This is a genomic window from Xanthomonas phaseoli pv. dieffenbachiae (assembly GCF_008639345.1).
Lineage (GTDB): Bacteria > Pseudomonadota > Gammaproteobacteria > Xanthomonadales > Xanthomonadaceae > Xanthomonas > Xanthomonas phaseoli.
The window spans coordinates 115,343-573,108 of sequence record NZ_CP041380.1; the positions used below are offsets into that span (position 1 = coordinate 115,343).

The following is a 457,766-nucleotide window of genomic DNA, read 5'->3' on the forward strand; positions in this document are numbered from 1 at the left end:
ATGCCGCTCACCTCGTCGTCTTCGCTGGCACTGACCAGCAGCCGCTCGGCGCGCTGCCATTGGCCATGATCGGCAGCGCGCAGACCTTCGATCAAACGCGCACGGCCCTTGTTGCGGCGGTACTTGCCCCACACGCGGAAGGGCAGGCTGATCAACGTCCATAGCAGCCACAGCACCAGCAATGCGATCAGCAGGATCAGCAGCGCCTGCGGCATGGCGGCGTGATAGTCGTTACCGCCCACGCTGACAACGACATTGCCCAGGTCGTAGCTGTTCTGGTGCGACAGCCACTGTGCGCCGAGCACGCCCAGCGCCACGGCAACCAGCAGGATCAAGACGGTACGCAACACTTTCATTGGGTAGATCTCCCTTCACGCATGGCCTGCAGTTGCAGCAGGGTGGTGCCCAGCTCCGGCAGGCGCGGACGCAGTGGCGCTTGTTGCAGGCTGCGCAAGCGTGCACGCAGCTGACGACGTTGCGGCGAATCCGGCCAGAGCCGGGTGGCCCAGGTGTCCACGCGGCGCAGCGATTGCGCAAAACCGGCAGCATCGCCACGTTCGGCGGCCGCGCGGGCTAGGCTGATTTCGATCTGCGCGGCATCGCGCGCAGCACGCCGGTCGGCGCCGGTCAGCAAGGCGTCGCCGCGGCTGGGACGGATGTCCACCAGCGGCGCCAGCGCCTTTTGCCACCACGGTTGCGCCGCGTCGCTGGCCTGTGCGGGCTGTTCCGGCAGGCGCTGCAACTCGGCGGCCAAGGTGTCCAGATTCTTGCCGGCCTCCGCCTGCGGGCCGGCCCCGAGACGCTCCAGCGCATCGCGTTCCTGCACCAATGCCTGACGCAGATTGAGGTAACCGGGGTCGTCGATGCCGTTGAGTGCGCTGTTGGCCAACGCATAGGCGCGCCGCGCGCCGTCGGCATCGCCGGCGATACTCAGGCGCTGCTGGCCAAGCCGCAGCAGCAGCTCCACTTCATCCAGGCGCAGCGCCTGTGCGCCATGACGGTTGGGGTCGGCCAGCTTTTGCACGGTGTCTTCGAGCAAGGCGCTGCGCTGACTCAGGCCCAGCATCTCGTCGCGCAGTACGCGGTTGGTGGCCGACGCATCCTGCAGGCGCTCATTGGCCAGGCGCTGATCGCGGCGCAGCGTCTCCAGCAGTTGCTGGGTGGCGTCCCAGCGTTGCTGCTGCGCCTGCGCGGCCTGCAGTTGCGTTGCCTGATAGTTCTGCCACGCCCGCCAGCCCAGCAACAGCGCCACGCCGACGGCCGCCACGGCCAATACAAGCAGCAGCCATGCCAAGGGAAAGCGTCGCGCAGGAGCGGGCATTTCGGTCATTCGGACATCCTCGGGCAGTCACGACCGGCGCAGGCGCCGCAGTCATCGCACACAGCATGGCGTGCAGCGCCGGACGGCGGCAAGCTGTGCTTGAGTTCGCAGTTCAGCAAGGTCGCGGTGGTGTCATGATCGCCGCTTCGGCAGCAGCTGCAAGCTGCAACGGCAGCGGGCCATGTGCGCGCATGCCATGCACGAAGCCGGCGGCGTGTGCGGCTTCGAGCATGCGATCGCTGGATGCCACCACCGGACGCTGTTGCCACGCAGCGACCAGTTCGGCAGGCAGCTGCTGCAGAACCAGTGCCAGCGCTTCTGCGCTACTGAGCGCCAGCACGCTGCGCGGCAGCGCAAGCGACAATGCCTGGATGGCCGAGGCGCGCAAGCGCAGCGGGATGCGTTGATAGACATCGGCACGCACGATGCGCGCACCGCGCTGCTGCAGCGTTGGCGCCAGCATGCCGCGTCCGCCGGGGGCGGTGATCAGCCCGACGGCCTGTAGCGGCGCCTGCAGCATGGGCAGCGCAAGCAGGCCTTCGCTGTCCATGCGCGCCGGCCGTATCACGGTGTCGATGCCGCAGGCGTGCAGTGCGCGCGCAGTGCCTTCGCCCACGCTGACCCAGTGCGCCTGCGCCGGGCGCTGCAGCGGCGCCAGACGATGCGCGGCCTGCACCGCTGCCGGGCTGGTGAAGATCGCAATCGGCGCTGCCAGCGCCTGCCGCAGCGCGTCCCGCGCCTGTGCGGTGTCGTTGGTCTGCAAGCGCCACGGCGACAGCGCAAGTACCCGTCCGCCATGCCGCGCAACTGCCCGCCGTAGCGGCGCATGTTCACCGCTGGGGCGTAGCGAGATCAGGGTCCAGGCAGCATCGGGATGGGCAAGGCCGGTCATGAGGTGATTATGCGAGAGCGCCGGTCACCTGCGGCGCACTGTCGCCGCATCCAGGGGTGCCAGTGCGAATCGTCGGCGAGTGCCGGCAACCGGAGTGATGATGTTGGCATCCTGACCGGAGCCCTTCGACTCATTCCAGAACCTCTTGCAAGCGCTGGGAATCCGGTCACGCTCCTGGCCGACAACCGTGCCGGAGCGGCGAAGTGATCAAGTCCTACCTCATCAATATGCAGCGCAGCGGCGACCGGCTGCAGGCCATGTCGGCGCGCTTGGATGCGCTGGGCCTGCCGTTCGAGCGCATTGCTGCCGTCGATGGCGCCACGCTGACGGACGAGCAGATCGCCGAGTTCGTACGCGAGCGCCCGCTGGAAGGGTCGGGCGATGCCTTCAGCACCGGCCCGCGCAAGTGGACAGCGTCCAACATCGGCTGTTTTCTCAGTCACCAGGCAGCGTGGCGCATTGCGGCCGATTCCGACGACGCCTACACGGCGATTTTCGAAGACGACATGCATCTGTCCGATGCACTGCCGGCGTTGCTGGGCAGCACCCACTGGCTGCCGGGCGGCCCCAGCATCGTGCGGCTGGAGCCGTCCTACAACCGCATCAAGCTCGATGCCAAGGTGGCGGATGTCGCCGGGCGCCAACTGCGCCTGGTGCGGCCATCGACGTATCAGCATTGCTGGCCGGTGTGTGCCGGCGCGCTGATCATCAGCAGGGATGCAGCGCGATTGCTGTTGGCCGCACAGGCGCGCTGGCACACCATGGCCGATATTTTTTTGTTCGGCTGGAACGAGTCGCCAGTGGCGCATCAGTTGTCCACCTATCAACTCTCGCCGGCTGCGTGTATCCAGGACAAACTCTTCCACGCAGCTGCGGAAAACATCGTGTTTACCAGCACGATCGATGCGCCGCTGACGCACGCACAGAAGCGGCGCAGTACGCATTGGAAAGCCAAGGCCATCGCGCTGTTGCGCGTGGCGCAGGGCTATCGCAAGGTGGTCTTTGCGCCGTAGCGCGGCAAACAAACCGTCGCGCGCAGGCGTTGGTTGTGCCTGGCGATTGCACGGTCGTTGGCGGGCGGTTTTAGGCATGGTGCGCTATCTGCAACGCCACCGGCAGGCACCGTGGCGGACACCGCTCGCTGACCGAGCGCGTGATCCGGGCTGGGCCAAGATGTCGAGACGTTTGTTGCACGCCACCAGGGCGATGCCGGCCCGCACATCGCAGGTGGCGATGACTGCATTCACCATGCGGTACCGCATGTCATGCAGGTGCACAAGACGCTTGCAGCACATTGCGGCATGATGCCGCCCTTCGCCGTCTTTAGTCTTTGCCGATGACTCCTTCGTGCACGCTCGCATCCGCCCTGCAGTCGCTGCAGCAGCAGTTCATCGCCATGCCGCCGGTGCTGTCGATGGGCATCGCCGTTGACGGGTTGCACGATGGTGCGTTGCGCCTGCGGGCGCCGCTGCAGGCCAACGTCAACGACAAGGCCAATGCCTTCGGCGGCAGCCTGGCCTCTCTGATGACGCTGGCCAGCTGGGGCTGGCTGACACTGCAGCTGCAACTGGCCGGGCATCACGCCGATGTCTACGTCGCCGACAGCCAGCTGCGCTATGTCGCGCCGGTGTACGAAGACCTGGTCGCCAATGCCGAGCCGTCCGAGTTGGGAAGCTGGGAGGCCTTTCTGGCGACGTTCCGGCAGCGCGGCAAGGCGCGCATCGGCATGCGCGCGCAGATCGCGCTGGGCTCCGGCGCTGCCGCGGCCACCTTGAGCGGGCGTTTCGTGGCGTTTCCAAAACGGTAGGATGCCGGCTGGATCCGGGGAATACGCATGCGTGCAGTCATTACAACGATCGTGCTGCTTGGGCTGGCACTGCTGAGCGGGGTGGCCAATGCCGGCAGCCGTGCCCAGGCGCGTGCGCTGGAAACCACCCAGGCCGCCTACACGGCCGCCGTGCGCTGGAACGATTTCGATGCCGCGCAGGGCTTCGTCGAGCCGGCCTATGCCCAGGCGCACCCGCTCAGCGACCTGGAACGCTCGCGCTACGAGCAGGTGCAGATTTCCGGCTATCGCGAAGTGCGCGTGGGTCAAGACCCCAATGGCGACCTGCGGCGCGAGGTCGAGTTGCGGGTGATCAACCGCAATACCCAGGCCGAACGGCTGGTGCGCAGCGTCGAGCTCTGGCGCTGGAATCCCGAGCAGAAGCGCTGGTGGCTGGCCAGCGGCCTGCCTGACCTGTGGAAGGGCCAGTAGCCTGGCCCCTGCGCGCCGGGCGTCGCGTGCGCCAGCTGTGCGACAATTCCCGCCCGCTCGACTGACCCTGACCCCGTGAATTTTGAAGAGCTGCAGGCCTTTGTCGGCCGCAACCCCATGTTGTCGCTGGCCCTGGTGGGCCTGACCATCGCCCTGATCGTCACCGAGGTCGCGCGCCTGTTCCGCGGCTATCGCGCGCTCAAGCCGGCCGAGCTGACCCGTCTGATCAACAGCGAAAACGCGCTGGTGATCGACCTGTCGCCCACCGCCGATTTCGAGAAGGGCCATATCGCCGGCAGCCGCAACGTGGCGCTGGCCAAGTTCGATCCGGCCGGCAAGCTGCTGGCCAACGCCAAGGCATCGCCCGTGGTGGTGGTCTGCCGTAGCGGCAACACCTCCGCGGGCGCGGCCAAGACGCTCAAGAAGGCCGGCTTCGAGAAGGTGTACTGGCTCGAAGGCGGCGTGGCTGCCTGGCAGATGGCCGAGCTGCCACTGATCAAGGGCCGCTGATCCGCCTTGTGCGGCAACCGGCACGCCCCCATTGCTGGCGTGAGAGACTTGCGCTTTCACGTTCGCATCACTCAACGCTGCATCCACCGAACCGTTTCTGGAGTTAGGAATGTCCGACGAAATCCTCAACGGCGCCGCTGCGCCGGCCGACGCCGCTGCTGGTCCCGCCTTCACCATCGAAAAGATTTACGTCAAGGACGTGTCCTTCGAATCTCCGAACGCACCGGCCGTCTTCAATGACGCCAACCAGCCCGAGCTGCAGTTGAACCTCAACCAGAAGGTGCAGCGCCTCAACGACAACGCGTTCGAAGTGGTGTTGGCCGTGACCCTGACCTGCACCGCCGGCGGCAAGACGGCCTATGTGGCCGAAGTGCAGCAGGCCGGCGTGTTCGGCCTGGTCGGCCTGGACCCGCAGGCGATCGACGTGCTGCTCGGCACCCAGTGCCCGAACATCCTGTTCCCATACGTGCGCACCCTGGTCAGCGACCTGATCCAGGCCGGTGGCTTCCCGCCGTTCTATCTGCAGCCGATCAATTTCGAAGCCCTGTACGCAGAAACCCTGCGTCAGCGTCAGAACGAAGGCACCTCGCTGGCCGATTCCGAGCCGGCCGGCAACGCCTAAGCGTTGATTGCGCCGATGAGCGATTGGACCCACAAGATCGCCGTTCTCGGCGCCGGTTCCTGGGGCACGGCCCTGGCCGCGCTGCTCGCCAGACACGGTCATCCCACCGTGCTCTGGGGGCGCGATGCGGCGATGGTGGACACCATCGACCGCACCCACGAGAACGCGCGCTATCTGCCGGGCATTGCATTGCCCGACAGCCTGCGTGCCACCACCGACCTGCGGGCGGCGGTCGCCGACGCCACCTGGATCCTGGTGGTGGTGCCCTCGCATGCCTTCACCGAGACCATCCGGCTGATCGCACCGCTGCGCCCGGTCGGTGCCGGCGTGGCCTGGGCGACCAAAGGTTTCGAGCCCGGTTCCGGGCGGTTCCTGCATGAGGTTGCGCGCGACATCCTCGGCCCCAGCGTTCCGCTGGCCGTGGTGACCGGGCCCTCCTTCGCCAAGGAAGTCACGCTTGGCCTGCCGACCGCCATCACCGTGCACGGCGACGATGCGGCGTTTCCGCAAGTGGTGGCCGACGCGATGCATGGCCCCACCTTCCGCGCCTACACCGGCGATGACATGGTGGGCGCCGAACTCGGCGGGGCGATGAAGAACGTGCTGGCGGTGGCCACCGGCGTGGCCGATGGCATGCAGCTTGGTCTCAATGCCCGGGCCGGGCTGATCACGCGGGGCTTGAACGAGATGTTGCGTCTGGCCGCGGTCATCGGTGCGCGCCCGGAAACCCTGATGGGCCTGGCCGGATTGGGCGATCTGGTGCTGACCTGCACCGGCGATCTGTCGCGCAACCGGCGCCTGGGTCTGGCCCTGGGGCGCGGGCAGAGCTTGGACGATGCGATCCGTGAGATCGGCCAGGTGGTCGAATCGGTGCAGACGGCCGATGAGGTCATGCGCCAGGCCGAACACCACGGCATCGAATTGCCGATCTCCAATGCCGTGCGCGCGGTATTGCACGGTGAAATCACCCCGGAAGCAGGCTTGAAGGAGCTGCTGGCACGCGAGCGCAAGCCAGAGTACCCGCAGACCTTGTTTACCTGAGAACGTCGACAAAACGGCCGCGCCTACTGCCCGGCCCTGCGTGGTTAGTGCGCGGAATCTTCGCGCACCATGCTTTCATTTTGGTCCGCGCCCCGGCCACGCCCCCGGACGATTGCTCGCTCGGTTTTGTTCGCCGCGCCAGGTCCGGTAATACCTCGGCACCACAACACAACGCCCGGCAGTACCGGGCGTTTTTGTTTGGCTGCGTGGTGCGTGGCGCAAGCACGGCCTTGGCGGATCAGGCGCCAGGTAGTTGGGGCCCGACGCGAGCGCGGCCAACCCTGGTGGCGCAGGTACATCGGTGGCGAGGTTCCCTGTGCCAAGCGACGCGTGTCGTGACCTGCGTGCCCACACCGGCTACCGGTCGCCCAAAAGAAAGAAGCCCGGTCGGGGGACCGGGCTTCCAGTGCAACGCGGGAGAGAGATCGCGTTGCAGTCAAACGTGCGGCTTACCAGCTGAAGCGCGGGCCGACCGACCATTCCTTGTTGCCGTCGCCATCCATACGGATGTCGCCGTTGATGCCCCAGTTCTGGTTCAACTTCACCTGGGCGCCAAGGCGGCCGTAGAAGTTGTCGCCGATGTCGATGCCACGCTTCTTGGAGAAATCTTCGTAGCCAGCCAGGGCATAGACTTCGAAGTGCTCGCCGAAGGCGTTACGCAGACCGGCTTCAACGCTGTAGCCGTCGAAGTTGATGTTCGGGGTGTCCAGGTCCAGCTTGCGGTAGGCAACGCGCGCAACGAAGTCGGTGCTCGTGGCGATTTCGTGGTTGAAGCCCACGCCGACGCCCCACTGCTGGAAGTCCGAGTCGGTGTTCTCGAACACGTTGTTGTTGTCGTCAGCGTTCTGCTTGCTGTAATCGCCGAACACGTGGAAGTTCGGAGCGATGGCGTACGAGGCCTTCACGCCCCAACCGTCCGCATCGCGACCTTCGGTCGGAGTGCGCACATAGTCGCCTTCGACGAAGTTGTAGGAGAGGTTTTCAGCAGCGGAGGCCGCAAACGGCAGGGCTGCGAGAAGGCCGAGGGCCAGCAAAGAAGTCTTCATGATCGGGATACCTGTACTTATTTGATTGGACCGGCGCTGAGGCGGATGCCGTTCGCTGCCGAGATGTAAATTCTCCGTTATTCGATGGAACGCGACATGAATTTTGGACTGACCAGTTGATGAATCATCGCGTCACATTCAGCTGCGCTTTCTTGTGTCGCATGCGAATGCGCGTACAGCACGTGCAAAACGTGATGCTCTAGCGCTTACATGGCGCCGATGTGAGGTGTGTGTGCCCAAACGCGATAGATCGCCTGGTTTCCAGCGTTTTGCGCGCCCTCGCTATATGAGCACATTGCACTGACGCCGCCGCTGGGAGCATTGCACGCCTGGTGAACATACTTGCGGAGCTGCATCGTGGCGAAGAAGAGAACGTTGGCGCGGTTTCTGGCCGAGACGCTGGAGAGCGCCGGGGTCGAGCGGATCTGGGGCGTGACCGGCGACAGCCTCAATGGCTTGACCGATGCCTTGCGCGAGATGCAGACCATCGAGTGGATGCATGTGCGGCACGAGGAAGTGGCTGCGTTCGCCGCAGGCGCCGAAGCGGCGGTGACCGGCCAGCTGGCGGTGTGTGCGGGTAGCTGCGGTCCGGGCAATCTGCACCTGATCAACGGGCTGTTCGATTGCCATCGCAGCCGCCAGCCGGTGCTGGCAATCGCCGCGCATATCCCCTCGTCCGAAATCGGGCTGAGCTATTTTCAGGAGACCCACCCGCAGGAGCTGTTTCGCGAGTGCAGTCACTTCGTGGAGTTGGTGACCAACCCGGCGCAGTTGCCGGAAGTGCTGCATCGGGCGATGCGCTCGGCGATCCTGCAGCAGGGCGTGGCGGTGGTGGTGATTCCGGGCGATATCGCGCTGCTGGAGGTGGACAAGCATTTGTCGAGTCAATGGCCGGCGCTGCGTGCGCCGCGCGTGCTGCCGGCGGCCGAGGATGTGCAGCAACTGGCCGGGCTCTTGCAGCAGAGCAAGGCGGTGACCTTGCTGTGCGGCAGTGGCTGCGCCGATGCGCACGATGCGGTGGTGGCGCTGGCCGATACGCTGGGCGCGCCGATCGTGCATGCGCTGCGCGGCAAGGAATACGTGGAGTGGGACAACCCGTTCGATGTCGGCATGACCGGCTTGATCGGTTTCAGTTCCGGTTATCACGCGATGCTCAATTGCGACACCTTGCTCATGCTCGGCACGGATTTTCCGTACCGGCAGTTCTACCCGAAGGACGCGACCATCGTGCAGGTGGATCGCGATCCGAGCGCGCTGGGGCGGCGCACGCCGCTTCAATTAGGCATTGCCGCCGATGTGGGCGAAACCATCGCGGCATTGCTGCCGCAGCTGCAGCGCCGCGAGGAGCGTGGCTTTCTGGAGAAATCGCTTGCGCATTACCGCACCGCGCGCGAGGGGCTGGACGATCTGGCGGTGCCGGCAGATCCTGGCGAGCCGCTGCACCCGCAGTTCGTGACCCGCCTGATCAGCCAGATTGCCGATCAGGATGCAGTGTTCACCTGCGATGTCGGCACACCCACGGTGTGGGCGGCGCGCTACTTGCGCATGAACGGCAAGCGCCGCCTGCTGGGATCGTTCAATCATGGCTCGATGGCCAATGCCATGCCGCAGGCGCTGGGCGCACAAGCGGCGTTTCCCGGGCGACAGGTGATTTCGCTATCGGGCGATGGCGGCTTTGCAATGTTGATGGGCGACTTCATCTCGCTGGCGCAATTGAATCTGCCGGTGAAGGTGGTGGTGTTCAACAACGCCTCGCTGGGATTCGTGGCGATGGAGATGAAGACGGCCGGTTACCTGGATACCGGTACCGAGTTGCGCAATCCGGATTTCGCGGCGATGAGCAACGCGATGGGTATTCTCGGCATTCGTGTCGATGAGTCGTCGCAACTGGAGCGGGCACTGCGCCAGGCCTTCGCGCATTCGGGTCCGGCGCTGGTGGATGTGCGCATCGCCACGCAGGAGCTGGCGGTGCCACCGGCGATCAAGCTCGAACAGGCCAAGGGCATGGGCCTGTATCTGCTCAAGGCGGTGATGAGCGGACGTGGCGATGAGGTCATCGCGTTGGTCAAGACCAACCTGCGTTAATTCAGTTGCACTCACGCACACTGGCTGTCCTCTTCAGGCCGCTTTGTCCATGCCCCGTTCGCTGCTCCGGCAACTGTTGCTGATCTGGATGGTGATCGTGGCCGCCTGTGTGGGCGTGGCCACGATGTTGTACGGCCTGTATCGGCAGACCGAGGGAGTGCGGCTGGAGGAGGCGCGCCAGCAATTGGACGGGCAATGCGCGCGCATCGTGCAGCGTTATGCCGGGGCAAGCGAGGCGGCGCGTCGCGGCGACGATGGCGTGGGCCTGGCAGCGGTGGTGGTGCAGTTGGTGCTGGCCGATGCGCCAGGTGTCGAAGGCGGTGTCTGGGACCTGCACAAGGGCTTTGTCGCCTATGCGTACCCGACCTACGACGGCAGCGATCACAAGACCGATATTCCCGCCGCCGAGTGGGCCAACATCGTCCACACGGCGCAGCAGAGCGTGACGACAAGGCAGGCGGCGCAATACCGTCGCGACGGTCGCCGCGAGGTGCTGCTGATCAGCGCCTGTCCGTTGGCATCTAGCAGCGCGGCATGGGCCATGACGCGGGTGCCGGCCAGCAAGGCCGACGCATGGCGGCCGTTGGTCGTTGGCATGTTGCTGATCTTCGCGATGGTGGCGATATCGGCCATTGCGCTGGGCGTGCTGGTGCGGCGCTGGAGCCAGCGCCTGCAGCGTATCCAGCAGGCGCTGGCGGCCGACACCGAGATGCCGCACATTCCGCCGACCGGTACGCCGGAACTGGACCGTCTGGGCGCGGCGGTCAACGACTATGCGCAGCGCAACGCGCAGGCGCTGGCGCAGACGCGCCGGCTGGCCGACGAGCTGTCGCGGCACGAACGGCTTGCCGCACTCGGGCGCATGACGGCCACCGTGGCGCATGAAATCCGCAACCCGATCGCCACGATGCGGTTGGCGCTGGAAAACGAGATCGCGCGCGGCGATGCGACGCCTCACGACACGGCGCATGGCGAGTTGATGCTGGGGCAGATGCGTCGCCTGGATGGTGTGGTCGAGAGCCTGCTCGGCATGGTGCAGCCGATTCGCCTGCACCTGGAGACGGTGGTGGTGCAGGACTGGTTGGCGAGGCTACTGGAACACAGTCCCTTACCGCCGGGGATGCCATCGCCCCGTCTGTTGCTGCCGGCGGCGCCGCTGCGCTGGATGCTGGATCCGCAGCAATTGGGGCGCGCGGTGCACAACCTGCTGCGCAATGCCGCGCAGCATGCCGAGCCAGGCAGCGAGGTTACGCTGCAAGCGGCAGCAGTGGAGGGCATGTTGCAAGTGGATGTCTGCAACCGCGGCGCGCCGGTCGTCGAACCGATCGCTGCGCAGTTGTTCGAACCGTTCGTCAGCGGCCGCGCCGACGGCAATGGCCTGGGGCTGGCGCTGGTGCGCGAGATCGCGCGTGCGCATGGCGGACACGCGCGCTACGCACATGCCGACGGGCTGACCCATTTCATCCTGGAGTTGCCATGGCGCGCATCCTGATCATCGACGACGATGCGGCGTTTCGTACCACCTTGCAGGTCACCTTGCGCTCGCTCGGGCATGCGGTGGTCGCCGCCGAGAACGGGCCGGACGGGCTGGCGCGTCTGAGCGAAGGCGGCATCGACATGGCGTTCGTGGATTTCCGCATGCCGGGCATGGATGGCATCGCGGTGCTGCGTGCGCGCCTGGACGATGCGCAGGCGCGCCAGGTGCCGCTGGTGATGCTGACCGCGCATGTCTCCAGCGGCAACACGATCGAGGCGATGACGCTGGGCGCCTTCGATCATCTGGTCAAGCCGGTCGGTCGTGCCGATATCGTGGAGGTAGTGGAGCGTGCGCTGCTCAGTCGCGCCGATGCGCAGGCTGCAGCGGCAGACAGCTCGCCTGCGCCGGTCGAGGACGACGATGCACTGGTCGGCCACAGCCCGGCGATGCGCACCGTGCACAAGCGCATCGGGCTGGCAGCGGCGTCCGATCTGCCGGTGCTGATCACCGGTGAAACCGGCACCGGCAAGGAATTGGCCGCACGCGCGCTGCATCGCGCCAGCCCGCGCGCCAGTGCGCCATTTGTTGCAGTCAACTGCGCGGCCATTCCGCTGGAATTGATGGAGAGCGAGTTGTTCGGCCATCGCAAGGGGGCGTTTTCCGGCGCCAGCAGCGACCGCCGCGGGCTGATTCGCGAAGCCGATGGCGGCACGTTGTTTCTGGACGAAATCGGCGACATGCCATTGCCGATGCAAGCCAAGCTGCTGCGTTTCCTGCAAGAAGGCGAGGTGACGCCATTGGGTGGCAGCGGCCCGCAGAAGGTGGATGTGCGGGTGCTGGCCGCCACCCATCGCGACCTGGCGGCCTGCGTGGCCGACGGGCGCTTTCGTAGCGATCTGCGTTACCGCCTCAATGTGGTGCCGATCGAACTGCCTCCGTTGCCCGAGCGTGGCCAGGACATCCTGCTGCTGGCGCAGCACTTCCTGAGCGCCGATGCAGCGCGTGCGCAGAGCCTGTCGCCGGCCGCGCAGGAGCGCCTGCTTGCGCACCGCTGGCCTGGCAACGTGCGTGAATTGCGCAACGTCATGCAGCGCAGCCAGGTGTTGGTGCGCGGCGCCAGCATCGATGCGGCGGATCTGGATGACGCGCTGGGCGAGGCGGGCGAGTTGCCGCCGCCGCAGCCATCGGCGGTCACCGGCACCCTGCCCGAAGCGGTGGCGCGGCTGGAAACGCAGATGATCCGGTCGGCGCTGGAACAAAGCCAGGGCAATCGCGCCGAGGCCGCGCGCCGGCTGGGCATCCACCGGCAGTTGCTCTATCGCAAGCTGGAGGAATACGGCTTGTGACACGCGTGCGCGCATCGATCGCAGACTGAGGGGCAGGTGTCCCCAAACCGGACAGGATGGATGAAATGCAGACGTCTCCACCCAGCGATCGACCAGATAAAGTCATTTTAAAACAGTTGCTTATAGGTTGACACGATTGCTGCTTCGTCTCTGGTACGCGGCCCTTTCCCGCCGCGCAGGAGACATCCCCATGATGCGTCACACTGTTCTTGCAATTGCCCTGGCCTGCACCATCGGCGCCGCCGCCGCACAGGTGGCCGCGCCGCCGCCGCCCCCGGCTCCCAATGGTCCGGTCGGCGCTCCGCCGGCCCCGCCGACCCCCGTCGCCGCCACGCCGGTCAGCGTGAGCGGTACCGTCGAGCGGTTCCTGCTCAACCCCAATGGCGAGGTCGACGGACTGTGGCTGCGCGACGGCACCCAGGTCGGGTTTCCGCCGCATCTTTCCAGCGAAGTGAAGGCGGCCGTGCGTGCCGGCGACAGTGTCGTCGTCAAGGGCTTCCGCCTGGGCAATCTGCCGGTGCTGCAGGTCAGTTCGATCCGCTCCGGCCGTAGCGGCCGCGAGGTGGTCGACCGTCCGCCCACCTTCGGCGCTGCCCCGCCGCCGCCGCCGACCCCCGGCCAGCTGACCCCGTTGCAGTCCGATGGCACCATCCAGCGCCTGGTCTATGGACCTGCCGGCGAGGTCAATGGTGCGCTGGTCAGCGATGGCACGGTGGTGCGGATGCCGCCGCATCTGGCGCTGCAGTTCACCGATCTGCTGCGCGTGGGCGCACCACTGAGTGCCAGCGGCTTCGGTGTGGCCACTCCGGACGGGCGTGCGATCGAGGCGACCCAGTTGGGGCGTGATCGCTCCTCGCTGCGTGCGCTGTTCAGCGCGCCGCGTCCGGACGGCCCGCTGCCGCCACCGCCGCCGGGCGCTCCGGTTCCGCCGGCCGGCCGTTGAACCGTAGCGCCCCTGTCTTGTTCGTCGGTTTCCTCCGCTGGTCACGCCTCCGCGCGGCCAGCGGCTTGACCGGTAATGCCGGTCCTTTTTCGGAGTAACACCATGCATTGGGTCGACCCTGATTTCCTCCCCGCCACCCGCGGCACCCTGGCGCGTTTTCTGCTCAACCCCAAGGCCGATATCGACGGTCTGCTGCTCACCGATGGCACCGAAGTGCACACCCCGCCGCATCTGTCCGAGGCGCTGCTGAAGGCGCTCAAGCCTGGTAGCACGCTCACTGTGCGTGGCCTCAAGCCGCGCGATGTGGACATGTTGGTGGCGCTGGCCATCGATCCGGAAGGCGGCAAGCGCATTCTCGATGAAGGCCCGCACGGGCCGCATCCCAAGCCCAAACCCAAGCCGCCCGGCAAACCGCCCAAGCCGGAAGTAGCCCAGCACAGCGGCACCATCACCCGGTTGCTGCACGGTCCGCATGGGCAGGTGCATGGCGTGCTGCTGGACGATGCGGTCACGGTGCGGTTTCCGCCGCACGCCGGTGGCGACTTCGCCAAACAGCTGGTGGTCGGCAAGCCGCTGGTGGCCGAAGGCGAGACCAAGGCCACGCCGCACGGTGTGCTGATCCATGCCCATGCCTTGGGCGGCAAGGCGGCGACGCTGAAGCCGATCGCGCATCCACCGCACGGCCCTGGGCACAAACCCAAACCCAAGCCCAAACACTAGGAGCCGGACATGCGGCCACCGCGCGCCACGGAGATGCTCGCCTACTGGTCTGGCACGTACGCCTTCGTGCGCGCTTGCAGCGGAGCAGTGCCATGCCAATGACCAAGGCCAGGCCACGGGGGACGCGCGCGCTGGAAGCATTGCACTTCAGCGTGGCCGACGTGCAGGACGGGCTGGGGCCGTTCCTCAGCGTGTTCCTGCAATCCAAAGGCTGGTCGGTGGCGGCGATCGGCACGGTGATGAGCGTGGGCGGCATTGCCGGCATGCTCGCCACCACGCCGGCCGGCGCGCTGGTCGATGCCACCCGGCGCAAACGCGCCGTGGTGGTCATCGGTTGCCTGGCGATCCTGCTTGCCACCGCCTTGATCTGGCTGCAGCCCACTTCTTCCGGCGTGGTCGCCGCACAGATCGCCTCGGCGTTGGCGGCCGCCGGCATCGGCCCGGCATTGACGGGCATTACGTTGGGGCTGGTGCACGCGCACGGTTTCGACCATCAACTGGCGCGCAATCAGGTGGCCAACCATGCCGGCAACGTGCTGGCCGCGGTGCTGGCCGGCTGGTTGGGATGGCGCTATGGGTTTGCCGCGGTGTTCCTGCTGACCGCATTCTTCGGCGCCCTGGCGCTGGTGGCCGTGCTGGCGATTCCGGCTGCGACCATCGACCACCGCGCAGCACGCGGTCTGGCAACTACCAACGGTGGCGATGCGCTGAGTGGGTGGCGTGTGCTGCTGACCTGCCGCCCGTTGGCGCTGCTGGCGGTGACGCTGGGGCTGTTCCATCTAGGCAATGCGGCGATGCTGCCGCTGTACGGCATGGCGATCGTGGCGGCGCACGCCGGCGATCCGAGTGCATTGACGGCCACCACCATCGTGGTGGCACAGGCCACGATGGTGGTGGTCGCGCTGCTGGCGATGCGCTGGATTCGCGTGCATGGGCACTGGTGGGTGCTGCTGGTGGCGTTCATGGCGTTGCCATTGCGCGCCCTGGTGGCGGCATCGGTGATCCACGGCTGGGGCGTGTTCCCGGTGCAGATCCTCGATGGGCTGGGTGCCGGCTTGCAAAGCGTGGTGGTGCCGGCGCTGGTCGCGCGGTTGTTGCAGGGCACCGGGCGTGTGAATGTCGGCCAGGGTGCGGTCATGACCGTGCAGGGCGTCGGTGCGGCACTGAGTCCTGCGTTCGGTGGCTGGTTGGCGCATGCCTTCGGTTACCGCGTTGCGTTTCTGACCTTGGGTGCGATCGCGCTGCTGGCGGTGGCGCTGTGGGCCGGCTGCCGCGGCATGTTGCAGGCAGCGGCTTCTATGCAGGCCGAGACAGGGCTGTGACCGGTGCGCAGTGCGCGCACGCAGGTGACGACCGATCGATGTTCGTTGCGGCTTGCGCTTTATCGACCGCACTGCGCGGGCAAGGGCGGGCAAGTGCATGCTGTCCAGCGGCAGGTCGCGTCGGCGAGGACGCCTGTAAGGCGCGCAGATGACGCGACGCGCAGCATCGCTTCGTGAGTCCGGATCGATGCACTGTCGTTGGCCGTCCACCGATCGCCGCCAACACAGATGACGTGTCTTGGCGAGAGAGCAGATGCGACAGCCAGGATCTGCCCGCGCGTCCGCGATGCGGTCTTGCCAGCGGGCACGCATTCACATGCCGTTGCGCACGGTTCCGGCGATTGCGTGGCTACTGGCCGCCGGCGAAATTCCATTGCCGCCAGGCTTCGAACACCATCACCGCAACGGTATTGGACAGATTGAGGCTGCGGTTGTCCGGGCGCATCGGCAGACGGAGCCGGTGCTGCGGCGGAATCGACTCCAGCACCTCGGCCGGCAGGCCGCGGGTTTCCGGACCAAATAAAAACGCATCGCCATCGGCGAACTGCGGCGTGTCGTAGCGCACCGTACTGCGGGTGCTCAGTGCGAAGATGCGCTTGGGCGCGATCGCGGCCAGTGCGCTAGGCAGGTCGGTGTGCACCTGCAATGGCGCGTATTCGTGGTAGTCCAGGCCGGCGCGCTTGAGCTGCTTGTCGCTGAGGTCGAAGCCGAGCGGCTCGATCAGGTGCAGGCGCGCGCCGGTATTGGCGCACAAGCGAATCACATTGCCCGTATTGGGCGGAATTTCGGGCTGAAACAGGATGACGTCGAGGACAGGTGCTGGCATGCGCGCAAGTGTAGCGGCGCGCGTGCTTAAAGGCTGATGGCGGCGTTGACCAGCGCTTCCAGTTCGGCCGGCGAGGGCTGCAGCTGCGGCGTCGGCAGGTTCACGATGACCTGGCCCATCAGTGCACCGATGGCGCCAGCTGCCTGGCCGGTGACGCTCTGCGCGCTGGCGGCAGCGCTGCGCACCACCAGATCGGCACGCTGTTCGGCCGAAGGGCGCACTTGCACCGCCGCCAGGGTGACGATGCGCGGGCCAGCCTGTTCGGCGGCCAGGGCGGCCACCTGCTCGGCCGAGGGACGCACTTGCACGGCAGTCAGGGTGCGAATGTCGCTATTGCGCTCCACTGTCTGCTGGGCGATCTGGTCGGCGGCCGGGCGTACCTGCACGGTCTCCAGGGTGGTCAGGCTGGTGGCCTGGGCAAGCCCGGCCAGGGTGGCGCCAGCGAGCAGGGCGGTGGAGAGGGCGATGCGCAGGGTCTGGGTCTTCATGGCGAGGTCTCTTGGTGTTGTTAGTCAGTGGTGTGGTAGTAATGTAGTACACCGTTTCGGTATGTACAAGAACTTTTGCGTGGTTTTTTATTTTGTTCAGCGAAAAGTCAGTTTCGTCTCCTGCCGGCGGTTGCGAGATACAGCAGAGCAAATAATGTGCCAACCAAAGACCATTGTTTTTAAAGGGTTTTTAGATGCTTGAAGGTGTCCGCGTCCGGACACCCGGACGCACTACAGGACGCCGGACATCGCGGCCAGACAGCTATGAGCGCTCAAGGCAGGGCGGTTCGGTGCGCTGAATGGGTGGATGGCGGGTACCACGGCGCGCCGGATCGCCAGCAGGCAACTGCGGCACAATCCGGCTTTCCCCACAGGTGTGATGACGTATGCGCGTGCTGATGCTGTCTGTTCTGGTTGCCACCACCACTGCGGCGTGCACCTGGGTGCCGATCGAACAAAGCGGCAAAAGCGTGCGGGTGCTGCCCGCAGGCCCTGTGCCAGCGGGGTGTCAGCAGCAGGGCGAAGTGGTGGTGACGGTCAAGAGCAAGGTCGGTTTCTACAATCGCAACCCACTGCGCGTGCAGGAAGAGCTGGAAACGCTGGCGCGCAACGAGGCCCCCGGCGCCAACGCCAATGCGGTGCAGGCGCAAGGCCAGCCGGCTGACGGCAGCCAGCGTTTCAACGCCTTCCGCTGCCCGCCGCGCTGAACCGTTGGGCTGGGGCGCAGGCGAATTGTAAAGATGCGGTAAAACCGGCCAGCGGCTAGACTAGCGCCCCCTCGCCTGACGCCATGGCGCTACTTCGATGCTCTTCCAGAATGTCTCCATCGCGGGACTGGCGCATGTTGATGCGCCGCACACGCTGACTTCCAAGGAAATCAACGAACGCCTGCAACCGACCTACGACCGTCTCGGGATCAAGACCGACGTGTTGGGCGACGTTGCCGGTATCCATGCACGGCGCTTGTGGGACCAGGATGTCCAGGCATCGGACGCCGCCACCCAGGCCGCGCGCAAGGCGCTGATCGATGCCGGTATCGGCATCGAGAAGATCGGCTTGCTGGTCAACACCTCGGTGAGCCGCGACTACCTGGAGCCGTCCACGGCGTCCATCGTGTCCGGCAACCTGGGCGTGGGCGACCACTGCGTCACCTTCGACGTGGCCAATGCCTGCCTTGCCTTCATCAATGGCATGGACATCGCCGCGCGCATGCTCGAGCGCGGCGAGATCGACTATGCCTTGGTCGTGGATGGCGAGACGGCCAACCTGGTCTACGAAAAGACCCTTGAGCGCATGACCTCGCCGGATGTCACCGAGGAGGAGTTCCGCAATGAACTTGCCGCGCTGACCCTGGGGTGCGGTGCAGCAGCCATGGTCATGGCGCGCACCGAACTGGTGCCCGACGCGCCGCGCTACAAGGGAGGCGTGACCCGCTCGGCCACCGAGTGGAACAAGCTGTGCCGGGGCAACCTGGATCGTATGGTCACCGATACCCGCCTGCTGCTGATCGAAGGCATCAAGCTGGCCCAGAAGACCTTCATGGCCGCCAGGCAGGTGCTGGGCTGGGCGGTGGACGAGCTGGACCAGTTCGTCATCCACCAGGTCAGCCGCCCGCATACCGCCGCCTTCGTCAAGTCGTTCGGCATCGACCCGGCCAAGGTCATGACCATCTTCGGCGAGCACGGCAACATCGGCCCGGCCTCGGTGCCGATCGTGCTGAGCAAGCTCAAGGAGCTTGGGCGCCTGAAGAAGGGCGACCGCATCGCGCTGCTGGGCATTGGCTCGGGCCTGAATTGCTCGATGGCGGAAGTGGTTTGGTGATGCGCATTTGCACGGCCTGCGTCGCTGCATGCCGTGCAACATCGCTGCTTAAGAAAAAAAGTGCTATCTAAGTTTCCTTGCAAGAACCATTGCTGACTGTAAGGAAAGAAGATGCCGCATCGCACGACCGGGCATTATGTGGCTGGCGCCCTAGCCGGTAGCCGCTATCAAGCGTTCGTGCCCGGCCCACTGCCGCCGGTGCCGGCATTGGACTTCGCACAGGTCGAGTTGGTTGCGCGCAAGGAACGCGCTGATCAGGCGTTGGGACGGCTTGACGGCATTACGTTGATGCTACCGGACCCGGAACTGTTCCTTTATCAGTATGTTCGCAAGGAAGCCTTGTTGTCGTCCCAAATCGAAGGGACGCAATCGTCGCTCTCGGATTTGCTGTTGTTTGAAATGGACGCGGCACCGGGCGTCCCCATGGACGACGTCGAAGAGGTCTCCAACTACGTTGCCGCCCTCAATCATGGGCTGCGTCGTCTGCGTGATGACGATTTCCCGCTGTCCTTGCGACTGATCCGCGAAATGCACGCGTTACTGCTTCAGGGTGGCCGCGGCGCCAGCAAGCAGCCCGGGGAATTCCGTCGCAGTCAGGTGTGGGTAGGAGGATCGTCGCCGGCGCTCGCCCATTTCGTGCCTCCGCCGCCCGACGCAGTGCCCGGCACCCTGGCGGCACTCGAACAGTTTCTGCATGCGCCACCAGGGCAGATACCGCCCTTGGTGAAAGCGGCGCTTGCGCACGTCCAGTTCGAAACCATCCATCCTTTCAGTGATGGCAATGGAAGATTGGGACGGCTCCTGATTACCTTGATCCTGTGTAGCGAGGGTGTGCTGCGGGAGCCGAGCCTGTATCTGAGTCTGTATTTCAAGCGGCGCCGCGCCGACTATTATGACCGTCTCAATGCAGTCCGGCTCAATGGCGACTGGGAAGGGTGGCTGGGCTTCTTTCTGGACGGCGTGGCCGAAACCGCCCAGCAAGCTGTCGATACCGCGCAGCGATTGCTCGCGCTATTGGCGCGGGACCGCGCACGCATTGCTGCCCTGGGCCAGCGTGCGGGCAATGTGGGCTTGGTGTTTGAGCAATTCGCGCGGCGTGTGGTGCTGGCGGTGCCGCAGGTTGCGCCGCATCTGTCGCTGAGTGTGCCGACAATCCGCGCAGCGGTACGCACGCTGCAAGAGCTGGAAATCGTCAATGAACTCACCGGCCAGCAGCGGCATCGCATCTTTGCCTATCAGGCATATCTCGACATCCTCAGCGAAGGAGCGCAACCGCTGTAAGTAATCACGTCGCTCATCACTGCTGCTGCCTATGCAACACAGGTCAACGTTGTAGCGATCGTGGGGCGCGATGGTGTTGACCAGGCGCCAGACACATTCCAGTCCCTGCTTTACATCGAGAGATCATGAACTACCCCGGCTATCCCTTCACCCCCAAGCGCCTTGAGGTGCGACCCGGCGTTGCGATGTCGTATCTGGACGAAGGCCCGCGCGATGGCGAGGTGGTTGTCATGCTGCATGGCAATCCGTCGTGGAGCTATTTGTGGCGGCATCTGGTGAGCGGCCTGTCCGATCGCTACCGCTGCATCGTGCCCGATCACATCGGCATGGGCTTGTCCGACAAGCCGGACGATGCACCCGACGCGCAGCCGCGTTATGACTACACGCTGCAATCGCGCGTGGACGATCTGGACACCTTGTTGCGGCATCTGGGCATTACCGGGCCAGTCACGCTGGCGGTGCACGATTGGGGCGGCATGATCGGTTTCGGGTGGGCGTTGTCGCATCACGCGCAGGTCAAGCGGCTGGTCATCACCAATACGGCCGCGTTCCCGCTGCCGGCGGAAAAACCGATGCCATGGCAGATTGCGATGGGCCGGCACTGGCGGCTGGGCGAGTGGTTCATCCGCACGTTCAATGCGTTCTCGTCCGGCGCTTCGTGGCTAGGCGTGTCGCGGCGGATGCCGGCAGCAGTGCGTCGTGCGTATGTGGCGCCATACAACAACTGGCGCAATCGCATCTCCACCATCCGCTTTATGCAGGATATTCCGCTGTCGCCGGCCGACAAGGGGTGGTCGCTGCTGGAGCGCTCGGCGCAGGCGCTGTCTGCGTTCGCCGATCGCCCGGTCTTCATTGCCTGGGGCCTGCGCGACATCTGTTTCGACAAGCACTTCCTGGCCGGCTTTCGCAAGGCATTGCCACAGGCCGAAGTGACCGCATTCGACGATGCCAATCACTATGTGCTGGAAGACAAGCATGAGGTGTTGGTGCCGGCGATTCGCGCGTTTCTGGAGCGCAATCGGCTGTAGCGCATCGCGCCGGCACAGCGTGCGGGAACACGTCAGCTCACCGCACGCAATGACTGGAATGACTGCATCGACATCCGATGCAGCGCACCGGACATCTGGGCCATCTGCCTGCCCACGCTGTTGCGAGCACGACACAGGTGCTGCGCTACGGTGTTACACCGGCGGCAGCGGATTGCGTTGCGCGTCGTCCACGCCGACCCAATCGGCATCGGTCAGCGCGTGCAGGCCGTGCGCCAGGCGCGATTTATCGCATTGCGCACTGCGCTGCCCGAATTCCAGTGAGGCCGGCACGGCCGCGCAGGACGATGGGCGGCGGTCGTGGATGCTGCAGCGGCTGTAGCGCCCGATGTCTGCGTCCAGCGCGATGCAGCGCGGCTGCGATTGCGAGGTGCCGCGCATCACCCGCTCATGCGTGCGTAGCGCCTCGGTCAGCTCGATCGGCACCCTGCCGCCCAATGCAGGATCGGCCTCGCTCCAATGGAAACTGACGCGGAAATAGGCGCAGCAGGCGCCGCAGGTAAGGCAGGGGTGTGCCATGGAATGCCGGGCCTGGCGCGGCGAAATCGCGTGGGAAGCGCGGCATTTTGACCGAACCGCGCCGCGATACAAGTAGCGTGCTGCGGTGACCGGTTAGCGATTCAGATGCGCCGCCATGCCTGGGGACGCGGGGCTCCACGCGTGCCGTCGCGCTCTGGCATGCGCTGCGAACCTATTGCCGCGATTGGGTCGGCCACTGTCGCGCGTCGATGCGTCATGGGCGCCGCGCGATGGTGAGCCGCGCCTGCCTCCCCCTGCGCCGCGCGTTGTCTCCAGGTAGCCTGCAGGCGGCCGGCGGCATTGGTGCATGAGTGATAATGCGCCCATGACGACCCTCTGCAATATCGCGGCCACCCTTCCGCAACTGGCGCGCGAGCGCCCCGACCAGATCGCCATCCGCTGCCCGGGCGGTCGCGGCGCCAACGGGTTTGCCGCCTACGATGTGACCTTGAGCTATGCCGAGCTGGATACGCGCAGCGATGCGATTGCCGCCGGACTGGCACGCCACGGCATCGGGCGCGGCGCGCGTGCGGTGGTGATGGTGCGGCCGTCGCCGGAATTCTTTTTGCTGATGTTCGCCTTGTTCAAGGCTGGCGCGGTGCCGGTGCTGGTGGACCCGGGCATCGACAAGCGCGCGCTCAAGCAGTGTCTGGACGAAGCGCAGCCGCAGGCGTTTATCGGCCTTGCGCTGGCGCAGCTGGCGCGTCGCCTGTTGCGCTGGGCGCGCTCGGCAAAGCAGATCGTCACCGTCGGCGGACTTTACGGCTGGGGCGGAGTCACGCTGGCGCGTGTAGAGCGCGATGGCGCCGGCGCAGGCAGCCAGTTGGCCGACACCGCGCCCGACGATGTGGCGGCGATCCTGTTCACCAGCGGCTCTACCGGCGTGCCCAAGGGCGTGGTCTACCGGCACCGGCATTTTGTCGGGCAGATCGAATTGCTGCGCAATGCCTTCGGTATGCAGCCCGGCGGCGTGGACTTGCCGACGTTCCCGCCATTTGCCTTGTTCGACCCCGCGCTGGGGCTGACCTCGGTGATTCCGGACATGGACCCGACGCGCCCGGGCAGCGCCGACCCGCGCAAGTTGCATGATGCGATCGCGCGCTTTGGCGTCACCCAGTTGTTCGGTTCGCCCGCCTTGATGCGCGTGCTGGCCGAGTATGGCCAGCCGCTTCCCAACGTGCGCCTGGCCACTTCGGCCGGTGCGCCGGTGCCGCCGGATGTGGTGGCCAAGATCCGCGCGCTGCTGCCGGCCGATGCGCAGTTTTGGACCCCGTACGGCGCCACCGAGTGCCTGCCGGTGGCCGCGATCGAAGGCCGCACCCTGGAAGCGACGCGCAGCGCCACGGAAGCCGGTGCCGGCACCTGCGTGGGCCATGTGGTGCCGCCCAACCAGGTGCGCATCATTGCGATTGACGATGCGGCCATTGCCGACTGGAGCGGCGTGCGCGAACTGGCGACGGGTGAGGTCGGCGAGATCACCGTGGCCGGCCCCACCGCCACCGACACCTATTTCAACCGCGATGCGGCCACGCGCATCGCCAAGATCCGCGAACGTTGCGGCGATGGCAGCGAGCGCATCGTGCACCGCATGGGCGATGTGGGGTATTTCGATGCCGAGGGACGCTTGTGGTTCTGCGGGCGCAAGACCCAGCGCGTGGAAACCGCGCAAGGCCCGATGTACACCGAGCAGGTGGAGCAGATCTTCAATGCGCTACCCGGGATGGGGCGCAGCGCGCTGGTGGGCGTGGGCGAGAGGGGCCGGCAGCGTCCGGTGCTGTGCTACGAACCGGACGCCTACGCCTGGATGTCCAGCCCGATGGAGCAGGAGGATTTCAGGCAGCAGCTGCGCAGTACCGCTGCAGCGCATCCGCTCACCGCCGGCATCGCCGATTTCCTGTGCCATCCGGGCTTTCCGGTGGATATCCGCCATAACGCCAAGATCGGCCGCGAAACGCTGGCGGTGTGGGCAGCGCAGCAGCTGCAGGAGAGCGGCTGACCACAGGGCGCGCGCAGTGGTCAGGCGGGCGTGGATGGCGCGCTCAGAAATCGCAGTGTGCGAGCGATCGATTCCGAGCACTGCACACTGCGCCGGACATCAGGCGCAGTGTGCGTTGGTCGCTTCGGGTCGCCTGCGTCAGATTGCGTGGCCGCGCGTCGAGGCAAGATCGCCAAGTCGGGTGTGGCCGGCTATGGTGTCGTCCCTCAAAGGCGAGGTGTGGTGCGATGAAGGTATTGGTGACCGGTGGTGGCGGCTTTCTCGGCCAGGCGTTGTGCCGCGGCCTGCGCGCACGTGGGCACGAGGTGGTGAGCTTCCAGCGCGGCGATTACCCGGTGCTGCAACACCTGGGCGTGGGCCAGATCCGCGGCGACCTGGCCGACCCGCAGGCGGTGCGGCATGCCTTTGCCGGGATCGATGCGGTGTTCCACAATGCCGCCAAGGCCGGCGCCTGGGGCAGTTACGACAGCTACCACCAGGCCAATGTGGTGGGCACGCAGAACGTGATCGAGGCCTGTCGCGCCAATGGCGTGCCGCGGCTGATCTATACCTCCACGCCCAGCGTCACCCATCGCGCCACCAACCCGGTGGAAGGACTCGGTGCCGATGAAGTGCCGTATGGCGACAATCTGCGCGCCGCCTACGCGGCGACCAAGGCCATTGCCGAACGTGCAGTACTGGCCGCCAACGGCGCCCAGTTGGCGACAGTGGCACTGCGACCGCGCCTGATCTGGGGTCCGGGCGACAATCATTTGCTGCCGCGCCTGGCAGCGCGTGCACGTTCCGGGCGGCTGCGCATGGTCGGCGATGGCAGCAATCTGGTCGACAGCACATACATCGACAACGCCGCGCAGGCGCATTTCGATGCGTTCGAGCACCTTGCCGTGGGCGCTGCCTGCGCAGGCAAGGCGTACTTCATTTCCAATGGCGAACCGCTGCCGATGCGCGAGTTGCTCAATCGTTTGCTGGCTGCAGTGGGTGCGCCGGCAGTCACGCGTTCGTTGTCGTTCAACACCGCCTACCGCATCGGTGCTGTGTGCGAAACGCTATGGCCACTGTTGCGTCTGCCAGGCGAGGTGCCGTTGACCCGTTTCCTGGTGGAACAGCTGTGTACGCCGCATTGGTACAGCATGGAGCCGGCACGTCGCGACTTCGGCTATGTACCGCGCGTCAGCATCGAAGAAGGCCTGCAACGGCTGCGATCCTCATCTTCCAACGACATCGCCATCACCGGATAAAGACCGGCATATCCACAAGATACGTCTGCGCCGATTCGGCACGACAACTTTTGGATACCTTGCCATGCTGCATTACGCCATCATCTTTTTCGTCATCGCCATCATCGCTGCTGTGCTGGGCTTTAGCGGTATCGCCGGTGCGGCGACCAACATCGCCTGGATCCTGTTCGTGGTGTTCCTGATCCTGGCAGTGATCTCGATGTTCCGTCGCGGCAAGGTATAACGCTTCGCTGCGATACGTCACGGCAGCGGCGCTGCCGGTTGGCGCTCACAGGGCCCGCTTCCGCAAGGACGCGGGCCCTGTGCGTTGTGGCGGCAAGTGCCCGGATTTTGGCTGATTACCGCTGTTTTCCCTTAGACCGCACGTGCTTGCCATTGGCCGGCACGGCATCGCCGATCGCAGCAAATTCCAGTGACCGATGCAGCGCGCTGAAGGCGGCTTTGGCAGGCCTCGGATCGACCTCGCACACCAGTCGCCGCTGTCCTGCTGCACGCGACTGACGGATGAGTTCGCCATGCGCCTGCGTGGCAAGACCTCGCCGACGTGCGGGTGCGGCGATCACGATGCGACCGACTTCCATGAAGCGTGCAACGCGCTCGGCCGTCCACCCGAAGTTCGCAGTGGCACGTCGCATCCTGATCCAGCGCGAGCAGCAAGCCGTCAGCCGGCGCGACGATACGGAGGCGCCAAGCCATTGCCAGCAACGCGGCGAGGCCATCGAAATCGAGCAAGGACCAGCGGTGGCATCGGTGTTGTTGAGCGCAAGCGCCGCGTCGTGGTTGTGCGGCGGTACGGCATGTCGCGGCGGCAGCGCCATCACTGCGTTTGGACCGCACTGCGCAGCAGTTGGTCCTCGGCATGCCGCTGTAGTGCGAGCTCGATCAACCGCGTGATCAGGCTGCGATAGTCCAGCCCGCTTGCTTGCCACAATTTCGGATACATGCTGATGCGGGTAAAGCCCGGCAGCGTGTTGACCTCGTTGATCACGATGCGTCCATCGGCGCACAGAAAGACGTCCACGCGCGCCATGCCTGCACAGTCCAGCGCCTGGTAGGCCTGCACCGCGACTTGTTGGATGCGCTGCTGGGTCTGCGCATCGATGGCAGCCGGGATCACGATCTCCGCACCGTGTTCGCTGATGTATTTGGTTTCGTACGAATAGAACGCATCGTGCACCACCACTTCGCCACAGACGCTCGCTTGGGGCGCATCGTTGCCCAGCACGGCACATTCGATTTCGCGCCCGGCAATGGCCGCTTCCACCAGCACCTTATGGTCGTAGGCCAAGGCCAGGGCGAGTGCAGCGGCGAACTGGTCGGCGCTGCGCACCTGGCTGACGCCGACCGACGAGCCCTGGTTGGCCGGTTTGACGAACAGCGGCAAGCCCAACTGCGCGATCAACGCATCCACATCGGCCATGGCGGCGGTGTGGCGGTTGAAGCAGGCGAACGGCGCCACCGCCAGCCCGGCATCGCGCAACACGCGCTTGGCCATGTCCTTGTCCATCGCGACCGCCGAACCGAGTACGCCGGAGCCGACGAACGGCAGGTTGGCCATGCGCAGCAGCCCCTGCAGCGAGCCGTCTTCGCCCAGGGTGCCGTGCACGATGGGAAACACCACATCGATCTGCGCCAGTGCCTGCTCCGGCTGGATCGGGCGCACCTGCTGCTGTTGCGCGCCCGGCAGCAGCGCCACGCCGCGGCCGCTGCGATGCAGCGCGATGCGCGCCGGGTCGTCGGCATGCAGCAGGAAGCTGTCGGGGTCGTTGAAGTGCCACTGACCTTGCTTGTCGATACCGATCAGCACCGGCTCGAAGCGCTGCGGGTCCAGCGCATCCAGGAGATTGCGCGCCGATTGCAACGAGACCTCGTGCTCGGCCGATTTGCCACCGAAGATGAGGCCGACCCGAATCATGCGCATTGCCTGCTCCTGCCATTCGAAGTGGACAGGATGCCTGTGGCGCATGCGCTGAAGGAAGTCTTGCTGCAGCCAGCCATGGCAAACAACGCCGGCGTGCCCAATGCGCCTGTCAATGCCCTACCTTGCCCGGCAACGCACCCTAGCAACGACCGCACAACCGCCACGCCGGCAGCCGGCACACGTGCCACACCGCCGTCAGGCAGCTGCGACATGCAGGGGCGGTAGAATGCGCCCATGCCCGGATCACTCTTCAATTCCCTCAAGCCGCTCGCCGGCCAGGCCCTGCAGGCAGCGCTCAACCGTGCGCTGGCGCTGGACCCGGATACGCGCGACGCCCTGCTGCCGCTGGAAGGCCAGCGCATCGCGCTGACCCTGGAGGCGCCCGCGCTGGCCCTGCAGATCCGCGTGCACGAGCGCCGGTTGCTGGTCGGCCCGGTCGATCCGGCACAGGAACCTGACCTGGCGGTGCGCAGCAGCCTGGCCGGCTTGCTCGGGCAACTGCCGCTGCTGGCCAATGCACGTCGGAGCGGCGCGCCGGCCGGTCGGCTCAAGGTGTCCGGCGATGCCGAGTTGGCGCGCCAGCTGCAGCAACTGGCCAGCCGCTTCGACCCGGATTGGCAGTTGCCGTTCGTTGCGGTGTTCGGCGAGATTCTGGGCGTGCAGATCGCCGGTGCGGTGCGCGCAGCGCTGCAGCAGGCACGTCGCAGTGCGGTGGATCTGGCGCATAGCGCGGCCGAATTCGTCACCGAAGAATCGCGCGACGTAGTGCCCCGCGCCGAGCTAGAGGCGTTCCATGACGACGTGGACGAGCTACGCGATGACGTCGAACGGCTGGCCGCGCGCGTGAGCCGCCTGCGTGCGAGCGGAGGCGCGGCATGAAGGCGATCCTGCGGGCAAGCCGCATCGGCCGGGTGATCTTGCGCTATCGCCTGGATGCCTTGCTGGAAGGCACCCCGGCCGAGCGCTGGTTGCGTTTGGCCAAACCCTTCGTGCCGCGTGCCAGCGCCGAAATCGCCGCGCAATCGCGCGGCGCGCGGCTGCGCCTGGCGCTGCAGGAACTGGGGCCTATCTTCGTCAAGTTCGGACAGATTCTGTCCACCCGGCGCGATCTGATTCCGGCCGACGTAGCCGAAGAACTCACCTTGCTGCAGGACCGGGTCAAGCCGTTCGATGGCGAGGCTGCACGCCTGATCGTCGAAGCCGCACTCGGCCTGCCGGTCAGCGTGGCGTTCGCCAGCTTCGATACCGTGCCGCTGGCCTCGGCATCGATCGCGCAGGTGCATGCGGCCACGTTGCCGCCCGATGCCAACGGCGTGCGCCGCGAAGTGGTGGTCAAGGTGCTGCGTCCGGACATCGAACGCCAGATCGATGCCGACATCGCGTTGCTGCACTCGCTGGCCACCTTGGTCGAGCGCACCCATCCGCGCGCCGACAAGATCCGTCCGCGCGAAGTGGTGGCCGAGATCGAAGGCACGCTGGCCGCCGAACTGGACCTGCAACGCGAAGGCGCCAACGCCAGCGTGCTGCGCCGGTTCTGGGAAGGCTCGGACGATCTGTACGTGCCGGAAGTGATCTGGTCGCACACCGCCGAGCGCGCGCTCACGCTGGAGCGCGTGTACGGCATTCCGTCCGACGACATCGCCAAGCTCGATGCGGCCGGCATCGATCGCAAGGCGCTCGCGGCCAAGGGTGTGCGCGTGTTCTACACCCAGGTGTTCCGCGACAACTTCTTCCATGCCGATGCGCACGCCGGCAACATCTGGGTCGATTCGGATCCGCAGCGTCGGCTCAATCCGCGCTTCATCGCGCTGGATTTCGGCATCATGGGCCAGCTCTCGCAGGAAGATCAGTACTACCTGGCCGAGAACTTCATGGCGATCTTCCACAAGGATTACCGCCGTATGGCCGAGTTGCACGTGGAGGCTGGCTGGATGCCGTCCAACGTGCGCATCGACGAACTGGAAGCGGCCGCGCGCTCGGTCTGCGAGCCGTATTTCACCCGGCCGCTGTCGGAAATTTCGCTGGCGCAGGTGCTGATCAAGTTGTTCCGGGTGGCGCAGCGCTATGAGTTGACGCTGCAGCCGCAACTGATCCTGCTGCAGAAGACGCTGCTCAATATCGAAGGCGTGGGCCGTCAGCTGGACCCCAAGCTGGACATCTGGGCGGTGGCGCGCCCGGTGCTCGAACGCATCCTGCGCGAGCGCTACAGCCCGCGCCGCGTGCTGCGCGAACTGGGCAAGCGGTTGCCGGAGATCATGACCCATGCGCCGGACATGCCGCGGCTGGTGCACAGCTGGCTGAAGCAGCAGGTGGAAGGCCGCCATCAGATCGACATCCGCTCGCCCGAACTGCTCGCCCTGGACCTGAGCCTGCGCAAGCTGCAGACCCGCGTGGTGACCGCCATCACCGGCAGCGGGTTACTGGTGGTCGCGGCCGTGCTCTATGGCCTGCATCCGGATGGCTGGTACCTGGGCACGGTGCCGGTGTGGAGCTGGATCAGCGGCGGCGCCGGTTCGGCCGCGCTGCTGGTTGCCTGGTTGCGGCGGTAGGGGACGACCATGCCCGACGCAACCGATGCCCTGGACGCGAGCACACCGGTGGCGGCGATGGCTGCGCTGGATGCGCCACCGCGTACGCAAGAATCCAGCTATCCGCCGGTGTTCGCCGCGCAGATGGGCGGCCGCCAGAAGCGCGCGCTGGGCGAGGTGTTCGGGCTGCGCAACTTCGGCGTCAACCTGATCACGCTGGCGCCGGGTGCACGTTCGGCGCTACGGCACGGGCATTCGCAGCAGGACGAGTTCGTCTACATCGTCAGCGGCGCGCCTAGCCTGATCACCAACGCCTGCGAGCAGTTGCTGCAGCCGGGCATGTGCGTCGGCTTCCGCGCCGGCGATGGCGATGCGCATTGCCTGATCAATCGCAGCCAGGCGGTGGTGACGTACCTGGAAGTGGGCGACCGCAGTGCCGGCGATTGCGTGACCTATCCGGACGATGACCTGATGCTGGTCCCCCTGGCAGACGGCCAGCGCGCGTACCGGCACAAGGACGGCACGCCCTACTGAGCGCGCCGGTGGGGGCCATCTGTTGGCGTTGCACGATGGTCCAACATACGGCGATACGCGTATCCGCCTGCTCTGACGCTGGCGTGGTTCGGGCAAGTGAGACGTCAGGCCGCCACGCACGCAGCAGGCAGGCATCAGCTGCGTGGGGAGTGCGCAGCAATCGCACTGTACGAGCTGTGCGGGCCGCAGCCGTTGCCGTGCGCTTGGCCTGGCGACAGAACAGTTGCAGTGTTCGCTGCCGGCAGCGTGGCGATGCAGTGGCATGCGGTGTCGGCGCCGCGGATAATCCGCCGGTGGGCATATCCCCCAAGCATCTGCAGATTCTCTACCAGGACGATGTCCTGGCCGTGGTCGACAAACCCGCCGGCCTGATGGTCCATGACAGCAAGTTGGCACGCGGGGAAGACGATTTCCTGGCCGACCGCCTGCGCGAGCAGCTGGGCAAGCCGATCTTCCTGGTGCACCGGCTCGACCGCGCCACCAGCGGCTGCTTGCTGCTGGCCTTCGATCGCGACAGCGCCAGTGCGCTGGGCAAGGCGTTGATGGCGGGCGAAGTGGAGAAACACTATCTCACCGTCTGTCGCGGCTGGCCGGCCGAGGAGCGCTTCATCGTCGACCATGACCTGGACGGCGGGCCGGGCAAGCCGGTCAAGAAGCCGGCGGTGACGCATTTCCAGCGTCTGGCCACCGGCGAGCTGGAGATTCCGTCCACCGGGTTCACCACCTCGCGCTACGCACTGCTGCGCTGTCAGCCGCAAACCGGCCGCTTCCGGCAGATTCGCCGGCACATGAAGCATCTGTCGCATCACATGATCGGCGACACCAGCCACGGCGACGGCCGCCACAACCGCAGTTTCCGCATGCTCGGCATCCACCGCATGTTGCTGCACGCCGAACGCCTGGAATTTCCGCATCCGGGCGATGGCCGGCGCATCAGCGTCACCGCGCCGCTGGATGCGGAATTTGCCAAGGCGTGTGCGTTGTTTGATTGGGACATGGCGCAATTGCAGGCGATGCCACTCGCACAGTGATGCGGGGGTGCGCAGCGGTCTGTCGACGCCGCAGTGGCGATCGGCAACGCGTCTGGTGAACCGTACCCTCACCCTCACCCCAATCCCCGCCCCGGCCCGCGCTAGCAGCGCGGGCGTTCCAAGGCACGCGCACAAGCGGCGCCTTCTCGCCCGCAGGGAGAGGGGCGTTGCATGCGTATCGTGTTGTTTCTCGCGGCAGCGGCTCACTCGTGTGAGCAAATACTTCCTTCCCCCACCGGGACATTGTCCCCCGTCATGGGGGAGAAGGCGCCCCGCAGGGACGGATGAGGGGACGGGCAAAGCCTCGTGCAGTTGGTACCGCGAGGGCTTCGCCCCGTACCCTCACCCCAACCCTCGCTCCATGCCCCGGCCCGCGCTAGCAGCGAGGGCGTTCCAAGGCACGCGCGCAAGTGACGCGTAAGCGGTGCCTTCTGGCCCCGCAGGAGAGGGCTTCACCAAAGCGCCCTATTGATCTAAATACCAGCAAGCCATGCTCTAACGATTCCCGATTCCCGATTCCCGATTCCCGATTCCCCGCCCCTCAGGGCTTCTTCGCCGGCGCCGGCTCGTTGACGATGGTCTCCAGATCCTTCTGCAGGTCGGCAAACAGCGGCAGCATCCTCTGCTGGATGGCGCCCATCAGGTTCTGGGTCAGGGCCGGGGTCTTGTCGAGCAGGCTCTGGCCTGCCGAGCTCTCGTAGAACTCGGCCATGGCCAGCACGTCCTCGCGCGAGAACGAGCGCTTGTAGATATCCACATACATCGGGCGCAGTTCCGACCACGACAGCGCCTTGCGCACGGTCTGGCGGGTGCGTTCCTGGATGCGTTGCAGCTGCGCCTGTTGGTCGGGATCGAGCTGGCGCTGTGCAGTGAGCTGGGCGAATTGCTGCTGCTGCAGTGCTTCGATCTGCGGCAGCATCGTGTCCAGCATGGTTTGCGCGCGCGAGGCGGCCAGCAGACGGTTGATGTCGGCATCGCTGGGCGCCTGCGCCAATGCCGCCGGGGCGGCCACGGCCAGCAGGGCCGACAGCAGCAGCCGGCGTGCGAGGCGGCGCGTGGCAGCGAGCGAAGAAGTAGGTGTCATCGGAGCATCCTGCAAACGGGGGACCGGCCGCAGCATACGGGAAGCCGGCGTTCGCGCGCGCGTCCACGCCGCTGCCGATACAATCGGCGCACATGGCCAGCGACCCGATCCAGATCACCCCCAGCCTGACGATTCCGCCCAGCGAACTCGTCGAGCGCTTCGTGCGTGCCAGCGGCGCGGGCGGGCAGAACGTCAACAAGGTGTCCACTGCGGTGGAACTGCGTTTCGACGTGGCTGGCTCGCCCTCGCTGCCCGAGCCATTGCGGGCGCGGTTGCTGTCGCGGCGCGACCGCCGCATGACGGCCGAGGGCGTGCTGGTGATCGACGCGCAGCGCTTCCGCACCCAGGACCGCAACCGCGACGATGCGCGCGAGCGGCTGGTCGAGATCATCAGTGCGTGCCTGTCGGTGCCCAAGCGCCGGGTCGCCACCAAACCGAGTCATGGTGCCAAGCTGCGGCGGCTGGATGCCAAGCGGGAACGCAGCCAAATCAAGCGTGGACGCTCTGCGTCCCACTGGGAGTAAGCGTGAGTCAACCCGACCCGTCGTTGCCACCGGTAACACAGGCCAACATCCTGCTGCAGCCACCTCCGCCCCGGATGCCGCGTGCCCATGGCCGCTTCATCCGCTGGCTGGGCCGTACCGCCTTGCGCGTGACTGGCTGGCGTCTGCTCGGGCGGCTGCCCGACGAGCCCAAGCTGGTCATGATCGTGGCCCCGCATTCGTCCAACTGGGACGGCTTCCTGGGCTTTGCGGCCAAGTTCGCGTTGGGTTTCGAAGTGCGCGTGCTGGGCAAGGCGCAGCTGTTCTGGTGGCCGCTGGGCCCGCTGCTGCGCAAGCTCGGTGGCATCCCGCTGGACCGCAGCTCGCCGCAGGGCACCATCGGCCAGGCGGTGCGGCTGATCCGCAACTCCGAGCAGATGTGGTACGTGATCACCCCGGAAGGCACGCGCAAACGCGTTGAGCAGTGGAAGGCCGGCTTCTGGAAGATCGCCTCCGATTCCAACGTGCCCATCCTGCCGGTGTATTTCGACTACCCCAGCAAGACCGTGGGCATCGGCGAGCCGTTCTGGACCGGTGACGACATGGCCGCCGACATCGCCGCCATTCGTACCTGGTACCGGCCGTGGCGGGGCAAGCATCGCGATACGTTGTAGGAGGCGGACGGGTCGCCGCACGTGTGTGTGAGTCCACCGTGCGCCGCGGCCGTTCTAAAGCATGGTGCGGTGCGCGGCAGTCGGATCAGGCCTACGGGCACAGGATAGAGAGTGTTCGAATGAGCATGTCCCAGGAACAGCTGTTCGCATTCGCGCTCTACGAGATTCGGCTCCTGCTGGCCGGGCACCTCGGAAGCCAGAGTGAATCGCCTCTATCGGTGCGTGCCGCCGCGCACTTGGCGTATGCACTGCACAGCGATGCGGAGGCGGTCCTGCAAGGCCGGTCGTTCGATCCTGAGAGTGTGGCCACCAGGCTCGGCGCGGTGGATCGCATGCTGGGGACGACTTTTCAACAACGACTGTCCGCCGCAATGCGTGATCTTCCCTGAAAAGCGCGCAGGCTAGATGTTTTTCATCGGTTGGCTGCTTCAGTTCCTGCGTGCCCCGTGCAGCACCTCACTCCGGCGCTGCGGTTACTTGCAATCGAACGCCTCGCTAAATGCCGAACATGTCTTTCTCGCTTGCGAGAGAGAGAGCCGGCCCGTGCCCGCCCCACCGGTTATCTTGATCACTTGAAGGAGGAAACATCATGATCAACTTATCCGCCCGCGCGCTCTGCCTGTCCTTGTTGCTATCTACCGGCCCGGCGCTCGCAGCCACGCCGATGCTGGTGATCCACGGCGGTGCGGGCGTGGAGAAATCCAGCCTCTCGGCCGACGAACAAGCCCAGGCGCGCGAGGCGATGCAACGCGCACTGCGCGCCGGGCACGCGGTGTTGAACCGCGGTGGCAGTGCAGTGGATGCAGTGGCCGCCACCATCACCGTGCTGGAGGATGCGCCGCAGTTCAATGCGGGGCGTGGTGCGGTGTTTACCCACGACGGCAAGAACGAACTGGATGCGGCCATCATGGATGGCGCCAGCGGCAAGGCCGGTGCGATTGCCGGCGTGCACACGGTCAAGAACCCGATCCAGCTGGCGCGCAGCGTGATGGACCACTCCAAGCACGTGATGCTGGTCGGCGATGGCGCCGAACAATTCGCACGCGAGCAGGGCATTACCCTGGTCGATCCGAGTTATTTCCGCACCGACAAGCGCTGGCAGCAATTGCAAAAAGCGCTCAAGGCCGAGGCCGGCGATCGCCAGGCGCAGGCCGCGCTGGATCTGGAAACCGCCAAGCACTTCGGCACCGTCGGCGCGCTGGCGCTGGACCGCGACGGCCATCTGGCTGCCGGTACCTCCACTGGCGGCATGACCAACAAACGCTATGGCCGGGTCGGCGATGCACCCATCATCGGCGCCGGCACCTATGCCAACAGCCAATGCGCGGTCTCGGGCACCGGCTGGGGCGAGTTCTACATTCGCGCCGTGGCGGCCTACGACATCTGCGCACGCATGAAATACGCCGGCCAGTCGTTACGGCAGGCGGCCGAGACGGTGATTGACCAGGAGATCCCCACTGCCGGCGGCGACGGCGGGGCCATTGCGCTGGATGCGCAAGGCAACGTGGCGCTTCCGTTCAATACCGAAGGCATGTACCGCGGCTGGATCGGTGCGGACGGCGCCCCGCATGTGGCGATCTTCAAGGATGAGACGCTTTGAGGGAGCGCAGCGCGTTGGCACTGTGCCGTCGCTGGCCGGCAGCGTTACCAAGGCCGGAACGGTGCTGACGGCCGGCTTTGGCCGCTGTCGCCGCATACCGAAGCCGCTTGCATGGCTCACCGCCTCGTCCTTCTCCCGCACGCGGGAGAAGGTGCCCGAAGGGCGGATGAGGGCGCCGCACCGCCAGCCGCCTTTGCTCCGCACAGCGCCATTCATCGATGCCCAGCCAACGGCACATGCCGGCGGCCGCGAAACCCGCTAGCGTGGCCGGCTGCACTACCCACTCAGGAATCACACGCCATGTCGCGTACCGTCGTTCTGGCCGCTGCCATCACCCTGGCACTGGCTGCTTGTTCTGGAAAAGAGTCGTCCGGCCAGGAGTCCTCCACCGTGCCCGAAAAAACTGCCCCGGCCCCGGCCGCGGATGCTGCATCCAACCCCTTGCTGACCGCCAGCACGCTGCCGTTCCAGGCGCCGCCGTTCGACAAGATCAAGGACGCCGATTACCTGCCGGCGTTCGAAGAAGGCATGCGCCAGCATCTGGCCGACATCCGCAAGATCGCCGATAACCCGGAAGCGGCGACCTTCGACAACACCATCGAAGCGATGGAGCGCGGTGGCGAAACGCTCACGCGCGTGTCGCGCATCTTCTTCGGGCTGGTGCAGGCCGATACCAGCGACGCACGCCAGAAGATCCAGGAAGAGATCGCGCCCAAGCTGGCCGCGCACCAGGACGAGATCAATCTGGACCCCAAACTCTTCGCGCGCGTCAAAACCATCTACGACCAGCGCGACACGCTGAATCTGGACCCGGAGCAGAAGCGTCTGGTCGAGCGCGACTACGAAGAGCTGGTACGCGCCGGCGCGCAGTTGTCCGATGCCGACAAGGACAGCCTGCGCAAGCTCAACGTGGAAGAAACCACCCTCTCCACGCAGTTCCATACCCGCCTGGTCGCCGCTTCCGCCGCCGGTGCGGTGGCGGTGGACGACAAGGCCAAGCTCGATGGCCTGAGCGAAGGCGATATCGCCGCTGCGGCCGATGCCGCCAAGGCGCGCAAGCTCGACGGCAAGTATCTGCTCACCCTGCAGAACACCACGCAGCAGCCGGTACTGGCCTCGTTGAAGGACCGCCAGCTGCGCGCCGACGTGCTCAAGGCCTCTGAAACGCGTGCGGAAAAGGGCGATGCCAACGACACCCGCCAGACCATCCAGCGCTTGGCCCAGCTGCGCGCACAGAAAGCCAAGTTGCTGGGCTTCGACAACTACGCCGCCTACAGCCTGGGCGACCAGATGGCCAAGACGCCGGACGCTGCGCTCAAGCTGCTGACCGACACCGTGCCGGCGGCCACCGCCAAGGCGCGCCGCGAAGTGGCCGAAATGCAGAAGGTGATCGACGCGCAGAGTGCTGATGCAAAGACCGGAGATTTCAAACTCGCCGCGTCCGATTGGGACTTCTACGCCGAGCAGGTGCGCAAGGCCAAGTACGACCTGGACGAATCGCAGATCAAGCCGTACTTCGAACTGGACAACGTGCTGCAGAACGGCGTGTTTTATGCGGCCACGCAGTTGTATGGCATCACCTTCAAGCAGCGCACCGACATCCCGACCTACCACGCGGATATGAAGGTGTACGAGGTGTTCGATGCCGACGGCACCTCGATGGCGCTGTTCTACACCGACTACTTCAAGCGCGACAGCAAGTCCGGCGGCGCGTGGATGGACGTGTTCGTCGAACAGGACGGCCTCACCGGCGCCAAGCCGGTGGTCTACAACGTGTGCAACTTCACCAAGCCGGCCGCCGGCCAGCCGGCGTTGCTGAGCTTCGACGACGTCACCACGCTGTTCCATGAGTTTGGTCATGCGTTGCATGGCATGTTCTCCAAGGTGAAGTACCCCTCGATTGCCGGTACCAGCACCTCGCGCGACTTCGTGGAATTCCCCTCGCAGTTCAACGAGCACTGGGCGTCCGATCCGAAGGTCTTCGCCAACTACGCCAAGCACTACCAGACCGGCGCTGCAATGCCGGCCGAGCTGGTGGAAAAGATCAAGAAGGCCAAGACCTTCAACAGCGGCTACGCCACCACCGAATACCTGTCGGCCGCGCTGCTGGATCTGGCCTGGCACACCCAGCCGGCCGATGCGCCGTTGCAGGATGTGAGCAAGTTCGAAGCCGACGCCTTGAAGCGCTTCAAGGTGGATCTGGCTGAAGTGCCGCCGCGCTACCGCAGCAGCTATTTCGACCACATCTGGGGCGGCGGTTATTCGGCCGGGTACTACGCGTACTTCTGGTCGGAAGTGCTCGACGACGATGCCTTCGAATGGTTCAAGGAAAATGGCGGCCTGACCCGCAAGAACGGCGACACCTTCCGCGCCAAGATCCTCTCGCGCGGCAACACCGTCGATCTGGCCACGCTGTACCGCGATTTCCGTGGCAAGGATCCCAGCGTCAAGGCGTTGCTGGAAAACCGCGGGCTGACCGAGTGAGCGATGCGCGTGCGTAGGCGATGTTTGCATGCGCAGGCATGCATGCCTGGCCAGTACGACTAGCAAACAAAGACGGGATGGCCATGGCCATCCCGTCTTTGTTTGTGCGGATGTAACGCACTAGATGATGGTGTTGCCACTTTCAGGATCAGCATTCAGTTCTTCAACGCACCGTGCGCAGGGAGATGCCATATCGTGCCGGTCGTCTCCGACTGCCCGCCGTTGCAGTGCCAGACGCGAAGATCGAGACACGCAGATCCAGACGCGTGGCAATGGCACTCGCGATGTCAAACAGACTGACATCGCCGATGTTTGCCTCACGCGGTGCACGCAGTCACCAGGATGCCGACAAGCATCACAAGCACCATGGCGTAGTCACACCCGCAACCCACGCCAGCCCGCCGCCCGCCGCTTACGGCGTTGCCACCAATCCATCCGATGCGGTGGCCGCAGCGTCCTGCCGCCACCAACGCACCCGGTTGCCAGGGGCATTCAAGTCCACGCGCTCGCCCATGCACGGGGTGATCAGTGCGACACCAGCGGAGTCGGCCAGCGCCACGATCCGGTCCAGCGGCTCCTGCCACGCGTGCAAGGCCAGATCGAAGGTGCCGTTGTGGATCGGCAGCAGGCTACGGCCGCCGACGTCGATGAATGCCTGCAGGCTCTGTTCCGGCTGCATGTGCACGTGCGGCCACATCTGGTCGTAGGCGCCGTTTTCGATCAATGCCACATCGAACGGCCCGAGCTGCTCACCGATGGTCTTGAAGTGCGGGCCATAACCGCCGTCGCCGCTGAAAAACAGGCGCAGGTCGCCTGCCTGGATCACCCAGGAACACCACAGCGCGCGCCCGTTGTCGAACAGCCCGCGGCCGGAAAAATGTTGCGACGGGGTAGAGGTCAGCTGCAGGCCGGCAACGCTGATCGACTCCCACCAATCCAGCTGCCGCACCTTGGCCGGGTCCACGCCCCAGCGTACCAGCAGGTCGCCCACGCCCAACGGGACCACAAACACGCCGACGCGGTCGGCCAGCGCGCGGATGGTGGCGCGGTCGAGATGGTCGTAGTGGTCATGCGACAGGATCACCCCAGCCAGCGGCGGCAGTGCGTCCAGCGCGATCGGCGGGGCGTGGAAGCGCTTGGGTCCGGCGAACGGCACCGGCGAGGCGCGTTTGGAAAACACCGGGTCGGTCAGCCACAGCCCGCCCGCCAGCTTCATCAGCAGTGTGGAATGGCCCAGCCGGTACAGGCTGCGATCCGGCGCGGCCAGCAGTTGCGCGCCCGTCAGCGGCTGCACCGGCAAGGGCGCGGCGGGCACCGTGGTGCGGGGCTTGCCGAACACCATGGCCCACATCAGGCCGAGCTGTTCGCGCAGGGTCATGACGGTGGTTGGCAACGGCATCGCATTACGGAAGCGGCCAGCGCGAAACTGTGGCGAATCGGCATACGGGGAGGGACGTGGGGAGGCCATGGGAAGTCCGAGCAAGACGTGGGAAAGCAAAAGGACGAGCGATCAGGCAACGGCGATGCAGCAAGCACTGGATGCAACTGGCGTCAGGATCGGCATGGACGGGCGTACAGGCAGGTTCCTACAGACCAACTGCGGCGAGATGACAACGGCGGGCCAGCAGTACCAGATCGATTACACTACACAGTGTAGTTTTATCTGCGTGAAAGTAAACTACCGGGTGTAAAATTGCCGGATGTCGACCACCTCTTCCTCACCGACCACGCCCCAGCGCCTGACCGACCGCAAGCGCAACGCCATCGTCGAGGCCGCCATTGCCGAGTTCCGGCAGCATGGCTTCGAAGCGACCAGCATGGACCGCGTGGCCGCCACCGCCGGCGTTTCCAAACGCACGGTCTATAACCACTTCCCAAGCAAGGACGCCTTGTTCGGCGAGATTTTGCGCGGGCTGTGGCAACGCAGCGCCGAGGCGGTGAATCTGGCGTATCGGTCCGATCAACCGCTGCACCTGCAGTTGATCGCGCTGCTGCAACAGAAACTGCGGCTGTTGGACGACCCGGCGTTTATCGATCTGTCGCGCGTGGCCATCGCCGAAGGCATTCACTCGCCGGCGCGCGCGCGCGAATTGTTGTCGCAGCTGGGCAGCAAGGAAGAGGGCACCACCACCTGGCTGCGTGCCGCACTGGCCGACGGCCGGCTGGCAGGGGTGGAGCCGGAATTCGCCGCGCAGCAGTTGCAGGCGCTGGTGAAGGGCTTTGCGTTCTGGCCGCAGATCACCATGGGCCAGCCGCCGCTGTCGCCGCAGCAACAGACGCAGGTGGCCGAATCGGCGGTGGCGATGTTTTTGGGGCTGTACGCGCGCAAGTGAGCGCGGGCAGCACGCTCACTTGTGCTCTTTGATTGGCTAACAAGCATTGCGAACAGTCTTCAGGTGGGCGCCGACAGCGCGCCCGGAACAGCAGTGCACAAGTGGTACCGGCCGATTCCGCGCACCGACTGCGCCCGCCAGGCGGTGCGCGTAGGCGTTTCGGTCGCTGCGCTTAGTCTTTGGACCACACCGCCAAGGCATAGCCATGCGGGTCGGCAAAGTGAAAACGGCGCCCGCCCGGAAACGCGAACACCGCTTGGGTGATGCGTCCACCTGCCGCCTCGATACGCGCCTGGCTGCGGGCCAGATCATCGGCGGCGAGCACCACCAGCGCGCCACCCGGTTGCGGCGTGCCATGGAAGAAACCGCCGCTCAGGCGGCCGTCGCGGAATTCGCAGTAGTCCGGGCCGTAGTCCTGAAATGTCCAGCCGAAGGCCTGGCCATAAAAAGCTTTGGCGACGGCGATCGAGTCGACGGCAAATTCCAGGTAATCGATGCGGTGTTGCGTGGTGTCGGTCATGGCGTGCTCCTGAGCGAGTGCACAGCATGCAGATGGCGCAGGCCGCTGGCTTGGCGAAAACGGCCAAGTCAGCGGGCGTGCTGCTGCACCAGTGCGCGCGGGCTCAGACCGGTCAGTTGGCGCGCATCGCGCACCAGATGCGGCGCATCGCCGTAACCGGCGTGCAGCGCGGCCTCGGTCAAGTTGCGGTGTTTTCGCACAATCCGCAGAAAGCGCTGCAGGCGCAGGACGCGCTCCAGCGTCTTGCTGCCGTAGCCGAATGCGTTCTGGCAGCGGCGGCGCAGCGAGCGCTCGCTGATACCCAACGCCTCGGTCAACGCGCTTAGCCGTGGCGGCGTGCCGACGGTGAGTTGTTCGAACAGCCACGCCATCTGCCGATCGCGCGCTGCGGCGTGCTGTTGGCACAGTGTCTGCAATATTCGTAGCGGGTCGGCGCCGTCTTCCAGGCGATGCTGCCACGTGCGGCCCTGCACGCCCCACAGCGTTTCCAGCGCGACGCGTTGGTCGGCAATGGCGTGTAAGGGCAGCTGCAGCAGACCGGCCGCCACGCCCGCCGCCAGACGGACGCCGGTCAACGTCGTGCCTGCTGCCACCAGTGCGGGATTGGCAGTGCGATCTGGCCCGGCAACGAATACTTCGCTGCCATTCCAGATCAGATCGACGCTGCCATCGGGCAACACCAGCACCGGTTGTGGCGTGTGATTGCCCTGGCGAAATTGCCAAGTGCACTGCAGCTGCGCGCGTAATGCAGGCGGTGTCGCGCTTTCGGCATAACACGGCTCAGCTGGGTTGGACATGATGGCGCCCTGCGTGGAAGCGGATGCGGGTGTGCGCAGTGCCGCAACGTGGAGCGTGCGGCGATTCAACACCGTGCGCTCGGCTCCAGCTCAGTTGCATGCACGATATCCGGCCTATCGCGGCACTGCAGCAGCATCGCGCCCTCATCATCGAGGCGAGTTGCTTGCGGCCAGCGCATCGGCGGCTGCGTGGCGTTTGCGCTGGAACCACGCCACCATCGGCGAGGCCATCACCGTGGTCACCAGCGTCATGCCGAACAACAGCGTAAACAGGTCCGGCCCGATCACACCGCTATCCAGGCCGATCTTGATCACCACCAACTCCATCAACCCACGTGCGTTCATCAGCGAGCCGACGGTGAGACTGTCGCGCCATTGATGGCCACTCAGGCGCGCGCCCAGCGTGCAGCCGAGCAACTTGCCGCTTACCGCCATGCCGATCACCAGCACAAGTCCGCTCAGGCCGGCGCCGGCGAACGCGCCAGGGCTGGTGGCTTGACCGGCAACCGCAAACAGCACCGGCATCAGCAAGGTGATGGCCAGCGGTTCGATACGCCCGGCCAGATGCTCCAGCAGGCGGTCATCGCGCGGAAGGCAAATACCGAACAGGAAGGCGCCAAAGATCGCATGCAGCCCGATCCACTCGGCCAGCGCAGCGCACGCCAGCAGACCGATCAAGACCCATACCAACGCGCTCGGTGCATACCGGCCGTCATGCGCGCGGGAGCGCAGCAGGCGCGCATAGGCAGGCTTGAGCACACCCAACACGGCGGCGATCAGGACCAACGCACCGATGGCCGTAAACGCGACGCCGCCATGCGCGTTGTTGCCGGTCAGGGTCAGTACGATCGCCAGGAAGATCCAGACCGTGGCATCGTCGATCACGGCCGCGCCCAGCGCCAGGCGGCCGGCCGGGGTGCGGGTCATGTTGCGGTCCTTGAGGATGCGCGCTAACACCGGAAATGCCGTCACCGACATCGCCGCGGCGATGAACAGCGCGAACGGCCAGAAGCCGATGCCGTGCGGTGCGAAGCGCGGAAACAGCCACGGCGCGGCAGCCAGCCCGAGCAGCAGCGGCAACACGATGCCGGACACGCCCACCAGGATCGAGGCGCGCACTTGCGCCTTGGTGCCTTCCGGCGCACGCAATTCCGCGCCGACCACGAACATGAAAAGCACCACGCCCATCGTGGCCAGGCCGGACAGCGGCGGCAGGCTGTTGGCGGCGAACAACGCCGTGTGCAGCTCGGGCAGCCAGGCACCGAAGGCAAGCGGGCCGAGCAACAACCCGGCCGCCATTTCGCCGATGACCGGTGGCTGCCCAATGCGTTGCAACACCGCACCGCACAGGCGCGCAGCGCCCAGGATCACTACCAACTGCACCAGCAACAACGTGGTCGGATTCATCGCGTCAGCATTCCAGTGGTTGAGTCGGCCCAGCCTTCGCGTTCTGCAGGTCATCGGCCAGTCATTCTCCCCAACCGACGACGCAACGATGCGCGGCATGCTCCGGCGCTTAAGTTTATGCGTGGCGACGCGCTGCGATCACGTGGGCGATCAACGCACGCACGCAATGCGTGCTGACGTGCGGAATAGATGGTCCGATGCAGGTAACAGCATCTTGTCGCGTTCGCTCGCATTGCTGCATGGCACACACATTCTGCGCGCTTGACCGAGCGTCTTCCGGCGGGTGCGCGTGATCGATGGCGCGATGCGTGCCTGCATTGCCGCGATGCCAGACGATAACGCCGGGCCATAGCGAACGACTCAACGCTCCGAAGCGCCACTCTCGTCATAGCCGCGCGGGGTGAACAGATCCGGCTGAATCAGCTCGATAAACGCACGTGCTTGCGGCGACAGATACTTGCCCTTGCGCACCACCACGCCGTAGCTGCGGGTCGGGAAAAAATCCTTCAGCGAGCGCGTGGCCAGCTTGTCGCGGTCGGCGTCGGTGAGGCAGATCGCGGTGACGATGGAAATGCCCATGCCCATCGCCACGTATTGCTTGATCACCTCCCAGCCGCCCACTTCCAGTGCCACGGTGTAGGGCACGCGCGCCTGCTGAAAGACCAGGTCGACCAGGCGGTAGGTCACCTGCCGGCGCGGCGGCAGGATCAATGGATATGGCGACAGATCCTGCAACGCGACCTCGGCCTTGCCGGCCAATGGATGATCGGGCTGGGTGATCAGCAATTGCTCGAAACGGTAGACCGGCGCGTAGTTGAGGTCGGCCGGCACGTCCAGCATCGAGCCGACCGCCAGATCCACCGCATCCTCGCGCAGCAGGTCGGTGCCATCGGCGCTGATGGCGTTGTGCAGGGTCAGCCGCACGTCCGGATGGCGCGCGCGGAAGTTGGCCACGATGCGCGGCAGCAGGTACAGGATGGTGGAGCTGTTGGCGGCGATATTGAGCTCGCCGGCATCCAGCCCGCGTACCTTTTCGCGAAAGCTCGCTTCCAGCCCATCCAGGCTTTCCACCAGCGGCTGCGCCATGTCGTACAGCAACTGGCCCTCGCGGCTGGGTGCCATGCGTCGCCCGGAGCGTTCGAACAGCGGCACGCCCAGATCGCGCTCCAGTGCCTGCAACTGCAAGGTCACCGCCGGTTGGCTGACATACAGCGCCTCAGCCGCACGTGAGACAGAGCCCAGACGCACTGTCTGGCAGAACGCGCGCAGCGGCTTGAGTCGATCGGATTTGTAGGAAAATCGAGGGGTTGGCGCCATGTGGTCGCGCTGCGCTGGTCTAATATAAGTCAGGCTTATTTACAGCATTGATAAAACTGCTTTGTCAAATAGTTGCATTGGGCGCACGGTGCAGGTCCGGATGCACAAGGACCCCCACATGGCTGCCACCGCGTTTGCTCCCCGTCCCACCGACCACGCCACGCCCGGCATTTCGTTGACCACTCAGATCGCCAGCCAGGCAGAGCTGCTGCCGGCCGCCGCGCTGGCCCTGCTGGTCTCGCTGCACCGGGCGATCGAGCCCGGCCGCCAACAGCGCCTGGCCCAGCGGCGCCAGCGCCAGGCCGCCTTCGATGCCGGTCAGCTGCCAGACTTCCGGACCGATACCCAGGCTATCCGTGCCGGCGATTGGCGCGTGGCCCCCCTGCCGGCGGCGCTGCAGGACCGCCGCGTCGAAATCACTGGCCCGACCGACCCGAAGATGGTCATCAACGCGCTGAACTCCGGCGCCAAGGTGTTCATGGCCGACTTCGAAGACTCCACCGCGCCAACCTGGCGCAACCTGCTGGCCGGCCAGCGCACCCTGGCTGCGGCGGTGCGCGGTGACCTCAGCTTCGATGCGCCCAACGGCAAGCACTACGCCCTGCGCCCGGAGGCCGAACGTGCCGTGCTGATCGTGCGCCCGCGCGGCTGGCACCTGGACGAAAAGCACGTGCTGATCGACGGCCAGCCGCTGGCCGGCGGCCTGTTCGATGCGGCGCTGTTTGCCTTCCACAACGGCCGCGCGTTGCTGGCCAAGGACCGTGGCCCGTACCTGTATCTGCCCAAGCTGCAGAGCATGGAAGAAGCCGCACTGTGGGACACCGCGCTGGCGCATATCGAAGCGATGCTGGGCCTGCCGCATGCGCAGATCAAGGTCACCGTGCTGATCGAAACGCTGCCGGCGGTGTTCGAGATGGACGAAATCCTCTACGCGCTGCGCGAGCGCATCGTGGGCCTGAACTGCGGGCGTTGGGACTATATTTTTTCCTACCTGAAAACCTTTCGTGCGCACCGCGACCGCGTGCTGCCCGAACGTGGCCAGGTCACCATGACCCAGCCATTTCTGAAGGCCTATTCGGAGCTGTTGATCAAGACCTGCCACCGCCGCGGCGCGCATGCAATGGGCGGCATGGCCGCGCAGATTCCGATCAACCACGATGAAGCGGCCAACGAACAGGCCATGGCCCGCGTGCGTGCCGACAAGTTGCGCGAAGTGACCGCCGGCCACGATGGCACCTGGGTGGCACATCCGGCGCTGATTCCGGTGGCGATGAAACTGTTCGACGAACACATGCCCACCGCGCACCAGCAGCATGTGTTGCGCAACGACGTGCAGGTGACGGCCGACATGCTGATCGCGCCCTCGCCGGGCAATGTCACCCGTGCCGGGTTCGAAGGCAATGTCGAAGTGTGCGTGCGCTATCTGGCGGCGTGGTTGGACGGCAATGGCTGCGTACCGATCCACCACCTGATGGAAGACGCCGCCACGGCCGAGATCAGCCGCGCGCAGCTGTGGCAATGGTTGCATCACGGCCAGCACCTGGATGATGGCACCGCCATCGATCACCACCTGCTGCAGGCGACCTTGCGCGCGCTGCCCGCACGGTTGGGAACCGCCACCGCGCTGCCCGGCGCTGCACGGATCGATGAAGCGATCGCCTTGCTGGAGGAGTTGAGCGGCGCCGACGAACTGGCGGACTTCCTCACTGTCCCGGCGTACCGCCTGATCGATTGATCTCACCCTGCGGCGACGCCTCGCCACCGGCGTTCCGCAGTTTCCCCTTCAACGCACAACACCGCCCGTTGCGCACGCATGCGCAACGACGGCCTTGCCATGCCGCACGCCTGCCATTTTTCCTCGTTCCATCCGCCGTACCTCCAGGAGAACGCAAGATGAGCACTACACTGCAAAGCGCCGAACAACTGCAGCAGGACTGGTCCAACAACCCGCGCTGGAGCGGCATCACCCGCAATTACAGCGCTGCCGATGTGGTGCGCCTGCGCGGCACCGTGCATGTCGAGCATTCGCTGGCGCGGTTGGGTGCAGAAAAATTGTGGACCTCATTGCATGCCACGCCGTTCGTCAATGCGCTGGGCGCGCTGACCGGCAACCAGGCCATGCAGCAGGTCAAGGCCGGGTTGAAGGCGATCTACCTCAGCGGCTGGCAGGTTGCCGCCGATGCCAATCTGGCCGGGCAGATGTATCCGGACCAATCGCTCTACCCGGCCGATTCGGTGCCGGCGGTGGTCAAGCGCATCAACAACACCTTGCTGCGCGCCGACCAGCTCCATCATGCCGAAGGCAACGATGCCATCGACTTCCTGCAGCCGATCGTGGCCGACGCCGAGGCCGGTTTCGGTGGCGTGCTCAACGCCTTCGAACTGATGAAGGCGATGATCGAAGCCGGCGCGGCTGGCGTGCACTTCGAAGACCAACTGGCCTCGGTCAAGAAATGCGGCCATATGGGCGGCAAGGTGCTGGTGCCCACGCGTGAGGCGATCGAAAAATTGAATGCCGCGCGCCTGGCCGCCGATGTGCTGGGCGTTCCGACGGTGCTGATTGCCCGCACCGACGCCGAAGCCGCCGACCTGATCACCAGCGATGTGGATGCCAACGACCAACCGTTCACCACCGGGCAGCGCACGGTCGAAGGCTTCTTCAAGACCCGCAATGGCCTGGACCAGGCGATCAGCCGCGGCTTGGCGTATGCCCCGTACGCCGATCTGATCTGGTGCGAAACCGGCAAGCCGGACCTGGAATTTGCGCGTGCGTTTGCGCAGGCCATCCATGCCCGGTTCCCCGGCAAACTGCTGGCCTACAACTGCTCGCCGAGTTTCAATTGGAAGAAGAATCTGGACGATGCCACCATCGCCAAGTTCCAGACCGAACTGGCGAGCTATGGCTACAAGTTCCAGTTCATCACCCTGGCCGGCTTCCACGCCTTGAATTACGGCATGTTCCACCTAGCGCACGGCTACGCGCGCCGGCAGATGAGTGCATTCGTCGAATTGCAGCAGGCCGAGTTCGAGGCGGCGGAGAGGGGATTTAGCGCAGTCAAGCATCAGCGCGAAGTAGGCACCGGCTATTTCGATGCAGTGACGCAGGCGATCCAGCAGGGGCAATCGTCTACCACCGCATTGCGTGGCTCCACCGAAGAAGAGCAATTCCATAGCGACAAGGCGGCCTGATGGCTGGCAGTACCGCAATGCCGGTCGTACATGACGCTTTGCATTGTGGCAGCCCGCGGGCGCCGGGTTGATGCAGCTGCCTCTGCCGCACCGGACGTCGAGGACAGATTCAGCAGGCGCCACCTTGCGCCACCCTGGGAGGGGGAGGGCTCGGAAAACCGAGCCCCTTTTTTTTTGCCCGATACCCGTCAATTCGTCTCTTTTTTCATGAGAAATAGTGTGATCTGGTACTGAACAAAGGGGTCCTGTAGGATTTGTCGATAGGCTAATGTTGCAGGCTGGCCTAAGGGAAAACCGATGACTTGCCACAACACCGCAGGCGCACTCGAGCCAACGGGGAACGTTGCCAAAACGGTCCCCGACGGGCTGCATGCGCTGATGACTGCCGAGGAACTGGGGTTTTTCGCCCGTTTCGGCCGTTCGCGCGAGGTGTCCGCGGGCCAGTCGCTGTTCGAGCGCGGTGCGGTGGGCACGCAGATGTACATCGTCGTCAGCGGCCAGATCGACCTGGATTTCGGCGAGGACCTGATGCTCAAGCATCTGGGTCCGGGCGAGTTCTTCGGCGAGCTCGGCCTGCTGATCGGCGATCACGCGCGCAGCGCCGGTGCCAGCGCCTCCACCGACAGCCGTCTGATCGAGCTGGCACACGAGGATTTCCAGCGCCTGGTCGATCAGGACCCCTCGATGGTGGCGCACTTCCTGCGCCGCTCCATCGTGCGGGTGGTCAACAACGAACAGTTGCTGATCCGCCAGCTGCGCCGGCGCAACCACGATCTGGAAGCGGCGCTGGATAACCTCTACGTCACCTCGCACCAGCTCAACCACACCGAAGAACTGAGCCGGACCGACGAGCTCACCGGCCTGCACAACCGGCGCGGGCTGGCGTTGCACCTGCAGGAATGCCGGCGTGCCGGCCATGTACCGGGCGTGGGCTTGATCCTGATCGATTGCGACCGTTTCAAGCGCATCAACGACGAGTTCGGTCATCTGGCAGGCGACCGCGTGCTGCAGAACGTGGCGCATGCCCTGCGTTCGGTGATCGCAGAAGGCGACCTGGCCTGCCGTCTCGGCGGCGATGAATTCTGCGTGCTCGTCGCACAAGGCACCAGCGAGCTGGTGCACCACATAGGCGAATGCATCGTGCGCGCGGTGGAAGCGCGGCTGTGCAACGGCCAGGGCGAGCAAGGCTGCTCGGTCAGCGTAGGCTCGTGCATGATCGATGCGGACGCGGCCTGGAACGACTGGTACACGCTCGCCGACAGCGCCTTGTACGAGGCCAAGCGGCAGGGCGGCAATGTGCTGTGCATGCAGGAGACGCTGGCCCTGGATCAGCCGCCTGCAACCGGTCACCGCTGAGCAATGAGCAGCCGCACCCACGCACGCAAGGATGCGTCGTCGGAAGCGATCCAGGCGCCGCGGCTGCGCACCTTGCTGTTGACCGATCTCTGCGATTCGACCGCGCTGGTCGAACGTATCGGCGACAACGCGGCGGCGGCCTTGTTCCGCGAGCACGACCGCCTGGTGGTCAAGCTGCAGCAGCACTGGCGCGGCCGCCTGATCGATCGTTCCGACGGGCTGCTGCTGCTGTTCGATCGCCCCATCGATGGCCTGGGTTTCGCGCTGGATTACGCGCGCGGGCTCAAGACGATGGGCGATGCGCATGCGCTCGCGCTGCGCGCACGCCAGGGCCTGCATGTCGGCGAAGTGCTGACCTGGCGCAACAGCGACGAAGCGATCAGCATCGGCGCCAAGCCGCTGGAAGTCGAAGGCCTCGCCAAGCCTACCGCCGCTCGCCTGATGTCGATGGCCCGGCCCGGGCAGATTTTGCTCTCGGCGGTAGCCGAGTCGTTGACCCATCGCGCCGCGCGCGAACTCGGCAACCGCGCCGATCGGTTGTTGTGGAAATCGCACGGGCGCTGGCGCTTCAAGGGCATGCCCACCGCGATGGAGATCTACGAGGTCGGCGAAGTCGGCCTGACTCCCCTGCGCATGCCGAAGAATTCGGCAAAGGCCTGGCGCGATGTGCCGCTGTGGCGCAGGCCGGCCGCGTTGGTGGCTGAGGTGGGGGTGGTGCTGGGGATCGGTTTCGCAATCTGGCTCTTTGCACGGCCGCAACCAGCGCTCGCGTTTGCAGAACGCGACTGGGTGGTTGTCGGGACGGTCCGCAACCTAACCAGTGACGTGATGCTGGACGGAGCACTCGATCAGGCACTTCGGATCAGCCTGGAGCAGTCGCGATACGTCAACGTTCTCAGTGAAGACAGAACACTGAAACTGTTAGCACTGATGCGCAAAGATCCCGCCAAAGATCCGCTGGACCGCAAGAACGCGTCGGATGTCGCATTACGCACCGGTGCCAGAGCGGTGTTACTTCCTTCTGTGGGTTACGTTGGGGGGCGCACACGTTTCGTCGTGGAAGTGGTCGACCCGAAAACTCAGCAGACTGTTGCTGTAAGTACCGCATTCGGCTCAAATCCGTCGATTCTTTCTGCTGTTGATACAGTGACGGGCGAACTGAGGACGCAGCTCGGCGAAAACCGTGACAGTATTCGACAAAACAGTCCTGCCTTGCCGGATGTCACCACATCTAGTCTCGATGCGTTGCGCGCTTATGCACTAGGACAACAACGATACTCGGAAGGGAAATACGGTGCTGCTTTGGATTTCTTCCAGAAAGCAGTCGATATCGATCCGCACTTTGCGCTGGCCTGGCTTGGTCAAGTGCGCGCCCATTTTGCCAATGTCGATTACAAGAAGGCGACCGAAACGCTCAGAGTTGCTGAGCAATTCAAGTCCAGGCTCCCCCCGCGCGAGGCGCTTTACGTAAAAAGCTGGGGCGTGCAGATTCTCGATCCAGCGCAGGCGGCCGATTCCTGGATACAGATGGCGGAGTTGTATCCCGACTATGCACCTGCCCAGGCGAACGCAGCGATGGATTTGTTCGTCGCTAATCGGTTCGCTGACGCTCTGCCGTACGCGCGTGCTTCGGCGCAGGGGAAGTACGATCTTTCCAGCGTATCGCTCGATATGTATGGGCGTATCTTGCTGGCTCTTGGTCAATACGACCAAGCCGATCAGGCAGTGAGAAAGGCGGTCGGATCAGGATGGAATGGCGCGCTGCTGCGTCAGGCTGCTGTCGCGGCTGCGAAGCGCGACTACTCGGGCGCACGCGACGCGCTTGCTCGAGTCGACAAGACGAATTTCCATGCCGACATCACGCGAACCACTATCGCTCTTGATGAAGGGGATCTGCACGCGGCGGTCGCGCATGCCCAAGTCGGACTGAGCGCAGGATTGAACAGGAGAGGAACTGATCGGATCAACTATTACGTCCCGCTAGCGACTGCGTTGCTTGCCTCCGGGCAGCGACCAAAGGCCGCGGAGGTCGCCGAAGAGGGCGCAAGGTTGGCATTGCGGGATTTAGGGGCAGATGTCCCAATCGATAGGATCGACAACCTGTCCACCGCATTGGCTGCCGCGCTCATCATGGCCCGCGCCGGCGATACCCAAGGTGCCGCTAAGGTCCGGCAGCAGGTCAAGGTGGCGCCACTGACCTACGCCAACCGCTTGGTGGTGGAACTGGGTGCGGTTGTCGATGCGGAAATTCTATTAGCCGAGCAGCGGCCAGACGATGCATTCCGCATGCTCAGTCCCTATCTGGATTCGATGTCGCGATTTCAGACAAGGGCAACCGCAATGCGCGCTGCCCGACTTGGACAGCGTAACGCAGATGCGCGGATTCAACACGACTGGATCCGCCAGCATCGAGGTTTGGCTTACGCGGAGATCGAATGCGGATACTGTCTGCAGCCGCTCAATCTGGTGGATCTGAGAACAGCAGAAGATTCGTGGATAGCAGAGGCGCAGGGGTAAACCTGCAGCGCGCCAAAAAGCTTTTCTTTATTTGAGCGTCCTATCGCCGTTGTAACCGGCATCCAGCTGAGGGACGATATGTGAGGTCCCAGACGTCAGCATGGTGTTGATCTGCTCACGCGCACCTGCGATTACATCCTTATCTGCCAACTGGATATTGCATGCGCAATCGCGAACGAATGCCTCGATGTCGTCGCCAGGTGCGGCGATGTGCCCAACCTGTCGTAGTGCCTCTAACGTGTCTGAGACGAATAATGCACGAAAGGCATCGTCGGTAGACAGTAGATCGATCAGGTTGCTTGCAACAGCAGGTTCAAGCTTCAGCATTGGCATCGCTGGCACTTCAGTGGGATGAAGTAACACATAGCGGCTCTAAGGGGGCTGGCTTGAGCGGTATCACGCATTGGCTCAAGTTAGGCAGCGGCGGGGCGTTATCCCTGGAGCAGAAATATCTGCACACGGTTACCTCAGATCGCTGGAGAAGATGATGCTGGTCAAGCGTTGCGCAATTGTCGTGCTGGAGCCACGTGAGACCGTGTCTTACACATTGGACAGTCTTCTACGAGGCGGCAATGGGCTGGACCATTCGATGCAGTGGTTTGCGCTCGCGCCGCATCTCGATGCCCCGGTCGCCGTGTCAGAAACTCAGCGGGCGTTGCTGGGTGAGCTTAGTCCCTCGCACTGGAGCACTCGCTTGTCATACGAGAGTGAAGCGCTTGACGGCTTGATCGCGCACGGCCTGGTGCTGGAGGAGCAAACGCAAGGCAGCAGGTTTGCTCAAGCCGATTCGCGTCTGAGGGCCTCGCACTGGCATCCGCTTGCCGCGGTGCTGCACGCATTTACGCGATGGGATGGGGTAGATGCGGTCAAGAACACCCGGGATTCTGGCACCGATACAGTGGTGGCAATGCGGCGTGTCTTGGGGCCTGCGCCCCCTGAAGTGTTGCCGGCAAATGACCATCGAACGCTCATCGGCCTGCCGCCCATGGTCGCAAACGATTTCGATGACCTGCTGGGACGGCGTGTCACTTGTCGTAATTTCGATCAGAGCAGACCCGTTCCTCTACCGACGTTCGCCCACATGTTGCAGCGGGTGTTCGCTGCTCATGCCAAGGTAAAGGTGGGCGATGACCTGGTTTTTCTTAAAAAGAATGTGCCTTCCGGTGGTGGCTTGCATCCTATCGAGGCCTACATTTTGGTGAGGAACGTCCAAGATCTGGAATCTGGCGTCTACCACTATCGTGCAGATAGTCACGCCTTAGAGCGTATGTCAGGTCTTGAGTGCTCCGATGACTTCGTCATGCAGGCTGTAGGACAGCAACACTGGTTCGCAGACGCGCATGTACTGGTTGCCTTGGTGCCGCGCTTTGACCGAACCTTCTGGAAATACAGACAGCATGCCAAAGGGTATCGCGTGGTTGCGTTGGAAGCCGGGCACTTGTCGCAGACGCTGTATCTGGCGGCAACCGACCTCGGTTTGGGGGCGTTTATCACCGGTGCGGTGAACGAAAAACATCTTGAGCGCGCGCTTGGGTTGGACCCGATTTCGCAAGGCGTTCTCGCCGTATGCGGCTTTGGCTGGCGCGCAACGACCATGGTGACGGCAGAGCTGGATCCTATGGGTGCGATTTGGTCCGCAGCGACTTGAGACGTATCGGACAATCGCGTGAGGTCAGTCTGCTCGCTTTCTCGCTATGTCCGAGCGTGTGCCGTTGACGTATTGGTAGCCGCCCTTGATACGCCCGCTTTACCCGCCGGTATCTGGCGCCGCTTGCTGACAATCCGAGCAGCGCTCCAGTGTTGCGTAGCACCTGCGAAGGCTGACGGCAGAGTGCCGTCGGCCTTCGTGTCCCGGGCTAAAGCAAGTCCCGCGCAGGCTTACTTCCGAATCGCCTGCGTATGCGTCTTCAAGGCCTCGCTCAGGCCGTTGATCTTGTCCGCGCCTTCCGGGACGGTGATGCTGGAGCCTTCCAGATCCGCACCGATCGGTTGCACGCGGCCGCCCAGGCATTGGCTCAGGAAGCTTTCGGTCACTGCGTTGAAGGCCTTGCTGTTTTCCGGGCGGCGGAAGCCGTGGCCTTCGTCGGGGAACAGCACATAGGTGACCGGAATGTTCTTGGCCTTCATCGCGTTGACGATCTGGTCGCTTTCGGCCTGTTTGACGCGCGGGTCGTTGGCGCCCTGGCCGATCAACAGCGGCTTGCTGATCTTGTCGACATGGGTCAGCGGAGAACGGTCGGTCAGCCACTGCTTGCCGGCTTCGGTGGCGGGGTCGCCCATGCGCCGGGTCAGCTGCTTGTAGAAGCTGGCCCAGTACGGCGGCACGGTGCCGAGCAAGGTGTTGAGATTGGCCGGGCCCACGATATCCACGCCGCATTTGAAGGCGTCCGGGGTAAAGGTCATGCCGACCAGCGTGGCATAGCCGCCGTAGCTGCCGCCCATGATGGCGACATCCTCGGGTTTGGTGACCCCTTGCTTGACCGCCCATTGCACCGCATCGAGCAGGTCGTCGTGCATCTTGCCGGCCCACTCGCCATTGCCGGCATTGGTGAACGCCTTGCCGAAGCCGGTGGAGCCACGGAAGTTCACCGACAACACCGCATAGCCGCGGTTGGCCAACCATTGCTCGTACGGCCCGTAGCCGTAGCTGTCGCGCGCCCACGGGCCGCCGTGCACGAACAGCACCAACGGCACCGGCTTATCGGCCTTGCCGTCGTGGTTGGCATCGGCTTCGGCCGGCAGGGTGAGGTAGCTGATCAGCTTGAGGCCGTCGCGTGCAGTCAGCTCCTGTGGCCACATCGGCACCAGCGGCTTGCCCTCCAGTGCCGGCCGCGCGGAGAACAGCTTGGTCAGCTTGCCGCCATCGGCGCGATCGTAGCGGTAATAGGTGAGCGGGGTTTCCGCCGCGGAATAGCCCACGATCCAGATGCGATCATCGAGCGTGCGCGCGGCCACGCTGGCATCGCCGTCGCCCAGGGATTTGAGTTTCTGCAGATCCGCGGCAATGCCGTTGTCCAGCGGCTTCCATTCTTCACGCAGGTAGTCGGTGGACACCGCCTGCACTGCCCCGGTCTTGGGATCGTTCAAGGTGGCGCCGACGTCGGCGCGCGGGCTTTCGAACAGTAGCGTACGGGAGTTGCTGGCCGTGTCGATGGCATACAGCGCTGCGGTATCGCGGTTGCGCGAATCCTGCATGTACAGCGTCTTGCCATCCTCGGTCAGGCCTTCCGGCGCCGTGTTGCTGACATCCTCGAACGGAATGCGGTCCACGCTCTTCCAGCGGTTGCCATCGGGCACCAGCAACTCCCTGCCGGCATCGTCGGTGGCGCGCGTGGCGTAGCGCAGCTGGTAATCGCCATCGAGCAGGTACGCATCCAGGCTGTCGGTGTTCTTCTGTACCAGCGTGCGCTTGCCGGAGGCCAGGTCCACGCGATACAGGTCGTGCCACTTGGCGTCGCGGTCGTTCATGCCGACCATGATCGATTCGGGATGCCGCGCGCTGACCCGATACACCTCGGCATTGGTCTTCTGGAACGGGGTGAGATCCTTGCTGCTGCCATCGGCCAGATTGACCGAGAACAGGTGGAAATCTTCATCGCCGCCGTTGTCGCGCAGGTACAGCAAGGTATTGGGTTGATAGGTCCAAAAGTAGTTACGAATGCCGCGTGCGGTGTCCTTGGTGATTGCGCGCGCCTGGTCGGGCGCATCCACCGGCGCAACCCAGACATTGAGCACGCCCTCCAGCGGCGCCACCCAGCTGAGGTACTTGCCGTCCGGGCTGATGCTGACAGTGGCCCGCTCGGGATTGCCGAACAGCGCATCGCGGGTAATCAGCGCAGGCGGCGCCGCGGGCGCTGTGGCAGCCGGTGCAGGTGCTGCCGCTTTCTCGGCAGCGGGCGCAGGTTTGTCGCTGCACGCAGACAGCGCGAGCAGCATGCTGGAAACAAGAAGCAGGCGTTGCATGGGCACTCCGGTGGCAAGTCGGCCAAGCCGGCCGATGTGCCACGCTAGCGGCAGCGTGCGCGCAGGCGAACGTGCCGTTGGTCACCCTGCCATGCGCCGCTACGCAGACGCGGACACAAATTCCACCAGCGCCGCACCGTCGTCCACCAGATCGCCTTCGGCCACCAGATACGCCTGCACGGTGCCATCGCTGGGCGCGTGCAGGGTGTGCTCCATCTTCATCGCTTCCAGCACCACCAGCGCCTGCCCTCGGGCGACCGGCTGGCCCACTGCTGCGGGCAGGGACACGATGCGCCCGGGCATCGGTGCGGTGAGGCCGCCGGCGTCCTGGGTAGGCTGGTCGGCTTCTGCCAGTGCATCGTGGTGACGGAAGACGGCCCGCTGCGTGGCCCCGATCAGGGTCAGCGTGGCACCGTCGCGCAGCACCTGTGCACGCCATTGCCGGCCGTCCATCTCCACCCGCACGCCCGTCTCATGCCGGTGGTAGCGCAAGGTATGTGTCTGGTCTGCATTGCCGACCTGCCAGCCATCGGCATCCGGACGCACCGCGAGTTGGCGGCGCTCGCCGTTCGCTTCCAGCACGATGCGCTGCGCCGCATGCGCACCGATGCGCCAACCATCGGTGTGCTGCCACGGCGAATGCGGATCGGCCGGATCAACGGCCACTGCCGGCACTGCGTCGGCCATCAACACCGCTGCCAGGCACCACCAGGCGGTGTCGGGGCTACGCGCCTCCGGAAACAGCACGGCGTGTTCGCGCTCGATCAACGCGGTATCCAGATTGGCCGACGCGAACGAATCGGTCGCGATCAGGCGCGACAGGAATGCACTGTTGGTGGTGACACCTACCGCGTGGAATTGCGACAACGCCGCGCGCATGCGTGCCAATGCAGCCGGGCGGTCGGTATCCCAGACGATCAGCTTGGCGATCATCGGGTCGTAATAAGGGCTGATGGTGTCGCCTTGCTCCACGCCCGCATCGATGCGCACATGCGCGCTGGCAGCAGGCATCCGCAACTGACGCAGCGTGCCGGTGGACGGTAGAAAACCGCGCTCGGCATCCTCGGCGTACAGGCGTGCCTCCAGCGCATGCCCGTGAATGCGCAACTCATGCTGCCTGCGCGGCAAGCGCGCGCCAGCGGCAACCCGCAACTGCCATTCGACCAGGTCGGTGCCGGTGATCAACTCGGTCACCGGGTGCTCCACCTGCAGCCGGGTGTTCATTTCCATGAAATAGAAATCGCCGTCCGGCCCGGCGATGAATTCCACCGTGCCGGCACCGACATAGTCCACTGCCTGCGCCGCATCCACTGCTGCCTTGCCCATCGCTGCGCGCCTGGCTTCGCTCATGCCGGGTGCAGGCGCTTCTTCCAGCACCTTCTGGTGGCGGCGCTGCACCGAGCAGTCGCGTTCGAACAGGTACACCACCTCGCCATGCGTATCGCCGAACACCTGGATTTCGATATGCCGCGGCCGCTGGACATATTTTTCCACCAGCACGTGTGCATTGCCGAATGCCGACTGCGCTTCGCGCTGGCAGCTGGCCAACGCGTCTTCGAAGGCGGCGCTGGCATCCACGCGGCGCATGCCCTTGCCGCCACCGCCCGCACTGGCCTTGATCAACACCGGGTAGCCGATGGCATCGGCCTGCGCACGCAGAAATGCCGGTGCTTGTTCGTCGCCGTGGTAACCCGGCGTCAGCGGCACGCCGGCCCGCTGCATCAGTGCCTTGGCCGCACTCTTGTCGCCCATCGCGCGAATCGCCGCTGCCGGCGGGCCGATGAAGACGATGCCAGCGTGCGCACAGGCCTCGGCAAATGCCGCGTTTTCCGACAGGAAGCCATATCCAGGATGGATCGCCTGCGCACCGGTGGCGCGTGCCGCTTGCAGGATCGCTTCGCCACGCAGATAACTCTGCTGCGCGGGGGCGGCGCCGATATGCACCGCCTCGTCCGCCATGCGCACATGCCGTGCATTGCGGTCTGCATCCGAGTACACCGCCACCGTTGCAATGCCCAGCGTGCGGCAGGTGGCGATGACCCGGCAGGCGATCTCGCCGCGATTGGCGATCAGGATCTTGTCGAAGGGCGCTTGCGTTGCTGCGGCGATAGGGTCGCGCTGGGTCATCGGATCAGTCTCTGCACGTCGCCGTAGCGGCGGGTCGTCTTACGAAGATAAACGGCTTGTCTGTTTGCATCTGGACATCGAGCGCGAGCAGGTTGCCTGTTACACGGCACGGTGTCGCTGCAAGCCAACTGCGCGAACCTCCACGATTGCCGGCCCGCATATCACAACCTCACGCCACAGCCTGCACACCGGCAGCGGGCCCCGCAGCACGCACAAGTGCGGCGGCGGTGCCCCCTGTACTCACATGCGAAACACACCAAAGCGCGTGGGTTCGATCGGCGCGTTCAGGGCTGCCGACAATCCCAGGCCCAGCACGCGGCGCGTATCGGCCGGGTCGATGATGCCATCGTCCCAGAGCCGTGCACTGGCGTAATACGGATGTCCCTGCTGCTCGAACTGCGCGCGGATCGGCGCCTTGAACACCTCCTCGTCTTCGCCCGCCCACGCGCCACCCTTGGCTTCGATGCCGTCGCGACGCACGGTGGCCAACACGCTGGCCGCCTGTTCGCCGCCCATCACGCCGATGCGGGCGTTTGGCCACATCCACAAGAAGTTCGGCGAATAGGCGCGCCCGCACATGCCGTAGTTGCCCGCACCGAACGAGCCGCCGATCACCACGGTGAACTTGGGTACCTTGGCGCAGGCCACCGCCATCACCAGCTTGGCGCCGTCCTTGGCGATGCCGCCATGCTCATATTTGCGTCCGACCATGAAGCCGGTGATGTTCTGCAGGAATACCAGCGGAATGCCGCGCTGCGTGCACAGCTCGATGAAGTGCGCGCCCTTGAGCGCGGACTCGGAAAACAGGATGCCGTTGTTGGCAATGATGCCGACCGGGTAGCCATGCAGATGCGCAAACCCCGTCACCAGCGTACTGCCATAGCGCGGCTTGAATTCGTCCAGGCGCGAATCGTCGACGATGCGCGCGATCACTTCGCGCACATCGAACGGCTTGCGCGTGTCGGCAGGAATCACGCCATACAGTTCGTCGGCGGCATAGCGTGGTGGCAACGGTGCCTGCAGCGCCAGCGCTGCGGCAGGTTTGCGCCAGTTGAGCTGGGCGATGATGGTGCGCACGCGCGCCAGCGCCTGCAGATCATTGTCGGCAAAGTGATCGGCCACGCCGGAAATGCGCGTATGCACATCGGCGCCGCCCAGGTCTTCAGCACTGACTACTTCGCCGGTGGCGGCCTTCACCAGCGGCGGGCCACCCAGGAAGATGGTGCCTTGCTCGCGCACGATCACCGTTTCATCGCTCATTGCCGGCACATAGGCGCCGCCGGCGGTGCACGAGCCCATCACGCACGCAATCTGCGGGATGCCGTTGGCCGACAGGTTGGCCTGGTTGTAAAAGATGCGTCCGAAGTGGTCGCGGTCGGGAAATACTTCGTCCTGCAACGGCAGGAATGCACCGCCCGAATCGACCAGATAGATGCACGGCAGCCGGTTTTGCTGCGCGATCTCCTGCGCACGCAGATGTTTCTTCACCGTCATCGGGTAATAGGTGCCGCCCTTGACGGTGGCGTCGTTGGCCACGATCACGCATTCCACGCCGGACACGCGGCCGATACCGGCCACCACGCCCGCACACGGAACCTGGTCGTCGTACATGCCATGCGCGGCCAGGGGAGCGATTTCCAGCAATGGGCTGCCCGGATCCAGCAAGGCATCGATGCGCTCGCGCACCAGCAGCTTGCCGCGTGCGGTGTGTTTGGCGCGTGCGGTGTCGCTGCCGCCACGGGCGGTCTGGGCGAGGGTGCGGCGCAGGTCGTCGATCACCGCGCGCATCGCCGCAGCGTTGTGTTGAAAACTCTCGCCGCTGACCTGCAGCTGGCTATCGATCACGCTCATGGTGGCTCCGTCAGGCGGTGCGTTCGAACAACTCGCGGCCGATCAGCATGCGCCGGATTTCCGAGGTGCCCGCGCCAATCTCGTACAACTTGGCATCGCGCCACAGGCGTCCGGTGGGGTATTCGTTGATGTAGCCGTTGCCGCCCAGCACCTGGATGGCCTGGCCGGTCAGCCAGGTTGCCTTCTCGGCGGCGTAAAGGATGGCGCCGGCTGCATCCTGGCGGGTGGTGCGCCCGGCATCGCAGGCGCGTGCCACCGCATAGACATACGCGCGGCAGGCGTTGAGCCCCACGTACATGTCGGCCAGCTTGGCCTGCATCAACTGGAAGGTGCCGATCGGCTCGCCGAACTGCTTGCGCTCGTGCACGTACGGCAACACCACGTCCATGGCTGCGGCCATCAGCCCCAGTGGCCCGCCGGCCAGCACCACGCGTTCGAAATCCAGCCCGGACATCAGCACGCGCACGCCGCCGTTGAGCGTGCCGAGCACGTTTTCCGCCGGCACTTCGCAATCGGTGAACACCAGCTCGCAGGTGTTGGAGCCGCGCATGCCCAGCTTGTCCAGCTTCTGTGCGGTGGAAAAGCCCGGCATGCCCTTCTCGACGATGAAGGCGGTGATGCCGCGCGCGCCGGCGTCCGGGTCGGTCTTGGCGTACACCACCAGCACGTCGGCATCCGGGCCGTTGGTGATCCACATCTTGCTGCCGTTGAGCACAAAGCGGTCGCCGCGCGCATCGGCGCGCAACTTCATCGACACCACGTCCGAACCGGAGCCGGCTTCGCTCATCGCCAGCGCGCCCACATGCTCGCCACTGCACAGCTTGGGCAGGTAGCGTTGCTTCTGCTCGTGGCTGGCGTTCTTGCGTAGCTGGTTCAGGCACAGATTGGAGTGTGCGCCATACGACAGCCCGATCGCGCCGCCAGCACGCGAAATCTCTTCCATCGCCACCACGTGCGCCAGATAGCCCATGCCGCTTCCGCCGTACTCTTCTTCGACGGTCAGGCCGAGCAGGCCTTGTTCGCCGAGCAGGCGCCAGAGCTGGGCGGGGAACACGTTATCGTGGTCGGCTGCCGCGGCCAGCGGAGCGATATGGTGGCTGGCGAAGGCGGCCACGCTTTCGCGCAGCAGGTCGATCTCTTCGCCAAGCTCGAAGTTCAAGGACGGCACATGCATGCAACAACTCCACAGGGATCGGGATGTGCCGGGTGGGAGCGGGCGGGCCGCGCGGCGGATGCGGCCAGACTAGCGGTCCGCGACAAAAAAGTGAACTAAAATTCAACTATTGAACGCAGAATCACACCATGGCTTACCGACGCTCCGCCCTGATGGAAGAACGCCTGGCCGGCAACCGCGAGCGCATCCTGCACGCGGCCCGCGTCCTGATCGCCGAAGGCGGCTACCGCAATGCACCGGTCACCGCGGTGGCAGCGGCCGCGGGCGTCTCGACCGGGCAGATTTATCGACATTTCCCATCGAAAGCCGAACTTTTCGTAGAAGTTCTAAGCGAGGCGGTACAGCGCGAGATGGCCATCCTGCGCGCCATTGCGGCCACCCAGGCCAGCGCAGCCGAACGTTTGCGTAGCGCAATCGCTACCTTCGTGCGGCGGGCGCTGGCCGGCCCGGCGCTGGCATACGCCTTCATCGCCGAGCCGGTGGAGAGCGAGGTCGACGCCGAGCGCATCCGCGGCCGCCGCCAGTTTGGTGAGGTGTTTCGCCAGCTGCTTGCCGAAGGCGTGGCGGCCGGGGAGTTTCCGCAGCAGTCGCTGGACGCCGCAGCTGCCTGCATCGTCGGCGCGTTTACCGAGGCCTTGGTGGGGCCGATCGCCCCCAGCCGTGGCGATCCGCACCAGGGCGAGCAATTGGTCGAAGCGATCTGCGGCTTCTGTCTGCGCGCGGTGGGGGCAGGGCAGGCGGGCAGCTGACAGTGCACTGACCACGCACGGGGATGTGCCTCCCAGATGCAGCTGACTGTGCATATACTGTGCACCTACCCTGCCGGAGCCTTGCGATGGTCGCCGTTCTCAATCCCCTGGCCTTGACCGAACGCCTGCGCGTGCCGGACCGGACCATCCTGTCGCCGTCGGCCATGGCCGGCCTGCTGGATCTTTCGCAACAGGAACTGGCCGAGCTGGCCGGCGTGCATCGCAACAGCCTGCGCGTGCACCCGGAAAGCCCGCGCGTGCAGGACTTGCTGCGCAATTTGTCGCGGCTGCTGGTGGCGATGGCGCAGGTGCAACCGGACGAGCGCCAGGTGGTGTTCCACCTCAAGAACACGCCGATTCCGGCGTTCGAGTTCGCCACCTTGCTGGAAGTGGTCAAGCAGGGGCGCACCGACGATGCGCTGACCTATCTGCGCACGGTCGCCGCAGGGGCGGCCGGTTGAAGCTGAGCGCCCCGGCGCACTGCACGCTCTATCGCGCCTTTACCCCGCGCTGGGCCGCCGAACCGCTGAGCGGTGCCGGTGCGGCGCGCTCGGGTGGGCGTTTCAATCGCTTCGGCCAGCCGGCGCTCTATCTGTCGCTGCAACTGGAAACCGCCGCGGCCGAATATGCCCATGCCGCCCCGTTCCTGCCACCGTTGACGCTGGTCAGTTACGCCGCCGATCTTCCGGCATTGGCCGATCTGCGTTTGCTCGATGCCAGCTGGGATGCGGTGTGGGCCGACTGGGCCGACGACTGGCGCAAGGCGCTGGTCAACAAGATCGAACCGGTGAGCTGGGTGCTCGGCGACCTGCTGCGCGAAGCAGAGATTCCTGGCGTGATCTTCCCCAGCATGGCGCGGCCGGCAGGCGTCAACGTGGTGCTGTTTCTGGACATGCTGCAGCCCGAGCGCGTGCTGCAAGTGCTCGACGATGGCCGCCTGCCGCGCGATGGCCGCAGTTGGGGTGATCCGCCGACCGTTGAGCTCGGCGATCCGGTCGACCGGTGACGCGTGTTCCTTATGCTGGTCGTGGCCGCCGGGTCGGCATGCAAACGCACGCAGCAGACATCTGACAGCTGCGGCTCACCTTCAACCAATCAGCACCTGCACCACACCCGCCAGCACCGGTGCGGCCACTGCGGCCGGCACGATCGCGCCGCGCCGATACGGCAGCAGCCACAGCGACAACACCGCCGCACTGGCGGTCAACGTGCCCAGCCATAGCACTGCGCCGATGCCCCAACCCTGCGCATGCACCGCCAACGCGAAGGTGAGACACAGCAGCAACCACCCCACCACACGCAGTTGGCGCGACCGTGTGGTGCCCAGCAGGCGGCCGCGCAACTGCTGCTGATGCTTGTCCATCGCCAGGCACAGCGCAGCAAACCCGGAAAAATTCAACGCCAGCAACAGCAGCACGCTCATGCGCCTTCCTGGAGCGGCGCGGTCGGCGGTGCAGGCGTTGCGGCAACAGCGCGCGCGCGTCGTGCCGAAGCCGGCTGCGGCGCTTTCCAACGTTGCAAGCGAAAGCCGGCAATGCCCAGGCACAGGCCCAGGAACAGGCACACCAGATCCACACCGGCCAGTGCCCATTGCCCGGCCGGCAGCGTCACGCCCAGGTGCACATCGGTGGTGAGTGCGTTGAGCACCGGCACCAGCGCGAATAACGCCGCGCCCAGATACAACTGCCAGCTCCACATCGCACGCCGTGGCCACGCGAATGCCGCCAGCAATGCCGTGGCCCACGCAGCAAAAAACACATTGGCCTCCATCGCTGCGCGCGCATCCAGGTTCACCGGCAACACGCGGTTGGCCCAGAAGAAACTGGCGAAGGCGATCGGCAAACCGGCCACGGTGCCGATATTGAGTGCGTCCACCAGGCGCAGGCCGAAGCCGATGCGCCCGGCTTTCAAATGCTTGGGGCGTTCTTTCACCGCCCACATCACCACCCCGCTGGCCACCATCAGGCAGCCCAGCAGGCCGGAGCCGAAAAACAGCGCGCGCAGCCATGGCCCGGCGAAATGGGCCAGATGCAGACCCACCATCACCCCACGCGTCTGGCTGGCACCGCCCGGCGGCCCGCTGCGTTGCAGGCGCTCGCCACCCACTGCATCGAACAGGATGGAGGGCACGTCGGTGGACAGGTTGTCGGCAAATTGGCTCACCCCGACGGCAGCATGCGCATCGTTGGGCAGCGACACCGCAACGTTGCCCGCCTCGCCACCACGCCAGTCGCTGCGCGCACGTGCCACGAACTGCTCCAGCGGCAGCATGCGCGCCGGTATGCCCGCTGCCTTGCGCGTATCGGCCACACGATTGGCCGCCTCGTCGTAGAAGCGCATCTCATCGCCTGCATAGCGCGCCTTGATGCCCCACGGCAGGTACATGAACATCAAGGTCACGATGCCGGTATAGGTAATCATCGCGTGGTACGGCAACGCGGTCACCGCGCTGACGTTGTGGAAATCCAGCCACGACCGCAGCCCCTTGCCCGGGCGGAAGGTAAAGAAGTCCTTGAAGATTTTCTTGTGCGTGATCACCCCGCTGATGATCGCCACCAGCATGAACATCGCGCAGAACCCCACGATGTAGCGCGCCCACATCACCGGCACGTAGTGCAGGTCGAAATGCAGCCGGTAGAAGAATTCGCCGCCCAGCGTGTCGCGTGCAGCGATGTCCTTGCCGGTGGCCGGGTCGATGATGGCGGTGCCGTACAGTTGCCGGCGCTCTGCCGGTTTGCCGTCGGCGGGTGCGGGATTCTGCCAGTACATGCTCACCACCGGAGTGCGCGGATCCGGCAAGGTGATGTTCCAGCTCACCGCATCGGCTGCGTGTGTTTGCAGATACTGCTCGGCGCTGCGCAGTGCGGTGGCGGTGCTCACGGTAGTGGTGGGCAGTTCCGGGCGCATCCAGCGGCTGATTTCGTCGCGGTAATAACTGGCCGTGCCACCCATGAAGATCAGCAGCAAGACCCAGCCGACCAGTAGCCCGGTCCAGGTGTGCAGCCACGCCATCGATTGGCGAAAACCCTGCTTCATGCCGCGCTCCGTTGCAGCCACGCGGCCAGCGCAAACAGCAGCGCCGCCGGCACCGCGATGCCGGCCCAGGCACGCCACACGCTGGCGGTGGCGAAGGCCCACAACGGCGCACACGCGCACACCACGATCCCGATCAGCATGCTGGTCAATACCGCTTCGCTGCGCGGCATCGGCAACACCAGCGCCAGCGACAGATTGGTGGCGCTGGCCAGCGCGTAGCCGCCGAAGATGGCTGCCAGCGTGCGCGCAAGCACGCCCAGCCAGGGGCGCTTGAACCAGCCAAGCGGCAGGGGCGATGCGCTGGACATCACGCCACCGCGCGCAATGGACGTGGAGCAAGCGCCACAGCGCAGCGCCACGTTGCCAGGCCGGGTGGGCCGGCAACCGCAAGTGGTTCCCGCCTATGCCGTAGGACGCGCAAGCCAGGCGTCGCCGCGGCGCAGCAGCGACGCCTGTTCCATGCGTGCACGGGAGCTATGCCGACCATGCTTACTCGGCCAGGAAAGTCAGCGTGCTGATGTGATGCACCATCGATACCTGCTTGCCGGCGATCTCGCGCTTCACCGGTTCCTTGTTGGTGGCCACCAGGATGTGGCGGCCCGCCCGCAGCGTGGGCAGCGTCACCTGGCCCTTGGCATCGGAGGTCAGCGTCTTCTGCCATTTCTGCGGGTCGATCACCGTCACGTCCACCTTGGGCAGTGGCTTATTGCGATACAGCACGGTCAGCGTATTGCTGTTGGCAGCGGTGGGGACCAGTTCGAAATCGAGCTTTGCAGCCGCTGTGGTACGGCCGGCGCGTGCGTAATAGCTCACCGTCTCGAAACCGCCGGCTTCGCCCTTCCATGGCTCGAACACGCTGTCGTCGCTCAACCACGCATCGCCGCTGCCGGCCAGCGGCGCGGTCAGGAACTCGGTCCCGCGCTGCAGTGGACCGGCCTTGCCGGCAGTGCCGAATACGTTTGGTTTGACGACGCGCTTGATCTCGTCTTCGCCGTGGTCCAGCGCGTCCTGCGCCGGCTCGCCGAAGAAGATGCGCACCGGGCCGCTGCCGTCGCGCTCGATCCAGATTTCGTGGGCCTGGGCAGACAGGCTGATGCTGGCCAAGGCCAGGCAGGACAGCAGGAAGGATTTCATCGCGGCGACTCCTCAAGGACGGGACCGGCGAGGCGAGAACCGCGCCACCGTGGTTGTTGGGAATGATACGCAATTCCCACAACGCAGACCAATGCGCGTATGCGGCGCTGCGGCAATTGACCCGCCGAGGCGAGCGTGCCCACGCACAGAAGCATCCACCCACCGGGCACGCAGCGCCCATCGCTGCGAAAACTGTCATGCAGGCTGGTCAGACTGGCGCAAAGTGTGCTCTATACTCCGGCGCTAGCAGAGGTCTTCGACCAACAGCCAGGGGTGAGCGCGTGCGGAATTACGACCTCGAGTTCCTGAAAAAATTCTCGATGGTGATCGGTTTACTCGTGGTGATCACCCTGGGCCTGATCGCCCTGGCAGCGTATTTGCAACGCGCTATCCCCGACGAAGTCTCGCCCACTGCCGCAAAACGCGTGCTGCAACGCATTGCGCCTGCCGGCGCGGTCTATGCCGGTGCCACTGGCGCGTCCGCGCAGGCCGCAGCCCAGGCCGCAGCGCTGGCCAAGGCCGCCTCGCAGTCCGCTTACGGCGGTACGACCGACGGCAAGACCATCTTCAACAACCTGTGCACCGCCTGCCACACCACCGGTGTCGGCAAGGCGCCCACGCTGGACCATTCGCATTGGGATGCACGCATCGCACAGGGCAAGGACACCTTGTACAAGCACGCGATCGAGGGCTACACCGGTCCGGATGGCGGCATCATGCCTCCCAAGGGCGGCAACCCGGCGCTGACCGAAGAGCAGGTACGCGCCACCGTCGACTGGATGCTGGGCAACCTCAAGTAGGGCTTGGCAAGTTGGCGGGGGAGGATGGGGCTGCGATTTCCCGCCTGGTACCGCGCATTGGCTGCGTGGCGTATCCGATCCAACGCGTCGCCTGCAGAGGTGACCTAGGCGCTGCAGCACCGCATCAGTGCACGCGTTAGCCGCATCGCGGTTGCGCAGCGCACGTGCCTGGCGGTCATTCCCCCTGGTTTGCTAGCCTGTTTCCGCGCTTTTTCGTTATCACGCGCCGCCTTCCGGGCGGCGTTTGCGTTTGATCCACTCATTGGAGTCGTTCGATGTCGCCTCGCCCGCTGGTTGTGCTCGGTTTGATTGGTCTGTTGGCCCCGTTGCTGTGCAGCGCTGCCGATGGTGCCGCGCAGCGGCTCTCGATTGCCGACGTGCAGGGCGAAGACAGCCGCAGCCCATACGACGGACGCGTGGTGGAGGTGGAAGGCATCGTCACCGCCGATACGCGCGTGGGGCTGGCCGGCCTGTTCGTGCAGCAGCCCGGGTTCGAACCGCGGCGCTCGCATGGCCTGTTCGTCACCGTGGCCGGCAATGCCGAGCTGGCAGTGGGCGACCGCGTGCGCATCGTCGGTACCGTGCGCGAGGTCTCGGCAGGTGGCGAGGCGAGCCTGACCAGCGTGGACGCCAGCAGCATCGAGCGGCTTGCCAGCGGCCAGCCGGTGCCGGTGCGCATGCTCAGCGGCCCACCGGCCAACTGGGAAGCGCTGGAAGGCGAACACGTGCGTATCGCCTCGCTCACGCTCAATGGCAGCGACCGCCTGGACACCTATGGCGAGCTGGTCGCCGCGTTCGGCGGACGTCTGTGGCAGCCGAGCGAGGTCGCGGCTGCCGGCACGCCGGCGTTCGCGCAGGTGCAGGCCGATAACGCACGCCGTCGCGTGTTGTTGGACGATGCGCGCAACGGCCGCAGCCCGAAGACGGTGTCGTATCTGCCGGCCGATCCGGTGTTGCGCAGCGGCAGCTTGCTCAAATCGGTCGATGGCATCGTCGATCAACGCTACGACGGCAACTACCGCATCCAGGTGCTGAGCCCGCTGACCTTGCCGGCGATGCCCACAGCCGTTGCACCGCAGGTGGGCGGCGATCTGCGTATTGCCTCGTTCAACCTCGAGAATTTCTTCAACGGCAATGGCCGTGGCGGTGGCTTCCCGACCAAGCGTGGCGCACGCACGCACGAACAGTTCCAGGCGCAGCTGGCCAAGCTGGTCGCCACCATCGTGCCCTTGGGCGCCGACGTGGCTGCGCTGATGGAAGTGGAAAACGACGGCAACGGCGCCGATGCGGCGGTATCGCAACTGGTGGCCGCGCTCAACGCCGCCGGCAAGGACAAGGATTGGCAGTTCGTCGATACCGGCAGCGGCCCGGGCGAGGATGCGATCCGGGTCGGCATCCTCTATCGCAGCTCGCAGGTCACCCCGGTCGGCAAGCCGGCCACGCTGACCGGCGGGCCGTTCGAGAACCACAGTCGCGTGCCGCTGGCACAGGCGTTCCGCAGTGCGCGCGGCGCCACCTTCGTGGTGGTCGCCAATCACTTCAAGTCCAAGGGCTGCGGCAACGCCAGCGGTGCCGACGCCGATCAGCAGGACGGCCAGGCCTGCTGGAATGCCACCCGTACCGAATCGGCCAAGCGGTTGCACCAGTGGCTGCAGACCGACCCCACTGGGGCGCAGACCAAGCTTGCCGTGCTGCTGGGCGACTTCAATGCCTATGCGATGGAAATGCCGATGCGCAGCCTGCGCGCCAGCGGCTGGCAGGACGCGTTTGCCGTGGCCGGCGTGAAGCAGCCCTACAGCTACGTGTACGACTGCCTGAGCGGGCGGCTGGACCATGCCTTGCTCAGCCCGGCGATGGCCAAGCAGCTGCGTGGCGCGGCCGAATGGCATATCAATGCCGATGTCATGGACGCGGCCGGCTACCCCAAGCGCAACCTGCCCGGGCCGTGGCGCAGCTCCGATCACGACCCGGTGTTGCTGGGTTTTTCGCTGTAGCGCTGCCAATCATGGCTGTGCAGGCTGCGTGCGTGCCTGGGCAAATCGGGGACGGGCGTGCTGCTGCAAACCGGGCGCTCATCGATGATTGCGTAGGCCGCCGTCAAGCCAAGCGGACGCGGCGGACGAGGACGCGAAGGTGATCACGGCGGCAGCATGCTGCACGCCGACGCCGACGTGGTGCACGGCATGCATTGAGGTGTTCGAGCGCCAGCAGGGCGCGCATCGACCGGCGGATGCGTGTGCAACTTCACTTCCGCCTGGCGCCGCTCCAGCAATGGCGCCGTACGCCGAACGGCCGCTAGTTCGCGCACGCCCCATGTCGGCGACGCAGCCGCAGATTGAGCAGATGCGTGCTGGCCAGCAGCAGGCTGCCGGCGACCGTGACCGCTGTCTCCAGCGCATCGCCGACCAGACCGCTCGCTCCAATCACCAGCCCGGCTAGTCCGCACAGCGCCAGCACCCAGCCGGCGCCGGCAGCGCGTGCCGGCGATGCGTACTCCATAGCGCGTAGCCGCTCATCGGCACCGCCGCCGTGGCGAACACCACATGGACCCACTCGGCCCGGCTCCAGGCGCCCAGCAACGGCAGCGTGGCCGCCAGCAGCGGTAGGGCCAGGCAATGCAACAGGCACAACCCGGACAAGGCGATGGCCGAGCTGTCCAGCAGGGAGGCGGTGGCGCGCATTAGAAGCATCCAGTCGATTAGTGTTATAGAGTAACACTTCTCTCCCGCCAGGCTCTCAGGATGTCTCTGTCCCCCAAGCGCGATGCGCGCCTTCCCGTCACCGTATTGTCCGGCTTCCTGGGTGCGGGCAAGACCACCTTGCTCAATCGCATCCTGCACAACCGCGACGGCTTGCGGGTGGCGGTGATCGTCAACGACATGAGCGAGGTCAACATCGACGCGCAGCTGGTTCGCGAGGGCGGCGCGGCGTTGCGGCGCACCGAAGAGACGCTGGTGGAATTCAGTAACGGCTGCATCTGCTGCACGCTGCGCGACGATTTGCTGCAGGAAGTGCGGCGGCTGGCCGAGCAGGGCCGCTACGACTATCTGCTGATTGAATCGACCGGTATTGCCGAGCCGATGCCGGTGGCAGCCACCTTCGCGGTGCGCGATGCCGATGGTTTCAGCCTGTCGGACATCGCCCGGCTCGACACCATGGTGACGGTGGTGGACGGCAGCCGTTTCCTGGAGGACTTCGGCTCGGCTGCCACATTGGCCGACCTGGGCCAGCAGGCCGGCCCGGACGACACGCGCGGGCTGGTGCAGTTGCTGGGCGAACAGGTGGAGTTCGCCGATGTGCTGGTGATCAGCAAGTGCGACCGCATCGACGCGCCGCAGCGGCAACGCCTTCGCGCCGTGCTGCGTGCGCTCAACCGCGACGCGGCAATCGTGGATGCCGCACACGGGGACGTGCCGCTGCAGCAGCTGCTGGACACCGGGCGTTTCGATTTCACCCGTGCGCAGCTGGCGCCGGGCTGGATGCAGGAGCTGCGCGGCCAGCACACGCCCGAGACCGAGGAATACGGCATCAGCAGCTTCGTGTACCGCGCACGCCGGCCATTCCATCCACAGCGCTTCGCGCGCATGGTGCACAGCGGCTTGCCGCAGGTGATCCGCAGCAAGGGCTTCTTCTGGCTGGCCAGTCGCATGGATTGGGTGGGCGAGTTGTCCAGCGTGGGCGGCGCCACCCAGACCAGCGCGGCCGGGTTCTGGTTCGCTGCGCGCCACCGTGTGGAGGCGCAGGCGGTCGGCCAGCCGCTGCAGACCAGCATTACGCCGCTGCCCTACACCGATATCGGCTGGCAGCGGCAACAGACGCAGTGCTGGACCGCGCCACTGCCGCAACCGCACGAGGTGGGCGATGCCAACGAATACGCCGCGATGCAGCGGCTGTGGCATCCGCTGTGGGGCGACCGCCGGCAGGAGCTGGCGGTGATCGGCGTGGACATGGATGCACCGCGTACACGCGCCGCGCTGGACGCGTGCCTGCTCAGCGACCAGGAACTACGGCAGGGGCCGGCGCAATGGCAACTGCTGGACGACCCGTTCCCGCACTGGGCGCGTTGACGCCAGCACTGCTGCTGCTTGCCAGGCGAGTTGCTGCCATCGGCAGCCTCATCGCGCTGGCGACATCCAAGTTTGAGGTCAACGGCGCGCCGTGTCGTGGCTGGCGCCGAGGCCTACGCGGGCACTAGCGCCCGCGCATGCTTGCGCGCAACGAGGAAGTGCTCAATAGAAATAGCCGTTTTCGAACTGCTCCTGTTGGGCATCACGTTCGCTCTGCTCCATTCGCGCACGCTCCTGCGCGGTCGTGGGAATGCTGTCCATCAAGCGTGGCGCACCCATCCGGTGCAACTGGTCGTCGGTGCGCTTGACGATCTCTTCCAGTGCCAGCACGTTGGTGTAGCCCTGCATCATGCGTTCCAGGCGTTCGACCTTGTCGGGCTCAGCACCGCTCTCCTTCAAGGATTCCAGGCGCCGCTGTGCGCGCGTGTAATACCTGGCCATCTTGGTCATGTCGATATTCTCGCGACGGACCGCAAGCAACGCACGGCGATTGGACTGCATCACATCCTGCTGGACCATGGCCAGCCGACTAGTGGTGGTTCTCGGTGCAGCGATCTTCTCCAATGGCGCCAGCGCCGCCAACATTCCATCGAGCTGCCGATCGCGCACGGCGTCGCGCTCGGCGATCAGGGCTGCACGCATCTCGAACACCGCTCGCTCTTCCGTGCCGGGGGCGCGGCGCTCTTTGTAGAGACGCTGCCTGATGCGGTGGCACTGCTCGTTCAGCGCGGCCAATTCCAGATTCATGTTGCGCACCGGGCGTGGCCGCCTGGACGGCGAGGGCCGCGCCGGTATCGCCGCGCTCGGGGATGCAGCCGGCGCCGGCCGCAGCGGAGGCGTTGGCTGCTGCGACTGCCGTAGCTGATCGCGCCGGGCTGCACTTGGAAGATGTTGTTGCCACGGTTGCCCGGGGCCGTCTTGAGGTCGCTGGGGGCGCTCTGCAGTGCGTGTTGTCGGCAGCGGCTGCTGTCTGAGCGTTGCGGTCTGCCTCGGTGCCCCACTGCGCGGCGCTGGCTTTGCGGTAGGCGCCTTCCATCGTGCCTCGACGCCCGCCTGCGGTCGCGTTGAGGGTGGGCTTATTTCGCGCCTGGCACCGTGATTTGCGGGGGCGGGTGCCGGTGCCGGTGCGATCTGCGTAGGCTGGCTCTGCGCCGTTTTTGTGGCTGGCGCTGTCATGCACATCAACGGCAGCTGTTTGCGTAGCGTTGCCAGCGACTTGCGTGCCGATGCCAGCATGCCTTGCCGCAATTTGGCCGCGCCCTGCGCGGTGCCGGCCTTGGGCGCGTAAGACAGTGGGTGCAACGACGGCGTGGCCGCAGCGGACGTTGTCGGATCGGTGGCTGCCGGATTGAGCGGCTCCGGGGCAACCGGATGAGTGCTGCGAAAGAACGAAGTCAGGCGCATCACAAACTCCCGCGGGAATGCACGCTCATGCTAGCGACCGCCAAGCGGCGCGGAAGGCCGATGGCGAACCGACGTCGCGCAGGCCGAAAGCCAGCGTCAACCCAGACCGATTCCCCAGGCGATCGCCGCGATGGCCGGTGCGGCCAGTGCCAGCCCCAACCAGCCGCGCGGGCCCAGGCGTTCGGCAAATCCTAATTTGCCCACCAATGCCCCCAACACGACCACACCCAGATTCATGCTGGCAAAGACGGTCGCCGGGCTGTGCGGCAGCAGCTGGTGCGCACGTACGTAACAGAGAATGTTGCCGAAATTGAGCGCACCCAACAGCACGCCGGCTAGCATGCTGCGCGTGCTCAGGCGTGCGCCACGTGTCCAACGCACGCTCTGCACGCCAAGCATCAGCAAGAAGGCCAGCGCAAAACACAACGTCAACGAGGTCAGCGATGGTGTCCCGGCCTGCGCGATGTGCTTGAGCAGCAGGTCGATGAGCGCAAAGCCCATCCAGACGCCAATCAGCCAGGGCAGGCCGGTTGTGCTCGGCAGTGGATCGGTCGCGACGTGCTGACGGGGGCGTCGCACGATGCACACGATGGCCACCATGCCTAGCGCAAGACCTGCCAGCTTCCAGCCATTGACCGGTTCGCCGAAAACGGTGAAGGCGGCGGCCAACGAGAGCACCAACGACAAGCGTTGCGCAACATCGGTGCGCACGATGCCGGCCACCGCGACCGACCGCGCCAGCACCAGGAAGATGGAGGGCAACGCCACGGCCAACAACAGCAATGCCAACCAGGGCGCGGTCGTGGAGCGCAGCGTGTCCAGCGCAGGATGCAGGACCAGCCAGGCCAGGAGTGCAGCAGTGGCGTAGTTCCAGGTAATGGCCTGAAACACGTCGATCCGGTGGCGTGGCGCAAGCTTCAACAGCACCGACACCAGGACACTGCAGACAACGGCAAACAGCAGAAAATGCATGGGCAACGCAACGAAGTGTGCAGGCAGGGCGATGAACGCGGCCGGCGGGGCGGCTATTATGCAGGCATGTCCAATCCTTCATTCCCCACCGAATCGGCTGCGTTGACCTTGGAGGGGCCGGTCGGCCCGCTGGATGTCGCGGTCGATCTGCCCGAGCCGGATGTTGCCGCACACGCGGTCACCGCCATCTTCTGCCATCCGCTCTCCACCGAGGGCGGCAGCATGCACAACAAGGTCGTCACCATGGCCGCGCGCGCGCTGCGCGAGCTGGGCATCACCGTGGTGCGCTTCAATTTCCGCAGCGCCGGCAATTCTGCCGGTGCGTTCGACCATGGCGATGGCGAGCAGGACGATCTGCGCGCGGTTGCCGATTGGGTGCGTGCGCAGCGGCCAGGCCACACGTTGTGGTTGGGCGGTTTCAGCTTCGGCGCATATGTTTCGCTGCGCGCCGCCGGCTCGCTCGAACCGCAGGTGCTGATCTCGATCGCGCCACCGGCCGGGCGTTGGGATTTCAGCGACATCCAGCCGCCGGCGCAATGGTTGGTGATCCAGGGCGATGCCGACGAGATCGTCGACCCGCAAGCGGTCTACGACTGGCTGGACACGCTGGAACAGCAACCCGAGCTGGTTCGGATGCCCGATACCAGCCATTTCTTCCACCGCAAATTGATCGACCTGCGCGGTGCGATCCAGCATGGTGTCCGGCGCTGGTTGCCGGCCGCCGTCTGACCGCGGCACGGCCCACGCGTATCGCCAGGCGATGCGCGGTTGAGCGGTCCGGGCAACAGCCGGCGGCCCGCGGAGAATGCAATGAGTGAGATGACCCCGTCGCAGCGCTACGCCGCCGGCGTACAACGCGGCGATTGGCGCGCCGACCCTGCGCAGCAGGCGGCCCTGGCGGAGCTGGACCGCATCCACGAGGCGCTGGTGGACAGCGCGCAGGATGGTTGGCTGGACCGGCTGTCGGCATTCTGGAAGAAGCCCGAGCCGGTGCGCGGCTTGTACTTCTGGGGCGGTGTCGGACGCGGCAAGACCTTTCTGGTCGATCTGTTCTACGACGGCCTGCCGATCAAGCAGAAATACCGCACCCACTTCCACCGTTTCATGCGCGGCGTGCACGAGCAGTTGCGCGAGCACGCCGGTCAAAGCGATCCGCTGGCACGCATCGCCCAGCAGTGGCGCGAGAACCTGCGCGTGCTGGTGCTGGACGAATTCTTCGTCACCGATATCGGCGATGCGATGTTGCTGGCACGGCTGCTGGAGCGCCTGTTCGCCGAAGGCGTGACGCTGGTGACCACGTCCAACACCGCGCCGGAAAACCTCTATGCCAACGGCTTGCAGCGCGACAGTTTCATGCCGGCGATCGGGTTGTTGCAGAAGTTTTGCGTGGAGCTTTACGCCGAAGGCACCGAGGATTACCGCATGCGCGCGCTGACGCGCTCGCCGGTGTATCGCGCGCCGTTGGATGCACAGGCCGACGACTGGCTTGCGCAGCGTTGGGCCGAGTTGAGCGGCAACGCCGAGGCGCGTGCCGGTAATATCGAAATCGAAGCGCGCAAGATTCCGGTGCGCGCACGCGGCAAGAGCATTGCGTGGTTCGATTTTGCTGCGCTGTGCGAAGGTCCGCGCGGACCCAGCGACTACATCGAGATTGCGCGCGAATTCACCACCGTCTTGCTGGGCGGCATTCCGCACTTCGACCGCATGAACGAAGACGCCGCGCGTCGCTTCGTCAACCTGATCGACGAGCTGTACGACCGCCATGTCAATCTGGTCTGCACTGCGCAGGACGCACCGCCGTCCTTGTACAGCGGCCAGCGCCTGGCCGGTGCGTTCGAGCGCACCGCTTCGCGCCTGATCGAAATGCAGAGCGCCGATTAACTGGCAACGGCGCATCGCGCGTGAGCGGATGATCGGGTAGGCGAGGGCCTGCGCGATTGCCATTGCCGTGCATGTGCGGCAATGGCTGTGCACTGCCGGTGAAGTGATCGCTCAACATCGGCTGACGACGATGGTCGGGGTTGTTGCTGGTGCGTCTTTCAATTCCTTCGTGGATCTAATGAGGCGCCGCGGGGGCTGCCGTGCGTATCCGGCCATCATGATGCGTGCAGCCGCATGTCAACGGTGGCTGGCATCTTGCTTCCAGCGCTGACCCTGCAGCGCGACTGCGACGGTCGCAGCTACCAGCCAGCGTCCGAAATTCTGGCCGCGATGGCCGATGGTCCCTCACGGAGCCAAGCCGCAAAGGACATCCCGATAAATCGCTTGCAATTAGATCGTGCGCTATATAAATTGCAGCCATGGACACCGCCACGGCCACCACCGCCCGCACCGATGCGCTGCTGCAGCTCGACAACCAGCTGTGCTTTGCGTTGTATTCGGCCAACCTGGCGATGCACAAGCTCTACCGCGGCTTGCTGAAGGCGTTGGACCTGACCTATCCGCAATACCTGGTCATGCTGGTGCTGTGGGAGACCGACGAACGCAGCGTGTCGGAGATCGGCGAGCGCCTGTACCTGGATTCGGCCACGCTGACGCCGCTGCTCAAGCGCCTGCAGGCGGCCGGGTTGGTGACCCGCACGCGGGCGGCCAGCGACGAGCGCCAGGTCATCATCACGCTGACCGAGACCGGCCGCGCGTTGCGCAGCAAGGCCGGCGCGGTACCGGAACAGGTGTTTTGTGCATCGGCCTGCTCGTTGGACGAACTGCGTCAACTCAAGCAGGAACTGGAGAAGCTACGCTCCAGCCTTGGCGCCGGATGAGCTCCTGGCGTGCCCCTTTGCAACACGTCGTAGACGATTCAATCGTCAACTATTAAACCCTCATGCGCCACTAGCGCTCACCCTGGAGAACCACCATGGCCTTACCCGAAAAAGTCCTCTACACCGCCCACGCCACTGCCACCGGCGGCCGCGAAGGCCGTGCCGTGTCCTCGGACAAGGCACTCGACGCCAAGCTGTCCACCCCGCGCGAGCTCGGCGGCGCCGGCGGCGACGGCACCAACCCGGAGCAGCTGTTCGCGGCCGGTTACGCTGCCTGCTTCATCGGCGCAATGAAGGCCGTGGCCGCACAGGACAAGCTCAAGCTGCCGGGCGAAGTGAGCATCGACAGCAGCGTCGGCATCGGCCAGATCCCGGGCGGCTTCGGCATCGTCGTGGAACTGCGTATCGCCGTGCCGGGCATGGACAAGGCCGAACTGCAGACGCTGGTCGACAAGGCCCATCAGGTCTGCCCGTACTCCAATGCGACCCGCGGCAATATCGACGTCACCCTGACCCTGGCGTAATGCAGGCCAGGCCGTGATGCGCAGCGCGTGTCACGGTTTCAACAACGGCCCGGCGCATGCGTCGGGCCGTTGTGCGTTGTGGTCGAGAAGATTGCTGGCTCGCGCGCGCGTCTCCAGGCAGGACGCGCCAGCGGGCACTTCGGCGTCGCCCGTGATGGCATGTGCCGCCCGCAGCGTACGCACCGTGTTGCATGGCGAGCGCAACGAGCAGACGCGCGCCAGGCAATACAGGCCGCTTAGCGCGTCGCCGTTGCCACCACGCTAGTGGAGGCCGGCGCATCCGGTGGCTGCGGATGCGCGTTGAGCTCCAGCATCTGCAGGCGCTCGCCATTGAAGCGGTACTCCAGCGCTTGCTGCACCGCGTAGAGCGCTTGCGCCTGCACACACAGGCTGCGGGCCTGGGCCTGGAGCGCGTCGCTGCGGCCCTGCATCTGCTGCTGCATCTGTGCATCCAATTGGTCGCCGCGGCGCTCCATCTGCGCAGTGCGTCCGGTCATCACCGTCCACATCACGCTGCGGGTGAGGCTGCCGGCCAGCGCTTCGGCGGCATGTTCGACCTTGGCTTCGAAGCGCTCGTCGAACAGCGCCTGCTCCCATCGCCCGCGTCCGAGGGTGCCCGCCACCTGTGCCCGTGCTGCCGTGCGCAATTGCTCGACCTTGCGTTGCTGGCGCGCGCTGCCGGACAGCACGTGCACCACGCCATCGAGCGCATCGAAGGTGATGTCGACCACCGACTGGGCGACCGCCGCCACCGCCGGCATCAACGCGCGTGTGCCTTGCTCCAGCTCGCGCAGGCGTTGCGCGTCGGCGGCGCTGACCGGCTGCGGCTGGCGATCCACGTTGAGCTCGCCACCGTGGAAAAAGATCTCGCGCGGCAGGCCCTGTTTGCGGCGCAGCCAGATGCCGCCGGTGTCTGCCAGCACATCGTAGGAGGTGCTGACATCGCATTGCTGCGAAGACAGCCGCGGGGCTGTGGCCTGGGCCTGCGCGGTGCAGGCCAGCAGCAGCCACAACGGTGCGAGAAACACGGTGCTGCGCATGGGAGTGGCCTTGGAATCGGGGTCTGCAGCATTGCGCGCGGTGCAGGTCGCCGCCATGGGAAGGAAGTCAGGGTGCCGTTGGTTCCCCCGACAGGCAGTGGCGGCGAAGCGTGAACCCGGTCGAGCATCGGCGCACTGACAGCATTCAAACGACTAGCTCACTTGATTCTCACGGCTGATGGTGTGAATTATGTTGCACAGCAGCATCGGAGCCACGCAATGCTCGACCCACGCATCGAAAAGGTAGACCTGGCGCTTACCGAGATCGCCCAGGACCCATCGGAAAAGGTGGCGCTGTGGCAATGGGCATGCCGCGAGATGCTGCACGAGACGCTGATCGGCATGCACCAGCTCTCCCACCTGGCCGGCATCGCCCGACAGGTGGCCAACGACTGGCGCGAGCCGGTGGATGTCATCGCACCTGCGAAGCCCTACCTGGCCGCCTCGGCGCTCGCCGACCGCCGTCTGCCACAGGTGCTCGACGGCTTGGGCAGCACACACGACGACAACGACCGCGCCACCCTGTGGCGGTTGCGTTATGCGAGCCTGATCGCCTCGACCCTGCAAGGCATGCAGGCGCTTGCCGAAAAGCACCGCATCGACCGCCAGGCGATGGTGATCGGACCGTTGAACTAGCGGCAATCGGTCCGCGCCCTCGGAATCCTGCGTGTCTTGCACTTAGCAGCCGACGTTTACGCGTCCGGCGGGACCGGCGCGCGCGATCGAACAGCATCACCGGATCATCTTCAACCCCAGGTTTCTACACGGATGGTGCATGACGGTCTGGTCTTGCGCGCAGGTCGCCGTGCGGCGCAGCCGCATTCCACCGTCTGCCAACAACGTCTTGCGCATGCGGGCCGCCGCCGGCCTATCAGGGCGATGACGGCGCAGCGACGAAAACGATCAGGCAGCTGTTCGTCTGAATCGAAGTGCGTTCATCTCGCTCCCACAACAGGCGGGCGCCAACCGCGCCGATACCAGAAAGTCTGCCTTGCATTGGTTCGGGCGTTGGTGACAAAACGCTTCAGCCTTGCGTGAGGAGTTGGCGCCCAACTCAGGGGCGGGCGACCCAATGCATCCAGGCGTGCTGCGTCTTTCAGGATTGCTGACGTCGTGCGCGGGGAGACCGGCTGTGCGTCATCCAGCCCATAGGCTTGCCGTGCAGCATCGGCGGCCAGAGCCTTACGCGTCCGCGGCGCGAGCTCCTGCAGCCGCTGACGCGTACGTTCGGCCAGATCGGGGCCGATGACCGAAATGGTGCCACAGCGATGGCGAGGTTCGGGCGGAGCGAGAATGCCACTCTCCACGCCGCGCAGGTGGGCATGGAACTCGGTCTGCGGATCCTCGATTTCGGCCTGCAATGCGTTGGTCCTGGCCAGCGCATCGATTGCCTGAGGCTTTTGGAAGCGTTCAATCACATCGGTGGATGTTCCGTATGTTCCGACCCAGCGCGAATCCCTGAGCAGAACCGCCGGACCATCTGACCACGAGTCGAGAACGACGGCGGATTCCGTTGCCTCGGCCGAGCCCGGGGGCTGGTACAGCGCGTACATATGGGCCCGCTTGTGATCACAGATGTTCATCATCTGCCCGCCAACCTCCATGCAGACCGCATGCCGGCGCGTGTTGATCGCCGCGTTTTGGTCACAATTGCCTGCGCCGACAGCCAGCGCGCAACCTGCCATCAAATTGATGTCGTGTTTACCGGGCCAGTAACACAGGAAACTGTAGGACAGGTAGCTATAGGTGGAGCTAAGCCCGTTGCTGATCCGAAAATCGCTCTCGGAATTACCTCGGCCATGATGCAAGGCCAGCCGCACCTCGTGCACCGTCTCCGTCGCATCGGCCAGGCGTTGACGGTCGCGAACGTCTTCGATGGGTCTGCCGCTGAGGCGCATGCCGAGTTGGTAGGCGGCTTGCTGAACTTCGTGCGGCTGCAGGGTCGGTTCCCGGGAGCGCCGCCGCCTTGCACGGGGAACGCCGAGTCTCGCCAAGCCCTGCAGGCTAGGCGGCACCGATGGATCGGGTAAAGGCGTGGGGGCGGTGATCTGTTCTGAGGCAGGGCTTTCGGGATGCTCCGGTGACGCTGCCACGCTCGACCCCGACATTGCCGACTTTGAAATGCATAGTCCCATGTCGCTCTCCGATCATGAACCCCGCACCCAGTGTGGCAACGTGCGCGGCGAACGTTGCTGGTTCGCCGAAGTCGTGTGTGGGATCACGAATGAGTGGCGCCGGCGCCCCACGCATCGCATTGCCACTGGAATGGAGATCGCAAGAGCGAGCGGGTGGAAAGAGCGCGGTCAATCGCGTTAGGCGAGGGCGACCACGGCCTTGCCGAAGTTCTTGCCGCGCAATACGTCGATCAGGCCCTGCGGGGCGCTGTCCAGGCCGTGCAGCACGTGCTCGCGGTACTGGATCTTGTCTTCGCGCAGCCATTGGCCCATTTCACGCAGAAAGGCAGGCATCAGGCGGATGAAATCGTGCTGGATGAAGCCGCGCACCGTCAGGCGTTTGCGCAGCACCTGGCCCATGAAGTCGGGCAGGCGATCCGGGCCGGGGTGGGCTTGTCCGCGGCTGTTGTAGGTGGCGATCACGCCGCAGACCGGGATGCGTGCGAAGTCGTTGAGCTGCGGCAGCACCGCATCGAACACCTTGCCGCCAACGTTTTCGAAATAGATGTCGATGCCGTCCGGCGTCGCGGCGCGCAACTGCTGTGCAAAGTCGTCGGCGCGGTGGTCCAGCGCCACGTCCACCTGCAGCGTGTCACGCAGGTAGTGTACCTTCTCTTCGCCACCGGCAATGGCGACCACACGCAGGCCCTGCAGGCGTGCCAGCTGCGCCACCGTGGCGCCGACCGGGCCGCTGGCGGATGCGACCACCAGCGTTTCGCCCGGCTGCGGCTTGCCGATTTCATGCAGGCCCGCGTACGCGGTAAAGCCGGGCATGCCATACACGCCGAGCGCGGTGCTCAGTGGCAGGCTATCGTCCTTGGGCAGCTTGCGCAGGGGTGTGGTCGGGGTCAGCAGGGTATGCGTCTGCCAGCCACCGGACAGCACCAGCAGATCGCCAGGATGATAGTCGGCGTGATTGGACGCGATGACTTCGCCAACGGTGCCGCCTTCCATCACCGCATCGATGGCCACCGGCGCGGCGTAGGACGGGCCCTCGTCCATGCGGCCACGCATATACGGGTCCAGCGACAGGAAGCGATTGCGGACCAGAATCTGATCGTGGCCGGTCGGTGCGACGGCGACCTCTTCGATGCGGAAGTTGTCGGCGCTGGGTTCTCCGTGCGGGCGCGATGCCAGCACGATGCGGCGGTTGATGATGGAGGTCATGGGGAATGGCTCGCGAGCAGTCCGCGCGTGCGCGGTCGGGTGAGCGCAGCCGCCGGTGCGGCTACGCGAGGGAATGCGGTCAGGGACGCAGCAGAGCGCATGTTCGGCAAACAACGCGACCTGCCCACCGATGCACTAACGGGATGCCGATGATTCCGGCGCGCTGGCGCTGTCCAGTTGCGCAATCTGATCGGCACTGAGCGCCACGCGTGCGGCTGCCAGCACATCGTGCAACTGGGTCACGCTGGTGGCGCTGACGATCGGCGCGGTCAGGCCGGGGCGTGCGATCAGCCAGGCCAGCGCAATCTGTGCGGGCGTGGCGTTGTGCGTCACGGCCAGATCGTCCAGCGCCTGCAGGATGCGCAGGCCACGCGGGTTGACGTACTGCTTGACCACCGATGCGCCGCGCGCGCTGCTCTTGCCGGCATCGTCAGCGCTGCGATATTTGCCGGTGAGAAAGCCGCTGGCCAGCGAGTAGTAGCTGATCACGCCTAGTTCGCGCTCGCGCACCAGCGGCTCCAGTTCGGCTTCGTAACCGGCGCGATCGTAGAGGTTGTACTCCGGCTGCAGGCTTTCATAGCGCGGCAGCTTGTACTGCTCGGAAATATCCAACGCATCGCGCAGGCGCGCAGCGCTGTAGTTGGACGCGCCGATCGCACGCACCTTGCCTTGTTCGATCAACCGGCCGAACGCGGCCAGCGTGGCTTCCAGCGGAATTGATTCGTCGTCTTCGTGCGCTTGGTACAAATCGATCACATCGGTCTGCAGACGCGTCAGCGAATCTTCCACTGCCGCTGCGATGTTGTCCGGCGACAGGCCGGGATGCTCGCTCCACTTGGCCACCTTAGTGGCGATCAGCACCTTGTCGCGCTTGCCGCTGCGCGCAAGCCAGCGCCCGATGATGGTTTCCGATTCGCCGCCGCGATTGCCGGGCACCCAACCGGAGTATGCATCGGCCGTATCGATGAGATTGAAGCCGGCATCCACGAATGCATCGAGCAAGGCGAACGATGTCGCCTCGTCGGCACTCCAGCCGAACACATTGCCGCCGAAGACGATCGGTTGAACCTGCAGGCCGGAGCGGCCCAGTGCGCGGGGTTGGGTCATCGTGGATGCTCCTGATTCGAACTGGCAACAGGATAGTCACGCATACCGATGTTGCGTGTGACATCTGCGTGGATTCAGCGTTCCGCCGATCGTCCTCAGCAGCTCACAGGATCTGAACATGTCGGCGACGGGAAGGCCGCATCAGGCCTTGCGCGAATGCACGGCGGGCACATGGCAGGTCCCGGAGCGCATGCTAGGCTCGCGCTACTTTTTCCCCGGATGAGGGTGCTGCGATGATCCGCAACAAGCTGGCCTGTGCATGTGTGATGGGAGTGGTGGTGGCGATGAGCGCGCCGCTGGCGATGGCAATAAAGCCCGCCGACAGCGCGACCTTGCCGGCGCCCGACGCCGCATTGCAGGCGGCCATCGATGGCAACTGGCGCGACCGCGTGTACGTGCAGCGCGATCAATATCGCCACCCCGGTCAGACGCTGGCGTTCTTCGGCATCAAGCCGACTCAGACCGTCATTGAAATTACGCCGGGCGGCGGCTGGTACTCGGAAATCCTGGCGCCGTACCTGCGTGAAAAGGGCAAGTACGTGGCCGCGGTGGTCGACCCGGCATCTGCACCGGAAGGCCGCAGCCGCGAGTACGCGCAGCGTGCGCGCGATGAGCTGGAGAAGAAGTTCCATGCCAAGCCTGAGGTGTATGGCAAGCCGTCGCTCGTGTCGTATGTGCCCAAGTCGCCGTCCTTCGGCGTGGACAACTCCGCCGACCTGGTGCTGACCTTCCGCAACGTGCACAACTGGCGCATGGCCGGCAATGCCGAGGCGATGTTCGCCGGCTTCTACAAGGTGCTCAAGCCCGGCGGTGTGCTCGGCGTGGTCGAACATCGCGCCAAGGCCGATGTGCCGGCCGACGACAAGAGCGGCTACGTCGGCCAGGCACAGGTGATTGCAATGGCCGAAGCCGCCGGTTTCACCCTGGTGGGCAAGAGCGAGGTCAACGCCAACCCGCGCGACACCAAGGATTACCCGGGCGGTGTGTGGACGCTGCCGCCCAGCAATAGTCATGACAAGGCCGACGATGCCAAGTACCAGGCCATCGGCGAGAGCGACCGCATGACCTTGAAGTTCGTCAAGCGCTGACCCCCGACCTGCATGCCGACGCGTTGCGCGTCGGCATGCAGATGTTGGACGTCATCGGGTCGGTGCAGCGCCTTGCGCAACAGGATTGGCAATGTTGGTGTTGTTGAACAAACCCTACGGTGTGCTCTCGCAATTCAGCGACCGCTCGCAACCGCCCAAGCGCACGCTGGCCGAATTCGGCTTGCCGCCCGATGTGTACGCCGCAGGCCGTCTGGACCATGACAGCGAAGGCCTGCTGTTGCTGACCGACGACGGTGCATTGGCGCATCGGCTGACCGACCCGCGCCACAAGCAGCCCAAGACGTACTGGGTACAGGTGGAAGGTACGCCACACGCCGAACAACTGCAGGCGTTGCGCGACGGGGTGGTGCTCAACGATGGCCTCACTCGGCCGGCACGGGTGCGCATGCTCGACCCGGCACCGCAGCTGTGGCCGCGCGAGCCTCCGGTGCGGGTGCGCAAGACCGTGCCCGATGCCTGGCTGGAGCTGCAGATCACCGAAGGCCGCAACCGTCAGGTACGGCGCATGACCGCAGCGGTGGGCCTGCCGACCTTGCGCCTGGTACGCGTGGCCATCGGCCACTGGCGGCTGGACGCGCTTGCACCTGGGCAGTGGCGCGCTGAAGAGACGGCCAGCGCGCGCCCGGGCCGTGGCCGGCGCTGAGGTGCTGCGTCTCTGGGGTGCGCGGCACGCGTGGCATGGCGCCACGGCGTGTAGCCGCCGACAAGACGAGCGCATCGCCGTCGGGCGCGCTGAGCGGAGCGTGTGACCGGGGAGATCGCTGTTCTTGTCTCCCGCTTCATCCAAGCCACGCATGGCCGACCGTTGTTCGTGGCGCTGATGGCTGCACCTTTACCTGATCTAGACGACACGGCGTGGCTCCATCGATCGCTGACATCGGCGCACTGTGCTGCGCGCCGCCATGCACGCCACCAACAAAAAACGCCACGGCACAAGGCCGTGGCGTTCGAGGTCAGCTTCGCGCGATGGCTTATTCGATGCCGTCGCTCGGGGTCACCGCACCGCGACGCTGATAGGCCGCGCGGCGTGCGTTGGCATTGCTGGCATGTTCGCGATCCAGGCGATGCACGTTGCCGCCCAGCACCTGCTGGTCCCGCTGGCGCTTGCGATACACCGCATAGCCGATCAGGCCCAGGCCTGCGACCGCGGCGGCAACCGTCACGGCCGGGTTGCGCTTGACCAGCTTGCTGGCGGCCTTGCCACCGGTGCGCACTGCGCCGAGTGCGGCGCCGGTCTTCAGCCATTCGCTTGCGCTTGGTCCGAAATGACGCAGACTGCTGCCAGCGTTGCGTGCCTGATCGCCCGCATTGGACGCGGCATGACGCAGCTGGTCGCCCGCAGTGCCAGCCAGTTCCAGGGCACGCTCCAGGGCGCGTTCGGTGATCACAGTCAGCTTGCTCATCGGAGGCGTTTCCTTTCTGAGTACGTGATCTGCAGTCTGTGCGCTGATGCGTATAGGCGGCGTTAGCGGGGCTGGGTGCCGTTTGGCTTACGGTTAGGTAGCGTGCCGCAGGAGATTCGAGCATCGGTTTCCTTCACCGCCGCCGCCGGTCCGTGCGTCTCAGGTGTCGCATGGTTTGGCTCGGTGGTTGCTGCAGCGGTCCACGCCGGAGTGGATTTGGAGCGCCTGTCTGTTTCACCGCCACTGCGGGTCGATGCGTTTCAGGTGCCACGTGGTTTTGCCCGGCGGGTTGCTGCAGTGGTCCGCGCCGCAGTGAATTCGAGCGCCTGTCTGTTTCACCGCCACTGCGGGTCGATGCGTTTCAGGTGCCACGTGGTTTTGCCCGGCGGGTTGCTGCAGTGGTCCGCGCCGCAGTGAATTCGAGCGCCTGTCTGTTTCGCCGCCGCTGCGGGTCCGTGCGCTTCAGGTGCCGCGTGGCTTTGCTCGGCGGGTTGCTGCAGTGGCTTGCGCCGCAGTAAATCGCGAACGCCTGTCTGTGTCACCGCCGCCGCGGGTCGGTGCATTTCAGGTGCCACGTGGTTTTGCTCTGTGGGTCGCTGCAGCCGTCCAAGGATCGTCCGGCCACGGATGCCTGGGATACCGCCCCTTCATCTCTTTTTTGACGTCCGGATACGTATTGGCCCAGAAACTCTTCAGGTCCTGGGTCACCTGCAACGGCCGCCTGCCCGGGGACAGCAGGTGCAAGGTCAACGGGATGCGGCCGTCGGCGATGCGTGGGGTTTCGGCCAGGCCGAACAGTTCCTGCAGCTTGACCGCCAGCACTGGCGGTAGCGGTTGGCCGGCGTGGTCGAGGGCGTAGCTGATCGGTCGCTCCATGCCCGAGGGCACGTTGATGCGGGTGGGCGCATGGCGGTCGATCGACTGGCGGCGCTCCCAGGGCAGCGCGCTCTTCAGTGCTTCACCCAGGCTGGCTTCATCCAGCGCGTCCAGACGGGTCTTGCCGGCGAAGGCCGGGCGTAGCCAGGTGTCCAGCGTTTCCAGCAGCGCCGCATCGGAGAGATCGGGCAGCGCCAGCTCCGGCATCCATGTCCGCAGCGACTGCACGCGGGCGGCCGGGCGGCTGTCGAGCACGATCCGGTCGAAGCTGGATTGGCGGCGGGCGACCAGGGCGCGCTTGTCCGCGTCCCACTGCACCACGTCCTGCTGCACGAAGCGCTCGGGCAGGCTGCGACGCAGGTAGGCTTCGTCCACCGGCGCGGCGCGCAGCAACAGCGCATCCTTGGCTTCGTAGCGCAGCTCACTGGCCACCAGCCACGGTTCGCCGCGCAGATCGCTGTGCTCGAACAGGCGCGCGCTGCGGCCGTTGGCGAGCAGGTAGCGCAGCGGGTCGGCGGGGTGGCGGGCGGCGATGCGATCGGGGAAGGCATGCGACAGCAGGTCGCCGAGTGCATGCGCCTCCACGCTGGAGGGCGGGGCGCTGTCGCAGCGCAGCCGACGTCGCCATTGTTTGGCGGCGCTGTCGATGGCCGCCAGGCCACCGCGATTGGCGTCGGCCGCGTTGCGGCCCTGACGAAACGCCGCCAACGCCCGCCAACGCGCGGCCAGCCCATCGCCGCCCTGGCGCAGCGGATCGCGGGCTTCCAGCAGCGCGGCCAGGTCGCAGGCCAGCGCCACACGCGAGGCATCGCCGGCCTGCGCCAGCATCGCCGCCAGGCGTGGATGCGTGCCCAGCGCGAGCATGCGCCTGCCGAGTGCGCTGACGCCGCCGCTTGCGGTGAGCGCGCCCAGCCGCTGCAGCAGCTCGTGCGCGGCCGCCAGCGCGCCACTGGGCGGCGCATCGACAAAGCGCAGCGCGCTGCTGCCCCAGGCGGCCAGTTCCAGTGCCAGGCCGGCCAGTTCCACCTGGGTGATTTCGGCGCGGCGCTGCGGTTCCAGCCGCTGCGACTGCGGCCACAGCCGGTAGGCCCAGCCGCTGGCCACGCGCCCGGCGCGCCCGGCGCGCTGGTCGGCCGAGGCCTGCGCAATGGTGGCCACGTCCAGCCGCGAAAAGCCGCTGTTGGGGTCGTAATGCGGCTCGCGCGCCAGCCCGCTGTCGATCACCACGCGCACGCCGGGCAAGGTGACCGAAGATTCGGCCACGTTGGTGGCCAGCACCACGCGGCGGCGGCCTTGCGGGTCGGGCTGCAGTACCTGGCTTTGCGCCTCCACCGACAGCTCGCCGTGCAGCGGCAGCACGTGCACCGCCGGATCCAGCGCATCTTGCAGGGCGCTATGCACGCGCGCGATCTCGCGCTGGCCGGGCAAGAACACCAGCACGTCGCCGGGATGCGTGGACAATGCGTGCTCCACCGCGCGCCGCGTCTGCGGCTCCAGCGCTTCGTCGCGGCGCGCCGGAAAGTGCGTAATCTCCACCGGGAAACTGCGCCCGGCACTGCTCAGCCGCGGCGCTTCCAGAAAGCTGGCCAGGCGTTCGCCATCCAGCGTGGCCGACATCGCCACGATGCGCAGGTCCTCGCGTACCTGGGCCTGTACATCCAGCGCCAGCGCCAGGCCCAGGTCGCCGGCCAGGTGCCGTTCGTGGAATTCGTCGAACAGCAGCGCGCCCACGCTTTCCAGCATCGGGTCGTCCTGGATCAGCCGGGTCAGGATGCCCTCGGTGACCACTTCGATCCGGGTACGCGCGGAGGTCTTGTTCTCGAAGCGGATGCGGTAGCCCACCGTCTCGCCGACCGGCTCGCCGAGCTGGCGGGCCATGAACAGCGCCGCGCTGCGGGCGGCCACGCGGCGCGGCTCCAGCATCACGATCTTGCGGCCGGCCAGCCATGGCGCGTGCAGCAGTGCCAACGGCACCTGGGTGGTCTTGCCGGCGCCGGGCGGCGCTTCCAGCACCAGCCGCGGATGTGCGGCGAGACTGTCGCCAATCTGCGGCAACAGCGGGGAGATCGGAAAAGCGGGGTCGGTCATGCGCGGGAAGGATACGTTTCTGCTGCATAGAGTGCGACAGAGACCTGTGCGCCACTGCCGGCAGCCCGCTGCGTTCTGGCTCACCCTCATACAGCGCACGAAACGCTCCACGCTGCAGCGAAACATCGGGTGCGAGATACGTAATCGCAGCGCTAAATCGGAAATCCCCGTATCCACTTCGGTCAAGGTCTTTCCACAATCAGCAGGCCACTCCGCCAATCCAGAGACGCTATGAACGACTACGGTTCTTATCGCTACCTGCCTGCCGATGGTTGGTACGCTACCTATCCCCAAGCGACCGATACCGACCAAGTGCGCGTCTTCCAACGTGTGGCGCTATGGCGGGTTGCCCCGCACGGTACCATCGTGGGTCTGATCTCCTCGCCCGACGGCGACCAGGAGGACATCGAGTCGCAGCTTCTCAGTGCCCCGCGCGGACAAGGCGTCCACTACATCCACATGGATGATATGACCGAACAAGAACGCGAGCAGATCCGCAACAGACGTTTCAGCTGATCGCACCTGCTGCGTTTTGGGCGCCGTCACGCGTAATCTGACGCCTACGGTACGGATGGCGCACGGTCATTCGTACCGTGGTGGTGATTTAGGTCGTGCGTGCGGTTCTCAACAATGCTCTTGCGCCGGACAAAGGCCATCCGCTGGACAATCGCCAGCGGCCAAGCGCGTGCGCTGAAGATCATCCCGCTTCGCGCATCCGGGCGGTCAGGCCCTTGAGGAAGGCGCGCAGCAGCTGGTCGCCGCAGGGGCGGAAATTCTTGTGGCCGGGTTGGCGAAACAGTGCGGAAAGTTCCGGCTTGGACAGCGGGAAACCGGCGCTGGCGAAGATGGCGTGCATGTCGACGTCCTTCAGTTCGAAGGCCACGCGCAGCTTCTTCAACACCAGGTTGTTGCCGACGCGGGTTTCCAGCGGGCGTGGCGGCTGGCTCTCGTCGCGGCCGCGGAAGCGCAGCACCAGGCCATCCAGAAAACGCGCCAGCATCGCATCGGTGCAGGGCTCAAAGCCCGGCTCGTCTTCCTTCTTCAGCCAGGCCTGTACCTGCGGCTTGTCGAGCGCGAACTCGGGGTCGGCCAGGTGGGTGATGTCCACCACCTTGTCGTCGCTGAGGTCGAGCATATAGCGGATGCTGCGCAGTACATCGTTGTGGATCATGACCGTTCCGGTGCCCCGGCCTGTCGCCGGAAAGGGGCCATTCTACGGGGCTTGAGTGAAACCGGTCTGACACGGTGCGCAGCGGGTCACCCGCGCTGGCAGTGCGATGGAAGCGCAGACCATCGTGCAGAAGGGTCCAAACGGCCTGCATTGCGGCACGACGCAGCGCTCAGCTGCCGCGGTAGGTGGAGTACCCGTACGGGGAGAGCAACAGCGGCACATGGTAGTGGCCGTCGTCGGCGATGCCGAAGGCAATCGGGATGCGGTCCAGGAACGGCGGGTCGGCCAGCGCCATGCCGGTGGCCTGCCAGTAGCGTGCCAGGTCGAATTCCAGCCGGTAGCGGCCGGGCTGCAGCGCGAGCGCGGCCAGGTCCGGGCAGCGGCCGTCGAGATTGGTGACGCCCTCGAAGCGCAGCGTATCGCCAGCGAACAGCCGCAGCGGCACGCCGGCGGCGGGGCGGCCGCTGGCGGTGTCCAGCACGTGCGTGGACAGCGTGCTCATGCCACCGCCTGGGTGCGCTGCGGCCATTGGCCAATGAATTCGGGTTGGTCGTAGGCCAAGTACTGGTCGACGATGGCCTGGCGGTCGTCCAGGAACAACTGGTCGGCCACTGCGCGGGCCAGCCGCGGCAGTGCCACCTTCAGCCCGGACAGTGCCGCGGCCGACGGGCCGTGATTGATCAGCGCCGAATAGTTGAAGGCGAACAGCCCATGCAGCAGCGCGGCATCGTCGGGCGTGCGTGGCAGCAGTTCGAACCCGGGTCCCAGATAGGGATGTGCGTCCAGCACCGGATTGGCCTGGCCAGGCGGTGGCCGATAGCGGTCGCCCCAGCAGGCGATGCGCCCGGACAGCGCGGCCAGTTCCGGACGTAGCCGTGGATCGGTGACCAGGCCGGTGGCGATGGCAAGGAAATCGAAGCGGTTTTCGCGCTGCGGCGTGCGCACGACGATCTCGCCGTCGCGCTCGGCCACGTCCAGCCACGGCGCGCCAAGGTGCAGCGCGAAGCCGGCATGCGCACAGGCGCGCTGGAAGGTGTCGTTGGTGGGTGGTTGGTTGTGCGCGAAGAAGCTGGCCATCATCCGATACTTGTCTGCATCCGGCAGTGCCAGAAAACGCGGAATGATGCCGGCCTGTTCCATGTGCCGGAACGGATTGATGCGCGGCAACTCGCTGCGGCGCACGAACACCTCGGCACTGGCGACGCCTTGTTCGAGCGCAAAGCAGGCGTTGTCGAAGGCCGAGGCGCCGCCGCCCAGAATGCCCACACGCTTGCCGGCCAGTGCAGCGAAATCGATGTGGCCGGAGGTATGCGCGTAGCGATGCGCGGGCAGGGCGCGGCTGATCCACTCGGGCACCACCCACTGGCCGCCGCCCTGGATACCGGTGGCCAGGATCAGCTTGCGTGTGAGCAGAGGGGCGCCCATCGCCAGATGCAGGCGATGGATGCCCGGTGCGAGGTCCGGCTCTACGCGGACCAGGCGGGTGGCGTTGCGCACCGGCAAGCGCAGCGTTGTGCGATACCAGCGCAGATAATCCATCCAGCGCGCGCGCGGGATCTTGTCCAGCGCGTCCCATGCGGCGCTGCCGTATTGCGCTTCCCACCACGCGCGGAAGGTGAGCGATGGCACGCCCAGATCGATCGAGGTGATGTGCTTGGGCGTGCGCAAGGTCTGCATGCGTGCGTAGGTCACCCACGGGCCTTCCTGGCCGGCCGGGTTTTCGTCGATCACCAGCACGTTGTGCACACGCTCGCGTTGCAGCGCGAACGCCGCTCCCAGGCCGCTCTGCCCGGCGCCGACGATGATCACGTCATACACATGCCCGCCCGGATGCACACGCGGTTGCACCCAGGCATCGCCGCCGTGGGCCAGGCATTGCAGGTCGTGGGCGAGGGTACGTTCGAGGTGGGCCAGGCTCATGGCAGTGCCTCCAGGCGCAGGTGCACGATCTTGCCGATTTCGGCAATGGCGGTGGCGATCTCTGCGTTGCGCGATGCGTCCAGGCGCTGCTCCAGCGTGGCCAGGATGCCGGCCGTGTCGTGCAGCCGCACACAGATCACGAATGGAAATCCGAAACGGTGGCGATAGGCCTGATTGAGCGCGTGGAAGCGCTTGAACTGGTCTTCGTCGAGCCGGTCCAGCCCGGCCGAAGCCTGCTCTGCGGCCGACGCGGCAGTGAGCGTGCGGTCGAGCGTGGCCTTGCCGGCCAGCTCGGGGTGGGCGCGGATCAGTGCGACCTGATCTTGCGGCGATGCGTCGTAAACAACCTGCATCAGGCCGCGGTGCACATCGGCGAACGGCCGTCGCCGCAGCGCACGTTCGATCACCCACGGCGAGTGCTCGAACAGGTCGCGATAGCGCGTCATGAAGGCGGCATCGTCCAGCCCGGGGTCGTCGACCACGCTCATGCGTGCGTGCCTTGCAGCGAGACATGCGCGGCCACCACTTTCCAGCCGTCGGCAAAGCGCACCCAGCTCTGGCTCTGCCGCCCGCGTGCAGTACTGCCGTCTCGAATGAATTCGGCGTGGGTGGTGGCGAAATCGTGGCCGAAACCATGCACCTGCACATGCGTCAGCCGGCGCTGCGGCGAGCCACCGCGGCCGCTGCGAAATGCGCGGATCGCATCGATGCCGTACAACACTTCGCCCACGCCATAACGCACGGTGCTGGGCGCTGCATGGAACAGCGCATCCATCGCAGCGATGTCGTCGCCCATCAGCGCTGCTTCATAGGCATGGAAGGCGGCCGTCACTTGCGCGATCACCTCGGGCAGATCGATGTCGGCGCTTGCGATGCTCATGCCGGATGCACCTGCAGCCAATGGCGCGCAATATCGATGCGGCGCGCAATCCAGGCATCGCCGCTGGCCAGCACATGATCGACAAAGCGCGCGAGCGCTGCCGCACGCGCCGGCTTGCCGACGATGCGCCCGTGCAGGCCGATCGAGAGCATGCGCCCGCCTTCGCTGCGCAACTGCTCGAAGCTGTCGCGCAGATAGCGGAAGAACGGCTCGCCATCGGCAAAACCGTTGTAGGCGACGAATTTCATGTCATTGGCATCCAGCGTGTACGGCACGATCAACTGCGCGCGGCCGTGGCGGCTGTCGTAGTACGGCACGTCGTCGGCGTAGCTGTCGGCGTCGTAGACAAAACCGCCTTCTTCGGCGATCAGGCGGGCGGTGTTGGGGCTGGTGCGCCCCTGATACCAACCCAGCGGGCGGCTGCCGGTGACGCGCGTATGCACGGCGATGGCCTGCGCGATATGCGCGCGCTCGGTGGCCTCGTCCACGTGTTGATAATCGATCCAGCGCAGACCGTGGCTGGCGATTTCCCATTCGGCTGCCTGCATCGCGGCCACCGCGTCCGGATTGGATGCCAATGCCTGCGCCACACCGAACACGGTCACCGGCACGTTGCGTGCGGTGAACAGCCGATGCAGCCGCCAGAAGCCGGCACGGCTGCCGTATTCGTACAGGCTTTCCATCGCCATGGCGCGGGCGCCGGGCTGCGCTTGCGCGCCGACCATGTCCGACAGAAACGCCTCAGAGCCCGCATCTCCGTTGAGCACGCAGTTCTCCGCGCCCTCTTCGTAGTTGATCACGAACTGCACGGCGATGCGCGCGCCGCCGGGCCAGTGCGCCGCAGGCGGGCTGGCCCCATAGCCGAGCAGGTCGCGCGCGGCGTTCATGCCTGCGCTTCCGCATGCCAGGCGGCCAGTGCCGCTTCCACCGCCAGGCCGTGCGTGCAGGCATAGCCTTCGGCGCGCAGTACCGCTTCCAGTGCGGCCAGGGTGATCAGCACCTTGTGCTTCATCGCGTTGTAGCCCATCGCGCCGATGCGCCAGATCTTGCCTTGCAGCGGGCCGAACGCGGTGCCGATCTCGATCTCGAAATCCTCGCGCATGCGCCGGCGTACCGCCTCGCCGTCGATGCCGGGCGGAATCACCACGCCGGTGACATTGGTCATGCGATGCGCATCGTCGCCAAAGACCTCCAGCCCCAACGCGCGGATGCCGGCGCTGACCGCGCGCCCGGCCGCCGCATGGCGCGCGAAGCGCGCATCCAGGCCTTCCTGCAAGGCCACGCGTGCGCATTCGCGGGCGCCGTACAGCATGGTGGTGGCTTCGGTGTGGTGGTTGAGGCGCTTGTCCGACCAGTAATCCATGATCATCGCCAGGTCGAAATAATTCGAGGCGATGCGCGGGCCGCTGCCGTTGGCGATGTCGTCGCGCACGATGCCGCGTTCGACATGGCGACGCGCGAAGATGGCCGCGGCCGCGCGCTCGGACACGGTGATGGGTGCCGAGCCGGATGGCCCACCCAGGCATTTCTGCAAACCGCCGGTGACCACATCCACGTCCCAGCGATCGCTGGCGATGGGCATGCCGCCGATGGTGGCGGTGGCGTCCACATAACTCAGCGCGCCGGCTGCGCGGCACAGCGCACCGACGCCATCGAGCGGCTGCGCCATGGTGGTGGAGGTATCGCCGTGTACGGTGGCCACCAGCTTGGGTGCCACGCGCTCGATGGCCTCGGCAATCGCGCCCAGCGGCAGCACCTGGCCCCACGGCGCATCCACGCTGTGCACCTCGGCGCCGAGGCGGCCCAGGATTTCGGTGAGCAACAAGCCGAAGCGGCCGAAGTTGAGCACCAGCACGCGCTCGCCCGGGCTGACCAACGAGACCAGCGCCGCTTCGATACCGGCGCGCGCGGTGCCATCGACCAGGAACGTCCAGCGATTCTCGGTGCCGAACAACGGCCGATAGAGCGCCATCACCTCGTTCATGTAGGTGGTCATTTCCGGATCGAACTGCCCCAGCAGATCGGCCGCCATCGCACGCAGCACGCGCGGATGCGCATTGACCGGGCCCGGGCCCATCAACAGGCGCTGCGGAGGATCGAGTTCGCCGAAGGTGTGCAGCTGACGCAGATCAGGTGACAAGGGGATCTCCCAGGTGGTCGATAAAGTGGCGCATGACCGCCAAAGCGATCTCGGCATCGGCCGGATCGACATGTTCGTCCGGATGATGGCTGATCCCGCCGGCGCAGCGCACGAACAGCATCGCCGTGGGACACAGCGCTGCCATCACCATGGCATCGTGGCCCGCACCGGAGACCAGGTGGCGCGGTGCGATGCCTTGCGCGGCAACCGCGTGTTCCAGGCGCGTGATCAGTGCCGGGGCGCAGGGGCTGGCGGCCAGCGTCTGCAGTGGCTCGATGGCGATGGCGACGCCGCGGTGGATGGCGATCTGCGCCAGTGCCTGTTGGATCTGCTGCACGGCGGCGTCGCGGCTTGCATCGCTGCCCGCACGTACGTCCATCGAGCAGTCCACACGCCCCGGCACCACGTTGGCGGCGCCGGGCGCCACCTGCAGCTTGCCGACGGTGGCGACCAGGTCGCTGCTGCCAGCGCGGGCGATCCGTTCGATGGCCAGCAGCGCTTCGGCCGCGGCGCTCAAGGCGTCGCGGCGCAGCGCCATGCTGGTGGTGCCGGCATGTCCGGCGCGACCTTCGAAGCGCAGGGCGAAGCGTCGTTGCGCGGCGATGGCGCTGACGATGCCCAGCGGCACTCCTTCCGCTTCCAAGACCGGGCCTTGTTCGATATGCGTTTCCAGATACGCCAGCACGCTGCCCGGGGCGCGGGCGGCGTGGTGCACGTGGGCGATGTCCAGGTTCCACGCGGCCAGCGCGCTGGCCACCGTGATGCCGGCGGCATCGGTGACCGCCAGCGCGGTGGGGTCGAGGGTGCCGGCCACCGCGCGGCTGCAGAACATGGACGCGGGAAAGCGCGAGCCTTCTTCGTCGCCGAAGGCGATGACCTCGATGGCAAACGGCAGCCGGCGTCCCTGCGCATGCAGCGCGGCGACGCATTCGATGCCGAGCAGGATGCCGAGCGGGCCGTCGTAGCGCCCGGCATCGCGCACGCTGTCCAGGTGGCTGCCGATCAGCAGCGCCGGTGCGTCTGGCTGCGTGCCGGCGTATCGGCCCACCAATGTGCCCAGGGGATCGATGCGCACCTGCATGCCGGCCGCCTGCATCCAGGTGCCTACCTGTTCCACCGCGGCACGGTGGGCAGGACCAAGCCAGCCGCGGAATAGCCCGGTATCGCTGTCGCTGTAGGGCCCAACGCCCAGCGCGTCGCAGCGTGCCACCGCACGCGCACCGCCAGGAGCAGCGAGGTCGGGAGCGACTTGGCGGGACGGCAGGGCAGCGGGCATCGACGGACCAACGGGGGCTCGCGGAGGGCGCAAGTGCAGTCCGGGAGCAGGTGGGAGAGGTGGCGCCTCGACTATAGGGAGGCAGTCCTGTCGCCATCAAAGAGTTTTTTCGCGGGCTTGGGCTGCAAAAAATGCAACGCGGGCTTGGCCCGCTGGCATGGGGCTGCCGGCGCAGGCATGCCCCTGCGAGGACTGCATCCTGCGAACGCGTGCGCGTGCCAGCGGCCCGTAGGTCACGTCTTGCCCGCACCCGTCGTCAGCAACGCAGCGGACGCACCGCACCGCCGCGGGTGCCTGCATCACGCGCAGGCCATGCGAACACCCCGTGCGAAGGAAAACGTCGGGAAAAAGCGCGCACGTGGGCGGAGACGGCTGGTCGTAGAGTTCGGGAGGATCGCACTGCAACTGCATCTGCTGATCGACTGCATGGCGCTGCTGCGGTCAGGCGCGCGTTCGCGCGCGTGCGGCAGCCAACGGCATGACCGGGCTGCCTGGCGCCGCTCAACCGCCGTCCGCACATCCAAGGTCGTGCCGTAATGCAGCCACGCACTCGTCCACGAACGTGCGCACCTTCGACGAGCCGCGGCGGCCTTCGACATAGACCACGTGCACCGGTTCGGGCGCGATCTCGAAGGCATCCAGCACGCTGACCAGCGTTCCGTCCTGCAGGTGTTGGCGAACCTGGTAGGACGGCACTTGTGTGAGGCCCCACCCATCCACCGCGGCAACGATGGCGGCGTTGAATGCGCTGACGCTCAGGCGCGAGGCAACCTCCACCTCATGCGCACGTCCATCCAGACGGAACGCCCACCTGGGCGCGCGTTCTGCCGCAGCGGTGGAAATCGTTGCGTGCTGCGGCAGCATGTCCGGGTGCTGCGGTATGCCGTGTTCTGCAAGATAGCCGGGCGAGGCACACACCATGCGACGGACGCTGCCGACCGGGATGGCAGTCAGCGACGAATCGGGCAACGTGCCGATCCGGATCGCCACATCGATGCCTTCTTCCAGCAGCGGCACGACACGGTCCACCAGCAGGGCACGGGCGCGCATGGCCGGATAGCGGCCGAGGAAGTGCGCCACGACAGGTGTCACATGCAGAGCGCCGAACATCTGCGGCGCAGTCACGGTGAGCAAGCCGCTGGGAAGCGCATGCAGGCCGGCGGCGCGGCTTTCGACATCCTCCAGCTCGGCCAACAGGCGCCGGCAGTCGCTTGCATACTGCTGCCCTGCCGCGGTGAACCGCATGGTGCGTGTGCTGCGCACCACCAGCAGCACGCCCAGCCGCGATTCCAGCTGAGCGATGGTGCGCGTGACCGTGGCGGTGGAAATGCCCAGATGGCGCGCCACACCCGCAAAGCTGGTGTGCTCGGCCAGCGCGGCAAACAGCGTCATTTCCTGGATGCGGTCCACCTGCGCCTCGTCTTCGACAATCACCTTCGACCGGGCACGCAGCCTAGCAGCCCGATGTGATCAACCCCTGGATGCCATATGCGCCATGCAGCGCATGCGAACGCAACAGTGGTTGCGGCATTGCGCGCGATGCAATGCTCCATTGAACGCCAGGGTGGTTCTCGTGCCAGGCCGGCGCACCTAGCATGGCCGACATTGCACACGCGTTGCCGCACCCGCATCTGCGCCGCCCCCGCATCTGCGCCGCCCCATCCATCAACACCCGCCGGCAACATGCGCCGTCGGTGGACGCGCGTCGCTCCATCCTGCGCCTGTGCTGGGTTGGCACCGCACTGTTGCTGGGGGCCGGCAGATTGCGTGCAGCCGACAGGTGCGGCGCCCACACCCCATTACTGACGGAGGCAGCATGTCCCACGACGCCACCCAGCGCATCAGCTATCGCACCGAGCAGGTTGGCGATGTCGAGGTGTTCTATCGCGAAGCAGGGCGCAAGGACGCGCCGGTCCTGTTGCTGTTGCACGGGTTTCCCAGTGCCAGCCACATGTTCCGCGACCTGATGCCGTTGCTGGCAAGCCAATACCGTCTGATCGCCCCGGATCTCCCCGGCTTCGGCATGACCAAGGCACCGCCGCGTGGGCAGTTCGATTACACCTTCGATGCGCTCTACAAGGTGATCGAAGGCTTTACCGAAGCGTTGGGACTGACGCGTTACAGCCTGTACCTGTTCGACTACGGTGCACCGGTTGGCTTCCGCCTTGCGGCCGCGCATCCGGATCGGGTGAGCGCCATCGTCAGCCAGAACGGCAATGCCTACCTGGAGGGCTTCAGCGACCAATGGGACGCCTGGCAGGCCTACTGGCGGGAGCCGAGCGCCGCCAATCGCGAGGCCTGCCGCGCATCGTTGTCGGCGCAGACCATTCGTGAGTGGCAATACGGCACCGGTGTCGCGCCCGGCACACTGTCGCCGGACGGCTACACCCTGGATATCGCCTACATGGCGCGCCCGGGCGCCGAAGAGATCCAGCTCGACCTGATTCTGGATTACCGCAGCAATGTGGCGGCGTACCCCGCATTTCAAGCGTATTTTCGTGCCCATCAGCCGCCGTTGCTGGCCGTGTGGGGCAAGTACGATCCCGCCTTTATCCCGGCCGGCGCGCAGGCCTACCGCACGGATCTGCCAAGGGCCGAAGTGCATCTATTGGAGACAGGGCACTTCGCCTTGGAGACGCATGCGCTGGAGATTGCGCACTACATCGGTGATTTCTTGTCGCGGACCCTCGCGCCGTCGGCATGACGCGGGCCGTGGCCAATGCCGTCGTGGACGCTGCATCGCCATCGTGCGCCGAGGTCCGACGGCGGCGGCCTGACACAATGTCCGCTACCTGCTGCCGTCCTGGCGCGGCGTTGCACTGCCTTGAGCAAGTGTTTGGTCGCCCAGTGTGAGATGGCGGGCACTCACACTGGAGCAGACGGCAGCGGGCTCAGTCTGCCGACAGCGAGCCAAGGGTGAATCCGGAAACCGCATTGACCTTGCCGCGCCACAACACGCCACGGTTGCTGGGCAGCGGCTGGCCGCCCGGTGAGAAGCAACGCGCATCGATCAGGTGGATGAACTGCGGCGGCGTGCTGCTCTGCTGCGTGTCGTCTTCGGCATCGTAGATGCTGGCGTGGCTGGCAAACGCGCGACGGATATCCTCTTTTTCATCGGCATCGCCCGGATAGGCAGCAGAGAACTCCTGCGCGAACGCTTCGAAATAGCGCTTGCCGCTGACCAGCTGGCCGGAAATGACGATGCCTTCGACAAACAGGGTGACGCCGAACTGCACGTCCGAGGTGTTGGCAATGCCGACCAGCTTCTGCAGATACCAATCCACGCTCTGGCCATCGAACGCCAGCTTGACGTCTTCCAGCGACGGTTGATGTTGATCTTGGTCTGTCATGTTGCTCTCCTTGAGTGGATTGGACGACGCGTTAGCCGTAACGCAGATGTGGATGGCGCGCCCTTGGCGTGCTTAAGCATGGCACACGGATCGCCAAAGTTGCCGTGGTTGGGTTCGCTATCAAGGCTCCGGCACCGCGGTCCTGCGACGCGTGGACGCTTTCATCCAGTGCGCGCGCATGTCGCGCGTTGGGCGAGCGGCCGCAGCGGAACGACCACTGTGGTCACCACGCCGCCACTGCTCCATCCGAGCGCGGATCGCTGGCGCCACTCAGGACGCCATCTTGCTCGCGCACCAAGGCACCGGCATGTCCCATCACCGCGCTGTATGCCGGCAGCAGTTCCACCGCATGCCCGGCATTGCGCAGGGCCTGCACCACGGCCGGGTCGAAGCGGTCTTCCAGCTTCAACGCCGTGCTGTCTTCGCCCCAGGTGCGGCCCAGCAGCCAGCGCGGTGCGCTGACCGCCTGCTGCAGCGGCATGCCGAAGCGGGCGTAGCGGGAGAACACGGCGGCCTGGGTTTGCGGTTGGCCTTCGCCGCCCATGGTGCCGTAGGCCATCACGCGGCCGTCGTCGAAGGTGGCCAGCGCCGGGTTGAGCGTGTGGAAGGGCTTGCGTCCCGGGGCAAGCGCATTCCAGCCATCGGGGGCGAGGCGGAAGCTGCAGCCGCGGTTCTGCCAGGTGATGCCGGTGCGCGGCAGCACCAGGCCGGAGCCGAATTCGAAATAGGTGGACTGGATGCAGCTGACCGCGCGGCCGTGCGCGTCGATGGCGCCGAACCAGACGGTGTCGCCTGCCTGCGAGGGCTGTGGCCACGGCAGTGCGGCGCGCATGTCGATGCGTGCGGCGAGCGCATTGAGCGCGGCGCTGTCGTCGAGCAGGGCTTGTGCGTCGAGCGTCATCCAGGCGGGGTCGCCGAGGTGTGCGTCGCGGATCAGGAAGGCCTGCTTGCTGGCTTCGATCAGCCCGTGCAGGTGTGCGTAGCTGTCTGCGTCTTCTGCCTCCAGGCGATCGAACAGTGCCAGGATCAACAGCGAGGCAAGCCCCTGCGTGGGCGGCGCGTGGTTGTAGAGGCGCGCGCCCTGGATGACAACCGATAACGGCACGCTGGCGTCGGCGCGATGGGTCGCCAGGTCGTGTGCGCCGAGCGGGCTGTCGAATGCCTGCAGGTCTGCGGCGATGTCGTGGGCAATCGCGCCGCGATAGAAACTCTCCAGACCTTCATCGGCGAGCCGCTGCAAGGTACGCGCGAGCTGCGTCTGGCGCAGCAGCGCGCCTTCGCGCAGCGGCGCGCCGTGCGGCTCGAAGATCTGGGCATAGGCGCCGGGTTGTGGGCGCAGTTCTGCGCGCTTGCTGGCGGCCACCTGCGCGCCGCCCAGCGTGACCGGTACGCCGGCACTGGCGTGATGGATCGCATCGCTCAACAGGCGTTGCAGCGACACGCTGCCGTTTGCCTGCTGCAGGGCCAGCGCCCAGCCGGAGACGGTACCGGCCACGGTATTGGCCGCGCCAGGCCCGCGCCACGGAATGTGGGCGTGGCCGCGATAGAAATCCAGTGTGGCCGCCTGCGCCGCGCGGCCGCAGGCATCGATGGCATGCACGCGGCCATCGGGTTCGTGGATGAGCCAGAAGCCATCGCCGCCGATGCCGGTCATGTGCGGGTAGACCACCGCCAGGCAGGCAGCGGTGGCGACGGCCGCTTCGATGGCATTGCCACCGTCGCGCAAGACATCGCGTCCGGCCTGTGCGGCAAGATGGTGCGGTGCGACCACCATGCCGCGGCGCGCGCGCAGGGTATGCAACATCAGCGTGGCTCCGGCGGTGGGCTGAAGGCGAGCAGGCCGTCGCGCTCGAGTTGCGCGGCCAGCGCAAACAGGCGGTCTTCACGGCCGGGCGCGGCGATCAGTTGCACGCCCAGTGGCAGGCGCCCGGGACGCGGCAACGGTGCGGCCAGCACCGGGCAGGCGGCCAGGCCGAGTGGCTGGGTGAAGATGCCCAGATTCGCGCGTGCAGAGACCGGCAAACCGTCGATCTGGATGGTGTCCTGGTCGATGCGTGGCGCCACGCAGGGCGTGGCCGGCGCCATGAGCACCTCCACCTGGTCCCACAGCGCGTGCATGGCATCGGCAAACCACTGCGCGAAACGGTGCGCGTCGGCCACTGCGCTGGCGGGCAGCTGCAAGCCGGCAAGCAGGCGGTCGCGGGTGGCCGGGTCGAACTGCGCGCCGTGCGCGGTGAGTGCGCTGCGGTGACGATGCCCGCCTTCGGCGGCGGTCAGGACGAACGCAGCGGCGCGCGCGCGTTCGGCCTCGGGCAGGTCGATCGACGAAACGCTGTTGCAGGCGGTGAGCAGGGCCTGCAGCCCGGCCTCCAGATCCGGATCCAGATTGCGTTCAAACCAGCCGCCCAACCGCGCGACGCGCAGGTTGCCTGCATGGCACGCAGGCAGCGGCTGCCCGCGCAGTACGTCATAGACGCGGCGCAGGTCGGCCACCGAGGTGGCGAATGGGCCGACCACATCCAGCGCATCGACAAACGGGAACACCCCATCCACGGGGACGGCGCCGTGCGTGGGGCGCAGGCCGTAGATGCCGCACAACGCGGCCGGCACGCGGATGGAGCCGTTGGTGTCCGAGCCAAGCGCGAACGGCACCAGCCCGGCGGCCACCGCTGCCGCCGAGCCGCCCGATGAGCCGCCCGCCAGGTGCTGGAGATCGTGCGGATTGGCGGTGGTGCCGTAATGCGCGTTGACGGTGGCGAAGCCGTACGCGAATTCGTCCATGTTGGCGGTCCCCACCAACACTGCCCCGGCGTCGCCGAGCCGTCGCACCACCGCCGCATCGCGGCTGGCCGGCGGGCAGTGCGCGCGCACCGCGGCGCCGGCGGTGGTGACCTGCCCGGCGACATCGAACAGGTCCTTGACCACGAATGGCACGCCGGCCAACGCGCCCCCGTCGCCGCCCCCGGCAAGCGCTGCCTGCACGCGCGCCGCATCGGCCGCGGCACGCGCCGGCAGCAGGCGGGTGATGGCGCACAGGCGGTCGTTGGCCTGGTGGATGCGTGCCAGCGTCTGGGTGGCCAGTCGCGCGGCCAGCGCGGGCTGGCTGCGCGTGGTGCCGACGATGGAGGCGATCTGACCGCGTGGGCCGCCGCCATCATGTGCCGTTGCAGGCGGCGCATGGAAGCTGGCCAGCAACTGCGTGTGCCCGCGCAGCACTTCGGTATTGCGATCGACGCCGGCCTGCCACTGCGCTGGAAGTTGCATGGATCACCTGTTGGAAAGCGGGGATTAGGGATTGGAGAGGTGAGATTCGCTTGTTTGCTTGGCGTACGGGGTGTGCAACGTGCTTGCCGATGCGTTGGGAGCTGAAACGGAGCCGTCGGGTTTACGCGTCACCGTGAAAGCAGTCGCTGTTACCGCAAGGATTGCGGACGTGCAGCTTCGGACCTTCAATCTCATCATGCAGCAGCGGTATGACGCGTCCAGCTTTGCAAATGCGGGCCGGGGCGCTGGCGCAGTTGAGGCGAGGGTGCCACGGTGTTTCGAGATGTCTCAGGCTTTTGCTCCCATATTGCTCACCAGCGACTCAACCGATGCGGCACTGTCATCCACACACCGCACCTTCATCGGCCCTGCGGGCCCCTTCTCCCGATGGCAGCAGGGGGAGCGGTAATCCCACCGCCGGTGGCTGCGGCGCGGTGAGGCGGTCGACCAGCAACTGCTCGAATGCCGGCACGTCCACCGCATGCACCACCGTCTGCGCCTGCTCGCCCAGCCCGGGCTGATACCCCGGTGCCCACGACACGATGTCGCCGTACCCGGCATCGAAGGCGGTGTTGGTGTCGACGTACAGCGTTTCGGTGCGCGTGGCCAAGTCGGGGCGCAGCCACACGGCGGTGGCCAGTTCGTCCCACATCGGAAAGCCCGGCTCGCGGCGGCGCAGTGCGTGGCCAATCGTGGTGTCGGCCGCACTCATGCGCGCCAGCAAGTCGGCGCTGAGTTCGGTCGCGGTGGAGGGGTCGACCGGCACCATGGTGATCTGCCGCCACGGCGCACGCATGACGATGCTGGCCGCTTCCGGGTCCCAGCGGATATTGAATTCGCGTCGCGGCGAATTGACGAACTCGCGCGCGAATTGCTGCGCGCTCACGCTGTTGCGTTGCTGCCGTGGATTGAGGCTGCCGCCCATGTAGACCAGCTCGCGCGCCAACCTGGCAAAGGATGGGTCCAGCGATTGCGCCAGTGCCAGGTTGGTCAACGGGCCGGTGGCAATGATGCTCACCTCGCCCGGGTACCGACGCACCATGCGCAGCATGAACAACGCGGCCGGCTCGTCTGCGGGACGCACCACGCTGGGATTACCCAACGCCAGATCGGGCACCACATCGTGGGCGTGATAGCGCGGCGCGCTTTGCACGGTGTCGCCGTCCACCCAATGCTTGGTCCATGCGCCCTTCCAGACGAGTTTGCCGTACAGCGCTTCCCAGCGTTCGGTGGCCAGCTCGCTGTTGAGCAGCGGATGCACCGGGCCGGGGTGCACTGGAATCTGCGGATGGCCAGCCAGTTCCAGCAGGCGGCAGGTATGCGCCAGCACCTCATCGCGCCAGATATTGCCGCTGACGGCACTGATGCCCAGCACCTGCACCTCGGGCGATTGCAACAGCAGCAGCTGCGCGGGCGTGAAGCCGTCGATGTCGTCTTCGAGAATGACGCGGCGCTTGGATGAGGGGAGGTGCGGGTCGGTCATTGCGTTTTTGTCGTGGAAGGTTGAAGGCATTGCACCGGCGATGGAGAGCGGCATTTGTAGGAGCGTGCCTACGCGCGACGGGGCGTTACCGGTAAAGCCCGTTCGCGCTCGGGCGCGCTCCTACCTTGCATATGTCATGTCGTTGTCGGCGCTATGTGTGTCGCAGCAACAGCGTGCGCTCGTACTGGGCCAGGTCGGTCTCCAGCTGCCATTGCAGCCGAGCCTTCTCGCTGCCGTGGCGGAAGGCTCGACAGGCAGCATCATCTGTTTCGCGCTGCAACGCACTGGCGCAGGCCTGCGCACCTTTACCGTCGGCATCCCACAGGCTGGTGCCCGGCAGGAAGCTGTAGGTGAGGCCATTGCGGGCCAGTCGTTTGAGCGTGGGGTAGTCGATGCCTTGCTCCTGCATCGCGCGTTGGTACTCGTGGGTCATGTCCGCACGCGAGACGCCGGCATCGTCGGTGGACAACACCACCGGCACGCCGGCACCCAGATACAGCGCCAACGGATGCGCTGGGCCCTTGACGCCCAGGATCACATCGTTGCTGGTGAGGTTGATCTCCACCGCGATGTGCTCTTCCCGCATGCGTTGCAGCAGTGCTTGGGCATCGTCTTCGTACGGCAGGTCCACGCCGTGACCGATGCGGCGCGCCCCCGCATCCACCGCCTGCCGAATATGCGAGCGCAGCTGTGCCGGTGGCACCAGCCCCAGCGCCAGCTCGCCGGCATGCAGCGACAGCGGCACGCCGCGATAGCGCGTTGCAAAGAAGCGGAACATCGCCATGTGCCGCGCGTAATCGGCCAATGCCACGGGATTGTCTTCCGGCGCGACGATGTTCAGCGCCACCGCACGGCTGCCGCCGGCCGCGATCAGCGCATGCGCCAGCGCCATCTGCCCGAACACCATCGGCTGCGGCAGCACGCGCAACACGTAGGGAACATAGCGGTAGTCGACCGTGCAGCCGGGGCGCGCATCGGCCTGGTCGCAACGCAGGACACGCCGGACCTGCGCGTCGATGTCGGCAAGATCGCGTTGCGCGGCCTGCACCAGTGGCGCAAGGTCGGGCTGCAACGCACGCAGATTGGCTGCGTCGTCTTCGCCCTTCCACGGCAGCGATTGCATGCGCGTGGCAGCCTGGTCCATCTGCGGCGGGTTGGCGATGATCTCCACATACGGCACGCGGTCGCGTGCGGCCTGCTCCAGCACTGCGGCGACGGTGTCGGCGACACGGCTGCGCACCACCGCGTCGAACTTGCCGAAGGTGCTGAAGAACTGATCGTGGCCGCTGGGGTGCGTTGGGCCGGGCAGGAAGTTGCGCATCGACAGCGAATTCACCATCCGCCCGTACAGCGCGGCGTTGCGTGTCGCCAGGCCGCGCGCCGACTCCTGGCCGGCCCCGCACGGCGGCGCGCGCAGGCTCAGGTCGTCCAGTTGCACGCAGGCGCCATCGTCGCTGGCCCATTGCAGATAGTCTTCGGCATACACCGAACCGGACAGATGGTTATGCAGGTCGCCACCTTTCGGCATGGCCTGTAGCCAGGTGCGTAGCTGCGCCGGCTGCGCGGCCGCCTCGCGGAACAACTGCGCCACCTGCTGTTCGCGTTGTTGCGCAGGCGTAGGCGCTGGTGCAGGCCGTGCGTGCACGGCAGCGGGCAAGCACGCCCACACGCTCAGGATCAGACAGCGGCGAAGAAAGGGCATGCAGGAGACTCGTTTGGAGAGACGGTGGCGTACGACAGCCGGCGACCACATAGCTTGCCTGCCAGCGCGATCCGAGGCCACCACATACGCGCCGGTCAGCAAGCCTGGAACACTGGAGGCACGCATCATTCCAGCGCATAGCGCAGCACGAACAAGCCCGCGATCGCCCAGGTGGCCGGGTGCACGTCACGCCAGCGGCCGCTGCCGAGTCTGAGCGCGGCATAGGTGATGAAGCCGAACGCGAGCCCCGTCGCGATCGAGTAGGTCAGCGGCATGGCGAGCATGCAGATGGCGGCCGGCAACGCGTCGCCCACATCGTCCCACTGGATCTGCGTGCATTCGCGCAGCATCACCGAGGCCAGGTAGATCAGGGCCGGGGCGGTGGCGTAGGCCGGCACCATCGCGGCCAGCGGCGAGAACAGCAGGGCAAGCAGGAACAAGGCGGCAACCACCAGCGCGGTGAGGCCCGTGCGCCCGCCCACCTGCACGCCGGCGGCGCTTTCCACATAGGCGGTGGTGCTGGAAGTGCCGAGCAGCGAGCCGGCCAGGATGGCGGAACTGTCGGCAAGTAGCGCGCGGTCGAACTGACGGCGCTGGGCGGGCGTGTGCAGCAGGCCGGCGCGTTGCGCCACCCCCATCAGCGTGCCGGTGGCGTCGAACATTTCCACCAGCACGAACACCAGCACCACATGCAGCACCGCAGCGAGCGCACCACCGCCGCCATGGCCGTGCAGGGCGCCGACGATATCCAGCTGCAGCAAGGTGGGCGCCAGGCTGGGCGGCAGCGCCACGACGCCTTCGTAGCGCACCAGTCCCGACACCAGCGCCGCTGCGGTCACCGCCAGGATGCCGAGCAACATGGCGCCCCGCACGCGGCGCACTTCCAGCACGCCGATCAGCAGCAATCCGGCCAGTGCAAGCAGCGGCTCGGGCCGGTGCAGATCGCCCAAGGTCAGCAAGGTCTGCGGATGGGCCATCACCAATCCGGCCTTCTGTAGCCCGATCAGTGCCAGGAACAAGCCAATGCCCACCGCAATGGCGCTGCGCAAGGTGGACGGAATGCCGTCCACCAACCAGCGCCGCGCGCCAGTGACGGTGAGCAGCAGGAACACGCAGCCTGAGATAAACACCAGCCCCAAGGTCTGCTGCCAGCTGTAGCCCAAGGTACCCACCACGCTGAAGGCGAAGAACGCATTCAAGCTCATGCCTGGCGCCATGCCGATGGGGTAGTTGGCCAGCATGCCCATCAGCAGCGAACCCAGTGCTGCAGCCAGGCAGGTGGCCACGAACACCGCGCCGTGATCCATGCCGGTGGTGGCCAGGATGTCGGGGTTGACGAAGACGATGTAGGCCATCGTCAGGAAGGTGGTGGCACCGGCCAGCATTTCGGTGCGCACGGTGCTGCCGTTGGCGGCGAGCGCAAAACCGGGCCAGCGCATCAGCAGGCGCTCGGGGCGTGCAGCCGGTTGACGGCAGGACAAATGAACATCGGCAGACATCTCATCGATACGGGGCGAATGGCGTGGCAGGGCCCGCATGCGGGCGGCCCATCTTGCCCTGTCGCGTTGCGCTTGCCACGGACATCGGGCACGGATTGCGCCGCAGGAGCGCACGCACACCGTAGCGCGGCAGCGCCCATCGTTGCGGCGCATGTCGCGGCGCTGATGCACGCATGACGGCACACAAGCGGTGAGCGATGGCGCGCTCGGTTGCGCGTCATCGTGAAAGGCACGCGAGACATCAGGCTGCGCGAGGTGACTGAACGACTGCAGTGGCACCGCGAACACTGCGTTCAAAGATCCAGCACCAACCGCGGCGTGCGGCTGCGCGAGCAGCACACGGTGATCTGCCGATTGGTGGCGCGTTCGGCGTCGCCGAGCACGCTGTCGCGGTGATCTGGCGTGCCAGCCAGCACGCCGGTCAGGCAAGCACCACACATGCCTTGTTCGCACGACAGCGGCACCTCGATGCCGGCATCGAGCAGGGCGCTGGCGATGCTGCCATCGGCCGGTACCTGCACCACGCGGCCGCTGGCGGCCAGTTCCACCTCGAACGCACTGTCGGCATCGTGGGCGAGGCTGGGCGCGGGGGTGGCGAAGTGTTCGCGATGCAGTTGCGCCGCCGTCCAGCCATGCGCCTTCGCCAGCACGGTGAAGTGGTCCATGAACGCGGCCGGTCCGCACAGGTACAGCTGATCGCGCGCACGCGCCTGGCCCAGTTCCTCGGGCACATGCACGCGTGGGCTCTGCCCGCCATCGCTCAGATGCAGGTGCACCTGCCCATGCGTAAAGCCCTGTTGCAGCCGCTGCGAAAACGCCACATCCGCATGCCGGCGCGCGTAGTAATGCAGCACGAAGGGCTCGCCGCGCGCCTCCAGTGCTTCGGCCATCGACAATAGCGGGGTGATGCCGATGCCGGCGGCCAGCAGCACGTGGCGCTCGCCCGGGTGCAGCGGAAACAGGTTGCGCGGTGTGGAGATGCGCAGGCGGTCGCCAGGCGCGAGCTGTTCGCACAGATGCCGCGACCCGCCGCGCGAGGCGTCGGCCAGCTTGACGCACAGCAGATAGTGGTCGCGCACATGCGGCGCACTGGCGATCGAATATTGCCGAATCAGGCCATCCGGCAGATGCAGGTCGACGTGCGCGCCGGCCTCGAATGCCGGCAATTGCGCGCCCACCGGTTCCAGCCGAATGGCGCGCTGGCGGTGACCTTGGTCGACGACATCGGCAACGCGCACCTCATGCAGGCTCATGCGGGTGTCCTCGGCCGTCAGCGCAGGAAGAAGTCGCTATAGCCCTGGCTGCGCAGCCCGCGGCGATAGGCGATGGAACTGCGATCGGCGGGAATGTGCACTTCCAGCAGCGGGTCCAGCGGCAGATACTCCGGCCGTTGCGCTTCCACCATGGCGCGGTCTTCCTCGAACACGCGCAAGTTGAATGCATGCACGTCTTCCACCGGCAGATGGGTGTCGAAATTGCGCGCGATCGGCACCAGCAGCCGGGTCTTATGCTTGGACACCGGGCTGGCGGCATTCATGATCACCAGCCGCTTGCCCGGCACCGGGAAGTGGATGGTGAGCGTGGCGGTGAACGGCAGATGCACCTCGAAATGACGCAGCCACCGGAAGCTGGGGTCCACCTCCGGCAGCGGCATGTCCACCGAATAGTTGGCCACCGTGCTCAGGTAATCGGCATTGAAACCGGTCGGCGTCTCGGTGGTGGTGTAGGCCGGCACTTCGCGCTTGTCCGGCTGGGCGAAGGTGGCGGTGTGCACGAAGGCGAAATGCGCCACGTCGATGAAGCCCTCCAGCTGGCGCGCGGCGCTTCCGGCGATGTCGAAGGCCGGGCACACGATCTGCTGAAAGCCGTCCTCGTCCCAACCCGGCATCGGCGGAATCTGCACCTCGGCCTCGTTCACCCCGGCCGGCTTGGCCAGGCACACCCAGACCAGGCCGTAGCGCTCGGCCACCGCATAGGTGTGCAGCCGCATCTTGGCCGGGATGTTCTGGCTGGGGCTGGCGGGGATATGGTTGCAACGCCCGCCCGCGCCAAAGCGCAGCCCATGGTAGGCGCACACCACGCCGCCGCCATCGGCCTTGCCCATGCTGAGCGGCACGCCGCGGTGCGGGCAGACGTCGCGTGCGGCCACCAACTCGCTGCCCAGCCGGTACAACACCAGCGGCTCGTCCAGCAGGGTGGCCTTGAACGGCGCCTCGCTCACCTCGCTGCTCAGCGCCACCGCATGCCAGTGCTGGGCCAGGCGCTGCCAATCGGCGGCCTCGAAGGTGCAGTGCAGCGGCAGGGCGGGAACGGCGACATCCATGGGGCGGTCTCGGGCACGAGGCGGGAGCGGTGCCGGATTGACTCTAGGAAGCCAGGGGTGTGTGATCAAACATCGATTTTCAGCCTAGCCATTGCAAAAGATGCAACGCCAACCGAGCCCCGCCGCATGCTGACCTTTTCGCGCTTTACCCGGTATTTCATCGAAGTGGCCCGCTGCGGCAGCATCCGCAAGGCCTCCGAAGTGCTGCACGTGTCGGCGTCGGCGATCGACCGGCAGATCCTCAAGGCCGAGGAAGAACTGGGCGCGCAGCTGTTCGAACGCCTGCCCGGCCGGCTGCGGCTGACCGCTGCCGGCGAGCTGTTGCTGGTGGACGTGCGCGGCTGGGAGAAGGCCTACGCACGCACGCTGGAGCGCTTCGACGAGCTCAAGGGCCTGCGCCGCGGGCATGTGGAGATCGCCATGATCGACGCGCTCAGCGAAGGCGTGGTGCCGGCGGCGGTGGCGGCGCTGGTGCAGGAGTACCCGGGCATCACCTTCAACCTGTCCACCGCGCGCAACCAGCGGGTGATGGAAATGGTGACCTCGGCCGATGTGGATATCGGCTTGCTGTTGGACCCGGTCAGCAGCGTGGATCTGGAAGTGCGCGCGTTCGCGGATATTCCGCTAGGCATTGCGATGCCGGTGGGGCATCCGTTGAGCAGCCGCACCGAGCTGCAGCTGAGCGAGACGCTGGAGCATCGGCTGCTGCTGCCGGCCGCCCCGTTGATCGTCGGCGAGCACGCCAAGGTGCTGTACCAGCGCCAGCACATCGACGTGAAGCGGCTCACCCACTGCAACGACGTGCGCACGCTGCGCGGCCTGGTGCGTGCCGGCGCCGGCGTGGGACTGATGTCGTGGCTGGATGCCGCCCCGGACGTGGCCGACGGGCGGCTGGCCTTCGTGCCGTTTCGCCAGCACCTGACCAAGCCGATGACACTGGCGCTATGCGTGGCGCCGCAGCGGCAACTGTCGCGTTCGGCGCAACTGGCGATCCAGGCGCTGGCAGCGAAGATCGATGCGATGGCGGTGCCGGCGGTGGAGTAGCCCTCTCCGGCCCTCATCCGGCGCTGCGCGCCACCTTCTCCCGCCAGCGGGAGAAGGGAGATCGTCAATGCCGCCTTCCCCCGCCTGCGGGGGAAGGTGCCCGAAGGGCGGATGGGGGCGGTCGGTCTGCACAATCAACGAGCTGCCGACCTGGGCCTGGCCATGCTGCGCCCGGGCGTTCAAGCCCCACCGGCACGCTTCCCTGAGCGGGCGCTGCACGCCACCTCTCCCACCAAAGGGAGAAGCGAGGGGCAGCGGAGCTAACCTCTCGCTCGTTACACTTACGCGGCTCACCCCACACGACACCCGCAGCATGCAATTGATCGATATCGGCGCCAACCTCACCCACGACTCGTTCGATCGCGATCGCGATGCGGTGCTGCAACGCGCACGCGATGCCGGCGTGGCGCAGCTGGTGATTACCGGCGCCAGCCGCGAGCATTCGCCGCTGGCCCTGCAACTGGCGCAGCAACACCCCGGATTCCTCTACGCCACCGCCGGCGTCCATCCGCACCACGCAGTGGAATTCACCGCCGAATGCGAAGCGGAAATGCGCGCCCTGCAGGCGCATCCGCAGGTGGTCGCAGTGGGCGAGTGTGGGCTGGATTACTTTCGCGACTTTGCGCCGCGCCCTGCGCAGCACAAGGCCTTCGAACGCCAGTTGCAGCTGGCCGCCGACAACGGCAAACCGCTGTTTTTGCACCAGCGCGACGCGCATGAGGATTTCATCGCCATCATGCGCAGCTTCGAAGGCCGCCTGGGTGCGGCGGTGGTGCACTGCTTCACTGGCACGCGCGACGAGCTGTTTGCGTATCTGGACCGCGACTACTACATCGGCATCACCGGCTGGCTCTGCGATGAGCGTCGCGGTGCGCATCTGCGCGAGCTGGTGCGCACTATTCCGGCCAACCGGTTGATGATCGAAACCGATGCGCCGTACCTGCTGCCGCGCTCGCTCAAGCCGATGCCCAAGGATCGTCGCAACGAGCCGATGTTCCTGTCGCATATTGTCCAAGAGCTGGCGCGCGATCGTGGCGAGGATGTCGCGGTGACCGCCGCCAACAGCACGGCCGCGGCACGTGCGTTCTTCCGCTTGCCAGAGCCTGCCAGCACCACGAGCGGCTAACACCATGTCGCACTCGTGGCCGCAACGGCGCGCCGGTACCGCAGCGCGCGCGCCGCATGCCGTGCCGGGCCGGCCGTACCTATCGGCGGCGAGCGTAGTGCGGTTGCGCATGGATCTACCTGGATCGGGCCGCGCGGCAGTTACGCCGCCAGCAATTCCCACCCTTGCGCATCGCGCAGGCGCAGGCCGGGTTCTGGCGCGTCCACACTGATGCGCAGGCCGTCGGCCCAGGGCAGTTGCCGTTGTTGCGGAAACCATCGCCGGCGCTGGTCGACCACGATCAACAGGCCGTGGTCATCGCCCAAGGCTGCAAAGCCCTCCAGTGGCGGGGCGAAGGGTTGCAGGCCGAAGTGATGCGCCAGGCTGCGCGTCACCACCTCGACATTGTTGCTAGGCAAGCCGATTTCGCTCAGGCACAGCAGTTCTTCGCCGCCGAACTGGCCTTCACCGGCTGGTGCATCCTGCAAGGCATTGCGCGCGATCAACTCCAGCACTGCGCCATCGGGTCCGGCGAAGTACACCGAGTGCGACTGCCACGCGCCGTCCAGGGCGAAGTGCTTGCGGCCGTGTGGATCGCTCAGCAAGGTGGCGCGTGCGCCAATCCACTGCGCAGCGGCTTGGAAGCGCGACGGGGCCACATTGAAGGCCAGATGCACGCTGCCCACCGGGTGCTGCGCCTGCACGCACTCCAGTGTGCTCCAGCCGATGCGCACCGCATTGCCATGTACGGGCAACTGCAGCACATCGCGGTAGAAGCGCAGGGTCAGGTCGGGGTCCAGGCAGGGCAGTACCAGATGACGCAGATGCATGGCGGCAATGTCGTTGGGAAACCGGCATTGAACGACCTCAAGCGCAGTTGAGGTCAAGCGCTTCATTCTGCGCCTGGTAACCTGCGGTGAGTGAGTGCCAGCCTGCAGGCTGACCTTGCGGACTTTTGTCTGAATTGCTGGTATCTCCCAATTCCAAGATTCACAGCCATTCGCTGCCCGACAGGTCGCTTCATGGCAGGCCAGGCCTTCGCATCCGCAAGCGGGATTTCCGTCGGCGTGGATGCGGCATGCGCATCATTGCCTATGCTTTAAAAAAGCATGGGAGACGTAAAATGGGAAACTGTCTACGCATACCCTCTGCACACATGGCGCCAGAGGTGCGCGAGCATGACACCGCCGACGCGTCCACCAGCAACCCCATGTCGCATGCAGGAAGCCTGACTGCCGGGCCGCAGGAGCACGGCGCCGTCGAGAGTTGCGCCGGAAGCCGGATTGCCGATATGTGGCTGTCATCCCTGGAGCGACCGGCCCGCAGATCTTCCGGGAGTAGAAGCCAATCCACTGCCCAGTCGCGCCTCCAGTCGAAGGCGGAGGAGTTGGCCGGGAAACGCCGATCGATGCTGCAACGCGCGATCATGCTGGATGACCAGTGGCGGCGCCTTCAGGAACGCTGCGCGGGAAGCAGCGCCGGCAGCCGGCAAGCATCCAATCTAAATATTCTCAAGGGAATCATTTCCCGGGACAAACAGGCGTTGGAGAGTATCGGCGATGAAGGTGGCGATATCAGTGATCGTAGCCTTGACCGAATTGATCGCAACCTGCGGAAGTTTGAGAAAAAAATCAGCAATCAAAAAAAATTGGAATCACATCTTGCAAGAGCCAACGATTTCCTGGACCGGCTGAAACGCCTGAAAAACGAACTCTCAACTCGAGGCGATGACCAGGAACTTTTAAAAAAAATCGATTTGAACATACACGATCTGGAAGCCATCTTGAATGAACTGACGGGTATCGATGCCAATGGTACCGGCATCGAATACAGCGGCTACCGCGGGAATACGATGGCGTACTTCGATAGTGTAACTGCAGCGCTCGAAACGATGCTTCGAAGTCAAGATCCCGGCTATCAGGACTACATGCGACCCGCGCTGGCGGCTGTCCTCAAGGATGGTTGCCCACCAAGCAGGCGGAGGGCAGTAAGCGCGTCTTGAGCACATGCTGGCGACAACGGTGGCATTTCTTGAAGAGCGAGCCTGCAGCGTTTCGATGGTCTGCATGGGACGGCGGTGGGTATTCCGAAGCGGAGCGAGGTACATGCCGGCTTGGTTTTACTACACGAACAACAACCCGAGACCGCCCCAGACTTCGAGGGTCTGGAAAATGACCGGCTTCTACTCAGACGATGTCTGCAGTGAGCGCCGGCCCTCCGCGGTCGGTGCATGCAGTCGGCAATGAGCTAGTGCTTAGGGGCAACATCATTCCAACGGCATCAGGTAAAAACGTCGCTGTAGCGTGAGTCGTGCTGCCAGCGCTAGAGCAACCTTGCCAGCGCCCACAAATGCCGCACCAACGGTGTGGTTTCCAATCCGCCCGGCGCGGCCGCCAGGGCCAGCCGCGCCAGCGGCATATGACCTTCGATATCCAGATAGCGCACGCCGGGCCGCTGCAGCTGCGCGGTGGAGGCAGGCACCACCGAGACGCCCAGCTCGGCGGCCACCAGATTGATGATGGACGACATCTGCGGCGCCTCCTGGGTGATGCGCAAGGTCACGCCGGAGTCGCGGCAGGCGGCGAGGATTTCGTCGTACAGGCTCGAGCCGAAACTGCGCGGAAACAGGATGAAGGGTTCGCCAGCCAGCGCCGCCAACGGCGCACTGTTGCGCGTGGCCAGGGGATGCGCGGCGGGCACGGCGATCTTCATTGGTTCATCGGCAAAGCGCAGCAACTGCAGATCCGCTGGCGTGCTCAGCCCATAGCGCACGAACGCCGCATCCAGGCGGCCATCGGCCAGCCCGACCAGCAGGCTGGCGGTATTGGTCTCTTCCAACAGCAACTCCACCTGCGGCCACTTGCGGCGGAAGTCGCGAATCAAGCGCGGCACCACCGGGCTGAAGGCGGCCGAAGCAGTAAAGCCCAGGCGCAGCCGTCCGGACTCGCCACGCGCCACCCGGCGGGCGGTTTCGGCGGCGCGTTCCACATCGGCAAGCACGCGGCGCACCTCGCCCACGAACGCCTCGCCGGCCGGTGTGAGCTCGGCGCCGCTGTGGGTGCGCCGAAACAAGGGCGTGCCCAGCTCGCGTTCCAGGGTCTGGATCTGCTGGCTGAGCGGCGGTTGCCCAATGCCCACGCGCGCGGCAGCGCGGGTGAAGTTGCCCTCTTCGGCAACGGCGAGGAAATAGCGCAGCTGGCGCAGCTCCATCCATCTGTTCCAGATATGGCAACTGCCACCATCATATATTGGACAGGGGGTGCGGACGGGCGAATACTCGCCTTCCCACGTTGCACGCGCATGACTGTGTCCTCCTCCGATCCTCGCTCGGGCTTGTTGCCTGATCCATCTACGCCCGGCAGTGGCGCCGACGCACCGGCAGCGGTGCGTATTCGCCTGGCGCTGTTTCTGGCCGGCTTTGCGACTTTTTCGCTGCTGTACAGCGTGCAGCCGCTGCTGCCGGAATTTGCGCATGCCTTCAAGGTGGACGCAGCGACCGCCTCGCTGCCGTTGTCGTTGGCGACCGGCGCGCTGGCGCTGGCGATCTTTTGTGCTGGCGCCGTGTCGGAGAACCTGGGCCGGCGCGGATTGATGTTCGTGTCGATCGCGTTGGCGGCAGTCCTCAATCTGATTGCGGCGTTCCTGCCGCACTGGGGCGCGCTGGTGGTGGTGCGTACCTTGTCCGGTATCGCGCTGGGCGGGGTGCCGGCGGTGGCGATGGTGTACCTGGGCGAGGAATTGCCGGCCAGCAAGATGGGGGCCGCCACCGGCCTGTACGTGGCCGGCAATGCCTTTGGCGGCATGAGCGGGCGCATCGTGATGAGCGTGCTGACCGACCACACCGATTGGCGCACCGCCTTGGCGGTGTTGAGCGTGTTCGATCTGCTGTGCGCGCTGGCGTTCTTCTGGTTGCTGCCACCGTCGCGCAACTTCGTGCGCCGGCACGGCATCAACCTGCGCTTCCATCTGCGCGCCTGGGCCGGGCATCTGCGCGATCGCAACCTGCCGTTTTTGTTCGCGCTGCCGTTCCTGTTGATGGGTGTGTTTGTGTGCCTGTACAACTACGCCGGCTTTCGCCTGGGCGGGCCGGAATTCGGCCTGAGCCAGAGCCAGATCGGCATGATCTTCAGCGCCTATGTGTTCGGCATCGTCAGTTCCTCGGTGGCCGGCGCGGCGTCGGACCGGTTCGGGCGCGGGCCCGTGGTCACCACCGGCATCGTGCTGTGCGTGCTCGGCATGGCGCTGACCCTGGCGCACGTGCTGGCGTTGGTGGTGGCCGGCATCGTGGTGGTGACGATCGGGTTTTTCATCGCGCATTCGGCCGCCAGCGCCTGGGTGAGCCGGCTCGGCGGGGCGCATCGCAGCCATGCGGCCTCGCTGTATCTGCTGGCGTATTACGCCGGCTCCAGCGTGATCGGCGCGCTGGGTGGCTGGTTCTGGCAACACGGCGGCTGGGCCGCGTTGGTCGGCCTGTGCCTGACGCTGTTGATGCTGGCCCTTGCGTCGGCGCATGTCCTGCGACAACGCGCAGACGACGCGCGACCCTATGGGCGCTTTGCACCCCATCCTGCGCGAGGTGAGTGATGCAGATCGAGCGACTCGATCATCTGGTGTTGACCGTGGCCGATGTGGACGTCACCTGCGCGTTCTATGCACGCGTGCTCGGCATGCAGGTGATCAGCTTCGGCGAGGGACGGCGTGCGCTGGGGTTCGGGCAACAGAAAATCAATCTGCATGCGGCCGGGCGCGAGTTCGAACCGAAGGCGCAACGACCGACACCCGGCTCTGCCGATCTGTGCCTGATCACCACGACCCCATTGGCGCAGGCAGAAGCAGAGTTGGTTGCCGCCGGCGTGAGCATCGAACAGGGCCCGATCCAGCGCACAGGCGCCACCGGGCCTTTGCTATCGGTGTATTTCCGCGACCCGGACGGCAATCTGATCGAGGTCAGCAATCTGCTGTAACGGCGGGCTGCTGCGTCATCTGCGCAGCGCGGTGGGGATGTGCCGCTCGTACCTGCGCCAGCGCCCGTCATCGCGACGGCGCACTGCGCTTGCCGTGCATGCGTTGCGGCGTGATCAGCGCTGACGGATCTTGCGCGAGGGTGGCCAGCAATCGCGCGCGGCGGCGTTCCAGGTCGGCCAGCTGGCGCTCGATCAACTGTAGCCGTTGGCGATACGCCGGCAGGGCTTCCGGGCACAACGGCGCGCCTTCCACCAGCCGCATGCAATCGGGAAACCGGCGGATGTCTTCCAGGCTGAAGCCGGTACCGATCAGGCGCTGAATCTGCCGTACCTGCGTCACGCAGCTGGCCGCAAACAGCCGATAGCCATTGGCGCTGCGCGAGGAGGTCAGCAAGCCCTGGGCATCGTAGTGGCGGAGCGAGCGCACGCTGACGCCAGTCAGCTGCGCCAGCGCGCCGATGCGCATGTCAGCGTTGGAAGAGGTGGCCATCTGCCAAGCATACGTGGCACGCAGCGCTTGACCCTCACATTGGTGTGAGGCCCGACGATGCCGTCTTCCCTGTCCTGCAAGGCATCTCCATGTCCGTTCGACCCGCTTCACTTGCCAGTGCCCGCTGGTGGCAGCGCGCGCTGGCGAGCCTGCTGCTGTGTGTCTGCGCCATCGCGTCAGCAAGCCCATCTACCACCGCCAACCCGCGCAGCTACCAGGTCGCTGCTCCAGATGGCGTGGCCCTGGCCGTGCAGGAGCACGGCGCCACCGACGGCCCGGCCATCGTCTTCGTGCACGGCCTGCTCGGTAGTCGCATCAATTGGGATGCACAGCTGGCCGACCCGCAGCTGCAGGGCTACCGGTTGATCACCTACGACCTGCGCGGCCACGGGCTGTCCGGCAAGCCGGCCGCCGCGTCGGCGTATCAAGAGGGTATGCGTTGGGCCGACGACCTGGCTGCCGTGTTGAAGGCGGCCGATGCGCGCGAGGCGGTCCTGGTGGGCTGGTCCCTGGGCGGCGCGGTGATCAGCAACTACCTGAGCCGATATGGCGATACCGGGCTTGCCGGCGTGGTGTACGTCGACGGTGTGATCGAACTGCGCGCCGAGCAGCTGGGCACGCATCCGGCGGTCTATCGCGACCTGGTTTCGCCCGACCTGCGCACGCACCTGCAGGCGGTGCAGGATTTCCTGCGGCTGTGCTTTGCCACCCAACCGCCGGTGCCGGTGTTCGAGACCTTGCTGGCCAATGCATCGCTGGCCTCGTGGGACATGCAGCGTGCCGTGCAGGGCATGTCGATCGATGTCGCCGGCCTGCAGCGCACGCACCTGCCGGTCCTGCTGATGTACGGCGTGCGCGATGCCCTGGTCGCCACCGAGCCGACCTTGGCGCGTGCGCGCCAGCTGCAGCCGCGCGCGCAGACCGTGCTGTATCCGGATGCCGGGCACGCGCCGTTCCTGGAGGACAGCGCGCGCTTCAATCAGGATCTGCTGCGCTTTGTCGAACACAGGCGCGCCGCGCCTTGAGCTCGGCTGCCACGGCGTGGCCGACCGCGCGGACGGATCGCACCAACTGCGCAGCCACAACGGGATGCCGTACCGTCTGCGTGCTGCATCCAGGGCGGCGCGTTGCGCGTATTCGGTCTGTCTCTTCACTCGTCGACGACGGTGTGATGTGCACAGCTATGTGCGACCAAGCGCGCCGGTCTGGCGGCCGACACGGCGCCGCAGCGGGCCTGGCACGTGGCGCTGGCGCAACGTGCTCCCATGGCTTTCCGGAACGACGACATGACCGCTGTCCCTGCCCACGACGACCACGCGCTACAGGACTTTATCGAGCGCCATCAGCGCCTGTTCGTGCTGACCGGTGCCGGCTGCAGCACCGATTCGGGCATTCCCGATTACCGGGATCTGCAAGGCGGCTGGAAGCGTCCACAGCCGGTGACATTCCAGGCGTTCATGGGCGAGCTGTCCACGCGGCAGCGCTATTGGGCGCGCAGCCTGGTCGGCTGGCCGCGCTTCGGTCTGGCGCAACCCAATGCCACCCATCACGCGCTGGCTGCGCTGGAAGCGCGCGGCCAGTTGGAAGTGCTGCTCACCCAGAACGTGGACCGCCTGCACCAGGCCGCCGGCAGCCAGGCGGTGATCGATCTGCACGGCCGGCTCGATGTGGTGCGCTGCATGGGCTGCGAGCGCCGCATGCCACGCACCGAATTTCAACTGTTGCTCGAGCAGGCCAATCCCGGCTGGGCAGCGCTTGAGGCCGCGCAAGCACCCGACGGCGATGCCGATCTGGACGATGTGGCCTTCGAGCATTTCGTGGTGCCGCCGTGCCCGGCGTGCGGTGGCGTGCTCAAGCCGGATGTGGTGTTCTTCGGCGAGAACGTGCCGCGCGAGCGGGTGGAGCGCGCCTTTGCGCATCTGCACGCTGCCGACGCCGTGCTGGTGGTGGGCTCGTCGTTGATGGTGTATTCGGGGTTTCGTTTCGTGCAGACCGCCGCGCGCAATGGCTTGCCGATCGCCGCGCTCAACTTCGGGCGCACGCGCGCCGACGCGCTGCTCACGCTGAAGGTGGAGCAGTCGTGCGCGCAGGCGCTGGCCTTCCTGCACGCGCCGCCGGACCTGCCGCGTGGGCGCAGCGTCAATGACGCCAGTGCGCGCTCTGCATGACGCAGTGATCCATCGCAGCGGTTGTGCCGGCGCGCGCGGCGCAGTGCAATAAGCACCCCATGTCAGCTGTGGATGCCGCCTTGAGCCAGTTGTTCTCTCCCATCTCCTTCGGTCCGCTCGCGCTCGCCAACCGCATTGTCATCGCGCCGATGTGCCAGTACTCGGCACAGGACGGCTGCGCCAGCGACTGGCACCGCATCCACCTGGGCACCTTGTCGCAATCCGGCGCTGGCTTGCTGATTCTCGAAGCGGCGGCGGTGGTGCCGGAGGGGCGCATCAGTTACGCCGATCTTGGGTTGTACGACGACGCGACCGAGCAGGCCCTGGCCGAGGTACTGCAATCGGTACGACGCTGGTCGCCGATGCCGATCGGCATCCAGCTGGCGCACGCCGGCCGCAAGGCGTCGACCGATCTGCCGTGGAAAGGCGGCGAGGCCATTGCACCCGATCACGCACATGGCTGGCAGACCGTGTCTGCATCGGCGCTGCCGTTCCGCGCGGGGCAGCCAGCGCCGCAGGCACTGGACGAGGCGGGGATCGATGCGGTGGTGGAGGCCTTTGTCGCATCGGCAAAACGTGCCGAACGGCTGGGCCTGGAGCTGATCGAATTGCACGCCGCACACGGTTATCTGATGCATCAATTCCTGTCGCCGTTGAGCAATCAGCGCAGCGATGCGTATGGCGGGTCGCTGGAAAACCGCATGCGGCTGACGCTGCGCATCTTCGATGCGGTGCGTGCGGCAGTGTCGGAAAAAATCGCCGTTGGCGTGCGTATCTCGGCCACCGATTGGGTCGAAGGCGGTTGGGATGTGCAGCAGAGCATCGCCTTGTCGCAGGCGCTGGATGCACGCGGCGCGCATTACATCCACGTCTCCAGCGGCGGGCTGGATCCACGCCAGCAGATTCCGCTACAGGCGGGCTATCAGATTCCGTTCGCGCAGGAGATTCGCGCGCAGGTGAACACGCCGGTGATTGGCGTAGGCTTGATCACCGAGCCGGCGCAGGCCGAGGCGATTTTGCAGGAAGGCCAGGCCGACGCGATCGCGCTGGCGCGTGGCATCCTGTACGACCCACGCTGGCCGTGGCATGCCGCCGCGGCACTGGGCGCCTCGGTCACGCCGGCACCGCAATACCTGCGTTGCGAACCGCGCGATGCGCGGGGCGTGTTCGCCACCTGATTTGCACCTGACGTCATACCGAACAAGGACACCGCATGCCGATAGGATTTCTGGGCTTGGGCACGATGGGCCTGCCGATGGCGCACAACCTGCTGCGTGGCGGGTTCGCGTTGAGCGTCTGGAACCGTTCGCCCGAACGCGCCCAGCCGCTGCGCGAGGCTGGCGCCACGGTGGTGGAGCAGCCGCGCGATGCCGCGCACGGCCCGCTGCTGTTTTCGATGCTGGCCGACGACAACGCAGTGCGCCAGACCTTGCTGGAGTGCGGCGTACTGGATGCTTTGCCGGCAGGCAGCGTGCACGTCAACATGGCCACCATCTCGGTGGCGCTGGCACATGAATTGACCGCGCTGCATGCCGAACGCGGTGTGGCCTACGTGGCCGCGCCGGTGCTCGGGCGTGTGGACGTGGCCGAAGCCGGCAAGCTCAATATCCTCGCCGCCGGCGATGAAGCGGCCGTGGCTCGCGTGCAGCCGATGTTCGACGCACTGGGGCAGAAGACCTGGTACATCGGTTGCGCACCGGAGCAAGCCAATGCAGTGAAGCTGGCGGCCAACTTCTGCCTGGCCAGCGCCATCGGCGCCATGGCCGAAGCCAGTGCGCTGGCACGCGGTCATGGCGTGGATGCCACGCAATTTCTGGGCATGCTCACCAGCACCTTGTTCGCCGCGCCCGCCTACCAGGGCTATGGCCGGCTGATCATGCAGCGCCAATACCTGCCGGCGGGTTTCACCGCCACGCTGGGGCGCAAGGATGTGGACCTGGCCATCCAGGCCGGCGCCGACAAGCAGGTGCCGATGCCGTTGGGCGAACTGCTGCGCGCAGGGCTGGACGAGGCCATTGCGCATGGCGACGGCAATGCAGACTGGGCGGTCCTGGCGGAAGTCTCGGCGCGGCGGGTAGGGCAGGTGGCCTGATCCGCGTTGCGCAACGCGGATTGAGCCCTGCGCAGGGCACTTCGCGTCGCGCCACGGCGGCCCACCGCTTGCTCACCTCAACATGCAGCAGACCTTCTAAAATGCCGGCTCGTTACAGCCGCCGCTCCAGGGAGGATGCGATGCGACACCTGCATATCACGCTCGGTTCGACCGAGCGCGCGCCGCGCGCATTGGCGTGCGCCGGTGGCACACGATGACCGACGCACCGGTCATCAACCAGGGCCCGGTGGGCCCTGACCATCCCGAGCACCCGGACCATTACCTGTTCGCACAGATCCGCGAAGCGGTCAGCGTGCTGGACGCCGAGTTGGGCAAGCCGGTGGACCAGGCGAGCGAGCGCATGGCCGCGCGCCTGCTGCCGCTGGCCAAGCAGCATGGCTTCGATCAGGTGGACTACGTGGTGCTCAGCCGCCATCTGGGCGAGGTCGGCGAGAACGTGTTCCTGGTACGTGGCGAGCTGTCCGATCCCGCGCATCTGCGTGCACATATCACCACGCAGGAAGCCATGGAAACATCGGTCGACGCATCGCTTGCGCAGCTGGACGAAATCAACCGGCGGCTGATGCTGCGTTTGCCGCCGCGCTGAGAGCCGTTACCAGACCTGCGTGGCGGTGCCGCGTCACCGGCCATCGGCGCGTGATGCGCTTTGCTGCCGCGCTGCACGTCGTTTTGGCCGCACGTCATCGTGCAGCACGAGCGCAACGCGACCACGGTCAGCGTTGAACATCGGCTGGACGGCACACCGTTTCTTGCACCTGTTCGCACTGCAAAAGTTACCGACGCAAGCACTGCGTCGGTGATGTCGTGCATTGGCTATCATGCGCCGATGCGCTCCGACTACATCCTCACCCTGTCCTGTCCCGACCGCACCGGTATCGTCTATCGCGTGACCGGGCTGCTGTTCGACCTGGCCTACAACATCCTCGACGCGCAGCAATTCGGCGACGACGAAAGCGGGCGATTCTTTCTGCGCGTGCATTTCCACAAACCGGCAAAGACCGACATTGCCGCGCTGGAGCAGCGCTTTGCCGTGCTGGCCGACGAATTCCAGATGACATGGCAACTGCACGACGCACGCCGCCGCGCGCGCCTGCTGGTGCTGGTGAGCAAGCAGGGCCATTGCCTCAACGACCTGCTGTTCCGCATGCACAGCCGGCAATTGCCGGTGGACATCGCTGCGGTGGTCTCCAACCACACCGACTTCGCGCCGTTGGCAGCCTCCTACGGCATCGCCTTCCACCATCTGCCGGTAAGCGCCGACACGCGCGCCGCGCAGGAAGCGCAGCTGCTCGCCCTGGTCGATGATCTGCAGATCGATCTGGTGGTGCTGGCGCGCTACATGCAGATCCTGTCGCCGCAGCTGTGCCGGGCACTGGCCGGGCGCGCAATCAATATCCATCACAGTTTCCTGCCCAGCTTCAAGGGCGCGCAGCCGTATCACCAGGCGCACGCACGCGGGGTCAAGATCATCGGCGCCACCGCGCACTACGTCACCGAAGATCTGGACGAAGGCCCGATCATCGAACAGGACGTCGCGCGCGTGGACCACGCCATGACCCCACGCGACCTGATCCGCCTGGGCAGCGACACCGAGTCACTGGTGCTGGCGCGCGCAGTACGCCGCCACGTCGAACACCGCATCGTGCTCAATGGACATCGCACGGTGGTGTTTCGTTGATACCGGGAATGGGGAATGGGGAATCGTGAATCGCAAAATCAAAGGCCAGGCGCTTGCCCGGACGGTTCCGTTTCGCAAGCCGATGTGAACCAAAAGCTTCAAACGCGAAGTAGAAAAGATAAACAACGCCCCGCTCCTGCTCTCCCGATTCCCCATTCCCGATTCCCCATTCACGGCTCAAAGCGATACCCCGCCCCATAGACCGAGCGGACCCAGTCCTCGCCGCCGGCGTCGGCGAGCTTGCGGCGCAGATTCTTGACGTGGCTGTCGACCGTGCGGTCGGTGACGATGCGGTGGTCGGCGTAGAGCCGGCCCATCAGTTGCTCGCGCGAGTACACCCGCCCGGGGGCGGCGGCGAGGGTGCGCAGCAGGCGGAATTCGACCTGGGTCAGGTCCAGGGCGCGGCCATGCACGCTGGCGCGACAGGCGTCTTCGTCGATCTGCAGGCCCGGTGCCGGTGCGCCGTGCGGGTCGTGACGATGACGGCGCAACACGGCCTGGACGCGCGCCACCACTTCGCGCGGGCTGAAGGGCTTGCAGATGTAGTCGTCCGCGCCGATCTCCAGGCCCAGAAGGCGGTCGATTTCCTCCACGCGCGCAGTGACCATGATCACCGGCACCGCGCTTTCCTTGCGCAGGTCGCGGCAGATGTCCAGGCCGCCGCGGTTGGGCAGCATCAGGTCCAGCAACACCAGGTCCGGCTGCTGCGCGCGGAATGCGCCCAGCGCTTGCGCGCCATCGGCAATCCAGTCGTGCGAATAGCCGGCCGCATGCAGGTACTCGCCCAACACCGCGGCCAGGCGCGGTTCGTCCTCGACGATCAGCACATGCCCGAGCGGGGACGCGCTGCTCATGCGGCCAGCGCCGGCAAGCGCAGCACCATGCGCAGCCCGCCCAGTGCGGACGCCTCGGCGTGGATCGAGCCGCCGTGGGCCTCGGCAATGTTGCGGCAGATCGCCAGCCCCAGGCCGCTGCCGCCGCTGGCACGATTGCGCGAGGCCTCGGTGCGGTAGAAGCGTTCGAACAAGCGCGCGCGCTTGTCTGCATCCACGCCCGGCGCGCTGTCTTCGACCGCCAGCTCCAGCACCGCGCCGCGCCGCACGCAGCGCACCTGCACCGTGCCGCCGGCGTCGGTGTAGCGCAGCGTGTTTTCCAGCAGGTTGCCCAGCAGTTGCTGCAGGCGGCGCTCGTCGCCGTCCACCTGCAGCGGGCCGGCATCGATCTGCGCCTGCAGCTGCAGCTGCGCGGCGGCAAAGCGCGCGCGCAAGCCGTCCAGCACGGTTGCCAGGATGACTGCCAGATCGAGAGGAGCGCGCCGATACGCCAGCGCACCGACATCGGTCAGCGACACGTCGTACAGGTCTTCGATCAGCTTGCCCAGCTGGCCGACCTGCTGGTGCAGCGACCCCAGCGAGTTGGGTGTCATCGGCCGGATGCCGTCCTGCAGCGCTTCCAGTTCCGCGCGCAGGACCGCCAGCGGTGTGCGCAGCTCGTGGGAGATGTCGGCCATGAAGTCGCGCCGCGCGCGTTCGTTGTGCTCCAGCGCTTGCGCCAGCAGGTTGAAATCGCGCGCCAGCTGACCCAGTTCGTCGCGCGCGGCGGCGTCGATGCGGGTCGCGTAGTCGCCCGCAGCCAGCAGGTGGGTGGCCTGGGTCAGGCCACGCAGGCGCCGCAGCAAGGTGCGCGACAACAGCCAGCCGAGCAGTGCGGCGACCAGCAGGCAGGCGCCGCCGATCGCCCACCACGCGCGTTGCTGCGCGGCGTAGAAGCGCGCGTCCGCCGCCGCCAGCGCCTTCTGGAACGGCAGCATCGCCATCCAGCCGACAGTGCGGCCACCAACCACCACCGGGCGCAGGATGTCGTGGCGGCCGACCTCCGGATTGCCGATCACCGGCCTGTAGTCCTGGTCGAGCAGTGCGAAGCGAAACACCGCACCGGTCTGGTCGGAAATCGGCGGTGCCTCGCGCGGCGGGCCGGGGCCACGCTCCGGGCGCATCAGCACGAACCAGGCATCGGGGTTGTCGCGCACGAACTCCCAATTGCCGTGGCGCGCGTATTCGGCCCTGACCCGCGGCAAGGTCTCCTGCATGCGCTCCACGCCCTGTTCGTTGAGGTAGTCCAGGAATTGGCGTTTGACGAAGGCCTGCACCGCGATGCCGTTGATCAGCAGCACGGCCACGCACGCGGCGAGGATGGCCAGAAACAGCTTGGCGGTGATACCCAGTTTCATCGAAGAGGTGATGCGAAGCGCGGTAACCGCAGCTGCTGCGTATTAGCCGGGTCGGGCCAGGGGAAAGCAAGCGAATCGACGCCGCTGCCGGCAATCTCCAAATTTGCTGCACATTCGCGCCGTAGCGTGGCCACCTTCGGATAAACCGTGAGTTCGCCGCATGCTGCCCGTCGCCGCCCATAGTTTTCGCACTGCGTCCCTGCGCTGGCTGCTGCTCGCGGCCGTGGCCACGCTCATGGCCGCGTGTTCCTCCAGGCAGCCGCCGCAGATGCCGCAGACGCAGGTCGGCGTGCAGACGCTGAAGGTGCAGCGGCTGGCCGTGGACCAGACCTTGTCCGGCCGCACCGTGGCCTACGTCACCGCGGACGTGCGCCCGCAGGTCGGCGGCATTCTGCGCAAGCGGCTGTTCACCGAAGGCCAGGACGTCCAGGCCGGGCAGGTGCTGTACGAGATCGATCCGGCCAGCTACCAGGCCGCATACGACACCGCCAAGGGCGATCTGGCGCAGGCCGAGGCGGCGGTGTTGTCGGCCAGGCCCAAGGCGCAGCGCTACCAGACCCTGGTCGGGCTGGATGCGGTCAGCAAGCAGGATGGCGACGATGCGTTGGCCACGCTGCGCTCGAACGAGGCGGCGGTGGTCGCGGCCAAGGCGTCGCTGCAGACCGCGCGCATCAATCTCGACTACACCCGCATCACCGCGCCGGTGTCCGGTCGCATCGGCACCTCCAGCTACACGCCGGGCGCGCTGGTCAGCGCCGGCCAGAGCGAGGTGCTGGCCACCATCAACCAGCTCGACCCGATCTATGTAGACCTCACCCAGTCCAGCGCCCAGCTGCTGCAGTTGCGCCGCCAGCTCGATGCCGGCCAGCTCAAGGCGGTGGATGGCAAGGCCGAGGTGACGCTGCAACTGGAGGACGGCAGCACCTATGCGCACACCGGCACGTTGGAGGTGGTGGACGCCGCGGTGGATACCGCCACCGGCACGGTGAAGCTGCGCGCGGTGGTGCCCAATCCCGAGCGCGTGCTGCTGCCGGGCATGTATGTCACCGCGAAGCTGTCGATGGCCGTGGACGAACAGGCCATCCTGGTGCCGCAGCAGGCGATCAGCCGCAACAGCAAGGGCGAGGCGGTGGCCATGGTGGTCGGCAGCGACCACAAGGTCGCGCAGCGGGTGCTGACCACCGGCGATGCGATCGGCGACAAGTGGGTGGTGCGCCAGGGATTGAAGGCTGGCGACAAGGTCATCGTGCAGGGCCTGCAGAAGGTGTCGGTCGGCGCCGAGGTCAAGGCCGTGGAGGCGAGCCAGGCCGCTGCGGCCGGCACGACCGCCAACGCCTCGCCATCCCCGCAAGGCGACGCCGCGACGGCGCCCAAGGCCGACTGAGGAACCGCCATGGCCCGTTTCTTCATCGACCGTCCCATCTTCGCCTGGGTCATCGCCATCGTGATCACCCTGGCCGGCGCGCTCTCGATCCTGTCGCTGCCGCTGGAGCAATATCCCAACATCGCCCCGCCGACGATCAACGTCAGCGCCACCTACACCGGCGCCTCGGCGCAGACCGTGCAGAACTCGGTCACGCAGATCCTCGAGCAGCAGATGACCGGGTTGGACCATCTGCTGTACATGTCCTCCAGCAGCAGTTCCGCCGGCACCGCCTCCATCACCCTGACCTTCGACTCCGGCACCGACCCGGACACCGCCCAGGTGCAGGTGCAGAACAAGGTGTCGCAGGGCGAGGCGATGCTGCCGGAGGCGGTGCAGAGCAATGGCGTGACCGTCACCAAGTCCATGGGCAGCAGCATGTTCATGGTGCTGGCCTTCACCTCCGAAGACGGCAGCATGGACAGCACCGACATCGGCGACTACATGGTGTCCACGCTGCAGGATCCGATCAGCCGCATCAACGGTGTCGGCGGAGTCAACGTGTTCGGCTCCGAGTATTCGATGCGGGTGTGGCTGGATCCGGAGAAGTTGCGCACCTACGCGCTGATGCCCGCGGACCTGAGCACCGCGATTTCGGCGCAGAACGCCGACGTCTCCTCCGGCGCGCTGGGCGCGTTGCCGGCGGTGCAGGGCCAGCAGCTCAACGCCACGGTCACCTCGCGCAGCAAGCTCAAGACCCCGGCGCAATTCGAGGCGATCGTGCTGAAGTCGCAGCCCGGCGGCGCCACCGTGTATCTGCGCGACGTGGCGCGGGTGGAGCTGGGGTCCAAGTCGTATGCCTCCAGTTCCAAGTACAACGGCAAGTCGGCCTCGGGCATGGGCCTTGAACTGGCGACCGGCGCCAACGCACTGGATGCGGCCAAGGCGGTGGAAGCCAAGCTGGAACAACTCAAGCCCTACTTCCCCACCGGGCTCAAATACGAGATCGCCTACGACACCACGCCGTTCGTGCGCATTTCCATCGAGGAAGTGGTCAAGACCCTGCTCGAGGCAATCGTGCTGGTGGTGTTGGTGATGTACCTGTTCCTGCAGAACTGGCGCGCCACGCTGGTCCCGGTGATCGCGGTGCCGGTGGTGCTGCTGGGCACCTTCGGCGTGCTGGCGTTGCTCGGCTATTCCATCAACACGCTGACCATGTTCGCGATGGTGTTGGCGATCGGTTTGCTGGTCGATGACGCCATCGTGGTGGTGGAGAACGTCGAGCGCCTGATGAGCGAGGACGGCATGTCGCCGCGGCAGGCCACCCACACCTCGATGGGGCAGATCTCCGGCGCACTGGTCGGCATCGCCCTGGTGCTGACCGCGGTGTTCCTGCCGATGGCGTTCTTCGGCGGCGCCACTGGCGAAATCTACCGTCAGTTCTCGGTGACCATCGCCGCAGCGATGCTGTTGTCGCTGCTGGTGGCGTTGACCCTGAGCCCGGCGTTGTGCGCCAGCCTGCTCAGGCCGGTCGCGCACGGTGGACAGGTGTCGCGCAAGGGCGTGCTCGGGCGCTTCTTCGCTTGGTTCAATGCCCGCTTCGACCGCAGCGCCGATGGTTATGGCCGCGGCGTGGGCAAGTTGATCGGCCATCGCAAACTCGGCGGGCTGGTCTATCTGGTGCTGCTGGTGGTGATGGCGCTGTTGTTCTGGCGCCTGCCCAGCTCGTTCCTGCCCGACGAAGACCAGGGCATGCTGATGGTGATGTTCACCACGCCGGCCGGCGCCACCCAGCAGCGCACGCAGCAGTCGATCGATCAGGCCACCAGCTTCATCCTCAAGCAGCCGGAAGTGGCGGGGATGATGACCATCTCCGGCTTCAGCTTCGCCGGCAGCAGCCAGAACTCGGGCATGGGTTTCATCAAGCTCAAGGATTGGGCGCAGCGCGACGCGCCTGCGCAGGAGATCGCCAACCGCATTACCGGCGCGATGATGGGCACGCTGCCGGATGCGCAGGTATTCGCGCTATCGCCGCCGGCGATCAACGGCCTGGGGACCAGTTCCGGTTTCACCTTGCAGTTGCAGGACGTGGCCGGCAAGGGCCACGACGCGCTGGTCACCGCGCGCCAGCACCTGCTGCAGCTGGCCAACGCCGACAAGGACCTTACCGCCGTGCGCTTCAACGGGCTGGAAGATGCGCCCACTTACCGCGTGCAGATCGACGACGCCAAGGCCGGCGCGCTGGGTCTGACTGCTTCGGACATCAACGCTACGCTGGCCACGGTGATGGGCGGCAGCTACGTCAACGATTTCCTCAACAACAACCGGGTCAAGCGCGTCTACGTGCAGGGCGAGGCGAGCGCGCGCATGCTGCCTGCCGACATCGGCCGCTGGTACGTGCGCAACAGCAGTTCGGAGATGGTGCCGTTTTCGGCGTTCTCCAGCAGCGCGTGGGCGTATGCGCCGCAGGTGCTGAGCCGCTTCAATGGCGTGGAGTCGATGGAGATCACCGGCAGCGCCGCCAGTGGCATCAGTTCCGGCGAAGCGATGAACGGCATCGCCGCGCTGGTGGGCAAGATCGGCAAGGACGTGGGTTACGCCTGGTCGGGCATGTCCTACCAGGAGCAGGCCGCCGGCGCGCAGACCTGGATGCTGTACGCAGTGTCGCTGGTGTTCGTGTTCCTGTGCCTGGCCGCTCTCTACGAAAGCTGGTCGATCCCGATCTCGGTGATGCTGGCGGTGCCGGTGGGCATCGTCGGCGCACTGCTGGCAACGTGGCTGCGCGGGCTCTCCAACGACATCTATTTCCAGGTCGGCCTGCTGGCGACGATGGGCCTGGCGGCCAAGAACGGCATCCTGATCGTGGAGTTCGCCAAGGAACTGGAAGAGAAGGGCCAGCCGCTGATCGAAGCGACTCTGCATGCCGCGCGCATGCGCTTGCGCCCGATCGTGATGACCTCGCTGGCGTTTCTGCTCGGCGTGCTGCCCATGGTGGTCAGCAGCGGCGCCGGTTCCGGCGGACGCCATTCGCTGGGCACCGGCGTGTTCGGCGGCACGCTGGTCTCGACGCTGCTGGGCATCTTCTTCGTGCCGTTGTTCTACGTGGTGGTGCGCAGCGTGTTTCCTGGTAGGGCGTCTGATCGCGCGACAGCCGCCGAGACGTTAGAGGTGGCCCCGTGATGCGTTACCGCGTTGCAAGTGTGGCAGTGGCCTGCGCCATCGCCTTGAGTGGTTGCGTCAGCATGGCGCCGCAGTACGCGCGCCCGGATGCGGCGGTGCCCAGCGTGATCGGCGACACCGGCAGCACCGGCAACGCAGGCACCGGCATGCCGAATGTGGCCGCCCTGGATTGGCGACAGGTGGTGACTGATGCGCGTCTGCAGCAGGTGGTCGCGCTGGCGTTGGACAACAACCGCGACCTGCGCGTGGCGGTGCTCAATATCGAGCAGGCACGCGCGCAGTACCGCATCCAACGTGCAGACCTGTTTCCTTCCGTCGATGCCACCGTCTCGCACACCGCGCAGCGCGCCGCGGCAGCGACCAGTTTCACCGGCGCGCCGCAGATCATCCGCAGCGCCAGTGGCCAGGTCGGCATCAGCAGCTGGGAGCTGGATCTGTTCGGCCGCATCCGCAGCCTCAAGAACCAGGCCCTGGAAAACTATCTTGCCAGTGAGCAAACCCAGCGCAGCACGCGTCTGAGTCTGGTCGCTGAAGTGGCCAACGACTGGTTGACCGTCGCCGCCGACCAACAGCGTCTGGCGCTCGCGCAACAGACCCTGGACAGCCAGCGCCAGACGCTGCGTCTGACCGAGCTGCAGCACGACAATGGCATCGTTTCCGGCCTGGATCTGGCGCAGATCCAGACCAGCGTGGAAAGCGCGCGCGCTGATGTGGCCAACTACACCACCCAGCTGGCGCAGTCGCGCAATGCCTTGAATCTGGTGGTGGGCACCTCGGTGCCGGCTGCATTGCTACCTGCCAGCGATGCGATCGAGACGGGCGTGGCACTGGCGCCGCTGCCGGCCCAGCTGGAATCGCGGGTGTTGTTGCAGCGCCCGGACGTGCTGTCGGCCGAGCACACGCTCAAGGCCGCCAATGCAGATATCGGCGCGGCACGTGCGGCCTTCTTCCCCACCATTTCGTTGACCGCCAATGCCGGGCGCGGTAGCGATGCGTTGTCCAGCCTGTTCGATGGCGACCATACGTGGTCGTTCTCGCCCAGCGTGAGCTTGCCGATCTTCCGCGCCGGTGCGTTGAAGGCCGAACTGGATGTGGCCACCTTGCAAAAGGACATCACCATTGCGCAGTACGAATTGGCGATCCAGACCGCCTTCAGTGAAGTGGCCGATGCGCTCGCCGAACGCACCCAGCTCGAAGAACGCAGGCATGCGCAACAGGCGATGGTGGCCGCCGCACAACGCAGCTTCCACCTGTCGGATGCGCGCTATCGCAGTGGCGTGGACAGTTACCTGGTGGCGCTGGATGCGCAACGCACGCTCTACAGCGCACAACAGACACTGATCAGCCTGCGGCTGACCGAGGCGAGCAATCGGGTGACCGTGTACAAGGTGCTCGGCGGTGGCGCCGATGCGCAATCGGTCGTGGTATCAACCCAAGCCCCGGCCCCGCAACGCTAGCGCCGGATGCAGCGCGATGGCCGGCGCACGCACCGGCCATCGCACCGCAGATCAACCGGTCTTACCGGGCCGCATTCGCATTCATCACTGCATTGCGGTTGGCATCCAGATACTGCGCCGGGTCGCGCATGCCGGTGGTGTGGCATTGGCCGGTGGTGTGGCCGCGATTCACACCGCCCGGCAGCTGCGCATTGACCTGCTCCACCGTGCCGTCTTCCGGATCGTTCAAGACCAGATCCGAGGCGGCGTTGCAGTAGTCGTTGGTGTACCAGTTAGTCTTGGCGAACGAGGTGGTGTAGTAGTTGACCTTGGCGCGCGCGTCGGCGGGAATGCCGGCCAGCCACGCCTTGGCGCCGTCGTAGGTCATGTCGCTATTGGTGCCGCAGCCCACGCCGAACCACGAACCCACCGCGGCCAGCACGCCGGACAGATTGGTGCCTTGATACGGCGTGCCCACCGATTGCATCACTCGCCCACCGCTGGCATTATCCAGCCCGCTCCAGTAGTAGGTATACAGGTGCAACGCGGCCATGCCGCCCTGGCTGTGCGCGACCGTGGAGAACGACGACCATTGGCTGGCGAACTGCGCGATGCGCTGCGCGAACTGGTCGTTGCTGCGGTTCTGCTTGGCATCCAGGAAGGTCGATGCATTGGTGAATTGCGCCTGCGGCCACACACCGTTGGAGCAATAGCCGTGCACCAGCACCAGTTGCGACGTGGCGGCCTGGGGCTGTGCCGTCGCCATCGCGGAAGCAAGTGCAGTGGGGCGCGGGCCCATGCGCATGCTCTCGTCGATCGCCGTGCTGGCGCGGGCGATACTGGCGCGGCGCAACGCCGGCACGTGTAGCGGCAGCGTGCCGGCCTGCACCAGCGGAATGTAATGGTCCGGGTCTTCGATGCGCAGGCTGCGCAGCGTAAACGGTGCCCGCGCACCGGCACGCGCAATCCAGCGTTCGTCCAGACTCAGTGGCAACTGGCCCTGCTGCGGCGTCAGCATGCCGCCGATCCACGCCACTGGCACATCCTTGCCCTTGGCATCGGTGCCCCATACCTGGCCGAACACGCGGTAATGCGACGGCGCGTTGCCACGCGCCGCGACCGGTAGCGCAATCGTCAGTCGCGTGCCCTCTGCAGCGCGCGCGCCCAGTGCATTGCCGAGCAGACGCAACGACGTATCCACCACCGGCACCACATGCTCGCTGGTCCGCACGAACGGCTGGCCAGCTTGGTCATGCCCATGCACGACGACCTGCGCAATCCAGGTGCCCTCGCTGGTCGGTTGGAACGTGCCGCCGTACACGCCATCGCCAGCGGCGCCATCGTCGTGCTTGCCGTCGTCGGCCATCGGCATGCTGCGCACACCGCCTTGCGGATCGATCACACGCAGGCTTGCCTGGTCGATCGTTCCGGCTTGTGCCGTCAGCAGCGTGGCGCCGCGTACATCGTTGCCGCTCAGCAGCGCGTTGAGCGTCAGCGACTGGCCAACCTGCTGCTGACGCGTGCGCAGGTACGAAGCAAGCTGCGTGCGCGCATCGCCTTCCATCAGCACGTAGCCCCGCTGCGCCACCGGCGAGGACGACTGCAGCGTCAATGACCATGCGCCGTTGCGCGCGGACTCCACGGCGTAGCGCATACCGCTGGTGCCATGCTCGGCGGTGCCCAGCAGCGTGCGCTGCGCTTGCAGCGGCGTCGCCACCGCGGCGGTGCGCGCGCCGGCAAGCTCAGGTGCAGCCACCGCCACATTCCAGGCCTGATCGCCTGACAGCACCATGAAGCGCAGGCGTCCGTTTTCCACCGGCAAGTTGCCTTGCCAGCGTGCGGATCGACCGGCCGGTGCCAGTTCCACCGGCAGCAATGCACTCTTGGACAAGATCGCCGACTCGGCCGGATCTGGCGCACGCATCTGCGCGAACTCTTCCGGTGGGCCAGCCAGTTGTTTGGGCTGCAACTCGGCCGCCGCAAGCGGCGCACAGAGCAGTGAGAGGGAGCACAACAGCGACAATAGCGACGGCTTCGGCATGGCAAGATCTCTCCGTGAGCATTGCAGAAGCGATGCCATCGCGCATGGCAACGACATCGGATGCAGCGCCCCCTCGCCGCGATTCGTCGATGGTTATACCGCGCTCTTGTGACAGGTCTGCTGTGCGCTGCAACACTCGCGGCGCTGCGCGCAGGTGGCCGAAATCAACGAGCAAGCAGGGCGATCGGAATGGCGGGCGCGGCCTTGGTGCAGGCAGAAGCACGCAGCGCATGCAGACACAATTCTGCTTCAATCTCGCGCACTGCCGCCGTAGAGGCCAGATTGCATTGGCCAAAAGGAATGCAGCGCATTCGGTTACTCTCATCCTGGCCAATCTCGCCGCGGACTCATGGCCCGACCAGCAACGGTGTGACCGCCTCGAGTCCGCGTACACGAACATACAGACAGATCTGGTTTACGCCTGATCCGCAGGCCCGGAGCTAACCCGATGCTGCGGCGCATTGCGAGAGCGATACTGCGCAACCCATTCCACCGACTGGGCGATGCCGCCGAACGGAAACAGGTGCAGGCGGACATCTCCATGCGCTTGCGTCAGGCGGCTGACGAGGCGACCGACAAAGCGATCCGGCCCCGCGTTGCCGAACAATTTGCCAATGGAGATGCCATGGTTCGAGAGCACCGACGCGCAGGCGCCGACGCCGCAGCGTGCCGCATAGCGTGCGAGGACGGCGACGCTGGCCGGACCAGGCACGCCCACCCGCACCGGATGGCTCATGCCACGCGCGCGCAGCGCCTCCAGCCATGTCACCACGAGGTCGGCATCGAACCCGAACTGCGTCACGATCAGGGGCGCCATGCCGCGCTCCTGGATGCTGCGGCACTTGCGTTCCAGTACGTCCCATTGTTCTGTCGTGCGCATGATCGAATGTCCCTCCGGATGACCCGCTACGCCGACGCTGCGGATGCCTGCGCGTTCAAACACACCGGTCTCGATCAGCGACACGCTGTCGGGAAACGGGCCCTTCGCAGTAGCGGGATCGCCCGCGATCACCAGGCAGCGGGTGACGCCGGCCTCATCGACCAGGCGCGCGACGGATGCCTGCAGTTCCTCGAGCGCGCCGATGCGACGCGCGGATAGATGCGGTACCGGTTCAAAACCCAGGCCGCGCACCGTCCGTGCTGCGGCCAGCCGCGCAGCCTCGTTCTGGCCTGGCAAGTAGGGAATGAACATGGCGCAGCCAGGCAGGATACGCGGCGCCGCGTCGGTCAGTGCGCCGATGTCCTTGATGCTGACCTCCAGCGAATAGGCGTCGGTAACGATGCTCGCCAGGTGTGGCGTGTCGGTAGAAATCACGGGTCTTGCGGTCTTGTCATGATGATTGGGTGGCATCGCCGCGACGCGCTGATCGGGCCGGACGCAGCGCGGAATCCACGTGTGGTTTCCGCGGCACTGGCGAAAGGCTCAGTCTTCCGGCGTGTCATCGCCGTAGAACTTCACGCCGAGTTGAATACGCTTGCGACCACTGTCCACACGATGCCGATTGGTGTCGCGCAGGGAATAGACGCAACCGCAGTATTCCTGTTGATAGAAGTGTTCGCGCTTGCTGATCTGAATCATGCGCGAGGCGCCACCGCCCTTGCGCCAGTTGTACTCCCAATACATCAGGCCGGGATACCTGGCCGCAGCGCGAATGCCGCAGTCGTTGATCTGCTGCATGTTTTTCCAGCGCGAGATGCCCAGCGAACTGGTGATCACCGGAAAGCCGTGCTCGTGGGCATACAGCGCCGTGCGTTCAAAGCGCATGTCGAAGCACATGGTGCAACGCACGCCGCGCTCAGGCGCGTTTTCCATCCCGCGTGCCCGCTCGAACCAGTTGTCCCGATCGTAGTCGGCATCGATGAAGGGCACGCCGAACTGCTCGGCAAAGCGCACGTTCTCGTCCTTGCGCAACTCGTATTCCTTGCGCGGATGAATGTTGGGGTTGTAGAAAAAGATGGTGTAGTCGATGCCGGAGGCCAGCATCGCCTCCATGACCTCGCCAGAGCACGGCGCGCAGCACGAATGCAGCAAGACCTTGGCGTGGCCATCAGGCAGTGGCAGTGGCATGCGTTGGGCAGTGGAATCCATCAGTGGGGTCCTTGCGTGGAGGCAGTGGCATTGGCCGGCGCACGCGCCAGTTCGATAAACGCGCGCAGGTAATCGATGCCGATGTCCGCCTCGCGTGCGCCCAGGTAGATCTGCTTGGGGATGCCGCGCGCACCCAGCCGCACCGGCACCACGTCCATCCTGGCCGCATATTCCTCCACCAGCCAGCGCGGCATGGCGGCCACGCCGCGGCCGCTGGCCACCATCTGCATCATGATGTCGGTGGTTTCGATGGCCTTGTGGCGCCGCGGGGTAACGCCGGCCGGCAACAGGAACTGGCTGTAGATATCCAGGCGCTCAAGATCCACCGGGTAGCTGATCAGCACTTCGCGCGTGAGCTGCTGTGGCTTGACGTAGGCCGCCGATGCCAGCGCATGGCGCTTGGCCACGACCAGCACCTGCTCATAGTCGAACACCGGCTCGAACCTGAGCCCTGGCTTGAACAACGGGTCGGGTGTGACCAGCAGGTCGATCTCGTAGCCGAACAAGGCACCGATGCCGCCGAACTGGAACTTCTGCTTCACATCCACATCCACATCCGGCCACGTGGCCAGATACGGCGCCACCAACTTGAGCAGCCACTGGTAGCAAGGATGGCATTCCATGCCGATGCGCAGCGCACCGCGCTCGCCCTGCGCAAACTGCCCCAGCCGCTCTTCGGCCAGATCCAGCTGCGGTAGCACCCGGTTGGCCACCGCCAGCAGGTACTGGCCGGCCTGGGTCAGGCGCAGGCTGCGGCCCTCGCGCAACCAGATGTCGGTGCCCAACTGCTGTTCCAGCTTCTTCATGCTGTGGCTCAGCGCCGACTGGGTCAGATTCAGCACGCCGGCAGCGGCTGTCAGCGAGCCTTGCTGCTCGACCTGCTGGACGATGGTGAGATGGATGCGCTCAAGCATTCAATGATCCGAATTCATGGATTGTTGAAATAACACCATTTTACTTCATCGAATGCGAGCCCTAGCATCGGGTTCGTTGTTCAGTCGCTGCCGCTCGACGGTTCGGACCAGGGCCCGGCCCATGGGCCGGACCGCCATCTTCCGGCGCGCTGCACGACATCCCACCGTCAAGGTTTCCCAGCATGACTGTCAAACACCCACTCCGCGTCGTTGCGGTCTCCGGCGGGATGCAACGCCCCTCCAAGGCTGTCGCCCTGGCAGAACACCTGCTGGAGTTGATCGCCGATCAGGTGCCGTGCGAGCGCCATCTGGTCGAAATTGGAGCGTTGGCACCGCATTTTGCTGGCGCGCTCTGGCGGACCCAGGTGCCTGGCGCGGTGGAGCAGGCGCTGTGCCTGGTGGAGCAGGCCGACATCCTGGTGGTGGCAACCCCGGTCTACCGCGGCTCCTTCACCGGGCTGTTCAAGCATTTCTTTGATTTCATCGATCAAGACGCGTTGATTGACACGCCCGTGCTGCTCGCCGCAACCGGGGGCAGCGACCGCCATGCGTTGGTGATCGACCATCAGCTCCGCCCGCTCTTCAGCTTCTTCCAGGCACGCACCCTGCCGCTGGGCGTCTACGCCACCGACCGCGACTTTCTCGACTACCGCGTGCACAACGAGGCGCTGGCTGAGCGGGCCAGGCTGGCGGTACAGCGGGCATTGCCGTTGATCGAGCTGACCCGGCATGCGCGGTCCATCGCCGCGCAGGGCGTGGCTGCAGCCTGAGGGCCCAGCTCGCGATCGCCAGGAAACCGGAGCAGCAGGCAAGCGCGCACTGCTCCAATTCCCGGCCTGCATGCCGCCGGCATTCGCCGTTACGCAGCGCATGCGCGTTCCCATCTCAGAAACAAGGCAGCAGTTCGCAATGACTCACGCATTGAATTTCGCCATCAAGAGCCTGCGCTTCGATGAGGACTACCGTCCCTCGGCCACGACGCGCAATACCACCAATTTCGCCAACCTGGCCAGGGGTCAGCGACGTCAGGAAAACTTGCGTAACACGCTGGCGATGATCAACAACCGCTGCAACGACCTGGCGCACTGGGATAACCCCGACCGCGACCGCTATGCGCTGGAACTGGACATCATTTCGGTCGAAATGCAGATCGGCGAACGCGCGCTGGACGATGCGTTCCCGTTGATCGAGATATTGAAGCCCACCATTGTCGATCGTCACACCGGTGCGCGCATCGACGGCATTGTAGGCAATAATTTCTCTTCCTACGTGCGCGACTACGATTTCAGCGTGCTGCTGCCCGCGCACAACCAAGACGCGTCCGGCTTCAACATTCCGGACGATTTTGGCGACCTGCACGGCAAGCTGTTCAAGCACTTCGTCCACTCGCCCGCGTACTGCGCGCATTTCCGGAAGTCGCCGGTCATCTGCATCAGCGTCTCCACCAGCAGAACCTATCACCGCACCGGCAACCAGCATCCCATCCTGGGGATCGAATACCGGCAGGACGCGTTTTCGTTGACCGATCAGTATTTCGAAAAGATGGGCCTTAAGGTGCGCTATTTCATGCCGCCCAACAGCGTTGCGCCCTTGGCGTTCTACTTCTTCGGCGACCTGCTCGGCGACTACACCAACCTGGAGCTGATTGGCACCATCGCCACGATGGAAACGTTCCAGAAGATCTACCGGCCAGAAATCTACAACGCCAACGCTGCAGCGGGGCCGACCTATCGGCCGAGCCTGAAGCATCAGGATTATTCGTCCACCCAGATCGTCTACGACCGCCAAGAGCGCAGCCAGCTCGCCGTGACGCAGGGCAGATTCACCGAAGAGCATTTCATCCGGCCCTACGGCAGCCTTCTTGCGCAGTGGGCGTCCAGCCACGCTTCCTAATCAACCAGAACCCACGATATCCCACATCATGACCAAGCTGCTCCCCACCTCAACCGCCGGTAGCCTGCCCAAGCCGTCCTGGCTTGCCCAGCCCGAGACCCTGTGGTCGCCCTGGAAATTGCAGGACGCCGAACTGATCGAAGGCAAGCAGGATGCATTGCGGTTGGCGCTGCAGGAACAGCAGCACGCCGGCATCGATATCGTCAGCGACGGCGAACAGACCCGTCAGCATTTCGTCACCACCTTTATCGAACATCTCAGCGGTGTCGATTTTGAAAAGCGCGAGACGGTGAGGATTCGCGACCGCTACGACGCCAGCGTGCCGACCGTGGTCGGCGCGGTCAGCCGCCCAACGTCGGTGTTCGTGGACGATGCCAAATTCCTGCGTCAGCAGACCCGCCAGCCGATCAAGTGGGCGCTGCCGGGCCCGATGACGATGATCGACACCCTCTTCGATGCGCACTACAAAAGCCGCGAAAAACTGGCATGGGAGTTTGCCAAGATCCTCAATCAGGAGGCCAGGGAACTGGAAGCCGCCGGCGTGGACATCATCCAGTTCGACGAGCCGGCCTTCAATGTCTTCTTCGACGAGGTCAACGACTGGGGTGTTGCCACCCTGGAACGCGCGGTGGAAGGGCTGAAGTGCGAGACCGCCGTCCACATCTGCTATGGCTACGGCATCAAGGCCAATACCGACTGGAAGCAGACGCTGGGCTCGGAGTGGCGCCAGTACGAAGAGTCGTTTCCCAAGCTGCAGACATCCTCGCTGGACATCATTTCGCTGGAATGCCACAACTCGCACGTGCCGATCGATCTGATCGAACTGGTCCGCGGCAAGAAGGTGATGGTCGGTGCCATCGACGTGGCAAGCAGCACGATCGAGACACCGCAGGAAGTGGCCGAGACGCTGCGCAAGGCGCTGCGCTTCGTCGATGCCGACAAGCTCTATCCCTCCACCAACTGCGGCATGGCACCGCTCGCCCGGCACGTGGCGCGCGGCAAACTCAGTGCACTCAGTGCAGGCGCGCAGATCGTGCGTGGAGAGCTGTCGGCTTAGTCCCGCTGCCACGGCAGTGCGCCACGTGCCGTCGGGCGGGCCTGGCATGCGCGCGAACGCAGCAGATGGCGGTCGTGTATGGCGTCCACTTCATCGCCAGCGGTTGCGCACGGGCGTCGCCGGAGCCTGATCGCTCCGGCGCCATGCAGGGCGCAACGCTCATGGCCCACGCATCTCATCGCAGGCTGCAGGATGCCCTTCCGGCCTTCAGCCGCTGCGTGCAACGCGACGGCGTGCATGCCAGGCCGTCAGTAGCGGCACCAGCAACGAGGTGACGATGACCGCGCTGGCCACCAGCGCTGTCGCAGCCGGCGCCGCGGGTGCGAACTGCGGCGCCATGCCGGCGATCAGCGCCGGAGTGGCCACGGCGGCACCCGCCGTGCTGGAGGCGGCCACCCCGGCCGTGCCGTTGCCGCCGCCGATCCAGCGGTCGGCCAGCAGCAAGGGCAGCCCGGTGATCGCGATGACTGCCACGCCCAGCAGCACCCCGCTTGCGCCGGTACGCGCGATTGTCGACAGATCCAGCGTGTTGCCGAGCGCGAAGCCGAAGAAGGGCACCAGCGTCTTGGTCGCCTGCGCGAAGAACTGCCGCAATTCCGCATCGAGGTTGCCCAGCGCAAAGCCCAGCAACAGCGGCAGCACCGCACCGACGAACAGCCGTGGGTCGAAGCTGGCCAGGCCGCTGGCACCCAGGATCAGCATGGAGATCAGCGGGCCCGATTCCAGCGACATCAGCACCACCGCACCTGCGTCTTCGCTGCTGCCGTATTGCTGCATCAATGCGGCGTACAGCCCGCCGTTGGTCATGTCCATCGCAGCCACCAGCGCCAGGACCGACAGCCCGGCCAGCGGCCCGCTCGGCACACCGCCGATGGGAAGCAATGGGGCGCACAGCATTGCGACGAGCCAGGCCACCGCGATCTTGGTCAGCACCAGGCTGCCCGAACGGCGCAGCACCCGTCCGGAGGCGCGCAGCTGGATGCTCGCTCCCATGCAGAAGAACCACACCGCCAGGATCGGAACGGTGCCGCTGATCAGGCCGTTGCTGAAAGACCCCAAGGTACTGCCGGCCTGCGGCCAGAGCGTGTGGCAAAGCGCCCCGAGCAACAAGGGGGCCAGCATCATCCCGCCAGGAAGCCGCTCCACCGTGGCCTTGATGCGCATCTGCGTTCCAGTGAGCGCGTCACCACGCGCGAGGCTGGCAGCATCGCGCAGGCGCGTGCGTACATGCAGATCCCGGCGCGAACGCACGCAGCCGCACACGAATACGCCGGTCATGACCGCCGCAGCAGCCATGACCGGCGCTGCCCACCTTGCTCAGTAATTGACCTGCAACTGCAGACGCAGCAAGTCGCCTTCCACTACCGGATACGGCGCGGTGCTGACGTCGGTGCGCTTCATCTTCGAATAGGCGAACACCAGTTCCAGCGCATCCATCGGCTGCCATTCGACACCGGCTTCCACTTCGTCCAGGCGCATGCGCGGGGCATTGGTGTCGAACTTGGAGCCGCCGCGGTAGGTCTGCCATTTCAGGTAGGGCAGCAGCGTGCCGTAGTTGAAGTCGTGCTTGAACATGGCCTGCACATAGCCACCGCTCAACGAGCGGGTGCGGATGCGGCGCTGGGCCACATCCAGTTCCGGGCCACGGCCCACCGTCCACTCCGCCTGCAGGCCGAACGGCTGCGGGTAGTAGATGATGTGCGCAGCCACGCGCTGGTCGGTATAGCCACTGGGCTCGGTAATCGCCGGGGTAAAGCTGCGGCCACCGATGTTCACTGCCGCCGCAGTCGGTACGAAGCGCCCGCTGTACGCATCGGCGCCCACTTCCAGGTACTGGCCGTTGGCGAACTTGAACGGGTAGGTGGCGTGCACCACCGCGTGCATGCTGTCGTTACGCTCGGCACGGTTGGCGCCCTGGCCGTTGTACACACCGGCACCGATCACGCCGTAATCGCCCGAGCCCTTCAATCCCGACTTGACCAGGTCCTGGAAGCGGCCCTTGGCCACGGTAGGGCTGTAATAGAACACCGCACCGATATCGCGTTCGTCGCGCAGGCCCGAGTTGAGTGCATCGGCACGGTCCAGCGTGAGGCGGTTCTGGCTGGACTGCAGGTTTTCCCAGCCGTACGGCATTTTCGACTGGCCCACGCGCACGCGGTACTCGCGCTTCTTGTCGAAGAAGATATCGGCGTAGGCATCGCGCAGCTGGGCGAAGTTGGAGGTGGTCGAGCCGGTGGGCGTGCTGGCAAAGTCGGGCTGGAAATACAGCGACACATGCTCGTTGAGATCGCCGCTCAGTACCAGGCGCGCACGCCGGATGCCCAGGCTCTGGTCGTTGCCGATGAAGCGATCGCCCGGCGCGCGCAGGTCTTGCGCATCGCCACCGATGCCCTGGTTGTAGCGGATCTGGGTGTAGCCGCGCAGGCTGAGTTTGTCGTACCACTTCTTGCCGGCGTCGCCGGACTTGGCCGGCGCTGGCGTTGCAACCGGCGCAGGCGCAGGTGCGGCCTGGGCAACGGCTGTGTCGGCGGGCGTGGTGGCGCCCGGCGCGGGCGGGAGCGGTTGCGCAGGCGTTGCCGGCATCGCCGACGCCGGCAGCTTGCCGTTTTCGTCCACCTGCACGAAGGTGCCCAGCTTGTCGCGACCTGGCGCCGGCTCGGCGAAGATCTGCTTGGTCTTGCGGTCGACGTACAGCTCCAGCTCGGCGGCCAGCGTGCTGCCGCTGGCGGTCGCGCTGAGGGCGCACAGAACAGTGGCGAGATTGCGTCTTTTCATTGGTCCGGCTCGTGCAAGGGAAACGGGTCGGCGGCTGCGTCGATCCGGTGCTGCCAAGAGGGCGGCTGCACGGCGTGGAAGCGCCTGCCAGGCGCCGGTCGTCCTGACGTAGCGGCAATGGCAGCAGTTATATTTAGATTTGATGTCAGTTTGGTGACGCTGCCTGGCTTCGCTGCCGCGGGCCTTGTGTCACGGTCGTGTCGCGGCGATGGCAGTTATGCGACCAATGTGAGGCGCCCAGCTGCGCGCAATGTGGTGAAGGCGCTCGTACAGAACTGCCTGCGGGAACGGGCGGCCGCAGCACGACGAGATTGCGCGCGCGCCATCCATGTTCCGACGTTGTGCATCGCCGATGGCTGCGCGGCAGTACCTGCTGGATTCGCCGGCGTGGGGCGCGGCTGCGCCACCCTTGCGTCTGGGCGAGCACCTGAGCGGCACAAGCAGGTGAGCGGCAGCGGCTCGGTCACCTTGCCGAGTCTTGCGGTGGCGGTGCATCGCGCCGTGTCCAGGCTGTGCAGGTCTTCAGCGTGAGCAGCTACGCGGGGTCACGTCGGCTCGATCACTGCACCACGCATCGACCAACGGCGATGCGCGCGGTTGCTGAGCGGCTGTTGGCAGCGCCACTGCCGATCGCCTCAACCGATGCCGCTGGACCAACGCACTGGCGAACTTCCCGACACACCCGGCCACGCCGATCAGCCGGCCATCGCCGACGGTCGCATGGGGTGAAGCCGCACGGAGGTCGCCGTGATCCCAGGCGGTCACGGCGCACCTGCGCAACGCTGCGCCAGCGATCGCGTGCCGAACGCCCCGCCAGCGCCGTGGTCCCAGCGGTGGCTCAGCGCACTGCGAGTGCCGACGCCACCGCGTCGCGCAACGGCGTGGTGGGGCGGCCGATCAACCGACTCAACGTATGGCTATCGTCGAACAGGTCACCGCCGCGCGAGGCCGCCGAGCACTGCGCCAGCACCTGCGCAAAGCCGGCCGGCAGGCCGATCTGCACCAGCGCTGCCGCGTAATCGGCTTCCGGCAGGTCGTGATAGGCCACCGGCTTGCCCGACTGCTGCGCCACCTCGGCGGCGTAATCGGCCATCGTGAAAGCGGTATCGCCTGCCAACTCGTATACCTGCCCGGCCTGTGGGGCATCCGAAGCCAGCACTGCTGCAGCGGCCGCAGCATAGTCGGCGCGCGTGGCGGCGCTGATCCTGCCTTCGCCCGCGCTGCCGATCACTGCGCCATGGGCGACTTCCGCGGCGATCGAGCCAGTGTAGTTTTCGGTGTACCAGCCATTGCGCAGCAATGCGTACGGCACGCCGCTCTCGCGCAGCAGCGCCTCGGTGGCCACATGCTCGGCGGCCAGCGACAGCGTGCTGGTATCGGCATGCAGGATGCTCGTATACGCCAGCAATTCCACCCCGGCGCGCTTGGCCGCCTCGATCACGTTGCGGTGTTGCGGCACGCGCTGGCCCACTGCATTGGACGAGACCAGCAACACGCGGCCTACGCCGGCGAAGGCCGCGTCCAGGCTGTGCGGGTTCGCATAGTCGGCCTGACGTACCGCGATGTCGCGTTTTGCGAACTCGGCAAGTGACGCGGTATCCCGGGCCGTTGCTACGATGCGGTTGGCAGGCAGATGGCCAAGCAGCGCTTCGACAACCAGCGCACCCAACTGCCCGCTGGCGCCGGTGACAAGAATCAGGGGGGATGCAGATGTCATGACGGGCTCCGGTAGGTTTGCATAAGAGATTTGGTCTACTATCTAGACCTAACTGGTCGCCCGCATAGTGTCAGCCCCGCGCGGGCTCCCGCAAGTAGGCAGTTTTGCTCCCCCTGGTTACCGTGAGATACCCCACGTGAATGCGATTGCCCTGTTCCCGCTGCCGCCTTCCCTGGAAGGACCCTTCGACGCTACCAAGTGCCCGGTACGCGATGTGCTCGACCAGATCGGCGACAAGTGGACCCTGCTGATCCTGCTGACGCTGATCCCCGGCCCATCCCGCTTCAGTGCCATCCAACGCGCCGTGCCGGACATTTCCAAGCGCATGTTGACCCAGACCCTGCGCAATCTCGAGCGCAACGGCATGATCACCCGCAAGGTCTACGCCACCAAGCCGCCGAGCGTGGAATACGCGCTCTCCAAGCTGGGCATCGCGCTACTCGGCCCAGTCTCGCAACTGCTCACTTGGGCGGGCGAGAACCACGGCAGCATCCGAGCAGCCCGCGAGCGATTCGATCGCGCGCAGCAGGCAGCAGTGGCGTTGGATCCCGACGAAGCGATGGCATAGGCGCACGCTGCGTCAGCGCGTTCAAGCGAATGCGCTGACGTGGTGCAGCGGCGCTCCAGTCGTGCGCTTCGGCTGGCCCTGACTGCAAAATGCGCTCGCAAACGTCCGTGCTTGCACCTCTCTCATGTGCGTTTGACGCTTGAGTCAAGCCGCGTTGTGAAGTGGCTTCAGCGCGAATGGTTATGCCGCATCGCCGAATTCGCGAAGATGCGGCACATACGCTGAGAGGACAGACACACAGAGGCACTCGGAGACGATGAGCCACTCCTGCATCGCGCCTAACGATGCGGTGACGTGCAGGAAGTGACCTGCAGTGCGATCCCGCCAGCCGCCGGAAACGACTTTGTAGAGGACGTGGCCTGTAGTGAGTGGGCTTTCCCAATACTCAAGCATGTCCCCCTCGTCCATCACCTGGAACGCCCGAACGAAAGGAAAGTGGAGCTCAAGGTAGCGATCGACCCCTTCCGGCGCCGCCACAACAATGCGCAGGCCAGAGCGAGTGCTGGTGATCTCGATGACGTCTGAGCCCTCATGCCACTGGATCTCGGAGCCGAAAGGTTCTAGAGATGTCTGCATGCGGCCCAATGCCTCAATGACTTGCTAGCCGGCAACACTAGCTGCAAGCAGCACGAGTTGCCAGATGAGCAGCAGCACAGTGGGATAGAAGGTCAGTGCGAACCCCAGCGCCCTGGCGCCAGCACCGCCACTGTAGGTTGCGAAGAAGATCAGCCTCCCAAGCAAGAAGGCACAAGCGCATGCTGGAACTGCGGCTTGGATAGCGGGGCGCGTGCTCAGCAGGGCGGCGACGTAGACCGGGAGCGCAAACGCTAGCTGCTCCGTCGTGTTTTGAAGTAAGGATTGCAATGTCCTGGCACGAGCAGTGCCATCACTCAGCGCGCTCCCGTCGATGTCTGCGGGCGTAACGAAGCGGTGCTTGGCCATGCGCGCGATGGCGAGGAACATTGCCGCAGCGGGCAACAATAAGCCGGTGCCTGCGCGCTCTGGTGCGTCCCAGCTCAAGAACGCCCGTGATGCCAGAAACACAACGAGTAGAGAAGCAAGAAGTCCCGATGCCATGCCGATGACCACTCCTCGTTGCTTTCTGTCTAGATGCACCATGGCTCTCTCTGCCGGCGAACGTTCGAGGTCACCTTGGCGCAGGCTTCAGGCATTGATGCGCCTCAGACGGTAGGTCATTTCTTCTGCGATTTCCGGGTCACTGCATTTCGCAAACTCTTCAATGACCGCAATCGACTGGGGTGTATCAATATCAGCGAGCGCATGGCTAAACCATTTCGCGATGACGCCTGGCTCGGAACACGTGTACTGAAACATCTGAAACCCATTGGCAAGTACCTGTCGAATGTACGTAACGCTGGATGGGCTACGAAGTAGCTGGATCTCTCGCGTGACCTCTTGATGGAGTTCATGCCCAGACAGCACGAGCAGGCGATTGAACAGGTCAACCTTCTGCTCCAGATCCGGAATGCTTTGAGCGAGAGAAAAGAGATCGTAGGTGGCTTGCCAATCGTTGTTGGCGATGGCTGTGGCCATCTCGCGCAGGACCCTTTCTTTGATCGCGGCCGACGGTTGGCTCATGTCGGATTACCTGCGCCTAAGGTAAGCGGGCTGCGCGACCTGGATCTTGACCGAGCGGGCAGCTTACCCCAAGCAGGCTTGCATGCGCGCATAGCTAGGATCTACGAGGCTGCACCGATGGAGCCAGTCTCCTTGTAGCAGCCCAAGAGCGTGTGCTCGAACTGAACAATGGACACGGTCTTGTAATCAATCGTCTGGATGCGTGAGGCGGCCAGCGTTATCAGTGATGGCTCTGCATCGACAAGCCGCTGTTTGACTCCGAGGCTGAGCGGAAGTAGAGGGAAGACCCGCTGCGCGTCTCCGATCGCGATGAAGTCGTGAAGAGGTGCACCGCTAGTGCATTCGTACACGCTGAACCAGCGAGGACGAAAGTCGCCAACCTCTCTGAGCTCCGAGCCACACTCGCTGCAGAATTTTGGCATGAGACTAACCCTGAGTTGAGCCAGATTGCGTAGCCACGTTGGCTTGTATGAATTGCTAGGCACTTCCGCCGTGCCGCTCGGACCACCCCTTCCAGTAGTTGGAGCTTGCCTGAGCGAGCGATGCAGCGGGTAGTGTCTGGCCGGTATCGAGCGCGAGCTCCAGCGACCGATAGGCAAGCGTGAGTGTACCTAGGGTGGTGTAGATGGCCAGCGGTGCCTCACTGACAATCGAGAGCAGCTCGGGTGAGCGCTCGGCGATTTGGTGTGGGTCTTCCAGCACGGCGCCATCATGATCTTCGAGCTTGAAAAGGCTGCAGCCCCTTAGCATGAGCACGAACCCATCGCCCTCCGGCTGGAAATACCTGCGCAGGTAAGGGAGTGAGACGGAGAGAACCAGATCACCGGGCACGGTTCCCTCGGCCCGATCCAGGGAGCCGTCGTGGAGATAACCCCAAGCCGCCGTATTACGCATGAGCCACTTGATACCTGAGTTAAAGCCGACCCGCCAGGCAGGTCGGGCTTGGTGAATGCTAGGCGCCGCCGAACGAGTGGAAGCCCTCTCTGACTCTGCCCCGACTATCTCCGCCAGCCAGATGGTGTGCCCACCCGAGCCGGCACACTCGACGGCGAAAGCAGCCTCACGGACTGGCTGAACCGCGCCCACCAGGATGACTCTTCCAAGGTCCGCCGGTCTGGGGAAGGCCGCTGGCTGAAGTCTTCCTCTATCCGGGCCTTGGGAATGTCTGCGATGACGCGAACTCTGTCGAATTCAGAGATTCGCATTGCAGGACCTGCCACCTCAGTTAAGCCGTGCCGCGAAGTAGCGTTGGCTTGAATGAGCCACTAGGCGGCCGACTCATCAATGGACGCCGCTGGGTGGACCGATGAGTGAGTCAATGCCCTCATCCCGAATGGCACGCAACGTCTCGTCGAGAGCGGCCTGGTCCGTTGCGAATAGGTCACCCCAAAGGTGGCGTTGTAGAACTCATCAACAGCCTCAAGCGTGCAGCCGGTGTCGGGCTCGCGATAGATCTCTAAGCGAACAGGCGGCCCGCAGTCGTCATGGACCGGCACAAGGGCGACATGAAAAGCCGATAATTTTCCATAAAAAATTCCTGTTGAGATTGCGTCTGCTCATCTACTCAACAACTCGCTGAATTCAAGTTGCGCACCAAACTCGGCATGGATGAATTGCCTGAAAAACCTACGATCACGGCATTTTGACTTCGACAAGTTCTTTCAAGTACGAAAATACGTCTGGCCCTGCATCTTCGCCAGACGGCTTATTTGGCGGGGAAGGGCGAGGGTCTTCCTGGCGTACAAGCAAAGAGCTGCTTCCGTCACTCTCGGTCAGCACATAGGTCATGAAGAAATAGTGCTCTGGAATGTCTTGTAGATCGGGCCGCGGGAAAAACAGTGAGTACTTGAGGCGCGACTCCGGCAAGAACTCAAGAACCGTACCTTTCTGTTCAAAGACTTGCCCGTTCCATTCGTTTCGAAAAACAATTGGGGTGCCCACTTCCCACGTGGTTAGTAGATCGGAGCCGTACTGCCATTGTTTGACCAGCTCAGGCACGGTCAAAGCCTTCCAGACTCTACTGGCAGGCGCAAGAATCTTTACGAGTGAATCGGACGTTTTCATCTGCATATCCCGAGGATGTTGCGTGTTGGCCCAACGCCTGAATTCAGCTGAGTTGCGAAGCAACCTTGGCTCGAATGAGTTGTTAGGCAGTGAGTGGCCGCCAAGGTTGGATGTTGCAACCATGATCCCCAGCACTGCCGCCGGGACTGAGTGTGCCACAGCTTACCGGATGGGGCTTGCCCAGCGACGCAGCGGCGCGGGACGCCAAAGAAGCTAAGCCCAATGAGCGAAGCATGGTAACAGCGAACGAGTACGAGGCCCCACACTTGCCGCAACCCACACCGGTGATGACTACCGCTCTGAGCCGAAAGCTTGCATGCCAGCGAACCGACCGAAGTCGGACGCGCCAATTGACTTGCTCCACCACGGCCTAATGTTTGACATGGGAAGCCCGACCCGGCTTACCGGGGCGGGTCCTCTCGATGGAAGTGTTAGGCATGACGCGCCTGCACCGTAATCTTTTCCAGCTTTGATTCAACGAATTCGTAGTGAACTGAGTATTTCTCGTGCTCAAATCGAACCCAATCTCGAATGATTCCGAGGAAGTCGGCGCGACCCTCTGAAAGTTCAATTGCGTTTCGCTTTGCATGTGTGATTGCATCGCCCTTCGAGCCAAACCTGGGAAGGCCTACGTGGTCACCCTCGAACGGATTGAATCCCTTGATCTCGGCGTCTTCTATGAAGAGGGTTGATAGCCTCTGCTGTGAATCGAACAAGAACTCCAGGCCAAGCTGCGGAACTTCAGCGACGTACTGATCTGGTCGGTTCTCGTGGATGCGGTCGTATCGATATACGACATCGATCTCGTAGGTTTCAAACAGATCATTGAGAACATCGCTTTTCAACTCCGTTCCGATCAGGTCAAGATGCTTCATTGGCGTGCCTAATGCTTGAGCTAAATCGAGTTGCGAAGCGAGGTCGGCTTGAATGAGTTGTTAGGCCTCATCATCTGTCAGGCCTGTGCTGTGGGGAAGACCTGCAACAAAGTGCGCGAAACGCTGGTCGCGCGATGCTGCCGCCTCCTGCTCGCATACCCGAACAAAAGCTGTCCTCTCCTCCAACGATGCGCCTTGTAGTTCTGCTGCTATCCCTTCTGCAGCTGAAATCGCCGAGTCAGGATCAACGACATCATCCCCGGAAAACTCCAAAAAGACGAACGCAGCAATAAGAGCTCTGCAGAGGCTTTCCATGACGCCTAACACCTGAATTAAGCCGAGTCGCGAAGCGGATTCGGTTTGAATGAATTGTTAGGCCCCGAGACCGAGCACCTCGTGTCGATAAGCCGTTCGCTCCCCCTCACCGAGCACCACAGCGTTCTCAGGCCGCGCGCATCCGGATAACAGCAGCTTTTCATAGTAGGTGGGGTCATACATGACATTCCACGGCAGAAGGCCATGACAGGCCGATAAGAATTCTGAGAGGAGACCCGCATCGTAGTGTTTTGCGCCCAGGTAACCAGCTCCGGCAAGAGCCTGTGTCGGGTGCTTGAGCAGGTCAAGTGTTGGCTCAGATATGCCTAAGGGAATCCACTCACCTCTATTGAGGTTCTTGCGCCAAGTGGCGGTGAGTGAGATCACTCGCGAGGCATCGAGCCTGGGGATCTCGGTAGGAAGTGCTAAGAAAAGATCCAAGAAAAGTGCCAGATAGATTACGTTTGGAAACATCGGATTGCCCGCCTGTGCGAGCCCAAAAGATCCATCTACAAGCGGAACCGCGTACACCATCCCGGGTTTGTAGCTTGGCCGCCTTGGCTGCATTGACTCTGTCATTTCGGTGGGGGGCTAACGTTTGAATTAAGCCGAGTTGCGAAGCAACTTCGGCTTGAATGAGTTGTTAGGCAGTGAGTGGCCGCAAAGGTTCGACGGTGCAACCCATGTTCCCCAGCGCTGCCACCTGGACCGAGTGTGCCACAGCCTGCGAGGTGGAGCTTGCCCAGCGATGCAGCGACGCGCGATGCCACCGAAGCCAAATGCAACGAGCGCAGCACAGCAAGGACGTGAAAGGCCGAAGCACCGAGCTTGCCGCAACCCATCACGGTAATGACTGCTGCCCGGAGCCGACCGCATGCAGGCAAGAAAAATCACCGAAGCGGTAACCACCAACACATTTGCTCCACTACTGCCTAACACCGGAATTAAGCCGACCCGCGAAGCGGGTTTGGCTTGAATGAATTATTAGGCAGCAGTCTAGTCCTCATGACTATAGAAGGTATAGCCAGATGGCTTGCGGCCTAATATGCCGGCCAGAAAACAGACTGGGAAAGACTCCTCAACTGTCAGAGTCGGGGCGGAACCACAGTTGGTAGCTGCATAGGTGCCGCCAGACTGCCACTCCAACAGAACAAGGCCCTTAGCCTGCTGCTCTGCAGCTGACAGGTCTGCGGCGCGAACAAGTCTGGTAGTGAAGAACCCAACAACCGGCGTGCCGTCGAATGGTAAGTCGATTCCCCGGCCGGAAAGCATGACTTTGAAATGCTGCATTGCTTGGTCTGCTGCCTAACGGTTGAATTAAGCCGACTGGCGAAGCCAGTTCGGCTTGAATGAATTGTTAGGCTTGTCGTTTGCGCGCGGCCTTCAATCTTGCAGCGCAACCATTCAGCTTTTGGTGCGAGTAAGCGCAAGAAAGGCCAACGAAGCCACGCCCGCTATCACCAGAGACAACGGTACCCACAAGAGCATTCCCAGTCCCATGAGCCACCAAATAGCTTCGCCTGCACTTTGAGAACCAATCCCCATCGTACCTGCAGGCGCCTCGCCGCGCATGACTAGACGTGAGGCTTCCCAGTAGTGCCAGGGAAGGTAAGCCAGCGCAGCAAATAGGATGGTTGCGAAAAGCCCTCTAAGAAATCTTTCCATTTTCAGCTCGCCAACTCTTCGATTGGGCCTAACACCTGAGTTAAGCCGCGCCGCGAAGCAGTGTCGGCGTGTACGAATTGTTAGGCCACATTAGCCCGCACAGTACTGCTCTGAACTAGGAAGCTCGCCGGCTAGCCAGCACTTGCGAATCTTGTAACTTGCTCGGTTGAAAGCGCGGAGATCTTCATCGCCGGCCATAGGCCGCACTAGCTCAGTATTCCCAGTTTGCTTGTCTATTCGGGAGACACCCGTAACGTATCCCAGCTGCTCAAGACGCTTAGTGCCTATCCGCCGGTACTCCGTGCAGATGAACTCATAGTCGCACAGCTCTTCGGTCTCAGACTGCTTCCGGATGCCGATGTAATGCCGGTCGAGATAGTCCGCTGCCTGCATGGATGTACCCGAATGTGGCCTAACATCTGAGTTAAGCCGCACCGTGAAGCGGCATCGGCTTGGACGAATTTTTAGCCGCCTACTCCTGAGCGGCGAGCCCGATAGGTCTTAGGGTAGCGCGCCTTGAAGTTTGGCAATGCCGTGTAATCAATCAGACCAATTGCTTTCTCCCTCACCGTGGGTGATTGCGTTGAAAGGTGACGGGCAAAAGCCTGGTCGCCCCAATGCTCGAGCAGCGCGCTCACAGAGCAGGCATGCGCCTCTGCGCCCGCGCCAATGATACTGGATCGCTGCAAGTAGCCAAGGAAACGCGTCAGACCCTTCTCTGAACCAAACGCTGCGGATAGGCCTTGACGATAGTTGTAGTGATCGAACGCAGCAGCCTGAGGGCACAAGTCGGAGCACGCTTCCGCGTCACCTCCCGCGATCTGCAGCGCCCACTTTGAGCAGGTGCTTTGCGGCTCTGCGGCTGATGCTGCACCGGCGAGTAGAACAAGAACTACGAGTACAAAGTTGCTCTTCATGACGGCTAACACTTGAAGTAAGCCGTGCCGCGAAGCGGCATCGGCTTGAATGAATTGTTAGGGCGATGGTACGACAAGTTCCACCTCGGCGCCGATTGATTGCAGGGCATGTCGTATCGGTTGGACGAGAGCTGGGTTCTGAAGCGGTAAGTCTGTCTCTGCACCAGCAAGCACAGCTTTGACAAGTCGCTTTGCTTGCACGTGACCTAGAGAAGACGACCGACGAAGCATTGCAACCAGAATGTTGCGGGTGTGCGCGAGATCATCCGTCCAAGCTTGCGACCGGTCCCATGCTGTCACTCGCAGGATTGTCGTATTCATGGTCAGCGGCCTAACGCCTGAGTTAAGCCGCGCCGCGAAGCGGCGTCGGCTTGAATGAATGGTTAGGCCGATGTCGTAGGTGGCCGGAGTAGCGATTGAATGTACAGCGAACTAGAACCATCCCAGCCGCAGATGACGCATTGCCCCAAGATGAACTCATGTGAGCACTTGGGAGTGCCATAAAGAACATGGGCGCACTCTGGGCAAAGTGATGACATGCTCGAAGCAGTGGCGACATATCGAATCTGGCATTCATCGCATTCCTTCGAATCTCTGTCCATTGTTGCCTAACGCCTGAATTAAGCCGACCGCGAAGCGGGTTCGGCTTGAATGAATTGTTAGGCCTCAGCAGGAGATGCCCAGCTGCTGCCTGCCAGCAAATGCTGTGGAATTGTAGCGATGACCGCATCTGGACCCTCTACATCCCAGGAGATGACACAGCAACCGCAGCCATCTGGCTCTGGCACAAAGGCGAGTGATGGAGTACGCGCAGCAAGCCACGCCTCGGCGGCCTCTAGGTAACCCTCACGGTCAAGCAGAGCGCAAATTGTCGCCCGGATTGTTTTCATAAGGCCTAACACCTGAATTAAGCCGACCCGCGAAGCGGGTTCGGCTTGTATGAATTGTTAGGCCCGCTGGATCTCACCGCCAGAAACAGAGGTAATGAAATCTGCCGTCTGCCGACAAAGTGATTGATCCGAAGAGCGGACCACGAGAACCAAAGGGTCACTGGAAAGTGGATCAATGTCTACCCTTTGCTCCGGACTGCTGCGCAAGCACAAGGTTAGCTCCGTCCAATGACGATCCTCTGGGGTAGCGCTGTCACCGTCTGAGTCGATATCGCAACCTACGCCCCACAGGTGCTCCGCAACTTGAAAGTAAGGTGGCCGAGGGCCCGGTGCGATGATTTGCAGTGAGTAGTCCATTGCTGTTTGGCAGATCTCTGGGGAGTTTTTTGCGGGCCTAACACCTGAGTTGAGCCGCGACGCGAAGCGGCGTCGGCTTGAATGAACTGTTAGGCCTACGGCCCGTGAGAAACAAACTGCAAAGGCTCTCTCTGCAAAGACCATTCTGGCATATAGACGCGGCCGAACGGCTCGGCCAGCAGCATGACACCAGACTCCTCAACGCCGATTGACTGCATCTCCGACTGCGTAACAACGATCAGCTCGATGGTACCGGGTGTCTGGCCGCTCTCCAACAACACGGAGTCTCCGATCTTCATGGCTGTTCCGTCTGAGTAGGTAAACACCTGCCTTCCCTCCGCGGCCTAAGACCTGAGTTAAGCCGCGCTGCGTAGTGGAGGCAAAAGACTGGCAGGCTTTCTCTGCCAGACTTTTGCCGCAACGAAGCAGCGTCGGCTTGGACGAATTGTTAGGCGCCAACTAGTAGAACGCCCCGGCGAGCCAGAGCTAGCACCACGGTGATTACCGCTGCCAAAGAGGGTAACCCGACTGCAAACAAGAACCCCAGCGGATCTACTCGGCGGTGTGGGCCAGGCAACGCGGTTCTGGAGATCGGGTAGCCAGTGCCTAGTTGCACTGCGACTACCACCACGCAGAGAGCCACAAACAACAAATCTCCGAAGTCCTGGGCCAGGCCAAGGGCGGCTAGGCCAACCACAGCCAAGATACTTGCGGCGGCCACACCAATAAACAGCTTTGTTGGGGGAGCCGGCTGACTATCCATTGGTGCCTAACAACTATCGGACCACCGAAATGCGGTGTTGCGGGGAGTATCTTCGATTGCTGGCGCTTTGTGAACGGGGAAATCCTAGCCGGGGTTACGGGATTGCACGATGGCAAACGGCCGCGACCATACGGATACTTTCAGTGTTATCCAGCAAGGACGCAGGCGTATGAGATACACCCCCAAAAACAACGGCGTAACAGCACCTCCACCACTTCGGCTACTCGATCAGGTGCGAGACCGCCTGCGGATTCGGCACTACAGCCTACGCACCGAGCAGGCGTATGTCAGTTGGATACGGCGCTTCATCCTGGCCGGCGGCAAGCGCCATCCGGCGCAGATGGGGCAGGCGGAAGTCGAGGTGTTCCTGACGCGGCTGGCCACTGATGGCCGGGTGTCTGCGGGCACCCAGAACTAGGCGTTGGCTGCGCTGTTGTTTCTTTACCGCGAAGTGCTGCGCATCGAGTTGCCGTGGATGGAAAACCTGGTGCGCGCCAAGCTGCCCAGGCGGATTCCGGTAGTGCTTTCGCGCGAGGAGGTTGCACGTTTACTGGCGGTGCTGGAAGGGCCGTGCTGGCTGATGGCCAGCCTGCTGTTGATGGAATGCCTGCGCCTGCGCATCAAGGACGTGGATGCCGCGCGTGGCGAGATCGTGGTGCGCGATGGCAAGGGCGGCAAAGACCGCCGGGTGCCGTTGCCGCACAGCCTGCGAGAGGCGCTACAGCGGCAACGCGAACGCGCACTGTTGGTGCATGCGGCGGATCTGGCGGCCGGTGCCGGTCGGGTCTTCTTGCCGCACGCGTTGGCGCGCAAGTATCCCAATGCCGACATTGAGCCGGGGTGGCAATATCTGTTCCCGTCTGTGCGCCGGTCGCAGGATCCGCGCAGCGGCCGGCCTGGCCGGCACCATGTCTCTGAAGAAATTCTGCAGCGTGCGGTGCAGTCGGCACGGCAGCAGGCTGGCATCGTCAAGCCGGCGACCTGCCACACCTTGCGGCATTCGTTCGCCACCCATCTGCTGGAGGCCGGCCACGATATCCGCACCGTACAGGAACTGCTGGGGCACAAGGACGTGAGCACCACGCAGATCTACACGCATGTGCTGGGACGCGGTGCGTCGGCGGTTTGCAGCCCCTTGGATGGGCTCGGCCTCATGGGCAGCGATGGGTGAGGCGGCTTTGCCGGCGGTGGTGCGTCCGCTCTTGGGTCGCAGGTGCTGCTCCGCTGCCGATGTGCTGCATGCAGACGGAACTATCAGCCGACGCTAGTGCAGTCGGCCGAATGTCTCAACCATCCAGCAACGCCTTATCCCGTACCGCACCCTTATCCGCACTGGTGGCCAGCAACGCATACGCCTTCAGTGCAGTAGTGACCTTGCGTGGGCGCACTTCCACCGGCTTCCAGCCTTTGGCATCTTGCGCTGCGCGCCGCAGCGCAAGTTCCTCGTCGGAGATCATGAGGTTGATTGAACGCTGGGGAATGTCGATCAGGATCCTGTCGCCGTCGCGCACCAAGCCAATCGCGCCGCCTGCGGCAGCTTCCGGTGAGGCGTGGCCGATCGACAGGCCCGAGGTGCCGCCGGAGAAGCGGCCGTCGGTGAGCAGGGCGCATTGCTTGCCCAGGCCCTTGGATTTGAGATAGCTGGTGGGGTAGAGCATTTCCTGCATGCCGGGGCCGCCTTTAGGGCCCTCGTAGCGGATCACCACCACATCCCCGGCAACCACCTCGTCGGCAAGAATGCCCTTGACTGCTGCGTCCTGGCTCTCGTACACGCGGGCATTGCCTTCGAAGACGTGGATGGATTCGTCCACGCCGGCAGTTTTCACCACGCAGCCGTCGCGCGCGATATTGCCGTACAGCACGGCCAGGCCGCCTTCCTGCGAGAACGCGTGCGCGACATCGCGGATGCAGCCGTCGCTACGGTCGGTATCCAGGCTGTCCCAGCGCGTGGCCTGGCTGAAGGCGATCTGGGTGGGAATGCCGGCCGGGCCAGCCTTGTAGAACGTGTGTACTACTTCATCGTCGGTCTGGGTGATATCCCATTGCGCGATGGCTTCGGCCAGCGTGCGTGCGTGCACGGTGGCCGCATGTGTATGCAGCAGGCCGCCGCGCGCGAGCTCACCGAGAATGGCCATGATGCCGCCGGCACGATGCACGTCTTCGATGTGGTACTTGGGCGTGTTCGGCGCGACCTTGCACAGCTGCGGCACGCGTTTGGACAGGCGGTCGATATCCTGCATGCCGAAGGCAACCTCGGCTTCCTGCGCGGCAGCGAGCAGGTGCAGGATGGTATTGGTCGAGCCACCCATGGCGATGTCCAGCGTCATCGCATTTTCGAAGGCTTCAAAGGTGGCGATGCCGCGTGGCAGGGCGGTGGGGTCTTCGCCGCCATACCAACGGTGGCACAGTTCCACCGCCACGCGTCCGGCACGCAGGAACAGCTGCTCGCGGTCGGCGTGCGTGGCGACAACCGTGCCGTTGCCGGGCAGCGACAGGCCCAGCGCTTCGGTCAGGCAGTTCATCGAGTTGGCGGTGAACATGCCCGAGCACGAGCCGCAGGTGGGGCAGGCGCTGCGCTCGAATTCGGCCACCTTTTCGTCGGAGGCGCTGTCGTCGGCGGCGATCACCATCGCATCGATCAAGTCGAGCTTGTGCTCGGCCAGCTTGGTCTTGCCGGCTTCCATCGGGCCGCCGGAGACGAACACGGTGGGGATATTGAGCCGCAGCGCGGCCATCAACATGCCGGGGGTAATCTTGTCGCAATTGGAAATGCACACCAGCGCGTCGGCGCAATGCGCATTGACCATGTATTCGACCGAGTCGGCAATGATCTCGCGGCTGGGCAACGAATACAGCATGCCGTCATGGCCCATCGCGATGCCATCGTCCACGGCGATGGTGTCGAACTCCTTGGCCACGCCGCCGACGCGTTCGATCTCGCGCGCGACCAGCTGCCCGAGATCCTTCAGGTGCACATGCCCGGGCACGAACTGCGTGAACGAGTTGGCGATAGCGATGATGGGCTTGTGGAAGTCGCCATCCTTCATGCCGGTGGCACGCCACAGGGCGCGGGCGCCGGCCATGTTACGGCCGTGGGTAGAGGTTTTGGAACGGTACTCGGGCATGGCGAATTCGACGGCTGATTGGCGAGCGGTGGCTGGCAATTAGAGCGCGTCGTGACTGTTGCTGCTGCAACCGTCACCGCACGCGCAGGTCCGCACGGTAGCACGCACGCCGGTGTGCACTCGAAGTGCAGCGGCGGGCGCTGCCGGCATGCCGTGCAGTTGCCGCTCATCGGTCATCGCCTTGCAGCCCGCACATGCGCGGCGCCGTTGGCCTGTCATGTAATGCGATGTAAACGTATGCGTCCGGGCATGCAGTGGCGGGAGTGCGAACCGGCGCGCAGATCCGGGCGCCGGGGCGCAGCCACCATCGACAGGGACCGCTGCGGCCGAGGGGAGCTGTGCCGGCGAGGATCTTTTCAACGGCACCGCAGGAGGCGCCCCGATGTCCGACCATCCATCTCCACGCCGCGCACTCACGGCATCATCCCATTCCACTGCGCCACCGGTCGCTGGCGGCATCAGCCGCCGGCGTGTGCTGCAAGGCGCGGCCGGCGCCGCCGTCGTGGCCGCCACCGGCTGGGCAGGCCGTGCAGCCGCGCAAAGCGCCAGCCTGCCGTTCGCTGGCCTCAACCTGTCCGGCCTGGCCTCCAATAGCTATGTGGAGAACGCCGAGATCGGCACGCATTACCGCGCCATCACTGCCCAGCATGTGGCTGCGGCAGGGCGCTGCCCGCTCTTCCGCCTGCCGACCACCGCCGCGCGCTTCACGCGTGGGCAGGGCGCGCCGTTGAACGAGAGCTACTGCACGCAGGTGCAGGACGCGCTGGACAACATCGCTGCGCGCGGCAAGCGCGCCATCGTGGAGTTGCACGATTACATGCGGCTGCCGCAGCGGGTGGCGGCCAAGAGCGGGTATCGACGCGATGCCAGCGGTGCAGTGGTCGACGCGCGCGGCAACCGCGTCGGCGATCTGGCGGCGGCCGGGCTGTGGGCCGACACCTACCCGCTGCGCAACTTCAATTACGTGGGCTATCTGGACAGTCGCGATCAGCTGCTCAAGCTCTACGAATACCGGGTGATCGGCACGCCGGGGTGCACGCTCTACAACGACGCCGGCTTGCCGGATCTGTGGGCGCGCATCGTCAACCGGTTCAAGCAGCACCCGGCGGTGTTCGGCTGGGGCGTCATGAACGAGCCGTACCAGGGCGCCGAGCGCAATGCCGATGGCAGCGTGCTGTCGATGGCCGCACATTGGCAGAAGACCGCCACCGCCTGCTCCAAGGCCATCATCGACCGCGATCGAAACCATTTCGTGTTCGTGTGCGGCAACGGCTATGCCAGCGCCCGGCGCTGGCAGGACGATTCGATGGACCTGTTCGACATCCCGGACCCGTACGATCGCATCGTGTACGAGGCGCACAACTATCTCGACAGCAACGGCAGCGGGGGCGGCAACTGGATCGGGTCCGGTGGACGCAACGAGGTGATCCAGCCGGACACCGGCATCGACATGGTCAACCCTTTTATCGAAGCGCTGCAGCAGGCAGGCAAGCGCGGTTACCTGGGCGAGCACGGCTATCCGGCCGGCAACCGCAGCGCGGAGGTCGCCACCACGCGCATGCTGGCGCATCTGCAGGCCTTCAACATTCCCAGCACGCAATGGTGCTTCGGCCCCGGGTGGCCGGATGACGACGTGCTGGGCATGAGCCGCGACGTGGGTGCGGACATCCAGGCCAAGTCCAACCTGGCTGCCGTGCAGGCGTTCTTCGACGTGCGCCTGTCCAGCTACATTCCGCCCCGCTAGCGGGTATCGCCGCCGCTGCCGGGAGGTGGCGGCGGTTTACACTGCGGCATGCACATGGACATTCCCTGCCGCGCCGGCTGCGCGGCCTGCTGTATCGCCCCCTCCATCAGTTCGGCCATTCCCGGCATGCCGCATGGCAAGCCGGCGGGGGTGCCGTGCGTGCAACTGGACGGGCAGGGGCGCTGCCGCCTGTTCGGCCTGCCGACGCGGCCAGCGGTCTGCACCAGCCTGCGTCCGTCCCAGGACATGTGCGGTGCATCGCGCGCCCAGGCGCTGGCCATGCTGACGGCACTGGAGCACGCCACGCAGCCGTAGCCGCGCACACGCCCGGTACCGTCACGCACGCGCCAGACGCACTGCCTGTGCTGCGGCTCAGCCGGCGGGTGAGGCGCCCAGGTATTGATCCTTGAGCCGCACGTAATGCTGCGCGGAGTAATGCAGGCTTTCGATTTCCTTGTCGCTGAGCGTGCGCGCCAGGCGTGCAGGATTGCCCAGCCACAGCTCGGCCTCGCCAACCACCTTGCCCGGGCCCACCACCGCACCGGCCCCGACAAAGCCATAACGTTTGACCGTTGCACCATCGAGCACGCAGGCGCCCATGCCGATCAGGCACAGGTCCTCGATGGTGCAGGCGTGCAGGATGGTGCCGTGACCGACGGTGACGTCCTCGCCGATCACGGTGGGGTAGCCGGCCTTGTTGAACGGGCTGTGGTGACTGACGTGGATGATGGTGCCGTCCTGCACGTTGGTGCGCGCGCCGATCTGCACATGATTGACGTCGCCGCGAATCACGGTGCCCGGCCAGACCGAGACGTCATCGCCCAGGCTCACCTTGCCGATGATGGTGCAGGCAGGATCGACGTAAACGCGGGCACCCAGCTGCGGGGTGTGGTCCAGGAAGGAACGAATCGGGGTCACGGCATCTCCGTCAAGTCAGCGTGCCGCCCACTGCGGACACGCCGCGGATGATACCTGCGCTGCGGTTGCTGCTGCGGCAGCGCGCCGCGCTGCAGTAACCAACGCACGAATGCACTGCGTGCAAGGTCGTTGGCAGACGTGGCCGGGTCGGTCGATGTGCAATGGGTCGTGTCGCGTCGCCAGAGATTCCAACGCCGCGAACGGCAAGCCACGCGATGCATGCGAAGACATCGCAGCGCGGGCCAAGCGCATCTACGCATTTCCGATACGCGCACAGCGCTGCGGTCATCGGCCTTGAACCGGCTGTGCAATCGGCTAGCGTGCGCAGGCGGTCGCAACACATCGCGCATCGGTGATTGCATGCATCGTGGCGCCGCCGCGCCGCCGCGCCGCCGGTCTCGCACACTGCGTCGTTCAACGGCGCCTGCAGCGCCTTCGAACCAACCCTCTCTCATCACAGGACATGCCAATGCCTCAGCACACTGCATCGTTCGGGCATTTCGCGCTGGAGCGCATGACGCCGTTTCAGTGGAGGGCCGTCGCGGTATGCGTGTTGCTGACGATGCTCGACGGCTTCGACGTGATGGCGATGGCGTTCACCGCACCGCATGTGTCGGCGGACTGGCAGCTGTCGGGCAAGCAGCTGGGCATGCTGTTCAGCGCGGGCCTGATCGGCATGGCGCTTGGCGCGCTTGGGTTGGCGCCGCTGGCCGACCGCATCGGCCGTCGCGCGCTGACGCTGGCGTGTCTGGCCATCCTGACCGTCGGCATGGGCTTGTCCGCGCTGGCCAGCACTGCATGGCAGCTCGGAGCGCTGCGGCTTCTGACCGGTCTGGGCATCGGCGGCATGTTGGCCTGCGTTGCGGTCACGGCAGGGGAGTTTTCCAGCCCCCGTTGGCGCAACACCGCCATCGTGCTGCAGGTGACCGGCTACCCGGTCGGTGCCACGCTGGGGGGCACGATTGCCGAACTGTTGATGCAGCAGTGGTCGTGGCCGGCGGTGTTCGTGCTCGGGGCGGTGGCATCGTTGCTGTGCGTGCCGTTGGTGCTTGCATTCCTGCCCGAGTCGCTGGAGTTCCTGATCATGCGCCGGCCACCCGATGCCGTCGCGCGCTTCAACGCCGTGCTGGCGCGGATGGGAATGCCGCCGCACGACGCATTGCCGCCGCTACCGCCGCAGTCAGCCACGCAGGTACAAGGTTATCGGGCCCTGTTTGATGCTGCCATGCGGCGGCACACGCTGCTGATCGCGCTTGGTTTTTTCTCGCTGATGTTCGCGTTTTACTTCGTGATCAGCTGGACGCCGAAACTGCTGGTGACCGCTGGCGCGTCGGCCACGCAGGGCGTCACGGGCGGGGTGCTGTTGAATCTTGGTGGCATCGGCGGCGGCTTGCTGTTCAGTGGCTTGGCATCGTGCGTGCGGCTGTCGCGCCTGACCATCGGGTCCCTGTTGCTGATGGGCCTGGCGATGCTGGCCTCCGGCCTGTGCAGTACGCAGTTGAGCTGGGCGCTCGCCTTCGCCCTGCTTACCGGGGCCGCGATGTTCGCGGCGGTGGGCGGCATGTACGCCATCGTGCCGATCGTCTTCGACGCTGCGGTGCGCTCGACTGCGCTGGGCTGGGCGATCGGGGTGGGGCGCTTCGGGGCGATCCTGTCGCCGTTCTGTGCCGGGGTACTGTTGGACGCCGGATGGTCGCCGGCCATGTTGTATCTGGCCTGTAGCCTGCCGTTGCTGTTCGCCGCCGTCGCCGTGCTGGCGATGCGGTTGCCGAACCGCTGAGCAACCCGGGAACAGCCGTGTCCGGCATCACATCCTGACCCTGCGTAGACCCGCCGCGGGCCAAAGAAATCGTGCCAGGTGCCGATAACACCGCAGACCGCCAAGTCGTGGCGGGCTTCCCTGGACATTGTGCAAACCAGCGCCGGCATGCTCAGAACCATCGACTCAGATCAACTCCGTCCCGGCATGTACGTGTGCAAGCTGCTGGGCGCGTGGGTGCACCATCCGTTCTGGAAGACATCGTTTCTGGTCGATTCCGACGATGTGGAGAAGATCCACGACAGCCGCATCGAGCAGCTGGTGATCGACACCGAGCGCGGGCTGGATGTGGAGGCGCCCACGAGCTCCGGCGCGTCCGCCGCACCGGCCGTGCCGCCGAGCCCGGCGCCTGCCCCGGCACCTGCGGCGCCCGAACCGCCGGAGCCTGCCGCCGCGCCGCGTGGCGTGCGCACCAACAGCGTGACCGCCCAGGTCGGCATCGAAGCGGAGGTGGTACGCGCACGCCGCATCTTCGAAGACGGCCGCGACATGGTCGAGGCGATGTTCCGCGATGTGCGGCTGGGGCGCACCGTCGACACGGAAGCGGCCATGCCGCTGGTGGAAGCCATCAACGACTCGGTGCTGCGGCATCCGCAAGCCCTGATCAGCGTGGCGCGGCTCAAGACTGCCGACGATTACACCTATCTGCATTCGATGGCCGTGGCGGGGCTGATGAGCGGTTTGGCGCGCCAGCTCGGCCTGCCCGAATCGCAGGTGGTGGAAGCGGCGATGGGCGGCCTGCTGCACGACATGGGCAAGGCGGTGACACCGTTGGAAATTCTCAACAAGCCCGGCCGGCTCACCAACGAAGAGATGGAGATCATGCGCCAGCATCCGCTGGACGGCCATCGGCTGCTGGTGGCCGGCGGCGTGCAGAACGCGGTGGTGCTGGAAATCGCGCTGCATCACCACGAAAAGATGGATGGCAGCGGCTACCCGAATCAATTGGTGGGCGAGAAGATTTCGTTGATGTCGCGGATGGGGGCGGTCTGTGATGTCTACGACGCCATCAGCTCGGACCGCCCCTACAAACGCGGTTGGGATCCGGCCGAATCGCTCAAGCAAATGGCTTCCTGGAAGGGCCATTTCGACCCGGTGGTGTTCCAGGCCTTCGTGCGCCGGCTGGGCATTTATCCGGTCGGCTCGCTGGTGCGGCTGGAGTCGCAAAAACTTGCGGTGGTGATCGAACAGACGCCCGATGCGCTGCTCAAGCCCAAGGTGCGCGTGTTCTATTCGGCCAAGCTGCGCAGCCACGTGTTGGTGCAGGACATCGACCTGTCGCGTCCGGACTGCCATGACCGCATCGCGCAGATGGAAAGTCCTGCCGACTGGGGCTTCCGCGATCTGGAAAAGCTCTGGCTGCCCTGAGCGGGCTGCACAGGCATTGAGCCGGCGGTAGCCGTCGCGATCATGCGCACGGTGCATTGTGCGTGCCGATCACCGTGACACCCCCCTGGACAGAAGCGCCACGCGTCCATGCGATGCGCTTGCGTCCTGGCTGTGCCCGTGACCGCCAGGCCCGCGAGCGATGTCGCTAGCGAGCGCGACCATGCTGCGCTGCAGCTTGGCAATGTAGTTATGATCAATAACTATTCCGGAACGCAATCACTTGCCGACCGGAACCATGTCTCAGCCTTGCCCGGATCACCGCCGCCCCCCATCCGCCGCAGCGCTGGCCCGCCGTTGCACGCTGCGTGCGTGGCAGGGTGGCGTGGCTGACACGCCGGCGGCGCGTGCACCGGCAGCGCGTCCGACCACATCGGCAGGCCCGGTGGCGTCTACAATGCCGTGCACGCCGTCGATCGGCGTTGCGGATGCGGCGCATTGCGCGTACCGGTCCGCCCGCTGCCTCAGTCGCGAGAACCGCCATGCCCGTCACCGCCCTTGCTGCGCCCTTGCCCGATGCCGTCACCACGGTGGATCAGGCGCGGCTGCTGCGGTTGCTGGGGTATCGCATCACCCGCACCGAGTTGATGGTGCGGCGGATGTTTCAGGAGTGCGTGGCCGCGTTCGATCTCAAGCCGGTCGACTTCTCGCTGCTGATGCTGGTGGATGGCAACCCGGGCATCAACCAGCGCCAGATCGGCGATGTGCTGCACGTGTCGCCGCCGAATCTGGCGATCGTGGTGGCCAGGCTGGTCAAGCGTCGCCTGCTGCGGCAGGTGCGTGGGCGGCAGGACCGGCGCATGCAGCACCTTTCGCTGACCGCGGCCGGTGCCGCGCTGCTGACCGCCGCCGAGGCCGAAGTGCTGCGCATGGAACAGCAACTGAGCGCCGTGCTCGGTTCCAGCGAAGCACCGTTGTTGCGCGCCCTGGACCGTCTGGATCGTCTGGACACGCCGTAACCCGCCTCCGTCGGCGGCCTGTCGCCCGGCAGCGATTCTCAACGAACGTTTCCACTGCGCGTGCTGTGCGTCGCGCGGCGCGCGCGCTTGCCTGACGTTGGTGATGTGGCACGCACCGCGGTTCCTTTCCAATGCGGGAGATCTCTGCAGTGATTGAATCATCGGTGACGCTTGGTGTGGGTGTGGCGGCAGGTTGGCGGCTGCGCGCGTTGCTCGGCCTGGCGGCAGGCCTGGCGACGGGCGCGGCGCCTGCGCAAAGTGCGCCACAGAGCGCGGCGCTGACCAATGGCATCAATACCGGGGGCACCAGTTTCCTGGATGGCTTCACCAGCACCACGCCAGGCCTGGCGGTCGTCACCTACCTGCGGCACAACGCACTGGATGCCATCAAGGACGCCCGTGGCAACGATATCCCGGTGTTCGACAACCCGCGGATCGATTCCACCGTGCTGCTGACCCAGTTCGCTTACGTCACGCCGTATCGATTATTCGGCGGGTCGCTGGGCATCACTGCGCTGGTGCCGCTGGTCAATCTGGATGCGTCTTTCGGCCGCAACAGCATTGCCACGCTGCGCGACAATGGAGCCGGCGTGGGGGATGTGACGTTCGGGCCGTACCTGCAAATGCCACCGGTGATACGCAACGGGCGAGCGGTGTTCTCGCAGCGGTTCGAATTCGACGCCGTGGCACCGATCGGCAAGTACGACGGCCATCGCGATCTCAACCAGAGCTCCGGTTACTGGTCGCTTATTCCAAGCTACGCATTCACGGTGCTTCCCACGCCCCGTTGGGAAGTCAGTGCACGCATCAACTACATCTACAACTTTCGCAGCGAGCGCCGTCCGACCTTGCCGCCAGGCTTCGACTTCCGCAATGGTCAGGCAGGCGACGCGGGATGGATCAATTTCGCCACGTCCTGGGAAGTGGCACCGAAGCTGCGGCTGGGCATCAATGCGTACTACCTGACCCAGTTCCGCGACAACCGCACCAACGACCAGCGTGTGCCGGATAGCCGTCAACGCGCGTTCTATGCAGGGCCGGGTGGCGTGTGGGCTTTTGATGCAAAAAACATCGTGTTCGCCAACGTCTATCTACCGGTGGAAGTCAGGAATGCCGCGTCCGGCAACAACGTCAATTTCGAGTATGTCCATGTGTTCTAGCGCCGGCACGGCTGGCTCCTTCGGAGGATGGCAATGAATTTGCAGAACAAGACGATCGTGGTGACCGGCGTGGCGTCGGGCATTGGCGCGGAGGTTGCACGGCTGGCGCGGTTTCACGGCGCCAAGGTGATCGGCGTCGATCGCATGCCCGTGCAGATGACACTGCACGGCTTTCATCAGGCCGATCTCGGCGACCCGGTATCCATCGATGCCTTGGTGAAGGCCTTGCCGGATCACATCGATGCCCTGGCAAACATTGCCGGCGTGCCGGGAACCGCGCCGCTGGATGTGGTGGCGCGGGTGAACTATCTGGGCTTGCGCCACCTGACCCAGGGGCTGCTGCCACGCATCGTTTCTGGCGGTTCCATCATCAATGTCGCCTCGATCCTGGGCGCCGAATGGCCGCAGCGTCTGGAGCTGCACAAGCAGCTGGCGGCAACTGACAGCTTCGACAGCGGCAGCGCGTGGCTGGCGGCGCATCCGGTAGCGCACGACACCTGCTACCAATACTTCAAGGAGGCGTTGATCGTGTGGACTTTGCTGCAATCGCGGCCCTGGTTCGCCGACCACGGCGTGCGCGTGAACAACGTGTCTCCAGGTCCGGTGTTTACCCCGATCCTGGGCGATTTTGCCGCCATGCTCGGCGAGGAACGGGTCAAGGCAGACGCCAAGCGCATGACCCGCCCGGCGTATGCCGATGAAGTGGCCGAGGGCATCGTGTTTCTCGCATCCGACGCTGCCCGCTGGATCAACGGCATCACCCTGCCGATCGATGGCGGGCTGGCTTCCACCACGCTGTAATCCCTACACGCTTTAGCAGGAGGCTAGACCATGAATGCTCTTTCCAGCGCAACCGCCGCTGCGACCGACACGCCCGCGTGGCATGGCTGCATCTTCAATGGCGACTGGGTGCCCGGTCGCGGTGGCAGCTTGCCCATCCACGAGCCGGCAACCGGCGCCTTGCTGCATGAAGTCGGCAAGGCCGACCTGGCCGATGTCGCCGCTGCCATCGCACAGGCCAAGCAAGCGCAGCGTGCCTGGGCCGCAACACCGCCGCGCGAACGCGCGGCCGTGTTTCATCGTGCTGCGCAGGCAATGCAGGCACGCAGCGCCGAAGCCACCTTGCTGATTGCGCGCGAAACCGGCGGCATCCTGCCCAAGGCCCAACGCGAGGTGGACGAATCGGTGGTGTTCTACCAGCAGGCCGCTGCCATGCCGCTACAGGCCAGCGGCCAGATGTTGCCGACGGCATCCGGCCAACTCAGCCTTGCACGCCGCCTGCCGTTGGGCGTGATCGGGGTGATTTCGCCGTTCAATTTCCCGTTGATTCTGTCGCTGCGCTCGGTGGCGCCGGCGCTGGCGATGGGCAATGCGGTGATTCTCAAACCCGACCCGCGCACGCCCTACACCGGCGGTGTGATCATCGCGCAGGTGCTCGAAGACGCCGGCCTGCCGAAGGGCTTGCTGCACGTGTTGCATGGCGATGCGCCGATTGGCCAGGCGCTGGTGGAATCGCCGGATGTTCCCATGATTGCGTTCACCGGTTCCACGGCCGCCGGCCGCCGCATCGGCGAAATTGCCGGACGCCACCTGAAGAAAGTCTCGCTGGAACTGGGGGGCAACAACGCAGTGATCGTGCTCGACGACGCGGATCTGGACAAGGCTGCCTCGGCGGTCGCATTCGGTGCGTATATGCACCAGGGCCAGATCTGCATGGCGACCGGGCGTGTGCTGGTGCACCGCAGTGTGGCGCAGGCACTGACCCAACGGTTGGCCGACAAAGCGCGCCATTTGCCGGTGGGCGACCCGGTCAGCGGCACCGTGGCGTTGGGCCCGATCATCGACCAACGCCAGCTGCAGCGCGTCGTCGACATCGTCGGCGATAGCGTGGCAGCCGGCGCGGTCGTGGAAGCGGGCGCCACCCACGAAGGCCTGTTCTACGCGCCCACGGTGTTGTCCAACGTGCGCCCGGGCATGCGCGCGTTCGACGAAGAAGTGTTCGGGCCAGTGATCAACATCACCGTGTTCGACATCGACGACGAAGCGGCCGAGCTGGCCAACCAGGGCGAGTACGGGCTTGCGGCAGGCATCTTGTCGGCATCGGTCGCGCGCGCGCTGGCCCTGGGTGAGAAGTTGCACACCGGCCTGCTGCATATCAACGACCAGACGGTGGCTGACGAGGTCGTCAATCCATTCGGCGGCACCGGTGCATCAGGCAACGGCACCAGTGTGGGCGGCCCGGCCGATTGGGAGCAATACACGCACTGGCAGTGGCTGACCATCAAGAGCGACGTGCCGCAGTATCCGTTCTGATCGCAATGGCTTGGTGATGGAGTGGCTGGTTCTGCCTCTCCATCGCTGCAGGACGACGGTCTGTGCTGAACCTATTCGCCTTGGTCACTTGTGTAGGCCTGGCATGGCTTTTCTCAGACGCAGCCGGAAGCTTGGTGAGTCGAGCGTGCGGTGCCTCACCGCTCGCGGAGCACGCCGTGCATCCATCCATTGAGCCTCGATGGCGGCATCCATGCCGCCAACGGTCCCGCCATCGGCAAGGCCACCGCACCAGGACGTTTGTCGGCAGTTTGATGCGGGATGCTCCTGATACGCAGGCGCCGCTGCACTGCGAGCGGGCGTCGCCTGTCGATTGCACTGACAGACCGGACCACTCGACTGGTCCGTAGCCGCTCACCGTCGCAGAACCATTGCTGGCATGGACGCCGCCACGGCGCTTGCATGGACGTACTTGCAGCGTGTCCTGCGACGATTGGCAGGCAAGGGCCTGCAGCAAGTCTGCAAATGCTTCTCTCTACAACGCGCACAGCGATTGAGTGACGTCGTTCGGTTGGTCGCTTCTGCTAACCGGCGCGAAGGCGCGTCGGCGAGCAACCGGCGTGCCGTGCGAAGTAGCGGCTGAAATAGGCAGCGTCGAAAAATCCAAGGCTGGCGGCAATCTGTTGCACGCTCAGGCTGGTGTAACGCAAGCTGCGGCGTGCTTCCAGCATGATCCTGCGCTGGAGCAACTGCAGTGCAGAGGCGCCAGCCAGGCGCTGGCACAGCGCGTTGAGGTGACCGGGCGTCAACCCAAGTTGATCGGCATATCGCGAAATCGGCCAGTGGGCGCGGTAGTGCTGGTCGATCAAGCCTTGATAGGCGCGCAGATGGCGCAGCGCCGGGTCGGCCTGCGGGCTGATTGCTGCGGCATGCCGGGCGCGTTCCAGTGCCGTACGCGCCATCCAGATGACCAGCTGCGCCGCGGCGGCCTGCGCTGCGATGTCATAGCCGATCGAACGGCGTGCGTGGTCCTGCGCAATGCTGCCAAACAATACATCCAGCCATTGGCGTGCAGGCTGCGCGTGCACAACGGCTGGCGCGGCCATGACCTGTTGCAGGAATGGCGCAGCGTTCAGCGCAGCCCTGACCAGCGGCATGCACATAGTGATGACGTGCCCACGCACTGCCGAGTCGAAGCCAAAACCATGCACGCAAAGCGGCGGAAGCCACACCACGCTGGCACCGCGCAGGCGTTGGGTGCGCCCGTCCAGCTGCAGCGTGGCCGGCCCGCGTTGCAGCTGGACCAGTTGCGCCAAATCCTCGTGTCGGTGCGGCACGATCTGCCAGTCGTGCAGCCGGCTGCGTGCGGCAATCGATTCCCAATGCAGCAATTCCGCGGCATCGGCGTGTTGCTCGCCGTACAAGCCGAAAGCGGGGACGGCGGCGGGGTCGGGCACGGATGTGGCCATCGTCGAAAAGTCCAAGCACTGCACGCAATCATCCCTTCAATGCAGCGCTTTGGCTACCGACACTGCACGCATCGTCATCCAGGCCAGGAGCAATGCATGCGAACGCAGGTTGCGATCATCGGCGCCGGCCCATCCGGCCTGTTGCTGGGCGAACTGTTGCGGCTGGCTGGCATCGACTGCGTCATCATCGAGCGGCAAACGCCCCAGCATGTGCTGGCGCGCATCCGCGCCGGGGTATTGGAGCAAGGCAGTGTGGAACTGCTGCAGCGCGCCGGCGTCGGCGAGCGCTTGCAGCGCGAGGGCCTGCTGCATCACGGCTTCGAATTGTCCCTGGACGGTCAGCGCGAGCGCATCGATCTGCTGCGCGGCTGCGGACGTGGCGTGACGGTCTACGGGCAGACCGAGGTCACCGCCGATCTGATGCATGCGCGCCAGCGCAGCGGGGCACCGACGTACTACAACGCGCAGGACGTGACCCTGTGCGGTGTGGAAGGCGCCACGCCTGCCGTGGAGCTCACGCTGGACGGCCAGCGCAAGCGTCTCGAGTGCGACTACATCGTCGGCTGCGATGGTTATCACGGCGTCAGCCGAGCCAGCATCCCCACCGAGCGGCTGCGTCTGTTCGAGCGCGTGTACCCGTTCGGCTGGCTTGGGGTGCTGGCCGATACCCCACCCGTGCACGACGAACTGATCTACGCACGCCATCGGCGTGGGTTTGCACTATGTTCGATGCGCTCGCCCACCCGTACGCGCTATTACATCCAGGTACCGGCCAGCGCGCAGGTGGAGGCCTGGAGCGATCAGGCGTTCTGGGACGAATTGCGTGCACGGCTGCCGTCCGCGTTGGCGGCGCAATTGGTCACCGGCGCATCGATCGAGAAGAGCATCGCACCGCTGCGCAGCTTCGTTGCCGAACCCATGCAGTACGGTCGCCTGTTCCTGGCCGGCGATGCTGCGCATATCGTGCCGCCTACCGGCGCCAAGGGGCTGAACCTGGCGCTTGGCGATGTGGGCGTGTTGGCGCAGCTGTTCGAGCGGTGGAAGACAAGCGGCGATGCCAGTGTGCTGGAACAGTATTCGACATTGGCCTTGCAGCGGGTGTGGAAGGCCGAACGTTTCTCGTGGTGGATGACCACGCTGCTGCATCGCTTCGATGACGAAGACCCATTCACGGCGCGGCTGCACGCAGCGGAGCTGGACTATCTGCTCGGTAGCGAGGCGGGACGCGCAACGCTGGCGGAAAATTATGCAGGTCTCCCGTTGACCGCGCTGGCCGATTGATCGGGCGTCGGTGATTGCTTAACGCCAGATACCGCCTGACGAATCTCCATCATCGCGCACGGTGGCAGTACGGATTCAACGCCGCCTTGGCTCCAGAAATGCGATGCGTGCGCACAACAGGCTTCCACAAACCGGCTTGCATGACACCCGTCAGCGCACATGCTCCGTGTCAGCCGACGCCCGCTCAATCGCAACATCCGGTCCATCCAGCACGCGGGGGCACAGCACGCGGGTGGCCACCATGCCGGTGATGTTTTTCTCACCAACTGCTGCGCAAGTGCCCAGGTGCATTTCCAGGCGTCTAGCGGGCCAATCAACGGCACCGGTAGGGTGGCGATGACGCGTTCATGCAGCTGTGCACACGCACGCGTCTTCCCCCCGCTCAACGGACACGTTGCTGGCATCTCCGATGAGCGCAATGCCACTCTCCACCCAGGAGTACTCCATGAAGAAGTTGCTCTCCCGTACCTTGTTGCTGGTCATGTTGGTCGCGCCAATGGCCGCGTTCGCGCAGACTGCGGTGACGGCCAATCCGAATCATCAGAAGATGCTGCTCGGCAGCACCTGGTATGAAACTGCCAACAAGCGGCTAGTCTACGATTTCTGGCGCACCGTGTTCGAAGCTGGCCAGGTGTAGTACGCGCCGATGTACATGGACAAGAACTACATCCAGCACAATCCGAACGTGGCCAATGGACGCGATGCGTTTATCGCCTTCCTGACCGCGTTCGTGAAGCCGACGCCGGTGCAGCCGCGGGTGCAATTGCCCTTGGTCGCCATCACCGCCGATGGCGATCTGGTCACCCTGGTGTCGGTGCGCACCTTGCCCAACCCCAACAAGCCCGGCACCACGTACACCACCACGTGGTTCGACATGTTCCGGATCGAGAACGGTCTGATCAAGGAACATTGGGACTCGGATACCATCGCTGGCCGTGCCAGCACCGGCGGCCAGTAACCACTGCTGCACACCAGGCTGCGTTGCCTAGCCCTGCGTGTGTCCTCGACGCAGAGGATTCGCTCGTCACAGCGCCCACCTCATGGTGGGCGCTGTCGTGTTGGCGACACCCGTGTCAGCTGATGCGGAACCCCATCGTCGCTTCCACTGCCTGCTGCCAGCCGGCGTACAAGGCCTCGCGCTTGTCGTCGGCCATGGCCGATTCGAAGCGGCGATCCACCGCCCATTGCTTGGCGATTTCCTCGCGGCTGCCCCAGAACCCGGTTGCAAGACCTGCCAGATAGGCCGCACCGAGCGCCGTGGTTTCCGCGACTTCCGGGCGGAGTACAGGCACATTGAGGATGTCGCTCTGGAACTGCGCCATGAAGTCGTTGGCGATGGCGCCGCCATCGGCACGCAGTTCTTTCAGTTCGATGCCGGAATCGCTCTGCATCGCGGTGAGCACGTCGCGGGTCTGGTAGGCCATCGATTCGACGGCTGCGCGCACGAAGTGTTCCTTGGTGGTGCCACGCGTCAGCCCGAACACCGCGCCGCGGATGTCGCTGCGCCAGTACGGCGCGCCCAGGCCGACGAAGGCCGGCACGATGTACACGCCGTCGTTGTCGCCGGCACGCTCGGCGTAGGCTTGCGAATCGCTGGCCTTGCCCAGCATGCGCAGGCCATCGCGCAGCCACTGCACCACCGAGCCGGCGACGAAGATGGCCCCTTCCAAGGCGTATTCGACCTTGCCGTCGATGCCCCAGGCAATCGTGGTCAACAAACCGGCCTTGGAAGCCACCGCCTTGTCGCCGGTGTTCATCAGCATGAAACAGCCGGTGCCGTAGGTGTTTTTCGCCATGCCAGGTTCGAAACAGGCCTGGCCGAACAACGCGGCCTGCTGGTCCCCGGCAATGCCGGCGATGGGCACCTGCTCGCCATAGAAATACTGGGTCTGGGTCATGCCATAGACCTCGCTGGAGGAGCGTACTTCCGGCAGCATCTGCGCCGGCACGTCCAGCATGGCCAGCAGTTCGGCATCCCATTCCAGGGTGTGGATGTTGAACATCATGGTGCGCGAAGCATTGGTGTAGTCGGTGACGTGCACCTTGCCGCCGGTGAGATTCCAGATCAGCCAGCTGTCGATGGTGCCGAATGCCAGCTCGCCGTTTTGCGCGCGTTCGCGCGCGCCTTCGACGTGGTCGAGGATCCACTTGACCTTGGTCCCGGAAAAATACGCGTCGATCAGCAAACCGGTCTTGTCGCGCACCATCTGCTCATGCCCGGCTTCCTTGAGCTGGGCGCAGATGTCCTTGGTCTGTCGCGACTGCCACACGATGGCGTTGTAGATCGGCTGGCCGGTGGCCTTGTCCCACACCACCGCGGTCTCGCGCTGGTTGGTGATGCCGATCCCGGCGATCGCGCGCGCATCGATCTGCGCGTTGTTGAGCAGCTCGGTGATGGTGGTATAGACGCTGGTCATGATCTCGCGCGGGTTGTGTTCCACCCAACCCGGCTGCGGAAAGATCTGGCCGAATTCGCGCTGCGCCACGCCGGCCACCTTGCCCTGGCGGTCGAACAACATCGCGCGTGAGCTGGTGGTGCCTTGATCGATCGCAAGGACGTACTGCTTTTCCATCGAAGATTCCTCGAACAATGCCGGCATTGGCGCACGGCGAGAAAGGTCGGTGCAGGCGATGACGACGCGTGGCCGTCATGGTTTGGCCACAGATAACGTCACGCGTGGCCAGGGTGATCGTTGACTTCGCTCAGCACCATCACAGCGGATCGTGTGGTTTGCCGCCACCCTGCAGATGGCGCACCCGCGCCGGCAGGAATGGCAGGATCAACCACTGATAGGCCAGCGCGCCGATCGGCCCACCGATCAACGGGCCAACGATCGGGATCCACCAATAGTTGTCCTTGGCCGGCAACGCGGCCTCGCCCCAGCCGGCGAAATACGCAAACAGGCGCGGGCCGAAGTCGCGCGCCGGATTCATCGCCCAGGCTTCCAGATAGCCCATCGACGCGCCTAGCGTGGCGACCAGCAAGCCGATCATCAACGCGCCGGAGTTGGCAGTCGGTGCGGCCTCGTTGAACTGCTCGGTGATGGCGAAGATGCCGAAGATCAGGAACGCGGTGATGATGATCTGGTCGACCAACGCGTGCATCGGCGTGACCGCCAAACCCGGTGCGGTGAAGAACACCCCGGCCGCGCCGCCGGCTTCGCGGGTGAGCTGCTGCACTTGGTTGAAGTGATCGATCACCGGCCCGTACAACTGATAGACGATGGCCGCGCCCAGGAATGCGCCGACGACCTGAGCGACCCAGTAGGGCACCACCTTCTTCCAGGAAAAGCCGCGGAACAGCGCCAGTGCCAGCGTGACCGCCGGATTGGCGTGCGTGCCGGACACCGAGCCGGTCACGTAGATCGCCAGCGTCACCGCCAGGCCCCAGGCGATACACACGCCCCAATAGGCGTTTTGATAGGGGCTGGGGTCGTACAGGATGTACATCGCCGCCACCGAATCGCCGAGCGCGATGATGATGAACATGGCGACCGCTTCGGAGATCAACTCACCCACGAGTTGCCGGCTCATGCGCGCATGCCCGCAAGGTCGATGATGCAGATAACAGCGTGCAGCACGCTTGCTTGCGCGCAGCGGTGGTCGGTGATGCTCATCTGGGGTGCCCTCCACGTGACTTGGGTGATGCTGGCTGAAGCGCCGTAATACGTTGCCGGACGACCCGTCCTCGCCGACAACGCGGTGTGTTCAAGCAGAAGCGACGTCGCGTTGCCGGATCGGTTGCGTCTGCAGATAGTCTTCCAGGCGCTGCCGCGCGGCCGCATCGATCCGCAGGCCGAGCTTGCTGCGCCGCCACAGAATATCGTCGGCAGCCACCGCCCATTCGTGTTCACGCAGGTAATCCACCTCGGCCTGATACAGGTCCGCGCCGAAGTGCGTGCCCAGATCGGCCAGGCTTTGCGCATCGCCGAGCAGTTGTTCGGCGCAGGTGCCGTAGTTGCGCACCAGCCGCTGCGCGGTCGCTGCCGGTAGCCACGGGCGCGCGCGGCCGACGCGTTCCAGCAAGCTGGCGATATCGCGCTGCTCGCCGCCCGGTAATGCTTCGCCACGCGCGGTCCACGCCGGCTTGCGTGCGCCCAGCGCGTGGGTCAGCCGGTCCACCGCCTCTTCGGCCAGCTTGCGATAAGTGGTGAGCTTGCCGCCGAACACGTTGAGCAACGGCGCACCCTCGGTGACCACTTCCAGCTGGTAATCGCGGGTCACTTCGGCTGCGTTGTCTTCGGCGTCGTCCAGCAACGGGCGCACGCCGCTGTAGTTCCACACCACATCGGCGGGGGAGATCTGCTGCTGGAAATACAGGTTCACCGCATCGCACAGATACTGCACTTCGGCCGCATCGATCTTCGGCGCGGCGGGGTCGGCCTCGTAGTCCACGTCGGTGGTGCCGATCAAGGTGAAGTCGTGCTCGTAGGGGATGGCGAACACGATGCGCCGGTCCGGTTGCTGGAAGATGTATGCATGGTCGTGATCGAACAGCTTGGGCACCACGATATGGCTACCCTTGACCAGCCGCAGTGCGTGTTCGTGCGGCACCGCGGCCACGGTGTCCAGGAACGACACTGCCCAGGGGCCGGCCGCATTGGCGAGCGCGCGCGCCTGCACCGTGCGGCGGCGGCCCTGGCGGTCTTCGAGCTCGGCATACCAGAAGCCCGCATCGCGCCAGGCACCGACGCAACGCGTGCGGGTGTGGATCTTGGCACCGCGCCTGGCGGCGTCCATCGCGTTGAGCACCACCAGCCGCGCGTCCTGTACCCAGGCGTCCGAATACACGAAGCCGGTGCGCAGCGACTCCTGCAGCGGCGCACCGACCGGGTGCGTCCGCAGCGATAGCCGGCGCGAGCGCGGCAGGCTGCGCTTGCTGCCGCCCAGATGGTCGTACAGGAACAGTCCGGCGCGAATCATCCAGGCCGGACGCAGGTGCGGTTGATGGGGCAGCAGGAAGCGCAACGGCCAGATGATGTGCGGGGCCAGCCGCAGCAACACTTCGCGCTCGGCCAGTGCCTTGCCGACCAGCGCGAATTCGTACTGCTCAAGATAGCGCAGGCCGCCGTGAATGAGCTTGGTACTGGCGCTGCTGGTGTGCGCGGCCAGGTCGTCCTGCTCGCACAGGCACACCGACAAACCGCGCCCGGCCGCGTCACGGGCAATGCCGACCCCGTTGATGCCGCCGCCGATTACCAGAAGATCGTACATCTCGCCCATCGGTGCCTCCGTCCGGGTGCGCTGACGAGCGAACCCAAGTTGTCATGTTCGAACATATTCGAACATCGAACCTTGCGGCGGCGTGAAGACGGTTGGCGCCAACGCGACCAGGGACAGGCACGCAAATCGGCTGTGGAAACGGAGATTAAATGCGGCTTATTGGCGAACTCGGTGGTTCTTGGCGGCCATCGCATAAAAACGATCAAAAACGAACATCCGCCTCAGTCGGTTGCGTTCGCGTCCGCCAGGTGCACCCGGGTGCCGGCCTCGGCCAGCACACTCGCCAGCTCCTGCGGCGGCGGCCGGTCGGTGAACCAGTCGTGCACCTGTGCAAGTGCGCCCAGCCGCACCATGGCGTTGCGGCCGAATTTGCTGTGGTCGGCGGCCAGCAGCACGTGCCGCGAGTGCTCGATGATGGCCTGCGCCACCCGCACTTCCTGGTAATCGAAATCCAGCAGGGTGCCGTCCAGATCGATGCCGGAAATGCCGATCACCCCGAAATCCACTTTGAACTGGCGGATCAGCTCCACCGTCGCCTCGCCGGTCACGCCTTGGTCGCGCCCGCGCACCACACCGCCGGCCACGATCACCTCGAAGCTGGGGTTGGCGCTGAGCATCACCGCTACGTTGAGATTGTTGGTGATCACCCGGAGTCCGCGGTGCTGCAGCAACGCGCGTGCGACTTCTTCGTTGGTGGTCCCCAGGTTGATGAACAGCGAGGCATCGTCGGGAATGAAGCGCGCAACACGTGCGGCGATGTGCTGTTTTTCGCGGGCCTGCAGCGCCTTGCGTGCGGTGTAGGCCAGATTCTCCACGCTGGAGGGCATGCTGACGCCGCCGTGATAGCGGCGCAGCACGCCGGCATCGCAGAGCAGGGTCAGATCGCGCCGGATGGTCTGCGGCGTTACCTCGAAGCGCGTGGCCAAACCTTCGACCTCGGCAAAGCCCTGCTGCCGCACCAGCGCCACCAATTGCTCCTGGCGCGGGTTCAATGCCGGCGCCGGGACAGTCCTGTAGTGAGTCGACTCCATGCGCAGATGATCGCGCATACGCGTGAGGATGCAAACACGGCCGCGTGCACGCAGCGCGCGATATGGGCTTGCGGGCGAACATCGGCCTGAAGCGGTGCACGCTTGACGATTGCCGGATGCGCTGCGCCCAGGCTTCGCGTTCCTGGACGCATCCGATTGCCCAGCAGGCTCGGCCAGGGCTCGGTAAGAATCATCGCCCTCGATGTGTGCTGCTGAAGCGCCAACGAGAAGTTGCCAGCATGCGTGGACACGGCAGTGGGTTGGCCGATGCAACGCGGGCGCCGCAAACGCGTTCCTTGCTGAAGCCCAGTATCAACCGCAGCCGCCAGACGATACGCGCAGCGATGTGCGCCTGCCGCTGCACCCCGGCGAGATGTGAACACGCAGGAGTGGCTGGCCGCCAAACGGCTGGACGGCCGGATTCAGCCCAGCGCGCTGCGATAGCCGGTGTCGATGCTGATGCTGCCGCCTACCGCACGCGACACGCAGGCACACAGCTTGCGATTCTCCCGGCGCTGCTCGTCGCTGAAGAACACGTCGCGGTGATCGATATCGGCGGAACTGTCCAGCACGTCCACTGCACACAAACCGCATTCGCCACGGCGGCACTCGGCGATCAGCTCCACCCCGGCATCGGCCAATGCGTCCAGCATCGATTCGTTTTCAGCCACCGGCACTTCCAGGCCCAGCTCCGGCAACTTCACCACGAACGCCTGCGCCGGCACCCGCCCGCTATTGCCGAAGGTTTCGAAGTGCAGGCGCGCACGTGGCCGTCCGGCGGCGTGCCAGTGCTGGCGCACCGCTTCGAGCATGCCCAGCGGGCCGCACACATACACCTCGGCATTGGGCGACAGGCGCGCCAGTTCGGCAGCCAGATCCGGCGGGCCGGCGCTGTCGTCGCATTGCAACTGCAAACGTTCGCCCAGCAGTGCTTCCAGCGTGCCGACATACGCCATTGCGCTGCGCGAGCGGCCGGCGTACAGCAGACGAAACGCGCGATGCCGGCGCGCCAGCCGCTGCGCCATGCCGATGATCGGGGTGATGCCGATACCGCCGGCGATCAGCAGGATTTCCTCGCCGCTTTCGTCCAGCGCGAAATTGTTGCTGGGCGGGGACATCTCCACCACGTCGCCCGGCGCAAGCGTCCACATCTGCAGCGAGCCGCCGCGGCTGTCGGGCATTTGTCGTACTGCAATCTGGTAGTACCCATCGGCACGCGGTTCGCCCACCAACGAATACGAGCGCACATCGTCGCGGCCATGCAACTGCAAACGGAAATCCACGTGGCTGCCCACCTCGAAGCTGCGCGCGGCGGTACCGGGATCGAGCACGATTTCGCGCACGCCCGGGCAGGCGTCGGCAATACTGACCACGCGGGCGCGATGCCACTGGGTGTCTTTACGCATGAAGGGCTCCAGGCAATGAGGTCTGTGGGCCGGCGCCGGCTGCGACGGGGCTGCAATGCGTCGCTGTGATCGATGACAGGGCGGTCCGCATGCGACGTGCTCAGCCCACCATGCGCAACGACAGATCCTGCGCGCGTTGTTCCTGCGCGATCAGGCGGTCGATCACGCGTCGCGCCCACATGCCGCCGGCATCGACGTTGAGGTTGTAGAAGGTGTGATCCGGGTGCGCATCGATGGCGCGTTGCTGCGCTTCCAGCACTGCTTCGTCTTCGCCGAAGACGCCTGTCACGCCCTCGCGGGTGAGCGTGGTCAGCGACTGGTCGTGCAGCGCGTAGTTGCGCATGAACGCCCAGAAGTAATGGCAGGTGGTGTCGGTTTCGGGAGTGATGGTGTTGAGCACGTAGCCGTTGACGCCCTGGCTGCGATCGCCCTCGGGCGCACCGGTGCCGGCGATGGCCACCCCCACATCGATGGCGATGGTGGAGGGCGCCTCGAAACGGATGATCTGCCAGCGATCGACCTTGCCGCGGTAGTCCAGGTGGCGGGCGATCTGGCTGGCCCAGAACGGCGGCGGGTCGATATTGCGCATCCAGCGCGACACGATGACGCTGCGATCGCCATGCACCACATCGAATGGCGCTTCGGCCACTTCGTCCTGGCCGATGCTGGAGCCGTGCACGAAGGTCTCGTGGGTCAGGTCCATCAGGTTGTCCAGCACTAGCCGATAGTCGCATTTGGCGTGGATGGTACGGCCATCGCCGGCCCACGCCGGATCGTGCGACCAGTGCAGGTCGGGGATCAGGCGCGTATCGGCCTTGGCCGGGTCGCCCGGCCAGATCCAGACGTAGCGGTGTTTTTCGGCCACCGGGAAGCTGCGCACGCAGGCCGAGGGATTGATGGTGTCCTGCGAGGGCATGTGCACGCAGCGCCCCTGCGTGTTGTAGACCAGCCCGTGATAGCCGCACACCACATCGTCGCCGCGCAGCTTGCCCATCGACAACGGCACCAGCCGATGCCAGCACGCGTCTTCGAGCGCAACGACTGTGCCGGCGGTGGTGCGGTAGACCACTACGTCCAGGTTGCAGAGCTTGCGCGGGCTGAGCACGTGCTTGATCTCATGGTCCCAGGCAACGGCATACCACGCGTTGAGGGGAAACAGCGGCTTGGACTGCGACATGACCGTGACTCCTGGGTATGTAGGCAACCTGGATGCGACGCGGCTTGCGCCGGCCTGCAGCTAGTTAGCGCGCATCGCAACGCTGGCGTCCGCTTGCGAGCGAAGTTATGTATACACCGGAGACAATGTGGGCGCGCCACTGGTCTGGCGAAATTGTGCGAATATCGATTCGAGTCACCGATTATCGGATTGACCGTCCCGTCGGCTGCGCCTACCGTGACCCCACGCTCGCTGTGCTGAAGGGAACGCAATGGCCGAAATCGTCGCTCTCGCCGACGCGGTGTCGCAGCTGATCGCCGATGGCGACTGCGTGGCGATGGAAGGCTTCACCCATCTGATTCCGCAAGCGGCCGGGCACGAAGTCATTCGCCAGCGCAAGCGCGCGCTGCGTCTGGTGCGCATGACGCCGGACCTGATCTACGACCAGTTGATCGGCGCCGGCTGCGCGACAGCGCTGCGGTTTTCCTGGGGCGGCAATCCCGGCGTCGGCTCGTTGCACCGGTTGCGCGATGCAGTGGAACACGCCTGGCCGCAGCCGCTGCAGATTCGCGAACACAGTCACGCCGATATGGCCAATGCCTATGTGGCCGGTGCGTCGGGGCTGCCGTTTGCAGTGTTGCGCGGGTATGTCGGTTCGGATCTGCCGCGCGTCAACGACAGCATCAGGTTCCTGCAGTGCCCGTATACCGGCCAGACACTGGCCACCTCGCCGGCCGTCAATCCCGATGTCACGGTGATCCACGCCCAGCAGGCCGATCGCCGCGGCAACGTGCTGCTGTGGGGCATTCTGGGTGTGCAGAAAGAGGCCGCGCTGGCAGCGCGCAAGGTGATCGTGACGGTGGAAGAGATCGTCGACAGCCTCGATGCGCCACCCAATGCCTGCATCCTGCCGCGTTGGGTGGTCGATGCGGTCTGCGTGGTGCCCGGTGGCGCCGCGCCCTCGTATGCGCATGGCTATTACGCGCGCGACAACCGGTTCTATCTGGCCTGGGATGCGATCGCGCGCGACCGTGCGACGTTCCAGGCCTGGATCCAGGCGCATATTCTCGACACCGACGACTTCGCCGGTTTTCAGCGCGTGTATGCACGGTCGCAGCAGCAGGTGGCCGCATGAGCGCCTACAGCACCAACGAAATGATGACGGTGGCCGCTGCGCGTCGCCTGCCCGATGGCGCGGTGTGTTTTGTCGGCATCGGCTTGCCGTCCACTGCCGCCAATCTGGCGCGGCTTACGCATGCGCCCGACGTCACCTTGATCTACGAATCCGGCCCGATCGGTGCGCGCCCGCAGGTTTTGCCGCTCTCGATCGGCGATGGCGAGCTGGCCGAAACCGCCGACACCGTGGTCTCCACGCCAGAGATCTTCCGCTACTGGTTGCAGGGCGGGCGCGTGGACGTGGGCTTTCTGGGCGCGGCGCAGATCGATCGCTACGCCAACCTCAACACCACCGTGATTGGCTCCTATGACGCACCGAAGACGCGGCTTCCCGGCGCCGGTGGCGCGCCGGAAATCGCGGCCAGCGCCAAGCAGGTGTTCATCATCATGCGCCAATCCACACGCAGCTTCGTTTCACGCTTGGACTTCATCACCACGGTCGGGCATCTGGACGGGGGCGATGCGCGCGCGCGTGCCGGCCTGCCCGGCGCCGGCCCGACCGTGGTCGTCACCGACCTGTGCGTGATGGAGCCCGACCCTGTGACCCGCGAACTCACCGTGACCTCGTTGCATCCCGGCACCACGCGCCAGCAGGTCAGCGCGGCGACCGGGTGGCCGATCCGGTTCGCCGCCGACCTTGCACACACCACGCCGCCCAGCGGTGCCGAGCTGGACGCCCTGCGCGCGCTGCAGGCACGCACCGATGCGGCACATGGCGCGCAGGCAGCGGGAGCCCAGGCATGAGCGAGGTGTATCTGATCGATGGCATCCGCACGCCGATCGGCCGTTACGGTGGCGCCTTGTCCAGCGTGCGTGCCGACGACCTGGGCGCAGTGCCGATCGCCGCATTGCTGGCGCGGCAGCCGCAGCTGGAGCCGGCCGCAATCGACGATGTGTACCTGGGCTGCGCCAACCAGGCCGGCGAAGACAATCGCAATGTCGCGCGGATGAGTCTGTTGCTGGCCGGCGTGCCGTCTTCGGTGCCGGGCAGCACGCTCAATCGCCTGTGCGGCTCGGGCTTGGACGCGATCGGCACGGTGGCGCGCGGCATGCGTGCCGGCGAACTGGATCTTGCCATTGCCGGCGGTGTCGAATCGATGTCGCGCGCGCCCTGGGTGATGGGCAAGGCCGACAGCGCCTTCGCCCGCACCCAGCAGCTGGAAGACACCACCATGGGCTGGCGCTTCATCAATCCGCGCCTGCAAGCCGTCTATGGCATCGAATTGATGGGTGAAACGGCAGAGAACGTGGCACAGCGGTATGCCATCGCGCGCCAAGACCAGGATGCGTTTGCCCTGCGCAGCCAGCAGCGCGCAGCGGCGGCGCAGGCGGCCGGTTTTTTCGATGGCGAAATCACCCCGGTGGCCGTGGCCGCGCGCAAGGGCGGCGATGCCTCCACCGTCGAACACGATGAAGCGCCGCGTCCCAACACCACCGCCGAGATGTTGGCCAAGCTCAAACCGGTGTTCCGCCAGCCCGGTACCGTGACGGCCGGCAATGCCTCCGGTCTCAACGATGGCGCCGCTGCCTTGCTGCTGGCCTCGGCGCAGGCCGTGCAGACGCATCGGCTGACGCCGCGTGCGCGTGTGCTGGGGTTCGCCTCGGCGGGCGTGGAGCCGGCGTACATGGGCATCGGCCCGGTGCCGGCCACCGAGCGTCTGCTGGCGCGCTTGAACCTGCGCATCGCGCAGTTCGATGCGATCGAACTCAATGAAGCCTTCGCCGCGCAGGCGCTGGCCTGCACGCGTGCATTGGGCCTGGCCGACGATGCCGCACACGTCAATGCCAACGGTGGCGCCATTGCGCTTGGGCATCCGCTCGGCATGAGCGGCGCGCGGCTGGCGCTGACCTTGCTGCGGCAGCTGGAGGCGGGCAACGGGCGGTTCGGGCTGGCCAGCATGTGCATCGGCGTGGGGCAGGGCGTGGCGTTGGCGATCGAGCGCCTGTGAACCGGCCGTTGCAACCTCCCTCGTCCTTCCCTCGCACCCATGTCGTTCGAGTCGTCTTGCTGCCGACGGAGATTCAAGATGCGCGATCCCACCGCTGAGCAACCTGCCATCGCCGCCGAACCGCTGCTCGGTTATCGCCGCAGCCGGCCCGGTACGCAGCCGGCCTACCTGCATCCGGCATACGCTTCCACCACCCTGCGCGGGCCCACGCGTGCGCCGATCGACCTGCCGGTCACGCTGTCGGAAGTCACTGGCCCGCGCCTGGACCGGCTTACGCTGGGCGCGCACGCGGCCGATCTCACTGCCGGTTTCAGTGGCGCGCCGCTGGGCGAGCGCATCATCGTCTCCGGCCGCGTGCTCGACGAAAACGGCAGGCCGGTCCGCAACAGCATCGTTGAAGTGTGGCAATGCAATGCGGCAGGCCGCTACCAGCACGCTGGCGACCAGCACGACGCACCGCTGGACCCCAACTTCCGCGGCACCGGCCAGGTGCTGACCGATGCGCACGGCCGCTACAGTTTCAAGACCATCAAGCCGGGCGCGTATCCGTGGCGCAATCACTACAACGCCTGGCGGCCGGCGCACATCCATTTTTCGTTGCACGGCGATGGCATCGGGCAGCGGCTGGTCACTCAGATGTATTTCCCCGGCGACCCGCTACTGGCGCACGACCCCATCTACAACTGCGTCGACGATGCGTTGGCGCGTGAACGCATGGTGTCCAGTTTCGACTGGGAAAATGCGGTCAGCGAATACGCATTGGCCTACCGCTTCGACATCGTCTTGCGCGGTCGCAAGCAAACGGTCTGGGAGTGACACGATGAGCCTGCATGCAACGCCGTCGCAGACCGTCGGCCCATATTACCGGCTTGGCTTGGAGCCGCTGTATCGCCAACAGATCGCACCTGCGCAGGCAGCGGGCGCGCATGTGCAGATCAGCGGTTGCATCTTCGATGGTGCCGGCGCGCCCGTGGCCGATGCGGTGCTGGAAGTGTGGCAAGCCGATGCTGCCGGCATCTATGCGCATGCGGCCGACCCTCGCTGCCAGGCGCACGACCCCAGCTTCGACGGCTGGGGCCGCGTGCCGACCGACGCGCACGGGCGTTTTTCCTTCAGCACCATCAAGCCGGGCAGGGTGGCGGGCCCGGACGGCAAGCAGCAGGCAGCGCATCTGACGGTGCTGGTGTTCATGCGCGGCCTGCTGCGCGCGGCGTCGACGCGGCTGTATTTCGCCGACGACCCGCAGCTGGGCAGCGACCCGATCCTGGCGCTGGTGCCGGCTGAGCGGCGCGCCACCTTGCTGGCCCAGCCGCTTCCAGGTGGTGCCTACACCTGGGACATCCACATGCAGGGTGAAGCGGAAACGGTGTTCTTCCGCTATTGATCCGCATGCCGATCTTGAAACGCCGTCTGTGTGCGGGGACCGCGCTGCATCCTGCCGGCACGCTGCCGCGCCAACAGCGCCAACAGCGCCAACAGCGCCAACAGCGCCAACAGCGCCAACAGCGCCAACAGCGCTACGCGCGCGAGTGCACAAGCGCCCGCCGCCACAAAACCGCCCAGGTCTCTCCGGCGGCACGCAATGCGCCATGACGGCGCACGCACACGCCTCAGGGGCGGCGGTCCGCGTGGCAAACGCGCGTGCACGCACCGCAAGTACGCATGGCCTCATCCACATCACCCCGGCAGTGGCAGGCGCGCCGCATGCATTGCCCTTTGGTCTAGTTGGCACCCTGGGACATCGGTGCGATGCTGCCGGCACGCCTAGAGATGCAATGCATGAGCGCGACATCTTCGTTGTTGGGATCCTTGTTCGGCGCGCCTGCGTGCGAGGCCTTGTTCGACGATGCCGCGCGCGTGCAGGCGATGCTGCAGTTCGAGTCCGCACTGGCGTGCGCCCAGGCGCAGTGCGGGGTGATTCCCGCCGAGGCCGCGCAGGCCATTGCCGCTGCCTGCGATGTGCAGCACTACGACCTGGCCGCGTTGGCGCAGGCCACGGCGCTGGCCGGCAACCCCGCCATTCCGCTGGTCAAGGCGCTGACCGCGCAGGTGGCCGCGCACGACAACTCCGCTGCGCGCTGGGTGCACTGGGGCGCGACCAGCCAGGACGTCATCGATACCGGCACGGTGCTGCAGCTGCGCGCTGCGCTCGATCTGTTGCTGCCGCGTCTGCACGCCCTGTGCGCCGATCTGGCGGTGCTGGCCGAAAGCGAGCGCAACACCGGCCTGCCCGGACGCACCCTGCTGCAACAGGCCGTGCCGGTCACCTTCGGGCTCAAGGTCGCCGGTTGGCTGGACGCCCTGCAGCGTGCGCAGCAGCGCCTGCACGGCTTGCGGCGCGATGCCCTGGTGCTGCAGTTCGGCGGCGCGGCCGGCACCCTGGCCTCGTTGCAGGGCCGTGGCCTGGAAGTGGCGCAGGCCTTGGCGAGCACGCTGGCGTTGCCGCTGCCTGCGCTGCCCTGGCATACCGCGCGCGACCGCATCGTCGAGGTCGGCTGCGCCTTCGGCCTGCTGGCTGGCACGTTGGGCAAGATCGGCGGCGACGTGGTGTTGCTGATGCAATCGGAGGTGGGCGAAGCGTTCGAGCCGGCCGCCACCGGCAAGGGCGGCTCGTCGGCGATGCCGCACAAGCGCAATCCGGTCTCCAGCGTGGCAGCGGTGGCTGCGGCCACCCGCGTACCGGGCCTGGTCGCCACCTTGTTCAGCGCCATGGCACAGCCGCACGAGCGCGCGGCCGGCCAATGGCATGCCGAATGGGACACCTTGCCGCAGATCGTCTGCCTCACCGCCGGCAGCCTGGCGCAGATGCAGCTGTGCCTGTCCGGCCTGGAACTGGATCGCACGCGCATGCAGGCGCATTTGGACAGCCACGGCGGGCTGCTCTACGCCGAGGCGGCGGTGTTCGCGCTCGCGCCACACCTAGGCAAGCCGCAGGCGCACGCCCTGGTGGAACAGGCAGCGCTGCGCGCGCAGGCACAGCAACGGCATCTGCGCGAGGTGCTTGGCGAGCACGCGCAGGTGAGCGCGGTGCTCACGCACGCGCAACTGCAGGCAGTGTTCGATAGCGCAAGTTGGCGCGGCATGTCCTCGGTGTGGATCGACCGCGTGCTGGCTGGATCTTCTTCCTGTTGACGGTGCCTCGATGGCTTATCTCCAGTTGCCCACGCATCGCCTGCATTACCGCCTGGACGGCACCGAAGGACGCCCCTGGCTGACCTTCTGCAATTCGCTGGGCACCGATCTGCACATGTGGGACGTGCAGATCGAAGCCTTCGCCCCGCACTACCGCATCCTGCGCTACGACCGCCGTGGCCACGGGTATTCGGAGACGCCGCCCGGCCCGTATGGCGTGGCCGACCTGGGTCGGGACGTGCTGGCACTGTGGGACGCGCTGGAGATCGCACAAAGCGATTTCTGCGGCCTGTCGATCGGCGGGCTCACCGGCCAGTGGCTGGGCCTGCATGCACCGCAGCGCTTGCGCCGGCTGGTGGTATGCGCCACCGCCCAGAAGATCGGCAATGCCGCCACCTGGGAAACCCGCATCGAACAGGTGCGCAGCGAGGGCCTTCCGACGCTGATCGATGCCACGCTGCAACGCTGGTTTACCCCGGAATTTGCCGTCAGCCACGCGCAGCGCCTGGACATGATCGCCGCTGCCTTCGTCTCCACTTCGCCGGCCGGGTACATCGCCTGCTGCCAGGCGGTGGCCGATGCCGATTTCCGTGGCGCGCTGGATGGGTTGAACCTGCCGCTGCTGGCGCTGGCCGGCGACGACGACCCGGTGTGCCCACCGCCTGACCTGCGCGAGATCGCCTATGCCGCGCCGGACGGTCATTACGCCCAGGTGCCCGGCCGCCACATCTGCAACCTGGAATCGCCGGCCGCGTTCAATCAGGCGGTGCTCGGCTTTCTTCAGGGCCAGTGAGCTTTCCCACCTTGCAAGGACCTTCCATGCACGAAGACGAACGTTATCAAGCCGGCATGCGCCAGCGCCGGCGCGTCCTTGGCGATGCACATGTCGACCGCGCGCTGGCCGCGCGTAGCGACTTCACCGAAGAGTTTCAGGACCTGATCACCCGCTACGCCTGGGGCAGCATCTGGACCCGCGACGGCCTGCCGGCCCACACCCGTTCGCTGATCACCCTGTCGATGATGATCGCGCTAGGCCACGATGAAGAATTCAAGCTGCACGTGCGTGCGGCGCGCAACAACGGCGTGACGCCTGCGCAGATCAAGGAAGTGCTGCTGCAGGCGGCGATCTACTGCGGCGTGCCGGCCGCCAACCACGCGTTCGCGCTGGCCAGGCCGATCCTGGAAGAGCAAGCCGCCGAGACCGGCGTAGCATCGACGGCGCAACCTCGGTAAGGTCGTTTCAGTGCGGTGGACAAAACGATGGCGCTCAGCGTCCGGCGCGCGTGCTCGGTACTCGGTGCGGCGTGGACCACCCGTCCACCGTGGTGCCTGGCGCGCCATCCACAGTCGCTTGCCGACTGCGCGCACGCATGTGTTGGCCACGCTCAATCCACTGTAACCGGAGACATCGCATGCTGCGTCGCCTGGTCTGCCTGCTGTTGTCGTCCTTGGTCACGGTGGCGCTGCACGCACAACCGCAACCCGGGCCCGGCACCGTGGTGTCGCAGGTGCGGACCGACGATGGCCAGACGCTGGCCGTGTGGTCGCGCGTGCCCGCGCAGCCGCGTGGTGCGATCGTGCTGGTGCACGGCCGCACCTGGAGTGCATTGCCCAACTTCGATTTGCAGGTGCCTGGCGAACCGCGTGACGCGCGCTCTGTCCTTGCGGCGCTCGCGCAAGCCGGGTTTGCTGCGTACGCGGTGGATCTGCGCGGCTACGGCGGCAGCCCACGCGACCGCACGGGCTGGAATACGCCCGCCCGTGCAGTGGCCGATGTCCGCAGCGTGCTGGCCTGGGTCGCGCAGACCCATCCCGATGTGCCGCCGCCCGCACTGCTGGGCTATTCCAACGGCGCGCGAGTGGCGTTGCTGCTTGCCCAGCAACAACCGCAGGCGATGTCTGCACTGGTGTTGTTCGGCTTCCCGGACGATGTGGATGCACCGCCCGCGCCGGAAGTTCCGGCAGCTCGGCCCGTGCGCGCACCCACCACGGCCGCTGCGGCCGGTGAGGACTTCATCACCGCCCATGCGGCACCACCGGCCGTGCGTGCGGCTTACGTCGCCCAGGCGTTGGCAGCGGACCCGGTGCGCACCGACTGGCGCGCGATGGAGCAGTTCGCCTTCCATCCCGAGCAGGTCGCAACGCTCCCGGTCTTGCTGTTGCGCGGCGTCGACGACCCGATCGCCACCCAGGCAGACAATGCTCATCTCTACGCACGTCTGCGCAGCGAAGATCGCAGCTGGGTGACCTTGCCGCACGCCGACCACGTGGCCCAGGTCGAAGACAGCCACGCAGCCTGGGTGGACGCGGTGGTGCGCTTTTTGCGCCGGCCGCGCTAAGCGCAGCGGACGGATGACTGCGCAGCCGCGAGGCGGGCGCGGCGCATGTTCGACCTGGCGCCTGCCAGTCGCAACTCCGGCGCCTGCACACATCCCGCGCCAGTGACGGATTGCGACGCTTCATCGCCGCTCCGAGCCGGTAGGCCCGCAGCACCGGGTGGCAGTCAATTCGCACCTGGCGTGCACGCGCGTTGCAACCCGTCGCCTGCCTAAGCGTCGTCCCACGCCAGATGCGCGCTTGCAAGTGCTTGACCTGTGCGATCGATCGCTGCACCGCCAGCGCAACGCAACGCAAGCGCCAGGTTGCATGCTGCGCCGGCACCGCCTTGTCAGGCTCTAGCTCAACAAGGTTCCCAGCCGTTGCGCTGCCCGCTTCAGCGGTTCCAGCAACTGCGTTTGCATCGTCTGCAGGCTCACCCGCCCGGCCTGGGCGCCGATGTTGAGCGCGGCGATCACTTCGCCGCGCAGGTTGCGCACCGGCACGGCGATCGAGCGCAGGCCGATTTCCAGTTCCTGATCGGTCAGGCACATGCCTTCGCGGCGCGTGCGCGCCAGCACCTCCAGCAGCGCCGAGGCCTGGGTCACCGTGCGGTCGGTCCGCGGACGCAAGGTGGTACGTTCCAGATACGCCTGCAAGGTGTCGCCGGGCAGCGCGGCCAGCAATACCCGCCCCATCGAGGTGCAATAAGCCGGCAGGCGGGTGCCCGGCCGGAGCCCGATCGACATGATGCGCACCGTTTCCGACCGCGCCACGTACAGCAGGTCGTCGCCATCCAGCACGCCCAGCGAACACGATTCGTGCAACTGGTCGCGCAGCCCGTCCAGGACCGGCTGCGCGGCCGCGGTCATCGATGACGCCGCCGCGTACGCGCCGCCGATCCCCAGCACGCGCGGCAGCAACACGTAGCCACGCCCTTGCTCGCCCACATAGCCCAGCTTGGCCAGCGTATGCAGCACGCGCCGGACCGCCGCGCGCGAGATGCCGGTTTCCAGGCTGATCTGCGACATCGTCACTTCGCGCGCGTGCTGCGCGAACACGCTCAGCACCACCAGCCCGCGGCCTAGCGAGGTCATGAAGTCCGGATCGCCCTGGGCGGCGGCGATCTGCTGCATCAATTCATGCGGCAGGCCACGCTCGCTGCCGGCCGCAACCACGGCGGCGGGACGTTTGCGGCGGCTGGAGGCGGGCTCGGGCATTAGGAGTGCGGTAGCGGACAGGTCCGTGCATGGTAAGCGCTCGCGCCATGGCATGCCCCGGCTCACACTCTGCGCGTGGGCATGTAAGCGCTTCACCCTGCTTGCCGCATAATCGTCGCTGGTTTGTGACGGATCGGTGCGCTTAGTCCATGAAAACCCCCAACGGCCTGCAGCCGCTGATCGACGACGGCGTCATCGACGAAGTGTTGCGACCACTCAAGAGCGGCAAGGAAGCCTCTGTCTACGTGGTGAGCGCAGGCGCCGAGATCCTGTGCGCCAAGGTCTACAAGGACATGGCGCAACGCAGTTTCCAGGCGCGCGTGCAGTACCAGGAAGGCCGTAAAGTGCGTGGCAGCCGGCAGGCGCGTGCGATGGGCAAGGCCACCAAGTTCGGCCGCAAGGAAGCTGAAACCGCCTGGAAGAACACCGAAGCCGACGCGCTCTACCAATTGGTGGATGCCGGCGTGCATGTGCCCAAACCGCGCGGCTATTTCCACGGGGTATTGCTGATGGACCTGGTCACCGATGACGCCGGTCACAGCGCACCGCGGCTGGGCGAGGTGGACCTGGAACCCGAGCAGGCGCGCGCCTTCCACACCAGCCTGATCGGCGATGTGGTCAAGATGCTGTCGCTGGGACTGGTGCACGGCGATCTGTCCGAATACAACGTGCTGGTTTCGCCCGATGGCCCGGTGGTGATCGACTTTCCGCAGGTGGTCAGCGCCGCCGGCAACAATGCCGCGCGCGACATGCTGCTGCGCGACGTGCACAACCTGCGCGACTGCCTGGGCCGTTTCGCGCCCGAGCTGCTGGACACCCATTACGGCGAAGAGATGTGGGCGCTGTTCGAAAAGGGCGAACTGCGTCCGGACAGCGTGCTTACCGGGCGCTTCAAGTTCGATACCCGTCGCGCCGATGTACGCGCCGTCCGTGCCTCGATCGAAGATGCGCGCCAGGAAAACCTCATTCGCCAGCAAGGCCGCGAAGCGGCTGCCGAAGACAACGACTAGGCAGCGCCACTGGCCGCTGCGCCGGCCGCTAGGTCCGCAACAGCAGCGCATCGGTCGCGATGCAATGCAGCAAATTCAACGCGCGCGCTGCGGTACCGGCACTGTCGTCGAGCGGCCGATCTACGCGTGGGTGGTCACTTTTCCCAGCAATTCCGGACTTTTTGCACTTGTGCCCGGCCCACCGGCCTTTCCGTCAGCACTAGTTAACGATTCGAATAGTGATGGTTCATAACAATCTGGCAAGCTCGACCATCGCCTATCGGAGAGTTCGTCATGTCGTTTGATCCTGATGTCGTGCGCCTGTTCGCCCAGCTTCAAGAGGCGGCGCAGCCGCCCATGGAAACCCTGCCGATCGAAGGCGCGCGCGCGATGATGCGCGCGGTGGGCGCGCAGTTCGGCTTCCCCCGCATCGAAATGGCCGAGGTACGCGATCTGCAGGCCGATGCCGCTACCGGTGCGGTGCCGTTGCGCTTGTATCGCCCCACCGGGCTCGCGGCCGGCCCGGCCCCGACCTGCCTGTTCGTGCACGGCGGCGGCGGTCTGGTCGGCGATCTCGAGTCGCATGACGATGTGTGCCGGCACCTGGCGGCGCGTGCCGGCTGTCAGGTGCTGGCGATCCATTACCGCCTCGCCCCCGAGCACCCGGCGCCGGCCGGCGTGGAAGATGTCATCGCCACATTGCATTGGCTGGTTGCGCACCCGGACACGGTCGGCGCCGATGTGCAGCGCCTTGCGATCTGCGGCGACAGCATCGGCGGCGCCATGGCCGCGGTTGCCGCACTGGCCGCGCGCGATGCCGGCATCGCCTTGCGTTGCCAACTGCTGGTCTATCCGCTGACCGACGCGCGCCAGGACAGCGGCTTGTATCCATCGCGCTCGCTCAACGCCGGCTTGCCACCGTTGACTGCGGCAGCGGTGGAATTCTTCAACCGCCATCTGCTGCCCGATATGGCGGTGGCCAACGACTGGCGTGTCTCGCCGATGCTGGCGCCGGATGTCGCAGGCGTCGCGCCTGCGCTGGTCGTGGTCTGCGACCGCGACATGCTTTACGACGAAGGCCGCGCCTATGCCGAGCGCCTGCGTGCGGCGCGAGTGGAAGTCACCCTGCACAGTTTCCCGGGCATGATCCACGGCTTCATCAACATGGGCAGCGTCTTGCGTGCTGCCGGTGAAACGCTGGACCTGGCGGCGTTGACGCTGCGCCAGCGCCTGCTGCCCGCGATCGAACGCAGGGCAGCCTGACAACCTGTGGCAGCCGTGCCGTGCCGAGGCGCACGCGCTGCCGCAACTCCGGCGGTGTCACTGCAGCGGCGGTGCGGGTGTCACGGCGTGCTCGCCCGCCTCGCAAAAAGAACACCTGGATGCAGGCATGCGCCGGCCTGCATGCCGGCGCCGATGGGCGCTGCGCACCACGCGGAGTGTCGCAGTCGGCATCGGTTGCTCGTCGGCAGTTCGCAGTTAACATCGAATCGGCTAGCGCATCGCAGCCCGGTGTCGATTGAACGCACCGCTTTCAACCTCGCCCTGCAACCGGCCCGCGCACGCGGCGCTCAGAAATTGAAGCGGAACGTGGTCATCAAGACGTGGTTTTCCCGATCCACCGCACGCGTGTTGACGAACTGATGCAGGTAACCGACGTCGGCGTTGGCAATGGCATTGAATTTCCAGTTGATGCCGACAAACACCCGATTCTGATCGAGTCCGCGCTGCGCGCCCCATCGCGTCTGATCCAGATTGACGAACACTTCGTCGAACGCCACCCACGACAATTGCGGACTGAAGCCGCTGGGGCGCACCGCGCGGATCATTTGCCGCACGCGATACCCTTCATCGCTGAAGCCTTCGCGGTGACGCTGTTCCAGGCGCGTGCGGCTGGTAATGGTGATCTCGGCAATCGGATCGAATTGATATTGAAATTGCCCCCACCAGCGATTTTCGCGGTTGGATGGCTGCCCGGCCGGATGGCTGATGATGGTGTCGTACCCCATCCAGACGCTGGCCTTGGGGTTGAGCCGGTAGAACACCGCCGGGCGCAGGATCAATTGATCGAACTGCTCGCCTTCTTCGCGCCAGCGCGGATGCACATCCATGCTCCAGTACAGGTTTTCGACCGGCAGCTTGCCTTGCGCATAGACGCTCAGCCAGTAACGCCCGTCTTCTTCGGTCTTGGCATGCGCCGGCCAACTGCATGCCGCTGTCAACAGCAGCAGGGCGCAGACGCTGCGGAAGAGTGCCGGCAACAACGTGCGAGATGCGTTCATGTGTCGAAATGTGTAGTCGTTGGCAAATCATAGCAATAACGCTTGAGCCCGCTTCAACCGTTCGGTCGGCTCAGGGCGCCTTTGCTCGTCCGCATGTTCGCGCATCGGGACACGCCATCGCTTCGCGATGACTGGCGCGGTCACCGCTGCCTTTACGGAATGGATGCCCCGACGATCGCTGACGACGGGCAGCGATCGTCGCGTCGATCACGCCACCTGGCTGCGGCGCGCGCGCTCCAGATGCACCAGCAGCAGCGAGATCGCCGCCGGCGTCATGCCAGGAATACGCTGGGCCTGGCCGATGTGTTGCGGGCGCACGCGTTCGAGCTTTTGCTGCACTTCGATCGACAGCCCGCGGACGCTGGCGTAATCGAAACCGTCCGGGATCGGCGTGGTTTCGTGACGTTGCTGACGCGCGATATCGTCGCGCTGGCGATCCAGGTAGCCGGCGTACTTGACGCTGATTTCCACCTGCTCGGCCACCTGCGTATCGGCCACGCCGGGCCCCAGGGTCGGCACCCGCATCAAGGTGGCGTAGGTGAGTTCCGGGCGCTTGATCAGATCCAGCACGTTGGTTTCGCGGCTGACCGTCACGCCCAGGGCGTCGGCCACCTCGCGGCCCAGCGCATTGCCCGGTGTGGCCCACAGTGCAGACAACCGCGTCGTTTCGCGTTGCACCGCCTCCTGCTTGGCCGCAAAGCGCGCCCAACGCGCGTCGTCCACCAGGCCCATCGCACGCCCGACGCCGGTCAGGCGCGCATCGGCATTGTCCTCGCGCAGCTGCAACCGGTATTCGGCGCGACTGGTGAACATGCGGTACGGCTCGGTGGTGCCGTGGGTAATGAGATCGTCGACCAGCACGCCCAGGTAGGCCTCGTCGCGGCGCGGCGACCACGCCGGCAGCCCCTGCACCTGGCGCGCTGCGTTGAGCCCGGCCAGCAGACCCTGGGCGGCGGCCTCTTCGTAACCGGTGGTGCCGTTGATCTGCCCGGCGAAGAACAGCCCGCCCACTGCCTTGGTTTCCAGCGAGGCCTTGAGCCCGCGCGGGTCGAAGAAGTCGTACTCGATGGCGTAGCCGGGGCGGGTGATGTGCGCGTTCGCAAAGCCGTGGATCGAGCGCACCAGCGCCAGCTGCACATCGAACGGCAGCGAGGTGGAAATGCCGTTGGGATAGATCTCGGCCACCTCCAGGCCTTCGGGTTCGACGAAGATCTGGTGGCTGGTCTTCTCGGCAAAACGCACCACCTTGTCTTCGATCGACGGGCAGTAGCGCGGGCCGATGCCTTCGATCTGCCCCGAATACAGCGGCGAGCGATGCAGCGCGTTGCGAATGATCTCGTGGGTTTGCTCGGTGGTCTGGGTGATCCAGCAGCTGACCTGGCGCGGATGGTCGCTGACCTGGCCCATGAACGACATCACCGGCAATGGGTCGTCGCCGGGCTGCTCGGCCATCACGCCGTAATCGAGCGTGCGCCCGTCGATCCGCGGCGGGGTGCCGGTCTTGAGCCGGTCGATCGCGAACGGGCGCTCGCGCAGGCGCGCGGCCAGCGTGGTGGCCGGCGGATCGCCCATGCGCCCGGCCGCGTACTGGGTTTCGCCCACATGGATCTTGCCGGCCAGGAAGGTGCCGGCGGTCAGCACCACCGACGGCGCTTGGAAACGCAGCCCGGTCTGGGTGATGACCCCACGCACGCTGTCGGCTTCGCTGGCGCCGTGATGAATGATCAGATCGTCCACGGCCGCCTGGAAGACGGTCAGGTTGGGCTGGGCCTCGACGATGCAGCGGATCGCAGTGCGATACAGGTTGCGGTCGGCCTGGCAGCGCGTGGCACGCACTGCCGGCCCCTTGGAGGCGTTGAGCGTGCGCCACTGGATGCCGGCCAGATCCGCTGCGCGTGCCATCGCCCCGCCGAGTGCGTCGATCTCCTTGACCAGGTGGCCCTTGCCGATCCCGCCGATGGCCGGGTTACAGCTCATCGCCCCCACCGTCTCGATGTTGTGGGTGAGCAGCAAGGTGCGCGCCCCTGCGCGTGCAGACGCCAGGGCGGCCTCGGTGCCGGCATGACCGCCTCCGATCACGATGACGTCGTAGCGATAGAAGGAGTCGGACATGGGCGTGGACCAGGAGCGGAAAAGGAAAAACGGCTGCGGAAGTATCGGCTGAAGGGCGGGTCAGGTCACTTGTCCGCTAAAAATGTGACGTAAATCACATTATGCGCAAGTGACCCTCAAGTTGGCATGTTTCGTGCGGATATCCCTACTGCACCCGTCGCGGCATTGCGACATGGGCGCAAAGGCTGGAATTGGAACAGGGGCCAGCCGCGCGTGCGATGGGGTAGCGTAAGGGTCGGTAGTCGGGGGACTGCCGACCCTTATTTTTTCCGATTCCTGCCAGTCGGCGAGCCCTCCGCTGCAGCGCCCGCCAGGCAACATCGAAACAAAAAACAGAAAGCCCCGGCATGCCGGGGCTTTCTGCTTTTGTAGGCGCCGATATCCGACAGGGCCGGAACAGGGGGGATCCAGATTTCCCTGTCGGACATCGACATAAGTCGTTCAGTGGGGCTGGCGCGGTCAAAAAATGACGTGGCGGGTCACACAGAGCACCTAGCTTGCGGCCAATCGTCAGCTGAACGCAAGCCCCCAATATCGCCAAATGTGGGCCAGGTCGCAGTCAGCGTCTTACGGAATCTGTTCGCGTGTGTTTCGCGGAGCGGTTTGCCGTTGGATCTCGCGAATGACACGCGGCGGAGCGCCGATCCGCGGTGGCGGCCGCGACGGCGGAGCGCCGGTCGCCGGCGGGCGATTGGGTTGCTGCGGCCGCGAGCCGCCGGGGCGCTGCCCGTTGTTGAACGAGCCGTTCGGGCGCGGCGGACGGTACTGCGGACGGCGATCGTACTGCCGGTAGTAGTAGCCGCCACCACCACGATAGACCGGGTACACCGGGTAGTCGTACAGGCCGATCGACCCGGCGCCATAGCCATATGGCAAACCATACGGGTTGCCGTAGAAGTACGGGGAGTAGCCGGGCGGATAGCGATACTGCACGGCAGGCGCACCACGGTAATAGCCGCCCGACCCACCGCCGGTGTAGTCGTAGGTTGCGCAGCCGCTCAGGGTCAACAGCCCGGCGGCGAAGATCAGACGGAATTTCATGAATGGTGCCCTCCTGCAACCATGGTGCCACTGTCGAACCGATGCATTGAATCGGTCCTTAATTGTGTGGCATTGCGATGCTTCGTCATCGATCCAGCATGCGCGGCGGCACTGCGTGCGACCCGTGAAGAGGAGGCGATACGTTAATCTTGCGGGCATGATCGAGACGGTCCCCCTTGCCCATTCCGACGTCCTGCAGGCTGCCGCGCGGATTGCGCCGCACTGCGCGCCGACACCGTTGCTGACATCGCACGGCCTGGATGCGCTCAGCGGTGCGCAGTTGTTCTTCAAGGCCGAGCATTTGCAGCGCAGTGGCGCATTCAAATTCCGCGGTGCCTGCAATGCCGTGTGGTCGCTGCCGGATGAGCTGGCTTCGCATGGCGTGGTCACGCATTCATCCGGTAACCACGGCGCGGCGCTGGCGCTTGCCGCACGTACGCGCGGCATCGGCTGCCATGTGGTGGTGCCCGAGGGCGCGGTAGCGGCCAAGCTGGCCAATATCTCCCGGAACGGCGCCACGTTGTGGCGTTGCGCGCCGACCATCGCGGCGCGGGAACAGATGTGCGCCGAGGTGCAGGCCGGCAGCGGCGCCACGCTGGTGCACCCATATACAGATCGCGCAGTGATCGCCGGGCAGGGCACCGCCACGCTGGAACTGCTGCATCAAAGCGGCGGGTTGGACGTGCTGGTGGCGCCGGTCGGCGGTGGCGGGCTGGCGGCCGGGGCCGCGCTGGCGCTGCGCTGCACGCCGGGCTGCGCGCTGGTGCTGGCCGAGCCGGCCGGTGCGGCCGATACCGCGCGCTCCCTGGCGGCCGGTCAGCGGCTGGTCGATTTCGTGCCGGACACTGTGTGCGACGGTCTGCGCGGTAGCTTGGGCGCGCCCAATTTCACGCTGCTGCAGCACGCCGGTGCACAGGTGATCACGGTCGACGATGCCGCGGTGGTGCAGGCGATGCGGCTGGTCTGGCAGGTGCTCAAGCAGGTGATTGAACCATCGTCGGCGATCACCCTGGCGGCGGTGCTGGCCGAGCCGGCGCGGTTCGCCGGGCGGCGGGTGGGGCTGATCCTGTCCGGCGGCAATGTCGATCTGGACGCCTTGCCTTGGGCCGCGGCGTGAGCAGGCGCTCGCGCGGGCTCGGCCTGTGGGGCTGGGGCTGGCGGTTGTGCATGCTGGCGCTGATCTGGCTGGTGGCGGTGGCCGGCTGGATCGTATGGGTCGGCGACCGCGATCAGGCCGCGCCGGCCGATGTCATCATCGTGCTGGGCGCGGCGGCCTACGATGCGCGCCCTTCGCCCGTGTTCGAAGAACGCATCCGGCATGCGCTGGATCTGTACGGGCAGGGTTACGCGCCGCGGCTGCTGTTCACCGGCGGTTTCGGCAACGGTGCGCGCTTTGCCGAATCGCAGGTGGCCCGGCGCTATGCGCTGCGCCACGGCATTCCGCCGGAAGCGATCGTGATCGAAACCGCATCGCGCACGACCCGGCAGAACCTGGAACAGGCGCGCACGTTGATGGAGCGGCACGGCATGCATCGGGCGATCATCGTCAGCGACCCGCTGCACATGGCGCGCGCACTGCGATTGAGCCAGGAGCTGGGCGTGGACGCGCTGGCCTCGTCCACGCCCAGCACGCGCTTTCGCAGCTTCCACACCAGCTGGCGCTTCCTGTTGCAGGAGGTGTATTACTTCCACCGCGATCTGGTGGTGCAAGGGCCGTGACCGCAGGCCTATGATGCGGCTTTCCCAGCGGGCAGGTTCGAGCATGAGCGAGACCCATCGGCAACACGCCATTGGCCTGGTCCAGGCCTACTACGCGGCATTCAACCGTGGCGACTGGGACGGCATGTTGGCGTTTCTGGCCGAGGACGTCGCCCACGACCTCAATCAAGGTCCGCGCGAAATCGGCCGCAACGAATTTGCCGCGTTCCTGCAGCGCATGAACGACAGTTACCGCGAGCAATTGCGCGACGTGGTCGTCATCGCCAGCGACGACGGCACCCGGGTCGGTGCCGAGTACGTGGTGCATGGCGTGTATCACACCACCGACGAAGGCCTGCCGGAGGCCACCGGGCAGCCCTATGTGCTGGTGGGCGGTGCGTTCTTCGAGGTGCGCGGCGACAAGATCACCCGCGTGACCAACTACTACAACCTGCAGGAATGGATTGCGCAGGTATCGCGCTGAGCGTATCGACCAGCGCTGCGTAGAAGCGCACCTGGGCGCAATGAGGCGTTACCGGCAATGCCTGGTCGCGCCCGGGTGCGCTCCTGCGTGATTAGTGCGGTATCGCGGCCGGAGCTACGCCGATGTAGGAGCGCGCTTGCGCCCAATGAGGCGTTACCGGCGATGCCGGTCGCGCCCAGGTGCACTCCCACGTGGTGGGCGGGGATTACAGCAACACGATCCCGATCACCACCAGGATGAAGATGCCCCACTTGAGTACCTGGTACAGCGGGTTGTTGCGTTCCTTCAGCGCCTTGGCCTTGAGGCGTGCGGCGTAGAAATAGCGGAACACGCGGTTGATGCCGCCGGTCTTGTCGCCTTCCTGGTTGGGCGAGGCGCCGGCCGAGAGCAGGCTGCGGCCGACGAAGCGGTTCACCGCCGCTGCCCAGCGCCAGCGCATCGGGCGTTCGATATCGCAGAACAGGATGATGCGGTCCTGGTCGGTGTCGTTGCGCGCGTAGTGGATATAGGTCTCGTCGAACATGGTCCACTCGCCATCGCGCCAGCTGTGGCGCTGGCCGTCGACGTCGATGAAGCAACGGTCGTCGTTCGGTGTGGCCAGGCCCAGGTGCAGGCGCATGGAGCCGGCGAACGGGTCGCGGTGCGGGCGCAGTTCGCTGCCGGGCGGCAGCTCGGCGAACATCGCGGCCTTCACGGTGGGAATGGACTTCAGCAAGGCGGTGGTCTGCGGGCACAACTCGGATGCCGACGGGTGCGCGGTGCCGTACCACTTCAGATAGAAGCGCTTCCAGCCACGCCGGAAGAACGAATTGAAGCCGATGTCGGTATAGCCTTCGGCAGCGCGGATCTTCTGCATCTGCTGCAACGCCACCGCTTCGTCGCGGATCAGTGGCCAGCTCGCGCGCAGCGGCGCCAGCTCGGGAAATTCCTTGCCCGGATCGATGAACGGCGTGGTCGGCACGCGCGAACACAGGTACATCAATGTGTTGATCGGGGCCATGAAGGTGGAATGGTCCAGCAACTGCCGGCTGAGCCGGTGCCGCACGCGACCGCGGTAATGGATGTAGAGCGCCGATGCGATGAACAGCGCGATGAGGAGCCACTTCAACATGGGGGAGGCCGATTGGGGGCGGGGAGCCGCAAACGTAAGAGCGGCTTCCAACACGTGCACGCGCATTGCTGCGCGGTGTCGGTAGCCACCATCGAACAGATGAGCCGCAACCAAGGAAGTGCGGCCGGTCACTTCAGAATTCTAGCAAGTGTCACCGCCGAGCCTGACGGCCGAGCATTGGCATGGGCGCAAGACTCTGTGTCTCACTGGCAGTGGATGCGCGATGGCCGGCGTTCTGTACCGCCGCTCAGTCGATGCGGCGGCGGATCGGGATGGCGCTGACCGGGACGCTGGCGACGTCATGCCCATGTTCGCGGATGGGCGCGCCCGGTGCCGGCGCCCAGGCATGGGCGTAGATCACTTCCCAGGAGCTGGGCAGGGTGCCGTCCGGCCGCCGCAGCGGTTCGTAGGCAGCGCTGGCGGCCGCGAAGCGACCGCGTCCGGTCAAGGTGGCGCGGCGGTTGCTGAGTGCATTGGTTGCCCCCATCGCACGCAGTTCGCGCATCAGCGCGGGCAGGTCGTTGTAGGTCAGGGTGAACAAGTCGCGGTCCAGCACCGGGTCGCGGAATCCGGACATCAGCAAGGCGTCGCCGAATTGGGCGATCGGCGGAAAACGGCTGACGTGCGGGGCCGGGTCGGTCTGCGCAAAGGCCTCGCGCAATTCGATCAACGTTTCCGGGCCGAAGGTGGAGCACAGCAGCAGCCCACCCGGGCGCAGCGCGCGGCGGAAACCGGCGAACACGGCCGGCAGGTCTTCCACCCACTGCAGGCACAGATTGCTGAAGATCACATCCACGCTGCCGTCGGCGACCGGCAGCGCGCGCGCATCGGCGCACACCTGCGTGAACGGCTTCCACCAGCCCGCGCCCTTGCGCGCCTGGCGCAGCATCGGCATGGCCTGATCCAGCGCGATCACCTGTGCCTTTGGCCAGCGCTTCTTGATTGCAGCGCTGGCATGGCCGGGGCCGGCGCCGACATCCAGCACCACCTTGGGCACCTGCTCGCCCAGGTAGTCGAGCGATTCGAACAGGCGGGTTTCCGCTTCGCGTTGAAGTGCGGCGGCGGCGGTATAAGTGCTGGCGGCACGCGCAAACGCGCGCCGGACGTGGCGGGGGTCGAAAGTACTGGTCATGGCAAGGCTATTGTCGCCCCTGGCAGGGGCGGAGGGAATCGATCGGGCCTGCAAGGCGCCGCGCTAGAACGTGCCGGGATAACTGCCGCCATCGATCAACAGATTCTGTCCGGTGATGTAGCCGGCCTGCGCACTGCACAGAAAGGCGCAGGCCGCGCCGAACTCGTCCGGCTCGCCAAAACGCGCCGCCGGAATGCCCGCACGCTTGCGTTCGGCGACCTCGTCGACGGTGCTGCCCTGTTGCTGCGCGAGGGCGGCGAAGTTGCCGCGCAGGCGGTCGGTGGCGAACTGCCCGGGCAACAGGTTGTTGATGGTGACGTTGTCGGCCACGGTACTGCGCGCGAGCCCGGCGACGAAGCCGGTCAGGCCGGCGCGCGCGCCATTGGACAGGCCTAGGATGTCGATCGGCGCCTTCACCGCGCTGGAGGTGATGTTGACGATGCGGCCGAAGCGGCGTGCGCGCATGCCATCGACGGTGGCGCGGATCAGTTCGATCGGGGCGAGCATGTTGGCGTCCAGCGCGCGTAGCCAATCTTCGCGTTCCCACTGGCGGAAATCGCCAGGCGGCGGGCCGCCGGCGTTGTTGATCAGGATGTCGACCTGCGGACAGGCCGCAAGTGCCGCGCTGCGTCCTTCCGGCGTGGCGATGTCGGCCACCACGCTGCGCACCTGGCCGGCGCCGGGCAGTGCGCGCAAGGCATCGGCGGCGTGCTCCAGTGCCTCACGGCCGCGCGCGGCGATCACCACATTGACGCTTTCGCCGGCCAATGCACGTGCGCAGCCCAAACCCAGCCCCTTGCTTGCGGCGCAGACCAGCGCCCAGCGGCCAGCGATTCCCAGATCCATGCGAGATGTCCTCGATCAGCGATGTCGCATGATCGACGATCGGCTCATGGCACGGACGCAACGAAGCGTTGCAGCGCCTCGCTGACCTGATCTGCATGACCCAGAAACGGCGCGTGACCACCGCCGGCAATGGTGAGCGCCTGCGCGTGCGGGCTGAGCGCGGCGGCGGCATGCATGCCGGCGGCAGGCACCAGGCGATCGCGTTGCCCGGCGATCCACAGGCTGGGGCGTGCGAGTTGCGGCAGGGCGCGGCGCAGATCGGTGCGTTCGAGCAGGGTGAGGCCTTGCTGCAACGCCTCCGGTGCCGGTTCACCGCGCGCGGTGAGCGTCTCGCGCAGGCTGCGCAGTTCGCTACGTGCGTGCGCCGAGCCGAGCGTGTCCAGCGCCAGGAAACGCTCCAGCGTGCCGCGATAGTCGCGCGACAATTCGACACCGAATTGCACGAACACCTCGCGCTGGACGGCACTTGGCCAATCGTTGCTACGCACGAAACGCGGGGTGGCGGCAATCATCGCCAGCCCGCGCACCTGCGGCAGGGTGGCGGCCGCATGCAACGCAAACAGCCCGCCCAGCGACCAGCCGAGCCAGACCGCCGGCGGCGTGGCGGCCGCAATTTCTGCAACCACATAAGGCAATGCCAACGGCGTGCTGTCGTCGCGACTGAAGCCGTGCCCGGGCAGGTCGACCAGATGCAGTTGATACTGCGGTGACAGGCGCTCTACCAGCGGTGCGAACACGCCGCCGTGCAGTGCCCAACCGTGCAGGAGAACCAGCGCAGGCCCGTGGCCGATGACATCGATATGCATGCGCGCATTGTCGCCGATTGTGGCGTGCCGGCATGCATCGTGGAACTGCGCGCTGGTGATGGGGGGCATGCAGATCCGATGTTGGGTGCAGCGCCCAGACGTCAATGCGTGGCGGCTGCACGCAGTGCGGCGATCTTTGGAGCCAGCAACGCCCATTGCGCACGCGCATGACCGCAGCGGTGCCAGCGCGCCGGCCAATGCCAGCGCCGTGCGCGCCGCGCCTGGATCGCCGCAGCCAGCCAATCGGGATCGAAACCATCCCAGACGCCAGCCATGCTGCGCAGATTGCCGATCAGTACCGGATGCACCTCATGCAACAACATCGTGCGCAACTGTTCCAGGGTGAAGGGCGAGGCAGCCAGGACGCGCGCAACGCCGTCTTGGTCGCAACTGTCGTTGTCCAGATACAGCCGCGACAAGGCTTCCCACACGCGCCGTTGCGCCACCGTGTCTGGGCCAGTCATCGCGAGTGACATGTCAGTACCCGGTTGCGACTGGATGCCGGCGCGCACCGGTTGCGCGGCTGGCCCACTGCAGGAAATCCATCCCGCAATGCACGCTCAGCGCGCCGTTGTCGCCTGCCATGCAGCTGTCTCGTGCAATCGCTGCAGTGGTTGAGTGGCCCACGCGTGTCTGCGTACAGGCCAGCCACGCACTGCCACGTGCCTCAGGCAGAGGCACGCAGCGGCTGCCGACTGACCACATCGCGCGCCTGCACGATGGCCTCGATCAATGTCTGCACCTGCTGTGGCGTATGCAACGCAGACAAGGTGATGCGCAAGCGCGCCTTGCCTTCGGGCACGGTGGGCGGACGAATGGCGCCCACCATGAAACCTGCCTGTTCCAGTGCAGCCGACATCGCCATCACGGTTGCTTCCTCGCCGCATAGCAGCGGCTGGATCGGCGTGTCGGAGGCCATCAGTTCGAAGCCGTGCTTGCGCGCGCCATCGCGGAACGCACCGATCAATTCGACCAGGCGCGTACGCCGCCAATCGTCGCGACGCGCCAGGCGCACCGCCGCCAGGGTGGCCGCGACCTGCGCCGGCGGCAACGCAGTGGTGTAGATGTAGGGACGCGCGGTTTCGGCCAGATGGCGCACCAGCGCTTCTTCGCCCACCACCACCGCGCCGTAGCCACCGAGCGCCTTGCCCAGCGTGACCAACTGCAACGGCACTTCGGCCACGCCCAAGCCGGCATCGGCCACGCAACCACGCCCTTGCGGGCCGAGCACGCCCACACCGTGCGCGTCGTCCACATAGAACAGCGCTTGCTGCATGCGTGCCACCAGGCTCAAGGCGCGCAGCGGCGCGACATCGCCATCCATGCTGAAAACGCCGTCGGTGGCCAGCATCGCTGCGCCCTCGGGCGCGCCCTTGAGCTGGCGCATCGCGCCTTCCACGTCCAGGTGCGGATAGCGCCGCAGCCGGCAGCCGGCCAGCCGCGTGGCATCGAGCAGGCTGGCGTGATTGAGCCGGTCCTGCACGCAGACGTCGTCTTCTTCGCTGAGCAATGCCTGTTGCACGGCCAGATTGGCGATGAAGCCGCTGCCGAACAGCAACGCCGACGGATAGCCCAGCCAGTCGGCGATTTCGCGTTCGAGCGTTTCGTGCGCGGTGTGGTGGCCGCAGATCAGATGCGAGGCGGTGGCGCCGGCACCATCGCGGGCAGCGGCATCCTGCAGCGCGGCGACCACTTCGAACTGTTGCGACAGGCCCAGGTAGTCGTTGGAACAGAAACCGGTCAGCCAACGGCCATCGATCTCCAGCCGCACGCCATCGCGCCTGCCCACCTGTCGCCGCACCCGCACCCGTTCCTGGGCCACACGCAATTTACGCAGCGACGAAATCCGTTCGTGCAGATCGGGGCGAGCCATGGGGGCGTTCAACGGCAGGGAAGGCCGGCTAGCGTAGCGTGCCGGGCTCGGGGCGCCCAGCCGCCACCGACGACCGGTGCCCGGCACCGGGTCAGGCGGCGTGCTCGCAGGCCGCGCTGCGGGTGATCTCCGCATGGACGGTGCCGGGGTGATCGTGCTCGGCCGCATCGACGGTGATCTGCATCGGACGCAGGCCCAGGCGCTGGAACAGGGCCTGGTCGCGCTCGGTGTCCGGGTTGCCGGTGGTGAGCAGTTTTTCGCCGTAGAAAATCGAATTGGCACCGGCCAGGAAGCACAGCGCCTGCAGTTCGTCGCTCATCGCCTCGCGGCCGGCAGACAGGCGCACCATCGATTTCGGCATGGCGATACGGGCCACGGCGATCATGCGCACGAACTCGAACGGATCCAGTTGCTGGGTGCCATGCAGTGGCGTACCGGGGACCTGCACCAGCTGGTTGATCGGCACCGAATCCGGATGCGCCGGCAGCGTGGCCAGCGCCAGCAGCAGGCCGATGCGGTGTTCGCGGGTTTCGCCCATGCCGACGATGCCGCCGCAGCAGGTCTTCAGGCCGACATCGCGCACATGCTCCAGCGTGTTCAGACGGTCCTGGTACTGGCGGGTATGGATGATCGAGTCGTAGTAATCCGGCGCGGTGTCCAGATTGTGGTTGTAGTAGTCAAGTCCGGCATCCTTGAGCGCACGCGCCTGGCCGGCGTCGAGCATGCCGAGCGTGGCGCAGGTTTCCAGGCCCATGGCCTTCACCTCGCGGATCATGGCGGCCACCTTGGGGATGTCGCGCTCCTTGGGCGAGCGCCAGGCGGCGCCCATGCAGAAGCGCGAGGCGCCGGCGGCCTTGGCCTGGCGCGCCTTGGCGACGACCTCTTCGGTCTCCATGAGCTTCTGCGCGCTCACGCCGGTGTCGTAGCGCTGCGCCTGCGGGCAATACGCGCAGTCTTCCGGGCAACCGCCGGTCTTGACCGAGAGCAAGGTGGACACCTGCACTTGCGCCGGGTCGAAGTGCGCGCGATGCAAGCTGGCCGCGCGATGCAGCAGCTCCGGAAACGGCAGATCGAACAACGCCTGCAGCTCTTTGCGATCCCAGTCATGGCGGAGGACAACAGACATCGGAGTTTCCTGACAGTCAGCGGCTTGGAAGCCAGGCAGTCTGGTGAGCATGGAAGAGGCTGTCAACTTCAATCAGGTCCGATCGGTTTACAGATGGCCGCAGCGGGTGCTGCGGCTGTTGCTGCCGAGCCTGTGTCTGGTCTGCGCCGAGGCCGGCACGCCCGACGGCGATCTCTGCCCCGCATGCCGCGCCGCCTTGCCCGACCACGGCCACGCCTGCCTGTGCTGCGCCACCCAACTGTTCGCTTCCGACGCGGTGGCGCTGTGCGGGCAGTGCCTGCAGCACCCACCACCGCTGCAGCGGGTGCATGCCTGTTTTACCTATCGCTGGCCGGTGGATGGGCTGCTGCGGCGGTTCAAGTTCCATCAGGACCTGGCGGCAGGCCGCCTGCTCAGCGAACTGATGGCTCGGCGCTGCGTGGGGCTGCCGCGCCCGCAGGCGTTGGTGCCGGTAAGCCTGCACCGGCAGCGCCTGCGCCAGCGCGGTTACGACCAGGCGCTGGAGCTGGCCCGACCGCTGGGCCGCGCGCTGCAGCTGCCGTGCCTGCCATTGCTGCGACGCGTTCGCGCGACCGCACCGCAATCCGAACTGGATGCGGTCGAGCGGCAGCGCAATCTGCGCGATGCGTTCGAGGCCCGCGGCGCCTTGCCGGCGCATGTGGCCTTGGTGGACGACGTGATGACGACCGGCGCGACACTCCACGCCGCGGCGAAGGCCTTGCGCAAGGCGGGTGTTCAACGGGTGGATGCCTGGGTCTGCGCGCGGGTGCCTTGACCTGGCCTGCCGGCACCGGGTGCGCGCGGCTTCGCCCGTACCCTCACCCCAACCCCTCTCCCGCAGGAGAGGGGCTCGCTGGCTGACAGGACAGCGCGGTGGAAGGCGATGCGGCTTCGGTGGGTGGACGGCGCAGGGCTAGACGAGGAGTCGAGCGGTCAAAGATGCCCGCACGCTTCGAACCCTCACCCGTAATCCCAACATCTGGTCTGTAATCGACGGATCCCCGATCCCCGATCCCCGATCCCCGATCCCCGATCCCCGATCCCCGATCCGCGATCCGCGATCCCCAATCCCCAATCCCCAATCCCCAATCCCCAATCCCCAATCCCCAATCCCCAATCCCCAATCCCCAATCCCCAAGCTACCGCCCCGCCACCGCCACTGCGATGCCGACGAAGATCGCCAGGCCAACCCAGTTGTTGTGCAGGAAGGCGTGGAAGCAGGGGCCGCGCTCGCGGTGGCGGGCGATACGGAATTCGTAGGCGACCAGCAGCGCCGCAACGGCCAGACCGGCCCAGTACGCCACACCGAGATCGGCGCGCAGGCCGACCAATCCCAGCGTCGCGGCCATCAGCGCATACAAGATGCCTTGCGCGATCAGATCGAATCTACCGAACAGGATGGCGGTGGATTTGCTGCCCATGCGGATGTCGTCGTCGCGGTCGACCATGGCGTACCAGGTGTCGTAGGCGGTGGCCCACAGGATGTTGGCGGCATATAGCAGCCAGCCCAGCAACGGCACGCTGCCTTGCACGGCGGCGAAGGCCATCGGGATGCCCCAGCCGAACGCCATGCCCAGATAGACCTGCGGCAGGTGGGTATGGCGCTTGAGATAGGGGTAGCTGGCGGCCAGGAAGACGCCGGGCACGCTCAGCGCCACGGTGAGCCAGTTGAGCGTGAGCACCAGTGCGAAGGCCACCAGCATCAGCACCACGAACACCCAGAGCGCCTCGCGCCCGGAGACCGCGCCGGTGGCCAGCGGGCGCGATTTGGTGCGCTCCACGTGCGGATCCAGCCAGCGGTCGGCGTAATCGTTGATCACGCAGCCGGCCGAACGGGTCAGCCACACCCCGGCGGTGAACACGAACAGCGTCCACAACGGCGGCAGGCCATCGGCCGCCAGCCACAACGCCCACCAGGTGGGCCAGAGCAACAACAGGCTCCCGATCGGACGGTCGCCACGGACCAGCTTCCAGTACTGGCCCAATCGCTGCGGCCACGTCAGCGCGCGCGCTGTGGGCAATTGTTCGACACCATGCTTGCTCATGCGGCAAAGGGTAGCAGCGCGGCTCGGCCGTGGTCATGTGGACGCGGGGTGGGCGCTGTGCGGGCGGCAATCCTGGCAATGCCCTGCCTGCGCGATGGCCGGCTGTTCATGGGGTGCGGCTGGCCGCAGCAAGCAATGCTGCGAGCGGCCGGGGGCCGGGCGTTGATGCGGGCGGGCTGCGGCAGGCGGTGTGGTTGCCACGCAAGCTTGGCAGTGAGCGCGCTCAGGCGCGTGCTCAAGCTGACTGTCAGGTGGGGACGCTGAGCAGGCTTGCGTCTGGCAACGGCCGCTTGAGATGGCCACACGGCTGTACGCGTGGCCCTGCGCGCTTGAACCTGGGCACCCGGTGTCGCACAGCGACCGCCCGGGCCGAGACGCCGGCGTCATCACGTCTGGAGCGACGCCGCGGCTCGCCAAGACCCGCGGCGCCCGGCCCCATCACGCGCACGCCGGCTGTTCTGGCATAATGCGCGGCCAGGCGCTCGTAGCTCAGCCGGATAGAGTAGTGGCTTCCGAAGCCATTGGTCGGGGGTTCGAATCCCTCCGGGCGCACCAGTTCAGTTCCAGAGCTTGTGCTGGGATTTAAAAAAAAACCCTCGAGAGATCGGGGGTTTTTTGTTGCCTGTACAGCGAACGGTCCACTCGGATCCATTGGCATCCAGGCTGATCGGGCATAGATGGGCGCATCCGCCCTCAACGCAGCCACGCAGAAGAGGGATGTCCCATGCAGTCAAGCGGCTTCATGGAACGCTTCAACGACAGCGACCAACGCGGCGTCCTAGAGATGCACGGGTTCCGCAGTTTGAGCGAAGCGAACAAACAGACCGCCGCCGTGTGGCTGGTTGCCGGCAGCCAATAACCACTGCATGGACGCGGCGGGCAAACACCCGCCGCGTTCTGCGATCAACATCATCAGCATGCCTATCCATTCTCAACTGCGGGAGTGGCCTCGCCGGACGCCAGGGCCTAACGGATGCCCCATTCCCCGAGCAGTACACGCGCCCGCCGCTCGATGAAGCGGTTCGCGTTGGCCTGCGCCTGCTCGGACTCCTGCTTGGCCTCCGCTTCCCCGATGACACCCTCATGCGCTTCGTCAAGCTGAGCCATCGCCCACGTGATCGCCGCATCCTGCGCCGCTTTTCCCTCCACATCGTGCATGGAGATGTAGGCCTTCAGTGGCGGCCACATTTCCACACGCCCGTTGAGTTCATTCCTGCTGCGCAGCAGCCTCTCCCTGGACAGCCCCAGGTCGGGATTTTGCAGCGCTTCCTGCAGCAGGCCCAGCGCCGTCTCGGGGTCCTGCATGTGCATGAGCTTATGCTTGAGCATCTCCGCAAACGCGGTCTTGACGTCTCCTCGCACGGCCGGCCCGGAACCACCCACCTGCGTCATGCCGTCCAGGTTCAGTCTCTTGGGGGTGTGGTCGCTCAAGAATTGGCCGAAGCTGCTGCGGAATTCGGGTGATCGAATGGCCTCGGCCACCACCTGGTCCAGCAGGGGCATGTCGGCCGATGTAATGGCTGCGCCGAAGATCCTGGCATTTTGCGCCAGGCCCTGCGCCCACTTGTCAAAACGCTCGCCCAGGTCGGCATCGACACTGCGCAACACGCGCGTGAACTCGGGGACGCGGTTCCATGACGACCCGGCCTGCTGCGCCGCCGGCACGGGCGCGCGTTGTCTCCGCTCGGCCAGCCGCTGTGCCGCGCGCTGTGCCTGGCGCTGCGCGCGCTCCGGGTCGCGGATCTGCAGCAATTGGTCTGCCAGATGATCCGGCACCTTGATATCGCATTGAGCGGGCAGTCGGGCCAGCGACTGTGGAAGGGTCTGCAGGCCCGTGTCGCGCAGGTCCAGCAGTTGCAATTGGGCCAGATCCGCCACGCTGTCGGGCAGCTGCCGGAGCGCGGCGCAACCTTTCAGCGACAGTTCCGTCAAGCCGCGCAGTTGACCGATGTCCTCAGGCAAGTGCGCCAGGCGGCGGTTGGACGACAGATTGAGTTTTTCCAGCCTATGCAGCTGGGTGAGGCTGCCAGGAAGCCGCTCAAGCTTGGAATTCGATGCCACCTCCAGTGACCTGAGCCCCCGCATGAGGCCGATGTTCTCAGGCAACTCGTGAAAATGCGAAGAGTGCGGCATACGCAACTCGGTCAAGTGGCTCAGTTCAACGATGCTGGCTGGCAGGCGCGCATAGTGCCCGCCTGCCAGCGTGAGGCTGCGCAGACCTTGCATGCGCCCCAGGTCTGCGGGCAACTCGTCCAACGGAGCCAACGCCAATTGAAGGGTTTCTAGATTGGACAGGCGCGTCAACGAGGGTGGCAACTTTTTCAGACCGTGCGCGCCAACGACCTGCAGATGGCGGAGCTGGCGCAGCTGTCCCAGGTTGTCTGGCAGCGACTGAAGCCCGGTATGCACCAGCGTCAATTTCTGTAGGGCGTCGAGCCGGCCGATCGCATCGGGGAGCGTCGTGGCAGGGAGGCCGTAGTCGAGAACTAGTTCGGTGCTGCGGCGGGTCGCTGCACGGCGGATTTCGTCTGCCACGCTTTGCAGCACCTCCCGCGACGTATCCCTCTGCCCGTCGTGCAGGTTGTAGCCCGTCCGGACCCGCTCTGCCATCGGTAGGCTTTGCGCCAGCCATTCGTCGATGTCGCGCTCGATACTGCCCGGTGGTGCAGAAGAGGCGCCCGCGAGTGCCGCCGGCTGACTCGACGGATGCAACGGCGATCGGAAAAGGCGCCCTTGCGCGGCATTTCTTGGCGTCGACGTGTCTGCCGCTGACGTGCTTTCGCGCCGTCGCGGCCGCGCGAGCAGAGGGCTTAGCAAGCCCTCCGGTTGCGAAGATTGCCGTGAAGGCCTGTCTTCAGCAGGCGCTTGATCGGCGGTATCCGTTCGCGGGCGAGAGCGTAGTAGGCGATTGACATTGAACATGGAGGTATCTCCTGCGTAGTCGGCTGAGTGCAGCGTTCCCGAAGCCAGGCTACGGCGATGCAATTGCAATCGCTGCACCAAAGCGAAGCGATTGCATCGCCTGACGAATCGGGCGCTTTCTTGCAAGCGCGTCCCTGTGCTGCATACCTGCTCACCGACAGCGGGGCATGGTCCGGCGTTCGATCGCATCGGTCTTCGACGTGATACACGCGGTGGCGACAGGCGATCGAGGAGGTGGTGCGGCGCATCTCTTGCGATGCAGTATTCACGCGCGTCGATCGTCTTCCTTGCAAGGACGTAGATGATCCGGGGAGAGCGCCCGGCATCCCCTCGCCTGTTCGCCGGAAGGCACGTCACCGCCACAGCGGCGGCTTAACGTGCATGCAGGCGCTTAGAGGCACGCGCTGCGAAGCCGCTAGGCGATAGGCAAACGCATCATCGCAGCGCGCCCTGCAGCACGTCGTGGCGGATCGATCGGCCTTGCCTCAAGACCTGCCCTCTCGAGCGCCAACGCCGGCTGCAAGACGTTGAATGGATTATCGCCCTGTACAGGTTATCGACGACGTATTCTGATGTTCCTCAGATTCTGGCGCATGTCTCCCTCGAAGTTGTTGGCAATGTTCGTGGGAATAATTTGCTTGCCCACCGGAACGCCGCCCGACTTCTCCAGATTTTGGTGGATTTGTCCGTTTTGCTGCTGGTCCAACTTGTATTCTTCGTAATGCAGGCCCGCCAATACGGGCGTCTTGAGAATTTCCACCGGTTTACTGATGCTGGTGCCGGCGGCATAGCCTTTTAAGAACTCCCCGGCAGTCGGACGCTGTGTCGCCGTTTTACCGGTGCCCTTGGCGACGCCGCTGGCCGTTCCCTTTGCAGTTGCCTTGGCCGCGCTCTTGCCTGCTTCCTTGGTCGCGGCCTCGGCGACCCCCTTGGCAATCGCCTTGGCCCCGATTCTGGCCGTGGGTCCGCCGACTGCTCCGACGACTGCCCCGGCCATATTGATGCCGGCCAGCTTCAACGCCAGCGACATGTCGCCACCTTGAATCGCGGTGTCGACCACCTGCGCCGCCTGCGCCTCGCTCTCCAATGCAATCGACGCCGCATCGGCAATTTCGCCGATGATGGGGATCCCGTTCAATGCGCTGAGCCCCACGGACATCCAGTCCAGGATCTTGCTGTCCCACTTGAGGAACTCATGCAGGCCGTGTTGGAACGTGCCAACGTCCTTTTTGGGCTTCTTGATCGCCGGCGGATCGTCCTTGCCCACCAGCATGTCTGCGACGGCCTTTTGCTGATCGGGCGAGCTGGCCTCGTGCGTGGCCGGCGTATCCACGGTCTTGTTGGCTGCACTCATGTGGTCATAGAACTGCCGGAAATCGTTCTGGCTGATCTTGCCCGAATCGACGACATGGCCGCCGCCGAAGAAGTGATGGGGCTTCTTGTAGCCGGTGATCGAGTTGTTCAACAAGCCGAACAGCAACGGATCGTTCAACAACTGCGTGGCGGCCTGCTTCACTGCGGGGTCGGCTTTGTCGTCCTTGGAGATCGCGTCGAGTTTGTCGCGCGTGACCTCCTTACCGTCGCCGTAGAACGCGTCTTGATGACTGTTGATGGTATCCAGCGTCTTCTGCTCGTCCGCCGTCAGGTGAATCTCGGAGCTGGATTTCTGCAGGAAGTCCGGCGTACTCATCGAGCCGGAATCTCCTGCAAACTCCTTCCACTCGTCGGGGTGATCGCGAAAATATTGGGCAGCCGCGATCACCTGGGGCGGGCACTTGCCGGTCTTGCTGTCGCCATCGACGATCTTGGCGAATTCGTCCTCGCTCAGGTTGTCGGGCAGATAGTCGGAATAGCGATACAGCTCGCGCAAGGCATCGCTTTTGGTCATGACCGACGCCTTGGTTTTGTCGGGGCTATCGGATGCGATGTAGTTCTGCGTGTAATCCTTGGCCTTCTTGTCGTTGTATTCGGCAATTTGCGGGTGATGGGAGGAAAAGTCCGTCAGGTCCTTCGCCTTGATCTTGCCGCCGCACTTGCCGTCCTTCTGCGAGCCGATGGCAAAGAACAGCCGCGGATCCTTCTGCAATCCTTTAAGCGCTTCCTTCAAGTCAGATTGCGTCGACGGGTCGTTGATCTTTGCGTCCAGCTGATCGAAGGACAACGAGTCGACCTGGTCCTTGTGCCGATCCAGGACCGAAACAATTTCCAATTCGGATTGATTGAGCTGGCCGTCGTTCCAGGTGACCGTCGAGCCCTCCGCAGCTGGTGGCGGGTTGGAACCCTTGATGTTCTTGGGGTTGAACTCATCGTTCTTGCCGCCGAGCTCCTTGACCTGCGGATGCGAATCGGAGAAATCCCAAAGATCCTGCGCCTTGATCTTGCCGCCGCACTTGCCGTCTCCCTGCGAACCGATCGCAAAGAACAGGCGCGGGTCCTGCTTCAGTCCCTGCAATGCGGCCTTCAGGTCGGCGGGCGTGGAAGGGTCGTTGATCTTGTCGTCGAGATTCTTGTACTCGAGCGGCATCTGATCCTTGTGGGCATTCAAGGTCGAAACGATCTGTAGCTCCGATGGAGTGAGCGTGCCACCGTTCCAGGTGACCGTCGAGCCTTCCAGCGCCGGCGGCGCATCCTTGCCCTTGATGTCCTTGGGATCGAAGTCGTAGCCCAACGATGGCCACGAGGTGCGTTTCTCGATCGGCTGGTTGGCTTGATCGTCCGATGCCGAGGAGGAGGTGCTGGTAGCGTCGCTTGGCGTATTTGCCGGCGTATCGCCCGGCGCAGTCGTGGAGGCACTCGTTGGCGTGTTGGCCTGGAGGGCTGCCAGCAGCTGGTAGACCATCAGGAAGATGTCATCCATCGTCGATGGCAGATCGGAGTCGTCCGTGGACGCATCCGACCCGAATAGCTCCGACGGATCCGACTCGTTGAGAGGAGTGCCCAGCAGTTGGCTGGGGTTACTCCCGGTAGAAAACGTATTGAGCGACATATAGGCAGCCTCGCAATAGCGGAATTGGCAGAGTACCTGCGTATAAGCATTGTCTTATACGGCCGCACGGGCGCGCCCATGCGGTGTAGTCGTATGGTGCCAATGTGCACACTGTGCATCTTGATCGACGAACTATTTTGGCGAAAAAAGCGCAAAGACCGATGTGTCGATGTCCTATTCAGGAACTGCTCGGTCGCGCGCAGCGGACCGGTAGACGCGTGCCCCCGTTGTGGCCTGCGAAAAACATGACGATCGAGTTAATACGGCGTTGCGTGTGCGATGCCGATAGCGTCGCGTGCTTCGATCGACACCCGCGCGCGTGTGCGCCCGCACGTCCCGCCGGTGGCGATCTGCTCAAATCATCCGCGTTCGGCGTCACGTTGCCGATGCCGTACACCGCATGCTCGGACCGTGAGCGCCGTGGCTATTGGCTGTGTGCGGGACAAGCTTTGGCGCCGAGACCTGGATCCAGCGGCAAACACCAGGCGCTGCCAGACACTGCTCACACAGCGTGTCGTGACGTCGCACACCAATGCGTGGCAAGAATTGGTGTCATACGCCTTGTTCGGAATATCCGGCTGCTCCGGGTGGAAATACACGCATGATCGTAATGGAGATCGCTGGAATCGAATTCGATGATGTGCGCAGCGAATTAATACCGATGTCATGCGCCGTGCGCATATAAGTCGCCAGGTTGCGAGGCCTTTCTGCATCGCCTGTAGGTAAAGCTGGCGCGCCGGATGACTCGCCGGATCGAAGTCGCCTCCGCTTCGCTTGTGTCCGCTCCGAAAGTGTGGCGCAGGTTTTGGTTAGCCGATTAGCCGTGCCCCAGCTTCGTGTGCAGCGCAGGTGGTTCGCCGTGCTTCGCTCGGGTGCGAAGCACGGCGCAAGACAATCTTGCCGCACACAATTGGTGCATTGGCACGACATGTTGGTGCATGAGTCCTACATCGAATATGTCCTCACGGAGTACCTCTGATGACGTTGGAATCGCACAATCGAAAATCAGCGAATACCGCTTTCTTTATCGGCCTGAGCGCATGTCTCGGCTTGCCGGGAGAGCTTGCGCAGCGGCTCGGCGAAGGCGAAACCATTCTGGGGCCAGCCGGCATGCTGTGCCGTGTGCATACGCAGGGAGAGCAAGACGAATTGATGGCCTTTCCGTAAGTGATCTTGCCCCTGGCGGCACGTGAATTCGGTGGCGACGAGGTGGTGACCCTGCTCTCGCTGCAGGAGCAGCTGCTGACCGAGTACGGATGGCGGCTCACGCTCTCGGACCTCGGCCTGCTATGCGTGTGCCCGCTGTTGCGCGTGCGCAGCCCTGAAGAGGTGGCCGCTGCACTGGAACTTGGGCAGGTGGTCGCACGTGTCGTGCTCGACGCGCTGGCGATCCAGGTCGATACGAAGGCCGAGGTGGCATCATGAGGCTCCCCAGCCATATCGGGACCGCCTCCAGTAGCCGTGCAACGTCGGGTCTTGTTCCGGCACCACCAACGCAGGCCGAAGAGCGCGCTGCCGGTCCAGAAGAGCGCGCACTCTCTGGGCCGCTTGCCGGCTTGTCCTCTTCCGGCGCGGCGTTGCGCGGTCGCCGCGCGTCCTCACGTCAGACGACCACCCATGCAGACGAAGAGGCGGACGCACTCGGTCGGTCGCATCGGTCCGAGTCGTCGCAGTCTTCGGATACAACGTTCTACAGCGCGCAGACCGCAGCCCCGCACGCGGAGTTGGAACCACAGCATGGGGCGGTCGCTGCGGCCACCTATGAGGCGCGCAGTGCTGCAGCCGTCGCCGAGGCGAAAGCGCAGCTACGCGCCGCGCTGGAAGATCTGCCATTTGCTGCGCCCTCACAGGAGCAACGTGCATTGCAGGCAAGTTACCTGGAATGGGCGGACGCACGCGTGCAGGAACGCGTTACGGCCTTCGGGCCGGATGCCGGGTACCAGATCATTGGCGATATGAAGTCGGCAGGCGCAACGGCAACGCTGCCGATCGCCTACGAATGTCTCAGGGCCTTCATCACTGGCGCGATGCGCAACCCGGTCGGTCTGGCCACGGGCGCGGCCTACGCCGGCGCACGCCCGCCTGACGCCGAGCAACTGAGTACGGCGGTTCTTGCTGGTGCGGCGGCGGGAATGGCGTCCTATACCAGCGATACGCTGCTGCTTCCCGCAATGGACCGGCGCGCGCGCGCCGGCAACTTGCCGCGCTTCAAGGCCATCGACCCGAAGGTCCTGGTGCCCGATCCGCCGCCGGTCGTTCTGGAAGTGACCGCGGAAGGCAAGCGATTCGCGCGTCCGGGCGAGAACACGGCGCACACGGTGGCCGAGCTCAAGGCCCAGGCCCACGACCGCCGCCAGGCGATCGCCAATCGCCAATCGACCCTGGATGACAAGTCGGTTGATACCTTGTTGCTCAAGCCAGTAATCAATGCAGGGTTCAATGCCGCGCGTCGGACCGGCAGTGCCCGGGCTTGCTGACGCCGGTCGGCCAGTTGGGCTTGAGCGCGCTCGCCATCGGCGGAGCTGGCATCGTGCAAAAAGCAATGCTGGAGACGAGCAAGGCCTTGGCGCACACCGGCCAGATGAACGTGCCGGATCTGCTTGGCGGAAAGCAACGCTTGAACCTGTTTTCGCTGGCTCTGCCCGACAAAACACGTCGGCCCGCACAATGGTCCGACGCTGTCCATTTCCCGCTGCGTTATCTGCTGGAAAGCGGAATGGAAGCCTTTGCGTTGGCAAAGCAAGGTTTCAACAGCGCCAATGCGGTCGTCGATACGGTACGTGACGTCTTTGCCCGCCACATGCTCAGCAATATCATGGCCAGCTTCGGCTCGCTTGGGGCCTCGCGCATGATCGTCGCACCGTTGCGTGGAGGGAGCCATATCCGTGTTGCTGGCGAACCAGTCAATTCCGTGCCTGTTGTCTTGCAGCAGACCGTCCAAACCCTATTCAACGATACGTTCTGGAATGCGCTCAAGGCCAGGAACGGTACCAACAGCTCCCCGGCAGCGCGACTGGATAACGCGCGTGCCACCCGGGCAGCCGAGCGTGAACGCACCATCGCACAGACGCTTGAGGCCCTGGCAGAGCCCATCGACCAGACGATCGCCGCGCTTTCCGGGCCCACATCTGCCCAAACGCGTGCCATGGAGGAGGGGGTGGGCGCTGCACCTGGGCCTGGGACGCTTGGCCAGGCATTGCGGACGGCCCTGGAGACATTGCGCACGGAGATCGGCGCGCAGTCTCCCTCGATTGCGACCATCGATGCCGTACGCACCGCGCTGCGTGATGTTTGGAGGGACACGTTTAGCGCAACGCCACGCTACAACGTGACGCAGGCGCTGGATGATCAACTGAAAACGCTCAAGCGTGCGTTGCATGAACGCGAGCAACCGCGTCGGTGGGACACCGGGCGAGCATGAGCGCTCAGCCATCGCGTTGATCCTGGTGCGTCTTGCACACCGCCGCCACAGACGTAGTTGCCGTCGCGTCTGTGGCGTGGTGGTGGCGGCCGGAAGATGAGCACCCACCAGCAGAGATAGAGCGATGCCACTGCGCAACCTGGTCGTAGTGGCAGTGCCTGCCGCCGTGCAATGATCTTGCTGTGACGCTGGTTGGCGGACTGGGCAACGCGGCCCGCATCGATGCCATTGCGCAACTCGCACTGGAAGGGAACTCGTCAGAAAGTCGTCGTGTGTCTCTGCAGCGTCAAACGCATGGGGGTACCCGCCGCCGTAGCAGAAGTGCGCGGCAGGGCATATCGATCACGCAGCTGCGATCTTGCGGGGCAGGTGTGCGACGGTTGCCTGCAGGGTATCTGCAGGGAAAGATCCAGGCGCGTCACACCCGACATGCTCAATCGAGCTGCATTCAGTGCGAGCCATTGGTGACATCGTCCAGACAACACGCAAGGCTGGTGGAATTGGCTGGAAAGCCTGGTCGTGGTGCCATGGCTGACCAGCGTCGCTGTTGCCATGATTGGCCCAGGCGGCAAGATGCTTGCCAGCCTTGGTCAGGCGCGTAACCACAGATAGTTCCCCGTCGCGATTCCTTCGAACATTTCGTCGTGCGCAACGAAGATATTATTGTTCCAGTAACGACCATGCTCGGCGTAGTGGGCAAGCAGGTCGCATATCCATGATCCATCCACATCATCGTCCAGCGGCACGCGCACGATCAGGACGATGACGCCGGCATCATTCAGTCCAAGCTGTGCCTGGTCTTGCGCGTACACGGACAGATTGGCTTCCAATAACAGCCGGTAAACCGTCAATGTCCGTCCGGCAGGGGGCAGCCCGTAGGAGATGCGCAGATACAGCGCCTGCTCTTGCACTTCATCGTCGGGCTGTGGCGTCGGCTCGTGGAGGTAGACTTCAAACCCTTCTACCCAGAGCACACGCCTGCTGAGCACAGACTGCACATCCGGTAGGTCCAGTGCCTCGCACATCTGTCGAACGATGGTTTCGAATCGTGCGCTGCTCATCGGCGGTGGTACATGCGCAGGACCCCCTACAAGTCCTGCGCATGCCAATGTCGATTACTGGCCAACGAGCTGCTTGGCGTTGTCGCCGGCCTTGCCGATGAACTTATTCAACGCCACGTTGAAGTCCAGATCGTTCTTGAGCATGGTGATCTTGTTGTTCAGCGATTTCTGTGCCTCGTCAGAAGCGGTCAGGTCGCTGATCAACGAACTCATCTGACCGTTCGAGCCAGACAGTGCACTAGCACCAGAGATTCCACCGGACACACCCCCGGTGTAGCCATCCATGCCCTGGACAAAACGCGATCTGATTGAACTTATTTGCGGAAATAGTTCCATACCAAGCCTCCTTCATATTGCATGTAGTGATGCGCCTGCTGGCGCGTTGTGCTTGGTCGAAGTGACCAAGAAATCGATTTACTTACGACAGGCCGGCGATGTGCGCGACGATGTTCCGCGCCGCGGTCATACCGTCATGCAAGACATTGAAGTCGTTGCGTGAGGTCTGGTCGCTCGCCGCGGACCAGTGCATGCGAATCTGTTGCGCGGTGGCATCGAGCGCTGCCTCGAGGTTGCGCAGCCGCTCGCCAGACGGATCCGCCGCCTTGGTCTGCAAAATCTTGCTCATATCCTGGGTGACCGTCTCGGTCATGGCATCGAACATAGTGGCCTCTCATTGCGCCGCCTGCTGCGGCAGGGATGTCATGTGCTTGGTACCGTCCGGCGTTTCGACATAATGCAGGCCGTCGGCGAGCAATGCCGCGTCGTAATTGTCCGGCGGTTTGATGGACGGGTCTTGCTGGCTGATCTCCACGTGCAGCGCACGGACCTCAGGGCCCAGGTCGCTGCGGACATCGGCAATGCGGCGGCTTGCGCGTTCTGCGTAGTCGCTGCTGCCGGACACCGAGAAAACGCCATTGCCCTGGTAACGTACGCTGAGAGCGGGGTCAGCCAGGGTATCGCGCAGCGTCGCCACGACCTCGTCCACCGCGGCCACGTTGACGGCAACGCCTGGATGATAGCGATGCACCTGCGCACGCAAGCGCGCAGCATCGGCGCTGCTGGGGACAAGGCCTTCGATCAGCACGCGCGTGCCGACGCGTTGGGCGTGCGCCTCGCGAAAACCGAGTTGTTTCAACAAGGCGTTGGCCTGGTTGACGGCATTTTCTGGGCGCTGCGGGGTGGCGGCATCGGAAAGAAATGCCGATTGCAACGAGGGGATCAACGCTGCGGCAGAAAGCGCTAGCATGGCACCCACCGCTGCGCGCAGGACTTTGCGCCTGGACGCGGGCGGCGCTGGCGTGGGGGCTGGGGAAAGCAGCCGCTCCAGCAGCGCCACATCGTCGGGCCAATCGGCAGCAGCCTCGCCAACACACAGCACCAGGGGGCCGAAGCGAACCGGCTGAAACGCAACAAAAGACGTTTCTGGCAGCGTGTCGCTGCTGTAACGGATTTGACCGTCATGGTCTACCTCGAGAATGAGTGAGCAACCAGGCCAATCGTCTATTCGGATATCGGTTTGGGGATCGCTCCCCAGGCTGTAACGACCTTGTGCCAAATCTAATCGTGCGCCTGCGTGGGTTCCTGTCAGTACGCGAAGCTGCATGGTCATGGGCGAACCTCCTGAGCCACCTGGTGTGGTTGCTCAATCAGCAGTGTGTTCAGACGTGTGATGGCATGTGTACGATCGGTCTGCCTGCGCGGCTTTTCCGCATTCAGCAGTATCAACGGGAGCAAAAGGTGAAAATTGCGGAGTGCTGGCACCGGTTCCAGCTCCGACGGCATCAGCTCCATCAAGCGCTTCCGCAACGCCTGTAGATTTTCGGCCGTGGTGGCCCTGCCGGTCGAGCGAAAATGCTCCCGCATCAACCTCCAGACCGTCGTGGTCAACGAGGCGAGGGCAGGGTATGAAACGCCGATGGCGCGTAACTCGACAAGCGCAGCGGCAAGCGCGTGTCGCCTGACCATCGGATCGGCGTCGCGCGTCATCACATAGCGATCGAGAATTCCGTCGATGCGTGCACGCACGCCGTCGCTCAAATCTGCCGGTGCGGCAGCCTGCCACGGTCCTGTCTGCGGATCGTCGGCATGCGCGTTGCGGCCACCGCCATGCTGATCGCCCTGGCCCTGCTCACGCCCCTGGGCCGCAACGACGGCCACGCTCACCCGTCCGCGCAGTACGCACTCGCGTTTGGCTTCGATCTCTTCCTGCTCGGTGGCTTCGAATTCATCCTCCTGGCCGTCCAGCGACCGGATCCCGCGTCGTCGCCTGCGCGGTGGAGCTGGGCGCAGGCGCGGTGCTCGTGCCGCAATGTCGGTAGGCGACCCCGCGCTGGTGCCTGCCGCATCGGCATGATGATCGCCATGGTGATGCGAGCCGCCATGCTCGATGGAAACCGAGGGCCCCAAGGTGCCGGGCGAAATGCGACGGATCATGGGAATGCCGCCTGCATCAAGGCCTGGCCGAACTGCATGATGGCCGAGGCACCCCACGGTGCTGTGACGGCAATGGCAGCCACCACCACCACCAGCTTGAGCGCGAACGAGATCGATGCGTCCTGCAGCGACATCACCGCCTGGACGAAGGCGATCAGCAGCCCGGCCAGCGCAGCGACACCGACCACCGGCAAGGACACCTTGAGGCAGAGCAGCAAGGCTTCGGAGGTAAATCGCACTAGATCGTCGTGGTCCATGGCGTCACCGATAGCTCAGAACCAGGCCATGAATCAGCATCGACCAGCCGTCCATGGCGACGAACAGCAGCAGCTTGAACGGGATCGCCACGTTGGTCGGGGTGACCTGCGAAAGGCCCATCGCCATCAGCGCGTTGGCCACCACCAGGTCGATGACGATGAACACCAGATACAACAGAAACCCGATGCGGAAGGCTTCGGTCAATTCGCTGAGCGTGAAAGCCGGTGCCAGGACGAGCAGGTCGTCCGACTTGAGCGTGGCAGCCTTGTCCTTGGGCCAGATCTGCTGTGCGGAACGCATGAAAAAGGCCTTTTCGCGCTCGCGTGTGTGCTTGAGCAGGAATTGCCGGAACGGCTCCCGGCAGGCGTCGAGCAGCACCACCACGCGGCTGTTGTCCGATCCGGCGCCGTAGTTCTGTGCGGCCTTGAACGCTTCCATGCCCACCGGCGCCATCACAAAGCACGACACCAGCAATGCAACGCCATTGAGGACCATGTTCGGCGGCACCTGCTGTACACCGATCGCATTGCGCAGCAGGCCGAGCACGACCACGATCTTGGTGTAGGAGGTGACCACCATCGCTGCGAAAGGCAGTAAGCCCAGCATGATGACCACCAGCAGCAGCGAGCCAACGTCAGGCATCTGCATGCGTGCTCTCCGACATGCTGAGGATCTGCACACCCAGATGTTCGCCCACTGCCAGTAGCCTGCCGGTGCCGATGGTCTGGCCGTAAACCACCAGGCGGATGTCGGCTTGATCGACGGGCACCGACAACTCCAGGATCTGCCCTGGCTGCAAACCCGACAAGGTCGATAGAGACAGCGCAAGTTGATCCACTTCCAGTTGCACCGGCAGTTCCAGTTCCGCCACATTGCTGGTGGACGGTGCGACGTCGGGCTCAAACGTATCGTGCTGCATGGTGGGGGTGGCCTCCAGAATCATCTGTTGCAGGTTCAAGCGCACCGGAGCGCGCAATACCGCGCCTCCGGCGATACCCCAGAGCAGCTCGCCGCTGGTGACCGCCGCCGAGGCGGTGCAATGCAGCAAGACATCGCCAGGCCGCAGCGACTGCAGCAATGCCGCCGATGCGGTGCGCCCGCCGATGCGCAGGCGCGTGTTGACGCGCAGTGCAGCCAGCCAGGCTGGCAGCTGCGTAGGCCCGGCAAGTCCGTCGACTGCAGCCTGCAGCGTGGCCAGCAGCGACGCGCTTGCCGTCAGCGCAATCGCGTCCAGATCGCCCAGTGTGATGCCGATGCCGTGGCAGTGGTCCGGCGCTGCATCGCGCTCGAAGCCGATCACCTCGGCAGCGCCCAGGCCGAGCGGCGCAAGCGCGCCCAGGCGATCGGCCAGCAACATTCCTGCGAGCGAAACGCGGAGGGCGTCGTCGTCCTCGTTCAATAGCGGCGCCAGGCCGTCGCGCGCGGCAATCCGCATATCCATCTGGCCGGTGTCCAACTGCAGTCGCAGGCGGGCCGCATCATTGGGTGAGATGCGACGGCAATGCGTGACGAAGCCGCAGTGGCGTGCCGCGCGTGGGTCGCCGAACACCCTGCCCAGCTGTGTGCGCTCGGCCGCAACGCGCGTCAACGCCTGGGAGAGTGCACGTGCCGGTGGAGCCTGGCTCTGCTCGGTTAGCAAGATGGAGTTCCTCCAAATGGCTTTCTGTCGCCAGTGCCGCGTTAGACAACCTCGATGCTGATCTGGAGCGTGCTGCTCAGCGTGGACGTCAGCGCAGCCTCCAGACGCTGCCTTCCGCACCAAAGTACCTCGCGCGCGTCAGGCGAACGGGTATTGAAGCGAAGCGATAGCTGGTCCGGCGAAAGCCGCAAAAACAACGTGGTCTGTGCGACGACCTCTTGATCGATATCCAGCCAGGCTTCCCAGCTGCCTGCGCTGCGCACTGGCGTGGCGTTGCAGAACTCGGCCACGCGCAGCGCGATGTGGTCGATTGCCATCTGGGCGCGTTGGGTGCGTATCCACTCGGTCGCGATCTGTCGCCCTACCGTGCCATCGTCGTTGCCTTGGGGCGGCGCCAGGTGTTTCGGCCCTTCGATACTTGATGGCGTGTCCGTTTGTATGGGCGCGCCGTCATGCGCCTCGGTGAAGCTCTCCTCGGCGTCAGGTTCCGGTCGATCTTCGTCGCACTGCGGTGGCAACACCATGCAGGGAAGCGCGAGCTGGGCGCTGCGCAGGCGCTGACGCAGTTGCAGGAAGCTGGAGCGCTGCGCCGACCGAGCCGGCGTGGCTGCAGCCGCCGGCCGCTGCAGTGCGCCGCTGACCGGCAGGATGCGCACAGGGCGGAGCGGCGGCTTGCGCATCACACCACCACTCTGCCGATCGGTTGCAGTTGCACCTCCGAGCCCAACTCCTGGAACGAGTAGACCTGCAGCCACGTCAACCGTGCTTCGATCATGCGGCGCACATAGCGGCGTACGTCCATCGACGCTACCACCGCCAGCGGATGCTGCGCCTGATCGCCGACGATGCGTTCGACCTGTTCGACAAGCTGGTTCGCCTGCTCGGGCGGAAGTGCCAGGAAATTTCCGGCCGCGGTCGCGCGAATCGATTGCCTGATCAGTTGTTCCACCGCATGGTCGAGCATCACTGCAGGTAGCTGCCCAGTGCCTGCGGTTGCGGTGTGCGCAAGATAACGGCCCAGATCGCAGCGCACATACTCGGTCAACATCAGAAGATCCTTTTCCTTCGGACCCCATACCACCAGACTTTCCAGGATGCTCTTGATATTGCGCACCGGAATCCGTTCTTCCAGTAGGCGTCGCAACACATCGGCTATGCGCTGGGCGGGCACTGCTTTGTTCACCTCCGCAACCAGCCCGGGGTAGTCCACGGCCACCTGTTCCAGCATCCACTGGGTTTCCTGGATACCGACGAACAAGTGCGCGCGTGCATGCAGGGGTGCGATGGCCTGCTGCGCCAATGCTGCCTGCATGTCATCGGTGTTCTCCAATTCGGCGCGTGTCTCGGGGACATCGTGAATCAACACCTCGTATTGCATGTCGTGCAGGGACTCGCTCTGCCAGATCGCGATCCCGGGAAACGGCAAACCCAGCAACTCGACCAATTGGCGGCGCTCGCTTTCGATCGCCTGGTCCAGCCGCGCAGGGTCGAGCTGAGCGGCCAGCTGCGGCGACAGCCGCATCGACAAAGGCGAGGCGAAATCGGGGGCGTTCTTGCGAATATGCGGCGCCTCGCCTTTGGCACCTTTCCGGCTCGTCGACGGCAACTTGCGCTGATCGGTACCGCTGATGTCGCGTTGCTTGCGCCAGATCGTATAACCGCCGGCGCCGACGGCCGCTGCCAGCAACAGGAACAGCGCGGCCGGAAAGCCAGGGACGAACGCGAAGCAGGCCAGCAGCACGCTCGCTGCCATCAGGGCACGCGCGTTGCTGGTGAGCTGGCGGCCGATATCGAGCCCGAGCGAGCTGAGCCTGGTCTCGTTCTCGTTGGCCACGCGGGTGATCATGACACCGGCAGCCACCGATATCAGCAGTGAGGCGATCTGCGACACCATGGCATCGCCCACCGACAGAATCGCAAAGCGGTTAGCGGCGTCGCCGGCCGTCATGCCGTGGTACGTCACGCCGACCACGATGCCGGCCAGGATGTTGACCATGGTAATGACCAGGCCGGCGATCGCATCACCCTTGACGAATTTCATGGCGCCGTCCATGCCGCCGTGCAGTTGGCTTTCCATGGCCAGCCGCGCGCGTTTGCGGCGTGCCTCATCTGCGGTCAAGTTGCCGCCACGCAGGTCGGCATCGATACTCATCTGCTTGCCGGGCATTGCGTCCAAGGTGAAGCGCGCACCGACTTCGGCAACGCGTTCGGAGCCCTTTGCGATCACGATGAACTGCACCGTGGTGATGATCAAGAAAACCACCAGGCCCACCACCAGATTGCCGCCGACCACCAACTCGCCGAAGCTCTCGATGATATGGCCCGCCTCGGCATGCAGCAGGATCGACTTCGTCGAGGCGATATTCAGCGACAACCGCAGGAGCGTGGTGAACAGCAGCAGGGAAGGAAACGACGAGAGCGAGATCGAGTCGGGCACATACATCGTGACCATCAGCAGCACCACGCTCAGGGTGATGTTGATGCCCAGCAGCGTATCGATCATGGGCGTTGGCAGCGGCAGGATCATCAGCCCGATGACCGCCACCACCAGGGCGGCGATGGCCACTTCGCCGCTATAAGCGAAATATCTCGTCGCGCGAACGCGGTCTCCTAGCATGGCAGGGCTCCATCGCCGTCGTCGTGGTCGCGACCGAGCTCATCGACCCAGCGCAACACCACCGCAACCGTTTCGAACAAGGGCTCGGGGATTGCATCGCCCAATTCGACCTGGTACAGCGCACGGGCAAGTGGCGGATTGGCGACGATCGGGATGCCCTGGTTATGCGCAAGGGCACGCAGTTCCAGCGCACCATCGTCCACGCCCTTGGCAACGACCTGCGGTAGGCCGAAGTCATCGGGCTCGTAGGCCAATGCCACTGCGTAATGGGTCGGGTTGACCACCATCACCTTGGCCTTGGCCACGCGTTCGCGTGGGTCGCCGAAGACCAGTTCCTTGGCAAATTCCTTACGCTTGCCCTTGATTTCGGGGTCGCCTTCGCTTTCCTTGAATTCGCGCTTCTGCTCGTCCTTGCTCATTCGCTTGTCGCGGATGAACAGCCAGTGCTGCACGCTCCAGTCTGCTGCGCCCACCAGTACGAACAGCAGCACGCCCAGTGCGAAGAGCATGCCCAGGGTGTGCCAGGCAATCTGGGCAATGTCGAGCGGTGTTTCGTAGGCAAGCCCGATGATCATCGGCATGAGGGCGCGGATACCGACCCACAGCACCACGCCAATCAAGATGGCCTTGATAATCAACTTCAGTAAGTTGATGAGACTTCGCAACGAAAAGAGTTTCTTGACCCCGGCAGCGGGATTGAGGGAATCGAACTTGGGCGCCACCGGCTTGAGCGAGGCATTCAGGCCGGTCTGGAACGCACCGCCTGCCACGCCAGCTATCAGGCATGCAGCCAAGAATGGCAGCATCAACAGCAATCCCTGGATGCCGAGATGGCCGAGTGCGCGGTTTATTGCGGCTGCATCGCGTGTATTCTCCGGGAAATCGAAGCCGATCGTCATCAATGCGCGCACGTGATCAGCGAAGTAATCGCCGGCCGATTTCATCACCAATAACGCGCCGAAGAGCACTGCGGCTGCAGTGACGTCCGGGCTGACCGGCACTTCCCCGTCCTTGCGCGCATCCCGCAGTTTCTTCTCGGTCGGCTTCTCGGTTTTTTCTTCCGACATTGCCCGCTCCTTCCGCGATCGCTGCGCCCCCGATTGTGGGCAGCTGTGGTCGAGCGATCCGCGTGCCAGGCGAATGTGTGGATAGCCTGGCGAAGCCGGAATGATTTGTTCGCCAGCGAATTCCGATATTCGCTTCCGAAAGCATCTGGCCGCCGTGGCGCGCGTAGCTTTCCCCACGTGTACGGTCCGCATTCCATTAAAACGAGGTGCAGTGTGGAGAAGATTCAATGTCCCGGGTCGGTCGTGAGTGGGCTCATCGAACTGATCACGGTTGGACTCACCAATGACAAGATTCAGGACGCTGCCGCGGTCCTGTCCGCAGTCCGGGTACTGCGGCCAGACCTGAAAGCGCTCGACACGTTCGATGCATGGATTTCGATCAAGCGCGGCAATTACGTGGAAGGCGCGCGCCTGCTGCGCGAGCTGGAGGGCGACGCCGGCTCCAAGCCGCTGTGCAAGGCTTTGTACGCCTGCTGCCTGTTCGCGATGGGCGACCAGTCGTGGCATGGCATTGCAGACGGGCTGATCGAAGAAGACGCCGATGCCGACGCCGTGGCCCTGGTCAAGGCGCTGTCCGGACGAAAAACCCCAACGGCCGCGCCGGCGGAAGCGCCGGCTGAATCTTCAGCACCGATGGAAGTTCCAAATTCGCAATACCTGCGTGCCTGAGTGACGCCAGTCCCGACCCCATAGGAGTATGCGATGACGCTCATTCCTCCTGTCCAAGCGATTGCCGGCGCCAGTGCTGCCGCCACCCAGGCGCTGTCGCCGGTGGCAGCCCCCAACCAGGCGCTGGTGAATCGCTTTCAAGCGCTGATGCAGTCCTCCAGCCCGTTGCCGCCCGCCATGCAGCGGGTGGGCAACCCGAGCATGATGAGCCGGGTGGTCGATGTGCAGAACGATGGCGTGCGCACCATCGCCGAGCATATCGATGCCTTCAGCATGCAGGCACCGACCATGGGGCTGCAGGAAATGGCAGCGCAGCAGATCAAGTTGATGCACGAGCTGACCATGGTCGGCTTCAACCTCAATGTCAGCGTCGGCGTGGCGCAGTCGGGAAAGAACGCCGTGCAGACACTGGTCAAGAACCAATAGCATGCGCGCGCTGAGATGCCTGGTGGTGCTGCTGGTGGCGCTGCTGCTGTCTGCGTGCAGTCAGCAGCTGTATTCCGGGCTCACCGAAAATGATGCGAACGACATGCTGGAGGTGCTGCTGCATGCCGGCGTAGACGCGTCCAAGGTCACTCCGGACGATGGCAAGACCTGGGCGGTGAACGCACCGCACGATCAGGTGTCCTATTCGCTGGAGGTGCTGCGCGCGCACGGCTTGCCGCATGAGCGGCATGCCAATCTCGGGGAGATGTTCAAGAAGGACGGGCTGATCTCCACACCCACCGAAGAACGCGTGCGTTTCATCTACGGCGTGTCGCAGCAGCTATCGCAGACCTTGTCGAATATCGATGGGGTGATCTCGGCCGATGTGGAAATCGTGCTGCCCAACAACGACCCGCTTTCGACCTCGGTCAAACCGTCCAGCGCTGCGGTGTTCATCAAGTTCCGTGTCGGTAGCGACTTGACCAGCCTGGTGCCCAACATCAAGACAATGGTCATGCACAGCGTGGAAGGACTCACCTACGAAAACGTCAGTGTGACGCTGGTGCCGGGTGGAGCGGAGAGCGATGCGCAGTTCACCGTATCGGCACCGCCGAAATCTTCACCGTGGCCGTGGTTGGCCGGATGTGCGTTGGCGTTGGGTCTGGCGGTTGCGGCGGCGCTGTATCGCTGGCCAAACCCGCAGGCGGGCCGTTGGGGCGGCTGGCAACGCCTGCGCGAGTTGACGAAAGGCAAAGCCGGGTAAGCACGGGATGGACAACACGCGGATCGACACTGCAGCACGATGTGTTCAGCGTTGGACGGACGCGTTGGCGCATCTGGCCGAATCGCTGGACCCCGCACGGGTGGCGCATTGGCTTGGCCCGGTGGCAGCGTCGGGCTGGGCAGTGGCGCCCGTGTACTGCCGTAAGCGGGTAATCCAGGCGTGGTCGGGGTGGTCGGGAGTATCGCTGTCTGCACTCGGCCTGCAGGCGAACCAACTCGCCCTACTGACGCCCGCGCAGTTGGCCCAGGTCCTGATCGCGCGGGCACTGTTTTCGCGCGGATTGGCCGTGCGTCGTTGTATCGAGCGCGAACGTCTGGACTGGCTCGAACAGTGTGTGGGGCCGGCCGTGCTTGAGCATGTGCGCCAGAACGCGTCCGCCGGCCTACCCGTGCCCTTGTTGCCACGCGATGCCGACCAGGCAGCGTGGGTCGGCGACGGTTGGCGTCGGATGCAGGCCGATGGCGTCTGGTCCAATCCGGTTGTTGCCAAGCTGCTGGCGTTGTCCTTGCCGCTGGACGCCGCGCAGGTGGCCACCGTCGCAGCAGACGGGGCGAGCGATGCCTTCCTGAGCGCGCTTCCCACCCTGATGCCGGAGGCGTCATGCGTCTGTGGTTGAGGTCAACGCCCGATGCGATCGGCTTGGAGTGCGATGTCATTCTGCGCGAGGCGCTGGCCTCGGTGTTGACGCTGGATGCTGCCACTGCCGAGGTGCACGCACGCTGCGAGCAGGCCCTGAGCCAGGCGCAGACACGGGCACAGACGCTGATCGACGAGGCCAAGCAGCAGGCCGAAACGATCCTTGAGGATGCGCGCCAGAAGGCCGAGCGCAGCGCACGCCTGGGGTATGCAGCCGGTCTGCGACGCCAGCTTGATGAGTGGAACGAATCTGGCCTGCGCCATGCCTTTGCCGCCGAAACGGCCGCGCAGCGGGCACGTGAGCGCCTGGCAGAGATTGTGGCGCGCACCTGCGAGCACATCATCCTCGGACACGATCCTGCGGCGCTGTATGCGCGGGCGGCGCAGGCCCTGGAAGGTGCCCTGGACGAGGCCAAGGCCCTGCGCGTCAGCGTGCACCCCGACGCGGTGGACGCTGCGCGGCGCGCCTTCGACGCGGCCGCCACCGAGGCGGGCTGGACCCTGCAAATAGAGCTGTGCGGCGATGCCGACCTGGCCGTGGGCGCCTGCGTGTGCGAATGGGACACGGGCGTGTTCGAGACCGATCTGCGCGATCAGCTGCGCAGTCTGCGGCGCGTCATTCGTCGTGTATTGGCTGCACCGGAGGAGCTTGCGGATGCTGGCTGAGACGCCCCTGCTGGAGACAACGCTCGAGCGCGAGTTGGCCACGCTCGCGTTCGGTCGTCGCTATGGCAAGGTGGTCGAAGTCGTCGGCACCATGCTCAAGGTGGCCGGCGTGCAGGTCAGCCTGGGCGAGGTGTGCGAGTTGCGCCAGCGCGATGGCAGCGTGTTGCAGCGGGCCGAGGTGGTGGGCTTCAGTCGCGATCTGGCGTTGCTGGCGCCGTTCGGCGAGCTGATCGGGCTATCGCGCGAGACGCGCGTGATCGGATTGGGCCGCCCGTTGGCGGTGCCGGTCGGACCGGCCTTGCTGGGGCGCGTGCTCGACGGCCTGGGCGAGCCGTCGGACGGGCAAGGAGCCATCGCCTGCGACACCTGGGTACCGATCCAGGCGCAGGCACCGGACCCGATGCGTCGGCGGCTGATTGAACACCCCATGCCGACCGGCGTGCGGATCGTGGATGGCCTGATGACGCTGGGCGAGGGCCAGCGCATGGGCATCTTCGCCGCAGCCGGCGTCGGCAAGAGCACCTTGATGGGAATGTTCGCGCGCGGCACGCAGTGCGATGTCAACGTGATCGTGCTGATCGGCGAGCGTGGGCGCGAGGTGCGCGAGTTCATCGAGCTGATTCTTGGCGAAGATGGACTGGCACGCAGCGTGGTGGTCTGTGCAACCTCGGATCGTTCGTCGATCGAGCGCGCCAAGGCCGCCTATGTCGGCACCGCCATCGCCGAGTATTTCCGGGATCGTGGCCTGCGCGTCCTGCTGATGATGGACTCGCTGACGCGCTTTGCCCGTGCGCAACGCGAGATCGGTCTGGCCGCCGGCGAGCCGCCCACACGCCGGGGCTTTCCGCCATCGGTGTTCGCCGAGTTGCCGCGCCTGCTCGAACGTGCGGGCATGGGCGAGAGCGGCTCGATCACCGCGTTCTACACCGTGCTGGCCGAGGACGAGACCGGCAGCGATCCGATCGCCGAGGAAGTGCGCGGCATCCTCGATGGGCACCTGATCCTCTCTCGCGAGATCGCGGCCAAGAACCAGTATCCGGCGATCGACGTGTTGGCCAGCCTGAGCCGGGTGATGAGCCAGATCGTCCCATCAGACCACTCCCAGGCCGCCGGCCGGTTGCGGCGCCTGCTCGCCAAGTACAACGAAGTGGAAACGCTGGTGCAGGTGGGCGAATACCGCGAGGGGAGCGACGCCGTTGCCGACGAGGCGATCGATAGGATCGATGCGATCCGCGACTTTCTCAGCCAACCGACCGACCAGCTCAGTGCGTACGAAAGTACGCTGGAACAGCTGGCCAGCGTGACCGACGATGCGTGAGCCTGCCCACACCTGGTCGGTGCTGCATCAGCTCAAGGTGCGCCGCAGCGAGCGCATGCAGGAACGCCTGAGCGAGTGCAGGCGTGCGTTGGAACACTGCGACCGCGAACTTGCCAGGTGCAGACAGGAAGCAGAGGCTTGCACCACACGCTTGGCCGATTGCGATGCCGCACTGATGGACAAGGCAGGTGTGGGGGCGTCGATCGACGTTGATACGATCCTCCAGCATGAACGCTTTCGCACCGTGCTGGTCGAGGCCTGTCGCGCTGCGGAGCAGGCGCAGGCAGCGGCGGATCAGTCGTTGCAGAGCGCGCGCGACGAACTGGCGTCCGTGCAGCAGGCACTGAGCAAGCTGCAGGCACAGGCGCAGGTATACGCAGACAAAGCCGCCAGTGCGCGCCGCGCCCGACAGGCGCAACGCGACGCAGCAGAAGAGGAAGACGCAGTCGAGGCACTGGTCGCGCTGCGTTCGCACCGCGCCACGCAGAGGGGCGCGCGATGAACGACGCCACCGATGCCTTGCTGGCCATTTCCTCGCAGGGCGTGTCGCTATTGGCCCTGCTGGCACTGTGCGGGGTGCGTGTGTTCGTGATGTTCATCGTGCTACCGGCAACGGCGCAGGACAGTCTTCCCGGGATTGCACGCAACGGCGTGATCTACGTCCTGAGCTCGTTCATCGCCTATGGGCAACCGGCCGATGCGCTGGCGAAGATCCAGACGGTCGGCCTGGTCGGGGTGGTGTTCAAGGAGGCCTTCATCGGTCTGCTGATCGGGTTCGCAGCATCGACGGTGTTCTGGATCGCCGAGAGCGTTGGCCTGCTGATCGACGACCTTGCCGGCTACAACAATGTGCAGATGACCAATCCGCTCAGCGGCCAGCAAAGCACGCCGGTGTCTACGGTGCTGCTGCAACTGGCCATCGTGTCGTTCTACGCATTGGGCGGCATGTTGCTATTGCTGGGAGCGTTATTCGAATCGTTTCGCTGGTGGCCGCTGACCCAGCTTGGGCCGAACATGGGGTCGGTTGCCGAATCGTTCGTGATCCAGCAATCGGACAGCATGATGACCGCCGTCGTCAAGCTGTCCGCACCGGTGATGCTGGTGCTTGTGCTGGTGGATCTTGCGATCGGCCTGGTGGCGCGAGCGGCCGACAAACTCGAACCGTCGAACCTGAGTCAGCCAATCCGCGGGGTGCTAGCGTTATTGCTGCTCGCCTTGCTGACCAGCGTCTTCGTCGCGCAATTTGGCGAAGCACTTGGGTTCCTGCATTTCCAGCAGCAATTGCACGATGCCGCCAACGTCGGTGGTAAGGGAGGCGCGAGGCACTGATCTTTATTGAGACATTCCCGGCTTTGCACTTCCTACACTGGTCGTTACCGACTTTTTCACTTGCCTAGCAGAGGGAACGCCATGGCTCCTGCCTGTACCACCGCCCACCGCCGACGTGCTCCAATGGCCGCCGTCCTGATGCTCAGCCTGCTGCCGCTGCTGTCGCCACATGCCGACGCCGCCCAGGTCCCGTGGCATTCGCGCACGTTCAAATACGTCGCCGACAACAAGGATCTCAAGGAGGTGCTGCGCGATTTATCCGCCAGCCAGTCCATCGCCACCTGGATCTCGCCGGAGGTGACCGGCACGCTGAGCGGGAAATTTGAAACATCTCCACAGAAATTCCTCGACGACCTGGCGGCCACCTACGGCTTTGTCTGGTACTACGACGGCGCCGTGCTCAGGATCTGGGGTGCGAACGAATCCAAGAGCGCGACCTTGAGCCTGGGGACTGCATCGACGAAGTCGCTGCGCGACGCACTTGCGCGCATGCGCCTGGACGATCCGCGCTTTCCGGTGCGTTACGACGAGGCCGCGCATGTGGCGGTGGTCTCCGGACCGCCAGGGTATGTGGATACCGTTTCGGCCATTGCCAAGCAGGTCGAGCAGGGCGCGCGTCAGCGCGATGCCACCGAAGTGCAGGTGTTTCAGCTGCATTACGCGCAAGCGGCCGACCACACGACGCGCATCGGCGGTCAGGATGTGCAGATTCCAGGCATGGCCAGCCTGTTGCGCAGCATGTACGGCGCACGCGGCGCGCCGGTCGCGGCGATAGCGGGGCCTAGCGCCAACTTTGGCCGGGTACAGCCGATCGGCGGTGGGTCCTCCAACACATTCGGCAATGCGGCACAGGGTCAAGGCGGCGGAGCCAGCGGCATCCTCGGGCTGCCTTCGTCCTGGTTCGGCGGCGCCTCGTCGTCCGATCGCGTGCCGGTCAGCCCGCCGCTACCCGGTAGCGGAGCTGCTGCGGCTGCGGGGTCGCCCGCCAGCGTCTGGCCGGAACTCAGTAAGGGACGGCGCGATGAATCCACTCCCATCGACGTCGGTGGTGGAGCAGAGCTGGCCTCCGATGCGCCGGTGATCGAAGCCGACCCGCGTACCAATGCCATCCTGATCCGCGATCGACCCGAGCGGATGCAGAGCTATGGCACCCTGATCCAACAGTTGGACAATCGGCCCAAGTTGCTGCAGATCGATGCCACCATCATCGAGATCCGCGATGGCGCCATGCAGGATCTCGGTGTCGACTGGCGCTTCCACAGCCAGCACACGGACATACAGACCGGCAACGGCAGTGGCAGCCAGTTGGGCTTCAACGGCGCATTGAGCGGCGCTGCCACCGATGGCGCGACCACCCCGGCTGGGGGCACTTTGACGGCCGTGCTGGGAGACGCCGGACGCTACCTGATGACGCGCGTGTCGGCGTTGGAGACGACCAACAAGGCCAAGATCGTGTCTTCGCCCCAGGTGGCGACGCTGGACAACGTCGAGGCGGTCATGGACCACAAGCAACAGGCATTCGTCCGGGTCAGCGGATACGCATCGGCAGATCTCTACAACCTCTCCGCCGGGGTGTCGTTGCGGGTATTGCCCAGCGTGGTGCCAGGCTCGCCGAACGGTCAGATGCGTCTGGATGTGCGTATCGAGGATGGCCAGCTTGGATCCAACACCGTGGACGGCATTCCGGTCATTACCTCCAGCGAGATCACGACCCAGGCTTTCGTCAATGAAGGCCAAAGCCTGCTGATTGCAGGCTACGCCTACGATGCCGACGAGACCGATCTGAATGCGGTGCCGGGTCTGTCGAAGATTCCGTTGCTCGGTAACCTGTTCAAACACCGGCAAAAAAGCGGGTCCCGCATGCAACGGCTGTTTCTGCTGACCCCGCACGTGGTGTCGCCCTGATGGTTCGCGAACAACCATCGGTGGGCGATCAGAGGTTCGCTGTGATGGCCTGACATTGGGCGCATGCCATCGGCCGAATCCTGCAGGAATTGTTTGAGGGATCATCAGGCGGGCCAAGTGATTGGTGCGGATGGGTATCGACCCAGGGCGCCTGAGACCGCCACCTGGATGGGCATCGGTGTTGCCTGGAATCAGCATGTGTCACTCGCACATGTTGGTTCTGATGCGATGCCCAAGCCTGCCTGGGCGATCACCTGGCAGGCTTCTCGCCTGCGCAAGACAAGATCCTGCCAGTCAGCTCGGCATCTGCGCTAGACGGCACGAGGGCAGAGCGGCGTCTACGCTCTTGACTGGCAGCGATTGCGCCCGATTGCAGCGACATGCCTGGGCCGGCAGCAGTGTGCATGGCCGGTGCGAAGGTATGGAGGCTCTAGTCGAGCGACGATGGCGTGCGATTGAACGTTCAACCAACGTCACGCCAGCAGCGAAAGCCCACTGGAGAAGGCGTGTCTGGAACAAGAATCTGGTGATCGCGTGCCGCGTTGAAGCCGGAACGGCCCTGCTCGCATGCCGATGGCCGTATGTCAGGCACTTGCGGCGCAAAAGAGACAAGCGCGTGCCGATGTGGGTGGCGAAGGCTCGCGGTTACAGCAAGAGTGGTGCCTGCAGGCTGACGCATGAGGCGGCAGCCTGCAGGTCGTGGCCGGTAGGGGCGACCAACAGTTCGTTACTGCATCGATCCGGTGTCGCTCGCAAGGCTGACGCCGAGGCCGCCACCAAAGTCACCGCCGGCCCCGCCGCCGAAGCCACCACCATTCTGTGCCTGCAGAATGTCTCCGACGATATTCATCAGCATCTGCGTGTACTGCGACGGGGAGCCATTGGACTGCCCAGCTTGCTGGGCATTATTGCTCTGCTGCAGCAGGGCAATAATGAGCTGTGTCAGCAACTGGTCGAGCTGCTTTTCCGAGATGCCCTGGTTGCACTGATTGGTTTGGTTGCCCCGGCTCCAATAAGATTGCGGGCCCTGGTTCGAGCCAACCTGGAAGAAGGACGAGTTGAAGCCGGTCTGCGCCGCTGTGTTCAAAGAATTAACCATGACGATTCCTCTCTGATTAACTGGGGTTTGGTTTCGCTCAACGGCCATGCTTGCGCAACGGCCGTTGCCGGGCGTGTTTTACGCCCCGACGGAACAGTAGAAGCGGCAATCGATCGTCGCCAGAGAGTTTGCGAAATTGCGCTTGTGCGTGCGAAGGAAATAAACGACAAAATGATTTCGCAGCGAGCGCAAATCCAGAAGTCGTCGTCAGTTGGCGTTTTTTCGCTTGCATGTTAAGTGTTTCGTCGGTTTCGAGTAAATCATGTACAGGTGGCGTTATGTTGCCGCCGTCGAGCGCCGTGGGTCGTTGTATGCCGGCGCTCTACTCACCTGGAGACCTGTATTCAACCGAAATCGAGGTAACGACAAATGATCGGTTCAACGATCGTCTACCGGCATGTCGATAAAGTATCCAATTTCCAGTTTGAGTCCGCGTCCGGGCCTTTACCAAAGCGACACATGCGCGCGAGAAGGTCCGGATGTGGTCGTCGAGCAGGCGCCGGGCCACAGCGCGTTCTATTTGCAGCGGTATTGGCGTGCGCATCGCCGTTCGCACGCGCGGATTGCTTTGAAGAGGCTGCCGGATATCAGCACGTGAACCCTTGGGTGCTGCGTGCCATTGCCTGGCAGGAATCGCGCGGTCGTGCCGACGCGATCCATCGCAACAACAACGGCACGGTGGATTATGGAAAGATGCAGATCAACTCCATCCACCTGCGGCGATTATCCAGCTATGGAATCTCCAGGGATGCGTTGATGCATCCGTGCATCAGTGTGTATGTCGCGGCATGGCGCTTGCGCGAAATGACCAACAAGTACGGAAACACCTGGGCCGCGGTAGGGGCCTACCATTCCGAAACCCCAGGTGAGCGCGATAAGTATGCGCATGCCATCCATTCGATTCTGCTAAGTCGCGGCGTGATTGATGAATAGCGCGTGCGCCACTGCAGGAGGGCGTAGGTGTAGCCGGATTTGCGCAGGAATTCCCTGGTGGGATGGCGTAGGACTGTACAAAGCGGCGGAGCGCCGCGACGGAATTATCTGCGGACAATAGCGCGTATGTTTTAGTTACTGCGCATACGGTGACTGAAATGATCATCGCCATAGCAGCATCCGTCATCATGTGTCGACAATGTGCGTAGCGCGGCTGGATACCCGCTGTGCAAAGACCAGCTAGCCGAGACCTGAGCTGAGAATTGGCATGCGCAGCCTAGCTCTCGATCGATTCCCGCTGTACGCCGCTGCCGGTCGGTTTTTAGCACTTGCTGGAGGCTGCGCATGGAGCCGCCAACAGCTGTCGCACACGCACTGCGGGTAAGCCGTCAGTGCGTGTGCGACCACCATGTGCTTGCACTCGCCGATGGCTGCGCGATAGCCGGCGCGACGCACGGTCGCGCTCACTCAGTTCGCATGCGAGCGGCCTCGGCTTCGCGAACTGCCGCTGCAGCCTGCCAGGTGCCGGCAATGACCTTGTACTGCATGCCGGCGGCCATGCCCGCCAACGTATTGGAGAGCAATGCGCTGCGTGCCGGCGACAAACCGAGCCAGTGGCCAATCATGTTGACTGCTGTACCAAATGCGATGTTGGAATTGATGGCGGCCGTGCGCGCCACAGAATGATCCATGACCCGCTCATAGTCTTCGCGCTTGGCCTTCCAGCTTGGTTCCCAGATCTGCTGCGTCCCGGCTTCGTCTGCTTCGTGTTGGGTGACATTGAGCCAGTCGGCTGTCTCCAGACCGACATTCAAGGCCGCGTTCACCGCCGCTTGCTGAAAGACGACCCTGGTCGCCTCTCCCATGTTGAAGGGCGACATCAGTCCTGCCCAGCGCTGCCTGGCCGATGCAAAGTCTGGTGCCTCCAGCTCATTGGATGCCAGGTTGGTCAGGACGTTGGCCATGCCGTAAAACCTGCCTGCACTGGTGACGTGGGGATCGCTGACGCCACCGTTGGTTGGTGCCCGCATTCCCACCATGCGGAATGTCGCCTGGATGGCGTCACGGGCCGCCGCATAAGGGGCGACCTTGAGCTCACTGGCCAGCAGTCTGGCCGCCATCTCAGGTCGGCCAGAAGCCTTGCCCGCAGCGCCGATGGCGATATTGCTCAAGATGCCGGCCAGCGCGAGCCGGGTCACCAGATCCGAATAGTGCTGCTGTTCTACTCTCTTGTGATGGCGCTCGTCCTCGGACAGCGCTTCCCATTGTTCAAGATTCAGGTTGTGGAAGCCTCGGGCAGCGGCGTCGGGATTGCGGTTCTCGCGGTTGCGCCGCAGCGTATGCAGCGCCAGATGCAGCGTGCCCGACACTGCCTGCATGGCGACGACCGCTTCGGGTGGGAGCTGGCGAAACGCGGCAAACAGCGCTTTGCCGATCAACTCGCGCACGAACGTGGTCGGGCCCACGGAGGTGGTCTGGTGCACGAGATGTCCCAGCGCAGCGCCCAGGTATTGTTTGTCGAAGCTGATCGGCAGGACACCGCGCGCCGCAGCGGCGACCGCTGTCGCGGTGGGTCCAAGGAGGGTCGTGACTCCATGTGTTGCACCTGCCCCGACTGACGCAGCCAGCGTGCCCAAGCGCGCAGCGGCCGTCGCCGAGGTGGATGCCTGCGCTTGGGAACCGTGTTGTGCAGCGTATTCGGTGCCAAGCGACGGCGGGGCTGATGGTTCGAAAGAGTCTTCAGCGTCATAGAATCGCTCGCTACCGCTCTGTTCCCTACGCAGCGAAGCATGCAGCTGCGGACTGCCTTGGGACGGTAGGTCTGCGTCGCTGGCGGTTTCATACCCGCTGTCGCTTCCCGTGCTATTGCGTCGTGCCGAAGGTCTGGACGGCAGGCCGGAGAGAGGAGACCCGATCTCGTGCGTCGATGTATCGCTGCCTCGTTGTGCCGGCATCTCGATCACGACGTCGCCACTTGTCGCTTGCGATTGCTGGGAGGTACTGGCTGAAGGGATCTTCATCACGGCATGTCCTCGCATTGATGGGGTATCGGCACGCTTCGTCCAGGCGTGCAGGGTGATTGATCGATGGCGCCGGACGATGGGTCCCGCAGCAAGACGGGCGTGGTGGCGAGCGTCGTGATTGCAGCGTCGGGATCGCCCTTGGCAGTCGGACGCGTCGACCGGAGAATCAAGCGTGATGTGTGGCACGCCGACCCGGCATGGTGCATATGCTGCGCTCAGCTGCCCGTGCAACTGGAGCGTGACTTCTTCGCTCGCACTCGCAGCGCCAAGGCGTTCCTGCTATCCACGGCAACCCTGCGCGGTATGTGTCATCGTTTCCGGCGAACTTAAAATTCGCATAAATCCACGGAATCTCGACGCGTGCTTGGCGAAGCGATCATTCCAGATCCGAACAATCAATTCGTACGTGCGGGTCAATTATGTTTTCTGCTGCGGCGGTCTTTGCGCGGGCAAAGACGGGTGCGCGCGTACCGGCAGCGCTGTGACATGGGTTGTAGTAGACATTGGTGCACGTACGGAGCGATGCCGCAACGGTGGGGGTAGATTGCGTGAGCGATCGCCCAGGGCGCGTGGTGTGGCCGTAGAGCAGGCGACAGCATCTCCGAGCACCAAGTCCGCGAAGCCAACAAGGTGCAACCGCACCAAGGTGCCAGGCAGCTGCCTTGGCCGCGTTTTCCTACCACCGCTGCGATCTATCTGCTTGCTGCCCATATCCTTACTCGCAAGCAAGGTACCTCCTGCCTAATCCTGCGGACCGGGTCGAGCCTGATTGAGTGCGGTGAATCGAGTAAATGCGTCAGTCCGTGGCTAGGCTGCTGTCGAGCGATGCCTTGCTGAGATCACGGAATAAAGGGGCAGCAGTTGGCTATTTTTGGAAGGTTGCAAATGCGGTTGACGCACCTTGAGTTGACCGGCATCCGAAGGTCTGACGTTTCGCAAGCATCAGTAGATTCAAAGCAGTCGGCCCGCCGCAGGGTGAGTGCGACGGGCCGAATGGCGTTCAAGGGTTACAGCGTTTTGAGGAGCGCTTCGCGCATCGCTAGGTGGCGTGCCGCGATGCCAATGCTGCAACGGTTGGCAGCAGCTCAGGTAATAAGCCAACCTCCAGATCAGAGCATGTCCGGCGGCGCGGCGGTGGCCTTGGAGTGCTGCTTGCCGCGTGCATGTTCGATGGCAGTGCGCAGCTTGCGCGCAGCTCCGGTCACGGCAGAGGCCGTCGTTTCGGCGCTGTTGGTGGCCGCGATCGGCGGCAGGCCGGCGACGTGCGCCTCGATGCTGCAGGTTCGATCCGCCGCGCCGCCGCGCTGGCCGTTCTCATCACGCAAATGCACTTCCACACGGGTGATGTCGTTGGCGAAATGCGCCAGCTGGGCGGTGCAGGTCTTTTCGACATGCGCCACAACGGACGGATCGTGCGGCACGTGCTTGTCGGTCTGGATCTGAATCTGCATAGAGGATCTCCTTCGCGGTCATCCGCTGCGTCTGCCGCAGCTGTGACTCGATTCTGCGTCAGCGGCGTGTTGTCGCAAAGTGACAGTGCGGGATGCCCATTCATGCCCTAGCAGGGTCCCTCTCCGTCATCGCAGCGGTGCAGCGAGATCGTCCAGTCGGGCGGCAGACGCAGACCTGCCGCGGCTGAATCAATGGCGCCGGCGATCGGCTCGATCAAGGGCGGTGCCTTAAGATGCCGGCACCCGCGGGTGCCCGCGCCTGTTCGATGCCTGCCTGTGTCCGAATTCCGATTTACCTATGGTGCCCGCCAGGGCCTATTGCGGCGTCTGTTGTTGCTTGCCGCGCTGTGGATGGTCTGTAGTGGCACGGCTGTGGCCCAGGACGAGGACACGGTGCTGGAGACCGCGCAGACTCAACTGGACAGCATGCAAAAGGTGCTGACCCAGGCCGAAGCGGGGATGGAAAAATCCGACACCGACCAGTTGCGCAAGCTGGCCGACGATGTCACCGGCGCGCAGCGCCAGGCCCAGGACCTGGCGCGCGCGCTGGAGCCTCCGTTGAAGGAGCTGTCTGTCCGGCTGGCCGGGCTTGGCGAAGAGCAGAAGACCGACCCACCAGATCTACGCGACCAACGCCGCGCGCTCACGCGCGAGCGCAACGGCCTGGATGCCGAGCTCAAGCGGGCGAACTTGCTGGCACTGGATGCCAAGGATCTCGCCGACCGGCTCGAAGGCGAGCGCGCCCAGCGCTTCAGCGAGAAGCTCTCCGCGCGCGCTGCCTCGCCCCTGTCGCCTGCGCTGTGGAATGAGATCGCGCAGGAATGGCCCGACGATCGCACGCGCCTGCAAGCGCTGTCCGACAAGGCCGTACAGGCGGTGCGCACCGGCATGGCGACCAACGGTATTGCCGGTCTGGTGATCGGGACGCTGGCGGCATTGATGCTGGCATTTCCGTTGCGCATCTTCCTGCGTCATCTGGGGCGGCGGTATGCAGCCTCGCGTGCGCCCGGTGGCCGCTTGCGGCGCTCCGGCCTTGCACTGTGGTTTTTGTTGGTGGGCACCCTGACGCTGGGCATGGCGGCATGGGCGCTGGCCGAGAGCATCCGCGCACTGAGTGAGCTGCCGACCGATCTGGAGCAACTGCTGAGTGCATTTGTGGTGATCAGTTGCGTGGCGGCCTTCGTCGGTTCGCTCAGCGCCAGCCTGTTGATGAAGCACCAGCCCACCTGGCGTCTGTTCCCGTTGGACGATGCCACTGTCGATCGTTTGCGCGTGCATTGTCTTGCCACGGCCGCGGTGAGCTGGTTCAGCGGTATGGCGATCAGAATCAACGACGTGGCGCGCAGCAGCGGCGCATTGACCATCGCTACCGATGCGGTTGCGGCGCTGTTGTATGCGGGGTTGATCCTATCGGCACTGGCTGGCCTGACCCTTTCGTTGCGCGCGCATGCCGCAAACGTGGGTGTGGCCGATGCGGACAGCAGCGCACCGCCACCGGTGGTGTCGCGTGGCGGCGGTTACATCGTGCTGATCCGTCTGCTGGGCCATCTGGCGGTGATCTTCGCGTTGGTGGCTGCCTTGTTCGGCTACATCAATCTGGCACTGTTCGTCGAGCAGCAGATCATCTGGATCACCCTGGTATGCAGCGTGCTCGCGCTACTGGTGATGTTTGCCGACGACCTGACGACCTGGGTGTTCAAGCCGGAGAGCCGTTTCAGCCGTGCGCTGTCGCATGCACTGAATGTTGGCAGCGGGCGGTTGGTGCAGGTGGGCTTACTGATCTCTGCGGCAGTACGCGTGCTGCTGGTGTTGCTGGGCATTGCCGCATTGGTGACGCCCTACGGCGCCAACCTCGCCGCAGTGACCGGCTGGTTGGAAAACGTTTCGCACGGCATTGCAATTGGTAAGGAACTTGTCATCACGCCCGGCGACGTGGCCAGGGCGCTGTGCGTGTTCCTGCTGGGCATGGGCTTGGTCCATGTCGTGCAGAAGTGGCTGCTCAACACCTATCTGCCCAAGACCGAACTGGATGCGGGAGCGCGAAATTCGATCAGCACGGTGGCGCGTTATCTGGGCTGGTTGATCGTGGTGGTGTGGGGGCTCACGGCGCTGGGTCTGGATTTGAAGCGATTGGCGCTGGTGTTGAGCGCACTGTCGGTGGGTATCGGTTTTGGTCTGCAGGCGATTACGCAGAACTTCGTGTCGGGGCTGATCTTGCTGGCCGAGCGGCCGGTGAAGATCGGCGACTGGGTGCGTATCGGCGATCAGGAAGGCGACGTGCGAAAGATCAGCGTGCGAGCCACCGAAATCCAGGTGGGCGACCGCTCCACGTTGATCGTGCCCAACTCGGAGCTGATCACCAAGAGCGTGCGCAACATGACGCTGTCCAATCCGATGGGCCGAGTGCAGTTGCAGTTCTCGGTGCCGCTGGAAACCGACGTGGCCAAGGTGCGCGACATGTTGCTGGCCTTGTTCGCCGAACACGAGAAGGTGTTGGCCGAACCGGCGCCGTCGGTGTTCATCGATTCGCTGGCCGGCGGTCACGTCAACTTCAATTCGTTCGCCTACGTGAGCAGCCCGCGCGATTCGTATGGCGTGCGCAGCCAGTTGTTCTTCGCGCTGCTGCAGCGCATGGCGACGGTGGGCATTGCGTTGCAGTCGCCACAGGAGATCCGCTTCAGTCGTGCGGGTGCCGCCGTGGCGCGCGATGCGGGAGACGGCGCGCCTGCATCGGATGACTGAGCCGGCGAGGTCGGCGAGGGCCGCGCAGCGGCGAGGCGATCGGTGTGCCCATTGCGCAACCAGGCCCGACTCTCGATGGACGTAGGCGGGCACATCAGGAGCGGTCTGCCACCGGGATGTCCTTGACCAGGGCCAGGTCGTCCACGCTGACGTCTTCGGTGTAATCCAGCCAGGCACGGATCTCCAGGTCGTCCACCGCATGTTCCAGGCCCACCGGCATGCGGATGCGCCCGGCGGCGTCGGGCACGACCCATTGCTGGGCCAGCACGACCTTGCGTTCGGAGGACACCGCTTCCACCCAGAACGCGCGCGTGGGCCGGCGCTTGGCGTAGAGCTCGAGCATGTAGCGGCCGGCAGCGGTCTTGCGCGCTGCCTGGGTGAGCATGATGGGCTGACGTACGCGCGGACGCGGGCCCTGCTGGGTGGCTTCCAGCGGCGCGTCGACGGCGATGCCGCGGGTGAGATCCGGGTCGCGATACAGCTTCATGCTCTGGTGGCGGTCCACCACCAGTGCGCACCAGTCGCCATCGGCCGAGCCGTCCTCGAACGCAGTGCAGCGGTCCACATAGGCCAGCGTGCCCTTGGAATGCGTGCGGTCGAACTGACGCGAGGTGTTTTCCAGGTACACGGTTTTCAGGTTGGTGTCCTTGTCGTATTCCAGCAGCACCGGTGGGCGTACCTGTTGCACGCCAGCCACCACATCGCCATTGCCATTGATGCGCAGCATGCGCGTACTGCGTCCGGTCCACAGCGTGCGCGCGTAGGCCAGATAGCGTGGATAGTCCTTGCCGCTGTCGCGGCTGGCGGCCACGCTGGCACTGGGCGGAGCATCGCTGGCCAGCAACGAGCGGCCGAAGCCCAGCGTGCGCATGCCCGGTTCCAGCAACTGCAGCAGCGTTGCGCCCGAATCGAGCGTGCTGCCGGCGAGCGTGACGATCTGTTGCGGCGCGATACCGCCGCCCAGGAACAGCAGCAGGTTCTCGCGCTTCTGCTTGGCCAGCACCTCGCTCAGGTCGTTGGGCATGGCCAGATGATCGGAGGCGATGACGATGAGGGTGTTGTTGCCATACCGGCTGTTGCGGATGCGCGCGACCAGTTCGCCGATCAAGCGGTCGCTGCATTTGATCGCATGCAGCAAGCCGATATCGCCCAGTGCGCTGTCGTATTGCTGGCCCTTGCACGCCAGTGGCAGGTGGCCGGCCGGATGGTGGGTGTCCATGGTCAGCGTGGTCAGCATGAAGGGTTGGCCGGCACGCGACAGCGTCTGGAAAGTTTCCCAGGCATCGTCCAGCAGGACATCGTCATGTACGCCCCATGCGGAAAAATGCTTGGGCGCGCCCCCCCGGTCGTGGAAATAGTGCACGTCATGCAACACGTCGAAGCCATGGCTGGACAGGAAACGGCCCTTGCCGGCGAAGCTGGCATCGGCGCCGCCCACGTAATGATTACGGTAGCCCTGATCCTTGAGGTAATCGCCCAGGCAGCGCGCTTCGGGCAGGAACATACCCATGCGGTCCATGCTGTTTTCATCGCCCGGCGCGGTGGTGAGCGGCACGCCGCACATCGAGGCGACCATGCCGGCGATGGTCCAACCGCTGCCTTCGGTGGAGGCGAGATTGCGCACGTCCACCGCTTCGGTCGCAAGCGCACGCAGATTGGGCATCAGGCCCGGAAACACCTGTTCGTCGAAGTAGGTGCGCTCCAGGCTTTCGCCATAGATCCAGACGATGTTCTTGCGCTTGTGTAGCGGTTGCTGCGGCACCTGGTATTCCGGCACCACGGTGGCGTAATCGACCGGGCGCAGCTGGTAATACAGGCGCTTGCCATCGCGATACAGCGGGCTTGCGGCGATGCCGACCAACAACATGCCCACGAAGCCCGCGAACACGGCGCCGCCACCACGCGGACGCTGGAAGCGTCGTACCCGCACCAACAACAGCGGGCTCAGCGAGAGCAACAGCATGCCAACGAACACCGCGATATAGCCGGAAAAGTCGCTGACGCCAGCGCCGTCCATGTCGGCGCGCAGGTGATACAGCGTGGCTGCATTGATACCGTCGCCACTGAGCCGGTCGACCAATCCCCAGGCGCTGAGCAGCAGCAGAAAGAGCGACAGCAGGCCAGCCTTGAGCCACGCCAGACGCGGCGAGGCGACCAACAGCCACAGCAAGAGCAACAACGAAACCAACAACATCCAATGCATGCGCAGCGTCCGTGGGGGAATGACGCGAGCGCGTACCTCACGCTTTGCTCGCCATGTCCTGTGCGCCACCTGCAATGTGACACCCGGATGACCGACTATGCCGCGCGCAAGCTGACTGAAATGTTTGTTGAAGCCGAGATGGGCCAGCCGCTTCCTTGGCTGATGCGCTCACGTAGGACGTGCATTCGCTGTGTGCATCGCATTATTGCTGGGCATTCCGAACGCACGCACGCTGCGTGAAAGGGCGATGGTGCAGGCGCTGGCGTGGTCTGCATCACCGTAAGAGCCCGCCTGCACCTGGCTGCTGGTCGTATGGCCGGCGATGGTGCGAGGACGCTTGGTGCTTCGGCGCAACGTGAGTGCATGGCACTGCCCTGGACCCTCACCCCAACCCGTCTCCCGCGGGAGAGGGCTTGTTGCAGGTGGCTGCCGAGACGTGTGGTTCACCCGGGTATCACCCGTTTCAGGCAGGTCAGGCCGGCAATGCGCTCCATCCTTGCAGGTTATGCAGCACGAGTAACGGCAGCCGTGCAGCACGACTCAGGACTGGCATGCAGCAGGATGCTTGCGAGATGATCGAGCGCAGCGCTAGCGGTGCCCGCGCTCTTCGCGCGCACGTACGCGGCGGTCGAACAGCAGCGCACTGACCACGATGCCCAGCCCCAGCACGACCCCGAGCAGGAACAGCACCATGGCAATGGCCGGGTAGCCCCACAGCTTCAAACCGGTTTCGATGCGCATCATCTGCGCCGACGCCATGATCAGCGCGGCGGTGACGATGCCCGCCGCCACGCGGTTGGCGATCTTCTGCAGGCTTTCTATCAGATGCGATTCTTCCAGCCCGGTGACGCGCATCTGCAGGCGGTTTTCCGCAGCCAGCGACAGGATCTCGGACATGCGGCGCGGTCCTTCGCGCACCAGATGCTGCAGTTCCATCGCCTCGCTGGCGAGGTTGGCGGCGGACAGGGACTTCTTCAGACGCGCGCGCATCACGTGCTGCAGATGGCGCTCGACGATGCGGCGCGTGTCCAGCGTGGGCGACAACGCGCGGCACACGCCTTCCAGATTCAGCAAGGTCTTGCCGAGCAGGCTCAACTCCGGCGGCGTCCGCAGGCCGGTCGAGGTGGCGATGCGCACCAGATCCAGCACCACCCGGCCTTCGGAGGTGGCATCGTGCGCTGCATAGCGCGCGATCATCTGCCCGGTTTCGCGCTGGTAGCGCTCTTCGTCGTAATCCTCCAGCCGCGTGCTCAGCGCAATAGTCTCTTCGGCCACTTCCTCGCCGCGCCCATCGACCGCGGCAAACAGCAGCTTGAGCAGGCGCTCGCGCAGCCGCGGCGGCACATGCGCCACCATGCCCAGGTCGAAGATGGCCAGGCGCCCGTCTTGCAGCACGCGCAGATTGCCCGGATGCGGGTCGGCATGGATTTCGCCATGCACGAACATCTGGTCCAGATACCCTTTGACCAGTTCCGCGGCCAGCTCGTCCATCGGCTGTTCGGTGCGACGCAGGCCGGAGATCTTGTCCACGCGCACGCCTTCGGCCAGCTGCATGGTCAACACCTTGCGGCTGCTCAGGTCCCACACCGGTTGCGGCACCCACAGCAAGGGGAACGGCTTGAGGTGCTTGCCGAAGCGCGCCAAGGTTTCGGCTTCGTCCTCGTAGTTGAGCTCGGCGCGCAGGGTCTTGCCGAATTCGCCCAGCCAGTCGGCAAAGCGCACCCGCCGCCCGATACCAGTGAGGCGGTCGGCGGCGGTGGCGAAGCTCTTGAGCACGTCCAGGTCCGAACGGACCTGCGCGGCCACTTCGGGCTTCTGCACCTTGATCGCTACCGGCGTGCCGTCGCGCAGCGCAGCGCGGTGGACCTGCGCCAGCGAGGCGCAGCCCAACGGGACCGGGTCGAAGTGCGAGAAGGCCTTGTTGACCGACACGCCGAGTTCTTCCTCGATGATCTGGCGGATGCGCTCCACCGGCACCGAGCTGGTGTTCTCCTGCATGCGCTCCAGCGCGGTGGCGAACTCCGGCGGCACGATGTCCGGGCGCGTGGACAGCATCTGGCCCAGCTTGACGAAGGTGGGGCCTAGCGATTCCAAGTCGGAGACGAACTGGTCCGGGGTGCCTTCTGCGGGCACTTCGTATTCGTTGATGGCCGCCGGATCCAGGTTCATGCCAGCGAACACGCCCGAGCCGCGATAGCGCAACAGCAAGCGCAGGATCTGCGTGCGCCGGCTCATGCCGCCAATCACGGCATGATCGGCCGGGCTTGCAGCCGGGGCGCGGTGCGGGTCGTTGTGACTCAAGGCCATCTCCGGGGCGTCATGCAGGCGGCGAGTGTGGCCAGCGACGGGTCGTCGCGTGGTGAATCCGCGCCCGCCCGCACACCGCAGGCAAGCCTGCCCGGGGCAGGCACGAACGGCCGCAAGCGCAGGCATAGCGGTGCTTGCATCGCCCCGCCAACAGCATGCAACGACCGCGCAATGGCGGCTCATCACCCCACGCGGGTGCGGGATCGGCGAGAATTCGCGACCACCCTAGAAGGACCTTGCGCATGGCCGGTGCCAGCCTGTTCACCCTGCTCGACGACATCGCCACGCTGCTGGACGACGTTTCCATCCTGACCAAGGTTGCGGCCAAGAAGACCGCAGGCGTGCTGGGCGACGATCTGGCGCTCAACGCGCAGCAGGTCACCGGCGTCACTGCCGACCGCGAACTGCCGGTGGTGTGGGCGGTGGCCAAGGGCTCGCTGGTCAACAAGATGATCCTGGTGCCGGCGGCCTTGGCGATCAGCGCGCTGGAAGCCTGGCTGCGCGGGCGCGGCTACAACGTCCCGTTGGTGATGCCGCTGATGATGATCGGTGGCGCCTACCTGTGCTTTGAGGGCGTGGAAAAGCTGGCGCACAAGTTCCTGCACAACGACGAAGAAGAAGCGCAGCGGCATGCCGAACGCACCCGCGCGCTGGCCGACCAGAACGTGGACGTGGTGGCGTTGGAAAAGGACAAGGTGAAGGGCGCGATCCGCACCGATTTCATCCTCTCGGCCGAGATCATCGTGCTCTCGCTGGGCGTGGTCTCGGAGGTGTCCTTCGGGCAGCAGGTGGCGGTGCTGGTGGCCATTGCGCTGGCGATGACCATCGGCGTCTACGGCGTGGTCGCCGCGATCGTGAAGCTGGACGACCTGGGCCTGTACCTGACCAAGAAGGGCGCCGCGCTGGCGGCCCTGGGTCGCGGCATCCTGGTGGCGGCACCGTGGTTGATGAAGTTCCTGTCGGTGGCCGGCACGCTGGCGATGTTCCTGGTCGGCGGCGGCATCCTGGTGCACAACATCCCGGCGCTGCATCATCTGGTAGTGGATCTGGCCAAGTCGGCCGGCGGCATGGGCTGGCTGGTCGAAGCGCTGGGCAACATGCTGGTTGGCGTGGTCGCCGGTGCCGTCGTGCTGGGCGCGGTGATGCTGTTTCAGAAGCTGCGCGGGACCAAGCCCGCGCATTGATGCATGCGCGCCGCCAGACAAGCCTGCACGGGAATCACTGCGCGGCGACCGCTCGGGCACGCCGGGCGTTCGCGGCCGGTCGCCGCTAATCCGCGTTGATCACCCGGTTCTTGCCGGCCGCCTTGGCGTCGTACATGGCGCGGTCGGCGCGGCGGATGACCTCGTCCTGGGTCTCGTCGGTTCCGCGTAGCGCCACGCCGGCGCTGAAGCTGATAAACACGCGCACGTCGTCATGCAGCAGCGAGCGCTGCGACAGGGCGCGTTGCAGGCGGATCACTGCCGCGCTGGCTTCGAAAATGGTCGAGTCCGGCAGCAGCAGGACGAATTCCTCGCCGCCGAAGCGGGCGATGGCGTCGGTGGTGCGCAACACCGCCTTGGCCACCTCCACGGTGTGGCGCAGCGCCGCGTCGCCGCCGGCATGGCCGTGGGTCTCGTTGAGGCGGCGGAAGTCGTCCAGGTCCAGCATCGCCACGCACAAGGGCTGGCCACTGCGCTGGGTGCGCACGGCCTCGCGCTGGAACAGTTCTTCGAAGCCGCGCCGGTTGAGCGCGCCGGTCAGCTGGTCTTCGCGCACCAGGCCGGCGACGTCCTTGAGCTCCTGTTCGAGGGATGCGATGCGCTGTTCGGAATCTTCCACCTGCCGGCGCGCCGCGAGCAGTTCGTCGCGCGCCGCCAGGGCCTGCGCCTGCACGCCGGCGGTGTCCTGCAGCAGATCCTGCAGCAGCCGGTTGAGGTCGGGAATGCCGCGCGCCTCGCCGATCGCCTGCGAATACCCGGCCACGCGGTCGTGGTATTCGCCCGTGCTGGTGGCCATGCCGTCCAGCCGGTCGACGAAGGACACCATCATTTCGCGCATGGCGGTCTTGGATTCGGCGATGCCCTGCTTGAGCAGGCCCTGCTTGTAGGTCACCTCGCGCAGGGTGCCACGTGCCTGTTCGATGGAACCGACGTCCAGCGGGCCGGAAATCAGTTGCCGCACCACCGAGATCTGGCCCTGCAACCAGCTGCGATCGTCGAGGAGTTCGCCGACGTTCTCCAGCAATAGGTCGAACAAGCCCAACAAGAGGTTCTGTTGTTCGCTGGCATCTTCGGCGCGCAGGCCGATCTGGTGGCTGAGTTCGCGCAGGCGTTGTTCCAGCGTGATCAGCTCGTGTCCGGGGCGCCAGTGGCGCAGCGCCGAGGCCAGCGTTTGCGCCTCTTCGGCCAGCTCCGGGCTGCGTTGCAACAGCGTGGCCAGCGCATTGCCCAGCGCGTGGCGCAGCAGGTCGCGCAGCTGCTCGGCCTCCGTGCGGCCTTCGGCCAGCGAATCGCCGATGTCGATGGTGCGGATGTATTTGTCGATGAGCTGGCGCAAGGCACGGCCATAGCCGGGCCAGTCGCCGGCCGCATAGGCCGCGCTCAGGCGCACGCCCATGTCGCCGAGCTCGCCATGCAGGCTGGCGATGCCTTCGGCGAACGCGAGCAGCAGCGCCTCCGGATGCGCGGCATGCGAAAACAGCCGTATCAGCAATGCAGTGGCAGCGGCCGGATCGTGTGCGCCGGACTTGGCCTTGGCGGGCACCAGCTGGTGCGCGGCCATGCCAGGACCGCTGCGCTCTCCCTTGATCACCGTCGGCAGGGCAGCGGCAGGGCGTGCGGTGTCCGTGCCGCCCCAGGGCAACAGGCGGCGCAGCCCGCCACGGGGGCGGCTTGGGTGTTCGGGCTGGTCTGCCATGCGCCAGGGTCTCGGAATGTCTTGTGCTAACGCTCGATATCGGCGCGCAGCGGGGGCGCTTGAGCAAGCCGGGCCGTAGCGCGCACCGACGGCCTGCAGGCCAAACGCGAAGCGCGGTCGCGATCAACGAAGTGAGGCGTCGATGAACCGGTTACCCAGATGAGGGCGAGCGCGGCCGAACGTTCCCGTATTCGGTGCATGTCACGGCACACGCACCGATACGGGGATGTCATTGCACTGCAATGTGGCGCTTATGCCTTGCGGCATGCGCAACTGTGCGTAAAGGAATGTGGGCTGTCGCAGAAAAGTCAGCACGTGTTCACGCATATTTTATTTGGTCGGGGTGTAGATTCCTCTGCAAGGGCGACGTGGAGTCCGCGCGTTGCCCACGCTCCTCACTCGTAGCAAGTCGTCTGGCTGAATCGGCAGACGGCGGTTTTCGCTTCGCCGTTTTTCCGTCTCCACCCACATTACGACGGACGTTTAGATGGTTGCCATGATGCCGCTTCACGCCACTACCGCACGCGTAGAGCGCAGTACGCTGCTCCCGACTCTGAAGAAGAGTGGGCGCCCGCGCGATGCGCGTGGCCGCTTCATTCGTCACCACGAGCGCTTGCCGGTTTCGTTGGCAGATACGCGCGGCGCCTTGTTCGTGGTGTCGGAAATGGCCGACTTCATCAAGGCCGGCGGGTTGGGCGACGTGGCGGCCGCGCTGCCGCGCGCGCTGCGCCATCGCTACGACGTCCGCGTGCTGATCCCCGGCTACCGTGCCGTGCTCGAGCGCGCAGGCAAGGTGGAGATCGTGGGCCGCGTGTTGGCGCATGCCGCGCTGCCGGCCTGCGACATCGGCCGCATCGTGCAATCGGACGGGCTGCCGATCTACATCCTGCTGTCCAAGGAACTGTTCGAACGCGACGGCTCGCCCTATGTGAGCACCAGCGGTTCGGAGTTCGAAGACAACGCGATCCGCTTTGCCACCTTGTCGCATGCCGCCGCGCAGATCGCCGCCGGCCACGCCGGCTTGGGTTGGAAGCCGCGCCTGCTGCATCTGAACGACTGGCCATGCGCGCTGGCGGCCGGCTATGTGCGTTGGTCCGGCGGCACTACCCCGTGTTTGCTGACCATCCATAACCTGGCCTACCAGGGTCTGGTGCCTTATTCGATGGCCGCCGCGCTGGGCATCCCCGCCGAGCGGGTGGCCGAGCTGGAGTTCTACGGGCAGATGTCGTTCCTGCGCGGCGGCATCGTCAATGCCGACCACGTCAACACGGTCAGCGTCAGCTACGCCAAGCAGATCACCGGCCCGGCCCAGGGCTGCGGCCTGGACCGGCTATTGGCCGGTCGCGCCACCAAGGGCGCGCTCACCGGCATCGTCAACGGCATCGACGCCAGCTGGGACCCGCGCACCGACGAATACCTGGATTCGCACTTCAGCGTGAACCAATGGCAGGGCCGGCAGGACAACGCGGCGCAGGTGCGCAAGGCGTTCGGGCTGCGCGAAAGTACCGGCCCGCTGTTTGCGGTGGTGTCGCGGTTGGTGCACCAGAAAGGCCTTGATCTGATTTGCGAGGTGGCCCCGCAGATCGTGGCCGCTGGCGGCCAGATCGCGGTGATCGGCGGCGGCGAGCCGGAGATCGAACGCCAGGTGGCCGAGCTGACCCGGCGCTACCCCGGCCAGGTAGGCGCCTTCATCGGCTTCGAGGAAGGCCTGGCCCGGCGCATGTTCGCCGGTGCCGACTTCCTGCTGATGCCCTCGCGCTTCGAGCCCTGCGGCCTGAGCCAGATGTATGCGCAGCGTTTCGGCTGCCTGCCGATCGCGCACGCGACTGGCGGGCTGATCGACACCGTGGACGATGGCGTGACCGGTTTCCTGTTCCAGCATGCCAGCGTCGAAGCCCTGCGCCGCTGCCTGGAGCGCGCCTTCCGCACCTTCCGCCTGCCCAGCCTGCTGTCTGCGATGCGGCGCGCAGCCATGCTGCGTCCCAGTGGTTGGGACGTGGCAGGCAAGAAATACCTGTCGCTCTACGAACACACCGCGGCAAACGCGCCCGCGCTCGCGACGGTGTCATGAGCGAACGGCAGGGCGGGCAGGAGCAGCGCACGGAAGCAGACGGCGTGACCACGGAAGGGATCTCGGAAATGTCGCAGACCCTGCAAGCCCTGGCCGACGGCCTGCCGGCCGATGCCTTTGCAGTGCTTGGACCGAAGCCGCTCGCCGATGGACGCCGTCAGGTGCGCGTGCTGGCCCCGGGCGCCGAGGCGATGGGCTTGATCGACCCGCGCGGCAAGCTGCTTGCGCGCATGCAGGCCAGCGCCATCGATGGCGTCTTCGAAGGCATCCTGGCGGTCGATGGGCCCTACCGGCTGCGCATCGTGTGGCCAGACAGGGTGCAGGAAGTCGAAGACCCGTACGCGTTTGCGGCCACGCTGGATGAATCGCTGTTGCTGCAGATCGCTGCCGGCGATGGCCAGGCCTTGCGCCGTGCGCTGGGCGCGCAGCATGTTCACTGTGGCGAGGTGCCGGGCGTGCGCTTTGCGGTGTGGGCACCGCATGCCCAACGCGTGGCGGTGGTCGGCGACTTCAACGGCTGGGACACGCGACGGCATCCGATGCGGCATCGCATCGGTGGCTTTTGGGAACTCTTCCTGCCGCGCGTGGACGCCGGCGCCCGCTACAAATATGCCGTCACCGCAGCCGATGGGCGGGTGCTGCTCAAGGCCGACCCGGTGGCGCGGCAGACCGAATTGCCACCGGCAACCGCCTCGGTGGTGCCCAGCGCCACCACATTCGCCTGGACCGATGCGGCCTGGATGGCCAGCCGAGACCCCGGCGCGGTGCCCGCGCCGCTGTCGATCTACGAGGTGCATGCCGCCTCCTGGCGCCGCGACGGGCACAACCAGCCGCTGGACTGGCCGACCCTGGCCGAGCAGCTGATTCCTTACGTGCAGCAGCTCGGCTTCACCCATATCGAATTGCTGCCGATCACCGAACACCCGTTCGGCGGGTCCTGGGGCTATCAGCCGCTGGGCCTGTATGCGCCCACCGCGCGCCATGGCAGCCCGGACGGCTTTGCGCAGTTCGTCGATGCCTGCCACCGCGCCGGGATCGGCGTGATCCTGGATTGGGTCAGCGCGCACTTCCCCGATGACGCACACGGGCTGGCGCAGTTTGACGGCGCCGCACTGTACGAGCATGCCGACCCGCGCGAAGGCATGCATCGCGACTGGAATACGCTGATCTACAACTACGGCCGGCCGGAAGTGACCGCTTACCTGCTCGGCAGCGCGCTGGAGTGGATCGACCACTACCACCTCGACGGCCTGCGCGTGGATGCGGTGGCCTCGATGCTGTATCGCGACTACGGCCGTGCCGAAGGCGAGTGGGTGCCCAACGCGCAGGGCGGCCGCGAGAACCTGGAGGCGGTGGCGTTCCTGCGCCAGCTCAACCGCGAAATCGCCACGCAGTTCCCCGGCGTGCTCACCATTGCCGAAGAATCCACCGCCTGGCCGGGCGTGACTGCTGCGATCAGCGATGGCGGCCTGGGCTTCACGCACAAATGGAACATGGGCTGGATGCACGACACGCTGGGCTACATGCAGCGCGATCCGGCCGAACGTGCGCAGCACCATAGCCAGCTCACCTTCGGGCTGGTGTACGCCTTCGACGAACGCTTCGTGTTGCCGCTCTCGCACGATGAAGTGGTGCACGGCACCGGTGGCCTGCTCGGGCAGATGCCGGGCGATGACTGGCGCCGCTTCGCCAACCTGCGCGCCTACCTGGCGCTGATGTGGGCGCACCCGGGCGACAAGCTGCTGTTCATGGGCGCCGAGTTCGGCCAGTGGGCCGACTGGAATCACGACCAGTCCCTGGATTGGCACCTGCTGGACGGCGCGCGCCATCGTGGCATGCAGCACCTGGTAGGCGATCTCAACGCCGCGTTGCGCCGCACGCCGGCGCTGTATCGCAGCAGCCATCGCGCCGACGGCTTCGACTGGAGCGTGGCCGACGATGCGCGCAACAGCGTGCTGGCGTTCGTCCGCCACGATCCTGCCGGCGGCGCACCGTTGCTGGCAGTGAGCAACCTCACCCCGCAACCGCATCACGACTATCACGTGGGGGTGCCGCGTGCCGGCCTCTGGCGCGAAATCCTCAACACCGACAGTGCCCATTACGGTGGCAGCAACCTCGGCAACAGCGGTCGCCTGGCGACCGAGCCGGTGGGCATGCATGGGCATGCGCAACGTCTGCGCCTGACCCTACCGCCGCTGGCCACGATCTATCTGCAAGCGGAGAAATAACGATGAACCAGCGCAATGCAATCACACCGGCCTGGGGCGCCTGGCCGGCGGGTGAGGGACAGGTGCGCTTTGCGCTCTGGGCTCCGACAGCCAAGAACGTGGACGTGGTCTTCGACAACGGCGTGCGCAGCGCGCTGCAGGCCGGACAGGACGGCTTTTTCAGCGCCCTCATCGGCTGCGCTGCCGATGCGCGTTACCGCTACAGCGTCGATGGCGGCGAGCCGGTCCCGGACCCGGCCTCGCGCTGGCAGCCCGAAGGCGTGCACGGCCCCAGCGCGGTACAGCCAACCGACGGCTATACCTGGCAACACACCCAGTGGCAGGGGCGGCCGTGGGACGAGGCAGTGATCTACGAATTGCATGTCGGCACCTGCGGCGGCTATGCCGGTGTGCAGGCGCAACTGCCGCAGCTTGCGGCAATGGGCATCACCGCCATCGAACTGATGCCGTTGAGCGCGTTTCCCGGCGCGCACAACTGGGGCTACGACGGCGTGTTGCCGTATGCACCGGTGGAAGCCTATGGCACCCCCGACGAACTGAAGGCGCTGATCGATGCCGCGCACGGGCATGGCCTGATGGTGTTGCTGGATGTGGTCTACAACCACTTCGGCCCGGACGGCAATTACCTGCACAGCTATGCCGCGCCGTTCTTCAACGAGGACAAGCCCACCCCGTGGGGCGCGGCGATCGATTTCCGCAAGCCACCGGTGCAGCGCTATTTCCTCGATAACGCGCTGATGTGGCTGCACGAATACGGGTTCGACGGCCTGCGCCTGGATGCGGTGCATGCGATATCGCCCAATGCGTTCCTGGATACCTTGCGCGAGACAATCGAGGCCAGCCTGCCGGCCGGGCGGCATGTGCACCTGGTGCTGGAAAACGAGGCCAACCAGGCCTCGCAACTGCAGCGCGGCTATACCGCGCAGTGGGACGACGACTTCCATAACGCACTGCATGTGCTGCTCACCGGCGAAGAGGAAGGCTATTACGCGGCGTTCGCCGACAAGCCGACCGAGCACCTGGCGCGCGTGCTGGGCGAAGGGTTCGCCTACCAGGGCGAGCCGGATCCGCGCGGACATGTGCGCGGCGAGCCCAGCGGTGCGCTGCCGCCGCATAAATTTGTGGTGTTTGCGCAGAATCACGACCAGATCGGCAACCGCGCGCGTGGCGAGCGGCTGAGCGTGCTGGTGTCGCCGCAGCGCCTGCGCGCGGCGTTGGCGCTGACCGCATTGACGCCGATGATTCCGCTGTTTTTCATGGGCGAACCGTGGGGCGCCAGGCAACCGTTCCTATTCTTCACCGACTTCGGCCCGCCGTTGGACGAGGCGGTGCGCGAAGGCCGCCGCAAGGAGTTCGCCCACTTCGCCGCGTTTGCCGATGAAGCCCAGCGCGCCACCATTCCCGATCCGAACAGCCATGCCACGTTCGCGGCATCGCGTGCGCCGATCGCCGATGCCGCGCATGGCGAAGGCGCGCAGTGGGCAAGCTGGTTTACAGCGCTGCTGGACGTGCGGCGTCAGTGGCTGGTGCCGGGCCTGGCGCAGGCGCACGCCGTGCGTGCCAGCGTGCTTGCCGATGGCGCGGTGACCGCCACCTGGGAGCTGCCGGGCGGGCTGTGGCATATCGCCTTCAATGTCGGCACCCAGCCGGTGCCGTTGCCGCCGCTGCGCGGACGCGTGGCGCATGTCGAAAACGTCGCTGCCGATGCGCAGCAATTACCGGTCGACGGCTTCATCGCCTGGCACGAGGCGCAGGCATGAGTGCGCGCGATGCGGGCGGGGACGACCTGGGCACCCTGGCCGCCGCGGCTGGGGTGATGGTGGATTGGGTGGATGCCAGCGACCAGCCGCGGCAGGTCTCCGAGCAATCGGTGCATGCGGTGCTCACCGCATTGGAATTGCCGGCCGCCACCGCGGCGCAACGCGCCGACAGCCTGCGCCGCTGCCAGGCGCAGGCCAGTGAACCGGCGCCGCTGTTGACGGTGCAGGTGGGCCAGCCGCTGCCGTTGCGCGTGGCGGCACACGCCAGTGGCCGCTGGAGCGACGACAGCGGCGCCAGCGAAGACGCACGCGCCGATGCGCAAGGGCGCCTGTGCGCACCGCAGCAGTTCGGTTACTGGACGCTGCAGATCGGCGCGCTCACCCAGCAGGTGGCCGTGGCGCCGCCACGTTGCTTCAGCGTGGCCGATGCCTGCGGCCAACCATCGCCGCGTGCGTGGGGCATGGCACTGCAGGTGTATTCGGCACGCAGCCTGGATGACGGCGGTATCGGCGATGCCGCCGGCACGGTGGAATGGTTGCGGCACGCGGCCCTGGCCGGCGCCGACGCCCTGGCATTGAGTCCGGTGCACGCCGCGCGCCCGGTGAGCGGCGGTTACAGCCCGTATTCGCCCAGCGACCGGCGCTTTCTCGATCCCTTGCACGCCGCGCCGGTGCGCATCCTGGGCGAACTGGCGCTGGATGCAATCAGCGCGGTGCCCGGCCTGCGCGAATGTTTCGATGGCTTGCACAACGCTGCACTGATCGATTGGCAGGCCTCGGCGCACGCCAAGTGGGAATTGCTGCGCCAGTTGTATACGCGCGTGTCCCCCGATCATGCCGATCTGGTCGCCTTCCGCAACGCCGGCGGCGCAGCGCTGGAGGGCTTTGCACGCTTTGCCGCGCAGGATTTCGGCGACAACGATCCGCAGCTGCATGTGTTCACGCAATGGCTGGCAGCGCGCAGCTGGTCCGATGCGCAACGCGAGGCGCACGAGCGCGGGATGAAGATCGGCTTGATTGCCGACCTGGCGGTGGGCTTCGACCCCAACGGCGCCGAAGCCGCCGCCGCCGCCGACACCGTATTGCGCGGCCTGGTACTGGGCGCGCCGCCGGATGCCTTCAATGCCGATGGTCAGCATTGGGGCATCGGTGCGTATTCGCCCACCGCGCTGCGGCGCAGCGGCTACGCGCCGTACATCGCGCTGCTGCGCGCAGTGCTGCGCGACCGCGGCGGCATCCGCATCGATCACATCCTGGGCCTGATGCGGCTATGGGTGGTCCCCGATGGCGCCAGCTCCAATGAAGGTGCGTATCTGACCTACCCGTTGCACGATCTGCTCAACCTGCTGGCGCTGGAATCGTGGCGGCACCGGGCGATCGTCATCGGCGAGGATCTGGGCGTGGTTCCGCCAGGTATCCGCGAAGAACTTTCGCGGCGTGGAGTGATGGGCATCGATGTGTTGATGTTCACCCGCAACGACGATGGCGCATTCGTTTCGCCGGCGCTGTGGCGGCCGGACGCGATCGCCACCACCACCACGCACGACCTGCCCACGCTCACCGGCTGGCGCGCCGGCCGCGATATCGAATGGCGGCGCAAACTGGAATTGATCCAGCCCGCGCAGGCCAGCGATGATGCCGCCGCGCGCAACAAGGATGTGGCACGGCTGGATGCCGCTGTCGAACTTGCCGGCCTGAGCAGTGCGCGCGACCCGCTACTGGGCGCATTGCGCTTCACCGCCACCAGTGTCTCGCCGCTGGCCTTGTTGCCGGTGGAAGACGCGCTGGCCCTGGACGAACAACCCAACCTGCCGGGCACCGTCGAAGTGCATCCCAACTGGCGTCGACGCCTGCCCGATCCCTTGCCGCATGCGCGCCTGAATTCGGCGCTGCACGGCTTTGCCGAGGCGCGTCGCGTCGCGGCCGTTTCGGAACCGCATCCATGATCGATCTTCGCGCCACCGCCCGCCTGCAGCTGCATGCCGGCTTCACCCTGCACGATGCGATCGCGCAGGTGCCGTACTACGCAGGCCTGGGCATCAGTCACCTGTACCTGTCGCCGATCGGCACGGCCGTGCCGGGCTCCACGCACGGCTACGACAATATCGACCCGACCGTGGTCAATCCCGAACTCGGCGGCGAAGAGGCCTTGGTGGCGCTCTCGCAGGCCGCGCGCGAACACGGCATGGGTCTGATCGCCGACATCGTGCCCAACCACATGGCCACGCATGCGCAGAACGCGTGGTGGTGGGATGTGCTGCGCAACGGCCGCAGCGCCAAGCACGCCGACTGGTTCGACATCGATTGGCGCGCGCCCGGGCGCGACGGCAAGCTGTGGCTGGCGGTGCTGGATCGCCCGTATGCGACAGCGCTGGCCGAAGGCCTGATCACGCTGGTGATCGAAGACGACGGCAGCGCCGCCTTGGCGCATTACGACCAGCGTTATCCGATTCGTCCGCAGACGCTGGACATCCCCGAAAAGGGCGCACGTGCGCAGTGGCTGCGCGACTACAACGACGGCGCCAAGCGTGGCGATGGCCGCCTGCACAAGTTGATCGAACGCCAACCGTATCGCCTGAACTGGTGGCGCGTGGGCAACGACATGCTCAACTACCGCCGCTTCTTCGATATCACCTCGCTGGTGGCCTTGCGGGTGGAATTGCCGGCGGTGTTCGACGCGGTGCACGCGTTGCCGCTGCGGCTGGTGGCCGAAGGCCATCTGGACGGCTTGCGCATCGACCACGTGGACGGGCTGACCGACCCCACCGGCTATGTGCGCAAGCTGCGCAGCCGGCTGGATGCGGCCGGCCGCACGCGTGGGCTCAAGCCCGGCACGCTGGGCCTGTACCTGGAAAAGATCCTCGCACCGGGCGAGTACCTGCCCGCCGATTGGCCGTGCGATGGTACCACCGGTTACGACTTCATGGACCAGGTGGGCGGGCTGCTGCACGACGCGGCCGGCTTCAAGCCATTGGCGCGTGCCTGGCAGAAGCTGAGCGGACGCAGTGGCGATTTTGCGCAGGAAGAACGCACCGCCCGCGACGAGATCCTGCGTGGCCCGCTGCAGAGCGAATTCAATCGCGCCGTGGGTGCCTTGTCGGCGTTGGCGCGGCTGGATCCGCCCACGCGCGAGTTCAGCCCGCAGATGCTGGCGCGCGGCTTGTGCGTGCTGCTGCGCTGGTTCCCGGTGTATCGCACCTATGCCGGCGCCAAGGGCATCACCGGCAGCGAAGCGGAGCGTTTGCGCGCCACCGCGGCAAAGGCGCGCGAGGGGATGCCGGAATCGATCGTGGCGGCCGTGGATGCGATCGAGCGCTGGTTGCTCGACGATGCCGGCGCAGTCCGGGCGCAGATCGCCTTGCGGCGCATCCTGCGTCGTCGCGTGGAGCAGCTGTCCGCACCGCTCAATGCCAAGTCGGTGGAAGACACCGCGTTCTACCGGCATGGCGTGCTGCTGTCGCGCAACGAGGTCGGCAGCCATCCCACCCATTTCGCCAACGACGCGGCCGAGTTCCACGCGCAGAATCTCGAGCGTGCCAAGCACTACCCACGCGCGTTGCTGGCCACCGCCACCCACGACCACAAGCGTGGCGAAGACCTGCGCATGCGGTTGGCGGTGTTGTCCGAGCAACCGCGCTGGTGGATCGAGCAGAGCGCCCAGTTCGATGCGCTGGCCGACGCGCTCCAATCGCCGGCCCTGGCTGGCGGCGACCAGCAGATGCTATGGCAAACCCTGGTGGCGGCGTGGCCGATCGGCCTGGGCGCCGACCAGACCGAGCCACTTGCCGGCTACGCCGAGCGCATCGCGCAGTGGCTGCTCAAGGCGGTGCGCGAAGCCAAGCTGCACACCAGCTGGACCGACGGCTCGCCGGCCTATGAGCAAGCCGTGCAGGCCACCGTGGAGCAGGTGCTGTGCAGCCGCGCCGGGCTGCCGTTGCGGCGCGCGCTGCTGCGCGCCAGCAACCACATCGCTGCCGCGGGCGCGCGCAACAGCCTGGTGCAAACCACCTTGCGCCTGACCGTGCCCGGCGTGCCCGACCTGTACCAGGGTACCGAAGGCTGGGATCTGTCGCTGGTGGATCCGGACAACCGCCGTCCGGTGGATTACGCCCAGCGCCAGCAGTGGCTGCAGCAGGCGCGCGACTTCACCGGGTTGCTGCGCAGCTGGCGCGATGGCGCGGTCAAGGCACGCCTGACGGCGCTGTTGCTGCAGTTGCGCGGCGAATTTCCAGCGCTGTTTGCGAAGGGCGACTATCAGCCGCTGAATGTGGCGGTCAGCGGCGATGCGCAGGTGCTGGCATTCCGTCGCCAATACCGCGGTCAGTCGCTGGTGGTGGCCGTTACGCGGCTGGGCGCCGGGGTTGAGGGCGAGGGCGATCTGCCGTTGCTGGTGGCGCCTGCCGCCTGGGGTCAGGCGTCGTTGGCATTGGGCGAGGGCACATACCGTAATGTGCTCGACGGCAGCACGCTGCAGCCGCAGCGCGGCCGTGTGGCGCTATCCACGCTGTTTGCACGTGCGCCGGTGGCAGTGTTGCTGTCCCAAGACAATTGACCCCCGAGAGAAACGTACGCAATGAATGACATGGAACGGCAGGCGCGGCTTGCCCAGTTGGCACGGGAAATTTGGGAGGCGGAGGGCCGCCCGGACGGGCACGCGGACCGCCATTGGGCCATGGCCGAGCGGCTGGTGGAGGCCGAAGAGCGCGCCGCCGAACAGGCCGCCGAATACGCGGCCACACCGATCGCTGCACGCCAGTAACGGCGTGTCTGGCAGCGTGCATGGGTCGGCCTGCTGCGGGCCGGCCCATGTGCGACGGATCGCTCCGCCAGTGCAAAATCGCGCACCGTTTGCGTTCACCGTTCTAAGGAGTCACCGATGGCCACTCGCAAGTTCACCCAGCGCTCGCGCATTCGCGAAGGCCGTCCCAACCCGCTCGGCGCCACCTGGGATGGGTTGGGCGTCAACTTCGCGCTGTATTCGCGCAACGCCACCCGGGTGGAGCTGTGCCTGTTCGACGATCGTGGCCGCGAACAGGAGCGCATTGCGCTCCCGGAATACACCGACGAGGTCTGGCACGGTTATCTGCCCGACGCACGGCCCGGCCAGTTGTACGGCTACCGCGTGCATGGGCCATATGCGCCCGATGCCGGGCACCGCTTCAACCACAACAAGTTGCTGCTGGACCCGTATGCCAAGCAGATCGTTGGCGAACTCAAATGGGCGCCGCACCTGTTCGGCTACACCATCGGTCATCGCGACAAGGACCTGAGCTTCGACCGCCGCGACAGCGCCGCGTTCATGCCCAAGTCCGCCGTGATCGACCCGGCCTTCACCTGGGGCCAGGACCGCCCGCCGCAGACGCCGTGGAACCGTACGGTGATCTATGAAGCGCACGTGCGCGGGCTGAGCATGCTGCACCCGGCGGTGCCGCCGGAAGAGCGCGGCACCTTTTCGGCGCTGAAGACCGACGAATTGATCGACCACATCAGCTCGCTCGGCGTCACCGCCGTGGAATTGCTCCCCGTGCATGCGTTCGTCGACGATCAATACCTGCTGGAAAAAGGCCTGCGCAATTACTGGGGCTACAACACGCTGGGCTTTTTTGCGCCGCAGGCGCGCTACATGTCCACGCGCACCGTGGCCGAGTTCAAGCAGATGGTGGCGCGCCTGCATCACGCCGGCCTGGAAGTGCTGCTGGACGTGGTCTACAACCACACCGCCGAAGGCAACGAGCTCGGGCCCACGCTCTCGTTCAAGGGCATCGACAACGCCAGTTATTATCGCCTGGCCGACGATCGTCGCTTCTACATCAACGACACCGGCACCGGTAACACCTTCGACCTCACCAACGTCGGCGCGCTGCGCATGGTGATGGATTCGCTGCGTTACTGGGTGCAGGAAATGCACGTGGACGGCTTCCGTTTCGATCTGGCCAGCATCCTGGGCCGCGAACGCTATGGCTTCGATCCATCCGGCAGTTTCCTGGATGCGGTGCGCCAGGACCCGGTGCTCAGCCAGACCAAGCTGATCGCCGAGCCGTGGGATATCGGACCCGGTGGCTATCAGGTGGGTAACTTCCCGCCCGGTTGGGTGGAATGGAACGACAAGTTCCGCGACAACGTGCGCGCGTTCTGGCGCGGCGACGGCGGCCAGCTGGCCGAGTTGGCCACGCGCCTCACCGGCTCTGCGGACCTGTTCAATCACAGCGGCCGCCGCCCCACCGCTTCGGTCAATTTCGTCACGGCGCACGACGGCTTTACCCTGCGCGATCTGGTCAGCTACGAAGGCAAGCACAACCTCGCCAACGGCGAAGACGGCCGGGACGGCAGCGACCACAACATCTCCTCCAACTATGGCGTGGAAGGCGAGACCAACGATCCGGCCATCAAGCAGCTGCGTCGCCAGCAGATGCGCAACCTGCTCGCCACCTTGCTGTTGTCGCAGGGCACGCCGATGTTGCTGGCCGGAGATGAGTTCGGCCATAGCCAGAACGGCAACAACAATGCGTATTGCCAGGACAACGAGTTGACCTGGATCGACTGGACTGCCGCCACCAAGGCCGCAGCCGCCGACCAGGCCGCATTCGTGCGCCGATTGATCCGCATCCGGCAGCGCTACCCGTTGCTGCATCGCGCGCGTTTCTTCGACGGCAAGTTCGACGAAGCGCTGGGCCTGAAGGATCTGACCTGGCTGGCGCCCAATGGCACCGAGATGGATGAAGCCGGCTGGCACGACCCGGAAGCGCGCGCGCTGATGCTGCGCCTGGATGGCCGCTCGCCGACCACAGGCCTGCGCGAGATTGCCGCCAACGTGACCTTGCTGATGCTGATCAATGCCGCCTCCACCGCTGTGTCGTTCACGCTGCCGGCCATGCACGACGAACATTGGCGCGTGCTGGTGGACACCGCACGCCACGGTGGGCGCGTGGTGGCCGGTGGCAGCGAATGGAAGGCCCCGGCGCATTCGCTGACGCTGCTGGCGGTGGAGCGCGATCGCATCGTCAGCAGTGCGCGGATCGTCTCCGAAGGCGCGCGCTGATGGCGAGGGTGGCCTGATGGATGTCTTGTTGGCAGGGGCGACCGGCCTGGTCGGCAAGCACGTGCTGCAGCAATTGCTGGGCGATACGCGTTGCACCGGCGTGGTCGCGATCACGCGGCGGCCGCTGGCGCAGATCCATCCCAAGCTGCGCAACCAGGTGATCGACTTCGAACGGCTCGAGCACTGGACGGCACCGCGCATGGAAGCGGCCATCTGTGCGTTGGGAAGCACGATGAAACAGGCCGGCTCGCGCGAGGCGCGGCGCGGTTGCAGCGCACCGCGGCCATCAGGTCGACATCCAGGCCGGCCTGCCAGCTTGCATCGTCGTTGCCATGTCCGAAGCCGGAGGCGTTGTTGATCACCACGTCCAGGCCACCCAATGCCTGCGCGGCGGCCTGTACATAGGCATCGATCTGGGCGGCGTCTGCCAGGTCGCAGGCCAGCGTGTGCACCGGGGTGCCATGCGCTGCCAGTGCGTCTGCAGCCTGAGCAAGACCGGCGGCGTTGCGCGCGCAAATCGAAACATGTGCGCCACCACGCACGAAGCCTTCTGCGATCGCCAGGCCAATGCCACGGCTGCCGCCGGCGATCAGGACACGTTGCGGGCGTATTGCGGGGGTCGGCATGGCGGGCGCTCCATTGGAAACCAGCATTATCAGACAGCCAGGTAATGCACCGCCGCTGCGTATATCGCTGACGTCGGCACCTTCCATAAAATAGTTGTGTACGCCCCGCACCTGTAGGTCTGGCTCGACCAGAGCAACGTCACCGGGCTGGCGTTCCAGAACAGCTGTCCGTCGGCATCCAGCCGCAATGCGACCGGTGCAGGCGGCTCGAGTGGTACGCGCGGTTGGTTGGTGGCTTGCGGCAGATCCACCTCGATTGGTCACGCACCGCATTGCGCAGCGCTGCAGAAAACAGGCATGCGCAAACGCGCGCATCATCACCGCGAACGGTGGCGACCGCTGTCATGTCGCTGCCATGTGCGATCGGCGTTGCATGCCCCGCGTGCCTCATCACTGCCGGCGATCAGCTCATGCGTTTTTGCTTGCTCGGCGCTAACCAAACGTTTACACATCGGCGGCGCGCTGCGGGCAAAACGTGCGAGTCATTCAGCGGGATTTGCACATGGAAACCCATATCACCGTGATCGGCGCCGGCTTCTGCGGCACCGCGCTGGTCCGTGCGCTGGCGCAGACGGCCGATGCGCAGGTGCGTATCACCCTGGTCGGCGTGGCCGACACCTTCGGCAGCGGGATCGCCTACGGCGCAGCGCGGCCAGAGCATCTGCTCAACGTGCGTGCCAAGGACCTGGGTATCGACGCACAGGCGCCCGGCGCTTTTGCCGATACCTTGCACCTGGGCGAGAGCGGCCGGCTGGAATTCCTGCCGCGGCTGGCGTACGGCGACTATCTGCGCAGCGAACTGGATGCAGCAGTGAGCAGTGCGCAGGCGTCGGTCATGCGGTTATCGCAGGAAGCGGTGGCGGTGGAGCGCGTGCGCAAGGGGTTTCGTGTGTTTCTGGCCAATGGCGATGCCTTCCAGAGCGATCGCGTGGTGCTGGCGGTGGGCGCACTGCAACCGCAGGCGCTGGCGGGTATCGGCCCGCGCTTGAGCGTGCATCCACGTTACATCGGGTGGCCGTGGCAGGGCGATGCGTTGGCGCGGTTGTCGCCAGACGACGATGTGTTGATCGTCGGTACCGGGTTGACCATGGTGGACGTGGCGCTGACCTTGCACACGCGCGGTCATCGCGGCCGCCTGCTGGCGATTTCGCGGCGCGGGCTGGCACCGCAGGCGCATCTGCGCCAGCCCGGCGCTGCATTGGAATTGCCGCCGCATCTGCAGCGTGCGCTCAAGGACGCCGACCTGCGCGGCCTGCTGCGCGGGGTGCGTCAGCTCAGTGCGGTGGTCGACGATTGGCGTCGCGTGGTGGATGCGCTGCGCCCGCATTTGCAGCCGCTGTGGCAGCGCCTGGAACTTCCCCAGCGTGCACGCTTTTTGCGCCATCTGCGCCCGTACTGGGAAGTGGCGCGCCATCGCGTGGCGCCCGGTGCGGCCGAACAGCTGGCGCAACTGCAGGCATCGGGCCAGTTGCAGATCGTCTCTGCGCGCTTGCTGCGGGCGCGCTGGGTGCCAGATGGCGTGGAGGCGGTGATCCGCCCGCGTGGTGCTGCCGACGCGCAGACCGGTCATTACGATGCAGTGATTCGCGCCACCGGACTGGATACCGACATCGATCGCACCAGCGATCCCTTGATCGCCGGCATGCGCGAAGCCGGTCTGTTGCGTGCCGATCCCTTGGGCCTGGGCGTGGACACCGATGCGCAACTGCGTGTGCGCGATAGCGCCGGTCAGATCGTGCCGGGACTGTATTGCGTCGGGCCACTTTTGCGGGGGCGTTACTGGGAAATCACCGCCGTGCCCGAGCTGCGCGTGGCCACGCGCGCATTGGCCGACCGCTTGTTGCTGGGCGCAACGCCAGCATTACAGCCCACGCCCGAGCACGTGCCGCGCGAGGTCAATGCGCGTTTGTAGGTGTGGCAATTGACGAGATCCTTGACGATCTCGACCGCGTATCGCGCCGCCTGCGCGTGCGCCGTGATGGCCGACATCTGGATCTGTGCGCGGCGTCCGCCGGCAAGCGCACTCATGCCGCGCGATGCGTAGTGTCGCGCGCGCACGTAGGCCGAACTGGGGCATGTTGGCGGTCCTGGGCGCATGCACGCCCGAGCCATCGCATCCCTCTCTGCCTGGAGTCCACCATGCCACGTCTTGTTCCTGCCGCGCTGTTCGCCACGCTGTGCGCGTGTGCATTGCCTGCGCTGGCCACCGAATCGCTGAATAACCGTGCCGAAGTTGTCGCTGCCCTGGACGCCGGCTACGACGTCAGTGTGAGCACCGACCTTGCACGGTGCACGCCCGAAGAAGGCACGCCGGCCACCCAGACCCGCGGCGGCCGCCACATCGATGCCTATCGCATCACCGCAGACGGCACCCTGGCCTTTTCCGATGCGCATTTCACCGTGGCCAACGACGGCAAGCCGATCCAGCAATTCATGCGCTACCAATTGCGCCCGGATGACACGCTGCGCTTCACCACCTACATGTACGACTTGCCGGGACTGCAGCAACGCGGGCCGGTGTTGGCATATCAGTGCAAGATCAATGCAGGTGTGCGCTTCCATGCCGATTGAGCACGGCTGGCAAGCCATCCGCTGAGGCGGTTGGCCAGCGCTTGCGGTTGCGTGCACCCCGCAACATCGGCAGCAGTGGGTGCGACCTGCGCAGACGCCATCAACGTCGGCGTGGCGCGTCATTCACTCGGGTGCTGTCGTGTCGTCGTGGCGCCGGTTGCTGTCCACGGCGACAGCAATTGGACCTTCACCCTCACCCGCACGGCCGACCTGCCAACCGCCGCCCAGCGCCTTGAAGGTCGCAACCGCACTGCGCGCAGCCTCGGTGCGCGCCTGCGCCTGCGCGTCGGAGGCGCGTAGCAGGCTGTCATCGGCATTGAGCACTTCGATCAGGCTGACGGTCCCTTTTTCGTAGGCCAGCGCAGAGGCGCTGCGCGCCTTGCCGAGTGCATCCACGCCCTGCGTCAGCACCGCTGCTTGCTGCTCGCGTTTGATCAGTGCGGTGAACGCATTTTCGACGTCTTCGGTTGCGCGCAGCACCGCCAGGCGGTAGGCCGCCAGTTGTTCGGCTTGCTGGCCCTTGGCCTGCGCGATCTGCGCATTGATGCGGCCGAAGTCGAACAGCCGCCAGCGCAGGCCGAGCACGCCGGTCGATTGCGCGGCGTCGCTGGTAAACAGGTTCGCACCGGAGATGGCCGTGGCGCTGCCAAGCAGGCCGCTGAGCGAAAATTTGGGGTAGTACTCGGCCATCGCCACGCCGATGCGCGCGTTGGAGGCGGCCAGCCGGCGCTCGGCCACGATCAGGTCGGGCCGGCGCCGTAACAAGTCGCCGGGGGTACCGCTGTCGGCGATCTGCGGGGCCGGCGGAATGGGTCTGGTCGCCGACAGCTCGGTGCGGTGCGTGCCGGGCGGCACGCCAAGCATCACGTCCAGCGCGTTCATTGCCGCAGCCAGGCCTGCTTCCAGAGGCGGCACGCCGGCTTGCGCCTGCGCGAGCGCGCCCTGGGCCTGCTGCAGTTGCAGTTCGGCGGCCAGGCCCTTGCCGTGCAGCAGCGTCACCATCGAGAGCAGGCCCTGCTGGGTGGTCACCTGGCGCCGGGCCACGTCCAGTCGCGCCTGCAAGCCGCGGACGCTGATGTAGATATCGGCGGTCTGCGCGGCAACTGCCAGACGGGTGGCGGCAGCACCTGCTTCGGTGGCCTGGTAGTCGGCCAAGGCCGCCTGGCGGCCGCGGCGCAGCCCCCCGAACAGGTCCAGCTCCCAGCTGGCACCCAGGTTGGCTTCGTAGATGCTGGCGTAGCGATCGAAGCTGGGGGTGCTGTCGAGCACCTGGCCCAGCGGTGTTTCCAGCGACTGGTAGGCGCGCGTGGCGCTGCCGCTGATGTTGCCGGCCGGCAGCAGCGCGGCGGTGGCGGCACTCAGCCCGGCGCGCGCCTGGGCAACGCGCGCCCCGGCTTGGGCCAGGTCCAGGTTTTGCGCCAGCGCCGCGTTGACGTAGCGGCTCAGGTCCGGATCGTTGAAGCCGTCCCACCAGGTCGGCAGGTTGGTGGGCACTGCGGCCTGGCGCTGTGTGATGTCTGCCTGGCCGATATAGCGGTCCGGCAGTGGCGCTTCCGGCCGGGCGTAGTCGGGACCAACCGCGCAGCCTGTGACGAGGCTGGCGGCAACGAGCGCTGCGAGGGTGCGGAGTGACGACATGGCGGGGCCGAGTGACGGATGGTGAGTGACTATAGTACGAAATAGTCACTTTTGTAAGTCGCACACGACGGCGCTAAGCTGTCGCGATGAGCAAAGCATCCAACTATCCCGTGTCGGGCCGCGGCCCGGCCGACCATGATGTCCGCGACCAGATCGTCGTGGCCGCCACCGAGCATTTCAGCCGCTATGGCTACGAAAAGACGGCCGTGTCCGACCTGGCAAGGGAGATCGGTTTTTCCAAGGCCTACATCTACAAGTTCTTCGAGTCCAAGCAGGCCATCGGCGAGATGATCTGCTCGCACTGCCTGGGGGAGATCGAGGCCGAAGTACTGGCCGCGGTGTCTGCTGCGGCGTCGCCGCCAGAGAAATTGCGTAGCCTTTTCAAGACCATTATCGAGGCGAGCCTGCGGCTGTACTCGCGCGAGCGCAAGTTGTACGAGATCGCCACCTCGGCCGCGACCGAGCGCTGGCCGCCAGTCATCGCGTACGAGGGCCACATCCAGGCACTGCTGCAGGAGATCCTGGTGCAAGGGCGCCAGAACGGTGATTTCGAGCGCAAGACGCCGCTGGACGAACTGACCCAGGCCACCTATCTGGTGATGCGTCCTTACATCAACCCGGTGCTGCTGCAGCACAGCCTGGATCATGCCGGCGACGTGCCGCTGCTGTTGTCCAGCCTGGTATTGCGGAGCCTGTCGCCATAAAAACCGTTTTTGACTATTGACTGATTTAGTCACAAGTCTCAGGATGCGAGCCTTCATCCGATCGCTCCGGGATTGCCATGCGTCGCCGCCGCCTTGTCGCCTCTACCCTCCTTTGTGTCCTGCCGCTGGCGCTGAGCGCCTGCGGTGGCAAGGCGCAGACCGATCCACGCACCGCCGCACCGCTGGTACGGGCGGCCACGGTGGGCGACGCCAGCAGTGCGGCGCGCAGCTTCTCCGGCACGGTCGCGGCGCGGGTCCAGAGCGATCTGGGCTTCCGTGTGGCCGGCAAGGTGTCCGAGCGGCTGGTCGATGCCGGGCAGCGCGTCAAGCGCGGGCAAGCGCTGATGCGCATCGACCCGGTGGATCTGCAGCTGGCTGCCCGTGCGCAGCAGGACGCGGTGGCCGCCGCGCGCGCCCGCGCGCAGCAGACCGCCGAAGATGAGGCCCGCTACCGCGACCTGCGCGGCACCGGCGCCATCTCGGCCTCGGCCTACGACCAGATCAAGGCCGCCGCCGATGCGGCCAAGGCGCAGCTGAGCGCCGCCCAGGCCCAGGCCGACGTGGCGCGCAACGCCAACCGCTACACCGACCTGCTGGCCGATGCCGACGGGGTGGTGATGGACACGCTGGTCGAGCCGGGCCAGGTGGTCGCGGCCGGGCAGACGGTGGTGCGGCTGGCGCACGCCGGCCCGCGCGAGGCGGTGATCCAGCTGCCGGAAACCCTGCGCCCGCAGGTCGGCTCGGTGGCCCAGGCCACGCTGTTCGGCAACGCCGCCGTCAGCGTGCCGGCCACCTTGCGCCAGCTGTCCGAGAGTGCCGACCGGCTCACGCGCACCTTCGAGGCACGCTACGTGCTGGACAGCGCGCTGGCGCAGGCGCCGCTCGGCACCACGGTCAGCGTGCGCGTACCCGGCGGCACCGCCTCGGCGAACCAGGCCGGCCTGCAGGTACCGCTGGCCGCGCTGTTCGACGCCGGCAAGGGGCCGGGCGTGTGGGTGATTGCCGGCAACCCGACCAAGGTGAGCTGGCGGCCGGTCACGGTGCTGGGCCTGGACGATGACCACGCCAACGTTACCGGCAAGCTGGCACGCGGCGAGCGCATCGTGGCGTTGGGGGCGCATCTGTTGCGCGAAGGCGAGCAGGTCCGCATTGCCGGCGAAAGCGCGGCCGGTCGCAGCACGGCCAGTGCTGGCAGCACCGTCAAGGCGACAGGAGCGCAACCGTGAGCGAGGGCCGATTCAATCTGTCGGCGCTTGCCGTGCGCGAGCGCTCCATCACGCTGTTTCTGATCTTCCTGATTTCGCTGGCCGGCCTGGTCGCGTTTCTCAAGCTCGGTCGCGCCGAAGATCCGGCATTCACCATCAAGGTGATGACGATCGTGACCGCCTGGCCGGGCGCCACGCCGCAGGAAATTCAGGACCAGGTGGCCGAGAAACTCGAAAAGCGCATGCAGGAGCTGCGCTGGTACGACCGTACCGAAACCTACACGCGCCCGGGTCTTGCGTTCACGACGCTGACCTTGATGGACAGCACCCCGCCTGGTGAGGTGCAGGAGCAGTTCTACCAAGCGCGCAAGAAGGCTGGCGATGAAGTGGCCAACCTGCCGGCAGGCGTGATCGGGCCGCTGATCAACGACGAATATGCCGACGTCACCTTCGCGCTGTTCGCGCTCAAGGCCAAGGGCGAGCCGCAGCGCTTGCTGGCACGCGATGCCGAGACCCTGCGCCAGCGCATCCTGCACGTGCCAGGCGTCAAGAAGGTCAACATCATCGGCGAGCAGCCCGAGCGCATCTTTGTCGAGTTCTCGCACGAGCGTCTGGCCACGCTGGGCGTCAGCCCGCAGGACGTGTTTGCCGCCCTCAACGCGCAAAACGCGTTGAATGCGGCCGGCTCGGTGGAAACGCGCGGGCCACAGGTGTTCATTCGCCTGGATGGCGCGCTCGACAGCCTGCAGAAGATCCGCGACACCCCGTTGGTGGTGCAGGGCCGCACGCTGAAATTGTCCGATATCGCCACCGTCGAACGCGGCTACGAAGATCCGTCCACCTTCATGATCCGCAGCGGCGGCGAACCGGCGTTGTTGCTGGGCATCATCATGCGCGATGGCTGGAACGGCCTGGATCTGGGCAAATCGCTCGACGCCGAAGTCGGCGCAATCAATGCCGAACTGCCGCTGGGCATGCGCCTGAGCAAGGTCACCGACCAGGCGGTCAACATCGACGCGTCGGTCGGCGAGTTCATGACCAAGTTCTTCGTCGCGCTGTTGGTGGTGATGCTGGTGTGCTTCGTCAGCATGGGCTGGCGGGTGGGCATCGTGGTGGCGGCAGCCGTGCCGCTGACGCTGGCGGCGGTGTTCGTGGTGATGCTGGCCACCGGCAAGAATTTCGACCGCATCACGCTGGGCTCGCTGATCCTGGCGCTGGGCTTGCTGGTGGACGACGCCATCATCGCCATCGAGATGATGGTGGTGAAAATGGAAGAAGGCTATAGCCGCGTTGCCGCCTCGGCGTACGCGTGGAGCCACACCGCTGCGCCGATGTTGTCCGGCACCCTGGTCACCGCGGTGGGCTTCATGCCCAACGGATTTGCCGCCTCCACGGCCGGCGAATACACCAGCAACATGTTCTGGATCGTGGGTATCGCGTTGATCGTGTCGTGGGTGGTGGCGGTGGTGTTCACGCCCTATCTGGGTGTCAAGATGCTGCCTGACTTGAAAAAGGTCGAAGGCGGCCACGCGGCGATGTACGACACGCCGCGCTACAACCGCTTCCGCGATGCGCTGGGTCGCGTGATTGCCAGCAAGTGGCTGGTGGCCGGTTCGGTGGTGGGACTATTCGTGCTGGCTGTCGTGGGCATGGGCATCGTCAAGAAGCAGTTCTTCCCGATCTCCGACCGCCCCGAAGTGCTGGTCGAAGTGCAGCTGCCGTACGGCACCTCGATCAACCAGACCAGCGCGGCGGCCGCCAAGGTGGAAGCCTGGCTGTCCAAGCAGAAGGAAGCGAAGATCGTGACCGCCTACATCGGTCAGGGTGCGCCGCGCTTCTTCCTGGCGATGGGCCCGGAACTGCCGGACCCCTCGTTCGCCAAGATCGTGGTGCGTACCGACGACCAGCACGAGCGCGATGCACTGAAGCTGCGCTTGCGTGAAGCGATCGCGCAAGGCCTGGCATCTGAAGCGCGCGTGCGCGTGACGCAATTGACCTTCGGCCCGTATTCGAAGTTTCCGGTGGCCTACCGGGTGAGCGGTCCCGACCCGACGGTGCTGCGCGGCATCGCTGCGCAGGTCATGCAGGTGATGCAGGACAGCCCGATGCTGCGCACCGTCAATACCGACTGGGGCGTGCGCACACCGACCCTGCATTTCAGCCTGGACCAGGACCGCTTGCAGGCAGTGGGGCTGACCTCGACCGCGGTTGCCCAGCAGTTGCAGTTCCTGCTGACCGGCGTGCCGATCACGCTGGTGCGCGAGGATATCCGCAGCGTGCAGGTGGTGGCGCGTTCGGCCGGCGATACCCGCCTGGATCCGGCCCGCATCGCCGACTTCACGCTGGCCGGCGGCAACGGCCAACGCGTCCCGCTGTCGCAGGTGGGCAAGGTGGATGTGCGCATGGAAGAACCGGTCATGCGGCGCCGCGATCGGGTGCCGACGATCACCGTGGGCGGCGATGTCGACGACCAGCTGCAGCCGCCGGATGTCTCGGCGGCGATCACCCGGCAACTGCAGCCGATCATCGACAAACTGCCCGGTGGATATCAGATCAGGGAGGCGGGCTCCATCGAGGAATCCGGCAAGGCGACCACCGCGATGCTGCCGTTGTTCCCGATCATGCTGGCGGCCACGTTGCTCATCATCATCCTGCAGGTGCGTTCGATCTCGGCGATGGTGATGGTGTTTCTCACCAGCCCGCTCGGCCTGATCGGCGTGGTGCCGACCTTGATCCTGTTCCAGCAGCCGTTCGGCATCAATGCGCTGGTGGGGTTGATCGCGCTGTCGGGCATCCTGATGCGCAACACGCTGATCCTGATCGGTCAGATCCATCACAACGAAGCCGAAGGATTGGATCCGTTCCATGCATTGGTGGAAGCCACCGTGCAGCGTACGCGTCCGGTGATTTTGACGGCACTGGCAGCGATCCTGGCGTTCATCCCGCTTACCCATTCGGTGTTCTGGGGCACCCTGGCCTACACCCTGATCGGCGGCACGTTGGCCGGCACCGTGTTGACCCTGGTGTTCCTGCCGGCGATGTATTCGATCTGGTTCAAGATCCGGCCCGATCCCGGTAGCGGGAATAACGCACCGGAAATTGCCCGGCGTGCATGACGCCCCTCTGCGACGGTGGCCACGCTGCCGTCGCAGCGCGATGTCGCCCTCCATCGCCACCGCCTTCCAGGCGCACGCGCTGCAGGCAGCACGCGTATCGCCGATGTCTTTCTCTTGATCGAAGGAACCGCAATGCAACAGCAGACCGTTGTGCTGATCACTGGCGTGTCGTCCGGCATTGGCCGTGCCGCCGCAGAACACTTCGCCCGAACCGGCTGCATCGTTTACGGCAGTGTGCGTCACCTGGCCGGTGCCACGCCGTTGACGGCCGTGGAGCTGGTGGAAATGGATATCCGCGATGCCGCGTCGGTGCAGCGTGCGGTCGATGGCATCATCGCCCGCGCGGGCCGCATCGATGTGCTGGTCAACAACGCAGGCACCAATCTTGTCGGTGCCATTGAAGAAACCAGCGTCGATGAAGCGGCCGCATTGTTCGACATCAACGTACTCGGCATCCTGCGCACCGTGCAGGCCGTGCTGCCGCACATGCGCGCACGCGGCCAGGGCCGCATCGTCAATGTCAGCTCGGTGCTGGGGTTCCTGCCGGCGCCGTACATGGGTGTGTATGCCGCTTCCAAGCATGCGGTGGAAGGGCTGTCGGAAACGCTGGATCACGAGCTGCGCCAATTCGGCATTAGCGTGACGCTGGTGGAGCCTGCGTATACGAAAACCAGCCTGGGCAGCAATTCGCCGGTGGTGCAGGCCACCATCGCCGACTACGACCGCGAGCGCGGCGTGGTGGCGCGGGCAGTCACGCACAGCATCGACACCGCGCCGGGACCGCATTGCGTGGCCGCCACGGTGGTGGAGGCGGCGCTGGGCAGGTGGCGCATGCGCCGCACACCCGCCGGGCAGGCATCGCTGCTGAGCAAGCTGCGCCGGTTCCTGCCCGCCAGCGCGGTGGACCGCAGCCTGCGCAAGCAGCTCGGGCTGCGATGAGATGCGTCAGGGCGTCGGTGCGGCCGAAAACGCGAGGATTGGGCCGTACCGCGTGATTGCATCGTCCAGGCGCGCATGTCGCCATATGGCGATTCTGCGGCGCCAGGTGATGCTGGATTCACCGAGGATGCCGGCTTGGCCTCACAATAGGCGGCCAGTTCCCCACCACCGATGTCGCCATGCGCAAGACCTACCAGCTCAACCTCGAAGGCAAGAACCGCGATCGTCTGCTGGAATCCAGCAAGCACGATATCCGCAAGTACATCCGCCGCGAGCGCCGCAAGGAGCTGCCGGCCGGCGCGGACTACTGGGACTTCGACATGCGCTTCGGTGTGGATGAAGCCAGTGCCGTGGCGCTGCCGCCGGCCGAGCTGATCCGCTCGATCAACGCACTCGTTGCCGACGGTGGCGAGCAGTTCTTCGTCGAAATCCTGCGCAAGCCGGGCAAGCGCACGCCACGCGCGCAGAGCGATCATGCGCTCGGCGATGGCGAGCTGGATTTCGAGCAGGATTGAGGTTTCGCCCTCGTCCCGTCGGCGGTGCACCGCTGCGGGACGAAGGTTCCTGGCGCAATTTCTGACCGCATCGCATTGGACGGGTGAGGCGCCGGGCATCGCCGATGGCAACTGGCGGGCTACAGGAGGCCTGCGGTGCCCTGCGGTTGGCGAGCGTTCCTGAGCGGTGCGCCGATGACGCGACCCCCGGCCAAACCTGCTGGTGCGCGATAGCGGGCACTTACCGCTCGGACGCAGCGGTTCGCGCGGGCCGTGGCTAACTGACTGCCGTTGCGCCTGCGCGTTGCGTTTCGTTGGGCGGTTGCGCCTCACGCATGTTGTGCGCATTCGGCTGCCAGGCCCGGCGGTTGCTGGTCAGTCCGCGCCGCAGTGCGACGGTGTGGGCACCGTCATCACGCGCCGGTGCCACGACTGCCCGCGACGGTGCGTCCGCTACTTCAGCCCGGCTTGTCAGCCTGCGCCTGCGCCGCGGCGCGTAATTTGTCCTTCTTGCTCGGCCGCTTGCCCTTGATGCCGCCGTTGTCATCCGCTGCACGCACCGCTGCGCCGAGCGCATGGTCGGAGGCAGGCGCCTGGACCGGGGTCGGCTCGAAACCTTCGACCACACTGGTCGGCACGCGCAGGCCCTGGCGTTTTTCGATCAACCGCCACTGTTGGGCGCTATCTGCGGTGACCAAGCTGATCGCCACGCCGCTGGCACCGGCGCGTGCGGTGCGGCCGATGCGGTGGGTGTAGTCGACAGTGGAGCGGGGCAGATCGTAATTGAGCACCGCCGGCAGGGCGTCGACGTCGATGCCGCGCCCGGCCAGGTCGGTTGCCACCAGCACCTGTACCTCGGCCTGTTTGAAGGCGCGCAGCGTGCGTTCGCGACGGCCCTGGCTCAATTCGCCGTGCAGCGGCAAGGCGGCGATGCCGGTCTTGCTCAGTTTCTCTGCCACCTTGTCGGCGCTGTGGCGGCTGGCGACGAACACCAGCAGTTGCGGCCACGCGTGTTCCAACAGCAGGTGACGCAGCAGCTGGGTACGCTGGCCGGCATCCACTGCGATGGCGCGTTGCGCGATCGCCGGTGCGTGTTCGGGCATGGCATCGATGGTGATGCGCAACGGATCGCGCAGCCGACGCTTGGCCAGCGACGCGATGGCGGCTGGAAAGGTGGCCGAGACCAGCACGCTTTGCCGCTGCGCCGGCAGCAAGGCCAGGATGCGATCGAGCTCGGCGCCAAAGCCCAGCTCGAGCAGGCGATCGGCTTCGTCCAGCACCAGCGTGCTTACCTGCGAGAGGCGCAGCGCGTTGTGCTCGACCAGATCCAGCAAGCGGCCGGGCGTGGCCACCACAATGTCGGCGCCGCCACGCAAGGCCAGCAACTGCGGATTGATCGAACTGCCGCCAGTGGCCACCACCGTCTTCAGGCGACGCGGAAGATGCGCGGCCAGCTGGCGCAGCGTGTCGTCCACCTGCGCGGCGAGTTCACGCGTAGGCACCAATACCAGCGCACCCAGCACGCGTGGGGCACTCTCGGGTGCCAGGCAGCGTTGATGCAGCAATGGCAGCGCATAGGCCAGGGTCTTGCCCGAGCCGGTCTGCGCCATCGCAATCAGGTCGCGCCCGGCCAGCATCGGCGGAATCGCCTGCTGCTGGATCGGCGTGGGCGTGCGCACGCCGGCCTTGGCCAGCGCGGTAGCAAAGAACGGCTGTAGCTGCGGCGACAGCGAGAGATCGGAAAAGGGCATGCGCCCATTATCCAGGCATTCGTGCCGCAATGGCCGGTGGTGCCGCACGCCAGGCTGCTGTCGGGTAATGCCTCGATGGTCCGTGATGAGACGATGGCGACAGCAGCCATGTCTGGTAGCCCAGCGCCGTCGATCGAAGACGACTCGCATGCGCTGGGCAAGCGCATTGCATGGGACGCCCGCCCACTGCGCAGCGCTCACAACCCTGCGCACCGACACCTCCACTGGCCCTTGCACGCCAATCGGCAATGGATCTTTTGCAGCATAGATGCCGCAGAAGAGCAGAGCCGGCTGCGCTCACCTGGCGGTGAGCGAGGGGGTGTGCGAGCTGCTCAGTTGGCCAACGCCAGATCGTCCAGCAAGGCGCGCAGGAAGCGCGCCGCTTCACCGCCGGTGGCGGCGCGGTGATCGAAGGTTAGCGACAGTGGCATCACCTTGTGCGTTTCCACGCCGCCCATCACCGGGGTGAGCTGGTAGCGCGCACGGCCGGCGGCCACGATCGCCACGCAGGGCGGCACGACCACCGGCGTGGCGTAGCGACCGGCGAACATGCCGAAGTTGGACAGCGAGATGGTGTAGCCGCTCAGTTCGGACGCGGCGATGCTGCGGCTTTCCACCTGCTGGCGCAGCCGGTTGACGCCTTCGCGAATGCCGTGCGCATCCAGCATGTCGGCGTTGCGCAGCGCCGGCACGAACAGGCCTTCTTCGGTATCCACGGCAATGCCGATATCGACCTGGTGGTGCAGGGTACGGCTGAGGGCGTCGCCGTCGAACCAGGCGTTGAGTGCGGGCACTGCCTGGCAGGCGCGCACGATGCCGCGCACCAGACGCACGGTGACATCGTTGCCGGGCTGCCAGGCATGCAGGTCGGCGTCGTCGTTGAGCGTGGTCGGCACCACCTTGGTGTGTGCATCGGCCATCACGCGTGCCATGCTGCGGCGCACGCCCCTGAGTTGCTCGGGCTGGCCCTTGACGCTGGTGCCGGGCGATTGGGTGCGCATCGGCTTGCCGCTGGCAGAGAGTGTGGAACGCGCCGAGCTGCCCTCATCCGCCCTGCGGGCACCTTCTCCCGCAGGCGGGAGAAGGGTCGCCGTTGCCGGTCGATTCCTGCCGTCGGCAGCCATGTCAGCGGCTCTGCCACCTTCACCGAGCGGACCACCTCTCCCACTGTCGCCGAGCAGGCCACCTCTCCCGCTTGCGGGAGAGGTCGGCGCGCCTTGCGCGCCGGGTGAGGGCCGCGCGGCCGAGAGTTGCGCGGTCCCGGCCGCTGCGGCCTGCTGCACATCGGCCATCGTTACCGTGCCGTCCGGCCCGGTGGCTTGCACCTGTGCCAGGTCCACGCGCAGCTTGCGTGCGAGCGCCCGCACCACCGGCATGGCGCGCACGCCGCCGACAACGATGGCCTGTTCAGTCTGTACCGCATTGGAGCTTTGCATCGCACCGACCACGGTGCCGGCATCGTCGCGATCGCCGCTGCCCGTCTCACCGGCATCGGCAATCTCGCCGCCGTTGTCGGAGGCCACCACGCGCGCCGTGGGGCCGGCCGCGCTGTCGCCGGTGCTCGGTGTGGGTGAGTGCGTCGGCGCCGGCCCGTGCGAATGGCCGGTGTCTTGCCCGTCGGCGCGTTGCGGCTGCGAGGCATCGAGCGCGAACTGCGCCAGCACCGAGCCGGTCACGATCACATCGCCGGCGGCGCCGGCGAGCTTGACCACGGTGCCGGAAAACGGCGAGGGCACTTCGACCACCGCCTTGGCGGTTTCCATCGACACCAGCGGGTCGTCCAGGCGCACGCTGTCGCCCTCCTTGACGAACCATTCAACGATGGTGGCGTCGGGCAGGCCTTCGCCCAGGTCGGGCAGGTGGAAATTCTTGTTGTCGCTCATGGCAGGTTCTCTTGCGCGGCAGGCAGCTGCGGCGTGGTGTCGTCGAGGAGTTCAAGGTCGGCGGCCGGCAGCCAGCCCTGCGTGCCGTCGGCACGCTCGGACCACCACCAGCCACCGTGTTCGTGATGCAGCAACACGTCCTCGCCGGTCTGGGCATCGAGTTCGCGTGCGTCGTAATCGCGCAGGGCTTCGGCCCGGCCGTCCCCCAACGGGCGCAACCAGGCCAGCGGCGCCCAACCGGCGCGGCCGCTATCGGTGGTGACCCAGGCAAACGCCGGCCATTCTTCGTCGCGTACTCCCACGCCGACCTGCTGGCCTGCCTGGAAGCGGACCGGGTTGGCGTAGGCAGCGCGATGGTCGCAAAGCAGACGGGCGCGCATGTCAGCCGGCAGCCACCGCGCGACGTGCCGCGGTGACGATGCGCTCCACGCTCGGCAGGAACTTCATTTCCAGCCGGAATAGCGGGATATGCGTGTCGTAACCGGTCACGCGCTCGACCGGCGCCACCAGGTCGTACATCGACTGTTCGGCCAGGCGCGCGGCAATTTCCGCACCGAAACCGGCGGTGCGCGGGGCTTCCTGCACGATCACGCAGCGGCCGGTCTTGGCCACCGATTCGGCGATGGTCTCGAAGTCCAGCGGGCGCAACGTGGCCACGTCGATGACTTCGCCGCTGATGCCTTCGCCAGCGAGTTTGTCGGCCGCTTCCAGCGCCTCTTTCACTTGCGCGCCCCAGGTGACCAGGGTCACATCGGTACCGTCGCGCAACACGAAGCACACATCCAGCGGCAGCGCTTGCCCATCGTTGGCCACCACTTCCTTGTACTGGCGGTAGATGCGCTTGGGCTCCATGTAGATCACCGGATCCGGGTCGCGGATCGCGGCCAGCAGCAGGCCGTAGGCGCGCTGCGGCGAGGACGGCAACACCACGCGCAGGCCCGGCACGTTGGTGAAGATGGCTTCGTTGGCTTCGCTGTGATGTTCCGGCGCGCGGATGCCGCCGCCCCACGGCACGCGCAGCACCATCGGGCAATGCAGGCGGCCACGGGTGCGGTTGCGCAGGCGTGCGGCGTGGCAGATCAGATGGTCGACCATGGGATACACGAAGCCGTCGAACTGCGCTTCGGCCACCGGCTTCATGCCTTGCGCAGCCAGCCCGACGCTCAGGCCGGCAATGGTGGTTTCGTCCAGCGGCGTATCCAGCACGCGGTCGCTGCCGAAGCGTTGCTGCAGGCCGGCGGTGGCGCGGAACACACCGCCGTTGACGCCGACGTCCTCGCCCAGCACCAGTACCGCGGGGTCGTGCTCCAGCTCCCAGGCCAAGGCCTGGGTGATGGCTTCGATCAGGGTAATGGGCGAACTCATGGCGATCTCTCCGCGCGTTGCCGCAGCGTTGTAAGGGGCACTGGCGTGCTGGGAGGTGTCGGCAGGCACATGGGTGAGCTCATCCATGGCGCGACTCCAGCGCCATCACCTCGGCGCGCTGTGCCAGCAACTCGGCCGGCGGGTCGCCGTAGAGGTAATCGAACATCGCTTCGACCGGCTGCACCGGCGTGTTGAGATAGGCGTTGACCTCTTCGTCCACGCGCGCGCTGCATTCGGCCTTCCAGGCGTCTTCCTGGGCGTCGTCCCACAGACCCTGCGCGGTGAGATAGCGGCGCAGACGCAGCAGCGGTTCGCGCGCCCAGCCCTGCTTGACCTCTTCTTCGCCGCGATAACGCCGCGCGTCGTCGGCGGTGGTGTGGTCGGACAGGCGATAGGTCAAAAACTCGATCACCGTGCCGCCATCGCCGGCCAGTGCGCGCACGCGTGCCTGACGCATGGCTTCGAGCACGGCCACCAGGTCGTTGCCGTCCACCTGCAGGCAATGCAGGCCGCCGGCCAGGCCCTTCTGCGCAAGCGTCTGCGCGCCGGTCTGCGCCGAGCGCGGCACCGAGATCGCCCAGCCGTTGTTGATCACGCACAGGATCAGCGGCAGCTTGTAGGCGCCGGCCGAATTGAGCGCGGCATAGAAGTCGGTCTTGGAGCTGCCGCCGTCGCCGCAGCAGGCCACGGCTACTTGCGCTTTGCCCTGCAGTTTGAACGACAGCGCCGAGCCGGCGGCGTGCAGGCACTGGGTGGAAATGGGCACGCAGATCGGGAAGTCGATCGCCGCATCGGCATCGCGCGGATAGTCGCTGCCGCGCTCGTCGCCGCCCCAGTACAGCAGCACATCGCGCGGGCGCACACCGCGTTCGAACATGGTGCCGTATTCGCGATAGCTGGGTGCGAACACATCGCCGCTGCGCATCGAAGCGCCGATGCCCACATGCGTGGCCTCGTGGCCGATGCAGGCCGCATAGGTGCCCAGCTTGCCGGTGCGCTGCAAGGCCACCGACTTGGTGTCGAAGGTGCGCACGAACAACATGCGCTTGAACAGGGCGAGTAGCTGTTGCGGGTTGGCGGCGTCGGCCGGAAGGTCGTCGCGGACCCATTGGCCGTCCGCGTCCATGTATTGCAGATAGTCGATCTGGAACTGCGCGGCTACGCTCATTGCGGCGACACCTTCATCAAGAAGTTTCAAATGATATGAGTTGCCATGTTAAGGACGGCGAAGCAAAACGCTGTCCTGCACCGCAGCAGACCATCATGCTGGCTTGCACAAAAAAAAGGGCGCGGACCAGGCCGCGCCCTTTGTCGCAGTAGAAAACTGCGACGTGTTGCACTGCGATCAGCGGCGCCCATCACCTCCGCCGATCGGGGTGACGATCAGCGCAGTGTTGTCGGCTGGATTGGCATCGGGCGAGCTGGACGTAGCCGTGGCTTGCACCCGCACCGCGCCTTCGGCCGGGACGGGTTTGGCCGCGACCGTCAATTGGAAGGCTGCCTGGACGCCGGGCAATACCACCGCCGCCGTGCCGCACACAAAGCGGGCGCTGCGCAGCGACTGCACCTGCTTGTCGCAACGCCATCCCTGCGGCGGTACCAACTGCGACAACGCCGACACCGTATTGCCTTCGATCACCAGGCTGGGGCCTTGCGCCGGTGCGGCACCGACGTTGCTCACCAGCACACGATAGGTGGCGTTGAAGGCGGTGGTCGGCAGGCTGGCAGGGCCGTCGAAACGTACCGCCAGGTCGCTGCGGGGTTGCGGTCGTGCCTGCACCGCGACGGCCGCAGTGTCGGTGTTGTTGTCCGATTGCGGATCGGGCGATTGCGAGGCGACCGACCCGGCCAGCATCAAGGTGCGGCCTGCCAGTTCCGAGCCAGTATCGAGTTGCACCGCAAAGCTCTGCATGACGCCAGGGTTCAATGCGGGCAGATTGCAGGTGAACGTGGTCTGCGTGGCATTGGTCTGGTTCTGGCAAATCCAACCCGTCGGAGCCGTGATACGTGCCCGCACCGGCAGGTCGAACACCAGCGCCAGGGCCGTGAACGGTGCCCGATCCGGCCCGCGGTTTTCCACATCCACCGTGTAGTCGATGCGCTCGCCTTCAGTGACCTGCGCGCGTGCCGCCGTGACCGCCACGCCCAGGTCCGCGTTGACCTGTTTGGTCATGCGCAACAACACCACGGTGGGATCGTGATCGGACAGTCGCGTCGGTGTATTGGCATCGTTGCGCGCGGTGCCGGGGAAGTCGGCATTGATGCGCGCATGGCCTACCACCAGCGAGGCGATCTGCGGCGAACGCATCAGCGCCTCGTTGGCCAGGATGTGATCCAGCGACTGCACGTTGCCGTCGAAGGCGTACGAATAGCTCTGGTCGGGCGTGTTGAACCAGGTCAGGTCGGTGTAGTCCGGGTTGACCAGATCGGCACCATCGCCGCCCACCACGGTCTGCGCATCCGGCGCCGGTTTGCCGGTGACCGTGCCCATCGCATCCACATAGCCGTCGTTGAATTCGAAGGCGTTGAAGTCGCCCATCACCAGTACTTTTTCGTCAGGGTTCACTTGCTGACGCGTCTGCAGCAGGCGCGCCAGATACTCGGCCTGCGCCTGGCGCTTGGCGCGGATGCGCATGCCGGCCGCATCGTCGGTCTCGGCGCCGTTGAGCGAACGCTGGTGCACCACGATGGCGGTCAGCGGCAGCGTGCGGCCATCGGCCTGATGCACGTTGGCGGTGAGCACCAGCGGTGGGCGGTCGTTGAGCAGGCTCACGCCGCCGCCCGGCTCGGTCCAGGTGGCGGTCTTGCCTTCCTGGGCGATGGAGAGCACTTCCACCCGCGGCACGCCGCCGGCGACCCAGGCGGTCTTTACCAGAAAACCGACGTCGATGCCGCCCACGTCGTTGCCTTCCTGCAGGTAGGCCACGTATTGCGGATTGGACTGCCCGCCGGCCACTGCGTCGGCATTGATGCGCGCCGCCAACGCCTGCAATACGCTCAGGCTTTCCACTTCCACCGTGCCCAGGATATCGGGCAGATGCAGATAACGGCGGATCGCCAGCGAGGCCTTGTTTAGGCGGGCCTGAAAGGCGGCCGGCGTGAGCACCGGTTCGCCGATCGCCGGGTCGTTCTGGTCGTCGAAGAAGCGCTCCATGTTGTAGGTGGCCACGGCCACGTCGTCAGCCTGCGGCATCGGTGCCGGACGCGGTTTATCCGCATCGTTACAGACCACCTGCGGGGTACGTTCCGGGTATAGCGTGTAGCGGCGGAAGCTGTAATCCAGCGGGCCGACCACGTTGAACACCATGCAGCCGGAGGCCAGATCCAGGCGCTCGGCGCCGACGCCGGCACTGCCGACCGCGATCACTTCCGGGTTGGTATTCCAGCGCGGCACCCCGGCTGGCGAACCGGCCGGCAGCGGGTCGGGCAACTGCACGCCCGGCTCGCGGAAGGCGCGCGGCACGCCGGTGACCACGGCATGGAACACGCCATTGCTGGTCGCCGTGGCATTGGTCTCGTTGACGCTGCCGCCGGTGGGGGTATTGACGGTGAGGCTGGCGGCGGCCACGCGCATGCCTTCCAGTGCTTCGAGCTGGTCATAAGCGCCGTTGCGGTTGGGAAGGTCGGGGCGCAGGATTATCGGCGACGGCAACGGGTTGCCGGTGGAATCGGCCAGTACGGTGACGCTGCCGCCGATCTCGGTCAGCGGTGGCTGGGTGGGGTCGGCGGTGGGTACGTATTCGATCACCGTGCCTTGCACGCGCACGCGGTTGCCGATGGCGGCCGCTTCCGGCGGTGCGCTGCCGGTGTAGACGTACACGCCTTCGGAGGTGGACGGGTCGGCGTCGGCCTCAATATCCGGCGCCTGCAAAAAGAACCCGGCGCTGCGGCGTGCCGTCACGATGCCCGAGGTGGCCACCACCTGGCCCTCCAGCGGCGAGCGCGCACCCTTGCCCTGGATGGCGTGGATCGGCAGCAGGCTGAAGTCGTCGTTGAGGATGATGCCGGTGGCACTCAGCGTTGCCGGCAGCGCACCGGTGAGGCCGCTGATCTGCAAGCGGAAGCTTTCATCCGGCTCTGGCGCGGTGTCGCCCAGCACATCGACGGCAATGGTGGTGCTGCGTTCGCCGGCGGCGATGCGCAGGCTGGTGGCGGGCAGGGCGACATAGTCGCTGCCGGCGGTGGCGGTGCCATCGACGGTGGCGGCGGTGAAGCTCACCCCAGCCGCACCGGCCGGCTGGCTCAGGCTTAGCGTGAACACCAAGCTGCGGGTGCCGGTATTGCCTTCGGCCTGGCTGACATCGGCCATGGTGGCAATCGGCTGGCCGCCGCCGCTGCACAGGCGCGCGGGGCTGGCGGCATTGCGCGGGGCCGGCGCGCCGGTAGCGAAATCGGCTGCGTTGTTGTCGGTGTCGGCGCAGCCGTCGTTGCCGCGCAGGACCGCCAGCGTATTGCTGGGGGCCGGCGTGGGTGCGTTGCCTTCGGCGCAGCTGGCCGTGCTGCCATAGCCGACCAGGTCGGCATTGCCGGTAGGGCAGGTACCGCTCAGCGCGCCCGCCGTGGTACTCAGCGCCACCTTGCCGGCGGTGCCGCTCATGGCCAGCGTGCCGGTGGCGTCGGGTGCGGGCAGCGCCACGCTGCCGCCGCTGCCGTCGGCCTGCTTGATCAGGTAATAGCCGCCGGCCGCGACAGTGCCCGCCAGCGGGGTGACCCGCCAGCTGCTGCCGGCGGCGGAGGCGTACTGCACCGACCAGCCATCCAGGCTGACCGGGGCACTGCCGATGTTGTGCAGCTCGATGAAATCGCTGCGGAGGGTGGCGCCGCTATTGCCGCCACCGCCGTAGACCTGGCTGATGACGACCTGGGCATTGGCGTGACCGGCCACGGCCAGCGCACACAAGAATACGGCTGCACGACGCTGCAACACATGCATGAGATGAGAGTCCCCTGATCCTTGAGACGTGAAACGCTCCCCTGGTCCGGCCACGTCCCTGGCCGGCAGCGCCGTTCGATTCTGCATGAATTTGCAGACCTAGGTTGACGATACGGTGACAGCGGCGCAGTGGCTGAGACCCCACCGCGCGCCTGCTGAGTGGTTCAGAGGTGAACGAAGCGGGCTCGACGCTGAGGCCTGCGCGTGCCAATCGTGCATACGGATTTTCTACGAGGCACCTGCGCAGGTATCTCGCTGGCCCAGATCCCCTCAAGCAATCCCGCCGGGGCTGCAAGCAGCCAGCCAGGGCCGGCGATGGCCGTGGCCCAATACGCTTCGTCATCTGCAATCTGCAATCCGCCATCCGCCATCCGCCATCCGCCATCCGCCAATCCCGAATCCCGAATCCCGAATCCCGAATCCCGAATCCCGAATCCCGAATCCCGAATCCCGAATCCCCGCCGCCGCTGCGCTACCCTGCGTGGCCCGATCTTCAGCGCGATGCCATGCCCGTCGACAAGAACCTGCGTGACCTGGAACCTGGCATCCACACCGACCTGGAGGGGCGGCTGACCTACGGCGGCTATCTGCGGCTGGACCAATTGCTGTCTGCGCAGCAGCCGCTGTCCGAGCCGGCGCATCACGATGAAATGCTCTTCATCATCCAGCACCAGACCTCCGAGCTGTGGCTGAAGCTGCTGGCGCACGAGTTGCGCGCGGCCATCGTGCATCTGCAGCGCGACGAAGTCTGGCAGTGCCGCAAGGTGCTGGCGCGCAGCAAGCAGGTACTGCGGCAATTGACCGAGCAGTGGTCGGTGCTTGAAACGCTCACCCCGAGCGAATACATGGGGTTTCGCGATGTGCTGGGGCCCTCCTCGGGCTTCCAGTCGCTGCAATACCGCTACATCGAGTTTCTGCTTGGCAACAAGAATCCGCAGATGCTGCAGGTGTTCGCCTACGACCCGCACGGTCAGGCGCGGCTGCGCGAGGCGCTGGAAGCACCCAGCCTGTACGAGGAGTTCCTGCGCTATCTGGCGCGCTTCGGTCACGCGATTCCGCAGCACTACCAGGCCCGCGACTGGACCGCCGCACATGTGGCCGACGACAGCCTGCGGCCGGTCTTCGAGCGCATTTACGAAAACACCGACCGCTACTGGCGCGAGTACTCGCTGTGCGAGGACCTGGTGGATGTGGAAACCCAGTTCCAGCTGTGGCGCTTCCGCCACATGCGCACGGTGATGCGGGTGATCGGCTTCAAGCGCGGCACCGGCGGCTCCAGCGGCGTGGGATTCTTGCAGCAGGCGCTGGCACTGACGTTTTTCCCGGAACTGTTCGACGTGCGCACCTCGGTGGGCGTGGATAGCCGCCCACCGCAAGGCAGTGCGGACGCTCGGAACGATTGAGCAGGGCGCCCAGCCGAGCGGGAGCGAACACGTCTGATGAGGGGTCGAACCGAGCAGCGCGAGCAGCTGAGCAGGGCAAGCGGCTCGGCGAGGCGAACGCTGCGCAGCGGTAAGGTGGAGTGCGCTGGAGCCCCTCTCCCGGCGGAGCGATAAGGCATTGCTGGCGCGCACGGGCGCGCGTGGATTGGCGCGCCCGCGCCGCCAGCGCGTGCCGGGGCGCGGAGCAGGGGGTGGGGTGAGGGTACGGGCTTCATCCTCTTGGATCAGCCTTGGATCAGCCAGTGCCGAGGCTGGTCCCGCAATCGGCACCAGCCAGTGACACCGCACCCTCAGCCGCCCTTCGGGCACCTTCTCCCGGTGGGAGAAGGGATGGCGAGCATGGCCGCCATGTTCTCAAAGCCCCTCTCCTTTCGGGAGAGGGGTTGGGGTGAGGGTACGGGCTTCATCCTCTTGGATCAGCCAGCGCCGGGGCTGGTCCCGCAATCTGCGCTACCCAGTGAAACCGCACCCTCATCCGCCCTACGGGCACCTTCTCCCGGTGGGAGAAGGGAAGGCGGGCATATTCTCAAAGCCCCTCTCCTTTCGGGAGAGGGGTTGGGGTGAGGGTGCGCTTCAGCCTTATGGCTCAGCCAGCACCGAGGCTGGTCCCGCAATCGGCACCAGCCAGTGATACCGCACCCTCATCCGCCCTTCGGGCACCTTCTCCCGGCGGGAAAAGGGAATGCGGGCACGGCCGCCATGCTCTCAAAGCCCCTCTCCTTTCGGGAGAGGGGTTGGGGTGAGGGTACGGGCTTCATCCTCTTTGGACCAGCCAGCGCCGAGGCTGGTCCCGCAATCGGCACCAGCCAGGGATACCGCACCCTCATCCGCCCTTCGGGCACCTTCTCCCAGTGGGAGAAGGGATGGCGGGCATGGCCGCCACCTTCTACCGGCGGGACAAGGGGGACGGTGCGGCGACGCAGGAGGTAAGGGCGGTGGGCACTGCCGACGCAGACGCCCCGTACCATCCTGGGGCCTGGAAAAGGTCTCCGCCCCGCTGACGGCAGACCCATCGCACCCGCCAAATCCCGCTTACGCCACCCACGGTCATCAGGCCGCTGACTCCGGCGAATTTGACGCGTACATGACGTCTAAGTGATCCTCGCGCGTCGCCCGGGCTCGCCTCGGTGCACCCAGCCATCACTGAATACGCAAGGGACCTCTATGAGCGTTGACGCGACCGCGCCGACATCCGCCTCCAAACCGCCGCAGCCGCCGGCGCCTCCCGAGTTCCCCACGTTGCTCGGCCACCCCCGGCCGTTGTGGCTACTGTTCATGACCGAATTCTGGGAGCGCTTCGCGTTCTACGGCATTCGCTGGGCGCTGGTGTTGTACATCGTGGCGCAGTTCTTCAATGGCGATGCCACCGGCCAGGCGCCGGCGGGGCGGACCTATGGCGCCTACCTGGCGCTGGTGTATGCGGCGGCGATCTTCGGCGGCTACGTGGCCGACCGCGTGCTCGGTTACCAGCGCTCGATCCTGGTCGGGGCGGCCGTCATGGCGACCGGCCTGTTCCTGATCGCCATTCCCGACCACACCATGTTCGAGATCGGCCTGGCCACCGTGGTGGTCGGCAACGGCTTGTTCAAACCGAACATTTCCACCATGGTCGGCAAGCTGTATTCGGTGGCCGATCCGCGCCGCGACAGCGGCTTCACCATCTTCTACATGGGCATCAACCTGGGCGCGATGATCTCGCCGGTGTTGACCCAGTTGCTGGCCGAAAAGGTGTTCGGCACCCAAGCCATGCCGTCCTACAAGATGGTGTTCATGGCCTCTGGCGTGGGCATGCTGATCAGCCTGGTGTGGTTCTGGTTCGGCCGCGTCCAGCTCAAGGGCATCGGCGCGCCGGCGCCGAACGCGCAGGGCATGGGCCGCTTGCTGATGGTGCTGGTGGGCTGCCTGCTGGCGATTCCGGGCGTGTACTTCCTGCTCGCGGTCGGCGCGGATGTGTTGCAGATCGTGCTGACCGTGCTGTTCATCGGCCTGTCGGTGATGCTGCTGGTGGAGGGCATCCGCGAAGGCAAGGTACAGCGCGATAAGGTGATCGCGATGCTGATCATCTTCGCCTTCAACGTGCTGTTCTGGATGTTCTTCGAACAGGCCGGCAGCTCGTTCACGTTCCTGGCCGACAACATCGTCAACCGCAACTTCGGCAGCTGGACCTTCCCCACCGCGTGGTTCCAGTCGGTGAACTCCATCGCCATCATTGCGCTGGCACCGGTCATTGCGTGGATCTGGGTCAAGTCCGGCCGCTTCAATCCGTCGATTCCACGCAAGTTCGGCCTGGGCCTGCTGTTCAACGGCCTGGCCTTCCTGCTGCTGATGTTTGCGCTGTCCAGCCTGGTCAACGACGCCGGCAAGATCCCGTTCTGGACCTTGTTCATGGTCTACGTCATCCAGTCGGTCGGCGAGCTGTGCCTGTCGCCGATCGGTCTGTCGATGGTGACCAAGCTGGCCCCGGTACGCCTGGTCGGTTTCGGCATGGGTGGCTGGTTCTTGTCCACCGGCATCGGCAACAACCTGTCGGGCATTTTCGCCGGCCATGTCAGCGGAAACGAAGGCATGAGCGTGTCCTCGGCGCTGGGTGGGTATACGTTCGGGTTCTGGGCGCTGGTGGGCGCCGGCGCGTTGCTGTTCCTGATCGCGCCGCTGATCAATAAATTGATGCATGGTGTGAAGTGAGGAGAACAGCGATGCCGATCAAACCCCTTGTCTGTGGCCTGCTGCTGAGCGGTCTGTTGAGCGCCTGCGGGCAGACCAGCAGCCCGCAGGAGGCGCCAAAGCCGTTGGATACGTCGATGCAGAAGCCGCCCAGCGCCGATCCCAGCCAGCCGGTGTCCTCGGGCAACACGCCGACCGCGGCCGACATCGCCGCGGCCGCTGCGCTCAATGCGCAATACGACCCCTCGCGCGATCCGGCGGCCGATCTGGAGACGGCCAAGGTCGAGGCCAAGCGCGGCGGCAAGCGCATCGTGCTCAATGTCGGCAATGCCGCCTGCGAGCCCTGCAAGGCGCTGGACGAGTTGATGGGCGGCGATGCGGAGCTGCGCAGCTTCCGCGACGCGCACTTTGTGGTGGTCAAGGTCAATCGCGATGCAGCCAACGAGAACGCCGCCTTCCTGTCGGCGTTCGCCCAGCTCAACGATGCCCCGTCGCTGCTGGTGCTGGACAGCGACGGCAAGCTACTGACCACACAGTCCGGCCCGGAGTTGCGCAAGGGCGAGGGCTTCGACCGCAAGAAGCTGTTCGACTTCCTCAAGCAGTGGGCGCCACCGCAGGCCTGATTCTGCGCGGACGCGTCAAACAAGAACCCCCGCACTGCTGCGGGGGTTTTTGTTTTGCATCGTGTCGATGGCGATCGCCCTTGCGCGAACGCGGCCGGTTGCTTCGACGCGCGCAGACTGGCGCACCGTGATGATGTCTTGCTGTCGAAGTGGCGCACGCCGGCATGTGAGGCTCCGCGGCGATGCGCGCTGTGCGAGCCACCCCAGCGCCGCTGCCCATCGCGCGCTTACTACCGATCGAAATCCCGCCGACAGCGCCGCGGCACGGCCATCGATGCCAGTGCTGCGCCGGCGCTGTGCACCAGCATCCATGGCAACTGGAGCAGATCCTGCGCAGCGCCAAGGCACCGCGCATTCGCTCCCAGCGTGGCGCTGCTCAGTCCTTGCTGGCCATGCGCGGAAGACCGTCCTTGGCCAGCCGGTCGATCAGCTTTTCCAGCACTTGCTGTTCTTCGGCGCTGAACACCGACATCAGCCGTTGTTCCATCTCGTTGACCAGCGGCGCAACGGTCTCGTAGACCTGTCGCCCGGCCGGCGACAACGCCAGCATCGAGCGGCGGCGATCATCGCCGTGGGTCTCGCGGCGGATGAAGCCCCGCTCCAGCAGGCGCGCCACGGCGCGGCTCACTGCGACCTTGTCCATCGCCGTGCGATCGGAGACCTCGCTGGCCGACGAACCCGGATACAGCGCCAGGATCGTGATCACCCGCCACTCGGGAATCGCCATGCCGTAACGATCGCCGTATACCTTGGCAATGTTGCTGCTGATACGGTTGGACAGCACGCTCAGGCGATACGGCAGGAACTGCTCGAGGTTGAGCAGCACGGGATAGTGCGGCGGGTGGGGGCTGTCGAGATCGCTCATGTTGCACTGTGTCTTGATTTTGGTTTCATTTGCAACTACAAACCGAGGGTGGCCTGCGCATTCTCGCGGGTCTTCTGCTACTCCGCATAGCCCTGCGGCCCCCCAAGCGTGGAGAAAACGAAGATGAGCGCACAACCGAACACCACCGCAACCCGCCCCGATCCGGGCATGCAGGTCACCACCTTCGACAATCCGATGGGCATCGACGGCTTCGAATTCGTCGAGTTCGCCGCACCGGCCGGCCAGGGGGAGCAGCTGCACGATTATTTCCGCAAGATGGGCTTCAGCGCGGTGCTGCGTCACCGCAGCCGCCCCATTACCGTCTATCGCCAGGGCGGGGTCAACTTCCTGCTCAACGAAGATCCCGATTCGTTCGCCGCCGATTTCGCCGCCGCGCATGGCCCCTGCGCCTGCGGCTTTGCCATCCGTTTCCGTACCCCGGCCGAGACCGTGCTGCAGACCGTGCTGGGCAACGGCGGTGAAGCGGTACAGAACAAGCCCGACACCCGCGCGGTGCCGGCGCCGGTGGTCAAGGGGATCGGCGATTGCATGCTGTACCTGGTGGACCGTTATGGCGAGGCCGGCAGCATCTATGACGCCGAGTTCGAACCGATCGAAGGCGCCGACCAGCACCCGGCCGGCTTCGGACTGACCTTCATCGACCACCTGACCCACAACCTATATTTCGGCAACATGCAGCGCTGGTCGGACTATTACGAGCGCCTGTTCAACTTCCGCGAGATCCGCTACTTCGACATCAAGGGCGCCAAGACCGGGCTGGTGTCCAAGGCGATGACCGCGCCGGACGGCATCGTGCGCATCCCGCTCAACGAATCGTCCGACCCCAAGAGCCAGATCAACGAGTATCTGGACGCGTATCAGGGCGAAGGCATCCAGCACATCGCCTGCTTTACCGACGACATCTACACCAGCGTGGAAAAGATGCGCGCCGCCGGCGTGAGTTTCCTGGATACGCCGGATACGTATTTCGATGTGGTGGACCTGCGCATCCCCGCGCATGGCGAAGACGTCGAACGCCTGCGCCGCAACAAGATCCTGATCGATGCCGACCCCGACACCAAGCAGCGCAAGCTGCTGCAGATCTTCACCACCAACTGCATCGGCCCGATCTTTTTCGAGATCATCCAGCGCAAGGGCAATGAAGGCTTCGGCGAAGGCAATTTCCAGGCGCTGTTCGAGAGCATCGAGCGCGACCAGATGAAGCGTGGGGTGCTTTGAGGGCGGGGATTGGGGATTCGCTATTCGGGATTGGTGTCAGGCGCTGCGGCTTGGTTGTTAACGCCAGGTTGCATCGTTGATGCCAAAGCGTGATGTGGTTTGAGGGCCAGGGTTGGTGAGTCGCGATTGACCTCGGGGGCTGCAGTCTGGCCGCCAGTCGCGTTAGCCGAGGTGATGCGAATCGTAGGTGCATGAGGGCCGGTTAGATGGTACGAAGCGTGAAGTGCATCGAGGGCCAGTCATGTTCCGGCGTGGTGATGCAAGACGTGACCTTTCCGGCCATATCCCAGGGCAATCTGACTGATCAACGCAGTAAAGCCGCATGTGATCGAAGCCCCTCTCCCCGACGTGAGAGGGGTTGGGGTGAGGGTACGGTGGAGCGATGAAAATCAAACCGCCGTTACCCACGATTGCACTCGCCCACGCACGCGCATTGCGTCGCGATATGACCGACGCAGAGCGTGCACTATGGCGCGGTCTGCGTGGGATTCAGCTCCAAGGCTTCAAGTTCCGAAGGCAGCATCCGATTCCGCCGTACATCGCAGATTTTTGTTGCATTGAAGCCAAGTTGATTGTCGAGCTGGACGGATCGCAGCATCATGCAGTCGGCGATCAGACAAGAACGCGGTGGCTGCAATCGAAGGGCTGGGCGGTGCTGCGCTTCTGGAACAACGATGTGTTGCTTTCGCTGGATGCTGTGGTTGAGGCGATCTCCACGATAGTCGCGCCGCCGTACCCCCACCCCAGCCCCTCTCGCGGAGGGAGAGGGGCTTGAGCATTGCGCTTCTCTAATATCGCACCTCCCTGCAACGGTGGTGCCACAACCGAAGAGCCTACGCCCATGCATGACCAGACTTCCTACATGACCGGCTTCGGCAACGAGTTCGCAACCGAAGCGGTGGCCGGCAGCCTGCCGGTCGGGCAGAACTCACCGCAGCGCGTGGCGCATGGCTTGTACGCCGAGCAGTTGTCCGGCACCGCCTTCACCGCGCCACGCGGCGAGAACCGGCGCAGCTGGCTGTATCGCATTCGTCCAGCGGCCGTGCATGGCCGTTTCTCGCCGATCGAACAGTCCCAGCTCCACAACGACTTCGGCAGCGGCCCGGTGCCGCCGGACCAGATGCGCTGGAGTCCACTGCCGTTGCCGGCCACGCCCACCGATTTCGTCGATGGCCTGTACACCATGGCCGGCAACGGCAGCCCGGAGGCGATGACCGGCGTGGCCGTGCATCTGTACGCGGCAAACGCGTCCATGCACGGGCGGTTCTTCTACAACGCCGACGGCGAGCTGCTGCTGGTGCCTCAGCTCGGCCGGTTGCGGGTCTGCACCGAACTGGGCGTGCTCGAACTGGAGCCGCAACAGATCGGCGTGATACCGCGCGGTGTGCGTTTCCGGGTGGAACTGCTCGATAGCCAAGCGCGTGGCTATGTCTGCGAAAACTTCGGCGGCCTGCTGCGGCTACCGGATCTGGGGCCGATTGGAGCCAATGGCCTTGCCAATCCGCGCGATTTCGAGACCCCGTGTGCGGCGTTCGAGCAGTGCGACGGCGCGTTCGAGCTGGTGGCCAAGTTCCAAGGCTATCTGTGGCGGGCGGATATCGATCACTCGCCGCTGGATGTGGTGGCCTGGCACGGCAATTACGCGCCGTATCGCTACGATCTGCGCCGCTTCAACACCATCGGCTCGATCAGCTTCGACCATCCCGATCCCAGCATCTTCACCGTGCTGACCTCGCCCAGCGACACGCACGGTACCGCCAATATGGATTTTGCGATCTTCCCGCCGCGCTGGCTGGTGGCGCAGCACACCTTCCGCCCGCCCTGGTTCCATCGCAACGTGGCCAGCGAATTCATGGGCCTGGTGCACGGCGTCTACGATGCCAAGGCCGAGGGTTTCGCGCCCGGCGGTGCGTCGCTGCACAACTGCATGAGCGGGCACGGCCCGGATGCGGCCACTTTCGACAAGGCCTCGCAGGCGGATCTGTCGCGCCCCGACGTGATTGCCGACACCATGGCCTTCATGTTCGAGACGCGTGCGGTGTTGCGCCCAACGCAGCAGGCGCTTGACGCCGCGCATCGGCAAGCCGATTACCAGCAGTGCTGGTCCGGACTGCGCGCCGCGTTTCAACCGCCGACGCAGGAAGACGCAACCTAGCGCGCTCAATACCCCGCAAGCAGTGGCAGGTGGTGCGGACGTTGCGCAGGCGCGAAGTGCCTGGAGTGGACGGCGGCTAGCGGCCTGACCGAGTACCAGCCGCCTCCGCCTGGCCGAGCAGCAGGCTTATCAGCTGCGCTCATGCCAGGCCGCAGCTACGGTGCTGCAGCTGCGCTGTCTGCGCGTCGGCGCTGTGATTGCCATTGGCGTTGCCGGTGCGCAGGCTGCTGTCGTTGCGGTAATGCGGTAATGCGGTAATGCGGTAATGCGGTGATGCGGCGATCAGCGCTAGCCCTCGCTGCGTGTTGCGATTCGGCAAGCGCCAGTTGGCGCGCGCTGGACAGGACTGCCAGGTCACGCGGCTTGCAATGTCTCCGGCAGCAGCTCGCCGATCCGTGCGCGGACGCGTTCGGCATAACTTGCCGACGTGATCTGCGGCAGCGCGTGCAACGCCTCGGCGATGGTCGTGCGGATCTGATCGTCGTCGCGCGCGGCGTGCAGTTGCCGATGCAGCGCAACGGCGAGGTCATTGCGTTGCAACTGCAGGATATCGAGCAGGTACAGGCGAGCATTGGTCGCTGCACGGCGACGCAGGCGCTGCAGTTCTTCTTCGCTGGGCCCAGCGTCGGATAGGGCCGCAGGTGCGTGGTCCGCGTCGGGCAGCGCGGCAGTGGCTGCCGTGCGCGTTTGACCCGCAACACCGCCTGCAGCGCTACCAAGATCCAGATACCCCATCGCGCACAGGCTTTGCAGCAAGCCGGTACCGTCGCTGCCCAGCAGCATGGCGAGCGTCGCCAGGTCGCGCTGGCCGTCGGCCAGGATCAACGCGCGCCTTTGCAGCAGCGTCAACGGGCTGCGGTGCGATTGCAGCGTGGTTAGGGCGAGCTCGGTCTTGCGTGGGATCATGGCGACGGTCCTGCGGAGCCAATAGCGTGACGCCCGCCAATGAAGCGCCGATGACATGGCGGCGACGGTGTGTCGCCACGCTCTCCACATGCTCGCGATGGCGGCTGTGTACGCTGGAGCGCACCTCCAGGGAACGCACGCATGACATCCAGATCATTGGCACTGATGAGCGCATTGCTCGTACTGGCCGGCTGCAACCGCGCCGATCAATCGCCCGCACCGGCCGCGTCCGCCAGCGCCGACCACGCACCGGTTGCGGCCGCTGACGACCAACCGGCGGTCACTGTGCCACCGGCCACAGCGCCAACAGGCACATTTCCATCGCACACCCAGCCGGACCCCGCTGCGCTTGCGCGCATGGACGGTTACGGCGACTTGCGCTTCGGGATGGATGCCAGCCAGGCGCGGGCTGCCTGGGGTGGCGATTTGCAGGGCGAAGCGGCAACCGATGATGGCTGTTACCTGCTGCGCCCACGGTGGGCCAGCGATGCGCGTCGCTTCGGTTTCATGTTCGAAGGCGGGCAATTGGTGCGCGTGCAGACCGGTGAACCGAAGGAGACGGCGCCGGGCGGCGGCAAGGTGGGCATGACGTTGGCGCAGCTGCGCGCGTTGTACCCCAACGGCCTGACCGAGCAGCCGCATAAGTACATTTCAGGCGCGCTGACGCTGCGTCTGCCCGACGCTGACACGCAGACCGCGCTGGTGTTCGAGACCGATGCAGACGGCAACGTCACCAGCTGGCGCGTGGGCAAGCCGCCGCAGGTGGATTACGTCGAAGGCTGCGGCTGAAACGCAACGTGCGATGGTGGTGGCGTCTTGCGCAGGCATTTGCATCCTGCGCTAGGGGAGGGCGTGCAATTGCTGCTGCGATACGACAGCTCGCCGCCATCTAGATCAGCTGCGCAATGGCGCGTGCGTCACGCTGCGGCAACGTCGACCAACATGGGCATCACCCTGATCGGCCCAAGCGTCGCGACCGGTGAGCGATGGCGTGCGGTCGCAGCAGTGCTCTGTGCAACGGCGGTACAGCGCTGCCCGTGATTGTTGAGCTGCGCAACACTGCAGGTGCATGCCCATGTGCGGTTGGCGAACGCACGCAGCGAGCGCGCGTGAATCGATGCCCCATGTGCTGATTGCCGCGCCAGTCGGTCGTGCCGTTGAGAAGGTCTTGATCAGCAACCGGACCTTCCCGGGAAACGATCCACGCCGAGCAACAACGCCTCAGTCACCCTCAGACGCAGGCCCCGGATGCTGCTTCTCGCTTTCTTCGTTCTCGCCAACGTCGCCTTTGACCTGCGGCAACCCCTCCTGCTGCGCATCGCCGTGGTTGGGCACTTCCGGGCGGTTTTCCATCATCAACGACAGCGCTGCCTTGGCCATCAAGTGCGCGCTGATCGGTGCGGTGATGAACAGAAACACGGTGATCAGCAATTCGCGCGGTTGCGGATCCACACCCAGAAACAGGTGGTAGCCCACCGAGGCCAGCAGCACGCAGCCCACGCCCAGTGTGCTGGCCTTGGTCGGTGCATGCAGGCGCTTGAAAAAATCCGACAGCTTCACCAGGCCGAAGGCGCCGATCAGGATGAAGAACGTGCCCGCCAACAACAAGGCGCTGAGCAGGTATTCGGTCAGCGCGATCATTCGACGATGCTCCGCCGCAACACGTACTTGCTCAGCACCACGGTGCTGCCGAAGCCGAGCATTGCAATGACCAAGGCCGCCTCGAAATAGATCGGCGAATCCAGGTACATGCCCAGCAGCATCAGTTCGGCGATGGCGGTGACCGAGAGCGTATCCAGCGCCAGGATGCGGTCTGGCACGGTCGGCCCGCGCAGCAGCCGCCACAAGGCCATCAGGATGGCCAGGCCCACCGCATGCATGCAGATCACGATGGTCGATTCGATGAACATGTGGCCGGTCATGGAAAGATCTCCATCAGGGGCTTTTCGTAGCGGGTCTTGATCTCGGCGATCAAGGCCTCCGGATCGTCCAGATGCAGCACATGCACCAGCAGATATTTGCGGTCGTCCGATAGCGCGGCCGAGACGGTCCCCGGCGTCAGCGTAATCATGCTGGTCAACGCGGCGATGCCGTGAATGTTGGCGATATCCAGCGGCACCCAGATGAAACCGGGATGGATGCGCGCTTCCGGCCCGAGCACCTGCGCTGCGACCTTGATGTTGGAGCGCACGATGTCACCCGCGGCGACCAGCAGCATGCGCGGCACCGAGCGCAGCGAGCCGATCTGTGCGAACTCGCGGTCCAGCCGCGCTGCAAAGATCGGTACCACCACGCCTAGCAGCATGCCCAAAACCCATTGCTGCGGGCCGAAGCTATCGCTGAGCAGCAGCCAGAACACGAAGACCGTCACGCTCAAGGGCGGCGAGGGGAACAGGCGGCGACGCAGTGGCAGAGGTGTATTCATGGCTGCCTCCGTTGCGGCGTGGTGGCGCGTACCTGGTCCACATACGCGCCGGGATCGCGCAACTGCGCGGCGGCCGCGTCGGTGTAATGCATCAGGGGACCTGCGGCGCCGGTCATCGCAACCAACCCGCCGAGTAACAGCACCGTGGCGGCGGTCTCCACCGGACGCATGCGGCCACGTCGCGGCGGCTGCAGTTCCGGCGCAGTTTCCGCCGCGGCCGGCACCCGCCAGAACAACCGCACGCCGGCGCGGGTGAGGCCGATCACGATCAGCAGGCTACTGCCCAGCACCGCAGTCCACACCGGTCCCACCAGCCCCTCAGGCACGTGTTGCAGCAATGCGGCCTTGGCCAGAAATCCGGACAGCGGCGGCAACCCGGCCACCGCGACCGCGGCAATCATGAACATCGTGCCCGGAATGGCTCGCCCGGGCAGCGGCGCCACCACTTCCTTGCGGTCGCTGGCACTGCCGCGGCGGCGGCGGATCAGGTCGGAAATCATGAACAACGCAGCGGCCACAAAGCTGCTGTGCGGCAGGTAATACAGCCCCGCGCCCAGCGCGCCGGCATCGTCCAGCGAAAACGCGATGAACAAGGTCGCTGCCGAAAACACCACCAGGTACGACACCATCACCCGCAGCCGTGATGCGGCCATCACCCCGAACGCGGCCATCAGCAGCGTCGCGATGCCCAGCCACAACAGCGCATGGCGACCGAAGCCTTGCAGTGCGCCGGCGCCGAACCACAACGACGATACCCGCAGCACTGCGTACAGCCCCACCTTGGTCATGATGGCGAACAATGCGGCCACCGCCGCCGGCGCTCGCGAATAGGTTTCCGGCAGCCACAGATACAGCGGCAACAGCGCGGCCTTGCTGCAGAACACCAGCAGCAACAGGCCGAGCGTGGCCTTGGCCAGCGGCACATCCTGCGCCGGCAGATCGGCAATGCGCTGCGACAGCTCGGCCATGTTGAGCGTGCCGAACACACCGAACAGCAGGCCCAGCGCAATCAGGAACAACGTCGATGCGCACACGTTGAACACCACGTAATGCAGGCCCACCCGCATCTGCAATCCGCGCCCGCCGCTGAGCAGCAGGCCGTAGGAGGCGATGAGCATCACCTCGAAGAACACGAACAGGTTGAAGATGTCGCCGGTCAGGAACGCACCGTTCAAGCCCATCAACTGGAACTGGAACAATGCATGGAAATGCGGTGCGCGCCGGTCCCAGCCTGCGCAGGCATGCAGCAGGCACGCCGAGCCCAGGATCAAGGTCGTCAGCAGCATCCACGCCGACAAGCGATCGCCCATCAGCACGATGCCGATGCGCGCCGGCCAGTCGCCGAGCAGATAGACCAGGATCTGGCCGTTGGCAGCGCGTGCGAACAGGGCGATGACCGCCGCGGCCAACAGGGCGATGCTGACCCACGCCACGCTGCGCTGCACGCGCGGCCCATAGCGGCGGTGTTCGACGAATAACGATGCCGACGCGCCCAGCATCGGGATCAGGATGGGCAGGATCAGCAGATGGTTCATCGCCGGGCCTGCCGCGTATCCGTGCCGGTGGCGGCATCTTCGTGCGCATCCACATGGTCGCTGCCATTGTCGCTACGGCTGCGGATCGCCAGCACCAGGCTCACCGCGGTCATCGCAAACGCAATCACGATGGCGGTCAGCACCAAGGCCTGCGGGAGTGGGTCGGTGTGGTGCATCAGCTCGGCCGGCACGCCGTCGCGCAACACCGGCGCCTGGCCGCTGCGCAAGCGCCCACCGGCAAAGATCAGCAGATTGGTCGCATACGACAGGAAGGTCATGCCCAGGATCACATCGAAGCTGCGCGCACGCAGCAGCAGATAGATCGCCAATGCGGTGAGGACGCCGATTGCGCTTGCCACTGCCAATTCCATCAATGCTGCTCCGCGGTGCGTGTCGAACGTTGGGTGGGGTCGATCTCGCCGCGCTGCGAACTGCGCGTACGCGAGGGTTTGATCGTGCCCATCATCGACAGCATCAACATCGCCGCACCGAACACCACCAGGTACACGCCGGTATCGAAGCCCAGCGCACTGGCCAGTTCCAGTTCGCCCAATAGCGGCAGCGGAATTTCCAGGTGCCCGCTGCTCAGGAACGGCAGCCCGAACACCAGCGAGCCGGCACCGCTGACCAGCGCGCACAACAAGCCGATGCCGATCAGGCGGATGTAGTCGAAACCAAAGCGCGACTCGACCGAGGCCGTCCCCTGAATCACGTACTGCATCAGCAATGGCACCGCCAGCACCAGCCCGGCAATGAAGCCACCGCCCGGCGCGTTGTGCCCGCGCAGGAACAAAAACAGCGACACCGTCAGTGTCAGCGGGAACATGATCTGCGCCAGATCGGCCGGCACCGGCAACTTGATCGGCGGCCCCGGCATGGTGCGCTCCGGTGCCATGCGCGTGCGGCGCAGCAGGGCGTGCACCACCAGCCCGGCGATGGCGAAGACGGTGATCTCGCCAAAGGTATCGAAGCCGCGGAAATCCACCAGGATCACATTGACCACATTGCGCCCATACGCTTCGGGCAAGGCGCGCTGCAGCAGTTCGCCGGCGACCGAATGGCTGGGTTGGGTCATCAGGGTATACGCCAACGCCGCCAGACCCGCACCGCCGGCAATGGCAAGTGCGGCATCGCGCAGCTTGCGCAGCCGCGCACGTTCGGGCAACGAGCGCTCGGGCAGATAGTTCATCGCCAGCAGCATCAGCACCAGCGTGACCATTTCCACCAGCAACTGCGTCAGTGCCAGATCCGGCGCCGACAGGAACACGAACGTCAGGCTGACCGCCAGCCCGGTGCCGCCAAGCACCAGTACCGCCAGCAGGCGCTGCTGGTACAGGAAAAGGCTGCCCAGGGCGCACGCGATCATCAACAGCCACACCATCCATCCCAGCGCCGGCATTGGCATGGGGGCGGGCCATTGCGGCAATGCACCGCCTTGCAGGAACGGCACCAGCGCCACCACGACGGCGCTCAGTACCAGCAGCATCAACATGCGCTGCAGGTTGCCGTTGGTGACTGCGTCGGTCATGCGTGCGGTGGCAGCGAACAAGGCGCGCAGGTTCCATTGGAACAGCGCCTTGCCCGGCGAACGGTTCTGGATCGCGTAAAGATCCAGCGTGCGGCGCAACGCGATGTACAACAATGCACCGCCGACGATGCCGGCAACGCTCATCGCCAGCGGCAAATTGACGCCATGCCACAGCGCCAGGCTGTAGTCGGGCAGCCGGTCGCCCAAGATCGCGGTGGCACCGGCGCGCAGTACGGGCGCCACTGTCCACGCCGGCACGATGCCCACCGCCACGCAGGTCAGTACCAGCACGTCGACCGGAATCCGCATCCAGCGCGGCGGCTCGTGCGGCGTGGTGTCCAGCGCGCGCGGGCCTTCGCCGAAGAACGTGTCGTGCACGAAGCGCAGGCTGTACGCCACGCCCAGCAAGCCGGCCAGCAGCGCAGCGGTGCTGGCCAGGATGCGCATCAGTTGCGGCGCTTCGGTATCCAGCGCAACGGCGAAGAACATTTCCTTCGACAAGAAGCCGTTGAGCAGCGGAATGCCGGCCATGGCCAGCGAGGCGGTGATGGCCAGCGCGCTGGTCACCGGCATCAACCGGCGCAGATTGCCCAGCTTGCGCATGTCGCGCGTGCCGGTCTCATGGTCGATGATGCCGGCGGCCATGAACAACGACGCTTTGAAGACCGCATGGTTGATGAGGTGAAACACGCCGGCCACCACAGCCATCGGCGTGGACAGGCCGAACAGCATCGTGATCAGGCCCAGATGCGAAATGGTCGAGTACGCCAGTACGCCTTTGAGATCGTGCTGAAAGATGGCATGCCAGGCGCCCAACAACACCGTGATCGCGCCGATGCCGGTCACCGTGTAGAAAAACAGATCGGTACCGGCCAGCGCCGGATGCAAGCGCGCCAGCAAAAACACGCCGGCCTTCACCATCGTGGCCGAATGCAGATACGCCGACACCGGCGTAGGCGCCGCCATTGCGTGCGGCAACCAGAAGTGGAACGGGAACTGCGCGCTCTTGGTGAAGATGCCCAGCAACACCAGGCCCAGCGCGTACGGATACAGCGGGCTGGCGCGGATCACATCGCCGGCGGCCAGGACGGCATCGAGCTGAAAACTGCCGACGATGCGGCCGATCATCAACACGCCGCCCAACAACGCCAGGCCGCCGCCGGCAGTCAGTACGAAGGCCATGCGTGCGCCTTCGCGCGCGTCCTTGCGGTGCGACCAGAAGCCGATCAACAAGAACGAGCTGATACTGGTGAGTTCCCAGAACACCATCAACAACAGCAAATTGCCCGACAGCACCATGCCGAGCATCGCGCCCATGAACAGCAAGAGATAGGCAAAAAAACGCGACGCGCTATCGCGTGCGCTCAAGTAGTAATGCGCGTAAAGCACCACCAGCGCGCCGATGCCCAGCACCAGCAGGGCGAACATCCAGGCCAGGCCATCGAGCCGCAGCGAGAACATCAGGCCAATCTGCGGCAGCCACGCGTGTTGGCTGGCAATCACTTTGCCGCGCAGCACCGCTGGCGTCGCCAACGCCAGCACCAGCAGCCCGGCCAACGGCGCGGCCGCAGCCAACCACGCAGTGATCGAACGGGATGCGCGCCAGAGCAGCGCAGCGGCGGCGGCCATGACAAATGGCAGCGCCAGCAGAATTTCCAGCGAGAAAGGCATGCAGGGAACACAAGATTCGCGAGCAGGCCCGAGAGCTTAACAAACCGTTGACTGACGTCCGCGTCAACGCCGCCAGCGCGCATCGCCCGTGATCGGCTTCACCCCGCCATCGGCCTCACTGGGCTGCCCATCGCCATGCCGCACTCGCTGAGGTGAGTACGAAGCGTCCTGTGCCGCGTCGAGACACGGCGTGTGCGAACTCCCAGGCCGGCTGCCTGGGTAAGTCGCGCAACGCGGTATCCGCACGCCATAGGGCGCTTCCCGGAGGATTGGCCGTCAGTGGCACGGAGCGCGCGCCGCGCGGCTTGCCGTGGCGCCAGCCAAGCCGGCGGCATGCAACACCCGCACCGCACCGCTGGCGGCCAACGTACATCATCTGAAGATGCGTAATACGCTCTAGTAGCGCCAGCCCAGCTGGCGATACGCCTTGGCCAGCACCCAGATCGGCCCGATCAGCAGATAGGTGAGATCGGTCAGGAAGCTCGGTTTGCGGCCTTCGATCTTGTGGCCGACGAATTGGGCAATCCAGGCCAGCACGAACACCGTCAGCCCGGTGGTCAACAGACCGGCAAGCCCGATGCGGCCTTCGATCAACCGGCACAGACAGCCGAAGAAGAAAAAGATCCCCAGCATGCCCAACCCCAGCGGGCTCGACAGCCGGTTGTAGTACGACCACGCCGCAAACATCGACAGCGCGGCCCACACGCCGCTGCTGAACCAGCTGCCGCCGACCGGGATGCACCACAACAGCGCCACCACCGACCACAGGATCGCAGGCACCGCCAGCACGTGGATCTGCTGATTGGTCGCGTTTTGATGGTCGTCTGAATAGCTGGCGAAATAGCGCTCGATCGGTCGCGCGGTCGTGGTGCTTTGGCTCATGTTCCCTCCCAGGAATGACCCAAGCATACGCGCGCGGATGGCGCCATGGCAGATGTATCCCCCGTCACGCCTTGGCGGCGCGACGAGGGTGCACCGTCAGTTCACCGAAACTGCGCTCCACGCCGCCGCTACCGCGCGGTATTGCGTGGACGTGCTGCCGTACAGATCGGTGGCCGCGCTCAGCGTGGCCCGACGGGCCGCCGCGTAGTTGGTGGACGAGGTCATGTAGACCGTCAGTGCGCGATACCAGATGCGGCTGGCCGCGGCACGGCCGATCGCGGTGAGCGCCGTGGAGCCGCTGCAGACCAGACTGGTCGGGGTCAGGTTGTAGCTGGTGCCGGAACCGAATCCGCTCGGCACCACCGCCCCTTCGGCCAGCAGATAGTAGAAATGATTGGCCACGCCCGAGCTGTAGTGCACATTGAGCGAGCCCAGGCTGCTGCTGTAGCAATCGGGCGATTTGCCATCCAGGCTAGGCTTGAACATATAACGCAACGCCAGTGTGCCGGTGCTGTTGTTGGGGATGATCTTCTCGCCAATCAGATAATTGCCCGGCTCGGCACTGTTGGCAGCGGAGTACTCCACCATGGTGCCCATGATGTCGGACGTGGCTTCATTCAGCCCGCCCGATTCGCCCGAGTAGGTCAGCGCGGCGGTCCGGCTGGTCACGCCATGGGTCATCTCATGGCCGGCCACATCCACCGACACCAGCGGCGTGAACGTGCTGCCGTCGCCATCGCCGAAGGTCATGCAGAAACAACTGTCCTGCCAGAAGGCGTTGTTGTAGCGGCTACCGTAATGCACCCGGCTCCGTGCACCGGCGCCGTCGTTTGCGATGCCTGTGCGCGAATGCATAGTGCGGTAATAGTCCCAGGTCAACGCCACGCCGTAATGCGCATCGACCGCTGCGGTGACCGTATCGCCGGTGGTGCCGCTACCCCAGGCATTGTCGGCATCGGTGACCAGCGTGCCATTGCCGGAGGTGCTGTTGCGCATGTTGTAGGTCGCACCGCTGCCGCGACTGAGATCGGTCATCTCGTAGCTGGTGCTGCTGCAGCGCGTCGTGTTCACCGTCACGCTGCCTGCATACAACGAACGTCCTGTACCAGCGGTGCTGGTGCCGCCGCTACACGCGGTATGCACCGTATCCCAGGATTCGAGGATGCGCTGGTTCACCGCATCGACGATGTAATGCATCTCGGTCGGTGTCTGGTCGGGTTTGACACCGCTGTAGATCACCTCGTACACCAGGCGCGGCGCGCCTTGGCGTGCATACAGCGCCAGACTTGCACGTGGCGCAGCATCCTGCGCCACATCGAATTGCGATCCGGCCACACGCAATGCGGTTGCCGCATCGATACCCGGCACCAGGCTCGGACGCACCGTGGTGTCCATTGTCTGGCTCAATTCACGCATCACCCCACGGCGCGAGTGCACGACCACGTCGCCACCGATCACGGGCAGTCCCTGATAGGTACGATCGAAGCGCACATGCTCGGTGCCGTCGGCATCGACGATGCTGTCGCGTGCGATGAAGGCGTCGGCCGGCGCGCGATTGGCCAATGCCGACGCGTTGTTCCCCAATAACGATTGCGCGCGCGAAACGGCGGCATTGGCCGACAGATCCGCAGCGGTTGCGGCAGCAGAAAACGTGAGCGCGCAGCAGATTGCCGCGCCCAGGACATGGAATTGCATGACGACTCTCTCCAGAAAACGTGCAATGCAAAGACCGGCAGCCCCCCGACGGCCGGTCGCCGATGGCACCTTGGGTGCCGGCAGCTACGCTTGCACAGTCACGAACTGGACAGTAGTAAAAATTACGGATGTATTGCGTTCTGTGCGCCCGGCCACTTTCCGCTGTGGCGTACATCGCAGAGGTGCAGCGGATGCATGGTGTCATTGGCCGCTGCGGCCATGCATGCGCGCAACGCAGTGATTTCAGGCCGGGTTGCGCCGCATCGTTGCGCCGACGCAGGGGCGCTGCGGTATCCCATCGCCACGCGCTGGCCGTCGAACGATGGTCAGTTTGCGCGATGTCATCACTTCCGCGGCGCATGCGCAAACAAAAACGCCGGCCAATATCCTGGCCGGCGTTTTCTTGATCTATCGCTGAAAGATCAGCGAACTCCCATCGCAACCTTTTGCTGTTCTTGCTGGGCCTGTTGCTGCTGCGACTGACCAGCCAGCAACTGCGCGCTGGTTTGCTCAAGTGGCTGGGCAGGTTGGTTCAGGTCCACCGCCGCCCGGAAGCCCGGCGTGGTGCCCACGACGAACGCCTTGCCGTCCTGCACCGTCACGTTCTGCAGCTTGTCGGCGCTGTCGATCCCATTCTGCTTGGCCTGCAGCGTGACATGTGCCGCGGTCTCGTTGGAGATCATGCTGGGCAGCTTGCTGCGGATTGCGTTATGCAGCGCGTGGTCGGGATGCGATGCATCGTTGAGCGAAGGCCCCTTCGGCGCAGCAACCTGCGCCTCGCGGGTCTGCACCGGTTGCGCAGACAACGCTGCCCGCGTGTCGCGGCCAACAACACCGTCCTGCTGCAGCCCATGCTGCTTCTGAAACGCCATCACCGCCTCGCGCGTGTTGTCGCCGAAACGCCCATCCTCGGCCAGCCGGTTGCCCTGCGCATCGCGCACGCCCAGGCGGTTGAGGTCCTGCTGCAGCTTTCCCACATCCTGACTGTTGTCGCCATGCCGCAAGGCACCTGTGCCGCTTGCCGGTGCTGCATGGGTGTTGTGCGCACCTGCATCGTGTTGGCGACCCTGATTCCAGAAGGTCTCGGGGCTGGTCAGTTTTCCGTTGGCATCGCGCAATTGGTAATGCACATGCTGGGCATATTGGCTTGCGCCATTGGGTCCACGTCCCCCCATCGTGCCGATGGCATCGCCTGCCGACAGCGTCTGACCTTCTTTGACCTTGACGCCATCCAGATGCAGGATCTCGTGCGAGTTGCCTTGTGCATCGCGAATCTTGACGGTGCCGTGGCTTCCGCCTGCAAAGGTCACCGTCCCGGCGATCGGCGAATGCACGGTTGGATGCTGCAGATTGCGTCCTGCCTGACCGCCCTGATAATTGAAGTCGGTGCCGCCGTGGTCGCGCGCGCTGCGGTGCTCGCCGTAATGCCCGGTGACATGCGGCGCGGTGCCGCTCTGCGGCGGAAGCATGCGCTCCATGGTGGCCTGGAACGACTGCGCGTTCGAACCGGCATGCGGTGTTTGCGCCGGTGTCGCATGCTGCGCAGGCGCAACAGTCTGTCCGAGCTGACCGTGTTCGAGCTTGTGCATCACATCGGGCGTGAGGTCGCGCTGCCAGCGCGCGAAGCGGCTTTCGCGATCAGCCAGTCCATTCGGCGGGTCGACACCTGATCGCAACGCCTGCTGCATGCGCATCTTGCCTGGCCGCTTGCGGCACATTGTGCTGCCAGTACCAGGTTGCGATCCTCGACGCATTTTCCGGTTGCGCGGCCAGTTCGGGGTGCGCGACCAGGTCGAGTTTCAACGCTTCGCCGGCCTCGCGATACTGATCCTTGCCGGTGAGCTGGATGTAGCCGCGACCACGGTAAAGATAACCATCGCCGGGCTCGTTGTTGCCCATGCGCCCGCCATACATCAACTCGGCAAGTTTCTCCGGCTGGCCGCGCAATGCCTCCAGGCGCGCTTCTTCCAGCGCCTCCGGTCCTTCGCGCAGTGCAGAACGCACTTTCGAACTCACTTGCGAGGGGCCGCGGGTGTAGCGGAACCCTTCTTCCAGGCGGTTGAGTCCGCCCGATTCGTGGCCTACCTGGGCCATGAAATTGGCCAATTCGGTTGGCCGGGTGATTCCCGCTGCATAGGCTGCCTGCAGCAGCCCTGTCTCGCGATCGGTTGCCATGGTGTAACTCCTCATTTCTCAGCAACATCAAAAACGGACCCATCCTTGTCCGTGTAAGCCATTACTTCCTTTTAATTTTGCTTATGGGCTCCAGCCTCATCCAGCGCGGCGACTTTCTTGAGCGTGGCGGGGTCGAAGTCCTGGAACGTCACCGTTCCAAAATCCTTGTCGGTTAATTCCAGGGTGTTGTGTTGTTCGGTCTCGGTATCGGAAAGATCGCGCACAACCTTGTCCAGCAACCAGGTTTGCTTGTCTGCCGAATACTTGAACGTGAAGTCGTCGGCCCAGCGTTCGCGCGACCCGCCTGAAATGGAGATGGTGAATTGCCCGGGCTGGACGCGCGAAAACGCATACGGGTCGCCTGCCAGACCGCCGCAGCGGGCACAGGGCACGATGCGATCATTTTCAGCGGCCTTTTGCAGGCGGCCATCGGCGTTCTGGGTCAGCAGCAGGACGCGACGTGGCTGCCCTTCGCCGAGCTTTTCATTACCGGTTGCCGGCGGAGAAATCACCACAAGTGCGTCCGAATGTCCGGCGCCAGTCAGATCGCCGCGTTGGGTATCCAGCGCCTTCGATCCTGCTGGAACGAAGGAGTCTATCGTTGCCATGGGTACAGTCCCTTGTGTCGATGTGGCAGGGGGTGACGCGGCCGCGGCGGGTGATTGAGTCGCGGCCGTCGGTGCACTGGCCGGCGTGCCAGGCGCATCGGCGGCCTGCGGACCGTTACACGCGGCAAGCGCTACTGCCAGCACGGGGATGAGCAGTCTGAAGCGGGGCACGGCCGTCTCCTGATGTGGGGGGGGTGCATGGCGCGGTGTTGCCTGCGCCGTTACAGCGACTGGTCGTCGACCTTGACCAGGGTCCAGCATGGGCGCTGGGCGAAGTGGTAGACCTGTTGATCGCCGCTGTCAGGTGTGCGGACCAGTACCTGACGACCGCCTGCATCCTCGGACACCACCACCTCGCGTCCCGCGGAGCGGGCCACGTCCAGATTCGGGATCACCGGCCATTGGACGTCGGCCAGCGCAACCTGGCGAGTGATTGGCGCCGGTTCCGGCTGCGCATCCGGATCGATCCGGATCATGGTCAGCGGGTCGGCCGTGGCTTTCTCCTGGGCCGCGATGTCTGCACTGAAGCTTTTTAGAAATGCAGAAAAGTCGGTCGTGGGGCAGGCTGTCGGCTGAGCGGGCGTGGCCGCCGCTGTAGCAGGCGTTGAGGCGGCAGGCGCGGCACTCGCTGCCTCTGCTGTCGCCGCGGGCATTGCCGCGCCTGCTGGCTCTGCTTGCGGTTTGCAGGCAACCAGCGCCAGGCTTAGTGCGATGGCATGCAGGGACGTTCGTAAAAGGGCCAACGGATCCTCCTGATCGTATCGGGCGATGTGCGAGCGGGCGGAATGGTATCCGCGCATTGCGTGCAAATGCGTGAAGGCTTGCGGGGCGAGCGTGCAGCGGGCCGGCCGGCACGCGGCAGGCCCGCACCCCGGGAGAATGACCGGCGTGACAGTGGCCGGTGCTCAAACGAATCCAAGACCGATGATGGTCATCAACACAGGCCAGGTACCGCATCTCGATCCATCGCAAAGTCGTCAGTGATGGATGGATTACCTTGAAATCACCCGTTGGCGCGAACAACTAAATTCCGCTCGAAAATACATCCAGTGCATCCGCACTCACCCAGCCTTGCGCGCAATTGCCAACGGATTGTCCTGGTGCAGCCGCGTGTCAGCCCTCACCACTTTCAGGCTTGATCTGCTTGATCGGCCTGTCGCCATAGGTTTTGCACAATGCGTTGTTCTTGCACTTTGCAATGGTGTCCGCTCGAATTGCGGTGACGTAGTAATAACGCGGGTTCTGTCCGGCGCGGCCGATCGCCTGGACGCAGACGAGCTGACCTTGGGTCAGGTTTGCCGTAGCCGTTGCGCTGCTGCCGGTGGTGGGCACCACGTTCAATAGATCTACTCCGTTCACCTGGGCGACTCCGGCGAAAAATCCCTCATTGCCGCAATCGGGCGAAAACTCCACGTCATAAAAATCACCACGATCGACATTGCCTGCTGTGCATCCCTTTGCAGCCTTCGCATCCGTGCAGCTGACGCCAGCGGCCTGTATCAATGCGCCAAGTCTGTCGGTGACCTGCGAGACCGCAGCTGTGTTGTTTTTCACAGATGCTACCGGCGCTGCTGCTGGAGCGGACGAGCTTGCAGATTGGCCGGCCGTGCAGGCGCTTAGCGCGAGCAACAAACTGGACAGTGCCGCATTGCGGAAGGCAGGCAACGTGCGAAAGAAGTGACTTGACCGAGCCATTGCGACCTCGTTGGGCAAGAGCGCACACCATCGTGGCGAGTATGGTGGAATGAATTAGATGCGATTGTGTGCAGTGCCCGTCATGAAGTTTCACGCACCCGCCAGCTTGGCCTTGGTGGGCAGGCGATGGGCTCGGAACACGCCGATTATTTCAGCGCTTCAGTCATGACGGCGTCTGCGTACTGCGCCGACTCGCCCCCTTCAATCGGGGGCAGGCCATCAATCCACCGAAATGTCCGCCAGCCGCTGCAGCGCTTCGGCATATTTCGCACGCGTGCGATCGATGACGTCGGCCGGCAGGCGCGGGCCGGGCGCGGTCTTGCCCCAGTCCAGGGTTTCCAGATAATCGCGCACGAACTGCTTGTCGTAGCTCGGCGGGCTGGTGCCCGGCTCGTATTGGTCGGCCGGCCAATAACGGGAGGAATCCGGGGTCAGCATCTCGTCCATGATGTACAGACGGCCATCGGCATCGGTGCCGAATTCGAACTTGGTATCGGCCAGCAGGATGCCGCGTTCGGCAGCAAAATCGGCGGCAAAACGGTAGATGCGCAAGGTGGCGTCGCGCACCCGTTCGGCCAGCTCGGCACCGACCGTCTTGACCATTGCATCGAAGTCGATGTTTTCGTCGTGGTCGCCAACCGCTGCCTTGGTCGAAGGCGTGAAAATCGGCTCGGGCAGTTTCTCGGCCTGACGCAGGCCGTCGGGCAATTCGATACCGCTGATCTTGCCGGTACGCTGGTAATCCTTCCAGCCGCTGCCGATCACATAGCCGCGGGCGATGGCTTCCACCGGCACCGGCTTGAGCTTGCGCGTGACCACGGCGCGCTTGGCGTACAAGGCCCGGTCGACACCCTCGGGCAATACCTGCTCCATGCGGATGTCCACCAGGTGGTTGGGCATCAGGTGCTCGGTCTTGTGGAACCAGAAGTTGGATACCTGGCATAGCATCTCGCCCTTGCCGGGAATCGGGTCGGGCAGCACCACGTCGAACGCAGACAGGCGATCGGTGGCCACCATCAACAGATAGTCGCCGGGGGGCGCATCGGCGGGCAGGCGGTCGCGGGGAATATCGAAGACATCGCGGACCTTGCCACGGTGACGCAACGGCAGGCCGGGCAGATCGGATTGCAACAGCGTGGTCGACACAGGCACTCCTAAGGACGTCGCTATGACGCTGTCCCCGGGACCCGGCGGGCCCGCGGGTAGGCAGCGGGCCGCGTAGTGTACGGCGCTTCGCCGCCGCCCGCAGAATTTATTGGAGCCCGCGCGGTAGGGCCTGTGCAGGCGCCGTCAGCCAGGCCGGGCGGGCGTTCGGGTAAGATCGCCAGCCCGCCTCCCGCCCCCGATCGCCCCATGTCCTGGTACGGAAAACTGCTCGGCGCATTGGCCGGCGCCTTGCTGTTTCGCGGGGCGCCGGTAGTGGGGCTGATGATCGGGCTGGCGATCGGCCACGCGGTCGACGCCGGCTGGTTCAAACGGCGCGCGGAAAATCCGTACGAAGCGCTGGGCCTGGAGCCGGATGCCACCACCGCCGAGATCGACCTGGCCTATCGCCGGCTGATGTCGCGCTACCACCCGGACAAGGTCGCCAACGCCGACCCGGAAGCCCTCCGCCAGGCCGAGAAGAAGGCCAGCCAGATCAACGCCGCCTACGACCGGATTCAGCGGCTGCGCAGGCGCTGAGCGAAGGGGCGCACCGACATCTGCTGCGTCCAGCAGTGCCGGGCGTCAGCGCAGCGTGTTGTTCCCCCGGAAAGGCCTCACCCAATAAAACGCCTGATCGTCACGATCAGGCGCCGCGGGCACGCACGCACCCGGCTCTCAGAACCTGTAGGTCACGGTCAGGCGTAGCGCATTGGTCGAAAGATCGGTATCGGTACGGCGCAGATCGGTACCGGCCGGATTGACGCGCAGGAAGGGGTTGGTGGGTGGTGCGGAGCCGGGCCCGACGCGCACGCGGGTGTCGTCGTCCTGCAGGCGGGTGAACAGGTATTCCACGCCGACCGAGACCTTGTCGCTCAAGCGCCGCTGCAGGCCGATGCCGGCCTGGTAGCCATCGGCACTGTCGCCGCCACTGCCGGTGAAGCTGTTGGCGGTATTGCTGCTGGCAAAGCGGTGGTCGAATTCGCCACGCGCCACACCGGCGGTGATGTAGGCCAGGTAATCGCCCTGGGTGCCGAAGGCGTAGCCGATGCGGCCGCGCAACGCCGCGGTGCGGTTGAGCTGGCGGGTGAAGGTGTAAAACGCGGGCGTCGTGCTGAAGGCGCTGACGCTGTCGCGGACATCGTTGCGGGTGTATTCGGCGAGCACGCCATAGACCCAGTTGCCGGCCTGCCAGTCGTAGCCCAGCCGTGCGCCGTATTCGGCACCGCCCTTGTCCTTGCTGCAGCCGCTGGCCGGGGTGCGCCCCGCCGCTGCGCCACCGCAGAAACCGGGCGAAAACGCATCGGCACCGGTCGCGGTGCTGACCTGGTCGCCGTCGCGGCCATCCAGATTGGTATCGAAGCCGAAGCGGCCACCGGAGACGCCGGCCGGATCGGCACCACCGACGTTGGCACCGATGGAAAAACCGGACCAGTCAGCGGGGCCGGATTGCGCCCAGGCCGAGGGCGCCAGGACGAGAAGGGCCAGAGTGGCGGAAGCGAGCGGGGTGGGTTTCATGCGATCTCCTTGCATCTGGCGCGGCGCGCCGGTCAGGTACGTACGCGCTCGCGTTCGCTCCGGATGCACGTGGGCTGACGTTGGGGGCGGCATTGCACAGCGGTAGAGCCGCCGGCGCCGCGGCAGGTGCGCGATCGCGCAATGACTGCGAGCTGCCGGCCCTAGCCTGCGGTGGTAGCGGCGGCCTGCCCGCGGCGTGCGCCCCAAGCGCCCAGCGGCGTTCGGCTTTCCTCGCCGGGCCACGGTTGCGACAATGGCGCTCCTGCATTTTTTTCCGAGCTGCCCATGCAACCGACGGCGATCGCCCCGTCCATCCTGTCCGCCGATTTCGCCCGTCTGGGCGAGGAAGTGAATAACGTGCTCAAGGCTGGTGCCGATTGGGTGCACTTCGACGTGATGGACAACCACTATGTGCCCAACCTCACCATCGGCCCGATGGTGTGCCAGGCGCTGCGCAAGCACGGCATCACTGCGCCGATCGACGTACATCTGATGGTCGAGCCGGTGGACCGCATCGTGCCGGATTTCGCCGACGCCGGTGCCACCACCATCAGCTTCCACCCCGAAGCCAGCCGCCACGTGCACCGCACGATCCAGCTGATCAAGTCGCATGGCTGCCAGGCCGGGCTGGTGCTCAACCCGGCCACGCCGGTGGACATCCTGGATTGGGTGCTGCCCGAGCTGGACTTGGTCTTGGTGATGTCGGTCAACCCGGGCTTCGGCGGGCAGGCTTTCATCCCGTCTGCGCTGGACAAGCTGCGCGCGATCCGCCGCAAGATCGACGCGACGGGCAAGCCGATCCGGCTGGAGATCGATGGCGGGGTCAAGGCCGACAACATCGGTGCGATTGCCGCCGCCGGCGCCGACACCTTCGTCGCCGGCTCGGCCATTTTCAATGCGCCCGACTATGCGAAGGTGATTGCGCAGATGCGCGCGGCGGTGGATGCGGTGCGATGAGCCGGCCTGCGCCGCAGATCCGCAGCGCCACGCCTGCGGATGTGCCGCTGCTGCATGAACTCATCACCGCGCTGGCGGTGTACGAGCGCGAGCCGGACGCGGTCAAGGCCAGCCAGCAGGAGTTGCGCGCCAGTCTGTTCGGCGAAGGGGCCACCGCGCATGCGTTGATCTGCGAGCGCGACGGCCAAGCGCTTGGATTTGCGGTGTATTTCTTCAACTACTCCACTTGGCTGGGCCGTAACGGCTTGTATCTGGAAGACCTGTTCGTGCGGCCGGAAGCGCGCGGCAACGGCGCGGGGCTTGCGCTGTTGCGGCACTTGGCGCAGCTGGCCGTGCAGCGTGGCTGCGGGCGGTTCGAATGGTCGGTGCTGGACTGGAACCAGCCGGCCATCGACTTCTACAAGGCAGTCGGTGCGCACCCGATGGAGGGCTGGACCGTGTACCGGCTCGACGGCGAGCGGCTGAGCCGGCTGCGTCGGGAGGTCAGCATCCCGTAAAAGGAAGGCCGCTCCCGAGGAAGCGGCCTTCAAGAAAACTGGAGGCTGATCCTGCCTCCGCCCGTCGTCCCTGCTATGGCCTTCTACTCTCCTGGTTATCGATGACACCGCAATGACAGTGTGCCGGCGGCGCCCATTCACGATCTGCCCATTGGCCCGCTGCTAGCCTGCGGACATTCCCCTCACGGCATCGGCAGCGCGCATGGCCCCGTCCCACTGGCGTCTGATCCTCAACGGCAAGTCCACCGATAATCTGGACCTGCGTGAGGCAGTGGGAACGCTGCGCGAGCGCGGCATCCAGCTCGATGTGCGGGTCACCTGGGAAGACGGCGATGCCGAGCGCTACGTGGGCGAGGCGGTGGCCGATGGCGTGCACACGGTGGTGGCCGCTGGTGGCGACGGCACCCTGAGCGAAGTGGCCGCCGCGCTGGCGCACCACGAAGGCGATGCGGCCACGCTGCCGTCGCTGGGCTTGGTGCCGCTGGGCACTGCCAACGATTTTGCCACCGCCGCCAACGTCCCGATCGTCCCGCTGGAAGCGTTGAACCTGATCGCCGAGCGCGTCGCGCAGCCGGTCGACCTGCTGCGGATCGACGCCGACCATGGCCCGCACTGGTGCGCCAATGTGGCCAGCGGCGGCTTCGGTACCCAGGTCACGGTGGAAACCGACGAAGGCCTGAAGAAAATGCTCGGTGGTCTGGCCTATCTCATCACCGGCATGTCGCGGCTGGGCCGCATCGACCCGATCAGCGCCCGCTTCAGCGGCCCGGAGTTCAGCTGGGAAGGCGAATTCATCGCACTCGGGCTGGGGAACGGGCGCCAGGCCGGTGGCGGCCAGGCGCTGTGCCCGGAGGCGCTGATCGACGACGGCCTGCTCGATGTCACCATCGTCCCGGACCTCGACGGCGAGGTGGCTGCCACCCTGGGCACCCTGGTCACCGGCGGCAAACAGGCCGCGCTCGAACGCGTGGCCGTGCGCGCCCGCGTGCCGTGGCTGGAAATCGTGTCCCAGCAACCGCTGACCTTGAACCTGGACGGCGAACCGGAAACCTCGCGGCACTTCCGCATCGAATGCGTCCCGGCGCGGCTGCGGATGCATTTGCCTGCCGACTGTCCGTTGGTCGGTGGGTGAGTGCGGGGAATCGGGAGTCGGGAGTCGGGAGTCGGGAATGGGCAATCGGGAATCGGGAATCGGGAATCGGGAATCGGAAGAGCGTGATCGGCCCGCGCTGATGTGCGGTCGTCCGGTTGATGCATGCGCGCGAGCCCATGCAGTGCCATGCCTCCACCATGAACGAGTCCGGTAGACCCGGACAATCGCATGCCAACCCAAGCGGCGCCGGCTCAACGACGGCTAAAGGGGGCGCTGCGGCTCAGCGGAGCAACGATCGGCGCAACGCTCCGGCTAAAGCGGAGCAGCGCTGCGGCTGAAACGGAGCGACGATTGGCGCAACGGGTTGGCTGCAGCTCAGACGAAGTAGGGCGGCAGAAACGGAGCAATGACAAGCACGCGGCCCTAAGCCCCTCTCCCGCCGGGAGAGGGGTTGGGGTGAGGGTCCCTGCGCCGACACTGGTGCCGCTGCCACGACCCAGGCCGCACGGGAAATCAACCCGTGCAGCGCGCAACACCCGACGCCTGTCGCCAACCGCAGGTTATTCGTGCCAGATATCAGCCGGTGCGCAAGGCTACGTCCGCCAACCCCCTTCCGTGCTTCGCATTCCGAAGCGCGTTGGCCGCGGCCTGCTGCCCTCGGCCGACACTTGCGCTACAGTACTCGCGTGTCCCGCCTGACGACTCCACGCTCCTTCTCTTCCGCTCGCCGCTGGTGGCGATGGTGGCCCGTTGCCGTCGTCCGCCCCGCCACAGAGTCCCGGAAGGAAAGTCGTCTTGATCACTGCAGAGCAGTTCCAGCGCCAGGCCGCTGAAGGTCACACCCGTATCCCCGTTGTCCGCGAAGTGCTGTCCGACCTGGACACGCCGCTGTCGGTCTATCTGAAGCTCGCCGACGGCGCCTACACCTATCTGTTCGAATCGGTCGAAGGCGGGGAGCGCTTCGGGCGCTACTCCATCATCGGCCTGCCGGCGCGGCGCGTGTACAGCTTTCGGGGCCACACGCTGGAGGTCAGCGAACACGGTGAAGTCGTCGACACCCGGCAGGTCGCCGATCCGCTGGCCGAAGTCGATGCGCTGCGCGCCGAACATTCGGTGCCACAGCTGGATGGGCTGCCCGGTTTCACCGGCGGGCTGGTCGGCTGGTTCGGTTTCGAATGCATCCAGTACATCGAGCCGCGCCTGGGCAGCGGCGACAAGCCCGACGAACTCGGCACGCCCGACATCCTGCTGATGCTCTCCGAAGAGCTGGCGGTGTTCGACAATCTCAAGGGCCGTCTGTACCTGATCGTGCATGCCGACCCGCGCCAGCCGCAGGCCTATGTGCGCGCCAACCGGCGCCTGGACGAGCTGGCGCATCGCCTGCGCCAGGGCGGCGCCGGGTATCCGCAGGCGCAGATTTCCGACGCCATCGACGAAGCGGACTTCCATTCCTCGTTCACCCGCGAGCAGTACCACGCCGTGGTGCGCAAGGCGCAGGAATACGTGCGCGCCGGCGATATCTTCCAGGTGGTGCCGTCGCAGCGCCTGCGCGTGCCGTTCCGCGCGCGCCCGGTGGATGTGTATCGCGCGCTGCGTGCGTTGAACCCGTCGCCGTACATGTATTTTCTCGATGTCGGCGGTACCCAGGTGGTGGGTTCGTCGCCGGAAATTCTGGCGCGCCTGCGCGATGGCGTGGTCACTGTGCGCCCGATTGCCGGCACCCGCCCACGCGGCGCAACGCCCGAACTGGACAAGGCGCTGGAAGAAGAATTGCTGGCCGATCCGAAGGAGCGCGCCGAGCACGTGATGCTGATCGATCTGGGCCGCAACGATGTCGGGCGCGTGGCCGAACCGGGCACGGTCAAGGTGGGCGAGCAGTTCGTGATCGAACGCTATAGCCATGTCATGCACATCGTCAGCGAAGTGACCGGCACCTTGAAGGCCGGCCTGAATTACAGCGACGTGCTGCGCGCCACCTTCCCGGCCGGCACCGTCAGCGGCGCGCCGAAGATCCGCGCGCTGGAAATCATCCGCGAACTGGAGCCGGTCAAACGCAATGTGTATTCCGGTGCGGTCGGCTACATCGGCTGGCATGGCGATGCGGATACCGCCATCGCCATCCGCACGGCCGTCATCCAGGACGGCTATCTGTATGTGCAGGCCGGCGGCGGCGTGGTCTACGACTCCGATCCCGACCTGGAATGGCAGGAAACCATGAACAAGGGGCGCGCGCTGTTTCGCGCGGTGGCCCAGGCGGCCAAGGGCCTGTGATGGACGGGCAGGGTAGCGCGACCCGCATCAGCTTTCGCAACGACTACAGCGAAGGCGCGCATCCGCGTCTGCTGCAGGCCTTGGCGCAGGCCAGCGCCGAGCAGCACGCCGGCTACGGCACCGATCGGCACACCGCGCGTGCGGTTGCGTTGATCCGCAATGCAGTCGCGCAGCCGCAGGCCGACGTGCATCTGCTGGTCGGCGGCACGCAGACCAATCTGATTGCGATCAGCGCGTTCCTGCGCCCGCATCAGGCAGTCATCGCCGTGGACGCGGCGCATATCGCCACGCACGAAACCGGCGCCATCGAAGCGACCGGGCACAAGGTGCTCACCGTGCCGGCGCTGCACGACAAGCTGACGCCTGCATTGATCGCGCCGGTGCTTGCGGTGCACAGCAACGAACACATGGTGCAGCCGCACCTGGTCTACATTTCCAACAGCACCGAAAGCGGCACGATCTATACTCGCGCCGAACTCGAAGAATTGTCTGGCTTCTGCCGCGCAAACGATCTGCTGCTGTACCTGGATGGCGCGCGCCTGGGGGCGGCGCTGACCGCCGATGGCAACGATCTGGATCTGCCCACCATTGCCGCGCTCGCCGATGCGTTCTACATCGGTGGCACCAAGAACGGCGCGCTGCTCGGCGAAGCGCTGATCATCGTCAATCCCGCATTGCAGGCCGATCTGCGTTACCTGATCAAACAGCGTGGCGCATTGCTGGCCAAGGGTATGGTGCTCGGTTCGCAATTCGCAGCGTTATTCGAAGACGGCCTGTTCTTCGAACTGGCCGCGCACGCCAACGCCATGGCGCAACACCTGCGCGCGGGACTGCTGGCCGCTGGCGCGCAGTTCACCAGCGATTCGCCGACCAATCAACAGTTCATCGCCGTCAGCGCGCAACACGCTACGCAGCTGGCACAACGCTACGACTTCGAGCGCTGGGAAGTGCGCACCGATGGCAGTCAGGTGATCCGCTTCGTGACCTCGTGGGCGACCACGCCCGAGGCGGTGGATCGCCTGTGTGCGGATTTCGCAACACTGCATCGCAGCGTGTACTGAGCATGCACGCCATTCACCCAAGGAGAGGACACATGAAGCAACTGACGCGTTGGATGCTGGTGGCGTTATGCGCATTGCCGCTGCTTGCTGTGGCGCAGGTCAACAGTCTGCCATCGCAGCCGCATTTGCTGGTGAAGGGGCAGGCGGAAAGAACGGTCATGCCCGACCGCTTTTTCGTAACGATCAACTTTCGCGCAGTGGACATGCAGCCAGAACTTGCACGCAGGCGCATCCAGACGGCTGCCGAACAGATCCTCGCCGCCTTGAAGACGCATCATGCCCTCAAGGACAGTATCGAAGCTTCGTCGCTGCAGATACAACCGTTCTATTCCTATGTGCCGGATGGCAGGCAAAAGTTTGAAGGCACTGAAGTCAAGCGTGGAATCGGTGCGGCATTCCAGTCGCTGGAAGATGCACGGCAGTTTCTCGGTGAAATGAAAACGAGCAGCGAGATTCAGCTATCGGGTATCAAGACGTCCTACAGCAAGGAGGCCGAGATACGTGCGCAACTCAAGCGCGACGCCGCTGACCAATCGCGCAAATCGGCCGCCGAACTTGCCAAGGCGTATGACGTCAGGATTCAGGGGCTTTACACGATTTCCGAGGTCGCTCCGAACTTCGCCTACGGCATTCAGGCAGGCAGTTGGCCGATGCAGGTCGTCAATGTCTCCGGATCGCCGGCGCCGCCAGCGCCTGTTGCTGATCGAAGTGCAGTGGTCGAGTCACTCGAAGCCAGCAGCATCACCCTTACCGAAAACATCTATGCGGTCTTCCTGATCGCGCAATGAGTCCTTATGCCATGCTGCTGATGCTCGACAACTACGACAGCTTTACCTACAACCTCGTGCAGTACCTGCAGGCGCTGGGCGCCGAGGTCACGGTGGTGCGCAACGACGCCATGAGCGTCGACCAGGTCGCCGCGCTCAAGCCCGAGCGCATCGTCATCTCGCCCGGTCCCTGCACGCCCAACGAGGCCGGGATTTCGCTGCAATTGATCGAGCAGCTGGGTCAGACCACACCAATCCTGGGCGTGTGCCTGGGCCATCAAAGCATCGGCCAGGTCTACGGTGGCGATGTGATCCGTGCCGGCAACATCATGCACGGCAAGACTTCGCCGATTCGCCATGAAGGCAAGGGCGTGTTTGCCGGACTGCCGGACAGCTACGAGGCCACGCGCTATCACTCGCTTGTTGTGGACAAGACCACCTTGCCGGACGCACTGGAAGTCACCGCCTGGACCGAAAATCCGGATGGTTCGATGGAAGAGATCATGGGCCTGCGCCATCGCCAGTTTCCGGTCGAAGGCGTGCAGTTCCATCCCGAATCGATCCTGACCCAGCACGGACATGCCTTGCTGAAAAACTTTTTGCAGCGTTGATTGCGATGCGTCTTTGCCACCGTGACGTAGCGCACTGCGGCATCGGTGCAACGACATGCGAAATCGCAATGTCGCCCGACGCGCGCCGTGCCGCGCACCGTGTTTGAACACCGCGCCACCTTCCACAGCATCCGGATCACGATGAGCACACCCGACGACAGCATCCATTTCTACGAGCCGACGCAGGGTCACGGGCTGCCGCACGATCCGTTCAACGCCATTGTCGGCCCGCGTCCCATCGGCTGGATCGGCTCGCGCAGCGCCGAGGGCATTGCCAATCTGGCGCCGTACAGCTTTTTCAATGCGTTCAACTACGTTCCGCCGATCGTCGGCTTTGCCAGCATCGGTCGCAAGGACAGCCTGCGTAATATCGAAGCCACCGGCGAATTCACCTGGAATCTGGCTACCCGGCCGTTGGCAGAAGCAATGAACGCCAGCGCGGCGATGGTGCCTGCGGAGGTCGATGAATTCGATCTGGCAGGCCTGCAGGTGGCGCCATCGCGCCTGATCGCTGCACCACGGGTCGCTGCCAGTCCAGTCAGTTTCGAATGCCGGCTCAGCCAGCTGCTGCCGCTGCAAACCGCTGCCGGTCACGCCATCCAGACCTGGTTGGTGCTGGGCGAAGTGGTCGGCGTGCACCTGGCCAGGTCGGCGCTGCACGAGGGCATCTATGACCCGGGTGCAGTGCAGACGATTCTGCGCGCAGGCGGGCCGGCCGATTACTACGAAGTGCAGCCGCAGGCGCGTTTTCGCATGACACGTCCAGGCCAATGATCGTCGCCGCTGCAACGGCAGGCGCGTCGCCTGGCGCTTGCGCTTTCCTGCACTGATCGCGCGCGTCGCAAGCCGCCTGCGTCTCCATCCATCACGTTCTGCCACGGTTGTTTCCATGCCCATCACGCCGCAAGAAGCCCTGCAACGCACCATCGAACACCGCGAAATCTTCCACGACGAAATGGTCGAGTTGATGCGGCAGATCATGCGCGGCGAGGTCTCCGACATGATGGTCGCGGCCATCCTCACCGGGTTGCGGGTCAAGAAGGAGACCATCGGCGAAATCGCCGGTGCGGCCACGGTGATGCGCGAGTTCTCGCGCCGCGTGGAGGTGAGTGATCGCAGGCACATGGTCGACATTGTCGGTACCGGCGGCGACGGTTCGCATACCTTCAACATCTCCACCTGCGCCATGTTCGTCGCCGCTGCCGGCGGTGCCAAGGTCGCCAAGCATGGCAATCGCAGCGTCTCGTCCAAATCCGGCAGTGCCGACGCACTGGAAGCATTGGGTGCGGTGATCGAGCTGCAGCCCGAGCAGGTTGCCAGCGCATTGGCGCATACCGGCATCGGCTTCATGTATGCGCCAGTGCATCACCCGGCCATGAAGGTGGTGGCGCCGGTGCGGCGCGAAATGGGCGTGCGCACTATCTTCAACATCCTCGGGCCGCTGACCAATCCGGCCGGCTCGCCGAACATCCTGATGGGCGTGTTCCACCCCGACCTTGTCGGTATCCAGGCGCGCGTCTTGCACGAGCTCGGCGCCGAACGCGCATTGGTGGTGTGGGGGCGTGACGGCATGGACGAGCTCTCGCTGGGCGCCGGCACGCTGGTTGGCGAATTACGCGATGGCCAGGTGCGCGAATACGAAGTGCACCCGGAAGATTTCGGCATTGCCATGTCGGCCAGCCGTAACCTCAAGGTGGCCGACGCTGCGCAATCGCGCGCGATGCTGCTGCAGGTCTTGGACAACGTGCCCGGCCCCGCGCTGGATATCGTGGCGCTCAACGCCGGTGCTGCGTTGTACGTGGCCGGCGTTGCCCACAGTATTGCCGACGGCGTGCTGCGCGCACGCGCGGTCATCGCCGACGGCTCCGCGCGCGCGCGGGTGGACGCCTATGTCGCCTACACCCGCCAGCTCGCCGTGCAATCCTGAGCCATGCCGGCAACCGCCACGCAACGGCCATCACCCGCCAGCATCCTCACAGTCGCGCTGGCATGCTGCGTGCTGGCGCGCAGCCGCACGCCGGTGCGGCCGTCTTGACCGATAATGCCCGCCCGCCAGGACCCGATACGATGAGCGACATCCTCAACACCATTCTTGCCCGCAAGGCCGACGAAGTCGCCGAGCGCAGTGCGCGCGTGCCGCTGGCCGAGCTGATCGCGCGCAGCGCCGACCTGCCGCTCACGCGCGGATTTGCAGCTGCCATGCAGGCCAGCATCGCCGCCGGCGACCCGGCCGTCATTGCCGAAGTGAAGAAGGCCAGCCCGTCCAAGGGTGTCATCCGGCCGGATTTCCAGCCGGCCGATATCGCGGTCAGCTACGAATTCGGTGGCGCCACCTGCCTGTCGGTGCTCACCGATGTGGATTTTTTCCAGGGATCGGATGCCTATCTGCGCCAGGCGCGCGATGCCTGCACGCTGCCGGTGCTGCGCAAGGATTTCACCGTCGACCCGTATCAGGTCTACGAAGCCCGCGTGCTCGGCGCCGACTGCATCCTGCTGATCGTCTCCGCGCTGGAAGACGCCCAACTGGCCGATCTATCGGGCCTGGCCATGCAGCTGGGCCTGGACGTGCTGGTGGAAGTGCACGATATCGACGAGCTCGAGCGTGCGGTGCAGGTGCCGGTGCCATTGATCGGCATCAACAACCGCAACCTGCGCACCTTCGAAGTGACGCTGCAGACCACGTTGGACATGCGTGCCGCGGTGCCGCGCGATCGCGTGCTGGTCACCGAGAGCGGCATCGTCACCCAGGCCGATGTGCACCTGATGCGCAGTCACGATGTGAACGCGTTTCTGGTCGGCGAGACCTTCATGCGCGCGGCCGAACCCGGCGAGTCGCTGCGTCAGCTATTCTTTGCGCATGACTGAGTCGTATCCCGTACCGCGCGAAGACGCACCGCTGGTGGTGTTCGACTTCGACCACACCTTGTACGACGGCGATTCCGGCAGTCATCTGTTTGCCTGGCTGATCAAGCGCAACCCGTTGCGCTTGCTGGTTGCGCTGTTAGCCTCGCCTATTCTCGGCCCGATGGTGGCGATGCTGCCAACCCGGCGGCGCGGCGTGTCCGGCTATGTGTGGATCGCCACGTTCGGCCTGCACCGCGCACGCGAGTTCAACCGTTTCATCGACGCATACGTGCTCAAGCATGAAGCGCAGATCCGCCAGCGCCTGCTCCCGCATGCCTTGAAGGTCTTCACCCAGCACCGCGCTGCCGGCGACCGTGTGGTGGTCGCCACCGGCGCACCACCGGAGTTGGCGCGCGCCATTCTCGGTTTCGTAGCCCATCAGGACGTGCCGGTGATCGGCAGCCTGGTCGGCCCGCGCCTGGGCGCAGTCACCGCGCGACGTCACTGCCATAACGAAGAAAAGATGCGCATGCTGCGCGAGCGCGGCTACGCCGATATCGCCATCGCCTACTCGGACAGCACCGCAGATCTGCCGCTCTTGAAGGCCGCGCGCGCACCGGTGGTGGTCAATCCCAAGGCCAATCGCGAAGCGCTGTTCCGCCAGGTACTGCCGACAGGCACGCCCATCCTCAACTGGGGTTGCCGCGACCGCGGCGGCAAGGCGCTGTAGGCGAGCGCACCATCCGGGCAGACAGGTCGTTTCGCGCGGAGCGAAACCATTGCGCAGTCCAGCTTGCGATTTCGAATCTGGGCATCGATGTGCGAAGGCAAACCGATGCGACCTGTAGCGCAACCAATTTCAGGATCGTGACGCAGTCGCGATGCAGATCGTGCGGTTCGACGGCTCGAAGACGCTCTTATAAGAGGTATCGCGCAGAAGTGTCACTGCAGGGGCGTGAAAGTGCCGATGTCGGCACCGTCGCGATCGCTTCAAACGGAGCCAAAACCGGCATGCAGCCAGTGCACATGGCACTGGCTGCACAGCGCCATCAGCGGGTGCCGTACAGCACGACGGTCTTGCCGCGGGCGTGCAGCAGGCCGTCGGCCTGCAACTTCTTGAGCACGCGACCGGCCATTTCGCGCGAGCACCCGACCAGGCGTGCCAGCTCCTGGCGTGAGACACGCAGCTGGGTGCCCTGCGGGTGGCTCATCGCTTCAGGCTCTTTGGCCAGGTCATGCAGCGTGCGCACGATGCGGTCGGTCACGTCGAGGAAGGCCAGGCGGCTGGCTTTCCTTGTGGTATCGAGCAGTCGTTTTGAAAGCTGAACACCGATCGCATACAGGATCTTCGGCGCATCCGGCGACAGGCTGGTCTGGAACAGCTGCTGCAGCCGCTCGTAGCTGATCTCGGCAAGCTCGCACTGGGTGCGGGTGCGCAGGATCACCTCACGGGTATCGGATTCGATGAATAACCCCATCTCACCGACGAATTCCCCGCTGCCGAAGTAGCCCAGCACCAACTCACGGTCGTCATCTTCCTCGGCGATGATGCTCACCGAGCCGCTGATCACGTAGTAGAGGGTGCCGGCCGGGTCTCCTGGCCGGAACACATCGGTCCGGGTCGGATAGCGCCTTCGGTGGCTGTGCGCCAGGAAACGCTCGATGGTGCCCGCGTCCAGCGCCAGGGAAGGGGTAGCGTTACGTACCGTCGTAGTGACAACCGTCGTATTTCCTGGGCTCATGGTAGTTCCGCGTGTGATTCCTGAAGCTTAACGGCATGAGTCATGCAAGGTAAACCACTCTTAACATCGGCATTTCGTTGCTGGGATCTTTGGCTCATAATTGACTCCTTTCCCGCTTTCCATAAGGACAGACCGACGTGGTCAAGCCGTTGCCTCGTCTGAGGCTACAGGGGTTCAACAACCTCACCAAGGCGTTGAGCTTCAACATCTACGACGTCTGTTATGCGCGTACCGAAGAGGAGCGTCAGCGCTACATCGAGTATATCGATGAGCAATACGACGCCGATCGTCTGACGCAGATCCTGACCGATGTGGCCGAGATCATCGGCGCCAACATCCTCAATATCGCACGTCAGGACTACGATCCGCAGGGCGCATCGGTGACGATCCTGATCTCCGAAGAACCGGTGATCGACAAGAAGCAGGCCGGCAAGGAGTTGATCTCCGATGCCGTGGTTGCTCATATGGATAAGAGTCATATCACTGTCCATACATATCCGGAAACGCATCCGCAGGAAGGCATCGCCACGTTCCGCGCCGACATCGACGTCGCGACCTGCGGCGTGATTTCGCCGTTGAAGGCGCTCAACTACCTGATCGAGAGTCTGGAATCAGACATCGTGATCATGGATTACCGCGTGCGCGGCTTCACGCGCGATGTGAAGGGCAAGAAGCATTACATCGATCACAAGATCAACTCGATCCAGCAATTTCTCGCCAAGAACGTGAAGTCGCGCTACGAGATGTTCGACGTCAACGTCTACCAGGAAAATATCTTCCACACGAAGATGCACCTGAAGGACTTCGACCTGGATCAGTACCTGTTCGAAGAGCGCGCCAAGAACCTCTCGTTCAAGGAGCGCATGAAGATCGAAACCCTGCTCAAGCGCGAAATCGAAGAACTGTTTCACGGACGCAACCTGAGCGAATAAGCGCAGGAGCCTCCTGTTGCGTGCTTGCTTGCAAGTGCGCAAACGCCACAAGGCGGGACGGCCCGCCACGCGACGACCTCGCGTTCCACAGCCGACGGCGGCCCAGTGTGCAAACACTGGGCCGCTTTTTTTTTGTCTGTTTTTTTCTGTGAGGAGTACTGCAATGCCCTGGATCCATCTGTTGCTGGCCGGCCTGTTCGAGATCGGCTTTGCCATGGGACTGAAATACAGCGACGGCTTCACTCGCCTGTGGCCGACCGTGCTGACCATCGGCCTTGCTGGCACCAGCCTGTGGTTTCTGACGCAGGCGCTGAAGACCATTCCGGTTGGCACCGGCTATGCGATCTGGACCGGCATCGGCGCCCTGGGCGTGACCATTGCCGGTATCGCGCTCTTCGGCGATAGCGCCTCTTGGTCGCGCTTGGCGTGCATCGGTCTGATCGTGGCTGGCGTGATCGGGCTGAAGCTGGTCGGGTAGTCAGTCCCCCAGCGTTTGCGGCGCAAACCCCGGACTCCGACTCGGAGTCTGCCTATCCCCACGCGCTCGGCCGTGCCTGCATCCGCAATGCGGGCACAGCCCCGGCGTTCGCTGCGCAAGCCTTGTGCCCCGACTCAAGGTCTGCTTCTAACCCACGCCTCCGGAGCGCGCCCTCGACAAAGGGGCCCTCCAGATGTCGTGCTGGGGAGGAATGGCTCGCTGTGTCGGGCGCACGGGGTGCGGTTAGATTCCGGTCGCCGGTCGCCGGTTCCCAGCGCCAATTTCCAATTCCCGACTAGAGGCGGTAGGCAACCGTCTTCATCAGCTTGGAGGCCAGGGCCATCGCGCTGGGGATCGGAGCGGGGAGCGGGCGGGCGCCGGCCTGCTCGGCCTGGTCTGCATGGCGGGCCTCGTCGATCTTCATCACGCGCAGGATGGCCCGGCTGCGCTGGTCGCTCTGGGGCAGGGTTTCCAGGTGCTCGTCCAGGTGCGCTTCGACCTGGCGTTCGGTCTCGACCACGAACCCCAAGCTCCAGTCGTCGCCGCGCAGCCCGGCCAGCGCGCCGAGCGCGTAGCTGCCGGCGTACCACACGGGGTTGAACAGGCTGGGGCGGCTGTCCAGCTCGTGCAGGCGGTCGGCGCACCAGGCCAGGTGGTCCGTCTCTTCCTGTGCAGCTTCCAGCAGGTGATGCTGGGTATGCACGTCGCGGGCGACGGCCGCCTGGCCAAAATACAGGCCTTGCGCGCACACCTCGCCGACATGGTTGATGCGCATCAGGCCGGCCGCGTGGCGGCGCTGCTCCGGGTCCAGAACGACGTCGGGTGTGTCGGCAGCAGGATTGGGGCGCTCGGCCGGCGGATTGCCGAAGACGGTATCCAGCGCGCGCTGGGCTTCGACCAGCAGCCGGTCGAGCGGACTATGCAGGCGGGTGGGGGAGATCTGGGTCATATGGCGATTCTGGCCCCGCTCCGCCGTGCTGCCAACCGCCATGGTGCAGTCGTTGCTGCAACTTGCGCCGCCGACGAACGTCCCGTACAATCCCGCCTCTTCTGTTTCGCCTTCACAACGCGTGGCAAAGTTCCAGTGGTCATCGGCCGCTGCAATCCGCCCGACCACTCAAGAGTTTTCTCATGACTACGTTCACCGCCAAGTCCGAGACCGTCCAGCGCGACTGGTATCTCGTTGACGCCGCCGGCAAGACGCTCGGCCGTCTGTCCACCGAACTGGCCCGCCGCCTGCGCGGCAAGCACAAGCCGGTTTATACCCCTCACGTCGATACTGGCGATTACCTCGTGGTGATCAACGCCGAGAAGATCGTCGTCACGGGCAACAAGCTGAAAGACAAGAAGTATCACCGCTTCACCGGCTACATCGGTAACTTGAAGACCGAGAGCCTGGAGCAGGCGCTGCAGCGCCACCCGGAGCGCGTGATCGAAATCGCCGTCAAGGGCATGCTGCCGAAGGGCCCACTGGGTCGCACCATGTACCGCAAGCTCAAGGTCTATTCGGGTGCCGAGCATCCGCACGCCGCCCAGCAGCCGCAAGTTCTGGATATCTAATCATGGCTATCACGCAAAACTACGGCACTGGCCGCCGCAAGTCCTCCACCGCTCGCGTGTTCCTGCGCAAGGGCACCGGCAACATCACCGTCAACGACCGTCCGCTGGACGAATTCTTTGGTCGTGAGACTGCGCGCATGATCGTGCGCCAGCCGCTGGAACTGACCAAGAACACCGAAAGCTTCGACATCATGGTCACCGCTTCGGGCGGCGGCACCACCGGCCAGGCCGGTGCGATCCGTCTGGGCATCGCCCGTGCGCTGGTCGAGTACGACGAAACCCTGAAGTCCGAGCTGCGCAAGGCTGGCTTCATGACCCGCGACGCTCGCGAAGTCGAGCGTAAGAAGGTCGGCCTGCACAAGGCCCGTCGCGCCACCCAGTTCTCCAAGCGCTGATCCATCGCGTCTGGCGCATCCCGGTTCGCCGGGATGCCTGCTTCAAAAGCCCGGCCATGCCGGGCTTTTGTCGTTTGGGATCCGGGTGTCCGCTCTGTACGAGCGCGTGGCCAAGATCGCTCTGGAAACTGAGCGCAATGCGCATGCGCGCCGTGCGTGATGTGCCGCCACCGGCACGGGGCAACAAAAAAGGCCCGATCTTTCGATCGGACCTTTTGTGTTTGGCTGCCCCGGATGGATTCGAACCACCGAATGCCTGAGTCAGAGTCAGGTGCCTTACCGCTTGGCGACGGGGCAATAAAACGTGTTGGTCCAAGATTATTGCATGCCGGTGAGGGCGTGAATACCTTGGTGGCTATGGGTGGACTCGAACCACCGACCCCAGCATTATGAGTGCTGTGCTCTAACCGGCTGAGCTACATAGCCTAGGGAGCCGGCAATTCTCACGATGCGCCGTGCTGTTGTCAAGCATTTCGTTTTCAGCTTGTGAGCCGGGCGTCGCCGTGGCAGAGTCGGTGGCAGTAGATTTTCAGGAGTCCGCATCGTGATCGATCCGGACGGTTTCCGGCCAAACGTCGGCATTGTGCTGATGCGGCAGGACGGTCAGGTGTTCTGGGCACGACGTGTGCGCAGGGACGGCTGGCAGTTCCCGCAGGGTGGCATGAACACCGATGAGACGCCCGTTGAAGCCATGTACCGCGAGCTGCGCGAAGAAACCGGGTTGTTGCCCGAGCATGTGGAATTGCTCGGCGCCACGCCTGGCTGGCTACGCTATCGGCTGCCCAGCCGGGCAGTGCGCCGCAATGAGCGGCAGGTGTGTATCGGACAGAAGCAGGTCTGGTTCCTGCTGCAGTTCACCGGCGACGAATCGCATCTGAAGCTCGACCATACCGACACTCCGGAGTTCGACCATTGGCGCTGGGTGGATTTCTGGTATCCGGTCGAGCACGTGGTGATGTTCAAGCGCGGTGTCTATGCGCGCGCGCTGCGTCATCTGGCGCCGCTTGCGCAGAGCCTGGCCGGCTCGGCAGCAGTGGGTGCGATGCCCGAGCGTGCGCTGGAGGCGTGGTTGCCAGGCAGCAGCGCGGCGGGGCACGACAGCCCACGCAAGCGGCCACGCAAGCGCAACGGGGCTCGCGCGTTGCGGATTAATAATGATTAACGGATGGAATTGACACCTATTCTCGTTTGCGGTGCAATCAGCTCCGGTCCTTTCCGGATCGTCAACGTCCGACCGATACTGTGTACGTCTGCATCTGTAATGGGGTCACCGACCACCAGATCCGCGAAGCGGCCGAGAATGGCTGCGCGAGCCTTGCCGAACTGACCATGCGCACCGGCTGTGGTTCCAATTGCGGCTCGTGCCTGGAGATGGCGAGCGATCTGTTGAACCAGGCACATGCCACGCGCGCATTGCCGTTGCCGCTCTTGGGGCTGGCTAGCGCTGCCTGAGGCAGGAACTCGGGACCGAGGTCCCGACGATGGCTGGTCCGCGATGTCCACGCGGTACCTGATGCCAGGTGTATCTGCCGGCCGGCACCGCCGATGCCAGTAGCATTCTGCATCTGGTGCCAGCTGCAGCGAAGTGGTCGCCCGTAGACGGACGGCACACGAATGCAGTCGGTTGCCCCGCCTGATCTGTCGTGGCAGCTGGCAGCTGGCAGCTGGCAGCGGCCAGGCGCCTGGCATCTCCTTGCAGCGCGCGGCGCGTCCCGCAACTGATCACGATTCGCGTTCCTTCATGCCCTGCGCCAACGCGCTAAAGTGCGGCCGGCTCACTGTCTCGGAGACATCGCATGAAGGGCGATACCAAGGTCATCGAGTACCTCAACAAGGTGCTCTACAACGAACTCACTGCGATCAACCAGTACTTCCTGCACGCCAAGATGCTGAAGAACTGGGGCCTGAAAGAACTGGCCGAGCATGAGTACAAGGAATCCATCGACGAGATGAAGCATGCGGACAAGCTGTCCGATCGCATTCTGTTTCTCGAAGGTCTTCCCAATTTCCAGGCCTTGGGCAAGCTGCGCATCGGCGAGAACCCCACCGAGATGTTCCGCTGCGATCTGGCCCTTGAGCGCGAGGCGGTTGTCGTGCTGCGCGAGGCGGTGGCGTATGCGGAGACCGTCAAGGACTACGTGAGCCGCCAGTTGCTGGTGGACATCCTGGAGTCCGAAGAAGAGCACATCGACTGGCTGGAAACCCAGCTGGACCTGGTGGCGCGCATCGGCGAGCCGAATTACCTGCTGACCAAGCTGGACGACTAAACGCGCCTCTGGTCGGGGTTGTCTTGTCTGGCCCTGACTAGCGGGTACGCGGTGCTGCTGCCGGTCGGTGTTCTCAGCGATTGTTCGCTGATGGTGTGCTTCTACAGATTCTGTTGCCGGGTGAGCGCGCGGCTTCGTCCGTACCCTCACCCCAACCCCTCTCACGCAGGAGAGGGGCGCTGGTGCCCTTCCGGGAATGGAGAGGCTTGAGCATCCTTGCGTGTGAGAAGGCGTTGAGTATCAGGGCGATTTGAGCATCTTCTGTGGCCGGGTGAGCGCGCGCGGCTTTGCCCGTACCCTCACCCTAACCCCTCTCCCGCAGGAGAGGGGCGCTGGTGCCCTTCCGGGAATGGAGAGGCTTGAGCGTCCTTGCGTGTGAGAAGGCGTTGAGCATCAGGGCGATTTGAGCATCTTCTGTGGCTGGGTGAGCGCGCGCCGCTTTGCCCGTACCCTCACCCCAACCCCTCTCCCGCAGGAGAGGGGCTTTGGTGCTCTTCCGGGAATGGAGAGGCTTGAGCGTCCTTGCGTGTGAGAGGCGTTGAGCACCAGGGCGATTTGAGCGTCGCGTTAACGACTGCAGATGCTCGGTGCACAGAGGCCAGATGGTCGGCATAGCGCTGTCGGCGCTTGCTTGGTGACGCTTGCTCTCGGCGACGTTCCCATTCCTGGTGATGCTTGCTCGATGATTCGCCGCTCTTGTGGGTGGCGGCCTGCAGGCGCGCCAGCAGCCTGGCAGGACGACGACGCGCCGCCAGATGTAGCGATGATCCCGGATCCGCTCACCGAGCTGTCAGGGCAACCGTGGCCGCATGGCGTTCGTGGTCAGGGCGGCTCTACCCAAGCGTGTGCGCGGTCCGGATTACATCCCTAAGCAGTTCGAAGCAGGTGACGGCGCCGGGTTTCTTCTGATGCTTCGACAGCGCTGATTGCGATTACGGATTTGCGGTGCTGGCGGTGGCTTGCAGGCGGGCGACCTGGCCTAGCAGCGCCAGGCGGGCGCGGGCGTATTCGGCGATGACCAGGGCGACCATCACCGAGGGGCGTTCGATGGTGCCGGTGCGGGCGGCCAATTCGATGCGCCGGGCCGCGTTGGACACCGCCTGCGCACCGACGTTGGCGCTGGAAGACTTGAGGGTGTGGGCGAGGTCGCGCAGCTGCATGCTGTCGCGGTTGGCGGCGGCCGCTTCCAGTTGTTCGATGATCAGCGGTGCGTCTTCCAGGAACAGCTGCAGGATGGTGATGGTGTCCGCGCCGGCCACTTCGTACAGCTCGTCGATCACGCTGTTGTCCAGGATCGGCAGTGCGCGTGCCTGCGCAGCGGCGCTGGCGCTTTCGGGATCGTGGGTTGCCTGGCCGGCGCTGCTTGGGCCGGGCAGCAGCGCCTGGCGCGGCAGCCAGCGCTGCAGACAGGCGTCGAGCTGTTCGCGTGCGACCGGCTTGGAAAGATAGTCGTCCATGCCGGCGGCCAGGCAGCGTTCGCGGTCGCCGGCCATGGCGTTGGCGGTCATGGCCACGATCGGGATCGGGCGGCCGCCGCTTTCGGTTTCCATGGCCCGCCAGCGCCGAGTGGCGGCGTAGCCATCCAGCACCGGCATCTGGCAATCCATGAACACCATGTCGTAGCGGGTGGATTCCATGCTGGCCAGTGCGGCTTCGCCATCGGTGGCGGTGTCGGCCTCGAAGCCAAGTACGGCCAGCAGCTTCTGCGCGACCAGCAGATTCACCGGGTTGTCTTCGACCAGCAGGATGCGCACCTCGCGCGCATTGGCCATCGGTGGCGGCAATGGCTCGGGGATCATCGCCGCCGCCAGCGTGGTGACGTGGGCGGGCTTGGGTTCGGGCGGCAGCACCAGGGCGCGCAGGGTTTCGTCCGGGCTCTGGCGCGGCACCAGGGTGGCATGATCCTGCAGTTCGGCCGGTACCGGTTCTTCGCCGTACAGCCAGATCAGCCGCGCGCTGTTGGCGTTTTCCGGGCGGGCGAGCGCGCGGTGCACCGCGCGCGCGCTGTAGCGCAACGTGTCGTGGTCGGCGATGACGCAGCGGAAGCCTTCGCTGTCGCTGTGCCGGCGCACGCGTTCCAGCGCTTCCTGGGTGGTTTCCATGAGCACGTGCGACACCCCCCAGCTGTCGAGCAGGCGCTTGAGGCGTTGCGACAGGCGCGCGTCGGAGCTGATCACCATCACGCGTGCGGCGTCGGCGCCGCTGGCTTGCTGGAGGTCGCCGATGACCTTGAGCAGCGGGATTTCGAACCAGAAGGTGGAGCCGCGCCCGGGTTCGGATTCCACCCCGATGCGACCGCCCATCAGGTCGATGATGCGTTTGCAGATCGCCAGGCCCAAGCCGGTGCCGCCGTACAGCCGCGTGGTGGAGGCATCGGCTTGTGCAAAGGAGCGGAACAGGCGTGCCTGCTGGTCCGGGGCGATGCCGATCCCGGTGTCGCGCACCTGGAAGCGCAGCAGATGCTGGGCGCGCGTTTCGCCCAGGCGGCGCAGCTGGATATCGACGCTGCCGCGTTCGGTGAACTTGATGGCGTTGCCGATCAGATTGCCCAGCACCTGGCGCAGGCGGATCGGGTCGCCGCGCACCAGCAGCCGCACCGACGGTTCGATATCCAGGCTCAGGCGCAGCTGGCGGCCTTCGGCGGTGCGCTGGAGCAACTGGATGACGCCGTCGAGCAGCTCGCGCAGGTTGAAGGTGGTGATTTCCAGTTCGAGCTTGTTGGCCTCGAGCTTGGAGTAATCGAGGATGTCGTCGACGATGCGCAGCAGCTGCAGCGAGCTGCCGGTGGCGGTCTGCAGCATGTCGCGCTGATCAAGGCTGAGCTGGCCGCTGGAGATCAGCTCCAGCATCGGAATGATGCCGTTGAGCGGGGTGCGGATCTCGTGGCTCATGGTGGCCAGGAATTCGCCCTTGGCCAGGGTGGCTGCCTCGGCGGCCTGTTTGGCGCGCAACAGTTCCTGTTCGAGTTCGCCGTGACGCCGCAGTTCCTGCTGCAGGCGTTCGCGGGCCAGGTCGGCCTCTTCCAGGCGCTGTGCCAAGGCACGCTGCGCCTGTGCGGCCCGGTGGGCGGCAAGCGCGGCGCACAGCCCGCAGACCACCGCCAGCACTGCCGAGACCGCGCTGACCGCGCGCCAGGGGCCTTGCAGCGACGACCACTGCAGACCTGCGCCGAGGGCGGCCGCCAGCGCGGCCAGCACTGCCAAGATGCTCCAGGCGCGGAGACCTGCTGCCCGCTCTCTCACTCAGAGCACCGCGCTCGTGAAGTCGAAGTCCAGTTCCTTGCCGACGGTCTGCACCAGGTTGCCCTGGATGAAGTCCACGCCGCTCATCCACATCGCGGCCGCTGCCTGCGGATCTTCGATGCGTTGGCCGATGATCTGCAGGCCGCGCTGGTGGGCGATGTCGATGACGCCGCGCAGTTCGTCGCGTACCGCCGCATTGCCGTGCGCATCGGCGAAACGGTTGGCCATGCGCACGAAGCTCAGCGGCAACTGGGCCAACAGTGCATTGGCTTCGTCGCCGGGCTCGAACTGGCTGAGGCAGAACTGCACGCCGGCCGGCATCAACTTGGCGCAGAACTGCTCTACGGTGACGGCGTGGATCAAGGCATCGTCCAGGCGCAGATCCACGATCAGCGACTGGCCGGCCACGCCACGTTCGGCCAGTGCCTTGAGCAGCCAGTCGGCGAATGCGTCGCGCGCCAGCGTGCGCGGCGATTGCGACACGAACAGGCGCAGCGGCGGGCTGGCGTGCTGGTACAGGTGCAGCAGGCCCAGCGCATGGTCCATGACCTGCTGGTCCAGATCGGCGATGCGACCGGCGGCTTCTGCGGCAGGAATGACCTGGCCTGCCGAGAGCAGGGTGCCATCGGCCTGGCGCAGCCGCAGCAGCACCTGGTACTGCGCGGTGTCGCCGCCGGCCACGGCCACGATCGGTTGATAGGCCAGTTCCAGCTGTCCTTCGACCAGCCGCAGTTGTTCCTGCTGTTCGGCCTGGCTGGGCGCCAGGTAGGTCTGCACGCCGTCGCTGCGCAGGCGTGCCTGCAGCGCGGTGCGTTCGACCGCTTCCAGCGCGCTGCCGGTGTCGTCGAAGCCCAGGCCCAGCGGTGCCACGCCGATAGCGCAGCGCACATGCACGGATTCTTCTTCGCGCACCGGGAAGGCGTTGGCCGACAGCCGCTGGCGGATCTCCAGTGCCTGCTGTTCCAGGCTGGCTTCGGGCATCTCGACGGCCAGCAGCAGGAAGCTGTTGTCGTTCAGGCGCGCCAGCGGATAGGGCTGGGCGGCGCTGGCCAGGCGGTGCCCGGCCTGGGTCATCAGGCGCTCGTAGGCGGCATAGCCGTAGCGCTCGCGCAGACCGAGCGCACTGGCGATCTCGATGAAGAACAGGCCGCCGGACTGCTTGCGCTCCAGCGCGTCGGCGAGCAGGTCCATCACGTGGCCGCGGGTGGGCAGGCCGGTTTCCGGATTGCTGCGCACGCTGACCTGTTCGCCGACTTGCTGCAGCGCCTGCTGGCGTGCGCGGCGGATGCGGTTGGACACCGCAGCGATCAGATGGCGCGGGCGGATCGGCTTGGTGAGGAAGTCGTCGGCGCCGCTGTCGAGCACTTCGAACTGGCGCTCCGGGTCCGGGTCGCCGGTCAGGAACACGATCGGCAGCAACTGCTGACCGGGCTGCTGGCGGATCAGCGTGGTCAGGCGGATGCCGTCCAGCTCGGGCATGTGCAGATCCATCAGGATCAGATCCGGGTGATAGTCCTGGATCGCCTGCGGCACGCTGGCGGCGGTCATTTCGACCTGCGCATGCATGCCGGCGCCGTGCAGCACGCTCTGCGCAAACAAGGCCTGCGAGCGGTCGTCCTCGACGATGAGGACGCGGTAGGGCGCATCGGCGGCGACAGTGTCCTCGCCGTCGTGCGCCGCGGTGGGCGCTGCCGATGTGGGTGACGCCGTGGGCGCCGGTGCTGCGGCAACCCGTGCGCTGCCGCTGGCCGCCACCGCGCGCGGCGCCGCCACGGCCGCGGCCGGGTGGGCCGCCGCTGCCGTGGCAGGCGCAGGAATGATCGCCGCGCTCACCGGCACGGCGGTGTCGGCCGGCGACGCAACCTCATCGGCCCAGCGACGCCAGTGGTCGGCCGGCGGGGTCTCGGCGCGAAGTGGACGATTACGCGTGGCGGTGTCGTCACGCGTGGTGGAAGAAACCGGATCTCGGGCGGCCATCGATACTCCCTACAGTCGCTGTGATTATGCGATGAACTTCACGGTAGCGGGGAGCTGCGTGCAGTTGGCGTGGCGGCGGGGCGCATCGGCGCAACCAGCCGACGCATGCCGCGCCACAGCAATCGCCAGACCCACCACACCACCAGCCCCGCCAGCAGGCTGGAGCCCACCGCAAGACCCAGTGCCAGCCAGGGGTGCGCCAGTGCCAGTGCCAAGGCCGTGGTGGCGATGGTGTCTTCGGCCAGGGAGGCGACCCAGTTGCTGGCCGGTTCGGGCGAGGTGTTGAGCAGTGCGCGGGTGCCGGCCTTGAGCGTGTGGCTGGTGAGCGCCACGCCTGCACCGGCCGCCAACGCGCCTGCGCCCAGGTCGCCGTCGGGCGAGAGCGTTGCCGCGGCCAGGAAGGCACCGGCCGGCACGCGCGCCAGCGTCTGCAGCAGGTCCCAGCCCGAGTCCACGCCCGGAATCTTGTCGGCGAAGAATTCGGCCACCGCCAGCGCGCCGGAAGTACCCAGCACCCACCACGACTGCGCCGGATGCAGCGCCGGCGGCAAGTCGATCCAGCCCAGCAGGCCGGCCAGGCCGACGCCGAACACGGTGAGATAGACCCGGATGCCGGCCAGCCAGGCCAGCAGGATGCCGATCACGAACAGATGCGCTTGGCTCATGGCGCGGTTCCCTGCAAACAATTGCAGAACTATCGCAGAACTTTGGGATAACCGCCGGTCCAGCGCCAGCGCGACGATTGTCGGGGCTCTGGCACACTACGCCGCCCATGATTGCGCCGGCCCGTCCGGACCCGATGCCCATGAGACCAGCCGCACGCGTACAGATCGTCCAACGTGCCTCCGGCGGTGGCCGTTCTAGTGGCCGCTGGTGGTGGCTGGTGGTCGCCATCGTGTGGCTGGCGTCGCTGGGTGGGGTGTGGTGGATGGCCACCCGCACGGCCGCCCCGCGGCTGGTGGAGGCCGAGGCAGCGCTGCAGCAGGCGCGACGCAGCCAGGCCCAGCAACGTCGGCAGATCGAGCAGTTGCAGCAGCGCCAGGTCAATCTGGCGATGTCGGACAAGATCAGCCGCGCGGCCAATACCGAAGTGCAGGCCTCTCTGGCCGAGCGCGACGAGCAGATCGCCGCGCTGCGCGCCGACGTGGCGTTCTACGAGCGGCTGGTGGGCTCCACCGCACAGCGCAAGGGGCTCAACGCGCACTCGGTGCAATTCACCGCCGAAGCCGGCGGCACCTGGAATTACAGCGTGGTGCTGACCCAGAACCTCAACCGTGGCGCAATCAGCCAGGGCCAGCTGCGCTTTGCGGTGGAAGGCGTGCGCGCCGGCAAGCTGGTGACGGTGAGCTGGAACGAGTTGCACCAGAAGCCCGATGCTGCCGGGCAGCCGTACTCGTTCCGCTATTTCCAGCAGCTGGACGGTAGCGTGATCCTGCCGAAGGATTTCACCCCGCAACGTGTCAAAATCTCCCTGAGCGGCGATGGGGCGCCGGTCAGTCAGACATTCGATTGGAAAGTCGCCGGCAACGGCGCGGGGGAGTAGCTCATGTTCGGAAACAAGTCCAACCGTGGTGCGCAGACCGTGGTCGATACCTTGATCGGGCCGCAGGTGGTCATCCGCGGCGACCTGATGTTCAGCGGCGGGCTGTATGTGGAAGGCCGCATCCTGGGCAAGGTGATTGCCGAAGACGGCGCCAGCGCGACCCTGACGGTGGCCGAGCAGGGCAGCATCGAGGGCGAAGTGCGTGCGCCGGTGGTGATCATCAACGGCCAGCTGATCGGCGATGTGCATGCGGCCGAGCGGGTCGAACTGGCCGCCAATGCGCGCGTGCAGGGCAATGTGCATTACCAGGTGGTGGAAATGAGCGCCGGCGCACAGCTCACCGGGCGACTGATCCATGCCGCTACGGCCGGCGCAACCGCGGCGCTGCCAGCGCCGGAAGCCAGCCGTGCCGAGCCGGTCACGGCATTGCAGGCCGAAACCGCCGACGCCTGAGTGACGCATGCGCGGTGAATGCCGTGGCAGCCGATGCGGCGGCCTGGCTTGAAGTGGGGCCGTCTGGCCCCCATGCTGGCGCCATGAGTACGCTCGTTTCGCTTCCCACTGCCGCCCCGGCGCCGGACTACCAGTCCATCGGCCGGCCACTGAACTTTTCCGTGGCCGCTGCCGCCAAGGTGCGCGAGCTGATCCAGGAAGAAGGCAACGCCGACCTGGCATTGCGCGTGTACATCCAAGGCGGAGGGTGTTCCGGTTTCCAGTACGGCTTCGAGTTCGACGAGAACCGCGCCGAGGACGACCTGGCCGTGGCCACCGATGGCGTGACGCTGCTGGTGGATCCGCTGAGCCTGCAATACCTGATGGGTGCCGAGGTGGATTACACCGAGAGCCTCACCGGCGCGCAGTTCGTGATCCGCAATCCCAATGCGAAGACCACCTGCGGCTGCGGGAGCAGCTTCAGCGTCTGATTGCATCGGGATAGATGCGGATTGTTCGACGCATCTGGGTAAACGCGCATTGCTGGCGCCTAGCGCGTGTTCCTGTGGTGCATCTGTATTGTTGACAGGCTGATTGCCGAACGTGCGATCGATCGCGGCAGCGTTGCGCGCTGTGCGCTAGATGTTGACCCGCTGGCGATGCGGTGGGCGCGGCGCAGATGGCGGGACTGGCCGGGTTGGCTTGTTTGTCCGCGGTGTGCGCTGTGATGAGGGCGGTGCATCGCTTGCTGCGCGGCTGCAGCGCGTCGGGCAACTGCCGGCCGCCATCACCAGAATGCGGCCAATGCGAGCTGCGTAGCGCGCGAAGGGCGGCCGCTGGTCTGGCATGCGTGTGAGCGCCTTCACGTTGAGCAATGACTGCGGCAATCCTTCAGGACGATGGCAGCGCTGTGCGCCTTATAGAGACGCGTAAAACGGCGAACCGGCCGCGTAGTTGCGAGCCACGTGCGTCCTTCAAGGCGCCTGCGCCACGCGCGGCGCCGTAGGGTGCTTCAGTACGACGACAGCGCTGCAGCGAGTCGCTGGCTATCGATCGCGAGGCACGCACATGATTGCTTGGGTTGCGCCTGCACGCGCGCCTAACGCGCTACGACATTTTCAGCGCTGCAGGTTTCGCAGCGCGCGCGTCGGCTTCGTGCGTGAGTGATGGTGCATAGATCCAGATGACCATACTGCGTGCGTGCTTACCGCTGGCGCCACGATATGCGCGTTTTCTCCAGGCATTGCCGCTTGTCCACGCTGATCCACCGCAGGCGTGTGCGACACCGTGCTGATGCGCATGCCATGCGTTGCGTCGATTCCAAGCCGTTGCGCAGTGACCTCTCCCGCTCCTTCCGCACCTCGATCGGGCACCGGTACCGATCGAGTGCCGAGTGATTGCTGCGCGTCTGTTCCGTCCTTTCCCCAGAGAGCATCACTTCATGTTGCAGACCAACTCCCGATCGGTGTTTGGCCTGGCGGCCCTGTTGGGCATTGCCAGCGCAGTGTTTGCGCCCGGCGCGCAGGCCGCGCCCGCGCGCGGTACCTTGCTTGGACAAGCAGCGCTGACGCCTCGGTCGTTGCTTGACCCTGCAAGGGGTTTGCAGGTGCGGGCGTATCCCAGGCCCGCACCTGCATGGTTCTTCCCTGCCACCGCTGCAATGCATTGCCGTGATCATTGGCGAAGGTGCGTGTGCTGACATGGCCGCACCTGCGCGCGGTCCGGTGATGGGGCCGCGCGAGCTGCCGTGAACCACATCCATACCGGCGGCCAGCGCGGGCGGCGTCCGCGTCTGAACACGCACCGCAGGCGCGCTCGGTAGAGTGCGTGCGACGGTTGCAGGCGCTGCCGATTATCGTCAGGCTTGCGCCGATGTCAGAGTCTCTTTTTTCATCTTCCGGTTTTGCCTTCACCCACGCGCCGCTCGATCGCGGCGATGTGTTGCGTGACGATCCCGACGCCCTGGCGCGTCTGTGGCCACAAGGCCGTGTGCTGTTGATCGACGCCAAGGGCGCGGCGCTGGCCGATGCCGATGGCCAGCCGCTGCTGCTGGATGGCGCCGAACTGGGCGACGGGCCGGAGGCCGCGATCTTCCTGGGTCTGCGCGATGCGACGGGCTGGTTTTGTGTGCCGGCCGACAGCGTGCCGGTGCAGGCGCCGCAGCGCATCGATCTGCGCCAGGCCGCTGCCGACTGGCCTGCCGAGATCGCCACCGCCTTCGCCTATGCGCGCGCGATGTTGCACTGGCAGTCGCGTACGCGCTTTTGCGGCGTCTGCGGCGGTGCGATCGCATTCCGGCGCGCCGGCTTCATTGCGCACTGCACGCAATGCCAGACCGAGCATTACCCACGCGTGGACCCGGCCATCATCGTGGCGGTCAGCGATGGCGCGCGCTTGCTGCTCGGGCGTCAGGCCAGTTGGGCGCCAGGACGTTATTCAGTGATTGCCGGGTTCGTCGAACCGGTCGAGTCGCTGGAGCAGACTGTGGTGCGCGAAGTATTCGAGGAAACCCGCGTGCATGTGCAGGACTGCCGCTACCTGGGCGCGCAGCCGTGGCCGTTCCCGGGCGCGCTGATGCTGGGCTTCACCGCGCGCGCCGCGGCGACCGAGGTGCCGCAGGTCACCGGTGAACTGGAAGACGCGCGCTGGGTGAGCCATGCGCAGGTCAGCGCCGCGCTGGCCGGCGAGGGCGACATCGGGTTGCCGCCGCGGATCTCCATTGCGCGGGCATTGATCGAGCAGTGGCATCGTGCGCATGGCTGAGCCTGGCCGGCTGTTGCGGTGTTGCAGCGGCGCTCGCGTCCGCTCGGCTAGACTCGGCTGAGGAGGCCTGCCCATGTTCACCACCCTGGTTGCCGTCGTCGTCGCACTCACGCTGGGCCATCTGGTGCCGGCGCAGGTGGCCAAGCTGCGCAATTTCGCCTGGTTCGGCCAATGGCTGCGCCGGCTGGACAGTTACGCGGCCGGGCGCGGTGCGTGGCAAGGGCGCTATGGCGTGCTGCTGGCCGTGCTACCGGCGCTGTTGGTGTTGCTGGTGCAATGGCTGCTGGACGATGTCTGGCACGGCTTTCTGGACCTGCTGTTCGGCGTGGCGGTGCTGGCCTGGACCTGGGGCCCGCGCGATCTGGATCGCGATGTGGAAGCGGTCATCGACGCCGACGAGCCGCACACGCGGCGCGAAGCGATCTCGCACCTGCAGGCCGCCGGCGGCAGCGTGCACGAAGACGCGCCATCGCTGGTGGAAGCGGTGGTGGTCAATGGCCTGCGGCGCTGGTTCGCGGTGCTGTGGTGGTTTTTGCTGCTGGGGCCGTTCGGCGCGGTGCTGTATCGGCTCACGGCCCTGGCGGTGGAAAGCCCGCTGGCCGTGTTGCTGCCGCCCCGCAATCTGGCCGGCGCACGTTGGCTGCTGGCGGTGCTGGAATGGCCGGTGGCGCAGTTGATGACGATGTCGATGGCGCTGGTGGGTAACTTCGACACCGTGTTCCGCGCCTGGCGCGAGGCGCACGGCAATCGCTGGTCGTTGGAACCGCATTTTCTGGGCGCGGTGGCGCGTGCCAGCGTCAGCGCCGAGCTGCGCGAGGAAGCGCACGACTACACCGATTCGGGCCTGGTGCCGGTGTGGCGCCGCCTGCCGGAAGTGCGCGATGCGATGAGCCTGGTCTGGCGCGTGCTGCTACTGTGGTTGGTGGTGCTGGCGTTGTTGGTGATTGCCGGGTGGGTGCGATAAGCGGTGCACGCATTGCCAGTTGTGAGCACTGCAGAAGACTGCGCGCAGCGACTTGTGAAGCACCAACTGATCACGCAGCTGTTCCCTATCGGGCCTGCATCAACGCGATTCGAATATCGCGTTCAATCTGCGCAGTTGTTGGAGCAACGATCTGATCAGAGGCGGTCTCTTAGTCGTTACTGCAACCAGTAATGGAAAGCTCAAGCGCACCTTCTCTGACATCAGCGAAGATCCGACTTCCATCGGTAAACTGGATAACGAGCTCCCCGGATCGGTGACGCCAGATCGTTTGAACGATCTTTCCGGCGAGCAGCGCGGTAGCGCGGTCAGCTTCTTCTTCCAGCGTCACTGTGTTGTCCTTTCCGGCCTAACCCGGCGCCAGCAGCGTAAACGGGTACCACGGCAGGTTCCTTGCGATCCAGTACGCCGGCAAGGCCCATAGCCAAAATTTCGGTGCGGACATCACGGCCACCACCGGGGCGAACCAGCGCGCGCGCCAGCCGGCTTTCCAGGCGATCAGGCCGGGCAGGGTGAACAGGCCCAGCACCGCTGCCGGGTTCATCGCGAAGGCGCCGGGCAGGTCGAAATGCACCAGCGCATACAGCGCGCGCGTCATGCCGCAGCCGGGGCAATAGCAGCCGGTCACGGCACGGAACACGCAGGGCGGGAACGGGCTGTTGCCCGCATTCGGATCGAAGCGATACAGCAACGACACGCCAAGGGCGGCCACGCTGGTGGCCGCCCCCAGTCCAAGCCAGTGGCGTGGACGCAGTTCCATTACTGCATGTGCTGCAACTGCTGCATATAGTCCATGTAGCCCTGCATGCCGCCGGTGGCCACCATGCCGATGTTGATCAGCAGGCCGATCGCGGCCAGCACGCTGGTCACGATGCACCAGGTCTTGGCGGTGTTGGAGGCGCGACGTGCGCCGTCGATGTCGCCCTGGTTGAGCAGGCCGTTGACCTTGCTGGAAAACACGATCGCCACGATGCCGGAGATCAGGGCCGGGCAGCACAGGCAAAAGCCCAGCACGGTGGAAACGATCGCCCAGATCAGGTGATTGGGCACCGGGCCGGGGGCGGCGCTGGACGAGGGATGGATCGGCGGTGGCATGGCACTCATGGTGAAGCTCCTTGGGTGGTAAACAACAGCGAACTGATGGTGAGTGGGGTTGGATTATCGGGCGCCATGCGCGGCGGTGATGCGCCCGGTGTGCGCTGACGATGGCCGGATGGCCTGCGTGCAAGGGGTGGCGCGCGTGTGAGCCGGGGCCCGCGTGTCGGTCGCGGCAGCGGCCAGTCGCGCTACGCGACGCCGGATCTTTGCTCGCGCCAGCGAACTGGCGCTCCACCACTGAGCAGCGGACGCACGCAGTGGCCTGCCCATCGCTGCCGGCACAGCCAGCCGCTGGAATGCGCGACGCCCGCCGGTCACGGCAGACGCCTCAGGCGCGATGATGTTGAGCACAATGACGTCCCCCGGTACGGCCGGCCGCGTCCGCTTGGCGGCAGCGACGGCAAAGCGTGCAATGGCGCACAGGCTACTCGCGGCGCGCCATGGACGCAAAGCCTGCACCCGCTGGGCTCAGGGCTGATCCTGCCGCAGCGCGCGCACCTGTTGTTCGAGCAGCGCGGCACTGGCCTGATCGCCGGCAACCGCTGCCCCTGCCACCACTTCGATCCGCGCGCGCATCCGCCGCGGCACCCGCATGCGGCCCAGGCGCGTGTCGCGCCGGCTCCACATGCTCGACCACATGCCGCGCAGCGCCATCGGAATGAGCGGCACGTTGCGGCGCTGCAGAATCTTTTCCACGCCGGACTTGAAGGGTGCAATTTCGCCATCCTTGGTCAATGCGCCCTCGGGGAAGATGCACACCAGCTCGCCATCGGCCAATGCGGCATCAATGCGATCGAAGGCCTGCTGCATCAAGGCTGGGTCTTCGCGCGCGCCGGCGATCGGAATGGCCTTGGCGGTGCGGAAGATCCAGCGCATCACCGGGATGCGGAAGATCTTGTAGTACATGACAAAGCGCACCGGGCGCGGAATCACCGCTGAGAGGATCAGCGCGTCCATGTAGCTGACGTGGTTGCATACCAGCAGGGCGGCGCCCTCGTCGGGCACGTGCGCGTCGATGTCGCGCGCGCGCAGGCGGTACAACACGCTCACCAGCACCCAGCTGAGAAAGCGCATCAGGAACTCGGGCACCAGGGTGAAGATCCACAACGCTACCAGCGTGTTGGCGATCGCCAGTGCCAGGAACACCTGCGGAATGCTCAGGCCCGGCAGCGGAATCCGCACCCCGAACAGCACCACCTGCGGCAACTGCAGCGCGATGCCGATCACCGCCGCGGCCACGATGAACAACGAGTTCTGGATATTGAGCCCGGCGATCACGCGCGACAGCTCGGCCTTGGGTGTGCGGCTCTGGATCAGCGCAAACAACGGCACCACGAACAGGCCGGTGAACAGGCCGATGCCGACCAGGTCGATGATCAGCCGCACGCTGCCGGGCTGCTGCACGAACTGGCCGATCGACAGGCCGGCGACCGGCGCCGCGCCAGGCCGGGCGAAGTACAGGTCCAGCAGGAAGGCGCTGATGCCGAACGCGCCCAGCGGCACCAGGCCGATTTCCACGGTGCGGCCGGACAGCCGTTCGCACAGCAGCGAGCCCACACCGGTGCCGATCGAAAACAGCGCCAGCGCGAATACGTAAAGGTCCTGCTGGCCGCCCAGGTTGAGCTGCGCATAGGTGGGCAGCTGCGCGGTCAGCACGGTGCCGATGAACCAGAACCACGACACGCCCAGCACCGAGTTGCGCACCGCCAGCGTGCGCCGGGTCAGGCGCATGATGGCGCGCGATTCGGGAATGGGGTTCCAGTTGATCTTCAACTCGGGCGCGCCGGCATCCACGCGCGGTACCAGCCGCGCCACCAGGTTGCCGGTCACCGCAATCGCAATCACCGCAGTGGCCGCAGCCTCCGGCCCATGACTGCCGGCGATCTGGAAGATCAGCCCGCCGAAGATCATACCGCACAGGATCGAAATCGAGGTCCCCATTTCGACCAGGCCATTGCCGCCGGTGAGTTCTTCCGGCTTCAGCACCGAGGGCAGGATCGAATATTTCACTGGCCCGAACAGCGTGGACTGCAGGCCGGTGCAGAACAGCGCAACCAGCAGGATCACCATGTTCTCGGTGATGAAGCCCACCGCAGCCAGCGACATGATGGCGATCTCCATCGTGGTGGTGATCACGATGAGCTTCTGCTTTTCCAGCTTCTCGGCGATCTGCCCGGCCAGCGCGGAGAACAGGAAGTACGGCAGGATGAACAAGGCCGGCGCCAGGTTCGTATACAGCGTGCGCTGGGCGGCATCGATGCCGAGATAGAACAGCAGGCCGATGATGGCCTGCCGATAGACGTTGTCGTTGAACGCGCCCAGCGCCTGGACAGCGAAGAACGGCAAGAAGCGGCGCTGCCTGAGCAGGGCGAACTGACTGTGACCGGACATGCAGTTTCCTTTGCGAACGCGCGCAGCCTAGCAGGCTTCCATGGCGTGCTGGTGGATGGCGGCTGCGCTCAGCGGCTTCTACGTGCTGGTGGCCTGCGTTGCGCGAGCTGGGCGCGCAGCAAGGCCACGAAGGCGCGTGCGGCCGGGCTGGGGTCGGGCCGCCACACTGCGTAGGTCAGAAAGCGGTAGCGCTCCTTCAAGGCCACCGTGAACACGCCGCGCATGGCCTCGGCCATGGTCTGCGGGACGATGCCCACGCCGAGGTTGGCAGCGACCAGTTCGCGCACCAGATCGGCATGGGTGACTTCGTACTGCTGGCGTTGCCGCAGGCCCCCCTGCGCAAACGCAGCATCGATGATGCCGCGCACGCCGGCACCGGGAACCAGCCCGGCCATCGGTTCGTCATCCAGCTCGGCCAGCGCCACCCGCTTGCGCGCGGCAAAGCGGTGGCCGGGCGCCACGATCAAGGCTAGCGCCTCTTCATGCAGCAGCAGGCGCTGCGCCGGCACCGCAAGCTGCGGGCCGACACCGACCAGGGCGACATCTAGCCGGCCTTCGCCCAGATCGTGCAGCAAGGCCTCGCTCATGGCGGTGCGCAGATGCACGTCCACCCGCGCATGCGCGCTGCGGAACTGATGCAGCAACGCTGGCAGTTGCACGGTGGTGAGCGAGGAAATCTGCCCCAACGCCAGCCGCCCACGCACGGTGCCCAGGGCCTGCGCCATTTCCTCGTGCAGGCGCTCGGCAGCGCGCAGGGTCTGGCGGGCGTTGTGCAGGAACACCTCGCCGGCGGTAGTGGGCCGCACCTGGCGGGTGCCGCGTTCGAACAGGCGTGCGCCGAAGGTCTCTTCGATCTTGGCGACCTGGTGACTGAGCGCCGATTGCACGGTGTTGCAGCGGCGCGCAGCAGCGGTGAAGCCGCCTTCTTCGGCGACGGCTACGGCAAATTCCAATTGGCGCAAGGTCAGCATGCAATCTCGAAACACGATGGCAACGGTGAAAACAATACATTGGAAAGATGCCTGCCGGCTGCCCACACTGTGCGCATTCCTTGACCAGGCAGCCGCCATGCAGACCGAGCCTACCTCCCACCCGCCCTTGCCCCGCCGCCTGGTGCTGCTGATGGCGGCCGCCACCGGGTTGGCGGTGGCGAGCAATTACTACGCCCAGCCGCTGCTGGAAACGCTGGCGCAGGCGTTCGGCATCCAGGTGCGCAGTGCCGGTGCGGTGGTCACGGCGGCGCAGCTGGCCTACGCGGCGGGGCTGCTGTTGCTGGTGCCACTGGGCGACCGGCTGGAGCGACGCGGCCTGATCGTGGGCCTGTTCGTCCTGAGCGCGCTTGGGCTGTTGGTGAGCGCCAGTTCGCACAGCTTTGCGATGTTGTTGGTGGGTACCATCGTGACCGGCGCCAGCTCGGTGGCGGCGCAGATCCTGGTGCCGTTTGCCGCCACGCTGGCGGCGCCTCACGAGCGTGGCCGGGTGATCGGGACGGTGATGAGCGGGTTGCTGCTGGGGATCCTGCTGGCGCGCACCGCCGCCGGCGTGCTGGCCGGCGTTGGCGGCTGGCACACGGTGTACTGGATCGCCTCGGTTGCGTTGTTGCTCACCGCCGGGCTGTTGTGGCGCGGGCTGCCGCGCCATCCCGGCAATGCGCAACTGGCGTATCCGCAGTTGGTGGGCTCGGTGCTGACGCTGCTGCGCGACGATGCGGTGCTGCGTTCGCGCGCGGTGCTGGGCGGGCTGATCTTTGCCGGCTTCAGCATGTTCTGGACCACGCTGGCGTTTTTGTTGTCCGGGCCGAGCTATGGCTACGGCACTGCGGTGATTGGCTTGTTCGGCCTGATCGGTGCGGCCGGTGCACTGGCGGCCAATCGCTCCGGGCATTGGTCCGATCGCGGCCATGGTGACCGCGTGAGCTGGGGCGGGCTGGCGATGTTGCTGCTGTCGTGGGGCTTGCTGGCGTTTGCGCCGCAGTCGATCGCGTTGCTGATCGTCGGCGTGCTGCTGCTGGATATCGCAGTGCAGGGCGTGCATATCGCCAACCAGAGCGTGATCTACCAGCGCAACCCGGCGGCGCGCAATCGCATCACCTCGGCCTACATCACCTGCTATTTCATCGGGGGTGCGGTGGGGTCGACGTTGGGCACGGCGGCGTATGCGCAGGCCGGGTGGATGGGGGTGGTGATCGGCGGCGCGGTCCTGGCTGCAGCGGCATTGGGTTGGGTGGGGCTGAGCGTGGCGCGCAAGCAATGGAAGTGAGCGCAACCGCTGGCGACAACGCAGCGAACGCACGAAGCCGGCGATTGCGCGGCATCACCATGTTCCACATCGCCTACCGTATCGAGGCTGCATGGGCGGCGCGGCGTCCACCCGTGCCGCTGACGGCCAACCCCCGAGAAACGCCCTGTGGCGCGCCGATACCGCGTTGCATGGCAAGCCTGGGCCGCAGCGCACGCCTTGTCTCGACGCGCCACGACACGCTTCGCACTCGTCTCAAGGGACATGACACGCCTTAGGCCTTGGCAGTCGCCAGACGCGGCGCGCGCTCTGCCGGTGCCGTTGTCACTGCCAGCGCGGCAGCGCGCAACTTGGGCAGCAGGCGCGGCGTCGATGCCAGCTGGTCGCGCACCAGGCGTTGCTTGGGCGGTAACTGCACGTGGTGATGTTCCAGCGCCTCGGCGGTGGCCAGTTCTTCGCTTTCGTCATGCGCCGGCAGCGGTTGCCGTTGGCCAAGGGCGCTGGCGATCTCGCTCAGTGCGCGCTGCAGATACTCGCCGGCGTGCGCGATGGTGGCATCGTGTTCGCCCTCCAGCGCGGCGCGGTGCGCGCCCAGTGCCGACAGATAGCCGAGCAAGGTGTTGGACAGCGCCAGGAAGCGAAAGCCCGCATCCAGATTGCGCCGATAGCGGCCGGGTTCGCGCAGCATGTTGGATAACGCCACCGACAACGCGGCATCGGCGTTGTGCATGTCGCGGCGCGCAATGCGGTAGGGCAGGTCGTCGCGCTTGCCGCTGGCGTACTGCTCCAGCACCTGGGCCAGATATCGCGCGCAGCTGGCCAGCACCGTGGCCATCACCTGGTTCAGCCGGCGGCCCTGCCAGTCCGGCAGGATCAGGAACGAGGCGGCCGCGGCAATCGCGCAACCAATCAGGGTGTCGATCAGGCGCGGCCAGATCAGCACGAAGCCATCGCCCAGCAGGTTGAAGCAGAACAGCGCCATCACCGTGATGCCGGCGGTGGCCAGCATGTAGCGATCGGTGCGGGTGATGAAGAACACCAGCGCGCCGGCCAGCGCCAGCAACAGTTGCACTTCGGTGCCGGGGAACAGCTGCATCAGCGCCCAGGTGGCGACCAGGCCGATCAAGGTGCCGGCAATGCGCTGCACCAGCCGCAAGCGCGTGGCGCCGTAGTTGGGCCGGCAGACGAATGCGGTGGTGAGCAGGATCCAGTAGCCGTTGTCGGCATGGATGGATTGCATGATGGCGTAGCCCACCAGCAGCGCGATGGCCATGCGCAGGCCGTGGCGGAACAGCACCGAGCCGGGTGTGAGTTGCTGCACCAGCCGCGCACCCATTTCGCGCAAGGTATGCGGCGAGGAGTCGCGCAGCCGGGTGTCGAGGTTGTCGCTGGTGGAATCGGATTGCGCCGCTTCCGACAACCTGCGTTCGATGCTCTGCAGGTTGGTCACCAGCAGTTCCAGCGCGCCGAGCAGGCGGGCCAGTGCGGGGTCGGCGCGCGCGTGCAGATAGTCCAGCGATTGGCGCAGGTCTTCGGTGGCCAGGCGGCTGCTGTCGCCGTAATCGAACGGATGGCGCAGGCGAATCGCCTCGCCCAACGCCGCGCACGCTTTGCCTTGCAGGGCGAGCAGGCGCTGGCAGCGATACAGCACGTCGCTGTGGAAGAACGCGTCGGTCAGCGCCTCGTAGGGATAGTGCGAGGAGCTGGCGCGCTCATGGAAGTCCTGGGCCATGTAATACAGGCGGAAATACAGGCCCGATTGCACGCCCGGCCGCCCCGAGCGGCCGAAGCGGCTCATGATGGCGGTCTTGGCCGCATTGAGCGCGCCAACCACCTTGGCGTTCTGCTCGGCCAGCGCCAGCCGGCGTGCATGCAGGTCGCTCTGGCGCACCGGTTCGAACAGATCGGCCTTGAGCTTGAGGTAGCGGCCCAACTCGAAAAACAGCCGCGACAGCCGCTCGCGCACTGGGCGATTGGCGAACAAGATGGTCCACAGGATCGACAGCACGCCGTACCAGGTGGCACCGATCAGCAGCAGCGCCGCGCCGTGCCAGGCGATCAGCGGATCGTGGCTGCCATGCTGGTCCATGCCGATCATGGCGTAGATCGACAAGGCCACCGTGGCCTGCGCGATCGAGGCATAGCGCTCGCCCAGCGCACCGAGCAGGGTCAGCGAGAACGTGGCCAACGCCATGCCCAGCACGAACGGTAATGGGTACGGAAACAGCACCACCACGGCGGCGGCTGCGGCGGCGAAACACAGCAGCGAGAGCAGCACCGATTTGATGCGGCCCAGCCAGTTGTCGTCGGTCTCGGCAATGGCGCTGGCAATGGCGCCCAGAAACAGCGCCGGCACCGCAGTGAGCTGTTGCCAGTGCCAGCACACGCCCATCGCCACCGCCAACGCGATGAACACACGCAGGCCATAGCTGGCCTTTTCATGAGCCCACAAACGGCTTAAGCGGGTTTCGAAGGAGGGAGTGGCCACGGTCTCTACAAGGCGGGGAGCCCGGGCATTATTGCCGCAGCTACGCGCCGGCGGTGTGGACGACGGCTAGTTCTTTGTCAGTAGCCGGCAGCTGTGCGGACTGGAGCGGAGTGCACGATTGCGCCGCAACCCCCGCTGCAGGCGCTGCGCGCAGCCATGCGAACTGCGCGTCCGCCCAGCTGCACGGCCGTCGTTCGCGCTTGGCGACCTTGCAACCTGTGGCTGCGCGCTTGAACAGCGCCTTGTCGGTGAGTACCAGCAAGCTGTTGCGCTGTTCGGCCGATACCAAGGGGTGTTCGAGCTTGCCCCCTCCGCCCTTCAGGCAGCTTCCCCCGCCGGCGGGAAAGGACGCGGTTCAGCCCTGCGCCTGCCGCTCGCGGGCGATGGCCCGCCAGCCGATGTCGCTGCGCTGGAAGGCGTTGGGCCAGTGGATCGGCTCGAGGCCGGCATAGGCGTTGCGCTGGGCGTCCCGCACGCTGTCGCCCAGCGCCGCAACGCACAGCACGCGGCCACCGGCGCTGATCACCTCGCCGGCGGCATTCAGCGCAGTGCCGGCGTGGAAAACCTTGGCGCTGGCCGGCACCGCGTCCAGCCCGGTGATGACCTCCCCGGTGACCGGGGTGTCCGGGTAAGGCTTGGCAGCGATGACCACGCCCAGCGACGGGCGCGGGTCCCACTGCGCGTGCGCGCCATCGAGCTTGCCGTCGATGGCCGCGTCGAGCAGATCGACCAGATCCGACCGCAGGCGCAGCATCACCGGCTGGGTTTCCGGGTCGCCGAAGCGCACGTTGAATTCGATCACCTTCGGCGCGCCGTGCGCATCGATCATCAGCCCGGCATACAGAAAGCCGGTGAACGGCACGCCGTCGGCGATCATGCCCTGCACGGTCGGCTCGACCACCTCGCGCATCACCCGCGCATGCACCTCGGGCGTGACCACCGGCGCCGGCGAGTAGGCGCCCATGCCGCCGGTATTGGGGCCGGTGTCGCCGTCGCCGACGCGTTTGTGGTCCTGGCTGGTCGCCATCGGCAGGGCATGTTTGCCATCGACCATCGAGATGAAGCTGGCTTCTTCGCCATCGAGGAATTCCTCGATGACCACGCGTGCGCCGGCATCGCCGAACGCATTGCCCGAGAGCATGTCGCGCACCGCCTCTTCGGCCTCGGCCAAGGTCATCGCCACAATCACGCCCTTGCCGGCAGCCAGGCCATCGGCCTTGACCACGATCGGCGCGCCTTTCTCGCGCACATACGCCAGCGCGGCGTCCACGTCGGTGTGCACGGCGTAATACGCGGTGGGGATGCCATGGCGGGCCAGGAAATCCTTGGCGAAGGCCTTGCTGCCTTCCAGCTGCGCGGCCTTGGCGGTGGGCCCGAAGATGCGCAGGCCGGCGGCATGGAAGCGGTCGACCACGCCCAGCACCAGCGGCACTTCCGGGCCGACCACGGTGAGCGCGACGGCTTCGCGCTGCGTCAGGGCGAGCAGCCCGTCTAGGTCGTCGACCTTGATCGCGACATTGCGGCATTTGGCTTCGGTGGCGGTGCCGGCGTTGCCCGGTGCCACCAGCACCTCGCTCACGTGCGCGGACTGCGCGATCTTCCAGGCCAGGGCGTGTTCACGGCCGCCGGAGCCGATGACGAGGATTTTCATGCCTCAATTCCTAACAGTTTCAATGCTGGTTTTGCTAAGCCCTTCAAGCTTGAAGAGATGGCAATCGCATTCGCAAGGATTGACAGCCCCTTCTCAAGTTCATCAATTTTTGGGAAATTTTTTTCGATTGTTTTTACTGCGGCAAGATCAAATGTGGTTGCTTTGAATTTACTAAAAACTCCAGGGTTTCCGACAAATTCATAGTCCTCTATGGCTGCGACCAATTCGCGCAATTGCCTTACCAGTTGGATTTTCTGTTCGCGAGGAATGTCGGACTCTACAAGTAGCCGGATTGCCTCTCTCAAGTTGTCTACAGCTTCAGTGAGAATTTCGGTCGAAATCGGTGAGTCACTTAGCTTGCCCTCAATAAGCGTTGCCTGGAGCTCTAGGTAGCTCAACGTGTGATCGTCAAAGGCTTTTCGGAATCCCTCCCAGTGTGTGCCAGGATTCGTCAGCGCAGCTAAAATCTGTGTTCGCCAATGATTAGTCGAGCGCGCGCTTACTTTTGAGGAAATCGACTCAATTTCTTGCTTTGCGCTATCAGTAAGCTGGTAGATGAGGCCTATCTGGCGCAGTACGTCATTGTTGTCAGCGCTAGGAAATATCTGCTTCCAGCCTGTGTAGAAGTCTACTCCCGATCGATGGCCCGTTATCTTGACGAGGATTTCATAGAGTGCTGAAGTTGAAGAGGCTGGCATTGAACGAATCCTTTTCCTTTCTTAATAGCTCTGAGCGAAACCAATCAATGCCGGAAATGGCGCACGCCGGTAAACACCATCGCGATGCCGTGTTCGTCGGCGGCGGCGATCACCTCGCCATCGCGCATCGAACCGCCGGGCTGGATCACCGCCTTGATGCCGGCCGCAGCCGCAGCATCGATGCCGTCGCGGAACGGGAAGAACGCATCCGATGCCATCACCGAGCCGGCCACGGTGAGCTTGGCTTCCTCGGCCTTGAGTGCGGCGATCTTGGCGCTGACCACGCGGCTCATCTGCCCGGCGCCCACGCCAATGGTGCGGCTGTCCTTGGCATACACGATCGCGTTGGATTTGACGTACTTGGCCACGCGCCAGGCAAACAGCAGATCGCCCAGTTCTGCCTCGTTGGGCGCACGCTGGGTGACCACGCTCAACTCGCCCAGCGACATGCCGCGGTTGTCGGCCGACTGCATCAACAGGCCCGAGCCGATCCGCTTGGTGTCGTAGTTGTTGAGGCCATTGCCGTGCGGAATCTTGAGCACGCGCACGTTGGCCTTCTTGGTGGCGTAGTCCAGCGCACCGGCTTCGTAGTCGGGTGCGATCAGCACTTCGACGAACTGGCGGTCCAGAATGGCCTTTGCCGTCGCTGCGTCCAGGGTCTTGTTGAACGCCAGGATGCCGCCGAACGCGCTGGTGGGGTCGGTGGCGTAGGCCAACTCGTAGGCATCGCCGCAGCCCGCGCCTACTGCCACGCCGCACGGGTTGGCGTGCTTGACGATCACGCAGGCCGGCGCATCGAACTGGCGCACGCATTCCCACGCCGCATCGGCATCGGCCAGGTTGTTGTAGCTGAGTTCCTTGCCCTGCAACTGCTGGAAGGTGGCCAGCGTGCCCGGCACCGGGTACAGGTCGCGGTAGAACGCGCCGGACTGGTGCGGGTTTTCGCCGTAGCGCAGGTCCATCACCTTGACGAAGTTGGAATTGATCTGCGCCGGGAACGGGCTGCGCGTGGGCACTGCCTCGGCGCTGTCGGCCACGGCCGAGAGATAGTTGCTGATCGCCGCGTCGTACTGCGCCACGCGGTTGAACGCGGCCACCGACAGCGCAAAGCGCTTGGCCGCTGACAGCCGCCCGTCGTTTGCCTCCAACTCGGCCAGCAGGTCGGCGTACTGCGCCGGATCGGTGGCCACGGCCACGCGCGCGAAATTCTTGGCCGCGCTGCGCAACATCGCCGGGCCGCCGATGTCGATGTTTTCCACCGCATCGGCCAGGGTGCAATCGGCCTTGACCGTGACCGACTCGAATGGATACAGGTTCAGCACCAGCAGGTCGATCGGCACGATGCCGTGCTCGGCCATCACCGCTTCGTCGACACCGGCGCGTCCGAGCAGGCCGCCGTGCACCAGCGGGTGCAGGGTCTTGACGCGGCCATCCATCATTTCCGGGAAACCGGTCAGCTCGGCAACGTCTTTCACCGGCAGGCCGGCTTCGCGGATCGCCTTGGCGGTGCCGCCGGTGGACAGCAGCTCGACGTTGCGCGCCACCAGCGCGCGGGCCAGATCGATCAGGCCGGTCTTGTCGGAAACGGAGAGCAGGGCCCGGCGCACGGGCAGGAAATCAGAGGCCATCGGTGGGGGATGTCGTTGCGGAGCAGCCGATATTGTAGGCTGCGCCAGCGCTCGAATGGACTCAACACCCCGTATGGCTTCGATCTATGCACTGAAAGGACGCTTCCAGGCGCTGCTGCGGCCGATGGTGGGCGCGCTGTATCGCGGTGGCATCACCGCCAATCAGGTCACGCTGATCGCTGCGGCGGTGTCGCTGATGGTGGCGGCAGTGGTGTTGCGCGGCGGCCCCAGCTGGCCGGTGCTGTATCTGTTGCTGCCGGTGTGGATGCTGGTGCGCATGGCGCTCAATGCGGTGGACGGCATGCTGGCGCGCGAGTTCGGCCAGCAGTCGCGGCTGGGCGCCTACCTCAACGAGCTCTGCGATGTGGTGGCCGATGCGGCGTTGTACTTGAGCCTGCTTGGCGTGCCCGGTGTGAGCGCAGCCTGGCTGTGGATCTTCGCGCTGCTGGCCGCGCTGACCGAATACGCCGGCGTGCTCGGCCTGATGGTCGGCGCCAGCCGCCGCTACGACGGTCCGATGGGCAAGAGCGACCGCGCCTTCGTGATCGGCGTGCTGGGCGTTGGCCTGGCCTGTGGCTTGCTCGGTGCGCGCGGCGTCACCTGGGTCGCCATCGCCTTGAGTCTGGCCTGCACGGCCACGGTGTGGCGGCGGGTGCGCGCCGGGCTGGCGCAGGCGCCCGCAGGCACCTAGCGATCCAGTCCTGCAGCAATGCCGCTGGCCGCGCTGCTCTGTGGTGATCCCTGCGATTCAACCTTTCGATCTTTCAGGATGCTTCGATGCGCACAGTGCTAGAGCGCGAGTTCGTCAGTTTCGATGGTGTGCCACTGTTCTACCGGCATTGGCCGTTGCACGATGCCGCTGCGACCGGCACGCCGAAGGCGGTGGTGCTGCTGCATCGCGGCCATGAGCACTCTGGCCGTGTGATGCATCTGGCCGAAGAACTCGACATGCCCGACGCGCAGTTCTTCGCCTGGGACGCACGCGGCAACGGCCGCTCGCCCGGGGTGCGTGGCGATGCGCCGGGCTTCGAAGCGCTGGTGCGCGATCTGGACAGCTTCATCGCGCATCTTCGCGCCACCCACGGCATCGCGGTGCAGGACATCGTGGTGATTGCGCAAAGCGTGGGCGCGGTGGTGGCCGCCACCTGGGTGCACGATTACGCCCCGCCGCTGCGCGCGCTGGTGCTGGCATCGCCGGCGTTCAAGGTGAAGTTGTATGTACCGTTTGCACGCGCCGGGCTGGCGTTGCTGCATGCGTTGCGCGGTAACTTTTTCGTCAACAGCTACGTCAAGCCGCAATGGCTCACCCACGATACGCAGCGCGTGGAAAGCTATCGCACCGATCCGTTGATCACCCGTCCGATTTCGGTGCGCGTCTTGCTCGGCCTGTACGCGGCCGCCGATCGCGTGGTGGACGATGCGCAGGCCATTACCGTGCCGACCCAGTTGCTGGTCTCCGGTTCGGATTTTGTGGTGCATCGCGGCCCGCAGGACCGCTTCTACGAAAACCTGCGCGCGCCGATCAAGCAGCGTCACTGGTTGCCGGGGTTCTTCCACGACACCCTGGGCGAACGCGATCGCGCGATGGCCGTCGCGCATATCCGCCAGTTCGTCCAAGCGCGTTTTGCGCAACCGCCGGTACGTGCCGCGCTGCGCGATGCGCACCGTGCCGGGCCCAGTTTCGAAGAGGCCGAACGGCTGGCCTGGCCACCGCAGCGCAATAGCCTGCAGGACCTGCGCTGGCGTGGCGTGCGTGCCGGCCTGCGCCTGGGCGGCAAGCTCTCCGAGGCATCGCGCTTGGGTTGCAGACCGGTTTCGATTCCGGCAGCACGCTGGATTACATCTATCGCAATCAGGCACGTGGTCGCGGGCCGCTGGGCCGCATGATCGACCGCACGTATCTCAACGCGATCGGTTGGCGCGGCATCCGCATCCGCGGCAGCCATCTGGGCGAATTGCTGCGCGATGCAGCGGCGCGCTTGCGTGGCGCCGGCAAGCCGGTACGCGTGCTGGACATCGCCGCCGGGCATGGCCGCTATGTGCTGCAGGCGCTGGGCAGCGGCGTACAGCGTGCCGATGCGATCGTGCTGCGCGACTTCAGCCCGCTCAACGTGACCCAGGGCACTGCGTTGATCCAGACGCTGGGCGCTGGCAACATCGCGCGTTTCGAGCAGGGCGATGCGTTCGACCCGGCAGCGCTGGCAGCAGTGCAACCGGCGCCGACGCTGGCGGTGGTATCGGGCCTGTACGAGCTGTTTGCCGACAACGACCAGGTCGCGCGCTCGCTGGCTGGCCTGGCCGCGGCGGTGCAGCCGGGCGGTTATCTGCTCTACACCGGTCAGCCCTGGCATCCGCAGCTGGAATTCATTGCGCGCGCACTGACCAGTCACCGCGATGGCGTGGCCTGGGTGATGCGCCGGCGCAGCCAGCAGGAGATGGATGGCCTGGTGGAAGCGGCGGGCTTTCGCAAGGTGGCGCAACGCATCGATGCATTCGGCATCTTCACCGTGTCGATGGCGCAGCGAATCGACGCATGAGCCAAGTTGCGCGCCCATTCGGCCGTGCCGCGCTGTGGCTGGCGTTGCTGGGGCCGTTCTTCTTCCTCAGCTACGGCCTGGCCAACACGCTGGCCGGGCGGGCGGCGCAGGTGCCATCGGTGGTGTTCGGCTGGGAACACGGCGTGCCGTTCTGGCCGTGGACCATCGTGCCGTACTGGTCGATCGATGTGTTCTACGCGGTCTCGTTTTTTGTCTGTCGCACGCGTCGCGAGCTGGACACGCATGCACGACGCCTGCTCAGTGCCCAGCTGATCTGCGTGGCGTGTTTCTTGTTGTGGCCGTTGCGCTACAGCTTCGTACGGCCTCAGACCGAGGGCGTGTTCGGTTGGCTGTTCGCGGTGCTGCTGGGCTTCGACAAACCATTCAATCAGGCGCCATCGCTGCACATCGTGCTGTTGGTGGTGCTGTGGGTGCGCTATGCGCAGCATCTTTGCGGGGTGTGGCGCTGGCTGCTGCATGGCTGGTTCGCACTGATCGGGGTGTCGGTGCTGACCACCTACCAGCATCACTTTCTCGATATTCCCACCGGGCTCGCGGTGGGCTGGCTCTGCGTGTGGCTATGGCCGGAGCGGATCGCCGCACCGTTTGCGCAGGCACGGTGTGCACGCGACCTGCGTCGCTGGCGCCTGGCCGTGATGTATCTGGCCGGCGCGTTGGTCAGCGCTGCGCTGGCGCTGTGGAGCGGCGGTGCAGCCCTGTGGTTGCTGTGGATCACCCTGGCCTTGCTGCTGGTTGCGTTGAATTACGCTCTGCTTGGCCCGGGCGGATTCCAGAAGCGCAGCGATGGGCGCCTGAGTCTTGCCGCGCGCTGGTTGTATGCACCATACCTGTTGGCGGCCTGGTGCAACTCGCGACTGTGGACGCGGCGTGCGCCGTCGCCGCGCGCGGTCTGCGATGGCGTGTGGCTGGGGCGGATTCCGTTGCCCGGCCAGCGCGACAAACGTGCCGCGGTGGTGGACGTGTGTGCAGAGCTCTCGTTGTACGCCGCGCAGGCGCAGGATCGTGTGGTGCCGATGCTCGATCTGGTCGCACCGTCGCCGGCGCAGTTGCGCGAGGCCGCGCAGGCGATCGCGCAGGCGCAGGCGATCGGGCCGGTGCTGGTGTGTTGTGCATTGGGCTATTCGCGCAGTGCTGCCAGTGTGGCCACCTGGCTGGTGCGCAGCGGTCGCGCCCAGGACGCGGCTGCGGCCATCGCACAGCTACGCACCGTGCAGCCGTCGATCGTGCTCGGGCATGCGCATCGCGCGGCTATCGTGGTGGCATGCGATGTTCATGACGGCGACAACATCCCCGAACGGAGAGTGCAATGAATCCCTCCCCGCTGACCTTGGCGACCATGCGCGCAGTGCTGCGCCAGGGTGCAGCACTGGACCGCTTTTCACTGCTGCTGCTGGCGGCGGCCATCGGCTTGCTCGGTGTTGCGCAGGCGCCGCCCTTGGTTGAGTTGAGCTATGCCATCAGCGTGCTGGCCGGTGTGGTGCAGCGCTATTGGGCGTTTCGCGTGGGCCTGGATGCCGACCTGCTGGCGGCCTCCATCGCGCATCTCGAACGCTGCGGCGGCACCGAGCAAGACGCCGCGCACCAGCTCGATGCGGCCATGCATGCCATTGGCCTGGTGGCGAAGCGTGCACCCACCCGCGACTGGGCATCGCGCTGGACCGGCATGCGCCGCCTGCTGCGTTGGCAGTTGGCAAGCGTGGTGGTGCAACTGCTGTTGGTGGCTGCGGCGCTCGCCCTCAGGATGTTCAGATGAACAACGCACCCGATTCCGCCCAGCGCGAACCGCGCCACGCCACACCCGCGCAGCGGGCGCTGTGGCAACGGCTGCAGGGCTATCGTTTTGGCCAGGACGAAGCAGCGTTTGCCGCCTTTGTTCGGCGCGTGGCCAAGCAGGCACAGTGCACCACCGCGCAAGCGCAGGCCTTGGTGGAGGAGTACCGACGGTTCTGTTTTCTTGCCTGCACCGACTCCCACGACGTCACCCCCAGCCCGTTGGTCGACCAGGTCTGGCACACGCATCTGACCGACACCCGCGAGTACTGGCAGCAGTTCTGCCCGCACGTGCTGCAGACCACGTTGCATCATCAACCCGGACGCGGCGATGCCGGTGAGGACGCGCGGTTCCAGGCGCAGTACCGCCAGACGCTAGAGCGTTACCGCACGCAGTTTGGCGAGCCGCCGGCGCAATGGTGGCCTGCGGCGCGACCTCAGCAATCGACGTTGCATCCGCCGCACGAGGACGCTGCCGAACAGACCTTGCAGGCCTTGCGTGGAGCGCCGCAATTCGCTGGGCCACAGTGCGGTGTGCCGTATGCCGTCGTCGCGTGGGCAATCATCGCGGTGGCAGTGGGCATGGCCTGTCGCTCGGCCAATGGCGGGGCGCTGTCGCCGCTGCACTGGCGCGGCGTGTATTTCCTGCCGCTGTTCATCGCGCTGATCGGTCTGGCCTGGTCGATGGCGGCATGGTTGCGACGGGTGCTGCGCCGCGGTCGCACCGCGGCAGCAGTGGATGCCAGCGAGCTTGCATATCTGGGCGGCGGTGCCGATCGCGTGGCCGACCTGTGGTTCACCGAGTTACTGGTGCGCAATGCGGTGTATCTGGAGCGCGATGCCACCGAACCGGCGCGTTACTGGGTACGCTGCCACCGGCAGATCGCAGTGCCGCCTGCGCTGCAGCCGGCACTGGAAGCGGTGCGCACCACCGAAGACCCGGTGGGGGCCTTGCGCGCGTTGCGTGCGCTGGCCGCACCGCTGGAGCAGCGCTTGATCGACAAGGGCCTGTGGCTGAGCCAGGCGTGGGCACGCGTGGTGCGTCTGGCATGTACCGTGCCGGTGGCGCTGGTATGGCTGCTTGGCGTGTGCAAGCTGGTCATCGGCGTGCAGGGCAACCATCCGGTGGGCTATCTGCTGTGTCTGATGGTGCTGACCACCTTGCTGGTCCTGGGCTTTGCGCTGGTGCGCGTGCGGCGCACGCTCGGCGGCGAAGCCCGCCTTGCGACATTGCGTCAGACGCGGCGACGCGATGCCGCGCGCACCGGCGGCGATCCAGGCGAGGTGGTGGCGCTGTACGGCACTGCGGCACTGATCGGAACCCCGTGGGCCGACTACCACAGCTTGCGTGCGCCGCACGGTCACGCCGGTGGCAGTGGCAGCAGCTGCGGCGGGGGCGGTGGCGACAGTGGCGGCGATGGCGGTAGCAGCGATGGCGGCGGCTGTGGCGGCTGCGGCGGAGGAGGCGACTGATGCAACACCGGCGGCTGCACTGGGCGCGCGTGCTGCGCGGGCGTGGCGCCACGCCCAATGGCGTGTCGTGGGTGGGCATCGCATGTGCGGCGCTGGCCGGGCTGATGTTCTACATCGGCTTGAGCGCGCCTGCGCGCGAAGGAGCCATGCCACTGCTGCTGGCGGTGCTCGGGCTGCAGGGCCGGCTGTGGTGCAACCGCATGGATGGTGTGCTGGCACGCCAGGCGCGCATGGTCTCGCGCGCCGGTGAGGTCTACAACGACGCGCCCGATCGGTTGTCCGATGTGCTGGTCTGCGTGGGCCTGGGCTACGGACTGCAGTCTGGCCTGCCGTGGGCTGCGCACCTGGGGTGGGCGGCGGCGCTGTGCTGCGTGGCCACCGCGTATGTGCGCATGCTGGGCCTGGCCTGCGGCACGCCAGAGCCGCGGCAGGGGCCGATGAGCCGCGTGCAACGCATGCAGTGGTTGTCGCTGGCAGGCGCGCTGGCCTTGCTGCTGCAATGGATGGGCCAGCCGCGTCTTGCGGCCTGGTTGCTGATCGGAGCGCTGGCGGTGTTGATCGTCGGTGCCTTGCTGACGGTAGCGGTACGACTGCGCACGATCGTGCGCACCCTGGAGCAGAGATGATTGCCCGTTTGATCGCGCGCGGCTGCAGCGGCGCCATTCGTACCCTGACCGGCGCGCGTGCGTTGTGGCGCGGTTGCGCGCCCTCCAACGAACGCCGCGTGTATTACGGCAACCACGCAAGCCACGGCGATTTCGTGCTGATCTGGTCATCGCTGCCGGCCAGCCTGCGCCGCGAAGTGCGCCCGGTGGCGGCGGCCGACTACTGGCAGCGCACCGCACTGCGGCGCTATCTGATCCATGCGGTCTTCAACGGCGTGTTGATCGAACGCGACCCGGCGCAACGCACGCGCGACCCGATCGCATGCCTGTGCGATGCGGTGGATGCCGGCGATTCGTTGATCCTGTTTCCCGAAGGCACGCGCAACCCGGATGAGGGGGTGCTGCCGTTCAAGAGCGGGCTGTATCACCTGGCACGGCAACGCCCGGAACTGGAGTTCGTGCCGGTGTGGATCGATAACCTCAAGCGCGTGATGCCCAAGGGCAAGTGGTTGCCGTTGCCGCTGCTGTGTACCACCACCTTTGGTGCGCCGTTGCGCCTGGATGCGGACGAAACCAAGGATGCGTTTCTGGCGCGTGCACGTGCGGCGTTGCTGGCGTTGTCGCCGGATCAATTGGAGACCCGCGCATGAGCCTGTATGTGTATAGCGGGCAGTTGCAGCAGTCTTCGATGCATCAGCAGACGGTGTGGCTGTTCAGCGGTATCGCGCTGGTGCTGGCAATCGCCACGCTGATTTCCGAAACCCTGCGCTGGCGCGCACGCGAACGCCCCAGCGCCGTGCTGGATAACCTGGTCGCCCGCATCCGTGCGTGGTGGGTGATGGCCGCGGTGGTCGGCCTTGCGTTCGTGTTTGGTCGCGCCGGCGTGATCGGCTTGTTCGCGCTGGTGTCGTTGTTTGCGCTGCGCGAGTTCATCACCTTGACCCCGACCCGGCGTGGCGACTACTACGCATTACTGGCCGCGTTCTACATCGTGCTGCCGTGGCAATACGGCCTGGTGTGGACCGGCTGGTACGGCATGTACACCTTGCTGATTCCGGTCTACGCGTTTTTGGTGTTACCCATCCTGGCCACCATCGGCGGCGACACCACGCGTTATCTGGAACGCACCGCCAAAGTGCAGTGGGGCCTGATGATCTGCGTGTTCTGCATTTCGCATGTGCCGGCGCTGTTGAACCTGGACATTCCCGGTTATGCCGGGCGCAATCTGCTGCTGATCGCCTTCCTGGTGATCGTGGTGCAGTCCTCGGACGTGCTGCAGTACGTGTGGGGCAAACTGGCCGGGCGCCACTTGATCGCGCCGAAATTGTCGCCGTCCAAAACGGTGGAAGGATTCATCGGCGGCGTGTTGTCGGCCAGCCTGCTCGGCATGGCGCTGTGGTGGATCACCCCGTTCGCGCCGTGGCATGCCTTCGGCCTGGCGTTGGTGGCCAACCTGATGGGATTTTTCGGCGGGTTGGTGATGTCGGCGATCAAGCGCGATCGCGGCATCAAGGATTGGGGCCACATGATCGAAGGTCACGGCGGCGTGCTGGATCGCCTGGATTCGGTCTGCTTCGCCGCGCCGGTGTTTTTCCACCTGATTCGCTATGGCTGGGCGTGATCGCCTGCAACATTGCTCGTCAGAAGATCGCAACATGTGCATCGCGTGCCGTTGGCACCTGCAGCATCGGATCTGCGCAGCGCGTCGGTCGGCCGCCGCGTCTGGCCAACCGGAAGGCTGACCCGCACGAAACCACGCCGTGACCGGGAACCCGTGCCCGCACCGTCTGGCAGAAGCACGCTTTTACGATTCCCGATTCCCGATTCCCGATTCCCGATTCCCGATTCCCGAATCCCGAATCCCGAATCCCGAATCCCGAATCCCGAATCCCGAATCCCGGGCCTACGTCAGCCCGTACTCCTTGAGCTTCTTGCGCAAGGTCGCCCGGTGAATGCCCAGCAGCGCCGCAGCGCGGCTCTGGTTGCCTTCGCAATGGTTGAGCACTTCCACGAACAACGGGATCTCCATCTCGCGCAGCACGATTTCGTAAACATCGTCCGCGTCGCTGCCGTCCAGGTCGCGCAGATAACGGCGAACGGACTGGGCCACGTGTTCGCGCAGGGGCGACTTCGGGGCGCCACGACTGGTGTCAGGACGAGAGGGGGCTGCGTTCAAAGGAGGTTCCCAGTGTCACGAAGCCGGGACGCGTGGCCGGCGAGGGGGAGTGAGTCTAGCGCGTGACCTGATCGCTCGCCACGCCCATGTGGCGGTCGCGCCCGTTCACCGGAAGTCGAAACTGAAGGCGGCAGTGCTCGCGGCCGGCTCGCGCACCCGAAACGCGACCTGCACTGCCTGACCTGGCGCCAGCGTGTCCTGCACAGGCGGCGATGGTCCCAGATACTCCTGCGGCGACAGGATGCGGGTGCCGATCACCCGGCCGTCGGCATCGGACAGCGACAGCTGCAGCCACGGCCAGGCCTGTGCCCAGCGCGCGTCGTTGCGGAAGCTGGCCTGGATCTGCAACACCCCGGCCATACCAGGCAGCGGGCGCACGTCGCGGTTGAGCAGGGTCAGCGCCTCCGGCTCGCGCCAGGCCGGCAGGCTGCAGCGCGCCAGCGTGCAGGCCGTGCCGACCAGCGGCCGCCAGCGGGCGTTGGCGGCCAGGTGCGCGCGGTCGGCGATGACGATCTGCACTCCGAGCACGCCGACCAGCCCGACCAGCAGCGCCCACTGGCGCCCGCTGGCGCGCAGCCGCGGCCGGGCGATGCCACGCCGCGCAAAGGCGGGCGCGGCCAAGGCGGGAGTGGGCAAGGGCTGCAATTGCGCAGCGGTGGTGCGGGGCGGCGCGACGCCGGCATCGGACGGCGCGTCCTCGCCTGCCGATGCGCTGCCCGTGCCGAGTTCGGTGGTTGCCGGGTCGGGATGGCTGGAGGGCTGGCCCGGCTGCAGCCTGCCTTCGGGTGTGTTCGCCGTCTGCTCGCTGGCGCTGGTGTCGGCTTGTGTCGCGGCCGCCGCTGTCGCCACAGCCGCTGTCGATCCCGCCGGCGCTGCTGGCGTTGCGACTGGAGCCTCGCCTGCCAGCGGGCTCGGCGTACCCGCTGCATCCCGAGACGACAGGTCTGCAGGCGCTGACGCACGGAGCGCGCGTTGCTGCGCGGAATGCAACGGGGCAGGTGCAGTCCGCGCGGTGTGGTCCTGGAGCGCGTCAGCACCGGCCGCGGCCAGCCCGTCGTCGCCCGCTTGGCCATCGCTGGCGGCCGACACCGGGCGAGATGGATCGAGCATCCCATCAGGGACGTGTCCGGTTGCGGGCGCGGTCGCCGAAGCGGACGGCATCGCGCTGCCGGGCGCGGGCAGTTGCGGCTGGCCGGACACCGGCGCCTGGAGACCAGCGTGCCCGGGCGCAGCCGCTGCGCGCTGCGGCGATGGCGCCACCGCTGCAGCAGGCGATGGCACGTGCGGCGCCGGTAGCGCGTCCACCTGCGGCGGTGTTGCCGGCGGCAACGCGGGGCCCGCGGCCGGTGCGGCCTGCTCCCACGGCTCCCCAGGCGGAACCACCGGGGTCGGAACCAGCGGCGGAGCAGCCGGCGTCGCACGCAGGAACGTGGCCAGGGGGCGGCGCGGTGGCGGAGTCTCGGACATCGGCAGGCGTGCAGCGGGAAGACCCCTATTCAACCACGCGCACGTCCACCGGCGAACCTGTGCCGATGGCGATGCGATCGAGCCGCAGCGCGCATGCCTGCAGGTGTTCGTCTCCGGCCCACACGGTCATGGCCCCGTCTGCGCCGATGTCGACGCAAGGCGCGCAGCGCATGCCTTCTCCGATAACGGCCGCCTCCACATCTACGCAAGCCGACCAATACGGCCAGGCGCATCCAGGATCAGGAGACGACAGCTAGCGGAAACACGGCCTTGGAATTTCGGCGCCGATCACGTCAGCTCGCCGATTCCCGATTCCCGATTCCCGATTCCCAATTCCCAATTCCCAATTCCCGATTCCCGATTCCCGATTCCCGATTCACCGCCTGCGCCGCGTCTTGCCTTCGGCCAGCAACAGATCCAACAGGCCGGCGCGCTGGCGCGGCGTCAGGGTGTCGAAACGCGTCAGCAGCACGCGTTGCTGGTCATCCAGGCGGCGGTACTGCGCCGGTTCTTCAGCGATGGCCGACACCGGCGGGCCAAACACGCGGTCGCCGCGGCCGGTGGCCAGGTATTCGAACGCCATGCCGCTGCGCCTGGCCAGGCCGATCAGGTTTTCCACCGACGGTGCGGTGCCTTCGGCCATCTCCCATTGCGCCACCGCGCTGCGGGTGACACCCAGCTCGCCGGCCAGGGCTTCCTGGGTCAGCTTGGTGAGGCTGCGGGCTTCGCGTACTCGTTCGTACAGCTTGCTCACACGGCACCGTTGGAGGGCAGGCAGGGGCCGGAGATATAGCCCTAGCAGCGCCCGGAGATAGTTCGTATGACTTTCATATATCCATATGTTTGCGATACTGTCTGTCGATCCATGATGGTCCCATCACAGCGAACTCAAGGAGGATGTTCATGGTCGAGCCCGCCGGTCGGAAATCCGATCCCCAGTGGCACCGTTCGCCCCCGTCCGCCGCGCCCGCAGACGCGCCGTGGCCGGCCCATTCGCCGGTGGACCCTGCAGTCAGGCGTTTTCGTGGTGCGGCCCGGTATGCGATCTGGCGGCGTGGCGCCGAGTGGACTGCCGTGGCCGATGGTCCGCACTGGTCAGCAGCGCTGGCACCGCGCGTCTGGGCGCTACGCCAGCGGCACTGGCCGCTGCTGGCGGTGAGCGCGCTGATGTTTGTGGGGGCCGGCGCTGTGGCGCTTGCAGGTGTGCAGGCGTGGTCGCCCGTGGCCTGGACGGCGTTGCTGGCGGCCGAGGTGCTGCTGCGGGTCTGGGTGGCCCGGCAGGCCGGGCCGTGGCGCACGGCGGCGCTGCACCGCAACGGCTGGCAACCGGTGACCCGGTTGCGGGCGATCAGCGTGGCCGATGCAGTGACCACCGCGCAGATTCGCGCCGGCCGGCCACAGCGCTAGCCGGCGTGGACGATCAGCCGGATCAGCCGGATCAGCCGCGGCGCACGCCGTCGATCCGCATCCAGTCTTCGTCGCGTTCGCAGCGCAACTGTTCGAACCAGGGGGCGTAGCGTTTCAGCAAGTCGTCTTCCTGGCCGTGCAGGATGCCCGACAGCGCGATCCGTCCGCCCGGCGCCACGCGCGCGGCCAGGGTGTCGGCCAGGGCGTCCAGGGCCGAGGCCAGGATGTTGGCCACCACCACCTGGTAGGTCTGCACCGGTTCGTCTTGCGGCATGTAGACCGTCAGCTGCGCGTCCACGCCGTTGCGTTGTGCATTGTCGGCGGTCGCCAGCAGCGCCTGCGGGTCGTTGTCCACGCCGACCGCGCCGCTGGCGCCCAGCTTCAGCGCGGCGACCGCCAGGATGCCCGAGCCGCACCCGAAATCGAGCACGCTGCGGCCCTGCAGCTCGCCGCTGCCGGCCAGGCTGTCCAGCCAGCGCAGGCACAGCGCGGTGGTTTGATGGGTGCCCGAGCCGAACGCCAGGCCCGGGTCCAGCCGCACCACGGCGGCATGCGGGCCGTCCGCGGCTTCGGGCAGCGCGTGATTCCACGGCACGATAAAGGTGCGTTCGCCAAACTGCATCGGCTTGAACAGGTCCATCCAGGCGCGTTCCCAGTCGCTGTCTTCGACCATGCGAAACGCCACCTGGCTCCAGTCCAGGCCAGGATCGAAGGCTTCCAGCGCTGCCAGCACCACCAGCGCGTCGCTGTCGCCATCGAACAGCGCGGTCATCGTCAGCCGGTCCCACAGCGGCATTTCGCCCACACCGGGTTCGAGAATGGCGCGCTCGTTGCTGGTATCGGCATCGGCGTCGAGCATGGTCACGGCCAGTGCGCCCACATCGTCCAATGCGTTCTGGAAACGGGGAAGGGTGACCTCGGAACAGGAAAGCGTCAGTTCAAGAAACGGCATCGTGGCGTTGGGCAATTCGAAAGCACGCATCCTAGACCATTCGTGCCGGCGTGCCTGCCGCACCGCAGGCGACGGCATGACGCAGGCGCCGTCGACCTGGGCGGTGTGTCTTCCCCATGCAGGCGGTGAAATATGGCCTTGCCGATCAAGATGCGTCCGCTGCCAAGCGGACGGCGTGCTGCTGGCGAATGGACAATCGCTTGGTGTGGCGCTGCATGGACGCGTATCTGCGGTTGGATGTGGTGCCCTGCGTGCGGAGGGCGGTAGGCCGATGCCGCCGCACTTGACGCTGAACCGATGATGCTGCCGAGCGATCGAGCACGGGCTTGTCGACGGCCGCGTCGAGCAACCGGGACGAGACGTTGCTTCCTTGCGCAAATGTGCAGTCGCGTGCGCAGGCAGCTGCCTTGTGTGCTGCCGTGTTCCGTCCTGCCGTGCAGCGCGATGCGTGTGCGGCGATGCGTCCACCATGACACGACAGCGCTGCAACTGGGCACCGCCGCATCGGCGAGGCGACGTTGCCAACTGGCAGGCTCGGTCAGAGGCGGCTCTCTTCAAGATGCGCTGCTGTCGGATGCGCAACCTGCGAGATCGATCTCGCATTCGGAATTTGCAACCGATCAACGCAGCAGCAAGCCGGCAAGCAGCCGAGCAACATCAGCACCAACACGCAACACAGCACAAGCAAACAGCACAGCACAGCACAGCGCAGCACACAGCACACAGCACAGCGCAACCGAACGCATGCAGCGCGCCACTCACGTGCAGTCCGCGCAGGCCGTTACGCATGTCGCCCCATTCTCGACACCTCCACTGGCAGCGTCTGCTTGGCGGCGGCTGTGCGCGTGGGTGGGTGCTAGACTCCGCGCCGTCGCTGCGGGTGGTTCCGCAGCAGGGTCGCCGTCATCCATGCCGCTCGCTCGTGCCCGCCATCTCTGGCTGCTGCTTGCTCCCGCTGCGCTTGCGGCGGCCGCGTGGTGGCATGTGCGCGCGCAACCTGCCGAGCGTGATGTCGACCGCATGGTGCCGGTTGCTGCACAGGTGGCGCCGGTTGGCGCTGCCACACCGCAGCCGCACGCAGCGACCGAGCACAGCGCCGCGTTGCAGTTGCCGCATCGCGATGCGGTGGAAGCGCAACCGGATCTGTATCGCTACGCGCAGCAATTGCAGCAGCAGGTGCGTGCCGGCGATGCACAGGCCGGGTGGCGCTTGAGCCGTGTCTACGATTACTGCGCGCCCTATGCGGCCAGCCCGTCCGGCTATGCCGCCGACAGCGCATGGATCGCCGCGCAACACACGCCGGGAGTGGCAGCGATGCATGCCGCACGCGAGCGCCTGGCGCAGCGTTGCGCCGGCTTTGCCCCCGCCGACGGGCTGGGTCCGCGCATGGTTGCGCAGCAACGCCTGGCTGCGGCGCGCGCCGGCAGCCTGGCTGCCGAGGCCGCCCTGCTGGCGTTGGGCGAACCGTTGCAGGCATCGCCCGGCTACAAGCGCGCGCTGGTGCAACGCGTGCTGGCCTCGCGCGATCCCGAGGCCTATCTGGCCCTGGCCCCGGCGATGGGCGCGCGGGCCAGCGGCGATGACAGCCTGCAAGGCTATGTGGCCGGCGATCAGTTCGCCGAGCTGGCCTGGCAAGTGGCTGCATGCCGGCTGGGGCTCGATTGCAGCGCCGGCAGCACCTTGGTCACCAGTTATTGCGCCAACGCGGGCATCTGCTCGCGCGACAGCGCACAGGATTTCGTGTCGTTCGTATTCGATGCCGCGGTGCCGCGGCAGGGAGCAGACAGGGTGGATGAGATGGTCGATACATTGGTCTCCGATCCGGGAGCGCAGTCATGAATTACCGTCGGTTGGCGCATGGCGCCAAGTTCTGGTTATGGGTGGCGTTGTTCGTGGCGTATTCGGCGGCGGCAGTGAGCATCGTGATGATCGATACCGCCGATCACCGGTACCAGCCGCTGTCGGTCAAATCCACCAGCGTCACCGCCGACGAACAGCAGCGACGGCATGGCGCAAGCCAGGTCGCTGCGGTGTACCGCGCCAGCAGTGCCATGCCGTTTTCCACCTTGCCCGCTGGCTCCACGTTCCAGGTGGTGTGGCCGGACGGTTCCACCGAAACCATGACCGTGGTCGACCCGTCATCGGCCAGCGGCATCGTGCCGGTGCCCGGCAGCCAGCAGGCGCCTGCGCCGCGGCGGTGAACGGTGCGGCGCGCTGCAGATCGACACGGCCGCAGCCGCTGCGTCTGCGGTAGCGCAGGCGGCGACGGCGGCTAGCTGCGGCCGCAGCTTTCGTCATTCTCACGTGCGCAGACGACCGAGGGTCTGCAGATCGGATCCGGCGCTGGCTTGCGCCATCCGGGCGTCGAACCCACGGGCTTTATAGGAGCGCACCGGGCGCGACCGGGCTTTATCGGTAAGCCCGGTCGCGCATGGGTGCGCTCCTACGCATGGGCCGGCTGGCGAAGGGGCTGGCGGCGCGACGCAGTGTCGGCGCGATGCACCGGGGAACAACAAAAAAGCCCGGTTTCCCGGGCTTTTTTGCTTCATCGCTGCAGCGGCAGGCGCGATCAGGTCAACGCGATCGACTTGTTCTTGCGCTCGGCCAGGCGCTTTTCCAGGTAGTGGATATTCTGCCCGCCGGCCTGGAAGCCCTTGTCGCGCATGATGCGCTGCTGCAGCGGGATGTTGGTCTTGATGCCGTCCACCACCATCTCGCTCAGCGCCACGCGCATGCGTGCGATCGCGGTTTCGCGATCGGGCCCATGCACGATCAGCTTGCCGATCATCGAATCGTAGTTCGGCGGCACCTTGTAGCCGCTGTAGATGTGGGTATCCACCCGCACGCCCGGACCGCCCGGCGGATGGAAGGCGGTGATCAGGCCCGGGTTGGGCATGAAGGTCTCCGGGTCTTCGGCATTGATGCGGCATTCGATCGCATGCCCGCGCAGCACGATGTCGCTCTGCTTGATGCTCAGCTTGTGGCCGGCGGCGATGCGCAGCTGCTCGCACACCAGGTCGATGCCGGTGATGCGCTCGGTGACCGGATGCTCCACCTGGATACGCGTGTTCATTTCGATGAAGTAGAACCGCCCGTTCTCGAACAGGAATTCGAAGGTGCCCGCGCCGCGGTAGCCGATGCGGATGCAGGCGTCCACGCAGACCTTGCCGATCTCGTTGCGCAGTTCTTCGGTGATGCCCGGTGCCGGCGCTTCTTCCACCACCTTCTGGTGGCGGCGCTGCATCGAGCAATCGCGTTCGCCCAGGTGGATCGCCCCGCCCTGGCCGTCGGCGAGCACCTGGATTTCCACGTGGCGCGGATTTTCCAGGAACTTCTCCATGTAGACCTGATCGTTGCTGAAAGCGGCCTTGGCTTCGGACTTGGTGGTTTCGATCGCCGCCTTCAGCGCCGCCTCCGAATGCACCACGCGCATGCCGCGTCCGCCGCCACCGCCGGCCGCCTTGATGATCACCGGGTAGCCGATTTCGCGCGCCACCTTGGTGTTGGCGACGATGTCATCGCCCAGCGGGCCGCCCGAGCCGGGCACGCAGGGTACGCCGGCAGCCTTCATGGCGCGGATCGCTTCGACCTTGTCGCCCATCAGGCGAATGGTGTCGGCCTTGGGGCCGATGAAGATGAAGCCGGATTGCTCCACGCGCTCGGCGAAATCGGCGTTTTCCGACAGGAAGCCGTAGCCGGGGTGGATGGCCTGCGCATCGGTCACCTCGGCCGCGGCGATCAACGCCGGGATGTTGAGGTAGCTGTCGCTGGAGGCGGCCGGGCCGATACACACCGACTCGTCGGCCATGGCCACGTGCTTGAGGTTGCGGTCGACCGTGGAATGCACCGCGACCGTGCGGATGCCGAGCGTGTGGCACGCGCGCAGGATGCGCAGCGCGATTTCACCTCGGTTGGCGATGACGACTTTATCGAGCATGGGAATAGGGAGTCGAGAATGGGGAATGGGGAGATGCGGGCTTCATGGCGCGGCTCCGCGTCTGCGTAAGGCATTCATCAATGCAGTGAGCTTGGCGAAGACCTGGTCGACCTGCTGGCTGACAATGTCCTCGTCTTCGGTGTTGCTATAGCCCAGTCTTACCGCGATCTGGACCTGTGTATCCAGCTCGGAGAGCGAGCCGCGCGCAATCGAGAGAAACCGCGCGTAATCGGGAGTGAAGCGCCGCGCTGCACCTTCGGCGATATTCGACGGGATGCTGACGGCCGCACGGCGCAATTGCGCCATCAGGCCGTAGCGTTCGTGCTCGGGAAAGACCTCGGTAAACCGATAGATCATTTCCACCAGCTCCATGGAATCGCACCACGCCTCCAGACGTTCATGAGGCCGCTTTGCCGATTCCCGATTCTCCACTCCCGATTCCCGGCTCTCAACCAATCACAAACAACGGCTGATCGAATTCCACCGGCTGGCCGGTTTCGCCGAGGATGGCGACGATGGTGCCGGAGGCGTCGGCTTCGATCGGGTTGAACATCTTCATTGCCTCGATGATCGCAAGGGTATCGCCCACCTTGACCTGCTGGCCGACGGTGACGAACGCCGGCTTGTCCGGGGAGGGCGAGGTGTAGAAGGTGCCGACCATCGGGGCGCGCAGCACGTGGCCGTCCGGCAGTGCGGCGGCGTGCTTGGCGCCGCCGGTGGAGGCTTCGGTGGGCGAATGCATCGGCATGCTGGCCGCCGCCGGTGCCTGCGCCTGCACGGCCGGCGCGGGTGCGTAGTGCTGCACCGGGGCGCTCATCACCTGGGTGCCCTTGGGCACGCGCGCCAGGCGCACGCTCTCTTCGCCCTCCTTGATCTCGATTTCGGCGAGATTGGATTCTTCGAGCAGGTCGATCAGTTTCTTGATTTTGCGGAGATCCATAAGGGCCTCTGGAAGTGAAACGGTGGGGAGTGCCGGCGGCTGCCGGCGGAATGGGATCAGGACGCCGGCGCGTTGGCCGAGGTCGATGTGGCAGGGGTCATGCGTCGCGCTCCAGGCGCGCGATCACCGCTTCCAGCGCCAGCCGGTAGCTGTCTGCGCCGAAGCCGCAGATCACCCCGTCGGCCTTGTCGCTGAGATAGCTGTGGTGCCGGAACGGCTCGCGCGCGTGCGGGTTGGACAGATGAATTTCCACGAACGGCAGCCCTACGCCCAGCAGCGCATCGCGCAGCGCTACCGAGGTATGGGTGAAGGCGGCCGGGTTGATCAGGATGTAGGCGGTGCCGTCCTCGCGCGCGGCGTGGATGCGCTCCACCAGCACGTGCTCGGCATTGGACTGCAGGCAGTGCAGCACGTGCCCGGCCGCTTGCGCGCGATCCACCAGGGCCGCGTCGATCTGCGCCAGCGTGGTACGCCCGTAAACCTCCGGCTCGCGGGTGCCGAGCAGGTTGAGGTTGGGGCCATGCAACAGCAGCAGATGGGCCATGGGATCCGGAAGAGCGGAAAGGCCGGAAGTCTGCGCGATGTCGCCGATGCTGTCCAGTTCGACGAACTTAGGTCTGTTTAAAACGATTGTTTTAAAATTCGAATGGTTTGGCTGGGGCGCTAATGGTGGCGGGCAATCCTGCGCCGGAGGTCATGCTGCCGGGCCTGAATAGCCACAGGCCGCTGCGAGCGGAACCGGCAGCCGGCCCTGCGCATGCGGAGCAGCGTCTGCGCCTGGTGCGATGCGGCGCCGTCCCGGCCGTCCAGCGGCAACGGTTGTTGTCGGCATCCTCTCCTGTCGGGCGTCAGAATGTTGTGCCGGTGGCAGCAATTCGGTGAGTGCCCGGTTTGTTCGTGGCAACGGCGCAGGAGGCGACGCTGCGGCAGGCTGCGATCTGCGCGCAGATCCAGGCGCCAGCAACGCGGCACCTGGCCGAGCGGGGCCGGCGTGCCAGGGGAGGGCGATCGGCGCGATCGATCCCGTCCGCTGCCTCGCCTCATGCAACTGCCCGCCGTGCAGGCCGCGGCCGCTGTTGCCCGCGATGCATCGCATGCATCCGGGTTCTGGAGGTGTCAGGAACACCGAACAGGCGACGCCGCGCGCAGCCTGGCGCCGCGCCTGCCCCATGCGGGCACGGCCAGTCAGATCTGCGGAGCGCCGGACGCGCAGGCACCGGCCAACAGGGGCCGACCTCGCGCTTGGACGTGTCGCAATACGCCTGATGGCGCAGGCGCCGGTCTACATGGTGCGCAAAATCTTCGAGCTAGCCCGCCAACAGGCTGCCGCCGAGGTCGCCAGTGGCAGCGAAGACGCGCCTCACCGCGCTGCGCGCAGCAAGGCATCTTCGGTAATCGCGCCGGTCAGCACGGTCGGCAGGATCGCCGGCGGGGCGCCGGGGCCGTAGACCACGTATAGCGGCACGCCGACGGCCTGATGCTGGTCCAGGAAGGTGCTGATGGCGGGATCGACATTGGTCCAGTCGCCCTTCATGTAGACCGCGTCGACGCGGCGCAACGCGTCGCGGAATTCGGCGCTGCTCAGCACGTTCTTTTCGTTGGCCTTGCAGGTTACGCACCAGTCGGCGGTCATGTTGACGAAGACCACGCGGTTGTCGGCACGCAGGCGGTCCAGCAACTGCGGCGAGAACGCCACCACGCCATCTGCCGCGGTGGCTGCCGGCAGGCTCAGGCGCGTGACCGCGACCACCGGCACCAGTGCCAGCACCAGCATCGCCGTGGCCAGGCCCATGCCCAGGCGGTGGCTCTTCCAGCGGCTGCGCTCCAAGCACCACAAGCCCAGGGCCAGCAGGGTGGCGCCGACCAGCATCAAGGCCAGCGCATCCACGCCGCGCTGCTTGCCCAAGACCCACAGCAGCCAGATCGCGGTGAGATACATGGGGAACGCCAGCACCTGCTTGAGCGTTTCCATCCACGCCCCGGGGGTGGGCAGGCGCCGCGCCAGCGAAGGAACGAAGCCGATCAGCAGGAACGGCAGCGCCAGGCCCAGGCCCAGCACCAGAAACACCAGCATCGCCAGCAGCGCGGGCGCGGTGAAGGCGTAGGCCAGTGCCGTGCCCATGAACGGCGCGATGCAGGGGCTGGCGACCACGCAGGCCAGCACGCCGGTGAAGAAGTCGCCCAGCGGCCCGTTGCGCGCGGCCAGCGACTGGCCGATGCCGCCCAGGTTGGTGCCCAAGGTGAACACGCCCGACAGGCTCAGCCCCACCGCGAACATCAGATACGCCAGCGCCGCGACGAACCACGGCTGCTGCAGCTGGAAGCCCCAGCCGGCGGCCTGCCCGGCGGCGCGCAAGCCGATCACCAGCCCGCCGACGGCGGCGAAGGACACCAGTACGCCCAGCGAGTACCAGATGGCATGGCGACGCGCATGGCTGCGGCTTTCGCCGCTGTGCGCCAGGCCCAGCACCTTCAGCGACAGGATCGGCAGCACGCAGGGCATCAGGTTCAGCACCAACCCGCCCAGCAGGGCCAGCACCAGCATGCCCAGCAGGCCCTTGTCGGTATGCGGCGGTGGCGTGCGCTCCGGATTGCCGGCCGAGGCATCGGCGACCGGGCCGGCAGTGCTGGCAGCCGGCCCGGGCTCGACCGGTGCCTGGCCGGCGGCCAGTGGCGAAATCATCAATGGCGCAGCCTGCGCCTGGTTCTGCGGCGACACGGTGCCGGCCGGTACATCGAGGGCGACGCGGCGGGTCATCGGCGGATAGCAGATGCCGTCGGTCTGGCAGCCCTGGAAGGTGGCCACCAGGGTCACGTGGGCCGGATCGGGGTGGTCGCGCAGCAGCGGCAAGGTCACTTCGGCCTGGTCGAAATACACCACCACATCGCCGAAGTGTTCGTCGCGATGGGCCTTGCCTTGCGGCCAGCGCGGCAGCCCGGGGCGCACGCCGCCGGCCCCTTCCAATGCCAGCGAGGTGCGGTCGCGGTAGATGTAATAGCCCGGCGCCGGGGTGAAGCGCAGCAGCAGGCTGTTGCCGTCGCCGACGATGGCTTCGAAGTTGAACGCCTGCTCGGCCGGCAGCGGCAACGCGTCCATGCCGGCGGTCTGGCCGGGGGCGCCGAACAGGCGCGGGCCGGTGGCGCTGCGTGGCACCAGCGCGCCCAGGTTTTCGCGTGGCGCAGCGGTGGCCTGCGCCCCGGTGGTGTCGGCCGCGGGCAGGTCGACGCGGATTTCGCGCCGCTGCGGCGGATAGCACACGCCGGCATCGGCGCAGCCCTGGTACTGCACCTGCAGGACGGCGGTCTGCACCGCCGGGTCGGCCTTGCCGGTCAGGGTGGCCTGCAGTTGCTTGCGGTAGGTCTGCACCTGGCCGAAGAACTCGTCGTGCTTGCTCTCGCCTTCTGGCAGCGCCAGTTCGCCCGCGGCAAACCCCTTTCCGGACTTGACGCTGATGCGATGGCGATACAGGTAGTAGCCCGGTGCGATCTTCCAATTCAGCGCAATGCGGTCGCGGCTGTCGGCAGTGGCGCTCAGCGCGAAGGCCTGGTCCACTGGCAGCAGGTCGGCTTCGGTCACGGCGGCCTGCGCGGGGGTGGGCGCCAGTACCGCCAGCGGCGCGGCGAGCAAGGGGGCGGCCAGGAGCGCACAGCGGGCGATCCAGCGGGACAGAGACTTCATGGACGTCGGAATTCCTTGCGGGTTTCGGCCCGGACCCAATCGAGATACGCCGGCAGCCCGGCGCTGGCTTGGACAGCGACCGCCTCCGGCAGTTCATACGGATGCAAGGCCTGCAGCCGCGCGATGGCGTCGGGCAGGCAGTCGTCCCAGGTCTTGATCAGCAACTGCACCTCGGTGCTGCGCTCGATCGCGCCTTTCCAGCGGTACAGCGATTGCACGCCGGGCAGGACGGTGACGCAGGCGGCCAGCCGTTCCTCGAGCAAGGCCTGCGCGATGCGCTCGGCGCTATCGGCATCCGGGCAGGTGCTCAATAGCAAATGGAGGGAAGGTGCGCTCATTGGACCTGGCAGTGTAATCCCCTGTTTGCGGGGGATCGACCGCCGATTCCGGAACAAGACGTTAACTTCGTGGGCCCGGGCGGGGGGGGGGCGGGCTCAAGCGAACTCACGGTCGGCGCGCTGCGCGTTGGGGGTGTGCGATTCACTCGCGCCCTGCCGTGCATGGCAGGGCGCTACCTGGGTTCGGTCGATGGGGGTGGATCAAGGGCGTGGTGCCTGCCGGCGACACGCGCCGTCTGCATTGGCCCCCGGGATCACGGGTTGGTGGACAAGCCGACTCACGCGACCGCCCCGGCCTGCGCCTCTCTCGCCCCGCCGGGGTAGTCCAGACCAATTGGCAACCCGGTTGCGCGCACCGCCAGGCGGGTGCGCGCGGGGGCCCGGAATCGGGCAGGTGCCACGCGTACAGTGCGGCTCCGAGCGCGCCGTCCACTCCCGCCTGGCGGTGCGCGCGCCATAGGTGAGCCGGTCTCAGTTGGCCAACTGGCAACTGGCCGGCTTGGCCGAGTTGAACAGGCTGGCAGTGGCCCATTCGGGGTGATCCACGAACGGGTTGCGGTTGCCCTGGAAGCTGAAGATCACCTCGTTGCGGGCGCGCTCGGCATCGTCCGGCGGATCGGCCTGGTGCCAGGCCAGCAACGTGGACAGCAGGCCCATGTAGGCGGGCGAGGACGAAGTCTGCACGATCTTGCTGCGGTCGTCGGTGAGCTCCAGGTCCGGCTCGGACTGGCCGCTGGCCGCATCGGTGCCGCCTTCGTAGCGGATCGCCATGTACATCACCGCGCGCGCCATATCGCCCTTGCGCCGGCCCCACACCTCGAAGGTGCCGCTGTTGCCGTCCGGCGTGCGGACCCAGTTGGAATTGCCCGGGTAACGCCCGCTGCCGCCGCCACTGCCGTCGTTGACTTCGGTCACCCGCTCGCCGCAGCTGCTGGTGCAGGTGGCATAGGGCTTGTTGCCACGGTCTGCGTTGAAGCTGGTGTCGGTCAGGTACAGCATGTGTGTGTCGGTGTAGGGCGCGTACGGCAGGCCGCGGTCGCCGGTGGCGCTGCCGAAGCCCAGCGAGTTGGGCCAGGTGTGCTCGCGGTTGTAGGTGAGTCCGCTGCCGGTGCCGGCCCGGTCGCTGACCTTGGCGTAGCTGCGGTTGCGGTAGGCGTCCAGGATGCGGCCGCTGTTGTTGGGATCCTCGTCGGCCATTTCCAGGATGGTCCAGGTGCTGGTGCCGCTGCCGCTGTACGGGTAAACGGTGTGGCCGCGAATGGTGGTGTTGAGCGAGCAGCGCAGCTGGCTGGGGCTGGTGGTGTTCACCCGCGAGTAGTAGCCGGTGGCGCCGCCGCTGGCGGTGGCCACGGTGAAGGCGATGGACTGGTTGGCGGCCGGGCTCAGGCCGCTGGCATCGCGGATGGCGCTGGCGGTGATGGCCAACGCGCAGCGCTCGCCGCCGACCAGGGCAGTGTTGGTGGACAGCGTGAAGCGGGTGCCGCTGGTCGGGTATGTCAGTGCCACGTTGCCGGAGCTGGCGCAGCTCAGCGCAAACGCGCCGCTGCCCAGCGTCACCGCTTCGCTGAAGCCCACGGCCAGATCGCCGGCGGCCGGGAAGCCGGTGGCGCCTTGCGTCGGTGTGGTGCTGCTGATGGTGGGCGCACCGGTGCTGCCACCGCCGTCGCTGCCGGCGAAGGTCTGGCCGCGGTTGCAGGCGCCGAAGGTCTGCGCCGCCGAGCCGGCCCAGCTGAAGTTGGCCGCGCTGCTGCCGGTGCCGGTCAGTTGCAGCGAACTGCCGACCGCGGTGCTGTTGCTCTCGCTCACCGGCAGGTTCTGGCTGGTCACGCCGGCCGCCGGACCGCCGCTGCCGGTGATGGCGCCTTCGTAACTGAGGAATTGCACCAACTGCCCGTTGGGGTCGACCAGCGCCACGCCATCGTTGGGGCCGTTCTGCACGCCGTTGCTGGCGTAGCTCACCGTGGCGATACGCACCTGGCTGCCGCAGCTCACCACCGTGCCTGCCGGCACCGCCGTGTTGGCATACACCACTGCCGCACCGGGGGCGGCGCCGTTGTACAGGTAAATGCGATAGCCGCTCAGCGATTCGCCGGCGGTGGCCACCACTTCCACGCCTTCGCCGCTGTCGCCGGAGGCGCCCGCGTCGTCGTAGTGCAGTTCGTTGATGAAGACCGCGGCATTGGCGGAGGTGGCGCCGAGCGCAAACGCGCAGGCCAGCGGAAGGGTGCAACGCAGGGACACGAAACGGGACGGCAACCTCATCGACAGCTCCTTGTGATCGGGGAATGCGTTCCCGACTGTAAGGCGCGCGCATGACAAGCGATGGAACCTGGTTCCATTTCTAGAGCGTGGCGGAAACGCGCGGGCCTGCGGTGGCAGCAAGGCATTCAGCGCCGCCGCCCCGGCATGCCTTCCGGCTCTGGGCCATCGGCAGCGCGTCAATCGCGGTCAACAGGCATGGCCGTGCATTGTCCCTGGGCCCGCGCCGCACTCGCAGTGGCCTCTGGCCGAGACCGCCGCTGTCGAAAAATTTTTGCCGCCAGGCCTTGAAAGCCGCCCACGCAGCACAATCTCTGGCCCGCACCCGCTCTGTCGGGTTTTTTCCGCACGCTGTGCTGGCAGTCGTCATGTGCGAGTGCTAACATCGCCGATAATTTCCAGGCCAATCAAACACTTAAGAGGTCTTCTCTATGAGCATCAAGCCGCTTCACGACCGCGTTGTAGTCAAGCCGATCGAAGCCGACGAAGTTTCCGCCGGCGGCATCGTGATTCCGGACTCCGCCAAGGAAAAGTCCACCAAGGGTGAAGTCGTCGCGATCGGCGCCGGCAAGCCGCTGGACAACGGCAGCCTGCGCGCGCCGGTGGTCAAGGTTGGCGACAAGGTCATCTACGGCCAGTACGCCGGCAGCAGCTACAAGTCCGAAGGCGTCGAGTACAAGGTGCTGCGCGAAGACGACATCCTTGCCGTCATCAGCTGATCAGGCGCTATGCGCCGGGAATCGGGAGTAGGGAATTGGGAATCGGTAGAGCGGCCAGCGCCCTCGCCATCCCGCCCAGCCCCGATATCCGCCCTTGATTGACCGATTCCCCATTCCCCATTCCCAATTTCCGGAGTAACAACCAATGGCTGCTAAAGACATTCGTTTCGGTGAAGACGCACGTACCCGCATGGTCCGTGGCGTCAACGTGCTTGCCAATGCCGTGAAGGCCACCCTGGGCCCGAAGGGCCGCAACGTCGTGCTCGAGAAGAGCTTCGGCGCCCCGACCATCACCAAGGACGGCGTCTCCGTCGCCAAGGAAATCGAACTGGCTGACAAGTTCGAGAACATGGGCGCGCAGATGGTCAAGGAAGTCGCTTCCAAGACCAACGACAACGCCGGCGACGGCACCACCACCGCCACGGTGCTGGCCCAGGCCCTGATCCGCGAAGGCGCCAAGGCCGTGGCCGCCGGCATGAACCCGATGGACCTCAAGCGCGGTATCGACCAGGCCGTCAAGGCTGCGGTTGTCGAGCTGAAGAACATCTCCAAGCCCACCACCGACGACAAGGCGATCGCCCAGGTCGGCACCATCTCGGCCAACTCGGACGAGTCGATCGGCAACATCATTGCCGAAGCGATGCAGAAGGTCGGCAAGGAAGGCGTGATCACCGTTGAAGAAGGCTCGGGCCTGGAAAACGAGCTGGACGTGGTCGAGGGCATGCAGTTCGACCGCGGCTACCTCTCCCCGTACTTCATCAACAACCAGCAGAGCCAGTCGGCCGACCTGGACGACCCGTTCATCCTGCTGCACGACAAGAAGATCTCCAACGTGCGTGACCTGCTGCCCGTGCTGGAAGGCGTGGCCAAGGCCGGCAAGCCGCTGCTGATCGTGGCCGAAGAAGTCGAAGGCGAAGCGCTGGCGACCCTGGTGGTCAACACCATCCGCGGCATCGTCAAGGTCGTGGCCGTCAAGGCACCGGGCTTCGGCGACCGTCGCAAGGCGATGCTGGAAGACATGGCCGTGCTGACCGGCGGTACCGTGATCTCCGAAGAAGTGGGTCTGGCGCTTGAGAAGGCGACCATCAAGGACCTGGGCCGCGCCAAGAAGGTGCAGGTCTCCAAGGAAAACACCACGATTATCGATGGCGCCGGCGACACTGCCGCGATCGAATCGCGCGTGGGCCAGATCAAGACCCAGATCGAAGACACCTCCTCCGATTACGACCGTGAGAAGCTGCAGGAACGCGTGGCCAAGCTGGCCGGCGGCGTTGCAGTGATCAAGGTCGGCGCCTCGACCGAAATCGAAATGAAGGAAAAGAAGGCACGCGTCGAAGACGCCCTGCACGCCACCCGTGCAGCCGTCGAAGAAGGCGTGGTCCCGGGCGGCGGCGTGGCCCTGGTGCGTGCGCTGGTGGCCGTGGGCGAGCTGAAGGGTGCCAACGAAGACCAGACCCACGGTATCCAGATCGCCCTGCGCGCGATGGAAGCCCCGCTGCGTGAGATCGTGGCCAATGCCGGCGAAGAGCCGTCCGTGATCCTCAACAAGGTCAAGGAAGGCAGCGGCAACTACGGCTACAACGCCGCCAACGGCGAGTTCGGCGACATGGTGCAGTTCGGCATCCTGGACCCGACCAAGGTGACCCGTTCGGCACTGCAGAACGCCGCCTCGATCGCCGGCCTGATGATCACCACCGAAGCCATGGTGGCCGATGCACCGAAGAAGGACGAGCCGGCGATGCCGGCCGGCGGTGGCATGGGCGGCATGGGCGGCATGGATTTCTAATCCACGCCACTTCGGCTGTTGCGTTAAAAAAACCCCGCCAAACGGCGGGGTTTTTTATGCGCGTCACTCACGCTTGCGCATGCACGCGGCAGTTGCCGATGACCGGCGCTCGTCCCGTCAGGACGAAGGCGCTGTGCTGGTTGCGGCCTGATCCGGCGACCGATGCGCGTGCGCAGGCGAGCGTTGCTCAGGTGAGGCGCTGGCTGCGGCCAACGCAGCGTCGTCGTTCGTCTCTTCGATATCGGCGATGTCGTCGATCTCGGTGATCGTGACGCTGCTGCTGGGCCTGGTCTGCGCCTGCGCGCCGGCGTCCTCGATCCCCTGCAGGGCGCTATCGGCAACGGTCTGCGCGTACTCCTGCGCCTGGTCCGGCGACAGGCTTTGCACATATCTGGCGGTGTCCTGCACGTGCTGGATGAGCTCCTCGGGCGAGGACGGCATACGGGTTGCGAGCGTGGTGCCGTCGGGCCCTCTGAACACCCGCATGACCTGCGCGCCGCCCCAGTTCATCGCCAGCTCTGCGCCACGCGCCATCGGGCCCGGCATGGTCATCGACATCAGCGACATGATCGCGCCGGCGTAGTAGGGCGATGCCGACGAGGATTCGATCAGGCTCTTGTCTGCCAAGGTCTTGGACAGTTTCTCCACGCCCAGGGCCAGCGCCATCACCAAGCTGCCGGAGCACATGGCCTTGAAGCGCTCCATTGCGTCCTGGCGGGTCGCATGTGCGTTGAGCGCCGACTGCATCATCACGGTCGTGACAAGGATGGAGTCGGCAACCAGGTCGACCGTGCCGATCCGATCCGGTTGGATCAGGTAGACCGTTAGCCCGGTCACTCCGGCCGCCAGCGTCGCCAGTGCCAGCTTGGGGGCAATGTCGTGGTTGGTGACCTGGCGCGGGATGGTGGCTGGCTGGTCCTGATTCTGGTTCTGGTCCACTTGTAGCGCAGTGCTCAGTCGCTTGCTGCATTGGTCCAGCGTCTCCAGCAGGTGCGTGCACTGGGCATTGAGCGTACGGGTGAGCTCGTGCCCTTGGCTCGGGTCGGTGAACGCGCGACGTGCCTGTTGAAACGCTTCTCGGCCGTTCTCCAGAGCGGCGCAGATCTCGTTGAGTTGCGTGCGCAGTTGCGCGCTGATCTGGCCGGGCGTCAGGCGTGCACGCAACCGCTGCGCCTGGCTTTGAAAACCGGCGCTTTCTGCAATGCTGGCGCCCAGGTGCGACACCTTGTGTTGCAGTCGATTGCCGAGCACGTTGAGGCTGTTCCAGAGGAAGGGCGTGAGCACCATCGCCGCGCACGCGGTCGATGCGGCCGCGGCAAATCCCGGGTTGTTTTCCACTGCTTCGGCCTGGTGCCGCATGGACGGGTTGCCGAATTTCTTGGGCAGTTCGGTGGTGAGGAACAGTCCGTTGAGCAAGATGGCGTAGAAATGCATTTCGTTGGCGTCTCGCCCCAGCTGCCCGCCCATCAGCGGGAACGGAAGTCCGTCGGCGGTGGGACGCAGCGCAGAGGCCGAAAGCGTCATCACGCCCTTGGTTGCCGCGGCGATGGAATAGGCGAAGGTCTTGGCCTGGTTGCCCAGAAACGGACTGGGGACGACCAGGGGCCACAGATTGACCAGGTTGGCCAGCGACTTCAGCGCCCGCCCGGCCGCAGGTGTGCCGTGCTCCAGCGGCTGCAGCGCGTCTTCCACGGCCTTGATGTCGCCGAGCAATTGCTGGCGGAAGCGTGCTTCCAGACCGGTTGCCGCTTCGATGACATCGCGCAGCTGGGTGATCTGCTGGCGGCACGCGGCCAGACTGTGCGGCGCCTGCTGTTCCGGGTCGGTGTGACGCACCATCTGCAGGAATGCAGGATCGTCCGCATGGATCTGCAGCATTGTGCGCAGATCCGCCAGCGACCAGAGATCGGACGCCCCCTTCGATACCGCAGCGTAAGCCTGCTGCACGCCGCTTGCCAATGCAGCGTTTGCGCGGGCGGCAAGCGAGGGGGCGGTGGACGGGCCGGCGGCGCGTTCGGGTGAATGGGCTGGCGGTTCAGCGTCGTGCGAGGGCACCGGCGAAGCGCCGTGCTCGGAGTCGGCGGCGGACGCGCGCGAACGGCTGCGCGGAGTGAGCGCCGACAAGCTGGGGTGGAGCGGCGTTTGCGTCGGCGACGTGGCGTCGGCGACCGGAGCGTCGTCGGTAAGGGTGTCGTGCAATGGCGCCAGGGAAGAGGGGCCTGCGCTTTGCTGTTTCTTGATCTCCATGGTGGGTTTCCTTGATGGGAGGGAGCGGCCAGCGGGTACTGGCTGGCGCACATGCATCATTCGAACAAGCCTGCCCGGCCGGCATAACGCGATGCGAACTCCTGCGTTGCAGGAAGAACCAACCAGGCAGGACGGTGGCAACTTGTGATCGCATGACCTGTTGAATCTGCGCAGGGTCGAGTGCGCTGGGTACGCAGAAATCGTGGTGGAGGCACCCCCAGCCCGCCGCATCGTCGTTCGCCGTCACACTCTGTCACCACCTGTTGACACCGATGTCATCACAGCCTTAGCGTCGCTGGGCAGGCGTTTGCGCCGAGCGGTCGGGGGGCCATCGGACAAGGGGCAGCGGTGCACGCATCGCTGGCAGGCGTCGTTGCAGTGCACTGCCACGCCGGCCGCGTCCGGCCTCTCCCGGGGATCTTATGAACTGCCGCAGTCATCGCCTTGCCTTGTCGATTTCCGTCTCCCTTGCCGTGACTGCTGCGTGCGCGCCGCCGCTCATGGCCCAGCAAACCGAACCCGATGCCACGCGCGCCACCTCCACGCTGGATGCGGTCAGCGTCACCGGTTCGCGCATCAAGCGCGCGCAGGTCGAAGGTGCGCAACCGGTGGTCACCATCAGTGCGCAGCAGATCCAGCAGGAAGGCTTTGCCACCGTCTACGACGTGCTCAACAGCATGAATCAGCAGGGCTCGGTGGAAGCCGATACGCAGTGGGGCTCGCATACGCCCAACGCCTCGCCGATCAATCTGCGCGACCTCGGGCCGGGGCGGACGCTGCTGCTGGTCAACGGGCATCGCGTGGCCGATTACCCGCTGCCCTACGGCGGCGAGAGCAACTTCTCCAACTACAGCAATATTCCTTCCGCCGCAGTGGAGCGCATCGACATCCTCACTGGCGGTGCGTCGGCGATTTACGGCTCGGACGCCGTGGCCGGCGTGATCAACGTGATCCTCAAGCGCGACTATCAGGGCGACCAGGTGCGCCTGCGTGGCGGCACCGCCACCGAAGGTGGGCGCGACAGTTTCGATGTGTCCTGGGCCGGCGGGCGCACCGGCGAGAACTGGAGCCTGACCTACGCGCTGCAGGCCACCCGGCGCGACCCGTTGAGCGGACGCGATCGCCCACAGATGGATGATTCGGACGACATGTCCTACTCCAACTGGACCGGCCAGAACCGCCTGTACGGTTTCAATCCGTTTACCGGTTTGAGCCTGATCGATGCCAATACCAACGAGCGCCTGGCACCGCCGGCCGGCACCTGCGCGCGCTTCGGGGGCGAGTTCATCGACGCGCAGCGGCTGAGCTACAACCAGAACACCGGCGCGCTCACCAACGCCGGCGATTACTGCGGGGTGGCACGCGATTACGGCGACTGGGGACTGGTCACCGGCAGCGAGGATTATTCGGCATATCTCTACGGCACCTGGAAGTTCGGCGAACACACCGAAGCCTGGGCCACGTTCTCCGCCAACCGCAGCATCGGCCGTTGGACCTACGACCCGCCGTACGCCTACCTGGGCCCGTTCCAGGACGCGGCCACCGGGCGTTCGTTGAACCTGATCCGCCAGCTCACCCGGCGCGAAGCCGGCGGCTGGGACCGGCTTGCCAATTACAACAAGGAGCAGTCCTGGGATCTGAGCGCCGGCTTGCGCGGCGTGTGGGCCGACCGTTTCGATTGGGAGTTCAGCGTAGGCCGCTCGCGCTACACCGTCGACGAATACATCCGCACCGTGGACACCGCGCGCGCCACCGACTACTTCCTCGGCAGCTCCCTCGGCACTGCCGCCGATGGCACGCCGATCTATGCGATCAACCAAGCACGCCTATACACCCCGTTGTCGTCTGACCAGTACGACACGCTGGTCGCCAAATCGCATAATTCGGCCTATTCGTGGGTGAATCAAGCCAGTTTCAGCGTAAGCGGCGATGTGGTGCAGGGCTGGGCCGGGCCGATCCGTTTCGCCACCGTGGCCGAAGTGGCAAAGCAGGGCTATCAACTCTCTCCCGACCCCTGTGCCAACGAATGCTACCCGGTGGACGTGGTGGACAGCGGCGGTGGCGAACGCATGCGCAGTTCGGCCGGTCTGGAATTCCAGATTCCGTTGCTCTCCACGTTGAGCGCGAATGTGGCCGGCCGTTACGACCGCTACGGCAATTACCGTTCTTCGGCCGCCATCCCCACCGATGTGGGCACGCAGAGCGACACCACCTGGAGCGCGGGTCTGGAATGGCGGCCGGTGGAAAGCCTGCTGGTGCGCAGCACCGTGGCCACCAGCTTTCGCGCGCCGGACATGCATTACGTGCTGGGCGAACCCAGCTCCACCAATCAGACGGTGATCGACCAGTACCGCTGCATTTCCTCGGGCGCGTACCTGACCGGCGGCTGCAACGACGAGAACAACAACATCTTCTACACCGTGGACGTGAACCGCCGTGGCACTCCGGACCTGCGCTCGGAAACCGGCCGCTCGTTCACCGGCGGCGTGGTGTGGGACATCGCGCAAGGGCTGTCGTTGAGCGTGGATTACTACCTCATCCAGCTGGAGGAAATGATCAAGGACCTGGACCGCGACGAAATCCTGTCGGCCGAAGCCGGTTGCCGTACCGGCACCACCATTAGCGGCGGCACCTGGAACAATCCCGGCGGCGCGGGCTATTGCGACACCATCACCTAGCGCGTGATGCGCAATGCCGACGGCACCATCGCCAGCATCGAGCGCGGCCCGATCAACCTGGCGCAGATGGAAACCTCCGGCATCGATGCATCGCTGAAATATCGCCTTGCCACCGCCGGCTGGGGCAACTTCCAGCTGTCGCTGGACTACAACAATCTGATCGCCTACCGCGAGCAGATCTACCGCACCGACAGCGACGAAAACCGCCGCGACGAACGCGTGCGCAGCCGCGTGCGTGGCAGCGTGCATTGGGACAACGGCGGCGCCTGGGACTGGACCGTGTACTTCCGCAGGATCGGTTCCGTGCGTGCCGTCAACTGGGGCACTTGCGAACGCTTCGACGACGGCTATCAACCCAGCGCCTCCGATGCGTGCCTGGTGACCGATACCGGCAACGTGCACCTGGGCGAAACCAGCAAGCGCTACTTCGGCCGCGTGGGCCCGGCGATCTACTGGAACCTGAGCACCGGCTACAAGATCACCGACCACGCCAAGGTCAATTTCTACGTCAACAACGTCTTCAACGAAGTGGGCTACGACCACAAGGAACGCTTCTACGGCTACGGCTTCTACAACACCACGCTGTTCAACCCGATCGGCCGCGAAGTGGCCGCCGAATACGTGTTTACGTTCTGAGTGACGTGTGCCCCACTGCACGCCATGGCCTCATCGCCGTGGCGTGCAGTGGTGTGTCACGGTGACGCACTCATATGCAGGGGAAAACTAGCCATGGCGCGATGTCAGGCAAGTCGCGATGCGGTTCGGCGCAAGCTTGCCTGCGTTCATGGGCTGGAAAAATGCCCGGAGCGTACCTGGCGCAGAGCCGGACGGCGCCAGCCACGCTTGGGGACTGACACGTCGGCAGTGCGACATCGTTCATGTCACGGCTGCTGGACACGGTATCCGTCTCCGCTTGCCACGAAGAGCAGGCCTGAAACGCCGCAAGGTGCGCCGGGGTAAGGGCGCACCTTGCGTTTGGTGCGCGCGCTGTCAAGGCGGGTCAACCTCCACGCCAGCGCCTTGATCGCACCGCCCCAGTGGCGTGCAGCACATCCCGCCACACTGCCGCTGCATGTAAGGCCATCGGCAGCTCAACAGCGATCGGATTGCGTTCTGTTGCCCTGATCAACTGTTGCTGCCATGTCTCTGACGACGCGCTGCGCCACCCAACCACTGCATCGAGACACATGGTCCGTTGCCGATGAAACAGTGGCAATGCGCAAAAACGCGTGGTATCAATGCATCCCATGAACGCACCCCGCAGCCAGTTTTATTTTTGGTACTACGGTTTTCCGATGCCGCTGGCGGAAGGATTGCGCTCACCCTGAAGGAAACTTCAGCAGCATTCCCGAAAAGCCGCCAGCGCACACCTGGCGGCTTTTTTGTTGCCGCAACGCCTGGCTCCCTGATGCAACACCGCCCACCGAGACACTGTGATGCCGCCCGTAACCGATGACCTGCGTATCCGCAAGATCGAAGCCCTCGCACCGCCTGAGCAGCTGCTGTCGCTGCTGCCCTGCGATGAGCGCGCCTCCGAAACCGTGACCAACGCGCGCGCCGCGCTGCACGACATCCTGCACGGGCGCGACGATCGCCTGGCCGTGGTGATCGGCCCCTGCTCGATCCACGACCCGGTCGCGGCGATGGAGTACGCACAGCGCCTGCGCCCGTTGCGCGATCAGTTCGGCGACGCGCTGGAGATCGTGATGCGGGTGTACTTCGAAAAGCCGCGCACCACCATCGGCTGGAAGGGCCTGATCAACGATCCGGACCTGGACGGCAGCTTCCAGATCAACAAGGGTCTGCGCGTGGCGCGTGGCCTGCTGCGCGATATCAACAATCTCGGCCTGCCGGCCGGCGTGGAATTTCTCGACATCATTTCGCCGCAATACATCGCCGACCTGGTGGCCTGGGGCGCGATCGGCGCACGCACCACCGAGAGCCAGGTGCATCGCGAAATGGCATCCGGGCTGTCATGCCCGGTGGGCTTCAAGAACGGCACTGGCGGCGACGTCAAGATTGCGGTGGACGCGGTGGGTGCGGCCTCGCATCCGCATCATTTCCTGGCCGTGACCAAGGACGGCCACACCGCCGTGGCAGCGACGGCGGGCAACCCGGATTGCCATGTGATCCTGCGCGGCGGCAAACAGCCCAACTACGATGCGGCCAATGTGGAAGCGGCCAGCCAGGTGCTCAATGCATCCGGACTGCCTGCGCGCCTGATGATCGATGCCAGCCACGCCAACAGCAGCAAGAATCCCGAGAACCAGCCCAAGGTCGTCGAGGACATCGCCAATCAGCTGGAAAGCGGCGAAACGCGCATCGTCGGCGTGATGGTGGAAAGCCACCTGGTCGCTGGGCGTCAGGACCTGTTGCCGGGGTGCGAGCTGACCTACGGCCAGAGCATTACCGACGGCTGCATCGGCTGGGACAGTTCGGTGCAGGTGCTGGAACGCCTGGCGAGCGCAGTGCGCGCACGGCGCACGCGCCGGATTGCCGAGGCTGCGTGAGCTGAGGCGCAGCAGCATCGGCAGGCACTTGCTGATGCTGCATGGGGCATCGCCAACGCGGAATGATTGCGAGGCAGCGCGTTGGCTGGTCTGCGGTGAGCGCGGGGCCTCGCGCGTCCCCTCATTTGCCGCTACGCGTGACCTTCTCCCTGAATGACCGTAGCGCCAATCGCGTTGATGGCGTCTATGAAACCGATCCGGGCCTGGTGTCCAGATGGGAAAGGTCTGGTGGCTGGCACCTGCGTAGATGCACCAAATGTCGGCAACGGCGCAGGCAATCAAGTGGGTGCGCTGGACGCTCGGCCACTGCTCGCCGAGGAGACAAGGCTGCGCTGGCGCGCCGCAACTATGCACGCGCGTCGCGTTGGACGTGGCGCCCCGCGGTGCCATCGGCGGCGACGATCAGCGACGACCACTAGCTGCATCGATCGGCTTGGTCGTGGGCGCAGGCGTCTGGCTGGCCGCTGCAAGCCAAGAACGTCGGGCCGGCGCAGGGAGCCGGCCCGACGGGTTGGACACCACCCAGTGATGGCCCGTTTCGCGCAGTGGCAGCAGGGGGAGAGAGCCTTCCTGTCACATGAAGCGAGCGGGCAGGACTGTTATCCACCTGGCACGTGACCCTGCGATGTCGCTGCATGTCGTGCGCAGCAATGAAGTTCGAGAAGCGTTAAACACCAGGAGGGCGCGATGGCAGCGGTTCGGCGAATCGCCGGTGCGGCACCGGTCACTGGCCGTGCGCCAATCTCCCAGCTCGCCGCCGATTCCCAATTCCCAAGTCCCAATTCCCAATTCCCGAATCCCGAATCCCGAATCCCGAATCCCGAGTCCCGAGTCCCGAGTCCCGAGTCCCGAGTCCCACAACGGCACCAGCCTTGTTCACGCCTCGCGGTCAGCGCAACCGGGATAGTGGCGGAAGACTCCTTCCTGCCTGCGCCCCATGCCCTCACTTCGCGACCGCTTTCAGCGCTGGCCACGGCCGTGGCGTCGTGCAGTGGGCGTGGTGTTGGCGCTGTACGCGCTGTATCTGCTGGCCGGCAACCTCTATCTCAATACCCCGTTGTTCGACGCCAGCACCAATCGGCAGCCGCACAAGTTCACCATGCAGACCGGCCCGGCACTGACCCTGTTCCCGGGCGAGGTGATCGCCTGGAACGTGCGCATGCGCGGGCAGGCCAACCGTACCGTGTACGTCTTCCACGCCGACCGCGCGCATGCGCGTATCTCCTTGCTGGCCTTGTTTCGGCGCGAAGTGCGCCTGCCGTGGCTGCATGCCACCGGCGTGAGCGCAGAAGTGGAAACCTCCGACACGCCCATTCCGCCACCGCCGCGGGGTCACCAGGGCTGGACGTTGCGCTTCGATGCAATCACCAGCAACAGCATTCGCAGCGCCCGCCTGGGCAAATTGCTGATCGCCGGGCAAGGCCACGGCAAGGTCGGTTTTCTGAAGCAGCTCAAGGGCGGGCCGTCGGAATTGTTTCCTTCCGAAGCGGGCTTTACCGATGCGGTGGTCAGCTACGACGGGGTGCAGGTATTCAACGGCGCGCAGCTGGATGCGCAGTTCCAGTTTCCGCGCCATTACCGCGACCAGGCACCGGGCCTGCGCAAGCTCGGCATCACCAACGCCCGGCTACAGCTGAAGGCCAACTCCGTGGCGCTGAAGATCGATACCGGCGCGCCGCATGTGGACATCGGCAGCGGGCCATCGGCCGCGCGCGTGGAGGCCGATGTCCGCCTGGCCAGCGGCGCGCTGCAGCCGGGCAGCCGCGCGGTGTGGCGGCTGCCATTGCTTGCGGGCGTCGGCGCCACCGACCGCGGCATGCTCGCACTGCAACTGGATGTGGCCCAGGACATCCGCGTGCAGGCGCGGCTGCCGCGCGATGAGAAGACCGGCAGCGAGCTGCACGCCGATCTGCGCATCGCCGGGCGCAGCGTTCCGTTCGAACAGCCGGCGCAGCTGTTGCCGCGCTTGTCGGGGCAGGTGCGTGGGCGCTGGAAGTTCGAATCCTTGAACTGGATCGCCGAGCTGTTCGTGCGCAAGCCGTGGTTCCAGCTGGAAGGCGGCGGTCTGGTCGAAGCGGACCTGCGCCTTGCACAGGGCCGGCTGAGTGCCGGCAGCACGCTGGATATTCCGCGCGTGGAGGCGGTGGCGCAGGTGTTGGACACGCGCCTGGCCGGCGTGGCCAAGGCGCACGGGCGCATCGACGATGCCGCCACCCCGCAGGCGCATCTGGATGTAAGCATTCCCACCTTCAAGGCGGCACCGCGCGATGCGCCCAAACAGCTCCTGCTGGACGGCCGCAACCTGCAACTGGCCATGCATGGCGATGCCGAGCTGGCGCGCCTGAGCGACACGCTCAAGGCGCAGCTGCGTTTCAGCGATGCGCGTGTGCCCGATCTCACCGCCTACAACCGCTACCTGCCAGGCAATACCGTGCGCCTGCTCGGCGGTAGCGGCAGCCTGACCGGCGATGTGGCGCTCAATGCCTCCGGCGATGTCGGTACCGGCCATGCGAACCTGCGTGGGCAGGGCGCGCATCTGGCGTTGGCTGGGGTGCAGATGCGCGGCGATGCCGAGTTGCAGGCCACGCTGCAGCGCGCCGACTTCAAGAACAAGTTCTTCGACCTCAGCGGCACGCGCGTGCGCCTGCGCAACATGCGCGTGGGCGAGGACGGCAAAGACGCCGACTGGTGGGGCGAGTTGCAAGTGGGGGCCGGCACCATCCAGGCCGAGGCACCGTTCCAGGTGGATGCCGACGCAGCCCTTCGCATGCGCGATATCGCACCACTGCTCTCGGTGTTCGCCCAGCGCGCCGACTATCCGCGCTGGGTGCTGGGCTTGCTGGATTCGGGCGAACTGGATGCCACCGGTCGGCTGCGTTGGCGCAAGCAGCAGGTGCTGATCGACGACCTGCACGCGGAAAACGCGCGCTTGTCGCTGCGTGCGCGGCTGGCCTTGAACGATGCGCAGCGGCGCGGCGATCTGTATCTGCGCTGGGGTGTGCTGGGTGCCGGCATCGAACTCGATGGCAAGCAGCGGCAGTGGCATCTGGCCGGCGCGCGTGAGTGGTATGACGCGCAGCCCGGACTGCTGCCGGCGGTCTACAAAACCAAGTGATGCGGCCGCTGGCGTGATCGTGCTGCGCCCTGCTCACGGCTGGCTTGGCACACTGTGCCCAGCCGCGTGCGCGGTTTTCAGGAGCCCGCCGTCATGACGATGCCTGTTCGCGCCCGCTGGCGCGCCTCGCCACGCCTACTGCGATGGCCGCTATCGGCCCTGATTGCGCTGTACGTAAGCTATTTGCTGCTGGGCAATCTGTTGCTCAACACACCGCTCGGCCCGGCTGCGCTGAATCGCTCGCCCGACAAGTTCACGATGCAATGGGGCCCGGCGCTGACCTGGTGGCCCGGGCGTGTGGTGCTGTGGGATGTCGATCTGCAAGGCCATTCGGAGCGCACGAACTGGAGTGTCGGTGCGCAGCGGATGAGTGGGCAGATCCGGCTGTTGCCATTGCTGCACCGCCAACTGCTGGTGCCGGAGTTGCACGCGCGCGGTGTGCGTGGCGGTCTGCAGGCTGCGCTCGCAACGCCCGGGACGGTGGCGATGCGAGCGCCTGCGGCGATGCAAGCGCCGCGTGCTGCTGTTGCGGCGGCGAAGGGTATCGCTGAGACGCCGGCAGCGTCGGCAAACGCGGGGACGTCAACCGCAACGCCCAATGTCGAACACACGGCGACGCCACCGCCCGCGCAGAGTCTGCGCATCACGGCTACGACGAACGCAACGTCCGCAACGCCCACCAACAGGACGCCGGAGTCAGCCAAGCGCGCCGATGCTCAAGCCAGGACACCCAGGTCATCAACCGCCTGGACCCTGCAGTTCGACCGCATCGTTGCCGAGCAGGTGCAGGCCGTGTCGCTGCGTCAGCTGCACATCGAAGGGCAGGGCCAACTGCAACTGGGCCTGTTCAAACAACTGCGTGGCGGGCCGATGGAACTGTTCCCCTCGCGTGCAGTATTCGAATCGGCGCGTGTGCGGTGGGGGCAGGATGAAGTGATGCGCAATGGACAGCTGCGTATCGAAGCCAGCATCGCGCGGCACGCACCGGATCAGGCAGGGGCAAGCGCGGTGCTGCAACTCACCGATGCGCTGATCGCCGTGCATGGCGACACCGCAGCGCTGGATATCACCCGTCATGCGCAGGGCCGGCACACGCTGGCGACGCGTGCCGGCAAGGGGCGTGCAGATGGCGAGCTGCGCTGGATACGCGGCGCCTTGCAGCCTGGAAGCCAACTGCAATGGCGCGCGCCGTTGCACGACAGCACGCGCGTGCCGGCCGCATTGCTGGGCGAACTGACGGCGCAGTTGCAGGTCGATCAGAACCTGCGGCTCAAGGTCAGCATGCCCGAGCCGGCCGATGCCGGGCTGACGCTGGACGCCGACATACGCGTGCAAGGCAGGCAACTGCCCGTGCACTCCATGCGCAGCCTGTTGCCGCGCACGTCCGGGCATGCACGGCTGCATTGGCAGCTGTCTTCGTTGAGCTGGATTGCTGCGCTGTTTCCGGATGTGGATTGGCTGACCCTGGAGGGCGAGGGCCTGGTCGATGCGGATCTGCGGATCGATCGCGGCCAGCTTGCTGCCGGCAGCCGCCTGCAGGTGCCGCACGTACAAGCCCAGGTGGGCGTGATGGGGCATGCGATCACCGGACAGGCCAGTGCTGATCTGCGCGTGGACGCCGATGCCAGTGGGCAGTTGCTGCCGGCGCTTGCACTGCAGATGCAGCAGTTTTCGATCGCGCAGACCGATGCACCCACGCGGCCGTTCGTGCAAGGCCGCGATTTGCGCCTGGATCTGCGCACACGCGCCGACGCGCACAACCTGAGCAGCCTGCGCGATGCCACCCGCGCGCATCTGGTGTTCGCCAATGCCCGCGTGCCGGATCTGCGCGCCTACAACCGCTATCTGCCGCAACAGCAACTACGCTTCGACGGCGGCAGCGGCGTGCTCAGCGGCGATCTGCAGATCGAGCCGGGTGGGCGCATCGGCAAGGGCGGTGTGCGCATCGCGGCGCGTGCAGCGCGGCTGCAGTTTGCCGGCCTGGCGTTGCGCGGCGATGTGGATGCGGATCTGCGCCTGCAGCGCGGCGATCTACGCGCCGAACAGTTCAGTCTCGATGCCAGCAGCATCCAGCTGCGCAATGTCGGATTCACCGGCCCGGATGGACAAAATCGCGATGGCTGGTGGGCGCGTATCGTGCTGGACGATGCGCGCATGCAATGGCGACAACCGGTGGGCGTGGATGGGCGTGTACGCATCCAGGTGCGCGATCTGGCATTTCTGGTGGCGTTGTACGCGCGCGACCGCTCGATTCCGAACTGGATGCTGCGGCTGGTGGATGCTGGCCAGGCGCAGCTGACCGCACGCGCGCACTGGCAAGGCGAGACGGTCATCGTCGATCGGTTGCAGGCACGTAACGAACGCTTTCAGGTCGATGCGCGCCTGCGCCTGCAGGGCACTCAACGGAGCGGCAGTCTGCTGGCCCGCTGGGGGTTGCTGAGCGCGGCAGTTGGCTTGCGCGGCGACACACCCGAATGGCATCTGCGCGGCGCGCCAGAGTGGTATCGCGCGCAGCCCGACCTGTTGCGCTGAAGCCCGCATCTCGCGCGCTGGCGTGAAGAAAAACACCAGTTCTGTACTGCCTGGTGTTGTTTTGCAGTGCAGCGTGCAAGTCCGATTCGGGGCGCGCACTATGATCCTGCATCCCGACGTGGGGGAGGGAGCAAAGCCCGCTGGCAGTTCGCTGCAAGCGGGCTTTTTTATGCCTGCAGGTTGCCGGGTCAAACGCCAACCGGCGCAAGATCCGCTGCAAATGAAGGCCGCCCGCATGCCGTGGCTGCCGCCGGTCTGCATCGCGGCGAGCAGGCTTGCATGGCTTGGAGCTGCCCTCGATACCTGGCGAGCCATCGTGCTGCTCGATGTGCACGGCGGGCTCGGAACGGTTTGTAAGTGTGATTCCTGCCATCGCGGGCAATGGCCGCGTCCGCCTGGCGGTTTTCGTCAACCGTGCTTAGTGCTGCAACTCCAGCAACCACAGCGTGCTGCCGCCGGTGATGAACAATCGTTTTTGCTCCAGGTCGAAGGTGCAGTTGGACGCTGTCTGCGGCGTCGGTACCAAGCCGAGGCAGTGGCCATCGGTGTCGAAGACGCACACGCCCGCGCCGGAGCTGCTCCAGAGCCAACCCTGGCGATCCACGCAAAAGCCATCCGGTAGGCCATCCGGCACCACCGCGAAGCGGCGCCGGTTGTGCAATGCGCCATCGCGCCAGTCGAAGGCGGTGATCTCCGGCGAGGTCGGGCCACCTTCAGGCGTCTGCGAGACGTACAGCACGCGTTCGTCCGGGGAGAACGCCAGCCCGTTGGGGTGATCCAGGCTGACCATGCACTGCAGGGCACCGCCATCGGGCGGCAGCCGGTAGACACCGTGATGGTCCAGCTCCTGCGGGCCTGGGCAGCCCTGGCTGGGCTTGAGCAGCCCGAATGGCGGGTCGGTGAACCAGATCGCGCCGTCGTGCGCCACGATCAGATCGTTCGGCGAATTGAGCTGCTTACCCTCGAACCGCCCGACCAGCAGATGCGCGCGCCCATCGACATCGCTACGGGTGATCGCGCGGCGCCCGTGTTCGCAATGCACCAGGCGCTGTTGCGCATCCACCGCGTTGCCGTTGGTGAATGCGGTGGCATCCAGCAGCACGTCCACCGCGCCGTCCTCGCGCCAGCCAAGCACGCGGCGGCCCACCACATCGCTCCACACCAGCGTGCGCTGTGCTTCCCACCAGGCCGGCCCCTCGCTCCAGGTGGCCTGGTCGTAGAGGGTCAGCAGGCGCGCGTTGCCCAGCCGCGCCGCTAGGGCGGCGTGGTGCGTGGTGGGGGGCGGGCAGTCGGCCGGCCGGGCGGCGCCGGGTGCACGCAGGCGGCAGCGGCGGTCCATCAGCGCGGCGCTGGATGGCCGAATGGATGCGCGGTGGCCGCGCCTGGCGATTGCGCAAACTGCACCATCATCTGCAGGCAAGGTTCATCGCCAAGTTGGCCGGAGCGATGGCCGCGCTGATCGCTGGTGCCCTGGTCCTGGCCGAAATGGATGTCGCCAGGGCCCATCTCCACGCGTGTGCCGTCGCCGGTTTCGATGAACCAGCGGCCGCGCAACGGAATCACCCACTGCGGGTGCGGGCTCTCATGCCAGTCGCCAACCCAGCCCACGGGCAGCACCGCGAACTGGATGCCGAGCACCTCGCCGGGAAACGGTCGCAACCACTGTGGCGCCGCACCGCCCCCCACGCTCTTGCGACCGAAGCCGGGCAGCTGCGAGGCGTTGAGGCAGCTGTTGCCATCCGGCCCGGTCCATAGATGCAGGAAGGGCAGGCTGGGCGGCAATGCAGGATCGTTGCCATCGGTCTGGAGCGGAATCTGCGAGGGCAGCAGGTGGGCGGGCAAGGTGGTGGGCGACATGGCATGACCTCGTGCGAAAGCGGCAGTGCAGCATGGAGATCGTCAGGGCTGCGTAAGCGAGATGTTCAAAGCGGCGAAATGCTGCACGCCGCGTTGCAGTCGCGGTGCGGATGTCGCGCATGCGTGTACTCACTGCATGGCGGGGATGCCAAAATCCGGTCATGCCGATGCCTACCGTTTCCATGTCTGCTGCGCTTACCGCCCTGATCGAGCGGGCCGTGGCCCGTGTCCGTCAAGCATTGCCTGCCGGGCAGGCATGGCCGGGCGGCGCGTTCGATCGGCAGCTTGCGCAGGTCGCACTGGCGAGCGAATTCGCGCTGGATACCTTGGCGCGGCAACCGGCATTGCTGCAGCACCTGGCGCAACCCGATCCGCCGCCACTGCCCTTACCGCAGCTCGATCCGGCCCAGCCACAGCTGTGGCCTGCACAATTGCGACGCTATCGCAGCGCCGAGTCCACGCGCCTGGTGTGGCGCGATGTGCTCGGTCTGGACAGCGTGGAGGCGACCCTGGCCGGCGCCACCCAGCTGGCCGAACACTGCCTGCAATGCGGCCTGCACGCGCTGGAGCAGCAATTCCACACCCGCCACGGCAAGGTCGTTGCTGCAGACGGCAGCGTGCAACGCCTGGTGGTGTTCGGGCTGGGCAAGCTGGGCGGCGGCGAGCTGAATTTTTCCTCGGACGTGGATCTGGTGTACGCCTATCCGCAAGGCGGCCAATCCGATGGCGCGCGCGCATTGGCAGCGGAAGAATATTTCGCACGCCTGGGCCAGCAACTGGCCAGGTTGCTGGACGAAACCACCGCCGACGGCTTCAGCCATCGCGTGGATCTGCGCCTGCGTCCGTTCGGCACCGCCGGCCGCGTAGCGTTGTCGTTCGCCGGCATGGACCAGTATTTCCAGCGCGAAGGGCGCGATTGGGAGCGCTATGCCTGGCTGAAGGCGCGCGCGGTGGCGGGCGATGTCGACGCCGGCGAAGCCTGGCTGGAAACGCTGCGCCCCTTCGTCTTCCGGCGGTATCTGGACTTCACCGCACTGGATGGCTTGCGCGAAATGAAGGCAGCCATCACCGCCGAAGTGGCGCGGCACGATCGTCTGGACGACATCAAGCGCGGGCCCGGCGGGATTCGCGAAATCGAGTTTCTGGCGCAATCGCTGCAGCTGATTCGGGGTGGACGCGAGCCGAGCCTGCGCGAACGCCGGCTGCTGTCCGCATTGCAGGCGCTGGTGGCCGCAGGCCAGATCGACCAGGAGAACGGCCAGGCGCTGTCGACGGCGTATCGGTTTCTACGCCGGCTGGAAAATCGCCTGCAGATGTTGCGCGATGCGCAGACCCACGCATTGCCGCAGGCGCCGCTGGATCGCGAGCGCATTGCGTTGGGCCTTGGGTATGCGGATTGGTCGGCATTGCTGGACGCGCTGGCACCGCAGCGCACACGCGTGGCCGCGGAATTCGCCGAGCTGCTGGCTCCGCGTGTGCGTGCCACCGCACCAGATACGCTGGCCGATTACTGGCGCGCGCTGCCGGAAGGCGATGCGGCGCCGTTGGCGGGGATTGGCTTGCACGATCCCGATGGCGCGCACCAGGCGCTGGCCGATTTTGCGCAGTCCTCCGGCGTGCGCGCGTTGTCCGATAGCGCGCGTGCGCGGCTGGATCGGGTGATGCCGGCACTGCTGCACGCGGCCACCCGCGCCAGCCAGCCGGATGCGGCGGTGCGCCGCATGCTCGGCCTGTTGCAGTCCACCTTGCGCCGCACCAGCTACCTGGCCTTGCTCGACGAGCAACCCAGCGCGCTGGCACGCCTGGTCGATGTGCTCTCGCGCAGTGCGCTGCTGGCCGAGCGGCTGGCGGCGTATCCGTTGCTGCTGGACGAATTGCTCGACACCCGCATCAGCGGCCCGCTGCCGGATCGCGCAGCGTTGCACGCGGCCTGCGCCGAGACCTTGCACATCGACGACACCGAAGCGGCGCTGCGCGAGCTCAACGAGCGTCGGCTCGCACTGAGCTTCCGCATTGCGCTGGCCACGCTGGATGGGCGCCAGCAGGCGGTGGAGAGCACCCGACAACTGGCCTGGCTTGCCGAAGCGGTCGTGCAGACCGTGCTGCAGCTGGCGCGCAGCGACATGGCGGCCGCGCACGGACACGTGCCTGGCGGCAGCTTTGCCATCGTCGGCTACGGCAGCCTGGGCGGGCTGGAGCTGGGGTTCGGATCGGATCTGGATCTGGTGTTTCTGTACGACCATCCGCCCGCGGTGGAGGCCTCCGACGGCAAGCGCCCGCTGGAAGCCGGGCGCTGGTTTGCGCGGCTTGCGCAGAAAGTGATGGCATTGCTGGCTGCCGAGACCGGCGCCGGCCGGCTGTACGACATCGATGTGCGACTGCGCCCGGATGGCGGCAAGGGCGCCCTGGTGTCCTCGCTGGCCAGTTACCGCGAATACCAGCGCGACCGCGCCTGGACCTGGGAGCATCAGGCGCTGGTGCGTGCACGCGCGGTGGCCGGCGACGCGGCGCTGTGCGATGCGTTCGCACAGGTGCGTCGCCAGACGCTGATGCGGGTGCGCGACACCGCGCAGCTGCACGAGGACGTGCGCAAGATGCGTGCGCGCATGCGCGCCGAACTGGATCGCAGCGATGCCGGCCGGCTGGATCTCAAGCAAGGCGCTGGCGGCCTGGTGGATCTGGAATTCGTGCTGCAGGCCGGCGTGCTCGGGCTGGCAGCGCAGCAACCGCAGCTGTTGGACGCCTGCGATACGCCCGCGTTGATCGACGCACTGGCGCGCACCCACTGGCTCCCGGACGAGCGCGCCGCACCACTGCATCAGGCGCACGCAACGCTGGTCGATGCCGGCCTGAGCTGCACGCTGGACCGACGCCCACGCCTGCTCGCACCGACACCGGCCATCCAGCAGGCGCGCGGCATCATCTTCAACGCAGCACGCGGGCAGGGCCTGACGTTTCCGCTGGGCAAGGATGAAACAGCGCTGTAGGTGCAGTGGCGAGGACGCCGCTTTCGATGTGCCTGCAGCAAATGGCAGCAACGGTGCCTTGCTGGCCTGGCGGGATGCCCTGCACCCAGGAGCGCCATGCGTTCTACCGACGCGGCGCACTCCGCCACAGCAGGGCGCGAAACGGGCCGAGCAGGAACACGCCCATGCCCAGTTTTACCGCCAGATCGCCTGCGGCCCAGCTGATCCATGGCAGGCTCGCGCCGGCAAACGCAATGCTCCAGAAGAGGGTGGTATCCAGGGTGGCGCTGCAGGTGGTGGCCACGATCGGTGCGCGCCACCAGCTGCCGTCGCGCAGGCGGTCGAACACGCTGATGTCCAGCAATTGCGCCGCGATGAAAGCGCTGCACGAGGCCACTGCAATGCGCGGCGTCGCCAGCCAGATCGACAGCAGCACCGCCAGCGCGAACCCGCACCAGGCAACGTGGCGTGCAGCGCGTGGACCGAAGCGGCGGTTGATCAGGTTGCTGACCAGGAACGCCAGCGGATAGGAGAACGCGCCCCAGGTCAGCCAGTCGTTGATCGGGTATTGCACCAGGATGTTGGACAGCAGCACCACCGCGCCCATTGCCAACACCGCCCAGAGCAATGCACGGGTGGTGAGCGGGGCAAATGCAGGTGGCGAGGCACGACGCATGGCGACACGGTGTTGATGGGGCGCGCAATTATCGCTGCGACGGCAGGGATGAACCAGCGCAGCGCTGCGCTCGCCGGCCATGGCCTCGGTGCGCAAAGACCCTTTCCCGTATTGCGCCGGCGCCTGGCGCCAGAGCGTGCCTGTATCGTCGGCGACGACGACGACGACGACGACGACGGGGCGCGTGCGCGCCGCGGCTGCAGTCGAATGGCGCGTGCGCCTGCATTCGTGGCGGCGCATACGCTCGGCGGCAGTGTCGGCAGGCGATGTGCAGAGCGGGGGCAAGCCTGCGCCCCGGCATCGGGGCGTCATCGGTCACGCGTGCACCTGACGCCCGACTGGCGGCATCGGCAGCACGCGGTGATCGCAAGGCGAGCCGCAGTCTCGGCGTAGGAAGTGGGGCCGTGAGCGGCTGCATGTGCGCGCAATGGGCGCTCGCAGGTGCTCGCGGCAACGGCGTGCAGCGTGAGACGGCCAGCTGGCTTGCAGCGGCACCTGCAGCCGCAGACACGCGCACCTCGCTGGTGGCGACACAATCTCGCCCGCTGGCATTTCAGCAGTAGACATCGCACGTATCGTCCCGGCTCCCGACCCGCCGTCTGATCGATGGCAGTCCTTGTAAGCCACGCGACCTGCCGATGCCGATGGAGATAGCCGCCGAATGTGCAGTGTCGCGATGATGCACTGGCAGCGTTGGGTCTTGCTGTCGTCTGTTGCAGCGGTTAGATGTGCGTCCCGCGGCCGCCGCGGCCATCGATCGCAGCCGGCATCTGCTTTCCGTTTTCGTGTCGACATGATCGCGCCGTTGGTCGCGAGCGGTCGTGCGCGCCCCTGCGATGCCATTCGGCCTCGCTCACTGCTGTGCCCCCCGGAGAGATCCATGCTTACTCGCATCCGCTGTCGGCCGCTGCTGGCGGCCGTGTTGTCCGCTTCGCTCTTGGCCTTCGGCAGCGCCAGCGCTGCCACAACCGTCCCCGATGCCCGGCTTGACGCGATGACGGCCAGCTTGCGCGCAGCGCCCGTGTCCTTCGATGTGCATCTGCCATCACGCGACCAGGTAGCGCTGAATGCGCTGCTGGCCGACATCCAGGACCCGCTGTCGCCGCAGTACCACAAGTGGCTGTCGGCGGCCGAATTCCAGCGGCGTTTTGGTCCGGCGCCTGCGCAGCTCGCGCAGGTGCGCGCCGCCCTGCAGGCCGCACACATGACCGTGGTACAGCAGGGGCCAACCCTGCATGTCAGCGCGAATGCCGACAGCGTGGAGCGGTTGTTTGCCGCGCCGTTGGTGGCTGATCTGAACGCCGGCCAGCAGGTACGCCTGGCGGCTGCCGCTCCGCTGCAGCTGCCGGCCGCGCTGCGTGCCAACGGTGTCACCGTCACCGGCCTGAGCCGTGGGCTGCCGGCGGCACGCATGGACTCGCGCATGCTGGCCGCCGACCCCGCCAACCGCACTGGCGATGGCACCACCAGCTATTGGTACAACGATCTCAAGCAGGCCTACGGCTATCCGTCCTACCAGACGATGATCGGTGCGCCAGGCAAGCAACAGCGGCTCGACGGGAGCGGCAGCACGATCGCCGTGTTGATCGGCAGCGACGTGCTAGACACCGACATCGCCGCGATGTTCGACCACGAGCGCTTCAGCCGCTATGCCGGCAACCACGCCAATCCGACCCTGTATGCACGCCGCTATGTGGCCGGTGCCAAGCCCGGGGTGCAGGATGGCAACCGCGCTGCGGCGCGCGAGGCAACGCTCGATGTGGACATGGCGCTTGGCGGCGCGCCGGGCGCGCACGTGCTGCTGTACGTGATCCCCGATCTGTCCATCGATTCCATCCTGGCCGGTTACCGACAGATCGTGCAGGACAATGAGGCCGACGTGGTCAGTTCCTCGTTCGGGTTCTGCGAACAGGTCTTCACCGCGGCCTATAACGGCAAGGACGCCACCTCCATCCTTGGCGTGTTCGATTCGGTCTTCAAGCAAGGCAACGCGCAGGGCATCAGCTTCGTCGCCCCCAGTGGCGACAATGCCGGCCTGGATTGCCCGGACACCCAATACCTGGTGGAAGGCAAGAACGGCCGGTACGTCCCCAGCGTGCATTGGCCCGCCGCCGATGCGTATGTGACCGCGGTCGGTGGCGGCAACCTGCTCACTGCCTACACGAAGGGCAGCCTGGATTCGAGCTACCTCAGCGAAAGCGCGTTTGCCGACCCGTTGCAGGCCGAGGACCCGTATGGCGTGGGCGCGCTGCTCAGCGGCGGCTACTGGGGCGCCGGTGGTGGCGTCAGCACGCTGTTCCAGCGTCCGGCGTATCAGCTGCGCGCGCTGGGCGGCACACGCACATCGATGCGCGCATTGCCCGATGTCGGCATGCTGGTCGGCGGTTGCCCGGGAATCGCCGTGCATCCCTGTCAGCAGGGCACCAGCTCGGTGTCCATCTACGTGGCAGGTGCACTCACCAAGTTGATCGGCACCAGCGTGGCGGCGCCGGAGTTCGCCAGCGTGGCTGCGTTACTGGTGCAGAAGCAGGGCCGGCAGGGCAATCTCAACGATTACCTGTATCGCCTGGCCGCCAACGGCCCGCAGGCCTACCACCGCGGCATCCCCGGCAATAACGGGGTGGTCGGCAACGATGTGCCGATCGCCGGCAAGTACAACTACACCACCGGCTTGGGAACCCCGATCGTGCGGCTGATGATCGGCGCGCTGGACGCGGCGCCTGCCGGCATTCCGCGTTCTCCCAGCAATCCGTAACGGATAGTGTCGCCGCGCCGGCGGGGCCTTGTCGGTGCGGAGAGGGGCGGTAGAGCGCACAGTGCGCGTTAGTGCTGTGCGCTCTTGCTCCGCTTCGAGGGTTGGGTGCGCGAGCGAGGGGCGATGCAAGGTCACCGCCGCCCGCAGGAAGGCAACACGCACGCATCGCGACCCGAATAGACAGCCCCCTGGTCCACGACGGTGGCCGCTGCGGGTCGGCGGTTGCCCGGCAGCGCGCCCGCCTACGCGTGATCGCCGTGCAGGCAGCGCTGTTGCTCAGCGCGTTGAACTCACCAGCTGCGGCTGCTGTTGTAGGCCGCCGCGTCGCCGGTGGGCAGGAACGCCAGGGCCTCGCCTTGCGGTGCATGTACGGTCCAGCCACTGCCGGCCGGGCTGGGCTGGAACGACACCATGTCGCCAACCCGAAACCCGGCTGCCGGGTCGTCCTGGCGCGCGGGCCAGCGCAGCATCACGGTCGCCTCAGGCTGTTGCGGATCCTGCAGCCTGACCTCGCGTTCGCCCGCGGGCAAGGTTTGCACCGCGTCGACCCGCATCGGCGGCAGCGTGCCCGCGCGCGGTTGACGGCGGTCATCGCGTCTGTCTGCGTAGGCGTTGACGGACGCAATGAACGGAGACACGACGATAGCGCTCGCCACCACCACTGGGACAGAGACGGTCAACATGGCATAGAACCCGGATTTATCGGCCGGGCTCATCTCCCCGGCCTGCACGCAGGTTGGCAGTAGGGTGGCGAGCGACAGGGCAGCGGCAAACGGGGCGGACAGCAGGCGCGTCATGGCGTGGCTCCAGGCGTGGCGGTGGCGTGTGGGATCGACAGCTCCTGTGCAAGGGCGTCGCGTTGATGCAGGAAATCGAACACCGATTCGACGGTGACCACCGAGTAGTTGCCGGAAACGCGCTCGCCGACAGGATGATCGGTGGTGGTGGCATTGGCGGCGACAAAACGTGCGCCCACGCGCTGCTTCAAATCCAGATGCAGGATGCTGGGGTGATACCGCGCCGCTTGCAGCCAGGCCTGCGATGCGCGGCGATCGCCGATGACCGTCGGTGGTTGCGCATCGGCTGCCAGCGCCGCTGCCAGCACTTCCAGCACCCACTGGTTGGAATTCTGGTAGTCGGTGGAGAAGGGATAGGCGACCATGCTGTAGCGCGTTTCATGCAGGCGATGCGCGAGCTCGCCTGAGTCACTCAACAATGCCCGCAGGCGCTGTTGGATCGCGGGTGTCAGGACGCCGACACGCAGATCGTGGCTGACCGCGCTTTCGCCGACGAAATTGCTCAGGCCTTCGACATAGAGCTGCGAGGCATCGCTCTTGCAGCGATTGAGCAGGTGCCGCACGCGCCAGATGCCATCATCGTCGCGCACGGCAAATGCCAGGTGGCTGTGCTTCAGACCGTAGCGGCTTAGATCCTGGCCGCCGCGCGCCAGCAGCACCACCTTGGCATCGGGCAACGCATCCAGCGCCTGCGCGGTGGAGGTGGCCATGTCGAACATCGCGGCAGTGGCTTGCGGTGTGGGATAACGCGGCACGCAACGCGGTGTTGTTGCGGTGGCGGACAGCGGTAATGTGGCGAGTACCAGCAGCGCAATTGCCTTGCGCCGGGTTTGTCGAATCCATCGCGCTTTGATCGTCCCTGTCATGCACATCGTCCTTGTCTCGGTGGCCCGGTGGTGGGCGTTGGGTTATGGCAGCAGGCGCGCGCGTACCTGCATGGCGATGCGCTCGGTTTCGCGCACAGGAACGATATCGACAGCGCTGGCGAGAACTTCATCAACGAAGTGCAAGCGCTGGCGTTGCCGCAACGCTCGCAAATAGGTGTCAACGCGCCCACGTGCCTGCTCGGCAAACGCGGCAGCGACCGGCACACGGGTGGCGCAGGCTTCGGAGAGCAGGTTGACCGAATCGGCGCTGGCCACGATGGCATCGGCCCAGCCGAGCAGGCCGGCGTATGGGTTGGGCCCATCGCGTTCGTCGCACCACAGCAGATGCGGCAGGCCGGCGCAGGCCGCGCGCAGCGTTGCGATTGCATCGCCCGGCGTGCGGCGCGAGGTGGTCACCAGCAGGCTGCCGCCCAGCGCGCGCAGTTGGGCACGCAACGACGTGCACAGGGCCGCCAGCGCCTGTAGCGTCCACGGCACCTGGTCGGTAGGCCCACCGACCAGCAGGGCCAGCCGCGGACCCGGCAAGTCGCCGATTGCGGGAAACGCGGCCCGGCCGGCCGCCAGCCACGCATCGTCCACCGGGTGCAGGCTGCCGAGCAGGGTGAGTACGTTGCTGCCGCGCAGTGCATCGTGCTCGGGCACGACCAGCAGGTCCCAGTGCCGCGGGTCCAACCGCGGATCCAGGATCTGCACGCTGCGGCTGCCCTGGGCACGCAGCAACCGGGTGGCCAGCGCCGCCTGCCGGCCGCAGCCGATGGCCAGCGCCGGGGGCTGCTGCAGTTGCCGGGCAAATTCCGCGCCGAAGGCCTGCCGTGCGCCGGGGAGCCGCCGCGGCGCCGCCCAACGCCACGGCGCGTTGGTCTGCAGGTGCAGTGGCTGACAGGCATCGGGCTGCAGTGCACGCGCCAGCGCCTCGGCCTGGCGCGCATTGCCGGCACGGCCGTCGCTCAGTGCCCAGGTCAGCCCCATCGTTTCAGATCCGACATAAATTTGTTTCAGATTGAACGCGTGTGGCGGCAATCGCGCCACTCTACACTGCGGGTCTTCACACTGGCGCCGACGCCGCAGCCTACCGTCGCACCACCCCTTCCCCTGGAGTGCTCATGTCCGACTCGCTCAACGCCGCCGCACTGGATCAGCTGTTCCGCACCGCCCGCACGCAAAATGCGTTTGCCGACACGCCGGTCAGCCACGAGGTGCTGCGTGAGCTGTATGAGCTGGTGAAGTGGGGCCCCACCGCGGCCAATAGCTGTCCGGCGCGCTTTGTATTCGTGACCAGCGCCGAGGGCAAGGCCAAGCTCAAGCCGGCGCTGTCGGAGGGCAATGCCGCCAAGACGCTGGCTGCGCCGGTGACGGTGATCGTGGCGCACGACGAAGACTTCCACGAGAAGCTGCCGTACCTGTTCCCGCATGCCGACGCCAAGAGCTGGTTCGAGGGTCCGCGCGCGGGCCGCACCGAATCGGCGTTCCGCAATGGCTCGCTGCAGGGCGCCTACCTGATTCTGGCCGCGCGTGCGCTGGGGCTGGATGCCGGCCCGATGTCCGGCTTCGACAACGCCAAGGTGGATGCGGCGTTCTTCGCCGGTACGCCGATCAAGTCCAACTTCCTGGTCAATCTTGGCTACGGCGACCCGGCCGGGCTGTTCCCGCGTTCGCCACGCCTGAGCTTCGACGAAGCGGCGCGTTTCGAGTAAGGCGATACATGCGTGCCGGCTGCGGCGCAGCGCCGTGGGCGGCGCGTGCCGGCCCGGCTACCGCGTGTGCCTGCTACGTTCAAGCGACGCAGTTGGCCGTTTGCCGGCCGATCGCTTGATCTAGCTCGCCGTGTCGACGTACATGGTGTCTTGCGTTTCCTGCAGTCCTCGTTCGTCTGCATCTGTCCCACCCGCGTTGATCCGACGCGTCTCTCATCCCATGGAGTTCCAATGAAGACCACCCATAAGCTGTTGCTGCCGCTCGCCCTGACCCTGGCCATTGCCGCCTGCTCCAAGCCGGCCGACAACGCTGCCGCTCCGGCCGCCGAAACCCCGGCCGCTGCCACCGCACCGGCCGACGCCGCTGCTGCGCCGGCGCCGGCACCGGCGGCGGCCGCCTCGACCGCCCCGGCCGTGGAAGTGGCGTCGGGCACCTACACCCTGGACCCGTCGCACACCGACGTGCTGGCGCAGTGGAGCCACTTCGGTTTCTCCAACCCGAGCGCGCACTTCGGCAATGTCGACGGCACCCTGGTGTACGACGCGGCCGACGTGACCAAGTCCACCGTGCAGGTCACCCTGCCGCTGTCCGGCTTGAACAGCTTCACCGCCAAGTTCGACGAACACCTCAAGAGCGGTGACTTCTTCGACGCGGCCAAGTTCCCGACCGCCACCTTCAAGAGCACCAAGGTGGAAGCTGCCGGCACCAACAAGCTGACCGTCACCGGCGACCTGACCATCAAGGGTCAGACCAAGCCGGTCGTGCTGGACGTCACCCTCAACGGTGCCGGCGAGCACCCGATGAAGAAGGTGCCGGCCGCCGGTTTCGACGCCACCACCACCATCAAGCGCAGCGATTTCGGCCTGGGCCAGTACGCCCCGAACGTCAGCGACGAAGTGAAGATCCGCATCACCACCGAAGCCCTGCAGGCCAAGGCCGGCGATGCTGCGGCGAAGGATGCCGCAGCCAAGTAAGCGGTCTGGCTGCTGTCCAGGCAAAGGCCCGCTTCGGCGGGCCTTTGTCGTTGAGGGGGACGACCACGTGCGACCCGTCGGGTGTGGGCACGACATGTTGGGGCAGCCTGCGTGTCGGGGCGTGTCTTGGGAAGCGCCGCCGCGTACGGCATAACCGGCAGCGTGGGCCGCATGGACTCTGGCATCGGCAAACAGGTGGTCGCCGCGTTGGGCAAACTTGCTGCAGCGTCGCTGTCCGCAGATCGCGCCTTCGCCATCGCCGCTCATCCACTGCCGGGCGCAACGCACGGCAACGGAGTTGGCGGTTGTCATCCACGCGTCATCCGGTCCACGCAGGCTGGGCGCATTTTTCTGGACCGGTGATGTCTGTCGTGCGCTTGGTAGATCGCTGCTTCTGTTTTTGCAAGCGCAGCCTTTGCGTCGCCGCGGTGTCCGGCCTGGCGGCACGCGCACCGTCGGTGTGCGTGCCGTCCATGCTCAGCGGTCTGTCGGTCGGTCTGGACGCGGGGTCGTGCTCGCGTTGTCGGCGACCTTCTGAGGCAAGCCATGCGTAATCGCTCTTTTGCCACGACGATGTGGCACGCACTGCTGGGTCTGGCGCTCTGCCTGCCGATGGCGAAACCGGTTGTGGCAAAAGAGACCGCCGCCGCAACCGCGCACCTGCGCCTGAGCATCGTGCTGGTGCGGCATGGCATCCGTGCACCGACCCAGCCCGGCAGCGAGCTGGATCGCTACAGCGCGCAGCCATGGCCGCACTGGCCGGTGGCCGAGGGCCAGCTGACGCCGCACGGACGGGCCGGCATGCAGGCGTTGGGCGCACGTTATCGCGCGCTGCTGGCGCCGCCGCTCGCGCTGCCGGCCCGTGGCTGCGCGGGCACCGAACAGATCGTCACCATCGCCGACAGTACCGCCCGCAACCACGCCAGCGCGCAAGCGCTGCTGCAGGGCATGGCGCCTGGCTGCGCAGTGCACTACCAGGCCCTGCCGGAGGGCGAGCGCAATGCATTGTTCGATGGCGGCAAGGCGCCCGCACCGCCGGTGCGGCTGGAGGCCGACACCCGTGCGCAGTTGGCGCAACTGCAGGCGGTGTTGAGCGGCTGCCAGCACGGGCGCTGTGTCGTGCCGCCGCCGGAGAGCCTGCTCTACGATCCGGCCACGCGCGACGGCTCGCCGGCCGCAGCCAGCACCCTCAAGCTGGCCGGTGGACTGGCCGAGAACCTGATGCTGGAGGACGTCGAAGGTTTCGATGCGGCGCAGCTGGGCTGGGGCCGGGTGGATCGCGCCGCAGTGGGGCAGTTGATTACCTTGCACAACGCCTCGTTCGCTCAAAGCAAGCGCCCGTTGCCGGCCGCCCGCGCGGCGGCGTCCAACCTGCTCGCGCATCTGCTGGCCACCGTGCAGGCAGCCGTTGGGCAAGCGCCGTCGGTGGCGGCGCTGGCGCCGCCATCCACGCGGCTGCTGGTGCTGGTCGGCCACGACACCAACCTGGCCACGCTCGGCGGCCTGCTCGGTGTGGACTGGCATCGCAGCGATCGTCCCGACGACTATCCGCCCGGTGGCGCGTTGGTGCTGGACGTACTCGAACGCGACGGCGCGCCGTTGCTGCGCGTGCGGACCTTGATGCCCAGCTTGGCGGCGTTGCGCAGCGGCCGCTTCGATGGTGATGCGCTGGCCTCGTCCACCCTGGTGCTGCCCGGTTGTCATGGCCAGGCCCTGTGTCCGTTGCCGGTCGCGCTGGCCTGGCTGCGCACGCGCATCGATCCGGCCCAGTTGCAAGCGGACTTGCCTCAGCTGCGCTCCTGGCCGGCGCAACCGTAGCGCATGTCATGCACGGCAAGTGCGGGAGAAGCGGCTTGGCGACGTGTTGAGGGCCAACGCACGCTGCGTGCACGCAGGGCATTCACTCCTCGCCGTGTTCGCCGCGCGCCTTCCAGTAGCCTTTGGCGCGTACCCATTCCTTGTCCACGCCCAAGTGCTCTTCCAGAAATTTGCGCATGGCGCGCGCGCGCATCGATTCGGCGCCGATCCAGTAGAACGTATCGCCGTCTTCTGGCTCGTAGTCGCGCAGGCTGTCTTCCAGCAGGGTGCTGCTGGCGGCATCGAAGCCATTGCGCTCCAGCCAGTTCACCTGCACCTCTGCCGCGCTGAGCAGTTCCTGCCGCTCGGCGGCATCGGCGATCTCGATGAACACCTGTGCGTGCATGTCGGCGGGCATCGCTTCGAGCCAGCGGCCAATCGCCGGCAGCGCGGTTTCGTCGCCGATCAATACGTAGTGGTCATAGTCGTCGGCAACCAGGAACGAGCCGCGCGGGCCGCCGATTTTCAGTGGGTCGCCGGGCTGTGCGCGCGCGGCCCAACTGGAGGCCACGCCCTCGCCGTGCAACACGAAGTCGATGCTCAATTCGCCGCTCTGCGGATCGAAAGCGCGTGGCGTGTAGTCGCGCGCCGGCGAAGGCAGCGCGCCTTCCTCGTAGCGCGGGCCTTCCGGCGTCATGGTCGGCAGCACGAAGGCGCCGTCGGCATTGGGAAAGAACAGTTTGACGTGATCGTCTGGCGCCTCGCTCTGGAAACCGGCCAGTTCGCCGCCGCCGAACACGATGCGGCGCATGTGCGGGGTGATCGCTTCGCAACGCAGCACCTGCACGGAGCGCAGGCGTGGGTCGCGACGCAGTTGGGTGTTGGTGTGTGCAGCCATGGGGTGCAATTCCTGGAGGGCCGCAGGGATGCGCGGCGGTGCGGGAGAGGGATGGAGCGTTAGGAAATCACTGCGTGATCAGTCAATGAGGTGGTGAGTGGCGACCTGCCACGGTGATGCGCTGGCACCCAGCGCAGGGGGGGTGCCCTCTCCCTGCGCGAGCCGTGCCCCGTAGGAGCAGATGAGGGGAAATGCGAAGCTGCGTGCAGTGGCATTGCCTCACTTCGCATCTGGGCAATGCCGTCGTTGGATCGACCTACGCGGCTGGCAGATCGCTGTCAGGCCGGCCCCAAACGTCACCCCACGACACCGGCTCAGTCGTCGTCGCGCTCCATGCCGTCGGCGGCGGCGTTGAGTAATGCAGCAATCCGCGCGGTCTCTACCGCGTTCCATTGCCCGTGGCGCGCGAACAAACCATGTTTGATGCGATGAATCGCCTCGCGAATCGGGGCCGGCGTTTGCGACTTGATCAACTCGCGCGCGCGCCGATGGGTACGGGCCAAGGCGGCATCGAGCGCATCGCGTTGCTGTGCAACGTAGTCGCCGCCAGCGTCAGTGACCTGATAGCGCTTGCGGCCGGCATCCAGATCGGTGTGCACCCAGCCGGCCGCTTCCAGCTGCGCCAGCGCCGGATAAATCGCCCCGGCGCTGGGTGTGTATAGCCCCTTGAAGAGGGCGGCGATCTGCCGCATCAGCTCATAGCCATGGCACGGGCGATCGGCAATCAGCGCCAGCAGCAGCAGGCGCAGATCGCCGTGCTCAAGCGGACGCACGCGCGCGCCGTCACTGCGACCACGGGCAGGCGCAGCATCGAGATCGGCCGATGGACTGAAGGGAGGGAGCTTTTTCATTCGATATATCGAAGCATGGAGAAACGATATATCGAAGTGCGCTGATGCACAAGCGCCCGACTCTTGGATGGCTAATCGCCTCTCAGGCGAGACCCGGATGCTGCAACGCGTCTAGACACGCATGAAATCCATAATTACGATGTAATTACTTTGACATTACGGGCTTGCCCCCGGCGAGGCAGAGGCATGAGTCGACAGTGGGACACCCAGGCCGAAAGCCGGCGTCAGCGCTTGCAGCGGGCCGCCGCGCTGGCGCCGCAGGGCCGCGTGGTGGCTGCCGACGATGTCGTGGCGCTGCTGGAAGCGGTGATCGAGCCCGGCGACCGCGTGTGCCTGGAAGGCAACAACCAGAAGCAGGCCGATTTCCTGGCACGTTGCCTCACCGAGGTGGATCCGGCCCGCGTGCATGACCTGCACATGGTGCAATCGGTGCTATCGCTGGCCGCGCATCTGGACGTCTTCGAACGCGGCATCGCCAAGCGCCTGGATTTTTCGTTTTCCGGCCCGCAGGCAGCGCGCCTGGCCGGGCTGGTCAGTGAAGGTCGTATCGAAATCGGTGCCATCCACACCTATCTGGAGTTGTTCGGCCGCTACTTCATCGACCTGACCCCGCGCATCGCACTGGTCACCGCGCAGGCGGCCGATCGCCATGGCAATCTCTATACCGGCCCCAACACCGAAGACACGCCGGTGATCGTGGAAGCCACCGCGTTCAAGGGCGGTATCGTGATCGCGCAGGTCAACGAAATCCTCGACACCTTGCCGCGCGTGGATATTCCCGCCGATTGGGTGGATTTCGTGACCCAGGCGCCCAAGCCCAATTACATCGAACCGCTGTTCACCCGCGACCCGGCGCAGATCTCCGAGATCCAGGTGTTGATGGCGATGATGGCCATCAAGGGCATCTATGCCGAATACGGCGTGGACCGGCTCAATCACGGCATCGGTTTCGATACTGCCGCCATCGAACTGCTATTGCCGACCTATGCCGAATCGCTGGGGTTGAAGGGCAAGATCTGCCGGCATTGGGCGCTCAATCCGCATCCGGCGCTGATCCCCGCGATCGAATCGGGTTTCGTGCAGTCGGTGCACTCGTTCGGTTCCGAGCTGGGCATGGAGAACTACATCGCCGCACGCCCGGACGTCTTCTTTACCGGCGCCGATGGCAGCATGCGCTCCAACCGCGCGCTGTCGCAGACCGCCGGGTTGTATGCCTGCGACATGTTCATCGGCTCCACGTTGCAGATCGATCTGCAGGGCAACAGTTCCACCGCCACGCGCGACCGCATTGCCGGTTTCGGCGGCGCGCCCAACATGGGTTCGGATGCGCGCGGTCGCCGGCATGCCAGCGCCGCCTGGCTCAAGGCCGGGCGCGAAGCGGCAATGCCGGGCGAGATGCCGCGTGGGCGCAAGCTGGTGGTGCAGATGGTGGAGACCTTCCGCGAACACATGGCGCCGGCATTCGTGGACAAACTCGACGCCTGGGAATTGGCAGAGCGCGCCAACATGCCGCTGCCGCCGGTGATGATCTACGGCGACGATGTCAGCCATGTACTCACCGAAGAGGGCATCGCCAACCTGTTGTTGTGCCGCACGCCGGAGGAACGCGAACAGGCCATCCGTGGCGTGTCCGGCTATACCGCAGTGGGCCTGGGGCGCGACAAGCGCATGGTCGAGAACCTGCGCGACCGCGGCGTCATCAGGTGGCCGGACGATTTGGGCATTCGCCCGCGCGATGCCACGCGCGATTTGTTGGCAGCGCGCACGGTCAAGGACCTGGTGCGCTGGTCCGGCGGCTTGTACGACCCGCCGAAACGTTTTCGTAATTGGTAAGGGCACAGCATGGAAACCCTGCGATATCGCTTTGATGGCCAGCGCGGTGCACGCGCCGGGCTGGAACACGCGTTGGTCGGTGTCGTGGCCTCCGGCAATCTGGAAGTCCTGGTCGAGCGCGTGCCGCTCGACGGTGCCATGGAAATCGAGATCCTCACCGCCGCACGTGGCTTTGGCGCGATCTGGCAGGCAGTGCTGGACGATTTCGCCGCACGTCATCCACTGCGCGATGTGCGCATCAGCATCAACGATGTCGGCGCCACGCCGGCGGTGGTGAGCCTGCGCCTGGAACAAGCGCTGGATGTGCTGCAGGGAGAGGTTGCATGAGCCGCCGCAGCTATTCCGTAGGAGCGCACCAGGGCGCGAAGGGCATTCCCAGTCATGCCCCGGTCGCGCCCAGGTGCGCTCCTACGCGCGTCGTCGGGAGCACCATTGTCGATAGTGCCGACCGCAGCAATCCCGTAGGAGCGCACCAGGGCGCGAAGGGCTTTCCCGGTAACGCTTCAGTTGCGCCCAGGTGCGCTCCTACGTGTGTTGTCGGGAGATATGTATGAGCACCACCATTCCCATGGCCGAGCGCAGCTATTACGAGGCCGATGCGCGCGAGCGCATCGATGGCGTGCTGGATGCCGGCAGCTTTCGCGAATTCGTTGGCCCGCGGCGTCGCTTGATCAGCCCGCACCTGGCACAACTGGAAACACCCGGCGCCTTCGATGACGGCATCGTGGTGGGCGAAGGCACATTGCGCGGGCGCAATGTGTTGATCGCGGCGCAGCAAGGCGCCTTCATGGGCGGCGGCGTGGGCGAAGTGCATGGCGCCAAGCTCACTGGCCTGCTGGAGCGCGCCGCAACCACGCAGCCGGCAGCGGTGCTGTTGCTGTTGGACACCGGCGGCGTGCGTCTGCATGAAGCCAACGCCGGGCTCATCGCCATCTCCGAAATCATGCGTGCCACCATGGGTGCGCGTGCCGCCGGTGTGCCGGTGCTGGCCTTGATCGGCAGCGGCAACGGTGCATTCGGCGGCATGGGCATCGTGGCGCGCTGCTGCAGCGCAGTGATCATGTCTGAAGAAGGCCGCTTGTCGTTGTCCGGCCCGGACGTGATCGAAACCGTGCGTGGGGTGGAGGAGTTCGACGCGCGCGACCGTGCCCTGGTGTGGCGCGTCACCGGCGGCAAACACCGCTACCTGATTGGCGAAGCCCACACGTTGGTGGCCGATCGCATCGATGCATTCGCCGATGCAGCGTTGGCCACGCTCGATGCACTCACCGAGGCGACCGGCGAGGCCGCATTGCAGGCGTTGGAGCATGCGCAGCAGCAGCTGGCAGCGCGCATCGATGCATACGGCGATTGCCGCGACGGGCTGGAAATCTGGAAGCGCCAGGGCATCGTCGATGCGCAGCGCCTGCCGCTGCTGGACACCGAGGCCTTCCTTGCCGCAACCGCAGACCGGAGCCTCCCATGGAACTGAGCCGCTTGCTCGACCAGCTGTTTCCGCTCGGTCACGCCATCGCGCGTAACGACGATGTGCTGACCGGCAGCGCAACCACTGCCGCTGGCGAGGTCACCGTGATCGGCACCGCCAACAAGCTCGAAGTGGGTGTCGACCACGCCTTGGCCTTGGCGGCCACCGTCTTGGCAAGCACGCGCGCCTACCCGCAGCGCCCGATCGTGATGCTGGCCGACACCGCCGGGCAGCGGCTGGCACGGCGCGATGAACTCCTCAGCATCAACGGCTATTTCGCCCACCTGGCACGCGTACTGGAGTTGGCACGCAGGCGCGGCGCGCGGCTGATCACGCTGGTCTATGGCGAATCGGTCAGCGGTGGATTCCTGTCGTTCGGGCTGATGGCCGACCATATCCATGCACTGCCCGATGCACAGATCCGGGTCATGGATCTGCGCGCGATGGCGCGCGTGACCAAGCAATCGGTCGACACCTTGCAGGCATTGAGCAAGAGCTCGCCGGTGTTTGCGCCGGGCGTGGAAAACTACGTACGCATGGGCGCGGTGGAATCGCTGTGGGAGGGCGACCTGGCGCAGGCACTGCTCGATGCATTGGCCGCGCCCACCGATGGCGACCAACGCCGCGCGCTCGGCGCGCAACGTGGGGGCCGCACCCTGGCGCGCGATGTCGCTGCCGCCGTGGCAGCGGGCGAGGCCTGAGCATGGCTGGCCGCCACGCCCTGGTGTGGTTGCGCGAGGATGCGCAGTGGCAGGCCGTCACGCCTGGCGCGCAGCCACGGTTGCAGCAGTGGTTCGCGGCCGGCCTGCCCGCGGTGGTGGCGCGTGGCGATGGCAGTCAGGCACCCGGCACCGTTCGGCTTGGCGTGCCGCTGTCGCCCAGCGAAGGCAAGCAGCGCTTGGCCCTGCACGCACACGCGACCGAGATCGCACGCTGCACCGCGCCCCTGGCACTGGATGCGGTGATGCCACATGCGCCGGTCGCGCTGCAGCCGGCACTGCAGGCCCTGCTTGCGCACGCGCAGGCACACGCATTGCACCCGGGTGTGTTCGGCAGCTTCGCCTGGCAAGCCCTGACCGGCCTGACCTATGTGCACGCGCAATCGGATCTGGACCTGCTGTGGCCCATCCACACTCCCGAGCACGCGCACGCGGCAGTCACGCTGCTGCAGCGCTGGGAGCAGCACAACGGACTGCGTGCGGATGGTGAACTGCTGTTGCCCGGTGACCACGCGGTGAACTGGCGCGAGTACGCCGGCAACGCGCAACAGGTGTTGGTGAAATCCAGCCAGGATTGCCGGCTATTGCCGCGTGCTGCGCTGTTTCCGGTCCGGAGTGCGGCATGAACGCACAGCTGCAACAAACCTGGATTGCCAGTGCGCCTGCACCGCCACGCGATGCTGCCTACCGGCTCGGTCGTCTGGCAGTGGGCGCCCTGCATGCAGAACTGGCCTGCGCGCCTAAGCCGGGTTTGGTAACGCCGTTCGACAGCGGCAGCCACACCGACATGGATGCCGCCACCTTCATGCGCAGCCTGTTCGCCTTGCGTGGCTATTTTGTCGCCATTGCCCAGGCCGGCATCGACCATGCGCCATTCGAGCGGCTCCGCGCGCTGGGCATCGGGGCCGAGTCGGCGATGTTGCGCGCGACCTGTGGCATCAATACGCATCGCGGTGCGATTTTCAGCCTGGGGCTGCTCACTGCGCAGGCGGCGCGCCTGTGGGTTGCGCAGGGGCGGCGGCCCACTGCAGAACACGTCTGCGACGGCGTACGCGCCTGGCGCGATGCACTGCAGGCTGCACCATTGAACCCGCAAAGCCATGGCCAGCGCGTGCGTGCGCAGTACCGCATCGGTGGCGTGCGCGAACAAGCCGCGGCAGGCTATCCAGTGCTGCGTGAGATCGCCCTGCCTGCATTGCGGACTGCGCTTGCCGCTGGTGCCACGCGTGAGGCAGCGCTGGCGCAGACCTTGATGCAGCTCATCGCCCAGGTGGACGATCTCAATCTTTTGCACCGTGGCGGGGCGGAAGGCCTGGCATTTGCCAAGGCGCAGGCGAATGCCTTCCTTGCCGACGGCGGCATTGCGCATCCGCAATGGCGCGCACAGCTGCATGCCATCGGCCAGCAGTTTGTCGCCCGTCGCCTGAGCCCTGGCGGCAGCGCGGATCTGCTGGCCTGTGCATGGTTCCTGCATCGGCAGGAGCTGGCATGAGCCGTCCTCGCTCGCTGGCTGCAGAACATGTGGTGCATGCGCAGATGCATTGCCGCAGCGTCTTGCTTGCAGCCACAACGACTGCTGGCCCGGCTGCGGTCGCAACAAACCTCGCATGGTGCCCGCCAGTCCATCGCCGCATCCAGGTTTCCCGGCACATTGCTCGCACGACGGAACACGCCAGCGTGCGCGCAGGCCATTCCTGCGAACTTGGTCAGGCCAGCGCATGAGCCTGGCCGTGCTCTGCCCTGGCCAAGGTGGCCAACACGCCGAGATGTTCGCGCGACTGGGCGATGCGCCTGCGGCAGCCGCCGTCATTGCCAGCGCACAGCGTGTGCTGGGCGTCGCACCACATACAGTGGCCGCAGATCCGGGCCGCTACGCCAATGCCATCGCACAACCGCTGGTCTGCGCCGGCACGCTGGCGCATTGGCAGGCACTGCGCACGCAGCTTCCCACGCCGCTGCTGGTGCTCGGTTATAGCGTTGGCGAGCTTGCTGCACATGCGGTGGCCGGCAGCATGTCCACCGACACCTGCCTGCAGCTGGCAGCGACGCGCGCCCGGCTGATGGATGCGGCCAGCCCGCAGCAGGCAGGGCTGATGGCGGTGATCGGTGTGCCCTTGCGCGCCCTGGAAACGCTGTGCCAGACGCACGGCGCAGCGCTCGCCATCATCAACGGCGACGATCACGCCGTGCTCGGCGGCCCGCACGTTGCATTGCGGGCGCTTGGCGAGGCGGCCAGCGCACAAGGTGCGCACGTCACCTTGCTGCCGGTGAGCGTGCCGGCGCACACGCCGTGGTTGAGCGCGGCCGCCGAAGGCTTTGCCATCGAGCTGGAAAGCGCAGACCTTCTCGCCCCCAAACTGCGCGTGTTGGCAGGCATCGATGCACGTGCGGTCGGCACGCACGCCCTGGTGGTCGACACGCTTTCCAGGCAGATCGCACAGACCGTGCGCTGGTACGACGTGCTGGTGCAAGCCGCCGAACGCGGCGCACGCGTGTTTCTCGAACTCGGCCCTGGCAGCGCATTGGCGCGGATGGCGCGCGAGGTACTGCCGGCGTGCGAAGCGCGCTCGGTGGACGAATTCCACAGCACCCACGGTGTTGTCGAATGGGTCACGGCTGCGTGCGAGCGCGCGGCATGACGATCAGGCAGGTGCTGCACACGGTGTGACCCCAGGGTGGCGGGCGGCCATCCGTGCTGTACGCGTATCAGGTGTCTGGGAGGGCGCATGACCCCGCAAATTGCAACGATTCTTGGCTTGGTGATCATGTTCATCGTCGCCACTGCATTGCCCATCAATATGGGGGCGGTGGCGTTCGCGCTGGCCTTCATCATTGGCGGCGTGTGGGTGGGGCTGGAGGGCAAGGAGGTGCTGGCCGGCTTTCCTGGCGACCTGTTCCTGACCCTGGTCGGCATTACCTATCTGTTCGCCATCGCGCAGAAGAACGGCACCATCGATTTGCTGGTGCATTGGGCGGTGCGTGCGGTGCGGGGGCGCATCGTCGCCATCCCGTGGGTGATGTTCGTCATTACCGGGCTGCTGACTGCCTTCGGTGCGCTGGGGCCGGCAGCGGTGGCCATCATCGGGCCGGTGGCGCTGCGCTTTGCCAAGCAGTACCGCATCAATCCGTTGATGATGGGCCTGCTGGTGATCCACGGTGCACAGGGCGGCGGTTTTTCGCCGATCAGCGTGTATGGCGGCATCACCAACAAGGTGGTCGAAAAAGCCGGGTTGGACGTCAGCGAGATGGCGGTGTTCCTCACCAGCCTGGGCTTCAACCTGATGATGGCGATCATCTGCTTCTGCGCCTTCGGTGGACTGAAGTTGATGCGTCAGCAGGAGCTGTCGCTGGCCGATGCGCAGTACGTTGCGGTTGGCGGCGACCAGGCGTCGCACCGCGGCTTTGCGATCGAAGGGCACGGTGCACTGGTGGCGCCGGGCGGCGGCACCCTGTCCACCGACCCGCTGGCATTGGAGGCGGTGTCGATCACCCGCGACCGCGTGATCACCTTGATCGGGCTGCTGGGCCTGGGCGTTGCTGCGTTGATCTACAACCTCAACGTCGGCCTGGTCTCAATCACGGTCGCGGTGGCACTGGCGCTGATTTCGCCCAACGCACAGAAAGGCGCGGTAGACGGCATCAGCTGGTCTACCGTGCTGCTGATCAGTGGCGTGGTGACCTATATCGCCGTGCTGGAAAAATCCGGTGCGGTGGACTACATCGGCACCGGTGTCTCGCACATCGGCATGCCGCTGCTGGGCGCGCTGCTGGTCTGCTACGTCGGCGGTATCGTCTCGGCATTCGCCTCCTCGGCAGCGGTGCTGGGGGCCACTATTCCGTTGGCGGTGCCATTCCTGATGCAGGGCCAGTTGGGTGCGGCCGGGGTGATCTGCGCGCTGGCAGTGTCCTCCACCATCGTCGATGTCAGCCCGTTTTCTACCAACGGCGCGCTGGTGGTGGCCTCGGCCGCCAAGGAAGAACGCGACGGCCTGTTCCGCCGCTTCCTGATCTACAGCGGCCTGGTGGTGTTGCTGGGGCCGCTGGCAGCGTGGCTGGTCTTCGTGGTGCCGGGCTGGCTGTGATGCGGGCCACACGCCACAGCGCAGCGGGGCGCCCACGTAGAATGGGCGCCCCGCCCCGATGCCGACAGCCTGCCCACCATGACCCTCGCTCCTGATTCGCGCGCCTCCAAAAAGCGCGTGCCGCTGTACGAGGAAGTGGCCGAGCGCCTGCGTCAGAAGATCTACGATTACGCGCTGCCGCCTGGCGAGTGGATCGACGAGCCGGCCCTGGCCGAGGAACTCGGCATCAGCCGCACGCCGCTGCGCGAAAGTCTCAAGCTGCTCGCTGCCGAAGGCCTGGTGCAACTGGATGCCGGCCGCGGCAGCCGGGTCACCCGGCTGACGCTGGAAGACCTCAACCAGTTGTTCCCGGTGATGGCGATGCTGGAAGGCCGCTGCGCGCACGATGCGGTCAAGCGCATCGACGCGGCCGGCGTGCAGCGCCTGGAAGAGCTGCATGCGGCGATGGAAGCCGCATCGGCGGCCGGCGATGTGGCCGAGTGCTACCGCAACAATTACCTGATCCACGAAACCGTGCAGCAGTACGCCGGCAATCCGTGGTTGATCCGTGTGACGCACGATCTGCACCGCATCTTGAAGATGCACCGCGGCCGTCAGTTGCTCACGCCCGGGCGCATGGCCCAATCGCTGGCCGAACATCGCCAATTGATGGACTGCGTGCGACGTGGCGATGCCGAAGGCGCCGAGCGCACCATGCACGGGCATTTGCTGAGCCAGGGGCAGGCCTTGGCCGCGTATGTTGCGTCAGGCGGCATGTTGAATGTACCGGCGCCGTTGCCGCGCTCGGGCGGAGTGTAGTCGTCTGCTTGAACGGGGCGGAGTGCTGCACTCTGAATCACGTGCGGCAGCTGGGGACTGACACGGCCGATCAAGGGAGCCACGCCTGAGCGAGGCGCGCGCGGAGAGTGGCATGCGCGTGATGCTTGATGTCGAACAGGTGTTCGCCTGGCGGGCGAACACCTGAGAGTTTCACGGTCAGCACCAGACATGCGTCACGCGGTGCGTTGCGTCACGAACATGCCCAGTGCTTCCAGGGCCGCGACGATGGAGGCAACCGGCGGCAAGTGTTGTGTGTCGTAGTCGAGCCGTACGCCAACGCGCAGGTCGCCGTGCGCCTGGGTGAGCTGCGCGCGGCCATACACGTCGGGCAGATAGAGCAGGGCACCCCACGGCGCATCCATGCGATGGGCAGCCGGTGTGAATCGCAGGATGGCATCGGCGACGGCATCCACGATCAGCGCCTGCACGGTGAACAATTCGACAGTGGCGCGATCGATGCCGGAATCGAAGCTGACGAAGGCCGAGCGCAGGGCGGGGCCGGCAGCGCCCCAGTCCAGCGGGTCGGCCAAACCCTGCGGCATCCAGTACACGCGTTCGTCCTGGCGCGGCAGCACGAACAGTGCGCGGCGTGCGTGGCTGTAGAAGATCTTGTCGCCGTCGAGCGAGTACGCGAATGCCACGCCCTGGGCCGCTTCGTCGCGGCTCAAGGTGTGGTCCTCGCCCCAGAACTCATCGAAGTATTCCCGCACGAATGCCTGTTCGGCCGGCGTCTCGGCGATGATCTCGGCGGGCAGGCGCACAATCACGCGATTGTCGTAGGTGCCGGCCCCCCAACGGGTCACGTATTCGGCGTAGCCGGTCGGCAGGGGATGGCCCAGCCAGTCGGCAAGCATCTGCACATCGGCGTCGGTGGCGCGTTGCAGCTTGGGGGTGACCAGGTAGGGTGGCGGTGCGGTCATGGGCAGTCGCGGATCGTCGTGTCGCGGAGGAGACCGGACTCTATACAACGTGGATGCGTCGGCCGGTGTCTGCGGGTCGGGTCGGCGTTAGCTGCAGCACGGCGCCCAAACTCGCTTCGCTCAGAGGAGGGTGCCTCCTCGGCCATGCATGACGACGGTACTCGGCTCGCTTCAACGCGACTTGGATACAGCCAAATGCGCATGCAACAGCGACAGCAAGCAAGCCAAGCGCAGGCCAGGCATATGGGTCGCGTCCCAATCGGCGACCCGATCTCACATGCATTGCCTGTGCCGGGGTATCTGCGGTGGCGCGCAACACGCGGCGAAACCACGCCGTCTGCCCGACAGATGCGCAGCCCTCGCTACGGGCGGACCACGTCGTTGGCACACCTCGGGCCAGCGGCCGGCCGCAAGCTGTCGTCACGTCCTTCTCCCACCGGTGGGAAAAGGTGCCCGAAGGGCGGACGAGGGCGCGCCTGGTGCTAGCGCGTCCCCAGCGCAAGCAGGTCTTCCACCCGCGCGATCAGCTGCGTTCCGGCCAATCCGGCGAACACGTCCGGATGCGCGTAGCCCCAAGCCACTGCGGCGAACGGCAGGCCCACGACCTGTGCGGCTTCCCAGTCGGCGACCTGGTCGCCCACGTAGACCGCTTGCGACGCAGGGTGCCCGGTGGCATGCAGCACACGACGCAAGGCGCGTTGCTTGCCCAGCAGATGCGCGCCGCCCTCGATGACGGCAAACCTGGCGCTCAGCTCTGCGCCGAGCGCGCGTTGCACGTTCTCCACGGAGTTGGACGACACCACGGCCAGCCGGGCGCCCCCGGCATGCAGCGCGCTCACGGTGTGGGCAATGCCGGGAAACAACGCCACCGGCGGTGCGGCACGCATGAGCCGGATGAAGTCGGCTGCCACCCATGGCACGCGCCAGGCGCTCAGGCCCGATGCCTTGAGCAGTTCGCGCGTGCTGAGTCGACGGGCATCGTCGACCTCGTGCGCTTGTGCCGCGCGAAAGCCATGTCGCTCGGCCAGCAGCCGCTGCGTGCTCAGGAAAAAACCAAACGAATCGGTAAGCGTGCCGTCGAAATCGAAAATGATCAGTGCAGGCATGGCAACGCGTGGGGCAGGGCGTCATAGCCTAACCAAGGTGGTGCCGGCACCCGCGCACACAGGTCCCCACATGTGCGCGCAGGCGACGTCGGCGGCGCTGGCAACGCGGCGCGCAGGCGTCCGCTCCGAAGGAAGGCCTGCAGCCACCGTGCGGCGCGCGGTACAAGCCGCACCGCGCCTTGCCGCGCCCACACGGCGGTGAGCGCTGGCGCGAGTACAGCTGCGCTCAGGCTTCGGCGAAGTGCGGCACGATCGGCGTATCGCTCTGCGCGCTTTGTTCGATCACCTTGCGCTGCATCGCGGCCAGGTACGCGTCCAGCTCTTCGGTGGAGGCGAACACGTCGCTCAACGGCACCGCCTTGACCATGTCGAAGACCTTGCGGATCTGCGGTTGCGGGTTGCTCACCAGCACCTTGCCCTGGCGCGTGGCCAGCGCCTTGCGCGCCTTGAAGATGCAGCGGATGCCGGCGCTGGAAATGTATTCCAGTGCGCTCAGGTCCAGCACCAGCGTGGTGATGCGGGTGCCCAGCAACGGCGACAGCGCCGCGTCCAGGTCCTGGTAGGTATGGGTGTCCAGCCGCCTGGTCAGAATGACGCGTTGACGGGTGTCTTGCGGCGGGTCGATCTGGATGGCAAGGGTGGTCATGACAGGGCCTCGGGGACAGGGGCGTACGGGTGCAGCAGGGTGACGCGCACGACGTTATATGCACCATCGCGGCGGTAGTCGATGTGATCGGCGAACTGATGGACCAAAAACAACCCCAGCCCGCCGATGGTGCGGTCGTCGAGCTCGTCGCTCACCTCGGGCATGGGCGCAGCGCAAGGGTCGAAGGCGCTGCCGGCATCGTGCATTTCCAACACCAGCGCCTGCGCGTCCAGCTGCAGCTGCAAGCGCAGCGGCTGTGCGGCGCACTGGCCGTGGGTCAGCGCATTGCAGCCGAGCTCTTCCACGATCAATCGCACCTGGCCGATGCGCTCGGCGTGCAGGCCCTCGAGCGTGAGCGACTGTTCCAGCGCATCGTTGGCGCCGGCCAGTTGGGCCAGCGATGGCGCGATGGCCAAATCGAGCTTCATGCAGTCGTTGCCTTTCCGGGCGCGTCCCGGCCAGCGTGTGCGACCCGCCCAGCATGCTCCTGGCGCAGCCAGATCGCCAGCAGCGTGATGTCGTCGTATGGATCGGCGCTGCCGGTGAACCGGGCGATATTGGCGATCACCGCCTTGCACTGCGCCGCCGCGCTGCGGCGCGGGTGCAGTGCGGCCAGCAACCGCTCCAAGCCGTAGCTGGCGCCGCGCTCGTCCATCGCCTCGGTCACGCCATCGGTGTAGCCCAGCAAGGTCTGCCCGGCGCTCATGCGGCCCTGCAGCACCGGGTAGGACTCCTGCGGCTCGATTCCCAGCGGCGCACCGGTTTCCAGCGGCAACGGGCGCGCCTTGCCATCGATATCGATCAACAACGGCGGCTCGTGCCCGGCGCTGGCCAGCCAGTAGTCGCCGCTCACCACGTTGATCAGGCCGCATAGCACGGTGGCGAACATGCAGGTCTCGTTGTTCTCGGCCAACCGCGTGGAGGCGGCAATCAAGATCGCGTCCGGGCGCGTGTACCGGCGCGCAGCAATCTCCAGCACGCTCACCGCGCGCGCCATGAACAAGGCCGCCGGCACGCCCTTGTCGGAGACATCGCCCACCACGAACCACAGCAAGCCCGGTTCGGTTTCCACGAAGTGGTAGAAATCGCCGCCCACCGCCTTGGCCGGTTCCAGCCATGCGCAGGTTTCCAGATGCGAACTGGCGCGGTCGAAGGTGCGCCCGGAAGGCAGCATCGCCTGCTGGATCTCGCGCGCAATCTGCAGCTCGCTGTGCATGCGTTCGCGCGCGGCGGTCATCTCGCCAATCTCGGCGATGTGGTGGCGGATCGCATCGCGCGCGCTGTCGAAGGCGCGTGCCATCACGCCGACCTCGTCGTCGCGCTCGATGTGCTGCAACGGGTACTCGAATTCGCCGCGCCGGAAGTGCTCGGCGGTGTCTGTCAGTTCTTCGATCGGCCGCGTCAACTTGCGCGTGATCCGCCGCATCAACCACCACCACACCAGCGCGCCCAGCGCCACCCACGCCGCCAGCCAGTTCAGGCCGGCCAGCACATAGCCTTCGGACGCCGACAACACGAAGGTCCAGCCGCTGCGCCCCACCGCCGCGCTATGGGTCAGAAAGCGCTCGCCGTCGGGCGCGGTATGCGAAAACGAAATCGGCTGGCCGGCCGCCACGGCGCGCTGCAATGGCCGCAGATCCGGGCGCGAACGGGCCACGTAGGCCGTGAGCGAATGGCGCAGATTGAGTGCCGGATCAGGGCTGAAGACCAGCAGGCCTTCCGGCGACAGAAGCATCGTCTGGATGCCGATATCGCGCGGCAGCTGGTCGATGATCTCGCGCAGATGCTGCAGCGGCAGATCCACGCTCACCATGCCGACCGGCGCGGTATCCGGTGCATCGCCAGGCCGGCGCAGCGGCAGGTTGTAGCTGGTGTGCAGGCCGCCGCCGTTGGCATCCAGGTAGGGCTCGGACCACCATGCGCGGCCCTCGCGCTGGGTGCGCAGATACCAGGGCATTGCGCGATAGTCGTAACCCAGTTCCAGCGCGGATTTTTCCAAGACGTGGGTGCCGCTGCGGTGCACGTAACACACAAACCCGCTGTCTTGGGCCTTCTGCGTGCGTGGCGCAATGATCAGCCGCGCCGCTCCGATATCCGGGTCGCCGGTCAGCGTGGCCAGCAGCAACGCACGCAGATTGAACGGTTGCAGCCCCACGCCGCTACTGCTGGCGGCCAGCGTGCGCCCGCTCACCTGCACCGAATCGAGCAAGGCCGCCAGGCTGCGCGCAGTCTGTTCGGTCAAACCATCCACCTCGGTGCGCGCCGCCTCCACCGGCTCGGCGCGCGCGCCCAGGTAGAACACCGTGCCCAGCACTGCCAGCAAGGCCACCAGCACGGCGGTGGCAGCCAGCAGCACACGCATGCGCAAGCTGCGGCGCCAGGGCATGCGTGCGGCGACCGATGTGTGTTGCGGCAGTGATCGCGGGCGGTTGCGCATGGCGCACTCTTGGTGGCAGCAGCTGCGCTGGATGATGGCAGCTTTGCTGCCACGCACAACTCTTCTGGCAGCCTCATCCTCACCTGGTCTCGATTGACCGGCCGAATGCGAGCGGACTAGATTGGCTGCCCCACTGCCACGGAGGCCGGCCTTGCGCCAGATGTTGACCCCAAGCCTGCTGGCCCTTTTGCTTACGGCCTGTCACCCCCCGGAGACCAGCATGACCCAGACCCACTCCCCCGCCACCGAGGCCACTGCAGCAGCCGACGTCCAGGCCGGCGGCCGCGGTCTTGCCAAGTTGAATCCGAGCCCGCGTCAGGCCTACGCGCTGACGCTCACCCTGGACAAGGCGCCTGGCGCCTTCGGCCTGGTGGAGGCTGCGGCGCAATACGATGTCAGCAACGAGCAGGAGTGCGGCAAGATCCAGCCCGAAACCGGTACTGCCGGCCGCATCACCAGTCAGGAAAATGTGGCGCTCAAGAAGATTTCAGACACCGAATACCGCGGTACGGTGTATCTGGATCTGATGCAGGACGAAGACTATTACGGTCGCGGTGTCTGCCATTGGGAATTCAGCGGCGCCAGCGTGCTGCTCAAGGCCACCGGTGCCGAAGAAGAGACGCGGTTCTTGTCGTTTATCGAAGCCAAGACGGTGACCGCGCAGCAGGCGCTCACCAAGTACTACTGGAAAGACGGCTATCCGCGCTCGGAATCCAAGAGTTTCCCGGATACCGGCGAGCTCGGCCCGGAGCAGTTCAAGCCTGACATCCGCGATAATCTCTTCACCATCACGCTGGCTGCAAAGGAAGTTGCGCCATGAGTATCCCGTCACCGCAATACGCCGGTTTATCCGAGGATGCCTACAAGGATCGCGCCGTTGGTCGGCGTGCACCGGGGCACGAAGAAGTCGTCACGATCGAGGGAGAGCGTTATGCCGTTCTCGATCATGTCAACAATCAATCCAATGGCTACCAGGGCACGGTTTACCGCCGCGAAAGCAGTGGCGAAATCGTGGTTGCGCATCGAGGCACCGAGGGCGCGGTCAATGACGTGCTCACCGATGCCACCATGGTCACCTCGCGGACCAATCCACAGGCTGCAGATGCGCTTGCGCTGACCAAGAATGCGATGGACATCGCCAAGGATGTCGGCAAGCGAACCGGCCATCAACCGGAAGTCACCGTCACCGGCCATTCGCTCGGTGGCGCGCTTGCGCAGGTGTCTGCGCACCACTACGACCTCAAGGGCGAAACCTTCAACGCGTATGGCGCGGCAAGTCTGAGTTATCGCATTCCGGAAGGTGGCGATAGCGTGATCAATCATGTCATGGCATCGGACCCGGTCAGCGCGGCATCGCCGCACTTCGGGCAGGTACGCATGTACGCCAAGCCCGATGAGATTGCCACCTTGAGTGGTGCCGGCTACAGCAATAGCAAGGCGAACTTTCTGATTCCGGATTACCCGCTGGTGGCTGCCGGCGGCTCGCTCGGGGCGCACAAGCTGGGCAACTTTCTGGGCGAACACTCTGCGCTCAGGGATCCCAACGCGCGTCCGCTCGCCGGGCAGAACAAACGCATGATCGACGAGTACCGCAGCGATATCGATGGGCTGCGCACCGGTACCACCATTCTCACGCGTAGTGCGCGGGGCCTTCGGCCAAGACGCCATCGACGCCATCCGCGGCCCGCTCGCGCCGGGCGAGCCGGCCAAACGCGACGCACGCGAGCACGGCAACGGCCACACCTCCTTGCGGATCGATCAACCGGGACACGTGGGCAATGGCCTGTTCCAGGATGCCCAGCGCGGCGTGCATGCGCAGGACGCACGTGCCGGGCGCACGCCCGACCAGCACAGCGCGCAGTTATCCGGTTCGCTCGCATCGGAAATGCACGCCGCCGGTGGCCAGCGCATCGATGCGGTGATGATGAGCCCGGATGCCGCACGCACCTTCGCCGTGCAGGGCCGCGTCGACGACCCGGCACAGCTGCGCGTGAGCGTGGACACGATGACGGCAATGAATACGCCGCTGGAACAAAGCAGCCAACGCGTTGCCGAAAACGCGGCGCGTCAGTCGGTGGCATTGGAACAGCAACAGGCGCAGACTCAGCAACAGCAGCAGGGCGCACGCGCCATGGGCTGAGTGGGGAGGCGTGGCGCTGCCGCGTTTGGGTGTGAAGTGACACATCACGCCGCGGCCGTGCCCCAAGCCACCCGGACGGCACATCGCCACCATCGAACCTTGCATCAAGACGCCGGGCCTGCCCGGCGTTTTTGCGTACGTTCGCGCAGTCACGCGCATCGCTGCTGCTGCATCTGCACAACAACTGGCCCGCACGACATGTGCGAACGCAAGGTTTTCCTGCATCGAGCTATGCCACAACTCCTCCCACCTATAGCGGTCTCAACCGGGCTGTGCGGCCGTGCTTGAATCGCCGCGGATTTGCAGCGATGCGCGGCCAGGCACTGGCCACCCCGCGCACGCACACGAGGCAAGGCAGGGGATCACGCAAGGCGCCACCCGGCGCGACATCCATCGATCAAGGTAGCGTTCCATGACCATTTCGTGCAGGCACTACCACCGTGTATGGCTCATCCTGCTGCTGTGTCTGTGCAGCACCGGCGTCGGCGCGCAAGGCATCGCCAAGGGCGCGGACGTCAGCTGGCTCAACCAACAGGCAGCCAACAATCCGCCGCAGGTCTTTCGCGATGCAGCCGGCAACACCACCGACTTCATCAAGCTGTTCAAGGATGTCGGCGGCAACGCCATTCGCCTGCGCGTGTGGGTCAACCCGTCCGGCGGCTGGAACGATGGCCGCGACACCCTGGACAAGGCCAAGCGCGCCGCCGCGCAAGGCATGCGCATCATGATCGACTTCCACTACAGCGACAGCTGGGCCGACCCGGGCAAGCAGACCAAACCGGCGGCATGGGCCGGCCACTCCGTTGCCCAGCTCAACACCGATGTGTACAGCCACACCCAGGGCATCCTCAAATACCTCAAGGACAACGGCATCACCGTCACCTGGGTGCAGGTGGGCAACGAGATCAACAGCGGCATGTTGTGGAACGAGGGCAAGACGCCCAACTTCGCCACCCTGGGCCAGTTCATCAACAGCGGCTACAACGCCACCAAGGCGGTGTATCCCAACGCCAAGGTCGTCGTGCATCTGGCCAACGGCTACGACAACGCCAACTTCCGCTGGTTCTTCGACAACCTGCGCTCGGCCGGCGGCAAGTGGGATGTCATCGGCATGTCGCATTACCCGCCGGTTGGCAGCTGGCAGGATTACAACAACCGTCTGGACACCAACATGCGCGACATGATTGCGCGCTACGGCAGCGATGTGGTGATTTCCGAGGTCGGCATGGATTGGCAGTAGGCGGCCACCACCCGCGCCATGCTCAGCAACCTGCTCAGCCGCAGCAGCAGCATCGGCGCGCGCGTCCTGGGCGTGTTCTATTGGGAGCCCAACGCCTACCCGGGCTGGCAGGGGTACACCATGGGCGCGGTCAACAACAACGGCCAACTGACCGAAGCGCTGCAAGCGTTCTGAAAGCACGCTGCTAAGGGGCGGCGCCCACCGCAGGAGATGTCCTGGCACGAACCCAAAGGCCACGCCATCCCGTAGGAGCGCACCCGGGCGCGACAGGCTTCACCGATAAAGCCCCTCGCGGCCAGGTCCGCTCCTACATCGGCGGCGGCCCGCCGCTGGGATGTTCTGGCGACGGCACCCAGCCGCACCCAAAGACCCGCCATTGCGTAGGAGCGCACCCGGGCGCGACAGGCGTTACCGAGAAAGCCCCTCGCGCCCAGGTGCGCTCCTATGGGGGCCATGCACATCGGCCCACCTGGCACGGCAGCGGCCGTTCATCGCCGGCGTAGGCCCTCATCCTTTGGTCGTACACCGGCCGCACCCGCTGCGCCGCAGCGTCGTTCCCGCTGGCGCCGATGCCCCGCTCGGCGCACGACAGCGTCCCATTCCATACGCACCCGTAGCGAGGAATGGCAACAGGTGCGTGCGGTACACTTGGGGGTTCACGAATTCACGATGTCGACACACCCGCGGGGTGTGTCCCCCCGGGAGCGCTAATGAACTGGTTGAACGAAGTGCTGCACAACGATCCGAACCCGCTCGAGACCCAGGAGTGGCTCGAATCGATCAAGGCCGTCATTGACGTTGAAGGCCCGGAGCGCGCCCATCAGCTGCTGGAAGGCATGGTCGAACAGACCCGCCGCGCCGGCGCTTACCTGCCGTTCTCGCCCACCACCGAGTACGTCAACACCATCGCACCGGCCAACGAGGCCAAGAATCCCGGCGATTCCGCGCTGGAGTGGAAGATCCGCTCGATCATCCGCTGGAACGCCATGGCCACCGTCGTGCGCGCCAACCGCAAGCCCGGCGACCTGGGCGGCCACATCGCCTCGTTCGCTTCCAGCGCCACGCTGTATGACGTGGGCTTCAACCACTTCTGGCGCGCGCCTTCGGATAGCCATCCGGGCGATCTGCTGTTCATCCAGGGCCATAGCGCCCCGGGCATCTACGCCCGCGCCTTCCTGGAAGGCCGCATCAGCCAGTCCCAGCTGGACAACTTCCGCATGGAAGTGGACGGCCAGGGCATCTCCTCCTACCCGCACCCGTGGCTGATGCCCGAGTTCTGGCAGACCCCCACCGTGTCGATGGGTCTGGGCCCGCTGGCCGCCATCTACCAGGCGCAGTTCATGCGCTACCTGGAAAACCGCGGCCTCATCGAGAAGTCCGACCGCAAGGTGTGGTGCTTCATCGGCGACGGCGAGTCTGATGAGCCAGAAACCCTCGGCGCCATCGCGCTGGCCGGCCGCGAAGGCTTGGACAACCTGATCTTTGTGGTCAACTGCAACCTGCAGCGCCTGGACGGCCCGGTGCGCGGCAACGGCAAGATCATCCAGGAACTGGAAGGCGTGTTCCGTGGCGGCGGCTGGAACGTCATCAAGCTGCTCTGGGGCGGCTACTGGGACGCCCTGCTGGCCAAGGACACCGACGGTGTGCTGCGCAAGCTGATGATGGAAACCGTCGACGGCGAATACCAGAACTGCAAGGCCTTCGGCGGCGCCTATACCCGCGCCAATTTCTTCGGCAAGTACCCGGAAACCGCGGCCATGGTCGCCGGCCTGTCCGACGACGACATCTGGCGCCTGAACCGTGGCGGCCACGACCCGCACAAGGTGTATGCCGCCTATCACCAGGCCGTGAACACCACCGGCATGCCCACCGTGATCCTGGCCAAGACGGTCAAGGGCTACGGCATGGGCTCGGCCGGTGAAGCGCTCAACCCGACGCACCAGACCAAGAAACTGGACGATGCGGCGGTCAAGCACTTCCGCGACCGCTTCAACATCCCGGTCTCCGACGCCCAGCTGGAAGACGGCCAGGTGCCGTTCTACCACCCCGGCGACGATTCCCCGGAAGTGCAGTACCTGAAAGAACGCCGCAGCGCGCTCGGCGGTTTCCTGCCCTCGCGCCGTCCCAAGGCCAGCAAGTCGTTCGTGGCGCCCACGCTCGACAAGTTCGAGCGCCTGCTCAAGGACAGCGGCGAGCGCAGCTATTCCACCACCATGTCGTTCGTGCAGAGCCTCAACATCGCCCTGCGCGACAAGGAACTGGGTCCGCGCATCGTGCCGATCGTGGCCGATGAAGCGCGCACCTTCGGCATGGAAGGCATGTTCCGCCAGATCGGCATCTATGCCCCGTTCGGCCAGAAGTACAAGCCGGTCGATGCCGACCAGCTGATGTACTACCGCGAAGACCAGACCGGCCAGGTGCTGCAGCAGGGCATCAGCGAGCCGGGCGCCATCGCCTCGTGGATGGCCGCCGGCACCAGCTACTCGGTGTCCGACGTGCCGATGCTGCCGTTCTACATCTACTACTCCATGTTCGGCTTCCAGCGCGTGGGCGACATCGCTTGGCAGGCAGCGGACATGCGCACGCGTGGCTTCCTGCTCGGCGGCACCGCCGGCCGCACCACGCTCAATGGCGAAGGCCTGCAACACGAAGACGGCTTCAGCCAGGTCATCGCCGGCTCCATCCCGAATGTGCGTAGCTACGACCCGACCTTCGGCTTCGAAGTCACCGTCATCATGCAGCACGGCATGAAGGCGATGATGGAAGACCAGATCGACGAGTACTACTACATCACCCTGATGAACGAGAACTACGCCCACCCCGGCATGCCGGACGGCGCAGCCGAGGACATCATCAAGGGCATGTACCTGCTCAAGGACGCCGGCAAGCCCAAGAAGGGCGAGCTGCGCGTGCAGCTGCTGGGCAGCGGCACCATCCTGCGCGAAGCCATTGCCGCGGCCGAGCTGCTGGACAAGGACTTCGGCGTCACCGCCGACATCTGGTCCTGCCCCAGCCTCAACGAAGTCCGCCGCGACGGCTACGCCGTGGAACGCTGGAACCGCCTGCACCCGGAAGCCGAACAGCGCAAGCCCTACGTCACCCAGCTGCTGGAAGGCCGCCAGGGCCCGGCAATCGCCGCAACCGACTACGTGCGCGCCTTCGCCGACCAGATCCGCGCCTTCGTGCCGATGCACTACACCGTGCTGGGCACCGACGGGTTTGGTCGCTCGGATACGCGTGCAAACCTGCGTCGGTTCTTCGAGGTCGATCGGTACTACATCGTGCATGCCGCCATCGCGGCGTTGGCGAAGGATGGGAAGATGACCGGCAAGGATGTGGCTCGGGCGATCAAGCAGTACAAGATTGATCCTGAGAAGGCTAATCCGGTTGGGGTTTGAGTAACAGCCTTCTCCGTTTGACGTGATGGGTTCAGGCTTTGAGTCGATCAAGGAGACTGGCTCGCTAGTATCCCCAACCTAGGATATCCAACAAGCCGCCCCTAGGGCGGCTTCTTTCCTTCAATTTTGGGGTAGCCAGGAATCCGTCCCTTCGTACGCTTCAGCTAGCGTAAAAATAATTTCGCAGCGATCGCAGCTGGTGCGACAACACGTGTGTACGTCTGTTCTTTGCTTGTTTGCAAGAGCGTGCCACTAGGGACGCCAGCAGCTATTCTTTAAGTTTCGCGCAGCTAGCAACTGTGCATCTAGGATGTTGAGGTTAGACATGAGCAAGTCCAAGGGTACATCTGAGCGTCGCAGTGAACTTCTTCTTCATGAATTGCTTGCCGCGCAAGGATGGAGTATGGTAATCCCCCCGCTTTGAGCGTTCGCCAAAAGTGGAGCTAGGCGGCCATCGCCAATTTCATTGCTGGCGTGATACCGCCGAGCGCCATGTTGGGGCGCTCATGGTTGTACGTCCATAGCCAGCGCGTGGCCTTGTCCTGAACCTGCTCGATGGTGTCGAACAACGTTGTGGCCAGCCAGGCGTAGCGGACGGTGCGGTTGTAACGTTCGACATAGGCATTCTGCTGCGGCTTGCCTGGCTGGATGTGCTCGATCCGAATCCCGCGCTGCTGTGCCCAAGCTAGCAGCGCGCCGCTGATGTACTCCGGGCCGTTGTCGCAGCGAATGGCGTTTGGCTTGCCGCGCCAGTCAATGATCTGTTCCAACGAGCGGATCACCCGGGCCGATGGCAGCGATAAGTCGACCTCGATGCCCAGACCCTCACGGTTGAAGTCATCGAGCACATTGAACAACCGGAAGCTGCGGCCGTCGGCCAGCTGGTCGTGCATGAAATCCATCGACCAGACCTGGTTGATCGTCTCCGGCACCGCCAACGGCTCTGGCCGCTCGCGCACCAGCCGCTTCTTCGGCTTGATCCGCAGGTTCAACTCCAGCTCCCGATAGATGCGGTACACCCGCTTGTGATTCCAGCCAAAGCCCTTCACGTTGCGCAGGTGCAGAAAGCACAGGCCGAACCCCCAATCACGATAGGTTGTGGTCAACCGCACCAGCCAATCGGCAATCCGGGCGTTCTCCTCGCTGGCCTTGGCTTGATAGCGAAAGCAGGTCTCGCTCACCGCAAAGGTCCGGCAGGCATGCCGGATGTTCGTGTGGCCACCATCTACGGCCCATCGGGCCATCTCCCGGCGTTGAGATGGCCTCACCATTTTTTTGCCATCGCCTCCTTCAGCAGGTCGGCGCTGAGCTGGGCATCGGCGTACATCTTCTTCAGGCGCCGGTTCTCGTCCTGCAGCTCCCTGAGCTGGGACATCAGCGATGCGTCCATGCCGCCGAACTTGCTGCGCCACTTGTAGAACGTCGCCGAGCTGATGCCGTGTTCCCGGCACAACTCCGGCACGGGCGTGCCGGCCTCGGCCTGCTTGAGGACGGCAATGATCTGGCTGTCGGTGAAGCGGGATGTCTTCATGGAACCTCCTCGGAAAAGGGTACGAGAAAATTCCACTTCTGGCGTCAGCTAACCTGTGGGGGGATTACCCTTGCAGGCGGCGAGAAGGCTCCTGCACACGCGCTCACTGTTCTCATCGAATGCCACACCAGCCTGGCTTCCGAGCCGCTGCACGCCTTCTCTGATTTGCAGGAGCATTGCGTGATCAGGGTGCGCAGGATTATCGGGGCCGGTCCGGCCACCGTGATCTTGCGGAGCTGGCCGAAGTTCTGGTGCATGAGGGTCTACATGCAGCAGCCGTTGCGTCTGGCCTCCCTGCTGCATATTGAGATCGGTGGTGCCATCTTGGTTTCGGGCGCGCGTCAGATTCTCGCGCGCGACAGAACTCCACTCACCGTTCAAGAACGCATGGCCCTGTCCATGCTTGTTCCAATTGACCAGATCATTGCCCGCGGCATAGAAGCCCGGCCCATTGAAGCGCTCCGGATGCGCGCGGTCCGTGGGGCCGTACTGATGCGCTCCACCTCTATCCAAGGCACCGATGAACTGCCCTGCGCGATCGTCATGAATGAACAAGTTCTTGATGACGGGGTACTCGTGCGGCAAGTTCTGATGCGCCCTATCTGCATTAAGGGCGGTTGGATTGACGAGCGGATCTGCCAGGACACTTGCCCACGCAGTCGAGAGAGGGCTTTCTCGATTCGCGTTGCGCAAGGCATTAACTACCGCGGCCCCTCGTAGTGCGTCATCACGCCCCATTTCGAAGTAATCGCCCCGGCCCGAGCGATTTGGGCTGAGTCCGTCGATGGCGGCACTTACGTCGGCCACGGAATGGTATTGGTTGCCTTCAAGGTTACGGATCATCGATGCTGTGCGTACTTCGTTCTGGTTGTACGCCTTACCGACCATGGCGGTCAGCTTCACCTGATCGTCCAGTGAGGCATGCTGGTACAGATCGCTTCTTTGCAGAGGCCCGATAGCTCGATCCATCAGCTTGTCGATCTGGGCAACGTCGCGTTCGTGCACCCAGCTGATACCCGCATCAGATGCCAGAAACGTGTCCAATCGGGACTTGACGTCCGCGTCTACGGGGCGCCCCGCGTCACCTCGGATCGCCCGGCCGTCGCGCCCAAGATCCGCAACCGCTCTATCCGCTTGTTCCTCAGTCAACACCGACTGTGGCTGATGCGCTCTTGCCCACCCCTGATACGCGTTGATCAAATCCCTTGGGACGTTCTCGCCATTGGGGATACTCGGCTGATAGTGCTGCCCGAGATCCGTCTGGATGGTGCCGATGGTGTATCCGCTGTTGTCTGCCGGTTCAAGCGCTGGCGTTCGCGGATTGTCACCTGCAACCTCCAGCCGATACGCGGCGTATCGGCTCTCGGAAGTGACGCCTACTGCGAAATACAGCGTGGCACGCAACTCCTGATCGGTGAGAGTGCTCATTGGCTATCCTCCGAGTCTGTGCATTGCCGATCAAACGGCACGTCCTTTCCTGCAACATCCGGGTGAAGGGCGACGCTGCGCCGGTAGTCCGACCCGTACTTCTGATAGCGAACCAGCACTCCATTTTCAAATCGGAACTGGTCATCCGGCCCTGAGAAGGCAGGGCATACGGAATAGCCCCCTTCTCCATCATCACTGCAGTAGCGAGCGTACAAGATGCCATCACGTATCTGACCCTGCAGTTTTCCGTCACTACCGCGGACGTTGGTGCCTTCGCTCCAGTCACCTGTCACGCGATCACCACTCTGCTGGAGATGCAGACTCAGATAGTGGCCCAAGTCGCATTTCTTGGCATACGCCCACTCCCCGGAAAAGGAAGGGGCCTTGCTCGCGGAAGCGGAGCTGGCACAGGAGGTGATCAACCCCATTGCTACAACTAGCGCGCCCACCGAAAAACGCCGGTCGGATCGCTTTTGCTCAGCCATCGGTCACTCCTTGGACATGGTCTGCGGCTCGTATGCGCAAAAGATAGCAACTAGCTCCTGTGCGTTCCACAAGTCCCCAGCGCCCCTCCATTTGCTATGCGTTCTTGCTTCAAGCCAACCAAGCCAGGATCAATGTAGCCACCCGCCTCCCGCAGGCGGCGCCTCGGATTCCAGCGCATAGACCGCCCGCTCTTCGCGGACGCGATTCGACGGTGGTTCGCGCAGCGGCTGGTGTGCGATCTGCAGCAGCAGTTCACGCACGTCGTTCGCTGCGGCGCAGAGCGTGATGCCCACTTCCGGCAGGGTCTGGCCGGCGCGCTCGGACGCATCGCCGGCCGCCACCATCCGGGCACTGGCCGAGACGGTCTCGGCCAGCTGAGTGAGCCTCTCGATCTGCTGCTGCGTCACACGGAACGTGCCGCTGCCTGCGTCCGGCGCTGCCTGGACAGCGGCATTGGGCCAGGCGCCGCGCGTCGTGACGGTCCGCTGGGCGGGATAGGACAGCGCACCCAGTACAAGGTCCGCTTGCTCGGCCAACAGTTCCAGACAGAGCGCCAGTTCGCCCATGCGCACCTGGGGTTCGGCGGCGCGCTCCTCGGCCTGCGTGCGTGGCTGCGCCAGCCGGACCAGGAAGCGCACGTGATCGCGTAGCTTCGCCAGCCGGAACTGGCTGTCCTCCGGCAGGAAATAGCCGGGCATGTCGTCGTCGTCCAAACGGTCGTGCGCCATCGTTGCCTCCTCGTTCCATGAAGGGGTCCGTCCGCCACGCATGGCGGACGGGAAGTCGGGAGGTTCGAAACCGCACACAGCCGGCGGGCGTATTTCCCCGAGGGGTGTTGTATTAGCCGCCCTCCCGACGCAGGCATCGCGTCGGCTTGCGCCCGAGCTTCGGGCACAAAAAACCCACCGGTTTGTCGGAGGTGGGTACCGCTGTGTGGGGAGTTTCGACGCTCCTTGAAGTGGAGAGTGCTACTGCACTCCATGGCGTGTCAATAGCGATTTGTAGACCATGCATTGGGCAATCGGATTACTCTGGCGCGATGTCAGTGGCTACGGAATACTTGCTGCAGACAGCCTCAGCTGGACGCTCGAAGGTAGAGACATGGCGAACGCAATGGAGGAAGTGCCCGCAGCGCCTGCTAGACATTCCGAAGAAAGTGCGGCAGCCAACGCGCTCAGCTTTCCTTGGCTCGCCGCGGTGATGAGCCACTACTCGCAAGTGACCGAGCAGAACCGAGCTGGCCCATTGGAACGGCGGAGTTTCATCGTTGGCTTCTTAGGCGCAGGGTTTGGCATGTTGTTCGGCACTGTGCTGGATGGCAAGGCAGCGCTCGTCTGCGCGGCAACTGGGCTCACCATCGAGCTCATTGGCTTTGCAGTCGACGCGATTTTGCAGCTCAAGCGTGAGCTGCCTAGCGTTAGACAACCCTACGCCACACATGCGGAGCAGATGGAGCAGGAGTTTTTCCAGTACCAAGACATCGTCACCGCACTACGCGCGTTTCCGCTTGAGCAGCGCCGTCAACGCGAGACCTTCATGCGTGACCGTCGGACGAACATGCATGAACGCCTGGGCCTGTTCACCGGCGGAATGGAGAAGCTCGGGATCATGCCGGTGCTGCTCGCCCTCTATCTGCAGTTCAAGGACTGGCATTGGGGTGACTGGAGCGTCCTGAGCAAGATCACGATCATGCAGAGCCTTCTCGCGTTCCTGCTGCTGTTCGCTTACGCGCTTTCCTGGCACCTGATCCGATTGCGCGTTCGTGTGCAGACGTACGAGCAACTGCTTGCTGAGGCGAACCGGCAGGACAATGCTGCGAGTGGTTGAGCACGCCTCAACGCGTAAAGAACCACTCCATGAACTCCTCGGCGACGTCGGGCGTGAGTTCAAAGACGGCCTCTGCGACCGCGGGTTGCCCCTTCGCAGCGGCGACGGCGGCTAGAGCACAAGCAAGAAACTTCGGGTCCCAGGCACGAGAGGAAGCAGTCACGACCAAGGATGAAAGTTCAGCCAAGGAATTCACGTAGGCCGCCCGAAGATCCTCGGGAATCTCGGCCTGGCTCTTCGCGCGGCAGATCTCCCCCAAGGCAGGGAACTGGAAGTACCAGTGATCCGCCTTGTCAGGTGCCCGTGCCAATGCATGGACGACATGCGGCACGGCCACGAAGGAAGTCGAATAAACGTCGCCCTGATGCGCAAGCGCGCTCCACAAAGTGAACCACGGCTCCGATCCATCCACGGATGAGGGCACCGTCTGTAGATGCCCCAGCAACGCGGGATGCCGCCGGCTAAGCCATATGCATGCTTCAGCTCGGACCAGCGCAGTTTTCGAGAATGAGCAAAGTGCCTTCTCCGATAATGACTGACCCGTGAGGGCTGGACACTAGTAGAGGAAATTGCGCTGTGACTTCCTGTTTTCAAGGCATCAGAAACAATAACTGTACTCCGCCCTTATTTCCCCTTCACAATCGACTGAACTGTGAAGACAGAATAACAGCAGAGGAAAATGCACTCAGCCCCGCTCTTTTGTAAGCAAAATGCACTTTACCCCACTTCATACCGTATTGAACTATATATAGAAAGCATCTCTAATCGCCGGGTCATAGCCCTCCAATGCAGCCTTGACTACACGCTTTGTCTGCGTGATCTGCTCTGCCACCCACTCCTCCAACTCACGATCGTTTGGCAGAACAAATTCGGCGATACGGGCGGGCGTGAGCTTGCGACCATAGGAGAACCGCCACTTCTCTTCATGGAGACAAGCTGCTGCAATTACTAAATTCGCGGTAATCCCCCCACAGGTTAGCTGACGCCAGAAGTGGAATTTTCTCGTACCCTTTTCCGAGGAGGTTCCATGAAGACATCCCGCTTCACCGACAGCCAGATCATTGCCGTCCTCAAGCAGGCCGAGGCCGGCACGCCCGTGCCGGAGTTGTGCCGGGAACACGGCATCAGCTCGGCGACGTTCTACAAGTGGCGCAGCAAGTTCGGCGGCATGGACGCATCGCTGATGTCCCAGCTCAGGGAGCTGCAGGACGAGAACCGGCGCCTGAAGAAGATGTACGCCGATGCCCAGCTCAGCGCCGACCTGCTGAAGGAGGCGATGGCAAAAAAATGGTGAGGCCATCTCAACGCCGGGAGATGGCCCGATGGGCCGTAGATGGTGGCCACACGAACATCCGGCATGCCTGCCGGACCTTTGCGGTGAGCGAGACCTGCTTTCGCTATCAAGCCAAGGCCAGCGAGGAGAACGCCCGGATTGCCGATTGGCTGGTGCGGTTGACCACAACCTATCGTGATTGGGGGTTCGGCCTGTGCTTTCTGCACCTGCGCAACGTGAAGGGCTTTGGCTGGAATCACAAGCGGGTGTACCGCATCTATCGGGAGCTGGAGTTGAACCTGCGGATCAAGCCGAAGAAGCGGCTGGTGCGCGAGCGGCCAGAGCCGTTGGCGGTGCCGGAGACGATCAACCAGGTCTGGTCGATGGATTTCATGCACGACCAGCTGGCCGACGGCCGCAGCTTCCGGTTGTTCAATGTGCTCGATGACTTCAACCGTGAGGGTCTGGGCATCGAGGTCGACTTATCGCTGCCATCGGCCCGGGTGATCCGCTCGTTGGAACAGATCATTGACTGGCGCGGCAAGCCAAACGCCATTCGCTGCGACAACGGCCCGGAGTACATCAGCGGCGCGCTGCTAGCTTGGGCACAGCAGCGCGGGATTCGGATCGAGCACATCCAGCCAGGCAAGCCGCAGCAGAATGCCTATGTCGAACGTTACAACCGCACCGTCCGCTACGCCTGGCTGGCCACAACGTTGTTCGACACCATCGAGCAGGTTCAGGACAAGGCCACGCGCTGGCTATGGACGTACAACCATGAGCGCCCCAACATGGCGCTCGGCGGTATCACGCCAGCAATGAAATTGGCGATGGCCGCCTAGCTCCACTTTTGGCGAACGCTCAAAGCGGGGGGATTACCCAAGGACAACGGAGACCAGTATCCGAATGCTTCCAATGCGTCGCTCTCCGGCAATGCACTGACAAGAGTGGATCACGTGGTTGCCGGGCCTGAACGCCTAATCGCCGTTCAAGGAGAATTGAACGATCCCGCGCACCTGCGTGCGCATGTTCCTGTGCAGCAGGCAATGCAGACTCCAGTCGAGCAGTCAGATGCCAAGCTGATGGTGGCAAACCAGGCCATCGCTCAGGAGCAAGCGATGACACAGCAGCGCGAGGTGTCACGAAATCAGGGTCAAACCCTCAGCTGATCTGATAGAGGGCGCGTTGCTCCTAACGGGTAGTGCGCAGGCCTGCTCCCCGAGTAACGGGGTCAGGTTTACTTATCAATCGACGGCGCTCGGCTTGCGTGGCCGATGCGCGGGCCTTGTGCCCGCTAAGCGGCGGGTCTTGGCTTCGACCATCGTACGGAAGGCGTCATGGCCCAGTGCTCGCTGCTGCTGCAGATGAAGGCGGATGCTGGCGAGCAGTTCGTCGGGCAGGGCTTCATCGAGCAGAGCGCGGTAGGCGTTGGATCGCTCCGTCGCGTCGTTGCCAAGCGCAAGCCAGCAGGGATGTGACGTCAGCGCGGAGTGCTCGCGCTGGCCTAGATTGGCCGGACAGCTGGACCAAAGATACGACGCAGGATCGTCGGTCAGGCGAGCGCGCACTGGGTTGAGCTCGATGTAGCGATAGCAGCGAAGCGCGTAGTCAGTACTGTCCACGAGGCAGGCTTTGTAGCGTCCCTCCCATAGCGTACCGGCGCGCTCGTGGCGGCCATTGAACAGCGCGACGTAGTTACGCCCAAGCCTTTGCATCAGTTGCCCGATCCGTCCCGCTGCAGTTGGGGTGATTAGCAAGTGCACATGGTTTTCCATCAATACATAAGCATGCAGCTGACAGCCTGTGGCGCGCAGGGCCTCATGCAGCAGGTGCAGGTAGCGCAATCGGTCGCCATCATCCAGAAAGCACGGCAAGCGGTTGTTCCCACGCTGCACGATGTGCTGCGGGATGCCGGTAAGGTCGATGCGTGTGAGTCTGGACATATCACAACGCGTGCAGCCAGCTGATGGTGATGATAGCGGGAGGCCATCCAAATATTTGAGTCAGTCGCCTGAAATTTGCTTGAAAAGTGAACCTGACTCCGCTAGCGCCCAGCCGTGTCTGGCACGTTGATTACTCTTTGGCTCGCTAAAATGAGATTTTGATCATGTATTTAAATTAAATGCTATTTTTATGCTTAAGTTAGGAGGCCATATGCCGCTATCGCATGCGATACGCGCGAAGAGAATTAGATGAGAACGGAATTAGCTTGCAGCGAAGAAAATGACATCATCAACGCGGAACGTGCTTACGAGCTCTATTGGGGGGATATCATCACTGATAAGCGAGCATTTTGCTGCCCAGGCGAGGCCTGTCCAGCACGCTACACCTGCGCGAATTTAGACACGCCTGAGCTGGAACTCAAACAACAGCCGCACTATCGTGTCCAGCGTGGCTACGATACTCACACAGCTGGCTGCCCATTTGAGGGGGATGTCGAAAAAATTGTGGGGTCGGGAGTTGGGAAGGGACGAAAAGCGGACGCGGGTTCGCCGGCACCGGACCGATTTCTCATGAGTCGTCCTGCAGATCACTTTAAAGCCAAAACTGCAATTTCTGGTGGAACCGGCGGACTACGAGGTCATGGTGTTGGGGGCGGAAGTGGTGGACTTCGCAGTAGACGTACAGATTTCTACTCAGTGGCAGCGCTTGTCTCACGATGGACTAAAGCAAGGACCGCCGGAGTAGACGCAGACCAGACGATCCGGGCCGGCGCTAATCAAGCTATCACCTACGAGGAGATGTTCGAGTGTATTTTTTCTAAGCGTCCCCAGCTTAGTGGAAAGGACCGCGTTTATTGGGGGACCGCTTCTATCGCGGAAGAAGAAAAGGGGTTTAGAATTAAATTTCGTGACGCAATTGAGTCCGTTCTGCCTGGGACTAAATTGCCACGAAAGGTTCGTCCTTCGCTAATGGTTTGGAGGGGTGATTTACAGGCTTCAGAGATGAAAAAGTTACACGCAAAGCGTCTGATGCGATTCGCGTCAAGCGGTGAACCTTGTGTAGTCTTTGTGTACGGTGTTCCGTTGGTAACAAAGGGGAAGGATGAGAGTGGTCTCTACGTAGGTTTTAAGGTGAAAAATCTGGATCTTATTGATGTTGAATCAATGGATATATACGAGAGAATTAAGCGTCCGCCTGCCAAGTAGGGGTTTTTAGAATGTGTGACGGGATTTCTTGTTGGGAGCGCCCAGATGACTGTTTAGCGTAAAGTGCTGACGGGCTTCTTCGTGATGGGGGATACAGCTGGATCCTTGATAGGGATTTTGAGGAAATGGATGCAGTAATCAAGCAATTAATACAGGCTGGTGGTCTATCGTTAGCCGTTCCGATTATAATAATTGTGCTAGGAAGCATCCTAGTGAAGGGTGGGTTCAGTCTTCACCGATCGCGGAGCGCAGACCGAAAAGATTTTCTCGATGCGTTCAAGGATATAGAAGGGCGCAGCGACCTATGGCTATGTGTAAGTGTTCGTCATCTGTTTGGGAAATATCTGCCTACAATTTTGATTCGTAAGCTGATGGTTAGTCAGAATCCTGGTAGAGCACTACTTGACGTCTCGGACGGATGGAGCCTTTTTACGTTCGACGTGGCGACATCGCAGGTACATTGGCGTAATCCAAAGAACATCAGTGCGATCACTCGAAAGCGCAAGGTGCTGATGCTAAGTGTGGGGTATTTCTTGCTGGGCTGCCCAGGACTTTTTCTGGCCTACTGGATTGTTACTGGAAAATTGGCTCAGCAGTTCGCAGTCGTAGCTTGGGTCTACGTTGCATTGGCTGCCATCGGCGCAATTACCTGTTTGACCAACGGCGATCAGCTGAAAGATGCTGGTCGAGCTGCAGAGTGGTTGGAAATTGGGGGCTAGAAATTTCGGCCAATATCTATCGATTTCCTTCGGCTGCAGGGAATACGGTTTATCGTAGACCCCTAGATTTTGAAGCGATTTTGCCTGTGCCACTCCAGGTAAGCTTGGTGTGGCCGCAGTTCTAAATCCTTAGGGAGGATGAGGCGACGATCCCTAACGATCAGCCTGTCGAGTTCATCAGGCACTCCTTGTGGCGATACGAGAATGTCGTAGGTTGGAGAGATGGAAATCAAGCCACGGTCGAAGAGCCAGTGGGCAGTTCCTGTGAGCGCGATGCCGTTACGCACCGTGTCCGGGCCATTCGCTTCCACAGGGCGAATATGTGCAGCCTGCACTTCTGGCCTGCCGCCTCCGTTGATTAGCCTCAGGCCAGTGACCGAGCAAGTGTTCTCGTAGGCAATCCTGACATGTCTGCGAAAGGCCACATCTCGGAATGTCCTGTTTGTCAGTCGTTGCACAACGCTTCTCTCTGCATAGAGAGGGGCTTCGTGCTCACTGATCCGGTGCCCTATGGAGTCGATAGCAGAGTCCTGACGCTCCCACGATTCGATCGGGGCGGACATGCCTAGCCTGACAATTGCATCGAACTCTTCGGGGCTGATGCCGCGTACGGACCTTCCGAATGCCCCCTTGTTTGTTGACCCATCTTCCTTCTTCAGCATCGCTTCGTAGTAGTGGCCGTTCTGAGAGAATGGAACTGCACGATCAAATTCTATGAACTCCCCCAGCCGAGCATAGAAGTAATCTTGGTGCATCGGGTCTGGATCGACTGAGAGCAACCGTGCGCAAGCAAAATACGCGCTGCGTCTAGTGGCGCTGTGAGGGCCAGAGGTCCGTCTCGGTTCGTAGTAAATAATCAGATCGCCAAGCGCTGCGTTGACCGCGCGAAGGTAGGTTGAAGGGAAGTGATAGCGCTCCTCAATCCTGTCGTCATATGCAGAACTCTCGGACGCAGTGAAAACGGCATGGGTCATAGTCATCCTCGCTGTGCACCAGGTTAGCAAGTTGATGCTCGAAGATGTGGAGCCAGTTCAAAGCTTCTTTCTTGGCCGCTTGTTTTAGTGGTTGACAAGCTTTCTTTGCCAGATGCAAGCTCCCCAACAAGGAGCGTCGAAACTCCGTACATAGCGGTACCCACCTCCGTCAAACCGGTGGGTTTTTTGTGCCTGCATCGCGCAGGGACAAGCCGATGCAATGCCTGCGTCGGGAGGGCGGCTAATACAGCACCCGCAAGGGGAATACGCCGGCCGGCTCTCTCCGTTTTCGAACCTCCCGGCATCCCGTCGCCGTTGGCGGCGGTTCTTGGGTTGTTCCAGGAACGCGTTGCCATGTCTACCGCACCATCCCTGCCGGCATCTGTGCCGTTTGATTTATTGCCAGCATCCGCTCACCACTTGCGTTGGGATATCGCCGAAGTGCTGCGCCGGCTGGCCGCAGGCGCAGCTTTTGAGCAGGCGAGTGATGATCCCGCGCATCCGCTGAGTCGCCAACTCGATGTGTTGCCGCACACCTTACGCCGCCGGGTCGCACGCAGGGCCGTGGCGCTGCAGCAGCGCGTCGCCGCATCCACCAGCGACTACGCGGAGGCGCCATGACACGTCGCCGCCCACCCACGGTATCTGCCAGCGCACGGCCCACCCCCACGCGTACGCGCCCCGCGCAGCCAAAGCGGGTGCAGTGGGTTGTGGTGGAACCCGACCGCACCAAGCTGCGACCGATGCTGCCGCCCGACCCGGACGCCTCCCCGCAAGGCCCCGGCACGCTACGCGACCCCCGCCGCGCCCGCCGCCCGCGCCAATGCACCGTCAGCTACACCCATTACCCCGGCGCCCACGACCACGCCGGCGACCAGCACGTGCCCCACGTCCGCCTCAGCGGCCTATGGTTGGAACAACTGGGCTTTGCCATCGGCACCAAGCTGCGCATCACCGCCAGCGAAGGGCAGTTGTTGATGGAGGTGTTAGCGCCGGTGGAGGTGCCGCTGCAGCCGCGCAGGGCGCGGCGCTAGATGTTGCCTACGCGGCATGCGAGGCAATTCGTCCACGGGGCATAAGATGCGTGCTGCGTAATAATGTATCTGCTCGATTAGTGGCTTAGGTATAGTGGTCACGCGCCCTCTATCAGGCTTGCGCGCCGACCATGACCACCGAGTAGAGGTAAGTATGCGGATGTTGACTGCGTTCCTTTCAGTTTCTCTTCTATTGCCTAGCTGCAGTGCGGTGTCGGCCACCAAGGTGCGGCACTCCATTGCATATCCCACAGAACTCCAGGGGATGTGGGATCTGGGGCCACAATCCTGCAAGCTACCCTTGAATCCTGATTCTGATTCGCCCATACGCATCGAGAAGACCCGGCTGCGTGGATACGAGCACGAGGAGGTTCCGGTAGCAATCAAGCTTGTTTCCACCGGCCCGCACGCCTGGGTTGTTTCCGCCAAGTCGGACATTGCGCCAGATATAAGAACTGATGACTTGTACATTTTGAAGGGCGATCATCTAGTGATTTCCGACGGTGAATCAGTCAAGCAGTATCGTCGGTGTAAATAATTGAACAAGGTTTTACATGATCAAGGAGAGACGTCATGGCAGATGAAGACGGGAATGTCGTTCAAGCTGCGCCGTACAGGCTGCAGCAGTTTCATAGCCCCAGGCTTGGCAATCAGCGTGTCGAAGATTTCGAGGGTTTGGTCACTCATCATCCCGGAGCAAATGCGCATGCTCAGGTGGTGGACGGCATTCCTGTCAATGTCGAAAACCCGCGTACCCGGTCTTACGGTGTGATTGGCGGGGAAATTCAGGAGCTGGAGACGCGTAGAACTGACGGCGGACCTTCCAGCGCTCTGGGCGCGGATCAGGTGCTATTGACCAAAGATTTTATGCTTGAAGATAGCCGGATCCCGCCAGGTGGCGCTAACGTCCGCGCCGTTGATGTGCCTTCGCCCGTTGCAGGCTATATAGCCCGTGTTGATGCCGACCGGTTTGGTGCAGTAGATATCTACGATCGCAAAGGCGGCGAATTGATCGCGCGCATCTTACATCTGGATCCAGTTGGCGTTTCGGTAGGAGACAGCGTGGAATACGGTCAGTCGCTCGGTACGCAGAGCAACAAGGGGCTGCCTAACGCCGGCAAGCATGTGCATATGGAGATGGATACACGTTACTACCAGCAATCCGAAAACTACATGGAAGACCTCGCGAGCGGGCGTCTATCGGTTGATGCCCAGACACGGATTGGTGGCATCGAGCCGAGGCCAATTGTGGACGACGGCACCATCCGCATTGGCGAATCGTCTGACATCGTGCGGCAGGTGCAGCGCACATTGAATGCAGAGGGATTCCGGGGCGCAGATAACCAGCTGCTTCAGGAGGATGGTGTGTACCGTCTGTCGATGCAGCCGGCTGTCATCAGCTACCAGCAGGCCCGTGGCCTCTCTCCGACGGGAGATATCGATTCCGCGACGTTGCAGCAAATCGCTCCGCGTATATTTCCACCGGAGCTCAATAGGGACGATCACGATGCAGCGCCGACCTATCGAAATATCCATGGTTCCGCGCCCACGCAAGATCCGCTTCATCGCCAGGCAGAAGAAGCCGTTCGCCGCCTTGAGCAAGGGCTCGGTCGAGAGTACGACGATAACAGCGCCCGCCTTGCAGCAAGCAGCGCGTATCTGGCGAAGGAAAACGGGCTATCGCGGATCGATCACGTCGTACTGAGCGAGAACACAAAATCCGTGCGACAGGGCGAAAACGTCTTCGTGGTGGAAGGCGCGTTGAGCGACCCCGCTCACAAGATGGCGCATATGAAACAAGCGACGCGATTGCACAGCCGGTTGAGCAATCCTTGGCACAATTGCAGTCGCTTGGAGAAACGCAGCGTCAACAGCAATCCCAGCAGCAGGAGCAGCAGCGCGAGCAATCGATCGCACCTCAACACCGCATGGTGTGAGGTTTATATGTCTGCCTGGCGTGGGGCTTCCACGCCTCCGCGAGCGGCGCGCTGTGCAAGGCAGGTACGCGGGCTACCAGGCGTGCCCAACGTTTTCGGGGGATGAAGACTACTTCGTGCTGGAAAGCGGGGCTCTGGTCCGTTATCAGAGGTTTGGTGCGGGTGAAAAACGAACTGTTGCCCTGCAGCCTGATAGCGAGGTGCAGCAGATTTCAGCCGAGACATGTACAGACGCGGAGAGCGGCTTTTGAGCACGCTCAGCACAGGATGCTGCACGGTTGGATCTTCAAGCCGCAAACGTTGCAAGAACAACGTCCATGCCAGTGCCGGAGTGCAGTAATGCCCACTAGGTTTGCGCCGTTGGGCGGATGACCAGGCTGCCGATCTCGACATCAGCTGGCTGATCGATCGCATAGGCGATGGCGCGCGCGATGGCTTCTGCGGGCATGCCGCTCGCCTCAGACTGCGCCTGCAGGGTTTGACGCAGCGCCGGGTCGCTCACGGTGTCCAGCAACTCCGATTGCACCATGCCGGGCGAGATCTCGGTGACGCGGATGTGCGGCCCGGATTCCTGGCGCAGCAGGGCCTCGCTGATGGTTCTGACCGCGTTCTTGGTCGCCGCATAGACGCCCATCGTCGGCACGATGCGTAACCCTGCTGTCGAGACCACGTTGATGACATGGCCGCTTTGCTGGCGTCCAAAGATCGGCAGCGCGGCAGCAATGCCGTGGAGTACGCCGCGCAGATTGACATCGATCATCGCGTTCCATGCTTCCACTTGCAGGGCATCGAATCGAGACAGTGGGCTGATGCCGGCATTGTTGACCATGACGTCGAGCCGCCCGAACTGCGAGCAGGCCAGGTCCGCCAAGGCCAGGACTTCCTCGTGCACAGTGACGTCGGTTGGCCGGTAGACCGCCTGTCCGCCGGATAGGGTGATTTGCCTGGCGACCTCGGCAATGCGCGCCTCGCGGCGTGCTCCAAGGACCACCTTGGCGCCGAGTGCGGCCAGGTGAAGTGCCGTGGCCCGGCCCATGCCGCTACCGGCGCCGGTGATGACCACGACCTTGTTTTCGATCGTCATTGCGTGCTCCATGGTGTGGATATGCCACCTACGGTAGCGCTGCGGCTTGGATGCATTATGCTTTGGCAGCCATGATTTCGTCGCAATCGTCCAAGGATGACCCGCTCTCGCAGGTTCTGGCTGCGTTGGGCGCCAGGAGCGCCGGACTCAACCGCCTGGAAGCGCGTGGCGATTGGGCGCTGTCGTTTCCGGAAAAGCATCGGCTCAAGCTGGTCGCGGTGGTACGCGGAGAATGTTGGATCCGTCTTCCACGGCGGGCGCCCACGCGCGTTGTCGAAGGCGATGTGCTGCTGATCGGTAATACGCCCTACGTTGTCGCGAGCGATCCGCAACGCGCGCCTGTCGATGGCGTCTCGCGTTATGCCGGACAGCAGAGCCTGCGCCTGGGCGATGGCGACGACACCGTGCTGCTTGGTGCGGGCATTCTCTTCAGCGGCGAGAACAGTGGCTTTCTGATCGATGCGCTGCCGCGACTCATGAAGATCCAGAGTGTCTCGCCATCCGCCTTGGCCGTGCGCACGGCACTGGATCTGCTCGATGCGGAAATGGGCCGGCATCGGATGGGTAGCGCTCGGGTCGCGTCGTGTCTTTCCGAAGTGCTGGTGGTGGAAGCCATTCGCGCCTACATGCACGCGCATAGACAGGCGCACACAAGCTGGATTGGCGCACTTGGCGATCGCCACATCGGTGCCGCACTCGCGCTGATGCACGGCGATGTCGCTCACGCGTGGACAGTGGCCGGACTGGCCTTGCGCGTGGGCATGTCGCGCTCGGCGTTTTCGTCGCGCTTTTCGCAGAAGGTCGGGCAGGCGCCGCTCCACTACCTGACGCAGTGGCGCATGCTGTTGGCGCACAGGCTGCTTGCTGAAACCGCTCTGGATATCGCCCGCGTTGCCGAGCGCGTCGGCTACCAGTCGCCGAGCGCGTTCGGCCATGCGTTCAAGCGCATGTTCGGGGCGGCCCCCAAGCGCTTGACGAGGCCGAGCGAGACATAGCGCAGCAAGCGGCCGGTTGTGGTGATGATCCGGAGCCTTGTTTGCCTGTCCTGCGGCGCTGATTGGAGAAGCAACCGTTGAAGTAGGTCGTGCGCGCGTCAACGTGTGCGCGTGGCGCATGCTCGGCGGCCGCAACGCCGATGCGAGGCGGCCTCACCGCGCACTGCGCGGCGGTGCAGACAGTGGCCCGCGCATCATCGCAACGCTTGCGGTGCAGTGCGGCCTCATCCATGCGACGCCAACGCACGCTTGGCCCCCCACAGAGGAACTGCCATGTCTAACGAACCGAAACAGGCCCATGCCAGCCATTCGCGCCGTTTGGTGCTACGCACCGCACTGCTGGGTAGTGCGGCCATGATCTGCGCTGGCGCAACGGGCAACGATGCGCGTCCTGCAAGCGCACGGCGCGCCAAGGTGGCCTTCGATGCAGCGCAACTGACGCTATGCATGCTGGTGTTCGAAGGCTTCCAGCTGCTGGATGTGTTCGGGCCGCGGAGATGTTCGGCTATCTTGAAAGGAACGGTGCCAAGCCCCAGCATGGCGGCGACCGCGCTCAAACGGATTCGCGTGCGCGCAGGTGATTGAGCAGCAGGACGTGCTGCACTGGCGGCATCGGCATATCGCGCTGCCCCTGATCCCATTGCTGAAGGAATGGGATTAGATGCCCGCGATGCCAGGCATTTAGACGTGTGCGCGCGTCATTGCGTGCGCGCAGGCGCTCGACCACCGCTGCTACAGCGGCGGCGTCCCCATGTTCCAGATGGTGGAACACGAACGCCAATAATGTGCTGTCGGGACTGGCAAGCAGCACATCCTGGGCGATTGCGCCGGTGCTGTCGCCTTCCTCCATCATGCGCATGACCATATCCAGGTCGTGATCGAAAAACGGCCCGGACAACTGCTGCGCGATCGCATCGAAGTAGCGCGCATCCAGGGTGGGAAGGGCGGCGGCCAGGCGGTCGAGGGCATTGCTCAGCTGCGCATCGCTGTGAGTGGGGTCCAGTCTCCAGCCGCCTTGGTTGCCGACGTCCCCGGGGTTGAGCGTGTGGTTGCCAAGCAGCGGTGCGGCGCGATCGTACACATGCAGATCGTGCAGCTGTGTGGTGGCCGTACGTTGTTGCCAGTCCAGCAGCCGTGCGTGCTGCAGGCCTGCCTGGACGATCAACTCACCGTACGTCGCGTCGTGGGTGGCCCACAGACACTGGCGGCTGCCGTCGCGGTCGCGGGTCCAGCACCATTGGCATTGGGGTTGCTCGGCGACTGCCAGCCAACCTGCCTGCTGCAGCGCGGCGCTCAAACGCTGCTCCACCAGCATCGGGATCAGTTCATGCACGCGTGCCAGCTGGCGGCGGGTCTTTTCGCGTGCGGCCAGCAAGGCGGTGGGCGTGCGCTTGGGCTGCAGGAAGAAGCGCAAGCCGGCGTCTTGCTCGATCTCGCCAGGCGCCTGGCTGTCGCTTGGGCGAGGCAGTGCGAGATCCTCCGGCACGCCACGCCGGCGCTTGAGTCCACGCCGCGCGGCAAGGCCCCGGATCGCCTGCAGGTCGTCGCAGGCCACCAAGCCGTCCAGCGACGGCGACAGGCCGTCCCCGGCGGTGAATGTGGCGTCGAGCCAGCCGTTGACCAGCAGGCCATAGAGGTCGGTGAACAACTCGCCATCGTCGGCCTGATCGGCAAGCGTCAGCACGTCACGGAACAAGGCGGAGACCGGCATGGCGTGGCCGGTTGCCGTCTGCTGGTAGAGCGCAGGTGCGTCTTTTTCCAGGTGCAGATAGCCCGTGCCACGATCGCTCCCCAACCAGCACGATGTCTTGGCAGCCCTCGCTTGGGCGCGCAGCGCTGCATCGTCGATGGCCTCCACCGGCGTGCGCACCAGCACGCCGTGGCGCAGCAACACCTCGTGCATGCGCAACCAGGTCAGGCCGGTGTCGTAGCGCGCCTGCAGGTGAAGCAAGGCGTGGATGAGCGCGGACTGCTGCGCGGCGTCCTGTGCATTACGATCGACCAGGTGGATGGCGCGTTCGATCACATCCTCGATCGCATGCTGCGACATGGGCAACGTCCTTGGCGGGTCAGCGACACTGGGCAATATCGTAGCGGCTCCCGACAATCGATAAACGACTTCGCCGGCCCGAAGCGTTTCGCGAGTGCATGTAAGTCCGTCTCTGGCGCCCGTGTACTCCATCGCTGGTCGGGCGCATGCTGCCGACCACCGTCATCGGTTTAAGCTGCTGCATTGGCGGCTTCAGTGGTGTGTCGTGATGGCGTGAAGGGCGCCTGGTTGCGTGCTGGTGAACGCACCCGCGGGCGCTTGGATCACAGCGCGGCGACGGCCGACCGCCGATCATTGCCTGCATGAATATCGCGAACCAGATCACGGCGCGCACCGTGACCGTCACCTCGGGCGATAGCGGGCGCGCGACTAGCAACGTCAGTGTGGAGCTGTCGGGCCGTCCCGATCCACGGTGGCAATCGTGCTTCCACTTCGTCGTGCAGGGCCGCGATGGCTTCTACATGGAAGGCCGCCCGATCTTCGACCAGTCAAACGTGGAAGGTGTGGTGCGAACCGGGCACGTAGATGCCTTTCGGCACGAATTACCGGAGGTTCTTGCGTTGACCAACACGCTTGCGCGCGCGCAAGCCATCAAGGATGCGGATCGGCGATAGGCTGCAGCCGATGCATGCCGCAGCCGATACGCAGGTGTAATCGGCGCCGCATCGCATTGACGCAGTATTGGTTGGATCCGGGTGCAAATCACCAATCGGTTGGTGCGTAATCCTTCAAGAACTGGCCCCACACATGTTCGCCGGTGTTGAAGCCGTGGATGATCGGGTCGACGATGCGCGCGGCGCCGTCGACGATATCCAGCGGTGGATGAAAGCGTTCCTGCTGGACTTTGAGCGCGGCGATTTCCGCGGGGTCTTCGTCGGTGACCCAGCCGGTGTCCACACTGTTCATATGGATGCCGTCGTTCTGGTAGTCGGCTGCCGAGGTGCGCGTCATCATGTTCAGCGCGGCCTTGGCCATGTTGGTGTGCGGGTGGCGCGTGGTCTTGAAATTGCGGTAGAACTGGCCTTCCATCGCCGAGACGTTGACGATGTGCTTGTCGCGTTCGGGCGTGCGCAGCATCAGCGGCTTGAGCCGCGCATTGATGATGAAGGGCGCGATGGCGTTGACCAGCTGCGTTTCCAACAGCTCCACCGACGGCACTTCGGCCATCAGCAGCCGCCAGGAATTGCGGCCGCGCAGATCGACCTGCTGCAGGTCCTGATCCAGGCGCCCATCAGGAAACAGATGCTGTTGGCCTACCAGCTCGTCGTCCAGCAACGCGATCTGCGAGAGTTCGGCGGCACGGGTGAGGCCGTCGGCGCTGTCGAGCCCACGGCCATGCACCGCGGGCAACGCGGTGGCCGAGGCATCGCGGAGCAACTCAGGAGTGCGCAGGCCTTCGTACTGGCCGACAAGATTGCGCACGGTCTCCGGCAATTCGTGCAATGCGGCGGTTTCGCCGGCCATCATGTGGGCGTAGAACTGCGGCGGGCGACGCACGGTCTGGCAGGCGTTGTTGATGATGAAGTCCAGCCGTTCGCGTGTGGCCAGCAGTTCATTGCAGAACGCTTCCACGCTGGGGGTATGGCGCAGGTCCAACCCGAATACCTGCAGGCGATGACCCCACTGCGCGAAGTCCGGCTCCTGCGCATAGCGCGCGGCCGAATCGCGCGGAAAGCGCGTGGTGACGATCAACTCGGCACCGGCACGCAGCAGCTTCAAACCCGCCTGGTACCCGATCTTGACGCGCCCGCCGGTCAGCAAGGCGACGCGCCCGCGCAGGTCGGCGGTTTCGGTGCGCTTGAAGAAATTCAGCTCCGCACAGGTGCGGCACATCTGGTCGTAGAAGTGATGCAGCTCGGTGAACTTCTGCTTGCACACGTAGCAATGGCGCAGCTCGGGCGAATGCGTGGGCTCCGGCGCGGCAGTAGCGTTTTCGCCGTTGTGGGCATCGTGCAGGCCGGCGGCATGCGGCGGGAAATAGTTCGGCGTGCTGAACACCGGCTTGCGTCGTAGCGCGCGGATACCGCGTTGTTCCAGCAGCGCTTCGGCCTTGCGCACCTTTTCCTGGTGGCGCTCGCGCTCGCGCTGCTTGAGCAACTGACGCCGCGCCTTCGGCTCGGGGTGATAGACCTTGGCCACCACTTGATGCAGCCGCACGCGGTCGGCTTCGGGCAGGGTATCCAGCACGCTGCGGTCGGCGTCGATGGCCTCCAGCACGTCCAGGGCCGCGCGCAGGCGGTCGGTCAGGGGCAGCTCGTCGTTGGGCACGGGTGGGACGTTGGTGTTCAAGGCAGATCCGGAATGGGCGGCTGGCAGCGGAGACAGGATGGCGGCAGCCAGCAGGCGAAGACGATGACAGGAGCGGGCGGGCAGGGCGCCGCTGCGCATGGCCGCTGGCCGGGACGTCGGCAGGCGGGCATTTTCGCCGATTGTGGGCGCTTGGCGCCAATCCGGGCGGCTGAGCGGGTCAGCCAGGCTGCTGGCGCGCGCTTGGCTGGCGCTCTTGGGCGCTGCTTGAGCGACGGGCTGTCGGTGAACGTCCCTCAAGCTGCGCGGAGGATGCGACTGGCCGAATGTTTGGGTAATCTCCCGCCACACCGGCGCGGATTGCCGCCCGGGCTTTCAAGGGGACATCGATGAAGACTTCCATGCTGGCCATCGCGCTGGCCGGCTTGCTGTGTGCGTGCACCGTTGTGTCGCCCGATCCGGGGCAGCAGGCCGTGTTGGTGGATAAGCCCATGCTTTTCGGCAAGGGCGGCATCCGCCTGGACGATGTGCGCGACCCAGGGCGCACTTACACGTGGCTGACCACGTCGGCCACCTATGTGGACGTGACGCCGCAGACCGTGCAGGTGGCGTTCGACGATTTTTCCTCCAGCGACAACATCCTGTTGGACTTTTCCACCCAGATCCAATACAGGATTACTGCGCCGGCGCTGTTGTTGTCCAGGTTCGGGCAGGATTGGTTCAAGAACAATGTTGCCAGCCAGTACGCGTCCATCGTGCGCGACCAGGTCAAGCGCTACGACATGACCAAGATGATGAGCGACCCCGACACCGCCAGGAAGATCGACGATTCGGTGACGCAAAATGTCAGCGCCTTGGTCAAGGAGCAAGGCCTGCCGATCCAGATCCAGAACATCACCCTGGGCCGCGCACGCCCGAATCCGGATGTGTTGCAACAGATGAATCTCACTGCCGCGCAGCAGCAGCGGGTCAAGACCCTGGTGGAAGCGACCACCGCAGAGCGGCAGCGAGAGCAGGAGCAAGAAGCCAAGGCCGACGCAGATAACGCGTATCGCAACCGCATGGGGCTGACGCCGGAGCAATACCTGGCCAGCCAGATCGCCGAGCTCAATGTCGAGGCCTGCAAGAAAGCGCAAGCGTGCTACATGGTGCCGTCGGGAACTGCGGTGATTGCAAGATAGGTGCGTCGTTTGCCTGCCCCAGGCGCAAGCGCAGGGTGATGTCTGCCTGCACTCTTGCACGGTGATCGCCTGCCATGCTCGCACCCCATCGCTGCTCACGCAGCCTGCAACATCGGTGGGCTACGGTCACCTGCGCGTGTCGCGGCGGGAGAAAACACGATGGGTCTGTTGGTCGATGGACAATGGCAAGACAGGTGGTACGACACCAGCAAGAGCGAGGGCCGGTTCGAGCGCTCGCAGTCGCAGTTTCGCAATTGGGTCACGCGCGATGGCAGCGCCGGTCCGCATGGCCAGGGCGGGTTCCAGGCCGCTCCGGGGCGTTACCACCTGTATGTGTCGCTTGCCTGCCCGTGGGCGCATCGCACGCTGATCTTCCGGCGCCTGAAAGGGCTGGAGTCGATGATCGATGTGTCCATCGTGCACTGGCTGATGCGCGAGAACGGCTGGACCTTCGCCGATGGGCCGGGCGTCGTCGGCGACACGGAGCATCACGCGCGGTATCTGTACGAGGTGTACCTCAAGGCCGACCCGCATTACTCGGGCCGGGTCACGGTGCCGGTATTGTGGGACCGCGAACGCAAGACCGTGGTCAGCAACGAGTCGGCCGACATCATCCGCATGTTCAACAGCGCCTTCGACCAGATTGGCGCCGCAGAGGGCGATTTTTACCCGCAGCCGCTGCGCGCGCAGATCGATGCGGTGAACGCGCGTGTCTATGACACCGTCAATAATGGCGTCTACAAGGCGGGCTTTGCGACCACCCAGGCGGCCTATGAAGAGGCGGTGGTGCCGTTGTTCGAAAGCCTGGACTGGCTGGAGGCGCGTTTGCGCACACAACGCTATCTTTGCGGCGACCGGCTCACCGAAGCCGATTGGCGCCTGTTCACCACGCTGGTGCGGTTCGACGCGGTGTACGTCGGGCACTTCAAATGCAATCTGCGGCGCATTGCCGACTACCCGCAGCTGTCTGGATTCTTGCGCGAGCTCTACCAGATGCCGGGCAATGCCGACACCGTGAACTTCCAGCACATCAAGGGTCATTACTACCAGAGCCACGACACCATCAACCCCACCGGTATCGTCCCGAGGGGGCCGCGACTGGATCTGGATGCGCCTCATGGGCGTGGTGGCTGATGCGCATGGTCGACATGGCGCGGCCGGTGCAGTGGCGTATGCTGCGCACCCACGCAATCAATAGGGCGACGTCATGCTCAATCATGTCGTGGTAGGAACGAACGATATCGCGCGTGCGCGAGCGTTCTACGATGCATTGCTGGGAGGCGTCTTCGGTGCGCCTGCGCCGTTCGTCAATCAGGCAGCGAGTGGGCATACGCGCCTGTTCTACCGGCATGCGGGCAGCACCTTTTGTGTGAGCGAGCCGATCAACGACGAACCCGCCAGCCCGGGCAACGGTGCAACGGTTGGCTTCAAGTGCGACTCGCCGGAACAAGTGCAGCACTTCCACGACAGCGCGGTCGCTGCCGGCGGCATCTCCATCGAAAAACCGCCCGGTCTGCGTGAGAGCAGCATGGGTCCGACGTGGTTGGCCTACGTGCGCGACCCCGATGGAAACAAGCTGTGTGCGATCTATCGCCCGGCGTGAACGTGGCGTGTGGCGCAGTTTGTCGCAGGCATCGCTGGCTGGTTGGTGACCCGCGCGCTCAAGATGGCGCCCAAGCGCTGTGCGGCCATGGCCTGCGCAACCAGTGGCAGGCCGTTAGGCACCGCGCGTGAGCCAATGGAGATGCGTTATCGCTTGGCCGCATCGCGCATGATCAGCGTCGCCGCACCCACCGTGATCGCGTCTTCGACGACGCCGGTGCTGGTTTGGCCATAGCGCTCGATCGCGTGCATCCGCGCATTGAAGGTGAGATAAGCGGCGGCAACCGCGGTCGTCGCGCCAAGTAGCGCAGCGATGCCACGTTGTTGGCGCGGCGCCAATGCCGTGCCGACGATCACACCGGTGGCAATGCGGGCGATCATGCCAGGCAGCACGATGCGGTCGGGAGCGGTCTTCATCTTGTCGCCGGCCAGCTCGCCGCCAGCCAATGCCAGCATGCCGGCCGACGCCAGTGGATTGGCGAGCAAGGCGGGCGCGCCATTGTCGGCAGGCAGCTTGCCGGTGCGTGCAGCATTGGCGACGGCGGCCAGCGGCGTCATCGAGCGCATGCCGGCAACGGCGCTCATCAGGATGGAGTGGATCAAAGCCATGTGCACCTCTGCATGTGCTCGACCATCGCAGGCGAGATGCCTGCGCGTGGCACGCTGTTGTCGATCTGCGCAGACTAGGGCGGGGCGTGTGTGGGAGTTGGCAAGATGTTGTGCACGCCGCGCATCGGTTGTGCTCGCATGCCGGTGGCTGCCGCGGGCAACACGCTGCCGCAGCAACGTGTGGTGTTGGTGGCTCACCTCTGAGCTGCATGCCATCGCCTTGGCGCTTCAATCTCCAGGCGGTACGCCTTGCGTCAGCGCCCGCCCAGGTCGGCCGCCTTGCGCCCGAGTAGCACCTTCAAGCCGTGGGTGATGCCAAGTGGCCCGATGTTCCGGTGATCCTCATCGTGGAAATCTCAAGCGTGAGATGCAACGACGGATCGCCACGCGCCCGCAACGCATGCGCCATGTTCTGGTGTCGATGACGCTGTCTTCGTCTGGCGATAGCGTGCTTGTTCGTACTCGCCGATGTGCATGCACACCGGGGCCGGCAAATCGCCATGCGCGGCGGCAAAGGTTTTTCCTGCGCCGCGATGGCATGTTCGCCATGCCAATCCGACGGGCTGCCCAGGATGTCGCCGGAAACATGTTCGGGCTGCTCAACAGGCGAGGTGATCCGCACCGAGCAACAAGATCGGCACAGAGCCTTCAGTTCAGCCGCCCGATCGCACTTAACGCAGGTGTCTTGGCGATGTCGTTCGGGTTGGTGCCTGGCATGTCTTGTGGCACGGGCATGCCCTTGCTGCGGTAGAAATCGATCCAGTACGGTGAGATCTTGCCGGTCTGCAGGTTCTTGAAGTTCATCGGTTGCAGGGCAAACACGTGATGCGCGCGGAAGGCGCGCTCGATGAAATCCGAGCAGTAATAGCTGTTGTCGTTCTGCACGTAAGTATCGTTATACGGCTTGCCGAGCATGCGCCGTGCCTGGGCGATGGCATCGGGAATCGCAGGGCGATGCGCGCGGCCCAGCCGGTACACGACGATCTGCCGCTGCTTGGCGGTGGCCTCGTCGATGAATGCCTGCAGTGGTTGCTCGCGCGAGCCGTGCTCGTCGGCGTGCAGGACCACTGCCGCATCGCCTGCATACGCCACCAGCGCGACATGGTCGAAACTGGGTTGGCCCTGTACGCCAGTTGCATCGTCGATGGCGCCACTGAGGCCGGTGCGCGCCGCGGTGACGAACAGCAGATCGCCATCGTGCACCTTCAGAGCCAGCGCCGTGGCGGGCAGTAGGGCGATGAGCAGTAACAACAGCGGTGCGATGCGCATGATGCGAGGCTTCATGACAAAGGGGCCGACATTATCGCTTGCATGTGGGCTTGGGGCGCCAACCGACGCGTGGTCCGCTTGTCGTCACCCACATCGAGCACCGACATGCAGGTGCTTGCCAGTCCTTGGGCCTGGGTTTTGCTGATGCGGGCTGTAGACTGGCCATGCCAGCGGGCGTCGCCGTCGCCATCGCGTCGCGGCAACCCTGTCCGTCTGGAGTGTTGTATGCGTGTGTCTTCTGCGTTGTCGCCGATCGGCCGGCTGTTTGCGTTGGCTGCATTTTTCGAAGGGCTGACCTGGGCCGGATTATTAGAGCTGCTAACAAAACGTAGCGAGCAGCCGTCAGGTGGGCGCGGACGGCGCGCAGGAACCGCAGTGTACGAGTGGTACATGCCGATTCCGAGCACCGGCCGCGCCCGCCTGGCGGCTGCGCAGTAGCTTTGGTAGCTGCTCTTAGTCGGCATGTTTCTGAAGTACTGGCTGCACAGCACCGAGCTTGTGGTCTGGGTGTTGGGGCGCCTGCATGGCGCGGCGTTCCTGTTCTATGTCGCGGTCAGTCTGATTGCCGCCTTGCGGTTGCGCTGGCCGTGGTGGGCATGGGTGTTGAGTCTGCTGGCGGCGTTGCCACCGCTGGTGACCGGTGCCGCTGGAGATGTGGTTCCGGCGTATTGGCTTGCTGGGCCAGCGACAACCTGCGCACTGATCCATTGCGCGCTCGGCGCGCACAGCATCCTTCCAGCACGTTGGCCGGTGACGCTGGCCAAGCGGATCAAGCTGCCGGTGTTTCTTGCGGCCGGTGGCAAGGAGGAGCACGCCGATCGAACACACCAAATGGGTGGGGCGGGCACTCAAGGGTGCCGGCGTGCCGGCGGAATCTCTGTACTTCCCCAAGAAGGGCCACGGGTTCTACACCGAGCCGCATCGACGCGGGGAACCCACGCGCGTGCTGGCGTTTTTGAGTAGACAAGCGAGTGGCAGCACGGCCAAGCCTGTGGCCGCCGTGTCATCCGGGTCTGCCCGGATGACACGTGTGGTCCGGCAACTTGGCGCGGTGACGCATTAGCCACGGACATGGCGCAGCATCGGCCGCCGCACCCTGCACGCCGCTCAATTGGCCGGCATCGGCTTCATCTGGTACTGCGCCGGCGGGGTCGCACCGAGCAGGTACTGCACGAAGTAATCCCAGCGACGGCGGGTGACGTACGGGGTGAGATCGCCGTAGCCGTGCTTGGCGTTGGGCAGCATCAGCATGTCGAAGTCCTTGTTGGCCTTGATCAAGGCATCGGCCACCAGCAAGGTGAGGTACGGCGGCACGTTGTCGTCCAGGGTACCGTGCACCAGCATCAGCCGGCCCTTGAGTTTGCTGGCGTGGTTGGCGTTGGCCTGATCGTCGTAGTTGGAAGTGCCATCCTTGTTGACGATGTGCTCGCCGTGATACTTCTCGGCCCAATCGTCTTCGTAGCCGCGATTGTCGTGGTTGCCGCTTTCCGACCAGGCGACCTTGAAGAAATCCGGATAGCGCAGCATCGCGCCGGTCGAGGCGTTGCCGCCGCCGGAATGGCCCCAGATGCCGACGCGATCCAGATCGATCCAGGGATAGCGCCGACCCAGCTCCTTCAAGCCGGCGACCTGGTCGGGCAAGGTGTTGTCGCCCATGTCGGCGTACCAGGTGTCGTGGAAGGTCTTGGAGCGCCACGGCGTGCCCATGCCATCGATGGCGACCACGATGAAGCCCAGTTCGGCCAGCGACTGGTTGTCGCCGTGGCCGGCCAGGAAGCTGCGCCCGCGCACCGAGCCGGTTTGCGGGCCCGGGTAGACGTAGTCGATGACCGGATACGTGCGCGTGGGGTCGAAGTTGCTGGGCTTGAACATCAATCCGTACAGCGTGGTCTTGCCGTCGCGTGCCTTTACCGTGATCGGTTCCGGCGGTACCCAGCCGGCCGCCTTGAGGCGCGTGATATCGGCGGTGGCCATCGCGCTCACAGTGCGGCCGTCGCCGGCGTCGCGCAGCAACGTGACCGGCGGCGTGACCGAGGTGGAATAGGTGTCGACAAAGCGTGCGCCATCGGGCGACAGCGCGATGCTGTGATTGGCCGGTTCGGGCGTGAGCAACACCGGCTCGCCGCCATCCAGGCTGACTTTCCACAGCTGCTGGTAGTACGGGTCCACGCCTGCGCTGCGGCCGACGCCGACAAACCATGCGGTACGCGTGACCGGGTCCACGCGCAACAATTCGGTGACGTTGCCTTCGCCGGTGGTGATGGCGCGCTTGGGCTTGCCGGTGGCCAGATCGTAGAGATACAGCTGGCCCCAATCGCTGCGTTCGGAGAACCACACGGCCTCGTTGCTGGCCGGCAGGTACGCCCAGTTGGCGGCGACTTGGCCGCTTTCGTAATAGGTCTTGACGGTTTCGTCGAAGGCTGTGCGCACCGCGCCCGTGCCGGCATAGGCAATGCGCAACCAGGTCTGCTTGTGGAAGCGCGAGGTGGAGGCGAACGCCAGCGTCTTGCTGTCCGGTGCCCACTTCACGTCGTCCCACAAGCCGGGCGAGCAACTCACATCGTCGCACAGCGTGGAGCGATGTTGGTCCGACGGTGTTTTCAGGCGCAGCACGCTGCGGGTGGGCACGTCGATGATGACGCGCTCGATCATGGTCACGTCCTTGTCGCCGGCCAGCGGATATTTCCAGGCCTGCAGCTCCGGATGGCCAAGCTTGGTGCTGACCAGGTACATGTCGCCGGTCTTGCGCTGGTCCTGCTGGAAGGTGGCGATCTTGCGGGAGTCCGGCGACCACGCCACGATGGCATTGTCGGTGTGCTGCCAGCCGGCGTTATCGGTGGCGTAACCGAAGTTCTCCACGCCATCGTGGGTGAGCTGGGTTTCCTGGCCACTGGCAAGATCGCGCACCCACAGGTTCCAGTCGCGGATGAAGGCTTCGCTGCGCTTGTCCGGCGACAGCACGCCCGGTTCCGCTTTGTCCTTGGCGTACAGCTTGCTGCAACGCGCACGCGCATCGCAGACCACGGCGGTGTCGCGCACGGTGAGGCGGTAGCGACCATCGGCGGTGCGCTTGACCACCGGTGCGAAGGTGTCGGCCTTGAGCGGCTTGTCGCCGGTCTTCAACAGCGTGTTGAGCGAAGCGACCAGCGCCGCCTGTTTGAAGAGCGGTGCGGTCTTGCCGGTGCTGGTGTCCAGCTGCAGCAGCCGGTTGCCCTTGGCATCGTGATCGACATACACCACGTGCGTGGCGTCCAGCCAGTCGATGCGGGTGAGGGCATGGTCGACCAGCGGCTGTGCGGCGTAGCTGATCAGCCGTTCGGCGCGCGCGTAGTCGGCCTCGGTGACGGCAGGGGCTTGCGCGCTGGCAAGTGCCGGCAGGGCGGCCAGGGCGATGGCGACGAACAGGTGCCGCGGCGGCAGCGGGGTGGTGGGCATGAAGACTCTCCGGGACGAAAGGAGCGCGCAATGCGGTCGGCGCGACCGTGCGATGCTACCGGCCACGTGGGCCGGGTGCCTCTGCCAGAAGTCGTGCCTGCGTGGGGGCGTCCGTCGCGGGCCACACCCGGCTAGGGGGAGGACACCGCGCGGCCCAGAAAGCAGGCCGGCAATCGAGCGGTTGCCCAGTGGGTCGCCCAGGCCCGGCACTGCGTGGGGCCAGCCCGGCCCCCGTCCTGGGCGAAGACACCCACGGCACGTGCGTCGCGACTCGGTCAGCCACCGACTACGCGGCGACGCGACCCGTGCGCGATGCACTACGCTTCTCGCATGTCCCTGCAAGGCCATGCGGCCCGCTGCGGGGTGTCGAATCCACGCAACGTCGACTGGAGGCCGCCCGATGTCCTGGTTTCGCCGCTTGGCACTGTCCCGCTTCCTCAAGGCGCATCCGCCAGGCAAGACGCAGCCTGCCGCAACGGATCTGATTGCCGCATATGCGCCGGTGCTGCCTGCCAGCCTGCTTGAGCTATGGCGCAAAAAAGGGCTGGGGCACTATGGACGCATGCAATTGGCGCTGATCGACCCGCGGCACTGGCAGCCGGTGCTGGATCGCTGGATCGTCTCGCCACCTGACGCGGTGCAGCGTATTCCGATCGCGCTCACTCCCTTCGGCGCACTGCTGTACTACCGCAAGCTCACCGCCACCGACGAAGACGTGGTCTATGTGGATCCGGTCTCCAAGGCCACCGGCGATCTGAGCTGGAACCTGGAGGACTTCTTCAACAAGTCCCTCTGCGATGCGGCATTTTGCGATTCCCTGATCCCATCGGCCCTGCTTGCCGCCGCGCGCAAGGAGTGCGGCCCGCTCGCTGCGGGCGAGGTCTATGAGATCGATCAGTTGCTGTTCTCGATGCAGATGCTGCGGGTCACCAAGGTCGATGCGTTGGCGCTGCACACCCGGCTGCGCGACGCTGTCGACCGCCCGGCACCGGTGGCCGATGTGCCCACCACCAATGCCGATGCATTGCCCGCAGAGCAGCGCTCCGTGTTCGAGGGCATCTTCCCGCAACCACGGGCGAGCGACGACCTGCACGGCCTGTATCTGTCCTCGTATATCGATTGGCATCGCATGCTGGCGCTGGAGCCCGACGGGCAGTATCGCCTGCTGTTTTGGAAGATCGACCATCGCAGTCTTGCACGCTGCGATGTGCGTGCGTATTCGGGGCGCTTCGAGGTGACGCACACCGAGATGGGCGATCAATACATCACGCTGGACATCCGCCTGCGCCGCGATTCGAGCGGTAGCGATGCCAACGATGCGCAACTGCTGGTGATGCGCTCGGGTACCGACATGTTCCTGCTGCGCAGCGACGAACTGGCAGACATGGCCACGGCCATGGATGGCTCGAAAACACTCGGACGCAGCGAGTACTACTTCCGCAAGGTGAAGCTGACCGATGCGTTCGTCCAGGAGCCATCCGGCGGGCGCGCCGCGCCACCGCTTGCCGATCTTCCAAACGTGTTGCAGCAACAGGTGAATGCCGAGCCGATCATCGCCACCATCACCCATGTGGACGAAATCGACCCGGACGCCGAAGACGACGGCGCCGGCACCGTCATGTGCACGCTGGACCGCGGCCAGGACGATGGCCTGCGCATGAACATGCCGCTACGCTCCCCACCAGCGACAGGGCGCGCCCTGTATGGATGGGTATGGGAGATGGACCCTGCCGCGTGTCGTGCCGGCATCAGGTATCAACGCGGCAGCGATGGCAAGCTGGACCATGGCCCGGTGGTCGGCGATGTGTTGACCAGTCGCCTGAGCGGCGAATGAGGCGACAGAGCGCAGCGCCGGCGGCGCGGCAGCCCGCGCGCCTACTTGCTCATGCAGCGCTTCCAGCGCTCGTTCACCCGCTGTGCAAACCAGGCGGTGGTGAGCGTGCGGGTGATCTTGGGGCTTTCCAGGGTGATGCCGGGCAACACGGCACGCGGCAGCGGCTTGCCGGCGCTGCGCTCTGCCAACGCGAACACCTGGCGATACAGGTCGGAGTCGGCGAAATCTGCGCTGTTGCCGTCCTCCAGTGCGCGGCGGAGCTGGCGGTCGCTCATCGCCAACTGGTTGCCCAGGCTGCGTGCGGCACGCTCGGTGCTGCCGGGCGCGTCCAGGCTGGCGCCCGGCGTAAGCAGGTCGCCGTCCAGGGCTAGCGCGATGCCGCTGGCGGTGCTCAGCGCGGCCTGGAAGGCGGCATTGCGGCTGGCGTACCAGCCGGCGTTGAAATCGGCGAAGCGATACAGCAGCGCGTCGTAGTTGGCCGGATAACCCAGCAGATGCTGCGTACCGAACCACAGCCCGCCACGGCGGCTGAAGACGTCGTGGCGGATCGAGTCGCCAGGCGGGTAGGGGTAGCGTTGCGCATGCTGCTCGGCGAAGGCGATGCTCACCTGCATCGGCCCGGCGGTATGCACCGGGTTGAATCCGTCGAACAGGCGCGCGCCCAGCGGCACGCTGCCGGTGAAGTCTTCGAAGATGCGGCTCAGTTCCTGCTCGGTGCGCGCAGCAGCGATGCGCGTGGCATAGCTGCGCCCATCCGGGGAATTCAGACGCAAGGCGGCATCGACCATGAAGCCGGGAATGTGATGCGCACTGGCGCGGCGGTCGATCTCGGCACGCGAGATCTTGCCCAGGTTGGGCACGATCGGGTTGGCCTGGTAGCTCGATTCCTGCTCGGTCACCGCCAGCACTGCGCAGATGTGTTCGGCGCTGGTGTCCAAGGCCTGCGAGGACAGCGCCACATACACATCGCTGGCCCAGCCGGCGCGGTCGGGCAAGGTTGCCGGCAGGCGCCGCGCGATATCGGCCTTGACCGCATCGGGCGAGCGCTGCGGGGCACGCGGGGCCTGTGTGGCGCAGGCCGACAGCAAGGCGATGGCGAGCAGCGTGAGCAGGCGGGGCAGGGGTGAGATCACGGCGTCTCCGGAAAATCGAGGGGCGGCAGCTGCCGTGCGGCAGTTTACGCGGCCACCCCGTGGGAGCTTCACCCCGCTGGCGCGCAAGGCTGCCATGTCCTGGCATACCGAAACCACGGCGATCGGGACAGATGGGTTGGGTTGCTGTCGTGGTGCGTCGGGCGCATGGACCAAGCAAAGCGATCAAGCGGGTCTGGTTGCCTTCTGCGCGCCGGTGCGATGGGCTGCGCTCTATCGTCATCCGAATTCAAGAGTGGCCCGCCTGGGCCGATAACGAACGCGAGCGCTTGGGCCTTGATCGCGTTGGCGGCCGTGTGCGTTGGTCATCATGACGCTCGCATCACATCGGAAGACGGGCGTTTGGCCTGAAATTTCGCTGGATTCCATCGCCATCCAACCGTGGGAGTGCTTGAAATGCCGCAGCAACCAGCAAGCCGCCACGTCTGCGCAGATGGCATCGGCCTGGCGTGCGCACGTTACGGCCCGTCGTCGACGTGATGACGCGATGAGCATGTTCGTGGTCCGGTGGCGGCATGGGCTCGCCGCGTTCGCCTTGCTGCTGGGCAGTGGCATGGTGTCGGCGCAGCCGCAGCCGTGGAAGACGATCGAAGCGGCGACCATCGACGACCCGGTGATGGCGTTGCAGATCGCACAAGGCGCACTGCAGCGGGCAAGCCGCGACCACGACGTGGATGCCGAGTTCTGGGCCTTGCTGGCGCAGGCACGCGTGCTTATTTCACTGGAAGACAGCGAACGCCGCCAGGCGGTGCTGACGCAGGCGCGCGGAAAGCTCGACCAGCTGCACGGCAACACCCCGCAGGCACGGCTGTGGCTGGATATCGTGCAGGCGCTCAGCGATGTGCGCGAAAACCCCAATCGCGTCATGGTGGCGCGGCTGGAAGCGCTGCGCCAACGGGCCAGCGCGCTGGGCCGCAACGATCTGCTGTGCGAAGTGGAGGCGGTCGACATGTGGAGCATGCTCGCCTCCGGCAGCAGCGATGAATCCTGGAGCGCGGCGCAGGCCAGCTATCAATGTGCCGCGCGCGAAAACCTGCTGGGGCTGGAGCTGGATGCGTTGACGCAACTGGGAGCATTGGCCAGCCGCGTCGGTGGTCGCGCCGCCGAAGACAACGAAACCGAAGACTACCTGCAGCGTGCGCTGGCACGCCTGCACGACCAGCCGGCGCGCTTTCAGCGCAGTCTGGTCGAACACGAGTTCGGCACTGCCTTGGCAACACGGCAACCGGAAGCGGCGCTGCTGCATTTCAGGCGCGCATTGGCGCTCAGCCGCGAACTGCGCGACCAGGCGGGCGTGGCTGCAGCGCTGACCAGTGCCAGCGAGGCCCTGATCGAAACCGGCGATGCCGCTTCTGCATTGACGATGGCCCGCGAAGCCCTGCCGCTGATGCAGCAACAAGGCAATATCGGGCGTGTTGCGGCATGTCACGCCGTCTTGCTGCAGGCCTTGATCGCGTTGAAGGCGCAGGGCCTGGACGCGGAAATCGTCGCTGCCAAGGCCGCAGACGATCCCAATCTGACCTTGAACCGTCGCGCGCAATTGGTCGACGCCATCGCCCAGGCACTTGCATTCCAAGGCCGCCATGCCGAGGCCTACCAGGAACTGCAACGCGCCAATGCGCTGCGCGCGCAGAGCCTGGACCGCCAGCGCGATACGGTGATGTTGCGCTTGCAGGCGCGCTACGAAGATGCACGCCGCGGCGCCGAAACGGCCGAGCTGCGCCGCCGCAGCGAGACCGCGCAGCTGGCACTGCAGGCGCGCGAAGCCGGCCAGCGGACGCTGTGGATCGCGTTGTGCGCAGCCTGCCTGTTGCTGCTCGGGGCACTGGTGGTGCTGGCCTTCGGCGCACGGCACCGGCGCCAGTTATCGCGGCTGGCGATGCGCGATGAACTCACCGGCCTGCCCAACCGGCGCGCCATTCGCACCGAGGCGCAGCAGCAGATCGAGCAGGCCTTGCGCTCGCACACGCCAGGCATGCTGGCATTGATCGATCTGGATCACTTCAAGCAGATCAACGACGTGTACGGGCACGCCACCGGCGATGCGGTGCTCAAGGCGCTGGCCAATGCATCGCGGCTGGCCCTGCGTGGGCAAGACCGCCTGGGCCGCCTGGGCGGCGAAGAATTCCTGCTGGTGTTGCCGGGCTGTGGCGAAGAGGAGATTTCCACGGTCTTTACGCGCCTGCGCAGTGCGGTGGCAGCGATCGATATCGCCGGCCTGCCGCCCGACCAACCGGTGCGCTTTTGCATGGGCGCGGTGCGCATCGTCGCCGACACCGGGCTGGATGCGTTGTTGAGCCAGGCCGATCTTGCGCTGTACGCCGCCAAGACCGCTGGGCGCGATCAATGGGCGGTGTGCTGATCCTGGTGCATGCACCTGCGCTGGGACACCGAGGCGATGCTGCGGCACAATCTGCCGGCCGATGGCGACCACCGGTTGCCGTGAACCGATCGAACGAACCCAGGACCGCATGCGCACCGATAGCCGCCTTTCCCGCATGTTGCACGTGCTGCTCCACATGGCCAGAAGCCCGCAGCCGATGACCTCCGAGCAGATCGCCAGCATGCTGTCGACCAATGCGGTGGTGGTGCGCCGGACCATGGCCGGGCTGCGCAGTGCCGGCTATGTGCAATCCAGTCGCGGCCACAACGGCGGTTGGCAGATCGGCTGCGATCTGGCGCAGGTGACGC

The 457,766-nt window shown here is 65.3% G+C and carries 391 protein-coding genes, 3 tRNA genes, 3 other RNA genes and 24 pseudogenes (2 of these 421 running past the window's edge); 220 read left to right on the forward strand and 201 right to left on the reverse strand.

Going from position 1 to position 457,766, the window contains the following annotated elements:
• The 3 genes from FLG15_RS00455 to FLG15_RS00465 form a co-directional block, all read right to left on the reverse strand.
• Window positions 1-356, reverse strand: partial view of a heme biosynthesis protein HemY gene (locus tag FLG15_RS00455; protein ID WP_150145309.1) — the 5' portion only. It extends 910 nt beyond the left edge of the window; the window shows 356 of its 1,266 coding nt (coding positions 1-356); it begins with the start codon at window positions 354-356; its stop codon lies beyond the left edge, outside the window.
• Window positions 353-1,330 (reverse strand): uroporphyrinogen-III C-methyltransferase, encoded by a 978-nt coding sequence (locus tag FLG15_RS00460; RefSeq protein ID WP_057679165.1) that lies wholly within the window; start codon window positions 1,328-1,330, stop codon window positions 353-355. Before FLG15_RS00460 ends, FLG15_RS00455 begins: the two co-directional genes overlap by 4 nt.
• A 103-nt stretch (window positions 1,331-1,433) precedes the next feature.
• Entirely contained in the window at window positions 1,434-2,213 is a 780-nt protein-coding gene (locus tag FLG15_RS00465; RefSeq protein WP_057679164.1) for a uroporphyrinogen-III synthase, read from the reverse strand.
• A 203-nt stretch (window positions 2,214-2,416) separates the two neighbouring features.
• Here FLG15_RS00465 and FLG15_RS00470 point away from each other — a divergent pair, with 203 nt between their 5' ends.
• From FLG15_RS00470 to FLG15_RS00495, 6 genes are all read left to right on the forward strand, one after another.
• Window positions 2,417-3,226 (forward strand): glycosyltransferase family 25 protein, encoded by an 810-nt coding sequence (locus FLG15_RS00470; protein ID WP_150145312.1) that lies wholly within the window; start codon window positions 2,417-2,419, stop codon window positions 3,224-3,226.
• A gap of 323 nt (window positions 3,227-3,549) precedes the next feature.
• Complete coding sequence (locus FLG15_RS00475; RefSeq protein WP_017156408.1) at window positions 3,550-4,020, forward strand: YiiD C-terminal domain-containing protein; 471 nt, start codon at window positions 3,550-3,552, stop codon at window positions 4,018-4,020.
• Between the two features lie 27 nt (window positions 4,021-4,047).
• Window positions 4,048-4,470: a hypothetical protein gene (locus tag FLG15_RS00480; protein WP_057679162.1), complete on the forward strand. Its 423-nt coding sequence runs from the start codon at window positions 4,048-4,050 to the stop codon at window positions 4,468-4,470.
• A 75-nt stretch (window positions 4,471-4,545) separates the two neighbouring features.
• On the forward strand, window positions 4,546-4,980 hold the full coding sequence (locus FLG15_RS00485) for a rhodanese-like domain-containing protein (protein WP_017156410.1): 435 nt from the start codon (window positions 4,546-4,548) through the stop codon (window positions 4,978-4,980).
• Window positions 4,981-5,089: 109 nt separating this feature from the next.
• Window positions 5,090-5,602, forward strand: a complete 513-nt coding sequence (secB, locus tag FLG15_RS00490) for a protein-export chaperone SecB (RefSeq protein ID WP_003488515.1) — start codon at window positions 5,090-5,092, stop codon at window positions 5,600-5,602.
• Between the two features lie 15 nt (window positions 5,603-5,617).
• Window positions 5,618-6,643, forward strand: a complete 1,026-nt coding sequence (locus FLG15_RS00495; RefSeq protein ID WP_057679170.1) for an NAD(P)H-dependent glycerol-3-phosphate dehydrogenase — start codon at window positions 5,618-5,620, stop codon at window positions 6,641-6,643.
• A 449-nt stretch (window positions 6,644-7,092) separates the two neighbouring features.
• On the opposite strand, the gene FLG15_RS00500 is transcribed toward FLG15_RS00495, so the two are convergent.
• Window positions 7,093-7,689 carry an OmpO family porin gene (locus FLG15_RS00500; RefSeq protein WP_003488520.1) on the reverse strand — a complete coding sequence of 199 codons (597 nt, stop codon included), beginning with the start codon at window positions 7,687-7,689 and terminating at the stop codon, window positions 7,093-7,095.
• A gap of 375 nt (window positions 7,690-8,064) precedes the next feature.
• Here FLG15_RS00500 and poxB point away from each other — a divergent pair, with 375 nt between their 5' ends.
• The 6 genes from poxB (at window position 8,065) to FLG15_RS00530 (ending at window position 15,582) form a co-directional block, all read left to right on the forward strand.
• The gene (gene poxB / locus FLG15_RS00505) at window positions 8,065-9,774 is read left to right on the forward strand and encodes a ubiquinone-dependent pyruvate dehydrogenase (protein ID WP_209226771.1); all 1,710 of its coding nucleotides are present in this window, start codon (window positions 8,065-8,067) and stop codon (window positions 9,772-9,774) included.
• A 49-nt stretch (window positions 9,775-9,823) separates the two neighbouring features.
• Window positions 9,824-11,266 carry a sensor histidine kinase gene (locus FLG15_RS00510; protein WP_150145317.1) on the forward strand — a complete coding sequence of 481 codons (1,443 nt, stop codon included), beginning with the start codon at window positions 9,824-9,826 and terminating at the stop codon, window positions 11,264-11,266.
• The gene (locus FLG15_RS00515) at window positions 11,251-12,597 is read left to right on the forward strand and encodes a sigma-54-dependent transcriptional regulator (RefSeq protein WP_057679160.1); all 1,347 of its coding nucleotides are present in this window, start codon (window positions 11,251-11,253) and stop codon (window positions 12,595-12,597) included. Before FLG15_RS00510 ends, FLG15_RS00515 begins: the two co-directional genes overlap by 16 nt.
• A gap of 190 nt (window positions 12,598-12,787) precedes the next feature.
• Window positions 12,788-13,540, forward strand: coding sequence for a hypothetical protein (locus FLG15_RS00520; RefSeq protein WP_057679159.1), 753 nt, complete (start codon window positions 12,788-12,790; stop codon window positions 13,538-13,540).
• Window positions 13,541-13,642: 102 nt separating this feature from the next.
• Window positions 13,643-14,260 (forward strand): hypothetical protein, encoded by a 618-nt coding sequence (locus FLG15_RS00525; protein ID WP_150145320.1) that lies wholly within the window; start codon window positions 13,643-13,645, stop codon window positions 14,258-14,260.
• Between the two features lie 92 nt (window positions 14,261-14,352).
• Window positions 14,353-15,582 carry an MFS transporter gene (locus FLG15_RS00530; RefSeq protein WP_057679157.1) on the forward strand — a complete coding sequence of 410 codons (1,230 nt, stop codon included), beginning with the start codon at window positions 14,353-14,355 and terminating at the stop codon, window positions 15,580-15,582.
• Between the two features lie 349 nt (window positions 15,583-15,931).
• Here FLG15_RS00530 and FLG15_RS00535 read toward each other — a convergent pair whose 3' ends face one another.
• Together FLG15_RS00535 and FLG15_RS00540 are read right to left on the reverse strand one after the other, a co-directional pair.
• Window positions 15,932-16,408, reverse strand: coding sequence for a tRNA (cytidine(34)-2'-O)-methyltransferase (locus FLG15_RS00535; RefSeq protein WP_057679156.1), 477 nt, complete (start codon window positions 16,406-16,408; stop codon window positions 15,932-15,934).
• A 26-nt stretch (window positions 16,409-16,434) separates the two neighbouring features.
• Window positions 16,435-16,896: an XAC0231 family protein gene (locus FLG15_RS00540; RefSeq protein WP_057679155.1), complete on the reverse strand. Its 462-nt coding sequence runs from the start codon at window positions 16,894-16,896 to the stop codon at window positions 16,435-16,437.
• Window positions 16,897-17,282: 386 nt separating this feature from the next.
• Here FLG15_RS00540 and FLG15_RS00545 point away from each other — a divergent pair, with 386 nt between their 5' ends.
• The 4 genes from FLG15_RS00545 (at window position 17,283) to FLG15_RS00560 (ending at window position 21,026) form a co-directional block, all read left to right on the forward strand.
• A complete protein-coding gene (locus FLG15_RS00545) occupies window positions 17,283-17,603 on the forward strand; it encodes a DUF4156 domain-containing protein (protein ID WP_008572192.1) in 321 nt (106 codons plus the stop codon).
• Between the two features lie 97 nt (window positions 17,604-17,700).
• The gene (locus FLG15_RS00550) at window positions 17,701-18,717 is read left to right on the forward strand and encodes a 3-oxoacyl-ACP synthase III (RefSeq protein WP_005912222.1); all 1,017 of its coding nucleotides are present in this window, start codon (window positions 17,701-17,703) and stop codon (window positions 18,715-18,717) included.
• Window positions 18,718-18,828: 111 nt separating this feature from the next.
• The gene (locus FLG15_RS00555; RefSeq protein ID WP_170922364.1) at window positions 18,829-19,998 is read left to right on the forward strand and encodes a Fic family protein; all 1,170 of its coding nucleotides are present in this window, start codon (window positions 18,829-18,831) and stop codon (window positions 19,996-19,998) included.
• Between the two features lie 125 nt (window positions 19,999-20,123).
• On the forward strand, window positions 20,124-21,026 hold the full coding sequence (locus tag FLG15_RS00560) for an alpha/beta fold hydrolase (RefSeq protein ID WP_057679154.1): 903 nt from the start codon (window positions 20,124-20,126) through the stop codon (window positions 21,024-21,026).
• A 153-nt stretch (window positions 21,027-21,179) separates the two neighbouring features.
• On the opposite strand, the gene FLG15_RS00565 is transcribed toward FLG15_RS00560, so the two are convergent.
• Window positions 21,180-21,563: a YkgJ family cysteine cluster protein gene (locus FLG15_RS00565; protein ID WP_005928616.1), complete on the reverse strand. Its 384-nt coding sequence runs from the start codon at window positions 21,561-21,563 to the stop codon at window positions 21,180-21,182.
• Between the two features lie 325 nt (window positions 21,564-21,888).
• Here FLG15_RS00565 and oleC point away from each other — a divergent pair, with 325 nt between their 5' ends.
• The 3 genes from oleC to FLG15_RS00580 all read left to right on the forward strand — a co-directional run bounded on the left by oleC (window position 21,889) and on the right by FLG15_RS00580 (window position 25,020).
• A complete protein-coding gene (gene oleC, locus FLG15_RS00570) occupies window positions 21,889-23,559 on the forward strand; it encodes an olefin beta-lactone synthetase (protein WP_150145322.1) in 1,671 nt (556 codons plus the stop codon).
• 227 nt (window positions 23,560-23,786) lie between these two features.
• Window positions 23,787-24,797: a 2-alkyl-3-oxoalkanoate reductase gene (gene oleD, locus FLG15_RS00575; RefSeq protein ID WP_057679152.1), complete on the forward strand. Its 1,011-nt coding sequence runs from the start codon at window positions 23,787-23,789 to the stop codon at window positions 24,795-24,797.
• 64 nt (window positions 24,798-24,861) lie between these two features.
• Window positions 24,862-25,020 (forward strand): DUF1328 domain-containing protein, encoded by a 159-nt coding sequence (locus tag FLG15_RS00580; RefSeq protein WP_003468167.1) that lies wholly within the window; start codon window positions 24,862-24,864, stop codon window positions 25,018-25,020.
• Between the two features lie 115 nt (window positions 25,021-25,135).
• Here FLG15_RS00580 and FLG15_RS00585 read toward each other — a convergent pair whose 3' ends face one another.
• On the reverse strand, window positions 25,136-25,378 hold the full coding sequence (locus tag FLG15_RS00585) for an acetyltransferase (protein WP_057679334.1): 243 nt from the start codon (window positions 25,376-25,378) through the stop codon (window positions 25,136-25,138).
• On the opposite strand from FLG15_RS00585, the pseudogene FLG15_RS00590 reads away from it, so the two are divergent.
• Window positions 25,377-25,557 (forward strand): annotated as a pseudogene (locus tag FLG15_RS00590) (hypothetical protein). The gene FLG15_RS00585 and the pseudogene FLG15_RS00590 overlap by 2 nt on opposite strands.
• Window positions 25,558-25,614: 57 nt before the next feature.
• On the opposite strand, the gene ddlA reads toward FLG15_RS00590, so the two are convergent.
• Window positions 25,615-26,718, reverse strand: coding sequence for a D-alanine--D-alanine ligase (gene ddlA, locus FLG15_RS00595; protein ID WP_150145326.1), 1,104 nt, complete (start codon window positions 26,716-26,718; stop codon window positions 25,615-25,617).
• Between the two features lie 234 nt (window positions 26,719-26,952).
• On the opposite strand from ddlA, the gene FLG15_RS00605 reads away from it, so the two are divergent.
• The 4 genes from FLG15_RS00605 (at window position 26,953) to FLG15_RS00620 (ending at window position 30,811) form a co-directional block, all read left to right on the forward strand.
• On the forward strand, window positions 26,953-27,597 hold the full coding sequence (locus FLG15_RS00605) for a ubiquinone biosynthesis accessory factor UbiJ (protein ID WP_057679333.1): 645 nt from the start codon (window positions 26,953-26,955) through the stop codon (window positions 27,595-27,597).
• Entirely contained in the window at window positions 27,594-29,267 is a 1,674-nt protein-coding gene (ubiB, locus tag FLG15_RS00610; RefSeq protein ID WP_057679332.1) for a ubiquinone biosynthesis regulatory protein kinase UbiB, read from the forward strand. The genes FLG15_RS00605 and ubiB overlap by 4 nt, the downstream gene beginning before the upstream one ends.
• Before the next feature lie 9 nt (window positions 29,268-29,276).
• A complete protein-coding gene (locus FLG15_RS00615; RefSeq protein ID WP_150145329.1) occupies window positions 29,277-29,780 on the forward strand; it encodes a cupin domain-containing protein in 504 nt (167 codons plus the stop codon).
• A gap of 176 nt (window positions 29,781-29,956) precedes the next feature.
• Entirely contained in the window at window positions 29,957-30,811 is an 855-nt protein-coding gene (locus FLG15_RS00620; protein ID WP_057679330.1) for a pseudouridine synthase, read from the forward strand.
• 541 nt (window positions 30,812-31,352) lie between these two features.
• On the opposite strand, the gene FLG15_RS00630 is transcribed toward FLG15_RS00620, so the two are convergent.
• The gene (locus tag FLG15_RS00630) at window positions 31,353-31,931 is read right to left on the reverse strand and encodes a DUF2059 domain-containing protein (protein ID WP_057679329.1); all 579 of its coding nucleotides are present in this window, start codon (window positions 31,929-31,931) and stop codon (window positions 31,353-31,355) included.
• Between the two features lie 56 nt (window positions 31,932-31,987).
• On the opposite strand from FLG15_RS00630, the gene arfB reads away from it, so the two are divergent.
• The 5 genes from arfB (at window position 31,988) to dcp (ending at window position 37,135) form a co-directional block, all read left to right on the forward strand.
• Window positions 31,988-32,419 carry an alternative ribosome rescue aminoacyl-tRNA hydrolase ArfB gene (gene arfB / locus FLG15_RS00635; protein WP_017156432.1) on the forward strand — a complete coding sequence of 144 codons (432 nt, stop codon included), beginning with the start codon at window positions 31,988-31,990 and terminating at the stop codon, window positions 32,417-32,419.
• A 2-nt stretch (window positions 32,420-32,421) separates the two neighbouring features.
• Window positions 32,422-33,051 (forward strand): lysophosphatidylcholine acyltransferase, encoded by a 630-nt coding sequence (locus FLG15_RS00640; protein ID WP_057679328.1) that lies wholly within the window; start codon window positions 32,422-32,424, stop codon window positions 33,049-33,051.
• Window positions 33,052-33,170: 119 nt separating this feature from the next.
• On the forward strand, window positions 33,171-33,440 hold the full coding sequence (locus tag FLG15_RS00645) for a hypothetical protein (protein WP_017156434.1): 270 nt from the start codon (window positions 33,171-33,173) through the stop codon (window positions 33,438-33,440).
• A 200-nt stretch (window positions 33,441-33,640) separates the two neighbouring features.
• On the forward strand, window positions 33,641-34,651 hold the full coding sequence (locus FLG15_RS00650; RefSeq protein WP_057679326.1) for an isoaspartyl peptidase/L-asparaginase family protein: 1,011 nt from the start codon (window positions 33,641-33,643) through the stop codon (window positions 34,649-34,651).
• Window positions 34,652-34,951: 300 nt separating this feature from the next.
• Window positions 34,952-37,135 carry a peptidyl-dipeptidase Dcp gene (gene dcp / locus FLG15_RS00655; RefSeq protein ID WP_057679087.1) on the forward strand — a complete coding sequence of 728 codons (2,184 nt, stop codon included), beginning with the start codon at window positions 34,952-34,954 and terminating at the stop codon, window positions 37,133-37,135.
• Between the two features lie 412 nt (window positions 37,136-37,547).
• Here dcp and FLG15_RS00660 read toward each other — a convergent pair whose 3' ends face one another.
• A complete protein-coding gene (locus FLG15_RS00660; RefSeq protein WP_057679088.1) occupies window positions 37,548-38,603 on the reverse strand; it encodes an MBL fold metallo-hydrolase in 1,056 nt (351 codons plus the stop codon).
• Here FLG15_RS00660 and FLG15_RS00665 point away from each other — a divergent pair.
• Together FLG15_RS00665 and FLG15_RS00670 are read left to right on the forward strand one after the other, a co-directional pair.
• Entirely contained in the window at window positions 38,602-38,826 is a 225-nt protein-coding gene (locus tag FLG15_RS00665) for a hypothetical protein (protein ID WP_057679089.1), read from the forward strand. The genes FLG15_RS00660 and FLG15_RS00665 overlap by 2 nt on opposite strands.
• Before the next feature lie 9 nt (window positions 38,827-38,835).
• Complete coding sequence (locus tag FLG15_RS00670) at window positions 38,836-39,468, forward strand: TetR/AcrR family transcriptional regulator (protein WP_057679090.1); 633 nt, start codon at window positions 38,836-38,838, stop codon at window positions 39,466-39,468.
• 34 nt (window positions 39,469-39,502) lie between these two features.
• Here the strand turns inward: FLG15_RS00670 and FLG15_RS00675 are convergent.
• The 5 genes from FLG15_RS00675 to FLG15_RS00700 form a co-directional block, all read right to left on the reverse strand.
• Window positions 39,503-39,578: non-coding RNA, sX9 sRNA (locus tag FLG15_RS00675), on the reverse strand.
• Window positions 39,579-39,640: 62 nt separating this feature from the next.
• Window positions 39,641-39,988 (reverse strand): VOC family protein, encoded by a 348-nt coding sequence (locus FLG15_RS00680; RefSeq protein WP_057679091.1) that lies wholly within the window; start codon window positions 39,986-39,988, stop codon window positions 39,641-39,643.
• A gap of 68 nt (window positions 39,989-40,056) precedes the next feature.
• Window positions 40,057-40,785, reverse strand: a complete 729-nt coding sequence (locus FLG15_RS00685; RefSeq protein ID WP_150145332.1) for a helix-turn-helix domain-containing protein — start codon at window positions 40,783-40,785, stop codon at window positions 40,057-40,059.
• Between the two features lie 147 nt (window positions 40,786-40,932).
• The gene (locus FLG15_RS00690) at window positions 40,933-42,192 is read right to left on the reverse strand and encodes a cation:proton antiporter (protein ID WP_150145335.1); all 1,260 of its coding nucleotides are present in this window, start codon (window positions 42,190-42,192) and stop codon (window positions 40,933-40,935) included.
• A gap of 360 nt (window positions 42,193-42,552) precedes the next feature.
• Window positions 42,553-43,509 carry a LysR family transcriptional regulator gene (locus FLG15_RS00700; RefSeq protein ID WP_150145338.1) on the reverse strand — a complete coding sequence of 319 codons (957 nt, stop codon included), beginning with the start codon at window positions 43,507-43,509 and terminating at the stop codon, window positions 42,553-42,555.
• A gap of 118 nt (window positions 43,510-43,627) precedes the next feature.
• On the opposite strand from FLG15_RS00700, the gene aceB reads away from it, so the two are divergent.
• From aceB to FLG15_RS00720, 4 genes are all read left to right on the forward strand, one after another.
• Complete coding sequence (gene aceB / locus FLG15_RS00705) at window positions 43,628-45,244, forward strand: malate synthase A (RefSeq protein ID WP_150145341.1); 1,617 nt, start codon at window positions 43,628-43,630, stop codon at window positions 45,242-45,244.
• 158 nt (window positions 45,245-45,402) lie between these two features.
• On the forward strand, window positions 45,403-46,698 hold the full coding sequence (gene aceA, locus FLG15_RS00710; RefSeq protein WP_057679095.1) for an isocitrate lyase: 1,296 nt from the start codon (window positions 45,403-45,405) through the stop codon (window positions 46,696-46,698).
• A 297-nt stretch (window positions 46,699-46,995) separates the two neighbouring features.
• A complete protein-coding gene (locus tag FLG15_RS00715) occupies window positions 46,996-48,054 on the forward strand; it encodes a GGDEF domain-containing protein (protein WP_017156445.1) in 1,059 nt (352 codons plus the stop codon).
• Between the two features lie 3 nt (window positions 48,055-48,057).
• Complete coding sequence (locus FLG15_RS00720; protein WP_057679096.1) at window positions 48,058-50,571, forward strand: putative peptide modification system cyclase; 2,514 nt, start codon at window positions 48,058-48,060, stop codon at window positions 50,569-50,571.
• A 27-nt stretch (window positions 50,572-50,598) separates the two neighbouring features.
• Here the strand turns inward: FLG15_RS00720 and FLG15_RS00725 are convergent, their stop codons facing one another.
• Window positions 50,599-50,898, reverse strand: coding sequence for an NHLP-related RiPP peptide (locus FLG15_RS00725; RefSeq protein ID WP_008572251.1), 300 nt, complete (start codon window positions 50,896-50,898; stop codon window positions 50,599-50,601).
• A gap of 160 nt (window positions 50,899-51,058) precedes the next feature.
• Here FLG15_RS00725 and FLG15_RS00730 point away from each other — a divergent pair, with 160 nt between their 5' ends.
• Window positions 51,059-52,219 (forward strand): putative peptide maturation dehydrogenase, encoded by a 1,161-nt coding sequence (locus tag FLG15_RS00730; protein ID WP_150145343.1) that lies wholly within the window; start codon window positions 51,059-51,061, stop codon window positions 52,217-52,219.
• A 230-nt stretch (window positions 52,220-52,449) separates the two neighbouring features.
• On the opposite strand, the gene FLG15_RS00735 is transcribed toward FLG15_RS00730, so the two are convergent.
• From FLG15_RS00735 to FLG15_RS00750, 4 genes are all read right to left on the reverse strand, one after another.
• On the reverse strand, window positions 52,450-54,534 hold the full coding sequence (locus FLG15_RS00735) for a S9 family peptidase (RefSeq protein ID WP_150145346.1): 2,085 nt from the start codon (window positions 54,532-54,534) through the stop codon (window positions 52,450-52,452).
• A gap of 99 nt (window positions 54,535-54,633) precedes the next feature.
• Window positions 54,634-56,661 carry an acetyl/propionyl/methylcrotonyl-CoA carboxylase subunit alpha gene (locus tag FLG15_RS00740; protein WP_057679098.1) on the reverse strand — a complete coding sequence of 676 codons (2,028 nt, stop codon included), beginning with the start codon at window positions 56,659-56,661 and terminating at the stop codon, window positions 54,634-54,636.
• 240 nt (window positions 56,662-56,901) lie between these two features.
• On the reverse strand, window positions 56,902-58,512 hold the full coding sequence (locus tag FLG15_RS00745) for a carboxyl transferase domain-containing protein (RefSeq protein WP_150145349.1): 1,611 nt from the start codon (window positions 58,510-58,512) through the stop codon (window positions 56,902-56,904).
• A 10-nt stretch (window positions 58,513-58,522) separates the two neighbouring features.
• Complete coding sequence (locus tag FLG15_RS00750) at window positions 58,523-59,686, reverse strand: isovaleryl-CoA dehydrogenase (RefSeq protein WP_057679100.1); 1,164 nt, start codon at window positions 59,684-59,686, stop codon at window positions 58,523-58,525.
• A gap of 128 nt (window positions 59,687-59,814) precedes the next feature.
• Here FLG15_RS00750 and FLG15_RS00755 point away from each other — a divergent pair, with 128 nt between their 5' ends.
• From FLG15_RS00755 to FLG15_RS00765, 3 genes are all read left to right on the forward strand, one after another.
• A complete protein-coding gene (locus FLG15_RS00755) occupies window positions 59,815-60,435 on the forward strand; it encodes a TetR/AcrR family transcriptional regulator (protein ID WP_057679101.1) in 621 nt (206 codons plus the stop codon).
• Window positions 60,436-60,521: 86 nt separating this feature from the next.
• Window positions 60,522-60,896, forward strand: coding sequence for a hypothetical protein (locus tag FLG15_RS00760; protein WP_017156918.1), 375 nt, complete (start codon window positions 60,522-60,524; stop codon window positions 60,894-60,896).
• Window positions 60,893-61,441: an RES family NAD+ phosphorylase gene (locus FLG15_RS00765; RefSeq protein ID WP_057679102.1), complete on the forward strand. Its 549-nt coding sequence runs from the start codon at window positions 60,893-60,895 to the stop codon at window positions 61,439-61,441. Before FLG15_RS00760 ends, FLG15_RS00765 begins: the two co-directional genes overlap by 4 nt.
• An 81-nt stretch (window positions 61,442-61,522) precedes the next feature.
• On the opposite strand, the gene FLG15_RS00770 is transcribed toward FLG15_RS00765, so the two are convergent.
• The 4 genes from FLG15_RS00770 to FLG15_RS00785 form a co-directional block, all read right to left on the reverse strand.
• A complete protein-coding gene (locus FLG15_RS00770) occupies window positions 61,523-61,858 on the reverse strand; it encodes a DUF3325 domain-containing protein (protein ID WP_057679103.1) in 336 nt (111 codons plus the stop codon).
• Entirely contained in the window at window positions 61,855-63,471 is a 1,617-nt protein-coding gene (locus tag FLG15_RS00775) for a PepSY-associated TM helix domain-containing protein (protein ID WP_150145352.1), read from the reverse strand. The genes FLG15_RS00770 and FLG15_RS00775 overlap by 4 nt, the downstream gene beginning before the upstream one ends.
• A complete protein-coding gene (locus FLG15_RS00780) occupies window positions 63,468-63,779 on the reverse strand; it encodes a DUF3649 domain-containing protein (protein ID WP_057679105.1) in 312 nt (103 codons plus the stop codon). The genes FLG15_RS00775 and FLG15_RS00780 overlap by 4 nt, the downstream gene beginning before the upstream one ends.
• Window positions 63,780-63,960: 181 nt before the next feature.
• Window positions 63,961-64,605: a hypothetical protein gene (locus FLG15_RS00785; protein WP_057679106.1), complete on the reverse strand. Its 645-nt coding sequence runs from the start codon at window positions 64,603-64,605 to the stop codon at window positions 63,961-63,963.
• Between the two features lie 281 nt (window positions 64,606-64,886).
• Between FLG15_RS00785 and FLG15_RS00790 the strand changes: the two genes are divergently transcribed.
• Entirely contained in the window at window positions 64,887-65,405 is a 519-nt protein-coding gene (locus FLG15_RS00790) for a c-type cytochrome (protein ID WP_005912306.1), read from the forward strand.
• Window positions 65,406-65,680: 275 nt separating this feature from the next.
• Entirely contained in the window at window positions 65,681-67,399 is a 1,719-nt protein-coding gene (locus tag FLG15_RS00795) for an ExeM/NucH family extracellular endonuclease (protein WP_150145355.1), read from the forward strand.
• Between the two features lie 301 nt (window positions 67,400-67,700).
• Here FLG15_RS00795 and FLG15_RS00800 read toward each other — a convergent pair.
• Window positions 67,701-68,095 (reverse strand): annotated as a pseudogene (locus tag FLG15_RS00800) (MerC family mercury resistance protein).
• 51 nt (window positions 68,096-68,146) lie between these two features.
• Here FLG15_RS00800 and FLG15_RS00805 point away from each other — a divergent pair.
• Window positions 68,147-69,472: a GTP-binding protein gene (locus tag FLG15_RS00805; RefSeq protein WP_057679109.1), complete on the forward strand. Its 1,326-nt coding sequence runs from the start codon at window positions 68,147-68,149 to the stop codon at window positions 69,470-69,472.
• A 162-nt stretch (window positions 69,473-69,634) separates the two neighbouring features.
• Here FLG15_RS00805 and xopR read toward each other — a convergent pair whose 3' ends face one another.
• Both xopR and FLG15_RS00815 read right to left on the reverse strand, forming a co-directional pair.
• Window positions 69,635-70,876: a type III secretion system effector protein XopR gene (gene xopR, locus FLG15_RS23280; RefSeq protein ID WP_280514386.1), complete on the reverse strand. Its 1,242-nt coding sequence runs from the start codon at window positions 70,874-70,876 to the stop codon at window positions 69,635-69,637.
• A 96-nt stretch (window positions 70,877-70,972) separates the two neighbouring features.
• Window positions 70,973-71,848 (reverse strand): EamA family transporter, encoded by an 876-nt coding sequence (locus tag FLG15_RS00815; RefSeq protein ID WP_057679111.1) that lies wholly within the window; start codon window positions 71,846-71,848, stop codon window positions 70,973-70,975.
• A 66-nt stretch (window positions 71,849-71,914) separates the two neighbouring features.
• On the opposite strand from FLG15_RS00815, the gene FLG15_RS00820 reads away from it, so the two are divergent.
• The 4 genes from FLG15_RS00820 to FLG15_RS00835 all read left to right on the forward strand — a co-directional run bounded on the left by FLG15_RS00820 (window position 71,915) and on the right by FLG15_RS00835 (window position 75,134).
• Window positions 71,915-72,577 (forward strand): alpha/beta hydrolase, encoded by a 663-nt coding sequence (locus FLG15_RS00820; RefSeq protein ID WP_057679116.1) that lies wholly within the window; start codon window positions 71,915-71,917, stop codon window positions 72,575-72,577.
• A gap of 81 nt (window positions 72,578-72,658) precedes the next feature.
• A complete protein-coding gene (gene zapE, locus FLG15_RS00825; RefSeq protein ID WP_057679112.1) occupies window positions 72,659-73,729 on the forward strand; it encodes a cell division protein ZapE in 1,071 nt (356 codons plus the stop codon).
• A 419-nt stretch (window positions 73,730-74,148) separates the two neighbouring features.
• Window positions 74,149-74,610, forward strand: coding sequence for a MarR family winged helix-turn-helix transcriptional regulator (locus FLG15_RS00830; RefSeq protein WP_057679113.1), 462 nt, complete (start codon window positions 74,149-74,151; stop codon window positions 74,608-74,610).
• A gap of 95 nt (window positions 74,611-74,705) precedes the next feature.
• The gene (locus FLG15_RS00835; protein WP_057679114.1) at window positions 74,706-75,134 is read left to right on the forward strand and encodes an organic hydroperoxide resistance protein; all 429 of its coding nucleotides are present in this window, start codon (window positions 74,706-74,708) and stop codon (window positions 75,132-75,134) included.
• A 236-nt stretch (window positions 75,135-75,370) separates the two neighbouring features.
• Here FLG15_RS00835 and FLG15_RS00840 read toward each other — a convergent pair whose 3' ends face one another.
• Window positions 75,371-76,231: a DUF2884 family protein gene (locus tag FLG15_RS00840; protein WP_057687042.1), complete on the reverse strand. Its 861-nt coding sequence runs from the start codon at window positions 76,229-76,231 to the stop codon at window positions 75,371-75,373.
• 162 nt (window positions 76,232-76,393) lie between these two features.
• Between FLG15_RS00840 and FLG15_RS00845 the strand changes: the two genes are divergently transcribed.
• Window positions 76,394-76,810, forward strand: a complete 417-nt coding sequence (locus tag FLG15_RS00845) for a hypothetical protein (RefSeq protein WP_057679469.1) — start codon at window positions 76,394-76,396, stop codon at window positions 76,808-76,810.
• A gap of 299 nt (window positions 76,811-77,109) precedes the next feature.
• On the opposite strand, the gene xopE is transcribed toward FLG15_RS00845, so the two are convergent.
• The 3 genes from xopE to FLG15_RS00860 all read right to left on the reverse strand — a co-directional run bounded on the left by xopE (window position 77,110) and on the right by FLG15_RS00860 (window position 80,622).
• Window positions 77,110-78,309, reverse strand: coding sequence for a XopE/AvrPphe family type III secretion system effector (xopE, locus tag FLG15_RS00850; protein WP_150145361.1), 1,200 nt, complete (start codon window positions 78,307-78,309; stop codon window positions 77,110-77,112).
• A gap of 177 nt (window positions 78,310-78,486) precedes the next feature.
• Window positions 78,487-79,515, reverse strand: a complete 1,029-nt coding sequence (gene curA, locus FLG15_RS00855; RefSeq protein ID WP_150145364.1) for an NADPH-dependent curcumin/dihydrocurcumin reductase — start codon at window positions 79,513-79,515, stop codon at window positions 78,487-78,489.
• A 135-nt stretch (window positions 79,516-79,650) separates the two neighbouring features.
• A complete protein-coding gene (locus FLG15_RS00860; RefSeq protein WP_039574082.1) occupies window positions 79,651-80,622 on the reverse strand; it encodes an aldo/keto reductase in 972 nt (323 codons plus the stop codon).
• Between the two features lie 233 nt (window positions 80,623-80,855).
• Between FLG15_RS00860 and FLG15_RS00865 the strand changes: the two genes are divergently transcribed.
• Both FLG15_RS00865 and FLG15_RS00870 read left to right on the forward strand, forming a co-directional pair.
• A complete protein-coding gene (locus tag FLG15_RS00865; RefSeq protein ID WP_039574085.1) occupies window positions 80,856-81,710 on the forward strand; it encodes a class I SAM-dependent methyltransferase in 855 nt (284 codons plus the stop codon).
• A gap of 91 nt (window positions 81,711-81,801) precedes the next feature.
• Window positions 81,802-82,374: a pseudouridine synthase gene (locus tag FLG15_RS00870; RefSeq protein WP_057679472.1), complete on the forward strand. Its 573-nt coding sequence runs from the start codon at window positions 81,802-81,804 to the stop codon at window positions 82,372-82,374.
• A gap of 328 nt (window positions 82,375-82,702) precedes the next feature.
• Here FLG15_RS00870 and FLG15_RS00875 read toward each other — a convergent pair whose 3' ends face one another.
• Together FLG15_RS00875 and hrpB are read right to left on the reverse strand one after the other, a co-directional pair.
• Complete coding sequence (locus FLG15_RS00875; protein WP_003489387.1) at window positions 82,703-83,134, reverse strand: hypothetical protein; 432 nt, start codon at window positions 83,132-83,134, stop codon at window positions 82,703-82,705.
• A gap of 564 nt (window positions 83,135-83,698) precedes the next feature.
• Window positions 83,699-86,098, reverse strand: coding sequence for an ATP-dependent helicase HrpB (gene hrpB / locus FLG15_RS00880; protein WP_150145367.1), 2,400 nt, complete (start codon window positions 86,096-86,098; stop codon window positions 83,699-83,701).
• 231 nt (window positions 86,099-86,329) lie between these two features.
• Here hrpB and FLG15_RS00885 point away from each other — a divergent pair, with 231 nt between their 5' ends.
• A complete protein-coding gene (locus tag FLG15_RS00885; protein ID WP_057658525.1) occupies window positions 86,330-86,614 on the forward strand; it encodes a hypothetical protein in 285 nt (94 codons plus the stop codon).
• Between the two features lie 181 nt (window positions 86,615-86,795).
• Here FLG15_RS00885 and FLG15_RS00890 read toward each other — a convergent pair whose 3' ends face one another.
• The 9 genes from FLG15_RS00890 to FLG15_RS00930 form a co-directional block, all read right to left on the reverse strand.
• Complete coding sequence (locus FLG15_RS00890; protein ID WP_003489391.1) at window positions 86,796-87,269, reverse strand: YehS family protein; 474 nt, start codon at window positions 87,267-87,269, stop codon at window positions 86,796-86,798.
• A gap of 169 nt (window positions 87,270-87,438) precedes the next feature.
• A complete protein-coding gene (uraH, locus tag FLG15_RS00895; RefSeq protein ID WP_081022932.1) occupies window positions 87,439-87,798 on the reverse strand; it encodes a hydroxyisourate hydrolase in 360 nt (119 codons plus the stop codon).
• A complete protein-coding gene (gene hpyO / locus FLG15_RS00900) occupies window positions 87,768-89,189 on the reverse strand; it encodes an FAD-dependent urate hydroxylase HpyO (protein WP_057677632.1) in 1,422 nt (473 codons plus the stop codon). The genes uraH and hpyO overlap by 31 nt, the downstream gene beginning before the upstream one ends.
• Window positions 89,186-89,677, reverse strand: coding sequence for a 2-oxo-4-hydroxy-4-carboxy-5-ureidoimidazoline decarboxylase (uraD, locus tag FLG15_RS00905; RefSeq protein ID WP_057677631.1), 492 nt, complete (start codon window positions 89,675-89,677; stop codon window positions 89,186-89,188). The genes hpyO and uraD overlap by 4 nt, the downstream gene beginning before the upstream one ends.
• The gene (hpxZ, locus tag FLG15_RS00910) at window positions 89,674-90,069 is read right to left on the reverse strand and encodes an oxalurate catabolism protein HpxZ (RefSeq protein ID WP_057677630.1); all 396 of its coding nucleotides are present in this window, start codon (window positions 90,067-90,069) and stop codon (window positions 89,674-89,676) included. Before hpxZ ends, uraD begins: the two co-directional genes overlap by 4 nt.
• Window positions 90,066-90,956 (reverse strand): allantoinase PuuE, encoded by an 891-nt coding sequence (gene puuE / locus FLG15_RS00915; protein WP_057658534.1) that lies wholly within the window; start codon window positions 90,954-90,956, stop codon window positions 90,066-90,068. The genes hpxZ and puuE overlap by 4 nt, the downstream gene beginning before the upstream one ends.
• Window positions 90,953-92,209 (reverse strand): pyridoxal-phosphate-dependent aminotransferase family protein, encoded by a 1,257-nt coding sequence (locus tag FLG15_RS00920; RefSeq protein ID WP_057658537.1) that lies wholly within the window; start codon window positions 92,207-92,209, stop codon window positions 90,953-90,955. The genes puuE and FLG15_RS00920 overlap by 4 nt, the downstream gene beginning before the upstream one ends.
• Window positions 92,199-93,485 (reverse strand): allantoate amidohydrolase, encoded by a 1,287-nt coding sequence (locus FLG15_RS00925; protein ID WP_057658539.1) that lies wholly within the window; start codon window positions 93,483-93,485, stop codon window positions 92,199-92,201. The genes FLG15_RS00920 and FLG15_RS00925 overlap by 11 nt, the downstream gene beginning before the upstream one ends.
• A gap of 501 nt (window positions 93,486-93,986) precedes the next feature.
• Window positions 93,987-94,919: a LysR family transcriptional regulator gene (locus tag FLG15_RS00930; RefSeq protein WP_057677628.1), complete on the reverse strand. Its 933-nt coding sequence runs from the start codon at window positions 94,917-94,919 to the stop codon at window positions 93,987-93,989.
• 382 nt (window positions 94,920-95,301) lie between these two features.
• On the opposite strand from FLG15_RS00930, the gene FLG15_RS00935 reads away from it, so the two are divergent.
• Complete coding sequence (locus FLG15_RS00935; protein ID WP_057658543.1) at window positions 95,302-96,189, forward strand: alpha/beta fold hydrolase; 888 nt, start codon at window positions 95,302-95,304, stop codon at window positions 96,187-96,189.
• Window positions 96,190-96,376: 187 nt separating this feature from the next.
• On the opposite strand, the gene gvpU is transcribed toward FLG15_RS00935, so the two are convergent.
• The 8 genes from gvpU to FLG15_RS00980 form a co-directional block, all read right to left on the reverse strand.
• Window positions 96,377-96,835 carry a gas vesicle accessory protein GvpU gene (gene gvpU, locus FLG15_RS00940; RefSeq protein WP_039574116.1) on the reverse strand — a complete coding sequence of 153 codons (459 nt, stop codon included), beginning with the start codon at window positions 96,833-96,835 and terminating at the stop codon, window positions 96,377-96,379.
• A 223-nt stretch (window positions 96,836-97,058) separates the two neighbouring features.
• A complete protein-coding gene (locus FLG15_RS00945) occupies window positions 97,059-98,639 on the reverse strand; it encodes a gamma-glutamyltransferase family protein (protein ID WP_057677627.1) in 1,581 nt (526 codons plus the stop codon).
• Window positions 98,639-100,099: an AtzE family amidohydrolase gene (locus tag FLG15_RS00950; RefSeq protein ID WP_150145369.1), complete on the reverse strand. Its 1,461-nt coding sequence runs from the start codon at window positions 100,097-100,099 to the stop codon at window positions 98,639-98,641. The genes FLG15_RS00945 and FLG15_RS00950 overlap by 1 nt, the downstream gene beginning before the upstream one ends.
• A gap of 340 nt (window positions 100,100-100,439) precedes the next feature.
• On the reverse strand, window positions 100,440-101,582 hold the full coding sequence (locus FLG15_RS00960; protein ID WP_057677625.1) for a nucleoside hydrolase: 1,143 nt from the start codon (window positions 101,580-101,582) through the stop codon (window positions 100,440-100,442).
• Window positions 101,583-101,733: 151 nt separating this feature from the next.
• The gene (locus tag FLG15_RS00965; RefSeq protein WP_057677624.1) at window positions 101,734-103,284 is read right to left on the reverse strand and encodes an adenosine deaminase family protein; all 1,551 of its coding nucleotides are present in this window, start codon (window positions 103,282-103,284) and stop codon (window positions 101,734-101,736) included.
• 125 nt (window positions 103,285-103,409) lie between these two features.
• A complete protein-coding gene (locus tag FLG15_RS00970; protein ID WP_150147523.1) occupies window positions 103,410-104,723 on the reverse strand; it encodes an NCS2 family permease in 1,314 nt (437 codons plus the stop codon).
• Between the two features lie 353 nt (window positions 104,724-105,076).
• On the reverse strand, window positions 105,077-106,036 hold the full coding sequence (locus FLG15_RS00975) for a PDR/VanB family oxidoreductase (RefSeq protein WP_017157638.1): 960 nt from the start codon (window positions 106,034-106,036) through the stop codon (window positions 105,077-105,079).
• Window positions 106,037-106,053: 17 nt separating this feature from the next.
• Window positions 106,054-107,106 carry an aromatic ring-hydroxylating dioxygenase subunit alpha gene (locus FLG15_RS00980; protein ID WP_150145372.1) on the reverse strand — a complete coding sequence of 351 codons (1,053 nt, stop codon included), beginning with the start codon at window positions 107,104-107,106 and terminating at the stop codon, window positions 106,054-106,056.
• 126 nt (window positions 107,107-107,232) lie between these two features.
• Between FLG15_RS00980 and FLG15_RS00985 the strand changes: the two genes are divergently transcribed.
• On the forward strand, window positions 107,233-108,150 hold the full coding sequence (locus FLG15_RS00985; protein WP_039574137.1) for a LysR family transcriptional regulator: 918 nt from the start codon (window positions 107,233-107,235) through the stop codon (window positions 108,148-108,150).
• A gap of 313 nt (window positions 108,151-108,463) precedes the next feature.
• The gene (locus FLG15_RS00990) at window positions 108,464-109,276 is read left to right on the forward strand and encodes a TatD family hydrolase (RefSeq protein WP_057679511.1); all 813 of its coding nucleotides are present in this window, start codon (window positions 108,464-108,466) and stop codon (window positions 109,274-109,276) included.
• 140 nt (window positions 109,277-109,416) lie between these two features.
• On the opposite strand, the gene FLG15_RS00995 is transcribed toward FLG15_RS00990, so the two are convergent.
• Complete coding sequence (locus FLG15_RS00995; protein ID WP_057679510.1) at window positions 109,417-110,085, reverse strand: VOC family protein; 669 nt, start codon at window positions 110,083-110,085, stop codon at window positions 109,417-109,419.
• Between the two features lie 326 nt (window positions 110,086-110,411).
• Here FLG15_RS00995 and FLG15_RS01000 point away from each other — a divergent pair, with 326 nt between their 5' ends.
• Window positions 110,412-111,257: a hypothetical protein gene (locus FLG15_RS01000; RefSeq protein ID WP_150147526.1), complete on the forward strand. Its 846-nt coding sequence runs from the start codon at window positions 110,412-110,414 to the stop codon at window positions 111,255-111,257.
• A gap of 320 nt (window positions 111,258-111,577) precedes the next feature.
• Here the strand turns inward: FLG15_RS01000 and FLG15_RS01005 are convergent, their stop codons facing one another.
• On the reverse strand, window positions 111,578-112,465 hold the full coding sequence (locus tag FLG15_RS01005; RefSeq protein ID WP_057679508.1) for a LysR family transcriptional regulator: 888 nt from the start codon (window positions 112,463-112,465) through the stop codon (window positions 111,578-111,580).
• A 96-nt stretch (window positions 112,466-112,561) separates the two neighbouring features.
• On the opposite strand from FLG15_RS01005, the gene FLG15_RS01010 reads away from it, so the two are divergent.
• Together FLG15_RS01010 and FLG15_RS01015 are read left to right on the forward strand one after the other, a co-directional pair.
• Window positions 112,562-113,839: an MFS transporter gene (locus tag FLG15_RS01010; protein ID WP_057679518.1), complete on the forward strand. Its 1,278-nt coding sequence runs from the start codon at window positions 112,562-112,564 to the stop codon at window positions 113,837-113,839.
• Window positions 113,839-114,219, forward strand: a complete 381-nt coding sequence (locus tag FLG15_RS01015) for a VOC family protein (protein WP_057679507.1) — start codon at window positions 113,839-113,841, stop codon at window positions 114,217-114,219. Before FLG15_RS01010 ends, FLG15_RS01015 begins: the two co-directional genes overlap by 1 nt.
• Before the next feature lie 67 nt (window positions 114,220-114,286).
• On the opposite strand, the gene FLG15_RS01020 is transcribed toward FLG15_RS01015, so the two are convergent.
• The gene (locus FLG15_RS01020) at window positions 114,287-114,709 is read right to left on the reverse strand and encodes a MerR family transcriptional regulator (RefSeq protein ID WP_057679506.1); all 423 of its coding nucleotides are present in this window, start codon (window positions 114,707-114,709) and stop codon (window positions 114,287-114,289) included.
• 89 nt (window positions 114,710-114,798) lie between these two features.
• On the opposite strand from FLG15_RS01020, the gene FLG15_RS01025 reads away from it, so the two are divergent.
• From FLG15_RS01025 to purU, 6 genes are all read left to right on the forward strand, one after another.
• Window positions 114,799-115,734, forward strand: a complete 936-nt coding sequence (locus tag FLG15_RS01025) for an alpha/beta fold hydrolase (RefSeq protein WP_150145373.1) — start codon at window positions 114,799-114,801, stop codon at window positions 115,732-115,734.
• 261 nt (window positions 115,735-115,995) lie between these two features.
• Window positions 115,996-116,877: an NAD-dependent protein deacetylase gene (locus tag FLG15_RS01030; RefSeq protein WP_017157628.1), complete on the forward strand. Its 882-nt coding sequence runs from the start codon at window positions 115,996-115,998 to the stop codon at window positions 116,875-116,877.
• A gap of 80 nt (window positions 116,878-116,957) precedes the next feature.
• Complete coding sequence (locus FLG15_RS01035) at window positions 116,958-118,055, forward strand: NADH:flavin oxidoreductase/NADH oxidase (RefSeq protein ID WP_150147529.1); 1,098 nt, start codon at window positions 116,958-116,960, stop codon at window positions 118,053-118,055.
• Between the two features lie 35 nt (window positions 118,056-118,090).
• Window positions 118,091-118,969: an NAD(P)-dependent oxidoreductase gene (locus FLG15_RS01040; RefSeq protein WP_150145374.1), complete on the forward strand. Its 879-nt coding sequence runs from the start codon at window positions 118,091-118,093 to the stop codon at window positions 118,967-118,969.
• 214 nt (window positions 118,970-119,183) lie between these two features.
• The gene (locus FLG15_RS01045) at window positions 119,184-119,576 is read left to right on the forward strand and encodes an XVIPCD domain-containing protein (protein WP_017157625.1); all 393 of its coding nucleotides are present in this window, start codon (window positions 119,184-119,186) and stop codon (window positions 119,574-119,576) included.
• Between the two features lie 213 nt (window positions 119,577-119,789).
• Window positions 119,790-120,668: a formyltetrahydrofolate deformylase gene (gene purU / locus FLG15_RS01050; protein WP_170922291.1), complete on the forward strand. Its 879-nt coding sequence runs from the start codon at window positions 119,790-119,792 to the stop codon at window positions 120,666-120,668.
• A 170-nt stretch (window positions 120,669-120,838) separates the two neighbouring features.
• Here purU and FLG15_RS01055 read toward each other — a convergent pair whose 3' ends face one another.
• A complete protein-coding gene (locus FLG15_RS01055) occupies window positions 120,839-121,522 on the reverse strand; it encodes a response regulator (protein ID WP_057679503.1) in 684 nt (227 codons plus the stop codon).
• Entirely contained in the window at window positions 121,519-122,898 is a 1,380-nt protein-coding gene (gene baeS, locus FLG15_RS01060; RefSeq protein ID WP_150145377.1) for a sensor histidine kinase efflux regulator BaeS, read from the reverse strand. Before baeS ends, FLG15_RS01055 begins: the two co-directional genes overlap by 4 nt.
• A 160-nt stretch (window positions 122,899-123,058) precedes the next feature.
• On the opposite strand from baeS, the gene FLG15_RS01065 reads away from it, so the two are divergent.
• The 3 genes from FLG15_RS01065 to FLG15_RS01075 are packed head-to-tail and all read left to right on the forward strand — an operon-like array spanning window position 123,059 to window position 128,898.
• On the forward strand, window positions 123,059-124,282 hold the full coding sequence (locus tag FLG15_RS01065; RefSeq protein WP_150145379.1) for an efflux RND transporter periplasmic adaptor subunit: 1,224 nt from the start codon (window positions 123,059-123,061) through the stop codon (window positions 124,280-124,282).
• Window positions 124,283-124,291: 9 nt separating this feature from the next.
• Window positions 124,292-127,441 carry an efflux RND transporter permease subunit gene (locus tag FLG15_RS01070; protein WP_150145381.1) on the forward strand — a complete coding sequence of 1,050 codons (3,150 nt, stop codon included), beginning with the start codon at window positions 124,292-124,294 and terminating at the stop codon, window positions 127,439-127,441.
• Window positions 127,441-128,898 (forward strand): efflux transporter outer membrane subunit, encoded by a 1,458-nt coding sequence (locus FLG15_RS01075; RefSeq protein WP_057679500.1) that lies wholly within the window; start codon window positions 127,441-127,443, stop codon window positions 128,896-128,898. Before FLG15_RS01070 ends, FLG15_RS01075 begins: the two co-directional genes overlap by 1 nt.
• A gap of 61 nt (window positions 128,899-128,959) precedes the next feature.
• Here the strand turns inward: FLG15_RS01075 and FLG15_RS01080 are convergent, their stop codons facing one another.
• The 4 genes from FLG15_RS01080 to FLG15_RS01095 form a co-directional block, all read right to left on the reverse strand.
• Window positions 128,960-130,918 carry a choice-of-anchor X domain-containing protein gene (locus FLG15_RS01080; RefSeq protein ID WP_150145383.1) on the reverse strand — a complete coding sequence of 653 codons (1,959 nt, stop codon included), beginning with the start codon at window positions 130,916-130,918 and terminating at the stop codon, window positions 128,960-128,962.
• A 415-nt stretch (window positions 130,919-131,333) separates the two neighbouring features.
• Window positions 131,334-132,233 (reverse strand): methylenetetrahydrofolate reductase, encoded by a 900-nt coding sequence (locus tag FLG15_RS01085; RefSeq protein ID WP_057679498.1) that lies wholly within the window; start codon window positions 132,231-132,233, stop codon window positions 131,334-131,336.
• 108 nt (window positions 132,234-132,341) lie between these two features.
• Window positions 132,342-133,007 carry an epoxyqueuosine reductase QueH gene (locus FLG15_RS01090; protein WP_057679497.1) on the reverse strand — a complete coding sequence of 222 codons (666 nt, stop codon included), beginning with the start codon at window positions 133,005-133,007 and terminating at the stop codon, window positions 132,342-132,344.
• A complete protein-coding gene (locus FLG15_RS01095) occupies window positions 133,007-133,921 on the reverse strand; it encodes a LysR family transcriptional regulator (protein ID WP_017157615.1) in 915 nt (304 codons plus the stop codon). Before FLG15_RS01095 ends, FLG15_RS01090 begins: the two co-directional genes overlap by 1 nt.
• 182 nt (window positions 133,922-134,103) lie before the next feature.
• Between FLG15_RS01095 and msuE the strand changes: the two genes are divergently transcribed.
• The 3 genes from msuE (at window position 134,104) to FLG15_RS01110 (ending at window position 136,871) form a co-directional block, all read left to right on the forward strand.
• The gene (gene msuE / locus FLG15_RS01100) at window positions 134,104-134,691 is read left to right on the forward strand and encodes an FMN reductase (protein ID WP_057679496.1); all 588 of its coding nucleotides are present in this window, start codon (window positions 134,104-134,106) and stop codon (window positions 134,689-134,691) included.
• A gap of 139 nt (window positions 134,692-134,830) precedes the next feature.
• Window positions 134,831-135,814, forward strand: coding sequence for a DUF1852 domain-containing protein (locus FLG15_RS01105; protein ID WP_057679495.1), 984 nt, complete (start codon window positions 134,831-134,833; stop codon window positions 135,812-135,814).
• Window positions 135,815-135,842: 28 nt separating this feature from the next.
• On the forward strand, window positions 135,843-136,871 hold the full coding sequence (locus FLG15_RS01110) for a methionine synthase (protein WP_017157612.1): 1,029 nt from the start codon (window positions 135,843-135,845) through the stop codon (window positions 136,869-136,871).
• 207 nt (window positions 136,872-137,078) lie between these two features.
• On the opposite strand, the gene kdgT is transcribed toward FLG15_RS01110, so the two are convergent.
• Window positions 137,079-138,035 carry a 2-keto-3-deoxygluconate transporter gene (kdgT, locus tag FLG15_RS01115; protein ID WP_057679515.1) on the reverse strand — a complete coding sequence of 319 codons (957 nt, stop codon included), beginning with the start codon at window positions 138,033-138,035 and terminating at the stop codon, window positions 137,079-137,081.
• 153 nt (window positions 138,036-138,188) lie between these two features.
• Entirely contained in the window at window positions 138,189-139,646 is a 1,458-nt protein-coding gene (locus FLG15_RS01120) for an OprO/OprP family phosphate-selective porin (RefSeq protein ID WP_057679494.1), read from the reverse strand.
• Window positions 139,647-139,905: 259 nt separating this feature from the next.
• On the opposite strand from FLG15_RS01120, the pseudogene FLG15_RS01125 reads away from it, so the two are divergent.
• Window positions 139,906-140,094, forward strand: a pseudogene (locus FLG15_RS01125) (hypothetical protein); the annotation flags it as partial.
• 390 nt (window positions 140,095-140,484) lie between these two features.
• On the opposite strand, the gene FLG15_RS01130 reads toward FLG15_RS01125, so the two are convergent.
• Window positions 140,485-141,363 (reverse strand): SDR family oxidoreductase, encoded by an 879-nt coding sequence (locus FLG15_RS01130; RefSeq protein WP_057679493.1) that lies wholly within the window; start codon window positions 141,361-141,363, stop codon window positions 140,485-140,487.
• A gap of 136 nt (window positions 141,364-141,499) precedes the next feature.
• On the opposite strand from FLG15_RS01130, the gene FLG15_RS01135 reads away from it, so the two are divergent.
• On the forward strand, window positions 141,500-141,931 hold the full coding sequence (locus FLG15_RS01135; RefSeq protein WP_005920016.1) for a winged helix-turn-helix transcriptional regulator: 432 nt from the start codon (window positions 141,500-141,502) through the stop codon (window positions 141,929-141,931).
• 180 nt (window positions 141,932-142,111) lie between these two features.
• On the opposite strand, the gene FLG15_RS01140 is transcribed toward FLG15_RS01135, so the two are convergent.
• The 12 genes from FLG15_RS01140 to FLG15_RS01225 all read right to left on the reverse strand — a co-directional run bounded on the left by FLG15_RS01140 (window position 142,112) and on the right by FLG15_RS01225 (window position 150,912).
• Window positions 142,112-142,507: a hypothetical protein gene (locus tag FLG15_RS01140; protein ID WP_150145386.1), complete on the reverse strand. Its 396-nt coding sequence runs from the start codon at window positions 142,505-142,507 to the stop codon at window positions 142,112-142,114.
• Window positions 142,508-142,531: 24 nt separating this feature from the next.
• Window positions 142,532-142,894 carry an MAPEG family protein gene (locus tag FLG15_RS01145; protein WP_057679491.1) on the reverse strand — a complete coding sequence of 121 codons (363 nt, stop codon included), beginning with the start codon at window positions 142,892-142,894 and terminating at the stop codon, window positions 142,532-142,534.
• A gap of 201 nt (window positions 142,895-143,095) precedes the next feature.
• A complete protein-coding gene (locus FLG15_RS01150; protein WP_057679490.1) occupies window positions 143,096-143,530 on the reverse strand; it encodes a hypothetical protein in 435 nt (144 codons plus the stop codon).
• Window positions 143,531-143,631: 101 nt separating this feature from the next.
• A complete protein-coding gene (locus FLG15_RS01155; protein ID WP_057679514.1) occupies window positions 143,632-143,976 on the reverse strand; it encodes a hypothetical protein in 345 nt (114 codons plus the stop codon).
• A gap of 31 nt (window positions 143,977-144,007) precedes the next feature.
• Complete coding sequence (locus FLG15_RS01160; protein WP_139790889.1) at window positions 144,008-144,424, reverse strand: hypothetical protein; 417 nt, start codon at window positions 144,422-144,424, stop codon at window positions 144,008-144,010.
• Window positions 144,425-145,162: 738 nt separating this feature from the next.
• Window positions 145,163-145,594 carry an SRPBCC family protein gene (locus FLG15_RS01170; protein ID WP_150145388.1) on the reverse strand — a complete coding sequence of 144 codons (432 nt, stop codon included), beginning with the start codon at window positions 145,592-145,594 and terminating at the stop codon, window positions 145,163-145,165.
• Between the two features lie 431 nt (window positions 145,595-146,025).
• Entirely contained in the window at window positions 146,026-146,469 is a 444-nt protein-coding gene (locus FLG15_RS01180) for a hypothetical protein (RefSeq protein WP_057679488.1), read from the reverse strand.
• A gap of 60 nt (window positions 146,470-146,529) precedes the next feature.
• On the reverse strand, window positions 146,530-146,784 hold the full coding sequence (locus tag FLG15_RS01185; protein ID WP_139790890.1) for a hypothetical protein: 255 nt from the start codon (window positions 146,782-146,784) through the stop codon (window positions 146,530-146,532).
• 57 nt (window positions 146,785-146,841) lie between these two features.
• The gene (locus FLG15_RS01190) at window positions 146,842-147,318 is read right to left on the reverse strand and encodes a hypothetical protein (RefSeq protein WP_057679487.1); all 477 of its coding nucleotides are present in this window, start codon (window positions 147,316-147,318) and stop codon (window positions 146,842-146,844) included.
• A gap of 462 nt (window positions 147,319-147,780) precedes the next feature.
• Window positions 147,781-148,074, reverse strand: coding sequence for a hypothetical protein (locus FLG15_RS01200; RefSeq protein ID WP_150145390.1), 294 nt, complete (start codon window positions 148,072-148,074; stop codon window positions 147,781-147,783).
• A gap of 839 nt (window positions 148,075-148,913) precedes the next feature.
• Window positions 148,914-149,366: a hypothetical protein gene (locus FLG15_RS01205; protein ID WP_139790945.1), complete on the reverse strand. Its 453-nt coding sequence runs from the start codon at window positions 149,364-149,366 to the stop codon at window positions 148,914-148,916.
• Window positions 149,367-150,708: 1,342 nt separating this feature from the next.
• Window positions 150,709-150,912 carry a hypothetical protein gene (locus FLG15_RS01225; RefSeq protein WP_057678538.1) on the reverse strand — a complete coding sequence of 68 codons (204 nt, stop codon included), beginning with the start codon at window positions 150,910-150,912 and terminating at the stop codon, window positions 150,709-150,711.
• Window positions 150,913-151,545: 633 nt separating this feature from the next.
• On the opposite strand from FLG15_RS01225, the pseudogene FLG15_RS01230 reads away from it, so the two are divergent.
• Window positions 151,546-152,547, forward strand: a pseudogene (locus tag FLG15_RS01230) (integron integrase).
• Window positions 152,548-152,662: 115 nt separating this feature from the next.
• Here FLG15_RS01230 and ilvD read toward each other — a convergent pair.
• A complete protein-coding gene (ilvD, locus tag FLG15_RS01235; protein WP_057678537.1) occupies window positions 152,663-154,501 on the reverse strand; it encodes a dihydroxy-acid dehydratase in 1,839 nt (612 codons plus the stop codon).
• A 382-nt stretch (window positions 154,502-154,883) separates the two neighbouring features.
• Between ilvD and FLG15_RS01240 the strand changes: the two genes are divergently transcribed.
• Window positions 154,884-156,245 carry a glycoside hydrolase family 5 protein gene (locus FLG15_RS01240; protein WP_150145393.1) on the forward strand — a complete coding sequence of 454 codons (1,362 nt, stop codon included), beginning with the start codon at window positions 154,884-154,886 and terminating at the stop codon, window positions 156,243-156,245.
• Window positions 156,246-156,371: 126 nt separating this feature from the next.
• A complete protein-coding gene (locus tag FLG15_RS01245; protein WP_031420773.1) occupies window positions 156,372-156,560 on the forward strand; it encodes a hypothetical protein in 189 nt (62 codons plus the stop codon).
• Between the two features lie 57 nt (window positions 156,561-156,617).
• Here the strand turns inward: FLG15_RS01245 and FLG15_RS01250 are convergent, their stop codons facing one another.
• Window positions 156,618-157,163, reverse strand: coding sequence for a gamma carbonic anhydrase family protein (locus tag FLG15_RS01250; protein ID WP_017156452.1), 546 nt, complete (start codon window positions 157,161-157,163; stop codon window positions 156,618-156,620).
• Complete coding sequence (locus FLG15_RS01255) at window positions 157,160-157,384, reverse strand: hypothetical protein (RefSeq protein WP_057678535.1); 225 nt, start codon at window positions 157,382-157,384, stop codon at window positions 157,160-157,162. The genes FLG15_RS01250 and FLG15_RS01255 overlap by 4 nt, the downstream gene beginning before the upstream one ends.
• 248 nt (window positions 157,385-157,632) lie before the next feature.
• On the opposite strand from FLG15_RS01255, the gene FLG15_RS01260 reads away from it, so the two are divergent.
• The 6 genes from FLG15_RS01260 (at window position 157,633) to FLG15_RS01285 (ending at window position 164,800) form a co-directional block, all read left to right on the forward strand.
• Window positions 157,633-158,943, forward strand: coding sequence for an MFS transporter (locus FLG15_RS01260; RefSeq protein ID WP_057678534.1), 1,311 nt, complete (start codon window positions 157,633-157,635; stop codon window positions 158,941-158,943).
• Between the two features lie 147 nt (window positions 158,944-159,090).
• The gene (locus FLG15_RS01265) at window positions 159,091-160,350 is read left to right on the forward strand and encodes an HD-GYP domain-containing protein (RefSeq protein ID WP_039567691.1); all 1,260 of its coding nucleotides are present in this window, start codon (window positions 159,091-159,093) and stop codon (window positions 160,348-160,350) included.
• A 446-nt stretch (window positions 160,351-160,796) separates the two neighbouring features.
• Window positions 160,797-161,327, forward strand: coding sequence for a MarR family winged helix-turn-helix transcriptional regulator (locus tag FLG15_RS01270; RefSeq protein WP_017156455.1), 531 nt, complete (start codon window positions 160,797-160,799; stop codon window positions 161,325-161,327).
• 131 nt (window positions 161,328-161,458) lie between these two features.
• Complete coding sequence (locus FLG15_RS01275; RefSeq protein ID WP_150145395.1) at window positions 161,459-162,487, forward strand: SphA family protein; 1,029 nt, start codon at window positions 161,459-161,461, stop codon at window positions 162,485-162,487.
• Between the two features lie 33 nt (window positions 162,488-162,520).
• Complete coding sequence (locus FLG15_RS01280; RefSeq protein ID WP_057678533.1) at window positions 162,521-163,288, forward strand: coniferyl-alcohol dehydrogenase; 768 nt, start codon at window positions 162,521-162,523, stop codon at window positions 163,286-163,288.
• Between the two features lie 30 nt (window positions 163,289-163,318).
• The gene (locus FLG15_RS01285; RefSeq protein WP_057678532.1) at window positions 163,319-164,800 is read left to right on the forward strand and encodes a benzaldehyde dehydrogenase; all 1,482 of its coding nucleotides are present in this window, start codon (window positions 163,319-163,321) and stop codon (window positions 164,798-164,800) included.
• Between the two features lie 542 nt (window positions 164,801-165,342).
• Here the strand turns inward: FLG15_RS01285 and FLG15_RS01290 are convergent.
• A complete protein-coding gene (locus FLG15_RS01290; RefSeq protein ID WP_150145398.1) occupies window positions 165,343-166,227 on the reverse strand; it encodes a helix-turn-helix domain-containing protein in 885 nt (294 codons plus the stop codon).
• A gap of 96 nt (window positions 166,228-166,323) precedes the next feature.
• Here FLG15_RS01290 and pobA point away from each other — a divergent pair, with 96 nt between their 5' ends.
• Entirely contained in the window at window positions 166,324-167,508 is a 1,185-nt protein-coding gene (pobA, locus tag FLG15_RS01295; RefSeq protein ID WP_057678531.1) for a 4-hydroxybenzoate 3-monooxygenase, read from the forward strand.
• Window positions 167,509-167,953: 445 nt separating this feature from the next.
• A pseudogene (locus FLG15_RS01300) lies at window positions 167,954-168,466 on the forward strand (nuclear transport factor 2 family protein).
• A 115-nt stretch (window positions 168,467-168,581) separates the two neighbouring features.
• Here the strand turns inward: FLG15_RS01300 and glpK are convergent.
• The 6 genes from glpK to FLG15_RS01330 form a co-directional block, all read right to left on the reverse strand.
• Window positions 168,582-170,081 (reverse strand): glycerol kinase GlpK, encoded by a 1,500-nt coding sequence (gene glpK / locus FLG15_RS01305; RefSeq protein ID WP_057663634.1) that lies wholly within the window; start codon window positions 170,079-170,081, stop codon window positions 168,582-168,584.
• A gap of 139 nt (window positions 170,082-170,220) precedes the next feature.
• Window positions 170,221-171,042, reverse strand: coding sequence for an MIP/aquaporin family protein (locus FLG15_RS01310; protein WP_057663618.1), 822 nt, complete (start codon window positions 171,040-171,042; stop codon window positions 170,221-170,223).
• Window positions 171,043-171,216: 174 nt separating this feature from the next.
• Window positions 171,217-172,731, reverse strand: coding sequence for a glycerol-3-phosphate dehydrogenase (gene glpD, locus FLG15_RS01315; RefSeq protein ID WP_057678530.1), 1,515 nt, complete (start codon window positions 172,729-172,731; stop codon window positions 171,217-171,219).
• A gap of 221 nt (window positions 172,732-172,952) precedes the next feature.
• Complete coding sequence (locus FLG15_RS01320; RefSeq protein ID WP_057678529.1) at window positions 172,953-173,780, reverse strand: DeoR/GlpR family DNA-binding transcription regulator; 828 nt, start codon at window positions 173,778-173,780, stop codon at window positions 172,953-172,955.
• Window positions 173,781-174,184: 404 nt separating this feature from the next.
• Window positions 174,185-175,168: a PDR/VanB family oxidoreductase gene (locus FLG15_RS01325; RefSeq protein ID WP_057663627.1), complete on the reverse strand. Its 984-nt coding sequence runs from the start codon at window positions 175,166-175,168 to the stop codon at window positions 174,185-174,187.
• A gap of 100 nt (window positions 175,169-175,268) precedes the next feature.
• Entirely contained in the window at window positions 175,269-176,345 is a 1,077-nt protein-coding gene (locus FLG15_RS01330; RefSeq protein ID WP_057663630.1) for an aromatic ring-hydroxylating dioxygenase subunit alpha, read from the reverse strand.
• A 250-nt stretch (window positions 176,346-176,595) separates the two neighbouring features.
• Between FLG15_RS01330 and FLG15_RS01335 the strand changes: the two genes are divergently transcribed.
• The 9 genes from FLG15_RS01335 to FLG15_RS01380 all read left to right on the forward strand — a co-directional run bounded on the left by FLG15_RS01335 (window position 176,596) and on the right by FLG15_RS01380 (window position 184,920).
• A complete protein-coding gene (locus FLG15_RS01335) occupies window positions 176,596-177,459 on the forward strand; it encodes a CoA transferase subunit A (RefSeq protein ID WP_057658895.1) in 864 nt (287 codons plus the stop codon).
• Entirely contained in the window at window positions 177,456-178,244 is a 789-nt protein-coding gene (locus FLG15_RS01340; RefSeq protein WP_057678528.1) for a CoA-transferase subunit beta, read from the forward strand. The genes FLG15_RS01335 and FLG15_RS01340 overlap by 4 nt, the downstream gene beginning before the upstream one ends.
• A complete protein-coding gene (gene pcaF / locus FLG15_RS01345; RefSeq protein ID WP_057678527.1) occupies window positions 178,241-179,449 on the forward strand; it encodes a 3-oxoadipyl-CoA thiolase in 1,209 nt (402 codons plus the stop codon). Before FLG15_RS01340 ends, pcaF begins: the two co-directional genes overlap by 4 nt.
• A gap of 78 nt (window positions 179,450-179,527) precedes the next feature.
• On the forward strand, window positions 179,528-180,265 hold the full coding sequence (gene pcaH, locus FLG15_RS01350; RefSeq protein ID WP_022558020.1) for a protocatechuate 3,4-dioxygenase subunit beta: 738 nt from the start codon (window positions 179,528-179,530) through the stop codon (window positions 180,263-180,265).
• A gap of 4 nt (window positions 180,266-180,269) precedes the next feature.
• A complete protein-coding gene (gene pcaG, locus FLG15_RS01355) occupies window positions 180,270-180,833 on the forward strand; it encodes a protocatechuate 3,4-dioxygenase subunit alpha (protein ID WP_057658890.1) in 564 nt (187 codons plus the stop codon).
• A 395-nt stretch (window positions 180,834-181,228) separates the two neighbouring features.
• Entirely contained in the window at window positions 181,229-182,581 is a 1,353-nt protein-coding gene (locus FLG15_RS01365) for a 3-carboxy-cis,cis-muconate cycloisomerase (protein WP_150145404.1), read from the forward strand.
• Window positions 182,582-182,591: 10 nt separating this feature from the next.
• Window positions 182,592-183,374 carry a 3-oxoadipate enol-lactonase gene (pcaD, locus tag FLG15_RS01370; protein WP_057678860.1) on the forward strand — a complete coding sequence of 261 codons (783 nt, stop codon included), beginning with the start codon at window positions 182,592-182,594 and terminating at the stop codon, window positions 183,372-183,374.
• Window positions 183,375-183,400: 26 nt separating this feature from the next.
• Window positions 183,401-183,814, forward strand: a complete 414-nt coding sequence (gene pcaC / locus FLG15_RS01375; protein ID WP_057678861.1) for a 4-carboxymuconolactone decarboxylase — start codon at window positions 183,401-183,403, stop codon at window positions 183,812-183,814.
• Between the two features lie 179 nt (window positions 183,815-183,993).
• Complete coding sequence (locus FLG15_RS01380) at window positions 183,994-184,920, forward strand: alpha/beta hydrolase (RefSeq protein ID WP_057678862.1); 927 nt, start codon at window positions 183,994-183,996, stop codon at window positions 184,918-184,920.
• 336 nt (window positions 184,921-185,256) lie between these two features.
• Here FLG15_RS01380 and FLG15_RS01385 read toward each other — a convergent pair whose 3' ends face one another.
• A complete protein-coding gene (locus FLG15_RS01385; protein WP_057678863.1) occupies window positions 185,257-186,117 on the reverse strand; it encodes an IclR family transcriptional regulator domain-containing protein in 861 nt (286 codons plus the stop codon).
• 149 nt (window positions 186,118-186,266) lie between these two features.
• On the opposite strand from FLG15_RS01385, the gene FLG15_RS01390 reads away from it, so the two are divergent.
• Together FLG15_RS01390 and FLG15_RS01395 are read left to right on the forward strand one after the other, a co-directional pair.
• A complete protein-coding gene (locus FLG15_RS01390; RefSeq protein ID WP_008578107.1) occupies window positions 186,267-187,127 on the forward strand; it encodes a PA4780 family RIO1-like protein kinase in 861 nt (286 codons plus the stop codon).
• A 273-nt stretch (window positions 187,128-187,400) separates the two neighbouring features.
• Window positions 187,401-188,369 carry an alpha/beta hydrolase gene (locus FLG15_RS01395; RefSeq protein WP_057678864.1) on the forward strand — a complete coding sequence of 323 codons (969 nt, stop codon included), beginning with the start codon at window positions 187,401-187,403 and terminating at the stop codon, window positions 188,367-188,369.
• A gap of 308 nt (window positions 188,370-188,677) precedes the next feature.
• On the opposite strand, the gene FLG15_RS01400 is transcribed toward FLG15_RS01395, so the two are convergent.
• From FLG15_RS01400 to FLG15_RS01410, 3 genes are all read right to left on the reverse strand, one after another.
• Complete coding sequence (locus FLG15_RS01400; RefSeq protein ID WP_057678865.1) at window positions 188,678-189,388, reverse strand: DUF2490 domain-containing protein; 711 nt, start codon at window positions 189,386-189,388, stop codon at window positions 188,678-188,680.
• 207 nt (window positions 189,389-189,595) lie between these two features.
• Complete coding sequence (gene mnmG / locus FLG15_RS01405; RefSeq protein WP_017156481.1) at window positions 189,596-191,500, reverse strand: tRNA uridine-5-carboxymethylaminomethyl(34) synthesis enzyme MnmG; 1,905 nt, start codon at window positions 191,498-191,500, stop codon at window positions 189,596-189,598.
• Window positions 191,501-192,067: 567 nt separating this feature from the next.
• A complete protein-coding gene (locus tag FLG15_RS01410) occupies window positions 192,068-192,541 on the reverse strand; it encodes a hypothetical protein (RefSeq protein ID WP_150145407.1) in 474 nt (157 codons plus the stop codon).
• A gap of 157 nt (window positions 192,542-192,698) precedes the next feature.
• Here FLG15_RS01410 and FLG15_RS01415 point away from each other — a divergent pair, with 157 nt between their 5' ends.
• From FLG15_RS01415 to FLG15_RS01425, 3 genes are read left to right on the forward strand one after another with little or no spacing between them, the layout of a single operon-like run.
• Window positions 192,699-193,658 (forward strand): pyridoxal-phosphate dependent enzyme, encoded by a 960-nt coding sequence (locus tag FLG15_RS01415; RefSeq protein ID WP_150147532.1) that lies wholly within the window; start codon window positions 192,699-192,701, stop codon window positions 193,656-193,658.
• Complete coding sequence (locus tag FLG15_RS01420) at window positions 193,643-194,260, forward strand: YdcF family protein (RefSeq protein ID WP_057678868.1); 618 nt, start codon at window positions 193,643-193,645, stop codon at window positions 194,258-194,260. The genes FLG15_RS01415 and FLG15_RS01420 overlap by 16 nt, the downstream gene beginning before the upstream one ends.
• 43 nt (window positions 194,261-194,303) lie before the next feature.
• Complete coding sequence (locus FLG15_RS01425; protein WP_104619718.1) at window positions 194,304-194,723, forward strand: ketosteroid isomerase-related protein; 420 nt, start codon at window positions 194,304-194,306, stop codon at window positions 194,721-194,723.
• 205 nt (window positions 194,724-194,928) lie between these two features.
• Here the strand turns inward: FLG15_RS01425 and lpxO are convergent, their stop codons facing one another.
• The 7 genes from lpxO to bioB form a co-directional block, all read right to left on the reverse strand.
• On the reverse strand, window positions 194,929-195,834 hold the full coding sequence (gene lpxO / locus FLG15_RS01430) for a lipid A hydroxylase LpxO (protein WP_057678869.1): 906 nt from the start codon (window positions 195,832-195,834) through the stop codon (window positions 194,929-194,931).
• Window positions 195,835-196,081: 247 nt separating this feature from the next.
• A complete protein-coding gene (gene bioC / locus FLG15_RS01440; RefSeq protein WP_057678870.1) occupies window positions 196,082-196,966 on the reverse strand; it encodes a malonyl-ACP O-methyltransferase BioC in 885 nt (294 codons plus the stop codon).
• 63 nt (window positions 196,967-197,029) lie between these two features.
• Window positions 197,030-197,812 carry an SDR family oxidoreductase gene (locus FLG15_RS01445; RefSeq protein ID WP_057678871.1) on the reverse strand — a complete coding sequence of 261 codons (783 nt, stop codon included), beginning with the start codon at window positions 197,810-197,812 and terminating at the stop codon, window positions 197,030-197,032.
• 44 nt (window positions 197,813-197,856) lie between these two features.
• The gene (gene bioH, locus FLG15_RS01450; RefSeq protein WP_057678876.1) at window positions 197,857-198,618 is read right to left on the reverse strand and encodes a pimeloyl-ACP methyl ester esterase BioH; all 762 of its coding nucleotides are present in this window, start codon (window positions 198,616-198,618) and stop codon (window positions 197,857-197,859) included.
• A gap of 101 nt (window positions 198,619-198,719) precedes the next feature.
• Window positions 198,720-199,094, reverse strand: a complete 375-nt coding sequence (locus FLG15_RS01455) for a DUF7079 family protein (protein WP_057678872.1) — start codon at window positions 199,092-199,094, stop codon at window positions 198,720-198,722.
• Window positions 199,095-199,285: 191 nt separating this feature from the next.
• Window positions 199,286-200,659 carry an 8-amino-7-oxononanoate synthase gene (gene bioF, locus FLG15_RS01460; RefSeq protein ID WP_170922335.1) on the reverse strand — a complete coding sequence of 458 codons (1,374 nt, stop codon included), beginning with the start codon at window positions 200,657-200,659 and terminating at the stop codon, window positions 199,286-199,288.
• Window positions 200,583-201,617 (reverse strand): biotin synthase BioB, encoded by a 1,035-nt coding sequence (gene bioB, locus FLG15_RS01465; protein WP_057678874.1) that lies wholly within the window; start codon window positions 201,615-201,617, stop codon window positions 200,583-200,585. Before bioB ends, bioF begins: the two co-directional genes overlap by 77 nt.
• A gap of 49 nt (window positions 201,618-201,666) precedes the next feature.
• On the opposite strand from bioB, the gene FLG15_RS01470 reads away from it, so the two are divergent.
• Window positions 201,667-202,392 carry a ComF family protein gene (locus FLG15_RS01470; RefSeq protein ID WP_170922336.1) on the forward strand — a complete coding sequence of 242 codons (726 nt, stop codon included), beginning with the start codon at window positions 201,667-201,669 and terminating at the stop codon, window positions 202,390-202,392.
• Between the two features lie 364 nt (window positions 202,393-202,756).
• Here FLG15_RS01470 and ubiA read toward each other — a convergent pair whose 3' ends face one another.
• Entirely contained in the window at window positions 202,757-203,662 is a 906-nt protein-coding gene (gene ubiA, locus FLG15_RS01480; RefSeq protein WP_057687060.1) for a 4-hydroxybenzoate octaprenyltransferase, read from the reverse strand.
• 478 nt (window positions 203,663-204,140) lie between these two features.
• Between ubiA and FLG15_RS01490 the strand changes: the two genes are divergently transcribed.
• Both FLG15_RS01490 and FLG15_RS01495 read left to right on the forward strand, forming a co-directional pair.
• Window positions 204,141-204,217, forward strand: a tRNA-Arg gene (locus tag FLG15_RS01490).
• Window positions 204,218-204,386: 169 nt separating this feature from the next.
• On the forward strand, window positions 204,387-204,521 hold the full coding sequence (locus FLG15_RS01495; RefSeq protein WP_139791011.1) for an integrase core domain-containing protein: 135 nt from the start codon (window positions 204,387-204,389) through the stop codon (window positions 204,519-204,521).
• A 107-nt stretch (window positions 204,522-204,628) separates the two neighbouring features.
• Here FLG15_RS01495 and xopAE read toward each other — a convergent pair whose 3' ends face one another.
• Both xopAE and FLG15_RS01510 read right to left on the reverse strand, forming a co-directional pair.
• The gene (gene xopAE, locus FLG15_RS01500) at window positions 204,629-206,080 is read right to left on the reverse strand and encodes a type III secretion system effector XopAE (RefSeq protein WP_057687070.1); all 1,452 of its coding nucleotides are present in this window, start codon (window positions 206,078-206,080) and stop codon (window positions 204,629-204,631) included.
• Window positions 206,081-207,137: 1,057 nt separating this feature from the next.
• Window positions 207,138-209,570, reverse strand: a complete 2,433-nt coding sequence (locus FLG15_RS01510) for an HrpF/NolX family T3SS translocon protein (RefSeq protein WP_150145413.1) — start codon at window positions 209,568-209,570, stop codon at window positions 207,138-207,140.
• Between the two features lie 978 nt (window positions 209,571-210,548).
• Between FLG15_RS01510 and FLG15_RS01515 the strand changes: the two genes are divergently transcribed.
• From FLG15_RS01515 to xopF1, 3 genes and pseudogenes are all read left to right on the forward strand, one after another.
• Window positions 210,549-210,737, forward strand: a complete 189-nt coding sequence (locus FLG15_RS01515; RefSeq protein ID WP_081022986.1) for an HpaI protein — start codon at window positions 210,549-210,551, stop codon at window positions 210,735-210,737.
• Window positions 210,738-210,995, forward strand: a complete 258-nt coding sequence (locus FLG15_RS01520) for a hypothetical protein (protein ID WP_081022987.1) — start codon at window positions 210,738-210,740, stop codon at window positions 210,993-210,995.
• A pseudogene (xopF1, locus tag FLG15_RS01525) lies at window positions 210,992-212,991 on the forward strand (type III secretion system effector XopF1). The gene FLG15_RS01520 and the pseudogene xopF1 overlap by 4 nt, the downstream one beginning before the upstream one ends.
• Window positions 212,992-213,581: 590 nt before the next feature.
• On the opposite strand, the gene FLG15_RS01530 reads toward xopF1, so the two are convergent.
• The 11 genes from FLG15_RS01530 to sctU all read right to left on the reverse strand — a co-directional run bounded on the left by FLG15_RS01530 (window position 213,582) and on the right by sctU (window position 222,066).
• A complete protein-coding gene (locus tag FLG15_RS01530) occupies window positions 213,582-214,052 on the reverse strand; it encodes a CesT family type III secretion system chaperone (RefSeq protein WP_017156500.1) in 471 nt (156 codons plus the stop codon).
• A 54-nt stretch (window positions 214,053-214,106) separates the two neighbouring features.
• Window positions 214,107-214,337 (reverse strand): HrpE family protein, encoded by a 231-nt coding sequence (gene hrpE / locus FLG15_RS23285; RefSeq protein ID WP_502321484.1) that lies wholly within the window; start codon window positions 214,335-214,337, stop codon window positions 214,107-214,109.
• A gap of 133 nt (window positions 214,338-214,470) precedes the next feature.
• The gene (gene hrpD6 / locus FLG15_RS01535) at window positions 214,471-214,713 is read right to left on the reverse strand and encodes an Hrp regulator HrpD6 (protein ID WP_057678474.1); all 243 of its coding nucleotides are present in this window, start codon (window positions 214,711-214,713) and stop codon (window positions 214,471-214,473) included.
• Window positions 214,714-214,722: 9 nt separating this feature from the next.
• A complete protein-coding gene (hrpD5, locus tag FLG15_RS01540) occupies window positions 214,723-215,661 on the reverse strand; it encodes an HrpD5 family protein (RefSeq protein ID WP_150145416.1) in 939 nt (312 codons plus the stop codon).
• The gene (locus FLG15_RS01545; protein WP_150145419.1) at window positions 215,658-216,485 is read right to left on the reverse strand and encodes a 4-hydroxyphenylacetate catabolism regulator HpaA; all 828 of its coding nucleotides are present in this window, start codon (window positions 216,483-216,485) and stop codon (window positions 215,658-215,660) included. The genes hrpD5 and FLG15_RS01545 overlap by 4 nt, the downstream gene beginning before the upstream one ends.
• Entirely contained in the window at window positions 216,482-216,742 is a 261-nt protein-coding gene (gene sctS, locus FLG15_RS01550) for a type III secretion system export apparatus subunit SctS (RefSeq protein ID WP_008575435.1), read from the reverse strand. The genes FLG15_RS01545 and sctS overlap by 4 nt, the downstream gene beginning before the upstream one ends.
• A 4-nt stretch (window positions 216,743-216,746) precedes the next feature.
• On the reverse strand, window positions 216,747-217,391 hold the full coding sequence (gene sctR, locus FLG15_RS01555; RefSeq protein ID WP_003485742.1) for a type III secretion system export apparatus subunit SctR: 645 nt from the start codon (window positions 217,389-217,391) through the stop codon (window positions 216,747-216,749).
• Window positions 217,378-218,331: a type III secretion system cytoplasmic ring protein SctQ gene (gene sctQ, locus FLG15_RS01560; protein ID WP_057678476.1), complete on the reverse strand. Its 954-nt coding sequence runs from the start codon at window positions 218,329-218,331 to the stop codon at window positions 217,378-217,380. The genes sctR and sctQ overlap by 14 nt, the downstream gene beginning before the upstream one ends.
• Window positions 218,332-218,423: 92 nt before the next feature.
• On the reverse strand, window positions 218,424-219,062 hold the full coding sequence (gene sctP / locus FLG15_RS01565) for a type III secretion system protein SctP (protein WP_150145422.1): 639 nt from the start codon (window positions 219,060-219,062) through the stop codon (window positions 218,424-218,426).
• Window positions 219,062-220,999 carry an FHIPEP family type III secretion protein gene (locus tag FLG15_RS01570; RefSeq protein ID WP_057678478.1) on the reverse strand — a complete coding sequence of 646 codons (1,938 nt, stop codon included), beginning with the start codon at window positions 220,997-220,999 and terminating at the stop codon, window positions 219,062-219,064. The genes sctP and FLG15_RS01570 overlap by 1 nt, the downstream gene beginning before the upstream one ends.
• Window positions 220,993-222,066, reverse strand: coding sequence for a type III secretion system export apparatus subunit SctU (gene sctU, locus FLG15_RS01575; protein WP_057658839.1), 1,074 nt, complete (start codon window positions 222,064-222,066; stop codon window positions 220,993-220,995). Before sctU ends, FLG15_RS01570 begins: the two co-directional genes overlap by 7 nt.
• Window positions 222,067-222,279: 213 nt before the next feature.
• Here sctU and FLG15_RS01580 point away from each other — a divergent pair, with 213 nt between their 5' ends.
• From FLG15_RS01580 to sctC, 9 genes are all read left to right on the forward strand, one after another.
• On the forward strand, window positions 222,280-222,735 hold the full coding sequence (locus FLG15_RS01580; RefSeq protein WP_057678479.1) for an HrpB1 family type III secretion system apparatus protein: 456 nt from the start codon (window positions 222,280-222,282) through the stop codon (window positions 222,733-222,735).
• 33 nt (window positions 222,736-222,768) lie between these two features.
• Window positions 222,769-223,161: a type III secretion protein HrpB2 gene (locus tag FLG15_RS01585; RefSeq protein WP_057678480.1), complete on the forward strand. Its 393-nt coding sequence runs from the start codon at window positions 222,769-222,771 to the stop codon at window positions 223,159-223,161.
• Window position 223,162: 1 nt separating this feature from the next.
• A complete protein-coding gene (sctJ, locus tag FLG15_RS01590) occupies window positions 223,163-223,924 on the forward strand; it encodes a type III secretion system inner membrane ring lipoprotein SctJ (RefSeq protein ID WP_150145424.1) in 762 nt (253 codons plus the stop codon).
• Between the two features lie 7 nt (window positions 223,925-223,931).
• A complete protein-coding gene (locus FLG15_RS01595; protein ID WP_150145426.1) occupies window positions 223,932-224,561 on the forward strand; it encodes a type III secretion protein HrpB4 in 630 nt (209 codons plus the stop codon).
• Complete coding sequence (gene sctL / locus FLG15_RS01600) at window positions 224,546-225,247, forward strand: type III secretion system stator protein SctL (protein ID WP_057658828.1); 702 nt, start codon at window positions 224,546-224,548, stop codon at window positions 225,245-225,247. The genes FLG15_RS01595 and sctL overlap by 16 nt, the downstream gene beginning before the upstream one ends.
• Window positions 225,237-226,565, forward strand: a complete 1,329-nt coding sequence (gene sctN, locus FLG15_RS01605) for a type III secretion system ATPase SctN (protein ID WP_057678483.1) — start codon at window positions 225,237-225,239, stop codon at window positions 226,563-226,565. The genes sctL and sctN overlap by 11 nt, the downstream gene beginning before the upstream one ends.
• Window positions 226,558-227,067 (forward strand): type III secretion protein HrpB7, encoded by a 510-nt coding sequence (locus tag FLG15_RS01610; RefSeq protein ID WP_057658825.1) that lies wholly within the window; start codon window positions 226,558-226,560, stop codon window positions 227,065-227,067. Before sctN ends, FLG15_RS01610 begins: the two co-directional genes overlap by 8 nt.
• Window positions 227,064-227,894 (forward strand): type III secretion system export apparatus subunit SctT, encoded by an 831-nt coding sequence (gene sctT, locus FLG15_RS01615; protein WP_057658823.1) that lies wholly within the window; start codon window positions 227,064-227,066, stop codon window positions 227,892-227,894. Before FLG15_RS01610 ends, sctT begins: the two co-directional genes overlap by 4 nt.
• An 81-nt stretch (window positions 227,895-227,975) precedes the next feature.
• Complete coding sequence (gene sctC / locus FLG15_RS01620) at window positions 227,976-229,799, forward strand: type III secretion system outer membrane ring subunit SctC (protein ID WP_057658820.1); 1,824 nt, start codon at window positions 227,976-227,978, stop codon at window positions 229,797-229,799.
• Window positions 229,800-230,526: 727 nt separating this feature from the next.
• Here the strand turns inward: sctC and xopA are convergent.
• A complete protein-coding gene (xopA, locus tag FLG15_RS01625; protein WP_057678485.1) occupies window positions 230,527-230,886 on the reverse strand; it encodes a XopA/Hpa1 family type III secretion system protein in 360 nt (119 codons plus the stop codon).
• Window positions 230,887-231,267: 381 nt separating this feature from the next.
• On the opposite strand from xopA, the gene FLG15_RS01630 reads away from it, so the two are divergent.
• Window positions 231,268-231,831, forward strand: coding sequence for a lytic transglycosylase domain-containing protein (locus tag FLG15_RS01630; RefSeq protein WP_057658816.1), 564 nt, complete (start codon window positions 231,268-231,270; stop codon window positions 231,829-231,831).
• A 464-nt stretch (window positions 231,832-232,295) separates the two neighbouring features.
• Here FLG15_RS01630 and FLG15_RS01635 read toward each other — a convergent pair whose 3' ends face one another.
• Both FLG15_RS01635 and FLG15_RS01640 read right to left on the reverse strand, forming a co-directional pair.
• Window positions 232,296-233,855, reverse strand: coding sequence for a hypothetical protein (locus FLG15_RS01635; RefSeq protein ID WP_057678486.1), 1,560 nt, complete (start codon window positions 233,853-233,855; stop codon window positions 232,296-232,298).
• 1,109 nt (window positions 233,856-234,964) lie between these two features.
• Window positions 234,965-235,306 (reverse strand): HPF/RaiA family ribosome-associated protein, encoded by a 342-nt coding sequence (locus tag FLG15_RS01640; RefSeq protein WP_057687061.1) that lies wholly within the window; start codon window positions 235,304-235,306, stop codon window positions 234,965-234,967.
• 192 nt (window positions 235,307-235,498) lie between these two features.
• On the opposite strand from FLG15_RS01640, the gene FLG15_RS01645 reads away from it, so the two are divergent.
• Window positions 235,499-238,048 (forward strand): DUF3772 domain-containing protein, encoded by a 2,550-nt coding sequence (locus tag FLG15_RS01645; protein WP_057677634.1) that lies wholly within the window; start codon window positions 235,499-235,501, stop codon window positions 238,046-238,048.
• A gap of 94 nt (window positions 238,049-238,142) precedes the next feature.
• Here FLG15_RS01645 and FLG15_RS01650 read toward each other — a convergent pair whose 3' ends face one another.
• Entirely contained in the window at window positions 238,143-240,251 is a 2,109-nt protein-coding gene (locus FLG15_RS01650; RefSeq protein ID WP_150145427.1) for a phosphoglycerol transferase I, read from the reverse strand.
• An 87-nt stretch (window positions 240,252-240,338) separates the two neighbouring features.
• Between FLG15_RS01650 and FLG15_RS23290 the strand changes: the two genes are divergently transcribed.
• A complete protein-coding gene (locus FLG15_RS23290) occupies window positions 240,339-240,491 on the forward strand; it encodes a hypothetical protein (RefSeq protein WP_162267515.1) in 153 nt (50 codons plus the stop codon).
• Between the two features lie 348 nt (window positions 240,492-240,839).
• On the opposite strand, the gene FLG15_RS01660 is transcribed toward FLG15_RS23290, so the two are convergent.
• Entirely contained in the window at window positions 240,840-242,741 is a 1,902-nt protein-coding gene (locus FLG15_RS01660) for an ABC1 kinase family protein (RefSeq protein WP_209228142.1), read from the reverse strand.
• A 59-nt stretch (window positions 242,742-242,800) separates the two neighbouring features.
• Between FLG15_RS01660 and FLG15_RS01670 the strand changes: the two genes are divergently transcribed.
• The gene (locus FLG15_RS01670) at window positions 242,801-243,742 is read left to right on the forward strand and encodes a DUF808 domain-containing protein (RefSeq protein WP_150145429.1); all 942 of its coding nucleotides are present in this window, start codon (window positions 242,801-242,803) and stop codon (window positions 243,740-243,742) included.
• Between the two features lie 85 nt (window positions 243,743-243,827).
• On the opposite strand, the gene FLG15_RS01675 is transcribed toward FLG15_RS01670, so the two are convergent.
• On the reverse strand, window positions 243,828-245,456 hold the full coding sequence (locus tag FLG15_RS01675; protein WP_057677638.1) for a GGDEF domain-containing protein: 1,629 nt from the start codon (window positions 245,454-245,456) through the stop codon (window positions 243,828-243,830).
• Window positions 245,457-245,943: 487 nt separating this feature from the next.
• Here FLG15_RS01675 and glgA point away from each other — a divergent pair, with 487 nt between their 5' ends.
• From glgA to FLG15_RS23295, 8 genes and pseudogenes are all read left to right on the forward strand, one after another.
• Complete coding sequence (gene glgA, locus FLG15_RS01680; protein ID WP_150145431.1) at window positions 245,944-247,527, forward strand: glycogen synthase GlgA; 1,584 nt, start codon at window positions 245,944-245,946, stop codon at window positions 247,525-247,527.
• Window positions 247,524-249,755 carry a 1,4-alpha-glucan branching enzyme gene (locus FLG15_RS01685; protein ID WP_057677640.1) on the forward strand — a complete coding sequence of 744 codons (2,232 nt, stop codon included), beginning with the start codon at window positions 247,524-247,526 and terminating at the stop codon, window positions 249,753-249,755. The genes glgA and FLG15_RS01685 overlap by 4 nt, the downstream gene beginning before the upstream one ends.
• Window positions 249,756-249,757: 2 nt before the next feature.
• Window positions 249,758-251,515, forward strand: a complete 1,758-nt coding sequence (treZ, locus tag FLG15_RS01690) for a malto-oligosyltrehalose trehalohydrolase (protein ID WP_057677641.1) — start codon at window positions 249,758-249,760, stop codon at window positions 251,513-251,515.
• Entirely contained in the window at window positions 251,512-253,461 is a 1,950-nt protein-coding gene (locus tag FLG15_RS01695) for a 4-alpha-glucanotransferase (RefSeq protein WP_057677642.1), read from the forward strand. The genes treZ and FLG15_RS01695 overlap by 4 nt, the downstream gene beginning before the upstream one ends.
• Window positions 253,458-256,067 (forward strand): malto-oligosyltrehalose synthase, encoded by a 2,610-nt coding sequence (treY, locus tag FLG15_RS01700; RefSeq protein ID WP_150145432.1) that lies wholly within the window; start codon window positions 253,458-253,460, stop codon window positions 256,065-256,067. The genes FLG15_RS01695 and treY overlap by 4 nt, the downstream gene beginning before the upstream one ends.
• A 21-nt stretch (window positions 256,068-256,088) precedes the next feature.
• Complete coding sequence (locus tag FLG15_RS01705; RefSeq protein WP_008575499.1) at window positions 256,089-256,274, forward strand: DUF2934 domain-containing protein; 186 nt, start codon at window positions 256,089-256,091, stop codon at window positions 256,272-256,274.
• A 117-nt stretch (window positions 256,275-256,391) separates the two neighbouring features.
• Complete coding sequence (gene glgX, locus FLG15_RS01710; protein ID WP_017158899.1) at window positions 256,392-258,554, forward strand: glycogen debranching protein GlgX; 2,163 nt, start codon at window positions 256,392-256,394, stop codon at window positions 258,552-258,554.
• Between the two features lie 16 nt (window positions 258,555-258,570).
• Window positions 258,571-258,813 (forward strand): annotated as a pseudogene (locus FLG15_RS23295) (Rossmann-fold NAD(P)-binding domain-containing protein); the annotation flags it as partial.
• Here FLG15_RS23295 and FLG15_RS01715 read toward each other — a convergent pair.
• A pseudogene (locus FLG15_RS01715) lies at window positions 258,812-259,180 on the reverse strand (SDR family NAD(P)-dependent oxidoreductase); the annotation flags it as partial. The pseudogenes FLG15_RS23295 and FLG15_RS01715 sit on opposite strands and share 2 nt — an antisense overlap.
• A gap of 134 nt (window positions 259,181-259,314) precedes the next feature.
• Window positions 259,315-259,437 (reverse strand): annotated as a pseudogene (locus tag FLG15_RS01720) (ExbD/TolR family protein); the annotation flags it as partial.
• Between the two features lie 245 nt (window positions 259,438-259,682).
• Here FLG15_RS01720 and FLG15_RS01725 point away from each other — a divergent pair.
• Both FLG15_RS01725 and FLG15_RS01730 read left to right on the forward strand, forming a co-directional pair.
• Window positions 259,683-261,092, forward strand: a complete 1,410-nt coding sequence (locus tag FLG15_RS01725; RefSeq protein ID WP_039567344.1) for an FAD/NAD(P)-binding protein — start codon at window positions 259,683-259,685, stop codon at window positions 261,090-261,092.
• Window positions 261,093-261,319: 227 nt separating this feature from the next.
• Window positions 261,320-261,751 carry a VirK family protein gene (locus FLG15_RS01730; protein ID WP_017156537.1) on the forward strand — a complete coding sequence of 144 codons (432 nt, stop codon included), beginning with the start codon at window positions 261,320-261,322 and terminating at the stop codon, window positions 261,749-261,751.
• 123 nt (window positions 261,752-261,874) lie between these two features.
• Here FLG15_RS01730 and FLG15_RS01735 read toward each other — a convergent pair whose 3' ends face one another.
• On the reverse strand, window positions 261,875-263,389 hold the full coding sequence (locus FLG15_RS01735; RefSeq protein WP_150145434.1) for an efflux transporter outer membrane subunit: 1,515 nt from the start codon (window positions 263,387-263,389) through the stop codon (window positions 261,875-261,877).
• A gap of 86 nt (window positions 263,390-263,475) precedes the next feature.
• Here FLG15_RS01735 and FLG15_RS01740 point away from each other — a divergent pair, with 86 nt between their 5' ends.
• From FLG15_RS01740 to FLG15_RS01760, 5 genes are all read left to right on the forward strand, one after another.
• Window positions 263,476-264,093 (forward strand): TetR/AcrR family transcriptional regulator, encoded by a 618-nt coding sequence (locus FLG15_RS01740; RefSeq protein WP_057658784.1) that lies wholly within the window; start codon window positions 263,476-263,478, stop codon window positions 264,091-264,093.
• 77 nt (window positions 264,094-264,170) lie between these two features.
• Complete coding sequence (locus FLG15_RS01745; RefSeq protein ID WP_057680107.1) at window positions 264,171-265,319, forward strand: efflux RND transporter periplasmic adaptor subunit; 1,149 nt, start codon at window positions 264,171-264,173, stop codon at window positions 265,317-265,319.
• On the forward strand, window positions 265,316-268,414 hold the full coding sequence (locus FLG15_RS01750; protein WP_057680106.1) for an efflux RND transporter permease subunit: 3,099 nt from the start codon (window positions 265,316-265,318) through the stop codon (window positions 268,412-268,414). Before FLG15_RS01745 ends, FLG15_RS01750 begins: the two co-directional genes overlap by 4 nt.
• A gap of 15 nt (window positions 268,415-268,429) precedes the next feature.
• Complete coding sequence (locus FLG15_RS01755) at window positions 268,430-269,353, forward strand: oxidoreductase (protein WP_209228141.1); 924 nt, start codon at window positions 268,430-268,432, stop codon at window positions 269,351-269,353.
• Between the two features lie 179 nt (window positions 269,354-269,532).
• Window positions 269,533-269,868, forward strand: a complete 336-nt coding sequence (locus FLG15_RS01760; RefSeq protein WP_017156542.1) for a DUF6172 family protein — start codon at window positions 269,533-269,535, stop codon at window positions 269,866-269,868.
• A 437-nt stretch (window positions 269,869-270,305) separates the two neighbouring features.
• Here FLG15_RS01760 and FLG15_RS01765 read toward each other — a convergent pair whose 3' ends face one another.
• The 6 genes from FLG15_RS01765 to FLG15_RS01790 all read right to left on the reverse strand — a co-directional run bounded on the left by FLG15_RS01765 (window position 270,306) and on the right by FLG15_RS01790 (window position 279,779).
• Window positions 270,306-271,598, reverse strand: coding sequence for a DEAD/DEAH box helicase (locus tag FLG15_RS01765; RefSeq protein WP_057680104.1), 1,293 nt, complete (start codon window positions 271,596-271,598; stop codon window positions 270,306-270,308).
• A 332-nt stretch (window positions 271,599-271,930) separates the two neighbouring features.
• Window positions 271,931-273,481 (reverse strand): dihydrolipoamide acetyltransferase family protein, encoded by a 1,551-nt coding sequence (locus FLG15_RS01770; RefSeq protein ID WP_057687063.1) that lies wholly within the window; start codon window positions 273,479-273,481, stop codon window positions 271,931-271,933.
• A complete protein-coding gene (locus tag FLG15_RS01775) occupies window positions 273,478-273,861 on the reverse strand; it encodes an SH3 domain-containing protein (RefSeq protein ID WP_008575527.1) in 384 nt (127 codons plus the stop codon). Before FLG15_RS01775 ends, FLG15_RS01770 begins: the two co-directional genes overlap by 4 nt.
• Window position 273,862: 1 nt before the next feature.
• Window positions 273,863-274,933, reverse strand: a complete 1,071-nt coding sequence (locus tag FLG15_RS01780; RefSeq protein WP_057679452.1) for an alpha-ketoacid dehydrogenase subunit beta — start codon at window positions 274,931-274,933, stop codon at window positions 273,863-273,865.
• Complete coding sequence (pdhA, locus tag FLG15_RS01785) at window positions 274,926-276,014, reverse strand: pyruvate dehydrogenase (acetyl-transferring) E1 component subunit alpha (RefSeq protein WP_017156547.1); 1,089 nt, start codon at window positions 276,012-276,014, stop codon at window positions 274,926-274,928. Before pdhA ends, FLG15_RS01780 begins: the two co-directional genes overlap by 8 nt.
• A gap of 177 nt (window positions 276,015-276,191) precedes the next feature.
• The gene (locus FLG15_RS01790; RefSeq protein WP_150145437.1) at window positions 276,192-279,779 is read right to left on the reverse strand and encodes a lamin tail domain-containing protein; all 3,588 of its coding nucleotides are present in this window, start codon (window positions 279,777-279,779) and stop codon (window positions 276,192-276,194) included.
• Between the two features lie 506 nt (window positions 279,780-280,285).
• Here FLG15_RS01790 and FLG15_RS01800 point away from each other — a divergent pair.
• From FLG15_RS01800 to FLG15_RS01810, 3 genes are all read left to right on the forward strand, one after another.
• Entirely contained in the window at window positions 280,286-281,182 is an 897-nt protein-coding gene (locus FLG15_RS01800) for a tryptophan 2,3-dioxygenase (protein WP_057679451.1), read from the forward strand.
• A 1,203-nt stretch (window positions 281,183-282,385) separates the two neighbouring features.
• On the forward strand, window positions 282,386-283,906 hold the full coding sequence (locus tag FLG15_RS01805) for a peptide MFS transporter (RefSeq protein ID WP_057677365.1): 1,521 nt from the start codon (window positions 282,386-282,388) through the stop codon (window positions 283,904-283,906).
• Between the two features lie 11 nt (window positions 283,907-283,917).
• Window positions 283,918-284,508 carry a thioredoxin family protein gene (locus tag FLG15_RS01810; RefSeq protein WP_017157955.1) on the forward strand — a complete coding sequence of 197 codons (591 nt, stop codon included), beginning with the start codon at window positions 283,918-283,920 and terminating at the stop codon, window positions 284,506-284,508.
• Between the two features lie 376 nt (window positions 284,509-284,884).
• Here FLG15_RS01810 and FLG15_RS01815 read toward each other — a convergent pair whose 3' ends face one another.
• Window positions 284,885-285,373 (reverse strand): MarR family winged helix-turn-helix transcriptional regulator, encoded by a 489-nt coding sequence (locus tag FLG15_RS01815; RefSeq protein WP_017158904.1) that lies wholly within the window; start codon window positions 285,371-285,373, stop codon window positions 284,885-284,887.
• Between the two features lie 123 nt (window positions 285,374-285,496).
• On the opposite strand from FLG15_RS01815, the gene hppD reads away from it, so the two are divergent.
• The 3 genes from hppD (at window position 285,497) to hmgA (ending at window position 288,767) form a co-directional block, all read left to right on the forward strand.
• Window positions 285,497-286,612, forward strand: coding sequence for a 4-hydroxyphenylpyruvate dioxygenase (gene hppD / locus FLG15_RS01820; protein ID WP_039567387.1), 1,116 nt, complete (start codon window positions 285,497-285,499; stop codon window positions 286,610-286,612).
• 382 nt (window positions 286,613-286,994) lie between these two features.
• A complete protein-coding gene (locus FLG15_RS01825) occupies window positions 286,995-287,387 on the forward strand; it encodes an endonuclease domain-containing protein (RefSeq protein ID WP_057677366.1) in 393 nt (130 codons plus the stop codon).
• Window positions 287,388-287,453: 66 nt separating this feature from the next.
• On the forward strand, window positions 287,454-288,767 hold the full coding sequence (gene hmgA, locus FLG15_RS01830; RefSeq protein WP_057677367.1) for a homogentisate 1,2-dioxygenase: 1,314 nt from the start codon (window positions 287,454-287,456) through the stop codon (window positions 288,765-288,767).
• Between the two features lie 139 nt (window positions 288,768-288,906).
• Here the strand turns inward: hmgA and FLG15_RS01835 are convergent, their stop codons facing one another.
• Together FLG15_RS01835 and FLG15_RS01840 are read right to left on the reverse strand one after the other, a co-directional pair.
• Window positions 288,907-289,086, reverse strand: coding sequence for a hypothetical protein (locus FLG15_RS01835; RefSeq protein ID WP_370512625.1), 180 nt, complete (start codon window positions 289,084-289,086; stop codon window positions 288,907-288,909).
• A gap of 35 nt (window positions 289,087-289,121) precedes the next feature.
• Window positions 289,122-289,673, reverse strand: a complete 552-nt coding sequence (locus tag FLG15_RS01840) for a hypothetical protein (protein WP_057677369.1) — start codon at window positions 289,671-289,673, stop codon at window positions 289,122-289,124.
• A gap of 165 nt (window positions 289,674-289,838) precedes the next feature.
• Between FLG15_RS01840 and FLG15_RS01845 the strand changes: the two genes are divergently transcribed.
• On the forward strand, window positions 289,839-290,462 hold the full coding sequence (locus tag FLG15_RS01845; protein WP_057677370.1) for a hypothetical protein: 624 nt from the start codon (window positions 289,839-289,841) through the stop codon (window positions 290,460-290,462).
• A 432-nt stretch (window positions 290,463-290,894) separates the two neighbouring features.
• Here the strand turns inward: FLG15_RS01845 and FLG15_RS01850 are convergent, their stop codons facing one another.
• From FLG15_RS01850 to FLG15_RS01915, 13 genes and pseudogenes are all read right to left on the reverse strand, one after another.
• Window positions 290,895-291,314 (reverse strand): Na+/H+ antiporter subunit G, encoded by a 420-nt coding sequence (locus tag FLG15_RS01850; protein ID WP_039567396.1) that lies wholly within the window; start codon window positions 291,312-291,314, stop codon window positions 290,895-290,897.
• On the reverse strand, window positions 291,311-291,595 hold the full coding sequence (locus FLG15_RS01855) for a K+/H+ antiporter subunit F (RefSeq protein WP_003486364.1): 285 nt from the start codon (window positions 291,593-291,595) through the stop codon (window positions 291,311-291,313). The genes FLG15_RS01850 and FLG15_RS01855 overlap by 4 nt, the downstream gene beginning before the upstream one ends.
• Window positions 291,592-292,098: a Na+/H+ antiporter subunit E gene (locus FLG15_RS01860; protein ID WP_017157947.1), complete on the reverse strand. Its 507-nt coding sequence runs from the start codon at window positions 292,096-292,098 to the stop codon at window positions 291,592-291,594. The genes FLG15_RS01855 and FLG15_RS01860 overlap by 4 nt, the downstream gene beginning before the upstream one ends.
• Window positions 292,095-293,633 carry a monovalent cation/H+ antiporter subunit D gene (locus FLG15_RS01865; RefSeq protein WP_057677371.1) on the reverse strand — a complete coding sequence of 513 codons (1,539 nt, stop codon included), beginning with the start codon at window positions 293,631-293,633 and terminating at the stop codon, window positions 292,095-292,097. Before FLG15_RS01865 ends, FLG15_RS01860 begins: the two co-directional genes overlap by 4 nt.
• On the reverse strand, window positions 293,630-294,004 hold the full coding sequence (locus FLG15_RS01870) for a Na+/H+ antiporter subunit C (RefSeq protein ID WP_011346152.1): 375 nt from the start codon (window positions 294,002-294,004) through the stop codon (window positions 293,630-293,632). Before FLG15_RS01870 ends, FLG15_RS01865 begins: the two co-directional genes overlap by 4 nt.
• Entirely contained in the window at window positions 294,004-296,832 is a 2,829-nt protein-coding gene (locus FLG15_RS01875) for a monovalent cation/H+ antiporter subunit A (protein ID WP_150145439.1), read from the reverse strand. The genes FLG15_RS01870 and FLG15_RS01875 overlap by 1 nt, the downstream gene beginning before the upstream one ends.
• A 396-nt stretch (window positions 296,833-297,228) precedes the next feature.
• The gene (locus tag FLG15_RS01880) at window positions 297,229-297,714 is read right to left on the reverse strand and encodes an Mpo1 family 2-hydroxy fatty acid dioxygenase (RefSeq protein WP_150145441.1); all 486 of its coding nucleotides are present in this window, start codon (window positions 297,712-297,714) and stop codon (window positions 297,229-297,231) included.
• Window positions 297,715-297,810: 96 nt separating this feature from the next.
• Window positions 297,811-299,409: a M4 family metallopeptidase gene (locus FLG15_RS01885; protein WP_150145443.1), complete on the reverse strand. Its 1,599-nt coding sequence runs from the start codon at window positions 299,407-299,409 to the stop codon at window positions 297,811-297,813.
• 422 nt (window positions 299,410-299,831) lie between these two features.
• A pseudogene (locus FLG15_RS23300) lies at window positions 299,832-301,584 on the reverse strand (peptidoglycan-binding protein).
• A gap of 71 nt (window positions 301,585-301,655) precedes the next feature.
• Window positions 301,656-302,192 carry a hypothetical protein gene (locus tag FLG15_RS01900; protein ID WP_057678394.1) on the reverse strand — a complete coding sequence of 179 codons (537 nt, stop codon included), beginning with the start codon at window positions 302,190-302,192 and terminating at the stop codon, window positions 301,656-301,658.
• Window positions 302,193-302,413: 221 nt separating this feature from the next.
• A complete protein-coding gene (locus tag FLG15_RS01905; RefSeq protein WP_237377075.1) occupies window positions 302,414-302,992 on the reverse strand; it encodes a hypothetical protein in 579 nt (192 codons plus the stop codon).
• 223 nt (window positions 302,993-303,215) lie between these two features.
• A pseudogene (locus tag FLG15_RS01910) lies at window positions 303,216-303,533 on the reverse strand (hypothetical protein).
• Between the two features lie 573 nt (window positions 303,534-304,106).
• A complete protein-coding gene (locus FLG15_RS01915) occupies window positions 304,107-305,033 on the reverse strand; it encodes a phosphoribosylaminoimidazolesuccinocarboxamide synthase (RefSeq protein WP_209228140.1) in 927 nt (308 codons plus the stop codon).
• 207 nt (window positions 305,034-305,240) lie between these two features.
• On the opposite strand from FLG15_RS01915, the gene FLG15_RS01920 reads away from it, so the two are divergent.
• Entirely contained in the window at window positions 305,241-305,570 is a 330-nt protein-coding gene (locus FLG15_RS01920; RefSeq protein WP_057678399.1) for a J domain-containing protein, read from the forward strand.
• 138 nt (window positions 305,571-305,708) lie between these two features.
• On the opposite strand, the gene FLG15_RS01925 is transcribed toward FLG15_RS01920, so the two are convergent.
• Window positions 305,709-306,548: an outer membrane protein gene (locus FLG15_RS01925; protein WP_057678400.1), complete on the reverse strand. Its 840-nt coding sequence runs from the start codon at window positions 306,546-306,548 to the stop codon at window positions 305,709-305,711.
• A gap of 285 nt (window positions 306,549-306,833) precedes the next feature.
• On the opposite strand from FLG15_RS01925, the gene rpe reads away from it, so the two are divergent.
• From rpe to FLG15_RS01985, 11 genes are all read left to right on the forward strand, one after another.
• Complete coding sequence (gene rpe / locus FLG15_RS01930; RefSeq protein ID WP_150145447.1) at window positions 306,834-307,505, forward strand: ribulose-phosphate 3-epimerase; 672 nt, start codon at window positions 306,834-306,836, stop codon at window positions 307,503-307,505.
• Entirely contained in the window at window positions 307,502-308,002 is a 501-nt protein-coding gene (locus tag FLG15_RS01935) for a GNAT family N-acetyltransferase (protein ID WP_150145449.1), read from the forward strand. The genes rpe and FLG15_RS01935 overlap by 4 nt, the downstream gene beginning before the upstream one ends.
• Before the next feature lie 202 nt (window positions 308,003-308,204).
• Window positions 308,205-309,134, forward strand: a complete 930-nt coding sequence (yegS, locus tag FLG15_RS01940; protein ID WP_017157934.1) for a lipid kinase YegS — start codon at window positions 308,205-308,207, stop codon at window positions 309,132-309,134.
• A 756-nt stretch (window positions 309,135-309,890) separates the two neighbouring features.
• A complete protein-coding gene (gene trpE, locus FLG15_RS01950) occupies window positions 309,891-311,366 on the forward strand; it encodes an anthranilate synthase component I (RefSeq protein ID WP_017157933.1) in 1,476 nt (491 codons plus the stop codon).
• Window positions 311,366-312,427 (forward strand): threonine aldolase family protein, encoded by a 1,062-nt coding sequence (locus FLG15_RS01955; protein WP_057658736.1) that lies wholly within the window; start codon window positions 311,366-311,368, stop codon window positions 312,425-312,427. Before trpE ends, FLG15_RS01955 begins: the two co-directional genes overlap by 1 nt.
• Window positions 312,428-312,459: 32 nt before the next feature.
• Window positions 312,460-313,215 (forward strand): SIMPL domain-containing protein, encoded by a 756-nt coding sequence (locus tag FLG15_RS01960; protein ID WP_057679781.1) that lies wholly within the window; start codon window positions 312,460-312,462, stop codon window positions 313,213-313,215.
• 11 nt (window positions 313,216-313,226) lie between these two features.
• Window positions 313,227-313,805: an anthranilate synthase component II gene (locus tag FLG15_RS01965; protein WP_057658733.1), complete on the forward strand. Its 579-nt coding sequence runs from the start codon at window positions 313,227-313,229 to the stop codon at window positions 313,803-313,805.
• Window positions 313,806-313,946: 141 nt separating this feature from the next.
• Window positions 313,947-314,579, forward strand: a complete 633-nt coding sequence (locus FLG15_RS01970; RefSeq protein WP_057658901.1) for a flavin reductase family protein — start codon at window positions 313,947-313,949, stop codon at window positions 314,577-314,579.
• A 115-nt stretch (window positions 314,580-314,694) separates the two neighbouring features.
• Entirely contained in the window at window positions 314,695-315,732 is a 1,038-nt protein-coding gene (gene trpD, locus FLG15_RS01975) for an anthranilate phosphoribosyltransferase (RefSeq protein ID WP_057658730.1), read from the forward strand.
• A 140-nt stretch (window positions 315,733-315,872) separates the two neighbouring features.
• Window positions 315,873-316,670, forward strand: a complete 798-nt coding sequence (gene trpC, locus FLG15_RS01980; protein ID WP_057658899.1) for an indole-3-glycerol phosphate synthase TrpC — start codon at window positions 315,873-315,875, stop codon at window positions 316,668-316,670.
• The gene (locus tag FLG15_RS01985) at window positions 316,663-317,379 is read left to right on the forward strand and encodes a haloacid dehalogenase-like hydrolase (protein ID WP_007967853.1); all 717 of its coding nucleotides are present in this window, start codon (window positions 316,663-316,665) and stop codon (window positions 317,377-317,379) included. Before trpC ends, FLG15_RS01985 begins: the two co-directional genes overlap by 8 nt.
• Before the next feature lie 319 nt (window positions 317,380-317,698).
• Here FLG15_RS01985 and crp read toward each other — a convergent pair whose 3' ends face one another.
• Window positions 317,699-318,391: a cAMP-activated global transcriptional regulator CRP gene (gene crp, locus FLG15_RS01990; protein WP_005914205.1), complete on the reverse strand. Its 693-nt coding sequence runs from the start codon at window positions 318,389-318,391 to the stop codon at window positions 317,699-317,701.
• A gap of 137 nt (window positions 318,392-318,528) precedes the next feature.
• On the opposite strand from crp, the gene speD reads away from it, so the two are divergent.
• Both speD and FLG15_RS02000 read left to right on the forward strand, forming a co-directional pair.
• On the forward strand, window positions 318,529-319,323 hold the full coding sequence (speD, locus tag FLG15_RS01995) for an adenosylmethionine decarboxylase (RefSeq protein WP_007967854.1): 795 nt from the start codon (window positions 318,529-318,531) through the stop codon (window positions 319,321-319,323).
• Window positions 319,324-319,486: 163 nt separating this feature from the next.
• Window positions 319,487-319,801 carry a DMT family transporter gene (locus tag FLG15_RS02000; protein ID WP_057658727.1) on the forward strand — a complete coding sequence of 105 codons (315 nt, stop codon included), beginning with the start codon at window positions 319,487-319,489 and terminating at the stop codon, window positions 319,799-319,801.
• A 295-nt stretch (window positions 319,802-320,096) separates the two neighbouring features.
• Here the strand turns inward: FLG15_RS02000 and coq7 are convergent, their stop codons facing one another.
• Complete coding sequence (coq7, locus tag FLG15_RS02005; RefSeq protein ID WP_057679863.1) at window positions 320,097-320,750, reverse strand: 2-polyprenyl-3-methyl-6-methoxy-1,4-benzoquinone monooxygenase; 654 nt, start codon at window positions 320,748-320,750, stop codon at window positions 320,097-320,099.
• Between the two features lie 182 nt (window positions 320,751-320,932).
• Here coq7 and rplM point away from each other — a divergent pair, with 182 nt between their 5' ends.
• A complete protein-coding gene (rplM, locus tag FLG15_RS02010) occupies window positions 320,933-321,361 on the forward strand; it encodes a 50S ribosomal protein L13 (RefSeq protein ID WP_003483082.1) in 429 nt (142 codons plus the stop codon).
• A gap of 2 nt (window positions 321,362-321,363) precedes the next feature.
• On the forward strand, window positions 321,364-321,756 hold the full coding sequence (gene rpsI, locus FLG15_RS02015) for a 30S ribosomal protein S9 (protein WP_003483085.1): 393 nt from the start codon (window positions 321,364-321,366) through the stop codon (window positions 321,754-321,756).
• 222 nt (window positions 321,757-321,978) lie between these two features.
• Here the strand turns inward: rpsI and FLG15_RS02020 are convergent.
• Together FLG15_RS02020 and FLG15_RS02025 are read right to left on the reverse strand one after the other, a co-directional pair.
• Window positions 321,979-322,053 (reverse strand) — tRNA-Gln (locus FLG15_RS02020).
• A 52-nt stretch (window positions 322,054-322,105) separates the two neighbouring features.
• Window positions 322,106-322,182: transfer RNA gene (locus FLG15_RS02025), tRNA-Met, on the reverse strand.
• A 118-nt stretch (window positions 322,183-322,300) separates the two neighbouring features.
• On the opposite strand from FLG15_RS02025, the gene FLG15_RS02030 reads away from it, so the two are divergent.
• The 3 genes from FLG15_RS02030 (at window position 322,301) to bfr (ending at window position 324,023) form a co-directional block, all read left to right on the forward strand.
• Window positions 322,301-322,918 (forward strand): RNA pyrophosphohydrolase, encoded by a 618-nt coding sequence (locus FLG15_RS02030; RefSeq protein ID WP_057679861.1) that lies wholly within the window; start codon window positions 322,301-322,303, stop codon window positions 322,916-322,918.
• Between the two features lie 80 nt (window positions 322,919-322,998).
• On the forward strand, window positions 322,999-323,208 hold the full coding sequence (locus FLG15_RS02035; protein ID WP_039567454.1) for a (2Fe-2S)-binding protein: 210 nt from the start codon (window positions 322,999-323,001) through the stop codon (window positions 323,206-323,208).
• A 344-nt stretch (window positions 323,209-323,552) separates the two neighbouring features.
• A complete protein-coding gene (bfr, locus tag FLG15_RS02040; RefSeq protein WP_017155002.1) occupies window positions 323,553-324,023 on the forward strand; it encodes a bacterioferritin in 471 nt (156 codons plus the stop codon).
• A gap of 932 nt (window positions 324,024-324,955) precedes the next feature.
• Here bfr and FLG15_RS02045 read toward each other — a convergent pair.
• From FLG15_RS02045 to FLG15_RS02055, 3 genes are read right to left on the reverse strand one after another with little or no spacing between them, the layout of a single operon-like run.
• The gene (locus tag FLG15_RS02045) at window positions 324,956-327,226 is read right to left on the reverse strand and encodes an ATP-binding protein (protein ID WP_057687067.1); all 2,271 of its coding nucleotides are present in this window, start codon (window positions 327,224-327,226) and stop codon (window positions 324,956-324,958) included.
• 39 nt (window positions 327,227-327,265) lie between these two features.
• On the reverse strand, window positions 327,266-329,242 hold the full coding sequence (locus tag FLG15_RS02050; protein ID WP_057678758.1) for an EAL domain-containing protein: 1,977 nt from the start codon (window positions 329,240-329,242) through the stop codon (window positions 327,266-327,268).
• Between the two features lie 38 nt (window positions 329,243-329,280).
• Entirely contained in the window at window positions 329,281-329,907 is a 627-nt protein-coding gene (locus FLG15_RS02055) for a DUF4126 domain-containing protein (RefSeq protein WP_104619798.1), read from the reverse strand.
• A gap of 140 nt (window positions 329,908-330,047) precedes the next feature.
• Here FLG15_RS02055 and FLG15_RS02060 point away from each other — a divergent pair, with 140 nt between their 5' ends.
• From FLG15_RS02060 to FLG15_RS02085, 6 genes and pseudogenes are all read left to right on the forward strand, one after another.
• Window positions 330,048-330,785 carry a DUF6776 family protein gene (locus FLG15_RS02060; RefSeq protein ID WP_081022997.1) on the forward strand — a complete coding sequence of 246 codons (738 nt, stop codon included), beginning with the start codon at window positions 330,048-330,050 and terminating at the stop codon, window positions 330,783-330,785.
• Window positions 330,786-330,788: 3 nt separating this feature from the next.
• Entirely contained in the window at window positions 330,789-331,238 is a 450-nt protein-coding gene (locus FLG15_RS02065; RefSeq protein WP_017155954.1) for a bactofilin family protein, read from the forward strand.
• An 83-nt stretch (window positions 331,239-331,321) separates the two neighbouring features.
• Window positions 331,322-331,708 carry an iron-sulfur cluster insertion protein ErpA gene (erpA, locus tag FLG15_RS02070; RefSeq protein ID WP_057678759.1) on the forward strand — a complete coding sequence of 129 codons (387 nt, stop codon included), beginning with the start codon at window positions 331,322-331,324 and terminating at the stop codon, window positions 331,706-331,708.
• A gap of 950 nt (window positions 331,709-332,658) precedes the next feature.
• Window positions 332,659-332,796, forward strand: a pseudogene (locus tag FLG15_RS23305) (alpha/beta hydrolase); the annotation flags it as partial.
• A gap of 293 nt (window positions 332,797-333,089) precedes the next feature.
• On the forward strand, window positions 333,090-333,980 hold the full coding sequence (gene nudC, locus FLG15_RS02080; RefSeq protein ID WP_150145451.1) for an NAD(+) diphosphatase: 891 nt from the start codon (window positions 333,090-333,092) through the stop codon (window positions 333,978-333,980).
• A 73-nt stretch (window positions 333,981-334,053) separates the two neighbouring features.
• Entirely contained in the window at window positions 334,054-334,944 is an 891-nt protein-coding gene (locus tag FLG15_RS02085; protein ID WP_039567472.1) for a cobalamin biosynthesis protein, read from the forward strand.
• A 169-nt stretch (window positions 334,945-335,113) separates the two neighbouring features.
• Here the strand turns inward: FLG15_RS02085 and FLG15_RS02090 are convergent, their stop codons facing one another.
• The 5 genes from FLG15_RS02090 to FLG15_RS02115 all read right to left on the reverse strand — a co-directional run bounded on the left by FLG15_RS02090 (window position 335,114) and on the right by FLG15_RS02115 (window position 339,422).
• Window positions 335,114-335,293 (reverse strand): hypothetical protein, encoded by a 180-nt coding sequence (locus tag FLG15_RS02090; protein WP_081022999.1) that lies wholly within the window; start codon window positions 335,291-335,293, stop codon window positions 335,114-335,116.
• Between the two features lie 18 nt (window positions 335,294-335,311).
• Complete coding sequence (locus FLG15_RS02095) at window positions 335,312-335,722, reverse strand: DUF2752 domain-containing protein (protein WP_057678754.1); 411 nt, start codon at window positions 335,720-335,722, stop codon at window positions 335,312-335,314.
• Window positions 335,722-336,066, reverse strand: coding sequence for a CD225/dispanin family protein (locus tag FLG15_RS02100; protein ID WP_005920117.1), 345 nt, complete (start codon window positions 336,064-336,066; stop codon window positions 335,722-335,724). The genes FLG15_RS02095 and FLG15_RS02100 overlap by 1 nt, the downstream gene beginning before the upstream one ends.
• A gap of 462 nt (window positions 336,067-336,528) precedes the next feature.
• Window positions 336,529-338,451, reverse strand: coding sequence for an MFS transporter (locus FLG15_RS02110; RefSeq protein WP_057678753.1), 1,923 nt, complete (start codon window positions 338,449-338,451; stop codon window positions 336,529-336,531).
• A gap of 68 nt (window positions 338,452-338,519) precedes the next feature.
• Window positions 338,520-339,422 (reverse strand): LysR family transcriptional regulator, encoded by a 903-nt coding sequence (locus FLG15_RS02115; RefSeq protein WP_150145453.1) that lies wholly within the window; start codon window positions 339,420-339,422, stop codon window positions 338,520-338,522.
• Between the two features lie 97 nt (window positions 339,423-339,519).
• Here FLG15_RS02115 and FLG15_RS02120 point away from each other — a divergent pair, with 97 nt between their 5' ends.
• Window positions 339,520-340,710, forward strand: a complete 1,191-nt coding sequence (locus FLG15_RS02120) for an MFS transporter (RefSeq protein WP_150145455.1) — start codon at window positions 339,520-339,522, stop codon at window positions 340,708-340,710.
• 253 nt (window positions 340,711-340,963) lie between these two features.
• On the opposite strand, the gene yccS is transcribed toward FLG15_RS02120, so the two are convergent.
• From yccS to purH, 5 genes and pseudogenes are all read right to left on the reverse strand, one after another.
• On the reverse strand, window positions 340,964-343,177 hold the full coding sequence (gene yccS, locus FLG15_RS02125; RefSeq protein WP_150145457.1) for a YccS family putative transporter: 2,214 nt from the start codon (window positions 343,175-343,177) through the stop codon (window positions 340,964-340,966).
• A 66-nt stretch (window positions 343,178-343,243) separates the two neighbouring features.
• Window positions 343,244-343,439 (reverse strand): annotated as a pseudogene (locus FLG15_RS02130) (hypothetical protein).
• 93 nt (window positions 343,440-343,532) lie between these two features.
• Window positions 343,533-344,828, reverse strand: coding sequence for a phosphoribosylamine--glycine ligase (gene purD / locus FLG15_RS02135; protein ID WP_057678750.1), 1,296 nt, complete (start codon window positions 344,826-344,828; stop codon window positions 343,533-343,535).
• Window positions 344,825-345,526: a hypothetical protein gene (locus FLG15_RS02140; RefSeq protein WP_081023000.1), complete on the reverse strand. Its 702-nt coding sequence runs from the start codon at window positions 345,524-345,526 to the stop codon at window positions 344,825-344,827. Before FLG15_RS02140 ends, purD begins: the two co-directional genes overlap by 4 nt.
• Window positions 345,527-345,570: 44 nt before the next feature.
• Window positions 345,571-347,154, reverse strand: a complete 1,584-nt coding sequence (purH, locus tag FLG15_RS02145) for a bifunctional phosphoribosylaminoimidazolecarboxamide formyltransferase/IMP cyclohydrolase (RefSeq protein WP_057678749.1) — start codon at window positions 347,152-347,154, stop codon at window positions 345,571-345,573.
• Window positions 347,155-347,227: 73 nt separating this feature from the next.
• Here purH and FLG15_RS02150 point away from each other — a divergent pair, with 73 nt between their 5' ends.
• The 8 genes and pseudogenes from FLG15_RS02150 to FLG15_RS02185 all read left to right on the forward strand — a co-directional run bounded on the left by FLG15_RS02150 (window position 347,228) and on the right by FLG15_RS02185 (window position 355,181).
• Window positions 347,228-347,845, forward strand: a complete 618-nt coding sequence (locus FLG15_RS02150) for a CDP-alcohol phosphatidyltransferase family protein (protein WP_057678748.1) — start codon at window positions 347,228-347,230, stop codon at window positions 347,843-347,845.
• A gap of 86 nt (window positions 347,846-347,931) precedes the next feature.
• A pseudogene (locus FLG15_RS02155) lies at window positions 347,932-349,691 on the forward strand (bifunctional alpha/beta hydrolase/class I SAM-dependent methyltransferase).
• Window positions 349,688-351,022 (forward strand): phosphatase PAP2/dual specificity phosphatase family protein, encoded by a 1,335-nt coding sequence (locus FLG15_RS02160; protein ID WP_057678747.1) that lies wholly within the window; start codon window positions 349,688-349,690, stop codon window positions 351,020-351,022. The pseudogene FLG15_RS02155 and the gene FLG15_RS02160 overlap by 4 nt, the downstream one beginning before the upstream one ends.
• Complete coding sequence (locus tag FLG15_RS02165; protein ID WP_057678746.1) at window positions 351,019-351,465, forward strand: hypothetical protein; 447 nt, start codon at window positions 351,019-351,021, stop codon at window positions 351,463-351,465. The genes FLG15_RS02160 and FLG15_RS02165 overlap by 4 nt, the downstream gene beginning before the upstream one ends.
• Window positions 351,462-352,955 carry a TIGR04222 domain-containing membrane protein gene (locus tag FLG15_RS02170; protein WP_057678745.1) on the forward strand — a complete coding sequence of 498 codons (1,494 nt, stop codon included), beginning with the start codon at window positions 351,462-351,464 and terminating at the stop codon, window positions 352,953-352,955. The genes FLG15_RS02165 and FLG15_RS02170 overlap by 4 nt, the downstream gene beginning before the upstream one ends.
• Entirely contained in the window at window positions 352,955-353,581 is a 627-nt protein-coding gene (locus FLG15_RS02175) for a CDP-alcohol phosphatidyltransferase family protein (RefSeq protein WP_057678744.1), read from the forward strand. The genes FLG15_RS02170 and FLG15_RS02175 overlap by 1 nt, the downstream gene beginning before the upstream one ends.
• On the forward strand, window positions 353,578-354,210 hold the full coding sequence (locus tag FLG15_RS02180) for a lysophospholipid acyltransferase family protein (RefSeq protein WP_057678743.1): 633 nt from the start codon (window positions 353,578-353,580) through the stop codon (window positions 354,208-354,210). Before FLG15_RS02175 ends, FLG15_RS02180 begins: the two co-directional genes overlap by 4 nt.
• A complete protein-coding gene (locus FLG15_RS02185) occupies window positions 354,207-355,181 on the forward strand; it encodes a phosphatidate cytidylyltransferase (RefSeq protein WP_017155935.1) in 975 nt (324 codons plus the stop codon). The genes FLG15_RS02180 and FLG15_RS02185 overlap by 4 nt, the downstream gene beginning before the upstream one ends.
• 282 nt (window positions 355,182-355,463) lie before the next feature.
• Here the strand turns inward: FLG15_RS02185 and fis are convergent, their stop codons facing one another.
• The 3 genes from fis to FLG15_RS02205 all read right to left on the reverse strand — a co-directional run bounded on the left by fis (window position 355,464) and on the right by FLG15_RS02205 (window position 357,957).
• A complete protein-coding gene (gene fis / locus FLG15_RS02190; protein WP_025981816.1) occupies window positions 355,464-355,736 on the reverse strand; it encodes a DNA-binding transcriptional regulator Fis in 273 nt (90 codons plus the stop codon).
• Window positions 355,737-355,841: 105 nt separating this feature from the next.
• On the reverse strand, window positions 355,842-356,585 hold the full coding sequence (locus FLG15_RS02195; RefSeq protein ID WP_081023009.1) for a DUF3426 domain-containing protein: 744 nt from the start codon (window positions 356,583-356,585) through the stop codon (window positions 355,842-355,844).
• 994 nt (window positions 356,586-357,579) lie between these two features.
• Entirely contained in the window at window positions 357,580-357,957 is a 378-nt protein-coding gene (locus FLG15_RS02205) for a helix-turn-helix domain-containing protein (protein WP_008571865.1), read from the reverse strand.
• A 143-nt stretch (window positions 357,958-358,100) separates the two neighbouring features.
• Between FLG15_RS02205 and FLG15_RS02210 the strand changes: the two genes are divergently transcribed.
• On the forward strand, window positions 358,101-358,610 hold the full coding sequence (locus FLG15_RS02210) for a hypothetical protein (protein ID WP_057679363.1): 510 nt from the start codon (window positions 358,101-358,103) through the stop codon (window positions 358,608-358,610).
• A gap of 31 nt (window positions 358,611-358,641) precedes the next feature.
• Here FLG15_RS02210 and prmA read toward each other — a convergent pair whose 3' ends face one another.
• Window positions 358,642-359,592: a 50S ribosomal protein L11 methyltransferase gene (gene prmA, locus FLG15_RS02215; RefSeq protein WP_170922375.1), complete on the reverse strand. Its 951-nt coding sequence runs from the start codon at window positions 359,590-359,592 to the stop codon at window positions 358,642-358,644.
• 879 nt (window positions 359,593-360,471) lie between these two features.
• Between prmA and FLG15_RS02230 the strand changes: the two genes are divergently transcribed.
• Together FLG15_RS02230 and FLG15_RS02235 are read left to right on the forward strand one after the other, a co-directional pair.
• Window positions 360,472-361,401, forward strand: coding sequence for a hypothetical protein (locus FLG15_RS02230; RefSeq protein ID WP_057679084.1), 930 nt, complete (start codon window positions 360,472-360,474; stop codon window positions 361,399-361,401).
• Window positions 361,398-361,763 (forward strand): hypothetical protein, encoded by a 366-nt coding sequence (locus FLG15_RS02235; RefSeq protein WP_003483177.1) that lies wholly within the window; start codon window positions 361,398-361,400, stop codon window positions 361,761-361,763. Before FLG15_RS02230 ends, FLG15_RS02235 begins: the two co-directional genes overlap by 4 nt.
• A gap of 368 nt (window positions 361,764-362,131) precedes the next feature.
• Here the strand turns inward: FLG15_RS02235 and accC are convergent, their stop codons facing one another.
• The 6 genes from accC to cutA form a co-directional block, all read right to left on the reverse strand.
• On the reverse strand, window positions 362,132-363,499 hold the full coding sequence (accC, locus tag FLG15_RS02240) for an acetyl-CoA carboxylase biotin carboxylase subunit (RefSeq protein WP_008571860.1): 1,368 nt from the start codon (window positions 363,497-363,499) through the stop codon (window positions 362,132-362,134).
• 42 nt (window positions 363,500-363,541) lie between these two features.
• Window positions 363,542-363,871 carry a four helix bundle protein gene (locus FLG15_RS02245; RefSeq protein ID WP_244665498.1) on the reverse strand — a complete coding sequence of 110 codons (330 nt, stop codon included), beginning with the start codon at window positions 363,869-363,871 and terminating at the stop codon, window positions 363,542-363,544.
• Window positions 363,872-363,947: 76 nt separating this feature from the next.
• Window positions 363,948-364,439: an acetyl-CoA carboxylase biotin carboxyl carrier protein gene (gene accB / locus FLG15_RS02250; RefSeq protein ID WP_057679086.1), complete on the reverse strand. Its 492-nt coding sequence runs from the start codon at window positions 364,437-364,439 to the stop codon at window positions 363,948-363,950.
• A 97-nt stretch (window positions 364,440-364,536) separates the two neighbouring features.
• Complete coding sequence (gene aroQ, locus FLG15_RS02255) at window positions 364,537-364,983, reverse strand: type II 3-dehydroquinate dehydratase (RefSeq protein ID WP_003483185.1); 447 nt, start codon at window positions 364,981-364,983, stop codon at window positions 364,537-364,539.
• An 816-nt stretch (window positions 364,984-365,799) separates the two neighbouring features.
• Window positions 365,800-368,118, reverse strand: a complete 2,319-nt coding sequence (locus FLG15_RS02260; RefSeq protein WP_150145461.1) for a protein-disulfide reductase DsbD family protein — start codon at window positions 368,116-368,118, stop codon at window positions 365,800-365,802.
• Entirely contained in the window at window positions 368,115-368,456 is a 342-nt protein-coding gene (gene cutA / locus FLG15_RS02265) for a divalent-cation tolerance protein CutA (protein WP_039570859.1), read from the reverse strand. The genes FLG15_RS02260 and cutA overlap by 4 nt, the downstream gene beginning before the upstream one ends.
• A gap of 392 nt (window positions 368,457-368,848) precedes the next feature.
• Between cutA and FLG15_RS02270 the strand changes: the two genes are divergently transcribed.
• A non-coding RNA gene (locus FLG15_RS02270) (sX9 sRNA) lies at window positions 368,849-368,923 on the forward strand.
• A 4-nt stretch (window positions 368,924-368,927) separates the two neighbouring features.
• Here the strand turns inward: FLG15_RS02270 and FLG15_RS02275 are convergent.
• A complete protein-coding gene (locus FLG15_RS02275) occupies window positions 368,928-370,718 on the reverse strand; it encodes an endonuclease (RefSeq protein ID WP_057679694.1) in 1,791 nt (596 codons plus the stop codon).
• A 428-nt stretch (window positions 370,719-371,146) separates the two neighbouring features.
• Here FLG15_RS02275 and FLG15_RS02280 point away from each other — a divergent pair, with 428 nt between their 5' ends.
• Both FLG15_RS02280 and groL read left to right on the forward strand, forming a co-directional pair.
• Window positions 371,147-371,434 (forward strand): co-chaperone GroES, encoded by a 288-nt coding sequence (locus FLG15_RS02280; RefSeq protein WP_057660365.1) that lies wholly within the window; start codon window positions 371,147-371,149, stop codon window positions 371,432-371,434.
• 145 nt (window positions 371,435-371,579) lie between these two features.
• Window positions 371,580-373,220 carry a chaperonin GroEL gene (gene groL / locus FLG15_RS02285; RefSeq protein WP_017155924.1) on the forward strand — a complete coding sequence of 547 codons (1,641 nt, stop codon included), beginning with the start codon at window positions 371,580-371,582 and terminating at the stop codon, window positions 373,218-373,220.
• Window positions 373,221-373,337: 117 nt separating this feature from the next.
• On the opposite strand, the gene xopX is transcribed toward groL, so the two are convergent.
• Window positions 373,338-375,467 carry a XopX family type III secretion system effector gene (xopX, locus tag FLG15_RS02290; RefSeq protein WP_057679693.1) on the reverse strand — a complete coding sequence of 710 codons (2,130 nt, stop codon included), beginning with the start codon at window positions 375,465-375,467 and terminating at the stop codon, window positions 373,338-373,340.
• Between the two features lie 500 nt (window positions 375,468-375,967).
• On the opposite strand from xopX, the pseudogene FLG15_RS02295 reads away from it, so the two are divergent.
• From FLG15_RS02295 to FLG15_RS02310, 4 genes and pseudogenes are all read left to right on the forward strand, one after another.
• Window positions 375,968-378,781 (forward strand): annotated as a pseudogene (locus FLG15_RS02295) (TonB-dependent receptor plug domain-containing protein).
• Between the two features lie 800 nt (window positions 378,782-379,581).
• Window positions 379,582-380,655 (forward strand): 3-deoxy-7-phosphoheptulonate synthase, encoded by a 1,074-nt coding sequence (locus FLG15_RS02300; RefSeq protein WP_150145463.1) that lies wholly within the window; start codon window positions 379,582-379,584, stop codon window positions 380,653-380,655.
• A gap of 937 nt (window positions 380,656-381,592) precedes the next feature.
• Window positions 381,593-383,770 (forward strand): translocation/assembly module TamB domain-containing protein, encoded by a 2,178-nt coding sequence (locus tag FLG15_RS02305; RefSeq protein ID WP_057678078.1) that lies wholly within the window; start codon window positions 381,593-381,595, stop codon window positions 383,768-383,770.
• Between the two features lie 93 nt (window positions 383,771-383,863).
• A complete protein-coding gene (locus FLG15_RS02310; protein WP_057678079.1) occupies window positions 383,864-386,302 on the forward strand; it encodes a hypothetical protein in 2,439 nt (812 codons plus the stop codon).
• Between the two features lie 418 nt (window positions 386,303-386,720).
• Here FLG15_RS02310 and FLG15_RS02315 read toward each other — a convergent pair whose 3' ends face one another.
• A complete protein-coding gene (locus FLG15_RS02315; protein ID WP_057678081.1) occupies window positions 386,721-387,641 on the reverse strand; it encodes an SMP-30/gluconolactonase/LRE family protein in 921 nt (306 codons plus the stop codon).
• A complete protein-coding gene (locus FLG15_RS02320; RefSeq protein WP_017155915.1) occupies window positions 387,641-388,159 on the reverse strand; it encodes a cupin domain-containing protein in 519 nt (172 codons plus the stop codon). Before FLG15_RS02320 ends, FLG15_RS02315 begins: the two co-directional genes overlap by 1 nt.
• Window positions 388,160-388,320: 161 nt before the next feature.
• Here FLG15_RS02320 and glnE point away from each other — a divergent pair, with 161 nt between their 5' ends.
• Window positions 388,321-391,146 (forward strand): bifunctional [glutamate--ammonia ligase]-adenylyl-L-tyrosine phosphorylase/[glutamate--ammonia-ligase] adenylyltransferase, encoded by a 2,826-nt coding sequence (gene glnE, locus FLG15_RS02325; RefSeq protein WP_057678082.1) that lies wholly within the window; start codon window positions 388,321-388,323, stop codon window positions 391,144-391,146.
• 103 nt (window positions 391,147-391,249) lie between these two features.
• Here glnE and FLG15_RS02330 read toward each other — a convergent pair whose 3' ends face one another.
• Complete coding sequence (locus FLG15_RS02330; protein WP_017155913.1) at window positions 391,250-391,801, reverse strand: VUT family protein; 552 nt, start codon at window positions 391,799-391,801, stop codon at window positions 391,250-391,252.
• Between the two features lie 793 nt (window positions 391,802-392,594).
• Between FLG15_RS02330 and FLG15_RS02335 the strand changes: the two genes are divergently transcribed.
• On the forward strand, window positions 392,595-394,556 hold the full coding sequence (locus FLG15_RS02335) for a S53 family peptidase (RefSeq protein ID WP_150145465.1): 1,962 nt from the start codon (window positions 392,595-392,597) through the stop codon (window positions 394,554-394,556).
• 290 nt (window positions 394,557-394,846) lie between these two features.
• On the opposite strand, the gene FLG15_RS02340 is transcribed toward FLG15_RS02335, so the two are convergent.
• Genes FLG15_RS02340 through FLG15_RS02350 form a run of 3 tightly spaced genes read right to left on the reverse strand, consistent with a single transcriptional unit; the run spans window position 394,847 to window position 397,209 of the window.
• The gene (locus FLG15_RS02340) at window positions 394,847-395,353 is read right to left on the reverse strand and encodes a hypothetical protein (protein ID WP_057678084.1); all 507 of its coding nucleotides are present in this window, start codon (window positions 395,351-395,353) and stop codon (window positions 394,847-394,849) included.
• On the reverse strand, window positions 395,350-396,219 hold the full coding sequence (locus tag FLG15_RS02345; protein ID WP_057678085.1) for a DUF2145 domain-containing protein: 870 nt from the start codon (window positions 396,217-396,219) through the stop codon (window positions 395,350-395,352). Before FLG15_RS02345 ends, FLG15_RS02340 begins: the two co-directional genes overlap by 4 nt.
• A gap of 42 nt (window positions 396,220-396,261) precedes the next feature.
• Window positions 396,262-397,209: a mitochondrial fission ELM1 family protein gene (locus FLG15_RS02350; protein ID WP_057678086.1), complete on the reverse strand. Its 948-nt coding sequence runs from the start codon at window positions 397,207-397,209 to the stop codon at window positions 396,262-396,264.
• A 134-nt stretch (window positions 397,210-397,343) separates the two neighbouring features.
• On the opposite strand from FLG15_RS02350, the gene FLG15_RS02355 reads away from it, so the two are divergent.
• The 4 genes from FLG15_RS02355 to FLG15_RS02375 all read left to right on the forward strand — a co-directional run bounded on the left by FLG15_RS02355 (window position 397,344) and on the right by FLG15_RS02375 (window position 400,727).
• Entirely contained in the window at window positions 397,344-397,934 is a 591-nt protein-coding gene (locus FLG15_RS02355) for a malonic semialdehyde reductase (protein ID WP_057678087.1), read from the forward strand.
• Window positions 397,935-398,165: 231 nt separating this feature from the next.
• A complete protein-coding gene (locus FLG15_RS02360; protein WP_081023002.1) occupies window positions 398,166-398,909 on the forward strand; it encodes a YceI family protein in 744 nt (247 codons plus the stop codon).
• 126 nt (window positions 398,910-399,035) lie between these two features.
• Complete coding sequence (locus FLG15_RS02365) at window positions 399,036-399,272, forward strand: hypothetical protein (RefSeq protein WP_057678088.1); 237 nt, start codon at window positions 399,036-399,038, stop codon at window positions 399,270-399,272.
• A gap of 183 nt (window positions 399,273-399,455) precedes the next feature.
• Entirely contained in the window at window positions 399,456-400,727 is a 1,272-nt protein-coding gene (locus FLG15_RS02375; protein WP_057678089.1) for a histidine-type phosphatase, read from the forward strand.
• An 82-nt stretch (window positions 400,728-400,809) separates the two neighbouring features.
• On the opposite strand, the gene FLG15_RS02380 is transcribed toward FLG15_RS02375, so the two are convergent.
• Window positions 400,810-401,604, reverse strand: a complete 795-nt coding sequence (locus tag FLG15_RS02380) for a siderophore-interacting protein (RefSeq protein ID WP_057678090.1) — start codon at window positions 401,602-401,604, stop codon at window positions 400,810-400,812.
• Between the two features lie 314 nt (window positions 401,605-401,918).
• Window positions 401,919-402,455 (reverse strand): PadR family transcriptional regulator, encoded by a 537-nt coding sequence (locus FLG15_RS02385; RefSeq protein ID WP_057678091.1) that lies wholly within the window; start codon window positions 402,453-402,455, stop codon window positions 401,919-401,921.
• Window positions 402,456-402,641: 186 nt separating this feature from the next.
• On the opposite strand from FLG15_RS02385, the gene mdcA reads away from it, so the two are divergent.
• The 9 genes from mdcA (at window position 402,642) to FLG15_RS02430 (ending at window position 411,352) form a co-directional block, all read left to right on the forward strand.
• Window positions 402,642-404,288 carry a malonate decarboxylase subunit alpha gene (gene mdcA, locus FLG15_RS02390; RefSeq protein ID WP_150145467.1) on the forward strand — a complete coding sequence of 549 codons (1,647 nt, stop codon included), beginning with the start codon at window positions 402,642-402,644 and terminating at the stop codon, window positions 404,286-404,288.
• Between the two features lie 9 nt (window positions 404,289-404,297).
• Complete coding sequence (gene mdcC / locus FLG15_RS02395; RefSeq protein WP_017155902.1) at window positions 404,298-404,615, forward strand: malonate decarboxylase acyl carrier protein; 318 nt, start codon at window positions 404,298-404,300, stop codon at window positions 404,613-404,615.
• 241 nt (window positions 404,616-404,856) lie between these two features.
• Window positions 404,857-405,759 carry a biotin-independent malonate decarboxylase subunit beta gene (locus FLG15_RS02400; RefSeq protein ID WP_170922376.1) on the forward strand — a complete coding sequence of 301 codons (903 nt, stop codon included), beginning with the start codon at window positions 404,857-404,859 and terminating at the stop codon, window positions 405,757-405,759.
• The gene (mdcE, locus tag FLG15_RS02405) at window positions 405,750-406,454 is read left to right on the forward strand and encodes a biotin-independent malonate decarboxylase subunit gamma (protein WP_150145469.1); all 705 of its coding nucleotides are present in this window, start codon (window positions 405,750-405,752) and stop codon (window positions 406,452-406,454) included. The genes FLG15_RS02400 and mdcE overlap by 10 nt, the downstream gene beginning before the upstream one ends.
• Window positions 406,455-406,456: 2 nt before the next feature.
• Window positions 406,457-407,098 carry a malonate decarboxylase holo-[acyl-carrier-protein] synthase gene (gene mdcG, locus FLG15_RS02410; protein WP_057678095.1) on the forward strand — a complete coding sequence of 214 codons (642 nt, stop codon included), beginning with the start codon at window positions 406,457-406,459 and terminating at the stop codon, window positions 407,096-407,098.
• A complete protein-coding gene (mdcB, locus tag FLG15_RS02415; protein ID WP_150145471.1) occupies window positions 407,095-407,964 on the forward strand; it encodes a triphosphoribosyl-dephospho-CoA synthase MdcB in 870 nt (289 codons plus the stop codon). The genes mdcG and mdcB overlap by 4 nt, the downstream gene beginning before the upstream one ends.
• 226 nt (window positions 407,965-408,190) lie before the next feature.
• Window positions 408,191-409,111 (forward strand): malonate decarboxylase subunit epsilon, encoded by a 921-nt coding sequence (mdcH, locus tag FLG15_RS02420; RefSeq protein WP_057678097.1) that lies wholly within the window; start codon window positions 408,191-408,193, stop codon window positions 409,109-409,111.
• Window positions 409,112-409,198: 87 nt separating this feature from the next.
• A complete protein-coding gene (locus tag FLG15_RS02425; protein WP_057678098.1) occupies window positions 409,199-410,554 on the forward strand; it encodes an SLC13 family permease in 1,356 nt (451 codons plus the stop codon).
• Between the two features lie 78 nt (window positions 410,555-410,632).
• The gene (locus FLG15_RS02430; RefSeq protein ID WP_057678099.1) at window positions 410,633-411,352 is read left to right on the forward strand and encodes a GntR family transcriptional regulator; all 720 of its coding nucleotides are present in this window, start codon (window positions 410,633-410,635) and stop codon (window positions 411,350-411,352) included.
• 194 nt (window positions 411,353-411,546) lie between these two features.
• Here FLG15_RS02430 and FLG15_RS02435 read toward each other — a convergent pair whose 3' ends face one another.
• The 5 genes from FLG15_RS02435 to FLG15_RS02455 all read right to left on the reverse strand — a co-directional run bounded on the left by FLG15_RS02435 (window position 411,547) and on the right by FLG15_RS02455 (window position 416,482).
• Window positions 411,547-412,293, reverse strand: a complete 747-nt coding sequence (locus tag FLG15_RS02435; protein ID WP_057678100.1) for a hypothetical protein — start codon at window positions 412,291-412,293, stop codon at window positions 411,547-411,549.
• A 482-nt stretch (window positions 412,294-412,775) separates the two neighbouring features.
• Complete coding sequence (locus FLG15_RS02440) at window positions 412,776-413,399, reverse strand: HAD hydrolase-like protein (RefSeq protein ID WP_057678101.1); 624 nt, start codon at window positions 413,397-413,399, stop codon at window positions 412,776-412,778.
• A 226-nt stretch (window positions 413,400-413,625) separates the two neighbouring features.
• Window positions 413,626-414,045 carry an STAS domain-containing protein gene (locus FLG15_RS02445; protein WP_150145473.1) on the reverse strand — a complete coding sequence of 140 codons (420 nt, stop codon included), beginning with the start codon at window positions 414,043-414,045 and terminating at the stop codon, window positions 413,626-413,628.
• Entirely contained in the window at window positions 414,042-414,473 is a 432-nt protein-coding gene (locus tag FLG15_RS02450) for an ATP-binding protein (RefSeq protein WP_039567883.1), read from the reverse strand. Before FLG15_RS02450 ends, FLG15_RS02445 begins: the two co-directional genes overlap by 4 nt.
• Complete coding sequence (locus FLG15_RS02455; RefSeq protein WP_150145475.1) at window positions 414,470-416,482, reverse strand: SpoIIE family protein phosphatase; 2,013 nt, start codon at window positions 416,480-416,482, stop codon at window positions 414,470-414,472. Before FLG15_RS02455 ends, FLG15_RS02450 begins: the two co-directional genes overlap by 4 nt.
• A gap of 220 nt (window positions 416,483-416,702) precedes the next feature.
• Here FLG15_RS02455 and FLG15_RS02460 point away from each other — a divergent pair, with 220 nt between their 5' ends.
• From FLG15_RS02460 to aceE, 4 genes and pseudogenes are all read left to right on the forward strand, one after another.
• A complete protein-coding gene (locus FLG15_RS02460) occupies window positions 416,703-417,302 on the forward strand; it encodes a hypothetical protein (RefSeq protein ID WP_057678103.1) in 600 nt (199 codons plus the stop codon).
• Window positions 417,299-418,622: pseudogene (locus FLG15_RS02465) on the forward strand (XVIPCD domain-containing protein). Before FLG15_RS02460 ends, FLG15_RS02465 begins: the two are co-directional and overlap by 4 nt.
• A gap of 412 nt (window positions 418,623-419,034) precedes the next feature.
• Window positions 419,035-420,036 (forward strand): annotated as a pseudogene (locus FLG15_RS02470) (arabinogalactan endo-1,4-beta-galactosidase).
• 536 nt (window positions 420,037-420,572) lie between these two features.
• Window positions 420,573-423,260, forward strand: a complete 2,688-nt coding sequence (gene aceE / locus FLG15_RS02475; RefSeq protein ID WP_057678104.1) for a pyruvate dehydrogenase (acetyl-transferring), homodimeric type — start codon at window positions 420,573-420,575, stop codon at window positions 423,258-423,260.
• Window positions 423,261-423,703: 443 nt separating this feature from the next.
• On the opposite strand, the gene FLG15_RS02480 is transcribed toward aceE, so the two are convergent.
• The 4 genes from FLG15_RS02480 to FLG15_RS02495 form a co-directional block, all read right to left on the reverse strand.
• A protein-coding gene (locus tag FLG15_RS02480) for an IS3-like element ISXcd1 family transposase (protein WP_223842567.1) occupies window positions 423,704-424,791 on the reverse strand; the annotation gives its coding sequence in 2 pieces (ribosomal slippage) (window positions 423,704-424,539 and window positions 424,539-424,791; 1,089 coding nt in all).
• Window positions 424,792-424,839: 48 nt separating this feature from the next.
• Window positions 424,840-426,219, reverse strand: a complete 1,380-nt coding sequence (locus tag FLG15_RS02485) for an XVIPCD domain-containing protein (RefSeq protein WP_209228376.1) — start codon at window positions 426,217-426,219, stop codon at window positions 424,840-424,842.
• Window positions 426,216-426,704, reverse strand: a complete 489-nt coding sequence (locus FLG15_RS02490) for a hypothetical protein (RefSeq protein ID WP_150145477.1) — start codon at window positions 426,702-426,704, stop codon at window positions 426,216-426,218. The genes FLG15_RS02485 and FLG15_RS02490 overlap by 4 nt, the downstream gene beginning before the upstream one ends.
• Window positions 426,705-426,833: 129 nt before the next feature.
• The gene (locus FLG15_RS02495) at window positions 426,834-427,433 is read right to left on the reverse strand and encodes an XAC0095 family protein (protein ID WP_057679146.1); all 600 of its coding nucleotides are present in this window, start codon (window positions 427,431-427,433) and stop codon (window positions 426,834-426,836) included.
• A 280-nt stretch (window positions 427,434-427,713) separates the two neighbouring features.
• On the opposite strand from FLG15_RS02495, the gene FLG15_RS02500 reads away from it, so the two are divergent.
• A complete protein-coding gene (locus FLG15_RS02500) occupies window positions 427,714-428,532 on the forward strand; it encodes a hypothetical protein (protein ID WP_244665591.1) in 819 nt (272 codons plus the stop codon).
• A 7-nt stretch (window positions 428,533-428,539) separates the two neighbouring features.
• On the opposite strand, the gene FLG15_RS02505 is transcribed toward FLG15_RS02500, so the two are convergent.
• Entirely contained in the window at window positions 428,540-428,944 is a 405-nt protein-coding gene (locus FLG15_RS02505) for a hypothetical protein (protein WP_205626761.1), read from the reverse strand.
• Window positions 428,945-429,559: 615 nt separating this feature from the next.
• On the opposite strand from FLG15_RS02505, the gene FLG15_RS02510 reads away from it, so the two are divergent.
• A protein-coding gene (locus tag FLG15_RS02510) for an IS3-like element ISXcd1 family transposase (RefSeq protein ID WP_223842567.1) occupies window positions 429,560-430,647 on the forward strand; the annotation gives its coding sequence in 2 pieces (ribosomal slippage) (window positions 429,560-429,812 and window positions 429,812-430,647; 1,089 coding nt in all).
• Window positions 430,648-430,761: 114 nt separating this feature from the next.
• A complete protein-coding gene (locus FLG15_RS02515) occupies window positions 430,762-430,974 on the forward strand; it encodes an XVIPCD domain-containing protein (RefSeq protein WP_370512620.1) in 213 nt (70 codons plus the stop codon).
• A 75-nt stretch (window positions 430,975-431,049) separates the two neighbouring features.
• On the opposite strand, the gene FLG15_RS02520 is transcribed toward FLG15_RS02515, so the two are convergent.
• Window positions 431,050-431,748 carry a transposase gene (locus FLG15_RS02520; protein WP_057679144.1) on the reverse strand — a complete coding sequence of 233 codons (699 nt, stop codon included), beginning with the start codon at window positions 431,746-431,748 and terminating at the stop codon, window positions 431,050-431,052.
• A 249-nt stretch (window positions 431,749-431,997) separates the two neighbouring features.
• Here FLG15_RS02520 and FLG15_RS02525 point away from each other — a divergent pair, with 249 nt between their 5' ends.
• Together FLG15_RS02525 and FLG15_RS02530 are read left to right on the forward strand one after the other, a co-directional pair.
• Window positions 431,998-432,954: a hypothetical protein gene (locus tag FLG15_RS02525; protein WP_150145479.1), complete on the forward strand. Its 957-nt coding sequence runs from the start codon at window positions 431,998-432,000 to the stop codon at window positions 432,952-432,954.
• A gap of 125 nt (window positions 432,955-433,079) precedes the next feature.
• Complete coding sequence (locus tag FLG15_RS02530) at window positions 433,080-433,673, forward strand: hypothetical protein (protein WP_139790910.1); 594 nt, start codon at window positions 433,080-433,082, stop codon at window positions 433,671-433,673.
• Between the two features lie 62 nt (window positions 433,674-433,735).
• Here FLG15_RS02530 and FLG15_RS02535 read toward each other — a convergent pair whose 3' ends face one another.
• A complete protein-coding gene (locus tag FLG15_RS02535) occupies window positions 433,736-434,647 on the reverse strand; it encodes an HNH endonuclease (RefSeq protein WP_150145481.1) in 912 nt (303 codons plus the stop codon).
• 354 nt (window positions 434,648-435,001) lie between these two features.
• Between FLG15_RS02535 and FLG15_RS02545 the strand changes: the two genes are divergently transcribed.
• The 4 genes and pseudogenes from FLG15_RS02545 (at window position 435,002) to FLG15_RS02555 (ending at window position 437,618) form a co-directional block, all read left to right on the forward strand.
• On the forward strand, window positions 435,002-435,268 hold the full coding sequence (locus FLG15_RS02545) for a hypothetical protein (RefSeq protein ID WP_237377078.1): 267 nt from the start codon (window positions 435,002-435,004) through the stop codon (window positions 435,266-435,268).
• Window positions 435,265-435,681, forward strand: coding sequence for a SymE family type I addiction module toxin (locus FLG15_RS02550; RefSeq protein ID WP_057679142.1), 417 nt, complete (start codon window positions 435,265-435,267; stop codon window positions 435,679-435,681). Before FLG15_RS02545 ends, FLG15_RS02550 begins: the two co-directional genes overlap by 4 nt.
• Window positions 435,682-436,548: 867 nt before the next feature.
• A pseudogene (locus FLG15_RS23755) lies at window positions 436,549-436,770 on the forward strand (XVIPCD domain-containing protein); the annotation flags it as partial.
• Window positions 436,771-436,812: 42 nt separating this feature from the next.
• Window positions 436,813-437,618: pseudogene (locus FLG15_RS02555) on the forward strand (XVIPCD domain-containing protein).
• 346 nt (window positions 437,619-437,964) lie between these two features.
• Here the strand turns inward: FLG15_RS02555 and FLG15_RS02565 are convergent.
• Window positions 437,965-438,702, reverse strand: a complete 738-nt coding sequence (locus FLG15_RS02565; RefSeq protein ID WP_150145483.1) for an SDR family oxidoreductase — start codon at window positions 438,700-438,702, stop codon at window positions 437,965-437,967.
• A gap of 50 nt (window positions 438,703-438,752) precedes the next feature.
• On the opposite strand from FLG15_RS02565, the gene FLG15_RS02570 reads away from it, so the two are divergent.
• Together FLG15_RS02570 and FLG15_RS02575 are read left to right on the forward strand one after the other, a co-directional pair.
• A complete protein-coding gene (locus FLG15_RS02570; RefSeq protein ID WP_057679140.1) occupies window positions 438,753-439,697 on the forward strand; it encodes an AraC family transcriptional regulator in 945 nt (314 codons plus the stop codon).
• 273 nt (window positions 439,698-439,970) lie between these two features.
• Entirely contained in the window at window positions 439,971-440,282 is a 312-nt protein-coding gene (locus tag FLG15_RS02575) for a hypothetical protein (protein ID WP_150145485.1), read from the forward strand.
• Here the strand turns inward: FLG15_RS02575 and FLG15_RS02580 are convergent.
• Window positions 440,251-440,595, reverse strand: a complete 345-nt coding sequence (locus FLG15_RS02580) for a hypothetical protein (RefSeq protein ID WP_150147543.1) — start codon at window positions 440,593-440,595, stop codon at window positions 440,251-440,253. The genes FLG15_RS02575 and FLG15_RS02580 overlap by 32 nt on opposite strands.
• Before the next feature lie 42 nt (window positions 440,596-440,637).
• Window positions 440,638-441,747 (reverse strand): annotated as a pseudogene (locus FLG15_RS02585) (hypothetical protein); the annotation flags it as partial.
• 302 nt (window positions 441,748-442,049) lie between these two features.
• Here FLG15_RS02585 and FLG15_RS02590 point away from each other — a divergent pair.
• The gene (locus FLG15_RS02590; protein ID WP_057679138.1) at window positions 442,050-442,361 is read left to right on the forward strand and encodes a hypothetical protein; all 312 of its coding nucleotides are present in this window, start codon (window positions 442,050-442,052) and stop codon (window positions 442,359-442,361) included.
• An 88-nt stretch (window positions 442,362-442,449) separates the two neighbouring features.
• Here FLG15_RS02590 and FLG15_RS02595 read toward each other — a convergent pair whose 3' ends face one another.
• Window positions 442,450-444,036 (reverse strand): SDR family NAD(P)-dependent oxidoreductase, encoded by a 1,587-nt coding sequence (locus FLG15_RS02595; protein WP_150145487.1) that lies wholly within the window; start codon window positions 444,034-444,036, stop codon window positions 442,450-442,452.
• A gap of 359 nt (window positions 444,037-444,395) precedes the next feature.
• Between FLG15_RS02595 and FLG15_RS02600 the strand changes: the two genes are divergently transcribed.
• The 3 genes from FLG15_RS02600 (at window position 444,396) to FLG15_RS02610 (ending at window position 446,778) form a co-directional block, all read left to right on the forward strand.
• The gene (locus FLG15_RS02600; RefSeq protein ID WP_057679137.1) at window positions 444,396-445,175 is read left to right on the forward strand and encodes an SPFH domain-containing protein; all 780 of its coding nucleotides are present in this window, start codon (window positions 444,396-444,398) and stop codon (window positions 445,173-445,175) included.
• A 159-nt stretch (window positions 445,176-445,334) separates the two neighbouring features.
• Complete coding sequence (locus FLG15_RS02605; protein ID WP_057679136.1) at window positions 445,335-446,309, forward strand: glutathione S-transferase family protein; 975 nt, start codon at window positions 445,335-445,337, stop codon at window positions 446,307-446,309.
• A gap of 73 nt (window positions 446,310-446,382) precedes the next feature.
• Entirely contained in the window at window positions 446,383-446,778 is a 396-nt protein-coding gene (locus tag FLG15_RS02610; RefSeq protein WP_057679135.1) for a VOC family protein, read from the forward strand.
• A gap of 146 nt (window positions 446,779-446,924) precedes the next feature.
• Here the strand turns inward: FLG15_RS02610 and FLG15_RS02615 are convergent, their stop codons facing one another.
• The 3 genes and pseudogenes from FLG15_RS02615 to FLG15_RS02620 form a co-directional block, all read right to left on the reverse strand.
• On the reverse strand, window positions 446,925-447,386 hold the full coding sequence (locus FLG15_RS02615; RefSeq protein ID WP_057679134.1) for a DUF4126 family protein: 462 nt from the start codon (window positions 447,384-447,386) through the stop codon (window positions 446,925-446,927).
• A gap of 254 nt (window positions 447,387-447,640) precedes the next feature.
• A pseudogene (locus FLG15_RS23315) lies at window positions 447,641-448,004 on the reverse strand (alpha/beta hydrolase); the annotation flags it as partial.
• 30 nt (window positions 448,005-448,034) lie between these two features.
• Window positions 448,035-448,670 carry a YiiX/YebB-like N1pC/P60 family cysteine hydrolase gene (locus FLG15_RS02620; protein WP_150145489.1) on the reverse strand — a complete coding sequence of 212 codons (636 nt, stop codon included), beginning with the start codon at window positions 448,668-448,670 and terminating at the stop codon, window positions 448,035-448,037.
• A 210-nt stretch (window positions 448,671-448,880) separates the two neighbouring features.
• On the opposite strand from FLG15_RS02620, the pseudogene FLG15_RS23745 reads away from it, so the two are divergent.
• A pseudogene (locus FLG15_RS23745) lies at window positions 448,881-448,961 on the forward strand (DUF3817 domain-containing protein); the annotation flags it as partial.
• 10 nt (window positions 448,962-448,971) lie between these two features.
• Here FLG15_RS23745 and FLG15_RS02625 read toward each other — a convergent pair.
• A non-coding RNA gene (locus FLG15_RS02625) (sX9 sRNA) lies at window positions 448,972-449,047 on the reverse strand.
• 55 nt (window positions 449,048-449,102) lie between these two features.
• Between FLG15_RS02625 and FLG15_RS02630 the strand changes: the two are divergent.
• Window positions 449,103-449,358 (forward strand): annotated as a pseudogene (locus FLG15_RS02630) (DUF3817 domain-containing protein).
• A gap of 47 nt (window positions 449,359-449,405) precedes the next feature.
• Window positions 449,406-449,718 (forward strand): annotated as a pseudogene (locus tag FLG15_RS02635) (alpha/beta hydrolase family protein).
• A 44-nt stretch (window positions 449,719-449,762) separates the two neighbouring features.
• On the opposite strand, the gene FLG15_RS02640 reads toward FLG15_RS02635, so the two are convergent.
• On the reverse strand, window positions 449,763-452,090 hold the full coding sequence (locus tag FLG15_RS02640; RefSeq protein ID WP_057680122.1) for a S9 family peptidase: 2,328 nt from the start codon (window positions 452,088-452,090) through the stop codon (window positions 449,763-449,765).
• Between the two features lie 400 nt (window positions 452,091-452,490).
• Between FLG15_RS02640 and FLG15_RS02645 the strand changes: the two genes are divergently transcribed.
• The gene (locus FLG15_RS02645) at window positions 452,491-453,924 is read left to right on the forward strand and encodes a GAD-like domain-containing protein (RefSeq protein WP_057680123.1); all 1,434 of its coding nucleotides are present in this window, start codon (window positions 452,491-452,493) and stop codon (window positions 453,922-453,924) included.
• A gap of 41 nt (window positions 453,925-453,965) precedes the next feature.
• On the opposite strand, the gene FLG15_RS02650 is transcribed toward FLG15_RS02645, so the two are convergent.
• Window positions 453,966-455,057, reverse strand: a complete 1,092-nt coding sequence (locus FLG15_RS02650; protein WP_057687034.1) for a DUF1615 domain-containing protein — start codon at window positions 455,055-455,057, stop codon at window positions 453,966-453,968.
• A gap of 505 nt (window positions 455,058-455,562) precedes the next feature.
• On the opposite strand from FLG15_RS02650, the gene FLG15_RS02660 reads away from it, so the two are divergent.
• Complete coding sequence (locus tag FLG15_RS02660) at window positions 455,563-457,437, forward strand: GGDEF domain-containing protein (protein WP_057680034.1); 1,875 nt, start codon at window positions 455,563-455,565, stop codon at window positions 457,435-457,437.
• A gap of 61 nt (window positions 457,438-457,498) precedes the next feature.
• Window positions 457,499-457,766: the 5' portion of an Rrf2 family transcriptional regulator gene (locus FLG15_RS02665; RefSeq protein WP_017159129.1), read on the forward strand. It continues 254 nt past the right edge of the window; the window shows 268 of its 522 coding nt (coding positions 1-268); the start codon lies at window positions 457,499-457,501; its stop codon lies beyond the right edge, outside the window.

Coding starts and splice junctions, on each gene's coding strand:
- FLG15_RS00460 (WP_057679165.1), bottom strand. CDS start 1,330: ATGACCGAAATGCCCGCTCCTGCGCGACGCTTTCCCTTGGCATGGCTG.
- FLG15_RS00465 (WP_057679164.1), bottom strand. CDS start 2,213: ATGACCGGCCTTGCCCATCCCGATGCTGCCTGGACCCTGATCTCGCTA.
- FLG15_RS00475 (WP_017156408.1), top strand. CDS start 3,550: ATGACTCCTTCGTGCACGCTCGCATCCGCCCTGCAGTCGCTGCAGCAG.
- FLG15_RS00480 (WP_057679162.1), top strand. CDS start 4,048: ATGCGTGCAGTCATTACAACGATCGTGCTGCTTGGGCTGGCACTGCTG.
- secB (WP_003488515.1), top strand. CDS start 5,090: ATGTCCGACGAAATCCTCAACGGCGCCGCTGCGCCGGCCGACGCCGCT.
- FLG15_RS00495 (WP_057679170.1), top strand. CDS start 5,618: ATGAGCGATTGGACCCACAAGATCGCCGTTCTCGGCGCCGGTTCCTGG.
- FLG15_RS00500 (WP_003488520.1), bottom strand. CDS start 7,689: ATGAAGACTTCTTTGCTGGCCCTCGGCCTTCTCGCAGCCCTGCCGTTT.
- FLG15_RS00510 (WP_150145317.1), top strand. CDS start 9,824: ATGCCCCGTTCGCTGCTCCGGCAACTGTTGCTGATCTGGATGGTGATC.
- FLG15_RS00515 (WP_057679160.1), top strand. CDS start 11,251: ATGGCGCGCATCCTGATCATCGACGACGATGCGGCGTTTCGTACCACC.
- FLG15_RS00520 (WP_057679159.1), top strand. CDS start 12,788: ATGATGCGTCACACTGTTCTTGCAATTGCCCTGGCCTGCACCATCGGC.
- FLG15_RS00525 (WP_150145320.1), top strand. CDS start 13,643: ATGCATTGGGTCGACCCTGATTTCCTCCCCGCCACCCGCGGCACCCTG.
- FLG15_RS00530 (WP_057679157.1), top strand. CDS start 14,353: ATGCCAATGACCAAGGCCAGGCCACGGGGGACGCGCGCGCTGGAAGCA.
- FLG15_RS00535 (WP_057679156.1), bottom strand. CDS start 16,408: ATGCCAGCACCTGTCCTCGACGTCATCCTGTTTCAGCCCGAAATTCCG.
- FLG15_RS00540 (WP_057679155.1), bottom strand. CDS start 16,896: ATGAAGACCCAGACCCTGCGCATCGCCCTCTCCACCGCCCTGCTCGCT.
- FLG15_RS00545 (WP_008572192.1), top strand. CDS start 17,283: ATGCGCGTGCTGATGCTGTCTGTTCTGGTTGCCACCACCACTGCGGCG.
- FLG15_RS00550 (WP_005912222.1), top strand. CDS start 17,701: ATGCTCTTCCAGAATGTCTCCATCGCGGGACTGGCGCATGTTGATGCG.
- FLG15_RS00555 (WP_170922364.1), top strand. CDS start 18,829: ATGCCGCATCGCACGACCGGGCATTATGTGGCTGGCGCCCTAGCCGGT.
- FLG15_RS00560 (WP_057679154.1), top strand. CDS start 20,124: ATGAACTACCCCGGCTATCCCTTCACCCCCAAGCGCCTTGAGGTGCGA.
- FLG15_RS00565 (WP_005928616.1), bottom strand. CDS start 21,563: ATGGCACACCCCTGCCTTACCTGCGGCGCCTGCTGCGCCTATTTCCGC.
- oleC (WP_150145322.1), top strand. CDS start 21,889: ATGACGACCCTCTGCAATATCGCGGCCACCCTTCCGCAACTGGCGCGC.
- oleD (WP_057679152.1), top strand. CDS start 23,787: ATGAAGGTATTGGTGACCGGTGGTGGCGGCTTTCTCGGCCAGGCGTTG.
- FLG15_RS00580 (WP_003468167.1), top strand. CDS start 24,862: ATGCTGCATTACGCCATCATCTTTTTCGTCATCGCCATCATCGCTGCT.
- FLG15_RS00585 (WP_057679334.1), bottom strand. CDS start 25,378: ATGGAAGTCGGTCGCATCGTGATCGCCGCACCCGCACGTCGGCGAGGT.
- ddlA (WP_150145326.1), bottom strand. CDS start 26,718: ATGCGCATGATTCGGGTCGGCCTCATCTTCGGTGGCAAATCGGCCGAG.
- FLG15_RS00605 (WP_057679333.1), top strand. CDS start 26,953: ATGCCCGGATCACTCTTCAATTCCCTCAAGCCGCTCGCCGGCCAGGCC.
- ubiB (WP_057679332.1), top strand. CDS start 27,594: ATGAAGGCGATCCTGCGGGCAAGCCGCATCGGCCGGGTGATCTTGCGC.
- FLG15_RS00615 (WP_150145329.1), top strand. CDS start 29,277: ATGCCCGACGCAACCGATGCCCTGGACGCGAGCACACCGGTGGCGGCG.
- FLG15_RS00630 (WP_057679329.1), bottom strand. CDS start 31,931: ATGCTGCGGCCGGTCCCCCGTTTGCAGGATGCTCCGATGACACCTACT.
- arfB (WP_017156432.1), top strand. CDS start 31,988: ATGGCCAGCGACCCGATCCAGATCACCCCCAGCCTGACGATTCCGCCC.
- FLG15_RS00645 (WP_017156434.1), top strand. CDS start 33,171: ATGAGCATGTCCCAGGAACAGCTGTTCGCATTCGCGCTCTACGAGATT.
- FLG15_RS00650 (WP_057679326.1), top strand. CDS start 33,641: ATGATCAACTTATCCGCCCGCGCGCTCTGCCTGTCCTTGTTGCTATCT.
- dcp (WP_057679087.1), top strand. CDS start 34,952: ATGTCGCGTACCGTCGTTCTGGCCGCTGCCATCACCCTGGCACTGGCT.
- FLG15_RS00665 (WP_057679089.1), top strand. CDS start 38,602: ATGGGAAGTCCGAGCAAGACGTGGGAAAGCAAAAGGACGAGCGATCAG.
- FLG15_RS00660 (WP_057679088.1), bottom strand. CDS start 38,603: ATGGCCTCCCCACGTCCCTCCCCGTATGCCGATTCGCCACAGTTTCGC.
- FLG15_RS00670 (WP_057679090.1), top strand. CDS start 38,836: ATGTCGACCACCTCTTCCTCACCGACCACGCCCCAGCGCCTGACCGAC.
- FLG15_RS00680 (WP_057679091.1), bottom strand. CDS start 39,988: ATGACCGACACCACGCAACACCGCATCGATTACCTGGAATTTGCCGTC.
- FLG15_RS00685 (WP_150145332.1), bottom strand. CDS start 40,785: ATGTCCAACCCAGCTGAGCCGTGTTATGCCGAAAGCGCGACACCGCCT.
- FLG15_RS00690 (WP_150145335.1), bottom strand. CDS start 42,192: ATGAATCCGACCACGTTGTTGCTGGTGCAGTTGGTAGTGATCCTGGGC.
- FLG15_RS00700 (WP_150145338.1), bottom strand. CDS start 43,509: ATGGCGCCAACCCCTCGATTTTCCTACAAATCCGATCGACTCAAGCCG.
- aceB (WP_150145341.1), top strand. CDS start 43,628: ATGGCTGCCACCGCGTTTGCTCCCCGTCCCACCGACCACGCCACGCCC.
- aceA (WP_057679095.1), top strand. CDS start 45,403: ATGAGCACTACACTGCAAAGCGCCGAACAACTGCAGCAGGACTGGTCC.
- FLG15_RS00715 (WP_017156445.1), top strand. CDS start 46,996: ATGACTTGCCACAACACCGCAGGCGCACTCGAGCCAACGGGGAACGTT.
- FLG15_RS00720 (WP_057679096.1), top strand. CDS start 48,058: ATGAGCAGCCGCACCCACGCACGCAAGGATGCGTCGTCGGAAGCGATC.
- FLG15_RS00725 (WP_008572251.1), bottom strand. CDS start 50,898: ATGCTGAAGCTTGAACCTGCTGTTGCAAGCAACCTGATCGATCTACTG.
- FLG15_RS00730 (WP_150145343.1), top strand. CDS start 51,059: ATGCTGGTCAAGCGTTGCGCAATTGTCGTGCTGGAGCCACGTGAGACC.
- FLG15_RS00735 (WP_150145346.1), bottom strand. CDS start 54,534: ATGCAACGCCTGCTTCTTGTTTCCAGCATGCTGCTCGCGCTGTCTGCG.
- FLG15_RS00740 (WP_057679098.1), bottom strand. CDS start 56,661: ATGACCCAGCGCGACCCTATCGCCGCAGCAACGCAAGCGCCCTTCGAC.
- FLG15_RS00745 (WP_150145349.1), bottom strand. CDS start 58,512: ATGAGCGTGATCGATAGCCAGCTGCAGGTCAGCGGCGAGAGTTTTCAA.
- FLG15_RS00750 (WP_057679100.1), bottom strand. CDS start 59,686: ATGCATGTGCCGTCCTTGAACTTCGAGCTTGGCGAAGAGATCGACCTG.
- FLG15_RS00755 (WP_057679101.1), top strand. CDS start 59,815: ATGGCTTACCGACGCTCCGCCCTGATGGAAGAACGCCTGGCCGGCAAC.
- FLG15_RS00760 (WP_017156918.1), top strand. CDS start 60,522: ATGGTCGCCGTTCTCAATCCCCTGGCCTTGACCGAACGCCTGCGCGTG.
- FLG15_RS00770 (WP_057679103.1), bottom strand. CDS start 61,858: ATGAGCGTGCTGCTGTTGCTGGCGTTGAATTTTTCCGGGTTTGCTGCG.
- FLG15_RS00775 (WP_150145352.1), bottom strand. CDS start 63,471: ATGAAGCAGGGTTTTCGCCAATCGATGGCGTGGCTGCACACCTGGACC.
- FLG15_RS00780 (WP_057679105.1), bottom strand. CDS start 63,779: ATGTCCAGCGCATCGCCCCTGCCGCTTGGCTGGTTCAAGCGCCCCTGG.
- FLG15_RS00785 (WP_057679106.1), bottom strand. CDS start 64,605: ATGAAATCCTTCCTGCTGTCCTGCCTGGCCTTGGCCAGCATCAGCCTG.
- FLG15_RS00795 (WP_150145355.1), top strand. CDS start 65,681: ATGTCGCCTCGCCCGCTGGTTGTGCTCGGTTTGATTGGTCTGTTGGCC.
- FLG15_RS00805 (WP_057679109.1), top strand. CDS start 68,147: ATGTCTCTGTCCCCCAAGCGCGATGCGCGCCTTCCCGTCACCGTATTG.
- xopR (WP_280514386.1), bottom strand. CDS start 70,876: ATGCGCCTGACTTCGTTCTTTCGCAGCACTCATCCGGTTGCCCCGGAG.
- FLG15_RS00815 (WP_057679111.1), bottom strand. CDS start 71,848: ATGCATTTTCTGCTGTTTGCCGTTGTCTGCAGTGTCCTGGTGTCGGTG.
- FLG15_RS00820 (WP_057679116.1), top strand. CDS start 71,915: ATGTCCAATCCTTCATTCCCCACCGAATCGGCTGCGTTGACCTTGGAG.
- zapE (WP_057679112.1), top strand. CDS start 72,659: ATGAGTGAGATGACCCCGTCGCAGCGCTACGCCGCCGGCGTACAACGC.
- FLG15_RS00830 (WP_057679113.1), top strand. CDS start 74,149: ATGGACACCGCCACGGCCACCACCGCCCGCACCGATGCGCTGCTGCAG.
- FLG15_RS00835 (WP_057679114.1), top strand. CDS start 74,706: ATGGCCTTACCCGAAAAAGTCCTCTACACCGCCCACGCCACTGCCACC.
- FLG15_RS00840 (WP_057687042.1), bottom strand. CDS start 76,231: ATGGCGGCGACCTGCACCGCGCGCAATGCTGCAGACCCCGATTCCAAG.
- FLG15_RS00845 (WP_057679469.1), top strand. CDS start 76,394: ATGCTCGACCCACGCATCGAAAAGGTAGACCTGGCGCTTACCGAGATC.
- xopE (WP_150145361.1), bottom strand. CDS start 78,309: ATGGGACTATGCATTTCAAAGTCGGCAATGTCGGGGTCGAGCGTGGCA.
- curA (WP_150145364.1), bottom strand. CDS start 79,515: ATGACCTCCATCATCAACCGCCGCATCGTGCTGGCATCGCGCCCGCAC.
- FLG15_RS00860 (WP_039574082.1), bottom strand. CDS start 80,622: ATGACCCAACCCCGCGCACTGGGCCGCTCCGGCCTGCAGGTTCAACCG.
- FLG15_RS00865 (WP_039574085.1), top strand. CDS start 80,856: ATGATCCGCAACAAGCTGGCCTGTGCATGTGTGATGGGAGTGGTGGTG.
- FLG15_RS00870 (WP_057679472.1), top strand. CDS start 81,802: ATGTTGGTGTTGTTGAACAAACCCTACGGTGTGCTCTCGCAATTCAGC.
- FLG15_RS00875 (WP_003489387.1), bottom strand. CDS start 83,134: ATGAGCAAGCTGACTGTGATCACCGAACGCGCCCTGGAGCGTGCCCTG.
- hrpB (WP_150145367.1), bottom strand. CDS start 86,098: ATGACCGACCCCGCTTTTCCGATCTCCCCGCTGTTGCCGCAGATTGGC.
- FLG15_RS00885 (WP_057658525.1), top strand. CDS start 86,330: ATGAACGACTACGGTTCTTATCGCTACCTGCCTGCCGATGGTTGGTAC.
- FLG15_RS00890 (WP_003489391.1), bottom strand. CDS start 87,269: ATGATCCACAACGATGTACTGCGCAGCATCCGCTATATGCTCGACCTC.
- uraH (WP_081022932.1), bottom strand. CDS start 87,798: ATGGCCGCAGCGCACCCAGGCGGTGGCATGAGCACGCTGTCCACGCAC.
- hpyO (WP_057677632.1), bottom strand. CDS start 89,189: ATGAGCCTGGCCCACCTCGAACGTACCCTCGCCCACGACCTGCAATGC.
- uraD (WP_057677631.1), bottom strand. CDS start 89,677: ATGAGCGTGGTCGACGACCCCGGGCTGGACGATGCCGCCTTCATGACG.
- hpxZ (WP_057677630.1), bottom strand. CDS start 90,069: ATGAGCATCGCAAGCGCCGACATCGATCTGCCCGAGGTGATCGCGCAA.
- puuE (WP_057658534.1), bottom strand. CDS start 90,956: ATGAACGCCGCGCGCGACCTGCTCGGCTATGGGGCCAGCCCGCCTGCG.
- FLG15_RS00925 (WP_057658539.1), bottom strand. CDS start 93,485: ATGCCCGCTGCCCTGCCGTCCCGCCAAGTCGCTCCCGACCTCGCTGCT.
- FLG15_RS00935 (WP_057658543.1), top strand. CDS start 95,302: ATGTCCCACGACGCCACCCAGCGCATCAGCTATCGCACCGAGCAGGTT.
- gvpU (WP_039574116.1), bottom strand. CDS start 96,835: ATGACAGACCAAGATCAACATCAACCGTCGCTGGAAGACGTCAAGCTG.
- FLG15_RS00945 (WP_057677627.1), bottom strand. CDS start 98,639: ATGTTGCATACCCTGCGCGCGCGCCGCGGCATGGTGGTCGCACCGCAC.
- FLG15_RS00950 (WP_150145369.1), bottom strand. CDS start 100,099: ATGCAACTTCCAGCGCAGTGGCAGGCCGGCGTCGATCGCAATACCGAA.
- FLG15_RS00960 (WP_057677625.1), bottom strand. CDS start 101,582: ATGACCGACCCGCACCTCCCCTCATCCAAGCGCCGCGTCATTCTCGAA.
- FLG15_RS00965 (WP_057677624.1), bottom strand. CDS start 103,284: ATGCCCTTTCTTCGCCGCTGTCTGATCCTGAGCGTGTGGGCGTGCTTG.
- FLG15_RS00970 (WP_150147523.1), bottom strand. CDS start 104,723: ATGCGCTGGCCCGGTTTTGCGCTCGCCGCCAACGGCAGCACCGTGCGC.
- FLG15_RS00975 (WP_017157638.1), bottom strand. CDS start 106,036: ATGAGCCTGCATGAGGTGCGCGTTGCCGATGTCGTCGACCAAGGTCAC.
- FLG15_RS00980 (WP_150145372.1), bottom strand. CDS start 107,106: ATGGATGTCGCCGTTCCCGCCCTGCCGCTGCACTGCACCTTCGAGGCC.
- FLG15_RS00985 (WP_039574137.1), top strand. CDS start 107,233: ATGCTGACCTTTTCGCGCTTTACCCGGTATTTCATCGAAGTGGCCCGC.
- FLG15_RS00990 (WP_057679511.1), top strand. CDS start 108,464: ATGCAATTGATCGATATCGGCGCCAACCTCACCCACGACTCGTTCGAT.
- FLG15_RS00995 (WP_057679510.1), bottom strand. CDS start 110,085: ATGCATCTGCGTCATCTGGTACTGCCCTGCCTGGACCCCGACCTGACC.
- FLG15_RS01000 (WP_150147526.1), top strand. CDS start 110,412: ATGGCGCCAGAGGTGCGCGAGCATGACACCGCCGACGCGTCCACCAGC.
- FLG15_RS01005 (WP_057679508.1), bottom strand. CDS start 112,465: ATGGAGCTGCGCCAGCTGCGCTATTTCCTCGCCGTTGCCGAAGAGGGC.
- FLG15_RS01015 (WP_057679507.1), top strand. CDS start 113,839: ATGCAGATCGAGCGACTCGATCATCTGGTGTTGACCGTGGCCGATGTG.
- FLG15_RS01020 (WP_057679506.1), bottom strand. CDS start 114,709: ATGGCCACCTCTTCCAACGCTGACATGCGCATCGGCGCGCTGGCGCAG.
- FLG15_RS01025 (WP_150145373.1), top strand. CDS start 114,799: ATGTCCGTTCGACCCGCTTCACTTGCCAGTGCCCGCTGGTGGCAGCGC.
- FLG15_RS01030 (WP_017157628.1), top strand. CDS start 115,996: ATGACCGCTGTCCCTGCCCACGACGACCACGCGCTACAGGACTTTATC.
- FLG15_RS01040 (WP_150145374.1), top strand. CDS start 118,091: ATGCCGATAGGATTTCTGGGCTTGGGCACGATGGGCCTGCCGATGGCG.
- FLG15_RS01045 (WP_017157625.1), top strand. CDS start 119,184: ATGACCGACGCACCGGTCATCAACCAGGGCCCGGTGGGCCCTGACCAT.
- purU (WP_170922291.1), top strand. CDS start 119,790: ATGTCGTGCATTGGCTATCATGCGCCGATGCGCTCCGACTACATCCTC.
- FLG15_RS01055 (WP_057679503.1), bottom strand. CDS start 121,522: ATGAGCAGCGCGTCCCCGCTCGGGCATGTGCTGATCGTCGAGGACGAA.
- baeS (WP_150145377.1), bottom strand. CDS start 122,898: ATGAAACTGGGTATCACCGCCAAGCTGTTTCTGGCCATCCTCGCCGCG.
- FLG15_RS01065 (WP_150145379.1), top strand. CDS start 123,059: ATGCTGCCCGTCGCCGCCCATAGTTTTCGCACTGCGTCCCTGCGCTGG.
- FLG15_RS01070 (WP_150145381.1), top strand. CDS start 124,292: ATGGCCCGTTTCTTCATCGACCGTCCCATCTTCGCCTGGGTCATCGCC.
- FLG15_RS01075 (WP_057679500.1), top strand. CDS start 127,441: ATGCGTTACCGCGTTGCAAGTGTGGCAGTGGCCTGCGCCATCGCCTTG.
- FLG15_RS01080 (WP_150145383.1), bottom strand. CDS start 130,918: ATGCCGAAGCCGTCGCTATTGTCGCTGTTGTGCTCCCTCTCACTGCTC.
- FLG15_RS01090 (WP_057679497.1), bottom strand. CDS start 133,007: ATGGATTCCACTGCCCAACGCATGCCACTGCCACTGCCTGATGGCCAC.
- FLG15_RS01095 (WP_017157615.1), bottom strand. CDS start 133,921: ATGCTTGAGCGCATCCATCTCACCATCGTCCAGCAGGTCGAGCAGCAA.
- msuE (WP_057679496.1), top strand. CDS start 134,104: ATGACTGTCAAACACCCACTCCGCGTCGTTGCGGTCTCCGGCGGGATG.
- FLG15_RS01105 (WP_057679495.1), top strand. CDS start 134,831: ATGACTCACGCATTGAATTTCGCCATCAAGAGCCTGCGCTTCGATGAG.
- FLG15_RS01110 (WP_017157612.1), top strand. CDS start 135,843: ATGACCAAGCTGCTCCCCACCTCAACCGCCGGTAGCCTGCCCAAGCCG.
- kdgT (WP_057679515.1), bottom strand. CDS start 138,035: ATGCGCATCAAGGCCACGGTGGAGCGGCTTCCTGGCGGGATGATGCTG.
- FLG15_RS01120 (WP_057679494.1), bottom strand. CDS start 139,646: ATGAAAAGACGCAATCTCGCCACTGTTCTGTGCGCCCTCAGCGCGACC.
- FLG15_RS01130 (WP_057679493.1), bottom strand. CDS start 141,363: ATGACATCTGCATCCCCCCTGATTCTTGTCACCGGCGCCAGCGGGCAG.
- FLG15_RS01140 (WP_150145386.1), bottom strand. CDS start 142,507: ATGCAGACATCTCTAGAACCTTTCGGCTCCGAGATCCAGTGGCATGAG.
- FLG15_RS01145 (WP_057679491.1), bottom strand. CDS start 142,894: ATGTTCCTCGCCATCGCGCGCATGGCCAAGCACCGCTTCGTTACGCCC.
- FLG15_RS01150 (WP_057679490.1), bottom strand. CDS start 143,530: ATGAGCCAACCGTCGGCCGCGATCAAAGAAAGGGTCCTGCGCGAGATG.
- FLG15_RS01160 (WP_139790889.1), bottom strand. CDS start 144,424: ATGCGTAATACGGCGGCTTGGGGTTATCTCCACGACGGCTCCCTGGAT.
- FLG15_RS01170 (WP_150145388.1), bottom strand. CDS start 145,594: ATGAAAACGTCCGATTCACTCGTAAAGATTCTTGCGCCTGCCAGTAGA.
- FLG15_RS01180 (WP_057679488.1), bottom strand. CDS start 146,469: ATGAAGCATCTTGACCTGATCGGAACGGAGTTGAAAAGCGATGTTCTC.
- FLG15_RS01185 (WP_139790890.1), bottom strand. CDS start 146,784: ATGGAAAGCCTCTGCAGAGCTCTTATTGCTGCGTTCGTCTTTTTGGAG.
- FLG15_RS01190 (WP_057679487.1), bottom strand. CDS start 147,318: ATGGTGTACGCGGTTCCGCTTGTAGATGGATCTTTTGGGCTCGCACAG.
- FLG15_RS01200 (WP_150145390.1), bottom strand. CDS start 148,074: ATGCAGCATTTCAAAGTCATGCTTTCCGGCCGGGGAATCGACTTACCA.
- FLG15_RS01205 (WP_139790945.1), bottom strand. CDS start 149,366: ATGAAGAGCAACTTTGTACTCGTAGTTCTTGTTCTACTCGCCGGTGCA.
- FLG15_RS01225 (WP_057678538.1), bottom strand. CDS start 150,912: ATGAAGATCGGAGACTCCGTGTTGTTGGAGAGCGGCCAGACACCCGGT.
- ilvD (WP_057678537.1), bottom strand. CDS start 154,501: ATGCCCGAGTACCGTTCCAAAACCTCTACCCACGGCCGTAACATGGCC.
- FLG15_RS01240 (WP_150145393.1), top strand. CDS start 154,884: ATGTCCGACCATCCATCTCCACGCCGCGCACTCACGGCATCATCCCAT.
- FLG15_RS01245 (WP_031420773.1), top strand. CDS start 156,372: ATGCCGCATGGCAAGCCGGCGGGGGTGCCGTGCGTGCAACTGGACGGG.
- FLG15_RS01255 (WP_057678535.1), bottom strand. CDS start 157,384: ATGCATCGCGTGGCTTGCCGTTCGCGGCGTTGGAATCTCTGGCGACGC.
- FLG15_RS01260 (WP_057678534.1), top strand. CDS start 157,633: ATGCCTCAGCACACTGCATCGTTCGGGCATTTCGCGCTGGAGCGCATG.
- FLG15_RS01265 (WP_039567691.1), top strand. CDS start 159,091: ATGCTCAGAACCATCGACTCAGATCAACTCCGTCCCGGCATGTACGTG.
- FLG15_RS01270 (WP_017156455.1), top strand. CDS start 160,797: ATGCGGCGCATTGCGCGTACCGGTCCGCCCGCTGCCTCAGTCGCGAGA.
- FLG15_RS01275 (WP_150145395.1), top strand. CDS start 161,459: ATGCGGGAGATCTCTGCAGTGATTGAATCATCGGTGACGCTTGGTGTG.
- FLG15_RS01280 (WP_057678533.1), top strand. CDS start 162,521: ATGAATTTGCAGAACAAGACGATCGTGGTGACCGGCGTGGCGTCGGGC.
- FLG15_RS01285 (WP_057678532.1), top strand. CDS start 163,319: ATGAATGCTCTTTCCAGCGCAACCGCCGCTGCGACCGACACGCCCGCG.
- FLG15_RS01290 (WP_150145398.1), bottom strand. CDS start 166,227: ATGGCCACATCCGTGCCCGACCCCGCCGCCGTCCCCGCTTTCGGCTTG.
- pobA (WP_057678531.1), top strand. CDS start 166,324: ATGCGAACGCAGGTTGCGATCATCGGCGCCGGCCCATCCGGCCTGTTG.
- glpK (WP_057663634.1), bottom strand. CDS start 170,081: ATGGAAAAGCAGTACGTCCTTGCGATCGATCAAGGCACCACCAGCTCA.
- FLG15_RS01310 (WP_057663618.1), bottom strand. CDS start 171,042: ATGAGCCGGCAACTCGTGGGTGAGTTGATCTCCGAAGCGGTCGCCATG.
- glpD (WP_057678530.1), bottom strand. CDS start 172,731: ATGGGCGAGATGTACGATCTTCTGGTAATCGGCGGCGGCATCAACGGG.
- FLG15_RS01320 (WP_057678529.1), bottom strand. CDS start 173,780: ATGCGCGATCATCTGCGCATGGAGTCGACTCACTACAGGACTGTCCCG.
- FLG15_RS01325 (WP_057663627.1), bottom strand. CDS start 175,168: ATGCGTAAAGACACCCAGTGGCATCGCGCCCGCGTGGTCAGTATTGCC.
- FLG15_RS01330 (WP_057663630.1), bottom strand. CDS start 176,345: ATGTCGCAGTCCAAGCCGCTGTTTCCCCTCAACGCGTGGTATGCCGTT.
- FLG15_RS01335 (WP_057658895.1), top strand. CDS start 176,596: ATGGCCGAAATCGTCGCTCTCGCCGACGCGGTGTCGCAGCTGATCGCC.
- FLG15_RS01340 (WP_057678528.1), top strand. CDS start 177,456: ATGAGCGCCTACAGCACCAACGAAATGATGACGGTGGCCGCTGCGCGT.
- pcaF (WP_057678527.1), top strand. CDS start 178,241: ATGAGCGAGGTGTATCTGATCGATGGCATCCGCACGCCGATCGGCCGT.
- pcaH (WP_022558020.1), top strand. CDS start 179,528: ATGCGCGATCCCACCGCTGAGCAACCTGCCATCGCCGCCGAACCGCTG.
- pcaG (WP_057658890.1), top strand. CDS start 180,270: ATGAGCCTGCATGCAACGCCGTCGCAGACCGTCGGCCCATATTACCGG.
- FLG15_RS01365 (WP_150145404.1), top strand. CDS start 181,229: ATGAGCGCGACATCTTCGTTGTTGGGATCCTTGTTCGGCGCGCCTGCG.
- pcaD (WP_057678860.1), top strand. CDS start 182,592: ATGGCTTATCTCCAGTTGCCCACGCATCGCCTGCATTACCGCCTGGAC.
- pcaC (WP_057678861.1), top strand. CDS start 183,401: ATGCACGAAGACGAACGTTATCAAGCCGGCATGCGCCAGCGCCGGCGC.
- FLG15_RS01380 (WP_057678862.1), top strand. CDS start 183,994: ATGCTGCGTCGCCTGGTCTGCCTGCTGTTGTCGTCCTTGGTCACGGTG.
- FLG15_RS01385 (WP_057678863.1), bottom strand. CDS start 186,117: ATGCCCGAGCCCGCCTCCAGCCGCCGCAAACGTCCCGCCGCCGTGGTT.
- FLG15_RS01390 (WP_008578107.1), top strand. CDS start 186,267: ATGAAAACCCCCAACGGCCTGCAGCCGCTGATCGACGACGGCGTCATC.
- FLG15_RS01395 (WP_057678864.1), top strand. CDS start 187,401: ATGTCGTTTGATCCTGATGTCGTGCGCCTGTTCGCCCAGCTTCAAGAG.
- FLG15_RS01400 (WP_057678865.1), bottom strand. CDS start 189,388: ATGAACGCATCTCGCACGTTGTTGCCGGCACTCTTCCGCAGCGTCTGC.
- mnmG (WP_017156481.1), bottom strand. CDS start 191,500: ATGTCCGACTCCTTCTATCGCTACGACGTCATCGTGATCGGAGGCGGT.
- FLG15_RS01410 (WP_150145407.1), bottom strand. CDS start 192,541: ATGAAATTCCGTCTGATCTTCGCCGCCGGGCTGTTGACCCTGAGCGGC.
- FLG15_RS01415 (WP_150147532.1), top strand. CDS start 192,699: ATGATCGAGACGGTCCCCCTTGCCCATTCCGACGTCCTGCAGGCTGCC.
- FLG15_RS01425 (WP_104619718.1), top strand. CDS start 194,304: ATGAGCGAGACCCATCGGCAACACGCCATTGGCCTGGTCCAGGCCTAC.
- lpxO (WP_057678869.1), bottom strand. CDS start 195,834: ATGTTGAAGTGGCTCCTCATCGCGCTGTTCATCGCATCGGCGCTCTAC.
- bioC (WP_057678870.1), bottom strand. CDS start 196,966: ATGACCAGTACTTTCGACCCCCGCCACGTCCGGCGCGCGTTTGCGCGT.
- FLG15_RS01445 (WP_057678871.1), bottom strand. CDS start 197,812: ATGGATCTGGGAATCGCTGGCCGCTGGGCGCTGGTCTGCGCCGCAAGC.
- bioH (WP_057678876.1), bottom strand. CDS start 198,618: ATGCATATCGATGTCATCGGCCACGGGCCTGCGCTGGTTCTCCTGCAC.
- FLG15_RS01455 (WP_057678872.1), bottom strand. CDS start 199,094: ATGTCACTCGCGATGACTGGCCCAGACACGGTGGCGCAACGGCGCGTG.
- bioF (WP_170922335.1), bottom strand. CDS start 200,659: ATGCGGCCGAGCACGATCACCCCGGCACCGTCCATGCGGAGATCACCC.
- bioB (WP_057678874.1), bottom strand. CDS start 201,617: ATGTCTGTTGTCCTCCGCCATGACTGGGATCGCAAAGAGCTGCAGGCG.
- FLG15_RS01470 (WP_170922336.1), top strand. CDS start 201,667: ATGGAAGAGGCTGTCAACTTCAATCAGGTCCGATCGGTTTACAGATGG.
- ubiA (WP_057687060.1), bottom strand. CDS start 203,662: ATGAGCAAGCATGGTGTCGAACAATTGCCCACAGCGCGCGCGCTGACG.
- FLG15_RS01495 (WP_139791011.1), top strand. CDS start 204,387: ATGCAGTCAAGCGGCTTCATGGAACGCTTCAACGACAGCGACCAACGC.
- FLG15_RS01510 (WP_150145413.1), bottom strand. CDS start 209,570: ATGTCGCTCAATACGTTTTCTACCGGGAGTAACCCCAGCCAACTGCTG.
- FLG15_RS01515 (WP_081022986.1), top strand. CDS start 210,549: ATGACGTTGGAATCGCACAATCGAAAATCAGCGAATACCGCTTTCTTT.
- FLG15_RS01530 (WP_017156500.1), bottom strand. CDS start 214,052: ATGAGCAGCGCACGATTCGAAACCATCGTTCGACAGATGTGCGAGGCA.
- hrpE (WP_502321484.1), bottom strand. CDS start 214,337: ATGGATGGCTACACCGGGGGTGTGTCCGGTGGAATCTCTGGTGCTAGT.
- hrpD6 (WP_057678474.1), bottom strand. CDS start 214,713: ATGTTCGATGCCATGACCGAGACGGTCACCCAGGATATGAGCAAGATT.
- hrpD5 (WP_150145416.1), bottom strand. CDS start 215,661: ATGACCATGCAGCTTCGCGTACTGACAGGAACCCACGCAGGCGCACGA.
- FLG15_RS01545 (WP_150145419.1), bottom strand. CDS start 216,485: ATGATCCGTCGCATTTCGCCCGGCACCTTGGGGCCCTCGGTTTCCATC.
- sctS (WP_008575435.1), bottom strand. CDS start 216,742: ATGGACCACGACGATCTAGTGCGATTTACCTCCGAAGCCTTGCTGCTC.
- sctR (WP_003485742.1), bottom strand. CDS start 217,391: ATGCAGATGCCTGACGTTGGCTCGCTGCTGCTGGTGGTCATCATGCTG.
- sctP (WP_150145422.1), bottom strand. CDS start 219,062: ATGCGCAAGCCGCCGCTCCGCCCTGTGCGCATCCTGCCGGTCAGCGGC.
- FLG15_RS01570 (WP_057678478.1), bottom strand. CDS start 220,999: ATGCTAGGAGACCGCGTTCGCGCGACGAGATATTTCGCTTATAGCGGC.
- sctU (WP_057658839.1), bottom strand. CDS start 222,066: ATGTCGGAAGAAAAAACCGAGAAGCCGACCGAGAAGAAACTGCGGGAT.
- FLG15_RS01585 (WP_057678480.1), top strand. CDS start 222,769: ATGACGCTCATTCCTCCTGTCCAAGCGATTGCCGGCGCCAGTGCTGCC.
- sctJ (WP_150145424.1), top strand. CDS start 223,163: ATGCGCGCGCTGAGATGCCTGGTGGTGCTGCTGGTGGCGCTGCTGCTG.
- FLG15_RS01595 (WP_150145426.1), top strand. CDS start 223,932: ATGGACAACACGCGGATCGACACTGCAGCACGATGTGTTCAGCGTTGG.
- sctL (WP_057658828.1), top strand. CDS start 224,546: ATGCGTCTGTGGTTGAGGTCAACGCCCGATGCGATCGGCTTGGAGTGC.
- sctN (WP_057678483.1), top strand. CDS start 225,237: ATGCTGGCTGAGACGCCCCTGCTGGAGACAACGCTCGAGCGCGAGTTG.
- FLG15_RS01610 (WP_057658825.1), top strand. CDS start 226,558: ATGCGTGAGCCTGCCCACACCTGGTCGGTGCTGCATCAGCTCAAGGTG.
- sctT (WP_057658823.1), top strand. CDS start 227,064: ATGAACGACGCCACCGATGCCTTGCTGGCCATTTCCTCGCAGGGCGTG.
- sctC (WP_057658820.1), top strand. CDS start 227,976: ATGGCTCCTGCCTGTACCACCGCCCACCGCCGACGTGCTCCAATGGCC.
- FLG15_RS01630 (WP_057658816.1), top strand. CDS start 231,268: ATGATCGGTTCAACGATCGTCTACCGGCATGTCGATAAAGTATCCAAT.
- FLG15_RS01640 (WP_057687061.1), bottom strand. CDS start 235,306: ATGCAGATTCAGATCCAGACCGACAAGCACGTGCCGCACGATCCGTCC.
- FLG15_RS01645 (WP_057677634.1), top strand. CDS start 235,499: ATGGCGCCGGCGATCGGCTCGATCAAGGGCGGTGCCTTAAGATGCCGG.
- FLG15_RS01650 (WP_150145427.1), bottom strand. CDS start 240,251: ATGCATTGGATGTTGTTGGTTTCGTTGTTGCTCTTGCTGTGGCTGTTG.
- FLG15_RS23290 (WP_162267515.1), top strand. CDS start 240,339: ATGACCGACTATGCCGCGCGCAAGCTGACTGAAATGTTTGTTGAAGCC.
- FLG15_RS01660 (WP_209228142.1), bottom strand. CDS start 242,741: ATGAGCCGCCATTGCGCGGTCGTTGCATGCTGTTGGCGGGGCGATGCA.
- FLG15_RS01670 (WP_150145429.1), top strand. CDS start 242,801: ATGGCCGGTGCCAGCCTGTTCACCCTGCTCGACGACATCGCCACGCTG.
- FLG15_RS01675 (WP_057677638.1), bottom strand. CDS start 245,456: ATGGCAGACCAGCCCGAACACCCAAGCCGCCCCCGTGGCGGGCTGCGC.
- glgA (WP_150145431.1), top strand. CDS start 245,944: ATGGTTGCCATGATGCCGCTTCACGCCACTACCGCACGCGTAGAGCGC.
- FLG15_RS01685 (WP_057677640.1), top strand. CDS start 247,524: ATGAGCGAACGGCAGGGCGGGCAGGAGCAGCGCACGGAAGCAGACGGC.
- treZ (WP_057677641.1), top strand. CDS start 249,758: ATGAACCAGCGCAATGCAATCACACCGGCCTGGGGCGCCTGGCCGGCG.
- FLG15_RS01695 (WP_057677642.1), top strand. CDS start 251,512: ATGAGTGCGCGCGATGCGGGCGGGGACGACCTGGGCACCCTGGCCGCC.
- treY (WP_150145432.1), top strand. CDS start 253,458: ATGATCGATCTTCGCGCCACCGCCCGCCTGCAGCTGCATGCCGGCTTC.
- FLG15_RS01705 (WP_008575499.1), top strand. CDS start 256,089: ATGAATGACATGGAACGGCAGGCGCGGCTTGCCCAGTTGGCACGGGAA.
- glgX (WP_017158899.1), top strand. CDS start 256,392: ATGGCCACTCGCAAGTTCACCCAGCGCTCGCGCATTCGCGAAGGCCGT.
- FLG15_RS01725 (WP_039567344.1), top strand. CDS start 259,683: ATGGAAACCCATATCACCGTGATCGGCGCCGGCTTCTGCGGCACCGCG.
- FLG15_RS01730 (WP_017156537.1), top strand. CDS start 261,320: ATGCCACGTCTTGTTCCTGCCGCGCTGTTCGCCACGCTGTGCGCGTGT.
- FLG15_RS01735 (WP_150145434.1), bottom strand. CDS start 263,389: ATGTCGTCACTCCGCACCCTCGCAGCGCTCGTTGCCGCCAGCCTCGTC.
- FLG15_RS01740 (WP_057658784.1), top strand. CDS start 263,476: ATGAGCAAAGCATCCAACTATCCCGTGTCGGGCCGCGGCCCGGCCGAC.
- FLG15_RS01745 (WP_057680107.1), top strand. CDS start 264,171: ATGCGTCGCCGCCGCCTTGTCGCCTCTACCCTCCTTTGTGTCCTGCCG.
- FLG15_RS01760 (WP_017156542.1), top strand. CDS start 269,533: ATGCGCAAGACCTACCAGCTCAACCTCGAAGGCAAGAACCGCGATCGT.
- FLG15_RS01765 (WP_057680104.1), bottom strand. CDS start 271,598: ATGCCCTTTTCCGATCTCTCGCTGTCGCCGCAGCTACAGCCGTTCTTT.
- FLG15_RS01770 (WP_057687063.1), bottom strand. CDS start 273,481: ATGAGCGACAACAAGAATTTCCACCTGCCCGACCTGGGCGAAGGCCTG.
- FLG15_RS01775 (WP_008575527.1), bottom strand. CDS start 273,861: ATGCGCGCCCGTCTGCTTTGCGACCATCGCGCTGCCTACGCCAACCCG.
- FLG15_RS01780 (WP_057679452.1), bottom strand. CDS start 274,933: ATGGATGAGCTCACCCATGTGCCTGCCGACACCTCCCAGCACGCCAGT.
- pdhA (WP_017156547.1), bottom strand. CDS start 276,014: ATGAGCGTAGCCGCGCAGTTCCAGATCGACTATCTGCAATACATGGAC.
- FLG15_RS01790 (WP_150145437.1), bottom strand. CDS start 279,779: ATGCATGTGTTGCAGCGTCGTGCAGCCGTATTCTTGTGTGCGCTGGCC.
- FLG15_RS01800 (WP_057679451.1), top strand. CDS start 280,286: ATGCCCGTCGACAAGAACCTGCGTGACCTGGAACCTGGCATCCACACC.
- FLG15_RS01805 (WP_057677365.1), top strand. CDS start 282,386: ATGAGCGTTGACGCGACCGCGCCGACATCCGCCTCCAAACCGCCGCAG.
- FLG15_RS01810 (WP_017157955.1), top strand. CDS start 283,918: ATGCCGATCAAACCCCTTGTCTGTGGCCTGCTGCTGAGCGGTCTGTTG.
- FLG15_RS01815 (WP_017158904.1), bottom strand. CDS start 285,373: ATGAGCGATCTCGACAGCCCCCACCCGCCGCACTATCCCGTGCTGCTC.
- hppD (WP_039567387.1), top strand. CDS start 285,497: ATGAGCGCACAACCGAACACCACCGCAACCCGCCCCGATCCGGGCATG.
- FLG15_RS01825 (WP_057677366.1), top strand. CDS start 286,995: ATGAAAATCAAACCGCCGTTACCCACGATTGCACTCGCCCACGCACGC.
- hmgA (WP_057677367.1), top strand. CDS start 287,454: ATGCATGACCAGACTTCCTACATGACCGGCTTCGGCAACGAGTTCGCA.
- FLG15_RS01840 (WP_057677369.1), bottom strand. CDS start 289,673: ATGATCCCACGCAAGACCGAGCTCGCCCTAACCACGCTGCAATCGCAC.
- FLG15_RS01845 (WP_057677370.1), top strand. CDS start 289,839: ATGAGCGCATTGCTCGTACTGGCCGGCTGCAACCGCGCCGATCAATCG.
- FLG15_RS01850 (WP_039567396.1), bottom strand. CDS start 291,314: ATGATCGCGCTGACCGAATACCTGCTCAGCGCCTTGTTGTTGGCGGGC.
- FLG15_RS01855 (WP_003486364.1), bottom strand. CDS start 291,595: ATGACCGGCCACATGTTCATCGAATCGACCATCGTGATCTGCATGCAT.
- FLG15_RS01860 (WP_017157947.1), bottom strand. CDS start 292,098: ATGAATACACCTCTGCCACTGCGTCGCCGCCTGTTCCCCTCGCCGCCC.
- FLG15_RS01865 (WP_057677371.1), bottom strand. CDS start 293,633: ATGAACCATCTGCTGATCCTGCCCATCCTGATCCCGATGCTGGGCGCG.
- FLG15_RS01870 (WP_011346152.1), bottom strand. CDS start 294,004: ATGGAATTGGCAGTGGCAAGCGCAATCGGCGTCCTCACCGCATTGGCG.
- FLG15_RS01875 (WP_150145439.1), bottom strand. CDS start 296,832: ATGCCTTTCTCGCTGGAAATTCTGCTGGCGCTGCCATTTGTCATGGCC.
- FLG15_RS01880 (WP_150145441.1), bottom strand. CDS start 297,714: ATGAGCCAAAGCACCACGACCGCGCGACCGATCGAGCGCTATTTCGCC.
- FLG15_RS01885 (WP_150145443.1), bottom strand. CDS start 299,409: ATGCAATTCCATGTCCTGGGCGCGGCAATCTGCTGCGCGCTCACGTTT.
- FLG15_RS01900 (WP_057678394.1), bottom strand. CDS start 302,192: ATGGCAACGATAGACTCCTTCGTTCCAGCAGGATCGAAGGCGCTGGAT.
- FLG15_RS01905 (WP_237377075.1), bottom strand. CDS start 302,992: ATGCGCGGATACCATTCCGCCCGCTCGCACATCGCCCGATACGATCAG.
- FLG15_RS01920 (WP_057678399.1), top strand. CDS start 305,241: ATGTCCTGGTACGGAAAACTGCTCGGCGCATTGGCCGGCGCCTTGCTG.
- FLG15_RS01925 (WP_057678400.1), bottom strand. CDS start 306,548: ATGAAACCCACCCCGCTCGCTTCCGCCACTCTGGCCCTTCTCGTCCTG.
- rpe (WP_150145447.1), top strand. CDS start 306,834: ATGCAACCGACGGCGATCGCCCCGTCCATCCTGTCCGCCGATTTCGCC.
- FLG15_RS01935 (WP_150145449.1), top strand. CDS start 307,502: ATGAGCCGGCCTGCGCCGCAGATCCGCAGCGCCACGCCTGCGGATGTG.
- yegS (WP_017157934.1), top strand. CDS start 308,205: ATGGCCCCGTCCCACTGGCGTCTGATCCTCAACGGCAAGTCCACCGAT.
- FLG15_RS01955 (WP_057658736.1), top strand. CDS start 311,366: ATGGACGGGCAGGGTAGCGCGACCCGCATCAGCTTTCGCAACGACTAC.
- FLG15_RS01960 (WP_057679781.1), top strand. CDS start 312,460: ATGAAGCAACTGACGCGTTGGATGCTGGTGGCGTTATGCGCATTGCCG.
- FLG15_RS01965 (WP_057658733.1), top strand. CDS start 313,227: ATGCTGCTGATGCTCGACAACTACGACAGCTTTACCTACAACCTCGTG.
- FLG15_RS01970 (WP_057658901.1), top strand. CDS start 313,947: ATGAGCACACCCGACGACAGCATCCATTTCTACGAGCCGACGCAGGGT.
- trpD (WP_057658730.1), top strand. CDS start 314,695: ATGCCCATCACGCCGCAAGAAGCCCTGCAACGCACCATCGAACACCGC.
- trpC (WP_057658899.1), top strand. CDS start 315,873: ATGAGCGACATCCTCAACACCATTCTTGCCCGCAAGGCCGACGAAGTC.
- FLG15_RS01985 (WP_007967853.1), top strand. CDS start 316,663: ATGACTGAGTCGTATCCCGTACCGCGCGAAGACGCACCGCTGGTGGTG.
- crp (WP_005914205.1), bottom strand. CDS start 318,391: ATGAGCCCAGGAAATACGACGGTTGTCACTACGACGGTACGTAACGCT.
- FLG15_RS02000 (WP_057658727.1), top strand. CDS start 319,487: ATGCCCTGGATCCATCTGTTGCTGGCCGGCCTGTTCGAGATCGGCTTT.
- coq7 (WP_057679863.1), bottom strand. CDS start 320,750: ATGACCCAGATCTCCCCCACCCGCCTGCATAGTCCGCTCGACCGGCTG.
- rplM (WP_003483082.1), top strand. CDS start 320,933: ATGACTACGTTCACCGCCAAGTCCGAGACCGTCCAGCGCGACTGGTAT.
- rpsI (WP_003483085.1), top strand. CDS start 321,364: ATGGCTATCACGCAAAACTACGGCACTGGCCGCCGCAAGTCCTCCACC.
- bfr (WP_017155002.1), top strand. CDS start 323,553: ATGAAGGGCGATACCAAGGTCATCGAGTACCTCAACAAGGTGCTCTAC.
- FLG15_RS02050 (WP_057678758.1), bottom strand. CDS start 329,242: ATGGCCGCCCGAGATCCGGTTTCTTCCACCACGCGTGACGACACCGCC.
- FLG15_RS02055 (WP_104619798.1), bottom strand. CDS start 329,907: ATGAGCCAAGCGCATCTGTTCGTGATCGGCATCCTGCTGGCCTGGCTG.
- FLG15_RS02060 (WP_081022997.1), top strand. CDS start 330,048: ATGAGACCAGCCGCACGCGTACAGATCGTCCAACGTGCCTCCGGCGGT.
- FLG15_RS02065 (WP_017155954.1), top strand. CDS start 330,789: ATGTTCGGAAACAAGTCCAACCGTGGTGCGCAGACCGTGGTCGATACC.
- erpA (WP_057678759.1), top strand. CDS start 331,322: ATGAGTACGCTCGTTTCGCTTCCCACTGCCGCCCCGGCGCCGGACTAC.
- nudC (WP_150145451.1), top strand. CDS start 333,090: ATGTCAGAGTCTCTTTTTTCATCTTCCGGTTTTGCCTTCACCCACGCG.
- FLG15_RS02085 (WP_039567472.1), top strand. CDS start 334,054: ATGTTCACCACCCTGGTTGCCGTCGTCGTCGCACTCACGCTGGGCCAT.
- FLG15_RS02095 (WP_057678754.1), bottom strand. CDS start 335,722: ATGGAACTGCGTCCACGCCACTGGCTTGGACTGGGGGCGGCCACCAGC.
- FLG15_RS02100 (WP_005920117.1), bottom strand. CDS start 336,066: ATGAGTGCCATGCCACCGCCGATCCATCCCTCGTCCAGCGCCGCCCCC.
- FLG15_RS02110 (WP_057678753.1), bottom strand. CDS start 338,451: ATGTCCGGTCACAGTCAGTTCGCCCTGCTCAGGCAGCGCCGCTTCTTG.
- FLG15_RS02115 (WP_150145453.1), bottom strand. CDS start 339,422: ATGCTGACCTTGCGCCAATTGGAATTTGCCGTAGCCGTCGCCGAAGAA.
- FLG15_RS02120 (WP_150145455.1), top strand. CDS start 339,520: ATGCAGACCGAGCCTACCTCCCACCCGCCCTTGCCCCGCCGCCTGGTG.
- purD (WP_057678750.1), bottom strand. CDS start 344,828: ATGAAAATCCTCGTCATCGGCTCCGGCGGCCGTGAACACGCCCTGGCC.
- FLG15_RS02140 (WP_081023000.1), bottom strand. CDS start 345,526: ATGCCAGCCTCTTCAACTTCAGCACTCTATGAAATCCTCGTCAAGATA.
- purH (WP_057678749.1), bottom strand. CDS start 347,154: ATGGCCTCTGATTTCCTGCCCGTGCGCCGGGCCCTGCTCTCCGTTTCC.
- FLG15_RS02150 (WP_057678748.1), top strand. CDS start 347,228: ATGGCTTCGATCTATGCACTGAAAGGACGCTTCCAGGCGCTGCTGCGG.
- FLG15_RS02160 (WP_057678747.1), top strand. CDS start 349,688: ATGAGCCAAGTTGCGCGCCCATTCGGCCGTGCCGCGCTGTGGCTGGCG.
- FLG15_RS02165 (WP_057678746.1), top strand. CDS start 351,019: ATGAATCCCTCCCCGCTGACCTTGGCGACCATGCGCGCAGTGCTGCGC.
- FLG15_RS02170 (WP_057678745.1), top strand. CDS start 351,462: ATGAACAACGCACCCGATTCCGCCCAGCGCGAACCGCGCCACGCCACA.
- FLG15_RS02175 (WP_057678744.1), top strand. CDS start 352,955: ATGCAACACCGGCGGCTGCACTGGGCGCGCGTGCTGCGCGGGCGTGGC.
- FLG15_RS02180 (WP_057678743.1), top strand. CDS start 353,578: ATGATTGCCCGTTTGATCGCGCGCGGCTGCAGCGGCGCCATTCGTACC.
- FLG15_RS02185 (WP_017155935.1), top strand. CDS start 354,207: ATGAGCCTGTATGTGTATAGCGGGCAGTTGCAGCAGTCTTCGATGCAT.
- FLG15_RS02210 (WP_057679363.1), top strand. CDS start 358,101: ATGTTCATGGTCGAGCCCGCCGGTCGGAAATCCGATCCCCAGTGGCAC.
- prmA (WP_170922375.1), bottom strand. CDS start 359,592: ATGCGTGCTTTCGAATTGCCCAACGCCACGATGCCGTTTCTTGAACTG.
- FLG15_RS02230 (WP_057679084.1), top strand. CDS start 360,472: ATGCCGCTCGCTCGTGCCCGCCATCTCTGGCTGCTGCTTGCTCCCGCT.
- FLG15_RS02235 (WP_003483177.1), top strand. CDS start 361,398: ATGAATTACCGTCGGTTGGCGCATGGCGCCAAGTTCTGGTTATGGGTG.
- accC (WP_008571860.1), bottom strand. CDS start 363,499: ATGCTCGATAAAGTCGTCATCGCCAACCGAGGTGAAATCGCGCTGCGC.
- FLG15_RS02245 (WP_244665498.1), bottom strand. CDS start 363,871: ATGGAGCTGGTGGAAATGATCTATCGGTTTACCGAGGTCTTTCCCGAG.
- accB (WP_057679086.1), bottom strand. CDS start 364,439: ATGGATCTCCGCAAAATCAAGAAACTGATCGACCTGCTCGAAGAATCC.
- aroQ (WP_003483185.1), bottom strand. CDS start 364,983: ATGGCCCATCTGCTGCTGTTGCATGGCCCCAACCTCAACCTGCTCGGC.
- FLG15_RS02260 (WP_150145461.1), bottom strand. CDS start 368,118: ATGAAGTCTCTGTCCCGCTGGATCGCCCGCTGTGCGCTCCTGGCCGCC.
- cutA (WP_039570859.1), bottom strand. CDS start 368,456: ATGAGCGCACCTTCCCTCCATTTGCTATTGAGCACCTGCCCGGATGCC.
- FLG15_RS02275 (WP_057679694.1), bottom strand. CDS start 370,718: ATGAGGTTGCCGTCCCGTTTCGTGTCCCTGCGTTGCACCCTTCCGCTG.
- FLG15_RS02280 (WP_057660365.1), top strand. CDS start 371,147: ATGAGCATCAAGCCGCTTCACGACCGCGTTGTAGTCAAGCCGATCGAA.
- groL (WP_017155924.1), top strand. CDS start 371,580: ATGGCTGCTAAAGACATTCGTTTCGGTGAAGACGCACGTACCCGCATG.
- xopX (WP_057679693.1), bottom strand. CDS start 375,467: ATGGAGATCAAGAAACAGCAAAGCGCAGGCCCCTCTTCCCTGGCGCCA.
- FLG15_RS02300 (WP_150145463.1), top strand. CDS start 379,582: ATGCCGCCCGTAACCGATGACCTGCGTATCCGCAAGATCGAAGCCCTC.
- FLG15_RS02305 (WP_057678078.1), top strand. CDS start 381,593: ATGCCCTCACTTCGCGACCGCTTTCAGCGCTGGCCACGGCCGTGGCGT.
- FLG15_RS02310 (WP_057678079.1), top strand. CDS start 383,864: ATGACGATGCCTGTTCGCGCCCGCTGGCGCGCCTCGCCACGCCTACTG.
- FLG15_RS02315 (WP_057678081.1), bottom strand. CDS start 387,641: ATGGACCGCCGCTGCCGCCTGCGTGCACCCGGCGCCGCCCGGCCGGCC.
- FLG15_RS02320 (WP_017155915.1), bottom strand. CDS start 388,159: ATGTCGCCCACCACCTTGCCCGCCCACCTGCTGCCCTCGCAGATTCCG.
- glnE (WP_057678082.1), top strand. CDS start 388,321: ATGCCGATGCCTACCGTTTCCATGTCTGCTGCGCTTACCGCCCTGATC.
- FLG15_RS02330 (WP_017155913.1), bottom strand. CDS start 391,801: ATGCGTCGTGCCTCGCCACCTGCATTTGCCCCGCTCACCACCCGTGCA.
- FLG15_RS02335 (WP_150145465.1), top strand. CDS start 392,595: ATGATCGCGCCGTTGGTCGCGAGCGGTCGTGCGCGCCCCTGCGATGCC.
- FLG15_RS02340 (WP_057678084.1), bottom strand. CDS start 395,353: ATGACGCGCCTGCTGTCCGCCCCGTTTGCCGCTGCCCTGTCGCTCGCC.
- FLG15_RS02345 (WP_057678085.1), bottom strand. CDS start 396,219: ATGACAGGGACGATCAAAGCGCGATGGATTCGACAAACCCGGCGCAAG.
- FLG15_RS02350 (WP_057678086.1), bottom strand. CDS start 397,209: ATGGGGCTGACCTGGGCACTGAGCGACGGCCGTGCCGGCAATGCGCGC.
- FLG15_RS02355 (WP_057678087.1), top strand. CDS start 397,344: ATGTCCGACTCGCTCAACGCCGCCGCACTGGATCAGCTGTTCCGCACC.
- FLG15_RS02360 (WP_081023002.1), top strand. CDS start 398,166: ATGAAGACCACCCATAAGCTGTTGCTGCCGCTCGCCCTGACCCTGGCC.
- FLG15_RS02375 (WP_057678089.1), top strand. CDS start 399,456: ATGCGTAATCGCTCTTTTGCCACGACGATGTGGCACGCACTGCTGGGT.
- FLG15_RS02380 (WP_057678090.1), bottom strand. CDS start 401,604: ATGGCTGCACACACCAACACCCAACTGCGTCGCGACCCACGCCTGCGC.
- FLG15_RS02385 (WP_057678091.1), bottom strand. CDS start 402,455: ATGAAAAAGCTCCCTCCCTTCAGTCCATCGGCCGATCTCGATGCTGCG.
- mdcA (WP_150145467.1), top strand. CDS start 402,642: ATGAGTCGACAGTGGGACACCCAGGCCGAAAGCCGGCGTCAGCGCTTG.
- mdcC (WP_017155902.1), top strand. CDS start 404,298: ATGGAAACCCTGCGATATCGCTTTGATGGCCAGCGCGGTGCACGCGCC.
- FLG15_RS02400 (WP_170922376.1), top strand. CDS start 404,857: ATGGCCGAGCGCAGCTATTACGAGGCCGATGCGCGCGAGCGCATCGAT.
- mdcE (WP_150145469.1), top strand. CDS start 405,750: ATGGAACTGAGCCGCTTGCTCGACCAGCTGTTTCCGCTCGGTCACGCC.
- mdcG (WP_057678095.1), top strand. CDS start 406,457: ATGGCTGGCCGCCACGCCCTGGTGTGGTTGCGCGAGGATGCGCAGTGG.
- mdcB (WP_150145471.1), top strand. CDS start 407,095: ATGAACGCACAGCTGCAACAAACCTGGATTGCCAGTGCGCCTGCACCG.
- mdcH (WP_057678097.1), top strand. CDS start 408,191: ATGAGCCTGGCCGTGCTCTGCCCTGGCCAAGGTGGCCAACACGCCGAG.
- FLG15_RS02425 (WP_057678098.1), top strand. CDS start 409,199: ATGACCCCGCAAATTGCAACGATTCTTGGCTTGGTGATCATGTTCATC.
- FLG15_RS02430 (WP_057678099.1), top strand. CDS start 410,633: ATGACCCTCGCTCCTGATTCGCGCGCCTCCAAAAAGCGCGTGCCGCTG.
- FLG15_RS02435 (WP_057678100.1), bottom strand. CDS start 412,293: ATGACCGCACCGCCACCCTACCTGGTCACCCCCAAGCTGCAACGCGCC.
- FLG15_RS02440 (WP_057678101.1), bottom strand. CDS start 413,399: ATGCCTGCACTGATCATTTTCGATTTCGACGGCACGCTTACCGATTCG.
- FLG15_RS02445 (WP_150145473.1), bottom strand. CDS start 414,045: ATGACCACCCTTGCCATCCAGATCGACCCGCCGCAAGACACCCGTCAA.
- FLG15_RS02450 (WP_039567883.1), bottom strand. CDS start 414,473: ATGAAGCTCGATTTGGCCATCGCGCCATCGCTGGCCCAACTGGCCGGC.
- FLG15_RS02455 (WP_150145475.1), bottom strand. CDS start 416,482: ATGCGCAACCGCCCGCGATCACTGCCGCAACACACATCGGTCGCCGCA.
- FLG15_RS02460 (WP_057678103.1), top strand. CDS start 416,703: ATGACCCAGACCCACTCCCCCGCCACCGAGGCCACTGCAGCAGCCGAC.
- aceE (WP_057678104.1), top strand. CDS start 420,573: ATGAACTGGTTGAACGAAGTGCTGCACAACGATCCGAACCCGCTCGAG.
- FLG15_RS02485 (WP_209228376.1), bottom strand. CDS start 426,219: ATGAGCACTCTCACCGATCAGGAGTTGCGTGCCACGCTGTATTTCGCA.
- FLG15_RS02490 (WP_150145477.1), bottom strand. CDS start 426,704: ATGGCTGAGCAAAAGCGATCCGACCGGCGTTTTTCGGTGGGCGCGCTA.
- FLG15_RS02495 (WP_057679146.1), bottom strand. CDS start 427,433: ATGGCGCACGACCGTTTGGACGACGACGACATGCCCGGCTATTTCCTG.
- FLG15_RS02500 (WP_244665591.1), top strand. CDS start 427,714: ATGCATTGGGCAATCGGATTACTCTGGCGCGATGTCAGTGGCTACGGA.
- FLG15_RS02520 (WP_057679144.1), bottom strand. CDS start 431,748: ATGTCCAGACTCACACGCATCGACCTTACCGGCATCCCGCAGCACATC.
- FLG15_RS02525 (WP_150145479.1), top strand. CDS start 431,998: ATGAGAACGGAATTAGCTTGCAGCGAAGAAAATGACATCATCAACGCG.
- FLG15_RS02530 (WP_139790910.1), top strand. CDS start 433,080: ATGGATGCAGTAATCAAGCAATTAATACAGGCTGGTGGTCTATCGTTA.
- FLG15_RS02535 (WP_150145481.1), bottom strand. CDS start 434,647: ATGACCCATGCCGTTTTCACTGCGTCCGAGAGTTCTGCATATGACGAC.
- FLG15_RS02545 (WP_237377078.1), top strand. CDS start 435,002: ATGTCTACCGCACCATCCCTGCCGGCATCTGTGCCGTTTGATTTATTG.
- FLG15_RS02550 (WP_057679142.1), top strand. CDS start 435,265: ATGACACGTCGCCGCCCACCCACGGTATCTGCCAGCGCACGGCCCACC.
- FLG15_RS02565 (WP_150145483.1), bottom strand. CDS start 438,702: ATGACGATCGAAAACAAGGTCGTGGTCATCACCGGCGCCGGTAGCGGC.
- FLG15_RS02570 (WP_057679140.1), top strand. CDS start 438,753: ATGCATTATGCTTTGGCAGCCATGATTTCGTCGCAATCGTCCAAGGAT.
- FLG15_RS02575 (WP_150145485.1), top strand. CDS start 439,971: ATGTCTAACGAACCGAAACAGGCCCATGCCAGCCATTCGCGCCGTTTG.
- FLG15_RS02590 (WP_057679138.1), top strand. CDS start 442,050: ATGAATATCGCGAACCAGATCACGGCGCGCACCGTGACCGTCACCTCG.
- FLG15_RS02600 (WP_057679137.1), top strand. CDS start 444,396: ATGCTGGCCATCGCGCTGGCCGGCTTGCTGTGTGCGTGCACCGTTGTG.
- FLG15_RS02605 (WP_057679136.1), top strand. CDS start 445,335: ATGGGTCTGTTGGTCGATGGACAATGGCAAGACAGGTGGTACGACACC.
- FLG15_RS02610 (WP_057679135.1), top strand. CDS start 446,383: ATGCTCAATCATGTCGTGGTAGGAACGAACGATATCGCGCGTGCGCGA.
- FLG15_RS02615 (WP_057679134.1), bottom strand. CDS start 447,386: ATGGCTTTGATCCACTCCATCCTGATGAGCGCCGTTGCCGGCATGCGC.
- FLG15_RS02620 (WP_150145489.1), bottom strand. CDS start 448,670: ATGAAGCCTCGCATCATGCGCATCGCACCGCTGTTGTTACTGCTCATC.
- FLG15_RS02640 (WP_057680122.1), bottom strand. CDS start 452,090: ATGCCCACCACCCCGCTGCCGCCGCGGCACCTGTTCGTCGCCATCGCC.
- FLG15_RS02645 (WP_057680123.1), top strand. CDS start 452,491: ATGTCCTGGTTTCGCCGCTTGGCACTGTCCCGCTTCCTCAAGGCGCAT.
- FLG15_RS02660 (WP_057680034.1), top strand. CDS start 455,563: ATGAGCATGTTCGTGGTCCGGTGGCGGCATGGGCTCGCCGCGTTCGCC.